General features: G+C 72.8%; 423 protein-coding genes, 3 tRNA genes, 3 rRNA genes and 2 riboswitches (1 of these 431 only partly in view). Of the genes, 128 read left to right on the top strand and 301 right to left on the bottom strand.

The window, feature by feature from the left end; all coding sequences use genetic code 11:
- On the top strand, positions 1-180 hold the end of the coding sequence (locus HBO46_RS07715; protein ID WP_166139773.1) for a nuclear transport factor 2 family protein. The gene continues 297 nt to the left of window position 1, outside the view; only the last 180 of its 477 coding nucleotides appear in the window; its start codon lies off the left edge, out of view; the stop codon is at positions 178-180.
- A gap of 79 nt (positions 181-259) precedes the next feature.
- Here HBO46_RS07715 and HBO46_RS07710 read toward each other — a convergent pair whose 3' ends face one another.
- The 4 genes from HBO46_RS07710 to HBO46_RS07695 form a co-directional block, all read right to left on the bottom strand.
- Entirely contained in the window at positions 260-1,441 is a 1,182-nt protein-coding gene (locus HBO46_RS07710) for an acyl-CoA dehydrogenase family protein (protein ID WP_166139772.1), read from the bottom strand.
- 145 nt (positions 1,442-1,586) lie between these two features.
- A complete protein-coding gene (locus tag HBO46_RS07705) occupies positions 1,587-2,363 on the bottom strand; it encodes an IclR family transcriptional regulator (RefSeq protein ID WP_191480218.1) in 777 nt (258 codons plus the stop codon).
- 110 nt (positions 2,364-2,473) lie between these two features.
- Entirely contained in the window at positions 2,474-3,649 is a 1,176-nt protein-coding gene (locus tag HBO46_RS07700) for an NADH:flavin oxidoreductase (protein WP_166139771.1), read from the bottom strand.
- The gene (locus tag HBO46_RS07695) at positions 3,646-3,801 is read right to left on the bottom strand and encodes a hypothetical protein (RefSeq protein ID WP_166139770.1); all 156 of its coding nucleotides are present in this window, start codon (positions 3,799-3,801) and stop codon (positions 3,646-3,648) included. The genes HBO46_RS07700 and HBO46_RS07695 overlap by 4 nt, the downstream gene beginning before the upstream one ends.
- Before the next feature lie 202 nt (positions 3,802-4,003).
- Here HBO46_RS07695 and HBO46_RS07690 point away from each other — a divergent pair, with 202 nt between their 5' ends.
- Positions 4,004-4,909 carry a MarR family winged helix-turn-helix transcriptional regulator gene (locus HBO46_RS07690; RefSeq protein ID WP_207950358.1) on the top strand — a complete coding sequence of 302 codons (906 nt, stop codon included), beginning with the start codon at positions 4,004-4,006 and terminating at the stop codon, positions 4,907-4,909.
- A 133-nt stretch (positions 4,910-5,042) separates the two neighbouring features.
- Positions 5,043-5,246 carry a hypothetical protein gene (locus HBO46_RS07685; RefSeq protein WP_166139768.1) on the top strand — a complete coding sequence of 68 codons (204 nt, stop codon included), beginning with the start codon at positions 5,043-5,045 and terminating at the stop codon, positions 5,244-5,246.
- Between the two features lie 29 nt (positions 5,247-5,275).
- Here HBO46_RS07685 and HBO46_RS07680 read toward each other — a convergent pair whose 3' ends face one another.
- The 12 genes from HBO46_RS07680 to HBO46_RS07625 all read right to left on the bottom strand — a co-directional run bounded on the left by HBO46_RS07680 (position 5,276) and on the right by HBO46_RS07625 (position 18,971).
- Entirely contained in the window at positions 5,276-6,547 is a 1,272-nt protein-coding gene (locus HBO46_RS07680; RefSeq protein ID WP_166139767.1) for an NAD(P)/FAD-dependent oxidoreductase, read from the bottom strand.
- Positions 6,544-6,861, bottom strand: coding sequence for a 2Fe-2S iron-sulfur cluster-binding protein (locus tag HBO46_RS07675; RefSeq protein ID WP_166139766.1), 318 nt, complete (start codon positions 6,859-6,861; stop codon positions 6,544-6,546). Before HBO46_RS07675 ends, HBO46_RS07680 begins: the two co-directional genes overlap by 4 nt.
- A gap of 7 nt (positions 6,862-6,868) precedes the next feature.
- A complete protein-coding gene (locus tag HBO46_RS07670) occupies positions 6,869-8,086 on the bottom strand; it encodes a cytochrome P450 (RefSeq protein ID WP_166139765.1) in 1,218 nt (405 codons plus the stop codon).
- Positions 8,087-8,095: 9 nt separating this feature from the next.
- Positions 8,096-9,001, bottom strand: coding sequence for an SDR family NAD(P)-dependent oxidoreductase (locus tag HBO46_RS07665; protein ID WP_166139764.1), 906 nt, complete (start codon positions 8,999-9,001; stop codon positions 8,096-8,098).
- 76 nt (positions 9,002-9,077) lie between these two features.
- Positions 9,078-10,043 (bottom strand): SMP-30/gluconolactonase/LRE family protein, encoded by a 966-nt coding sequence (locus HBO46_RS07660; protein WP_166139763.1) that lies wholly within the window; start codon positions 10,041-10,043, stop codon positions 9,078-9,080.
- Positions 10,044-10,156: 113 nt separating this feature from the next.
- On the bottom strand, positions 10,157-11,665 hold the full coding sequence (locus HBO46_RS07655) for a class I adenylate-forming enzyme family protein (RefSeq protein WP_166139762.1): 1,509 nt from the start codon (positions 11,663-11,665) through the stop codon (positions 10,157-10,159).
- A gap of 17 nt (positions 11,666-11,682) precedes the next feature.
- The gene (locus HBO46_RS07650) at positions 11,683-11,973 is read right to left on the bottom strand and encodes a hypothetical protein (RefSeq protein ID WP_166139761.1); all 291 of its coding nucleotides are present in this window, start codon (positions 11,971-11,973) and stop codon (positions 11,683-11,685) included.
- A 31-nt stretch (positions 11,974-12,004) separates the two neighbouring features.
- Positions 12,005-13,135, bottom strand: a complete 1,131-nt coding sequence (locus tag HBO46_RS07645) for a MaoC family dehydratase (RefSeq protein WP_166139760.1) — start codon at positions 13,133-13,135, stop codon at positions 12,005-12,007.
- A 49-nt stretch (positions 13,136-13,184) separates the two neighbouring features.
- Positions 13,185-14,348 (bottom strand): CaiB/BaiF CoA transferase family protein, encoded by a 1,164-nt coding sequence (locus tag HBO46_RS07640; protein ID WP_166139759.1) that lies wholly within the window; start codon positions 14,346-14,348, stop codon positions 13,185-13,187.
- On the bottom strand, positions 14,345-16,639 hold the full coding sequence (locus HBO46_RS07635; protein ID WP_166139758.1) for a CaiB/BaiF CoA-transferase family protein: 2,295 nt from the start codon (positions 16,637-16,639) through the stop codon (positions 14,345-14,347). The genes HBO46_RS07640 and HBO46_RS07635 overlap by 4 nt, the downstream gene beginning before the upstream one ends.
- The gene (locus HBO46_RS07630; RefSeq protein WP_166139757.1) at positions 16,636-17,748 is read right to left on the bottom strand and encodes an acyl-CoA dehydrogenase family protein; all 1,113 of its coding nucleotides are present in this window, start codon (positions 17,746-17,748) and stop codon (positions 16,636-16,638) included. Before HBO46_RS07630 ends, HBO46_RS07635 begins: the two co-directional genes overlap by 4 nt.
- Positions 17,749-17,786: 38 nt before the next feature.
- Positions 17,787-18,971: an acyl-CoA dehydrogenase family protein gene (locus tag HBO46_RS07625; RefSeq protein WP_166139756.1), complete on the bottom strand. Its 1,185-nt coding sequence runs from the start codon at positions 18,969-18,971 to the stop codon at positions 17,787-17,789.
- Positions 18,972-19,105: 134 nt separating this feature from the next.
- Between HBO46_RS07625 and HBO46_RS07620 the strand changes: the two genes are divergently transcribed.
- The 7 genes from HBO46_RS07620 to HBO46_RS07590 all read left to right on the top strand — a co-directional run bounded on the left by HBO46_RS07620 (position 19,106) and on the right by HBO46_RS07590 (position 26,790).
- The gene (locus HBO46_RS07620) at positions 19,106-20,110 is read left to right on the top strand and encodes an enoyl-CoA hydratase/isomerase family protein (RefSeq protein ID WP_166139755.1); all 1,005 of its coding nucleotides are present in this window, start codon (positions 19,106-19,108) and stop codon (positions 20,108-20,110) included.
- Positions 20,097-21,512 carry an amidohydrolase family protein gene (locus tag HBO46_RS07615; RefSeq protein ID WP_166139754.1) on the top strand — a complete coding sequence of 472 codons (1,416 nt, stop codon included), beginning with the start codon at positions 20,097-20,099 and terminating at the stop codon, positions 21,510-21,512. Before HBO46_RS07620 ends, HBO46_RS07615 begins: the two co-directional genes overlap by 14 nt.
- Positions 21,513-21,694: 182 nt before the next feature.
- Positions 21,695-22,900 (top strand): acyl-CoA dehydrogenase family protein, encoded by a 1,206-nt coding sequence (locus HBO46_RS07610; RefSeq protein WP_166139753.1) that lies wholly within the window; start codon positions 21,695-21,697, stop codon positions 22,898-22,900.
- Positions 22,900-24,021 (top strand): acyl-CoA dehydrogenase family protein, encoded by a 1,122-nt coding sequence (locus HBO46_RS07605; protein WP_166139752.1) that lies wholly within the window; start codon positions 22,900-22,902, stop codon positions 24,019-24,021. Before HBO46_RS07610 ends, HBO46_RS07605 begins: the two co-directional genes overlap by 1 nt.
- Positions 24,018-24,932: an SDR family NAD(P)-dependent oxidoreductase gene (locus HBO46_RS07600; RefSeq protein ID WP_166139751.1), complete on the top strand. Its 915-nt coding sequence runs from the start codon at positions 24,018-24,020 to the stop codon at positions 24,930-24,932. The genes HBO46_RS07605 and HBO46_RS07600 overlap by 4 nt, the downstream gene beginning before the upstream one ends.
- Complete coding sequence (locus HBO46_RS07595) at positions 24,929-25,798, top strand: SDR family NAD(P)-dependent oxidoreductase (protein ID WP_166139750.1); 870 nt, start codon at positions 24,929-24,931, stop codon at positions 25,796-25,798. Before HBO46_RS07600 ends, HBO46_RS07595 begins: the two co-directional genes overlap by 4 nt.
- Positions 25,795-26,790: an amidohydrolase family protein gene (locus HBO46_RS07590; protein WP_166139749.1), complete on the top strand. Its 996-nt coding sequence runs from the start codon at positions 25,795-25,797 to the stop codon at positions 26,788-26,790. The genes HBO46_RS07595 and HBO46_RS07590 overlap by 4 nt, the downstream gene beginning before the upstream one ends.
- A 110-nt stretch (positions 26,791-26,900) precedes the next feature.
- Here HBO46_RS07590 and HBO46_RS07585 read toward each other — a convergent pair whose 3' ends face one another.
- From HBO46_RS07585 to HBO46_RS07550, 8 genes are all read right to left on the bottom strand, one after another.
- Complete coding sequence (locus tag HBO46_RS07585; protein WP_166139748.1) at positions 26,901-27,299, bottom strand: hypothetical protein; 399 nt, start codon at positions 27,297-27,299, stop codon at positions 26,901-26,903.
- A 1-nt stretch (position 27,300) separates the two neighbouring features.
- Positions 27,301-28,008 carry an ABC transporter ATP-binding protein gene (locus tag HBO46_RS07580; RefSeq protein WP_166139747.1) on the bottom strand — a complete coding sequence of 236 codons (708 nt, stop codon included), beginning with the start codon at positions 28,006-28,008 and terminating at the stop codon, positions 27,301-27,303.
- Positions 28,005-28,736, bottom strand: coding sequence for an ABC transporter ATP-binding protein (locus HBO46_RS07575; RefSeq protein ID WP_166139746.1), 732 nt, complete (start codon positions 28,734-28,736; stop codon positions 28,005-28,007). Before HBO46_RS07575 ends, HBO46_RS07580 begins: the two co-directional genes overlap by 4 nt.
- Positions 28,723-30,948: a branched-chain amino acid ABC transporter permease gene (locus HBO46_RS07570; protein ID WP_166139745.1), complete on the bottom strand. Its 2,226-nt coding sequence runs from the start codon at positions 30,946-30,948 to the stop codon at positions 28,723-28,725. Before HBO46_RS07570 ends, HBO46_RS07575 begins: the two co-directional genes overlap by 14 nt.
- 63 nt (positions 30,949-31,011) lie before the next feature.
- Positions 31,012-32,391, bottom strand: a complete 1,380-nt coding sequence (locus tag HBO46_RS07565; protein WP_166139744.1) for an ABC transporter substrate-binding protein — start codon at positions 32,389-32,391, stop codon at positions 31,012-31,014.
- A gap of 428 nt (positions 32,392-32,819) precedes the next feature.
- The gene (lysX, locus tag HBO46_RS07560; protein WP_166139743.1) at positions 32,820-36,167 is read right to left on the bottom strand and encodes a bifunctional lysylphosphatidylglycerol synthetase/lysine--tRNA ligase LysX; all 3,348 of its coding nucleotides are present in this window, start codon (positions 36,165-36,167) and stop codon (positions 32,820-32,822) included.
- 34 nt (positions 36,168-36,201) lie between these two features.
- Positions 36,202-36,867, bottom strand: coding sequence for a DUF998 domain-containing protein (locus tag HBO46_RS07555; RefSeq protein WP_166139742.1), 666 nt, complete (start codon positions 36,865-36,867; stop codon positions 36,202-36,204).
- Complete coding sequence (locus tag HBO46_RS07550) at positions 36,864-38,159, bottom strand: LssY C-terminal domain-containing protein (RefSeq protein ID WP_166139741.1); 1,296 nt, start codon at positions 38,157-38,159, stop codon at positions 36,864-36,866. Before HBO46_RS07550 ends, HBO46_RS07555 begins: the two co-directional genes overlap by 4 nt.
- 57 nt (positions 38,160-38,216) lie before the next feature.
- Here HBO46_RS07550 and HBO46_RS07545 point away from each other — a divergent pair, with 57 nt between their 5' ends.
- Positions 38,217-39,149: a hypothetical protein gene (locus tag HBO46_RS07545; protein WP_191480217.1), complete on the top strand. Its 933-nt coding sequence runs from the start codon at positions 38,217-38,219 to the stop codon at positions 39,147-39,149.
- Here the strand turns inward: HBO46_RS07545 and HBO46_RS07540 are convergent.
- The 5 genes from HBO46_RS07540 to HBO46_RS07520 all read right to left on the bottom strand — a co-directional run bounded on the left by HBO46_RS07540 (position 39,109) and on the right by HBO46_RS07520 (position 43,591).
- Entirely contained in the window at positions 39,109-39,675 is a 567-nt protein-coding gene (locus tag HBO46_RS07540; protein WP_166139740.1) for an HhH-GPD-type base excision DNA repair protein, read from the bottom strand. The genes HBO46_RS07545 and HBO46_RS07540 overlap by 41 nt on opposite strands.
- Positions 39,676-39,743: 68 nt before the next feature.
- Positions 39,744-41,405: a PhnE/PtxC family ABC transporter permease gene (locus tag HBO46_RS07535; RefSeq protein ID WP_166139739.1), complete on the bottom strand. Its 1,662-nt coding sequence runs from the start codon at positions 41,403-41,405 to the stop codon at positions 39,744-39,746.
- The gene (locus HBO46_RS07530; RefSeq protein WP_166139738.1) at positions 41,402-42,187 is read right to left on the bottom strand and encodes a phosphonate ABC transporter ATP-binding protein; all 786 of its coding nucleotides are present in this window, start codon (positions 42,185-42,187) and stop codon (positions 41,402-41,404) included. The genes HBO46_RS07535 and HBO46_RS07530 overlap by 4 nt, the downstream gene beginning before the upstream one ends.
- Positions 42,187-43,098, bottom strand: a complete 912-nt coding sequence (locus HBO46_RS07525) for a putative selenate ABC transporter substrate-binding protein (RefSeq protein WP_166139737.1) — start codon at positions 43,096-43,098, stop codon at positions 42,187-42,189. The genes HBO46_RS07530 and HBO46_RS07525 overlap by 1 nt, the downstream gene beginning before the upstream one ends.
- 88 nt (positions 43,099-43,186) lie before the next feature.
- Positions 43,187-43,591 (bottom strand): universal stress protein, encoded by a 405-nt coding sequence (locus HBO46_RS07520; protein WP_166139736.1) that lies wholly within the window; start codon positions 43,589-43,591, stop codon positions 43,187-43,189.
- 120 nt (positions 43,592-43,711) lie between these two features.
- Here HBO46_RS07520 and HBO46_RS07515 point away from each other — a divergent pair, with 120 nt between their 5' ends.
- Positions 43,712-44,173, top strand: a complete 462-nt coding sequence (locus HBO46_RS07515; RefSeq protein WP_224769433.1) for a hypothetical protein — start codon at positions 43,712-43,714, stop codon at positions 44,171-44,173.
- Positions 44,174-44,206: 33 nt separating this feature from the next.
- Here HBO46_RS07515 and HBO46_RS07510 read toward each other — a convergent pair whose 3' ends face one another.
- On the bottom strand, positions 44,207-45,673 hold the full coding sequence (locus HBO46_RS07510; RefSeq protein WP_166139735.1) for a glutamate--cysteine ligase family protein: 1,467 nt from the start codon (positions 45,671-45,673) through the stop codon (positions 44,207-44,209).
- 130 nt (positions 45,674-45,803) lie between these two features.
- Positions 45,804-46,790, bottom strand: a complete 987-nt coding sequence (locus tag HBO46_RS07505) for a DUF4192 domain-containing protein (RefSeq protein WP_166139734.1) — start codon at positions 46,788-46,790, stop codon at positions 45,804-45,806.
- Between the two features lie 161 nt (positions 46,791-46,951).
- On the opposite strand from HBO46_RS07505, the gene HBO46_RS07500 reads away from it, so the two are divergent.
- Positions 46,952-48,388 (top strand): DNA polymerase IV, encoded by a 1,437-nt coding sequence (locus HBO46_RS07500; RefSeq protein ID WP_166139733.1) that lies wholly within the window; start codon positions 46,952-46,954, stop codon positions 48,386-48,388.
- Here HBO46_RS07500 and HBO46_RS07495 read toward each other — a convergent pair.
- From HBO46_RS07495 to HBO46_RS07480, 4 genes are all read right to left on the bottom strand, one after another.
- Positions 48,375-49,232, bottom strand: coding sequence for a 5-oxoprolinase subunit C family protein (locus HBO46_RS07495; protein ID WP_166139732.1), 858 nt, complete (start codon positions 49,230-49,232; stop codon positions 48,375-48,377). The genes HBO46_RS07500 and HBO46_RS07495 overlap by 14 nt on opposite strands.
- Positions 49,229-49,816: a 5-oxoprolinase subunit B family protein gene (locus HBO46_RS07490; RefSeq protein ID WP_166139731.1), complete on the bottom strand. Its 588-nt coding sequence runs from the start codon at positions 49,814-49,816 to the stop codon at positions 49,229-49,231. Before HBO46_RS07490 ends, HBO46_RS07495 begins: the two co-directional genes overlap by 4 nt.
- A gap of 41 nt (positions 49,817-49,857) precedes the next feature.
- Positions 49,858-50,652, bottom strand: a complete 795-nt coding sequence (locus HBO46_RS07485; RefSeq protein ID WP_166139730.1) for an SDR family oxidoreductase — start codon at positions 50,650-50,652, stop codon at positions 49,858-49,860.
- Positions 50,653-50,715: 63 nt separating this feature from the next.
- The gene (locus HBO46_RS07480) at positions 50,716-51,432 is read right to left on the bottom strand and encodes a 5-oxoprolinase subunit PxpA (protein WP_166139729.1); all 717 of its coding nucleotides are present in this window, start codon (positions 51,430-51,432) and stop codon (positions 50,716-50,718) included.
- 23 nt (positions 51,433-51,455) lie between these two features.
- Between HBO46_RS07480 and HBO46_RS07475 the strand changes: the two genes are divergently transcribed.
- Both HBO46_RS07475 and HBO46_RS07470 read left to right on the top strand, forming a co-directional pair.
- Positions 51,456-53,699 (top strand): S9 family peptidase, encoded by a 2,244-nt coding sequence (locus tag HBO46_RS07475; protein WP_166139728.1) that lies wholly within the window; start codon positions 51,456-51,458, stop codon positions 53,697-53,699.
- Positions 53,700-53,936: 237 nt separating this feature from the next.
- Positions 53,937-54,893 carry a sigma-70 family RNA polymerase sigma factor gene (locus HBO46_RS07470; protein ID WP_166139727.1) on the top strand — a complete coding sequence of 319 codons (957 nt, stop codon included), beginning with the start codon at positions 53,937-53,939 and terminating at the stop codon, positions 54,891-54,893.
- Positions 54,894-55,022: 129 nt separating this feature from the next.
- Here the strand turns inward: HBO46_RS07470 and coaE are convergent, their stop codons facing one another.
- Genes coaE through HBO46_RS07450 form a run of 4 tightly spaced genes read right to left on the bottom strand, consistent with a single transcriptional unit; the run spans position 55,023 to position 59,660 of the window.
- Positions 55,023-55,622, bottom strand: a complete 600-nt coding sequence (gene coaE / locus HBO46_RS07465) for a dephospho-CoA kinase (protein WP_166139726.1) — start codon at positions 55,620-55,622, stop codon at positions 55,023-55,025.
- 41 nt (positions 55,623-55,663) lie between these two features.
- The gene (locus tag HBO46_RS07460; protein WP_166139725.1) at positions 55,664-56,788 is read right to left on the bottom strand and encodes an ABC transporter ATP-binding protein; all 1,125 of its coding nucleotides are present in this window, start codon (positions 56,786-56,788) and stop codon (positions 55,664-55,666) included.
- A gap of 5 nt (positions 56,789-56,793) precedes the next feature.
- Complete coding sequence (locus HBO46_RS07455; RefSeq protein ID WP_191480216.1) at positions 56,794-58,551, bottom strand: ABC transporter permease subunit; 1,758 nt, start codon at positions 58,549-58,551, stop codon at positions 56,794-56,796.
- Positions 58,548-59,660 carry an extracellular solute-binding protein gene (locus HBO46_RS07450; protein ID WP_166139723.1) on the bottom strand — a complete coding sequence of 371 codons (1,113 nt, stop codon included), beginning with the start codon at positions 59,658-59,660 and terminating at the stop codon, positions 58,548-58,550. The genes HBO46_RS07455 and HBO46_RS07450 overlap by 4 nt, the downstream gene beginning before the upstream one ends.
- Before the next feature lie 135 nt (positions 59,661-59,795).
- Between HBO46_RS07450 and HBO46_RS07445 the strand changes: the two genes are divergently transcribed.
- The gene (locus HBO46_RS07445) at positions 59,796-61,418 is read left to right on the top strand and encodes an arylsulfatase (protein ID WP_166139722.1); all 1,623 of its coding nucleotides are present in this window, start codon (positions 59,796-59,798) and stop codon (positions 61,416-61,418) included.
- A 19-nt stretch (positions 61,419-61,437) separates the two neighbouring features.
- Here the strand turns inward: HBO46_RS07445 and HBO46_RS07440 are convergent, their stop codons facing one another.
- A complete protein-coding gene (locus tag HBO46_RS07440; RefSeq protein WP_166139721.1) occupies positions 61,438-61,947 on the bottom strand; it encodes a metallophosphoesterase family protein in 510 nt (169 codons plus the stop codon).
- 53 nt (positions 61,948-62,000) lie between these two features.
- Positions 62,001-62,147, bottom strand: coding sequence for a hypothetical protein (locus tag HBO46_RS07435; protein WP_166139720.1), 147 nt, complete (start codon positions 62,145-62,147; stop codon positions 62,001-62,003).
- 93 nt (positions 62,148-62,240) lie between these two features.
- Here HBO46_RS07435 and HBO46_RS07430 point away from each other — a divergent pair, with 93 nt between their 5' ends.
- Entirely contained in the window at positions 62,241-63,188 is a 948-nt protein-coding gene (locus tag HBO46_RS07430; protein ID WP_166139719.1) for a helix-turn-helix domain-containing protein, read from the top strand.
- A gap of 103 nt (positions 63,189-63,291) precedes the next feature.
- On the opposite strand, the gene rpsA is transcribed toward HBO46_RS07430, so the two are convergent.
- Positions 63,292-64,770, bottom strand: a complete 1,479-nt coding sequence (gene rpsA, locus HBO46_RS07425; protein WP_166139718.1) for a 30S ribosomal protein S1 — start codon at positions 64,768-64,770, stop codon at positions 63,292-63,294.
- Positions 64,771-64,997: 227 nt separating this feature from the next.
- Here rpsA and HBO46_RS07420 point away from each other — a divergent pair, with 227 nt between their 5' ends.
- Positions 64,998-65,855: a class I SAM-dependent methyltransferase gene (locus HBO46_RS07420; RefSeq protein ID WP_224769432.1), complete on the top strand. Its 858-nt coding sequence runs from the start codon at positions 64,998-65,000 to the stop codon at positions 65,853-65,855.
- A gap of 102 nt (positions 65,856-65,957) precedes the next feature.
- Here the strand turns inward: HBO46_RS07420 and HBO46_RS07415 are convergent, their stop codons facing one another.
- On the bottom strand, positions 65,958-66,965 hold the full coding sequence (locus HBO46_RS07415) for a DUF3068 domain-containing protein (RefSeq protein ID WP_166139717.1): 1,008 nt from the start codon (positions 66,963-66,965) through the stop codon (positions 65,958-65,960).
- A gap of 155 nt (positions 66,966-67,120) precedes the next feature.
- On the opposite strand from HBO46_RS07415, the gene HBO46_RS07410 reads away from it, so the two are divergent.
- Positions 67,121-67,816, top strand: coding sequence for a class I SAM-dependent methyltransferase (locus tag HBO46_RS07410; RefSeq protein WP_166139716.1), 696 nt, complete (start codon positions 67,121-67,123; stop codon positions 67,814-67,816).
- A 10-nt stretch (positions 67,817-67,826) separates the two neighbouring features.
- Positions 67,827-68,864, top strand: a complete 1,038-nt coding sequence (locus tag HBO46_RS07405) for a hypothetical protein (protein ID WP_166139715.1) — start codon at positions 67,827-67,829, stop codon at positions 68,862-68,864.
- Between the two features lie 4 nt (positions 68,865-68,868).
- Here HBO46_RS07405 and HBO46_RS07400 read toward each other — a convergent pair whose 3' ends face one another.
- The 6 genes from HBO46_RS07400 to HBO46_RS07380 form a co-directional block, all read right to left on the bottom strand.
- Complete coding sequence (locus HBO46_RS07400) at positions 68,869-69,996, bottom strand: glycosyltransferase family 4 protein (RefSeq protein ID WP_166139714.1); 1,128 nt, start codon at positions 69,994-69,996, stop codon at positions 68,869-68,871.
- A gap of 69 nt (positions 69,997-70,065) precedes the next feature.
- Positions 70,066-70,860, bottom strand: a complete 795-nt coding sequence (locus HBO46_RS07395; RefSeq protein ID WP_166139713.1) for a glycosyltransferase — start codon at positions 70,858-70,860, stop codon at positions 70,066-70,068.
- Between the two features lie 105 nt (positions 70,861-70,965).
- Complete coding sequence (locus tag HBO46_RS20740) at positions 70,966-71,100, bottom strand: hypothetical protein (protein ID WP_263457789.1); 135 nt, start codon at positions 71,098-71,100, stop codon at positions 70,966-70,968.
- Positions 71,101-71,154: 54 nt separating this feature from the next.
- On the bottom strand, positions 71,155-72,846 hold the full coding sequence (locus HBO46_RS07390) for a hypothetical protein (RefSeq protein WP_166139712.1): 1,692 nt from the start codon (positions 72,844-72,846) through the stop codon (positions 71,155-71,157).
- Complete coding sequence (locus HBO46_RS07385; protein ID WP_166139711.1) at positions 72,843-74,630, bottom strand: hypothetical protein; 1,788 nt, start codon at positions 74,628-74,630, stop codon at positions 72,843-72,845. Before HBO46_RS07385 ends, HBO46_RS07390 begins: the two co-directional genes overlap by 4 nt.
- Complete coding sequence (locus tag HBO46_RS07380; RefSeq protein ID WP_166139710.1) at positions 74,627-78,820, bottom strand: alpha-(1->3)-arabinofuranosyltransferase domain-containing protein; 4,194 nt, start codon at positions 78,818-78,820, stop codon at positions 74,627-74,629. Before HBO46_RS07380 ends, HBO46_RS07385 begins: the two co-directional genes overlap by 4 nt.
- 128 nt (positions 78,821-78,948) lie before the next feature.
- On the opposite strand from HBO46_RS07380, the gene HBO46_RS07375 reads away from it, so the two are divergent.
- Positions 78,949-80,244 carry a lipopolysaccharide biosynthesis protein gene (locus HBO46_RS07375; RefSeq protein WP_191480215.1) on the top strand — a complete coding sequence of 432 codons (1,296 nt, stop codon included), beginning with the start codon at positions 78,949-78,951 and terminating at the stop codon, positions 80,242-80,244.
- A 7-nt stretch (positions 80,245-80,251) separates the two neighbouring features.
- Here the strand turns inward: HBO46_RS07375 and polA are convergent, their stop codons facing one another.
- The gene (gene polA, locus HBO46_RS07370; RefSeq protein ID WP_224769431.1) at positions 80,252-82,930 is read right to left on the bottom strand and encodes a DNA polymerase I; all 2,679 of its coding nucleotides are present in this window, start codon (positions 82,928-82,930) and stop codon (positions 80,252-80,254) included.
- Between the two features lie 56 nt (positions 82,931-82,986).
- On the opposite strand from polA, the gene HBO46_RS07365 reads away from it, so the two are divergent.
- Positions 82,987-83,463 carry a PaaI family thioesterase gene (locus HBO46_RS07365; protein ID WP_166139708.1) on the top strand — a complete coding sequence of 159 codons (477 nt, stop codon included), beginning with the start codon at positions 82,987-82,989 and terminating at the stop codon, positions 83,461-83,463.
- A gap of 7 nt (positions 83,464-83,470) precedes the next feature.
- Here HBO46_RS07365 and HBO46_RS07360 read toward each other — a convergent pair whose 3' ends face one another.
- Entirely contained in the window at positions 83,471-84,058 is a 588-nt protein-coding gene (locus tag HBO46_RS07360) for a GNAT family N-acetyltransferase (protein WP_207950360.1), read from the bottom strand.
- A 163-nt stretch (positions 84,059-84,221) separates the two neighbouring features.
- On the opposite strand from HBO46_RS07360, the gene HBO46_RS07355 reads away from it, so the two are divergent.
- Positions 84,222-84,968, top strand: coding sequence for a DUF554 domain-containing protein (locus tag HBO46_RS07355; RefSeq protein WP_191480214.1), 747 nt, complete (start codon positions 84,222-84,224; stop codon positions 84,966-84,968).
- 210 nt (positions 84,969-85,178) lie between these two features.
- The gene (locus tag HBO46_RS07350) at positions 85,179-86,411 is read left to right on the top strand and encodes an ABC transporter substrate-binding protein (RefSeq protein ID WP_224769430.1); all 1,233 of its coding nucleotides are present in this window, start codon (positions 85,179-85,181) and stop codon (positions 86,409-86,411) included.
- A gap of 297 nt (positions 86,412-86,708) precedes the next feature.
- Here the strand turns inward: HBO46_RS07350 and HBO46_RS07345 are convergent, their stop codons facing one another.
- The 5 genes from HBO46_RS07345 to HBO46_RS07325 all read right to left on the bottom strand — a co-directional run bounded on the left by HBO46_RS07345 (position 86,709) and on the right by HBO46_RS07325 (position 91,546).
- Positions 86,709-87,497, bottom strand: coding sequence for an ABC transporter ATP-binding protein (locus HBO46_RS07345; protein ID WP_166139706.1), 789 nt, complete (start codon positions 87,495-87,497; stop codon positions 86,709-86,711).
- Positions 87,494-88,399, bottom strand: a complete 906-nt coding sequence (locus tag HBO46_RS07340; protein ID WP_166139705.1) for an ABC transporter ATP-binding protein — start codon at positions 88,397-88,399, stop codon at positions 87,494-87,496. Before HBO46_RS07340 ends, HBO46_RS07345 begins: the two co-directional genes overlap by 4 nt.
- Positions 88,389-89,384 carry a branched-chain amino acid ABC transporter permease gene (locus tag HBO46_RS07335; protein WP_166139704.1) on the bottom strand — a complete coding sequence of 332 codons (996 nt, stop codon included), beginning with the start codon at positions 89,382-89,384 and terminating at the stop codon, positions 88,389-88,391. The genes HBO46_RS07340 and HBO46_RS07335 overlap by 11 nt, the downstream gene beginning before the upstream one ends.
- Positions 89,385-89,393: 9 nt before the next feature.
- Entirely contained in the window at positions 89,394-90,740 is a 1,347-nt protein-coding gene (locus tag HBO46_RS07330; RefSeq protein WP_166139703.1) for an ABC transporter permease subunit, read from the bottom strand.
- Positions 90,741-90,928: 188 nt separating this feature from the next.
- Positions 90,929-91,546 (bottom strand): ANTAR domain-containing response regulator, encoded by a 618-nt coding sequence (locus tag HBO46_RS07325; protein WP_224769429.1) that lies wholly within the window; start codon positions 91,544-91,546, stop codon positions 90,929-90,931.
- A 49-nt stretch (positions 91,547-91,595) separates the two neighbouring features.
- On the opposite strand from HBO46_RS07325, the gene HBO46_RS07320 reads away from it, so the two are divergent.
- Positions 91,596-91,677, top strand: a tRNA-Leu gene (locus HBO46_RS07320).
- A 102-nt stretch (positions 91,678-91,779) separates the two neighbouring features.
- Here HBO46_RS07320 and pyk read toward each other — a convergent pair.
- The 8 genes from pyk to trpC form a co-directional block, all read right to left on the bottom strand.
- A complete protein-coding gene (gene pyk / locus HBO46_RS07315) occupies positions 91,780-93,255 on the bottom strand; it encodes a pyruvate kinase (RefSeq protein WP_166139702.1) in 1,476 nt (491 codons plus the stop codon).
- A gap of 117 nt (positions 93,256-93,372) precedes the next feature.
- Positions 93,373-94,839 (bottom strand): glutamate synthase subunit beta, encoded by a 1,467-nt coding sequence (locus tag HBO46_RS07310; protein ID WP_166139701.1) that lies wholly within the window; start codon positions 94,837-94,839, stop codon positions 93,373-93,375.
- Positions 94,832-99,385, bottom strand: coding sequence for a glutamate synthase large subunit (gltB, locus tag HBO46_RS07305; protein ID WP_166139700.1), 4,554 nt, complete (start codon positions 99,383-99,385; stop codon positions 94,832-94,834). Before gltB ends, HBO46_RS07310 begins: the two co-directional genes overlap by 8 nt.
- A gap of 214 nt (positions 99,386-99,599) precedes the next feature.
- Positions 99,600-100,544: a prolipoprotein diacylglyceryl transferase gene (lgt, locus tag HBO46_RS07300; RefSeq protein ID WP_224769428.1), complete on the bottom strand. Its 945-nt coding sequence runs from the start codon at positions 100,542-100,544 to the stop codon at positions 99,600-99,602.
- Entirely contained in the window at positions 100,541-101,164 is a 624-nt protein-coding gene (locus HBO46_RS07295; RefSeq protein WP_224769427.1) for an SCO family protein, read from the bottom strand. The genes lgt and HBO46_RS07295 overlap by 4 nt, the downstream gene beginning before the upstream one ends.
- Entirely contained in the window at positions 101,157-101,972 is an 816-nt protein-coding gene (gene trpA, locus HBO46_RS07290; protein WP_166139699.1) for a tryptophan synthase subunit alpha, read from the bottom strand. The genes HBO46_RS07295 and trpA overlap by 8 nt, the downstream gene beginning before the upstream one ends.
- Positions 101,969-103,237 carry a tryptophan synthase subunit beta gene (gene trpB / locus HBO46_RS07285; RefSeq protein WP_166139698.1) on the bottom strand — a complete coding sequence of 423 codons (1,269 nt, stop codon included), beginning with the start codon at positions 103,235-103,237 and terminating at the stop codon, positions 101,969-101,971. Before trpB ends, trpA begins: the two co-directional genes overlap by 4 nt.
- Complete coding sequence (gene trpC / locus HBO46_RS07280; RefSeq protein ID WP_166139697.1) at positions 103,234-104,049, bottom strand: indole-3-glycerol phosphate synthase TrpC; 816 nt, start codon at positions 104,047-104,049, stop codon at positions 103,234-103,236. The genes trpB and trpC overlap by 4 nt, the downstream gene beginning before the upstream one ends.
- A 140-nt stretch (positions 104,050-104,189) precedes the next feature.
- On the opposite strand from trpC, the gene HBO46_RS07275 reads away from it, so the two are divergent.
- Positions 104,190-104,519, top strand: a complete 330-nt coding sequence (locus tag HBO46_RS07275; protein ID WP_207950361.1) for a DUF4190 domain-containing protein — start codon at positions 104,190-104,192, stop codon at positions 104,517-104,519.
- Between the two features lie 47 nt (positions 104,520-104,566).
- On the opposite strand, the gene HBO46_RS07270 is transcribed toward HBO46_RS07275, so the two are convergent.
- From HBO46_RS07270 to HBO46_RS07245, 6 genes are all read right to left on the bottom strand, one after another.
- A complete protein-coding gene (locus tag HBO46_RS07270; protein WP_207950362.1) occupies positions 104,567-105,010 on the bottom strand; it encodes a DUF2752 domain-containing protein in 444 nt (147 codons plus the stop codon).
- A gap of 62 nt (positions 105,011-105,072) precedes the next feature.
- Entirely contained in the window at positions 105,073-105,267 is a 195-nt protein-coding gene (locus HBO46_RS07265) for an HGxxPAAW family protein (RefSeq protein ID WP_153322814.1), read from the bottom strand.
- A 71-nt stretch (positions 105,268-105,338) separates the two neighbouring features.
- The gene (locus tag HBO46_RS07260; protein ID WP_166139696.1) at positions 105,339-105,926 is read right to left on the bottom strand and encodes a Trp biosynthesis-associated membrane protein; all 588 of its coding nucleotides are present in this window, start codon (positions 105,924-105,926) and stop codon (positions 105,339-105,341) included.
- Positions 105,923-106,267, bottom strand: coding sequence for a phosphoribosyl-AMP cyclohydrolase (gene hisI / locus HBO46_RS07255; RefSeq protein ID WP_153322812.1), 345 nt, complete (start codon positions 106,265-106,267; stop codon positions 105,923-105,925). The genes HBO46_RS07260 and hisI overlap by 4 nt, the downstream gene beginning before the upstream one ends.
- 18 nt (positions 106,268-106,285) lie before the next feature.
- Complete coding sequence (locus tag HBO46_RS07250; protein WP_166139695.1) at positions 106,286-108,094, bottom strand: ABC transporter ATP-binding protein; 1,809 nt, start codon at positions 108,092-108,094, stop codon at positions 106,286-106,288.
- On the bottom strand, positions 108,091-109,887 hold the full coding sequence (locus HBO46_RS07245; protein WP_166139694.1) for an ABC transporter ATP-binding protein: 1,797 nt from the start codon (positions 109,885-109,887) through the stop codon (positions 108,091-108,093). Before HBO46_RS07245 ends, HBO46_RS07250 begins: the two co-directional genes overlap by 4 nt.
- Positions 109,888-110,053: 166 nt before the next feature.
- Between HBO46_RS07245 and HBO46_RS07240 the strand changes: the two genes are divergently transcribed.
- Both HBO46_RS07240 and HBO46_RS07235 read left to right on the top strand, forming a co-directional pair.
- Positions 110,054-110,377 carry a putative quinol monooxygenase gene (locus HBO46_RS07240; RefSeq protein ID WP_166139693.1) on the top strand — a complete coding sequence of 108 codons (324 nt, stop codon included), beginning with the start codon at positions 110,054-110,056 and terminating at the stop codon, positions 110,375-110,377.
- A gap of 22 nt (positions 110,378-110,399) precedes the next feature.
- Complete coding sequence (locus tag HBO46_RS07235; RefSeq protein ID WP_166139692.1) at positions 110,400-111,761, top strand: FAD-binding oxidoreductase; 1,362 nt, start codon at positions 110,400-110,402, stop codon at positions 111,759-111,761.
- Between the two features lie 24 nt (positions 111,762-111,785).
- On the opposite strand, the gene HBO46_RS07230 is transcribed toward HBO46_RS07235, so the two are convergent.
- Complete coding sequence (locus HBO46_RS07230) at positions 111,786-111,938, bottom strand: hypothetical protein (protein ID WP_191480213.1); 153 nt, start codon at positions 111,936-111,938, stop codon at positions 111,786-111,788.
- A gap of 245 nt (positions 111,939-112,183) precedes the next feature.
- On the opposite strand from HBO46_RS07230, the gene bsh reads away from it, so the two are divergent.
- Both bsh and HBO46_RS07220 read left to right on the top strand, forming a co-directional pair.
- Positions 112,184-113,131 carry a choloylglycine hydrolase gene (gene bsh / locus HBO46_RS07225; RefSeq protein WP_166139690.1) on the top strand — a complete coding sequence of 316 codons (948 nt, stop codon included), beginning with the start codon at positions 112,184-112,186 and terminating at the stop codon, positions 113,129-113,131.
- 91 nt (positions 113,132-113,222) lie between these two features.
- Positions 113,223-113,888 (top strand): AIM24 family protein, encoded by a 666-nt coding sequence (locus HBO46_RS07220; protein ID WP_166139689.1) that lies wholly within the window; start codon positions 113,223-113,225, stop codon positions 113,886-113,888.
- A 36-nt stretch (positions 113,889-113,924) separates the two neighbouring features.
- On the opposite strand, the gene hisF is transcribed toward HBO46_RS07220, so the two are convergent.
- The 6 genes from hisF to hisD all read right to left on the bottom strand — a co-directional run bounded on the left by hisF (position 113,925) and on the right by hisD (position 119,222).
- Positions 113,925-114,686 carry an imidazole glycerol phosphate synthase subunit HisF gene (gene hisF / locus HBO46_RS07215; protein ID WP_166139688.1) on the bottom strand — a complete coding sequence of 254 codons (762 nt, stop codon included), beginning with the start codon at positions 114,684-114,686 and terminating at the stop codon, positions 113,925-113,927.
- Positions 114,683-115,429: a bifunctional 1-(5-phosphoribosyl)-5-((5-phosphoribosylamino)methylideneamino)imidazole-4-carboxamide isomerase/phosphoribosylanthranilate isomerase PriA gene (gene priA / locus HBO46_RS07210; protein WP_166139687.1), complete on the bottom strand. Its 747-nt coding sequence runs from the start codon at positions 115,427-115,429 to the stop codon at positions 114,683-114,685. Before priA ends, hisF begins: the two co-directional genes overlap by 4 nt.
- A 62-nt stretch (positions 115,430-115,491) precedes the next feature.
- Positions 115,492-116,130 carry an imidazole glycerol phosphate synthase subunit HisH gene (hisH, locus tag HBO46_RS07205; RefSeq protein WP_166139929.1) on the bottom strand — a complete coding sequence of 213 codons (639 nt, stop codon included), beginning with the start codon at positions 116,128-116,130 and terminating at the stop codon, positions 115,492-115,494.
- Entirely contained in the window at positions 116,127-116,735 is a 609-nt protein-coding gene (hisB, locus tag HBO46_RS07200) for an imidazoleglycerol-phosphate dehydratase HisB (protein WP_166139686.1), read from the bottom strand. The genes hisH and hisB overlap by 4 nt, the downstream gene beginning before the upstream one ends.
- Positions 116,732-117,916, bottom strand: a complete 1,185-nt coding sequence (locus tag HBO46_RS07195) for a histidinol-phosphate transaminase (RefSeq protein ID WP_166139685.1) — start codon at positions 117,914-117,916, stop codon at positions 116,732-116,734. The genes hisB and HBO46_RS07195 overlap by 4 nt, the downstream gene beginning before the upstream one ends.
- A 7-nt stretch (positions 117,917-117,923) precedes the next feature.
- Positions 117,924-119,222 (bottom strand): histidinol dehydrogenase, encoded by a 1,299-nt coding sequence (hisD, locus tag HBO46_RS07190; RefSeq protein WP_166139684.1) that lies wholly within the window; start codon positions 119,220-119,222, stop codon positions 117,924-117,926.
- A gap of 81 nt (positions 119,223-119,303) precedes the next feature.
- On the opposite strand from hisD, the gene HBO46_RS07185 reads away from it, so the two are divergent.
- On the top strand, positions 119,304-119,969 hold the full coding sequence (locus HBO46_RS07185) for an LON peptidase substrate-binding domain-containing protein (RefSeq protein ID WP_166139683.1): 666 nt from the start codon (positions 119,304-119,306) through the stop codon (positions 119,967-119,969).
- 25 nt (positions 119,970-119,994) lie between these two features.
- Positions 119,995-120,483, top strand: a complete 489-nt coding sequence (ybaK, locus tag HBO46_RS07180; protein ID WP_224769426.1) for a Cys-tRNA(Pro) deacylase — start codon at positions 119,995-119,997, stop codon at positions 120,481-120,483.
- On the opposite strand, the gene HBO46_RS07175 is transcribed toward ybaK, so the two are convergent.
- Complete coding sequence (locus tag HBO46_RS07175) at positions 120,446-121,006, bottom strand: hypothetical protein (protein WP_166139682.1); 561 nt, start codon at positions 121,004-121,006, stop codon at positions 120,446-120,448. The genes ybaK and HBO46_RS07175 overlap by 38 nt on opposite strands.
- The gene (gene dnaE, locus HBO46_RS07170) at positions 120,991-124,545 is read right to left on the bottom strand and encodes a DNA polymerase III subunit alpha (protein WP_166139681.1); all 3,555 of its coding nucleotides are present in this window, start codon (positions 124,543-124,545) and stop codon (positions 120,991-120,993) included. Before dnaE ends, HBO46_RS07175 begins: the two co-directional genes overlap by 16 nt.
- Before the next feature lie 287 nt (positions 124,546-124,832).
- Between dnaE and HBO46_RS07165 the strand changes: the two genes are divergently transcribed.
- Both HBO46_RS07165 and HBO46_RS07160 read left to right on the top strand, forming a co-directional pair.
- Complete coding sequence (locus HBO46_RS07165; protein ID WP_191480212.1) at positions 124,833-126,134, top strand: HNH endonuclease signature motif containing protein; 1,302 nt, start codon at positions 124,833-124,835, stop codon at positions 126,132-126,134.
- Between the two features lie 70 nt (positions 126,135-126,204).
- Positions 126,205-126,498, top strand: a complete 294-nt coding sequence (locus HBO46_RS07160; protein ID WP_166140487.1) for a hypothetical protein — start codon at positions 126,205-126,207, stop codon at positions 126,496-126,498.
- Here the strand turns inward: HBO46_RS07160 and HBO46_RS07155 are convergent.
- The 23 genes from HBO46_RS07155 to mraZ all read right to left on the bottom strand — a co-directional run bounded on the left by HBO46_RS07155 (position 126,495) and on the right by mraZ (position 148,002).
- Positions 126,495-127,280 carry a hypothetical protein gene (locus HBO46_RS07155; protein ID WP_166140486.1) on the bottom strand — a complete coding sequence of 262 codons (786 nt, stop codon included), beginning with the start codon at positions 127,278-127,280 and terminating at the stop codon, positions 126,495-126,497. The two genes, HBO46_RS07160 and HBO46_RS07155, sit on opposite strands and share 4 nt — an antisense overlap.
- A gap of 176 nt (positions 127,281-127,456) precedes the next feature.
- On the bottom strand, positions 127,457-127,921 hold the full coding sequence (locus tag HBO46_RS07150) for a GNAT family N-acetyltransferase (protein WP_224769425.1): 465 nt from the start codon (positions 127,919-127,921) through the stop codon (positions 127,457-127,459).
- Positions 127,908-128,843, bottom strand: a complete 936-nt coding sequence (locus tag HBO46_RS07145) for an RluA family pseudouridine synthase (protein WP_166140485.1) — start codon at positions 128,841-128,843, stop codon at positions 127,908-127,910. Before HBO46_RS07145 ends, HBO46_RS07150 begins: the two co-directional genes overlap by 14 nt.
- A complete protein-coding gene (locus tag HBO46_RS07140) occupies positions 128,840-129,304 on the bottom strand; it encodes a signal peptidase II (RefSeq protein ID WP_224769424.1) in 465 nt (154 codons plus the stop codon). Before HBO46_RS07140 ends, HBO46_RS07145 begins: the two co-directional genes overlap by 4 nt.
- A 56-nt stretch (positions 129,305-129,360) precedes the next feature.
- Positions 129,361-130,194, bottom strand: a complete 834-nt coding sequence (locus HBO46_RS20530; protein WP_224769423.1) for a TraR/DksA family transcriptional regulator — start codon at positions 130,192-130,194, stop codon at positions 129,361-129,363.
- Positions 130,195-130,400: 206 nt separating this feature from the next.
- The gene (locus HBO46_RS07130) at positions 130,401-131,159 is read right to left on the bottom strand and encodes a DivIVA domain-containing protein (RefSeq protein ID WP_224769422.1); all 759 of its coding nucleotides are present in this window, start codon (positions 131,157-131,159) and stop codon (positions 130,401-130,403) included.
- Between the two features lie 90 nt (positions 131,160-131,249).
- Entirely contained in the window at positions 131,250-131,543 is a 294-nt protein-coding gene (locus tag HBO46_RS07125; protein WP_166140482.1) for a YggT family protein, read from the bottom strand.
- 79 nt (positions 131,544-131,622) lie between these two features.
- Positions 131,623-132,114: a cell division protein SepF gene (locus HBO46_RS07120; protein WP_166140481.1), complete on the bottom strand. Its 492-nt coding sequence runs from the start codon at positions 132,112-132,114 to the stop codon at positions 131,623-131,625.
- 61 nt (positions 132,115-132,175) lie between these two features.
- Positions 132,176-132,877 carry a YggS family pyridoxal phosphate-dependent enzyme gene (locus HBO46_RS07115; protein WP_166140480.1) on the bottom strand — a complete coding sequence of 234 codons (702 nt, stop codon included), beginning with the start codon at positions 132,875-132,877 and terminating at the stop codon, positions 132,176-132,178.
- Positions 132,874-133,599 carry a peptidoglycan editing factor PgeF gene (gene pgeF / locus HBO46_RS07110; RefSeq protein WP_166140479.1) on the bottom strand — a complete coding sequence of 242 codons (726 nt, stop codon included), beginning with the start codon at positions 133,597-133,599 and terminating at the stop codon, positions 132,874-132,876. The genes HBO46_RS07115 and pgeF overlap by 4 nt, the downstream gene beginning before the upstream one ends.
- 57 nt (positions 133,600-133,656) lie before the next feature.
- Positions 133,657-134,907, bottom strand: a complete 1,251-nt coding sequence (gene ftsZ / locus HBO46_RS07105; RefSeq protein ID WP_166140478.1) for a cell division protein FtsZ — start codon at positions 134,905-134,907, stop codon at positions 133,657-133,659.
- Positions 134,908-135,261: 354 nt separating this feature from the next.
- Positions 135,262-135,999, bottom strand: coding sequence for a cell division protein FtsQ/DivIB (locus HBO46_RS07100; protein WP_166140477.1), 738 nt, complete (start codon positions 135,997-135,999; stop codon positions 135,262-135,264).
- Entirely contained in the window at positions 135,992-137,419 is a 1,428-nt protein-coding gene (gene murC / locus HBO46_RS07095) for a UDP-N-acetylmuramate--L-alanine ligase (RefSeq protein ID WP_166140476.1), read from the bottom strand. Before murC ends, HBO46_RS07100 begins: the two co-directional genes overlap by 8 nt.
- Entirely contained in the window at positions 137,416-138,504 is a 1,089-nt protein-coding gene (murG, locus tag HBO46_RS07090; RefSeq protein WP_166140475.1) for an undecaprenyldiphospho-muramoylpentapeptide beta-N-acetylglucosaminyltransferase, read from the bottom strand. The genes murC and murG overlap by 4 nt, the downstream gene beginning before the upstream one ends.
- A 19-nt stretch (positions 138,505-138,523) precedes the next feature.
- Positions 138,524-139,759 carry a putative lipid II flippase FtsW gene (gene ftsW / locus HBO46_RS07085; RefSeq protein ID WP_166140474.1) on the bottom strand — a complete coding sequence of 412 codons (1,236 nt, stop codon included), beginning with the start codon at positions 139,757-139,759 and terminating at the stop codon, positions 138,524-138,526.
- Between the two features lie 153 nt (positions 139,760-139,912).
- The gene (locus tag HBO46_RS07080; protein ID WP_166140473.1) at positions 139,913-140,947 is read right to left on the bottom strand and encodes a Mur ligase family protein; all 1,035 of its coding nucleotides are present in this window, start codon (positions 140,945-140,947) and stop codon (positions 139,913-139,915) included.
- Positions 140,929-141,999, bottom strand: coding sequence for a phospho-N-acetylmuramoyl-pentapeptide-transferase (mraY, locus tag HBO46_RS07075; protein WP_166140472.1), 1,071 nt, complete (start codon positions 141,997-141,999; stop codon positions 140,929-140,931). Before mraY (HBO46_RS07075) ends, HBO46_RS07080 begins: the two co-directional genes overlap by 19 nt.
- A 136-nt stretch (positions 142,000-142,135) precedes the next feature.
- Positions 142,136-143,680, bottom strand: coding sequence for a UDP-N-acetylmuramoyl-L-alanyl-D-glutamate--2,6-diaminopimelate ligase (locus tag HBO46_RS07070; protein WP_166140471.1), 1,545 nt, complete (start codon positions 143,678-143,680; stop codon positions 142,136-142,138).
- A gap of 46 nt (positions 143,681-143,726) precedes the next feature.
- Complete coding sequence (locus HBO46_RS07065) at positions 143,727-145,511, bottom strand: peptidoglycan D,D-transpeptidase FtsI family protein (protein WP_224769421.1); 1,785 nt, start codon at positions 145,509-145,511, stop codon at positions 143,727-143,729.
- 18 nt (positions 145,512-145,529) lie between these two features.
- Positions 145,530-146,147, bottom strand: coding sequence for a hypothetical protein (locus HBO46_RS07060; protein ID WP_166140470.1), 618 nt, complete (start codon positions 146,145-146,147; stop codon positions 145,530-145,532).
- Positions 146,144-147,133 (bottom strand): 16S rRNA (cytosine(1402)-N(4))-methyltransferase RsmH, encoded by a 990-nt coding sequence (gene rsmH / locus HBO46_RS07055; protein ID WP_166140469.1) that lies wholly within the window; start codon positions 147,131-147,133, stop codon positions 146,144-146,146. Before rsmH ends, HBO46_RS07060 begins: the two co-directional genes overlap by 4 nt.
- Positions 147,134-147,140: 7 nt before the next feature.
- The gene (locus HBO46_RS07050; protein WP_166140468.1) at positions 147,141-147,311 is read right to left on the bottom strand and encodes a hypothetical protein; all 171 of its coding nucleotides are present in this window, start codon (positions 147,309-147,311) and stop codon (positions 147,141-147,143) included.
- A gap of 265 nt (positions 147,312-147,576) precedes the next feature.
- Positions 147,577-148,002: a division/cell wall cluster transcriptional repressor MraZ gene (gene mraZ, locus HBO46_RS07045; RefSeq protein WP_166140467.1), complete on the bottom strand. Its 426-nt coding sequence runs from the start codon at positions 148,000-148,002 to the stop codon at positions 147,577-147,579.
- A 442-nt stretch (positions 148,003-148,444) separates the two neighbouring features.
- On the opposite strand from mraZ, the gene HBO46_RS07040 reads away from it, so the two are divergent.
- Genes HBO46_RS07040 through HBO46_RS07030 form a run of 3 tightly spaced genes read left to right on the top strand, consistent with a single transcriptional unit; the run spans position 148,445 to position 153,085 of the window.
- Positions 148,445-149,422 carry an AAA family ATPase gene (locus tag HBO46_RS07040; protein WP_191480211.1) on the top strand — a complete coding sequence of 326 codons (978 nt, stop codon included), beginning with the start codon at positions 148,445-148,447 and terminating at the stop codon, positions 149,420-149,422.
- 7 nt (positions 149,423-149,429) lie between these two features.
- Entirely contained in the window at positions 149,430-150,710 is a 1,281-nt protein-coding gene (locus tag HBO46_RS07035) for a DUF58 domain-containing protein (RefSeq protein WP_166140466.1), read from the top strand.
- The gene (locus tag HBO46_RS07030) at positions 150,707-153,085 is read left to right on the top strand and encodes a transglutaminase family protein (protein ID WP_166140465.1); all 2,379 of its coding nucleotides are present in this window, start codon (positions 150,707-150,709) and stop codon (positions 153,083-153,085) included. Before HBO46_RS07035 ends, HBO46_RS07030 begins: the two co-directional genes overlap by 4 nt.
- Before the next feature lie 88 nt (positions 153,086-153,173).
- On the opposite strand, the gene HBO46_RS07025 is transcribed toward HBO46_RS07030, so the two are convergent.
- The 4 genes from HBO46_RS07025 to HBO46_RS07010 form a co-directional block, all read right to left on the bottom strand.
- The gene (locus HBO46_RS07025) at positions 153,174-153,614 is read right to left on the bottom strand and encodes a DUF3040 domain-containing protein (RefSeq protein WP_166140464.1); all 441 of its coding nucleotides are present in this window, start codon (positions 153,612-153,614) and stop codon (positions 153,174-153,176) included.
- A 142-nt stretch (positions 153,615-153,756) separates the two neighbouring features.
- On the bottom strand, positions 153,757-154,488 hold the full coding sequence (locus tag HBO46_RS07020; protein WP_166140463.1) for a methyltransferase domain-containing protein: 732 nt from the start codon (positions 154,486-154,488) through the stop codon (positions 153,757-153,759).
- Between the two features lie 91 nt (positions 154,489-154,579).
- Positions 154,580-155,020, bottom strand: a complete 441-nt coding sequence (locus HBO46_RS07015) for an SAV_6107 family HEPN domain-containing protein (protein WP_224769420.1) — start codon at positions 155,018-155,020, stop codon at positions 154,580-154,582.
- Positions 155,021-155,164: 144 nt separating this feature from the next.
- On the bottom strand, positions 155,165-155,677 hold the full coding sequence (locus HBO46_RS07010; RefSeq protein WP_166140462.1) for a hypothetical protein: 513 nt from the start codon (positions 155,675-155,677) through the stop codon (positions 155,165-155,167).
- Positions 155,678-155,801: 124 nt separating this feature from the next.
- On the opposite strand from HBO46_RS07010, the gene HBO46_RS07005 reads away from it, so the two are divergent.
- Genes HBO46_RS07005 through HBO46_RS06995 form a run of 3 tightly spaced genes read left to right on the top strand, consistent with a single transcriptional unit; the run spans position 155,802 to position 157,922 of the window.
- Positions 155,802-156,206: a YbaK/EbsC family protein gene (locus HBO46_RS07005; protein ID WP_224769419.1), complete on the top strand. Its 405-nt coding sequence runs from the start codon at positions 155,802-155,804 to the stop codon at positions 156,204-156,206.
- A 2-nt stretch (positions 156,207-156,208) separates the two neighbouring features.
- Positions 156,209-156,586 (top strand): ArsC/Spx/MgsR family protein, encoded by a 378-nt coding sequence (locus HBO46_RS07000; RefSeq protein ID WP_166140460.1) that lies wholly within the window; start codon positions 156,209-156,211, stop codon positions 156,584-156,586.
- Positions 156,587-156,596: 10 nt separating this feature from the next.
- Complete coding sequence (locus tag HBO46_RS06995; protein WP_166140459.1) at positions 156,597-157,922, top strand: phytoene desaturase family protein; 1,326 nt, start codon at positions 156,597-156,599, stop codon at positions 157,920-157,922.
- Positions 157,923-157,958: 36 nt separating this feature from the next.
- Here the strand turns inward: HBO46_RS06995 and metF are convergent, their stop codons facing one another.
- The gene (gene metF, locus HBO46_RS06990; RefSeq protein ID WP_166140458.1) at positions 157,959-158,849 is read right to left on the bottom strand and encodes a methylenetetrahydrofolate reductase [NAD(P)H]; all 891 of its coding nucleotides are present in this window, start codon (positions 158,847-158,849) and stop codon (positions 157,959-157,961) included.
- 74 nt (positions 158,850-158,923) lie between these two features.
- Here metF and HBO46_RS06985 point away from each other — a divergent pair, with 74 nt between their 5' ends.
- Entirely contained in the window at positions 158,924-160,000 is a 1,077-nt protein-coding gene (locus HBO46_RS06985; RefSeq protein ID WP_224769418.1) for a polyprenyl synthetase family protein, read from the top strand.
- A 24-nt stretch (positions 160,001-160,024) separates the two neighbouring features.
- Here the strand turns inward: HBO46_RS06985 and HBO46_RS06980 are convergent, their stop codons facing one another.
- On the bottom strand, positions 160,025-160,378 hold the full coding sequence (locus HBO46_RS06980) for a DUF1801 domain-containing protein (RefSeq protein ID WP_207950364.1): 354 nt from the start codon (positions 160,376-160,378) through the stop codon (positions 160,025-160,027).
- Between the two features lie 368 nt (positions 160,379-160,746).
- Between HBO46_RS06980 and HBO46_RS06975 the strand changes: the two genes are divergently transcribed.
- On the top strand, positions 160,747-161,976 hold the full coding sequence (locus HBO46_RS06975; RefSeq protein WP_166140456.1) for an MFS transporter: 1,230 nt from the start codon (positions 160,747-160,749) through the stop codon (positions 161,974-161,976).
- Between the two features lie 83 nt (positions 161,977-162,059).
- On the opposite strand, the gene HBO46_RS06970 is transcribed toward HBO46_RS06975, so the two are convergent.
- Positions 162,060-162,434, bottom strand: a complete 375-nt coding sequence (locus tag HBO46_RS06970) for an Rv2175c family DNA-binding protein (RefSeq protein ID WP_166140455.1) — start codon at positions 162,432-162,434, stop codon at positions 162,060-162,062.
- Between the two features lie 154 nt (positions 162,435-162,588).
- On the opposite strand from HBO46_RS06970, the gene pknB reads away from it, so the two are divergent.
- From pknB to aroF, 4 genes are all read left to right on the top strand, one after another.
- Positions 162,589-164,652: a Stk1 family PASTA domain-containing Ser/Thr kinase gene (pknB, locus tag HBO46_RS06965; protein WP_224769417.1), complete on the top strand. Its 2,064-nt coding sequence runs from the start codon at positions 162,589-162,591 to the stop codon at positions 164,650-164,652.
- Positions 164,653-164,878: 226 nt separating this feature from the next.
- Positions 164,879-165,571 (top strand): MOSC domain-containing protein, encoded by a 693-nt coding sequence (locus tag HBO46_RS06960; protein WP_166140453.1) that lies wholly within the window; start codon positions 164,879-164,881, stop codon positions 165,569-165,571.
- A gap of 69 nt (positions 165,572-165,640) precedes the next feature.
- Positions 165,641-166,558 (top strand): deoxyribonuclease IV, encoded by a 918-nt coding sequence (locus HBO46_RS06955; RefSeq protein ID WP_166140452.1) that lies wholly within the window; start codon positions 165,641-165,643, stop codon positions 166,556-166,558.
- A 175-nt stretch (positions 166,559-166,733) separates the two neighbouring features.
- Positions 166,734-167,774, top strand: coding sequence for a 3-deoxy-7-phosphoheptulonate synthase (gene aroF / locus HBO46_RS06950; protein ID WP_263457788.1), 1,041 nt, complete (start codon positions 166,734-166,736; stop codon positions 167,772-167,774).
- A 30-nt stretch (positions 167,775-167,804) separates the two neighbouring features.
- Here the strand turns inward: aroF and HBO46_RS06945 are convergent, their stop codons facing one another.
- The 3 genes from HBO46_RS06945 to HBO46_RS06935 all read right to left on the bottom strand — a co-directional run bounded on the left by HBO46_RS06945 (position 167,805) and on the right by HBO46_RS06935 (position 171,721).
- Positions 167,805-168,797, bottom strand: coding sequence for a threonine aldolase family protein (locus HBO46_RS06945; RefSeq protein WP_166140450.1), 993 nt, complete (start codon positions 168,795-168,797; stop codon positions 167,805-167,807).
- 19 nt (positions 168,798-168,816) lie between these two features.
- Entirely contained in the window at positions 168,817-170,169 is a 1,353-nt protein-coding gene (locus HBO46_RS06940; RefSeq protein ID WP_191480210.1) for a class II 3-deoxy-7-phosphoheptulonate synthase, read from the bottom strand.
- Positions 170,170-170,266: 97 nt separating this feature from the next.
- Complete coding sequence (locus HBO46_RS06935) at positions 170,267-171,721, bottom strand: APC family permease (RefSeq protein ID WP_166140449.1); 1,455 nt, start codon at positions 171,719-171,721, stop codon at positions 170,267-170,269.
- A gap of 146 nt (positions 171,722-171,867) precedes the next feature.
- On the opposite strand from HBO46_RS06935, the gene HBO46_RS06930 reads away from it, so the two are divergent.
- Genes HBO46_RS06930 through HBO46_RS06920 form a run of 3 tightly spaced genes read left to right on the top strand, consistent with a single transcriptional unit; the run spans position 171,868 to position 175,266 of the window.
- Entirely contained in the window at positions 171,868-173,241 is a 1,374-nt protein-coding gene (locus tag HBO46_RS06930; protein ID WP_166140448.1) for a hypothetical protein, read from the top strand.
- Positions 173,228-174,562, top strand: a complete 1,335-nt coding sequence (murD, locus tag HBO46_RS06925) for a UDP-N-acetylmuramoyl-L-alanine--D-glutamate ligase (protein ID WP_166140447.1) — start codon at positions 173,228-173,230, stop codon at positions 174,560-174,562. The genes HBO46_RS06930 and murD overlap by 14 nt, the downstream gene beginning before the upstream one ends.
- 8 nt (positions 174,563-174,570) lie before the next feature.
- On the top strand, positions 174,571-175,266 hold the full coding sequence (locus HBO46_RS06920) for a hypothetical protein (protein WP_166140446.1): 696 nt from the start codon (positions 174,571-174,573) through the stop codon (positions 175,264-175,266).
- Here the strand turns inward: HBO46_RS06920 and HBO46_RS06915 are convergent.
- Positions 175,223-176,251: a 6-phosphofructokinase gene (locus HBO46_RS06915; RefSeq protein WP_166140445.1), complete on the bottom strand. Its 1,029-nt coding sequence runs from the start codon at positions 176,249-176,251 to the stop codon at positions 175,223-175,225. The two genes, HBO46_RS06920 and HBO46_RS06915, sit on opposite strands and share 44 nt — an antisense overlap.
- A gap of 77 nt (positions 176,252-176,328) precedes the next feature.
- Entirely contained in the window at positions 176,329-176,994 is a 666-nt protein-coding gene (locus HBO46_RS06910) for a hypothetical protein (RefSeq protein ID WP_166140444.1), read from the bottom strand.
- 66 nt (positions 176,995-177,060) lie between these two features.
- Here HBO46_RS06910 and HBO46_RS06905 point away from each other — a divergent pair, with 66 nt between their 5' ends.
- The 4 genes from HBO46_RS06905 to HBO46_RS06890 all read left to right on the top strand — a co-directional run bounded on the left by HBO46_RS06905 (position 177,061) and on the right by HBO46_RS06890 (position 180,646).
- Entirely contained in the window at positions 177,061-177,873 is an 813-nt protein-coding gene (locus HBO46_RS06905; protein ID WP_166140443.1) for a DUF1028 domain-containing protein, read from the top strand.
- 38 nt (positions 177,874-177,911) lie between these two features.
- A complete protein-coding gene (glpK, locus tag HBO46_RS06900; protein WP_166140442.1) occupies positions 177,912-179,387 on the top strand; it encodes a glycerol kinase GlpK in 1,476 nt (491 codons plus the stop codon).
- A 66-nt stretch (positions 179,388-179,453) separates the two neighbouring features.
- Positions 179,454-180,332 carry a sigma-70 family RNA polymerase sigma factor gene (locus HBO46_RS06895; RefSeq protein ID WP_166140441.1) on the top strand — a complete coding sequence of 293 codons (879 nt, stop codon included), beginning with the start codon at positions 179,454-179,456 and terminating at the stop codon, positions 180,330-180,332.
- A gap of 77 nt (positions 180,333-180,409) precedes the next feature.
- Complete coding sequence (locus HBO46_RS06890) at positions 180,410-180,646, top strand: DUF1059 domain-containing protein (protein WP_166140440.1); 237 nt, start codon at positions 180,410-180,412, stop codon at positions 180,644-180,646.
- 26 nt (positions 180,647-180,672) lie between these two features.
- On the opposite strand, the gene HBO46_RS06885 is transcribed toward HBO46_RS06890, so the two are convergent.
- Both HBO46_RS06885 and HBO46_RS06880 read right to left on the bottom strand, forming a co-directional pair.
- Complete coding sequence (locus HBO46_RS06885) at positions 180,673-181,551, bottom strand: alpha/beta fold hydrolase (protein WP_166140439.1); 879 nt, start codon at positions 181,549-181,551, stop codon at positions 180,673-180,675.
- 205 nt (positions 181,552-181,756) lie between these two features.
- Positions 181,757-182,317 carry a DinB family protein gene (locus HBO46_RS06880; RefSeq protein ID WP_166140438.1) on the bottom strand — a complete coding sequence of 187 codons (561 nt, stop codon included), beginning with the start codon at positions 182,315-182,317 and terminating at the stop codon, positions 181,757-181,759.
- 156 nt (positions 182,318-182,473) lie between these two features.
- On the opposite strand from HBO46_RS06880, the gene HBO46_RS06875 reads away from it, so the two are divergent.
- Positions 182,474-182,896, top strand: a complete 423-nt coding sequence (locus tag HBO46_RS06875; RefSeq protein WP_166140437.1) for a hypothetical protein — start codon at positions 182,474-182,476, stop codon at positions 182,894-182,896.
- Positions 182,897-183,255: 359 nt separating this feature from the next.
- Positions 183,256-184,515, top strand: coding sequence for an HNH endonuclease signature motif containing protein (locus HBO46_RS06870; protein ID WP_166140436.1), 1,260 nt, complete (start codon positions 183,256-183,258; stop codon positions 184,513-184,515).
- Here HBO46_RS06870 and bla read toward each other — a convergent pair.
- The 9 genes from bla to HBO46_RS06825 form a co-directional block, all read right to left on the bottom strand.
- A complete protein-coding gene (gene bla, locus HBO46_RS06865) occupies positions 184,499-185,446 on the bottom strand; it encodes a class A beta-lactamase (RefSeq protein ID WP_224769416.1) in 948 nt (315 codons plus the stop codon). The two genes, HBO46_RS06870 and bla, sit on opposite strands and share 17 nt — an antisense overlap.
- 27 nt (positions 185,447-185,473) lie before the next feature.
- The gene (locus tag HBO46_RS06860) at positions 185,474-186,058 is read right to left on the bottom strand and encodes a hypothetical protein (protein WP_166140435.1); all 585 of its coding nucleotides are present in this window, start codon (positions 186,056-186,058) and stop codon (positions 185,474-185,476) included.
- Between the two features lie 593 nt (positions 186,059-186,651).
- Positions 186,652-187,278, bottom strand: coding sequence for an OB-fold protein (locus HBO46_RS06855; protein ID WP_166140434.1), 627 nt, complete (start codon positions 187,276-187,278; stop codon positions 186,652-186,654).
- Between the two features lie 327 nt (positions 187,279-187,605).
- Positions 187,606-188,223 (bottom strand): GyrI-like domain-containing protein, encoded by a 618-nt coding sequence (locus HBO46_RS06850; protein WP_166140433.1) that lies wholly within the window; start codon positions 188,221-188,223, stop codon positions 187,606-187,608.
- Between the two features lie 29 nt (positions 188,224-188,252).
- A complete protein-coding gene (locus tag HBO46_RS06845) occupies positions 188,253-189,152 on the bottom strand; it encodes a hypothetical protein (protein WP_166140432.1) in 900 nt (299 codons plus the stop codon).
- Positions 189,145-189,807 (bottom strand): response regulator, encoded by a 663-nt coding sequence (locus tag HBO46_RS06840; RefSeq protein WP_166140431.1) that lies wholly within the window; start codon positions 189,805-189,807, stop codon positions 189,145-189,147. Before HBO46_RS06840 ends, HBO46_RS06845 begins: the two co-directional genes overlap by 8 nt.
- A complete protein-coding gene (locus HBO46_RS06835) occupies positions 189,800-190,342 on the bottom strand; it encodes a flavin reductase family protein (protein ID WP_166140430.1) in 543 nt (180 codons plus the stop codon). Before HBO46_RS06835 ends, HBO46_RS06840 begins: the two co-directional genes overlap by 8 nt.
- Positions 190,339-191,490 carry a MacS family sensor histidine kinase gene (gene macS, locus HBO46_RS06830; protein ID WP_166140511.1) on the bottom strand — a complete coding sequence of 384 codons (1,152 nt, stop codon included), beginning with the start codon at positions 191,488-191,490 and terminating at the stop codon, positions 190,339-190,341. The genes HBO46_RS06835 and macS overlap by 4 nt, the downstream gene beginning before the upstream one ends.
- Positions 191,490-192,230: a 1-acyl-sn-glycerol-3-phosphate acyltransferase gene (locus HBO46_RS06825; RefSeq protein WP_166140510.1), complete on the bottom strand. Its 741-nt coding sequence runs from the start codon at positions 192,228-192,230 to the stop codon at positions 191,490-191,492. Before HBO46_RS06825 ends, macS begins: the two co-directional genes overlap by 1 nt.
- Before the next feature lie 57 nt (positions 192,231-192,287).
- Here HBO46_RS06825 and HBO46_RS06820 point away from each other — a divergent pair, with 57 nt between their 5' ends.
- The gene (locus HBO46_RS06820; protein WP_166140429.1) at positions 192,288-193,058 is read left to right on the top strand and encodes an alpha/beta hydrolase; all 771 of its coding nucleotides are present in this window, start codon (positions 192,288-192,290) and stop codon (positions 193,056-193,058) included.
- A 32-nt stretch (positions 193,059-193,090) separates the two neighbouring features.
- The gene (locus tag HBO46_RS06815) at positions 193,091-193,492 is read left to right on the top strand and encodes a hypothetical protein (RefSeq protein WP_166140428.1); all 402 of its coding nucleotides are present in this window, start codon (positions 193,091-193,093) and stop codon (positions 193,490-193,492) included.
- 42 nt (positions 193,493-193,534) lie between these two features.
- Here HBO46_RS06815 and HBO46_RS06810 read toward each other — a convergent pair whose 3' ends face one another.
- The 5 genes from HBO46_RS06810 to HBO46_RS06790 are packed head-to-tail and all read right to left on the bottom strand — an operon-like array spanning position 193,535 to position 197,606.
- Positions 193,535-194,494: an ROK family protein gene (locus HBO46_RS06810; protein ID WP_166140427.1), complete on the bottom strand. Its 960-nt coding sequence runs from the start codon at positions 194,492-194,494 to the stop codon at positions 193,535-193,537.
- Positions 194,495-194,507: 13 nt separating this feature from the next.
- A complete protein-coding gene (locus tag HBO46_RS06805; RefSeq protein WP_166140426.1) occupies positions 194,508-195,449 on the bottom strand; it encodes an ROK family glucokinase in 942 nt (313 codons plus the stop codon).
- Positions 195,446-195,925, bottom strand: coding sequence for a hypothetical protein (locus HBO46_RS06800; protein WP_166140425.1), 480 nt, complete (start codon positions 195,923-195,925; stop codon positions 195,446-195,448). The genes HBO46_RS06805 and HBO46_RS06800 overlap by 4 nt, the downstream gene beginning before the upstream one ends.
- The gene (locus HBO46_RS06795) at positions 195,922-197,136 is read right to left on the bottom strand and encodes an ArsA family ATPase (protein ID WP_166140424.1); all 1,215 of its coding nucleotides are present in this window, start codon (positions 197,134-197,136) and stop codon (positions 195,922-195,924) included. The genes HBO46_RS06800 and HBO46_RS06795 overlap by 4 nt, the downstream gene beginning before the upstream one ends.
- A 29-nt stretch (positions 197,137-197,165) precedes the next feature.
- Complete coding sequence (locus HBO46_RS06790) at positions 197,166-197,606, bottom strand: SRPBCC family protein (RefSeq protein ID WP_166140423.1); 441 nt, start codon at positions 197,604-197,606, stop codon at positions 197,166-197,168.
- 121 nt (positions 197,607-197,727) lie between these two features.
- On the opposite strand from HBO46_RS06790, the gene HBO46_RS06785 reads away from it, so the two are divergent.
- Entirely contained in the window at positions 197,728-199,515 is a 1,788-nt protein-coding gene (locus tag HBO46_RS06785) for an AMP-dependent synthetase/ligase (RefSeq protein ID WP_166140422.1), read from the top strand.
- 39 nt (positions 199,516-199,554) lie between these two features.
- On the opposite strand, the gene HBO46_RS06780 is transcribed toward HBO46_RS06785, so the two are convergent.
- The 5 genes from HBO46_RS06780 to HBO46_RS06760 all read right to left on the bottom strand — a co-directional run bounded on the left by HBO46_RS06780 (position 199,555) and on the right by HBO46_RS06760 (position 204,953).
- Positions 199,555-200,790: a M48 family metallopeptidase gene (locus HBO46_RS06780; RefSeq protein ID WP_166140421.1), complete on the bottom strand. Its 1,236-nt coding sequence runs from the start codon at positions 200,788-200,790 to the stop codon at positions 199,555-199,557.
- Positions 200,787-201,995, bottom strand: a complete 1,209-nt coding sequence (locus tag HBO46_RS06775; RefSeq protein ID WP_166140420.1) for a hypothetical protein — start codon at positions 201,993-201,995, stop codon at positions 200,787-200,789. Before HBO46_RS06775 ends, HBO46_RS06780 begins: the two co-directional genes overlap by 4 nt.
- 50 nt (positions 201,996-202,045) lie before the next feature.
- Positions 202,046-203,041 (bottom strand): C40 family peptidase, encoded by a 996-nt coding sequence (locus HBO46_RS06770; protein ID WP_166140419.1) that lies wholly within the window; start codon positions 203,039-203,041, stop codon positions 202,046-202,048.
- 27 nt (positions 203,042-203,068) lie between these two features.
- Positions 203,069-203,219: riboswitch (cyclic di-AMP (ydaO/yuaA leader) on the bottom strand.
- Positions 203,220-203,370: 151 nt separating this feature from the next.
- Entirely contained in the window at positions 203,371-203,577 is a 207-nt protein-coding gene (locus tag HBO46_RS06765) for a hypothetical protein (protein WP_191480209.1), read from the bottom strand.
- Between the two features lie 92 nt (positions 203,578-203,669).
- The gene (locus HBO46_RS06760) at positions 203,670-204,953 is read right to left on the bottom strand and encodes an NYN domain-containing protein (RefSeq protein ID WP_166140418.1); all 1,284 of its coding nucleotides are present in this window, start codon (positions 204,951-204,953) and stop codon (positions 203,670-203,672) included.
- A 63-nt stretch (positions 204,954-205,016) separates the two neighbouring features.
- Here HBO46_RS06760 and HBO46_RS06755 point away from each other — a divergent pair, with 63 nt between their 5' ends.
- Positions 205,017-206,852, top strand: a complete 1,836-nt coding sequence (locus tag HBO46_RS06755) for a DEDD exonuclease domain-containing protein (RefSeq protein ID WP_166140417.1) — start codon at positions 205,017-205,019, stop codon at positions 206,850-206,852.
- 9 nt (positions 206,853-206,861) lie between these two features.
- Complete coding sequence (locus HBO46_RS06750) at positions 206,862-207,140, top strand: Lrp/AsnC family transcriptional regulator (RefSeq protein ID WP_166140416.1); 279 nt, start codon at positions 206,862-206,864, stop codon at positions 207,138-207,140.
- A gap of 44 nt (positions 207,141-207,184) precedes the next feature.
- Here the strand turns inward: HBO46_RS06750 and trpD are convergent, their stop codons facing one another.
- Together trpD and HBO46_RS06740 are read right to left on the bottom strand one after the other, a co-directional pair.
- Positions 207,185-208,210, bottom strand: a complete 1,026-nt coding sequence (gene trpD / locus HBO46_RS06745) for an anthranilate phosphoribosyltransferase (RefSeq protein ID WP_166140415.1) — start codon at positions 208,208-208,210, stop codon at positions 207,185-207,187.
- Position 208,211: 1 nt separating this feature from the next.
- Positions 208,212-208,622, bottom strand: a complete 411-nt coding sequence (locus tag HBO46_RS06740) for an Rv3143 family two-component system response regulator (protein ID WP_166140414.1) — start codon at positions 208,620-208,622, stop codon at positions 208,212-208,214.
- 190 nt (positions 208,623-208,812) lie between these two features.
- Between HBO46_RS06740 and ctaE the strand changes: the two genes are divergently transcribed.
- From ctaE to HBO46_RS06715, 5 genes are all read left to right on the top strand, one after another.
- Positions 208,813-209,484 carry an aa3-type cytochrome oxidase subunit III gene (gene ctaE, locus HBO46_RS06735; protein ID WP_449866943.1) on the top strand — a complete coding sequence of 224 codons (672 nt, stop codon included), beginning with the start codon at positions 208,813-208,815 and terminating at the stop codon, positions 209,482-209,484.
- Between the two features lie 39 nt (positions 209,485-209,523).
- Positions 209,524-210,393, top strand: coding sequence for a cytochrome bc1 complex diheme cytochrome c subunit (gene qcrC, locus HBO46_RS06730; protein WP_166140413.1), 870 nt, complete (start codon positions 209,524-209,526; stop codon positions 210,391-210,393).
- The gene (gene qcrA / locus HBO46_RS06725) at positions 210,390-211,442 is read left to right on the top strand and encodes a cytochrome bc1 complex Rieske iron-sulfur subunit (protein WP_166140412.1); all 1,053 of its coding nucleotides are present in this window, start codon (positions 210,390-210,392) and stop codon (positions 211,440-211,442) included. The genes qcrC and qcrA overlap by 4 nt, the downstream gene beginning before the upstream one ends.
- A complete protein-coding gene (gene qcrB, locus HBO46_RS06720; RefSeq protein WP_166140411.1) occupies positions 211,442-213,184 on the top strand; it encodes a cytochrome bc1 complex cytochrome b subunit in 1,743 nt (580 codons plus the stop codon). The genes qcrA and qcrB overlap by 1 nt, the downstream gene beginning before the upstream one ends.
- A 137-nt stretch (positions 213,185-213,321) precedes the next feature.
- Positions 213,322-214,374 carry an LLM class flavin-dependent oxidoreductase gene (locus tag HBO46_RS06715; protein WP_166140410.1) on the top strand — a complete coding sequence of 351 codons (1,053 nt, stop codon included), beginning with the start codon at positions 213,322-213,324 and terminating at the stop codon, positions 214,372-214,374.
- Between the two features lie 59 nt (positions 214,375-214,433).
- Here HBO46_RS06715 and HBO46_RS06710 read toward each other — a convergent pair whose 3' ends face one another.
- The 4 genes from HBO46_RS06710 to ctaC all read right to left on the bottom strand — a co-directional run bounded on the left by HBO46_RS06710 (position 214,434) and on the right by ctaC (position 218,895).
- A complete protein-coding gene (locus tag HBO46_RS06710; protein WP_166140409.1) occupies positions 214,434-215,648 on the bottom strand; it encodes a L,D-transpeptidase in 1,215 nt (404 codons plus the stop codon).
- A gap of 159 nt (positions 215,649-215,807) precedes the next feature.
- Positions 215,808-216,224, bottom strand: a complete 417-nt coding sequence (locus tag HBO46_RS06705; RefSeq protein ID WP_166140408.1) for a cytochrome c oxidase subunit 4 — start codon at positions 216,222-216,224, stop codon at positions 215,808-215,810.
- Positions 216,224-217,978, bottom strand: a complete 1,755-nt coding sequence (gene ctaD / locus HBO46_RS06700; RefSeq protein WP_449866942.1) for an aa3-type cytochrome oxidase subunit I — start codon at positions 217,976-217,978, stop codon at positions 216,224-216,226. The genes HBO46_RS06705 and ctaD overlap by 1 nt, the downstream gene beginning before the upstream one ends.
- On the bottom strand, positions 217,975-218,895 hold the full coding sequence (gene ctaC, locus HBO46_RS06695; RefSeq protein ID WP_449866941.1) for an aa3-type cytochrome oxidase subunit II: 921 nt from the start codon (positions 218,893-218,895) through the stop codon (positions 217,975-217,977). The genes ctaD and ctaC overlap by 4 nt, the downstream gene beginning before the upstream one ends.
- A 158-nt stretch (positions 218,896-219,053) precedes the next feature.
- Here ctaC and HBO46_RS06690 point away from each other — a divergent pair, with 158 nt between their 5' ends.
- Positions 219,054-220,148 (top strand): cysteine desulfurase family protein, encoded by a 1,095-nt coding sequence (locus HBO46_RS06690; RefSeq protein WP_263457787.1) that lies wholly within the window; start codon positions 219,054-219,056, stop codon positions 220,146-220,148.
- Positions 220,145-220,399 (top strand): sulfurtransferase TusA family protein, encoded by a 255-nt coding sequence (locus tag HBO46_RS06685; protein ID WP_224769413.1) that lies wholly within the window; start codon positions 220,145-220,147, stop codon positions 220,397-220,399. Before HBO46_RS06690 ends, HBO46_RS06685 begins: the two co-directional genes overlap by 4 nt.
- A 35-nt stretch (positions 220,400-220,434) precedes the next feature.
- On the opposite strand, the gene HBO46_RS06680 is transcribed toward HBO46_RS06685, so the two are convergent.
- On the bottom strand, positions 220,435-221,412 hold the full coding sequence (locus tag HBO46_RS06680; RefSeq protein ID WP_166140405.1) for a carbohydrate kinase family protein: 978 nt from the start codon (positions 221,410-221,412) through the stop codon (positions 220,435-220,437).
- 64 nt (positions 221,413-221,476) lie between these two features.
- Here HBO46_RS06680 and HBO46_RS06675 point away from each other — a divergent pair, with 64 nt between their 5' ends.
- Together HBO46_RS06675 and HBO46_RS06670 are read left to right on the top strand one after the other, a co-directional pair.
- Entirely contained in the window at positions 221,477-221,740 is a 264-nt protein-coding gene (locus HBO46_RS06675; RefSeq protein ID WP_166140404.1) for a hypothetical protein, read from the top strand.
- A gap of 215 nt (positions 221,741-221,955) precedes the next feature.
- Positions 221,956-222,114, top strand: coding sequence for a hypothetical protein (locus tag HBO46_RS06670; protein WP_166140403.1), 159 nt, complete (start codon positions 221,956-221,958; stop codon positions 222,112-222,114).
- 243 nt (positions 222,115-222,357) lie between these two features.
- On the opposite strand, the gene erpA is transcribed toward HBO46_RS06670, so the two are convergent.
- The gene (gene erpA, locus HBO46_RS06665; protein WP_153322707.1) at positions 222,358-222,720 is read right to left on the bottom strand and encodes an iron-sulfur cluster insertion protein ErpA; all 363 of its coding nucleotides are present in this window, start codon (positions 222,718-222,720) and stop codon (positions 222,358-222,360) included.
- A gap of 84 nt (positions 222,721-222,804) precedes the next feature.
- Positions 222,805-223,887, bottom strand: a complete 1,083-nt coding sequence (locus HBO46_RS06660) for a glycerate kinase family protein (RefSeq protein WP_166140402.1) — start codon at positions 223,885-223,887, stop codon at positions 222,805-222,807.
- Positions 223,888-223,910: 23 nt separating this feature from the next.
- Here HBO46_RS06660 and HBO46_RS06655 point away from each other — a divergent pair, with 23 nt between their 5' ends.
- From HBO46_RS06655 to HBO46_RS06645, 3 genes are read left to right on the top strand one after another with little or no spacing between them, the layout of a single operon-like run.
- Entirely contained in the window at positions 223,911-224,804 is an 894-nt protein-coding gene (locus HBO46_RS06655; protein WP_207950369.1) for a GNAT family N-acetyltransferase, read from the top strand.
- Positions 224,805-224,863: 59 nt separating this feature from the next.
- Positions 224,864-226,039 (top strand): quinolinate synthase NadA, encoded by a 1,176-nt coding sequence (gene nadA, locus HBO46_RS06650; RefSeq protein ID WP_166140401.1) that lies wholly within the window; start codon positions 224,864-224,866, stop codon positions 226,037-226,039.
- A 5-nt stretch (positions 226,040-226,044) separates the two neighbouring features.
- Positions 226,045-226,428, top strand: a complete 384-nt coding sequence (locus tag HBO46_RS06645) for a zinc ribbon domain-containing protein YjdM (protein WP_166140400.1) — start codon at positions 226,045-226,047, stop codon at positions 226,426-226,428.
- Positions 226,429-226,440: 12 nt separating this feature from the next.
- Here HBO46_RS06645 and pspAB read toward each other — a convergent pair whose 3' ends face one another.
- The 4 genes from pspAB to HBO46_RS06625 form a co-directional block, all read right to left on the bottom strand.
- Positions 226,441-227,022, bottom strand: a complete 582-nt coding sequence (pspAB, locus tag HBO46_RS06640; protein ID WP_166140399.1) for a PspA-associated protein PspAB — start codon at positions 227,020-227,022, stop codon at positions 226,441-226,443.
- A gap of 14 nt (positions 227,023-227,036) precedes the next feature.
- Positions 227,037-227,963: a zinc metalloprotease HtpX gene (htpX, locus tag HBO46_RS06635; RefSeq protein WP_166140398.1), complete on the bottom strand. Its 927-nt coding sequence runs from the start codon at positions 227,961-227,963 to the stop codon at positions 227,037-227,039.
- Between the two features lie 105 nt (positions 227,964-228,068).
- A complete protein-coding gene (gene pspAA / locus HBO46_RS06630; RefSeq protein ID WP_166140397.1) occupies positions 228,069-228,347 on the bottom strand; it encodes a PspA-associated protein PspAA in 279 nt (92 codons plus the stop codon).
- Complete coding sequence (locus HBO46_RS06625) at positions 228,344-229,129, bottom strand: PspA/IM30 family protein (protein ID WP_191480208.1); 786 nt, start codon at positions 229,127-229,129, stop codon at positions 228,344-228,346. Before HBO46_RS06625 ends, pspAA begins: the two co-directional genes overlap by 4 nt.
- Positions 229,130-229,294: 165 nt before the next feature.
- Here HBO46_RS06625 and HBO46_RS06620 point away from each other — a divergent pair, with 165 nt between their 5' ends.
- Together HBO46_RS06620 and HBO46_RS06615 are read left to right on the top strand one after the other, a co-directional pair.
- Positions 229,295-229,882, top strand: coding sequence for a DUF3043 domain-containing protein (locus tag HBO46_RS06620; protein WP_166140396.1), 588 nt, complete (start codon positions 229,295-229,297; stop codon positions 229,880-229,882).
- A 13-nt stretch (positions 229,883-229,895) separates the two neighbouring features.
- On the top strand, positions 229,896-230,813 hold the full coding sequence (locus HBO46_RS06615; protein ID WP_166140395.1) for a hypothetical protein: 918 nt from the start codon (positions 229,896-229,898) through the stop codon (positions 230,811-230,813).
- A gap of 10 nt (positions 230,814-230,823) precedes the next feature.
- Here the strand turns inward: HBO46_RS06615 and HBO46_RS06610 are convergent, their stop codons facing one another.
- The gene (locus tag HBO46_RS06610) at positions 230,824-231,828 is read right to left on the bottom strand and encodes an aldo/keto reductase family protein (protein WP_166140394.1); all 1,005 of its coding nucleotides are present in this window, start codon (positions 231,826-231,828) and stop codon (positions 230,824-230,826) included.
- A gap of 40 nt (positions 231,829-231,868) precedes the next feature.
- Between HBO46_RS06610 and HBO46_RS06605 the strand changes: the two genes are divergently transcribed.
- The 4 genes from HBO46_RS06605 to HBO46_RS06590 all read left to right on the top strand — a co-directional run bounded on the left by HBO46_RS06605 (position 231,869) and on the right by HBO46_RS06590 (position 233,882).
- A complete protein-coding gene (locus HBO46_RS06605; RefSeq protein WP_166140393.1) occupies positions 231,869-232,423 on the top strand; it encodes a GNAT family N-acetyltransferase in 555 nt (184 codons plus the stop codon).
- Positions 232,424-232,579: 156 nt separating this feature from the next.
- Positions 232,580-232,798 (top strand): hypothetical protein, encoded by a 219-nt coding sequence (locus HBO46_RS06600; protein WP_166140392.1) that lies wholly within the window; start codon positions 232,580-232,582, stop codon positions 232,796-232,798.
- 77 nt (positions 232,799-232,875) lie between these two features.
- A complete protein-coding gene (locus tag HBO46_RS06595) occupies positions 232,876-233,583 on the top strand; it encodes an AzlC family ABC transporter permease (RefSeq protein ID WP_166140391.1) in 708 nt (235 codons plus the stop codon).
- Entirely contained in the window at positions 233,580-233,882 is a 303-nt protein-coding gene (locus HBO46_RS06590) for an AzlD domain-containing protein (RefSeq protein ID WP_224769412.1), read from the top strand. The genes HBO46_RS06595 and HBO46_RS06590 overlap by 4 nt, the downstream gene beginning before the upstream one ends.
- Before the next feature lie 50 nt (positions 233,883-233,932).
- On the opposite strand, the gene dapB is transcribed toward HBO46_RS06590, so the two are convergent.
- Positions 233,933-234,679 carry a 4-hydroxy-tetrahydrodipicolinate reductase gene (dapB, locus tag HBO46_RS06585; RefSeq protein WP_166140503.1) on the bottom strand — a complete coding sequence of 249 codons (747 nt, stop codon included), beginning with the start codon at positions 234,677-234,679 and terminating at the stop codon, positions 233,933-233,935.
- Between the two features lie 148 nt (positions 234,680-234,827).
- On the opposite strand from dapB, the gene HBO46_RS06580 reads away from it, so the two are divergent.
- The 3 genes from HBO46_RS06580 to HBO46_RS06570 all read left to right on the top strand — a co-directional run bounded on the left by HBO46_RS06580 (position 234,828) and on the right by HBO46_RS06570 (position 236,603).
- Positions 234,828-235,343, top strand: coding sequence for a class I SAM-dependent methyltransferase (locus HBO46_RS06580; protein WP_166140390.1), 516 nt, complete (start codon positions 234,828-234,830; stop codon positions 235,341-235,343).
- An 82-nt stretch (positions 235,344-235,425) separates the two neighbouring features.
- Positions 235,426-236,049, top strand: coding sequence for a SatD family protein (locus tag HBO46_RS06575; RefSeq protein ID WP_224769411.1), 624 nt, complete (start codon positions 235,426-235,428; stop codon positions 236,047-236,049).
- On the top strand, positions 236,046-236,603 hold the full coding sequence (locus tag HBO46_RS06570) for a hypothetical protein (RefSeq protein WP_166140389.1): 558 nt from the start codon (positions 236,046-236,048) through the stop codon (positions 236,601-236,603). Before HBO46_RS06575 ends, HBO46_RS06570 begins: the two co-directional genes overlap by 4 nt.
- An 18-nt stretch (positions 236,604-236,621) precedes the next feature.
- On the opposite strand, the gene HBO46_RS06565 is transcribed toward HBO46_RS06570, so the two are convergent.
- From HBO46_RS06565 to HBO46_RS06550, 4 genes are all read right to left on the bottom strand, one after another.
- On the bottom strand, positions 236,622-238,055 hold the full coding sequence (locus HBO46_RS06565) for a M16 family metallopeptidase (protein ID WP_166140388.1): 1,434 nt from the start codon (positions 238,053-238,055) through the stop codon (positions 236,622-236,624).
- Between the two features lie 7 nt (positions 238,056-238,062).
- The gene (locus HBO46_RS06560) at positions 238,063-240,300 is read right to left on the bottom strand and encodes a polyribonucleotide nucleotidyltransferase (protein WP_166140387.1); all 2,238 of its coding nucleotides are present in this window, start codon (positions 240,298-240,300) and stop codon (positions 238,063-238,065) included.
- Between the two features lie 300 nt (positions 240,301-240,600).
- The gene (gene rpsO, locus HBO46_RS06555) at positions 240,601-240,876 is read right to left on the bottom strand and encodes a 30S ribosomal protein S15 (protein ID WP_166140386.1); all 276 of its coding nucleotides are present in this window, start codon (positions 240,874-240,876) and stop codon (positions 240,601-240,603) included.
- Positions 240,877-241,101: 225 nt separating this feature from the next.
- A complete protein-coding gene (locus HBO46_RS06550; RefSeq protein ID WP_224769410.1) occupies positions 241,102-243,270 on the bottom strand; it encodes an MMPL family transporter in 2,169 nt (722 codons plus the stop codon).
- Positions 243,271-243,418: 148 nt separating this feature from the next.
- On the opposite strand from HBO46_RS06550, the gene HBO46_RS06545 reads away from it, so the two are divergent.
- A complete protein-coding gene (locus HBO46_RS06545) occupies positions 243,419-244,594 on the top strand; it encodes a sensor histidine kinase (protein WP_166140385.1) in 1,176 nt (391 codons plus the stop codon).
- Positions 244,546-245,187, top strand: coding sequence for a response regulator (locus HBO46_RS06540; protein ID WP_166140384.1), 642 nt, complete (start codon positions 244,546-244,548; stop codon positions 245,185-245,187). The genes HBO46_RS06545 and HBO46_RS06540 overlap by 49 nt, the downstream gene beginning before the upstream one ends.
- Before the next feature lie 4 nt (positions 245,188-245,191).
- On the opposite strand, the gene HBO46_RS06535 is transcribed toward HBO46_RS06540, so the two are convergent.
- The 9 genes from HBO46_RS06535 to rimP all read right to left on the bottom strand — a co-directional run bounded on the left by HBO46_RS06535 (position 245,192) and on the right by rimP (position 254,998).
- Positions 245,192-246,487 (bottom strand): sulfite oxidase, encoded by a 1,296-nt coding sequence (locus HBO46_RS06535; RefSeq protein ID WP_166140383.1) that lies wholly within the window; start codon positions 246,485-246,487, stop codon positions 245,192-245,194.
- A gap of 62 nt (positions 246,488-246,549) precedes the next feature.
- On the bottom strand, positions 246,550-247,572 hold the full coding sequence (locus HBO46_RS06530) for a hypothetical protein (RefSeq protein ID WP_166140382.1): 1,023 nt from the start codon (positions 247,570-247,572) through the stop codon (positions 246,550-246,552).
- Positions 247,569-248,504 (bottom strand): bifunctional riboflavin kinase/FAD synthetase, encoded by a 936-nt coding sequence (locus tag HBO46_RS06525; RefSeq protein ID WP_166140381.1) that lies wholly within the window; start codon positions 248,502-248,504, stop codon positions 247,569-247,571. The genes HBO46_RS06530 and HBO46_RS06525 overlap by 4 nt, the downstream gene beginning before the upstream one ends.
- A gap of 68 nt (positions 248,505-248,572) precedes the next feature.
- Positions 248,573-249,415, bottom strand: coding sequence for a tRNA pseudouridine(55) synthase TruB (gene truB / locus HBO46_RS06520; protein ID WP_224769409.1), 843 nt, complete (start codon positions 249,413-249,415; stop codon positions 248,573-248,575).
- A 35-nt stretch (positions 249,416-249,450) separates the two neighbouring features.
- Positions 249,451-249,936 (bottom strand): 30S ribosome-binding factor RbfA, encoded by a 486-nt coding sequence (rbfA, locus tag HBO46_RS06515; RefSeq protein ID WP_166140380.1) that lies wholly within the window; start codon positions 249,934-249,936, stop codon positions 249,451-249,453.
- A 105-nt stretch (positions 249,937-250,041) separates the two neighbouring features.
- Positions 250,042-252,951: a translation initiation factor IF-2 gene (gene infB, locus HBO46_RS06510; RefSeq protein WP_166140379.1), complete on the bottom strand. Its 2,910-nt coding sequence runs from the start codon at positions 252,949-252,951 to the stop codon at positions 250,042-250,044.
- Between the two features lie 127 nt (positions 252,952-253,078).
- Entirely contained in the window at positions 253,079-253,339 is a 261-nt protein-coding gene (locus tag HBO46_RS06505; RefSeq protein ID WP_224769490.1) for a YlxR family protein, read from the bottom strand.
- Positions 253,340-253,535: 196 nt separating this feature from the next.
- Entirely contained in the window at positions 253,536-254,516 is a 981-nt protein-coding gene (gene nusA, locus HBO46_RS06500; RefSeq protein ID WP_166140377.1) for a transcription termination factor NusA, read from the bottom strand.
- On the bottom strand, positions 254,516-254,998 hold the full coding sequence (rimP, locus tag HBO46_RS06495; protein ID WP_224769408.1) for a ribosome maturation factor RimP: 483 nt from the start codon (positions 254,996-254,998) through the stop codon (positions 254,516-254,518). The genes nusA and rimP overlap by 1 nt, the downstream gene beginning before the upstream one ends.
- A 116-nt stretch (positions 254,999-255,114) precedes the next feature.
- Here rimP and HBO46_RS06490 point away from each other — a divergent pair, with 116 nt between their 5' ends.
- Together HBO46_RS06490 and HBO46_RS06485 are read left to right on the top strand one after the other, a co-directional pair.
- Positions 255,115-255,657, top strand: a complete 543-nt coding sequence (locus HBO46_RS06490; protein WP_166140375.1) for a hypothetical protein — start codon at positions 255,115-255,117, stop codon at positions 255,655-255,657.
- Positions 255,654-256,073, top strand: coding sequence for a ferritin-like domain-containing protein (locus tag HBO46_RS06485; protein ID WP_166140374.1), 420 nt, complete (start codon positions 255,654-255,656; stop codon positions 256,071-256,073). The genes HBO46_RS06490 and HBO46_RS06485 overlap by 4 nt, the downstream gene beginning before the upstream one ends.
- A 270-nt stretch (positions 256,074-256,343) precedes the next feature.
- Here the strand turns inward: HBO46_RS06485 and HBO46_RS06480 are convergent, their stop codons facing one another.
- From HBO46_RS06480 to HBO46_RS06470, 3 genes are read right to left on the bottom strand one after another with little or no spacing between them, the layout of a single operon-like run.
- Positions 256,344-257,075 carry an HAD family hydrolase gene (locus tag HBO46_RS06480; protein ID WP_166140373.1) on the bottom strand — a complete coding sequence of 244 codons (732 nt, stop codon included), beginning with the start codon at positions 257,073-257,075 and terminating at the stop codon, positions 256,344-256,346.
- Positions 257,076-257,082: 7 nt separating this feature from the next.
- Positions 257,083-258,588: an acetyl-CoA hydrolase/transferase family protein gene (locus tag HBO46_RS06475; protein WP_166140372.1), complete on the bottom strand. Its 1,506-nt coding sequence runs from the start codon at positions 258,586-258,588 to the stop codon at positions 257,083-257,085.
- A 21-nt stretch (positions 258,589-258,609) separates the two neighbouring features.
- On the bottom strand, positions 258,610-260,391 hold the full coding sequence (locus HBO46_RS06470) for a proline--tRNA ligase (RefSeq protein ID WP_166140371.1): 1,782 nt from the start codon (positions 260,389-260,391) through the stop codon (positions 258,610-258,612).
- 131 nt (positions 260,392-260,522) lie between these two features.
- On the opposite strand from HBO46_RS06470, the gene HBO46_RS06465 reads away from it, so the two are divergent.
- Positions 260,523-261,569, top strand: coding sequence for a WD40 repeat domain-containing protein (locus HBO46_RS06465; protein ID WP_166140370.1), 1,047 nt, complete (start codon positions 260,523-260,525; stop codon positions 261,567-261,569).
- Here HBO46_RS06465 and HBO46_RS06460 read toward each other — a convergent pair.
- From HBO46_RS06460 to dxr, 4 genes are read right to left on the bottom strand one after another with little or no spacing between them, the layout of a single operon-like run.
- Complete coding sequence (locus tag HBO46_RS06460) at positions 261,566-262,414, bottom strand: GNAT family N-acetyltransferase (protein ID WP_166140369.1); 849 nt, start codon at positions 262,412-262,414, stop codon at positions 261,566-261,568. The genes HBO46_RS06465 and HBO46_RS06460 overlap by 4 nt on opposite strands.
- Positions 262,415-262,469: 55 nt before the next feature.
- The gene (gene ispG, locus HBO46_RS06455; protein ID WP_166140368.1) at positions 262,470-263,621 is read right to left on the bottom strand and encodes a flavodoxin-dependent (E)-4-hydroxy-3-methylbut-2-enyl-diphosphate synthase; all 1,152 of its coding nucleotides are present in this window, start codon (positions 263,619-263,621) and stop codon (positions 262,470-262,472) included.
- A 29-nt stretch (positions 263,622-263,650) separates the two neighbouring features.
- Positions 263,651-265,012 carry a M50 family metallopeptidase gene (locus HBO46_RS06450; protein ID WP_317983891.1) on the bottom strand — a complete coding sequence of 454 codons (1,362 nt, stop codon included), beginning with the start codon at positions 265,010-265,012 and terminating at the stop codon, positions 263,651-263,653.
- Positions 265,009-266,112 carry a 1-deoxy-D-xylulose-5-phosphate reductoisomerase gene (gene dxr, locus HBO46_RS06445; RefSeq protein WP_166140367.1) on the bottom strand — a complete coding sequence of 368 codons (1,104 nt, stop codon included), beginning with the start codon at positions 266,110-266,112 and terminating at the stop codon, positions 265,009-265,011. The genes HBO46_RS06450 and dxr overlap by 4 nt, the downstream gene beginning before the upstream one ends.
- Positions 266,113-266,208: 96 nt before the next feature.
- Between dxr and HBO46_RS06440 the strand changes: the two genes are divergently transcribed.
- The 3 genes from HBO46_RS06440 (at position 266,209) to HBO46_RS06430 (ending at position 269,716) form a co-directional block, all read left to right on the top strand.
- A complete protein-coding gene (locus HBO46_RS06440) occupies positions 266,209-268,005 on the top strand; it encodes an N-acyl-D-amino-acid deacylase family protein (protein WP_166140366.1) in 1,797 nt (598 codons plus the stop codon).
- Positions 268,002-268,454, top strand: coding sequence for a nuclear transport factor 2 family protein (locus HBO46_RS06435; RefSeq protein ID WP_166140365.1), 453 nt, complete (start codon positions 268,002-268,004; stop codon positions 268,452-268,454). Before HBO46_RS06440 ends, HBO46_RS06435 begins: the two co-directional genes overlap by 4 nt.
- A 527-nt stretch (positions 268,455-268,981) precedes the next feature.
- Positions 268,982-269,716, top strand: coding sequence for a hypothetical protein (locus tag HBO46_RS06430; RefSeq protein ID WP_166140364.1), 735 nt, complete (start codon positions 268,982-268,984; stop codon positions 269,714-269,716).
- Positions 269,717-271,093: 1,377 nt separating this feature from the next.
- Here the strand turns inward: HBO46_RS06430 and HBO46_RS06425 are convergent.
- A complete protein-coding gene (locus tag HBO46_RS06425; RefSeq protein WP_166140363.1) occupies positions 271,094-272,653 on the bottom strand; it encodes an ATP-dependent nuclease in 1,560 nt (519 codons plus the stop codon).
- Positions 272,654-272,990: 337 nt separating this feature from the next.
- Positions 272,991-274,244: an HNH endonuclease signature motif containing protein gene (locus HBO46_RS06420; RefSeq protein ID WP_166140362.1), complete on the bottom strand. Its 1,254-nt coding sequence runs from the start codon at positions 274,242-274,244 to the stop codon at positions 272,991-272,993.
- 154 nt (positions 274,245-274,398) lie between these two features.
- Between HBO46_RS06420 and HBO46_RS06415 the strand changes: the two genes are divergently transcribed.
- Complete coding sequence (locus HBO46_RS06415; protein WP_166140361.1) at positions 274,399-274,953, top strand: hypothetical protein; 555 nt, start codon at positions 274,399-274,401, stop codon at positions 274,951-274,953.
- A 7-nt stretch (positions 274,954-274,960) separates the two neighbouring features.
- Here the strand turns inward: HBO46_RS06415 and recQ are convergent, their stop codons facing one another.
- Positions 274,961-276,784 (bottom strand): DNA helicase RecQ, encoded by a 1,824-nt coding sequence (gene recQ / locus HBO46_RS06410; protein ID WP_166140360.1) that lies wholly within the window; start codon positions 276,782-276,784, stop codon positions 274,961-274,963.
- Between the two features lie 95 nt (positions 276,785-276,879).
- Positions 276,880-278,304, bottom strand: coding sequence for a M1 family metallopeptidase (locus tag HBO46_RS06405; protein WP_166140359.1), 1,425 nt, complete (start codon positions 278,302-278,304; stop codon positions 276,880-276,882).
- A gap of 112 nt (positions 278,305-278,416) precedes the next feature.
- Between HBO46_RS06405 and HBO46_RS06400 the strand changes: the two genes are divergently transcribed.
- Together HBO46_RS06400 and HBO46_RS06395 are read left to right on the top strand one after the other, a co-directional pair.
- Entirely contained in the window at positions 278,417-279,052 is a 636-nt protein-coding gene (locus HBO46_RS06400) for a rhodanese-like domain-containing protein (protein ID WP_166140358.1), read from the top strand.
- 171 nt (positions 279,053-279,223) lie between these two features.
- On the top strand, positions 279,224-280,105 hold the full coding sequence (locus tag HBO46_RS06395; RefSeq protein ID WP_166140357.1) for a serine protein kinase RIO: 882 nt from the start codon (positions 279,224-279,226) through the stop codon (positions 280,103-280,105).
- Positions 280,106-280,130: 25 nt separating this feature from the next.
- Here HBO46_RS06395 and HBO46_RS06390 read toward each other — a convergent pair whose 3' ends face one another.
- Positions 280,131-281,354, bottom strand: coding sequence for an arginine deiminase (locus HBO46_RS06390; RefSeq protein ID WP_263457796.1), 1,224 nt, complete (start codon positions 281,352-281,354; stop codon positions 280,131-280,133).
- A 103-nt stretch (positions 281,355-281,457) separates the two neighbouring features.
- Positions 281,458-282,897: a basic amino acid/polyamine antiporter gene (locus HBO46_RS06385; RefSeq protein ID WP_166140355.1), complete on the bottom strand. Its 1,440-nt coding sequence runs from the start codon at positions 282,895-282,897 to the stop codon at positions 281,458-281,460.
- Between the two features lie 92 nt (positions 282,898-282,989).
- Between HBO46_RS06385 and HBO46_RS06380 the strand changes: the two genes are divergently transcribed.
- A complete protein-coding gene (locus tag HBO46_RS06380) occupies positions 282,990-284,090 on the top strand; it encodes an LOG family protein (RefSeq protein ID WP_166140354.1) in 1,101 nt (366 codons plus the stop codon).
- A gap of 7 nt (positions 284,091-284,097) precedes the next feature.
- Here the strand turns inward: HBO46_RS06380 and rlmN are convergent, their stop codons facing one another.
- From rlmN to rpsB, 8 genes are all read right to left on the bottom strand, one after another.
- Positions 284,098-285,249, bottom strand: a complete 1,152-nt coding sequence (gene rlmN / locus HBO46_RS06375) for a 23S rRNA (adenine(2503)-C(2))-methyltransferase RlmN (RefSeq protein ID WP_166140353.1) — start codon at positions 285,247-285,249, stop codon at positions 284,098-284,100.
- 56 nt (positions 285,250-285,305) lie between these two features.
- Positions 285,306-285,728, bottom strand: coding sequence for a hypothetical protein (locus HBO46_RS06370; protein ID WP_191480207.1), 423 nt, complete (start codon positions 285,726-285,728; stop codon positions 285,306-285,308).
- On the bottom strand, positions 285,725-286,252 hold the full coding sequence (locus HBO46_RS06365) for a histidine phosphatase family protein (protein ID WP_166140352.1): 528 nt from the start codon (positions 286,250-286,252) through the stop codon (positions 285,725-285,727). Before HBO46_RS06365 ends, HBO46_RS06370 begins: the two co-directional genes overlap by 4 nt.
- Before the next feature lie 7 nt (positions 286,253-286,259).
- A complete protein-coding gene (locus tag HBO46_RS06360; protein ID WP_166140351.1) occupies positions 286,260-287,123 on the bottom strand; it encodes a phosphatidate cytidylyltransferase in 864 nt (287 codons plus the stop codon).
- A 24-nt stretch (positions 287,124-287,147) separates the two neighbouring features.
- Positions 287,148-287,702 (bottom strand): ribosome recycling factor, encoded by a 555-nt coding sequence (gene frr, locus HBO46_RS06355; protein WP_224769489.1) that lies wholly within the window; start codon positions 287,700-287,702, stop codon positions 287,148-287,150.
- A 73-nt stretch (positions 287,703-287,775) separates the two neighbouring features.
- Positions 287,776-288,507 carry a UMP kinase gene (pyrH, locus tag HBO46_RS06350; RefSeq protein ID WP_166140349.1) on the bottom strand — a complete coding sequence of 244 codons (732 nt, stop codon included), beginning with the start codon at positions 288,505-288,507 and terminating at the stop codon, positions 287,776-287,778.
- A 106-nt stretch (positions 288,508-288,613) separates the two neighbouring features.
- The gene (gene tsf / locus HBO46_RS06345) at positions 288,614-289,426 is read right to left on the bottom strand and encodes a translation elongation factor Ts (RefSeq protein WP_166140348.1); all 813 of its coding nucleotides are present in this window, start codon (positions 289,424-289,426) and stop codon (positions 288,614-288,616) included.
- Positions 289,427-289,558: 132 nt separating this feature from the next.
- Positions 289,559-290,491, bottom strand: a complete 933-nt coding sequence (gene rpsB, locus HBO46_RS06340; RefSeq protein WP_153322646.1) for a 30S ribosomal protein S2 — start codon at positions 290,489-290,491, stop codon at positions 289,559-289,561.
- A gap of 401 nt (positions 290,492-290,892) precedes the next feature.
- Here rpsB and HBO46_RS06335 point away from each other — a divergent pair, with 401 nt between their 5' ends.
- Positions 290,893-291,555, top strand: a complete 663-nt coding sequence (locus tag HBO46_RS06335; RefSeq protein ID WP_166140347.1) for a M23 family metallopeptidase — start codon at positions 290,893-290,895, stop codon at positions 291,553-291,555.
- Here the strand turns inward: HBO46_RS06335 and HBO46_RS06330 are convergent.
- The 14 genes from HBO46_RS06330 to HBO46_RS06265 all read right to left on the bottom strand — a co-directional run bounded on the left by HBO46_RS06330 (position 291,528) and on the right by HBO46_RS06265 (position 304,339).
- Positions 291,528-292,484: a tyrosine recombinase XerC gene (locus HBO46_RS06330; protein WP_166140346.1), complete on the bottom strand. Its 957-nt coding sequence runs from the start codon at positions 292,482-292,484 to the stop codon at positions 291,528-291,530. The genes HBO46_RS06335 and HBO46_RS06330 overlap by 28 nt on opposite strands.
- A gap of 28 nt (positions 292,485-292,512) precedes the next feature.
- Positions 292,513-293,649: a DNA-processing protein DprA gene (gene dprA, locus HBO46_RS06325; protein WP_166140345.1), complete on the bottom strand. Its 1,137-nt coding sequence runs from the start codon at positions 293,647-293,649 to the stop codon at positions 292,513-292,515.
- A complete protein-coding gene (locus tag HBO46_RS06320) occupies positions 293,646-295,256 on the bottom strand; it encodes a YifB family Mg chelatase-like AAA ATPase (RefSeq protein WP_166140344.1) in 1,611 nt (536 codons plus the stop codon). The genes dprA and HBO46_RS06320 overlap by 4 nt, the downstream gene beginning before the upstream one ends.
- Positions 295,256-295,624 carry a YraN family protein gene (locus HBO46_RS06315; protein ID WP_166140343.1) on the bottom strand — a complete coding sequence of 123 codons (369 nt, stop codon included), beginning with the start codon at positions 295,622-295,624 and terminating at the stop codon, positions 295,256-295,258. The genes HBO46_RS06320 and HBO46_RS06315 overlap by 1 nt, the downstream gene beginning before the upstream one ends.
- A gap of 128 nt (positions 295,625-295,752) precedes the next feature.
- A complete protein-coding gene (locus HBO46_RS06310; protein ID WP_166140342.1) occupies positions 295,753-296,061 on the bottom strand; it encodes a DUF2469 domain-containing protein in 309 nt (102 codons plus the stop codon).
- Positions 296,058-296,783: a ribonuclease HII gene (locus HBO46_RS06305; protein ID WP_166140341.1), complete on the bottom strand. Its 726-nt coding sequence runs from the start codon at positions 296,781-296,783 to the stop codon at positions 296,058-296,060. Before HBO46_RS06305 ends, HBO46_RS06310 begins: the two co-directional genes overlap by 4 nt.
- Positions 296,780-297,538: a signal peptidase I gene (gene lepB, locus HBO46_RS06300; RefSeq protein WP_224769406.1), complete on the bottom strand. Its 759-nt coding sequence runs from the start codon at positions 297,536-297,538 to the stop codon at positions 296,780-296,782. Before lepB ends, HBO46_RS06305 begins: the two co-directional genes overlap by 4 nt.
- Positions 297,539-297,582: 44 nt before the next feature.
- Positions 297,583-297,933 carry a 50S ribosomal protein L19 gene (gene rplS / locus HBO46_RS06295; RefSeq protein WP_166140340.1) on the bottom strand — a complete coding sequence of 117 codons (351 nt, stop codon included), beginning with the start codon at positions 297,931-297,933 and terminating at the stop codon, positions 297,583-297,585.
- Between the two features lie 196 nt (positions 297,934-298,129).
- Complete coding sequence (gene trmD / locus HBO46_RS06290) at positions 298,130-299,296, bottom strand: tRNA (guanosine(37)-N1)-methyltransferase TrmD (protein ID WP_166140339.1); 1,167 nt, start codon at positions 299,294-299,296, stop codon at positions 298,130-298,132.
- Between the two features lie 6 nt (positions 299,297-299,302).
- A complete protein-coding gene (gene rimM / locus HBO46_RS06285; RefSeq protein WP_224769405.1) occupies positions 299,303-299,884 on the bottom strand; it encodes a ribosome maturation factor RimM in 582 nt (193 codons plus the stop codon).
- Between the two features lie 134 nt (positions 299,885-300,018).
- The gene (locus tag HBO46_RS06280; RefSeq protein WP_166140337.1) at positions 300,019-300,261 is read right to left on the bottom strand and encodes an RNA-binding protein; all 243 of its coding nucleotides are present in this window, start codon (positions 300,259-300,261) and stop codon (positions 300,019-300,021) included.
- Positions 300,262-300,266: 5 nt separating this feature from the next.
- Complete coding sequence (gene rpsP, locus HBO46_RS06275; protein WP_166140336.1) at positions 300,267-300,785, bottom strand: 30S ribosomal protein S16; 519 nt, start codon at positions 300,783-300,785, stop codon at positions 300,267-300,269.
- Positions 300,786-301,059: 274 nt separating this feature from the next.
- Positions 301,060-302,139, bottom strand: coding sequence for an amidohydrolase family protein (locus HBO46_RS06270; RefSeq protein ID WP_166140335.1), 1,080 nt, complete (start codon positions 302,137-302,139; stop codon positions 301,060-301,062).
- Between the two features lie 76 nt (positions 302,140-302,215).
- Entirely contained in the window at positions 302,216-304,339 is a 2,124-nt protein-coding gene (locus tag HBO46_RS06265; RefSeq protein ID WP_166140334.1) for a glycoside hydrolase family 3 protein, read from the bottom strand.
- A gap of 169 nt (positions 304,340-304,508) precedes the next feature.
- Between HBO46_RS06265 and HBO46_RS06260 the strand changes: the two genes are divergently transcribed.
- Positions 304,509-305,675 (top strand): ROK family protein, encoded by a 1,167-nt coding sequence (locus tag HBO46_RS06260; RefSeq protein WP_224769404.1) that lies wholly within the window; start codon positions 304,509-304,511, stop codon positions 305,673-305,675.
- 23 nt (positions 305,676-305,698) lie between these two features.
- Here HBO46_RS06260 and HBO46_RS06255 read toward each other — a convergent pair whose 3' ends face one another.
- Together HBO46_RS06255 and ffh are read right to left on the bottom strand one after the other, a co-directional pair.
- Positions 305,699-306,064: a hypothetical protein gene (locus tag HBO46_RS06255; RefSeq protein WP_166140333.1), complete on the bottom strand. Its 366-nt coding sequence runs from the start codon at positions 306,062-306,064 to the stop codon at positions 305,699-305,701.
- A gap of 7 nt (positions 306,065-306,071) precedes the next feature.
- A complete protein-coding gene (gene ffh, locus HBO46_RS06250; protein ID WP_166140332.1) occupies positions 306,072-307,640 on the bottom strand; it encodes a signal recognition particle protein in 1,569 nt (522 codons plus the stop codon).
- A 169-nt stretch (positions 307,641-307,809) separates the two neighbouring features.
- Between ffh and HBO46_RS06245 the strand changes: the two genes are divergently transcribed.
- Both HBO46_RS06245 and HBO46_RS06240 read left to right on the top strand, forming a co-directional pair.
- Positions 307,810-310,026, top strand: coding sequence for a carbon starvation CstA family protein (locus tag HBO46_RS06245; RefSeq protein ID WP_166140331.1), 2,217 nt, complete (start codon positions 307,810-307,812; stop codon positions 310,024-310,026).
- The gene (locus HBO46_RS06240) at positions 310,023-310,235 is read left to right on the top strand and encodes a YbdD/YjiX family protein (protein WP_166140330.1); all 213 of its coding nucleotides are present in this window, start codon (positions 310,023-310,025) and stop codon (positions 310,233-310,235) included. Before HBO46_RS06245 ends, HBO46_RS06240 begins: the two co-directional genes overlap by 4 nt.
- A gap of 53 nt (positions 310,236-310,288) precedes the next feature.
- On the opposite strand, the gene HBO46_RS06235 is transcribed toward HBO46_RS06240, so the two are convergent.
- The 21 genes from HBO46_RS06235 to HBO46_RS06135 all read right to left on the bottom strand — a co-directional run bounded on the left by HBO46_RS06235 (position 310,289) and on the right by HBO46_RS06135 (position 333,664).
- Positions 310,289-312,667 carry a [protein-PII] uridylyltransferase gene (locus HBO46_RS06235; RefSeq protein WP_224769488.1) on the bottom strand — a complete coding sequence of 793 codons (2,379 nt, stop codon included), beginning with the start codon at positions 312,665-312,667 and terminating at the stop codon, positions 310,289-310,291.
- Positions 312,668-312,733: 66 nt separating this feature from the next.
- A complete protein-coding gene (locus HBO46_RS06230; protein WP_153322625.1) occupies positions 312,734-313,072 on the bottom strand; it encodes a P-II family nitrogen regulator in 339 nt (112 codons plus the stop codon).
- Positions 313,069-314,415, bottom strand: a complete 1,347-nt coding sequence (locus HBO46_RS06225; RefSeq protein WP_224769403.1) for an ammonium transporter — start codon at positions 314,413-314,415, stop codon at positions 313,069-313,071. Before HBO46_RS06225 ends, HBO46_RS06230 begins: the two co-directional genes overlap by 4 nt.
- A 270-nt stretch (positions 314,416-314,685) precedes the next feature.
- Positions 314,686-315,867 carry a signal recognition particle-docking protein FtsY gene (gene ftsY / locus HBO46_RS06220; RefSeq protein ID WP_166140328.1) on the bottom strand — a complete coding sequence of 394 codons (1,182 nt, stop codon included), beginning with the start codon at positions 315,865-315,867 and terminating at the stop codon, positions 314,686-314,688.
- A 66-nt stretch (positions 315,868-315,933) separates the two neighbouring features.
- Positions 315,934-316,551, bottom strand: a complete 618-nt coding sequence (locus HBO46_RS06215) for an ABC transporter ATP-binding protein (RefSeq protein WP_166140327.1) — start codon at positions 316,549-316,551, stop codon at positions 315,934-315,936.
- Positions 316,548-317,432, bottom strand: a complete 885-nt coding sequence (locus HBO46_RS06210) for an ATP-binding cassette domain-containing protein (protein WP_166140326.1) — start codon at positions 317,430-317,432, stop codon at positions 316,548-316,550. The genes HBO46_RS06215 and HBO46_RS06210 overlap by 4 nt, the downstream gene beginning before the upstream one ends.
- Complete coding sequence (locus tag HBO46_RS06205) at positions 317,429-318,274, bottom strand: ABC transporter permease (protein ID WP_166140325.1); 846 nt, start codon at positions 318,272-318,274, stop codon at positions 317,429-317,431. The genes HBO46_RS06210 and HBO46_RS06205 overlap by 4 nt, the downstream gene beginning before the upstream one ends.
- Positions 318,271-319,308, bottom strand: a complete 1,038-nt coding sequence (locus HBO46_RS06200) for an ABC transporter permease (protein WP_224769402.1) — start codon at positions 319,306-319,308, stop codon at positions 318,271-318,273. The genes HBO46_RS06205 and HBO46_RS06200 overlap by 4 nt, the downstream gene beginning before the upstream one ends.
- Positions 319,302-320,897 carry an ABC transporter substrate-binding protein gene (locus tag HBO46_RS06195; protein WP_166140324.1) on the bottom strand — a complete coding sequence of 532 codons (1,596 nt, stop codon included), beginning with the start codon at positions 320,895-320,897 and terminating at the stop codon, positions 319,302-319,304. Before HBO46_RS06195 ends, HBO46_RS06200 begins: the two co-directional genes overlap by 7 nt.
- Before the next feature lie 120 nt (positions 320,898-321,017).
- Positions 321,018-321,254, bottom strand: coding sequence for a hypothetical protein (locus HBO46_RS06190; RefSeq protein ID WP_166140323.1), 237 nt, complete (start codon positions 321,252-321,254; stop codon positions 321,018-321,020).
- 144 nt (positions 321,255-321,398) lie between these two features.
- Positions 321,399-321,860, bottom strand: coding sequence for an acyl-CoA thioesterase (locus HBO46_RS06185; RefSeq protein ID WP_166140322.1), 462 nt, complete (start codon positions 321,858-321,860; stop codon positions 321,399-321,401).
- Positions 321,857-325,405 carry a chromosome segregation protein SMC gene (gene smc, locus HBO46_RS06180; RefSeq protein WP_166140321.1) on the bottom strand — a complete coding sequence of 1,183 codons (3,549 nt, stop codon included), beginning with the start codon at positions 325,403-325,405 and terminating at the stop codon, positions 321,857-321,859. Before smc ends, HBO46_RS06185 begins: the two co-directional genes overlap by 4 nt.
- A 269-nt stretch (positions 325,406-325,674) precedes the next feature.
- Positions 325,675-325,887, bottom strand: coding sequence for a hypothetical protein (locus HBO46_RS06175; RefSeq protein ID WP_166140320.1), 213 nt, complete (start codon positions 325,885-325,887; stop codon positions 325,675-325,677).
- Positions 325,888-325,999: 112 nt separating this feature from the next.
- Positions 326,000-326,950, bottom strand: a complete 951-nt coding sequence (mutM, locus tag HBO46_RS06170; protein ID WP_166140319.1) for a bifunctional DNA-formamidopyrimidine glycosylase/DNA-(apurinic or apyrimidinic site) lyase — start codon at positions 326,948-326,950, stop codon at positions 326,000-326,002.
- Positions 326,951-326,953: 3 nt separating this feature from the next.
- The gene (gene rnc, locus HBO46_RS06165; RefSeq protein WP_166140318.1) at positions 326,954-327,676 is read right to left on the bottom strand and encodes a ribonuclease III; all 723 of its coding nucleotides are present in this window, start codon (positions 327,674-327,676) and stop codon (positions 326,954-326,956) included.
- Positions 327,677-327,701: 25 nt separating this feature from the next.
- Positions 327,702-327,887, bottom strand: coding sequence for a 50S ribosomal protein L32 (gene rpmF / locus HBO46_RS06160; protein WP_166140317.1), 186 nt, complete (start codon positions 327,885-327,887; stop codon positions 327,702-327,704).
- Between the two features lie 52 nt (positions 327,888-327,939).
- Entirely contained in the window at positions 327,940-328,476 is a 537-nt protein-coding gene (locus HBO46_RS06155) for a YceD family protein (RefSeq protein ID WP_224769401.1), read from the bottom strand.
- Between the two features lie 136 nt (positions 328,477-328,612).
- On the bottom strand, positions 328,613-329,113 hold the full coding sequence (gene coaD / locus HBO46_RS06150) for a pantetheine-phosphate adenylyltransferase (protein WP_166140315.1): 501 nt from the start codon (positions 329,111-329,113) through the stop codon (positions 328,613-328,615).
- 5 nt (positions 329,114-329,118) lie between these two features.
- Positions 329,119-329,742, bottom strand: coding sequence for a 16S rRNA (guanine(966)-N(2))-methyltransferase RsmD (rsmD, locus tag HBO46_RS06145; protein ID WP_166140314.1), 624 nt, complete (start codon positions 329,740-329,742; stop codon positions 329,119-329,121).
- Between the two features lie 4 nt (positions 329,743-329,746).
- Complete coding sequence (locus HBO46_RS06140; RefSeq protein ID WP_166140313.1) at positions 329,747-331,975, bottom strand: ATP-dependent DNA helicase RecG; 2,229 nt, start codon at positions 331,973-331,975, stop codon at positions 329,747-329,749.
- 15 nt (positions 331,976-331,990) lie between these two features.
- Positions 331,991-333,664 carry a DAK2 domain-containing protein gene (locus HBO46_RS06135; protein ID WP_224769400.1) on the bottom strand — a complete coding sequence of 558 codons (1,674 nt, stop codon included), beginning with the start codon at positions 333,662-333,664 and terminating at the stop codon, positions 331,991-331,993.
- Positions 333,665-333,869: 205 nt separating this feature from the next.
- Here HBO46_RS06135 and rpmB point away from each other — a divergent pair, with 205 nt between their 5' ends.
- On the top strand, positions 333,870-334,055 hold the full coding sequence (gene rpmB / locus HBO46_RS06130) for a 50S ribosomal protein L28 (RefSeq protein WP_028645381.1): 186 nt from the start codon (positions 333,870-333,872) through the stop codon (positions 334,053-334,055).
- Between the two features lie 130 nt (positions 334,056-334,185).
- Here the strand turns inward: rpmB and HBO46_RS06125 are convergent, their stop codons facing one another.
- A complete protein-coding gene (locus HBO46_RS06125) occupies positions 334,186-335,136 on the bottom strand; it encodes a thiamine-phosphate kinase (RefSeq protein ID WP_166140311.1) in 951 nt (316 codons plus the stop codon).
- Positions 335,137-335,309: 173 nt separating this feature from the next.
- Between HBO46_RS06125 and HBO46_RS06120 the strand changes: the two genes are divergently transcribed.
- The 3 genes from HBO46_RS06120 to HBO46_RS06110 are packed head-to-tail and all read left to right on the top strand — an operon-like array spanning position 335,310 to position 337,062.
- Entirely contained in the window at positions 335,310-335,546 is a 237-nt protein-coding gene (locus tag HBO46_RS06120; RefSeq protein ID WP_153322607.1) for an Lrp/AsnC family transcriptional regulator, read from the top strand.
- A 30-nt stretch (positions 335,547-335,576) separates the two neighbouring features.
- Complete coding sequence (locus HBO46_RS06115) at positions 335,577-336,056, top strand: DUF3515 domain-containing protein (protein WP_166140310.1); 480 nt, start codon at positions 335,577-335,579, stop codon at positions 336,054-336,056.
- A 43-nt stretch (positions 336,057-336,099) separates the two neighbouring features.
- On the top strand, positions 336,100-337,062 hold the full coding sequence (locus HBO46_RS06110; protein WP_166140309.1) for a D-alanine--D-alanine ligase family protein: 963 nt from the start codon (positions 336,100-336,102) through the stop codon (positions 337,060-337,062).
- A 99-nt stretch (positions 337,063-337,161) separates the two neighbouring features.
- On the opposite strand, the gene HBO46_RS06105 is transcribed toward HBO46_RS06110, so the two are convergent.
- From HBO46_RS06105 to HBO46_RS06095, 3 genes are read right to left on the bottom strand one after another with little or no spacing between them, the layout of a single operon-like run.
- A complete protein-coding gene (locus HBO46_RS06105) occupies positions 337,162-338,283 on the bottom strand; it encodes a D-alanine--D-alanine ligase family protein (protein WP_166140308.1) in 1,122 nt (373 codons plus the stop codon).
- Between the two features lie 44 nt (positions 338,284-338,327).
- Positions 338,328-339,848: a Mur ligase family protein gene (locus HBO46_RS06100; RefSeq protein ID WP_166140307.1), complete on the bottom strand. Its 1,521-nt coding sequence runs from the start codon at positions 339,846-339,848 to the stop codon at positions 338,328-338,330.
- Positions 339,845-340,600: an alpha/beta fold hydrolase gene (locus tag HBO46_RS06095; protein ID WP_166140306.1), complete on the bottom strand. Its 756-nt coding sequence runs from the start codon at positions 340,598-340,600 to the stop codon at positions 339,845-339,847. Before HBO46_RS06095 ends, HBO46_RS06100 begins: the two co-directional genes overlap by 4 nt.
- A 35-nt stretch (positions 340,601-340,635) precedes the next feature.
- Between HBO46_RS06095 and HBO46_RS06090 the strand changes: the two genes are divergently transcribed.
- Positions 340,636-341,712, top strand: coding sequence for a trans-sulfuration enzyme family protein (locus HBO46_RS06090; RefSeq protein ID WP_166140305.1), 1,077 nt, complete (start codon positions 340,636-340,638; stop codon positions 341,710-341,712).
- A gap of 58 nt (positions 341,713-341,770) precedes the next feature.
- On the opposite strand, the gene HBO46_RS06085 is transcribed toward HBO46_RS06090, so the two are convergent.
- Positions 341,771-342,778 (bottom strand): NAD(P)H-dependent glycerol-3-phosphate dehydrogenase, encoded by a 1,008-nt coding sequence (locus HBO46_RS06085; protein WP_166140304.1) that lies wholly within the window; start codon positions 342,776-342,778, stop codon positions 341,771-341,773.
- Complete coding sequence (locus HBO46_RS06080) at positions 342,775-343,572, bottom strand: lysophospholipid acyltransferase family protein (RefSeq protein WP_224769399.1); 798 nt, start codon at positions 343,570-343,572, stop codon at positions 342,775-342,777. Before HBO46_RS06080 ends, HBO46_RS06085 begins: the two co-directional genes overlap by 4 nt.
- A gap of 143 nt (positions 343,573-343,715) precedes the next feature.
- Between HBO46_RS06080 and cofC the strand changes: the two genes are divergently transcribed.
- Positions 343,716-344,369, top strand: a complete 654-nt coding sequence (gene cofC / locus HBO46_RS06075) for a 2-phospho-L-lactate guanylyltransferase (protein ID WP_166140302.1) — start codon at positions 343,716-343,718, stop codon at positions 344,367-344,369.
- An 18-nt stretch (positions 344,370-344,387) separates the two neighbouring features.
- On the opposite strand, the gene HBO46_RS06070 is transcribed toward cofC, so the two are convergent.
- The 3 genes from HBO46_RS06070 to leuC form a co-directional block, all read right to left on the bottom strand.
- Positions 344,388-345,206 (bottom strand): HU family DNA-binding protein, encoded by an 819-nt coding sequence (locus HBO46_RS06070; protein ID WP_166140301.1) that lies wholly within the window; start codon positions 345,204-345,206, stop codon positions 344,388-344,390.
- Between the two features lie 218 nt (positions 345,207-345,424).
- Positions 345,425-346,021: a 3-isopropylmalate dehydratase small subunit gene (gene leuD / locus HBO46_RS06065; protein WP_166140300.1), complete on the bottom strand. Its 597-nt coding sequence runs from the start codon at positions 346,019-346,021 to the stop codon at positions 345,425-345,427.
- A gap of 21 nt (positions 346,022-346,042) precedes the next feature.
- A complete protein-coding gene (gene leuC / locus HBO46_RS06060; RefSeq protein WP_166140299.1) occupies positions 346,043-347,455 on the bottom strand; it encodes a 3-isopropylmalate dehydratase large subunit in 1,413 nt (470 codons plus the stop codon).
- 179 nt (positions 347,456-347,634) lie between these two features.
- On the opposite strand from leuC, the gene HBO46_RS06055 reads away from it, so the two are divergent.
- Positions 347,635-348,360, top strand: a complete 726-nt coding sequence (locus tag HBO46_RS06055; protein ID WP_153322594.1) for an IclR family transcriptional regulator — start codon at positions 347,635-347,637, stop codon at positions 348,358-348,360.
- Between the two features lie 7 nt (positions 348,361-348,367).
- Here the strand turns inward: HBO46_RS06055 and HBO46_RS06050 are convergent, their stop codons facing one another.
- Both HBO46_RS06050 and HBO46_RS06045 read right to left on the bottom strand, forming a co-directional pair.
- A complete protein-coding gene (locus HBO46_RS06050; RefSeq protein ID WP_166140298.1) occupies positions 348,368-348,850 on the bottom strand; it encodes a methylated-DNA--[protein]-cysteine S-methyltransferase in 483 nt (160 codons plus the stop codon).
- A gap of 2 nt (positions 348,851-348,852) precedes the next feature.
- A complete protein-coding gene (locus HBO46_RS06045) occupies positions 348,853-350,376 on the bottom strand; it encodes a DNA-3-methyladenine glycosylase 2 family protein (RefSeq protein WP_166140297.1) in 1,524 nt (507 codons plus the stop codon).
- A 157-nt stretch (positions 350,377-350,533) separates the two neighbouring features.
- On the opposite strand from HBO46_RS06045, the gene HBO46_RS06040 reads away from it, so the two are divergent.
- Positions 350,534-351,658, top strand: coding sequence for an LCP family protein (locus HBO46_RS06040; protein WP_166140296.1), 1,125 nt, complete (start codon positions 350,534-350,536; stop codon positions 351,656-351,658).
- A 190-nt stretch (positions 351,659-351,848) separates the two neighbouring features.
- On the opposite strand, the gene HBO46_RS06035 is transcribed toward HBO46_RS06040, so the two are convergent.
- From HBO46_RS06035 to HBO46_RS06010, 6 genes are all read right to left on the bottom strand, one after another.
- Positions 351,849-351,921: transfer RNA gene (locus HBO46_RS06035), tRNA-Glu, on the bottom strand.
- Positions 351,922-352,032: 111 nt separating this feature from the next.
- Positions 352,033-352,104: transfer RNA gene (locus HBO46_RS06030), tRNA-Gln, on the bottom strand.
- Between the two features lie 55 nt (positions 352,105-352,159).
- On the bottom strand, positions 352,160-353,098 hold the full coding sequence (locus tag HBO46_RS06025; protein ID WP_166140295.1) for a CPBP family intramembrane glutamic endopeptidase: 939 nt from the start codon (positions 353,096-353,098) through the stop codon (positions 352,160-352,162).
- Positions 353,099-353,108: 10 nt separating this feature from the next.
- Positions 353,109-354,551 carry a glutamate--tRNA ligase gene (gene gltX, locus HBO46_RS06020; RefSeq protein WP_207950466.1) on the bottom strand — a complete coding sequence of 481 codons (1,443 nt, stop codon included), beginning with the start codon at positions 354,549-354,551 and terminating at the stop codon, positions 353,109-353,111.
- A gap of 35 nt (positions 354,552-354,586) precedes the next feature.
- Positions 354,587-355,396 carry a fumarylacetoacetate hydrolase family protein gene (locus HBO46_RS06015; protein WP_166140293.1) on the bottom strand — a complete coding sequence of 270 codons (810 nt, stop codon included), beginning with the start codon at positions 355,394-355,396 and terminating at the stop codon, positions 354,587-354,589.
- A gap of 119 nt (positions 355,397-355,515) precedes the next feature.
- Positions 355,516-356,754, bottom strand: a complete 1,239-nt coding sequence (locus HBO46_RS06010) for a M14 family zinc carboxypeptidase (protein ID WP_207950375.1) — start codon at positions 356,752-356,754, stop codon at positions 355,516-355,518.
- 259 nt (positions 356,755-357,013) lie between these two features.
- On the opposite strand from HBO46_RS06010, the gene HBO46_RS06005 reads away from it, so the two are divergent.
- Positions 357,014-357,889: a 3-methyladenine DNA glycosylase gene (locus HBO46_RS06005; protein ID WP_166140291.1), complete on the top strand. Its 876-nt coding sequence runs from the start codon at positions 357,014-357,016 to the stop codon at positions 357,887-357,889.
- A gap of 22 nt (positions 357,890-357,911) precedes the next feature.
- On the opposite strand, the gene mraY (HBO46_RS06000) is transcribed toward HBO46_RS06005, so the two are convergent.
- Entirely contained in the window at positions 357,912-358,997 is a 1,086-nt protein-coding gene (mraY, locus tag HBO46_RS06000) for a phospho-N-acetylmuramoyl-pentapeptide-transferase (RefSeq protein WP_166140290.1), read from the bottom strand.
- A 184-nt stretch (positions 358,998-359,181) separates the two neighbouring features.
- On the opposite strand from mraY (HBO46_RS06000), the gene HBO46_RS05995 reads away from it, so the two are divergent.
- Positions 359,182-359,766, top strand: a complete 585-nt coding sequence (locus HBO46_RS05995) for a 2'-5' RNA ligase family protein (RefSeq protein ID WP_166140289.1) — start codon at positions 359,182-359,184, stop codon at positions 359,764-359,766.
- On the opposite strand, the gene HBO46_RS05990 is transcribed toward HBO46_RS05995, so the two are convergent.
- Positions 359,763-360,329 (bottom strand): TetR/AcrR family transcriptional regulator C-terminal domain-containing protein, encoded by a 567-nt coding sequence (locus tag HBO46_RS05990; RefSeq protein WP_166140288.1) that lies wholly within the window; start codon positions 360,327-360,329, stop codon positions 359,763-359,765. The two genes, HBO46_RS05995 and HBO46_RS05990, sit on opposite strands and share 4 nt — an antisense overlap.
- A 117-nt stretch (positions 360,330-360,446) precedes the next feature.
- Between HBO46_RS05990 and HBO46_RS05985 the strand changes: the two genes are divergently transcribed.
- Genes HBO46_RS05985 through HBO46_RS05975 form a run of 3 tightly spaced genes read left to right on the top strand, consistent with a single transcriptional unit; the run spans position 360,447 to position 362,352 of the window.
- Complete coding sequence (locus HBO46_RS05985; RefSeq protein WP_166140287.1) at positions 360,447-361,064, top strand: biotin transporter BioY; 618 nt, start codon at positions 360,447-360,449, stop codon at positions 361,062-361,064.
- Positions 361,061-361,747, top strand: coding sequence for an energy-coupling factor ABC transporter ATP-binding protein (locus tag HBO46_RS05980; protein ID WP_224769398.1), 687 nt, complete (start codon positions 361,061-361,063; stop codon positions 361,745-361,747). Before HBO46_RS05985 ends, HBO46_RS05980 begins: the two co-directional genes overlap by 4 nt.
- A complete protein-coding gene (locus HBO46_RS05975; RefSeq protein WP_166140286.1) occupies positions 361,744-362,352 on the top strand; it encodes a CbiQ family ECF transporter T component in 609 nt (202 codons plus the stop codon). The genes HBO46_RS05980 and HBO46_RS05975 overlap by 4 nt, the downstream gene beginning before the upstream one ends.
- A 12-nt stretch (positions 362,353-362,364) precedes the next feature.
- Here HBO46_RS05975 and HBO46_RS05970 read toward each other — a convergent pair whose 3' ends face one another.
- The 5 genes from HBO46_RS05970 to HBO46_RS05950 all read right to left on the bottom strand — a co-directional run bounded on the left by HBO46_RS05970 (position 362,365) and on the right by HBO46_RS05950 (position 367,179).
- Positions 362,365-362,814 (bottom strand): YybH family protein, encoded by a 450-nt coding sequence (locus tag HBO46_RS05970; protein WP_166140285.1) that lies wholly within the window; start codon positions 362,812-362,814, stop codon positions 362,365-362,367.
- A gap of 64 nt (positions 362,815-362,878) precedes the next feature.
- Positions 362,879-364,465, bottom strand: coding sequence for an ABC transporter substrate-binding protein (locus HBO46_RS05965; RefSeq protein WP_166140284.1), 1,587 nt, complete (start codon positions 364,463-364,465; stop codon positions 362,879-362,881).
- A gap of 268 nt (positions 364,466-364,733) precedes the next feature.
- On the bottom strand, positions 364,734-365,201 hold the full coding sequence (locus HBO46_RS05960) for a hypothetical protein (protein ID WP_166140283.1): 468 nt from the start codon (positions 365,199-365,201) through the stop codon (positions 364,734-364,736).
- Positions 365,195-366,598, bottom strand: coding sequence for an amidase (locus HBO46_RS05955; RefSeq protein WP_166140282.1), 1,404 nt, complete (start codon positions 366,596-366,598; stop codon positions 365,195-365,197). The genes HBO46_RS05960 and HBO46_RS05955 overlap by 7 nt, the downstream gene beginning before the upstream one ends.
- Before the next feature lie 35 nt (positions 366,599-366,633).
- Positions 366,634-367,179, bottom strand: a complete 546-nt coding sequence (locus HBO46_RS05950; RefSeq protein ID WP_166140281.1) for an NAD(P)H-dependent oxidoreductase — start codon at positions 367,177-367,179, stop codon at positions 366,634-366,636.
- A 161-nt stretch (positions 367,180-367,340) separates the two neighbouring features.
- Here HBO46_RS05950 and HBO46_RS05945 point away from each other — a divergent pair, with 161 nt between their 5' ends.
- On the top strand, positions 367,341-367,937 hold the full coding sequence (locus tag HBO46_RS05945; RefSeq protein ID WP_166140280.1) for a TetR/AcrR family transcriptional regulator: 597 nt from the start codon (positions 367,341-367,343) through the stop codon (positions 367,935-367,937).
- Between the two features lie 102 nt (positions 367,938-368,039).
- On the opposite strand, the gene HBO46_RS05940 is transcribed toward HBO46_RS05945, so the two are convergent.
- The 8 genes from HBO46_RS05940 to HBO46_RS05905 form a co-directional block, all read right to left on the bottom strand.
- On the bottom strand, positions 368,040-369,746 hold the full coding sequence (locus HBO46_RS05940; RefSeq protein WP_166140279.1) for a serine/threonine-protein kinase: 1,707 nt from the start codon (positions 369,744-369,746) through the stop codon (positions 368,040-368,042).
- Between the two features lie 57 nt (positions 369,747-369,803).
- Positions 369,804-370,844, bottom strand: coding sequence for an iron-siderophore ABC transporter substrate-binding protein (locus tag HBO46_RS05935; protein ID WP_207950377.1), 1,041 nt, complete (start codon positions 370,842-370,844; stop codon positions 369,804-369,806).
- Positions 370,845-370,925: 81 nt separating this feature from the next.
- Positions 370,926-371,810 (bottom strand): ABC transporter ATP-binding protein, encoded by an 885-nt coding sequence (locus HBO46_RS05930; protein WP_166140278.1) that lies wholly within the window; start codon positions 371,808-371,810, stop codon positions 370,926-370,928.
- Positions 371,811-371,853: 43 nt separating this feature from the next.
- Positions 371,854-372,927: a FecCD family ABC transporter permease gene (locus HBO46_RS05925; protein ID WP_166140277.1), complete on the bottom strand. Its 1,074-nt coding sequence runs from the start codon at positions 372,925-372,927 to the stop codon at positions 371,854-371,856.
- Entirely contained in the window at positions 372,924-373,982 is a 1,059-nt protein-coding gene (locus tag HBO46_RS05920; RefSeq protein WP_224769397.1) for a FecCD family ABC transporter permease, read from the bottom strand. The genes HBO46_RS05925 and HBO46_RS05920 overlap by 4 nt, the downstream gene beginning before the upstream one ends.
- Before the next feature lie 134 nt (positions 373,983-374,116).
- On the bottom strand, positions 374,117-375,205 hold the full coding sequence (locus HBO46_RS05915) for a branched-chain amino acid aminotransferase (protein ID WP_166140276.1): 1,089 nt from the start codon (positions 375,203-375,205) through the stop codon (positions 374,117-374,119).
- Positions 375,206-375,352: 147 nt separating this feature from the next.
- A complete protein-coding gene (locus HBO46_RS05910; RefSeq protein ID WP_166140275.1) occupies positions 375,353-376,438 on the bottom strand; it encodes a 3-isopropylmalate dehydrogenase in 1,086 nt (361 codons plus the stop codon).
- Between the two features lie 10 nt (positions 376,439-376,448).
- Positions 376,449-376,586 (bottom strand): hypothetical protein, encoded by a 138-nt coding sequence (locus HBO46_RS05905; protein WP_166140274.1) that lies wholly within the window; start codon positions 376,584-376,586, stop codon positions 376,449-376,451.
- A 414-nt stretch (positions 376,587-377,000) separates the two neighbouring features.
- On the opposite strand from HBO46_RS05905, the gene HBO46_RS05900 reads away from it, so the two are divergent.
- Positions 377,001-377,570, top strand: a complete 570-nt coding sequence (locus HBO46_RS05900; protein ID WP_166140273.1) for an O-methyltransferase — start codon at positions 377,001-377,003, stop codon at positions 377,568-377,570.
- A gap of 12 nt (positions 377,571-377,582) precedes the next feature.
- Here the strand turns inward: HBO46_RS05900 and HBO46_RS05895 are convergent, their stop codons facing one another.
- Together HBO46_RS05895 and serA are read right to left on the bottom strand one after the other, a co-directional pair.
- Positions 377,583-378,680, bottom strand: coding sequence for an NAD(P)H-binding protein (locus HBO46_RS05895; protein ID WP_166140272.1), 1,098 nt, complete (start codon positions 378,678-378,680; stop codon positions 377,583-377,585).
- Positions 378,681-378,807: 127 nt separating this feature from the next.
- A complete protein-coding gene (serA, locus tag HBO46_RS05890) occupies positions 378,808-380,394 on the bottom strand; it encodes a phosphoglycerate dehydrogenase (protein ID WP_166140271.1) in 1,587 nt (528 codons plus the stop codon).
- Between the two features lie 233 nt (positions 380,395-380,627).
- Between serA and HBO46_RS05885 the strand changes: the two genes are divergently transcribed.
- Complete coding sequence (locus HBO46_RS05885; RefSeq protein ID WP_166140270.1) at positions 380,628-382,241, top strand: ATP-binding cassette domain-containing protein; 1,614 nt, start codon at positions 380,628-380,630, stop codon at positions 382,239-382,241.
- A 35-nt stretch (positions 382,242-382,276) separates the two neighbouring features.
- Here HBO46_RS05885 and HBO46_RS05880 read toward each other — a convergent pair whose 3' ends face one another.
- Complete coding sequence (locus tag HBO46_RS05880; RefSeq protein ID WP_166140269.1) at positions 382,277-382,729, bottom strand: MSMEG_6728 family protein; 453 nt, start codon at positions 382,727-382,729, stop codon at positions 382,277-382,279.
- A 134-nt stretch (positions 382,730-382,863) separates the two neighbouring features.
- Between HBO46_RS05880 and HBO46_RS05875 the strand changes: the two genes are divergently transcribed.
- Positions 382,864-383,871 carry an RNA polymerase subunit sigma-70 gene (locus HBO46_RS05875; protein WP_166140268.1) on the top strand — a complete coding sequence of 336 codons (1,008 nt, stop codon included), beginning with the start codon at positions 382,864-382,866 and terminating at the stop codon, positions 383,869-383,871.
- Entirely contained in the window at positions 383,855-384,304 is a 450-nt protein-coding gene (locus tag HBO46_RS05870) for a DUF6069 family protein (RefSeq protein WP_224769396.1), read from the top strand. The genes HBO46_RS05875 and HBO46_RS05870 overlap by 17 nt, the downstream gene beginning before the upstream one ends.
- Before the next feature lie 3 nt (positions 384,305-384,307).
- Here HBO46_RS05870 and HBO46_RS05865 read toward each other — a convergent pair whose 3' ends face one another.
- Complete coding sequence (locus HBO46_RS05865) at positions 384,308-385,015, bottom strand: DsbA family oxidoreductase (RefSeq protein WP_166140267.1); 708 nt, start codon at positions 385,013-385,015, stop codon at positions 384,308-384,310.
- A 142-nt stretch (positions 385,016-385,157) separates the two neighbouring features.
- On the opposite strand from HBO46_RS05865, the gene HBO46_RS05860 reads away from it, so the two are divergent.
- Together HBO46_RS05860 and HBO46_RS05855 are read left to right on the top strand one after the other, a co-directional pair.
- The gene (locus HBO46_RS05860) at positions 385,158-386,057 is read left to right on the top strand and encodes an ABC transporter ATP-binding protein (RefSeq protein ID WP_166140266.1); all 900 of its coding nucleotides are present in this window, start codon (positions 385,158-385,160) and stop codon (positions 386,055-386,057) included.
- Positions 386,054-386,899: an ABC transporter permease gene (locus tag HBO46_RS05855; protein ID WP_224769395.1), complete on the top strand. Its 846-nt coding sequence runs from the start codon at positions 386,054-386,056 to the stop codon at positions 386,897-386,899. The genes HBO46_RS05860 and HBO46_RS05855 overlap by 4 nt, the downstream gene beginning before the upstream one ends.
- Before the next feature lie 269 nt (positions 386,900-387,168).
- Here the strand turns inward: HBO46_RS05855 and ilvC are convergent, their stop codons facing one another.
- The 11 genes from ilvC to HBO46_RS05800 all read right to left on the bottom strand — a co-directional run bounded on the left by ilvC (position 387,169) and on the right by HBO46_RS05800 (position 399,321).
- Entirely contained in the window at positions 387,169-388,197 is a 1,029-nt protein-coding gene (gene ilvC, locus HBO46_RS05850) for a ketol-acid reductoisomerase (protein WP_166140265.1), read from the bottom strand.
- Positions 388,198-388,303: 106 nt separating this feature from the next.
- Positions 388,304-388,843 (bottom strand): acetolactate synthase small subunit, encoded by a 540-nt coding sequence (ilvN, locus tag HBO46_RS05845; protein WP_166140264.1) that lies wholly within the window; start codon positions 388,841-388,843, stop codon positions 388,304-388,306.
- A complete protein-coding gene (locus tag HBO46_RS05840; protein WP_166140263.1) occupies positions 388,843-390,597 on the bottom strand; it encodes an acetolactate synthase large subunit in 1,755 nt (584 codons plus the stop codon). The genes ilvN and HBO46_RS05840 overlap by 1 nt, the downstream gene beginning before the upstream one ends.
- 294 nt (positions 390,598-390,891) lie before the next feature.
- Positions 390,892-391,578: a VOC family protein gene (locus HBO46_RS05835; RefSeq protein WP_224769394.1), complete on the bottom strand. Its 687-nt coding sequence runs from the start codon at positions 391,576-391,578 to the stop codon at positions 390,892-390,894.
- Positions 391,575-391,991: a VOC family protein gene (locus HBO46_RS05830; protein ID WP_166140261.1), complete on the bottom strand. Its 417-nt coding sequence runs from the start codon at positions 391,989-391,991 to the stop codon at positions 391,575-391,577. Before HBO46_RS05830 ends, HBO46_RS05835 begins: the two co-directional genes overlap by 4 nt.
- Positions 391,992-392,040: 49 nt before the next feature.
- On the bottom strand, positions 392,041-393,066 hold the full coding sequence (locus tag HBO46_RS05825) for a S66 family peptidase (RefSeq protein ID WP_166140260.1): 1,026 nt from the start codon (positions 393,064-393,066) through the stop codon (positions 392,041-392,043).
- A 4-nt stretch (positions 393,067-393,070) separates the two neighbouring features.
- On the bottom strand, positions 393,071-394,315 hold the full coding sequence (locus tag HBO46_RS05820) for a kynureninase (RefSeq protein ID WP_166140259.1): 1,245 nt from the start codon (positions 394,313-394,315) through the stop codon (positions 393,071-393,073).
- A 53-nt stretch (positions 394,316-394,368) separates the two neighbouring features.
- The gene (locus tag HBO46_RS05815; RefSeq protein WP_166140258.1) at positions 394,369-395,463 is read right to left on the bottom strand and encodes an FUSC family protein; all 1,095 of its coding nucleotides are present in this window, start codon (positions 395,461-395,463) and stop codon (positions 394,369-394,371) included.
- A complete protein-coding gene (locus HBO46_RS05810) occupies positions 395,460-396,425 on the bottom strand; it encodes a hypothetical protein (protein WP_166140257.1) in 966 nt (321 codons plus the stop codon). Before HBO46_RS05810 ends, HBO46_RS05815 begins: the two co-directional genes overlap by 4 nt.
- 80 nt (positions 396,426-396,505) lie before the next feature.
- Positions 396,506-398,185, bottom strand: a complete 1,680-nt coding sequence (gene ilvD, locus HBO46_RS05805) for a dihydroxy-acid dehydratase (protein WP_166140256.1) — start codon at positions 398,183-398,185, stop codon at positions 396,506-396,508.
- Between the two features lie 56 nt (positions 398,186-398,241).
- Positions 398,242-399,321: a WD40/YVTN/BNR-like repeat-containing protein gene (locus HBO46_RS05800; RefSeq protein WP_166140255.1), complete on the bottom strand. Its 1,080-nt coding sequence runs from the start codon at positions 399,319-399,321 to the stop codon at positions 398,242-398,244.
- Between the two features lie 84 nt (positions 399,322-399,405).
- Between HBO46_RS05800 and HBO46_RS05795 the strand changes: the two genes are divergently transcribed.
- Genes HBO46_RS05795 through HBO46_RS05785 form a run of 3 tightly spaced genes read left to right on the top strand, consistent with a single transcriptional unit; the run spans position 399,406 to position 402,430 of the window.
- Positions 399,406-400,278: an EamA family transporter gene (locus tag HBO46_RS05795; RefSeq protein WP_224769393.1), complete on the top strand. Its 873-nt coding sequence runs from the start codon at positions 399,406-399,408 to the stop codon at positions 400,276-400,278.
- A 24-nt stretch (positions 400,279-400,302) separates the two neighbouring features.
- On the top strand, positions 400,303-401,241 hold the full coding sequence (locus HBO46_RS05790) for an alpha/beta fold hydrolase (protein WP_166140254.1): 939 nt from the start codon (positions 400,303-400,305) through the stop codon (positions 401,239-401,241).
- Position 401,242: 1 nt separating this feature from the next.
- Complete coding sequence (locus HBO46_RS05785; protein ID WP_224769392.1) at positions 401,243-402,430, top strand: PQQ-dependent sugar dehydrogenase; 1,188 nt, start codon at positions 401,243-401,245, stop codon at positions 402,428-402,430.
- Positions 402,431-402,447: 17 nt separating this feature from the next.
- Here HBO46_RS05785 and HBO46_RS05780 read toward each other — a convergent pair whose 3' ends face one another.
- From HBO46_RS05780 to gatC, 12 genes are all read right to left on the bottom strand, one after another.
- The gene (locus tag HBO46_RS05780; protein WP_166140253.1) at positions 402,448-403,311 is read right to left on the bottom strand and encodes an ECF transporter S component; all 864 of its coding nucleotides are present in this window, start codon (positions 403,309-403,311) and stop codon (positions 402,448-402,450) included.
- Positions 403,308-404,900: an ABC transporter ATP-binding protein gene (locus tag HBO46_RS05775; RefSeq protein WP_166140252.1), complete on the bottom strand. Its 1,593-nt coding sequence runs from the start codon at positions 404,898-404,900 to the stop codon at positions 403,308-403,310. Before HBO46_RS05775 ends, HBO46_RS05780 begins: the two co-directional genes overlap by 4 nt.
- Positions 404,897-406,075, bottom strand: a complete 1,179-nt coding sequence (locus HBO46_RS05770) for an energy-coupling factor transporter transmembrane component T family protein (RefSeq protein ID WP_166140251.1) — start codon at positions 406,073-406,075, stop codon at positions 404,897-404,899. Before HBO46_RS05770 ends, HBO46_RS05775 begins: the two co-directional genes overlap by 4 nt.
- On the bottom strand, positions 406,072-406,968 hold the full coding sequence (locus tag HBO46_RS05765; RefSeq protein WP_166140250.1) for a hypothetical protein: 897 nt from the start codon (positions 406,966-406,968) through the stop codon (positions 406,072-406,074). Before HBO46_RS05765 ends, HBO46_RS05770 begins: the two co-directional genes overlap by 4 nt.
- Before the next feature lie 8 nt (positions 406,969-406,976).
- Positions 406,977-408,611, bottom strand: coding sequence for a prenyltransferase/squalene oxidase repeat-containing protein (locus HBO46_RS05760; RefSeq protein ID WP_166140249.1), 1,635 nt, complete (start codon positions 408,609-408,611; stop codon positions 406,977-406,979).
- A gap of 79 nt (positions 408,612-408,690) precedes the next feature.
- Positions 408,691-408,812, bottom strand: a riboswitch (cobalamin riboswitch).
- A 73-nt stretch (positions 408,813-408,885) separates the two neighbouring features.
- Positions 408,886-410,214 carry a terpene cyclase/mutase family protein gene (locus HBO46_RS05755; RefSeq protein ID WP_166140248.1) on the bottom strand — a complete coding sequence of 443 codons (1,329 nt, stop codon included), beginning with the start codon at positions 410,212-410,214 and terminating at the stop codon, positions 408,886-408,888.
- Between the two features lie 72 nt (positions 410,215-410,286).
- Positions 410,287-410,403: ribosomal RNA gene (gene rrf / locus HBO46_RS05750) — 5S ribosomal RNA — on the bottom strand.
- Positions 410,404-410,571: 168 nt separating this feature from the next.
- Positions 410,572-413,691 (bottom strand): 23S ribosomal RNA (locus HBO46_RS05745).
- A 387-nt stretch (positions 413,692-414,078) separates the two neighbouring features.
- A 16S ribosomal RNA gene (locus HBO46_RS05740) occupies positions 414,079-415,596 on the bottom strand.
- The 16S, 23S and 5S rRNA genes sit together here, the layout of an rRNA operon.
- A 682-nt stretch (positions 415,597-416,278) precedes the next feature.
- Complete coding sequence (gene gatB / locus HBO46_RS05735) at positions 416,279-417,802, bottom strand: Asp-tRNA(Asn)/Glu-tRNA(Gln) amidotransferase subunit GatB (protein ID WP_166139963.1); 1,524 nt, start codon at positions 417,800-417,802, stop codon at positions 416,279-416,281.
- The gene (gene gatA / locus HBO46_RS05730; RefSeq protein ID WP_166139964.1) at positions 417,799-419,355 is read right to left on the bottom strand and encodes an Asp-tRNA(Asn)/Glu-tRNA(Gln) amidotransferase subunit GatA; all 1,557 of its coding nucleotides are present in this window, start codon (positions 419,353-419,355) and stop codon (positions 417,799-417,801) included. Before gatA ends, gatB begins: the two co-directional genes overlap by 4 nt.
- Complete coding sequence (gene gatC, locus HBO46_RS05725) at positions 419,352-419,651, bottom strand: Asp-tRNA(Asn)/Glu-tRNA(Gln) amidotransferase subunit GatC (RefSeq protein ID WP_166139965.1); 300 nt, start codon at positions 419,649-419,651, stop codon at positions 419,352-419,354. Before gatC ends, gatA begins: the two co-directional genes overlap by 4 nt.
- A gap of 65 nt (positions 419,652-419,716) precedes the next feature.
- Here gatC and HBO46_RS05720 point away from each other — a divergent pair, with 65 nt between their 5' ends.
- Complete coding sequence (locus HBO46_RS05720) at positions 419,717-420,316, top strand: AAA family ATPase (protein ID WP_166139966.1); 600 nt, start codon at positions 419,717-419,719, stop codon at positions 420,314-420,316.
- Here the strand turns inward: HBO46_RS05720 and ligA are convergent.
- Entirely contained in the window at positions 420,279-422,363 is a 2,085-nt protein-coding gene (gene ligA, locus HBO46_RS05715; RefSeq protein WP_166139967.1) for an NAD-dependent DNA ligase LigA, read from the bottom strand. The genes HBO46_RS05720 and ligA overlap by 38 nt on opposite strands.
- Positions 422,364-422,567: 204 nt before the next feature.
- Here ligA and HBO46_RS05710 point away from each other — a divergent pair, with 204 nt between their 5' ends.
- The 3 genes from HBO46_RS05710 to HBO46_RS05700 all read left to right on the top strand — a co-directional run bounded on the left by HBO46_RS05710 (position 422,568) and on the right by HBO46_RS05700 (position 427,443).
- Positions 422,568-424,163 (top strand): MFS transporter, encoded by a 1,596-nt coding sequence (locus HBO46_RS05710; protein ID WP_166139968.1) that lies wholly within the window; start codon positions 422,568-422,570, stop codon positions 424,161-424,163.
- Positions 424,164-424,280: 117 nt separating this feature from the next.
- A complete protein-coding gene (locus tag HBO46_RS05705; protein ID WP_224769391.1) occupies positions 424,281-425,999 on the top strand; it encodes an MFS transporter in 1,719 nt (572 codons plus the stop codon).
- A gap of 316 nt (positions 426,000-426,315) precedes the next feature.
- Complete coding sequence (locus tag HBO46_RS05700) at positions 426,316-427,443, top strand: HNH endonuclease signature motif containing protein (RefSeq protein ID WP_166139969.1); 1,128 nt, start codon at positions 426,316-426,318, stop codon at positions 427,441-427,443.
- A gap of 5 nt (positions 427,444-427,448) precedes the next feature.
- Here HBO46_RS05700 and HBO46_RS05695 read toward each other — a convergent pair whose 3' ends face one another.
- The 10 genes from HBO46_RS05695 to HBO46_RS05650 form a co-directional block, all read right to left on the bottom strand.
- Entirely contained in the window at positions 427,449-428,444 is a 996-nt protein-coding gene (locus tag HBO46_RS05695) for a uroporphyrinogen decarboxylase/cobalamine-independent methonine synthase family protein (RefSeq protein WP_166139970.1), read from the bottom strand.
- Positions 428,441-429,553 carry a tRNA 2-thiouridine(34) synthase MnmA gene (gene mnmA, locus HBO46_RS05690; RefSeq protein WP_166139971.1) on the bottom strand — a complete coding sequence of 371 codons (1,113 nt, stop codon included), beginning with the start codon at positions 429,551-429,553 and terminating at the stop codon, positions 428,441-428,443. Before mnmA ends, HBO46_RS05695 begins: the two co-directional genes overlap by 4 nt.
- A gap of 22 nt (positions 429,554-429,575) precedes the next feature.
- Entirely contained in the window at positions 429,576-430,745 is a 1,170-nt protein-coding gene (locus tag HBO46_RS05685; RefSeq protein ID WP_166139972.1) for a cysteine desulfurase family protein, read from the bottom strand.
- Between the two features lie 65 nt (positions 430,746-430,810).
- Positions 430,811-431,266: a hypothetical protein gene (locus tag HBO46_RS05680; RefSeq protein ID WP_166139973.1), complete on the bottom strand. Its 456-nt coding sequence runs from the start codon at positions 431,264-431,266 to the stop codon at positions 430,811-430,813.
- A 40-nt stretch (positions 431,267-431,306) separates the two neighbouring features.
- Complete coding sequence (gene proB, locus HBO46_RS05675) at positions 431,307-432,455, bottom strand: glutamate 5-kinase (RefSeq protein WP_166139974.1); 1,149 nt, start codon at positions 432,453-432,455, stop codon at positions 431,307-431,309.
- Positions 432,452-433,996, bottom strand: coding sequence for a GTPase ObgE (gene obgE, locus HBO46_RS05670; protein WP_166139975.1), 1,545 nt, complete (start codon positions 433,994-433,996; stop codon positions 432,452-432,454). Before obgE ends, proB begins: the two co-directional genes overlap by 4 nt.
- A gap of 156 nt (positions 433,997-434,152) precedes the next feature.
- Positions 434,153-434,407: a 50S ribosomal protein L27 gene (rpmA, locus tag HBO46_RS05665; protein WP_153322529.1), complete on the bottom strand. Its 255-nt coding sequence runs from the start codon at positions 434,405-434,407 to the stop codon at positions 434,153-434,155.
- Between the two features lie 45 nt (positions 434,408-434,452).
- Entirely contained in the window at positions 434,453-434,761 is a 309-nt protein-coding gene (rplU, locus tag HBO46_RS05660; protein WP_153322528.1) for a 50S ribosomal protein L21, read from the bottom strand.
- Positions 434,762-435,109: 348 nt separating this feature from the next.
- Positions 435,110-438,421 carry an Rne/Rng family ribonuclease gene (locus tag HBO46_RS05655; RefSeq protein ID WP_166139976.1) on the bottom strand — a complete coding sequence of 1,104 codons (3,312 nt, stop codon included), beginning with the start codon at positions 438,419-438,421 and terminating at the stop codon, positions 435,110-435,112.
- Between the two features lie 379 nt (positions 438,422-438,800).
- Positions 438,801-439,517, bottom strand: a complete 717-nt coding sequence (locus HBO46_RS05650; protein ID WP_166139977.1) for a TIGR03936 family radical SAM-associated protein — start codon at positions 439,515-439,517, stop codon at positions 438,801-438,803.
- Between the two features lie 95 nt (positions 439,518-439,612).
- On the opposite strand from HBO46_RS05650, the gene HBO46_RS05645 reads away from it, so the two are divergent.
- The gene (locus HBO46_RS05645) at positions 439,613-440,809 is read left to right on the top strand and encodes an MFS transporter (RefSeq protein ID WP_224769390.1); all 1,197 of its coding nucleotides are present in this window, start codon (positions 439,613-439,615) and stop codon (positions 440,807-440,809) included.
- Positions 440,810-440,819: 10 nt separating this feature from the next.
- Complete coding sequence (locus HBO46_RS05640) at positions 440,820-441,659, top strand: DUF4190 domain-containing protein (protein WP_166139978.1); 840 nt, start codon at positions 440,820-440,822, stop codon at positions 441,657-441,659.
- A gap of 8 nt (positions 441,660-441,667) precedes the next feature.
- On the opposite strand, the gene HBO46_RS05635 is transcribed toward HBO46_RS05640, so the two are convergent.
- The gene (locus tag HBO46_RS05635; protein WP_166139979.1) at positions 441,668-443,644 is read right to left on the bottom strand and encodes a TIGR03960 family B12-binding radical SAM protein; all 1,977 of its coding nucleotides are present in this window, start codon (positions 443,642-443,644) and stop codon (positions 441,668-441,670) included.
- A gap of 116 nt (positions 443,645-443,760) precedes the next feature.
- Between HBO46_RS05635 and HBO46_RS05630 the strand changes: the two genes are divergently transcribed.
- Complete coding sequence (locus HBO46_RS05630; RefSeq protein WP_166139980.1) at positions 443,761-444,882, top strand: calcium:proton antiporter; 1,122 nt, start codon at positions 443,761-443,763, stop codon at positions 444,880-444,882.
- 45 nt (positions 444,883-444,927) lie between these two features.
- Here HBO46_RS05630 and rodA read toward each other — a convergent pair whose 3' ends face one another.
- The 7 genes from rodA to HBO46_RS05595 form a co-directional block, all read right to left on the bottom strand.
- A complete protein-coding gene (gene rodA / locus HBO46_RS05625; RefSeq protein WP_224769389.1) occupies positions 444,928-446,148 on the bottom strand; it encodes a rod shape-determining protein RodA in 1,221 nt (406 codons plus the stop codon).
- Positions 446,145-448,286, bottom strand: coding sequence for a penicillin-binding protein 2 (mrdA, locus tag HBO46_RS05620; protein ID WP_166139981.1), 2,142 nt, complete (start codon positions 448,284-448,286; stop codon positions 446,145-446,147). Before mrdA ends, rodA begins: the two co-directional genes overlap by 4 nt.
- Before the next feature lie 31 nt (positions 448,287-448,317).
- Positions 448,318-448,830 (bottom strand): rod shape-determining protein MreD, encoded by a 513-nt coding sequence (mreD, locus tag HBO46_RS05615; RefSeq protein WP_166139982.1) that lies wholly within the window; start codon positions 448,828-448,830, stop codon positions 448,318-448,320.
- Positions 448,827-449,768: a rod shape-determining protein MreC gene (mreC, locus tag HBO46_RS05610; RefSeq protein ID WP_166139983.1), complete on the bottom strand. Its 942-nt coding sequence runs from the start codon at positions 449,766-449,768 to the stop codon at positions 448,827-448,829. The genes mreD and mreC overlap by 4 nt, the downstream gene beginning before the upstream one ends.
- Complete coding sequence (locus HBO46_RS05605; RefSeq protein ID WP_166139984.1) at positions 449,768-450,796, bottom strand: rod shape-determining protein; 1,029 nt, start codon at positions 450,794-450,796, stop codon at positions 449,768-449,770. The genes mreC and HBO46_RS05605 overlap by 1 nt, the downstream gene beginning before the upstream one ends.
- A gap of 189 nt (positions 450,797-450,985) precedes the next feature.
- Positions 450,986-451,393 carry a nucleoside-diphosphate kinase gene (gene ndk, locus HBO46_RS05600; protein WP_166139985.1) on the bottom strand — a complete coding sequence of 136 codons (408 nt, stop codon included), beginning with the start codon at positions 451,391-451,393 and terminating at the stop codon, positions 450,986-450,988.
- A gap of 39 nt (positions 451,394-451,432) precedes the next feature.
- Positions 451,433-452,119: a pyridoxamine 5'-phosphate oxidase family protein gene (locus HBO46_RS05595; RefSeq protein ID WP_166139986.1), complete on the bottom strand. Its 687-nt coding sequence runs from the start codon at positions 452,117-452,119 to the stop codon at positions 451,433-451,435.
- A 68-nt stretch (positions 452,120-452,187) separates the two neighbouring features.
- Between HBO46_RS05595 and pdxR the strand changes: the two genes are divergently transcribed.
- On the top strand, positions 452,188-453,528 hold the full coding sequence (gene pdxR / locus HBO46_RS05590; protein ID WP_191480205.1) for a MocR-like pyridoxine biosynthesis transcription factor PdxR: 1,341 nt from the start codon (positions 452,188-452,190) through the stop codon (positions 453,526-453,528).
- 31 nt (positions 453,529-453,559) lie between these two features.
- Here the strand turns inward: pdxR and HBO46_RS05585 are convergent, their stop codons facing one another.
- Positions 453,560-453,955: a DUF4233 domain-containing protein gene (locus HBO46_RS05585; RefSeq protein ID WP_224769388.1), complete on the bottom strand. Its 396-nt coding sequence runs from the start codon at positions 453,953-453,955 to the stop codon at positions 453,560-453,562.
- Positions 453,952-455,325 carry a bifunctional tetrahydrofolate synthase/dihydrofolate synthase gene (gene folC, locus HBO46_RS05580; RefSeq protein WP_166139987.1) on the bottom strand — a complete coding sequence of 458 codons (1,374 nt, stop codon included), beginning with the start codon at positions 455,323-455,325 and terminating at the stop codon, positions 453,952-453,954. Before folC ends, HBO46_RS05585 begins: the two co-directional genes overlap by 4 nt.
- Positions 455,326-455,384: the final 59 nt, after the last annotated feature.

Here is a 455,384-nt window from a genome sequence, read left to right as displayed (position 1 = left end):
TCGATGGAGGACCGGCTCTGGTGGGAGCACGCGGACGGCCTGGAGCACCTGCACGGCTGGGGCCACCACCAGGAGACCTACCGCCTGGAGGACACCTGGTTGGTGGCCTCGCGCACGCTGCAGCGCACCCGCGTCGAGCGCACCCCCGGCTACGTCGACTACCTCGAGACCTCGGTCTGACGCCTGCCGGCCGCGGCCCCGGTCCCCCGCCTCAGACGCGGATCGCCCGGCCCGTGCGCAGGCTCGGCCCGCGGGGGCCTCAGATCATCGCGCGGAGCGGGCCCTCGGGCTCCACTCCCATCTCGATCAGGGCCGCGGCGTCGAGCGCCGTTCCCTTCACGTGGATGGCGTGCTGGAGGCCGACGTGCGCGTCGCGCCAGAAGCGCTGCAGCGTGGTGTCGCGCCGCGCGGCGTTGCCGCCGGAGCGCGCGAAGATCGCGTCGACGGCGCCGACGGCGCGCCAGGCCGCGAGGATCTGGTTGCGCCGCTGCATCGCCCGGTCGGCGAAGGTCACGGGGAGGCCGGCCTCGACCTTGTCGTGGATCCGGCTCACGCCGTCGAGCAGCTGGAGGCGGGAGGCGGCGATCTCGGTGGACGACTCGGCGATGGCCTTCAGCGTGGTGGTGTCCTCGCGGACCTTCCCGCCGTACGCCGAGACGCGGTCGCGCTGGTAGTCGAGGTGGGCGCGCAGTGCGCCCTCGGCGATGCCGATCACCGCGGAGGTGATGCCGAGCGGGAACATCGTCCAGAACGGCAGCTTGTAGAGGCTCTCGGTGCGCCCGGCGCGGACCGCGGCGAGCTCGCCCTCGGTCACCTCCTCGGTGCCGATGGTGCGGTAGGCCGGGATGAACGCACCCTTGACGACCACGTCCTTGGACCCGGTGCCGCGCAGGCCGATGACGTCCCAGGAGTCCTCGAGGATCGTGTAGTCCGCCCGCGGCAGCACCACGTGCATCGCCCGGAACGGCTGGACCGGGCGCCCCTCACGGTCGCCGACCACGGCGCCGAGGAACACCCAGTCGCAGTGGTCGGTGCCGGAGGAGAACTGCCAGTGCCCGTTGAGCACGTAGCCGCCGTCGACCTCGGTGGCGACGCCGGAGGGCATGTACGGCGAGGCGATCCAGGTGTCCTGGTCGGTGCCCCAGACCTCGTCCTGCAGCTTGCGGTCCATCAGCGCCATCTCCCACGGGTGCACCCCGCCGACGCCGCACACCCAGCCCGAGGACCCGCAGCCCTGGGCGACCTCCATGACCGCCTGAGCGAAGTCCGCCGGGTGGGCGGCGAGCCCGCCGTACTCCACCGGCTGCAGCGCCCGCATCACCCCGGCCTCCTTGATCAGCGCGACCGATGCGTCGGAGAGCCGGCCGAGGGTCTCGGTCTCGGCGGCGTGCTGAGCGAGCTGCGGGGCGATCGCCCGGGCCCGACTGACGAGGTCGTGCATCGTGGAAGCCTCCTGGCTGGATGGGTGCGGTCACAGTGGCGGCGCCCGGTCCCGGTGACGGCGAGGCTCCCGGTCATCGGGAGCCTCCCCGGAAGCGACCGGCGTCAGCCGGGTTCGCCGCCGCCGAGGGCGACCCCCGCGATGCTCAGCAGCGCTCGCCGAACATGTCCCGGGCGATGCGCTGCGCGGTGTCGCGCACCAGCGGGACGAGCCGGTCCAGCCGCATGTCGGAGGAGCCCACCAGCGAGATCGCGCCGACCGGACCCGCGGGCCCGCGGACGGCTGCCCCCACGCAGGCCACGCCCGTGACGCACTCGTCGCTCTCGCGCGCCACCCCGCCGGCGTGGCGGACCCGGGCCAGCTCCTGGTGCAGCTCGAGCACGCTGGACGGCGCACCCCCGACGGACGGCGGGAACCCGTCGGCGTAGAACCTGTCGACCTGCTCGGGCGGCAGCCAGGCGAGGATCGCCTTGCCCAGGGAGGTGCTGTGGGCCGGGGCCCGGCCGCCGACCCGCGAGGCGACCGCCATCACCCGGCGACCCCCGATCTTGTCGAGGTACTCGATCTCCGGACCGCTGAGGACCGCCAGGTGCACGACCAAGTCGGTGCGCAGGGCGAGGTCGTGGAGCCACGGCGAGGCAGCGGCCCGCAGGTCGGAGTGGGCGTGCTCACGCGCCCCCCACTCGTGGATGCGGCGACCCAGCCGGTAGCCGACGCGGTCGTGCTCGACCCAGTGCAGCCGGATCAGCTGCTCGAGGATGCGGTGCGCGGTCGACCGAGGCAGACCGCTGCGCTCGACGATCTCCTCGAGCAGGAGCCGGGACTTCGAACCGCCGAAGGCATCCATGATCAGCGTCATCCGCTCGACCATCGACGGGGGGCGCCCGGCGAGGTCGGGAGCCGGCTCCAGCACAACGGTCATTCGAGGCACCTCCAGGCGAACGAGTTGCCCCGATCCTAGGAAGGTGACGTCGATCACGGAAGTCATTTACATGCTTTTGTTCAAGTATTTTTTTCTCCGCGGTCGCGCCCTCACCTCCCCTGCGGCTCGACGAGCACGCACCGGGTCCCGCCGTAGATCGTGGCCATGCAGCGGTTGCAGTGGATGCACAGCGAGCGCGCCGAGGAGTCGCGCGCCATGGTCGCGACCAGATCGGGCTCGCGCAGCAGCGCCCGCCCCATCGCCACGAACTCGAAGCCGTTGTCCACGGCGGTCTGCACGCCCGCCGAGCTGGTGACGCCGCCCAGCAGCACCAGCGGCAGCCGGACGGCCGCGCGGACCTGGCGGGCGTGCTCGAGCAGGTAGAGGTCCTCGTAGGGGTACTCGCGCAGGAACCTCTTGCCCACCAGCCTGATCGCGGTGCCCACCGGCTCCCCCACGGCCTGGGCGAACTGGGCGATCGGCGCGTCACCGCGGAACAGGTACATGGGATTGAGCAACGAGCTGCCCTCGGTCATCTCGAGGGCGTCGACGCTGCCGTCCTGCTCGATCCAGGTGGCCACCCGGAGGGCCTCGTCGAGCCAGAACCCGCCCGGGACCCCGTCGGCCATGTTCATCTTCGCGATGATCGCGATCCGGTCCCCCACCGCGTCGCGGACCGCGCGCAGGGAGTCGCGCGCCACCCGGGCGCGGTTCTCCAGCGACCCGCCGTACTCGTCGTTGCGCTTGTTCAGCTTCGGGGAGAGGAACGAGCTGGCCAGGTAGTTGTGCCCGATGTGCACCTCGACCGCGTCGAACCCGGTCTCCTCGGCCATCCGTGCGGCGGCGCCGTGCTGGGCCACGATGCGCGTCAGGTCGGCGCGGGTGGCCTGGCGGGTGCGGGTGAATGCCTGGGGGTTGAAGTACGGCGAGGGCGAGAGCGCCTTCATCTTCGTCGCGCGCGGGTCGCCCACCGGCCCCGAGTGGCCGATCTGGGCCGAGATCGCCGCACCTTCGCGGTGCACGGCCTCGGTGAGCCGCACCAGCCCGGCCCGGGCCTCGTCGCGCCACACGATCTGGTGGCCGTCCGTGCGCCCCTCGGGCGAGACCGCGCAGTAGGCCACGGTGGTCATCGCGACCCCGCCGCGGGCGTGCCGGACGTGGAAGTCGATCAGCCGGTCGGTCACCTCGCCCCGCCGGGCGGCGTTCTCGTAGGTGGCCGCCTTGATCACCCGGTTGCGCAGGGTGAGCGGGCCGAGCCGCACGGGTCCGAAGAGGTCGGTGGTCATCGTGTCTCCTGGTGGGTGTGGGCCTGGGTCACTGGCCGGGTCGCCGTCTGGCTTTCGGTCTGGGTCACTGCGTGGGTCACCGTCTGGGCGCCGGCCGCGCTCCCCGCGATCAGCACGTCGGTCTCGTACTCCCACTGACTGGTAGTGCTCACGGCTTTCATGGCCACCTCTCCAAGATCTGTCGAGAACGCTTTAGGTTGAGAGCCACAGCTGTCACCTGAGTGACCCACCACCGGAAGGAACGGCGTCGTGAGCACGTCCAAGGACCGGGCCCTCGAAGAGGCGACCCTCCGATTGGTGAACGCAATCGCGCTGACCGCCGGAACGCGTAGTCACTCCCGGCGACTGAGAGCGGTGACCGGCATCGACCTGCCGCCCTCGGACCTGCGCTTCCTGGAGCTGCTCCACGGGCGCGAGCCGGCGGCGACCGGCGTCGTCGCCCGCGAGCTCGGCATCGACATCACCCAGGCCTCGCGTCAGGCGAGCGCGCTGCACAAGGCCGGCCACCTCGCCCGGAGCACCGATCCGCAGGACCGTCGGCGCACGCTACTCTCCCTGTCGCCGGAGACCGCCGCCCTCATGGACGCCTGGCTGGTGGCCTGGAGCCAGGACTACCTGGCCGCCATCGCGACCTGGAGCCCGGAGCAGATCGAGGTGCTCGGGAGCTGGTTCGCCCTGGTCCTGCACCGCTTCAGCGAGGCACTGCCCGACAGCCCGCGCCCGGCCGTCGCGGACCGGTGGGTGGAGCTCGCGGGAGAGGACTACGACCCGGCGACCCGCTTCTTCCTGCACGCGATGATCGGGATCGTCACCTGGGTGGCGCTCTCCGGCGGCTTCAAGGTGCTGCTCGACATCAAGGCCGCCACGGTGAGCGAGACCGGGTTCCTGACCCTCCAGGTGATCTCGCAGACCGGCCCGCTGTCGATCGCCGAGGTCGCGGCACGTCTGGCGATCGACCCCTCGCAGGCCAGCAAGCGCGTCGCCGACCTGGTCAAGGCCGGCCACCTGGACCGCGCGGTCGACGAGTTCGACAAGCGCAGCACCCGGGTGCGGGTCTCGCGCCGGGGCCGACAGCTGGTCGACGGCATCTTCGAGCTGCAGATGAGCACGTTCGGCGTGCTCACCACCGACCTGGGGCGCGCCGAGCGCGAGCTGTGGACGCCGTACATCGCGGCGTACGTCGACACGCTGCTGCACCACCGGGTCGGCACGGACGGACTGATCCGGTCTCCCGCCACGCAGGAGCTCAGCGCCCGGTGAGCGCGGCGTGAGCAGCGCCGGGAAGGCGGACGGGATGGTGCGGACCGCGTGCGCTCTTGTCGTGGCCGCGGGCCTCTCCGGGTGCTCACCGTCGGCAACCGGAGGAGGTGCGACAGCGGACTGCACGACGGCGGTGCGGTTCGAGGGCACCGTCTACCTCGAGGGCGGGTCCACCACGCGGGATGCGGTGTCGCTCGGGCAGGGCGAGGAGTCGTCGTGCGCGGACGTGGGGCGAGACGCCGTCGGGACGTACTTCGCGGACGACCCGGGCCAGGTCGCCCTGTGGTCCCTCGGGGGCTTCGATCCGGCGCACGTCGTCGCAGTCCGCGAGCCGTAGCCGGCCCCCGGGCCGGGGTGGGCCGGCACTCAGCGCGCGGTGACCGTGGCGCTGCGCGCCTGCTTGGCCAGCTGGCGCAGCGCCACCTCGGGGTCCGCGAACACCTCGACCGGCACCGGGTGGCGGGCGCCCAGCAGGGTGCGCAGTGCCATGAACTCGGCCGGGGAGCCGACGACCTCGGCGGCGACGAGCCGTCCGCGGCGGTGGAAGCCCACCACATGCCGCCCGGAGCCGGAGGGACGCAGGGTGGCCACGTCGCCAGGGCGGCGCAGCCCGACGATCTGGAGCTTGGCGCTGCCCTGGTCGGACCAGAACCACGGCACCGCCGTGTGCGGCGTCGACTCGCCGAGGATCGTCCGGACAGCCGTCGCGGCGTGCTCGACGGCGTGGTCCACGCTCTCGAGCCGCACCGAGGTCTCGCCGTCGCCCCAGGGGGTGGGGTCGGCCAGGACCGTGCAGTCGCCGACGGCCAGGGTCGTGCCGTCCGAGGCGAGGGCGTGCTCGTCGACCACGACGCCGCCGTCGGTCCGCAGGCCGAGGGAGGCGGCCAGCCCGGTGCGCGGCGCGGCGCCGATGCCCACCAGCACCAGGTCGGCCCTGACGGCGCCATCGGTGGTGAGGACCGCCCGCGCGTCGCCGCCGTCGGTGACGACCTCGACGATCCGCGCACGCGTGCGGATCTCCACGCCGTTCGCGTGGTGGTGCGCGGCGAGGTGCTGCGCGGTCGCCTCGCTCACGACCCGGCCCAGGATCCGCGAGCCGGCCTCGAGGACGACGACCCGGGCGCCGAGCGCCGCGGCGGTGGCTGCGACCTCGAGCCCGATGAAGCCGCCGCCGACGACCACGACGTCCCGCGCGGCGCGGAGCCGGTCGCGCAGCCGCCCGGCGTCGGCGAGGGTGCGCAGGGTGAGCACGCCGTCGGCGTCACCGCCAGGCACGTCGAGTCGCCGTGGCGTCGCCCCCGTGGCCAGGACCAGGCGGTCGAAGGCCACGGTGCGGCCCCGGTCGGTGCGGGCACGACCCGAGCCGTGCCCGCCACGGACCACCTCGGTCACGGCCTCCCCGAGGACCAGTCCGATGTCCCGGGCGCCCCAGTAGTCCTGGTCCCGCAACGCCAGCGCGTCCGCACCCAGCGACCCGGTCAGGAACCCCTTGGACAGCGGCGGGCGCTGGTACGGCGGCACCGGCTCCTCGCCCACCAGCGTGACGGCGCCCCGGTGGCCGGCGTCGCGCAGCAGGCACGCGACCTGGACGCCTGCCTGCCCCGCGCCGACGACCAGGACGTCGTCGTCGCGGCTCACAGCTGCTCGGGCGGCACCGTCACGTGCACGTCCCCCTCGCCGATGATCAGCTGGCAGGACAGCCGCGAGGAGTCCTCGCGGTCGCTCGCGGTGCAGTCGAGCATCTCGTCCTCGTCCTCGCCGGGCGTGCCGAGCTCGTCGCGGTGCGCCTCGTCGACATAGACGTGGCAGGTCGCACAGGACAGCGAGCCCCCACACTGGCCGACCACGCCGGAGACCCCGTTGCGCACGGCGGTGGCCATGACCGAGTCCCCGGGGCTGGCCGCGACGGCGACGACGGTCCCGTCGGGCTGGGTGTAGAAGACCTTGGGCATCGCGCGCTCACCAGGTCGCGTCGAGGCGTGTGATCGGCTGGCTCAGGTGATCGTGGTTGATGACCGGTGTGCTCGTCAGCCGGATCTGCGGGAGCCGCTTGAAGAGCTCGGCCAGGGCGACCTGCATCTCCATGCGGGCCAGCGGCGCGCCCAGGCAGTGGTGCAGCCCGTAGCTGAGGGTCAGCTGCGGGTTGTTCTGCCGGGTGATGTCGAACCGCTCGGCGTCCGGCAGCGCGATGCCGTCGTGGGCCGTGGCGCCGGGGTCGATCATGATCGCCTCCCCCTCAGCGACCAGCTGCCCGTCGATCTCGACGTCCTCGGTGGCCACGAAGGGCACGAGCGCGCCGCCGCCGGCCACCGGGATGCCGAGGGAGAAGCGGCCGTGGCGCAGGGTCTCCTCGGTGGCCGTCGGGGCCAGCCCGTCCGGGTCGGTGAGGAAGAGCTCGAGCTGGGCAGGGTGCTGCAGCAGGCTCGCGATCCCGGTGGTGATGAAGTTGGCCGTGTTGTCGAAGCCCGCGACCACGAGGAGCATCGCGATCGGCAAGATCTCCTCGTCGGTCAGGGTGTCGTCCTTGTCGCGGGCGTTGGCCAGGCTGGAGATCAGGTCGTCCAGCGGCTCGCGGCGGCGCAGCTGGATCAGCTCCACGACGTACATGTAGAGCTCGGCCATGTTGGCGACCACGTCGTCCTCGGACATCCCGGCGACGGCCAGCGTCGAGGAGGCCCACTTCTCGAACTTGTCGTGGTCCTCCGGGGGGACCCCCAGGAGGTTGCAGAGCATCTGGATGGGCAGCGGCAGCGCGTAGTCGTGGACCAGGTCGGCAGTGTCGCCCTTGGCGACCATCTCGTCGATCAGCGAGTTGGCGTAGGCGACAGCACTGTCGCGCATCGCCCGGACCTGCTTGGGCGAGATCGCCTTCTGCACCAGCCGGCGCAGCTTGGTGTGGTGGGGCGGGTCCTCGAACTGCAACGTCTGGCGCAGGAACTCGGGGAACTCGACGAAGTAGGGCACCACCCGCTCGCCGGTGCGGAAGGGCTCGCGCACGAAGCGGGGGTCACCGAGCATGGCCCGTGCCGCCTCGGTGCGGTGGATCACCCACGCGTCGCCGCCGAAGGGCATCGTCACCTTGGTCATCGGCCGGTCGGCCGCGATGGCCCGGTAGCGCTCGGCGGCCTCGGCCGCGGACACGGGCGCGAAGGGGTAGTCGGTCGCGATCTGGTTCATCGGGTCTCCTCACGCACCGGGCATGACCGGGATGGCCACGACCTGCGGCTGGGCCGCGTCGTTGATGGTCATGATCTGGTCGAAGGAGTCGGCGATCTTCTCGACGGTCAGCTCGGTGTCGTAGATCCCCTGGGTGTTGACCACCGCCATCCGGTTCACCATCCCGCCGGCGACGTTGAACGCCTCGCCGGTGACATCGGCGGCCGGGTGGGCGAGGTAGACGCCCAGCGGCGCGACCAGCTCGGGGGTCAGCGCGGTGCGCATGTACTCCATGATCTCGGGGCTGAGCGAGTCCGCCGCCGCCTCCGCCATCCGGGTGCCTGCCCCTGGAGAGACCGCGTTGACCTTGATCCCGTGCTCGAGGCCTTCGAGCGCGAGGTTGCGGGTGAGGGCGTAGACGGCGCCCTTGGAGCCGCCGTAGTGCACCATCATCGGGTTGCCGAGCATGGCCGGGGAGATGGTGTTGACGATCCGGCCGGAGCCGGACGCCAACAGGTGCGGCCACGCGGCCTTGGCGACCCACAGCGAGCCCAGGTAGTGCACGTCGACGTGACGCTGGAACTCCTCGGCGCCCACCTCCAGCCAGTCGGCCACCCGCACGATGCCTGCGTTGTTGATGACCGCGTCGATGCCGCCGAACGCGACGAGGGCCGCGTCCACGATCGCCTGGGCGCCCTCGGGCGTCGAGACGTCGGAGCGGACGCCGATGGCTCGACCTCCCGCGGCCTCGATCTCCGCCACGACGTCGGCGGCCGGGTCGTCCCCCTCGATGCCCATCCCGTCGGTGCGGGCGCCGAGGTCGGCGACGACGACCTGCGCGCCACGCGCCGCGAGCAGCAGGGCGTATGCGCGCCCGATGCCGCGCCCGGCGCCGGTCACGATGACGGTGCGACCGTCGAACTCGAGCTCTTCCATGGTGCTGACTCCTCGGTGCGCCGGGCTCCCGGCGCGGGTCTGTGTGATCAGTGGGTGCGGTCGGTGGGGCGAGCGGTCAGGGACGGGCGCTGCCGGCGCCGTACGGAGCCGGGGCGGTCCAGATGGAGCCCAGGCCCTCCTCGCGGGACTTGGCCCAGTCGAAGACCTCCATGCCGCAGGCGATGAACAGCGTCGAGCGGTCGGCACCCCCCAGGGCCACGGCGGTGCCCATCGCCTGGTCGATCGGGAGCTGCACCGCGTGCGTCGCCTTGCCGCCCTCCTCGAAGCGGCCCACCCAGCCGCTGCCGGGAAGTCCGGCCCAGACGCCGTCGGCGCCGTCGATCGCGATGCCGTCCGGCATCCACGGCAGCTCGGCCCAGACCCGACGCCCGGAGAGCGCACCGTCGGTGCCGCGATCCAGGGCGCTGATGCGGCACCCGTCGTTCTCGGCGGTGATCAGGGTCGCGGCGTCGGCGCTCAGCCCGATGCCGTTGGCACCCTGGAAGGTGCCGACCCCGGCGTCGCGGACCGTGCGGTCCGGCTCGACGACGATCAGCCCTGCCTCGCGCGCCTCCTCGCCGGCGAACAGGTCGTAGCCCAGCTGGGTGACATAGGCGCGTCCGTCGGCGTCGACGACCATGTCGTTGCACGAGGAGGTCGCGACCTCGCGCAGGTCGGCGTACTGCTCGAGGGTGGCGCCGTCCCAGACCAGCAGCAGGCGCTCGTGCATCGACACGACGATCGCTCGGCCGTCGGGGAGCCAGCCCAGCCCACCGAGGACGACCTCGGTCGTGCCGGTCGCCGTGCTGCCCGCCTCGGGCGCCAGCGGGGTGCGGGTGCTGGCATCGATGTAGGTGCTGGCCACCCCGTCCTCGTCGAGGCGGAGGACCCGGTGGTTGTACATGTCGCTGAAGTAGAAGGTCCCCTCGTGCCACCGCGGGATCTCCGACCAGGAGTACCCGGTCGACAGTCGGGCGGCCGACACCGGCGTGGCAGCAGCGGCTGCCTCGGCGGACGCGACCATGAGCGCCTCGTAGTCCATGTTGTCCTCATTTGCGTGTCGGAAGTTGAGTAATCAGATGAGCGTGAGACCCCGAGACATCGCCCGATCGACGGGTGTGACCGAGATCACTGTCGTGCAGAACATGCAGTTCGTCAACTAAAAACTGCGGGTGTCGTACCGGTGTCCGCGCGCAGGACCCGGCGCAGCACCTTCCCCATGTCGTTGCGGGGCACCTCGGTCAGGAACCGGACCTGTGCCGGCACCCGGCTCGAGCGCAGATGGGCCGCGACCCAGTCCCGCAGCTCCTCCACGCCGACCTCGTGCGCGGGCACGCGCACGACGGCCGCGACCACGACCTCGCCCCACACGTCGTCGGGCGCGCCGTAGACGACCGCGTCCTGGACCCCGGGGTGCTGGAGCAGGACGCTCTCGATCTCCCCGGGCGACAGGTTCTCCCCGCCCCGGACGATCACGTCGTCCAGGCGGCCCTCGACGAACACGTAGCCCTCCGCGTCGATCCAGCCGGCGTCGTGGGTGCGGAACCAGCCCTCCTCGTCGAGGCGGGAGGACGCGGCGTACTCCCCCGAGACCTGCGCCCCGCGCACCCACAGCTCCCCGTGGGTGCCGGCCTCGCACGGCTCCCCGAGCGGACCCCGGCAGACGATCTCCACGCTGGGCAGAGCACGTCCCACCGACTCCAGGCGCGCCCGGACCACCGGATCGTCGGTGGAGACGGCGTCGCGGTGCTCCTGGGGTCCGAGCACCGCGATCGAGGACGTGGTCTCGGTCAGCCCGTAGGCGTTGACGAACCCGACGTGCGGGAGCAGCGCGAGGGCCCGCTCGATCACCGGCCGCGGCATCCGCCCGCCGCCGTAGGAGAGGTGACGCAGCGCGGGCAATGTCTCCCCGGTCCGCTCCAGCACCTCCACGATGCGTGCCAGCATCGTGGGCACGACCATCGCGTGGGTGATGCCCTGGGCGCTGGCGGTCGCGACCCAGTCCTCGGCGGTGAAGTTCGGCAGCTGCACGATCCGCCGTCCGGAGTAGACCCCGGTGAGCAGGCCGGCGACGCCGGCGATGTGGTACGGCGGCACGCTGACCAGCGCCGCCTCGTCGGCACCCGCCCCGAGCATCTCGGTGCCGTCGAGCACGTAGGAGGTGAGGTGGCGGTGCCGCAGCACCGCGACCTTCGGCTTGCCGGTCGTGCCGCTGGTGTGCAGGAGCACCGCGGGCGCCTCGGGGTCCTGCCCCGCCTCGAGCGGCGTCCGCGCCGCTGCGCGGGCGGCACTCACGAAGGCGTCCGGCGTGCAGAGGGTCAGGTCGGGGCCGGGCTCCAGCCCGGCGCAGCCGCCCGGCTCAGCGAGGAGCGTGGCGGGCAGCTGGTCGGTGACCAGCTCGGCGTACGGCCCGGGCGCCAGCCGGTAGCTCACCGGCGCGAACGCCCGCCCGGCGACGGCGGCGCCGAAGAGGGCCACCGGGAAGGCCGGCGACGCCGTTCCGGAGAAGAGCAGCGGTCGGCCGGGATGGTCGGCGAGCAGGTGGGCGGCGCGGTCGGCGAGGTCGCGGAGCTGCGCCAGCGTGAGCCCGTCCCGGCTGTCCCCCAGGATGACGCGGTCGGGGTCGACGCTGGCGACCATGTCGAGCAGCGTCACGATGTTCATCGGGTCGGCTCCGGCGCTCAGTCCGAGGAGGGCAGGGCCTTGGCCGCCTTGACGGCCAGCTCCTCCCCGTCCAGGGCCAGTGGTCCGGCGCCGCCTGCAGAGCACAGCAGCTCGACGGTCCCGGCCACGTCGCTGTAGCGCTTGCCGATCACCACCTCGCCGGCGACGTCGCCGGCCTCTCCCGAGCCGTCCGGGGACATCGGCACCCCGCCGCAGGTGACGGTGACGTCCCTGACCGGTGCCTGGATGACGATGATCTCGGTGCTGGTGCCGGGGGCCTTGAGCTTGAGTCCGGGCTTGAGCTGCATGGGTCTCTCCTGGAGGTGGTGGACGGGTCTCTCACCCGTAGATGGAGGAGCTGTCGTGGGCCGCGTCGGCCCAGAGCATCGGGACCTCGCGGGGCTCACCGGCGTCGCGGCGCGGGAGCCGGACGGTGAGGTCGGCGGTCGCGGTCTCCACGTCGGCCTGGTTGACGACGGCGACCCGGAGGTCGACCAGACCCTGGCCGTCGACCTCGCGGGTGCCGGTCACCCGGCCGTGGACGGTGTTGGTGTCGCCCACGAGGTTGGGCCGGCGCAGCCGGGAGCTCATCGAGACCAGGTCGCCCCAGTCGCCGGCCCAGTCGGAGGCGATCTGGGTGAGCCAGGTGATGCGCTGCGGCCCGTAGTCGAACTGGGCGGACTGGGCGCGGTTGCGGCGGGCGTACTCGGCGTCCGCGCGCCCGCCCGCACCCATGTCGATGGTGCCCTCGTCGACCTCCGCGGAGCGCCCGATGGTCAGCGTGCCGTGGCTGAACAGGTAGAGCTCGGTGGTCGTGTAGGTGCCCTTCGGCAGCGCCGGCAGCTCCTCGCCGACCGTCACGTCCTCGAAGTGGCGGACCTCGCCGCCGCGCCGGGTGCGCTGCCACACCAGCGGGTCGGGCGCGACCTGCGGCCGGTCCGGGTCGGGCGGTGCGGCCGCGACCCCGGTGCCGGGGTTGGCGAAGCGGAGCATGTGGTTGGTCAGGGTCGCGATCTGCTCGCCGCGGTGGTTGAAGTAGTCGGTGCGCCCCGAGCACACCAGCGCCTCGCCCAGCTGCGGCATCGAGCGCCGCTTGACCCCGACGGGGGTCTCGATCGAGCGCACCCGGTCGCCCAGCCAGACCGGTCGGTGCCACTCGATGTCGGCGCCGAGGTAGAGGATGCTGAGGTCCTTCATCGCCACGTCGTCGCGCGACAGGTGGCCCCAGATCGAGGCGTTCGCCCCGAAGTCGATGGAGAACAGGAACGACGGCGACCCGGTCAGTGAGTGGAAGCGCGCCGCGTCGGCGTAGCCGCGGTCGCGGTGCAGCGGGTTGTAGTCGCCCGAGCCCTCGCTGTGGCGTCGCAGCCACTCCTCGGTGACCTCGCGCCACGCCCGCGGCTGCATCGGTACGTCGATGCCGCGGCGGTACTCCTCCTCGAACGCGTCGAGGGTCGTGATGCGGCTCATCGTGGGGTCCTCCTGGGTGAATGGGGGCGGCGGGTGCTGAGTGCAGCGCTCATGCGAGGACCCCGGTGCCGGGCTCCCGCTCAGCGGGTACGCCGGCGGCGCCGGAGGCGCACAGCGCGTGGACCTGCTCCGGGGTGCGACCCAGCGCGGCGAGCACGGCCACCGTGCTGGCGCCGAGCGGCTCCGCCGGGTCCGGGCGCTGCGCCGGCGTACGACTCAGCCGCGGAGCGGGTGCCGGGTGCGGAGTCCCGTGCACGTCGGTGAACCCGCCGCGCGCCCGCACGTGGGCGTGCTCGGGCACCTCGGCCAGCTCGAGGACGGCCTGCACGCAGGCGTCGACCCCGGCGAAGGCCTGCTCCCACTCCGCGCGGGTGCGGGTGGCGACGACGTCGGCGATCCGGGCGGTCGCCGCGGGCCAGGCCTCGCGGTCCAGCTGCTCGCCGAGCGAGACGGGGTCGAGACCGAGCACGTCGAGGAACGCGCGGTAGAAGGCGGGCTCGATCGCTCCGACCGACAGCCACCGGTCGTCGCTGGTGCGATAGACGCGGTAGAAGGGCGCCCCTCCGTCCAGGAGGTTGGTCCCCCGCTCGCGCCACTGCCCGCGCGCGGCCATCGCGTGGAACGGCGCGAGCATCAGCCCGACGCCGTCCACCATCGCGGTGTCGACGACCTGCCCGAGACCGGACGCCGTGCGTTCGTGCAGCGCGGCCAGGATGCCCAGCGCCAGCAGCATGCCGCCGCCGCCGTAGTCGGCCGCCAGGTTGAGCGGCGGCACCGGTGCTCGACCGGGCTCGCCGATGGCGGCCAGGGCGCCGGTGAGCGCGAGGTAGTTGATGTCGTGCCCGGCCCGCTGGGCGAGCGGGCCGTCCTGGCCCCACCCGGTCATTCGCGCGTAGACCAGCGCGGGGTTGCGGGCGTGGCACTCCTGCGGCCCCACCCCGAGGCGCTCGGTGACCCCGGGCCGGAAGCCCTCGACCAGGACGTCGGCGTCGGCGAGGAGGTCCAGGAGGACCTCGCGTCCGGCGTCCTGCTTCAGGTCGAGGGCGACCGAGCGCCGTCCGCGCGAGTGCGCGTCGGGTGCGTGCCGCTGGGTCCCGGGGCGCTCGATCCCGATCACCTCCGCCCCGAGGTCGGCGAGCAGCATGCAGGCGAACGGCGCCGGGCCCTGGGCCACGAGCTCCACGACGCGGACCCCGGCGAGCGGGCCGCTCACTGACCCGCCGGCCGGGTGCCGACGACCTGGCTGTCGACCAGCTCCTGGTACGCCTCCGGCGACAGCCCCAGCTCGCCGCACAGGATCTCCTCGTTGTGCTCACCGAGCAGCGGCGGGCGCCGGGTGATCCACGACGGCGTGCCGACGCGCTGGTAGGGCAGTCCCGGCAGCGGCACCTCCCCGGCGTACGGGTGCTCGACGACGGTGTAGGTGCCGCGACCGGCCAGCTGCGGGTGCTCGTGCACCCAGCGCCAGTCGGTACGACGGCCCGCCGGGACCCCCGCCCCGAGGAGCTTCTCGACCGCCTCGTCGGCGTCGTGCGTGGCGAACCAGTCGGCAAGCTGCGCCTCGAGCCGGTCGGCGGCGGCCTGCCGGCCGGCCCGGTCGGCGAGCGCGGGGTCGCTCAGCCACTCGGTGAACCCGGTGGCCGCGACCAGGCCGCGCCACTGCGCGTCGTCGAGGACCGAGAGGCCGACCCACTCGTCGGTGCCGCGGACGGCGAAGACCCCCTGGACGTCGGCGAGGGCCGAGCGGTTGCCGGTGCGCTCGAGCAGCTCGCCTCGACCGGTCCAGGCGAGGACCTGCTCGGAGGCCATCACCATCGCGCTCTCGGCGAGCGTGGCCTCGACCAGGATCCCCCGGCCACTGCGGCGGGCCTCGAGGAGGGCTGCGGAGAGCGCGAAGAACGAGCTGGCCGCGCCCATCGGGTCGGCGGGCCCGGACGGGTTCGTCGGATCGCCCCCGGGATACCCGGTGCGCCAGCACAGGCCGGAGAACTGCTCGACGGTCTGGGCGTAGCCGACCATCTCGCGGCGCGGCCCGGTCAGCCCGAAGGCGGGCATCCGCAGCATCACCAGCCGCGGGTTGATCTCGTGCACGGCGTCCCAGTCCAGCCCGATGGCCTCGAGCACCCGCGGTGCGTAGTTCTCGATCAGCACGTCGGCGTCGCCGATCATCCGCACCAGCAGCTCGCGCCCCGCGGCGGTGGCGAGGTCGAGGGTGAGGTCACGCTTGTTGACGTTCACCCCGAGGTAGATGTTGCCCAGGTCCCACCAGTGCTCGCGCTCGGTGGGGACGAAGCCCATCGTCCGCGACCCGTCGATCCGGCTGGTGCTCTCGACCTTGACCACGTCGGCGCCCCCGGCACCGAGGGCGGCGCCGACGTACGCGCCCACCCACCAGGTGCCGAGGTCGAGGACACGCAGGCCGGCGAAGGGCAGCCCGTCGGTGCTGGCCGGCGCCGTGTGCTCCGCCGCGGTGGACGGCACCCCGCGCTCCGGGCGTACGCCGTCGAACAGGAAGGGCGGGCGCGGCATCGTGAACGCGCCCGACGGGTGGGTCTCGTAGAAGTCGCGGGCCACGACCTGCTCGTCGTGCAGGATGCTCGCGCCGTCGTGCACCGGGGCGGCGGGAATCCGGAAGCGACCGGCGGCCTCGACGCACTCGGCGACGGTGTGGCGCCGGGTCCAGGCGCGCACGGCCTCGACCCACTCCGCGTACCGGGCGTAGCGCCCCAGGAACGTGCTCATCTGCTCGTCGGCGAGCCACTCGGGCCGTTCCATCAGCACCAGGAAGTCCTGGTGGTTGGCCGCCGAGGCGAGGTTGAACCCCACCCACCCGTCCGAGGCCGGTTCGACGCCGGGGGTCAGCCGCATCCGCGGCATCGGCGCCCGCGGAGTCTGCCCGATCGTGGCCGAGACGTCTTGGAACATGTTGTTGGCATAGGCCGTGACATCCAGCAGCGCGAGGTCGATGCGGCGCCCGGACCGCTCGCCCTGGAGCGCCGTGACCACCGCGCCGGCGGCCATCGACCCGGCGATCCACAGCGCCTCCGAGGACCCGGTCATCACCGGATAGGAGTCCATCGAGCCGCGCGAGCTCAGCGCCCCGCCCTCCAGCTGCAGGGTGAGCTCGCTCCACGGGCGTGCGGTGCCGGCCCACGGCCCGGTCAGCCCGAAGGGCGTGATCACCACGACCGCGGCATCCCCGAAGCGATCCAGCAAGCCGTCCTCGGGGGCGTCGGGGAGCTCGAGGACGACCAGGTCGGCTGTGGCAGCGGCCGCGACCAGATCGGCCAGGTCACCCTCGCGGCGCTCCTTGCCGAGGTGGAGGTAGCCGTCGAGCTCGGGGCCGCGGCCCAGGGTCGCGGCGCCACCGAGCCGCGTGACCGTGACGCCGGCGTCGGCGAGCAGCCGCCCGGCGTAGGCCCCGGCGATCGAGGTGGACCACTCGAGCGCGCGCAGCCCGGCGAGCGGCAGGGAGGTCCCGGACGTGGTGCTCGTCATCGTCATGCCACCGCCATCCGGTCGCCGAGGTCGAGGAGGGTCTGCCCCGAGCCGCCGAGGGCCAGGCCGCCCTGACGCGCGGCCAGGAAGTAGCGGTGCAGCGGGTAGTCCAGGTCGACCGAGACCCCGCCGTGCACCTGCATGGCGGTCTCGACGATCCGCACCGGGGCGTCCGCGGCCCACCACGCCGCGATCGCCGCAGCCTCCGGGTCGCTGGTCCCCTGGTCGAGCAGCCAGACCGCGCGCCAGGTGGTCAGCCGGATCCCCTGCACGTCGATGTAGGCGTCGGCGACCGCGTGCGAGACCGCCTGGAAGGTGCCGATCGGTCGACCGAACTGCTCGCGGCTGCGGACGTGCTCGGCCGCCATCGCCAGTGCTCCCTGGGCGGTGCCGAGCTGCTGGACCGCGCGGAAGGAGGTGACGAGGACGTCGAACCACTCCATCGCCTCGGCACTCGCGGCGGTCGGCGCGACGACGACGTCCTCGAGGTCGACCCGCACGCCGGCGGCCTCGAGGCGCCAGCGGCGCTGCCGGTCCACCGACGGGTGCTCGACCAGGGTGACCCCGTCCGCCCCAGGGGCGACGAGCACCAGGCCGCGGTGCCCCTCGGCGTCGGTGACCGGCAGCAGGACCCGGTCGGCAACGGCCGCCAGCGGCACGTGGGCCGCGGCGCCGTCGACCACGAGCACCCCGTCGCTCCGGGTCGCGGTGAACCCGGGCGAGGCGGTGCTGCGGCGCGCGATCGCGGCGCTGAGCAGGCTCTCCCCCGCCGCGAACCCCGGAAGCAGCCGGGCGCGCTGCGCCTCGGTGCCGAGGTGGGCGACCGCGCCCGCGGCGGCGACGGCCGTCTCCACGAGGAACAGCGGCGCGTTCACCCGGGCGGCGTGCTCGACGACGAGGCCGAGCTCCACCAGGCCCGCGCCGCTTCCGCCATGGGCCTCGGGGAGGGCGATGCCGAGCAGGCCGGCGCGGGCGAGCTCGCGCCAGGTGCGCTCGTCGTACGCCGCCCCGCTCGAGGCCAGCGCGGCGAGATGGTCGGGGGTCACGATGTCGTCGAGGATGGTCGCGGCGAGACCCGCGACCTCCTGCTGCTGCTCGTCGTGGCTGTAGTCCACGGTGGCTCCTCGGTGCTGCTCGTCGGATGGGTCGGTGGTCAGCGGGGGCTGCGGGGCAGGCCCAGGCCGAGCTGCGCGATCAGGTCACGCTGGATCTCATTGGCCCCGCCGATGAAGGTCATGACGTTGGAGTGGCCCACCGACCTGGCGAACGCACCCTCGACGACCGCGCCGGGCAGGTCGCCGGGCAGCGCCGCGTCGAGGCCGAGCACGTCGAGCAGCAGTCGCCGGCCGCGGCCGATGAGCTCGGACCCGAAGACCTTGGCCGCGGAGGCCTCGGCGGGCTCCAGCTCGTCGCGGTCCACGGCGGTGGCGAGACGGGCGTTGAGAAGCCGCTGGAACTCCACCTCCGCCCGCACCCGGGCCAGGGTCTGGCGCACGGTCGGGTCGTCGATGACCAGCTCGCCGCCGGGTCCTCGGGTGACCCGGGCCCAGGCGGTCACGGCCGCCAGGGCCTGCTCGACCGGGGCCGTGGTGACCAGGGCGACCCGCTCGGAGTTGAGCTGGCCGGTGATCATCGACCACCCGTTGTTCTCCCCGCCGATGCAGTTCTCGACCGGTACCCGGACCCCGTCGAAGGAGACCGCGGCGACCGAGTGGTCGCCGAGCGTGCGGATGCGGGTGGAAGTGATCCCGGGCGCGTCGCGGGGCACGATCAGCACCGAGATCCCGCGGTGCCGGGGCTGCTCGGGGTCGGTGCGGACCGCGAGCCAGATGTAGTCGGCGGCCTCCATCATCCCCGTCCACAGCTTCTGGCCGGTGATGACGTACTCGTCGCCGTCGCGCACCGCGCGGGTGGTGAGGCTGGCCAGGTCCGTGCCCGAGGACGGCTCGGAGTAGCCGATCGCGAAGTGGATCTCCCCACCCAAGATGCCCGGGACGAGCTCGGCCCGCTGCTGCTCGGTGCCGTGCGCCGCGATCGCCGGGCCGACGGAGTTGATGGTCAGCAGCGGCAGCGGTACGTCGGCCTGGGTGGCCTCGTCGCTGAAGATCGCCTGCTCCACCATGGTGAGCCCCTGGCCGCCGATGTCCTGGGGCCAGCCGATGCCGAGCCAGCCGTCCTTGCCCAGCGTGCGCACGACGTCGCGGTAGACCCGGGTGGCGCCCTCGGAGTAGTAGCCGTCGCGCAGGGCGTGGCGCACCTCGGGGGTCATCAGCCCGGCGAAGTACGCGCGCAGCTCGGCGCGCATCCGGGTCTGCGCCTCGGTCTCCGCCAGATGCATCGGATCAGCTCCCGTTCCTCGGTGAGCGCCGACGCGCTCGGTGCGCCGAGTTATATGCTCGCGGTCAACCATGTGATCTACGCCTCCCGATGAGCGGGAACTCGCCGGCGGCGGCCCCTGGAGTCTGGAGATCCATGCCCGAGCTCGACCTTCTGCAGGTGCTGGACCTGGACTCCGCCGGGGTGAACTGGGCCGACGAGGCCGCGGTGGGCAGGTTCGCCGCCGGTCTGCGCCAGTGCCTCGCACCGGGCCCGCACGGGCCGGGCGCGGTCGGTGTCGTCGGCGTGGCCAGCCGCCCGTTGCCACGCTCCGCCGGTCCGGTGCTCGAGCAGCTGACGGTGACGCTGGCGCAGGGGCCCGCCCCGTGGTGCGCCGGCTCGCGCGCCGACCTCCCGAGCGTCCTCGCCACCGCCGACCGCGCCCCGGGAGCGACCCGGGTGCTGCTCGAGCTGCTGCGGACCGGCGGCTGCGCGGACGTCGGGCACGGCCTGCTCGTGGAGTCCCTGGCGTACTCGATGCTGCTCGCCGGACCGGAGTTCCGGTGCTGGCGCGCCAGCACCCCCGCCGCCCCACCCGTCGAGGTCGAGCAACCGGTGCTGCTCTCCCGCCGGGGCGCACGGCTGGAGGTCGTCCTGAACCGTCCGGAGCGGCACAACGCCTGGGGACGACAGGTGCGCGACGGGTTCCTGGCCGGCCTCGAGCTGGCCGAGCTCGACCCCGCCCTGACCGAGGTCGTGGTCCGCGGGGCGGGCCCGTCGTACTGCAGCGGCGGCGACCTCGACGAGTTCGGCACCGCCCCGAACGTGGTCAGCGCCCACGCCGTCCGGCTCGCCCGCTCCGGGGCCATGGCCGTCACCCGGCTGCGCGAGCGGCTCGGCCCGGGCCTCCGCTTCGAGCTGCACGGTCTCTGCATCGGCGCAGGCATCGAGATCCCGGCCGCGGCCGGGAGGGTGGTCGCGAACCCGGACACCCGTTTCCGCCTGCCCGAGCTCAGCCTGGGGCTCGTGCCGGGCGCCGGCGGCACCGTCACGCTGCCACGCCGGATCGGTCGTTGGCGCACCGCCTGGATGGCGCTGACCGGTGCCGACGTCGACGCAGGCACCGCCCGGGAGTGGGGCCTGGTCGATGAGGTCCGCTGACCGCGTCGACCTGGTCCTGCGCGACGTCACCCTCCTCGGCGACGAGGGGCGCCGGGTCGCGGTGGCGGTGCACGACGGGCGAGTGGTCGCCGTGGAGGCCTCCCTGTCGCTGAGCGGATTGTGCGAGTACGACGGGCACGGCGCGGCGCTCCTGCCCGGGCTCCATGACCACCACCTCCATCTGCTGGCCACCGCCGCGGTGGCCGGCTCGGTCGACTGCTCCGACGCCACGACCCTCGACGAGCTCGGTGCCCGGCTGCGGGCCGGCACGCCGCGCGCCGGGTGGGTGCGCGCCGTCGGCCACCACGAGGCCCGGGTCGGCCGGCTCACCCGCGACCTGCTCGACGCCCTGATGGGCCCGGAGCGGGCCACGACACCGGTGCGGGTGCGTGACCACTCCGGCGCCCTGTGGGTGCTCAACAGCGCGGCCCTGGCGGCGCTCGGCCCGCTCCCGGACACCCCCGACGTCGAACGGGACGGCTCCGGTCGAGTGTCCGGACGACTCTGGCGCCTGGACCACGAGCTCGGCGCCCGCGTCGGCCGGACCGCCCCGGACCTCGCCGCGCTGGGCGCCGAGCTGGCGCGGCTGGGGATCACCGGGGTCACCGACGCCACGCCGGACCTGCCCCGCGCGACCGTGGACCTGCTGGACGGCGCGCGGCGTACCGACGCCCTGCCGCAGCGGGTGCACCTGCTCGGCGCGGCCACCGCCGCGGTGCCCGAGACCCTCACCGTCGGGCCTGCGAAGATCCACCTGCGCGACCACGACCTCCCGACCGTGGACGAGCTGGCCGCGCGGGTCACGGCCCATCACCGCACCGGGCGACCGGTCGCCGTGCACTGCCTCGGCGTGGAGGCGCTGGTGCTCACCCTCGCTGCCCTCGAGGACGCCGGGCACGTCCCGGGCGACCGGATCGAGCACGCCAGCGTCGTTCCTCCCGCCCTGCTCCCCCGGCTGCGCGCCACCCGGGTCCAGGTGGTCACCCAGCCGGGATTCCTCAGCGCACGGGGCGACGACCTGGTCCGCGACGTCGGCGCCGCCGAGCAGGCCTGGCTGTGGCCGTGGGCGGGGCTGCGCGCCGCGGGCATCCCGGTCTGCGGCGCCTCCGACGCCCCGCACGGCCCGCTGAGCCCGTGGCAGGTCATCGCCGCCGCGGCCGACCGGCGGACACCGTCGGGGCGGGTCGTCGGGGCGGGCGAGCGGGTCCCGGCATCGCTGGCGCTGGGCGGCTACCTCACCCACCCCGAGGCGCCCGCGGGCAGCGTGCGCCGGATCGTGCCCGGTGCGCCCGCCGACCTGGTGCTGCTGCACGGCCCCCTCGAGGCTGCCCTGGCCGGCGTACCGGCGAACCCCGTGCGGCTCACGGTCGTCGCCGGCCGGGTCGTCCACGACGCCGGCTGAGCGGCGCCTCGCTGCTTCCACTGATCGGGAGTTCCGGGCTCGCTCACACGCGTGCGGCCCACACTCCGCCTGCAGGCGACCGACCGTGCCGACGTCGAGGCGGGCTGCTGCGGCCTGTCACTCGGCGACGGTTCCCTACTCGGACGCATCAGCGGACTCAGCGCCGCGGAAAGGACCACGTGATGTACCCCGACCTCTCACCGGCCGCCAAGCAGCTGCGCCGCGAGCTGCGCGACTACTTCGCCGACCTGATCGACGACGCCGACCGCGCCGAGCTCGTCCACCAGGACGAGGGCGGCCCGGTCTTCTCCCGGCTGCTGCGCCAGATGGGCCACGACGGCTGGCTCGGGCTCGGCTGGCCCGAGGAGTACGGCGGCCGCGGCGAGGACCCCGAGGGCCTCTTCGTCTTCTACGACGAGGCGATCCGCGCCGACGCCCCGCTGTCGCTGGTCACCTTGAACACCGTCGCGCCCGCCCTGATGAACTACGGCAGCGAGGAGCAGAAGGCCTACTTCCTGCCCAAGATCCTGGCCGGCGAGCTCAACTTCGCCATCGGTTACACCGAGCCCGGCGCCGGCACCGATCTGGCGTCCCTGCAGACCCGTGCCGTGGTCGAGGGCGAGGAGCTGGTGATCAACGGGGCCAAGGTCTTCACCTCCGGCGGCATGTTCGCCGACTGGATCTGGCTCGCGGTGCGCACCGACCCCGACGCCGTCCGGCACCGCGGCATCTCGATCGTGATGGTGCCGACCACGTCGGCCGGGTTCTCGGTCACCCCGATCGAGACCGTGGGCGGGCACTCCACGTCCGCGACGTACTACGAGGACGTCCGGGTGCCGCTGGCCAACGTCGTGGGCGAGCTGCACCAGGGCTGGTCCCTGATCACCGCGCAGCTCAACCACGAGCGGGTCGCCCTGGCCGCCCGCGGCGGCGTCGCCAACGAGCTGTTCGACGCCACCCTCGCCTGGGCCCGCGAGACCCCGCTGGGCGCCGGGTCGGTGTACGACGTGGGGTGGGTGCGCGCCCGGCTGGCCCAGGCCCACGCCCTGCTGAGCGCCAGCGACCTGTTCAACCTGCGCCTGGTCGCCGACATCGCCGCCAACACGCTCACCGGTGGTGGCTCCGGCGCCGCGAAGGTGGTCGGCACCGAGACCGTCGTGCAGGTCTACGCGCTGCTCCAGGAGGTGCTCGGTGCCGCCGGACTGGTGCGCCCCGGCTCCCCCGGGGCCGCGCTGGCCGGTCGCCTCGAGGGGCTCTCGCGCCGCTCGCAGAACAACACCTTCGGCGGCGGCACCAACGAGGTGATGCGCGAGCTGGTGGCCGCGAAGACCCTCGGCATGACCGTCGGCGCCCGCCGACGCCCCACGACCACGAAGGAGGCCGGCTGATGGACTTCCAGCTGGACGACGACCTGCGCGAGGTCGCCGACCTCGCCGCCAAGATCTTCGCCGACCGGTGCGACAGCGCCCACCTGCGCACCGTCGAACAGACCCAGGGCGGCTTCGACCGCGACCTGTGGCGGCTGCTGGCCGACTCCGGCCTGCTGGGTCTCACCCTCTCCGAGGAGCACGGGGGTGCCGGCCTGGGCGCAGGTGCCCTCCTGGCCCTGCTTGAGCAGCAGGGCCGCCGCACCGCGCCGGTCCCGTTGTGGGCGGTCATCACCTGCGGGGCCGAGCCGCTGGCCGGGCACGGCACGCCCGAGCAGCAGGCCCGCTGGCTGCCCGGCCTGCTGGACGGCACCACGCCGGTGACCGGCCACTTCGAGGTCGCGGCCGACGGCACGCTCCCGCTCCATGGGCGTCCCGACGGCGACGGCTGGGTGCTGAGCGGCGTCCTCGACCTGGTGGTCGCCGCCCCGGTCGCCGCGGCCGTGGTGCTGCCGTTCGCGACCCCGGACGGGCCGCGGGTGGCCGTCCTGGCCACCGACCGGCTGCGGGTCGAGGCGGTCCGCGCGACCGACAACTGCTCCGCCGGCTCACTGGACGCCGGCGGCGTACGGGTCGGCGCCGAGGACCTGCTGGCCGTCGACGGCGCGACGATCATCGACCGCACCCGGACCCGGGCCCGGGTGGCGCTGGCCGCCCTGGCCACCGGCGTCGGCGCCGAGGCGGTCGCGATGACCGCGGCGTACACCTCCCGGCGCCTCCAGTTCGACCGGCCGCTGTCGACCAACCAGGCCGTCGCCCTGCGCGCGGCGGACGCGCACCTCGACGCCGAGCGGGTCCGGCTGACCGCGTTGAAGGCCGCCTGGCACCTCGACCGGGGCGAGCACGCCGAGGCGCGCGCCGCCTCGCTGGTCGCGAAGTGGTGGACCGCCACCGGCGGGCTGCGCGCGGTCCACGCGACCCAGCACCTGCACGGCGGCATCGGCGCCGACCTCGACTACCCCATTCACCGCTACTTCCTGTGGGGCCGCCAGCTCGCCTTCACCCTCGGCAGCGCAGGCGCCGTCGAGACCGAGCTCGGCGACCTGCTCGCCGACCTGACCCCGATCGGAGCTCCCGCATGACCCACCTCGCCATCGTCACCGGGGCCAGCCGCGGCATCGGCCGCGCCATGGCCCGCCGGCTCGCCTCGGACGGCATCGCCGTCGCCGCGGTCTCCCGCACCCTGCACCCGGGCGACGGCTCGCTGGCCGGCTCCCTCGAGGAGACCGTCCGGATCATCACCGCCGAGGGCGGCACCGCCCGCCACTTCGTCGCCGATCTCGGTCGCCCCGAGCTCGACCGGGCGGCCCTCGTCGCCGAGATCGAGGACGCCTTCGGCGAGCGCGTGGACATCCTGGTCAACAACGCCGCCGCGGCACGCCACCACGGCGCCTCGTTCCTCGACATCGACCGGACCATGTTCCACGACTCGGTGGAGACCAACGTCTGGAACACCTGGGACCTGATGAAGGCGGTCGTGCCCAGCATGCGGGCCCGCGGCGCCGGCTGGATCGTCAACCTGTCCTCCCGCCTCGCCGGACCCCGCGTCGGGCCGCCGTACGCCCCCCACCCGCTGCTCGGCTCGGTGCTCTACGGCGCCACCAAGGCCGCCATCGACCGGCTCACCACCGGCGCCGCGATGGAGCTGTACGACGACCGGATCGCCGTCAACACCCTGGCCCCCAACCGGGGCGTCGCCACCGAGAACGCCGCGCGGGCCGTGCCCGGCTGGCCCTCGGAGCCCGAGGAGACGATGGCGGAGGCCAACCTGCTGCTGTGCACCGCCGACCCCCGCGAGGTCACCGGCCGGGTCGCCTACTCCCTCGGCCTGATCACGGAGTTCGACCGCCCGGTCCGCACCCTCGACGGCACCGCGCTCGTCGAGGGCTGGCAGCCCTCCGACATCGACACCGCCTCGCTGCTGCCCGACCACCTGGTGTTCAACCCCGCTCCGCCGGTGCCGCAGGCGCTCCTGCAGGGAGCGGACTCGTGAGCGCCTCCGAGGACCTCCTCGACCTGCTCGGGCTGCGCGGCCGGGTCGCGCTGGTCACCGGCGCCGGCAACGGGATCGCCCGGGCCACCGCGCTGCAGCTGGCCAGCGCCGGCTGCGACGTCGCGGTGGTCGACCTCGACGCGGACGCCGCGGCGCGCACCGTCGAGGAGGTACGCGAGCGGGGCCGCCGCGCCGTGGCCGTGCAGGCCGACGTCACCGACCCCACCGCCCCCGCGCGGATGGTCGCCGCGGCCTGCGAGGCGCTCGGCGACCTCTCGGTGGCCGTCAACGTCGCCGGTGGCACCGCCGGGGTCAACAAGCCCCTGCTCGACCTGAGCCTCGAGGAGTGGCGCCGCCCGCTGGCACTCAACCTCGACTCCACGTTCCTCTCCGTGCAGGCCGAGGCGATCGCCATGATCCGGGCCGGGCACGGCGGCCGGGTGGTCAACGTCGGGTCCACCAGCGGCGTCGCCGCGGCCCCCCACATCGCCGCCTACGGTGCCGCCAACGCGGGCGTCATCCACCTCACCAAGACCGCGGCGCTCGAGCTCGCGCCGTACGGCGTCAGGGTCAACTGCCTGATCCCCGGCACGCACTGGACCGTCGGCACCCGCGCCCACATGAACAACCCGGACGCACCGGCGTCGGTGCGCGAGTTCTTCGCCAGGTCCGCCGCGGTGACACCGCTGGGCGACCTCGGCGACCCGGAGCAGACCGCGGGCGTGGCGCTCTTCCTGGCCTCCGACCTGTCGGCCTACATGACCGGCAGCTCGGTCGTCTCCGACGGCGGCATCCTGCACACCACGGCACGCCCCGCCTTCGGCGGCGGGGCCGTCCCCGACGCGATCAAGGAGTACGTCCGATGAGCGAGCTGCGGATCATCGACATGCACTGCCATCTCTACCGCTCCGAGGAGCACGGGCGCGAGATGCGCGACTACTTCCTCACCCCGCCGCTGGTGAAGCCGGGCGCGGCCAACCTCGGCACCCTCGCGGAGTTCGAGGAGATGATGGACGCCTGCGGCATCTCCGCGTGCAACGCCCTGATGCTGACCTGGACGGGGCGCTACCACCGGCACGGGCAGTACCTCCTGCCCGACGACCCCGCCGAGCGGGCCACGGCGGACGCGGAGCTGCGGGACCGCGCCACACGCCGCGCGCACGACAACAACACCTGGGCCGCCGAGGTGAGCGCGGGCAACGACCGGTTCACCTACTTCGCCGGGGTGAACCCCGTGGTGATGGGCCCGGAGGGGGCCGCGCAGGAGGCGGCCGAGCAGCTCGCCCTGGGCGCGGTCGGGGTCAAGCTGAGCCCCGGGGACATCGGGGCGCCCGGTGGCGACCCGGCGTACTTCCCGCTCTATGAGTACTGCGTGGCCCACGACGTGCCGATCGTCACCGAGACCGGCGGGCACAACCCGAACGTCCGTCCGGCCGGCTTCGCCGACGCGCTGGCGGCCTACCCGGACCTCAAGATCTGCTTCGCCCACTTCGGCCACGACAAGGCGTTGCGCGGTCCCCTGGACCTCGAGGTGCTGGAGCTGGCCCGGCGCTACGAGCGCGTCCACACCGACACCTCGCTACGCCTGAACGAGGTGTACGACGGCACCTGGACACCCGAGGACATGGTCGCCCACCTGCGCGAGCTCGGCATCGAGCGCGCGATGTTCGGCACCAACTACGTCTTCTCCGACCTGCTCAACACCCGGCCGGGCCATGTCGAGGCACCCGACCACGTCGACCCCCGTTTCACCCAGGTCTGGAAGTCCGTCGACGTGCTCACCAAGCTCCCGCTCGGCGACGACGAGTTGGCCGGCCTGGCGGCGGAGAACTTCTTGAGGTTCATCGGGCGCGGCTGAGCACCAGCGCGCCCGCGGGCCCTGAGTGCGAACAAAGGCCGCGGACGGCGAGGTCAGACCTCGCCGTCCGCGGCCTTTGTTCACGTCGGTCATCGCGCAGGCGTGCAGGGTCAGGGGCGCTCGCGAGCGGCGGCGTCGAGCGGCGCCACCGCACGCTCCTCGCGGGCCCGGTTCTCCAGCAGCTGGCGCAGCAGCCACAGCCGGAGCACCCGCCCCAGCGCGCCGGTCACGAACAGCGCCGCGCCGACCAGGACCAGCCCGAGCAGCGCCAGCACCAGCACCTGGGTGGAGGCGATGTCGCGGGCGTCGTCCTGGGACAGCGTCACGTTGTACTGCACGAACGCCCCGATGACGCCGCCGGCCATCAGCAGCGCGCCGGCGACCACCAGCGGCCGGTCCGAGGAGGCCGCGCCCTTCGTCCGGTGGCCGGCGACGGCCTTCTCGAGCTCGTCGCGGACCGCGGGCTCCTGCTCGGCGGGCGCGGAGGTGGTGGGGGTCTCGGTGGGCATGTCAGCCTCCCAGGTAGGTGGTGGAGAGTGCTTCTTCGAGGTCGGCGGGCGCCCCGGTGCGCACCACCCGACCGTTGACCATGAGCACGGCCGTGTCCGCCAGCGGCAGCACGATGCGTGCGAACTGCTCGGCGAGCAGCACGGTGATGCCCTCGGCCGCGAGGGCGGCGACGACGGTGTACATCTGCGAGACGATCATCGGCGCGAGCCCCATCGACAGCTCGTCGAGCAGCAGCACCGACGGGCGGGTGCCCAGCGCCCGGCACAGCGCCAGCATCTGCTGCTCCCCGCCCGACATGGAGCCCGCGAGCTGGCCGCGCCGGTCCCCCAGCTTCGGGAACCGGGCATAGGCGGCGGCCTCCATCTCGGCCAGCGTCGCGCGGTTCCCCGCGGCGACCATCAGGTTCTCCCGGACGGTGAGGTTGGCGAACACCCCGCGTCCCTCGGGGATCGTGCACACGCCGAGTGCCGCCGCGTCGACCGGCGAGATCCCGGTGAGGTCGCGTCCGGCGATGCGCAGCCGGCCAGCGCTCAGCGGCACCTGGCCGTTGAGGGTCTTCATCGTCGTGGACTTGCCGGCCCCGTTGGGTCCCAGCAGCGCCACCACCGACCCGGCGGGCACGGTCAGGTCGACGCCGTGCAGCACCTCGATGTCGCCGTACGCCGCGTGCGCGCCGAGCAGCTCCAGCGCGGGAGGGCGCTCGCTCATGCGGTCGCCTCCTGTCCGATGTAGGCCTCGATGACCGCCGGCGACGCCTGCACCTGGGCGGGGCTCCCGCTCGCGATGAGGCGGCCGTGGTCGAGGACGTGGATGGTCGTGCAGGTCTGCATCACCAGGGGGAGGTCGTGCTCGACCAGGCACACCGCGGTGCCCTCCGCCGCGATCGCGCGCAGCAGGTCGGCGAACGCCTCGCTCTCGGTCTCGGTCTGGCCCGAGGCGGGCTCGTCCAGGAGCAGCAGCACGGGGTCGGTCATCAGCGCCCGGGCGACCTCGACGACCCTGGCCCGCCCGGTGGGCAGGGCGGAGACGTCGAGGTGGGCGACGTCCAGCAGCCCGGTGCGGGCGAGCACCCGCTCGGTCTCACGCACCACGTCGACGCGGCGCCGGGTGTTGGCGCGCACGATGTCCCCCGCGACCCGGATGTTGTCGCGGACGCTGAGGGAGAGGAACAGCTCCAGGCGCTGGAAGGTGCGCGCCATGCCGGTGCGTCCGCGCCGGCCGGGGCTCCATCGGGTGACGTCCCGGTCCTGGAACCGCACGCTGCCGGTGGCGACCGGCTGCATGCCGGTGATCACGTTGAACAGCGTGGTCTTGCCCGCGCCGTTCGGACCGATCAGGCCGGTCACCTCGCCGGCCTCGACGGTGACGCTCACGTCGTCGAGGGCCACGTTGCCGCCGAAGCGCACCGTGACTCCTCGGGTCTCAAGCAGGGACATGGGTCAGCTCCGTCTCGATGCCGAGCTCGCGGTCGATGCGCTGGCGCAGGGCAGGGGTGGGGGGCGTGCTGATGCCCTCGAGCTCGAGGGGCACGGGCCTGGCCCGCGCCGCCGCCGGGTCGGGGAACCACGCCGCGGCGAGGGCCGGCAGCACCGACCACAGCGCCACGCTGAGGAACAGCATCAGCGCCGCCCCGATCAGCCCGCCGTACGCCGCCAGCAGGAGCGCCACCTGCACCGCAGCCCCGCTCCAGCGCACGACCGGCGTCCGGGCCAGGCCGCGCTGGCGGGCGAACACGTCGTGCAGGAAGCCGCTGGGACCGTTGGCGACGCCGATGCCCACCAGCGCGGTGGCGACCAGGAGCAGGTGGTGGACGATGTCGAAGGTGCCGCCGTACTCGGGATGGGTGAGCGCGATGTCGCCGAGGAGCAGGTGGACCGAGGCGAGGCCGGCGCCGGCGATCAGCCCGGCCACGAGCGCGCCCGACACGTAGCCGATGCCGCAGACCACCGTCATCATCACCAGCGACAGGCTGACGGTGAACCCGAAGGTCTCCGCCGACACCGACACGACCGCCATGGACATGAAGATGCCGCCGAGGCCCGCGATCGCGGTGGAGAGCGCGAACACGCCCAGCTTCAGGACGAGCAGCCGCTGACCGAGCATCGCGGCGGCGGCGGGGCTGTCCTTCATCGCCGCCAGCCGGCGGCCGTAGCTGCTGTTGCGCAGTGCCACGACCCCGAGGCCCAGCACCACGAACAGCGCGCTGAGAACCCACAGGAAGGTGGAGCTGTCCGCCAGGTCGACGGGGCCCACCTGCAGCGGCGGCATCAGGATGTTGCCGTTCGGGAAGACGGTGAAGGTGTGGCCGAACACCGTGCGCGGCGTCGTGTCCCGCAGAAGCATCGCGGACACGACGCCGCCGAAGGCCAGGGTGGCCAGCGCGAGGTAGAGCCCGCGCAGCCGCAGGGCGGGCAGCGCCACCAGGGCGCCGGCGAGCCCCGCGGCGACGACCCCGGCGACCACGCCGGTCAGGGAGAGCCGGGCGTCGGGGCCGGAGCCGTCGCTGCCGACGTGGTAGGCCACCAGTGTGGCGACCGCGGCGAAGGCGAGCGGGGCGAGGTTCAGCTCGCCGGCATACCCGGTCAGCAGCACGATCGACAGCGCGACGATGGCGAAGGAGAGCCCGACCAGCAGCGTGCCGGTCCGGGCCTCGGAGACCAGCCCGCCGAACGCGACCAGGCCCACCAGGCCCACCAGCGCCCAGATGGCGGCGCGCCGCACCGGCGGGGTCTCGTAGCGCTCACGGGAGCGGGTGGCGGTCCCCCGCAGCCGTTCCTGCGGCAGCAGCAGGAGCACCGCGAACAGCACCACCATGGGCAGCGCCCGCTGGAAGTTGCCCACCCAGGTCCAGTCCGCGGGGGCGTAGCCCACCAGCCAGGTCGAGGCGAGGCCCAGCACGATCGCGCCGGCAAAGGTCAGCGGGATGCTGCGCAGGCGCCCGAACAGCGCGGCGGCGAAGGCGTCCACGACCAGCAGGGTCAGGGCGTTCGCCTCCAGGGTCCCGCCCATCACCGGGGTCACCAGCACCCCGGCGAGGACGGCCAGCGTGGAGCCGATCATCCACGCCGCGGCCGAGATGCGGTCCGGGTCGTGCCCGGACAGCTTCAGCAGCTCGGGGTCGTCGACGGTGGCCCGCATCAGCACCCCGACCCGGGTCTTGGTGAACAGCCACCACAGCCCGACCGCGATCGCGGCGGCGATGAGCACGCACAGCACCTGGTGGTAGCGCAGCGTCACCCCGAGCAGCTCGACGGTGCTGTCCGAGCCGAAGAGCATCGGCGGGATCCGGCCCTCCTGGGGGTTCCAGATCCACTGCGACAGCGAGACCAGGCCCAGCAGCACCGCCACCGTCACCACGACCCGGGTGACGATCTCGGTGTCGCGCAGGCGCTGCATGATCAGGGTGTGCAGGAGCCACCCCATGGCCGGCCCGAGGACTCCGAGGACCAGCACCAGGGACAGCCACGTGGGCAGCCCCCAGACCGCCTTGACCTGGTAGAAGGTGAACGCGCCGATCATCGCCTGGGCACCGTGGGCGAAGTTGAAGATGCCCGACGTGGTGTAGGTCAGCACCAGTCCCGACGCCGCGATGGCGAAGATGGCGCCCACCACCAGCCCGAGGGCGGTGTAGGTGAGGAACGTGTCCATGCGGACCCTTCCGTGGTCAGCCGGCCGACCCGGGAGGCCGCTGCCTCCCGGGTCGGCCAGGGGTCACTGCTGCAGGAACGACTCGAACGTGCGGTCCTTGGTGACCTTGATCCCGGAGATCGCGGGGTCCATGTCGATCACGTTGGCCGGGTCGCAGGCGAACTCGCCGCGGGTCTCGGGGTAGACCTGCTCCCAGGTGCCGCCGGTGAGCTGCACGAGCATCGTGCACTCGGTCGGCTCGTTGGTGCCCGGGTTCGTCGGCGCCTGGAGGCCACCGGCGGTCCAGTCCTCGACCGCTGCGATCTTTTCCATGACGCAGTCCCGGGTCAGCTCGTCGCCGCACTCCTTCGCCGCGCCCGCCCACAGGAGGAACGCCGAGGTCGCGTTGATGCCGAGCATGCCGGTCTTGCCGCCGTTGCCCTCGACGAGCTCCTGGTACTGCGCGACCGCCTCGTTGACGTCGGCGTTCTCCAGCGGCTGGACGGTCTGCGCCGTCAGCATCCCGTCGGCGGCCTTGGTCTGCGCGTTCCAGGCCGCGCCCGCCTCGCCGTACCACTGCGCCTCGGCGAACTGGGCCAGCTCGACGCCGGCCTGCTGGTTGGCCTCGAGCAGACCGAAGATCTGCGGCGAGGGGGTGTAGGAGTTGAAGAAGGACTTCACGCCGCAGCCCTTGAGCTTCTGGGCGAGCGGGGCGTAGCTGGAGTCGCCCGCCATGTGCAGCGTGATGCCGCAGTCCTTCGGGGTGACGCCCAGCTGGGCGAGCGCGGCGCCGACCTTGTAGTTCGAGACCTGGGTCGCCGGCGCGTCGGTGTTGATGATCGCGATCGACTCCTTGAACTCGGGCACGAGCTCCATGGCCGCCTTGAGGCCACCGGCGTTGTAGCGGTCGGCCGGGTAGGGCATCGGCTCGACCTTGAGCTCGCCCATGGCCGCGTTGCCGCCGACGGTGTACGCCGGGACGTGCGGCAGCTCGCAGGCCACCCGCACCGGGTCGCCGGCGAAGTCGTTCGCGAAGCCGTCGCCGACCAGCATGAACTCCTTGCCGCACGCCTCCTTCATGACCGGCACCATGTTGCTGACGGCCGCGTCGTAGCGGGTGCCGACCAGCTCGCGGCCATTGATCCCGCCCTGGTCGTTGCACCACTTGACCATCGCGTCCACCGCGTCGCCGACCTCCTGGGCCAGCCCCGGCGCGGACACGAAGCCGCGGTCGTCGCCGTAGCCGATCGCGATCGAGGCGTCCGTGACGCCCTGGTCGGTCGCGCCGGACGCGTCGCCCTCGCCGCACGGGGACTCGAGGTCGCCGAAGGTCGACGCCGCGGCGGGAGCAGTGCTGTCGTCTCCGCCCGGGTCCTCCTCGCTGCGCGAGGAGCCGCAACCGGCGACGACGGCGGCCAGGCTGATGGCGATGACGCCCGCCTTGAAGCCCTTGTTGAGTCTCATCTCTGCTCCTTGTCCCCGAGAGGTCAGTGCCTCTGAATGGCAGGCGCATCGTGACTGTGAGCCCCACCACACAAGGACGGGCTCCCGGTGGCCGGGAACCGAGCAGGCAGCGGCGACGTCGGCTACCCGGGGAACCGCTCAGATGCCGCTCGCCAGCCACAGCGGGCTGTCCCGGCACGACTCCGGCACCTCGATGCCGGCGCCGCTGCCGTCGTCGAGCACGCCGCCGCCCACGCGGACGGCGTCACCGATCCCGATCTCGCCCTCGCCCGGGACGTCGATGGTGGGCCCCGCGGCGCGAGCAGCGGACGTGACCGGCGGGTGCGGATGGGTGCCAGGGTCGGAGTCTGAGCCCCACCGGACGGCTGGGGATCACGATCCGGCAACGAGGGCGTCTCGGCTCGCGCTCACACGCGCAGGACCTGCCCTCACGGGTGCGGCTTCACCAGCGGGAACAGGATGGTGTCGCGGATGCTGAGGCCGGTGAGGTTCATGACCAGCCGGTCGATGCCCAGGCCCATCCCGCCGGTCGGCGGCATGCCGTACTCGAGGGCCTGGAGGAAGTCCTCGTCGACCTGCATCGCCTCCGGGTCGCCGGCCGCCGCGAGCAGCGACTGCGCGACCAGCCGCTCGCGCTGGTCGACGGGATCGATCAGCTCGGAGTACGCCGTGCCCTGCTCGGCACCGAAGATCACCAGGTCCCACTTCTCGGTAAGCCGCGGGTCGTGGCGGTGCGGGCGGGTCAGCGGGGCGTTCTCCTTGGGGAAGTCGGTGTAGAACACCGGTGTCGTGGTCTGGCCCTCGCACAGCTCGCCGTACAGCTCCTCGAGGACGAAGCCCCACGACCTGTCGGTGTCGAGCTCGAGCCCGATCCGGTCGGCGTGGCGGCGCAGCGTGGGCAGCGGGGTGTCGGCGGTGACCTCCTCCCCCAGCGCCTCCGAGACCGCCTGGCAGATCGTCTTGACCGGCCACTGCCCGGACAGGTCGTGCTCGACGATCCGGCCCTCGGCGTCGGCTCGGCGCGCCACCGGCGAGCCGTAGACCGCGGTCGCCGCCTCCTGGATCAGCTCCTGGGTGAGCACCCGCATGGTGTCGTAGTCGCCGTAGGTCTCATAGACCTCCAGCGAGGTGAACTCCGGGTTGTGCTTGAAGTCCGCGCCCTCGTTGCGGAACTGCCGCCCCACCTCGAAGACCTTCTCCATCCCGCCCACGAGCAGCCGCTTGAGGTGCAGCTCGGTGGCGATGCGCAGGTAGAGGTCCAGGTCGTAGGCATTGATGTGGGTCTCGAAGGGCCGGGCGTTGGCGCCGCCGTGGACGGTCTGCAGGATCGGGGTCTCCACCTCGGTGAACCCCCGGGCCTGCAGGGAGTCGCGGATGCTGCGCACGACCGCGGCGCGCTGGTAGGCGACCGTGCGCGCCTCGGGCCGCACGATCAGGTCGACGTAGCGCATGCGCACCCGGGCGTCGGGGTCGGTGAGCCCCTCGTGCTTGTCCGGCAGCGGCCGCAGCGCCTTGCTGGTCAGCTGCACCGCCGTCGCGCGCACCGACAGCTCGCCGCGGTGGGTCGTGACGACCTCCCCGGTGACGCTCACCTGGTCGCCGAGGTCGATCTCGTGCTCCCAGAACGACAGCGCCTCGGCCGGGAGGTGCTGGGCGTCGACCATCACCTGCAGGTCGCCGCTGCCGTCGCGCAGGGTGGCGAAGCCGAGGTGCCCCATGTCGCGCTTGAGCAGCACCCGGCCGGCGACCGACACCACGACCCCGCTCTCCAGGTCCGCGACCGGCTCCGCGCCGACCATGGCGCGGACCTGCGCGAGGGTGTGGGTGCGCGGGGCCGTGACCGGGTAGGGGTCGATCCCCTGGGCGCGCAGCCGGTCGAGCTTGGCGCGGCGTACCCGCATCTGCTCCGGCAGGTGGTCCGGCGAGACCGCCTCGGCGACCACGTCGGGGGCCGGGGGGATGAGCGCCCGGACGGCGGCGGCGTGGTCGGGGCTGCCGGTCTCCAGGCCGCCGACGCCGGCGCCGTCCTGGGCGCTGCCGCGGCGCCGCAGCCGGGTGATGGACGGCGCGGTGAGGAACCCCTCGGCGCTGCCGGCCGCCGTGCCGACCCGCGGCAGGTCGGAGGTGAACTCATAGCCCAGGTAGCGCGGCTGCCACTCCGGGAGGTACTTGGCGTTGGAGCGGTAGAGCGACTCCAGCTGCCAGGTCCGGCTGGCCAGCAGCAGGCCCTGGCGCCACAGCCGCGCGACCGGCGCGGCGCCGAGCTCAGCGCCGCGCTCGAAGGCCTCGCGGAACATCGCGAAGTTCAGCGAGACCGGGCCGATTCCGAACGTCGCCGCCTCGTCGGCGAGGCTCGCGACCATGAGCTCGACGAGCCCGTTGTCGGCCGTGGGGTCGCGGCGCATCAGGTCCAGGGAGAGCCCGGCGCGCCCCCACGGCACGAAGCTGAGGAAGCCGTGCAGCCGCCCGTCGGGGGCGTGCGCCTCGACCAGCACACAGTCGCCGTCGAGGGGGTCGGCCAGCCGGCCGAGCGCCATCGAGAAGCCGCGCTCGTCGCCGCCGTCCCCGCGCCACGACGCCGCCGCGTCGCCGAGCGCAACGAAGTCGGCGTCGGTGAGGCTCGCGTGGCGCCGCACCCGGGTGGTGTAGCCGCGCCGCCGCAGCCGGGTGACCGGCTGGCGCACCCCCTTCATGCCGGGCGCGTTCAGGGAGAACGTGCTCATGTCGACGATCGCCTCGTCGCCGATGTCGAGCAGGCTCAACCCGGCGTCGGCGTACACGAGCGCACCCTCGTGACCGGCGCCCATCACCGCCAGGGACCAGCCGTTCGCGCGGGCCTCCTCGCGCCAGCGCGCGATCGCCTGCGGCCAGTACGCCGGGTCGCCTACGGGGTTGCCGCTGGCGAGGCTGACCGAGCCGACCGCGCGGTAGGACACGCCCGCGCGCCCCGTCTGCGCCGACCCGGTGTCCCAGACCACCGACTTGTCGCGCCTGGTCGCGAAGTAGCCCAACGAGTCGTGCTCGCCGAAGTCGCGCAGCAGCCCGCGCACGCGTGCCTCGTCGGCGACCTCGAGCGTGCGGGTGTCTCGGGGCGGGCGGAACAGGAAGTGGGCGGCGCCGAGGACCACCACGGCACCGACCAGCGCGATGAGCAGCCGCACCCACCACGGCGACGCGGCGTCGGAGCCGAACCCGATCCGCCCGAGGTCCAGCAGCATCCGGTCCAGGACGTAGGCCACCGACTCGGCGTACGACGGGGAGCTGCCGACGGCGCTCACCAGCGCCGCGCCACCGAGCACCATCACCAGGCCGCCCCCGAGGAACACCGCGGACGCGGCCGCCAGACTGCCCGGGACCCGTCGGGCGACGAACTGGTGCCGCACCCGCACCGCGATCACCAGCACGGCTGCGACCAGCACCAGCCCGATCGCGGCCAGCGTCACGTCCTCACCGTCCACCAGCGCGTCGACCCGGCCGATCTCGGGCAGGCCGAGCCACCAGACCACCGTGACCCACCAGGCCGCCCGCAGCCGGCGCCGCAGCGCGACGGCGGTGACGAACAGCAGGGCCGCGTAGACCAGGCTCGGGACGACCGGGATGGTGAGCAGCGAGACCACGTCGTCGGGGCGCGCGAAGTAGCCGCGCCAGGGCGGGACCAGCGCCGCCGCCACGGTCAGCGCGGCGAAGAGGAACATCAACCCGGCGAACCGGTCCGGCCAGCGATCGTCGGCCGGGAGGTGGAGGTGCAGGCGGCGTTCGACAGCGCGCTCGGTCATCCGAACCTCCCCGCTCAGAGTGGTGGCGATCACGTTACGGGAGCGCAGCATCCCGGGCTCGCGCAGCGAGCAGGCCGAGGCAGCCCAGCCAGGCGCTGATCACGACCACGTTGACCCGTTGGCTGATGCCGCCCACCCACCGCAGCCGGGCCGAGGGCCGCGCATAGCCGAACACCAGGCTGCTGGTGCCCCCGAGGCCCAAGACCACGCCCGCGGCCCGGTGCGCCCACCGCGGTCCCGCGCTCCGGGTGCTCACCCAGGCGGCCGCGACCCCGACGTAGAGCCCCGCGTCGGAGACGAAGCTGGCCCGGTCGTGCACCTCGCTGCGCGGACGCCGGTCGACCTTGTCGTGGACCACCCGCGGCCCGAACGGCGTGGGCACGAGCGCCGCCACCGTGGCGCCGATCGCGAAGACCGCGGTCGCGCCGACGACGACCTCGCGGGCCGGCCCGGCGGGCAGGGCGGCGCGCACCCCCGGCAGCAGCGGCACCACCAGCGCCGCGGCCCCCACCTCGGACGCGCGGTAGACCCAGGCGTGCGGCTCGCCCGGGGCGGCCAGCTCGCTGACCATGTGCCCCAGGCTCACCGTGCCGCGGCGTACCCAGTCGAGCGCGAAGTTGGCGTAGAGCACACCGGCGCCGGCACCCAGAGCGGCCGGGACGATCGCGCGGAGCCGTCCGCGCCGCGGCCCGCCGCTCATCGTGACGTCTCCGCTCGGGCCCGGGAGGGCGCACCGTCTCGCGTCCCGGGCGACCGGGCGCCCCGGCCGGTCGCGTAGTCGCGCGCCTCCTGACTGGAGAGCGCCAGCAGCACCAGGATGCTGCCGCCGGTGGCCAGCAGCTGTCCGATCCCGACCGGGCGCTCGTGGCCGAGGACCGAGACGACCATCGCGGTCACCGCGGTCACCGAGCAGCCCGCGACCAGCATCAGCCGCGCCCAGTTGCGTCCCGACAGCACCAGGAGCGCCAGGGCGATCTCCCCGGCGGCGATCACCGCGAACGCCACCGTCAACGCCCTCGCCGAGTCCGGGCCGGGTCTCGCCAGCGCCCCCACGCCGTACGTCGCGGCGCGGGCGAGCGCCACGCCGCTGCCGAGCAGCACCAGCTCGGGGATGCGTGCGCGGCGCGGCGCCGGCTCCCCCGTGTCGCCCGCGGCCCGGGTGGCCCCGCCGGCCGAGGCGGACACGCAGCGCAGGTCCAGGATCGGCAGGTCGCCGTCGGTGCGGATCCGGTCGCCGCCGCCGTTGCGGTGGTGGTAGCCGGAGGAGAAGTTCTCGATCACGCTCAGCTCGGCGGCCGGTGCCGCCGCGCCCACCGTGGAGACCACGAAGTCGCGCTCGACGTCGGTGTCCTCATCGATGCGGTGGGTGAACTGCAGGGTGAACCAGGACAGGCCGACACCGCGGTCGAAGGTGGCCGCGGCCAGCCAGTCGGCGCGGGCGCCGCCCGGGAGCAGCCAGCCGTCCGGGCAGCGCCAGAACCGGATGTGGTGGCGCTGCGTCGGGCTGCCTGCGACCTCCTGCTCGTAGGCGAAGTCCTGGGCGCGGTCGAAGAGGCGCAGCGGGCTCACCGGCGCGCCGGCGTAGCTGCGCCCGCGCAGCACCCCGCGCACGATCCCGAGCGCGCTGCGCAGGTCGAGCTCGTCGGCGCGCGTCCACCCGGCCCCGGCCATCGCGGCGTGGACCTGCTCCTCCTCGCCGAGGAAGCCGAGGTTGACCGGGTCACCGAGTAGGCCGTCGCTCGTGCGGGTGCGGCCGACGAAGTAGCCGGGCAGATAGATGGCGGTGAGGATCCGGTGCAGGCGCGGCAGCACGAGGTAGCTGAAGAACAGCCAGAACACGAGCAGCAGCAGCGTCGGCCACCCGGGCCGCACCCCGTCGCGCAGCAGCACGTAGGCGAACCAGACGCCGATCACCGCCGACAGCGCGAAGAACCAGCCGTCGAGCACCTCGCTCCACGACCTGCTGCGGTCCTGCGGGCGGTCGCGCCCCATGGGGCCAGTGTGCACGACCACGGATGCGGCGACGGCGCGCTCGGCTAGCGTGACCGGATGCTGCTCGGGTTGCTCGCCGCCGCCGGGACCGCGCTCTGCTACGGCGTGAGCTCGATCCTCGAGGCCGTCGCGACCCGGCGCACCGCCGCCGTCGAGGGCCTGGACCCCCGGCTGGTCGCCCGGCTGCTGCGCTCGTGGCTCTACGTCCTGGGCCTCACCCTCGACGGGCTCGGGTTCCTCCTCAGCCTGGTCGCGGTCCGCAGCCTGCCGCTGTTCGTGGTGCAGTCCGTGGTCGCGAGCTTCCTGGCGATCACCGCGATCCTGGGCGCAGTGTTCCTCCGGATGCCGCTGAGCCGCCGCGACCGCATCGGCGTGGCCGTCGTGGTCGCCGGGCTGGTGCTGGTGGGCGCGTCGGCCACCGAGGACCGCAGCGTGTCGGTCAGCGACGCCGAGCAGTGGGGGGTGCTCGTGGCCGCGCTGGCGCTCGCGGTCCTCGCCGTACCGCTCGCGCGGCTGGCGGGTGCCGCCGGCGCGACCGCGCTGGGTGCCGTCGCGGGGCTCTCCTACGGAGCGACCGCGGTGGCCTCACGGATGCTGCCCGGCGACCTCTCCCCCAGCCACATCGGCGACGAGCTCGACACCCTGGTGGCCAGCCCCGCGACGTACGCCCTCCTGGTCGCGGGGGCGGTCGCGATCCTGACCTACTCGATCGCGCTGCAGCGCGGGAGCGTCACCCAGGCCACGGCCCCGCTGGTCGTCGGGGAGACCGTGGCGCCGGCACTGGTGGGCCTGCTGCTGCTCGGCGACCAGACCCGTCCCGGCTGGGGTGCCGCGGCCGCGGTCGGGTTCGTGCTCGCGGTGGCCGGCGCCGTCAGCATGGCGCGCCACGGCGAGGTGCAGCCGACCCCGGGGTCTGGTGAGGGGCCCGGCGAGGGCTCCGAGGAGGGGGTCAGGCCTTCGCCTTCGCGGCCGCCTTCTTCTCCTTCTTGAAGTCGCGGACCTTCTGCAGCGACGTCGCGTCGACCACGTCGGCGACCGAGCGGTAGCCCTCCAGCGCGTAGTCGCCCACCGCCGCCTCCCAGCCCTCGGGCCGCACGCCGACCTGCTTGGCCAGCAGCGCGACGAAGATCTGCGCCTTCTGCTTGCCGAACCCGGGCAGCTCCATCACCCGCTTGAGCAGGTCGCGACCGCTCGTCGCCTCGGTCCACAGCCGCTCGGTCTGCCCGTCGTACTTCTCCTCGATCATGGCCGCGAGCGCCTGCAGGCGCGCCGACATCGAGCCCGGGAAGCGGTGGATCGCCGGCGGGGTCGCGCACAGCTCGGCGAACCGCTCGGGGTCCGCGGCCGCGATCTCGGCGGGCTCCAGGCTGCCGAACCGCTCGAGCACCTTCGCCGGGCCGCGGAACGCGTGCTCCATCGGGAACTGCTGGTCGAGCATCATCCCGGCCAGCAGCGCGAAGGGGTGCTCCTCGAGGACCCGGTCGGCGGCAGGCTCGTTGGCGATCTGGAAACCCATGGCTCCATCTTGCCCGAGCCCGCGGCCCCTGCCGATCCGGCCCCGGTGGCGCGCCCGGCGCGGAGGGGTCAGCGGGTGGTGGTGCGGATGGCGAGGCTGAGCAGGTCCACCACCAGGCACACGGCGATCAGGGCGAGCACCGTGGTGGTCATCGCCGGGTAGTCGAATCCGGCCCGCTGCTGCTGGAGCAGGGCGCCCAGCCCACCGGCGCCGACGACCCCGACGACGACCGTCTCGCGCGCGGTGACCTCCCAGCGGTACAGCGCATAGGCGAGCAGCTGGCCCGCGGCGGCGGGGACGGCGGCGTAGGCGAAGGACGCCAGCGGGGACGCGCCGAGCTCGCTCAACGCCTCGCGGGGTCGCTGGTCCAGGTCCTCGACCACCTCGGCGAAGAGCCGGCCGAGGATGCCGAAGGTGTAGACGCCCAGCGCGATCGCGCCCGGCAGCGGGCCGGGGAAGACCACGAAGAGCACCACCAGCGCCCACACCGGCGGCGGTACGGCGCGGGTGAGCAGCAGCAGCTGGCGGGCCAGCCAGCCGAGCACCCGCCGCGGCCACGACCTGCCGCCGCGCGCGGCGAGGGTGGCGACCAACAACCCGGCGACGGTGGCCAGGCTGATCGCGACCACCGACATCTGCAGGGTCTCCACCGCGGCGGCCCCCAGCTGCGACCACCCACCGGCGGGCAGGCTCGGCGGCACCAGGTCGTCGACCAGCCGGGCGAGCAGCTCCGCCGTCCGCCCGGAGAACCACCGCTCCAGGTCCGGCGCCAGGTGCCACACCGACCCCGCGACGAGCACCGCGAGGAACGCACCGGAGATCGACCAGCGGCGCCGCGAGCTCCCCCGGCGCAGGTGCGCGCCCCACCGGTCGATGAGCGCCCCGAGGATCACGAGCGCATAGATCGAGGTCCACATCTCGGCGTACTGCAGGCCCTGGAAGGCCAGGGTCAGCTGCAGGCCCAGTCCGCCGGCACCGATCATGCCGAGGATCACCGCGGAGCGGATCGAGCACTCGAAGCGGTAGAAGGCGTACGACGTGGCGCCGGGCAGCAGCGACGGGAGCAGCCCGTAGGCCAGGGCCGTGGCCCGGCCGGCGCCCGCCTCGCGCAGCAGCTCGTACGGCGCGCGGTCGGTCTCGTCCAGCAGCTCGGAGTAGACCTTGGCGGTGATCGCCCCGAACGGGATCGCGATGGCCAGCACGCCGACCAGCGGGTCGCGGCCGAGCACGCTGATCAGCAGCAGCCCCCACACGGCCTCGTGCACGCCGCGGGGCAGCGCGACCGCGGCCCGGGAGAGCAGCAGCCCGGCACCCCGCACCACCCGGGCGGCCCCGGGGGCGGACGCCGGTGCCCACCAGGTCTGGCTCAGCACCGGCGCGAGGACGACACCGACCAGGATCGACAGCAACGTCCCGAGCACCCCGAAGGCCACGGTGGTCGCGGCCGCCTCGAGGGTCGCCCGGAGGAAGGCCGCGGACAGCTCCGGGCGCAGCGCCGCGCCCCAGAACTCCCCGACGGCCGACAGCCCGCCGGCGTTGAGCACCCCGTGGTCCTCGCCGAGGAAGCTCACCAGCGACCAGCCGAGGACCACCAGCCACGCGAGCAGCCAGACGCGGCCCGGGACCCGGACCCGCCGGCGAGGAGCGCGCGGCGCGGCCACGCCGGCAGCGGTCGGCGCGACAGCCGGGGCGGCGGCCTCCAGCGAGACGATCCGGGACAGGTCGGTCATTCGCGTGCGAGGGAGTACAGCGCGTCCCGCAGCTCGTGGACCTCGCTGGCCGGGCGGTCGAAGACGACCCGGCCCGCGCGCAGGCCCACGACCCGGTCGCAGCGCCGCGCGGCCAGCTCGAAGTCGTGCAGGCTCACGAGCAGCGCCCGCTGCGGACCGGCCACCGTCTCGCACAGCAGCCGCATCACCTCGTCCGCGCGCGCCGGGTCGAGGCTGGAGACCGGCTCGTCGGCGAGCACCAGGTCGGGGTCCTGCACCAGCACCCGGGCCAGCGCGACGCGCTGCTGCTCACCGCCCGACAGCTCGTCGGTGCGGGCCAGCAGCTTGTCGGCGATCCCGGTGCGGGCGAGCGCGGCGCGCGCGCTCGCCACCTCCCGCGGTCGCACCAGGGAGGAGAGCGCCCGCCAGGTGCTCCACCGACCCAGTCGCCCGGCGTTGACGTTGTGCACCACCCGGAGCCGGCCGACGAGGTGCAGGCGCTGGTGGATGGTGCCGACCCGGCGTCGTACGGCGGCCAGGTCGGCGGCTCCGAGCCGCGCGAGCGGCCGGCCGAGCACCTCGACCTCGCCCGCGTCCGGTCGCACCGCCCCGGTGCACAGCCGCAGCAGGGTGGACTTGCCGGCGCCGCTCGGGCCGACCAGCGCCACCCGCTCCCCCGCGCGCACCACCAGGTCGACGTCCTGCAGAGCCGGGCGGCCGGCGTACGACACGCGTACGCCGCGCAGCGCGACGACTGTCTCGCCCGGCTCGCGGGGTTGGTCGGGCGCGTCGGAGGCGGGCATCAGGACACGAGTCCGAGCTGGCGGCCGATCTCCTCGATCCGGTCGTAGCTCTCGGCATCGGTCGGGACGAGCTCGCCCGCGCCGTACCTCTCGAGGACCTCCTCCTCCTGCGGCGTGGAGCCGTCGAGGTCGAGGAGCGCCGTGCCGAGCTCGTCGGTGAAGCCCGCGCCGAACCGCTCGTCGATCCCGGGACCGCCCAGCCAGTGGTAGTCGCTGTAGACGGGAGTGGTGAACACCTCGACCACCTTGTCGCGGTCGACGGTGCCGGCCTCGTTGCGTGCCTCCCAGACCTGGACGTTGAGCACGCCGCCCTCGTAGGAGCCCGCCTCGACCAGGTCGATCGTGGCGTCGTGGGAGCCGGAGTAGCCGGGTCGCCCGGTGAAGTCGCTCGTGCTGTCCACGCCGGCCTCGGCGAGGAAGAACTCCGGCATCAGACGACCCGAGGTGGAGGACTCGCTGCCGAAGGTGAAGCGGGTGCCCTCGAACGCGGTCAGCCCGGCGACGTCGTCGACCGGCTCGATCCCGGCGTCGGCGTGGGCGATGAAGACCGAGCGGAACTCCGCGTCGATGTCGCGCTGGGCCAGGAGCGTGGCACCGGGGGTCTGCAGCCGCGCCTGGACCCCGGTCAGGCCGCCGTAGAAGACCAGGTCCAGGTCGCCGGCACGGAAGAGGCTGACCGACGCGGCGTAGTCGGTGACCGGGACGTACTCCACCTCGACGTCCAGCGTCGAGGCGAGGTACTCCGCCAGGGACTCCTCGCGCGCGGTGAGCTCGGCGGGGTCCTGGTCCGGGATCGCGCTGATCCGCAGGGTCGGACGGTCGTCGCCGTCCGCTGCCCCACCGCCGCACCCGGCGAGGAGCAGCAGGGCCGGCACCAGAGCGGCGGCGAGGTTGCGCATGGGCAGGCACATGGGTCTCTCCCGGGACGACGGCGGGACCGACACAGTACCCACACCGCAGCCCCTTCGGACCGCCTCCGCCACGCGGTCACCGCGTGGGTCAGGACTCGGCCTTGACGGCCATCACGGGGCAGTGCGCGTCGAGCAGCACGCGCTGGGCGTTGCTGCCGAGGATCAGCTTGCCGACCGGGGAGCGTCGGCGCAGGCCGATCACGATCAGCTCGGCCGCGCTCGCCTCGGCGATGCTGATCAGGTCCTCGGCGGGTTCGAAGCCACGCACCAGCTGACGGATGTCGTGCTCGATCCCCGCGGCGTCGAGGCGCGCCTTGATGCCCGCCATCTCCTCCTCGGCACGCCGAGCAGCAGTCGAGTCGAACTCGCTGCCTCCTCGGTGGGAGTTCACGACGACGAGCTTGCTCCCCCGCAGCCCGGCCTCCTCGATCGCCTTCGCGAGCGCTGCCTCGCCCTCGGGCTTCGGCACGTACCCGACCACGATGGTTCCCATCGCCCCTCCTGAGGTCCCTGCGACCCCTCGGCCGCGGGGTCACGCTATCGAAGAACCCGACGCGGGGAGCGCCTGTGGATTTCCCCGGCGAGCCGCGGGGGTGTGCGGCAGGCTCCCGGCATGCCGCCGGAGCCGTCCACGCCCCGCCCCGACGCGGGCCTGCTGGATCCGCTGCCGACCCGGCTGCGCCGAGCGCTGCGGCGTGCGGTGCTCGATCACGCGAGCGCCGAGCGCCGACAGGTCTACCCCGCGCTGCTCCACCTCGGACACCCCGGCGCGCGGGAGGGCGTCGTCCCGGTCGCCGGCATCGGCGACCACTCGCTGCGCACCGACGTCGTGGCCGCGATGCTCGCGCGTCACCACCGCGGCACCGGGCCGCCGCCCGTCGCCGCGCCCCTGGTGTGGCTCACCCGGCCCGGCGACCTCGACCTCCAGGACCTCGACGCCGCCTGGCTGGCCGCCGCCTGGGCCGCGCACGCCGAGCGCGGCGCGCCGCTGACGATGGTCGTCGTCAACCGGCACGGGTGGCGCGACCCGCGCAGCGGCACCGCCCAGCACTGGGTGCGGCTGCGCCGCCGCTGAGGCCGCGCCGCCGCGGAGCCGCGGGCCGACCGCTCAGTCCCAGGTGTGGACCGGCTCGTTGGTGTGCATCCGCTCCCGGTACTCCAGCAGCGTGGCCCGCAGGGCGTCGAATCGGTCGCCCTCGGCACGGCCGCGCATCCTCCCGACGAACCACTCGGCGCCGTTGATCCCGGTGAGGCAGCGCTGCTCGATGATCCCGAGCAGCCGGTCGGACTCCTCCCCCGGCACTCCCCAGGCGTCCAGCCCGGCGCGTGCCTGGGGCAGCAGCCGGCGCAGCACCAGCTCGGTCGCACGCACCTCCCCGACGCCGGGCCAGTAGACCAGCGCCTCGATGCCGTCGCGGGCGGCGACGTGGAAGTTCTCCTCGGCGGCGCTGAACGACATCTGCGACCACAGCGGCCGCTCGTGCTCGGCGAGGTAGCGGACCAGTCCGAAGTAGAACGCCGCGTTGGCCATCGTGTCGGCCACCGTCGGCCCGGCGGCGAGCACGCGGTTCTCCACGCGCAGGTGCGGGACGCCGTGGGCGATGTCGTAGACCGGCCGGTTCCAGCGGTAGACCGTGCCGTTGTGCAGCTTCAGCTCCGCGAGCGACGGCGTGCCGCCGGCCTCCAGCACCGTGAGCGGGTCCTCGTGGTCGTCGAGGATCGGCAGCAGGGCCGGGAAGTAGCGGACGTTCTCCTCGAAGAGGTCGAAGACCGAGGTGATCCAGCGCTCGCCGAACCAGACCCGCGGTCGCACGCCCTGGGCCTCGAGCTCGGCGCTGCGGGTGTCGGTGGCCTGCTCGAAGAGCGGGATGCGGGTCTCGCGCCACAGCTCCTTGCCCAGCAGGTACGGCGAGTTGGCGCCGACCGCGAGCTGGACGGAGGAGATCACCTGCGAGGCGTTCCAGTACGCCGCGAACTGGTCGGGCGAGGTCTGGACGTGCAGCTGCGTGCTGGTGCAGGCGGCCTCCGGCACGATCGAGTCGGTGGTGGTGCGCAGCCGCTCCTGGCCGGTGATCGCGATCTCGATGTCCTCCCCGCGGGCGTGCAGGATCTGCTCGCTGAGCAGCCGGTAGCGCGGGTTGCCGCTGATCGTCGAGCGGCTCATGTGTCCCTCGGCGAGGGTCGGGAGGATCCCGGTCATCACCAGCTGGGCGCCGACCCGCGCGGACTTCTCCTCGGCGTCGTTGAGGCTGCGGCGCAGGCTGGTCTCGAAGGTGCTCAGCCCGCCCTCGCGCAGCCGTGCCGGGGCCAGGTTGATCTCGATGTTGAACTGGCCGAGCTCGGTCTGGAAGTCCTCGTCGGCGATCTCGGCGAGCACCTCGGCGTTGCACATCGCGGGGTCGCCCGCCTTGTCGACGAGGTTGAGCTCGAGCTCCATGCCCGTCATCGGGTCGTCGGTGTCGAACCTCGCCTCGCGCAGCATGCGGGCGAACACATCCAGGTTGCGCCGGACCTTCTCGCGGTAGCGGGTCCGGTCCGCCCGGGTGAACTCCTGGGCCTCGACCTCCTCTCCCATGGCAGGTCCTAGGCGAACGGGTCGGGGCAGATGGTCGTGTGCATGGAGGCGTAGTACCCAGCCGCAGCCCGAACGAGTCGCGGCCGCTCGCGTCGTGGCCGGTCGACCCGGGTGGTCCAGTCCGCGCGGCTCACCCGTGCTCGCCGAGCACCGTCGGCGGCACCGCCTGCTCGAGCAGGTCGGCGACCAGCCGGGCCAGCGAGTTGCCCGGCTCGTGCTCGCGGCAGCGGTCGATCGCGCACCAGGCGAGCGCGCCGTCGCCGGCCAGCCAGGCGGCATAGGCCAGCACCGCCGCCGCCCCCGCGCGCAGCTCGGCCGGCGCACGGCGTACGGCGTCGACCCACAGCCGGACGTGCCCGGGCGACTCGGGCCGGCGCATCGAGCCCCACGCGGCGTCGCGCACCTTCGGGTCCCGCAGGCCGAGCAGGACCGAGGCGAGCACCGGGTCGGACCAGTGCCCGGCCCCGACCGCGGCGGCCACCGCGACGGCGACCGTGTCGTGGTCGGCCGCGCGCGCTCGCCGCACCGCAGCGGCGAGCCGGTCGACGGCTGCCGGATCCGGGCGCAGCGTGTCGGCCACCGCGCTGCGCGAGGCGAGCACGGCACGCCCCTCGAAGACCGCCTGGGCGCTGATCGGGTGCGTCGTGACGTCGTAGCGCACGCCGCGTCCAGCGGCCCGGTCGCGCCCGGGCAGCAGCGCGAACCAGCACTCGCCGTCCGCGCGGATGGCGTCGACCACCCGGATGCCGGCCCGCTCGAAGGCGCTCACCAGGGCGCGCGAGGACCACCGCGCGACGGCCGCCGTGCGCTCCCCGGCGTACAGCACGAAGGCGACGGCCTGCGCCTCCTCGCGCACCGACGGCGCCAGCAGGGCCTCGACCGTGGCCGCGATCTCCGCCGGGGTCCGGGGAAGGTCGATGCGGGCGTGGAACTGGCGCCGGGCGCCGAAGGTCAGCAGCACCACCGACTCGGTGGGGTGGAACCCCAGCACGACCGGAACGACGGCGAGCAGGTCCTCGGGGCGGCGCGCGGTGATGCGCATGGGCGTCCCGGCCGCGGGCGGCGGGCCGGGAGGCGTGGGCGAGGGAACGGGTGGCGGGGCGGGGGGCGTGGTCATGCACCGACGCTGCCCGTCCGGACCGGGCCTGCGCCGCACCTCCTCCTCGCCCTGGGGACGAGCGGGCCCGCAGCACCGCCTGTGTGGCGCAAACGGCTCGCGGGCACCGCCCGCGGCAGGCGGCGCCCGGCGCCGTCGGTGCCGGGAGATACCGTGCCGCGGTGCGCGTCCACGCCTCCGTGCTCCACCTCGACCTCGATGCGTTCTTCGCCTCGGTCGAGCAGCGCGACAAGCCCTCGCTGCGCGGCAAGCCGGTGGTCGTGGGCGGGGTCGGCGGCCGCGGCGTCGTCTCCACCGCCTCCTACGAGGCCCGGCGCTACGGCGTGCGCTCGGCGATGTCGACGCGCGAGGCGCGGGCCCGCTGCCCGCACGCGGCGTTCCTGGGCGGGCGCTTCCACGCCTACCGCGAGAGCAGCGCGATCGTGATGCGGCTGCTGCGCGAGGTCAGCCCGCTGGTCGAGCCGCTCTCCTTCGACGAGGCCTTCGTGGACCTCGAGCAGGCCGACCTGCCCGACCTCGAGGTCGCCACCGTGCGCGACTTCGCCGAGCGGCTGCGCGCCCGCGTCACCGAGGCCACCGGCGGGCTGACCGCGTCGGTCGGGATCGGGACCTCCAAGTTCATCGCCAAGGTGGCCAGCGACCTCGACAAGCCCGACGGGCTGGTGATCGTCGAGCCGGGCACCGAGCGCGAGCTGCTGCGCCCCATGCACGTCAGCGTCATCCCCGGCGTCGGGCCGGCCACCGTCGAGCGGCTGCGCCGCGGCGGCGTCCACACGGTCGCCGACCTCGAGTCCGTCGACCTCGACGAGCTGGTCCAGCTGGTCGGCCGCTCCCAGGGCCATGGCCTGCACCAGCTGGCCCGGGCGATCGACGAGCGGCCGGTCGTCCCCGAGCGCGAGGCCAAGTCGGTGAGCGTCGAGGGCACCTACGAGACCGACCTGACCGAGCGCCGGCTGCTGGAGGGTCTGCTCACCCGGCAGGCCGGCGAGGTCGCCGCGCGGCTGCGCAAGGCCGGGATGTCCGGGCGCACGGTCACCATCAAGGTGCGCCTGCACGACTTCACCACCGTCAACCGCTCCACCACCCTCGCCTCCCCCACCGACCAGGCCTCGATGATCGGGCGGATGGCCCGCGCGCTGCTCGGCGAGCTGATCGCCACCACCGACCTCTCCGGCGGCGTGCGGCTGCTCGGCGTCGGGGTGTCCGGGCTGGCCGACTGGGTGCAGGAGGACCTGTTCGGCGAGACCGGCGAGGACGGCGACGCCGAGGAGGCCGAGCTGGCGGCGCTCGCCGACGTCGAGGTCCCCCGGCACTCCCGCGGCACCTGGTCGCCCGGGATGGACGTCGTGCATGCCGAGATGGGCCGCGGCTGGGTCTGGGGCTCGGGACGCGGCGTGGTGACGGTGCGCTTCGAGACCGCCGAGACCACCCCGGGACCGGTGCGCTCCTACGCCGTCGACGACCCCGCGCTCAGCGCGTGGACCCCACCGCCTGCGCCGGAGGAGGCCCCGCCCGACGACCCCGACGACGACACCGACACCGACACCGGCGAGGACGGCCGGCCAGCCGAGGTCGACCCGGACGTCACCCCGGCGTGACCGCGAACCGCACCCGCTCGCCGGGACGCAGCTGCGCGCACTGCCACAGGTCCTCGGTCGCCACGACCCCGACCACCGGGTAGCCGCCCGTGGGCGGGTGGTCGGCGAGGAACACCACCGGTCGGCCGTCCGGCGGCACCTGCACCGCACCGAGCACCATGCCCTCGCTCGGCAGCTCGTCGTGGCGGACGCGCGGGAGCGGCGGCCCGTCGAGGCGCAGCCCGACCCGGTTGGACGCGGGCAGGACGGCGTACGACGTGGCGGCCAGGTGGGCCAGCGCCTCGGCGGCGAACCAGTCGTGACGCGGCCCGGGACGCAGCCGCAGCGGGCCGGGGACCGGCGGGCGCGGGGTGTCGTGCGGCATCGGCGGTCCCGCCGGTACGCCGAGCGGCAGCACCGTGCCGTCGCGGACCGGCGGCGGACCGACCCCCGCCAAGACGTCGGTGGAGCGTGAGCCCAGCACCGGGGCGGGCGCGAGCCCACCGCCGATCGCGAGGTAGGAGCGCACGCCGGAGGCCGGGTGGCCCAGGCGCAGCCGGGCTCCGGGCGCCAGCCAGGCGGCCCGCGCCAGGTCCCGGGCGACGCCGTCGACGCGCAGCGGTGCGGGCGCGCCGGTGACGGCGACCCAGCGCCCGACGCCGGCGACCACCTCCAGGCCACCGAGGGTCACCTCCAGCACCGCGGCCTCCGGCGGGTTGCCGACGAGCCGGTTGGCCAGGGCCGCGGCGGGTGCGTCCAGCGCACCGGCCCGCGGGACGCCGAGGTGCGCAAGCCCCGGCCGGCCGCGGTCCTGCACGGTGGTGAGCGTCCCCGCGGCCACGACGTGCAGCACGCCCGCGCTCACGCGCTCACGAACCGCACCCGGGTGCCGGGCGCGAGCAGCGCCGGCTCCGCCCGGTCGACGTCCCACAGCGGCGCGTCGGTGTGTCCGAGCAGCCGCCAGCCGCCCGGGGAGGCGGAGGGGTAGACGCCGCACCACGCGTCGGCGAGCGCGACCGACCCGGCCGGTACCCGCGGCCGCGGCGTCGCGAGCCGGGGTACGGCGAGGTCCGCGGGCAGGCCGGCGAGGTAGGCGAAGCCCGGCGCGAAGCCGCAGAACGCCGACACCAGCTCGAGTCCGCCCAGCCGAGCGGCCACCCCCGCGGGATCGGTCCCCCACCGCTCCGCGACCCACTCCAGGTCGGGCCCGTCCCACGTGACGGCCACCTCGACCAGCCCCCCGGGCGCGGACTCGCCCGGGCCGGGCCAGGCGGCGAGCCGGTCGGCCAGGTCCGGCGCGACGCCGTCGAAGAGCACGGTGCCGGCGCCCGGCACCACGTCGGTCGCCTCGATGCCGGCGCCCCGGGCCCAGGCGGCCAGGGCCAGGGCGCTGCCGGCGTCCTCGACCTCGACCAGCAGCGCGTGCTCGCCGACCGCCCGGAATCGCATGGGCCCAGTCTGGCAGCGCGCGCCGGCCGCGCGCGAGCGCACTACAGCCCGTAGCGGGCGAGCACGTCCTGCTTGGGCGACATGAACTTGCGCATCATCCGGGCGTTGGTCAGCCAGGCGATCTCCTCGCCGGTGCGGGTGCTGGCGAGCATCCTCTCGACGAGGTGGGGCGCGACCTCGTCGACGTGGTCGCACAGGATGTTGAGGATCTTGCGCTGGCTGGCGACCTGCTCGGGCGCGACCGCCGCCTCGCGCAGCCAGCCCTCGGTGATCAGCATCCCGGGACGCACCTGGCCGATCCGGACCCCGCTGTCCTTGGTCTCCTTGACCAGGGCGCGGGTGAACATGTCGAGGCCGCGCTTGGTGGCGGCGTAGACGCCCATGTTCGGGCGGATCCTGCCGTCGCTGCCGCCGCCGAGGACGTTGAACAGCTGCCCGCCGCCCTGGGCGAGCATGCCGCGCACCGCGACCTGGGAGCCGAAGATCGTGCCGAGCATGTTGGTGCTGACCATCGCGCGGACGTCGGCGGGCGTGGTGTCGACGATCGCGGCCGTGGTGTGCGCGACACCGGCGTTGTTGACCCACAGGTCGACGCCGCCCAGCTCGTCCACGGCGTGGTCCCACAGGCCCTGCACGTCGTCGATGTCGGTGACGTCGGTGGCCCGTCCGAGCACGCGGGCGCCGCCGGCCGCCTCCGGGGCCAGCTTGCCGACGACCTCGTCGACGGCCGCCTTGCCACGGCCGGTCACGACGACCGAGTGGCCGCGGCGGAGGAACTCGCGGGCGAGGGCGTTGCCGACTCCCTTGGTGCTGCCGGTGACGACGATGTGGGACATCGAGAACTCCTCAGGTGGACGAGACGCAGATCATATATCTTCTCGCGCCCACCGGGCCGGTTCTCAGTCGAGAGCGTCCGCCTCGCCGCGCCACCACGGCCCCAGCACGTGGCCGGACTCCTCCAGCGCGCGTCGTACGGCGTGGGCGTGCGCGACCGCGCCGGGGCTGTCGCCGTGCACGCAGACCGAGTCCACCCGCCCCGCGAGCCGCACCGCCTGGGCGGCGATCTCGGCGACGTCCTCCAGCAGCGCGCCCGGCAGCCCCCGAGGGAGCAGCCGGCCGTCCGCGCCGTACCCGCGGTCGGGGAAGCCCTCGTGCAGCACCCGGCGCCCGGCGGCGCGCGCGCCGTCGAGGAGGTGGCCCGGCATCCCCAGCACCGGCAGGTCGCCGGAGCCATCGAGCACCGCGCCGGCCTGCGCGGCATCGACGATCACCCGGTGGTACAGCGCGCCGTGCGGCTTGACGTAGCGCACCGTCGTGCCGGCGGCCGCGGCGATCTGCGCGAGCGTGCCGACCTGGTCGGCGACCTGCTCGCGCAGCACGCGGGACGCGACGTCGCGCGCCACCCGCCCGAAGTTCTCCCGGTCGTCGTAGGAGACCTGGGCCCCGATGCTCACGCCGCGGGTGGCCGCCTCCTCGCACACCGCGCGCATGATCGCGGCGTTGCCGGCGTGGTAGCCGCAGGCGACGTTCGCGCTGGTGACCACGCCCAGCAGCGCGGTGTCGTCGGTGACCTCCTCGCCGAGGTCGGCGTTGAGGTCCACGGTCGGTCGTGTCATGGGGCGACGCTATCGTCGCCGACATGTCCGACAGTCCCGCCTCCGCCGCCGCGGAGCCGCTCACGCAGCCGCCCCTCGCCCCCCGCCGCCCGACCACCCGCGAGATCCACGGGCACACCCGGGTCGACGACTACGAGTGGCTGCGCGACAAGGACTCCCCCGAGGTGATCGCCCACCTCGAGGCCGAGAACGCCTGGACCGAGCAGCGCACCGCCCACCTCGCGGGCCTGCGCTCCTCGATCTTCGAGGAGATCCGCTCGCGCACCCTCGAGACCGACCTCTCGGTGCCGACCCGCAACCGCGGCTACTGGTACTACGGCCGCTCCTTCGAGGGCAAGGAGTACGGCGCGAGCTGCCGCGTGCCGGTGCTCGACGCGGACGACTGGACCCCGCCGCGTCCCGCCGAGGACTGCGCTCCCGACCAGCCGGCGCTCCCCGGCGAGGAGGTGCTGCTCGACCTCAACGCGCTCGCCGAGGGCCACGAGTTCTTCTCCCTGGGCGGCTCGGCCATCAGCCTCGACGACCGGCTGCTGGCCTGGTCGGTCGACACCGCCGGCGACGAGCGCTACACCGTGCGCTTCAAGGACCTCACCACCGGCGAGCTGCTCCCCGACGAGCTCACCGGGGTGCTCGGCAACGTCACCTGGCACCCCAACGGCGTGGACGCCTACTACTCCACGGTCGATGAGAGCTGGCGCCCCGACAAGGTCTGGCGCCACCGCCTCGGCACCCCGCAGTCCGAGGACGAGCTGGTGCTGCACGAGCCGGACGGCCGGTTCTGGACCGGCATCGGACGCAGCCGCGACGCGCGGTTCCTGATGATCGCGCTGGGCTCGAAGACCACCAGCGAGTACCACTACCTCGACACCGCCGAACCCGCCGCCACCTGGCAGGTCTTCTCCGAGCGCCGCGAGGACCTGGAGTACTCCCTGGAGCCGGCCCGGATCGGCGGCGAGGAGGTCTTCCTGGTCCACCACAACGGCACCGGTCCCGACTTCGAGGTCGCGCTCGCGCCGGTCGCCCCGACCCCGCCGGAGCAGTGGCGCCCGCTGATCCCCCACGACCCCGCCGTACGCCTCGAGGGCGTCGACGCCTTCGCCGGCCACCTGGTCGTCCACCAGCGCAGCGGCGGGCTGACCCAGCTGCGCATCATCGAGCTCTCCGACGCCGCTGGTGACGGGCTGGGTGACGGGCTGGGTCACGGATTGGGCGAGGACTACCTGGTCGGCTTCGACCACGCGGTCTACACCGTCGGCGCCGGGTCCAACCCCGCCTTCGACCAGCCGGTGGTCCGCCTCGGCTACACCACGATGGCGGTGCCGCCGTCGGTCTACGACTACGACGTGCGCACCCGCGAGCTGCACCTGCTGCGCCGCACCCCGGTCCTCGGCGGCTACGACCCGGCCGACTACGAGGAGCACCGGCTGTGGGCCACCGCCGAGGACGGCGAGCGGATCCCGATCTCGATCGTGTGCCGCATCGGCGCACGCGAGGGCGTCGGCGGCGGGGCCGGCCCGGTGCCGACGCTGCTCTACGGCTACGGCGCCTACGAGGCCTCGATGGACCCCTACTTCTCGATCGGGCGGCTCTCGCTGCTCGACCGCGGCGCGGCGTTCGCGATCGCCCACGTGCGCGGCGGCGGGGAGATGGGACGCCGCTGGTACGACGAGGGCAAGCTCGCCCACAAGCAGAACAGCTTCTCCGACTTCATCGCCTGCGCACGCCACCTCATCGACACCGGCTGGTCGACGCCGAAGACCCTCATCGCCGAGGGCGGCAGCGCCGGCGGCCTGCTGATGGGCGCCGTGGCCAACCAGGCCCCCGAGCTGTTCGGCGGGATCGTCGCCCAGGTGCCGTTCGTGGACAACCTCACCACCATGCTCGACGCCACCTTGCCGCTGACCGTGACCGAGTACGACGAGTGGGGCAACCCCGAGGCCGACCCCGAGGCCTACGAGTGGATCGCGGCGTACGCGCCGTACGACAACGTCAGCGCGCAGGACTACCCGCCGATCCTGGCGGAGACCTCCCTCAACGACACCCGGGTGCTCTACGTCGAGCCCGCCAAGTGGGTCGCCCGGCTGCGCGAGCGCACCTCGAACCCCGACATCCTGCTGCGCACCGAGATGAGCGCCGGGCACGGCGGGGTCTCGGGGCGCTACAAGGCCTGGCACGACCGGGCCTTCTCGCTGGCCTGGATCCTGGACCGCATGGGCCTGGCCAGCACCTCGCCCGCCTCCTCGCACGGCACTTCCTCGACCCGCTGAGAAATCCGCGCCGCCCGCGGCGCCGAACTCCTCGCAAGGGCCCCGTCACCTGCCCGGGAGGCGGGGCCCTGAGAAGTCCCTGAGAGTTCGGCCGCGACGCAACTCGGTGCCCGTCTCGGACGTCGTTCAGGGGTGAAGGCTCCGACGTTTGCCCGGGGAATCCTCGGGACACAGGGAGCGTTGTTCACGAAGTGGCACTGCACCGCGCGGCGGCCACGGAATCGAGGAGGGTCCCCCATGGCTACACGAACCGCGACGGCAGGGACACGCGAGATCGAGGGCCGCGACAGCGTCGGCCTCTACCTCGACGAGATCGCGCGGAACCCCTTGCTCGATGCGGCCGCCGAGGTCGAGCTCTCCAAGACGATCGAGGCCGGCCTGATGGCCGAGCAGCTGCTGCGCGAGGGCCGCGTGGGTCGCCGCAAGGGCGGCGCCCCGATGTCCGCCACCCGCGAGGAGCTGGAGTGGCTGGCCGAGGAGGGCCGACGCGCCGTCGACACCTTCATCACCGCCAACCTGCGCCTGGTGGTCTCCATCGCCCGCAAGTATGGCCGCGCCCAGATGCCGATGCTCGACCTGATCCAGGAGGGCAACACCGGCCTGATCCGGGCGGTCGAGAAGTTCGACTACACCAAGGGCTACAAGTTCTCCACCTACGCGACCTGGTGGGTGCGCCAGGCGATCACCCGCGGCATCGCCCAGCAGGCCCGCGTCGTACGACTGCCCGTGCACGTGGTCGAGGAGCTCAACCAGGTCGGCGGCGCCCGCCGCACCTTGGAGCGCCAGCTCGGCCGCGACCCCGAGCCGGCTGAGATCGCCCAGGAGCTGGGCATGGACGTCGAGCGGGTGCTGGACCTGATGGCCTGGGGCCGCGAGCACGTCAGCCTCGACTCCCCCGTCGATGAGGACGGCGACACCTCGCTGGGCGACCTGATGGCCCAGGAGACCTCGCCGGGCCCGGACCTCACGGTCCTCGACGTCGAGTCGCGCGAGCGGCTCAACAGCCTGGTCGGCCACCTCGACGACCGCGCCGCCGACATCATCCGCTCGCGCTACGGTCTGGTCGACGGACGCCAGCACAAGCTCGCCGACATCGGCACCAAGCACGGCATCTCCGCCGAGCGGGTCCGCCAGCTCGAGCGGGAGGCGCTGCAGAAGCTGCGCCGCATCGCCGACCCCGACCTGGCGGCCTGACCCCGCCCGCGTCACCTCTCGCACCCGAGCCCTCGCCGTCCCGCACGGCGGGGGCTCTCGTGCATCTCGCGCGAGTCGGCCCTCACGGATGCGCTGAGTCGGCGCTTGTGGTGCGGCGACAACCCCGCGTTACAGCCGGTCCGCCGCGCCGCGGAGCTCCGCGACCACCTCGTGCACCCGGTCGCGCAGCTGCTCGCGGGTGCCGGTGTTCTCCAGCACGTGGGTGGCGATGGCGAGGCGCTGCTCGCGGGTGGCCTGGGCGGCGATGCGGGCCGCGGCGTCCGCGCGTTCCATGCCCCGGTCGCGGACCAGCCGCTCGACCTGGGTCTCGACCGGCACGTCCACGACGAGTACGGCGTCGAAGGTGTCCGCCCGCCCGGACTCGGCCAGCAGCGGGATGTCGTGCACCACCAGGGCGCCCTCGGGGGCGGAGGCCTCGAGAGCGGCGTACCGCTCGAAGACCAGCGGGTGCACGATCCCCTCGAGGACCCGGCGCTTCGCCTCGTCGCCGAAGACCACCTTGCCGAGCGCGGGCCGGTCCAGGTCGCCCTCGGGGGTCAACAGCTCCTCGCCGAAGGCCTCGACGACCGCCGCCAGACCGGGCGTGCCGCGCTCGACCACCTCGCGGGCCAGCTTGTCGCCGTCGATGATGACCGCGCCGAGCTCCTCCAGCATCGCCGCGACAGTGCTCTTGCCCGAGGCGATCCCGCCGGTGAGTCCCACACGCATGGCGTCACCGTAGCGGGCGGCCGGCAGCCCCCGAGCAACCGTCACCCCGCAGCCGGGAACGCCATCACGTCGTCCGGAGCGACGCGCACCCGCACCCGGGCGCCGGGAGCGAACGCGACCGGGTCGAGTCCGCGCGGCACCCGCGCGACCACCGTGACCCCGTCGAGCTCGACGACGTAGCGCATCCCCTCCCCGAGGAAGACCGCGTCCGTCACGACGCCGGTCCAGCCGTCGTGGCCGTCCCCACCCCGGCCCCCCGTCCCGTCGGCGGTCTCGAGCCGCACGTTCTCCACCCGGAACGCCACGTCGACGTCCCCGTCGGCCAGGCCGGCGATGCGCGTCGAGCGCAGGGACCGGCTGCCGTCGGACAGCACGCTGTCCCGCAGGGTCATCGACAAGCGGTTGACCTCACCCAGGAACTGCGCGGCGAACAGGGTCGCGGACTCGTCGTAGATCTCCCGCGGCGTGCCCTCCTGGACGATCTGGCCGGCGTCGAGGAGCACCACCCGGTCCGACATCGTGAGTGCCTCGGAGCGGTCGTGGGTGACGCAGACCGTCGCCATGCCGGTGAGCTCGTGGACCCGGCGAAGCTCCAGCTGCATCTCCTCGCGCAGCAGCCGGTCCAGCGCCGACAGCGGCTCGTCCAGCAGCAGCACGCTCGGCTCGAAGACGATGGCCCGGGCGAGCGCCACCCGCTGCTGCTGCCCGCCGCTGAGCTGGTCGGGACGGCGCTCCTCGAAGCCGGTCAGGCGCACCAGGGCGAGCGCCTCGCGCATGGCGCGCACCGCCCGCTCCTTCGACCAGCCGCGAGTGCGCAGCGGGTAGAGGACGTTCGAGGCCACGTCGAGGTGCGGGAAGAGCGCGTAGCTCTGGAACACCATCCCGATGTTCCGCTTGTGCATCGGCACCCGGCGCACGTCGCGGCCCGCGATCCGCACCGTGCCGGCGTCCGGGCGGGTGATGCCGGCCATGATCTGCAGGCACGTCGTCTTCCCGCTGCCACTGGGCCCGAGCAGGGTCACGAACTCGCCGTCGCCCACCGACAGCGAGACGCTGTCGAGGGCGGCCGTCGCGCCGTACCGCTTGGTCGCGCGGTCCAGGCCGACGGCCTCGGCGGCGCGCCCGGTGGCGTCGCGTGCAGGCGTGGTGGAGGTGGTCACCGTCATGTCTGTCACTTCCTGCTCGCCACGTCGGCGAGGTCGATACGGGCGGGGGCGCGCGACATCACGGCGACCGCGACGGCGGTCGCCACCAGGAGCAGCGCGATGAGCAGGGAGGCCACGACCGCGATCGTGGAGCTGAGGGTGTCCTGCATCTGGGAGAACATCCGCACCGGCACGGTGGTGTTGAGCCCGGCCACGAACAGCGGCAGGACCAGGTTGTCGAAGGCGTTGAGGAAGGCGTAGAGCCCGCCCACGAGGAGCCCGGGCAGCGCCAGCGGCACCACCACCCGCCGCAGGGTCTGCAGCCGCGAGGCGCCGCTCATCCGGGAGGCGTGCTCGAGGTCCAGGTCGATGTTGCGCACCACGGCGGCGATGATCACGACCGCCAGGCTGATCGCGGTGACCGCCTGCCCGATCACCACGCCCGACGGCGTCCCCGACAGCCCGAAGCGGTTGGCGAAGACGTAGAAGCTCAGCGCCGGCACGATCTCGGGCAGTGCGAGCGGGAAGACCAGCAGTCCGAGCCCGAACGTCAGCACCCGTCCCCCTGCCCTCACCAGGCCGTACGCCGCGAGCCCGCCGAGCACCAGCGCCAGCACCCCGTCGGCCGCGGCGAACGCGAACGAGCGCGACATCGGCGTGGTCCACAACGGGTCGGCGAAGAAGGCGCGGTACCCGTCGAGCGTCAGCGAGTCCGGTGGCAGCGAGAGCTGGTTGGTGGGGCCGACCGAGAACACCACCACGACGAGCTCGGGGATCACCAGGAAGGCCAGCACCAGCACGGCCAGGACCCGGGCGAGCACCCGCCACACCGGCGCGGGGACCAGCTCGAGCGCCGGCAGCACGAGCCGCGAGGCGATCCTCTGGCGGGCCGGGTAGGGGTCGCGGCGCCAGCGCAGCACCCACCGGGCCAGCCGCACCACCACCAGCGGGGCGAGGCCGGCCAGCAGCATCGCCACGGTCATCGCGCCGGCCAGAGGCCAGTTCAGCGCGACGGTCGCCTGATCGGCCACGACCTGGGCGAACAGCAGGCCGTTGGTCGCGCCCAGCGCGACGGGGATCACGTAGGCGCCCAGGGCGAGCACGTAGACCAGGAGTGCGCCGGCGACGACCCCCTGTCGCGACAGCGGCCAGTACACGCTCGTGAAGACCCGCACCGGGGAGGCGCCCAGCGCACCCGCGGTGACCTCGTGCCCGGGCGCGATGCGGGACATCGTCGCCCACATGGTCAGGACCGCGATCGGCATCAGCACGTGGACCAACCCGATGACCGCACCGGTCAGGCTGTGCCCGAGCTGCTGGGGCTCATCGAAGACCCCGAGGGCCACCAGCGCCCGGTTCACCGGGCCGCGCAGGCCCAGCAGCGCCGACCACGCGAAGACACGTACCAGCACCGAGGTGAGGTAGGGCAGCACCACCAGGGCGGCCAGCAGGATCTTGGTGCGCCCGCGGGCGCGGTGCAGCAGCACCGCGAGCGGGTAGCCGAGCACCACGCAGCACGCGGTCACCCCCATGCTGGTGAGGACCGTGCGCACCAGGACGTCGCCGAAGTAGCTGCTCTCCACGATCTGGCGGTAGTGGGCGAGGGTGAAGGAGCCATCGACGCGGATGCTGCGCCACGCGAAGTCGGCCAGCGGGAACACGGCGAAGACCACGACGAACGCGACGGCAGGGAGGGCGAGCAGGGCGGGGCTGGCGAGCGAGGGCACCCGCCGTGCCCGCCGTACCCGCCCTTCCTGCCGGGCAGGCGGCGCGAGGACGGTCACGAAGCGCGCCACTCGTTCCAGCGGTTGAGGACCTCGTCGAGGTTGCTGACGCCGGCGTCGTTGGTCTCGGTGTAGTACTCGTAGTCGAGCAGCGAGCCCTGCTCCTGGCCCTCCACGAACGGCGCGTAGGCCAGGTCCTTGCGGTCCAGGCGCTCATAGACGGCCGTCGAGGGCAGCACGATGCCGAAGTTGGTCAGCTCGGCGTACTTCGCCTGCACCTCGGGCTTGCTCCACCAGTCGAGGAACTGCTGCCCGGCCTCCGGACCGTTCGGGCCCTTCTCCAGCAGCGCCGCATAGCCGCGCACGATCGGCGCGTCCTCGAAGAGGGTGACGCCCACGTCCGCGCCGTCCTTGACCGCACCCAGGGCGGCCGGCGAATAGGTGAAGGTCATGGTCGTGTTCCCGTCGAGCACGTCCTGGAGCGACTTCGGAGCCGCGTCCCACAACGTGATGTCGTCCTTGATCGTGTCGAGCTTGGCGAAGGCACGGTCCAGGTCGAGCGGGTAGAGGTCGGCGGGAGCGACACCGTCGGCGAGCAGCGCGATCTCGATGTTGATCGGGACGCCGAAGCCGCCGGACTGCAGGCCTCGGTAGCCGGGGTACTTCTCGAGGTCGAAGAAGTCCGCCCAGGTCTTCGGCGGGTTGTCCGCGAACTCGTTGCTGTACACCGTCAGCGGAGTGATGTCCTGGTTGCCCAGGTGGTTGTCCTCGACCAGCCCGGCCTCCTCGAGCGCCGCGAGGCCCTCGGGGTCGAAGCCCGCGGTGTCGAGCGGCGCGTAGACACCGTCGGTGTCGGTGAGGGGGAAGATGTCGCCGGGGATCGCGATCGCGAGGTCGAAGTCGGAGCGCCCGGTCTGCTGGATCAGCCGCATCTTGGGCCCGTAGTCGGTGTCGCTGAGCTCGACGGTGTCGACCTCCACCCCGGTCTCCTCCTCGAACTCGCCGACGAGCGTCTCGATCGCCGCGCCGTTGACGCCGGCGCCGCGTGCGATCACGATCTCCGCGTCGCCGCCGTCGGCGCTGGCGCCGTCGGAGCCGCACGAGGCGATGGCCGCCACCGCCGGCAGGACCGCCGCCGCGGCGAGGAAACGGGTGAGGGATGACTTCACGGCGTCCAACTTTCTCTGATTCATTAACTCCATCGGTATTGTGCACATTAGACACCGACCGCTGCGGCGTCCACCACCGCGGCGCGCCGTACGGACCACCGAGCACCCGAGACCGCCGAGCAGAGAAGAGCCCCCATGCCGAAGCCGCCCGCCCGCCGCCCCCATGTCGTGATCGTCCTCGTGGACGACATGGGCTTCTCCGACATCGGGTGCTACGGAGGCGAGATCCGCACGCCCCACATCGACGCGTTGGCGGAGTCGGGGGTGCGGCTGACGCAGTTCTACAACACCGCGCGCTGCAGCCCCTCGCGCGCGTCGCTGATGACCGGGCTGCACCCGCATCAGACCGGGATCGGCATCCTCAACTACGACGACTCCCCCGAGGGCTACCCGGGCACGCTCAACGACCGCAACGTCACCCTCGCCGAGGCGCTCGGCACCGCGGGATACCGCAGCTACATCTCGGGCAAGTGGCATCTCTCCGGCGACATCCACACCCCGACCGAGAGCTGGCCCACCCGGCGCGGCTTCGACGCGTTCTACGGCACCCTCGAGGGCGCCGGCAGCTTCTTCCGCCCGCGCACGCTCACGCGCGACGAGACCAACGTCGACGACGAGGCGCTCGCGGACCCCGACTTCTACTACACCGACGCGATCACCGACCACGCCGTGGGGTTCCTGCGCCAGCACCAGGCCGAGCACGCCGACGCCCCGTTCTTCCTCTACGCCGCCTACACCGCGCCGCACTGGCCCCTGCACGCGCGCCCCGACGACATCGCGTCGTACGCCGGGCGCTTCGACGCCGGGTGGGACGCGCTGCGCGAGGAGCGTCTGGAGCGGCTGGTGAAGTCCGGGATCATCGCCCCCGACTGGCCACTGAGCGACCGCGACCCGCGGGTGCCCGCCTGGAGCGAGGTCGAGGACAAGGAGTGGGAGGCCCTGCGGATGGCGGTGTACGCCGCGCAGGTGGACCGGGTGGACCAGGGCGTGGGTCGCATCGTGGCCGAGCTGCGCGAGCAGGACGCACTGGACGACACCCTCTTCCTGTTCCTCTCCGACAACGGCGGGTGCGCCGAGGAGATGCCCCTGGAGAGCGCCCAGGAGTTCGTGACCACCTACGTCAGCTTCGACGACACGACCCGCGCCGGCGAGCCGGTGCGTCCAGGCAACGATCCGAGCATCCGTCCCGGCGGCGAGGACAGCTACGCGACGTACGGCCGCCCCTGGGCGAACCTGTCGAACACGCCGTTCCGCGAGTACAAGCACTGGATCCACGAGGGCGGGATCGCCACCCCGCTCGTCGTGCACTGGCCGGCAGGACTGGGCACCGAGGCGCGGCTGCGTCACCAGCCTCATCAGCTCACCGACATCATGGCGACGCTGCTCGAGGTCAGCGGCGCCGACTACGACCGGGCCGCGGTTGGGCGCGAGGTGCACCCGCCCGAGGGCACCAGCCTGCTGCCGACTCTGATCGACGACGCCACCGACGACCAGCGGCTGCTGGCCTGGGAGCACGAGGGCAATTCGGGCGCGCGTCGCGGGCGATGGAAGCTGGTGCGCAAGCACGCCCAGGACTGGGAGCTCTACGACATGGTCACCGACCGCACCGAGCTCACCGACCTCGCCGGCGAGCACCCTGGACTCGTCGCCGAGCTCGCCGCCGCGTACGAGGAGTGGGCCGAGCGCTGTGGCGTGATCGACCGCCAGGTCGTGCTCGACCTCTACGCACGCCGCGGTGCCGGGCTGCCCGCGGAGTGACCTCCCCCGGGGCCGCCGCTCAGGTGCGCGGCGGCAGCCGGTGCAGCGTGACCTCCCGCAGGGCACCGCCGTCCGCGAGCGCGGTCATGTAGGTGCAGTACGGCTGGCGGCGCCGGTCCGTGGGCGACCCGGGGTTCAGCAGCCGCAGGCCCGTGGCGGTGGTGGTGTCCCACGGGATGTGGGAGTGCCCGAACACCAGCACGTCGAGGTCGCCGTACGCCGCGGCGCAGCGCTCCTCGCGCCCGCGCGACGCGCCCGTCTCGTGCACCACGCCGAGCCGCACCCCGTCGATCTCCGCCCGGGCCACCTCCGGCAGCCGCTCGCGCAGGGCGCCGTGGTCGTTGTTGCCGTGGACCCCGACCAGGCGGCGCGCACGGGCCTCGAGCTCGTCGAGGAGCGACACGTCGACCCAGTCCCCCGCGTGGACCACGACGTCGGCACACTCCACGTCCGCCCACACCTGCTCGGGCAGGGCGCGCGCCCGTCGGGGCAGGTGGGTGTCGGCCAGGAGCAGCAACCGGGTCGTCATGGACAGATCATGCTCGCCCGAGCAACCGCCGACGCCCGCCGGGGTCGGTGGCGTCAGCGGGCGCGGGGGGCCCGAAACTGCGGGTCCTGCGCGCGCGAGGACGGCGGCGGGAGCGTGCCCCGGGGGTCGCGCGCGACCACCCGGAGCCCACCGACCACGAGCACCACCGCGAGCACGAGGAGCAGCATCAAGAAGGTCATGGCAGCAAGTCTTCGCTCCGCCGGATCCGGCCACGAGTGGCTGCCCTGTCATGGTCCCTCGATTTCCTGCCACCCCCGTGGCATGCTGGACCGATGCTCACCGATGTGGCCGTGATCACCTACGACGGCGTCACGGCGTTCGAGCTCGGGGTCGCGTGCGAGGCCTTCGGCAGCGACCGCAGCGACGACGGGTTGCCGGTGCTGGACTTCGCCCTGTGCGCGGCGGTCCCGGGCCCCGTCCGCACCGGCGCCGGGTTCACGATCGGCGTGGACCACGACCTCACCCGGACGGCCCAGGCAGATCTGGTGGTCGTCCTGCCGACCGAGGGGCTCGCCGAGAACGTCCCGCCGCCCGTCCTCGAGTCGATCCGGGCCGCCCACGACCGTGGCGCCCGGTTGATGTCGATGTGCACGGGCGCCTTCGTGCTCGGCGAGGCCGGGCTCCTCGACGGCCGCGAGTGCACGACCCACTGGCGCTACACCGCCGCCCTCGCCCGCCGCTTCCCGCGCGCGAAGGTGGTGCCCGAGGTCCTCCACGTCGACTCGGGGCAGGTGGTCACCAGCGCCGGCACCGCCGCCAGCATCGATGCCTCCCTGCACGTGTGGCGTCAGGAGCACGGGGCAGCGGTGGCCTCGAGCATCGCGCGACGCATGGTGGTGCCGCCGCAGCGCGAGGGCGGTCAGGCCCAGTTCATCGAGCGGCCGGTGCCCGAGCTGCGCGTGGAGAGCTTCGGGAAGCTCCAGCAGTGGATCCTGGACAATCTGCACCGCGAGCTCGACGTCGCCACGCTCGCACACCGCGCCCTGATGTCCCCGCGCACCTTCGCGCGCCGGTTCCGTGCCGAGGTCGGCGCGACGCCGCACGCCTGGATCACCGCCCAGCGACTGCTGCGCGCCGAGCAGCTGCTCGAGCGCACCGACCACACCATCGACCGGATCGCCGCCGACGTCGGCTTCGGCAACGCCGCCAACATGCGCCTGCACTTCACCCGCGCGCGCGGCCTGAGCCCGCAGCAGTACCGCCGCCGCTTCGCCTGCTGAGGCACCGCGCACGTCGGTCGCCGGCCGCAGACGCACCGAGGCCCGGTCACCTCGCGGTGACCGGGCCTCGGTGGTTCAGCTGGTGAAGCGGTGGTTCAGCGGATCAGTTGCTGCCGCCGGTGAGCTTCTCGCGAAGCGCCTGCAGCGCCTCGTCCGAGGCGAGCGAACCGCCGCCGGTCTCCTCGCTGGTCTCGACCTCGGCCGAGGAGGAGTACGAGGTGGCCTCGCCGGCCTCGGCCTCGGCCTTGCGGGCCTCGGCCTGCTGCTTGACGTGGGCCTCCCAGCGGGCGTGCGCCTTGGCGTACTGGTCCTCCCAGACCGCGCGCTGGTCCTCGAAGCCCTCGAGCCACTCGCCGGTCTCGGGGTCGAAGCCCTCGGGGTAGACGTAGTTGCCCTGCTCGTCGTAGGTCGCCGGCATGCCGTACAGCGTCGGGTCGAACTCGTCGACGTCGGTCGCCACAGCGGTCTCGTTGGCCTGCTTCAGCGACAGCGAGATCCGACGACGCTCGAGGTCGATGTCGATGATCTTGACCATGACGTCGTCGTTGACCTGGACGACCTGCTCCGGGATCTCCACGTGGCGCTCGGCCAGCTCGGAGATGTGGACCAGGCCCTCGATGCCCTCCTCGACACGGACGAACGAGCCGAAGGGCACCAGCTTGGTGACCTTGCCCGGCACGATCTGGCCGATCTGGTGGGTCCGGGCGAAGTGCTGCCACGGGTCCTCCTGCGTCGCCTTGAGCGACAGGGAGACCCGCTCGCGCTCCATGTCCACGTCGAGAACCTCGACGGTGACCTCGTCGCCCACGGCGACGACCTCGGAGGGGTGGTCGATGTGCTTCCACGACAGCTCGGAGACGTGCACGAGGCCGTCGACGCCGCCGAGGTCCACGAACGCACCGAAGTTGACGATCGAGGAGACGACGCCCTTGCGGATCTGACCCTTCTGGAGCTGGGTCAGGAAGCCGTGGCGAACCTCGGACTGGGTCTGCTCGAGCCAGGCACGGCGCGACAGGACCACGTTGTTGCGGTTCTTGTCGAGCTCGATGATCTTGGCCTCGAGGGTCTGACCCACGTAGGGCTGCAGGTCGCGGACGCGACGCATCTCCACCAGCGAGGCGGGCAGGAAGCCGCGCAGGCCGATGTCGAGGATGAGGCCGCCCTTGACGACCTCGATGACGGTGCCCTCGACGACGCCGTCCTCCTCCTTGACCTGCTCGATGGTGCCCCAGGCACGCTCGTACTGAGCGCGCTTCTTGGACAGGATCAGGCGGCCTTCCTTGTCCTCCTTCTGGAGGACCAGGGCCTCGACCTCGTCACCGACCGAGACGACCTCGGACGGGTCGACGTCGTGCTTGATCGACAGCTCGCGCGAGGGGATGACGCCCTCGGTCTTGTAGCCGATGTCAAGCAGGACCTCGTCGCGGTCGACCTTGACGATCGTGCCGGAGACGATGTCGCCGTCATTGAAGTACTTGATCGTCGCGTCGATGGCGGCGAGGAAGTCCTCTTCGGACCCGATGTCGTTGATCGCGACCTGAGGCGCGTCGTAGTCCGGAAGAGCGGAGATGGTGCTCGTCATAAGGGAAGTATTTCCTTGGTGGGCAGAAAGTCGTGCGGGCACGCGCGAAGGCCGGTTTCACTACCGATCGAGAAGCGCTCCCGAGGGGACGCGGTGATAGCGAGCGAGAGTCCACTCCGTCCGGGACGCAGGCAGACCTCTGGCGCAACCGCCAGCGTACGCCGCCCGCGGCGCTGCCGTCCAACCCGGGCGCCACGGCTGCCCGCGGCACGTATTACCTTCGTGTCGTGAGCAGTCCTGCGGGCAACCCCGCCGCACCCGACTCCCGTCATCATCCTCCGCTCCCGCCGGTGCGCGTCGAGCGCCGGGCCGTCAGCGAGTCGGAGTCCCGGCACGCCAACGGTCCGGACTGGGATCGCTACGCCGACGAGTACCAGGCGACCCACGGCGAGTTCCTCGGCGACACCGGCTTCGTCTGGGGCCCTGAGGGCCTCACCGAGTCCACCGCCTGTGTGCTGGGACCGGTCGCCGGCCGCGATGTGCTCGAGGTGGGCTCCGGGGCCGGCCAGTGCTCGCGGTGGATCCGCACCCAGGGCGGTCGCGCCTACGGCATCGACCTGTCGCTGCGCCAGCTCCAGCACTCGCGCCGCATCGACGCCGAGTCCGGGGTCGCGGTGCCGTCGGTGCTGGGCACCGCGACGGACCTGCCGTTCGCGGACGGCTCCTTCGACATCGTCTTCTCCTCGTTCGGCGCCCTGCAGTTCGTGCGCGACATCGACGTCGCGGTCGCCGAGGCCGCGCGGGTGCTGCGCCCGGGCGGTCGCTTCGCCTTCTCGATCACCCACCCCACGCGGTGGATGTTCCCCGATGACCCCGGCGAGGCGGGCCTGGTCGCCAGCCAGCCCTACTGGGACCGCACGCCGTACGTCGAGGTCGACGACGCCACCGGGCAGGTCTCCTACGTGGAGCACCACCGCACCCTGGGCGACTGGGTGACGCTGCTGGCCGGCGCCGGGTTCCGGATCACCACGCTGCTGGAGCCCGAGTGGCCGGCCGGGCACGACCGGGTGTGGGGCGGGTGGTCGGCGACCCGCGGGCGGTTCACCCCGGGCACCGCGATCTTCGGGGCCGACCTGCCCGCCTAGCCACCACGGGGCGGCGCGGGCGAGCGCTGCCCCACCGACCGCCACCGGACACAGAACGGGGCGAGGCCTCCTGGCCCCGCCCCGTTCCTGGTGTGCTGTGGATCAGACCTTGGTGGTCTCGCGGTGCGTGCCGTCGTCCTTCGTCGCGCCGGTCCGAGCCGGGGCGGCCGCGGCGTCACGGCGCCCGAGCACGAGGCCGAGGGCGATCAGGATCAGTCCGAGGACCAGGCCGAGGATCGGGAACAGGCCGTTGACCATGGAGAGCAGCGAGGCCTTGCTCTCGTACTCGTCGACGTTCTTGGCGACCTGCTCGTCGGTGAAGCTGAGGTCGGCCTCGGTGGTGGTCGCCCGCTCCTCACCGTCGATGGCCAGGATGGAGCGCTGCTCCTCGGTGCGGTCGATCACCGCACCGGTGACCGGCTCCACGAAGAAGGTCCGCTTGTTGGCGTACACGACGTCGGCCTCGATGCTGTCCGAGCCGCGCTCGCCCACCACGGAGGCCGGGACCTCGCGGGTGCCCACGACCGTGGGCTCCAGCTCGGCCTCGAACTTGTAGACGTCGAGGCCGTCGACGTCGGTCTCCTCGACGAACTCGGCCGGGACGGTGGTGCCGGCGGTGCCGTCCCACCAGTCGTAGGTCTCCTTCTCGGTGCCGAAGGGGAACTTGTAGACGAGCCCCTCGCGCACGACGGAGGTGCGCTCGTCCTCGGTGGTCTCACTGAAGGAGCCGCAGCAGTCGACCGCCTCGCCCGTGAAGGCGTCGAAGGCGGCACGGCCCCGGCTCTTCGAGCGGACCACGCCGTCGTCGGAGGTGATCGTCTGGGTGTCGGCCCAGACACGGATGTCCTCGCCCCTGTCGTCGCTGGCCTCGCGGCTGGCGTCGACGTCACCGCGCGTGGTGGAGACGGCCGTGAGGTCGACCACGACCTCGGTCAGCATCGCGGGGTCGGTGTCGAAGATGACCGCGTCCTCGGCCGTCAGCGTCGTCTCGCTGTTCTGGTCGATCGGGGCGACCGCGAGCTTGGGGTAGGCGTAGAACTTCAGGAGCGCTGCCGCCACGAGGAGGAACACCCCCAGTCCCACGAGGACGGCTGGAACAACTCGACGCATGAAAGCTCCCCTTCTCTCCCGCCGGGTGACAGACGTCACGCGGCCCGGCGGAACAGTAGCAGGGATGTTACTCACGCGTCATGTACTCGCCGGTTCGGTTTTGACGCGTGTCATCCGGCCTCCATCCGGGCCGGCGACCAGTAGTGTTCCGCAGCGTGGACGCGCAGGAGATCCGCAAGTCGGCGGCCTTGGAGAAGAAGCACTGGTGGTACGCCGAGCGGCGGGCACTGGTGCGGCGCTTGGTGCGCCCGTTGTCGCCGGGCCGTGCGCTCGACGTGGGCTGCGGGGGCGGTGGCAACACCGGCGTTCTGCAGGACCTCGGCTGGGACGTGACCGGGATCGAGTACTCCCCCGTCGCGGCGGGCATCGCCCGCGGCCGCGGTCTGAAGGTGGTGCGCGGCGACGCGCAGCTCCTGCCGGTGGCCGACGCCTCGATGGACCTGGTGATGTCGACCGACGCCTGGGAGCACATCGAGGACGACAAGGCCGTGGCCCGCGAGACCGCGCGGGTGCTGCGCCCCGGCGGCCGGGCACTGGTCGCAGTGCCCTGCAGCATGGCGCTGTGGAGCGGCCACGACGTCGCCCTGGGCCACCTGCGTCGCTATGAGCGCGCCGACCTCGCTGCGCTCCTCGAGGGCGCAGGCCTCGAGGTCGTCGACATCGCCTCGTGGAACGTCCTGCTGCGCCCCGTCGCCCGGATGCGGCGCAAGAACAACGACAGTGAGAGCGAGATGGAGGAGGTGCATCCGGTGCTCAACGCCGGCCTGCGCGTCGCCGTCGCCGCCGAACGCGTGCTGCCCGTCCAGCGACTGCCCGGCATCAGCCTCGTCGCCCGCGCGGTCAAGCGCTGATCCCCCGGCGATGAGCGACTGGGTCGCCGACCCCCGGATCCGCTGGCGGATCCTGCTCACCGCACGCCTCGCCGCCGCTCCGGGCCCCGACGAGGCCCGCCTGCTCGGACAACGGCTGCAGCGGCTGGCAGCGGACCACGACTGGCCCGACGCCCGACCCGCAGGACAGCGGGCGGTGGAGCGCGCGGACGACCTGGGCGCGCTGCGCGCCCGGCTCGCGGAGGAGGACCGCACACCGGTCGTCCTCGGACTGGCCGGCCCGTGCCTCGTCGTCTCGGCGCACCACGCCTGGGTCGACGGTCTCGGACTCCTCGACGTCCTGGCTGCGGTCACCGACACCGCTGTGTCCTCCGGCGCTCGCGGGGTCACCGGACGCCCGCAGGCCGGCGGGTTCCTGGGCTCCGCCGTACGACGCCTCGGCGAGGTCGCGTTCGCGCCACCGGCCCGTGCCGCACTGCCCGGCGTCGTGCCCGCGCCGGGCGACGCCTTCGCCGTCGCCAGCGTGCCCGGCCACCACGGCACCTCGCGGCTCGTGCACGCCGCAGCCCAGGGGCTCGTGCACCACAACCGGGGTGCGGGCCGGCGTACCCGGCACGTCGCGGTGGCCATCGGGGCCGCACGCCGCGAGGAGACGCCTGCCGGCGCGGCCCCGCGCATCGCGGACCGCAGCGAGCTGCTGCGGCTGCGCGACGTCGAGGACCTCGACCTCGGGGCCGTCGAACGCCTGGTCCGCGAGGCACCCACCCAGCCGCCCGTCGGGACCGGCGGCGCGGCCGGCGGCCGCGTGGTGGAGACGGCGCTGCGGGTGCTGGCCCCCCGCCTCGGCTCCAGCATGCTGGTCTCCCACCTGGGCCGGGTGACGGCGCCCGGGGTCGCCGATCTGGCCTTCCACCCGGTCACCGCGGGCGGGACCGGGCTGTCGCTGGGCGCGGTCGGGATCGAGGATCGGACCGTGCTGGGCCTGCGCGCCCGGCGCAGCCAGTGGGACGACGCGTCGCTGGCGGCGCTCCTCGATGCCCTGGCCGCCTCGCTGACCGACCCGGCCTGAGCTCTCAGCGACCGACCCGGCGCAGCTCCTGCTCGACCACGGCGAGCGCCTCGCGGTGCATGCGCGTCCAGCTGAAGCGCGCCGCCCACTCCTGGCAGGCGCCGACCACGACGGCCCGCTCCTCGGGTGCCTCCAGCACCTTCAGGGCCTCCCGCACCCGGTCGGCCAGCCGACCCGCCACCAGGTCGGGGTCCGGATCGTCGGGCACCAGCCAGCCGGTGTCGCCGTCGCGGATGGAGTCGCGCAGGCCGGGCACGTCACGGGCGACGGTGGGCACGCCCCAGCCGGCCGCCTCGATGACCACCTGGCCCCACCCCTCGATGTCCGAGGCGCACACGTGCAGCGCGGCGCGGCGCAGCACCGCGTGCTTGGTCTCCTCGGGGACGAAGCCGTGGAAGTGCACCCGGTCGGCGATGCCGAGCTCGCCGGCCAGGAGCACCAGCCGGTCCAGGTCGGGGCCCTTGCCGCACACGTCGAGGTGCAGCCCGGGGCGCTCGGTCGCCAGCTCGCGGACGACGCGCAGCACCAGGTCCACCCGCTTGTGCGGGACCAGGCGCCCGAGCACCACCAGCCGGTCGGGGTCCTTGTCCTCCGCGCTCACCAGGGTCGGGTCGGGCACCTCGGCGCCGTTGGCGAGGAGGTCGACCTCGCCGCGCCAGCCGAGCTGACGCACCATCTCGGTGCGGGTCGACTCCGAGACCGCCAACGTGCGCCGCGTGCGGTAGACCCGCCGCATCGCGACCCGCTCGAGCCACTGGCCCACCGCGGCGAGCGGCGCGGGGAAGTAGGTGGCGAACTGCTCCTGGTGCACGTGGTGCACCGGCATCACGACCACCGTGTCGCGGCGTACGAACAGCGGGGAGAAGGCCGGGATCCCGCACTCCGGGTCGATCACGACCGAGAGGCTGCGACGCCGGCGCAGCAACGCCAGGCCGGCATGGACGTAGAAGGTGAAGGGGCCGCCACCGCGCTGGATCCGGATGCCGTCGCGCACCTCGTGGCGGGCCTGGCCGCGCTCGCGGGCGGTCACGAACTCGACGCGCGCTCCGGCCTCGGCGAGCGCGCGGGCGTACTCCCACGCGTAGCGCTCGGACCCTCCGGCGAGCGAGTGGGAGAGGTCGCGCCAGTTCACCACGACAGCGTGGTGGCCCTGCAGGCGTCCCGGGGGTACGGCGGGCGGGGAGGCGGCAGCCGCCATCCGCTAGAACTCGCCGCCGGCCGCGGCGGGCGGTACGACGGCGGACCCGGCGACCGGCGCGAGCGCGGGCACCGTTCTCGGCGCGGTGCGCGAGCCACGCAGCTGCCAGGCGATCCGGCCGAGGTCGAGGAACGCCCCGGCGCCGTGGCGCACGGGATCGAAGGTGGAGCCCGGGACGTCGGCCCAGACCACGGGGAACTCGTGGATCACGGCACCCGCGTGGCGCGCCCGGGCCAGAAGCTCGACGTCGAAGGAGAAGCCGGGGGTCCGCAGGCCCGCGAACACCTCGCGTGCCAGGTCGCCGCGCAGCAGCTTGAACCCGCACTGGGTGTCGGCCACACCGGGGACCAGGCGAGCGGTGCACGAACGGTAGGCGCGGGCGCCCCGCTCGCGCAGCCAGCTGTGGCGTACGGCGGTGTCGCTGCCCTCGACGGCACGCGACCCGATGGCGATGTCGGCCCCCAGGAGCATGCGCCGCCAGCCCTCGTCGAGCGCGTCGAGGCGGGTCGCGCCGTCGGCGTCCATGAACCCCACGATGTCCGCGGTGGTCACGGCCATGCCGGCGCGCACCGCGGCGCCCTTGCCGGGCTCGGCGCAGTGCACGATCCGGACCGGCAGCGCCGCGCAGTCGGCGTCGCGTGCGACGCTGGCGGTCGCGTCGGTGCTCGCGTTGTCGACCACGACGACCTCGATGCGGCCGAGGGTCGCCCGGTTCGCGGTGGCGTAGCGGGTCAACTCGCGCAGGGTGCGCGGGAGCCGGGCCGCCTCGTTGAATGCGGGTATCACCAGCTGGAGCATGCGGCCCTCCCCCGGGCAGATGTTTCAGGGTCGCCGAACCGACGCTGCGGACAGCGTGGGCACGGGGCGTCGGTGGGGTGCAGCACGAGCCTCACCCCACCGACGTCACTCGTCGGAGTAGGAGTAGAGCTGCTCCTCCGAGAGCGGCTCGGGGTCACCGCCGGAGTAGGCCTGCACCCCTCCGATCAGCACCACGGAGGACAGGACGGCGCCTACGACGCCGGAGATCAAGAAGTTCATGTGCTGGGTTCCCTCCCAAGAACTCACAGCGGCAGGCCGCCTTGGTGACGACCATTACACCCGACGTCGCAGTATGGCCGCAGCATTTCCGGAAAGCAACAGCAGCGTGGCGAGGTCAGCGAGCACGACCAGCACCGTGTCGAGAGGCTCGACCGGCTCCCCGGACGCCGCCGCGGGCCCGAGATCGACGAGGGAGAGCGCCTCGCCGTCGTGGCGGACCGTGCCGGAGGGGATCTCCCCGAGCCCGCCCATCCCCCGCTCGACGAGGACCCAGCGCACCCCGGCCTCGCGCAGCGCGGCCGCCGGGTCGGGCGACGAGAGCGCCGCGTCGACCGCGACCACCCGGGGATCCTCGGAGGGCACCACCTCGCCGTCGACGAACGTGCGGTCGTCGATGAGCACCTCGCCGGGCAGGAACCGCGGCGCCGGGTCGAGCACGGCGCGGCGCGCGTTCCAGTCGTAGCCGCGGTAGCTGCCGCGCCACGGCAGCACGACGGTCGTCGCCGGGCCCTCGGCCTCCAGGATCCCGGCCACCGTCCGCCACTCCCCCGGGAACGTCGACCGGGTCAGCGTCCCGGCGGCACCCCAGGCGAGGCTCGGCAGCAGCACGACCGGCGCCACGACCACCACGGCGACCACCGCCCACAGGGCCTCACGGCCGGGCCGCACGCGGGCGCGTACCCCGGACACCACCGCCGCGATTCCGGGCAGCAGCACCAGCACCGCCGGGGCCAGGAACCGCTGGGAGTCGCGCAGCACCGCGGTGGCGGGGACCACCGTGCCCAGGGCCTCCAGCAGCGCCGTGCCGCCGGGCAGCACCGGCAGGGCGGCGAGCAGCAGCGAGACCCCCGCCAGCACCAGCAGCCGCCGCTCGTCGGAGCCGCGCGGCGCGCGTCGTACGCCGAGCAGGGCGGCGACGGTGAGCGCGCAGGCCAGCAGCACCACCAGCGGCTCGGTGCGCTCGGGCGGGACGACCGAGGACTTCCAGGTGCCGCCCAGGGACAGCAGGCTCGCCCAGACCCCCGCGCCCGACTCGGCCCGCGGCGCGAACACGTCGAAGACACCCGCGACGGTGACCTCGCTGGCGCGCCCGGCCAGCAGCGTCGGCACCAGCCACGGCAGGTTCGCCACGACGCCGGTGCCGAGCACCACCGGGACGTGGAAACGGGTACGCCGTGCCGCGAGCACCAGCGCGACGAGGACCGCCATCAGCCCGCTGGAGGGACTGCACACGGCGCTCAGGACGAGCGCGACCGCCAGCGGCGGTGCGCCGTCGCGCAGGTCGCGGCGGGCGCGCAGCGCCGCGTGGGCCACCCACGGCAGCAGCAGGTAGCCCGCCAGGATCGCCCACTGCCCCATGAGCAGGCGCTCGTGGACCCACGGGTTCCAGACGAAGAGCGTGATCGCCGCGGCCCGGGCGTACCACGGGTGCCGGTCGACGAGCCGGCCGGCGCCGACGGCTCCCGCCAGGAAGGCCGCCAGCAGGACCGCCTTCTGGACCAGATCGCCCGGCACGACAGCGGTCAGCAGCGACATCAGCGCGTCCATCGGGACCGCCCGCGGCAGCTGGCCGTCCAGGCCGAGCCAGGCGCTCTTCCACGGCTGCTCCGGGACGAAGACCATGTCGCCGAAGATCCAGAACCCCCGACCGAGCAGCAGCGGTCCGAGGACCAGGAGGCTCAGCGCGAGCCCGACGGCCAGGTCCTGCGCCCGGCGGCGCCGCGGCTCCGCGGCGACCGTGCTCACCGGATCTCCGGTCGTCCTGCCGCCGCCCGGGTGACGCAGACCGTGGCGCCCCCGTCGGCACGCAGCCGCAGGGCCCCGATCTCCTCCTCGAGGTCCGGGACCGGCACCCAGATCTCGTTGGGGCCGGGCCTCGCCAGGAACGACGTGGACCAGTCGCCCGCGCTGACGGTGACCGTCGACTCGCCGTTGGAGAAATACCCCATGCTGACCAGGAGTCGGCCGCTGACCGGCAGCACGAACGGCAGCCGGACGGTGGCGTCGGTGACGGCGTACCCGCAGTCGGGCGCCGGGCCCTCCGGCACCGGGATCGAGCCGTCGAGCTCGACCGGGTGCAGCCGGCCCTCCTCGTCGACCAGGCGCAGGCGCGCCGACGGCTCGTCGAAGACCGGGCTCTCGGGCAGCGGGGCGAAGACCGCCGAGAGGCGGGCGTCCTCGCCGACCAGCGGCAGCACCAGCTCCGCTGGCACCAGGGCGTCCCACACCACCTGGTTGGGGTCGCGTGCGAGCTCGGCGCGGAAGGTGGTGACGAAGTCGCGGTCCCCGACGTTCTGGAAGTGCGGGACGAGCGCCGCCGTGCCGAACGCCGAGCCGACGAGGTAGACGCCGGTGAGGACCCCGATGCTGAGCACCCGCCGCCGGTGGGTCTGCAGCGCCGCGAGGCCGAGGCCGAGTCCCGGACGGGCCTGGCGCAGCATGAGCGCGACCGCGGGGACGACGATGTGCGGCACGTCGGAGCTGTAGCGCGGGTCCAGGCCGATGAGGTGCCCGAACCCGCCGCGACCGGCGAGGACGAGCGCGAGGTCGGACCCGACGTAGCCGACCACGAGCAGGAGCGCCCACCAGCGCGCCGGTCCCCCGCGGCGCAGCAGCACCGCGAGGATGAGGGCCGCGAGCACCAGCGACACCGCTGTCACCCAGTGTGCGGGCACCACCGCGCCGCCCTGCAGCTCGGCCTGCCAGGGGCCGGAAAGCATGCCGGGGACGATGTTGCGGGCGATGAACTCCCAGGTGATGTGCAACGACTCGGTCAGCGACCCGGTGCCGCCCTCCACGGTGGTGATCCGGGTGTGGACGACCAGGTAGGTCACGAGGCTGGCGGCGAGTGCGACCCACAGCCAGGCGAACCGGCGCAGGGTCGCCGGCACGCGCCGCCACCCGGCCGCGTCGTCGGCGAGGGCGAGTGCGAGCGCGAGGAGCACCGGCGCGATCAGGACCGCGCGCTCGTGCCAGGCCAGACCGGCCCACAGGCACAGCACGCAGCCGAGCTGGTTGAGCCAGGAGCGGCCGGCTCCCTGCACGGCGCGGGTCAGGAGCAGCATCGCAAGGATGGAGAAGATCAGGTGCGGCCACAGCCCGATCGCCGCCGCCCACCACAGCGTGGTGACGAGGGTGAGCGGCGTCCACGCGAAGACCGCCAGCAGGAGCACGCGCACCCACCTGCCGGGCAGCAGCCGGGTCAGCAGGTGCCACATGAGGACGGTGGCGATGAGCTGGAGCACCACGGCCTCGGCGGCCACGACTCCCCACCGGAACGGCGCGAGGTTGCCGACCATCCAGAAGTTCAGCATCTGCGCCGGGATCACGTGCCCGGCGATGGGCTCGAACAGGTAGGCCCAGGTGAGCTCCTCATGGGTCGCGCGTGCGGTGATGAAGAAGTCGTCCTGGTTGAAGTAGGAGTCACGCATCAGCAGCGCGCGCCACACCAGCATCACCGCGATCACGACCACGGCGGCCCACGCCTGGCGCCCGCGCCAGACGCCGGCGCTCCTGTCCGCGTGGTTCACACGTTCCTCCCGGTGCGTGGGGCGAGAAGGGGTGCGGACCGTCGGGCCAGCAGGAGGCCGGCCGCGAGCCCGATCGCGACGGCGGCCAGCACGTCCGCGCCCCGTGACAGCCAGGGCAGGCCGGCCACGTCGAGCAGGGCGGACGCCACGACCAGCACCGCGGCCACCAGCGCCGGGGCGGCGTCGCGCCACCACCCGAGCGCACCCGTGACGGCGGCGAGGGCCCCGGAGCCGCTCACCGCGACCACGCGGCCGGCGACGAGCGCGAGGACCAGGCCGACGGTCGCCACCGGGCCGAGGAAGGCGAAGACGGCGACCGCGCTGAGGCCGACCACCGCTGGGCTGGACGCCCGGGGCGACAGTGTCGCCCAGCTCTCCGGGATGCCCGGCGCGGTCCCGCGGCGGCGGCGCCACCACAGTCCGATGCCGGCGCCGATCCCGGCGAGCAGCACCAGGCCGCTCACGCCCAGGCCGAGAGGCAGGAGCACCGTGTAGACGCGCTGCGGGGCATAGCTCAGCTCGACGGTGACCTCGCCGCTCGCCGGCAGCACCCAGGCCTGTTGCCAGCCGTCCACGCGTACGCGGCGCAGCTCCTCGCCATCCACCCGGGCCTCCCAGCCCGGGTTGGCGTTCTCCGGCAGGTGCAGCAGCGCCTCCGGGCCGGCGGCCACGACCGCCGTACGGTCGCTGGCCTCCCACCGGGTGAGGGTCACCTCGCGGTCGGCGCCGCGCCCGGTGCCGGGCCGTCCGGCCTCGTTGCGTCGTTCCCGGACGGGCTCGGCGAGGAGGCGGGTGACGGCGAACTCGGCGCTGTTGCGGGCCTGGACGCGGTGCACGCCGGGCCCGAGGCGCACGAGTCCGTCGGAGGGCTGGCCCGCGGCGGTCGCCGAGCCGTCGCCGGCGGCGCAGCTCTCCCAGCGCATCGGTGAGCCGTTGACGATGTCGGCGACGCTGCCCCACACCTCGGTGGGCACCACCTGTCCGTCGACCACGATGTTCGGGCCGAAGCCGCACGGCCGGCCGACCCGGCCGCCCTCGAGCCCGTCGTCCAGCGGCCGGGTGACGTCGGCGCCGGCCAGTCGGATCTCGGGGACGACGACCCGGTCGGAGCCGTAGCGCTTGAGGAAGGTCACCTCGAGGCGCGTGGTGCGCAGCGGCTTCCAGGCCGCGATCTCGGTGCCGGTCACCGATGCCTCCACGACCCGGGACCGGGTGCGCAGGAGGGCCCGCCGCGGGATGTCCTCGGACTCACCGCCGACGACGGCGACACCGGAGATCGTGCGCGGGCGGTCCCACTCGAAGACGAGCGTCGGGTTCTGGTCGTTGTCGGCCGACATCCACACCGTGGAGTCCAGGCCGTCGTGGGCGAAGCGCTGGGCGACCTTGGGGTCGCCGCCGTACACCGAGCTCGCGCCCACCCGCTGGCCCGCGTCGAGCGGGTCGAGGAGCAGGGAGGTCTCGCGGGTCGCCCGGGCCACGGCCCAGCCGCTCAGCCGGTGCGTGGTCCGGGCGGAGGTGGTGAAGGTGCGGTCCAGGCCGCTGCGCTCCTCGGGTGCGCGGATCCGCCCGACGTCGCAGTCCGGGATGCCGACCGTGATCCGGCAGGCGCGACGCTCGGCGTCGGCGCCGAAGACCAGCCGAGCGTCGGGGCCGACCATGCCCGGGACCACGAGGCTGCGGCCCGAGCTGCGCTCGTCGATGGTGATCTCGCGCAGGCCCACCCGGCCCCGGTTCTCCGGGGTCGCCGCCCGCACCACCCGCACCTCGACGACGTCGGCCGGGCGGCCGTCGAACCGGGCGATCGAGGGAGCGCCCGAGGGGTGGGCGCGCACCCGGCGCACCTGGTCGCCGGCGCGGACCTCGAGCTCGCGGATCGGCACGACGAAGTCGTCCTCGACGACCGGGAGCACCGATACCTCGCGGATCCGGCGGGGCTCGTCCAGCTCCATGCGGATCCACTGCTCGGTGGGGTCGGTGGCGTAGGAGGAGACCCAACGGGTCTGACGGTCGCCGTCCACCGCGGCGTACGGCGCGCTCTGGGGCAGGACCGGCCCGAAGTTGTCGGCGTACCCCTGGGCCGAGGAGGCGGTGAGCCGGCGCAGGCCGTCGTAGCGGGCCACCACCTGCGCGGTCCCCGACACGGCCGGGAAGTCGTGCGCCGCGCGGGAGAGGCGCCACGGCTCGTCGGCGGTCAGCACGGCGGAGACCGACTCGTCGTTGACGCCGAACGCCCGCTCGCGGCGCTGGTTGCCGTCGGTCACGACGTCGGCCTCGCGCTCCCAGCCGTCCTCGCCCTCCAGGACCGTCGCGGTCCCGGGACTCACCAGGCCGGTCTCCTGGACCGCGAGCACGCTCTCGGGGGCGCCGCGCACGGTGAGGACGCGCTCGGTCAGCGTCGTGCGCAGCACCGGCAGCTCCTCCTCGACCGCGAGCACCTCGACCGCGGGGCCGCCCTCACCCTCGCCGAACTGCGCCACGCTGCGCAGGCCGCCGTTGGCCAGCGAGACCGCGGCGCCGCCGGGGTGCGGCGAGCCGGTGAGGTCGCGGCGCAGGTCGCGGCGCAGCACGACGTGCCCGATCCCGGCGCGGGCGAGCTGTGCGCCGAGCCGAGGGGTGGCGCGCCCGGTGGTCGCGAGCTGGTCGAGGGCGTGCAGGAACCGGATCGTCTGGCCGGGCACGAGCGGCACCTGGCTGCGCACCACCCGGTTGACCCCGCCGAGCAGGAGCAGCGGCTCGTCGATCGTCCAGCCCCAGTCCTGCTGTGCGAAGCCGGAGCCGGGCAGGATCAGCGTCGCCGTCTCGCCCTGGTGCTCGATGAGGTAGCGCTGCGCCTCCTGCCACGGCTCGGAGACCTCGGTCCAGCCCGGGGTCCGGGAGTCGTTGAAGAGGTAGGGCTGGCCCAGCGACATCACCAGGGCGGCCATGACCAGCGCCACGAGGGCCCGCGGGTCGTGGCGGGGCCACCGGGCGGCGACCCAGCGGGTGATGAGCACCACCGCGTGCCCGAACCCGATCGCCAGCGGGAGGCGCACGGTCGGGTCGATCTTGTGCACGTTGCGGAAGATCTGCAGCGCGCCGTCGAGCAGCACCCGGAACTCCCCAGCCAGCAGGCTGCCGCCCCAGCCGCCGTGCGCGACGGTGAGCGCGGCCAGGCCGACCAGCATCGAGAGCACCAGCGGCCCCCGGATCGCGTGCTGCAGACGCAGCAGCCCGTACAGGCCGATCGCGGAGATGACGGCGGCCAGCACGATCAGGTCCCGCTCGGAGACCAGGGCGTGCGCCGCGGGCCACCAGGACTGGTCGCCGCTGATCAGGTAGGCCACCCAGTGCGAGTCGCCGCGGATCGCCTCCGAGGGGCCGATGAGCACCGTGGTGTTCGCGGCGCTCTCGACGTACTCGTAGAACGGCGGGGCGTAGCCGGCCAGCAGCAGCAGCGGGAGCGTCCACCAGAACGACGCGGCGAGCAGCACCGCCGCCCACCCGGCCACGAAGCGACGCGACAGCAGTCCGCGGCGCAGGCCCCAGACCACCACGATGATCGCCACCGGGAGCGCGCCCGCGTTCTCGACGGCGTTGACCCCGCCCATGCACACGACCGCGGCGCCGCTGAGCAGGAGCGCGCTGCGCCGCCCGATCCGGCCCTGCATGGCCAGCACGACCGGCAGCACCACCCACGGCAGCATCGCGCCGGGCAGGGACTCGCCGGTGATGACGCTGACGGTGCCGAGCAGACGGGGGGTGAACCCGAAGGCCAGGCCGGCCAGGAGCGCGGCGGCGCCGGGGAGCCCGAGGGCCGCCGCCAGGCGACGGGCGCCCTCGATGGCCACGATCAGCACCAGCGCCGACCAGATCCGCTGGCTCACCCAGTCCGCGACGCCCAGCCAGTCGGTGAGCAGGAACCACATGCCCTGCGGGAAGAGGTAGCCGTAGGCCTGGTTCTGGAACTCCCCGAAGCTGGACTCCGGGTGCCACAGCGTGAAGACCTCGCCGAGGAACGACCGGGGCCGCTCGGTGAGCTCGGCGCGGGTGTCGTAGGTCGCGCGGCCCGGCTGCTGCAGCAGCGAGACGATCGCGATGAGCGCGTAGACGACGAGCGCGGCCGCGCCGGCGGGGCCCAGACGGGCAGGCCGGTCCCGGTGCGGGTCCTCGGCGCGCGCGGACGCGGTCGACCCGGTCGACTCAGGACCCACCTTGCTCCGCACCTCCCCACGGCCCCGGCCGCTGCCGAGCGACGGCAAGGGTAGCCGTCGCGGTCGGAGCCCGCGCACCGAACCGCACGGACTCGATGGGTTCCCCGCCGCTGTCCTAGGCTCGGCGGGTGACGGTCACCGAGGGCAGGAGCACATCGCGCCACGCCGGCGGGTGGCGTGCGCTGCTGCGCGGCAGTGCCGGCATCGCCGTCGCGATCGTCGTCATGAACGTCTCGACCTACGCCTTCCAGATGATCGCGGCGCGTCTGCTCGGCCCCGAGCAGTACGGCGGGGTGGCCAGCCTGATGGCCGTGCTCCTGGTGGTCGCGGTGCTCCAGCTCGGGCTCCAGGCCACCGCGGCACGCCGGATCTCCGCGACGCCGGACCACGTGGGCCAGATCGAGCGCGTCGTGCTGGCGGTGACCTACCGCGCGGCGCTCGCGCTCGGCGTGCTGATGCTGGTGCTCTCGCCGGTCATCTGGCAGGTGCTGCGCCTGGACACCATCACCCCGGCGATCCTGCTCGCGGTCGCGGCGGTGCCGCTGACCGTCCAGGGCGGGCAGGCGGGCATCTTGCAAGGTGAGCGGCGCTGGGGCGCGCTGGGCGCCGTGTACCTCGCGATGGGGCTGAGCCGCGTCACCATCGGGACGCTGTGCATGGTGCTTCGCCCCACCGAGGCCGGCGCGATGCTCGGCGTCGCGCTCGCGCTGTTCGCCCCGGTGATCGTGGGCCACCTCGCCCTGCGCCGCCCGCGCGACCCCGGCGAGCACTCCGCCGCCAACAGCCTGCGTCCCGTGCTGGCCGAGGCCGCGCGCAGCTCGATGGCGCTGCTGGCCTTCTACGTGCTGTCCAACACCGACATCGTGGTCGCCCGCAACGTCCTGGACTCCCACGACGCCGGCCTCTACGCCAGCGGCCTGATCCTGGCCAAGGTCGTGCTCTTCCTGCCGCAGTTCGTGGTCGTGCTGGCGTTCCCGTCGATGTCGACGGCCGGGCAGCGGCGCCTCGCCCTGCTGCGCAGCCTCGGCCTGATGATCGTGCTCGGGGTCTGCTCGGTGCTCGGCGCCGTGCTGCTCTCCGGCGTGGCGATGGTGTTCGTCGGCGGGGAGAAGTACGCCGACGTGGAGGGCCACCTCTGGGCGTTCGCGGTGCTGGGCTCGCTGATGGCGATGCTCCAGCTGCTGGTCTACTCCGTGCTCGCGCGCCAGGGCACCCGGTCGGCGTACCTGATCTGGCTGGCCGTCGCGGTGCTGGTCGTGCTCTCCCTGCGCGCGGACAGCCTCGTCAGCCTCATCGCGACGGTGATCACGGTCGACGCGGTGCTGCTGGTGGCGCTGCTGTCGCTGAGCCTGTGGCGGATGAGCCGCCTCGAGGACGAGGACGCCGCCGAGGACGAGCGCGCCCCCGAGGCGCCGGCCGCCTAGCCCGGGACTAGTGCGCGGCCTCGTGCCAGCTGCGACCGGTGCCGACCGACACGTCCAGCGGCACGCTCAGGTCGGCCGCGGCGCCCATGTGGCGGCGTACGAGTGCCTCGAGCTCCTCGCACTCCCCCGGCGCGACCTCGAGCACGAGCTCGTCGTGGACCTGCAGCAGCAGCCGCGAGCGCAGGCCGGCCTCGGTGATCGCGGCGTCGACCTCGAGCATCGCGATCTTGATCAGGTCGGCCGCGGAGCCCTGGATCGGGGCGTTGAGCGCCATCCGCTCGGCCATCTCGCGGCGCTGGCGGTTGTCGCTGGTCAGGTCGGGCAGGTAGCGCCGGCGGCCCTTGATGGTCTCGGTGAAGCCGGTGCGCCGGGCCTCCTCGACCACGCCGCCGAGGTAGTCGCGGATGCCGCCGAAGGTGAGGAAGTACTCCTCCATCAGCCCGCGCGCCTCGGCCGGCTCGATCCCCAGCTGCTGGCTGAGCCCGAACGCGGACAGGCCGTAGGCCAGGCCGTAGTTCATCGCCTTGATCTTGGCGCGCTGCTCGGGGCTGACCGCGTCGGCCGGGACGCCGAAGACCCGGGCCGCGGTGATCGAGTGGAAGTCCTGCCCGGAGCGGAACGCCTCGATGAGGAGCTCATCGCCGGAGAGGTGGGCCATGATCCGCATCTCGATCTGGCTGTAGTCGGCCGTCATCAGCGACTCGTAGCCCTCGCCGACCACGAAACCCTCGCGGATGCGCCGGCCCTCCTCGGTGCGCACCGGGATGTTCTGCAGGTTGGGCTCGGTGCTGGAGAGCCGGCCGGTGGCGGCGATCGTCTGGTTGAACGTGGTGTGGATGCGCCCGTCGGGGGCGACGGTCTTGAGCAGCCCCTCGATGGTCTGGCGCAGCCGGATGACGTCGCGGTGGCGCAGCAGGTGGAGCAGGAACGGGTGCTCGGTCTTGACGTAGAGCGACTGGAGCGCGTCGGCGTCGGTGGTGTAGCCGGTCTTGGTGCGCTTGGTCTTGGGCATCCCGAGCTCGTCGAAGAGCACCACCTGCAGCTGCTTGGGCGAGCCGAGGTTGATCTCCTTGCCGATGACGGCGTACGCCTCGTCCGCGGCGCGGCGCACCTCCTCGCCGAAGTGCTCCTGGAGCGCCTCGAGGTGGTCGGAGTCCACGGCGATGCCGGTGCGCTCCATGGCGCCGAGCAGGTGGACCAGCGGCAGCTCGATGTCCTCGAGCAGCCGGGTGCCGCCGCGCTCCTCGAGGTCCTCGTCGAGGGCGGCGGCGAGGTCGAGGACCGCGCTGGCGCGCAGCATCTCCAGCTCGCCCGCCGAGCCGTCGTCGAGGCCGTCGAGGCTGAGCTGGCCGTCGTCGGCGCCGCCCTGGCGCAGCTCGCGCTTGAGGTAGCGCACGGTCAGGTCGGCCAGGTCGTAGGAGCGCTGGTCGGGCCGGGCGAGGTACGCCGAGATCGCGGTGTCGCGGGCCAGGCCGGCCAGCGGCATCCCGAACGCGGCGAGCGCCTGCATCGGCCCCTTCGCGTCGTGCAGGACCTTGGGCTGCGCGGGGTCGGCCAGCCAGCCGGCGAGCGCCGAGGTGTCGGCCGTGTCGAGGTCGGCCACGGAGAACCAGGCGGCGCCGTCGGGGGTGGCCAGCGCGATCGAGCCGACGTCGCCGGTGCCCGCTCCCCAGCGGCCCTGGACCTCGACACCGACGCGCGCGCCGGAGGAGGCGTGCTCGGCCAGCCACGCGCCGACCTCGCCGGCGCCCGGGCGGCTCATCACGACCTCGAAGCCGGCCTCGTCGATCTCCTCCTCGGAGCTGAGGGTCTCGAAGAGCCGGTCGCGCAGCACCCGGAACTCCAGGCCGTCGAAGAGCGTGTGCACCTCGTGGCGGTCCCACGGGCGCAGCGCCAGGTCGGCGGGACCGAGCTCGAGCTCGAGGTCGCGGACCAGGGCGTTGAGGTGGCGGTTGCGGATCACGTCGCCGAGGTGGGCACGCAGCGCCTCGCCCTTCTTGCCGGTGATCTTGTCGGCGTGGGTGATGACGTTGTCGAGGCCGTCGTAGGTGTTGATCCACTTCGCCGCGAACCCCTGCCCGACGCCGGGGACGCCCGGGAGGTTGTCGGAGGCCTCCCCGACGATCGCGGCCAGCTCGGGGTAGCGCTGCGGGGGTACGCCGTACTTCGCCTCGACCGCCGCCGGGGTCATCCGGGCCAGGTCGGAGACGCCGCGCATCGGGTAGAGCACCGTCGAGCGGTCGGTGACCAGCTGCAGGGCGTCGCGGTCACCGGTGAGGATCAGCACCTCCATGCCCTCGGCCAGCGCCTGGGTGGTGAGGGTCGCGATGATGTCGTCGGCCTCGTAGCCGTCCTTCTTCAGGAACGGGATCCGCAGCGCGGCGAGGACCTCCTCGATCAGCGGCAGCTGGCTGCCGAACTCCGAGGGCGTCTTGGCGCGCTTCGCCTTGTACTCGGCGTACTCCTCGAGGCGGAAGGTCTGGCGCGAGACGTCGAAGGCGACACCGACGTGGGTGGGCTGCTCGTCACGCAGGACGTTGATGAGCATCGAGGTGAAGCCGTAGACCGCGTTGGTGTGCTGTCCGGTGGTCGTGGAGAAGTTCTCCACGGGCAGCGCGAAGAACGCGCGGTAGGCCAGCGAGTGGCCGTCGAGGAGGAGCAGGCGCGGGGTGTTCGACTCGGGCACCCGCCTGACTCTATCCGGGGGCGCCGACGCTCCGGTCGTCGGCAACAATGCAGCGCATGAGCGCCGAGAGCCACCAGAGCACCGTCCCGAGCGTCGAGGACTACATCGCGAGCATGCCCCACGGCATGGGCGCCCTGAACGAGAAGATGGGCATCGAGCTCCTCGAGCTCTCCGCAGAGCGCGTCGTGGCGACGATGCCGGTCGAGGGCAACACCCAGCCCTACGGCCTGCTGCACGGCGGCGCCTCGGTGGTGCTCGCCGAGAGCCTCGGCTCCATCGGGGCCGGCCTGCACGGCTACCCCGACCGGGCGCCGGTCGGCGTGGACATCAACGCCACCCACCACCGCTCGGCGACCAGCGGCCTGATCACCGGCACCGCGACCGCGATCCACCTCGGACGCACCTCGGCGTCCTACGACGTGGTGCTCACCGACGAGCGCGGCAAGCGGGTCTGCACCTCGCGGATCACCTGCGCGCTGGTGCCCCTGGACCGGGTGGGCCTGGGCACGGCGCCGGTCGTAGCGGGGTCGTAGCGGGGTCCTAGCCGTCCTGCGGGACCGGCGGGACCTGCGGGTTCGCGCGGCGCATCGAGCGTCTCGCGGCCAGGACCGTGCCGAGCTGGCGCCCCGGACGCTGGGCGGCCGGCCGCTGGGCGGTGAGCTTGGCCCTGACCACCTGGGTGGGGGCGATGCGCAGGACGGCCTGCGGTCCCAGGGCCAGGCGGGCCATGAACCGGTTGCCGTCGCGCGAGCCCGAGGCCGCGGCCGTCATCAGGTGCGCGATGCCGAGCTCCTCGGCGTACGACACGGCGGCCTCCATCAGCTGGCGGCCCACGCCGTGGCGGCGGAACTCGGGCAGCACGTGCGGGGACTGGGCCTGCACGGCTGGCTCGAGGTTGATCATCGACTTGGTGGTGACCCGCAGGCAGACGGCGCCCGCCGGGCGCCCGTCGTACTCGGCGAGCAGGACCCGCAGGCTCGGCGACTCCGCGGCCCGGGCGATGACCGACTCGACGTCGGCGACCTGGTCGGCGTGGTCGCCGCGACGCAGCGAGTCGCGCCAGAGGGTGGCGAGGAACGGCGCATCGCCATGGGTGGCGGCGCGCAGGGACACGAGGGTACGGCTCAACGTTCCTTGGCCTTCCGGACTCGGGGTGTCGGGAGGCCAAGGTCCCCGTACAGGCCTCCTCCGAGGGGTGAGACTACGCTCAGCGCGCTCTCGCCGTCACCATCCGACTCACGGGTCACATCGACCCCGCGGCGCGGGGCCGGGCCGACGAGAGGGGCGGAGCGTGATCCCAGGGACAGGGACGGCTGTCAACGTCGTCGCCGTGCTCGTCGGCTCGCTGCTGGGCGTCCTGCTCGGCAACCGGCTCCCGCAGCGCACCCGCGACGCGGTCACCGACGGCCTCGGACTGGTCACGCTGATGATCGCCGCCACGACCGCCGCCGATGTGCTCTCCCCCGCACTGGCCGAGGAGGTCGGTGACAGCGCGCCGCTCCTGATCGTCCTGGGCGCGGTCCTGCTGGGCGGGATCGTCGGCAGCCTGCTGCGCCTCGAGCAGCGGGTCGAGGCCCTGGGCGGCTTCCTCCAGCGACGACTCTCCGGCGAGACCGGGAGCGCCGAGCGACAGCGCTTCGTCCAGGGCTTCGTCGCCGCATCCCTGCTGTTCTGCACCGGCCCGCTCACCATCCTCGGCTCCCTCAACGACGGCCTCGGCGCCGGCGCCGACCAGCTCGTCTTGAAGTCCGCACTGGACGGCTTCGCGGCGATCGCGTTCGCCGCGTCGTTCGGCTGGGGCGTCGCCGCCAGCGCCCTCACGATCGTCGTGGTGCAGGGCTCGCTCACCCTGGTGGGTCTCGGCCTGGGCGACGTGCTCCCCGCGGCGCACCTGGCCGCCGTGGGCGCCGTCGGGGGGCTGCTGCTCATCGGCATCGCGCTGCGCCTGCTGCGCATCCGCGAGGTCCCGGTCGCCGACCTCCTGCCGGCGCTGGTCATCGCGCCGCTGCTCGTGAGCCTGGTCACCAGTCTCAACTGACCGAGCCCGCCGGTCCCCGGGCGGTGGCGGATTGGTAACGGAACGGCCACAAAAGTTCCAGGAACGTGGTCCGGGTCACGAAACCTGCCGCCGCGCACTAGGTTTTCACCTGTCCAAGACTCCGCCTTGGAGCTTTGTGAGACCGGAGGACAGATGAAGCGCAATTCGACGACTCTTCGCCTCGCCGCTGTTGCTGCTGCAAGCGCGCTCGTGCTTTCGGCATGTGGCAGTGACGACTCGGGCGACGACGACAACACCGACGAGAGCGATGCACCGGCAGCGGTCACCCAGGGTGACGGCACTTTCACCGTCGGCTCGCTGCTCCCCGCCACTGGCAGCCTCGCGTTCCTCGGCCCGCCCGAGTTCGCCGGTGTCGACCTGGCGATCAAGGACATCAACGCGGCCGGCGGTGTCCTCGGCAAGGACGCCGTGCACGTGCGCGGTGACTCCGGCGACGCCGACAACGGCATCGCGCCCGCCGAGACCGACAAGCTTCTCGCGGCCAACTCCGACGTGATCGTCGGTGCCGCCTCCTCGGGTGTCTCGCTGACCGTGATCGACAAGATCATGTCGGCCGGCGCCGTCATGTTCTCCCCGGCGAACACCTCGACGGCGTTCGACGAGGGCGACTACGCCGAGGCGGACAACTACTTCCGCACGGCACCCTCCGACATCCTGCAGGGTGCCGTCATGGCCAACCTGCTCCTCCAGGACGGGCGCAACGACGTCGCGATCATGGCTCGCCAGGACGCGTACGGCGAGACGCTGGCCTCCGAGGTCCAGAAGAACCTGGAGAACGCCGGCAGCTCGGTCACCGCCACCGTCTTCTACGGCGAGAAGGCGCAGTCCTACGACTCGCAGGTCGCCGAGATCGCCGGTTCCGGTGCGGACGCGCTCGTGCTGATCGGCTTCGAGGAGACGACCACGATCATTCCGCAGCTGATCCAGGCCGGCGCCGGGCCGCAGGACATCCCGACGTACCTGGTGGACGGCAACACCGCCGACTACAGCGAGGACGGCACCACCACGCTGCCCCCGGGCACGCTCAAGGGCACCAAGGGCACCCTCCCCGGTGCCGACGCGGGCGACGACTTCCGGTCGCGTCTGAAGAAGGTCGACCCCAGCCTCACCGACTACTCCTACTCCGCGGAGTCCTACGACGCCGTGGTGGTCTCGGCCCTGGCTGCGATCGCGGCCGGCAGCGACGCCGGCGACGAGATCGCCAAGGAGATCCCGGGCGTGACCAAGGACGGCACCGAGTGCACCACCTTCAAGGAGTGCGCCGACCTGCTGGCCGACGGCGAGGACATCGACTACAACGGCGTCTCCGGGCCGATCGAGCTCGGTGAGACCGGCAGCCCGACCGCCGCGTCCATCGGCATCTACGAGTACGACGCCAAGAACAAGATCACCGCTGTCGACTTCATCGCCGGCGACATCTGATCCTGCACCACACGCGAACGTGCCCCCGGTCCTCGACCGGGGGCACGTTCGTTTTGGTCGTGCTCCTCAGCGCAGCAGTGATGGGGCCGCGGGGGCCAGGCCCGGTCGGGACCGCCTGCGGACGCGCGCGTCCGTCGGACACCGCTCCCGAGCAACAACACCGCCGTCGACCTCATCGCGGCCGACATCTGATCCTGCACCACAGAACGGACGTGCCCCCGGTCCTCGACCGGGGGCACGTTCGGTGTGTGTCGTGCTCGTCAGCGCAGCGGTGATGAGACCGCTACGACGGGCGGCTCAGCCGGCCTTGCCCAAGGTGCCGAGGTAGAGCTCGATCACCTTGGGGTCGTCAGCCAGCGACTTGCCGGTGCCGGTGTAGGCGTTGCGACCCGCGTCCAGGACGTAGCCCCGGTCGCAGATCTGCAGGCAGCGTCGGGCGTTCTGCTCGACCATGACGATCGAGACCCCGGCCCGATTGATCTTGCGGGTCTGGACGAACACCTCGTCCTGCATGACCGGAGACAGTCCGGCCGACGGCTCGTCGAGGAGCAGCACGTCGGGGTTCATCATCAGCGCGCGCCCCATGGCGACCATCTGCCGCTCGCCGCCGGACAGCGATCCGGCTCGCTGCTTGCGGCGCGAGCCCAGGGTCGGGAACAGGTCCGCGACGAAGTCGAACCGCTCGCCGAACGACTTGGGCCGCTGGTAGCAGCCCATCTCGAGGTTCTCCTCGATGGTCAGGCTCGGGAAGACGTTGTTGCTCTGCGGCACGAACCCGATCCCCTGGGCGACCAGCTGGTCAGCGCGCTGGTTGGTGATGTCGGCACCGTTGAGCAGCACCGTGCCGGTGTGCACCTTGACCAGCCCGAACATCGCCTTGAGCAGCGTGGACTTGCCGGCGCCGTTGGGTCCGATGATGCCGACCAGCTCACCGGGCTGGCAGTACAGGTCAGCACCGTTGAGGATGTTCACCCCGGGCAGGTAGCCCGCGATCAGGTTGTCGGCGCGCAGGACCGCGCCGTCGGCGCCCGCCAGGTGCACCTCGCGCTCGGGCGTCATGCCGGACGTGTCGGGCTGCTCGCTCATGCCTGCTCCTCCTCGATCTCGGCCAGGGCCTCGCGCTCGATCTCAGCCTCGTCGACCTCGGTGAGATCGGTGTCGTGGTGCGCACCGAGATAGGCGTCGATCACCCGCTGGTCGGCCATCACCGACTCCGGACGGCCCTCGGCCACGATCTTGCCTTGGGCCATCACGATCACCCAGTCCGAGATGTGCCGGACCATGTCCATGTCGTGCTCGACGAACAGCACGGTGCGGCCCTCGTCTCGCAGCGACTGGACGTGACCGAGCAGCGACTGCTTCAGCGCCGGGTTCACACCCGCCATCGGCTCGTCGAGCATGATCAGCGCGGGGTCGACCATCAAGGCGCGGGCCATCTCCAAGAGCTTGCGCTGGCCGCCCGAGAGCGACCCGGCGAAGTCCTCGCGCTTGGCGTCGAGCTTGAACCTGGTGAGGAGGCTGTCGGCGCGATCGGTGATCTCGTCCTCCTGGTCGGCCCAGAGCCACCTGAACGGCGCCGCCCAGAACCTCTCGCCGCGCTGGCCGGTCGCCCCCATCCGCATGTTCTCGATCACGGTGAGCTTGGCGAGGACCTTGGTCAGCTGGAAGGTGCGGACCATGCCCATCCGGGCGACCTTGTAGGCCGGCACCTTCTGCAGCGGGCGGCCGTCGAAGCTCCACTCCCCGCTGTCCGGGGTGTCGAAGCCGGTCAACAGGTTGAACAGGGTGGTCTTGCCGGCGCCGTTCGGCCCGATCAGCGCGGTGATGACGCCCCGCTGGATCTCGATGTGCTCGACGTCGACGGCTTTCAGTCCACCGAACGTGCGGGTGATGTTGCGCCCGACGATCAGCGGGTCGGGCTTGGCGGCTCCGGGCTCGGTGGGTACGTCGTCGAGTCCCGCCTGTGCCGCGCTCAGGTCAGCGCCCATCGATGGCCAGCTCCCTTCGGTCGCCGAAGATCCCCTGGGGTCGGAAGATCATCAGCAGCATCAGCGCCAGACCGGTCACGATGAAGCGAACCAGGCTGGCCTGGGTCTCGGTCATCGCCCAGGTCGGCAGCAACGGGTCGGCCCCGCTCGTGGCCTGGGCGAAGAACGCACCCAGGGCCGAGAGCAGGAACCAGTAGATGATCGCACCGGCGACCGGGCCGAGGACGCGTGCGGCGCCTCCGACCAGGAGCGCGGTGTAGGCCAGGAAGGTCAGCTGGGTGTTGTACTGGCTGGGCACCACCGAGGCCTGCTTCAGCGCGAAGAACAGGCCGGCCATACCTCCGAACATGCCACCCAGGATCAACGCCTGCATCTTGTAGGCGAAGACGTTCTTGCCCAGCGACCGCACCGCGTCCTCGTCCTCGCGGATCGCCCGCAGGATCCGGCCCCACGGGCTGCGCATCAGCGCCCACACGATCAGGCAGCTGATCGCGACCAGCGACCAGCCGACGGTGATGTTCCACAGGTCGCCACGGCTGAAGCTGATCAGGCCGAGGTCGATGCCCTCGGAGTAGGGGTTCAGGTCCTTGTAGACCTGCGAGTAGCCGGTCAGACCGTTGGAGCCGCCGAACTGGTCCTTCATCTCCACCGATCCGAAGACCAGCCGGAGGATCTCGGCGGTGGCGATCGTCGCGATCGCCAGGTAGTCCGCGCGCAGTCGCAGCGTGGGGAAGCCCAGGACCAGCGCCAAGACCAGTGCGGCCAGGAACGACATGACCACGCCGACCCAGAACGGCCAGCCGACGACCACCACCGTGACCGCCAGGCCGTACGCGCCGACCGCCATGAACCCGGCCTGACCGAAGTTCAGCAGGCCGGTGTAGCCGAAGTGGATGTTGAGACCGATCGCCGCGAGCGCGAACACGATCGCGTCCGGACCGAGCGCCTGGTTGAGCGCCGTCGAGAGGATGTCACCGAAGTCCACGTCTACCCCTTAACCGATCCGCTCTCGACGACCGAGGATGCCCTGCGGCCGGATCAGCAGGATGAGAATCAAGATCACCAGCGCGCCGACCTCCTTGATCGAGGACGGGACGCCGAACAGCGGTCCCACCTCCACCACGAGGCCGATCACCATTGCTCCGACCAGCGCGCCCCAGATGGTGCCGAAGCCGCCGAGCGTGACGGCCGCGAAGACCAGCAGCAGCAGCTTGAAGCCCATCTGGAAGTTGACCTGGCCGTCGACGGCGTACAGCACGCCGGCGAGGCCGGTCAGCGCGGTGCCGAGGACCCATGCCGCGTTGATCACGCTGTCGACCCGCATGCCGGAGGATGCCGAGAGCGCCGGGTTGTCGGAGACGGCACGCATCGCCTTGCCCAGCCGGCTGCGCATCATCGCCACACAGGTCACGGCGATGACGACGATGGCGATCGAGATGATCGCGATCTCCTTGTCGGAGAGCGAGACGAGCCCGTAGTCCTTGCGGGCCTGGGTCGTGTACTGCGACAGCGACCTGGTCGACCCGCCGAACGTGTACTGGTAGGTGCTGCGCAGGAACAACCCGAAGCCGATCGAGACGATCATCATCGCGATGATGCCGGTTCCGCGATGCCGCAGCGGGCGCCACAGCAGCCGATCCTGGCCGTAGCCGAAGACTCCGGCGAGCACGGTGGCGATGACCCCGGCGAAGATCACCGAGAGCCCCAGCCCCTGGTTGAAGACGTAGGTCAGGATCCCGCCCAGCGTGATCAGCTCGCCGTGGGAGAAGTTGCTGAGCCCGGTGGCGCCGAAGATCAGCGACAACCCGAGCGCCGCGAGCGCGATGATCAGGCCGAACTTCACTCCCGAGGTGAGGCTGGTGCTGAGCCTGTCCGCGAACGACGCCGTGTCGCCCGCGACCACCCCGATCGGGAAGACGCCGAAGTTGTTGGGTCCGTCGAGCCGGACCGCGATCGTGACCTCCGTGCGGGCGTCCTCGTCGAGCTGGACACCGTCGGGCAGCGTGGACTCGTCGAGGGTGACCGTGTAGGTCCCCTTCGCAGGTACGGCGATGATCGCGCGCCCCTCGGCATCGGTGACGCCCTCGCCGACCGCGGCGTCGCTCTCGTCGCTGACCCGCAGTGTCACGCCGGGCACCGGGGTCGGGTCGCCCTCCTCGTCGAGGTTGGACTCATCGCGCAGCACCACGTTGACCGCGGTCGCGTCGGGGTCGACCGGCGCCGAGGACGGCGAGCCCCCGGGGCTCGGTGACCCGCTCGGTGAGGGACTGCCACCGGGTGTCTCAGACACGCCTTCGGAGGCGTAGGCGGTCAGCGGCAGCGCGAGCGCCACCAGTGCCACCACAACGGACGCTAGGAGCGCCACCAGTCGCGAACCCACACACACCCCTCGCTGTCGCCCGACCCGGGTCGGGGCCGACCCTGGGCGGGCCGGTCTGCAAAGCACGGGAAGTCTAGGGGCACGTTGCGCAGATCACGTCCGACCACGCGGACCGAAACCAAACGGTTACCAGCGAGCGGTCAGGGAACTCAGCCGGCGATGCTCGGACCGTGCTCGTTGACGCCGTCGGCGACCTGGCGCATCGACAGGCGCAGGTCCATCGCGGTCTTCTGGATCCAGCGGAAGGCGTCGGGCTCGGAGAGCTTCAGCTGGGCCTGGAGCACGCCCTTGGCCCGCTCGACGGCCTTGCGGGTCTCGAGGCGGTCGGAGAGGTCGGCGACCTGCGACTCCAGCATGGTGAGCTCGGCGAACCGGCTCACCGCCATCTCGATCGCGGGGACCAGGTCGCTCTGGGAGAAGGGCTTGACCAGGTAGGCCATCGCGCCGGCGTCACGGGCCCGCTCGACCAGCTCACGCTGGGAGAAGGCGGTCAGCATCACGACCGGTGCGATCCGGCGGCTGGCGATGTGCTCGGCGGCGGCGATGCCGTCGAGAACCGGCATCTTGACGTCGAGGATGACCAGGTCGGGCCGCAGCTCCTCGGCGAGCTCGATGGCGCGCTGGCCGTCGCCCGCCTGACCGACGACCGTGTACCCCTCCTCGGTGAGCATCTCAGCGAGGTCCATGCGGATGAGGACCTCGTCCTCGGCGATGACGACGGTGCGGGTGTCCGCCGCGGCGGACGGGGAGGGGGCTGGCTGGCTCACGGACCACAGGCTATCCGGCCCGACTGATCCGGTAACGTGTGGGCGCTGGGCCGGGTTGGTGGAATGGCAGACACGGCGCTCTCAAAAAGCGCTGCCCTCTGGGCGTGCGGGTTCGACTCCCGCACTCGGCACCCCGCGTTCCTGCGCGGAGCACCGCACAGGAAACGACGACGGGGCCGCGCGATCGCGCGGCCCCGTCGTCGTACGGCTCTGGCAGGCCCGAAGGCTCGGTCTCAGGCCAGCCCGCTGGGCGGGTTGCGGTAGGCCCAGGCCACGCCGTTGCGGGCGTCGCCCATGCGGTGGATGCGCACCGCGTTGGTGGAGCCGGGGACGCCGGGCGGGGCGCCGGCGATGATCACCACGAACTCCCCCTCCTCGACGCGGCCGAGCTCGAGGAGCGTGCGGTCGATGAGCGGCGCCATCTCGTCGGTGTGGTTGACCGGGTGGGTCATGAAGGTCTCGACGCCCCAGGTGAGGGCGAGCTGGGAGCGCACCCGCGACTCGGGGGTGAAGGCGAGCAACGGGATGTCGGGCCGCATGCGCGAGAGGCGGCGCGCCGAGTCACCGGTCTGGGTGAACGCGACGAGGTACTTGGCCCCGATCCGCTCGGCGACCTCCACGGCCGCCTTGGCGATGACGCCGCCCTTGGTGTGGGGGTCCCACGGGATCTTGCGGATCACGCCGGTCGTGTCGTCGGCCATCGCGTACTGCTCGGTCGCGGTGATGATCCGCGACATGGTCTCGACCGTGTGGACGGGGTACTCCCCCACGCTGGTCTCACCGGAGAGCATCACGGCGTCCGCGCCGTCGAGCACGGCGTTCGCGACGTCCGAGGCCTCCGCGCGGGTCGGCGCAGGGTTGCTGATCATCGAGTCGAGCATCTGGGTGGCGACGATCACCGGCTTGGCGTTCAGCCGCGCCTTCTCGATGACCTGCTTCTGCAGGAACGGCACGTCCTCCAGCGGACACTCCACGCCGAGGTCGCCGCGCGCGACCATGAAGCCGTCGAAGGCCTTCATGATCTCGTCGAGGTTCTCGATGGCCTGCGGCTTCTCGATCTTGGCGATCACCGGGACCCGGATGTCCATCTCGTCCATGACCGCACGGACGTCCTCGACGTCCTTGGCGTCACGCACGAAGCTCAGGGCGATGAAGTCGACCCCGAGCTCGAGGGCGAAGCGCAGGTCCTCGAGGTCCTTCTCCGAGACGGCCGGCACCGAGACGGCGACACCCGGCAGGTTGATGCCCTTGTGGTTGCTCACCCGCCCGCCGACCAGCACCTCGGTGTGCACATCGGTGTCCTCGACCGCGACGACGCGCAGGCGCACCCGCCCGTCGTCGATGAGGATCGGGTCGCCGACCGCGACGTCGCCGGGCAGGCCCTTGTACGTCGTGCCGCAGACCTTCGCATCGCCCGGCACGTCACGGGTGGTGATGGTCCAGGCCTGGCCGCGGCGCAGGTCGACGGGGCCGTCGGCGAACGTCTCCAGGCGGATCTTGGGGCCCTGGAGGTCGGCGAAGATGCCGACCCCGTGGCCGCTCGCGTCGGCCGCCTCGCGGACCATCCGATAGGACTCGGCGTGGTCGGCATGGCTGCCGTGGCTCATGTTCAACCGCGCGACGTCCATCCCCGCGTAGACGAGCTCGCGGATACGACGTGGCGACGCGGTCGCGGGGCCCAGGGTGCAGACGATCTTGGCTCTACGCACGCCCCCGAGCCTACCGGTCCACCGGGCGGGCGGGCATTCGGCGCAGCGGCTCTGGACGCACCGGAGGCCAGGTCCCTGCCGCGGCAGGGACCTGGCCTCCAGGACCTCTGGTGGACCTCAGACGACGAGCGGACGCTCGGTCGGCTTGATGGGTGCGGGCAGGTTCGTGGACCCGGTCAGGAAGGTGTCCACGGCCGCGGCGGCCGCACGGCCCTCCGCGATCGCCCAGACGATGAGCGACTGGCCACGGCCCGCGTCGCCGGCGACGAAGACGCCCGGCACCGAGGACATGTAGGACAGGTCGCGCACGACGTTGCCGCGCTCGTCGAGGTCGACGCCGAGCTGCTCGACCAGGCCCGGCTTCTCCGGACCGAGGAAGCCCATCGCGAACAGCACCAGCTGGGCCGGGATCTCCCGCTCGGTGCCCTCGATCTCGACGAGCTTGCCCGCCTCGAAGCGGACCTCGACCAGGCGCAGCGCGCGGACGTTGCCGTCCTCGTCGCCGAGGAACTCCTGGGTGGACACGGAGTAGACCCGCTCGCCGCCCTCCTCGTGGGCCGAGGAGACGCGGTACAGCATCGGGTACGTCGGCCACGGCTGGCCCGCGGGACGCTCCTCGGTCGGCTGGGGCATGATCTCCAGCTGCGTGACCGAGCGCGCGCCCTGGCGGATCGAGGTGCCGAGGCAGTCCGCACCGGTGTCGCCGCCACCGATGATCACGACGTCCTTGTCGGTGGCCACGATCTGGCCCTCGACGCTCTCGCCGACCGCCGTGCGGTTGGCCTGCGGCAGGAACTCCATCGCCTGGTGGATGCCGCCGAGCTCGCGCCCGGGGACCGCCAGGTCGCGCGGCACGGTCGCGCCGATGGCGAGCACGACCGCGTCGTAGCGCGCACGGAGCTCCTCACCGGTGAGGGTGCCGCCGACGTCGACGCCGGCCCGGAAGACGGTGCCCTCGCGGCGCATCTGGTCGATGCGGCGGTCGAGGTGCTGCTTCTCCATCTTGAACTCGGGGATGCCGTAGCGCATCAGCCCGCCGACCTTGTCGGCACGCTCGTAGACGGCCACGGTGTGCCCGGCCCGGGTGAGCTGCTGCGCGGCGGCCAGGCCCGCGGGGCCCGAGCCGATGACCGCGACGGTGCGGCCCGAGAGCCACTCCGGCGGCTGCGGGCGCACGTAGCCGGCCTCCCACGCCTTGTCGGCGATGCTGACCTCGACGTTCTTGATCGTCACCGCCGGCTGGTTGATGCCGAGCACGCACGCGGTCTCGCACGGCGCCGGGCAGAGGCGACCGGTGAACTCCGGGAAGTTGTTGGTCGCGTGCAGCCGCTCGCTGGCAGCCTCCCAGTCGTCGCGCCACACCAGGTCGTTCCACTCGGGGATGATGTTCCCCAGCGGGCAGCCGTTGTGGCAGAACGGGATGCCGCAGTCCATGCAGCGCCCGGCCTGCTCGGTGATGATCGGCAGGAGGGCTCGCCCGGCGCTTCCCGGGTAGACCTCCTTGTAGTCGTGCACCCGCTCCTCGACGGGGCGGCGCGCGGCCACCTCGCGCGGGGTCTTGAGGAACCCCTTCGGGTCAGCCATGGAGGGCCTCCATCATCGCGTTCGCGGTCTCGTTCTCGTCGAGGCCTGCGGCCTCGGCCTTCGCCTTGGCCTCCAAGACGATGCGGTAGTCACGCGGCATGACCTCGGTGAACCGGGTCAGCGCCGTGTCCCAGTCCGCCAGCAGCGCCTCGGCGACGGCGGAGCCGGTCTCCTCGGCGTGGCGGCGCACGAGCTCCTCGAGCTCGGCGGCCGCGGGTCCGGTGACCGGGCCGAGCTCGACGAGCTCGCCGTTCACGCGGCGCTCGTCGAGGTCGAGCACCCAGGCGACACCGCCGGACATGCCGGCCGCGACGTTGCGGCCGGTCGGACCGAGGACCACCACACGGCCGCCGGTCATGTACTCGCAGGCGTGGTCGCCGACGCCCTCGGTGACCAGGCGGGCACCGGAGTTGCGGACGGCGAAGCGCTCGCCGGCGCCGCCGCGGACGAAGATCTCACCCGAGGTCGCGCCGTAGGCGAGCGTGTTGCCCGCGATGATCTGCTCCTCGGCGCGGAACGACGCGGCGCGGTCCGGGCGGATCACGATCCGCCCACCGGAGAGGCCCTTGCCGACGTAGTCGTTGGCGTCGCCCTCCAGGCGCAGCGTGATCCCCTTCGGCACGAACGCGCCGAAGGACTGACCGGCCGAGCCGAGGAAGGTGATGTCGATCGTGCCGTCGGGCAGGCCCTCGCCGCGGTAGCGCTTGGTCACCTCGTGGCCGAGGATCGTGCCGACCGTGCGATTGACGTTGCGGATCTGCACCTGGGCGCGGACCGGCTCCCCGCTCTCGAGCGCCGGCTGGGCCAGCGGCACCAGCTCGGTGAGGTCGAGGGACTTCTCCAGCCCGTGGTCCTGGGTGGTGGTGTTGCGCAGCGCGGCCCCCTCCGGGAGCTCGGGCAGGTGCAGCACCGGCGTCAGGTCCAGGCCCTGCGCCTTCCAGTGGGTCACGGCCTGCTCGACGTCCAGCGCCCCGACGCGGCCGACGGCCTCGTCCAGGGTGCGGAACCCGAGCTGGGCGAGGATCTCGCGGACCTCCTCGGCGATGTACTCGAAGAAGTTCACGACGTACTCGGCCTTGCCGGAGTAGCGCTCGCGCAGCACCGGGTTCTGCGTCGCGACGCCCACCGGGCAGGTGTCGAGGTGGCAGACCCGCATCATCACGCAGCCGGAGACGACCAGCGGCGCGGTGGCGAAGCCGAACTCCTCGGCGCCCAGCAGGGCGGCGATGACGACGTCGCGACCGGTCTTGAGCTGGCCGTCGGCCTGCACGACGATCCGGTCGCGCAGGCCGTTGAGCAGCAGCGTCTGCTGGGTCTCGGCCAGGCCGAGCTCCCAGGGACCGCCCGCGTGCTTGAGCGAGGTGAGCGGCGAGGCGCCGGTGCCGCCGTCGTGGCCGGAGATCAGCACCACGTCGGCGTGCGCCTTGGAGACGCCGGTCGCGACCGTGCCGACGCCGACCTCGGAGACCAGCTTCACGTGGACGCGGGCCTGCGGGTTGGCGTTCTTGAGGTCGTGGATCAGCTGCGCCAGGTCCTCGATCGAGTAGATGTCGTGGTGCGGCGGCGGGCTGATCAGGCCCACACCGGGCGTGGAGTGCCGGGTCTTGGCCACCCACGGGTAGACCTTGTGGCCGGGCAGCTGGCCGCCCTCGCCGGGCTTCGCGCCCTGCGCCATCTTGATCTGGATGTCGTCGGCGTTGGTGAGGTACTCCGAGGTGACGCCGAAGCGGCCCGAGGCGACCTGCTTGATCGCGCTGCGGCGCTCGGGGTCGTAGAGGCGCTCGGGGTCCTCGCCGCCCTCACCGGTGTTGGACTTCGCGCCCAGCCGGTTCATGGCGATCGCGAGGGTCTCGTGCGCCTCCTGGGAGATGGAGCCGTACGACATCGCGCCGGTGGAGAAGCGCTTGACGATCTCGGAGACCGGCTCGACCTCCTCGATCGGGATCGGCTGGCGACCGGTCTCGGCGGCGTCCTTGAACCGGAACAGGCCGCGCAGCGTCATCAGCCGCTCGGACTGCTCGTCCACCCGGGAGGTGTACTGCTTGAACACGTCGTAGCGACCCGAGCGGGTGGCGTGCTGCAGGCGGAAGACGGTCTCGGGGTCGAACAGGTGCGGCTCGCCCTCGCGGCGCCACTGGTACTCCCCGCCGATCGCGAGCTCGCGGTGCGCGGGCGCGATGCCGTTCTTCGGGTACGCCGCGGCGTGGCGGCGCGCCACCTCCTCGGCGATCGTGTCCAGCTCGATGCCGCCGAGCTTGGAGACGGTGCCGGTGAAGTACTTGTCGACGACCGACTGGGCGAGCCCGACCGCCTCGAAGATCTGCGCGCCGGTGTAGGAGGCCACCGTGGAGACGCCCATCTTGGACATCACCTTGGTGACGCCCTTGCCGAGCGCGTTGATCAGGTTCTTGACCGCGACCTCGGGGTCGGTCTTGACGTAGTAGCCCTCGCGGGCCAGGTCCTCGACGGACTCCATGGCGAGGTAGGGGTTCACCGCGGCCGCGCCGTAGCCGACCAGCAGGGCCACGTGGTGGACCTCGCGCACGTCGCCGGCCTCGACGAGCAGGCCGACCTGGGTGCGGGTCTTCTCGCGGACCAGGTGGTGGTGGATCGCGCCGGTGAGCAGCAGCGACGGGATCGGCGCCTTCTCCGCGGTGGAGTGGCGATCCGAGAGCACGATGATGCGGGCGCCGTCGGCGATCGCCGCGGACACCTCCGCGCAGATCTCGTCGATCCGCGCGGCCATCGCCGCGCCGCCGCCCTCGACGTCGTACAGGCCACGGGAGACGTGGGTGATGAAGCCCGGCATGTCGCCGTCGCGGTTGACGTGGCGGATCTTGGCCAGGTCGTCGTTGGAGATGACCGGGAACGGCAGCACGACCTGGCGGCACGACGCGGGGGTCGGCTCGAGCAGGTTGGACTCCGGGCCGATGGAGCCGTTCAGCGAGGTGACGAGCTCCTCGCGGATGGCGTCCAGCGGCGGGTTCGTGACCTGGGCGAAGAGCTGGCTGAAGTAGTCGAACAGCAGCCGCGGCTTCTCGCTCAGCGCCGCGATGGGCGTGTCGGTGCCCATCGAGCCGATCGGCTCGGCACCGGTGTTGGCCATCGGGGTGAGCAGGATCCGCAGCTCCTCCTCGGTGTAGCCGAAGACCTGCTGGCGGCGGGTGACCGAGGCGTGGGTGTGCACGACGTGCTCGCGCGCGGGGATGTCGTCGAGGTGGATCAGGCCGGCGTGCAGCCACTCGTCGTAGGGGTGCTCCGAGGCGAGCTCGGACTTGATCTCCTCGTCCTCGACGATCCGGTGCTCCTCGGTGTCGACGAGGAACATCTTGCCCGGCTGGAGGCGGCCCTTGCGCACGACCTTCGCGGGGTCGATGTCCAAGACGCCGACCTCGGAGGCCAGCACGACCAGGCCGTCGTCGGTGACCCAGTAGCGCGAGGGGCGCAGGCCGTTGCGGTCCAGCACGGCGCCGATCTGCGAGCCGTCGGTGAACACGACGCAGGCGGGGCCGTCCCACGGCTCCATGACCGTGGAGTGGAACTCATAGAACGCCCGGCGACGGGCATCCATCTCGGTGTGCTTCTCCCACGCCTCGGGGATCATCATCAGCACCGAGTGCGGCAGCGAGCGGCCACCGAGGTGGAGCAGCTCGAGCACCTCGTCGAACGACGCGGAGTCCGAGGCGCCCGGGGTGCAGATCGGGTAGAGCCGCTCCAGGTCGCCGGGGATCAGGTCGGAGGCGAGGAGCGCCTCGCGGGCCCGCATCCAGTTGCGGTTGCCCATCACGGTGTTGATCTCGCCGTTGTGGGCGATGAACCGGAACGGGTGCGACAGCGGCCAGCTCGGGAACGTGTTGGTCGAGAAGCGGGAGTGGACCACGGCGATCGCCGAGGCCATCCGCTCGTCGCGCAGGTCGGGGAAGACCTCGTCCAGCTGGACCGGGGTCAGCATGCCCTTGTAGACCAGCGTGCGCGAGGACAGCGACGGGAAGTAGACGTCGGTCTCCCGCTCGGCGCGCTTGCGCAGGCAGAACGCCAGGCGCTCCAGGGCCAGGCCGCTCAGGCGCGCGCCGCGGGCGGCGACGAAGAGCTGGGAGAACGTCGGCATGACCGCGCGGGCGGTGGAGCCCAGCGAGCTCGGGTCGACGGGGACCTCGCGCCAGCCGAGGACGTCGAGACCCTCCTCGGCCGCGATCGCCTCGACCTGGAGGCGGGTCTTCGCGACCTGCTCGGCGTCGCCGGGCAGGAACGCGGTGCCCACGGCGTACTGGCCGGCGCCGGGCAGCTCGATGCCGAGCTCGGCGGTGACCGCGCGCAGGAATGCGTCGGGGACCTGGATCAGGATGCCCGCACCGTCGCCCGAGTTGGGCTCGGCACCGGCGGCGCCGCGGTGGTCGAGGTTGAGCAGTGCGGTGACGCCCTGCTGCACGATCTTGTGGCTGGCCACCCCGGTGAGGGTCGCCACGAATGCCACACCACATGCGTCGTGCTCGTTGGTGGGGTCGTACAGCCCTTGGGGCGGCGGGAACGCGTGCTGATACGGCACGGGATCCTCCCGTCGTCGTCGGTGCCTGCATGACGACCGGCAGGGCCGGGAGCGCGCACGACAGGCAGATCGGCAGAAGCATGAAGAGCTTGGGACAGCACTGGCCCACGCGCGAAGGGAAAGATTACCAGCAAGTCACGGGCACGAGTCGACCGTGTTCAGTGGCTCGTGTCACGAGCCCGCACCGGCGGGCCCGCTCGAGGGTGCGGAGGGATCAGGACGAGGGCGCGTCGTCCGCCGAGGCGTCGTCGGTGGAGGCGTCGTCGGCGGGCACGGGCTCGCGGGTGCGGACCTGCTCCTCGCGACCGGGGTGGCGGCGTGCGCTGATCACGAAGTAGATCGCCGCGGCGAGGAACAGCACGATCGAGGTCCACACGTTGAAGCGCAGGCCGAGGACGTCGTCGAGCTCGACGGAGTCGATGCGCAGCATCTCGATCCAGGCGCGCCCGGCGGTGTAGGCCATCACGTAGAGGGCCAGCACCCGGCCGTGGCCCAGGCGCAGGCGCCGGTCCAGCCAGATGACGAGGGCGAACGCGGCGAGGTTCCACAGGCTCTCGTAGAGGAACGTCGGGTGGAACGTCGTGCCGGGCGGGTAGCCGGCGTTGACCGCGGTGGTGTCGCTGACCGAGAGCGCCCAGGGCAGGTCGGTGGGCTTGCCGAACAGCTCCTGGTTGAACCAGTTGCCCCAGCGCCCGATCGCCTGCGCGACCAGGACCCCGGGGGCGAGGGCGTCGAGCAGCGGCAGCAGCCGGATGCCCATCGTCCGGGCGCCGATCGCGAGGCCGAGGATGCCGCCCGCGATGCCGCCCCAGACGCCGAGCCCGCCCTGCCACACGTAGAGCGCGGACCAGGGGTTCTCCCCCGACCCGAAGTACAGGCTGTGGTCGGTGGCCACGTGGTAGAGCCGGGCGCCGACGAGACCGAACGGCACCGCCCAGATCGCGAGGTCCTGGACCTCGCCGGGGCGACCGCCGCGGGCGACCCAGCGGCGCTCGCCGATCCAGATGGCGGCGACGATGCCGAGGATGATGGCCAGCGCGTAGCCGCGGATCGGCACCGGGCCGAGGTGCCACACCCCGTTGTCGGGGCTCGGGATGGCCAGCACGGACAGGGCAGGGGCGCTCACGCTCGGGGCGAGGCTCGCCAGGTGCTCGATCACAGGTCTCCCACCAGCAGCTCGATGTCGTGGGCGTACTCCGCCGACGAGGTGTCCTGGCCCCAGTACATCGGAGCCTGGCCGTCCTGGTCCACCGCGATCACCTGCGCGCCGTGGCTGCCGAGGTCGTAGCCGCCGGAGGCGAGCTCCTCGGCACCGGCGACGAAGACGCCGACGGACTCGGCGAGCTCGCCGATCTCCGCGAGCTCGCCGGTGACGCCGACGAAGTCCTCGTCGAAGCGGTCGAGGTAGCGGCGCAGGGTGGCCGCGTCGTCGCGGGAGGGGTCGGTGGTCACGAAGACCACCTGCACCTGCTCGCGGGTCTCCTCATCCAGGCGGGTCAGCGCGGAGGTGATCGTGGACATCACCGCGGGACAGACGTCCGGGCAGCGGGTGTAGCCGAAGAAGACCAGCGTGAGCGGGTCCGTGGTGTCCTCGGCGAGCGCGAACGGCTCGCCCTCGGTGTCGCGCAGCGTGGTCGCGGCAACGTCGAACGGCGGCTCCACGGCGGTGCCGCTCGGCTCGCCCGCCGGGGTGGCCTCGCTGCCGCAGGAGCTCAGCACCAGGAGCGCGGCGGCTGCCGCGGCCGCGGAGCGCCCCAGCGCCCGCAGGGACCTACGCACGCCGGCGTACTCCCTCCGCGAGCTCCTCGACCAGCGCGCCCAGGGCCCGCAGGCCGGCCGCGCGGTCGTCGGGGTGGTCGAGCAGGGCGCGCACGAACGCCGAGCCGACGATGACGCCGTCGGCGTAGGAACCGACCTCGGCGGCCTGGTCGCCGGTGCTGACGCCGAGACCGACGCCGACCGGCAGGCCGGTGCCCTGGGCCTCGATGGCCGCCTTGGTGCGGGCGACCAGCGGCCCGGCGAGGTCGCTGGTGGTGCTGCGGGCGCCGGTCACCCCCATCACGGCGGTGGCGTAGACGAACCCGCGGCAGGCGGCGGTGGTCATCGCGACCCGGTCCTCGGTGGAGGACGGCGCGACCAGGAAGACCTTGTCGAGGTCGTGGGCGTCGGCGGCGGCGATCCACTCCGGCGCGAAGTCGGGGGTCAGGTCGGGGGTGATCAGCCCCGCTCCCCCGGCGGCGGCGAGGTCGGTGGCGAACCGCTCGACGCCGTACGCCTCGACGGGGTTCCAGTAGGTCATCACCAGCGTCGGGGTGCCGGTGGCGGCGACCGCCTCGACGGTGCGCAGCACGTCGGCGGTGCGGCAGCCGTTGTCCAGCGCCTGGAGCGCGGCGGCCTGGATGGTGGGGCCGTCCATCACCGGGTCGGTGTAGGGCAGGCCGATCTCGATGACGTCGCAACCGGAGTCGACCATCACCTTGATGGCGTCGATGCCGCCGGGCACGTCGGGGAAGCCGGCGGGCAGGTAGCCCACCAGGGCCGCGCGGCCCTCGCCGCGGGCCTTGTCGAAGACGGGACGGGTGCTCACTTGGCCGGGTCCTCCGTGACCTCGTCGGGGTCGCCGAGTCCGAACCACTCGACGACGGTGCCCATGTCCTTGTCGCCGCGGCCGCTGAGGTTGATCAGCATGGTCGCGTCGGGGCCCTTCTCCTCGGCCAGCTCGGCGGCCACGCGCAGCGCGCCGGCGATCGCGTGGGAGGACTCGATGGCCGGGATGATGCCCTCGGTGCGGCTGAGCAGCTGCAGCGCGTCCATCGCCTCGGCGTCGGTCACCGGCAGGTACGTCGCGCGCCCGGTCGCGGACAGGTGGGCGTGCTGAGGGCCGACGCCGGGGTAGTCCAGGCCGGCGGAGATCGAGTGGGACTCGATGGTCTGGCCGTCGTCGTCCTGGAGCACGAAGGTGCGCGCGCCGTGCAGCACGCCCCGGGCGCCGGAGTGCAGGGTGGCGGCGTGGCGCGGGGTGTCCACGCCGTCGCCGGCCGCCTCGAAGCCGTAGATCGCGACCTCGGGGTCGTCGAGGAACGCCGCGAACAGGCCGATGGCGTTGGAGCCGCCGCCGACGCAGGCCGCGATCGCGTCCGGCAGCACGCCGTACCGCTCGAGGCACTGGGCGCGGGCCTCGTCGCCGATGCCGCGGGTGAAGTCGCGGACCATGCTGGGGAACGGGTGCGGGCCTGCGGCGGTGCCGAAGAGGTACGCCGTGTGGTCGACACTGCTGACCCAGTCGCGCAGCGCCTCGTTGATGGCGTCCTTGAGCGTGGCGGAGCCGGCCTCGACCGGGACCACCTTGGCGCCGAGCAGGTGCATGCGGGCCACGTTGAGCGCTTGGCGACGGGTGTCGACCGCGCCCATGTAGACGGTGCAGTCGAGCCCGAAGTACGCCGCGGCGGTCGCGCTGGCGACCCCGTGCTGGCCGGCACCGGTCTCGGCGATGACCCGGGTCTTGCCCATCCGCTTGGTCAGCAGCGCCTGGCCGAGCACGTTGCGGATCTTGTGGGCGCCGGTGTGGTTGAGGTCCTCGCGCTTGAGCAGGATCCGGCAGCCGACCTTCTCGGAGAGCCGCTCGGCGTAATAGAGCGGGCTGGGCAGGCCGCCGTACTCGCGCAGGATCGTGTCGAACTCCTCGACGAACGACGGGTCGGCCATCGCCTCGTGCCAGGCCACGGTGAGCTCGTCGAGGGCGGCGATGAGCGCCTCGGGCATGAACCGTCCGCCCCAGCCGGTCTCCGGGCCGCCGAACCAGCCGCGCGCGTCGGCGTCGAAGGACGTGGTGTGCTCGGGGTGGGTGGTCACCGGTTGCCTCCCGGGGCAGTGATGTGGTCGCCGGCCCGCAGGCCGGTCATGGCGGCGACGGCCGCGCGCGGGTCGCCGTCCTTGACGAGCGCCTCGCCCACCAGGACGGCGCGAGCGCCGGCGTCGACGAACTGCTGCACGTCGGCGACGCCGAAGACCCCGGACTCGGCGACCTTGACCCGGTCGTCGGGAATCAGCGGCGCGAGCCGGGTGAAGGTCGCGTTGTCGACCTCGAGGGTCTTGAGGTTGCGGTTGTTGACGCCGACGAGCTCGGCACCCAGGGCGACCGCGCGCTCGGTCTCGGCCTCGTCGTGGACCTCCACCAGCGGGGTGAGCCCCAGCTCGCGGGCCTCGTCGTGGAGGCGGCGCAGGGTGTCGTCGTCGAGCGCGCCGACGATCAGCAGCGCGAGGTCGGCGCCCGCGGCGCGGGCCTCGACGAGCTGGTAGCTGGTGACGATGAAGTCCTTGCGCAGCACCGGTACGTCGACCGCGGCGCGCACCGCGACCAGATCGGCCAGGCTGCCGGAGAAGCGGCGCTGCTCGGTCAGCACGCTGATCGCGGCGGCCCCGCCGGCGGCGTACTCGCGGGCCAGCGAGGCGGGGTCGGCGATCTCCGCGAGGTGGCCCTTGCTGGGGCTGCTGCGCTTGACCTCGGCGATGACCGAGCTCTCCGCGGCACGCAGGCGAGGCATCGGGTCCAGGGGCGCGTCGACGTCGCTCAGCGCGGCCCGGACGTCGGCGAGCGGACGGGCCGCCTCGCGCGCGGCGAGGTCCTCGCGCACGCCGGCGATGATCTGCTCGAGCACCGTCACGGAGCCTCCAACGCGGTCATGGTTTCGCACCGTGCGATCCTCTCACCCGATTCGCAACGAGGTTTGATCGGCCCGAGAGGCGGTACGTTCACCGGAGTCGGCCGGGAGCGTCCCGGCCACTGCAGAGGAGAACGAACCCCGTGAGCTACAACGAGCCGCCGCCGCCCTCCTACGGAGCCCCGGAGTACGGCTACGGAGGCATGCCCACCGAGCACCCGCGCGGCACCACCATTCTCGTCCTCGGCATCCTCAGCATCGTGTGCTGCGGCATCTTCACCGGCATCCCCGCCATCGTGATGGGCAAGAACGCGCTGCGCGAGATCGACGCCCAGCCTCCGGGTGCGTTCTCCAACCGCGGCACGGTCAACACCGGCTACATCTGCGGCATCGTCGGCACCGTGCTCTTCGTGGTCGGCCTCGTGCTCAACATCGGCCTGATCGCCACCGGCAACTTCAACGTCGGCGCCTGAGGCTCCGAGCCCTGGGATCCGGCTGGCCGGTCCCAGGGCTCGCCCCGTCAGGGGGCGAGCCAGCTGCCGGCCGGGAGGTTGCGCAGCACCGTGAAGACGGCCAGCAGCACCGCCGCCGAGTAGCCGGCCGCCCGCAGCCGGGGCCCCGGCAGGCCCGGGGCGGGGGCGCCGCGCCAGCGACGCAGCGTCCACCAGCCGAGCCCGGCGAGCAGGAACGGCAGCGCCACGACGAAGGCCAGGTTGCTCGAGGCGGCCGCGGCCACGTCGAGGTGGGTCAGGTCGTTGACGGCGCGCAGGCCGCCGCACCCGGGGCAGGCGAAGCCCAGCGCCGCGGTGGGGCAGAAGCCCCAGCTGCCGGAGACGTGCGGGTCACGCAGGTGCAGGGCCGCCGTGGCCGCCGCGAGCGCGGCGATGGTGAGCACCGGCGTCCGCATCCGGGCGGCGCGGGAGGTCGTGGCGCTCCCCGGCGAAGCCGGTTCGACGACGCTCACGCGACCTCCCGGTCGTCTCGGTGGCCACCGGCGGCGTCATGCGCCGCGCGGTGGCCGCTCGCTCAGTCCTCGTGCAGGCCCATCTTGTCCATGACGATGAAGACGACCAGGCCGAGGAACGTGACGACGAGGCCGATCCAGAACACCGGCATCTTGACCGGGTCGAAGAGCAGGCCGACGCAGCCGATCAGGATGCCGGCCATGGCGACGGTGACGCCCGTCCAGGCTGCGGGGGTGTTGCCGTGGCTGGCGGACATGCATGCTCCTCGGTGCTCGCGCTCGGTGGTCTTCGGTGGTGCGGGCTCAGTGTATTGACCCCGCCCGGGCCTCACGCGGTCGGGTCGTGCCCCTCGTCCATGGCCTTCCACAGGTCGAGGTTGCTCTGCTCCTCCGCCGGCCTGGCGGCGTCCGCGACCGGCCCGCCGGTGGGGGCGTCGTAACGCCGGCCCATCTCCGGCCACGCCGACGCGAGGCGTACGCCGGCCACGCCCGCCGCCAGTGCCACGAGGGCGCCCGCGAGGGCGGCGGCCCACCACCACGTGTGGGAGACCGAGCCGCCGAGGCCGACCGCGTCGAGGGCGTCGCGCAGCGGAGCCGCGGTCTGGCTCCAGCCGACCGCGACGGTCACGACGGTGGCCGCGGCGGCGAGCACCGACAGCGCCAGCACGGCGCGGCGCACGATGCCCCGGGTCACGAGCACGACCCCCCAGCAGGCGAGCACGACCAGGGCGAGCGACGCCGCGAGCGGCGACTCCCCCGCGCTGTCGGACATCGGGGCGAACGCCGCCCCGGTCGAGCCCTCGTCGATACGGGCCCACGGCTTGGTACCGGCGAACGCGGCGAGGCCGGCGCCGGCCAGCCCGGCCAGGACGACCGGCCCGAAACTACGACGCGCGCGGGGGCGGGCGTCGCTCACGGCGTCCCCAGCAGCAGGTCGGCGTCGAAGCAGGTGGCGTCGCCGGTGTGGCACGCGGCGCCGACCTGGTCGACCTGGAGCAGCAGGGTGTCGCCGTCGCAGTCGAGGCGGACCTCCTTGACGTGCTGCACATGCCCGGAGGTGTCGCCCTTGACCCAGTACTCCTGGCGCGAGCGCGACCAGTACGTCGCCCGGCCGGTGCTCAGCGTGCGGGCGAGCGCCTCGTCGTCCATCCAGCCGAGCATGAGCACCGCACCGGTGTCGTACTGCTGGACGACTGCGGGGACCAGCCCGTCGGGAGAGCGCTTGAGACGGGCGGCGACGGCGGGGTCGAGGGGCATGTCCCCATCATCCCACCGTCATCCCACGCCGTGCTGGGCCACCCACGAGGCGTGCAGGCCGGCGTACACCGAGCCGGGCTCGGCGGCCAGGACGGCGTGCGGCCCGCGCTGCACGACCCGGCCCTTGTCGACCACGATCACCTCGTCGGCGCTCTCCGCGGTCGAGAGTCGGTGGGCGATCGTCACCGAGGTGCGACCCGACATCAGCCGCTCCAACGCCCGCCCGATGCGCATCTCCAGGGCCGGGTCCACCGCGCTGGTGGCCTCGTCGAGCACGAGCAGGTCGGGGTCGGCGAGGTGGGCGCGCAGCAGCGCCACGAGCTGGCGCTCGCCGGCCGAGATGGACTCGCCACGCTGCCCGACCCGGGTCTGCAGGCCTTGCGGGAGGGCGTCGAGCCAGTCGGTGAGCCCGAGCTCGGCGGCACTGGCCCGGATCTCCTCCTCGGTCGCCTCGAGGCGCCCGTAGCGGACGTTGGCGGCCAGGGTGTCGTCGAAGAGGAAGCCCTCCTGGGGCACGAGCACCACGCCGCGCCGCAGCGAGGAGCCGGCGATCGTGCGCACGTCGACGCCGTCGAGCAGCACCGCGCCCTCGGAGGGGTCCATCAGGCGGGTGAGGAGCTTGGCGAACGTGGACTTGCCCGAGCCGGTCTCCCCCACGATCGCGACCCGGGTGCCGGCGGCGATCGCGAGGTCGATGTCGCGCAGCACCGGCGGACCGCCGGGATAGGCGAAGGTGACGTGGTCGAAGCGCACGTCGATCGGGCCCGCGGGCAGGGTGTGGCCGTCCGGGCCTGGGTCCACGAGGTCGGCCGGGGTGTCCAGGATGCCGACCACGCGGCGCCAGCCCGCGATCGCGTTCTGGGCGTCGGTGATGATCTGGGTGCCGGTCTGCACGGGCCCGACGAACAAGGTGACCAGGAAGGCGAAGGCGAGCACCTCGCCCGCGGTGATGTCGTCGGCGAAGCCGAGCAGGATGCCGATCACCAGCACCCCGGCGTTGGCCAGGCCCGCGGAGATGCCGCCGAGGGAGAACGAGAACGCGGTGATGCCCTGGGCGCGGGTGCTCGCCGCCTGGTGCGCGGCGATCGCCTCGTCGATGCGGCGCTGGGTGCGCCCCTCCACGGCGTACGAGCGCACGACGGCGGCGCCGACGACCGGCTCGGCGATCGCGGAGAGCGTGATGCCGACCTGGCGGCGCACGGTGCCGTAGGCGTCGGAGAGCTTGCGCTGGAAGTAGCGCAGGCTGAGGAACAGCGGGGCGAAGCAGATCCACACGACCAGCGCGAGCTGCCAGCTGTAGACCAGCATCACGACCGTGGCCAGGACCACCTGCCCGACGCTGACGACCAGCAGCAGACCACCGTAGGTGAGGAACTGGCTGACCTGGTCGACGTCGCTGGTCACCCGCGAGACCAGGGCGCCGCGGCTCTCGGTGCTCTGGGTGAGCATCGGCAGGTCGTGGACGTGGCGGAAGGCGCGGGTGCGCAGCACGGCCAGGCCGCGCTCGGAGGTGCGGAAGAGCCGCGAGGTCATGGCGTACGACGCCACGCTGGTCACCACGAGCGCCAGCGCGGCGGCGAGGGCCATCAGCACGACGAAGGAGGTGTCGGGCCCGTCGGGGCCGTTGAGGCCCCGGTCGATGGTCTGCTGCACCGCGATCGGCACGACCACCTGACCGACCGAGGCGACCACGGCGAGGGCGAGCGTGCCGCGGATGCCCTCGAGCAGCTGCGGGGAGTAGCGGATGCCGCGGCGCACGGTCTCGAACGCGCCGATGTCCTCGCCGGTGTTCATCGTGGTGCCGCTGATGTTGCGCGTCTCGCTCATGACCGCTCCCCCGCGGGCTGGGCCTCGGGGTCGGCCTCGTAGGCGTTGACCAGCTCGGCGTAGGCGGCGCTGCGGGCCAGCAGCTCGGTGTGGGTGCCGCGGTCGACGATGCGACCGCCGGACAGATGGACGACCTCGTCGGCCAGCGCGATCGTCGCCTTGCGGTAGGCGACCACCAGCAGGCTGGCCCCGCCGCTCTCGCGGCGCAGCGCGGCGAGGATGCGGGCCTCGACCTCCGGGTCGACCGCGGAGGTGGCGTCGTCGAGCACCAGCAGCCGCGGCCGGCGTACCAGGGCACGCGCCAGCGAGATGCGCTGGCGCTGGCCGCCGGAGAGCGACGCGCCGCGCTCGCCCAGCTGGGTGTCGAGGCCGTGCGGCAGCGCGGCGACGAAGCCGTCGGCCTGGGCCGCGCGCAGCGCCGCCCACACCTCCTCGTCGGAGACCTCCAGCCCGAGGGTGACGTTGCCGCGCACGGTGTCGTCGAAGAGGAACGCGCTCTGCGGCACCACCGCGACCGAGCGCGCGAGCTCGCCGCGGTCCAGGTCGCGCACGTCGGTGCCGTCGATGAGGATCCGGCCGGTGTCGGGGTCGATGAGCCGGGCGACCAGGGTCGTCAGCGTGCTCTTGCCCGACGCGGTGGCGCCGACCAGCGCGACGGTGCGCCCCGGCTCCACCCGCAGCGTCACCTCGCGCAGCAGCGGCTGGGCGGGGTCGTAGGAGAAGCCCACGCCCTCGAGGTCGAGGCGGGCCCCGCCGTCGGCGGCGAGCCGCTGGTCGCCGTACTCCATGCTGCCGGTGGCGGCGAGCACCGAGCTCACCCGCTCGAAGCCGACCACGCTGCGCGGGAACTCCCCGAGCAGCCAGCCGATCGAGCGGATCGGGAAGGACACGATGGTCAGCAGGTAGGCCACCGTGACCACGGCGCCGGGGTCGCTCGCGCCGCTCACCACGCGCGCGACGCCGAGGGCGAGCACGACGAGGACGCCGAGGTTGGGCAGCGCCGCGAGGGTCGGGTCGAACGCCGCGCGGATCCGGCCCGCGCGCGTGTTGACCTCGCGCAGCTCCTCCGCGACCGCCGCGAACCGGGTGGTCTCCTCGCTCTCGCGGCCCAGCGTCTTGACCACCAGGGCACCGTCGAAGGACTCGTGGGCGATCTCGCTGAGCTCGGCGCGCAGCTGCTGGGCGCGGGTCATCAGCGGGGAGGCGAGGCGCTGGTAGACGAGGTTGGCGAGCACGACGGCCGGGAAGACCAGCAGGCCCACGAGGGCCAGCACCAGGTCGGCGAAGAGCATCTGGGCGACCGCGATCACCATCATCGCCAGCGTGCCGACCGCCATCGGCAGCGGCGCGATGGGCGCCCAGGCGGCCTCGACGTCGGAGTTGGCGTTGGAGAGCAGCTGGCCGGTCGGGTGGCGCTGGTGCCACTCCATCGGCAGGGCGAGGTACTGGCGGGTGACGGCGCGGCGGGTGTGCGCCTGCATGCGGTACTGCATGATGCCGGCGCCCAGGCGGCGCGCGACGATGCCGACGGCGCGCAGCAGGGCGACCCCGAGGAACAGCGCGACGACCGCGACCAGGACGCCGGGGCCGATCTCGCCGGTCTCGAATGCCGGCAGCACCGCGTGGTCGGTGGCCCAGCCGAGCACCCAGGCGTCGGCGACCGTGAGCGCACCGAAGAGCACGCTGCCCAATGTGGAGAGCGTGAAGACGAAGGGTTCGCGGCGGATCGCCACCCCCAGCACGCGGAACCCCGCCCAGGTCGTGCCGCGTCGCGTGCCGTGCTCCTTGCTCACCCTGCTCCTGTCCGTGGGACCGCTGCCTGCGCCTCGGGGCAACCCGGGTCCTCACCACCGTATTCCGGCGCCCCGACGACCCCGGCGGCGCCGGTGGCCGGTGACCGTCCACGTCGCGTGCTGGTTAAGGTCGATCCCCACCCGTCAGCCCTGCCGAGGAGCAGCCTTGATCTTCATCACCGCGAAGTTCCGCATCAAGCCCGAGCACGCCGAGAACTGGCCGGAGATCTCCCGGTCCTTCACCGAGGCCACCCGCGCCGAGGACGGCTGTCTGTGGTTCGACTGGTCGCGCAGCCTGGACGACCCGAACGAGTACGTCCTCACCGAGGCGTTCGCGGACGGCGAGGCCGGCGGCGTGCACGTCTCCTCGGAGCACTTCAAGGCCGCCCAGCGCGAGCTGCCGCCGTACCTGGTCGAGACGCCGCGCATCGTCAGCACCGAGGTCCCCGGCACCGGCTGGTCCGAGCTCGGCGAGCTCGCCGTCAAGTGACGCCCGACGCCGCGGTGGGCCGGTGAGCGGCGGGTCGCCGTTCGCCGTCCTCGGCCCGGACCTGTACGTCGAGGACCCGGACGTCGTCGCGGCGCACGCCGGCGACGCCTCCGAGGGAGGCGGTGTCGGCGGCCCGGCGGGCCTGCTGCGCCCCCGCACCACCTCCGACGTCGCCGCCGCGCTCGCACTGGCCCACGAGCACCGGGTGCCGGTGGTTCCCCGCGGCGCCGGCAGCGGTCTCAGCGGTGGGGCGCAGGCGCCGGCCGGCAGCGTGGTGCTCAGCACCGCGCGGATGGACCGGGTCCTCGAGCTCGACCCGGTCGAGCGGGTGGCGGTGGTGCAGCCGGGCGTGGTCACCGCCGACCTGCGCGCCGCGGCCCGCGCCGCCGGGCTGTTCTACCCGCCCGACCCGGGCAGCGTGGCCTTCTCGACCATCGGCGGCAACGTCGCCACCAACGCCGGCGGCATGTGCTGCCTGAAGTATGGCGTGACGGGCGACTTCGTGCTCGGCGTGGAGGTCGTGCTGGCCGACGGGACCGTCGCCCGGCCGGGGCGGCGTACCGCGAAGGGCGTGGCCGGCTACGACCTCACCCGCTTGCTGGTCGGCTCGGAGGGCACGCTCGGGGTGATCACCGAGATCACCGTGCGGCTGCTCGCAGCGCCCGCGCCGGCCCGCACGGTGGTGGCGACGTTCGCCTCGCTCGAGGCGGCCGGAGCGGCGGTGCACGCGCTCACGGCCTCGGCGACGCCGCTGTCGATGCTGGAGCTGATGGACCGCACGACGCTGCGCGCCGTCGACGAGCTCACCGGCATGGGCCTCGGCGACCCCGCGGCGATGCTGCTGCTCCAGGCCGACGACCCGGCCGCCGCAGCGACCGTGGCCGCCGCCGGGCGCACGTGCACCGCGCACGGCGCCCTCGACGTCGCGGTGGCCGAGGACGACGCCGAGTCCGAGGCACTGCTGGAGGCCCGCCGCCAGGCCCTGCCGGCACTGGAGCGGCTCGGCAGCTGGCTGCTGGACGACGTCTGCGTGCCGCGTTCGCGGGTGGTCGAGCTGGTGCGCCGCATCGAGCAGGTCGCCGCCCGGGAGCGGGTCACGATCGGGGTCTTCGGGCATGCCGGTGACGGCAACATGCACCCGACGCTGGTCCACGACGGCTCCCCGGAGGGAGCCTTCGCCACCCGCCGGGCCTTCGACGCGATCACCGAGGCGACGCTCGAGCTCGGCGGGACGATCACCGGCGAGCACGGCGTCGGGCGGCTCAAGCGCGACTGGCTGCACCGCGAGCTGGACCCGGGCACGCTGGCGATGTCGCGCGCCGTGAAGGACGCGCTCGACCCGCGCGGCATCCTCAACCCCGGCTGCGTGCTCGGGGTCGAGTGAGCGCGGCGCGGGTCGTCGCTCGGGTCAGACCGGGGCCGGCTCGGTGTCCGGGCCGGGTGCCGGGGGCACGCCCGGGTCCTCGCCGGGCTCCGGCGCAGGCACCGGGGTCGGTACGACGTCGGGCTCGGGGCTGGAGGGCACGACGTCGGGTTCGGGGGCAGGAGGGGTCGTCGTCATCATCCTTGCCCGGTACCCGGGGGCCGTGAGGTCATGGGTCTCCCCGGCCACGGGTCGTGACCGCTCGGTGCCGCCGTACGGGATTCGCCGTGGGCTCGAGGCCATTCCCGGACGCCTCCCCCGGGGGTACGGTGCAGAGGCAGCAACCACCGGGCCCGATCGGGCCACGGCGCACCGGACGAGCGAGGCCGGCAGCGACGCTCACGAGAGACCGTCGCGGCTCTGCCCGCGGGCAGGGGCAAGACATGTGCACCAGCATCAGATTCTCCGACGCAAGCAGCAATCTCTATCTCGCACGCAACCTCGACTGGACGTTCGGCTACGGCGAGCGGGTGGTGCTGACACCCACCGGGTTCGAGACGAGCTCACCGTTCGGCGCGGTGCCACGCATCCAGCACGCCGTGATCGGCATGGGGATCGTGGAGGAGGACACGCCGCTGTACTTCGACTGCGGCAACGACGCCGGCCTGGCCGTGGCGGGCCTCAACTTCCCCGGCTACGCGCACTACGCCCCGGAGCCGGTCGAGGGTGCCACGAACGTCGCCGCGTTCGAGTTCCCGCTCTGGGTGGCCTCCCAGTTCGCCAGCGTCGATGAGGTCGAGGCCGCGCTCGCCGACGTCGTCATCGTCGACCGGCCCATCAACGACAAGTACCCGAGCTCGCTGCTGCACTGGATCATCGGCGACGCGACGCGCGCCATCGTGGTCGAGCACACCAGCGAGGGGCTGCAGGTCTTCGACGACGACGTCGACGTCCTCGCCAACCAGCCGGGCTTCTCCTGGCACCACGAGAACCTGCGCAACTACCTCAACGCCTCCCCCGACTTCCCCGAGGAGCTCGTGCTCGGGCGTGCGCACCTGGCCCCGTTCGGCTCGGGGTCGCACATGCGAGGGATCCCCGGGGACTACTACTCCCCGTCCCGGTTCGTGCGCGCGGCCTACGTCAACGCGCACTACCCGGAGAAGTCGACCGAGGAGGAGAACGTCAGCAGGGCGTTCCACACGCTCCAGCAGGTCGCGATGGTCGACGGCAGCGCAGCCATGGGCGACGGCGCGTTCGAGAAGACCATCTACACCGGGCTCTACTCGGCACGGACCAGGACCTACTACTGGAACACCTACGACGACCCCGCGATCCAGCGCGTGGCGATGGCCGACCACGCGGCGGACGGAAGCAAGCTCGTCGTCGTCTGAGCGAGCCCGACCACTGACGGGGGTGTCCTTCGTCCCCGCGCACCCCGGGGCCGTAGCCTGCGAGCCACGTCCACGTCCCCGGAGGAGACCCATGCGCAGCGACCTGTTCGGCACCAACCTCGAGTCGACGACCCATGACCGCTTCGCGTTGCAGAACTCCAAGATGCTCCGGGTGACCCTGGACGGGGACGTCATGGCGCGCCAGGGCGCGATGGTCGCCTACCAGGGCGAGGTCGACTTCGCCTACCAGGGAGCGGGCGGCATGGGGCGATTCCTGAAGAAGACCCTCACCGGCGAGGGCATGCCGCTGATGAGGGTGTCCGGGCGCGGTGACGTCTTCCTCGCCGACGACGCGATGGAGATCCACCTCGTGCAGCTCGAGGGCGACTCCCTCACGGTCAACGGCAGCAACGTCCTCGCCTTCGACTCGGCGCTCACGTGGGACATCAAGCGGGTGGAGGGCGCGTCGGTGATGGCCGGCGGCGTCTTCAACACCACGTTCACCGGCACCGGGACCGTCGCGGTCACCGCCCACGGCACGCCGGTCGTGCTGAACGTCGACGCGCCGACGTACGCCGACATCCAGTCGGCGGTCGCGTGGTCGGCCTCGCTGAGCACGTCGGTCCGGCGTACCGCGGGAGCCGGCGCGCTCATCGGTCGAGGATCCGGGGAGGCCTTCCAGCTCGCCTTCAGCGGCCAGGGGTTCGTGCTCGTCCAGGCCAGCGAGGGCCGGGTCGTGCCCTCGCACACCCACTGACGGCGCGCGGTTCGTCCGCGCGGGCAGCGGGCCTCCTCAGCGCACCGGGTGGCCGGCGGCGCTGAGCGCGTCCTTGACCTCGCGGACCCGGACCTTGCCGAAGTGGAAGACGGTCGCGGCGAGCACGGCGTCGGCGCCGGCGTCGATGGCCGGCGCGAAGTGCTCGGCGCGGCCGGCGCCGCCGGAGGCGATGACCGGGATCGAGACCTCGCGACGCACGGCGCGGATCAGGTCGAGGTCGAAGCCGTCCTCGGTGCCGTCGGCGTCCATCGCGTTGAGCAGGATCTCCCCCGCACCGAGCTCGGCGGCGCGCGCCGCCCACTCCAGCGCGTCGAGGCCGGCGGACGTGCGACCGCCGTGGGTCGTGACCTCGAAGCCCGAGTCCATCCCCTCGGCACGGCGGGCGTCCACGGAGAGCACCAGCACCTGGTTGCCGAAGCGGTCCGCGATCTCCGCGACCAGCTCGGGACGGCGGATCGCCGCGGTGTTGACCGCGACCTTGTCGGCGCCGGCGCGCAGCAGCCGGTCCACGTCGGCGACCGAGGAGACGCCGCCACCGACGGTGAGCGGGATGAAGACCTCCTCGGCGGTGCGCGAGACGATGTCCATCGTCGTGGCGCGTCCCTCGTGGGAGGCGGAGATGTCGAGGAAGGTCAGCTCGTCGGCGCCCTCCGCGTCATAGGTGCGGGCCAGCTCGACCGGGTCGCCGGCGTCGCGCAGCTCGCGGAAGTTGATGCCCTTGACCACCCGGCCGGCGTCGACGTCGAGGCACGGGATGACCCGGACCGCGAGGCTCATCGGGTACGCCGCGAGGCCGGGAGCGTGAGCGCGAGCGCCTCCTCGAGGGTGAAGCGGCCCTCGTAGAGCGCGGTGCCGGCGATCGCGCCCTCGACGCCGAGCGGGACCAGCTCCATGAGCGCCTCGATGTCGGAGAGCTCGGTGACGCCACCGGAGGCGATCACCGGGGCGTCGGTGGCGGCGCACACGTCGCGCAGCAGCTGCAGGTTCGGGCCCTGCAGCATGCCGTCCTTGTTGACGTCGGTGACGACGTAGCGCGCGCACCCCTCGGAGTCCAGGCGGGCGAGGGTCTCATAGAGGTCGCCGCCGTCCTTGGTCCAGCCGCGCGCCGCGAGGGTCGTGCCGCGCACGTCGAGGCCGATCGCGATCCGGTCGCCGTGCTCGGCGATGATCTTGGCGCACCACTCGGGCTTCTCCAGCGCGGCGGTGCCGATGTTGACCCGGCGGCAGCCGGTGGCCAGCGCGGCCTCCAGCGACTCGTCGTCGCGGATGCCGCCGCTCATCTCCACGTCGATGTCGAGGGCGCCGACGATCTGCGCCTGGAGCTCGCGGTTGCTGCCGCGCCCGAAGGCGGCGTCGAGGTCCACCAGGTGCAGCCACTCGCTCCCGGCCTCCTGCCAGCGCAGCGCGGCGGCGATCGGGTCGCCGTACGCGCGCTCGGAGCCGGCGACACCCTGCGCGAGCTGGACGGCCTGCCCCTCGGTGATGTCGACGGCGGGCAGCAGCTGGAGGTAGTCGCTCATGGTTCCTTCTTCGGGCTTTTGACGGTCGGGACGGGGCGCCCGGCGGGGGCCGGGGCGGTCGCTCAGAGCGACTGCACCCAGTTGCGCAGCAGCGCGGCGCCGGCGTCCCCGGACTTCTCGGGGTGGAACTGGGTGGCGGAGAGCGGACCGTTCTCGACGGCCGCGACGAACCGGTCGCCGCCGTGCTCGGACCAGGTCACCCGCGGCGCCTCGGTGCGGTCGTTGGTCTCCAGGGTCCACTCGCGCACCGCGTAGGAGTGCACGAAGTAGAACCGCTCGTCCTCCAAGCCGGCGAAGAGCCGCGAGCCCTCGGGGACCTCGACGGTGTTCCAGCCCATGTGGGGTACGACGGGGGCCTGGAGCCGCTCGACGACGCCGGGCCACTCGTCGCAGCCCTCGGTCTCGACGCCGTGCTCCACGCCGCGGGCGAACAGGACCTGCATGCCCACGCAGATGCCGAGCACCGGCCGGCCGCCGGCGAGGCGGCGCCCGATCAGCTCGGGTCCGCGCACCGCGCGCAGCCCCTCCATGCACGCGGCGAACGCGCCCACGCCGGGCACCAGCAGGCCGTCGGCGTCCTGGGCGAGCTTGCGGTCAGCGGTGAGGGTGACCTCCGCGCCGGCCCGCTCGACGGCACGGACGGCCGAGCGCAGGTTGCCCGAGCCGTAGTCGAGGACGACGACCCGCTTCCGGGCGCTCAGAGCGCACCCTTGGTGCTCGGGACGCCCGTCTCACGGGGGTCCAGCGCCACGGCGTCGCGGAAGGCGCGCGCGAAGGCCTTGAACTGGGTCTCCACGATGTGGTGCGGCTCCCGGCCGGCGAGCACCCGCACGTGCAGCGCGAGGTGGCCGTGGAAGGCGATGGTCTCGAAGACGTGCTGGGTCAGCGAGCCGAGGTACGCCGGGGTGCTGCCACCGAGCTGGACGTACTGCTGGCCCTCGGGCTCACCGGTGTGCACGCAGTAGGGGCGGCCCGACACGTCGACGACCGCCTGCACGAGCGCCTCGTCGAGCGGCACCGTGGCGTCGCCGAAGCGACGGATCCCCCGCTTGTCCCCCAGCGCCTGGCGCAGCGCCTGGCCCAGGGCGATCGCGGTGTCCTCGGTCGTGTGGTGGGCGTCGATCCAGTGGTCACCCTCGGACTGCACGATCAGGTCGACCAGCGAGTGCCGCGCGAACGCGGTCAGCATGTGGTCGTAGAACCCGATGCCGGTCGAGATGTCGTGCTTGCCGGTGCCGTCGAGGTTCACCTCGACGAGGACCTTCGACTCGCTCGTCTGCCGCTCGATGCGGGCGGTCCTGCTCATGGTGCCTCCAGGGTGTGCGGGTCGTGAGGATCGGGTGCGGGCGCGGCGGCGAGGACCTCGGTGAGCGCCGTCCGGAACGCCGCCATCTCGTCCGGGGTGCCGATCGAGACGCGGAGCCAGCCCACCGGGCCGGTCTCACGCACCAGCACCCCGTGCTCGAGCAGACCCTGCCAGACCGCGTGGCGGTCCGCGAAGGTGCCGAAGAGCACGAAGTTGGCGTCGCTGTCGGCGACGCTCAGGCCCTGCCCGCGCAGCCAGGTCACGCAGGCGTCCCGCTCGGCACGCAGGTCGTCGACCTTGCCGAGCAGCTCGGGGGCGTGGCGCAGCGCGGCGAGCGCGACCGCCTGGGTCACCGCGGAGAGGTGGTAGGGCAGGCGGACCAGCCGCACCGCGTCGAGGATCGCCGGGTCCGCGGCCAGGTAGCCCAGACGGGCCCCGGCCAGCGCGAACGCCTTGCTCATGGTGCGGCTGACCACCAGGTTGCGATGGGTGCCGAGCAGCTCCAGGGCGCTGGGGGTGCCGGCGCGACGGAACTCGCCGTACGCCTCGTCGACGACGACCAGGCCCTGCGGCTCGTAGGACGCCGCGGCCTCGCACAGCACGCTGACCGCCTCGGGCGGCAGCGCGGTGCCGGTGGGGTTGTTCGGCGAGGGCAGCAGCACGACCCCGGGCCGCTCGGCCTCGATCAGGGCGCGCGCGGCGTCCAGGTCGAGGGAGAAGTCCTCCTCGCGGCGGCCCTGCACCCAGTGGGTGTGGGTGTCGCGGGCGTACTCGGGATACATCGAGTACGTCGGGGCGAAGCTCAGCGCGGCTCGCCCCGGGCCGCCGAAGGCCTGGAGCAGCTGGAGCATGACCTCGTTGGAGCCGTTGGCGGCCCACACCATGTCGGGGGTGATCCGCTCCGGCCCGGTCCCGGACAGGTCCCGGGAGAGGTACGCCGCGAGCTCGGTGCGCAGCTCGGTGAACTCACGGTCGGGGTAGCGGTTCAGCGTGGCCGCCGCCTGCGCCACCGCGGTCGCGATGTCGGCGATGCACTCCGGCGAGGGGCCGTAGGGGTTCTCGTTGGTGTTGAGCTGCACCGGCACGTCGAGCTGCGGGGCGCCGTACGGCTCGAGGCCGCGCAGCTCCTCGCGCAGGGGCGGCCAGGCAGACCTCTCCCCCGTGGGGTTCGTCTGGGTCACGGTCGCCTCAGCTCTCGAAGCGCACGCGCACCGCGGCGCCGTGACCGGGCAGGTCCTCGGCCTCGGCGAGGGTCACCACGTGGTCGGCGACCTCGGCGAGCGCGTCACGCGAGTAGTCGATGACGTGCACCGACTTGGTGAAGGCGCGCACCGAGAGACCCGAGGAGTGGCAGGCGCAGCCGCCGGTGGGCAGCACGTGGTTGGAGCCGGCGCAGTAGTCGCCGAGGGAGACCGGGGCGTGGGGGCCGACGAAGATGGCGCCGGCGTTGGTGACCCGCGCCGCCCAGGCGGACGCGTCCTCGGTCTGGATCTCCAGGTGCTCGGCGCCGTAGGCGTCCACGACGGCCAGGCCCTGCTCGAGGTCGTCGACGAGCACGATGCCCGACTGCGAGCCGCCGAGCGCGGTGCGGATCCGCTCGACGTGCTTGGTGGCGCCGACCTGCTTGTCCAGCTCGACCAGCACCTCCTCGGCGAGCCGCTCGGAGGGCGTGACCAGCACGGACGCGGCGAGCGGGTCGTGCTCGGCCTGGCTGATCAGGTCGGCGGCGACGTGCGCGGCCACGGCGGTGTCGTCGGCGAGGACGGCGATCTCGGTGGGGCCGGCCTCGGAGTCGATGCCGATCTCACCCTTGAGCAGCCGCTTGGCGGTGACGACGTAGATGTTGCCCGGGCCGGTGACGAGGTCGACCTTCGCGCACTCGCCGACGCCGTAGGCGAACATCGCGATCGCCTGGGCGCCACCGACGGCGTAGACCTCCTCGATGCCCAGCAGCGCGCACGCGGCCAGGATGTTGGGGTGCGGCAGGCCGCCGAACTCGGCCTGCGGCGGACTCGCCAGCGCGATCGAGCCGACGCCCGCGACCTGGGCCGGGACGGCGTTCATCAGCACGCTGGAGACCAGCGGGGCCAGCCCGCCCGGCACGTAGAGGCCGACCCGGTTGACCGGCACCATCCGGTGCGTCACCCGGGCGCCCGGCGCGAGGTCGGTCACGACGTCGGTCTCGAGCTCGGCGGAGCAGGTGGCCCTGAGCCGGCGTACCGACTCCTCCAGCGCGGCGCGCACGGCGGGGTCGAGGTTGGCCAGGGCCTCGGTCATCACCGCGACCGGGACCCGCAGGTCGTCGACGGCCACGCCGTCGAAGCGCTGGGACAGCTCACGGATCGCCTCGACGCCGCGGGTGCGGACGTCCTCGAGGATCGGGCGCACGGCATGGGTGGCGGCCTCGACGTCGAACTCGGCGCGCGGCACGGCGGCGCGATAGTCGACGGGGCTCGCGGCCCCCCGCAGGTCGATCCGGCGAATCATGTGCCGATTCTACGAGCCCCGCCACCGTGGAGCCGAACCCGCGACGCCTGCTGGGACGTCGGCTCGGCTACTGTCCCGGAGGTGACACCCACGCTGCCGATGTTCCCGCTCAACGCGGTCCTGTTCCCGGGCGTGAGCGTCCCGCTCCGGGTCTTCGAGGACCGCTACCGCGCGCTGGTCGCCCACCTGCTGGAGATCGACGACCCCGTCGACCGGGTCTTCGGGACCGTGGGCATCCGCGAGGGCTACGAGGTCGGCGACCACGGCGCCCAGTCGCTGTTCCGGGTCGGGGTGCGGGTCCGGGTCAGCGAGATCGAGGCCCGCCCCGACGGCTCCTACGACATCGTCGTCGTCGCCCTGGACCGGCTCGGCCTGGACCGGCTCGACACCTCCGGCGACTTCCCGGTCGGGGAGGTCCACGAGCTGCCGGAGGCCACCGACGGGGTGTCCGAGGAGGTCCTCGAGCAGGCCCGGGCCACCTTCACCGCCTACCGCGCGATGCTGGCCGACCTCGGGCTCGACCCCCAGGTCGGGCCGCTGCCGCGCGACGCGACGTACCTCTCCTGGACGCTGGCCGCCGCCGCGCCGCTGCCGATGTCGGCGCGCCAGGAGCTGCTCGAGGCCGCCGACGCCGGCGAGCGGCTGGTGCTGGTGACCGACCTGCTGCGTGAGGAGCTGCGGGCGATGAACGTGATCGCCTCGCTGCCGGCGACCGAGGTCGCGCGCACGCGGTGGTCGCCGAACTGACCGCGTCTCTGCCACCATCCGAAGCGTGGCGAGGAAGAGCGCCGGCGCGACGCCGGCCACGACGGCCCTGACCCGGGCGGGGGTCTCCTTCACGCTGCACCCCTACGAGCACGACCCGCGCGCGGAGTCCTACGGCCTGGAGGCCGCCGACGCCCTGGGGCTGGACCCGGCGCAGGTCTTCAAGACCCTGATGGCCGACGTCGACGGCCAGCTGGCCGTGGCGGTGGTCCCGGTCTCCGGGCAGCTCGACCTCAAGGCGCTGGCGCGTGCGCTCGGGGGCTCGCGGGCCACGATGGCCGACAAGGCCGCGGCCGAGCGGGCCACGGGGTACGTCGTCGGCGGCATCTCGCCGATCGGCCAGCGGCGTCGCCACCGGACCGTGGTGGACGAGAGCGCGCTGGCACACCCGGTGGTCTACGTCTCCGCGGGACGACGGGGACTGGACCTGGGCCTCTCCCCCGCCGACCTGGTCGCGGTCACGGACGCGGTGACGGCCCCGATCGGTCGTCGCTGACGGTGTCGTCGCCCGGGCGGGCGCGTTCCTCGTCGTAGCGCCCGTGGCCGGCGGTGAGGAAGAAGACCACCATCAGCGCGAGCAGGGCTCCGAACGGCAGCGCGACGTACGGACTCAGGCCGGTGACCTCGAGGTTGCCGAGCAGCAGGTCACCGTCCTCGGCGCGCTTGGCGAGGCCGGAGGGGTCCTCCGGCCCGAGCGCGGCACCGACGCGCGCCATCACCACGCTGCCGATCCCCGACCCGACGACGACCGCAGCCAGCGTGAGCAGCTCGGCCCCTCGGGTGAGCAGCGCGATCAGGGTGCCGGCGATCAGGCCGGCCGCGAGAGCGACGAACACGTAGATCGCGGTGCCGCTGAACTGCGCGCGCAGCCCGGTCTCGGCCGGGATCGGGAACCAGCGCCCGTCCTCGACGCCGCCGACCGGTGCGTCCCAGACGGCCTCCCACACCCAGCCCGCGACGACGCCGGTGCCCACGAGGAACACGACGACGGCGACGAAGCGGATCAGCTGGTGAGGCATCCGGGCCCCAGGAGCGCCTTGAGATCGGCGAACAGCGCGGAGCTCGGAGTGACCCGGTGCTCCAGGGACATCACCAGGGTCTTGTCACGGTTCATCAGTCGCAGCCGCACCTCGGTCACGCCGCGGTGGGTGCCCAGCACGTCCTTGAGCTGCGCGACGACCGGCGGGGTGCACCGGGTCTGCGGCAGGCTGATCACCACCGGCCCGCTCGGGCCGTCGGACAGGTCCGGCGCCGTGACCTCCTGGCCCATGATCTCGGGCTGGTCCTTGCTGCGCGAGAGCCGGCCCTTGACGGTCAGGATCGCGTCCTCGACCAGGTAGCTCGCCGCGAGCTGGTAGGAGCTGGGGAACAGCAGCACCTCGATGGCGCCGTCGAGGTCCTCCAGGGTGATCATCGCCCAGGCGTCACCGCGCTTGGTGATCTTGCGCTGGACCTGGGTGACCAGTCCGGTGATCGTGATCGGCGAGCCGTCGGGCCGGTCCTCGTCGAGCATCAGCTGGCCGATGCTGCAGTCCGAGCCGTTGGCCAGGACGTGCTCGAGGCCGAGCAGCGGGTGGTCGGAGACGTAGAGGCCGAGCATGTCGCGCTCGTGGCCGAGCAGCGTGGTCTTGTCCCACTCGTCGATCTCGGGGATGTTCACGGTGATGCCGAAGCCGCCGCCGGCGTCCTCGTCCATGCCCCCGAACAGCGAGTCCTGCCCGATCGCCTCGTTGCGCTTGATGTCGACGTACTGGTCGACGGCGTTCTCGTGGATGGCGACCAGCGCGCGGCGCTTGTGGTTGAGCTCGTCGAAGGCGCCGGCCTTGATCAGCGACTCCAGCACCCGCTTGTTGCACACGTGCACGGGGACCTTCGACATGAAGTCGTTGAAGTCGGTGTAGCGGCCCTTCTCCTCGCGCGCCGACACGATGCCGTCGACGACGTTGGTGCCGACGTTGCGCACCGCGCCGAGGCCGAAGCGGATGTCGGTGCCCACCGGGGTGAAGTTGTTGGCCGACTGGTTCACGTCGGGCGGGAGCACCTGGATCTTCATCCGCCGGCACTCGTTGAGGTAGATGGCCGACTTGTCCTTGTCGTCCTTCACCGAGGTCAGCAGGGCGGCCATGTACTCGGCCGGGTAGTTGGCCTTGAGGTAGGCGGTCCAGTACGACACCAGGCCGTACGCCGCGGAGTGCGCCTTGTTGAAGGCGTAGTCGGAGAACGGGAGCAGGATGTCCCACAGCGTCTGGACCGCGGCCATCGAGAAGCCGCGCTCCTTCATGCCCGCGGAGAACAGCTCGAACTGCTTGTCCAGCTCGGACTTCTTCTTCTTGCCCATCGCGCGGCGCAGCAGGTCGGCCTGACCCAGCGTGTAGCCCGCGAGCTTCTGGGCGATCGCCATGACCTGCTCCTGATAGACGATCAGGCCGTAGGTCTCGCCCAGGATGTCCTCGAGGGCCTCGGCGAGCTCGGGGTGGATCGGCTCCACCGGCTCGCGCCCGGTCTTGCGTCGGGCGTACTTGTTGTGCGAGTCCGCGCCCATCGGGCCCGGACGGTAGAGCGCGCCCACCGCGGAGATGTCCTCGAAGGCGTCGGGTCGCATCGAGCGCAGCAGCGCGCGCATCGGGCCGCCGTCGAGCTGGAAGACGCCGAGGGTGTCGCCGCGCTGGAGCAGCTCGTAGGTCTTGGGGTCGGTCAGCTCGAGGTCCTCGAGCACGATCTCCTCGCCGCGGTTGGCCAGGATGTTCTTCACCGCGTCGTCGAGCACGGTGAGGTTGCGCAGGCCCAGGAAGTCCATCTTGATCAGGCCGAGGCCCTCACAGGTGGGGTAGTCGAACTGGGTGATCATCGCGCCGTCGGCGGGCCGCTTGAGGAGCGGGATCACCTCGACGAGCGGGGTGTTGGACATGATCACGCCGGCCGCGTGCACGCCCCACTGGCGCTTCAGGCCCTCGATGCCGATGGCGGTGTCCACGACCCGGCGTACGTCGGCCTCGGCGTCATAGAGCGCGCGGAACTCGCCGCCCTCGGAGTAGCGCTTGTGCTGGGGGTCGAAGATCTCCTGGAGCGGGACGTCCTTGCCCATCACCGCGGCAGGCATCGCCTTGGTGATCTTGTCGCCCATCGCGAACGGGTAGCCGAGGATGCGACTGGAGTCCTTGACGGCCTGCTTCGCCTTGATGGTGCCGTAGGTGATGATGTAGCTCACCCGGTCGTCGCCGTACTTGTCAGTGACGTAGCGGATCACCTCGCCGCGTCGGCGCTCGTCGAAGTCGATGTCGAAGTCGGGCATCGAGACGCGGTCGGGGTTGAGGAACCGCTCGAAGATCAGGCCGTGCTCGAGCGGGTCGAGGTCGGTGATCCGCATCGCGTAGGCGACCATCGAACCGGCACCGGAGCCACGGCCGGGGCCGACGCGGATGCCGTTCTCCTTGGCCCAGTTGATGAAGTCGGCGACGACGAGGAAGTAGCCCGAGAAGCCCATCTGGGTGATGACGCCGATCTCGAAGTCGGCCTGCTGGCGCGACTTCTCCGGGACCCCGCCGGGGTAGCGGCGCGCGAGGCCCGTGTGGACCTCCTTGACCAGCCAGGAGTCCTCGGTCTCGCCGTCGGGCACCGGGAACTCCGGCATGTAGGTGCCGATGCCCTCGGTGAACTCGACCTCACAGCGCTCGGCGATCAGCAGGGTGTTGTCGCAGGCCTCGCGCAGGTCGTACTTGCCGACCCACAGCTCGCGCATCTCGGCCGGGCTCTTGATGTAGTAGCCGTCGCCGGAGAACGCGAAGCGCTGGCCCGGCCCGTCACCGGCAGGGATGTCCATCGTCGAGCCGGAGTTGATGCAGAGCAGGTGCTCCTGGGCCTTGGCGTCCTCGCGCATGACGTAGTGCGAGTCGTTGGTCGCGATCATCGGGATGCCGACGTCGCGGCCCAGGCGCAGCAGGTCGGCACGGACCCGGTTCTCGATGTCGAGGCCGTGGTCCATCAGCTCGAGGAAGTAGTTCTCCTTGCCGAGGATGTCCTGGAAGTCGCCGGCGACCTGGCGGGCGGCGTCGTAGTTGCCGTGACGCAGGTGCACCTGAATCTCGCCCGACGGGCAACCGGTGGTGCCGATGATGCCCTCGCTGTGCTCGGCCAGCAGCGCGCGGTCCATGCGCGGCTGCTTGAAGTAGCCGTCGCGCCACGCACCGGTGGTCAGCTTGAACAGGTTGTGCATGCCCTTGGTGGACTCCGAGAGCAGCGTCATGTGCGTGTAGGCACCGCGCGCCGAGACGTCGTCGGGGCCGCCGCCGTAGAAGCTGACGCCCTTCTTCTCCTGGCGCGGGACGTTGGGCGCGAAGTAGGCCTCGATGCCGATGATCGGCTTGACGCCGGCCGCCTTGCACTTGCGGTAGAACTCGTAGGCGCCGAACACGTTGCCGTGGTCGGTCATGGCGATCGCCGGCATCCCCAGCTCCGCGGTGCGCTCGGCGAGCGCCCCGAGACGGGCGGCACCATCGAGCATCGAGTACTCGGTGTGCACGTGCAGGTGGACGAAGGAATCACCGGAGCCGGCGCTCATGCTGCGGCACTCTCCCTGGATCGAGCTCTGAAGGACGACAACCGACGACGCGCCACTCCTGGTCGCCTCGGGAAGGGCACCACCTTACGGTGCCGTGGCCCTCCAGCCTGACAGGCATCACCGACACTTCGGCGTGGTGTGAGATGCACGTCGGGCATCGACCGACGGCGGCTGGGCCCGGGTCGAGGACAGTGCCGAGCGCGAGCACGCCTGCCACTCCGGGAGTCTTTACCTTCGATCACCATTCCAGTCCTTTCTGTCGAACGCGCGTTCGAGTAGAATGAGGCATGGCCGACCACGAGCTCCCCGACTGCGACACCCCAGCCGCCGTGCTGGCGTTCGCGCAGGAGCAGCGGGCCGTGGTCCAGCGGGGCGAGGTGCTGATCCTGGAGGCCGCCCTGGTGTGGGCGGCGATGCACCCGGAGGAGACGGTCGCCGACACGACGCCGACGCCCGGACTGGTGTTCGGTGAGCTCGCGGTCCCGCTGGCCGGTGAGGGCACTCCGCTTGTCGCGGAGTTCGCCCCCATGGAGTTCGGCGCCGCGCTCGGCATGTCCACCGACGCCGCCCGAGGCCTCGTCGGCGATGCCCTCGAGCTGGCGCACCGGCTGCCGCGGATCTGGAAGCGCATCCGCGCCGGCGAGGTGCCCGCCTGGAAGGGCCGCCGGATCGCGCAGCTGACCACCACCCTCCCCCTCGACGGCGCCGAGTTCGTCGACCGCCAGCTCGCCGCGACCGTCGACAAGATCGGGTGGGCAGCGATCGGGCGGCTCGTCGACCGAGCGCGGGTGATGTTCGACCCCGAGGGCGCCGAGAAGGATCGCCGCGAGGCCGCCGACGGCCGACGCTTCGACATCCACGCTCGCGAAGCGACCCACGACGGCACCGTTCACGTGGAGGGTGTCCTCGACCTCGCCGACGCCCTCGACCTGGATACCGCGATCCGCCACGGCGCAGAGGAACTGGCCGCACTTGGGTCCCCCGAGTCCTTGGACGTGCGCCGCTCGATGGCGGCCGGTGAGCTCGCTCGACGACAGTTGACCTTCGACCTGCGCGCCGAGGCGGGCGGGGACGCCGCCTCGGTCGTCAAGCCACGCCAGGTCGTCATCCACGTCCACCTGTCCGCCGCCGCGATCAGCCGCGACGAAGCCGGCATCGCCCACGTCGAGGAGACCCGCTCCATCGTCTCCACCGAGCAGGTCCGCGGCTGGTGCCGTGGCGACGCCCACGTGACCATCAAGCCGGTCATCGACCTCGAGGCCCACCACCACACCGACGCCTACGCCGTCCCCGACAAGCTCACCGAGCAGACCCGCCTCACCCAGCCGGTGTGCGCCTTCCCGTGGTGTGAGCGGCGGGCCCGCCGCTGCGACACCGACCACGTCACCGCCCACGGCGACGGCGGCCCGACGTGCAGTTGCAACCTGGCGCCGCTCTGTCGCCGACACCACCGCGCCAAGACCCACACGGCTTGGACATACGACGCCACCGACGCCGCGACGTACCTCTGGCGATCACCCCACGGGCTGCACCTGATCAAGGCCCGCGGCGAGACCCGACTCGTCACCGCCCATCCCCCGGACGAGTAGATCCACCGCCCCGGCCCCCGCCAGCACCAGTTGGCGGGGCCAGACCTGTGTGCGAAGGCACTTTCGGGGCATGTCCTCCTGGCTATGCGTTGGCGGACCCTTCGGTCACGAGGACCTGGACTTCCCACCGAACGGCTGGTCTTGTGCCCGCGTCGTCTTCTCCACCGACGAACCGCGCGAGCGCTTCGTGTGCAGCGACCGGCGCCTCGTCAACCCGCAGGCAATCACCAAGAGGCTGGTCGGCTACCACTGCGACGTCATCGACCGGATGCTGTGGCCGACCGGCACGCTGCCGACGGACCGCGGGAGTCTCGGGAAGAAACCGGTCAGAGGCTCAGATGCCGCACCGGCGCTCATGGACTAAGCCGGGACTGAGCCGCGCAGGTCAAGCAGCTCCCACCCCTTCACAGACAACCGGTAGGCGAGGAAGTACCCGTTCAGGCTGGCGTCGAGGCTCCCACCCGACCGAAAGTCCGCCATGCCGTCATCATCGACGGCGCTGGTCTGCTGCGTGCCCACCCGACCGAGCATCGGCCACGAGAGACCATGCGCGGCCCCGGAGAGCGCACGCCACACCGTCCTCGCCTCGGTCGCCGTCGCCGGGCCAAACGCGGCGGCAGCCGCCCGCTCGATGATGTTGGTGCTGTCGAACTTCCTCGCCTGTCCGATGGCCTCGCGCTTTGCCTGCAGTTCTCCCTCGCGCTTGAACACGTGCGCGTACACCTTTTCGGTGCCTTCATGGGGCTCAGCCGGAATCTTCCTCAGGTCGGACAACCACTCACGGTGCCGCCTGTGCATTTCAGCCGCGGCGCACCGACTGAAGTCGAGCCGGGTGGCTTGATCCTCAGGGGCGAGCAACCAGACAGCCTGCGCCGCCCCCAGCAGCGCCCCGCGCAGAAGTGTGTCCGTGGCCAAGGGGAACAGCCGTCGCGCTTCGATGTGGACCCGAATCGCTTCGAGGTGGTCGTGCGAAGCCGCCAACCCACCGAATGCCAGTTGCGACAGCCGCCACGGCTTCCAGTCCTCATCGTCAAGCGCGAGAGGACTACCCGGTTCAGGAACGAACCCGGCCGTGGTTCGGGCATCCCAGAGGTCGAGGTCTCCGAATGTGCCTTCAATCTGTTGCAGTGCGTCAGGTGTGCTCACGCCCGCCAGTCTCTCCCCGCACGTACTGGTGGCGGTCGTTAGTAACGCCCTCGATGTGCGCGCAGCGAGCAGGTGCCTGTGTCCGTCGATGGCCCCGGTCTTCATGACGAGGCTGCCGAAGGCTCCAACGTGGCGTGCGGGCCACGGACGGGAGACCGAACGGGACCCATGCGGCATCAGGCCGGCGACCACTCCATGCGCAGGTCGGGCTCGCGCTCCTCGTTGTCCGAGCCGTCGGTGTGCTCGACCTCGACCAGGCCGTGGCGCGCGTAGAAGCGCCGGGCGGGGGTGTTGACCTCGAAGACCCACAGGCCGAGGCCGTGGGGGCAGCGCTGCTTGGCCAGGTCCAGCAGGAGGCTGCCGATCCCTTGGCGCGCGTGGGAGGGCGCGACGTACAGGTCGTCGATCCAGTCCGCGACCAGGCGCAGGTAGCCGACGACCACGCCGTCGGCCTCCGCCACCCAGGTCTCGTCGGTGGCCAGCCGTCCGGTGAGCCAGGTACGCACCTCGGCCTCCGAGTGGGCGGCGGGAGGCATCGTGCCGGCCGCCACCGCCGCACCGCGCGACGCGAGGTGCACCGCGACGATCGCCTCGGCGTCCTCGGGTCCGGCGGGCCTCAGGAGCAGGTCAGCTGGCGTCACGGATGACGTCGAGGGCGTGCGCGAGGTCGTCGGGGTAGGACGACTCGTACTCCACGAACTCCCCGCTGTCGGGGTGCTCGAACCCCAGGCGTACGGCGTGCAGCCACTGCCGCTCCAGCCCGACCCGCTTGGCGAGCACCGGGTCGGCGCCGTAGGTCAGGTCTGCCACGCAGGGGTGCTTGAGCGCCGCCATGTGCACGCGGATCTGGTGGGTGCGCCCGGTCTCGAGGTGGATCTCCAGCAGGCTGGCGAACCGGTGCGCCTCGAGCGTCTGGTAGTGCGTGACGCTGGGCCGTCCGTCGGCCATCACCGCGAACTTGTAGTCGGCCTTCGGGTGGCGACCGATCGGTGCGTCCACGGTGCCCTGGAGCGGGTCGGGGTGACCCTGCACGAGCGCGTGGTAGGTCTTGGAGACCGTGCGGTGCCGGAAGGCGTTCTTGAGCAGCGAGTAGGCGTGCTCGGACTTGCAGATCACCATGACGCCGGAGGTCCCGACATCGAGGCGCTGCACGATGCCCTGGCGCTCGGAGGCGCCGCTGGTGGCGATCCGGAAGCCGGCTCCGGCGAGGTGGCCGACGACCGTCGGCCCGCTCCAACCCGGAGAGGGATGCACAGCGACGCCGACGGGCTTGTCGATCACCACGATCGAGTCGTCGTCGTGGATGATCTTGATGCCCTCCACGATCTCCGGGACGATCTCGAGCGGGTCGACCATGGTCGGGATGGTGACGTCGAGGACGGCGCCGGGCAGCACCCGGTCGCTCTTGGCGACCTCGGCCCCGTCGAGGCGGACATGGCCAGCGGCGACCAGGTCGGCGGCCCGGCTGCGGGAGACGCCGAACAGTCGCGCCATCGCGGCGTCGACGCGCTCGCCGGCCATGCTGTCGGGCACCAGCAGGGTGCGGTGGTCGTGGTGGTTCATGACTCGATTCTCGTACCGTCCAGGCGCAGTCCCCGGAAGGACTGCACGATGATCAGACCCGCAGCGCCCACGACGCACATGTCGGCCACGTTGAAGACCGGCCAGTTCGGGATCTGCAGGAAGTCGATGACATGCCCGCGCAGCGGGCCGGGCTCGCGCAGCAGCCGGTCGGTCAGGTTGCCGGCGACGCCTGCGAGCAGCAGGCCCATGCCGATCGCCCACCAGATCTCGCCGATGCGCCGGCTGAGCCACAGGATGACGAAGACCGCCACGATCGCGATGCAGCTGAGCACCATCGTGTACTCCGTGCCGACGCTGAACGCGGCACCGGGGTTGCGCACCAGGTGCAGCACCAAGATGTCCCCGATGACCGAGACGTCACGGTCCTGGAGCTCGGCGACGGCGACGATCTTGGTGACGATGTCGAGGACGTAGGCGCCCAGCGCGATCGCGGCGAACACGAACAGATAGCGCCGGCTGGCGGCTCTCCGTCTGGTCGCGGGCCCGTCCTGGGCACTCAGCGACGCTCCTCGCGCTGCTTGCATGTCATGCACAGTGTGGCACGCGGGAACGCCATCAGCCGCATCTTGCCGATCGGTTCCCCGCATGCCTCGCACACCCCGTAGGTGCCGTCGTCGATCCGTCCCAGGGCGTGCTCGATCTGGGCCAGCTTGTCGCGCTCGTTGCGCAGCACCGTGAACTCGTGGTCGCGCTCGAAGCTCGCCGCGCCCACGTCGGCCTGGTCGTGCCCGGCGCCGTCCCCGGAGTCGCGCAGCAGCGCGGTGAGCTCGACCTCCTGGTCGTGCACCATCTCCTCGAGGTGGGTGCGCTGGTCGCGGAGCTCCTCGACGACCTCCTTGAGCTCGGTGCGGGTCCACGCCGCCTCCCCCGCCTTCACCACCAGCGCCGCGGGCGCCTGCCGCACCGGCCGTCGTACGGCGGCGCGCCGGGCCGGGGTCGTGGCCGCCTTCCTGGCCGCGGGCTTGGCGCCTGCGGACGTGGCGGCCGGCGCCTTCTTGGCCGCGGTCTTCTTCGCCGGCGCCTTCTTGGCCGCAGCCTTCTTGGCGGGCGCCTTCTTCGCCGGGGCGCTCACCTCCGCGGACCCGGGAGCCTCCGCGGCCGCCGCCTTCTTGGTGGCGCCACGGACCCGCGCCTTCGTGGTCGAGGCCGTCGTCACGGCCGGCGACGCCCCCTTGGCGGCGAGTGTCCGTCCCCCGCTCCGCCTCGCCGGCGGCCTCGTGACCTCGACCGGGGCCTCGGTCTCCGCGGGCCGCGGCGTACGTCGTCCCATCGCCTGACGGGCGGCGGTGGCCGCCTGGCTGGCCAGGGACTTCGGGGTCGAACGGGCCATGGTGGGCCTCCTCGAGAGCCTGCTCACGTGGTCTCTACCACGGATCGGTCCCGCGGACACTAGTCTTTCCGCGTCCGCTTCCCAACCCGCCACCCCGCACGATTTTTCGGGACGAATGGCCCTTCCCAGCGGTGACGAACGACGCCGCGGCCGGTCCCTGTCGGGTTCCGGCCGCGGCGTCGAGATGCTGCGTGGTGCGGGCTCGATCAGCCCTCGTCGTCGCCCAGGATCGAGCGCAGACGCTTGGGCGCCGGCTGCTCGTCGGAGGGAGCAGCGGTCTCCGAGGAGCCGTTGAGCGCCTCCAGCTGCTGGCTGAAGTAGCTCTTGAGACGCGAGCGGTACTCACGCTCGAAGGAGCGCAGCGTCTCGACCTCACCGGTGAGGCGGTCGCGCTCGCGCTCGAGCTCGCCGAAGAGCTGCTGGCGACGCTCGGCGGTCTCGGAGTCGAGCATCTGCGCGCGGGTGCGAGCGTCGGCCTCGAGGCGGTCGGCCTTCGACTTCGACTCCGACTCCAGGCGCTCGGCCTTGGTGCGGGCGGCACCGACGATCTTGTCGGCCTCGTTCTTGGCCTCGTCCACGAGCTCGTCCGCGTTGCGCGTGGCGATCTCGAGCAGGCGGGCCGCAGCGTTGGAGGCCTGCGGAACCGTCTCGACGCGGATGGTCTCGACCGGGGCCGCCGCTGCGGGCGCGGGCGCGGGGGCCGGCGTCGGGGTCGGCGCGGGAGCCGGCTCCGGCTCCTTGACCTTCGCAGGCTCGGGCTTCGGCTCGGCCACGGCGGCCCGTGCCGGCGCGCCGGACTGGACCGAGGCGAGCTTGGCGCGAAGGTCGTCGTTCTCCTTGGTGAGGCGTGCCAGCTCGGCCTCCACCTCATCGAGGAACTGGTCGACCTCTCCCATGTCGTAGCCCTCACGAAGCCGGACGGGAGTAAAGCGCTTGTTGCTCACGTCCTCAGGCGTCAGCGGCATGACCTCACCCATTCATTTCGGTAGTGATGTGACGTGCGAACAATAGCGCCTGAGCGGGTTCTGACGTGATCCGCAGCCCCGCCAGACGCGTCAGGACAGAAGAGTCCCTCGGATGACCTGGAGCAGCACGTAGGTGCAGATCATCACGATCAGAAAGCTCAGGTCGAGCGCGATGCTGCCCAGTCGCAGCGGCGGGATCACCCGCCGCAGCGCCTTGATGGGCGGATCCGTGACGGTGTAGACCGCCTCGAGCACGAGCAGCAGCAGGCCGGTCGGCTGCCAGGAGCGGGCGAACACCTGCACCCAGTCGACGACGAAGCGCACCCACAGCATCCCGAAGAAGATCAGGACCGGGACGTAGACGACGTAGCCGATCAACTCCACTGCGGGTGTGCTCCTGGTGCTCGGGGTGCGGGACGACGGGGTGCTGCGGTGCGGCTCCGCGGCCCTGACGGGACGCGGCTCAGCTCTGGTTGAAGAAGCCGCCCTCGGCGATGCGCTGCTTGTCCTCGGCCGCGACCGTCACGTTGGCCGGGGACAGCAGGAAGACCTTGGCGGTGACGCGCTCGATGGTGCCACGGGTGGCGAAGACGAGGCCCGCCGCGAAGTCGACGAGGCGCTTGGCGTCGGCGTCGTCCATCTCGGAGAGGTTCATGATCACCGGGGTGCCCTCGCGGAAGTTCTCCCCGACGGTGCGCGCCTCGTTGTAGGTGCGCGGGTGCAGGGTCAGGATCCGTGACAGCTCGGCCACCTCGTTCTGGGGCACGGCCGTCGGCCGGCGGCGCTCGGAGATGTCGGCCACCGGCGCAGGGCGCGGCTCGCGACTGCGGGGCTGGCGCGGGGCCGGCACCGCCTGGGTCTCGGCAGTGTGGGCGTCGTCGTACTCGTCGTCGTACCGACCGGTGTCCTCTACGAGGCCGAGGTACTCGCCGATCTTGCGCATCGCGCCGCTCATGACTGCTGCCCTTCGGATGTGGCCCCCCACGTGGGGAGGGCACTTGACGGTGTCTTGGACATTACTGGAACCGGGGCCTCGAACCGAGGACCGCCGACCCGATGCGCACGTGTGTCGCACCGGCGGCAACGGCCTGCTCGAGGTCGTTGCTCATGCCGGCCGAGAGCCAGGTGGCCCCGGGATGCTGACTGAGAAAGGTACGTCGGATCTCCGCGAGCCTGGCGAACGCCTGCGCGGGGTCCTCCCCCAGCGGCGCCACGGCCATCAGGCCGCGCAGCCGCAGGTGCTCGGCGGCCTCGACGGTGTCGGCGAGCGCGGCGAGGGTCTCCGGGTCGGCACCTGCTCGACCGGAGGCGCCGGGCGGGTCGAGGCTGACCTGGAGGAGCACGTCGACCTCGCGGTCCGCGGCGCCGCGGTCCAGCGGGGCCACGAGCTTGGCCCGGTCGACGGAGTGCACGGCGTCGGCGTAGCCGGCGACGGCCGCCGCCTTGTTGGACTGCAGCCCGCCGATGAAGTGCCAGCGCAGCCCGAGGTCGGCGCACTCGCGCGACTTCTCGGCCGCCTCCTGGTGGCGGTTCTCGCCCACGTCGGTGACGCCGAGCCCGGCCAGCAGGCGGACGTCGGAGGCCGGGAAGAACTTGGTCACCACGACGAGCGTCACCTCGGCCGGGTCGCGACCGGCGTCGTCGCAGGCGCGGGCGATCCGTCCGCGGACCGCCTCGAGACCTGCCGCCAGCTCCTCGCGGCGGACATCGGGGCTCATCCGCGCCTCCGCACCAGGCCGGCGAGGCGACCCGCGCCCGCACCGTCACGGCGGTGCGAGAACAGGTCGGGCGACTCCAGGGTGCAGCGGGAGACGTCGTGGACGGCAACGCCCGCGCGCTCCAGCTGGCGGCGCACGCCCGCACCGAGGTCGAGCGCCGGCGTGCCCTGCCGCGTCGTGGCGCGGGTGGCGGGCTCCGCCTCGACGACCTCGGCCTGCAGGGACGCCGGCACCTCGTAGCAGGACCCGCACACGTGGGGCCCGATCCAGGCGCTCAGCGCACCGGCGCCGCGCTGCCGCATCGCCTCGACCGTCGCCTCGACCACCCCGGACGCCACGCCCGCGCGCCCGGCGTGGGCTGCCGCGATGACGCCGCCGGCGTCGTCGGCCAGCAGCACCGGGACGCAGTCGGCGACCCGGACCGCGAGCACGACGTCGGGACGGGTGCTGACCAGGGCGTCGCCCTCGGGCAGTTCCTCGCCGGTGCCGGCGTCGATGTCGGCGTCGACGACCACGCGACCGTGCACCTGCACCATCTCGGCGACCCGCGCCCCAGGGGCGAAGTCGTCGAGCACGAGGCGCAGGTTGGCCGCCCGCGACTCGGGGCGGTCACCGCCCGAGATCGCCAGGTTCAGCGAGTCGTACGGCGCATCGCTGACCCCACCGAGGCGATCGGTGAAGGCCAGGTCGACGGGGCCGTGGCTGGCGCGGTAGGCGTACATCCGGTCCGTAGCTGTCGTGGGTGAGCGGGGGGGTCGGCGGGGTCGAGGCCGCCGGGACTACTTCAGGAAGTCCGGGACGTCGAGGTCGTCGTCGTCGAACTGCACCTGCGGCGGGGCCTGCCGCGGAGCCGGCGGCTGGGTCGGCTGCTGGGTCGGCTGCTGGGTCGGCTGGCCGCCGCGCTGGACCTCCGGCGCGGGCCGGCCCTGAGGGGCCTGGTCGGAGGGGACCTGAGGAGCCGGACGCAGCGGCGAGCCCTGGGCGGGGTGCGCGTGCGCGTTGGCCGCGGCGCGGGTCTCCTCCTGGGTCTGCTGCGGACGGGCCTCGCGCCGCAGGACGGTGCCCTCGTCGCGCCGCTTCGGGGTGCCGCCGTCGAAGCCGGCCGCGATCACGGTCACGCGCACCTCGTCGCCGAGGGCGTCGTCGATGGTCGCACCGAAGATGATGTTGGCCTCGGGGTGCACGGCCTGGGCCACCAGTGCGGCGGCCTCGTTGATCTCGAAGAGGCCGAGGTCGGAGCCGCCGGCGATCGAGAGCAGCACGCCGTGCGCGCCGTCGATCGAGGCCTCGAGCAGCGGGCTGGAGACGGCCATCTCGGCGGCGGCGACGGAGCGGTCCTCGCCGCGGGCCGAGCCGATGCCCATCAGCGCGGAGCCGGCGTTGGCCATGACCGACTTGACGTCGGCGAAGTCGAGGTTGATCAGGCCCGGGGTGGTGATCAGGTCGGTGATGCCGGAGACACCCTGGAGCAGCACCTGGTCGGCCTGCTTGAAGGCGTCGAGGACCGAGACGTTGCGGTCGCTGATCGAGAGCAGCCGGTCGTTCGGGATCACGATGAGGGTGTCGACCTCCTCGCGCAGGGCCGCGATGCCCTCCTCGGCGGAGTTGGCGCGACGCCGGCCCTCGAAGGCGAACGGGCGGGTGACCACACCGATCGTCAGGGCACCGAGCGAACGCGCGATCCGCGCGACGACGGGCGCGCCGCCGGTGCCGGTGCCGCCGCCCTCGCCTGCGGTCACGAACACCATGTCGGCGCCCTTGATGACCTCTTCGATCTCCTCGGAGTGGTCATCGGCCGCCTGCGCACCCACGTCGGGGTTGGCGCCGGCACCGAGACCGCGGGTGAGCTCGCGACCGATGTCGAGCTTGACGTCGGCGTCACTCATCAACAGCGCCTGGGCGTCGGTGTTGATGGCAATGAACTCGACCCCCTTGAGGCCGACATCGATCATCCGGTTGACGGCGTTGACGCCGCCACCACCGATGCCCACGACCTTGATGATGGCCAGGTAGTTCTGCGCTGCTGCCACGACGGCTTGCCTCTCGCTGATCGGGTCCGGTCGCCCGGGGGCTCCGGATGACGGTGGGGGTGCGGTGCTGCTGGGTGTTGCTGGTGCTGATGTCTGGGGTGGGGGGAACTGTCCTGCTCGACTCGGGAGCGCCGCTGGTCCGGCGCAAACCCTGACCCTCAGGCTGAGGGTTATAGTTATGTCAACCTCGTCGTGGTGACCACGGTAGGCGGAATTCGCGCGCGCTGCCGCATCGACACGCCCCGACGCGGGGAAGATCACGCGGGATCGGTCGGCGTGCCTCCGTGCGTGGCGGTCAGTGGGCGCTCAGTGGGCGCGCGCAGAGCCTGTTCATGGCCCGCGCGGAGGGCCGGTTCAGGGCCGGACGGTCGGGCGCGCGGGGACGCTGATGTCGAACACGCTGCCCTCCTGGCGCAGCAGCGCGGGCAGCACCTGAGCCTTGAGCTCGGTCTCCTCCGCGCTCCCCCACAGCACCTCGCGCTCGTCGCGCAGGACGAATGAGATGCGGTCGATGCTCTCGACCTCGACGTGGTCGACGGTGGCGGCGAGGTCGTCGGGCAGCGCCGCGACCACCGCCGCGCTCTCGCGCAGCGCCTCGGAGTCGATCCCGCTGGCGGCCAGCACGCGCGGAAGATCCCCGGGGACCTTGGGGTAGTCGCGGAACAGCACGCCGTCGGCGTCCATGCCGCGCACCCGGCCCGCGAGCTCGACGACCGCGATCGCGGTGCGCTCCTCGACCTCGACCAGCACCCGGTCGGGCCACTGGCGGGTCACCTGGGCGTCCAGCACCGGCGCGAGCGCCTCGACCCGCGCCTCGACGCCGGCCAGGTCGACCGAGACCAGCGCCTGCCCGTCGGGCACCTGCGCCGCCTCGGTGACCTCCGCAGCGTCGAGCACCGAGGTCCCGCGGACCTCGACGCCCTCGACCGAGAGCCAGGAGGAGAACCACAGGGCCCAGACCGTCGCACCGGCCGCGAGGACCACGAGGAAGGCTCCGACGACGTACTTCCACGTCAGCCAGCGCCGCCGCCACTGGCGACGGGCGAAGCGGCGACGCGAGACCTCCGCGTCGGGGAGGACCTTCCTAGCCACCGGAGCCCAGCAGGTCCAGGACCAGCGGTCCGATCTCGGTCACGCTCCCGGCACCGAGGGTCAGCACCAGGTCGCCGGGCCGCGCCCGGGACGCCAGCTCGCGCGCCGCGGCGGGCAGGTCGGCTGCCTGGGCCACCCGCTCGGCCGGCAGCGGTACGGCGTCCGCCACCAGCGCCGCGGTGACGGCAGGGTCGGCCTCCTCGCGGGCGAGGTGGATCGGGAGCACCACGACCTCGTCGGCGGCGCCGAGCGCCTCGCCCATCGCGGCGCCGAAGATGCGGGTGCGGGAGACCAGGTGGGGCTGGAAGGCGACCACGACGCGACCGGTGCCGGCCACGGCGCGCGCCGCCTGCAGGTCGCCCGCGATCTCGACCGGGTGGTGGGCGTAGCTGTCGTAGACCCGCACTCCCCCGACCTCGCCCTTGCGCTCCATGCGCCGCCGAGTGCCGGCGAAGCCCTCCAGGCCGGCGCGCAGCCGGTCGAAGTCCAGCCCGAGGCGCAGCCCGACGGCGAGCGCGGCCAGTGCGTCGAGCACGTAGTGGCGGCCCGGGATCTGCAGGGTGACCCGACCCAGCTCGGTGCCGCTGTCGAGGACGGTGAAGGCGGAGGTGATGCCCTCGAAGACCAGGTCGACCGCACGGACCTCGGCACCCGCCGACTCCCCCACGGTCACCACCCGGCGCCCGGCGCCCCGAGCGCGCTCGGCCAGCGCCGCTGCGCCCTCGTCGTCGACCACGCAGACCAGGAAGCCGTCGGGGTCCACGCGGTCGGCGAACCGGTCGAACGCCGCGCGGTAGGCCTCCTCGGTCCCCCAGTTGTCGAGGTGGTCGGCCTCGACGTTGGTGACGATCGCGGCGTAGGGCTCATAGACCAGGAACGCGCCGTCGGACTCGTCGGCCTCGGCGACGAACAGGTCGCTGCTGCCCTCCTCGGCGTTGGTGCCGGTCTGGGCCAGCTCCCCGCCCACGGCGTACGTCGGGTCGGCGCCGGCGGCCTGGAGGGCGACGGTGAGCAGCGAGGTGGTGGTGGTCTTGCCGTGCGTGCCGGCGACCGCGAGCACGCGGCGCCCGGCCATCACGGCGCTCAGTGCGGCGGAGCGAGGCACTACCCGCAGGCCCTGGGCGACGGCCTCGAGGTACTCGGGGTTGTCCTCGCGCACCGCGGTGGACACGACGAGGGTGTCGACAGCGTGGTCGGGGCCGCGCAGGTGCGCGGCGTCGTGACCCACGTGCACGCGCGCGCCGAGGTCGCGCAGCCGCTGCAGGGTCGGGCTGTCGACGCCGTCGCTGCCGCTGACCGCGACGCCGCGCGCCAGCATCAGCCGGGCGATCGCGGACAGCCCGGCGCCGCCGATGCCGACGAAGTGGACGCGACCGAGGCGCTCGGCGGGCAGCAGCTCGTCGGGGACGGGGACCTTCATCGCGCACCCCGTCCGGCGGCCTCGAGCACGATGCGGGCCAGCTTGTCGTCGGCGTCGCGCGGGATCAGCCCGGTGGCCGCGGCGCTCATCGCCGCCAGCCGCTCGGGGTCCGTGGCCAGGCTCGGCACCTGCTCGGTCACCCACTCGGTGGTGAACTCGCCGTCGGAGACCAGCAGCGCTCCCCCGGCCTCGACGACCGGGCGGGCGTTGTGCTCCTGCTCGCCGTTGCCGTGCGGCAGCGGCACGAAGATCGCCGGCACCCCCACGGCAGCGGCCTCGGTGACGCTCGAGGCGCCCGAGCGGCAGACCATCAGGTCGGCGGCGGCGAGGGCGTAGTCCATGCGGTCCACGAACGGCACGACGACGTACGGCGCGCCGCCCTCGACCGTCTCGGGGGCGGCCTCGCCCTTGGGGCCGACGACGTGCAGCACCTGCACACCGGCGGCGGCGAGCGCAGGAGCGGCGCCGGAGACCGACTGGTTGAGCCGGCGCGCTCCCTGCGAGCCGCCGGTGACGACGAGGGTCGGACGGTCCGGGTCGAGGCCGAAGAACTCCCGCGCCTCGGCGCGCAGCGCGGCCCGGTCCAGGGTCGAGATCATCCGGCGGATCGGCAGGCCGACGTACTCCGCGCGGGGCAGTGGCGTGTCGGGGAAGCTGACCGCGACGCGCCCGGCGACCCGGGCACCGACCTTGTTGGCCAGGCCGGGGACGGCGTTCTGCTCGTGCACCACCAGCGGTACGCCGCGGCGCCGCGCGGCCAGGTAGGCCGGCATCGACACGTAGCCGCCGTAGCCGACCACGACATCGGGCTGCACCCGGTCGAAGACGTCGTGGGCGGCGCGGACCGCGGCACGCAGCCGGCCCGGCACGCGCAGCAGGTCCATGCCGGGCTTGCGCGGCAGCGGGACCGGCGGCACCAGCTCGAGCGGGTAGCCGGCGGCCGGGACCACGGTGTTCTCCAGCCCGCGGGGTGTGCCGAGGCAGGTGATCTCCGTGGCGGGGTCGAGACGCCGCAGGGCGTCGGCGGTGGCGATCAGGGGCGAGGTGTGGCCGGCGGTGCCTCCGCCGGCGAGTAGGACGCGCATCGGGGCCAACTCTAGGAAGTCATCGGTGCGTAGGTGCGGACAGACCCGCCGGACGGCCGCGCTTGCGCTGCGAGAGAATGCGCGCCGCCGTCGGCTCGCGCCGCGCGAACCCGATCAGCAGACCGAGCGCGACCAGCGACGGGACCAGCGCCGAGCCGCCGTAGGAGACCAGCGGCAGCGGGATGCCGATGACCGGCAGCAGCGCCAGCACCATGCCGACGTTGATCATCATCTGCCCGAGCAGCCAGACCACGATGCCGAAGCTGGCGTAGCGCACGAACGGGTCGCGGGTCTCGCGGGCCACCCGCACCGCGGCGTAGGCGATGGTGAGGAACAGCCCCACCACCAGCAGGGTGCCGACCAGGCCGAGCTCCTCACCGAGCACCGCGAAGATGAAGTCGGTGTGCGCCTCGGGCAGGTCGCCCCACTTCTGGCGGCTGTAGCCGATTCCCTGGCCCAGCCAGCCGCCGGAGGAGAGCGCGTAGAGCCCGTGCGCGGGCTGCCAGCCCGCGTCGTGGAAGTCCTTGAACGGGTCGGCGAAGTTGAGGATGCGCCCGACCCGCTCGGCGTCGGTGGTCGCGAGCGCGAGCACGATCGCGCCGAGCCCGAGGATGCAGATCGTGAAGAAGCGCCGCGGCGCGCCCGCGACGAACAGCAGCCCGACGGCGATCGACATGAAGACCAGCGCGGTGCCCAGGTCGCGGCCGGCGACCACCAGGATCGTCGCCAGCGCCAGGCCGGGCACCACCGGCACGATGATGTGGCGCAGCTGGCCGAGGCGACGCTCCTTGTTGGCGTAGACGTTGGCGGCCCACAGCACCAGCGCCAGCTTGGCGATCTCGGAGGGCTGGATGACCAGCGGGCCCAGGGCCAGCCAGTTCTTGTTGCCGTTGATCACGATGCCGAACAGCATGGTCGCGAACAGCAGCGCCAGCGAGAGGAGGTACGCCGGGACGGTGAGCGCCCGGATCAGCCGCAGCGGCACCCGACTGGCCAGCCAGGCGAGCGGCAGGGCGATCAGCACCCACATCAGCTGGCGCTTGACCACCGCGTAGGAGTCGCCGTCATGGGTCTTGTAGCTGTAGACGCTGGAGGCGCTGAGCACCATGATCAGGCCGATGGTCAGCAGCAGCGCCGAGGCGCCCAGGAGCAGGTAGTACGGCGCCAGCGGGCTGCGCAGCGCCTCGCGTGCCGAGGTCAGCCAGCCCAGCCGTCCGGCGCTGCCGTCACCGGCCGGCGGATTCGCGGTGGTCACGCAGGCCCCTTCCGGTCGGCTCGAACGACGTGCACGGACAAGTCTCGTCGGCGCCGGTCCCGATCGGCGGCAACCCGGCGCGCGTGTCGCCGGCCCGCGGACGGGTCACACGGGCCCGTCGGTCAGGTCGGTCGCTCAGGTCAGTCGCACTGGTCAGTCGATCTGGGCGGCGCGCACGCCGTCGCGCACGGCGGCCCGGGGCACCCCCGCGGCGCGCGCGAGGGCCGCGGCCGCGAGCACATTGCGCACCGTCTCCGGCTCGGCCGCCGGGTCCTCGACCGGCAGGTCGGCGAGCGTGCAGAGCTCGGCGGCGCTGGTCGCGCGCTCCTCGATGAACGCCCGGTCCGCCACGAGGTCCTCGACGAGGCCGAGCATGCCGACGCCGGGCATGCCCAGGGTGACCCCGATCGCCCGCGCGCCCTCGCGGACGTCGGCCTCGAGCACCAGCTCCTCGGTGCCGGGATCGGCGACCGCGTAGACGCACGCCACCCGCACCTGGTCATAGATCCGGCCCATCGCGAGCCGGTCGACGGCGCCGAGGGGCTCCTCGAGCGGGTCGGGCACGCCGAGCACCGCGGCGGAGTCGGCCTGCAGACCGCCGGCCCCGCGGAGCTGGGCCGGGGTCAGCCCGACCGCGAGCACGTCGTAGGTCTCGGGGTCCATGACCGCCTCGACGACGGGCAGCCCGCCCTCGCCGACGGCAAGCGAGCGCAGCCCGGCGGCGCGCAGCATCGCGTCGAGCAGGCGCACGGTCTGCGCGGTGCCGGTGACGCCGGTGACGCACAGCCACGGCGTCGTGGAGCCGGGGGCGCGCAGCCGCCAGGCGAGGTCGACCTCGCCCCACACCGGTACGCCGCGCTCGCGGGCGGCGGTGACCAGCGGGGTCGGTGCCGTCGGGTCCCCCTGGACGACGAGGACGTCGACGTCGTCGGGCAGCACGTCCGTGCTGCCGGCGCCCAGTCGGACGCGGGCACCGAGGACCTCGAGCAGCTCCGCGCGCTCGGTGCGCTCGGTGTCGCCGGGGTCCTCGTCGAGGGCCAGCACGTCCGCGCCGAGGTGGAGCAGGTTGTCCGCCGCCGCGAAGCCGCCGGGGCCGAATCCCGCGACGACCGCGCGCACGCCGGCCCAGGAGTCGCGCTGCCCGAGGCGCTCGAGGTCCGGGGTGGCCATCAGCTGCCCGCCACCCATTCGGCGTAGAAGATGCCGAGGCCCGCCGCCACGCAGAGGCCGGTGATGATCCAGAACCGGATGACCACGGTGACCTGCTCCCACCCGAGCATCTCGAAGTGGTGGTGGATGGGTGCCATGCGGAAGATCCGTTTGCCCTTGGTGGCCTTGAAGTAGCCGACCTGGAGCATGACCGACAGGGTCTCGGCGACGAAGATGCCGCCGAGCACGACCAGCAGCAGCTCGGTGCGGGTCAGGATCGCCAGGCCGGCGAGGGCGCTGCCGAGCGCCAACGAGCCGGTGTCGCCCATGAAGATCTGGGCCGGGGAGGCGTTCCACCACAAGAACCCGAAGCAGGCGCCGGTGATCGCTGCGGCGATCACCGCGAGGTCGAGCGGATCGCGGACCTCGTAGCACTTCGGTCCCGGCGCGGCGCCGCAGAACTGGTTGAACTGCCAGATGTTCACCAGCGTGTAGGCCGCGAACACCATCGCGCAGGCGCCGGCGGCGAGCCCGTCGAGGCCGTCGGTGAGGTTGACGGCGTTGCTGAAGCCGGCAACGAAGAGCCAGATCAGCACCAGGACCACGATCGCGGGCAGCGCGAACTGGTCGATGTCGCGCAGGAAGGAGAGGTGCCGCGAGGCAGGGGTCTCGCCCCGGGAGTCCTCCAGCCACGGCGAGATCGCCAAGGCGCCGAAGACGATCGCGATGATCGTCTGCCCGATCATCTTGGCCTTGCTGCGCAGGCCGAGGCTGCGCTGCTTGTAGATCTTGATGAAGTCGTCGAGGAAGCCGACCAGGCCCATGCCGACGAACAGGAACAGCAGGAGCATCCCGGAGGCCGACGGGACCTCGCCGGTCACCAGCTTGGCGGCGAAGTAGCCGAAGACGGCGGCGAGGATGATCACCACGCCGCCCATCGTGGGCGTGCCGCGCTTGGTGTGGTGGCTGGTGGGGCCGTCGTCGCGGATCTCCTGGCCGTACCCGAGCTTGGTGAACTGCCTGATGGCCACCCGGGTGCCGAGCAGCGAGATCAGCAGGGCAACCGCCCCGCCGATCAGGATCGCTCTCATCGCTGCCTCTCGCTTGCTGTGTCTGCTGTCTGTGCGTGTGCTGGGTCGTGCCTGTCGGCCGGAGATTCTTCCGCATCGACAGGCGTCCGGCGGGGCTGCCCCGCCGAGGCCGTGCTGGACGCGTGGGTGGCGCTGCTCATGCCGGGCCTGCGCCGGCCAGCAGCTCGCGGACCACGTCGCGGTCGTCGAAGGGGTGGACCACCCCGTGGATCTCCTGGCCGGTCTCGTGGCCCTTGCCGGCCACCAGCACGATGTCGCCGCGGGCGGCCAGGCGCAGCGCCGTCGCGATCGCCTCGCGCCGGTCGCCGACCTCGAGGACCTCCGCGCGCACCGGGCCGTGGGCGCCGGTCGTGCCCGCGCGCATCTGGGCGCGGATCTCCGCAGGGTCCTCGGTGCGCGGGTTGTCGTCGGTGATCACGAGCACGTCGGCGAGCTCCGCGGCGATGCCCGCCATGATCGGCCGCTTGCCGGCGTCGCGGTCGCCGCCGGCGCCGAGCACCACGATCACGCGCCCGTCCGTCAGCGGGCGCAGGGTGGCGATCGCGGCGGCGACGGCGTCGGGCTTGTGCGCGTAGTCCACGACGACCTCGAAGTCCTGGCCGGCGTCGACCCGCTCCAGGCGTCCGGGCACGCCCGCGCCGGCCGCGAGGGCGGCGGCCACCGGGGCCGGGTCGAACCCGGCCTCGGCGCAGGCCGCGATCGCGGCGAGCGCGTTCGCGACGTTGAAGTCACCGGGCAGCGGTACCCCTGCCTCGATCCGGACGCCCCCGGGCCCCAGCACCGTGAAGCGCGAGCCCGCGGCGTCGAGCTCGACGTCGACCGCGCGCCAGTCGGCGTCGGCGCCGCCCGCCGAGAAGGTGCGGACCGGGATCGTGGCCTCGTCGAGCAGCCGTCGGCCGTGCTCGTCGTCGAGGTTGACCAGGCCGAGGCGGGCGCGCTGCGGGGTGAACAACGACGCCTTGGCGGCGAAGTACTCCGCCACCGTGCCGTGGAAGTCGAGGTGGTCGCGGCCGAGGTTCAAGAAGACCGCGACGTCGAAGACGACGCCGTCGACGCGGCCCATCACCAGCGCGTGGCTGGAGACCTCCATCGCGCAGGCCGCCACCTCGCGCTCGCGCATCAGCGCGAACAGCCCGTGCAGGTCCGGCGCCTCGGGGGTGGTCAGCGTGGTGGGCACGTCCTGACCCGCGATCCGGGTGCCGACGGTGCCGACCACCGCGGCCCGGGTGCCGGACCCCTCCAGGCCGCTCTCGGCCAGACGGGTCGTGGTGGTCTTGCCCTGGGTGCCGGTGACGCCGATCATCCGCAGGTCGCGCGCCGGCTCGCCGTAGACGTACGCCGCGAGCGCGCCGAGGAGTCCGCGCGGGTGGGCGACCATGAGCACCGGCAGCCCCGCGGGGGCGCGGGCGGCGCCGGCGGGGTCGGTCAGCACGGCGACGGCGCCCGCCGCGACCGCGTCGGCGGCGAAGTCGATGCCGTGGGCGCGGGCGCCGGGCAGGGCGGCGTACAGGTCACCGGGACGGACCCGCTGGCTGCTGAGGGACACTCCGGTCACCGAGACGCCCTCGACCCGTCCCCGCGTGGTGGCGGTGGGGTCGTGCGCAGCGCTCCAGCGGACCAGGTCCGCGAGCTCGACGGGGGCGAGGTGGCGCGGACGGGGGGTGGTCGTCGGGTCGCTCACCGGTCGAGGCTACCGCCGACCGCACGGGTCCTCCGAGACGGGACCCTCACCACTCGACCGGCAGCTTCGAGGGCTCCGCGCCCGTGGGCGGGACGCCGTAGCGGCGCAGCGTGAAGGTCATCAGCTTGGCGAACGCGGGGCCCGCGACCGAGCCGCCGCCCCCGCCGTTGCTGGGGTTCTTGATGACCACGTAGACGGTGAAGCGCGGGTCGTCGGCGGGCGCGAACCCGGCGAAGGAGACGTCGAAGGTGCCGTCGTAGCAGCCGCACTCGGCGCCGACGGCCTGCGCGGTGCCGGTCTTGCCGGCGACCCGGTAGCCCGGGATCGCCGCGCCCGGGGCGACACCGGCCTCGGGGTCCACCACGCGCTCCATCATCGAGGTGGTCCGGCGTGCGGCCCGCTCGCTGAGCACGCGGCGGGTGCCGGCCTCCTCGGTGCCGACGAGGGTGCCGTCGTTCATCCGCGCCGAGCCTTCGATGAGGCTGGGGTCGACGCGCACGCCGCCGTTGGCGATGGTGTTGACCGCGGCGGCCATCTGCACGGCGTTGACCGAGAGCGACTGGCCGAAGGCGATGCGGTCCTCGGTCTGGCTGGTCCACAGCGAGCCCGAGGGCAGGATGCCCGGTGTCTCCCCCAGCACGCCGATGCCGGTGCGCTGGCCGAGGCCGAAGCGGGTGAGGTAGTCGCGCAGCTCGCCCTCGGCGAACTCGTCGGCCGCCAGCACGGTGCCGATGTTGGAGGACTTGGCGAGCACGCCGGCCAGGGTCAGCCGGATCGTGCCGTGGTCGAACCAGTCGCCGATCGGCCGGTCCTGGCGCTCCAGCACCGGCGGCACCGTGATCCGGGTGCGCGGGGTGACCTTGCCGGCGTCCACCAGGGCGCCGAGGGTCAGCACCTTCTGCACCGAGCCGGGCTCGAAGACGTCGGTCATCGCGCGCGAGATTCGGTCGCCCTTGGGCGACTCCGCCGGCTTGTTGGCGTCGAACGTCGGGTGGTCGGCGACCGCGAGCAGGTCGCCGGTGCGCGAGTCCAGGACGACCGCGAAACCGGACTTCGCGCCGGAGTCCTCGACGGTCTGGCGCAGCACCCGCTGGGCGTACCACTGCACGTCGCGGTCGATGGTCGTGGTGACGTCGTCGCCGTCGACGGCGTCGATGGTGGTGCTGTCGGCCAGCGGCAGCCGGTTGCCGGCGCCGACCTGGTAGCGCGCGGAGCCGTCGGTGCCGGAGAGCACCTGATCGAAGGCGAGCTCGAGACCGGCGAGCGGCTGGTCGCCCTCCTCCGGGTCCGGGGTGCCGAGGAAGCCGACCAGGTTGGCGGCCACGTCGCCGGCCGGGTAGGTGCGCACCGGGTCCCGGCTGGTGCTCAGCCCGTCGAAGCCACGCTTGCGCGCCGCGTCGACCGCGGACTCGGCCTTGGCAGCGGGCACCTGCCGCGCGACGTACTCGTAGCGGCTGCCCTCGGCCCGGAGCCGCTCGAGCACCGTGAAGTAGTCGACGCCCAGGCGGTTGGCCAGGAACTTGGCCAGCTCGGGAGCGTGCTCGGTGGTCAGGGCCGGGTCGGCGATGATCATCGAGCCCTCGACCGAGGTCGCCAGCGGCTCGCCGTTGCGGTCCAGGATGTCGCCACGCTCGGCGGGGAGCACCACCTCGCGCAGCCCCTCGGCCATGGCCATCGGGGCGTAGGAGTTGGGGTCCAGGCCCTGCAGCTGCACGAGCCGGGCGCCGAAGAGCGACAGCACCATCGCGATCAGCACGAAGCCGATGCGCAGACGCAGGTGGGGCGAGCCGCGCTCACTCCCACGGGAGCGGCGCTGCGGGGTACGACGCACGGGGATCTCCGGTCTCGGTCAGCGGCGGTTCTGGTCGTTCCTGGTCTTCCTATCGTCTCGGCGCTCCCGTTCGCGGTTGCCCGCTCCCGTGTCGCCGGAGACGCTGTCGGCCCTGTCGGCCTCCCCTGCCTGGTCGGCCGGCTCGGCCGGCGGTGGCGGGGGCGGCGCGAGGACCGCCGGCAGCGGCGGCGCCTTGGCCTCGATCCGCTCGCCGTCCTCGGCGGGCGTCGGCACGGCCTCACCGCGCACGGTGCCGTCGGGCATCAGGAAGACCGGCGCGCCGGGGGTCCGCATGCCCTGGGACCGGGCAGCGCTCGCGAGCCGCTGGGGGTTGCGCAGCTCCTCGAGCTCCGCGGTCAGCGCCTGCTCACGAGCCAGCAGCGTGGTCGCCCGGCCCTCCAGCGTGCTGGCCGTGAACGACGTCTGCTGCATGGAGGTGTTGAACATCAGCAGCCCGATCACCCCGCCGAGCATGATCGCGCTGATCAGCACCACGAAGGGCAGACGGGCCGCACGCACCGCCTGGGCGCGCGGGACGACGGTCAGCCGGGCACGTTCGACCGCGGCCTCGGCTATCCGGGGGACGCGGGAGCGGACCGCTCCGGGCGGCCGGGGGTCTGCTGCGGGACTGCTCATGCTCTCACTCCGGGGGAAGACGGGTGGACACGTTCGACGGCGCGCAGGCGCACGGAGGCGGCGCGGGGGTTCTCGGCGGTCTCCTGTGCGTCGGCCTTCTCGGCGCCGCGGGTGACCTGGCGGAACGGCGGCTCGCTGCCGGCCGGCACGAACGGCAGGTCCGGCGGCACCTCGCTGCGGGTGACCGCGGTGAAGGCCTGCTTGACCAGCCGGTCCTCCAGCGAGTGGTAGGACTCCACGACCACGCGGCCGCCGACACCGACGACGCCGAGCGCGGCGGGCATCGCCCGGCGCAGCACGGCCAGCTCGTCGTTGACCTCCATGCGCAGGGCCTGGAAGGTGCGCTTCGCCGGGTGCCCCCCGGTACGCCGCGCGGGCGCCGGGATCTCGGCGTACAGCAGCTCGACGAGGCGTCCGGACCGGGTGAACGGCTCCTTCTCGCGCTCGCGGACGACCGCCGCGGCGATCTTCTTGGCGAACTTCTCCTCGCCGTAGTCGCGCAGCACGCGGGTCAGCTCGCCGTGGGTGTAGGTGTTGAGCACGTCGGCGGCGGTCGGACCGGTGGTGCCGTCCATCCGCATGTCGAGGGGCGCGTCCTCGGCGTAGGCGAAGCCGCGCTCGCGCACGTCGAGCTGCATCGAGGAGACGCCGAGGTCGAACAGCACGGCGTCGACGTGGTCGAGGCCGACCTCCTCGACGACCTCGGCGATCTCGTCGTACACCGCGTGCACGCCGACGAACCGGTCGCCGTACGGCGCGAGCCGGGCGCGGGCCAGGTCGAGGGCGGCGGGGTCGCGGTCGATGCCGACGACCCGCACCGAGTCGAGCCGCTCGAGGACGGCCTCGGTGTGCCCACCGAGGCCGAGGGTGCAGTCGACCATGACGGTACGGCCGTCAGGCGCGGCGCCGTCCGCGCGCTCGAGCGCGGGGGCGAGGAGGGAGACGACCCGGTCCAGGAGGACGGGGACGTGGCGGGGGCTGCTCATCTCGCCCTCAGCCGAGCCGGGACAGGATCAGGATGAGGAGGGCCGCGCCGACCGAGACCGACGCGGAGAAGGCCATCACGGCCACGACGTCACGGGCCTGCTCACGGACCCGCCGCGGCGGCCCGTCAGCCCCGTGCGCGGACCGGAGGTCCGCGTGGGTGAAGGGTGTGCTGCTCATCGGTTCGACCCCGCTCGAGTGCGCCTGCTGGTGGGTGCTGGGTGGGTGGTGCTGGTGGATGGTGCTGTGGGTGGTGCTGTGGGTGATGCTGGTGGTGGGACGCGTGCCCGGGAACGGCTACGCAGGACCAGGTCCCTGCCCGCTCCCCTCCTGGGGAAGGCGCTCCGTCTGGAACCGGGGAAGTGATCCCAGAAGGGGCTGCGGGGAGCGGGCACGAGACCTCGTCCTGCGTTGTCCGTTGTGAAGTTGTCGCGCGTGGGGCCGGTCAGTCGGAGGGCTGCTCGTCGAGCTCGGCGAACTTCTGCTGGGCGCCCGTGGAGTACTCCGTCCAGCGGGCGGGGTCCCAGATCTCGATGCGGTCCATGACGCCGATGACGACGACCTCCTTGTCGAGGCCGGCGTACTCCCGCAGGTTCGCGGGGATGCCGATGCGGCCCTGCTTGTCCAGGGCCCCCTCGTCCGCGCCGGCGAAGAGGATGCGCGCGTACTCACGTGCGCTCTTCACCGTCAGCGGGGTCGACCGGGCTCGCTGGGCCTCCTCCATGAAGACGTCCGTCGGCCACACGACGAGGCAGTTCTCCTGTCCCTGTGTGACCACGAGCCCCTCCGCGAGTCGGTCCCTGAACTTCGCTGGGAGGAAGAGCCGGCCCTTGTCGTCGAGCTTCGGCGTGTAGGTGCCCATGAAGAACATCGGGCACCTCCCAGGTCGACCACTCCTCCACTTCGCTCCACTTTACTCCACAATCCCCCACCGTCAACCGGAACGGATCGGGCCGGGCCACGTTTGCGCAGGTCGGAAGGGGGTTGGCGGCGCGGCGGCAGCATGAACGGCGGGCGCGGCGGATCGCCGGTCCGTCGGCCCGACGCGCCCCGCCGGCATCTCCCAGAAACACGTTCGCGCAGGTCAGAGGGGTCCTGTATGCCTCCCGCGGCCGCTCCCCACGCGCCGGTGGGGGGCGAGGGTGGGGCGTGGTGGGGAGCCGGCGCCCCCGGGTGGGGCGTGGTGGGGAGCGGCGGCGGCCCGGGGGCGACCGGACTGATCCAGACCTCCCATCCGGGCCCGCAGGTTGTCGCAACGGCCTACGGTGGTGACACCGCGGAGTGCGGCTGATCACAGCAGGGAGAGAGCGCACGTGAGCGACCCGACTCCGGCAGGAGCCGACCTCGAGACACTGGCGCGCGTGGTCGCCCGGGTCCGGGGCAACATCGAACGCGTCATCGAGGGCAAGCCCGACGTCGTCACCGCCGCGATCGTGGTCCTGCTCGCCGAGGGGCACCTGCTGATCGAGGACGTGCCCGGCGTCGGCAAGACCATGCTGAGCAAGGCGCTCGCGCGCAGCATCGACTCCACCGTGCGCCGCATCCAGTTCACCCCGGACCTGCTGCCCTCCGACGTCACGGGGGTGTCGATCTTCAACCAGGACACCCGGAGCTTCGAGTTCCGCCCCGGCGGGGTCTTCGCCAACATCGTGGTCGGCGACGAGATCAACCGGGCCTCGCCGAAGACCCAGTCGGCGCTGCTGGAGTGCATGGAGGAGCGCCAGGTCACCGTCGACACCACGACGTACCACCTCGAGGCGCCGTTCATGGTGATCGCGACCCAGAACCCGGTCGAGATGGAGGGCACCTACGCCCTGCCCGAGGCCCAGCGCGACCGGTTCATGGCCCGCGTCGCCGTCGGCTACCCGGTCGAGGCCGCGGAGATCGCGATGATCGCCAGCCACACCGGTCCCAGCCCGCTGGACGACCTCGAGCCGGTGACCGACGCCGCGGAGGTGCGCAAGCTGACCGGCATCGTCGGCCAGGTCCACGTCTCCCCCGCGGTCCAGCGCTACACCGTCGGGCTGGTGACCGCGACCCGGCGCAGCGGCGACCTCGCGCTGGGGGCGTCCCCGCGCGCGACGCTGCACCTGGTGCGTGCGGCCAAGGCGTACGCCGCGATCAACGGTCGCGACTACGTGCTGCCCGACGACGTGCGCGTGCTGGCCCAGCCGGTGCTGGCCCACCGGCTGCTGCCCGGCGTCGAGGCGGCGATGAGCGGGCGGACCACCGCCACGATCCTGGACGGCCTGGTCGCCTCCGTGCCCGTCCCCGACGGCAGCCCGGGCTGACGAGGCCGTGCTCGAGGCACTTGCCGGCCTGACCACCCGCGGGCGCGCGTTCGTCGCCGCGGGGGTGACGGCCATCGTGTGCGCATCCATCCTCGACCAGACCACCCTGGTCCGGGTGGGCGTGCTCGTGCTGGTGCTCCCGCTCATCACGGCGTACGTCGTGGGCCGCTCGCGCTACCAGCTGTCACTGGTCCGCACCGTGACCCCGCAGCTGGTCTCCGCGGGGCAGCCCGCGCGGGTCGACCTCGCCCTGGCCAACGAGGGACGCGCCCCCAAGGGCGTGCTGATGCTCGAGGACCAGCTGCCCTACGTGCTCGGCTCCCGGCCGCGCTTCGTGCTCGAGGGCGTGGGCCACGGGTGGCGGCGCCGGGTGAGCTACCAGGTCCGCTCCGACGTCCGCGGCCGCTTCGAGATCGGACCGATGCGGGTCCGGGTGGGCGACCCCTTCGGACTGGTCGAGGTCGAGCGCGCCTTCCAGACCGCGGTGCCACTGACCGTCACCCCGCGCACGGTCCCGCTCCCGACCATCCCGCTCGGCGGCGCCTGGACCGGCTCCGGGGACAACCGGCCCCGCGCCTTCGCCACGGGCTCGGCCGAGGACGTCACGGTGCGCGAGTACCGCCGCGGCGACGACCTGCGCCGGGTGCACTGGCGCAGCTCGGCACGGATGGGCGAGCTGATGGTGCGCCGAGAGGAGCAGCCGTGGCAGTCGCGCGCCACGCTCTTCCTGGACAACCGCGCCGTCGCGCACCGGGGCCAGGGCGTGGCGTCCTCGCTGGAGGCCGCCGTCTCCGCGGCGGCGTCCATCGCCGTCCACCTGGGCCATCGCGGTTTCACCGTGCGGCTGGTGACGGCCACGGGCGAGGAGTCCGGCGGCAGCTGGCACGCGCGCGACGCCGAGCTGATCAGCCGCGCACTGCTCGAGGCGCTGGCGGTGGTGGAGGCCGTGCCGGCCCCGCGCGTCGACTCGGGCTGGCTCACCGAGCACGGCACCGGCGGCCTCACGGTGGCCGTCCTCGGCGCCGTCGCCCCCACCGACCTGCCGGTCCTGCGCCGCATGCAGCACCACGCCGGAGCCGCCCTCGCGGTCGCCCTCGACGTGGACGCCTGGGGCACCGCCGGGTCGGGTGCAGGCCCCCGGCAGAGCGCCGCCCCGCTGCTCGCCCAGCACGGCTGGCGCGCGGTCCCGCTGCGCCCGCACGACCGCCTCGACGCCGCCTGGCAGGAGCTGGCCCGGGCCGGCGTCGGCGGCGCCGGGCGGGCGACGTACTCCGGGGTCGGGCGATGACCGGCCGCCGCCGCCCGCCGGGTGCCCCCCTGCGGGTCGCCGCCGTGGCGGCCGGAACCGCGTGGATCTCGATGCTGTCGTGGTCGGGGCTGGCCGTCGACGAGGGCGCCTACCTCGGCCCCCTGCTCCTGATGGCCGTGGCGATCGTGGTGACCGGTGCCCTCGTGCGCCGCCTTCGCGCTCCCGCGCTCGTGGTGCTCGGCGCCCAGCTGCTCGTGGCCGGGGCCGCCCTCAGCCTGAACGTCACCGGATCGCCGATCCCCCTCGGCGCGGTCTGGTCGGAGCTGGTCGCGGCGTTCACCGCTGCCGGCGACACCGCCCGGATGTACGCCGCCCCGGTCCCGACGACCGTCCCGCCGATCGACCCGCTGCTGCTCGCCGCCGGCGCCGCCTGCTTCGTCGTGGTGGACCTGCTCGCCTGCACGTTGCGGCGCGTCGCGCTCGCCGGCCTGCCGCTGCTCGCCGTGCAGAGCGTGCCGACCAGCCTGCTCGCGACCGGACCACGGTGGTGGGTCTTCCTGCTCAGCGCGGCCGGGTTCCTCGTGCTCCTCTTCCTCGACCAGGACGAGCGGGTGGTCCGCTGGGGCCGTCGCGTCGACGACGCGACCGGCGCCGCCCGCGAGCAGGGCAACCTGGCGCGCCCCGGCGTGCTCCGCGCGAGTGCCGGCGCGGTCGGCGCCCTCTCGATCGGGGTGGCACTGGCGCTTCCGCTGGTCATCCCGAGCGCCGACCTGGACCTGCTCGGATCCGGGGCCGGCGGGTCCGGTGGCGACCAGATCGAGCTGGACAACCCGATGATCGACCTCCAGCGCGACCTCGTCCGCGGCCAGGACCTGCCGCTGGTGCGGGTGCGGACCACCGACCGCGATCCGTCGTACCTGCGCATCGCGGTGCTCAACCGCTTCTCCGCCGACGAGTGGAGCTCCGGGGACCGCGAGGTGCCCGTCGACCAGCTGCCCCGTGGGGAGCTGCCCGGCCTGGAGGGCGTGGACACCGGGGTCGAGCGGGTCGAGCATGACTACGACGTGGAGGTCACCGACGAGTTCCAGTCGACCTGGCTGCCGACCCAGGCGCCGGTCTCTGCGGTGTCGGCCCCGGGCGACTGGCGCTACGACGTCGCCACGATGGACTTCATCGCCGGTGACGACGACCTGACCACCGCCGGCCTGCGCTATGAGATGACCGCGGTGGACCTGACGCGGGTGCCCGAGGACATGGTGGCGGCGCCGTCGGGTGCCGGGCTCGTGGGCGAGGAGTTCCTGGAGCTCCCGCTCGACCTCTCCCCCGTCGTCGACCAGCTGGCCACGAGCGTGACCGCCGGCGCGGCCTCGCCGTACGAGAAGGCGGTGGCGCTGCAGGACTGGTTCCGCGCCGACGGCAACTTCACCTACTCCGTCGAGGTCGAGCCCGGCAACGGCACCGACGACCTGCAGAAGTTCCTCGTCGAGGACCGTCGCGGGTACTGCGAGCAGTTCGCGGCCGCGATGGCGGTGATGGCGCGCAGCATCGGCATCCCGGCGCGGGTGGCCGTGGGGTTCCTGCGACCGCAGCGGATCGGCGCCGGGACATGGGAGTACAGCACCTGGGACCTGCACGCCTGGCCCGAGCTCTTCGTGCCCGGCTCGGGATGGGTGGCCTTCGAGCCGACGCCTCCGGACCGCGCCGCCGAGGTGCCGCCCTACACCCGCATCGACGTGGGCACCGGCATCGAGCCGGCGCTGCCGACGGAGGCCGCGCGACCGAACGAGAACGACCTGCCGCGAGGTGCGGACACCGCCCCCGCGCCGACGCCCACCGAGGACGCCCCGGTGGCGGCCGTGGCCGACGAGGGGTTCCCCTGGCGCACGGTCGCCGGCGCGATCCTGGGCACCGTGCTCCTCGCAGGCCTGCTGCTGCTGCCCGGCGCCGTACGACGGGGGCGGCGCGAGCGCCGGCTGCGGGGCGGACCCGAGGAGATCTGGGCCGAGCTGCGCGACACCGCCCGTGACCTGGCGATCCCGTGGCCCGACGGCCGTTCACCGCGTCAGTTGCGGGTGGTGCTGCTCGAGCGTCTCGGCAGCCCGGCGGGAACCGACGCCGACGGGCGCCCGGCCCACGGGCCGCAGGTCGCACCCGAGGCAGCCGCCGCGCTGGACCGGCTGGTCAAGGCGCTGGAGCACCGCCGCTACGCCCGGCCGGGGACCGCGGTGCCGCAGGTGCGCGCGGACGGCGAGACCTGCCTGGCCGCCCTCGAGGCCGGCGCGCCGCGTCGTGCCCGGCGCCGCGCCGCGTGGTGGCCGCGCACGGTCTTCGCGCGACGCACGAGCACCGCGCCGCACCCGGGGGCAGGGGAGGCGGAGCAGACCCGCTCCGAGCTGGTGGACCGCGTCGGCTGACCCGGGCGGCGCCACCATGGGCGCCGACTCAGCGCACCATCAGCGCCGAATCGGCGCCCCATGGGGGCCGACACGGCGGACGGCAGGGTCAGAAGCCGCCGTTCTCCTCACGGCGGCGGCGCCAGCGCTCCTCGGCGCGCTCCATGAAGGAGCCGCTGGTGTGCCGCTGGCGGCGGGTGCGACCACGCTTGCCGCCCTCGATCACCGTGAAGCCACGGGAGGGGTGACCGGCGGTGCGGGCGTCGGCGGCCGCAGCGGCCTGCTGGCCGCGGATCGCATTGAGGCCGAGGGTCGCCGAGGCGAGCATCACCACGAAGCCGACCACACCGATCGCCCACTGCTGGGCCACGGCGCCGGTCATCAGCACCGCGATGCCGACGACGAACACACAGCCGGCGATGATCGCGCGACGTCGCGCGGAGCGACGCATCGAGGTACCGCGCAGGGTCGAGGCGAACTTGGGGTCCTCCGCGACGAGGGCACGTTCCATCTGCTCGAGTAGCCGCAGCTCCTCTTCAGAGAGTGGCACCGGATCCTCCCACTGTCGTGATGACCAGCCGATCCTGATGGATGGCCCCTGTGGCAAGTCTAGGCAGGTGAATCCGATCGCGGTACCCGCGGCGGTCAAATCTCATCGCAGCCCACCGACGACCCCGCGATCTGCGGCGCATTCAGCGCGCCAGGACGTGCAGCTGGGTGGCCAGCGGGATGAACTCCGGGCGCCCCGCGACGGCGTGCTCGAGCTCGACCAGCGCGGCGCTGGCGCCGGGCTCGGAGTCGACCAGCGACCCGGGGACCAGGTCGGCGAACACGCGGACGCCGTGCACCTGGGCGACCTCGAAGCCGGCGTCGACGAGCAGCGCCTCGAGCTCCTCGCGGGTGACCCGGCGTCCAGCGCGCCCGGTGGGCGCGGTGTCGTCGAGGGCGGCGAGGGCCTGGCCGAAGTGGCCGGCCATCGCGCGGGCGACCACGGCGGCGTAGCGCTGGGCGACCAGCAGGCTGAGGGTGCCGCCGGGGCGCAGCACCTCACGGATCGTGGCCAGCGCGGCGGCCGGGTCATCGACGACCTCGAGCACGCCGTGGCACAGCACCACGTCGGCCCCGGCACGGCCGGGCACGTCGAGCAGGGTGCTCACGTCGCCCTGGTGGCCGGCGACCTGCACGCCGACCTCGCGGGCACGGCGGTCCAACGAGGCCAGCGCGTCGGGGCTGGGGTCCACGACGGTCACGCGGTGGCCGAGCTCGGCGGCCCGCACCGCGGAGACGCCGGTGCCGCCGCCGAGGTCGAGCACGTCGCACGGGCCGGCGTCCAGGACGGGTCGCAACGCCCCCCACACCACGGAGGTCCGAGCGGCCGCCCGGCGCTCGCTGGGCTTGTCCGCGAACGGGTCACTGCTAGGCATGCACCCACCCTAGGGCGTCGCCCGCCGGCGGCGCCGGGAGCCGCGCGGAGGCACGCGGATCGGGCGGATCGGACAGAGGTCGGTCTGGGTCTCAGCCGGCGCGCGCGACGTGCTCGGCCGCCGGGGCATGCGGCATCAGGCCGAGCGAGTGCTCGACGACGGCGAGGAACCGGTCGGCGTCGCGGACCAGGTCGTCGGCCTCGCGCTCGGTGACCGCACGCGTCGAGCCGGCCTCGCAGGCCGCCCGCTTGGCGGCGCCGGCCGCGAAGAACCGGGCCCACTCCCCCAGCTCGGGGGCGACCCCGGCGAGCAGTACCCAGGCGTTGCGCTGGGGCCGGCGTCGAGCCGGCTCGGGGCGCGCCCGGGCCGCGAGCAGCGCAGCCGCGGCCCGCAGCGCGGCGACGTGGGCGGTGGCATAGCGGGTCGGCGCGTCCGGCGCCGCCATCGCCTCGCTCAGCGACTCCGCGGAGCGGGCGAGATAGGCGTGGGTGGTCGCCGGGAGTGCATAGGGATGAGGGGCGTCGTACGGCACGGGATTGTCCTCTCGCTCACCGACCCTGGATGGCCTCGGATGGCCTTCGGCGGGGAGGGGACCCCACCGACATCTCGAACGCGCGTTCGAGATGTCGGCAAGCTACCCGCGCCCACCGACAACCCGGTGGGACAGCGCCGCGACTCAGCGCTGGACGGTGTCGCGGTCCTCGGCGGACCAGCCGTGCAGGTAGGCGGTGGTGTCCTTGTGCAGGAGCAGCACCAGGAGGGCGAGGGTCAGCATCAGACCGATGACCGAGAGCGCCAGGAACAGCGACGGCGGGCCGGTGATCAAGATGGCGACCACCCCGACCACGAGGGTCAGCAGGGTGACCACCAGGCAGATCCGCGCCCACTCGAAGCCGGCGGCGAACAGCGGTGCGAGCACCGCGAGCAGGCCGCCCATGACCAGGTAGATCACGGCGGTCACCGGCACGAACGCCGGCGGCTTGATCTCGCCGTCCTTGACCGCCTCGATCCCGCCGGACGCGAGCACGTCGCGCACCGACCGGTGCCCCTCCGCCCAGGAGCGGATCAGGTCGTCCTCGAAGATCCAGGTCAGCAGGACGGCGACCGCGCCGAAGGCGACCAGCGCCCAGAGCACCTGCAGCGCGCGGCGCACCGAGTCGGGCCTGGTGTTCTCCTGCTGGGCAGCCATGCATCCTCCATAGGTCGTCCGCGACTCCGGTCCGCGCGCGGCTAGGGTTTCCGGCATGGACGTGGAGCATCCCTCGGTCACGAGGTTCCGGGCGGAGCACAGCCGCCGCGGCGGAATCGGTCAAGTGGTCATTCTGCCGGATTCCGTCCATACCGCCGCACTGGCCGCCGAGGCACTCGGCTGCGAGGTCGGCGCGATCGCCAACAGCCTGCTCTTCGACGCCGACGGCGCACCGGTCCTGCTGCTGACCTCGGGCGCGCACCGCGTCGACACCGCCGCCGTGGCGCGGCGCCTCGGCGTCGACCGGCTGCGCCGCGCGAGCCCGGAGATGGTCCGCGAGCACACCGGGCAGGTCATCGGCGGCGTCTCGCCCCTCGGGCACCCGGCACCGGTCCCGACCTACCTCGACCCGTGGCTGCGGCGCCACGAGGTGGTCTGGGCCGCCGCCGGCCACCCGTCCGCGGTGTTCTCCACGACGTACGACGAGCTGCGCGAGCTGACCGGCGCCCGCGAGCTGGACATGGAGTGAGGATGGAGATCTGGATCAACCCTGCCTGCTCGAAGTGCCGCACCGCGCAGCGCGCGCTGGAGGAGGCGGGTGTCGCCCACACGGTGCGCCGCTACCTCGACGACCCGCCGACCGCCGAGGAGCTCGGGGCGGTGGTCGAGAGGCTCGGGCTCGAGCCGTGGGACGTCGCGCGCGCCAAGGAGGCCCGCGAGGCCGGCATCGACCTGCCCCGCACCGCGGCGGCCCGCAGCGAGTGGCTGACCGCGCTCGCCGCGAACCCGCGCGCGATCCAGCGCCCGATCGTGACGGCCGACGACGGCACCACGCTCGTGGCCCGCGACGAGCAGACCCTGGCCCGCGTGGTCGCCCTGGGGCGTCCGGGGTCCGCACCGGTGTCCTAGTCTTCGCGCCATGGCGCGCGTGGTGGTGGTCGGCGGCGGTCTCGGCGGCTCGGCGACCGCGGCCAGGGTCGCCAAGCTCGGCCACGACGTGACGCTGCTCGAGCGCAGCGACCGCCTCGGCGGCGCGCTGGTGGCGGCGACCGGGGACGGGCCGTCGGACTTCACGTGGGACGCCGGGCCCTCCACCACGCTGCTGCCGGCCGTGCTGCGCGACCTGTTCCGCAAGAGCGGGCGGCCCCTGGAGCGCGAGCTCGAGCTGGTCGCGACCGACCTGCTGCGCGAGCACCGCTTCGAGGACGGCAGCGTCCTGCGGCTCCCCTCCTCCCGCGCCGGGCAGCTGCACGCCGTCGAGGAGCTCGGACCCGGTCTGGGCCAGGCCTGGGTCGACCACGTCGCGTCGTACGCCGAGGAGTGGGAGGTGTTGCGCCGTCACTACCTGGAGGTCCCGTGGGACCCCGCAGCGCTCCCCCGCGAGCTGGCCTCGATCCTCGACCGGCGCGAGAGCCTGCGCCGCCGGCTGGCCCGCTCCCTGCGCGACCCGCGGCTGCGCCTGGTCGCCGCACACCCGTTCGTCGCGGACGGCCACGACCCGCGCGACGTGCCGTCCTGGGCGGGCGTGCGGTCCTACGTCGAGCAGCGCTTCGGCGCCTGGTCCTTCACCGGCGGCGCCGACGCCCTCGCCCGCGCGCTCACCGCCCGGCTGGCGACCCGCCGGGTGGACGTGCGCACCGGGGTCACCGCCACCGACGTCGTGGTGCGCGGCGGACGCGCGGTGGCGGTCGCGACCAGTGCCGGGGAGATCGACGCCGACGTCGTCGTCTGCGCGATCGACCCGCGCGGGCTGCCGGCGCTGGCCTCGTACGTCGCCCGCACGACGCCCGCGATCCCGCCGGTCGTGTGCCACGTCGGCGTGGACGGCGAGGCCGCCGCGGCCGCCGGTGTACCGGCCGGCTCCCACGACCTGGTCGTGCACGGCGACCCGATGCTGGTGGTCCGCCCGGGCGGCACCGCCCCCGACGGCGCGCGTGCGGTGACCGTCCACGGGCGCGGACGCCTCGCCGAGGACATCCTGCTGGCCCTGGCCCGCCAGGGCGTCGACCTGCGCCCCGGGCTGATCACCCGCGTGGACCGCAGCCCCCGCGACCTGGTCGCGCAGTGGGGCGGCTCCCCGCTCGGGGTGCAGTGGCAGGGCCGGCGCACGGTACGCCGCCGCCTGGGCCCGCACACGCCGGTGCCGGGCGTGCTCGCCGCCGGCGCGCACGCGACACCGGGCAGCGGGATCCCGTTCGTCGGGCTCTCGGCGGCCCTGGTCGCCCAGGTCGTCGGGCCGGCCTGAGACCGACCGCGCGACCCGCTCAGACGGGCATGCGGCTCAGACGGACATGTTGAGCGCGGCGAAGATCTCCAGCGTCGCCTTGGAGCGGTTCAGCGTGTAGAAGTGCAGACCGGGCGCACCGCCGGCGAGCAGCTCCTCGCACAGCTCGGCGGCCAGCGCGATGCCCTCGGCGCGCACCGCGGCCGGGTCGCCGTCGTGGGCGGAGATGCGGGCCACGATGTCGGCCGGGACGTCGCAGCCGATCAGCTCGCCCTGGCGGCGGATCGCGTTGAGGTTGAGGATCGGCATGATGCCGGGCAGCACCGGGATGTCGATGCCGCGCGCCCGCACGCGGTCGACCAGTGCGAAGTAGTCCGAGGCACGGAAGAACATCTGGGTGACCGCGAACTCCGCGCCGGCGCGGGCCTTGGCGGCGAGCACGTCGGCGTCGTGGTCGAGGGACTCGGCGGTCGGGTGGCCCTCGGGGAAGGCCGCCACGCCGACGGTGAAGTCACCGCGAGCACGTGCCAGCTCGACCAGCTCGGTGGCGTAGGTCAGCCCGCCCGGGGTCGCCTCCCACGGCGCGCGGGGGCCGTCGGCGGGGTCGCCGCGCAGGGCCATCACGTTGTGGATGCCGGCCTCGGCGTAGCTGTCGAGGATCCCCTCGAGCTCCGCGCGGGTGTGACCCACGCAGGTCAGGTGCGCCATCGGCGTCATGGTCGTCTCGCGCGCGATCCGGCTGGTCACCCGCACGGTGGTGTCGCGGCTGGAGCCGCCGGCGCCGTACGTCACGGAGACGAACGTCGGCCGATAGGGCTCCAGGGCGCTGATCGCGCGCCACAGCTGCTCCTCGCCGGCCTCGTCCTTCGGGGGGAAGAACTCGAAGGAGAACGAGCGTCCGCCGTCGCGCACGAGCTGGGCGATGCTCGCGATCCGGTCCTCTGCCATGCCCGAAGTCTAAGTTCCGTGCCGGGCGAGCCCCGCGCCCGTCCATCCGCGGGTCGGCCGCTAGCCTCCTGTCCGTGACAGCCAGCGGATGGGACGGCCCCGGATTCCGCGACCGCGTGCAGGCCACGCTGGACGCGTTCATCGACGAGCAGGCCGAGCGGCTGGCTCCCTTGGGGCCGGACGCGGCGCTGCTGATCGAGGAGGCCCGTCGTTCCGTGGCCGGCGGCAAGCGGCTGCGCGCGTCGTTCTGCTACTGGGGCTACCGGGCCATCGCCGCGCCGGCCGACGAGGCGGAGGAGACCGCCCTCCTGCGGGCCTGCGCCGCGCTGGAGATCCTGCACGCGAGCGCGCTGGTCCACGACGACCTGATGGACGCCTCCGACACCCGGCGTGGGCGTCCGGCGACGCACCGCGCCTTCGAGGCCTCGCACCGCGAGCAGGCCTGGCGCGGCGACCCCGAGCAGTACGGCGCCGCGGCGGCGATCCTCCTGGGCGACCTGTTGCTCACCTGGTCCGATGAGCTCATCCGCCGCTGCGGGCTGCCGCTCGAGCGGGTGATCCCGGCCCTCGAGGTCTTCGACCTGTGCCGCTCCGAGGTGGTCGCCGGACAGTTCCTCGACGTCTCCGTGCAGGCGCGCGGCCGCGCCGACGTGGACACCGCGATGACCGTGCTGCGCTACAAGTCGGCCAAGTACTCCATCGAGCGCCCGCTGCACATCGGCGCCGCGCTGGCCGGCGGCGACCAGGCGGCGCTGCGGGCTCTCACCGCCTTCGGGCTGCCGCTCGGCGAGGCCTTCCAGCTGCGCGACGACGTGCTCGGCGTCTTCGGCGACCCCGCGGTCACCGGCAAGCCGGCCGGCGACGACCTGGTGGAGGGCAAGCGCACGGTGCTGGTCGCCCTCGCGCTGGACGCCGCGCCCGACGGGGACGCCGGGGTGCTTGACCGGGCGCTCGGCACCCACCTCTCCCCCGAGCAGGTCGCCGAGCTGCAGCGGATCATGGCCGACTCCGGCGCCCCCGCCCAGCTCGAGCAGGTCATCGAGGCGCTCTGCGAGCGCGCCGTCGACGCGCTGCGCGGCGCGCGCCTGGACCCGGACGCGACCCTCGTGCTCGAGGAGCTGGCCGCGGCGGCCACCCAGCGCACGGTCTGAGCGGCCGCCGGGGGAACCGGTCGGTCAGTCGACCACCGAGCGGACGATCTCCGCGATGCGCTTCTCGGTGGTGGGGTCCACCGTCTCGAAGTACCACGCCGCCGGCATCAGCTCCCCGTCCGCGCCGCCTGCCGCGCGGAAGGCGGCCTTCTCGGTGATCGCGAGGTTCAGCCGTTCGTCGTTGCGCAGCGTGAGCAGCGCCGGCGTGCCGGCCGAGGTCGCATAGGCGGGCATGCCGTACCAGATGCGCGGCTTGAGGGTCGGGGCCGCCGCCATGATGACGTCGTGCACCCGCTGCACCGTCGAGCGCCTCGGCTCGTCCATCGTCGCGATCTTGTCGATCACCTGCGTGAGGTTCTTCTCGTCCTTCGACGCCATGTCATGTCCTCTCCTCTGCCGGCGCCGGGGCACCGGGGAACGAAGTCGGCGCAGGAGCGCCGCACCCCATCCGGACATGTCCTGACCTGCTCAGGCCTCTCCGCGATGATTCACGTGGTCCGCCACGTGGAAGCGCAGTCGGTGATGTACCCGACCATCGACCACGCTAGCCGATCGAGCGCGCCGGCGCGATCGATGCGACCTCTGTGTGTCCCTGTTGGTCGGGCGAGGTACGTAGGCCCCCTGCGGCGCCTCGAATGGCGGGTTCACGTTCCACGACCGGGGTGACATCGACGGCCACACCAGGGGCGCCAAGCGTGTCGTGGCTGTCGATGTCACCGGCCAGTGGGCCGTGAGAGTGTGGCCGGGTGAGCGGCGGGGGCGTGTTCATCTCCGGGTCGTTCCTGCGCTATTGGCGCGCCACGGCGGTCTCCGGGCTGGGCACCTACGTCACTGTGTTCGCGCTGCAGGCGCTCGTGGTGCTGACCCTGGACGGGACGGCCGCGGACGTCGGGTGGCTCAACGCTGCTCGCTGGCTGCCCTACCTGACCTTCGGGCTCGTCGTGGGGGCGCTCGTCGACGGCAGGCGCCGACTTCCTCTGATGGTGCGCACGGACCTCGCCCAGGCGGTGCTGCTGCTGGTGATACCGGTGCTGTGGTGGGCCGACGCGCTGTCGCTCCCCGTGCTCCTGGCCGTCGTCTTCGGCTATGGCACCGCAGCCGTGGTCAACATGGCGGCGACCATGTCGCTCCTCCCGCGACTGGTGGAGCGCCACCAGCTGCAGCCCGCACATGCCCGCGTGGACGGAGCCGACGCGGTGTCGTCGGCAGCGGGTCCCGCTCTCGGTGGCCTGCTGGTCAGCGCCGTCGGTGCACCGCTCACGGTCCTCCTGGACGCAGCGACCCATCTCTACTCCGCACTCACGCTGCGCAGGATCGAGCTGGACGAGCCGCCACCACGCACCGGCGTCACCGTGCGCGGGCTGCTCGGCGAGATCCTCGAGGGTGTGCGCTGGGCCTACGGCGCCTCGGGGCTGAGGACACTGGCGATCGCCACCCACGGGTGGTTCGTCGGCAACGCGATCGTCGGGGTCGTGCTGGCGCCGTACGCGTTCCTCGTGCTGGACCTCAGCGCTGCGGAGCTCGGCCTCGTCGGCGCTGCCGGGGGCGTCGGCGCCGTACTCGGCGCCGCCATCACGACCGCGGTCGGCCTACGCCTCGGAACCGGCCGGACGATCATCCTGTGCCACCTGCTCACCACCAGCGCCGTCGTCACCATGACGCTGGCCGGCCAGTCCTCGTACGCCGCAGGCGTGCTCGGGCTGGGCCAAGGCATCTACGGGCTGGCGGTGGGCATGAGCAACTCGCACGAGATGAGCTACCGACAGCTCGTGACCCCCGACGCGCTCCAGGCGCGCACCAACACGACGCTGCGGTCGCTCAACCGGGCCGTCGTGGTCGTGGTCGCGCCCCTGGCGGGTTTGCTGGCAGACGCGGTTGGCATGCAGACCATGCTGGTCGTTGCCGCGGTGGCCTTCGCCGTCGTGGCCCTCGGCCTGGCCGCCACGCCGTTCAGGACCGTGCGAGCCCCCACCTGAGGGTCCTCGTCATCATCCCGACACGGCGGTTCGCCCCATCGGCAGGATCCGGCAACTGGCGTCGCCGATATGGGGACACCCAGTCAGAGCGACATCGCCTGGGCGCGCCGCTTGGCCTCCGAGCCGCGGTTCTCGCGCAGCGCGTCGATCGGGCGACCCGGAAGGTCCTCCTGCTCGGTGAAGAGCCAGGCGATGCACTCGCGGTCGTCGTAGCGGCCGTCGTGCAGCACGGTCAGCAGGCCGCCGAGACCCTTGACCGGGAACCCGTCCTGGATGAAGTCGGCAGGGATCTGCTGGCCGGCGCCGGGGCTCGGCACGGCCGCCGCGAGCTCGTGGTCGCGGATCATCGTGCGAACCTTGGCCACCGTGACCCCGAGGCGACGGGCGGCCTCGGCCCAGTCGATCCAGTCGGGGACGAGCGCGGCGAGGTCGGCGTCGGCGAGGCGCGGTTCGGTCATGTCCCCATCGTCCCATCCTCCGCGCGAGCAGGAAAACCGCCCACGAAAACCACGCTGCGCCACGCCGGAGGGTGACGCGCGCGACGCCGGGGGTGGTGGATCCGTACGATGGGCCGGACCGGAACCTTCCCCGTCCGGTCGCAGGAGGGTCGCTGTGCAGACGGATCGGCACGCCCAGTCGGGCACCGCCGCGTCCGCGGCGTCCCCTCCCGACCCCTTGACCGGGCGCCTCCTCGACGGTCGCTACCGCGTCGGGCGCCGGATCGCCCGCGGCGGGATGGCCAGTGTCTACGAGGCCACCGACACCCGACTGGACCGCACCGTCGCGGTGAAGGTCATGCACCCCGGGCTCGGCGACGACGAGGAGTTCGCGGCCCGGTTCGTGCGCGAGGCGCACGCGGCCGCGCGGCTGAGCCACCCGCACGTGGTCGCGGTCTTCGACCAGGGCAACGACGACGGCGTGGTGTTCCTGGCCATGGAGATGGTCGTCGGCCACACCCTGCGCGACACCATCTCGCGAGAGAGCCCGATGCCGCCCGCGCGCGCCCTGGCGCTGCTCGAGCCGATCCTCGCCGCGCTCGCCGCCGCCCACCGCGCCGGGCTGGTGCACCGCGACGTCAAGCCCGAGAACGTGCTGATCTCCGAGGACGGCCGGATCAAGGTCGCCGACTTCGGGCTGGCCAAGGCGGTCAGCGCCGACACCCAGCACACCGCCACGGGCGGCGTGCTGATCGGCACGCTGTCCTACCTGGCCCCCGAGCTGGTCGTGGAGGGCCGCGCCGACGAGCGCGCCGACGTCTACGCCGCCGGGGTGGTGCTCTTCGAGCTGCTCACCGGACGCAAGCCGCACGAGGGCGAGAGCCCGATCCAGGTGGCCTGGAAGCACGTCCACGAGGACGTCCCCGCCCCCTCGACGCTGGTGCCCGGCATCCCGGCGTACGTCGACGCGCTGGTCGCCCGCGCGACCGCCCGCGACCGCGCCCAGCGGCCCGCCGACGCCGGCGTGCTGCTGCACCACGTGCGTCGGGTCGCGCTGGCACTCGCCGACGGCCTCGACGAGGACGCCGACCTCACCGACGACCTCCGCCCGCGACCGGTCCCCGAGGCCGACCGGACCCGCGCGGTCCCGCTGCTGTCGGGCGACACCGGCGAGCTCACCGCGCCCTTCGCGGTGCTGGCGGCCTCCGACCTGCGGGGTGCGCCCGGGTCCGACCAGACCACTCGAGTCCCGCTGCTCGACGGGCGGGCCGGGCCCGCGGACCACACCGCGCACGACCCCGACGACGAGCCGCGGCAGGACACGCCGGCCGGCTCCTCCCCGCGACCGCGGCGCACCCGCCGCGGCCCGCTGGTGCTGGTGCTCGCGCTGGTGCTGGCCGTCGCGGTCGGCGGTGGCGCCTACTGGTTCGGCTGGGCGCGCTACACCCACGTCCCGGCGGTCATCAGCCTGTCCGAGTCAGCGGCGACCGACCGCCTCGAGGCCGCCGGTCTCGGCGTGGAGCCCGGCGACCCGGCGTACTCCGAGACGGTCCCGAAGGGCGAGGTGATCAGCACCGACCCCGGGGCCGGCGAGCGCATCCTCGACGGGGACCCGGTGAGGCTCACGGTCTCGCTCGGCCCGGAGCGCTACGAGCTGCCCCGGCTCACCGGCAAGCCGCTCGCCCAGGCCGAGGAAGCGCTCGCCGAGATCAAGGCGAGCGTCGGGCGCACCACCGAGCGCTGGTCGGAGAAGGTCGCCGCCGGCGCGGTCATCCGCACCGTTCCCGCGGCCGGCAAGATCCTGGCCCCGGGCGCCAACGTCGAGATCGTCGTCAGCAAGGGCCGCCGCCCGATCCCCGTGGGCGACTGGGTGGAGAAGGAGCTCGACGCCGCCGAGGCCGCGCTCGAGAAGCGCGGTCTGGTCGCCGCGGTCGAGGAGGAGTTCTCCGACGACGTCCCCGAGGGCGTCGTGATCTCGCAGTCCCCACGCGAGGGCACCCTGTTCCGCGGCGACACGGTCTCCTTCGTGGTCTCCAAGGGCCCCGAGCTGGTCGCCATCCCGGGCGGGCTGCGCGGCTCCGGCGTCGACGAGGCCGTGGCCAAGCTGGAGGCGGCGGGCTTCAAGGTCAAGCTCGAGGAGAGCGCGCTGTACGTCGGGCTGCGCTACGTCGTCAGCATCAGCCCCGGCTCGGGCAAGCTCGCGCCCAAGGGCAGCACCGTCACGCTCTCGCTGGTCTGAGGCGTCCCCCCGCGGCCCCCGGGTGCTCCCCGGGTGCTGCCCGGGTCGTCCCGCCGGTCGCCGGGGCGGCGCGCGTAGCTGCGCAATTGCTGGTTTGGCACCTTCCGCGGGCCGAAACCGGTGCTTTTCCGCGCAGTTGCGCAGGTACGCGCACCCGAGACCCGCCCCGGCTTGCCCCGCCGATCGGCCGCCCCCGGCAACCCCCACCCGCGCTACCGTTTCGCACGTGTCCTTCCCCGTGCTGTCCCTGCGCCGCTACTCGGTCAAGTCGATGGGTGGCGAGGAGCTCGACACCGCGGTCTTCGACGCGCGGGGCCTCGCGGGCGACCGCCTCTACGCCGTGGTGGACGCGGAGGGCCGCCTCGCCTCGGGCAAGAACAGCCACCGCTTCCGCCGCCGCGACGCGGTGTTCTCCTACACCGCCCTCGCCGGGAACCGCCCGGGCGAGGTCGTCGTCGTCGGGCCTGGCGGCCGGTGGCGGGTCGGCGACCCGCCACTCGACGCGGAGCTGAGCCGCGCGATGGGCGACGCCGTACACGTGCTGCCGGAGGCGGAGACGCCTCACCAGGACGGCGGGGCGGTGTCGTTGGTCGGCACCGCGACGCTGGCGTGGTGCGCTGAGCACTGGGAGGTGCGTCCCGACCCTCGGCGGCTGCGGGTGAACGTCGTGGTCGCCACCGAGGAGCCGTTCGTGGAGGAGTCCTGGATCGGGCGCACCCTCGCCTGCGGCGACGTGCGGCTACGGGTGGTCGAGCGCATCCCGCGGTGCCGCATGGTCGACATCGACCAGGACGGCGCCGTCGCCGAGGGCCGACTGCTGCCACGCCTCGCCGCCGAGCGCGACCTGTCCCTCGCCGTGTACGCCGACGTGGCCACGCCCGGCACCATCCGGGCCGGCGACACGATCTCTGTGCTCTGAGTCTCTGACGCCCGGCGCTTCTCCGACCTCGGTGCCCGGCGGGCCACGCCGCTCCCCTAGCGTGCGGGGGTGACCACCCCCGCACCGCTCACCCCGTCCCTGCGCAATCCGGTCGGCACCCACGTGCAGGTCGGCAAGGGCCTCGTCGCCGGCGCCCTGGCCAGCGCCGAGGAGCTGGAGTGCGAGACCTTCCAGGTCTTCGTGGGCAACCCGCGCGGCTGGGCGCTCTCCCCCGGCAAGCCCGCCGACGACGCGGTGTTCCGCGAGACCATCGCCGCGCGGGGGCTGCGGGTCTTCATCCACGCGCCGTACCTGGTCAACCTCGGCAGCCCGACCCCGGCGACGTATGAGAAGTCGGTGGCGGTGGTCGCGCACAACCTGCGCCGGGCCGCCGCGATCGGCGCCGAGGGCGTCGTGGTGCACACGGGCTCCTTCGTGGACCCCGAGCCCGGCGCGAGCGAGGCGCGGTACGCCGCGGCGATGGCCCAGGTCCGCGACGGGCTGCTCCCCGTGCTCGAGGAGCTGGGCGACGACCCGGACGCGCCGTCGCTGCTGCTGGAGCCCACCGCGGGCCAGGGTCGCTCCCTGTGCGCCGGCGTGGAGGACCTCGCGCCGTACCTCGGCGCGCTCGACCACCACCCGAAGGCGGGCATCTGCCTGGACACCTGCCACGTCTTCGCCGCGGGGGCTCCTCTGGACGAGCCCGGCGGCACCACCGCCACGGTGGACCGCATCGTCGAGATCGGCGGCCCCGGGCGGCTGAGGCTGATCCACGCCAACGACTCGATGGACGTGCGGGGCGCGTTCAAGGACCGCCACCAGCGGATCGGCGAGGGCCACATCGGCACCGAGGCGTTCAGCGAGCTGTTCGCGCACCCGGCGACCGCGGGCGTCCCGTTCGTGCTGGAGACGCCCGGCTCGCGCGACCTGGGCAACCCCGACATCGCGCTGCTGAAGAAGCTGCGCGACGCCGCGTTCCGCGGCTGAGGCACGCGTCACCTCCCGCCCGGTCCCATGATCCGGGAAATGGGTCGCGGCCACGGGCGCGCTGGCTAGCGTCTTCCCGGTCGAGCACGTCCCCTCGGGCGATGCCGGCCGGCGGCGGGTCCACGCCGCCCGCACCCGCGCCGGGTCAGGGAGAGGAAGCACCATGGTCGTCGTCATGTCCGCGGACGCCACCGAGCGGGACGTCGCCCGCGTCGTCAGCCGCGTGGAGAACGTCGGTGGGGCGGCCTTCGTCAGCAAGGGCGTGACCCGCACGATCATCGGCCTGGTCGGGGACGTCACCTCCTTCCACCACCTCAACCTGCGCACCCTGCCCGGGGTCGCCGACGTGCACCGGATCTCCGACCCCTACAAGCTGGTCAGCCGCCAGCATCACGCGGGCCGGTCGACGGTGTGGGTCGGGCAGCCGGGCCAGCAGGTGCCGATCGGGCCGGACACGTTCACGTTCCTGGCCGGCCCGTGCGCGGTGGAGACGCCCGAGCAGACCCTCGAGGCCGCGCAGATGGCCAAGTCCGCCGGCGCCACGATCCTGCGCGGCGGCGCCTACAAGCCGCGCACCTCGCCGTACGCCTTCCAAGGGCTGGGGCGGGCGGGGCTGGAGATCCTCGCCGACGTGCGCGCGCTGACCGGGCTGCCGGTCGTCACCGAGGTCGTCGACGCCCGCGACGTGGAGATCGTCGCCCAGCACGCCGACATGCTCCAGATCGGCACCCGCAACATGGCCAACTTCGGCCTGCTCCAGGCCGTCGGGGACGCCGGCAAGCCGGTGCTGCTCAAGCGCGGCATGACCGCGACCATCGAGGAGTGGCTGATGGCCGCGGAGTACATCGCCCAGCGCGGCAACCTCGAGATCGTGCTGTGCGAGCGCGGCATCCGCACCTTCGAGCCCGCCACCCGCAACACCTTGGACATCTCCGCCATCCCGGTCGTGCAGGCCAGCAGCCACCTGCCGGTGATCGTGGACCCCTCGCACGCCGCGGGCCGCAAGGACCTCGTCGTCCCCCTCGCGCGGGCGGCGATCGCGGTCGGCGCCGACGGCGTCATCGTCGACGTCCACCCCTCGCCGGAGACCGCGCTGTGCGACGGACCCCAGGCGTTGCTCGGCACCGAGCTGCGCGAGCTTGCCCAGGCGGTACGCCGGCTGCCCCCGGTCGTCGGGCGCCTCGACGCCGGCGAGGTCGCCCGCTCCGCCCGCTGACTCCTTCCCCGGCTCGGGGGAAGGCGAGGGTCAGAGGGCGGCGAGGATGCGGGCGGCGCGGTCGACGGCGGAGCGGTCCACGTCGAGGTGGGTGACCAGGCGCAGTGCGGTGGGGCCGACGGTGCTGAGCAGGACCCCCTCCTCCCGCGCTCGTACGACGACCTGCGCGGCGTCCGCGCGGTCCACGACCACGATGTTGGTCGCCACCGAGTCCGGGTCGGCGCCCAGCGCCTCGGCGAGGATCCTCGCGTGCTCGTGGTCCTCGGCCAGCCGCTCGACGTGGTGGTCCAGCGCGTGGAGCCCCGCGGCGGCGAGGATGCCCACCTGACGCATGCCACCGCCCATCCGCTTGCGGCGCACGCGGGCCTCGGCGACGGCGTCCGCCGAGCCGACCATCAGCGAGCCGACGGGGGCGCCGAGCCCCTTGGACAGGCAGACCGCGAGCACGTCGGCCACCGCGCCGTACTCACGCAGCGGCGTGCCGGTGGCGACGTGGGCGTTCCAGATCCGGGCGCCGTCCAGGTGCACGCCGGTGCCGACCTCGGTGGCGAACTCGCGCAGGTCGCGCAGGTCGTCGAGCGGCAGCACCGCACCGCCGGCGAAGTTGTGGGTGTTCTCCACCGAGATCGCCGCGGTGGGGACGAAGAACGGCCCCATGTCGGGGGCGAAGAGGCGGCGGATCACCGGCAGGTCGATCTGGCCGCCCTCGTCGACCCAGGTGCGCATCGTGACCCCGCCGATGCTGGCGTGGGCGCCCAGCTCGGCGCGCGCGATGTGGGCGCGCGACTCGCACAGCACCTCCTGGCCGGGCGAGACCAGGCTGGCGACCGCCAGCACGTTGGCCATCGAGCCGGTCGGCGTGAACAGCGCGGCCTCGTGGCCGAACAGGTCGGCCACCCGCTCCTCCAGGGCGAGGACCGTGGGGTCCTCGCCGTACACGTCGTCGCCCACCTCGGCGCGCACCATCGCGGTGCGCATCGCCTCGGTGGGACGGGTGACGGTGTCGGAGCGCAGGTCGATCATGTCGCCATGATGCCGGGCGTCAGGCCTTGCGCAGCATCTCCGCCACGAGGAAGGCCAGCTCGAGGGACTGCACCCGGTTCAGGCGCGGGTCGCACACCGACTCGTAGCGGTTGTGCAGGTCCATCTCCAGCAGGTCCTCGCCGCCGCCGACGCACTCGGTGACGTCGTCACCGGTGAGCTCGACGTGCAGGCCGCCGGGCCAGGTGCCGAGCGAGCGGTGCACGTCGAAGAAGCCCTGGACCTCCTCCACGACGTCCTCGAGGCGACGGGTCTTGTAGCCCGAGGAGGCCTCGAAGGTGTTGCCGTGCATCGGGTCGCAGACCCAGGCCACCTGGACGCCCTCGGCGGTGACCTTCTCCACGATCTGCGGCAGGCCGTCGCGGATCTTGCCGGCGCCGAAGCGGGTGATGAACGTGAGCCGGCCCGGGGTGTTGTCGGGGTTCAGCTTGGCCGCGAGCGCCAGCGCGTCGTCCGCGGTGGTGGTCGGGCCGAGCTTGACGCCGATGGGGTTGCGGATGCGGCTCAGCAGCTCGACGTGCGCGCCGTCGAGCTGGCGGGTGCGCTCACCGATCCACACGAAGTGGCCCGACACGTCGTAGGGCTGCTCGGTGCGCGAGTCGATGCGCGTCATCGCGTGCTCGTACTCCAGCACCAGCGCCTCGTGGCTGGAGTGGAAGTCGACGCGGTGGAACTCCTCCGGGTCCGCGCCGATCGCGCGGATGAACTCCAGGGCGCGCTCGATCTCGTTGGCGACCGCCTCGTAGCGCTGCCCGGCCGGGGAGCTGCGCACGAAGTCGGTGTTCCAGGTGTGCACCTGGCGCAGGTCGGCGTACCCGCCGGTCGTGAACGCGCGGACCAGGTTGAGCGTCGCGGCCGAGGCGTTGTAGACGTCGACGAGACGCTGCGGGTCCGGCGTGCGGGACTCGGGGGTGAAGTCGAAGCCGTTGACCGCGTCGCCGCGGTACGCCGGCAGGGTGACGCTCTGCCCGTCGGGCATGGTGCGCGTCTCGGTGTCCTTGGAGCGCGGCTTGGCGTACTGCCCGGCGAGCCGGCCCACCTTGACCACGGGGACCGAGGCGGCGTACGTCAGCACCACCGACATCTGCAGGAGCACCCGCAGCTTGTTGCGGACGTTGTCGGCGGTGACGCCGGCCAGGGTCTCGGCGCAGTCGCCGCCCTGGAGCAGGAACGCCTCGCCGCGGGTCACGGCCGCGAGCTTGTCGGTCAGGTCGTCGCACTCCCCCGCGAACACCAGCGGCGGCATCGTGCGCAGCCGGTCGACGGCAGCCCCGAGGGCGGCACGGTCGGGGTACGTCGGCTGCTGGGCCGCGCCCATGGCGTGCAGGGACTCGAGGGACGGGATGCTGCTCACCCCCACAGGGTACGCGGCGGGCGACCGGTGGCCGACTCGCCGTCCACCCGGCGACCGGTCCCGACGCCTCGGCTGGCGACCTGTCCCGGCGGCCGGGCTAGCCGTCGAGGTGATCGATGTCGCGGAAGCCGGTCTTCTTGGCCCGCACCCCGCGGTTGGTCAGCCAGGCCCCGAGCCACAGCACCACGCCGAGCGCCAGCAGCAGACCCGCGATGCGGTACTGCACCATGTCCTCCTCCAGCCGCGCCCACGGACCGAGCAGGTAGGCGCACGCGATCGCCCCGATGACCGGCACCGCGGTGGGCGCGCGGAACTCCGTCCGGTCCGGGCGCCGGCGGGCCACCAGGCAGGAGATGTTGACCAGCGTGAACACCGCGAGCAGCAGCAGCGAGGTGGTGCCGGAGAGCGCCGCGACCATCGTGGTCTCCGACTGGGTGCGGACCAGGACGATCAGCGCGAGCGCCAGGATCGTGGTGAACACGATCGCGGTCCACGGCGTCTGGCGGCGGTGCGAGACCCGGCCCAGGCTGCGGGGCAGGACGTCCTGGCGGGCCATGCCGTAGATCAGCCGGCTGGCCATCAGCATGTTGATCAAGGCGGTGTTGGCGACCGCGAAGACGGTGAGGAACGGGAAGATCTTGTCGATCGGGAGGTCCGGGGCGCCGATCCGCACGACGTCGAGCAGCACCCCGGCCTCGGGGTTCTGCGGGGCGGCGATCTGACCGGCCGGGATCACCGCCACCACGGAGATCGCGACCAGCACGTAGACCAGCGCCGCGATGCCGAGGCCGGTGAACATCATCTTGGGGAAGATCCGCAGCGGGTCCTTGGTCTCCTCCACCATGTTCACGGAGTCCTCGAAGCCCACCATCGAGAAGAACGCGATGGCGGTGGCGACCGTGACCGCCATGAAGAGGTTCTTCTCGTCGGGGCTCTCGAAGACCGTGACGCGCGACAGATCGCCGTCGCCGCGACCGACCACCCACATGCCGATGCCGATGACGATCGCCAGCGCGAGCATCTCGATGATCGTGAGCACGACGTTGAACTTCACGCTCTCGCTCACCCCGCGCAGGTTGATCGCCGCGATCACGCCCATGAACACCAGCGCGGTCACCAGCGACGCGGTCTCCCCGGTCGGCATCCCGGGCAGGAGCTCGTGGATGCCGATGAGGAGGTTCTCGGCCAGCAGGCCCGAGGACGTCGAGGCGCTGGTGATGCCCGAGCACACGACGGTGAAGGCGACCAGGAAGGTCACGAAGTGGATGCCGAAGGCCTTGTGGGCGTACAGCGCCGCGCCCGCGGCCTGCGGGTACTTCGTCACCAGCTCGAGGTAGGAGAACGCCGTGAGCGTGGCCACCCCGAACGCGACCAGGAACGGCAGCCAGGCCACGCCGCCCACCTCGCCCGCGAGCCGGCCGGTGACGGCGTAGACGCCCGCACCGAGGATGTCGCCGACGATGAACAGCAGCAGCAGGCCGGGGCCGATGGTCCGCTTCAGCTGCGGGCCCTTCTCGCTGCTGTCCGGCTGCGCCGCCGCGGAGATGCTCATGGGACCACCATTGCCCCCGGATCCCTCCGGCGTAACCCCCATTGCCCCACCCGACCCAGACCAGTACGGGCCCCGACCCGCCGCCTGTGGGCAGCGTCGCGCGGTGCGTGTGCCCGCGAGCGGGTGCCCGCTCCTATGATCGGGAGGTGTCCCGCCTGCTCGACGTCCCCCGTCCAGAGCTCGTCCTGACCCACGAGGAGCCCGTCGTCAGCGACGACGGTGCCCGGGTGGAGCTGCGCTGGAGCATCGCCGGAGGCGGTGCGCAGCAGCGCTTCACCGAGGTCGTCGAGCTGCCCGACGTCGCCGGCCCGCGCCCGGTCGACGACGACTTCGTCCTCGTGGTCCGGCTGCTCTCGCTGGCCGCCGGCCTGAGCTACTACAAGGCCCTGGTCCCGGCGACCATCGACACCACGCCGCTCGGCGCCGGCCCGCGTGAGCAGGAGTTCCTCGCCACCGTGGCCCGCAACGGCCTGGGCGAGTTCGCCTACCGCAACGACCTCCCCGAGGCGCTGCGCCCCACGATCCGCGGGACCGGCACGGACGCCGACGCCGCCGGCTCCCCCGCCGTACCCAGGGCCACCCGCCCGGGCGCCCGGGTGCTCGCCGCGGTCGGCGGCGGCAAGGACTCCATCGTCACCCTCGAGGCGCTGCGCGCGGCGGGCTTCGACGTGGCACTGTTCTCGGTCAACACCTACGCCCCGATCACCCGGACCGCCGAGGTCGCCGGGCTGCCGCTGCTCACCGCGCGCCGCACCATCGACCCGGGCCTGAAGGCGCTCAACGAGGCCGGTGCCCACAACGGGCACGTCCCGGTCACCGCGATCAACTCGCTCATCGGCTGCCTGGTCGCGCTGCGCTCGGGCTTCGAGAGCGTGGTGTTCAGCAACGAGCGCAGCTCGTCGTACGGCAACCTCACCTGGGCCGGCGTCGAGGTCAACCACCAGTGGTCCAAGGGCCTGGAGTTCGAGCGGCTGCTGCGCGACCGGCTCGCCGGCGTCGCGGTCGACTACGTGTCGTTCCTGCGCCCGCTCTCGGAGCTGGCGATCATGCGCCGCTTCGCCACCCACACCGGCTACCACCGCGCGTTCACCAGCTGCAACCGCTCCTTCCACCTCGACCCGGCGAAGCGCACCGAGTGGTGCGGGCACTGCGACAAGTGCCGCTTCGTGTTCCTCTGCCTCGCGCCGTTCCTGCCGCGCGCGGAGCTGCTCGCGATCTACGGCGGGCGCGACCTGTTCGCCGACGCGCTGGGCGACGCCGCGCAGCGCGACGGCTTCCTCGACCTGCTCGGCACCGGCCCGACCCACAAGCCGTTCGAGTGCGTGGGCGAGCCCGAGGAGTGCCAGGTCGCGGTCGAGCTGCTGCGCCGGCACCCGGAGTGGAAGGACCACCCGTTCCTCGCGCTGCCGGGCGTCGCCGAGGTCACCGTCACCCCCGAGCAGGAGGAGGCGGCGTTCAGCTTCGCCCCCCAGCACGCCCTGTCCCCCGCGCTGGAGCAGGCTGCCCGTGCGGTTCTCTGAGCTGCCCCCGACCGGCACCGTCGTCTGGGGCTACGGGCGCGAGGGCGCGGCCGTCGCCGCGGAGCTCGCGCGCCGCGGTCTGGACGCCACCATCGCGCTGCCCGACGCCACCGACGCCGGGGCGGCCCCCGCCGACGCCCCGCTGCCGGTGCTCACCGGTGCGGCGGCCGTCGAGGCGCTGCGGGCGGCACGCGTCGTGGTCGCCTCCCCCGGAGTCCCCGCCACCGCGCCCCTCCAGGTCGAGCTGGCCGCCGCCGGCACCCCGGTGACCGGGCTGACCGACCTGTGGCTGGGCGAGCACGCCGGGGTCACCATCGGTGTCACCGGCACCAAGGGCAAGTCCACCACCGCCTCGCTGATCGCGCACGTGGCCCGCGCGGTCGGCCTGCGCAGCGCGGTGGTCGGCAACGTCGGCACCCCGGTCCTCTCGGTGGACGCCGACCGGCTCGACGTGGTCGCGTTGGAGGTCTCGAGCTACCAGGCCCGCACCGTGACCACCTCGCCGCGGGTGGTGGTGCTGACCTCGCTGTACGCCGAGCACCTGCCCTGGCACGGCGGCTACGCGGAGTACGTCCACGACAAGCTCAACCTGCTCGCCCACGGCCCCGAGCACGTGGTCGCCGCGCCGGGCGCGGCCTACGACGAGGCAGCGGCGCGCCTGGAGGCACCCACCACGCTGCACCGCCCCGACGCCGACCACGTGCACGCCGACGACGCCGGCGCCCTGGTCTGGCCGGGTGTCGGGGGGCTCGGCGCCGACGAGCTCCCACTGCCCGGGCGCCACAACGCCGCCAACTGCGCGCTCGCGCTGCGCGCCCTCGAGGTCGCCGGGCTGCTGGGCGACGAGGACGCCCGGCGCACCGCGCTGGCCTCGCTGCGCGACTTCGCGCCGCTGGCCCACCGACTCGAGCCGGTGGCCTCCCCCGACGGCCGTGCCTGGTACGACGACAGCCTGGCCACCGCCCCCGAGGCGGTCGTCGCGGCGCTCGAGGTCTGGCCCGACGAGCGGGTGCTGCTGCTGTTCGGCGGTGCCGACCGCGGGCTCGAGCTGGATCCCCTGGTCGCCTACCTGGCCGGGCGCACCGCCCCGGTCGGCGTGCACGCCTTCGGCGCGGCCGGGGCGCGGCTGGCGGCCGCGCTGCCCAGCGACGGCCCGCACCCGGTGCACCTGAGCCCCGGCTTCGCCGACGCGGTGCGTGCGGTGCTCGCCTCCGAGGACCCCGCCCGGCGGGTGCTGTTCTCCCCCGGCGCGCCGAGCTTCGACGAGTACGCCGACTACCGCGACCGCGCCGCCGCGCTGCACACCCTCCTCGGCTGCTGAGCGCGACCGTGCCCGCCCGGACCTGGTACGACGGGGAGCCCGTCGACCTCGACGAGCGCGGCTGGTCCCGGCTGGTGCCGACGTTCCTCGGTGTCGGCTTCCGCCTCGCGGCGCCCTGCCCCGAGGCGCTGCCGCGCGCCGAGGCCGGAGCGCGGGCGGTCGCAGCGCTGGCCGGCGCCGACCTCGACCCGCTCCCCTGGGCCCGGCTGCGCGCGGCATGGGAGGGCCCGGTCGATGTGCTGGGCGGCTGGGAGCGGCACCTGGTGCGCGGCCTGGGCCGCCCCTGGACCCGGGTCGTTCCGGTCGAGGCACCGGAGGAGCCCCGGGTCCTGGAGGAGCGGGTCTCCCCGTGGCCCTGGCCGACCGGCTCCGCGACCGCCGGGCTGCCTATGCTCTCCCGCCTGGAGGCGGCGGTCGTCCACGAGGAGGGCGTGCTGCTGCTGCGCACCGATGCGAGCGGCGCGCTGCGCACCTCCGCGGCCGGCACGCCGTACCTGCTGCTGGACGGGCGCTGGGTGCGCCCGGCCGGCGGACCGTGGACCGGGTGGGCCATCGAGCAGGAGGACGCCCGCACCGGCGCCGAGGTCGTCGAGATCGGTCCCGACGAGCTCGGCGCCGCGACGGCGCTGCACGCCGTGGACGAGCACGGCGTGCGAAGCGTCAGCCGAAGAAGACCTCCGCCTCGGCGTACTCCTCCGGGCTGACGACCTTGAGCTCGCCGGTCGCCTCGATCAGCGGGATGCGGACCATGTCGGTGCCGCGCAGGGCGACCATCACGCCGAACTCGCCGTCGGCGACCGCGTCGATGGCGTGCAGGCCGCAGCGGGTGGCCAGCCAACGGTCGAAGGCCGACGGGGTGCCGCCGCGCTGGACGTGGCCGAGCACGACCGCGCGGGCCTCCTTGCCGGTGCGCTGCTCGATCTCCTGGGCGATCCGGTCGCCGATGCCGCCCAGGCGCACGTGCCCGAAGGCGTCGACCTCGCCGGACTGCACGGTCATGTCGCCGCCCGCGACCGGGACCGCGCCCTCGGAGACCACGATGATCGGGGCGTACTCGGAGACGAACCGGGTCTCGACGTGGGCGCAGACCTTCTCGATGTCGAAGGGCTGCTCGGGGATCAGCACCACGCTGGCGCCGCCGGCGATGCCGGCGTGCAGGGCGATCCAGCCGGCGTGGCGGCCCATCACCTCGACGACCAGGGCGCGGTGGTGGGACTCCGCGGTGGTGTGCAGCCGGTCGATCGCCTCGACGGCGATGTTGACCGCGGTGTCGAAGCCGAAGGTGAAGTCGGTGCCGGAGAGGTCGTTGTCGATCGTCTTCGGCACGCCGACGACGTTGACGCCGAGGTCGGAGAGCTTGGTGGCGACGCCGAGGGTGTCCTCGCCGCCGATCGCGACCAGCGCGTCGACGCCGTGCGCGGCCAGGTTGTCCTTGATCCGCTCGACGCCGCCCTCGATGGCGAACGGGTTGGTGCGCGAGGACCCGAGGATGGTGCCGCCGCGGGGCAGGATGCCGCGGCACTGCTCGATGCCGAGCTCCATGGTCAGCCCCTCCAGGGGGCCCTTCCAGCCGTCGCGGTAGCCGACGAACTCGAAGCCGTGCTCGCGCACGCCCTTGCGGACGACAGCGCGGATCACCGCGTTCAGGCCCGGGCAGTCCCCGCCTCCGGTCAGCACTCCGACGCGCATGGGTCCTCCTGGTTCGTCCGTGGATGTTCCACCAGCGACCCTAGCGACGACAGCCGAGCCGCGGCCAGCGCGGTCGCTCAGGTGAGCAGCGCGAACACGGGCACGCCTGCCACCAACGCACCGGCCAGGCCACACGCCACCAGCTTCCCCCAGCCTCCGGCGGTGCTGCCGTTGGTCGGCAGCCGGTCGGCCCAGCGCGGGTCGTGGGCGGCGGCCTCGAGGTCGGCGACGCCGACCCGGTCGTCGAGGACGCCCACCTCCGGGCGCTCCGGGTGCAGGGCCACCACGAGCGGCGCGTCCCGGTGCTGGAGCGCGGGCAGGACCGGCGCGAGGAGGGCGACGCGCCGCGGCGGGCCGTCGCCGACGACCGTGACGGGCAGCAGCAGTCCCTCCCCCGCCTGCCGGCCGCCGAGGATCGAGAAGTGCGGTCGGCCGCGCGAGATCCGGTGCGTCAGCACACGGCCCGGTACGGAGACCGTCGAGACGGTGCCGGCGACGATCTCCTGGGACCCGACGACCACCTGTTCCCAGAAGCGGAAGGTGTCGAGGTACAGCGACGCGAACATCACGTTGCTCGCCAGGACCATGACGACGATCGCGGCGACAGGGAAGGCGATCACGGAGCCGATGCCGACGTCGAGGGGCCGGGCGATGGTCGCCACCAAGGGGCCGAAGACCAGGCCGACGCTCAGCCCCATGACGAAGGTGTACAGGCGGGTTCGGCGCGAGACGTCGTTGAGCACGGCTCACCGTAACGGCGGCGGCACGCCGATCGCCGGGGAACGCGCGGGCCTGTCTAACCTTCAGCCATGACGTTCTCGATCGTGGCCCGGTCCGCCGACGGAGAGTCCTGGGGCGTCGCCGTCGCCTCGAAGTTCCTCGCGGTGGGCTCCGCCGTGCCGGCCGCCGTCGCGCAGGTGGGCGCGATCGCGACCCAGGCCGACGCCAACGTCGCCTACAAGGGGCTGGCGCTGTCCCACCTCGACGAGGGCGCGACCGCCGAGATCGCGCTGGAGCGGCTGCTCGAGGAGGACGAGGGCCGCGAGCACCGCCAGGTCGGCATCGTCGACTCCGACGGCGGCGCCGCCAGCCACACCGGGCGCGGCTGCGTCACCTACGCGGGTCACACCACCGGTGACGGCTACGCCATCCAGGGCAACTGCCTGGCCGGCCCCGAGGTCATCGAGGCGATGGAGCGCACCTGGCTCGAGAGCGCCGAGGAGCCCTTCGAGCGCCGGTTGCTCGCCGCGCTGGCCGCCGGTGACGCCGCCGGAGGCGACTGGCGCGGGCGGCAGTCCGCCGCGCTGCTCGTCGTACGCGACGAGGCGGGGTACGGCGGCAACGACGACATCGCCGTCGACCTGCGCGTCGACGACCACGCCGCGCCGATCCCCGAGCTGGAGCGGCTGCTGGGCCTCAACGACCTCTACCTCACCGCCTCGAGCGAGGAGGACAAGGTGGTCCTCACCCCCGAGCTCGAGCAGACCCTCGAGGAGCACGCCCGCGCCGCCGGGCAGCCGGACTTCCGCACCTGGGTGGGCGTGGAGAACCTCGAGATGCGCGTCGCGCCGGACCTGTCCTGGGTGGACCGTCGGGTGCTGGAGATCGTCCGCGCCGGCTGAGCCCCCGCGCCATGCGGCCCCTCGCTAGGGTGCCGCCCATGAGCGTTCTGGCCATCGACGCCGGCACCACCGGCGTGACCGCAGTCGTCGTCACCCCCGAGGGGAGCGTCGAGGCCAGCGCGTCGCAGGAGTTCCGGCAGCACTTCCCGCGGCCCGGCTGGGTCGAGCACGCGCCCGAGGAGATCTGGCAGGCCACCCTGGAGGCGGTCCGCGAGGTGCTCACCCTGGTGGACCGCTCCGCCCTGACCGCCGTCGGGATCACCAACCAGCGCGAGACGGTGCTGCTGTGGGACCGCGACACCCTCGGCTCCCCGCGCCGCGCGATCGTGTGGCAGGACCGGCGTACGGCGGACGTGTGCGTGCGGCTGCGCGAGGCCGGGCACGAGGACCGGGTCCGCGAGCTGACCGGGCTGCGGCTGGACCCGTACTTCTCCGCGACCAAGCTGGCCTGGCTGGCCGAGCACGAGCCGCACACCTGGGCGCTGGTGGAGTCGGGGCGCTACGCGATCGGCACCGTCGACTCCTACCTGATCGCCCGGATGACCCGCGGCCTGCACCACGTCACCGACATCTCCAACGCCAGCCGCACCCTGCTGCTCGACCTCGAGGCCGGTACCTGGAGCAAGGAGCTGTGCGAGCTGTTCGGGGTGCCGGACGACGCGCTGCCCGAGCTGGTGCCCAACTGGGGCGAGGTCGCGGTGACCGACCCGCGCACGTTCCTCGACCTCTCGCTGCCGATCGCCGGCATCGCCGGGGACCAGCAGTCGGCGCTGTTCGGGCAGACCTGCTTCGACGTCGGCGACTCCAAGTGCACCTACGGCACCGGGTCCTTCATCCTCACCAACACCGGCACCACCCTGGAGCGCTCGGACGCCGGGCTGCTCTCCACGGCCGCCTGGCGCTCCCCCGAGGGCGAGCTGACCTATGCCCTCGAGGGGTCCATCTTCGTGACCGGCGCGGCGGTTCAGTGGCTGCGCGACGGGCTGCAGCTGGTCGGCTCCGCGGCCGAGACCGCGGCGATCGCGGCCACCGTGTCGTCCTCGGACGGCGTGGTCTTCGTGCCCGCGCTCACCGGCCTCGGCGCCCCGCACTGGGACCCGCACGCGCGCGGGCTGATCGTCGGCATCACCCGCGGCACCACCCGCGCCCACCTGGTGCGGGCCACCCTCGAGGCGATCGCCTTCGAGGTCCGCGACGTGCTGGAGACGATGCCCGGCGAGCCGTCCGCGCTGCGCGTCGACGGTGGGGCCGCGGCCAACGACCTGCTCTGCCAGATCCAGGCCGACCAGGTCGGCGTACCGGTCGAGCGGCCGCGGATGATCGAGACCACCGCCCTGGGTGCGGCGTTCCTGGCCGGTCTCGGCACCGGGGTGTGGTCCTCCACCGACGAGCTGCGCGAGACCTGGACCCTGGACCGCTCCTTCACCCCCTCCCGCGCCCGCGAGGACGCCGACGCCGACCACCGCCGCTGGCTGGCCGCCGTCGAGCGCGCGAAGGGGTGGGCGGAGATCTGAGCGGACGGGGCGTGCTGACCACAATCCTCTGAGCGCCGATCCGCCCCGGGTGGAAGGGTGGGTGCCGTGGACGAGAGCACGCAGGCCGAGGCAGCGCGGTTCGAGGCAGCGCGGTTCGAGGCAGAGCGGCCGCGCCTGGTCGCGATCGCGGCCCGGGTGCTGGGCGACCACGCCGAGGCCGAGGACATCGTGCAGCAGACGTGGCTGCGCCTGCACCGCAACGACACCGAGATCGAGAGCCTGCCGGCCTGGCTGACGACCGTCACCACCCGGCTGTGCCTGGACCGGCTGCGCGCCCGCACCCCGGAGCCGGTCGCCGACGTCGAGCCCGCCGACGCTGCAGCCGCCGGCGACCCGGCCGACGACGTGGTGCTCGCGGACTCGGTCGGCCTGGCGCTGCACGTGGTGCTCGACCGGCTCTCGCCTCGCGAGCGGGTCGCCTTCGTGCTGCACGACAGCTTCGGGTTCGAGTTCCCGACCATCGCGGCAGTGCTGGACACCACGCCGACCGCGGCACGCAAGCTCGCCTCGCGGGCACGCGCCAAGGTCGCGCAGCCGCGCGCCGAGGACCGGCTCGCGGACTGGCAGGTCGTGGACGCGTTCATGGCCGCGGCGAAGGCCGGCGACTTCGAGGGGCTGCTGCGCCTGCTGGCGCCCGACGCGACCGTGGGCGCCGACGAGGCCGCGGTGCTGGCCGGCACCCCGCAACGGATCGCCGGGCGCGAGGAGGTGGCGACGTTCTTCGACGGCAGCGCCACCGCGGTGCTCCCGGTCCTCGTGGACGGGCGTCCGGGCACGGCGTGGTTCCACCTCGGCGCCGCGAAGGTCGTCTTCGACTTCGCCGTCGAGGACGGGGTGGTGCGTGCCATCACCTTCCGCGCGGCGCCCGAGGTGCTGGCGCAGGTCGTACGCCGCGACGGCGACCGACCACGGGATCGGACCTGAGCTCGCGGTCCGGTCACACCTGGTCGCCGCGGTTCGTCATCAGCACAGGAAGCCCACCGCACCCATCGGGAGACGACATGAAGACGATGACCTGCCGGGACCTCGGCGGACCCTGCGACCTCGCCCACCGCGGCGAGAGCGCCGACGACGTGATCAACGCCCAGGACCGCCACCTCAAGGAGGCCGAGAAGGCCGGCGACGCCACCCACCAGGAGGCGCGCGACGCGATGAAGGGCCGCTGGCGGCACCCGAAGAAGTCGCTCGGCTGGTACCGCGACACCCAGCGCGCGTTCGCCGCGCTGCCGGAGAGCTGAGCGACCCGCTCCCCCGCGCCGCCGGATCAGACGGGGCGGACCAGGACGCCCAGCATCTGCTCCCAGTGCCGCCACGGCAGCAGGTGCCCCTCGCCCGGGTGGCGCACGAGCTCGGCGTGCGGAAGGTGGCGGGCCAGCCACTCGCCGTGCGCCGGCGCGACCATCGCGTCACGGTCGCCGTACCAGAGGTGGACCGGGCAGGTGATGTCCTCCAGCCGGATCCCCCACGGCCCGACGAAGGCGACGTTGTCCCAGGCGATGCCCATCGGCCCCTGGCGCAGCGCCTCGCGGAAGGAGGCGAACAGCGCCTGCCGCGCACCCGCGTCGGCGACCACCTCCGGGTCGCTCGCACCCCACTGCCAGTCGATCCACGGGGCCGAGGCGTCGTCGCGCACCGACATCATGGCGTCGAGCAGCTCGGCATTCCCGGCACGGAACTGCTCCGCCGCGCGGCCGGGCTCATCGGGGAGGTAGGACAGCGCTCGCAGGTCGTTGGCGTCGAGCGCGTCCCGCGCCCCCGGCACGTCCGCCACCCGCCCGGGTCCGCCCGACACCCCGACCCGTGTGACCCGGTCACCCAGCACCGCCGCGGTCGCCAGGGCGAAGGGTCCCCCGCCCGACCAGCCCAGCGCCGCGAACCGCTCCACCTCGAGCCGGTCGGCGATCGCCTCGACGTCCCGCGCCACGAGCCGCAGGCTGGTCGGCGCGGCGTCGGACCCGCCGTACCCGGGCCTGTCGAAGCCGATCACCCGCACGCCGATGCGACGACCGATCTCGCCCGCCCGCTCCGCCTCCAGCCGCGAGCCCGGCGTGCCGTGGAAGTGCACGACCGGGACGCCGCGCGGGTCGCCGCCGTCGCGGACCGAGAGCACCCGGTCGCCGACGTGCACCTCGAGGTCCGTCATGGCGGGAGGGTACGACGAGGCGGCGGCGTGGCGGGTCTCGGTCGCCCACGGCCGCCTCGGACGCTCGCGCCGCCTGGCGAAGTCGTTCGAGAACACCACCTCCTCGGCGCCCAGGCGGGCTCGCCGCCTGACCGTCACCCGCCCTCCACGCGGCAGATGAGGGCGTTGACGTTCCGTCGCGTAGGACGACACGCGTGAGGCTGACCTACTGCCCGACTCGTCCGTCGATGCACTCGCGCAGCAGGTCGGCATGCCCGCAGTGCCGGGCGTACTCCTCGATCCGGTGGACCCACAACTCACGCACCGCGATACCACGATCGCCGATCCGCTCAGCCAGATCCGGATGCTTGGCCAACGCCAGGTCAGTAACAGCCTGCTCCCGGGCAAGGTCGCCGAGTGCGCCGTGGACCGTCGGCTGATCGCCGACCGCTTGCTCAAAATCGGCATCGCCCTCGCCGTACAACTTCGGCGCGGGCTCCCCCGGGACGAACCAGTTGCGCCAGTCCCGTTCCGCCTCGGCCAGGTGACGCACGAGTCCAAGTAGCGACATGGTCGACGGCGGCACCGAGCGGCGCGCCAACTGCTCGGGGCCCAGCCCCTCGCACTTCATCAGCAGGGTCAATCGGTAACTGCTCAGGTAGTCCTGCAGCGTCGCCAACTCACCATCCGGGCTGACTCCGTCACTGTTGCGAGGATCGGCCGCCGGATCTGCCCACATGTCGGGGTAGACGCTCGCCTGACTCCAGCGTTCGGGCACGTCATTCATCCCGCCATGGTGTTGACGAAGAGCACGCGCCGCAAGCGATCCAACCATCCGGTCATTCGCACGAGCGGGCGCGCTGATCGCGGCCAATCCGGACCGTCATCGGTCGCGATGCAAGGTCGACCTGACGCTGACAGTGCGCCCACCCATACTGATCGCATGTCACGTCGCAAGCACGCGCCCGGGGACCTTCGCTGGGATGGGAAGGCTTGGCGTCGTTGGAACGGCGCACGCTGGGTCCGCGCCGCCTACTCGCTCCACCCCGAGCGGCTGACCCGCCCACAGAGCTTCGATCAAGAAGCCCGACTCGACATTCCTTCTCGGAATCGCGCTCTCGCCCTCGCGGTCGAAGACCAGGTGACGACCAACAGCGCGACGATGGTGCACCAAGGGCCCAGTGGTGTCGTGCTTGGCTACCGTCGCCGCGTGTCCCACCTCTTCCACGCACTCCTCACGCTGTTCACCGCCGGACTCTGGGCGCTGGTCTGGCTGGCAATGGCGGTTGGGCGGCGCGAGGACCGCGTACTGCTTGAAGTGGACGACTGGGGCAACGTGTGGGCGCAGAGCGTGCACAGCGCGTAGCGCCCAGCGTCTGGAGGGCGGGTCCCGGGCCGACAGTGGCAAACCCGAACGCGCTACGACGCGGTGGCCAGGATCTCGACCCGGAGTGACGACGGCGGCGGCAACGAGACGCCGGTGAGCGGGGACCGCTTGACCAAGATGCCCGCTGCCAGCGCTCCGAACACAACGAGAAAGCAGACCAGTTCCCACCCGAGCGGCCTCGTTCTCATGGCCGGATCGCGCGCACGGGGTCACCCAGGTCCGCAGAGTTTTCCACAGATTCACTCTTTACCTTCCGACCCATTTCGAACACTTTCGAACAGCGGTAGAATCGGCCCTACGGAACCGAATCTTCTACCACCTCATCTCGGGAGGCGACGATGGCCGACACGGCTCATCCCTACCTCGCCGACGTGGGGTGCGCGGAGGCTTTTCTCGACAAGATCGCCGACCGTGATCCGACCTTTCTGTCGATCTCGGAGAAGCGTCAGGCGTTGCGGATGACGGCCCATCTCGCCTCCCGTGCGCAGGCGATGCACGCGCGGGTGATCGCGTGCGCCGACGACGTGGCCGACACGGACGGGTGTCGCGACGTGGCCGCCTGGGTCGCGCACCGCACCCACACCTCCGGCCCGTCCGCCCGACGGCTCCAGCGACTCGGGACCGCGTGCGAGCTGCGTTGGCACCGCGTCGGTACGGCGCTGGCGGGCGGGCACGTGAGCCTCGACCAGGGCCACGTGATGGTCGCCGCGCTCGACGACCTGACCGATGCGTTCTCGCTGGTCGAGGCCGGCGCGGAGGAGTGGGCCGACATGCTGGCCCGCGCCGAGACCTATCTGGTCGAGCAGGCGGCCGACTTCGGGCCGCGGGAGCTGGGCCGCCTGGCCGAGCGGCTGCTCGAGGTCGTCGCGCCAGAGTGGGCCGAGAAGGTCGAGGAGGAGCAGCTGCGCGCCGCGGAGCGCCGCGCCCGTCGGCGTACGACGTTGGGCGTGCGGCACCTCGGCGACGGGAGCGCGATCATCCGGGCCCAGGTCCCGGAGTCGGTGGCGCTGCGACTGACCACGATGCTCGAGTCGTTCACCAACCCCCGCCGGGCGACGGATGAGCCGGCTGCGGACGGGCGGCGCGTGCCCTACGAGCGGCGACTCGGCGAGGCATTCTGTTCGCTGCTCGAGGCGATCGACCCCACCCGGCTGCCGCTGCACGGCGGCGACGCCACGACGCTGGTGATCACGATGGACCTCCAGGCGCTCGTCGAGGGGCTGGGTTCCGCGACGCTGGCGGACGGCTCCCGGATCACTGCCGGCGAGGCCCGTCGCCTGGCCTGCGCGGCCAATCTCGTGCCCGCGGTGCTCGGCACCCGGTCGGTTCCGCTCGACCTAGGCCGCACGAACCGGCTCTTCAGCCCCGGCCAGCGAAAGGCATTGGCCATTCGCGACAAGGAATGTCGCGCCGACGGCTGCACCATTGCCTCGACCTGGTGCGAGGCACATCATCTGGATCCGTGGTCAGCGGGCGGAAAGACCGATCTCGACAAGGGCATTCTTCTGTGCAGCCATCACCATCATCTGATCCACGATGACCGTTATCTGCACCAACGGATGCCGAACGGCGATATCCGATTCAGTCGGCGGACGTAGGGATCAGATTCCGCAGCGCCACCCGGGCCGCCTCGGCGACCAGGGCGTCGTCGTACTCGGCAGCCGGCGTGCCGCGGTCGGAGAAGACCGCCATCACGACCGGGTCACGCCCGGGCACCTCGATGACGGCGATGTCGTTGCGGGTGCCGTACGCCGCGGCGCCGGACTTGTCCGCGACCCGCCAGCCGTCGGGAACACCGGCGCGCACCAGGGTGTCCCCGGTGGCGTTGCCGCGCATCCAGCTCAGCAGGGTGCGCCGCGCGGGCGGACGCAGCGCGTCGCCCACGGCGTAGAGCTGGAGGACCTGTGCAAGGGCGCGCGGGGTGCTGGTGTCGCGCCGGTCGCCGGGGGCGGTGTCGTTGAGCGCGGTCTCCCGGCGCGCCGCGACCGTGACGTCGTCACCCAGCTCACGCAGCGCCTGCTGGAACCCGGCCGGGCCGCCGAGCTCGTCGAGCAGCAGGTTGCCGGCGGTGTTGTCGCTCTCCCGGACCGCCGCCTCGGCGATGCGCTGCAGGGACAGCCCGGTCCCCACGTGCTGCTCGGTGACGGGCGAGTAGGTGACCAGGTCGTCGGCGTCGTAGGCGACGACCTCCTCCCAGCGCCGCTCCCCCGTGCGAGCGAGCAGCGCCGCCGCGGCCAGCGCCTTGTACGTCGAGGCGTAGGCGAAGCGCTCGTCGGCGCGGTGCTCGACGGTCTCGCCGGTGTGGGTGTCGATCGCGAAGATCCCCAGCCGGGCGTCGTAGCGCTCCTCGAGGGCCACGAAGACGCCGCGGGGGTCCGCGGGGGCGGCGTCCGCCGTACCGCTCGGCGACGGGAGCGGCGAGGTGCTCCCCGCCCGTCCCTGCTCGGACGTGGCGCACGCCGCGGTGGCCGCGACGAGCAACACGGCGGCGGCGAGGTGAGATGGCAGGGACAGGCGGGAGGGAGGCACCGGCGCATCATCGCCGACGGTGCGGCCTCACCAGGTGTCGGCGACCTTGATGGTGTCGTAGGTCGTGTCGGGGTCGAAGGACCCGCACTCCATCGCCGAGGACTCCCCCGGCTGCATCTCGTTGGAGTAGCAGTCGGCCTCCGCGGCGACCCGCTTGCCGTCGTAGAAGCGGAAGCTGAACCGAGCGGTGCGTCCGTCGGTGTCCTCGTCCTCGTTGAGCGCGACCTCCAGACCCGTGATGGTCAGGTCGCCGAAGTCAGCCGGCGCCACCTTCCACCCCTTCTCCACCTCGAAGCCGTCACGCTGGAACGCCTTGCCCTCGGCGACGACCACCGGCTCGTCCTTGGACAGCCCCTCGTCGATGCTCTCGCCGACCTCCTTGAAGAGGAAACCGACCGTGACCGCGCAGCCGCCGATGAACAGGACGGCGACCGCGCAGAGGATCAGCAGCACGTTGCGCAGCACGTTGCTCTTCTGCGGCGGCACGTAGTAGTTCGGCGGTGGTTGCTGCGCGTACGCCGGCTGCGGATAGGGCTGCTGCGGGTACGGCGTCTGCGGCTGCGGGTAGGGCTGCTGCGGGTCGGACTGCTGCGGTGGCTGCTGCTCGGACACGAACTCTCGTTTCATCGGTGGCGCCGGGCGGCTCGGGGCCCGGCTCTTCTCGCAGCGGGTCTACCCACGCCTGCGGCACCTCTACCCCTCGTGCCCGACACGTGGACGCCCGCCTGCGCGGCCCCGACGTCCAGCTCGGTCCCGGCCACTGCGGGGACGGGATCGGGGCACATCGGCTCGAACGACCTCGCGTTGTCGATCCCGATCGCGCCGACGTCGGCGCCCTCCAGGTCGACGGTGCAGACGAAGAACTCGAAGCTGGCACCGGTGTTCTCGAGCACGCGCGGCGAGACGGCCTCGATGGTGACCCGCTCACCGTCCCCGGGGCAACGCCCCTCCTCGAGGGTCTCGAGACGCAGCCGGCCGAGGGCGGGTGAGGGACCGATCTTGGCTGCTTCAACCGGCTGTCGGACGGGACGGCACCGGACCCGCACAGACAGCGGAAGGCACCTGCCCGGCCTGGGCAGGTGCCTTCCGTGGGGCAACCACGCTCCCCGGGGGCGGAGGGCGACGCCGGCCGACCCGCTACTACGGGTGCGCGGGTACTGCGGCTGCCCGGCGCCCAGCACCCCGTTCGGCGTGACTGCTGCCCGTCAGAGGATCTCGCAGCCCTTCATCTCGATGCCGAGGTCGCCGCCGTCCTCGAACTCGCCACGGACGGTGATCGTCGAGCCACGCGTGATCTGGGCAGCGACGTCAGCGCTCTGGTCGTCGCAGTTGACGGTCCACATCACCCAGTCGCCGCCCTCAGCGATCTGGACGACGTACTCCTCGTCGTTCCAGAACTCGGTGTCGACCTTCTCGACCACACCGGTGACCTCGATGGTCTTCCCGCTGTACTTCGCGTCGGCCATCGCCTCGTTGCCCTCGAAGTCCGCGAGGATCTGCTTGGCCGTGACGACCACCGCTGACGGCTCGGGCTCCGGCTCGGGCTCGGGGGACGCGGCCTTCTCCTTCTTCTGCGCGGCACCGCCCTCCTTCGCACCGGTCCGCGGCTCGGTCTGCGCCCCCGACTCGTTCTTCGAGCTGCCGTCCTTGGCGGTGTCGTCCCCGGTCTCCTCCGCACCACCGGCCGCAGCGCCGACCGCCACCATCGCGACGAGGGCGGCGGGGATGATCACGCGCTTCTTCTTGTAGAACGGGCGCTGCGCCTTCGCGTACGCCTTGGCGGCAGCGGCCTCGGCGCGGGGGTCCCTCTGGGTGTTCAGGTTCTCGTCCACGGTGGTGCTCCTTCTTCTGGTGAGTGCCGGACGACTCGGGCAGGACCCGCGTGTCCACCGGTTGGTGGACGCGCGAGCGCTCCCCGTCGAGTCCGAGGGGCGGACGGACCTCTTCTCGAGGTCCATCCATCCCGCCCAACGAGCACGTGCCGCTCGAGCGACGGGCTGGTCTGCGACAGGTGCTGATCAGGCAGGCGGATCCCCCGGGTATCTGGTCCAGATGGCATCGCTACGACTACCCAGCCGACCCATGTTGTAAAAACCGTTTACAACCGGAGTCTCACGTGAAACGGCCGGGCCCCGCGAGCTGCCGGCCGAGGCGTGGGGCTACGCCGGCTCTACCGGCTGCCGCAGGATCGTGCGCAGCCGGGCGGGGGCGACCCGGCGCGGGTCGCTGAGATAGATCTCGTGGTGCTTGCCGCGGGGTCGCAGGCCGGCGGCCGGGAGAAAGCGCTCGTGCAGGTCGGCGAGGACGGCGGCCTCGGCGTCGTACGGGCCGACGTGCAGGGTCTGGACGCAGCGACCCTCCTCGAGGGTCTCGAGACGCAGCCGGCCGAGGGCGGGTGAGGGACCGGCCTTCGCGGCGGCCGTGGCGACGGCGGCCGCGACGTGGTCGGCGCCCAACCAGTCCGGCGTCAGGATCATCGCCGTCCAGTCCCACCGCGACTTGTCCCGGGCCGAGGTGAAGACGGCGTGGTCCGCGGCCCACCACAGCGCCTCCAGCGGCGGGACGACGTAGTCGCGGTCCAGCTCGCGGCGGCTGAGGGACTTCAGGGCGTAGGCGACCGGGTAGAGCGCGGTTATCGCCTCGACGTACTCGAGCGCGGTGTTCGGGTCGCCGTGCCCGTCGACCATGAGGTACTGCAGCGGCGGCACCTCGAGGACGCGGAGCTCGCCGACCCGGGCGCGGTAGGAGTCCAGGGTCTTCTTGACGTCGGTCTTCACGGCGCCTCCTCGGGTCGGCCCGATGCGGTTCAGTCTGGCAGCCGCTCCATGGCGGCCGCGGCCTCGTCGCGGGTACGCCGGGCGACGGTGAGGCTGGCCTCGGTCTCGTCGCGCACCTGCTCGGCGTCGCTGAGCTCGTCGTCGACCTCCTCCACGGCGGCCTCGAGCTCGGCGAGGCGCCGGCGCAGCTCATCGATCTCGGCCTGCAACTGCAGGGCACGGGCCTCGAGATCGCTGACCTCGGTGGCGGCGGCGTCCCGGTCGCGCTCGGCGTCCTGGACCTCCTGCTCGGCGGCGGCGAGCGCGTCCTCGGCGGCGGCGCGTGCCTTGGCGTCCGCCTCCGGGTCCGGTACGACGTGCAACGCCGGGCGGGCCTCGGGCGCGGCGTCCGCGGGGCGAGCGGTCGCGGCGAAGCCCAGCGCGCCGGGGAGCGCGACCGCGTCCGCGAGGTCGACCGGGTCCACGCCGGTGGCCGCGAGCGGGGCGACCAGCAGGCCGCTGCGCACGGCGCGGGCGCACGCGGGGTCCAGCATCGCGGCGGTCAGGGTGGCCTCGACCTGCCCGGCGACCGCCTCGGTCACCTTCATCCCGCGCTCGCGGGCGACCGCACGCGCCCGGGTGGTCACGGCAGCGGTGAGCTGGCGGCGCTGCTTGGTCAGGGCGCGCAGCTCCTCGCCGTCCATCGACTCCTGGGCCTCGCGCAGCGCGGCGCCGAGGGAGAGCACCTGCTCGACCTGCTCGGCCTCGCCACGCACCAGCTGGTTGACCACCCAGGCCGCGGTGGACGGCTTGCGCAGCTTGCGCACCGGGGCGGCCTCGTCGGTGCCGCGCAGCTGCTTGGCCCGGGCGTCTCGTGCGGGCGTGAACTCCGCGAGCGCCAAGGCATAGAGCTCGTCGGCGATCTCCAGCAGCCGCGCGTCGTCAGTCACCGTCGAGGCCCCGCTCGATCGCCCACCGGGTGAGCTCGACGCGGTTGTGCATCTGCAGCTTGCGCAGCGTGTTCTGCACGTGGTTCTGCACGGTGCGGTGGGAGAGCACGAGCCGCTCCGCGATCTGCTTGTAGCTCATCCCCTTGGCCACCATCTTGAGCACCTCGGTCTCGCGCTCGGTGAGCTCGGGGTGCCCCGGGTCGTCGGCGCTCGGGTCGGCGATGCGCCGGTACTCCCCCAGCACCAGCCCGGCGAGCCCCGCGGTGAAGACGGTGTCGCCCGCGGCCACGCGGCGTACCGCGTCGATGAGCTCCTCGCGCGACGCGGACTTCACCAGGTAGCCGGTGGCGCCGGCCTTGACCGCCTCGAGGACGTCGCCCTGCTCGCCGGAGGCGGAGAGGATCAGCACGCGTGCGGACGGGTCGTGGCGCAGCACCTCCGCGGTGACCGCCACGCCGTTGGGCTCGGGGATCTGCAGGTCGAGCACCAGGACCTGGGGCCGGCAGGCGGGGAACCGCGCCAGTGCCTGGCGCCCGTCGGCGGCCACCCCGACCACGTCGAAGCCGGCCGCGGCCAGGTCGCGCTCGACGGCGTCGCGCCACATCGGGTGGTCGTCGACCACCATCACGCGCACCGGAGCGGGAACCTCAGGCATCGGCCACCGCCCGGTGGTAGCGACCGCGGCGGTGCGCCAGCGGCTCGCGGTCCTCGCCCACGACGAGCTCCTCGACCACGCAGGTCAGCAGGTCCGACCAGCCCAGCGAGGTCACCGACTCCAGTCGTACGCCGGCCCAGGTGGTCGTGCTCGCCAGCCGCGGCCCCCACGGGGTCTGCTCGAACTCGGCCTGGCGGAACACCCCGCCGGGCGCCGGCGCGGTGCCCGCGAACATGTCGGCGAGACCGCGGTCGGGCCAGGAGAGCAGCTGGACGACGCAGCGCGCCCCGTCCCCCGCCGAGTCGCCGTCCCCCGAGGCGTCCGCCAGCGCGTCAGCGAGGTCGGAGTCGGGGTCGATCAGCCCGAGCAGGCGTGCGGGCTCGCCGGCGGCGACCATCAGCGAGGTGACGGTCAGGCCGGCGCGATCGGCGCCGGTGCCCGTGGTCCACAGCGACACCGCGCCGCCGAGGCGTCCCCGCAGCCGCCGCACCCGGTCCTCACCCGTGGGGAAGGGATGCGTGGAGTGGATCGTCATGCGCCGACCCTAGGGCCCCGCGGTACGACGATCTCCCACTCGGTGCCGAACCGGCCGGTGCTGAGCCCGGCGCTGCCGCCGAGATCGGCGACCCGGCCGCAGATGGACTGGCTGACCCCGAGCCGGCCCTGGGCCACGGCCTCGTCGAGCCGGCCCTGGGGGATGCCGGGGCCCTCGTCGCGCACCGAGATCTCGATCTTGTCCCCCACGGCCTCGAGCAGCACCCACGCGGGCGCCTCCGGGCCGACGTGGACCCGCACGTTGTCCAGACAGGCGCGCACGACCGCCACCAGCTCCGCCACCGCGTGCGCCGCGAGCTCCACCGGCGTGCCCGGTGTCGCCACCGTCACCCGGGCGGAGCCCAGCGCGGCCAGCGCGGCGGCCAGGTCGGCGCTCCCGGCCGTGCCGCCGGGACCCTCCGGGTCGACCGCGTCCTGGGCGAGGATCAGGCGCCGCAGCGCGGCCTCCTGCTCCCCGGCGAGGCGGCCCAGGTCGGCGCCCTCACCCCCCAGCTCGGCGCCGCGGCGCTGCACCAGCGCGAGCACCTGGAGCACCCCGTCGTGGACGGCGCGCCCGAGGCGCACCCGCTCCGCCTCGGCGGCGGCCGCACGCTGGGCGCGGTCGCGCTCGGCGGCCATCCGGCGCAGCGAGGAGGCCATGTAGCCCACCACCGGGCCGCCGATCAGCAGCAGGAAGACGTTGCCGTAGTTGGCCTGCCCGATCTCCTCGCGCACCAGCAGGTCGACACTGGCCAGGACCGCGCCCGCGAGCAGCCCGCCGCGCACGCCGTACTGCACCGCGCAGGCCAGCAGGGCCCCCGCGACCCAGAAGCCCGGCACGGTGGCCTGGAAGCCCTCGCCCTTCAGCACCGGCGAGGAGACCAGCGCCGCGACCGCGACCGCGAGGTCGAGCCCGAGGAGCAGCGGGGTCCGGCGGGCGGCGTCGGCGCAGGCGTGGAGGACGTAGGCCGTCCACGCGCCGAGCAGCGCCACGACCAGCACCCCGGTGAGCGGGCGCTGGAAGTTCTCGGCGTTCCACAGGTTGATCGCGACCGCGTTGACCCAGAAGACCACGCGCAGGACCGCGAGCGCGCGGAACAGCCGGTCCTCGACGGTGGGCGCCGGGCGTCGCCACCCGAGCGGGTCGATCAGGACGCCTTCTTGTGCGCGGCGTCCTCGCGACGTGCGGCGCGAGCCTGCTCCTTCGCCTGCTCCTTGGAGAGCTCCTTGGCCTGGGCGGCGTACATGTCGACGTACTCCTGGCCGGAGAGCCGCATGATCTCGTACATGATCTCGTCGGTGATCGAGCGCAGGATGTAGCGGTCGTTCTCCATGCCCTCGTAGCGCGAGAAGTCCAGGGGCTCGCCGAACTTCACCACCGGGCGGGTGAACTTGCCGAACTTCTTGCCGGGCGGGGCGACGACGTCGGTGCCGATCACCGCGACCGGGATCACCGGGGCACGGGACTCGAGCGCGAGGCGCGCGACGCCGGTCTTGCCGCGGTAGAGGCGGCCGTCGTGGGAGCGGGTGCCCTCGGGGTAGATGCCGAACAGGTGGCCCTCGTCGAGGATCCGCTTCGCCGCGCTCAGTGCGCCCTCGGCGGCGCTGCCGCTGGCCCGGTCGATCGGCACCTGGCCCGAGCCGCCGAAGAAGGCCCGCTGCAGGGCGCCCTTGATGCCGGTGCCGTTGAAGTACTCGGCCTTGGCCACGAAGGTGACCCGGCGCGGCAGCCGCAGCGGCATGAACAGCCAGTCGGCGTAGGAGAGGTGGTTGCTGGCCAGGATGGCCGGGCCCTCGGCGGGGACGTTGTCGACCCCGTGCAGCTCAGGGCGGAAGACGACCTTGAGCAGGGGGCCGAGCGCGACCCACTTGAGGAACCAATACAACACGCGATGCACCTTCCGCACACGACCCGGACAGCCGCACTCTAGACCTAGGATCCGCCCATGACGATCCACCCGCTCGCCGCGCCGCTCTCGGCCCCTGCCCGACCCGAGCTGACGGGCGGTCGTCGGGTCGGCATCCTGCTCAGCCACGGCTTCACCGGCCAGCCCGCCTCGGTCAAGCCCTGGGGCGAGCACCTCGCCTCACTGGGGTACGCCGTGGAGGTCCCCCGGCTGCCCGGCCACGGCACCACCTGGCAGGAGATGAACGCCACCCGCTGGGAGGACTGGTACGGCGAGCTGGCCCGCGTCTTCGACGGGCTGTGCCTCGAGAACGACGTGGTCGTGGTGGGCGGCCTGTCGATGGGCGGAGCGCTCGCGCTGCGCCTCGCGGCCGACCACCCGGACCGGGTCTCCGGCGTGGTCGTGGTGAACCCGGCCGTCGCGACCCGGCGCCTCGACGTCAAGCTGCTGCCGGTGCTCCAGCACGTGCTGCCCTCGATGCCGGGCATCGTCGACGACATCGCCAAGCCGGGCGTCACCGAGCACGGCTACCCCCGCACGCCGCTGCGCGCCGCGCGCTCGATGTTCCGCGCCTGGCCCGAGCTGGTCGCCACGCTGCCCCGGGTCACCGCGCCCCTGCTCTACCTGCGCTCGAGCGTCGACCACGTCGTCGACGACCTCTCCGAGCCGCTGATCACCGAGCGGGTCTCCTCCACCGACGTGCGCGTGGTGCGGCTCGAGGACAGCTACCACGTGGCGACCCTCGACCACGACGCCCCGCGCATCTTCGAGGAGAGCGCCGACTTCCTCGCCCGCGTGAGCACCCGATAGCGCCCCCACCCCCACGGAACTACGCTGGACGGGTGCAGCGTGGAAACGACGACGAGGTGTGGCGCAGCATCGTCGAGAACTACGGCGAGCGGCCGCAGCTCGACGACGCGCCCACCCCCGTGGAGCCGGTGGAGCCGGATCCCGAGCCGTACGCCGCGTACGTCGACGACCCCGACCCGGTCCCGGAGCCCGAGGACGGGTTCGTGCCGCCGCCGCCCCCACCGCTGCCCCGACCGACCCGGGACCGGATGATCGCCTGGATCGGGGTCTTCGGCTCCCCCGCCATCCTGCTGCTCTGCCTGCTGCTGGGCGTCTCGCTGCCCGGGATCGTGTCCTACCTGCTGGTCTCGGGCTTCGTCGGCGGCTTCGTCTACCTGGTCTGGCGGATGCCGCGCGAGCCGCGCGACCCCTCGGACGACGGCGCCCGGGTCTAGACCGGCCCCCGGACCAGGCCGGTCAAGTCAGGCCAGGCCGGGTCAAACCCGGTCGCGCAGGGTCGCCTTCGCGGCCAGCCGCGCCGCACCGATGACGCCGGCCTCCGGACCGAACCTCGCCCGCACCAGCGGCGGCACCACGCGGTGCCCGGCGCCGACCAGACTGCGGCCCAGCGCGGCACGTGCCGGCTCCAGCAGCAGCTCGCCGGCCGCCGACACCCCACCGCCGACCACCACGACCTCCGGGTCGAGCGCCGCGACCAGGTTGGCCACGCCCACCCCGAGCCAGTCACCGACCGTGGCGAAGGCCCCACGGGCGACCGCGTCGCCCGCCTCGGCGGCGGCCGTCACCATCGGGCCGACCAGCCGGTCGGGGTCGCCGCCGCACGCCTGCTCCAGCACCGTCGGCTCCTGGCCGATCCGGGCGCGGGCGTGACGCACCAGCGCGTTGCCGCTGCAGTACTGCTCCCAGCACCCGCTGCCCCCGCACTCGCACGGCAGGCCGTCCGGCACCAGCTGCTGGTGACCGAACTCCCCGGCCATGCCGTTGCGCCCGCGCACCAGTCGACGCCCCAGCACCACCGCGCCGCCGATCCCGGTGCCGAGGGTCAGCACGAGGGCGTCGGAGAACTCGCGTGCGCCACCGTGCTCGACCTCGGCGCGGGCGGCGCAGTTGGCGTCGTTGTCGAGCACGACGGTCGTGTCCCAGCGCCGGGCCAGGCGCCCGCGGACCGGGTCATCACGCCAGGGCAGGTGCGGGGCGAACATCACCCGCTCCCCGGCCGCGTCCACGAAGCCGGCCGCGGCCAGCCCGACGCCGTCGATGCGACGCCCGTCGGCCACCTCCAGCACGGCCTCGGTCAGCGCGTCCTCGAGCACGGCGACCTCCACGCGGCGTCCCGGCGTCGTACGCCGTGCGGTGCGGTGGACCGTCGCGTCGGCGTCGACCTCGGCCGCGAGGACCTTGGTGCCGCCCACGTCGACCCCGATGTGGAGCGCCATCCCCGCCGCCGTCCTAGCGCCGGGCGAGGTCGGCGGCGCCGATGACGCCGGCCCGGTTGCCGAGCTCGGCGTGCCGGATGGTCAGGCTGGGGCGGAAGCCACGGCCGGGGAGCTGGGCGTCGAAGGCCTCGCGCGCCGGGTCCAGCAGCAGGTCGCCAGCCTCGCTGACCCCGCCGCCGATCACCACCACCGCAGGGTCGAGGACCGCGGCGAGCGAGGCGATGCCCTCCCCGATCCAGCGGCCCACCTCGGCGAGCCGGGCGCGGGCGAGCTCGTCCCCGGCCTGCGCGGCGCGGGTGACGAGCGGGCCGTCGATGCGCTCGACGTCGCCGCCGGCGAGGTCGAGCAGCGCACCGGCACGTGCCGGGTCGCGGCGCACCGCGGCGCGGGTCTCGCGCACCAGGGCCGAGCCGCTGGCGTACTGCTCCAGGCAGCCGCGGTTGCCGCAGCCGCAGGGCAGCCCGTCGGGCACCACGCGGAGGTGGCCGATCTCGGCGCCGACGCCGAACCCGCCGCGGTACAGCGAGCCGTCGAGCACCAGGCCGCCACCGACCCCGGTGCCGATGGTCAGCAGCAGCAGGTCGTCGGTGTCGTGCCCGGCGCCGAAGCGGAACTCGCCCCACGCAGCGGCGTTGGCGTCGTTCTCGATCACGCACGGCAGGTCGAGACGCTCCTCGAGCTCGGCGCGCAGGTGGACGTCACGCCAGGCGATGTTGGGCGCGAAGTAGATCTTCGCCCGGTCCCGGTCGATGTAGCCCGCCGCGCCGACGCCGACCGCGGTCAGGTCGTGCCGCGAGCCCAGCTCCTTGACCAGCGCGGTCACGGCCTCCTCGATGGCCGCCACGTCGGTCGCGGGCGACTCGACGCGCAGCTCCTCGATCACGGTGCCGTGCTCGTCGACGACGCCGCCGGCGATCTTGGTGCCGCCGATGTCGATGCCGCAGGTCAGGCTCACCGCTGTCCTCCGTCGTGGCTCTCGTCCGGGTCCTCGTCCGGGTCCTCGTCCGGGTCCTCGTCCAGGTCGATGTGGTCGACCCCGGGTCGCGGGGCGCGCGCCTCGTCGGGCACGGCGGTCGCGAGCAGCCCGGCCGCCGCCCGCGCGAGCGAGGTCACGGCGCTGGCGAGGTGGGCGCGTACCTCCGGGCTCGTCTGCCGCACCAGGTGCACGGTGCGGCACACCGGGCACCAGGTGCACTCGGCCCGGTGCTCGTCGCACCGGTGCTCGTCCGCCGGGTTCTGGTCGGCCACCTGCTCGGCATGGTCGGCGAGGCCGGACAGGCCGGCCCCCAGGTCGGGGGCGTGCTCACGGGCCAGCCCGGCGAGGGCGCCGAAGAGCTTGGCGGCCTCCTCGGCGACGCTGCCCACGTCGTGGGCGCTGTCGGGTCCGTCGGTGGGGTGCTGCTCGCCGGGTGGGTCGTGGGGGCCGCTCACGCCAGGTCCTCCGTGTGCTGGTCGGGGTGGTGCGGGACGGTGTCGCGCTCGCTCTCGGCGAACCGCACCCGCAGGGCGCCGTCAGCGACGCGCGCGCCGGCGACCCGCATCCGGGCGAGGCCCGAGGGCAGGGTCAGCAGCCGACGATACGACCCGACCGTCACCACCAGCTCCTCGCCGTTGCGCGCGAGGTCGACGTCACCGCGCTCGACCAGCGGCAGGGCCAGGCGCAGCACGGCCCCGCCCGCGGTGCGGGTGATCGCGAACGGCCCCTCCCCGGCAGGTACGGCGAGCGGGTCGGCCCCGTCGTACACCTCGCGGGCGAGGGCGGCGAGCGCCTCGACGCCCACCGGCTCGGCGGCCCGGTAGACCGAGCGCCACACCGGCAGGCCGACGAAGGAGTCCTCGACCTCGGCGAGCACCCGCTCCTGGGCGTCCACCCACCCGGCGCGCCAGTCGTCGGCGCCGGCCGCCGGGAAGACCCGGTTGGCCAGCACCCCGTCGACGGTGTAGCCGAAGAGCGAGAGGTGGGTCCAGGTACGCCGCGACTCGGCGAGCACCATCGCCTCCGGCGTCAGCACCAGGCGCACGCTCGCGCCCGGACCGGTCAGCAGCGCGTGCACCTCGGCGAGCTCGGCGTGCAGCCGCTCGATGGCGTCGAAGACGTCCCCGCCGGGCATCGGCACGCCGACGGTGCGCTGGAGCACCGGGCGCAGCGTCCGCACGAGGCGGCGCTCGGCGGGCAGCACCCGCTGCATGTACCAGCCCAGCGCCTCGGGCAGCGCCAGCAGCCGCAGCGTCTCGGCGGTGGGCCCGCAGTCGACGACGATGGCGTCCCACTCCCCCGAGCGGGCGCGCAGCCGCAGCTCGAGCAGCGCCAGCACCTCCTCGGCGCCGGGCAGCACCGTGAGCTCCTCGGCGGCGACCCGGTCGACACCGACCGCGTCGAGCACCTGCAGCAGGTAGCGCTGCACGTCGGCCCAGGACTGCTCGAAGCGGAGCTGGGCGTCGACCTGCTGCACGAAGAGCCGCGGCGCCACCTCGGTGGGCTCCGCACCCACCGCGACGCCGTAGGCATCGGCGAGCGAGTGCGCGGCGTCGGTGGAGAGCACGAGCGTGCGGGCGCCGTCCGCCGCGGCCAGGGCGGCGGTGCCGGCGGCGAGCGTGGACTTGCCGACGCCGCCCTTGCCGGTCAGGAGGAGGATGCGCACGGCGGTCGCGGGAGGCGGAGTCGGCGCGCTCAGCGCGACGACTCGACGCGCTTCTTCAGGCCCTTGAGCGCGGTGTCGATGAGGATCTTCTCGCCCTTGCGCTTCAGCATCCCGATCAGGGGGACCGAGACGTCCAGCGCCAGTCGGTAGGTCACCTCGGTGCGCCCGCCGCCGAGGTCGCGCAGCGTGTAGGCGCCGTCGAGCGCCTTGAGCATGTTGCCCTCGACCAGGTTCCAGGTGACCTCGTCGTAGCCGTCCCAGTCGTAGGCGAGGGTGTACTCGTCCTTGATCGGCGCCACGTCGAGCACGAAGTGGACCCGCTTGGCCCAGCCGTCCTCGCCCGGCTCCACGACCCGGACCTCCTGCATGCCCTTGGCCCACTCGGGATAGGCCTCGAAGTCGCCGATGACCTCCATGACCTCGCCCGGAGCGGCCTCGATCACGATCGAGGAGCTGGTCTGCTCGGCCATCGGTTCCCCTTGCGGTCGGGTCGGGTGCGGGCGCTCGGCAGCGTACCGGATGCGGCGGCGACGCAACCCGACGGTAACGTGCGCAACATTGACCACCTACGGTCCGACCAGGAGGAAACACGTGCGGGAGTTCTCCACGCCCATGACGGTCGAGGTCCCCAGCACGGGAAACCTCACCGACGACGTCGTGCGCAACGCCACGGAGGCACCGCAGGCGGTCCTCTTCAGCCGCCAGAACCCGGAGGGCTGGACCGATGTCAGCGCCGCCGAGTTCCTCGCGGAGGTGCAGGCCACCGCGAAGGGCCTGGTCGCGGCCGGGATCGAGCCGGGCGACCGCATCGCCCTGCTGTCGAAGACCCGCTATGAGTGGACGCTGCTGGACTACGCGATCTGGTTCGCCGGCGCGGTGTCGGTGCCGATCTACGAGACCTCCTCGGCCTCCCAGATCCAGTGGATCCTCCAGGACTCCGGCGCGAAGGCCATCGTGGCCGAGAACGCCGACCACCTCGCCCGGATCGCGGAGATCCGCGGCGAGCTGAGCGAGCTCAACCACGTCTGGTCCATCGGTGACGGCGCGATCGAGGTGCTCACCAGCCTGGGCGGCGACATTCGCGACGAGGACCTGGAGAAGCGGCGCACCGCCGCGACCCCGTTGGACCTGGCCACGCTGATCTACACCTCGGGCACCACCGGGCGGCCCAAGGGCTGCATGGTCACGCACGGCAACTTCATGTTCGAGCTGGGCGTGGCCGTCGACGAGCTGCACGAGCTGTTCTCCGGCAAGGACGCCTCCACGCTGATCTTCCTGCCGCTGGCCCACGTCTTCGCGCGCATCCTCCAGATCGGCGCCATCAAGGCCGGCGCCCGCATCGGGCACACCCCGGACACCACGAACCTGATGGCCGACCTCCAGTCGTTCCGTCCGACGTTCCTGCTGGCCGTGCCCCGCGTGTTCGAGAAGGTGTTCAACACCGCCTCGCAGAACGCCGCCGCCGACGGCAAGGGCCGGATCTTCGACCGGGCCGCCGACGTCGCGATCGCCTACTCCCGCGGCATCGACGCGGGCCGGATCCCCCTCGGCGTGCGCCTCCAGCACGCGGTGTTCGCCAAGCTGGTCTACGCCAAGCTGCTGACCGCGCTCGGCGGCAAGTGCGGCTACGCGATCTCCGGCGGCGCCGCGCTCGGCGAGCGCCTGGGCCACTTCTTCCGCGGCGTCGGCATCACCGTCCTCGAGGGCTACGGCCTCACCGAGACCACCGCCGCGCTCTCGGCGAACATGCCGACCGCCACCAAGATGGGCAGCGTCGGTCGCCCGTTCCCCGGCACCACCGTCCGCGTCGCCGAGGACGGCGAGCTGCTGTTCCGCGGCGGCCAGGTCTTCGCCGGCTACTGGAACGACGAGGCGGCCACCGCGGAGGCCCTGGAGCCGGACGGCTGGTTCCACACCGGCGACATCGGCGAGGTCGACGACGAGGGCTTCATCCGGATCACCGGGCGCAAGAAGGAGATCATCGTGACCGCGGGCGGCAAGAACGTCGCGCCCGCCGTGCTCGAGGACCGTCTGCGCTCGCACTACCTCATCAGCCAGTGCATCGTCGTCGGCGACGGCCAGCCCTTCATCGCCGCCCTCGTCACCCTCGACCCCGAGACCTGGCCGCGCTGGGCCGAGCTCAACGGCAAGACCGGTCCGCTCACCGACCACCTGGACGACCCGGACCTGCTCGCCGAGATCCAGGGCGCCATCGACGAGGCCAACCTCGCGGTCTCCAAGGCCGAGTCGATCCGCAAGTTCCGGATCCTCTCGATCGACTGGACCGAGGAGGACGGCATGCTCACCCCGAGCCTCAAGCTCAAGCGCCGCGAGGTCGTCCGCGAGCACCGCGCGGACATCGACGCGCTCTACGCCTGAGCCGGACGCCGGGCCGGCTGCTCCACGGCTGGCGCGCGGCTACTCCTCTTGGGCCAACCGCTGCGCCAGCGCGATCCGCGTCCACCCCGTGGGGTGGGAGCCGAACCACAGCTGGGACGGCGCCCACGGCGTCGGGTCGGCCAAGGAACGGGTCATCAGCTGCACCTGCATGTCGACGAACGTCTCGGGATCGTCGGTGGCGCGCAGCGCGTCGACGTCGGCGCGCAGCTCGATGTGGCGGCTGATCGTGTTCTGCACCGGGCTGGACAGGAAGGTCGCGAGCGCGACCAGCGCCAGCACGACCGGCACGCACGCGGGGTCCCCGAGCCGGGTGGCCCGGCGCCGGCCACCGAGCACCAGCCCGAGCAGGCCGACGCCGAACGCCGCACCGCTCGCGCCGAGCACCGACCCCACCAGCACGTCGTCGTGGCGCGCGTGGGCCAGCTCGTGCGCGACCACCGTCAGCGCCTGGTCCTGCGGCAGCTCCTCGACGAGGGTGTCGTAGAGGACCACGCGCCGGGTCCCACCGAACCCCGAGACGTAGGCGTTGAGGGTCGTGGTGCGCTGGGAGGCGTCGTTGACCAGCACCTCGTCGACGTCGACCCCCTCCTCCTCGGCGAGGGCGAGGACACCGTCGCGCAGCGCACCGTCCGGCAGCGTGGTGAAGGAGCTGAACAGCGGCTCCACCACGATCGGGTAGACGAAGGACCCCAGCATCACCAGCGTCGCCGCGACGCCCGCGGCGATCACCGGCCAGGCCCGGCGCCAGCGGCGCGCGCAGGCCATGACCGCGAGCAGCGCCAGCGAGGTCACGACGATGTCGAGCAGCTCGCCCGTGACCAGGTCGGCGGCGTACCCGTCCCACGACTGCACCGAGAGCCCGTACTCGCGCAGGTGCAGGCGCTGCCGGATGCCGAAGGGAAGGGTGACCAGCCGACCGACGAGGTCGAGGAAGGCGACCGCGAGGACCACCTGCAGCCACCACGGCCCGCGCTGCACGCGCGCGACCACCGCCCGGCCGCGCCGGGTGAAGCCGAACCAGCAGGCCACCAGGAGCGAGACCGCCAACGAGCTCCAGCTCCACACCCGTGACCAGGTGGTGAAGGTCTCGGCGCGCGCGAGGTGCTCGGCGCCGAAGTACGCCGCGGGATCGGCCGGGGTCAGGTCGCCGCCCGGGACCGGGTCCCACGGCACCAGCCACGCCGCGAGGGCGACGAAGAGCAGGCCGGCCACGATGCTGACGCCGAGCGCTGCCGGCCGGTGCTCTGGGGTCACGCCGCCAAGTCTCGCAGCCGCTCGCGCCAGGCGGTGGTCAGCGCGTCCACGTCCCACCCCGCGATCCTGTCGAGCACGGCGTCGAGGTCCTCCCCGTCGCGCACGCTCTCGTAGACCTCGACCAGCCCGGCCTCCCCCGCCCGCTCGGCGAGCACCACGGCCGCCAGCCACGCGCTCTCATAGACCGCACCGAGCCCGCCGTTGGCGACGTCGAAGGCGCGCACGTCCGGCAGCGCCCGGGGGGCGCCGCGCTCGCGCACCTGACGCACGATCTGGGCGCCGGTCGTCGAGACCGGCAGGTCCACGTCGCGCAGCGCCACGTAGTCGGCGAAGCCCTCCAGCAGCCACAGCGGCATCGAGCTGGTCGCGACGCCGGTGGCGACGTGCACCGCCTCGTGGCTCATCACCACCTGCGCCCCCGAGCGGCGCAGCCGGTCGTACTCCTCGGGGTTCACCAGCACGTGGGTCGGCGCGCCACGGTCGCGGGAGCCGTCGACGGTGGCGGTGACCGCGGCGATCCCCGCATAGGTCCCCGGCTCGGCGCCGAGCGCCCGGTCCAGGTCGCGCGAGGACGCCGGCACCTCCACCACCAGGCGCGGGCGCCACGACGGCAGCACCCGGCGTACGACGGGGACCGCCGCGCGCGCCAGCGCGGCGTAGCGGGGCGCGTCGTCGGCGCTCGCGGCGACCAGCACGAGGGTCTCCGGGGTGCGGCGGACCTGCACCGCCGTCGCCAGCCACAGCGGCGCGCGCCCGGCGCCGCCGACGGACTCGATCACCACGCCGTCCCTGAAGGAGGGACCGGAGGGAGAGGAGGGAGCGGAGCGCAGCGCCACCTCCAGCTCGGCGCGGGCGACCTCCGTGTCGAAGCCCGCGAAGCGCCAGGTCGCCTCGACGGCGGCGCGCCAGCGGCCCTCGTCGTCGGCCGGGGCGGTGGCATCGATGTAGCGCAGACTGAAGTCGGTGACCCGCAGCCGGCGGGCGTTGGCCACGATGTGCGCGACGTCCTCGGGGCCGGCCCCGGGGTCCTGCCGCTCGCCGACCGCCCGCTCCAGCGCCGCCAGTGCCCGGACGGCCCCGGCGGGGTCGACCGCGCCGGGCGTGACCCCGTCCTCGCGCTCGGGGGCGACATGGGGGCCGGAGGTGAGCACGAGCGCGACGCCTGCGAGGAGCGCCAGCAGCAGGAACAGCGAAAGGCCGGCCACCCACCGACGTGGGTGACCGGCCTTCGCGGACGGCTCGTGTGCCAGGGCGATCAGCCCGGGCGGACGGCGCCGACGTAGGGCATGGAGTGCAGCGGCGCGGTGGTCACACCGCTGCCCGGGTTGGCCGCGTGGACGATCTGGCCGTTGCCGATGTACATGCCGACGTGGCTGATCGGGCTGTAGTAGAAGACCAGGTCGCCGGGCTGGAGGTCACCCTCGGAGATCCGCGGACCCGAGGAGAACTGCGCGCTCGAGGAGTGCGGCAGCGCGACGCCGGCCTGGGCCCACGCCATCATGGTCAGCCCGGAGCAGTCGAAGGCGCTGGGGCCCGCGGCACCGTAGACGTAGGCGTCGCCGACCTGGGCCATGGCGTACTGGATCGCCGCGCCGGCGCGACCCGAGGCGGGGACGCTGGCGGGAGCCGGGGCGTCCTCGCGGGAAGCGCTGCGCGAGACGAGCGCCTCGCGCTCCTCGGCCTCGAGGCGGTCGAGCAGAGCCTGGGCCTCGTCGAACTTCTCCTCGATGGCCTCCTTCTGCTCGGCCATCTCCTCCTTGGTCTCCGCGACCTTGGCGATCCGGCTCTCGGTGGCCTCGCGGCGCAGCTCGAGGGCCTTGACCTCGGTGGTGTAGCTGCCGAGCAGCTCGCCCTGGAGATCGTTGAAGGCCGCCATCGTGGTGAGCGAGGCGAGGAAGGCACCGGGGTCGTCGGAGACGAAGACCTCACCGGCGGCCGAGAGGCCCTGGCCGGTGTACTGGGTCACGATCGAGTCGGCGACCTGGTCGCGCACGCCGGACAGGCGCTGGTCCTGCCGCTTCTCGTCGGCGCGCAGCGAGGTGAGGTCGCCCTGGAGGTCGGCCAGCTCGAGCTTGGCGTCGTTGTAGCGCTCCGAGGCCTGCTCGGCCTCGTGGTAGAGCCGATCCACCCGCTCCTTGACATCGTCGATGTCGGGCTCGGCGTTGGCCGGGGTCGAGGGGCTGAGCGCGATGGCCCCGATGAGTCCGGTGCCGGCGAGGGCACTGATGAATCGCTTGCGACCGTGCTGCACGAGCGGGCGGTCTCCCTTGCATGTCGTACGCCTACCGGGTGAGCTGTCGGGTTCGGGCACGACTTGCCCTACCCCCGCTCCTCGGAGTGCTTGCGCACTCCGCCTTGCGAGGGATTCACCCCAGGTGATGGTGGTTCCCCGGTTCCTGGGCCGTTCGAGAACGGCCCGGGACTCAGCGCGGTGCCCGCGCGGATCGAGTGATCCACTCCCACGGGCACCTGATGACGACACGTTAACCCCACCCATCCGGCGCAGCCAATCCGCCTCCCTGCAAGCGGACGGGAATTTACCGACGGGTCACATGCGGACCCCGGCGCCGGCGACGCGGTTCACGCCGACTCGGTGTAGGGCGAGTCGACCGCACTCACCAGTCGCAACGGGGGCACCAGCCCGCCCTCGGCCAGGATGTCGAGCGCTCGGCGCTCGTCGTCGTCGAAGGTGAGCTCCGGCGGCGGGCCCAGGAGCACCGTCACCACGCAGTCGTGGCAGGCCAGGGCGCGCACCACGCAGGTGTCGCAGTCGATCCTCGTCGTCATGCTGCGCACGTTGACAGCGACCACCGACAGTCAGCCCACCGCGGGCCGGTACGGCGTGTCGGGCGGGTACGTCGGCCGGCCCGTCGGTGTGATCAGGCCGTGCGGTCGAGCAGCGCACGCAGCACGTCGGAGGGGACCACCCGGGCACCGGCGCGGGCCACGTCGGCCCCGAGCGCCCCGTCGCTGGTGACCACCAGCACGACGCGGCCCACCGGCTCCGCCGTGACGAGGTCGCGGATCACGTCGTCGGCGATCACGCCCTCGGGACTGAACAGCACCTTCACCCCGCGCGGGGCGCCGACCACCGGGCGGTGGCTCGAGGCGGCGGCGTCGAAGACCACCGTCGTCTCCGCGCCGGTGCGCGCCACGACGGGTGCCAGCGCCTTGAGCAGCCGGATCCGCTGGGCCTCCAGCGAGGACTGGGGCCAGGCGGTCTTGCTGACGTTGTAGCCGTCGACGACCAGCCGCGCCCGCGGCATGGCGAGGTACTGCTCGAGCAGGGCCGGCGTCACCGAGGGCCGGACCGGACCACCGCCCGGGCCGCGCTCCCCCGCGCCGGCCACCTCGGCCTCCACGCGGTCAGCCGGGTTGCCCGAGACCGGTGGCAGCGCGAGCTCGCGCTGCAGCCCACCGGCCGCGTCGAGCAGCGTCTCCAGCAGCACCCGGGCCCGCACCGTCCCCTCGTCCTTCGCCGCGCGCGTCGTACGACGGCCCGCGGCGAGCTCCTCCTCGAGCCCGCTCACCTGGGCGCGCAGCCGGCGGACCTCCTTGAGGTGGGCGGCCGCCTGGGCCTGCGCCTCCTCGCGCGCGGCGACGGCCTCGCGCAGCTCGTTCTCCTCCCCGGACCGGGCAGCGCGCTCGGCCGCCCGGCTCTCGCCGAGGCGGCGGCGCAGCGTGCTGATCTCGGACTTGTACTCATCGACCTGCACCCGGTGGCTGGCGCGCAGCTCGCGGTGCGCCTGCTCGGCCTGCTCCAGGCGCGCCCGCAGCCGCTCCACCTCCGCCTCGCGCGCCCCGGTGCCGGTCTGCTCCTCCAGGCGGCGTACCCCGTCGGCGAGCACCGCGGTCCAGCCCTCCGGGCGCAGCAGCCACGCGAGCGCCAGCGCGTCGACGGGGTCCGCGGCCGCCGGTCCGCGCGCCGTCAGCTGCACCGCCACCCGCTCCCGCAGGTCGTCGTCGGCCAGCGCCGCGGTGATCGCGCCGGCGCCGAGCCGGCCGCGGCGGGCCGGCGCGAACGCCGCGACCCGGCGCAGGCTCGGCGGCAGCCGCGGGACCTCGGGCAGCACCTCGGCGGCGCGGGCGACGACGCGGGCGCGCACCGGCGCCGGAAGCGTCTCCAGCCCCGGCTCCGTGGTGGTGCTCACGACGTCGTCCATCGTGACCAGCCTATGCCGCGCGGCGTCGCGGGGTTGTCGGTGCCGCGCCCTACGGTCGTGCCCATGAGCAGTGCCGGCAGTGCAGTACGTGACGGGGTTCGGGAGTCGGCATCGCCGCAGGGACGAGCAGCAGGGCCGGCGCCCTCGCGCTGGGAGTCCCAGCGCTCCTTCGACGAGCTCGGTCGACCGTTGCGCGACATCACCTTCTGCGTGGTCGACCTCGAGACCACGGGCGGCTCGGCGGCGGCCGGGTCGATGATCACCGAGATCGGCGCGGTCAAGGTCCGCGGCGGGGAGGTGCTCGGCGAGTTCCAGACGCTGGTCAACCCGCACACCGACATCCCCGCCTTCATCGCGGTCCTCACCGGCATCACCAACTCGATGGTCGCCGACGCGCCGGGCATCGAGACCGCGCTGCCCGCCTTCCTGGAGTTCGCCGCCGGCTGCGTGCTGGTGGCCCACAACGCGCCCTTCGACGTCGGCTTCCTCCAACACTTCGCCGCCCGCCAGGAGCGCGCCTGGCCCGCGTTCGAGGTCGTGGACACCGTGAAGCTGGCGCGCCGGGTGATCACCCGTGACGACGCGCCCAACTGCAAGCTCTCGACGCTCGCCGCGCTGTTCGGCGCGGGTACCACCCCCAACCACCGCGCACTGGCCGACGCGCGCGCCACCGTCGACGTCCTGCACGGGCTGATGGAGCGCCTGGGCTCCCTCGGCGTGCACACCCTGGAGGAGCTGCAGACGTTCTCCTCCCGCGTCAGCACCGCCCAGCGCCAGAAGCGCCACCTGGCCGAGGGGCTCCCCCGCACCGCCGGGGTCTACCTCTTCCGCGACGCCGAGGAGCGGGTCCTCTACATCGGCACCTCGCGCGACCTGCGCACCCGCGTGCGCTCCTACTTCACCGCCTCCGAGACCCGCTCGCGGATGGGCGAGATGATCGGCCTGGCCACCAGCGTGACCGGCATCGAGTGCGCCACACCGCTGGAGGCCGAGGTCCGCGAGCTGCGGCTGATCGCCGAGCACAAGCCGCGCTACAACCGCCGCTCCCGGTTCCCCGAGAAGGTCCACTTCCTCAAGCTCACGCGGGAGCCGTGGCCGCGACTGTCCCTGGTGCGCAAGGTGCTGGACGACGACGCCGACTACGTCGGCCCGTTCGGCTCGCGCAAGGTCGCCGAGAAGTGCCTGGCCGCGCTGCACGACACCTTCCCCGTGCGCCAGTGCTCCGACCGCTTCGGCCGGGTCGCCTCCCGGGTCCCCTGCGTGCTGGCCGAGATGCGCCGCTGCCTCTCGCCCTGCGACGGGAGCGTCGACGAGGCCGCCTACGGCGTGGTGGTGAGCCGGCTGCGCGACGCGCTCGTCCGGCGCCCCGACGAGGTCGTCGAGGCGATCAACGCCAAGATGGCCGTGCTGGCCGCCGACGAGCGCTTCGAGGAGGCCGGCGTGCACCGCGACCGGCTCGCGGCGTTCGTCAGGGCCGCGTCACGGACCCAGCGGCTCTCCGCCCTGACCCGGTGCCCCGAGGTGGTCGCGGGGCGCCGCGACGACGACGGCCGCTGGAGCGTGCACGTGGTGCGCCACGGGCGCCTCGCCGCGGCCGGCGTGATCCCATCCGGCGCCGACGCGCACGCCTACGTCGAGCAGCTGCGCGCCAGCGCCGAGACCGTGCGCACCGCGCCGGGCCCGGTGCCCGCCGCGACCGCCGAGGAGACCGAGAAGGTGCTGCGCTGGCTGGAGTCGCCGGGCATCCGGCTCATCGACGTCGAGGGCGAGTGGACCTGCCCGGTCGCCGGCGCCACCCGCCACCTCGCCCTGCACGACGCGGTCGCCGAGTCGCGCCGCACCCTGGTGCCGTTCGGCGAGCGCACCGACGTGACGCCGGTGCACCGTCCGGCGCGATAGCGTCGGACCATGATCACCGCCATCGTCTTCGTCAAGGCCGACGTCGCCCGGATCCCGGAGGTCGCCGAGGCGATCGCCGCTCTCGACGGCATCAGCGAGGTCTACTCCGTCACCGGCCAGATCGATCTGGTCGCCCTGGTGCGGGTGCGCCGCCACGAGGACGTCGCGGCCGTCGTCGCGGACCGCGTCAACAAGGTGCCCGGCATCATCTCGACCGAGACCCACATCGCGTTCCGCACCTACTCCCGCCACGACCTCGAGGCCGCGTTCTCCCTCGGCCTGGACTGACTCGGCCGGCCGGGACCGACCGGCCGGCCGGTCCCGGTCACCCCTCAGACGGCCGAGGCCGCCACCCAGCGGGCGAGCACGTCGCGTGCGGCGCCGGAGTCGAGCGACTCCCGTGCCTTCTCGATCCCCGCCGCGAGCGCCACGGGCACGTCGGCGCCCGGGTCGTCGTAGACGGCGAGCGCGGCGCCGGTGTTGAGCAGCACGGCGTCGCGCACCGCACCGGTCTCCCCGGCGAGCAGGCGGCGTACGACCTCGGCGTTGTACGCCGTGTCCCCGCCGCGCAGGCTCTCGATGGGCGCCAGGGCGATCCCGAAGTCACGCGGATCGATGGTGAGGGTGGTGACCTCGCCGTCGCGCACCCGCCACAGCGTCGAGGTGGTGGTGATGGTCAGCTCGTCGAGCCCGTCGTCACCGCGCATCACCCACGCGTCGACGCCGCGGCCGGCGAACACCCCGGCCATCACCGGCGCCATCGTGCGGTCCGCGCAGCCGATCGCCTGGGCCGCGGGACGCGCCGGGTTGGTGAGCGGACCGAGGATGTTGAAGGTCGTGCCGATGCCGAGCTCGCGCCGCGGTGCGGCCGCGTGCCGCATCGCGGGGTGGAAGGCGGCGGCGAAGCAGAAGGTGATGCCCGCCTGCTCGAGCACCGCGGGCACCCGGTCGGTCGGCAGGTCCAGGCGGATGCCCAGCTCCTCGAGCACGTCGGCCGAGCCGGACTTCGACGACGCCGAGCGCGAGCCGTGCTTCACCACGCGCGCACCCGCGCCGGCCGCGACGATCGCCGACATCGTGGAGATGTTGACCGACATCGAGCGGTCCCCGCCGGTGCCGACGATGTCGAGCACCCGTCCGGGCACCGACAGCGGCGTGGAGGCGTCGTACATCGCCTCGACCAGGCCGGAGACCTCCTCGATGGTCTCGCCCTTGGCGCGCAGGGCGACCGCGAAGGCCGCGACCTGCGCGTGGGTCGCCGCGCCGCTGAGGATCTCCCCCATCGCCCAGGCGGTCTGGTCGGTGCTCAGGTCGGCGCCCGCGACGAGCGCGGACAGGACCTCGGGCCAGCTCGACACCTCAGGCGACGACGCGCGGGCCGAGCAGCCCGACGACGGTCTCGGCGAGCTGGATCGGGTCGATCGGGTGCGGGACCGCTGCCTCCGCGCGCGACCAGGTGGCCAGCCACGCGTCCTGGGGCCGTCCGGTGAGCACGACCACCGGCGGGCAGTGGGTGAGCTCGTCCTTGAGCTGCTTGGCGATGCCCATCCCCCCGGCCGGCACGGCCTCACCGTCGAGGATCACCAGCGCGATCCCCCCGGCGTCGAGGTTGGAGATGACGACCGGCTCGGTGGCCACCTCGACGTACTCCACCTCCGGCAGGTCCGGGTGGGGACGCCGGCCAAGGGCCAGGATCACCTGCTGACGCGTGTTCACGTCATCGCTGTAGATGAGCACCTTCAACGGGGCGGTCGTCCTCGAGTCGGTCACGAGCGCGATCGTACGACGCGCGGCCGCTCCCCGCCCGCCGACCGTCCGAGGCGACCCGACCGGGGCAGGACCATGAGAGAACCCCGTGCAGTGGGCAGGAGTATTTTCAGAGCTGCACAAGAGCCTCCTGAGAGCCTCCTGAGAGTCCTGTGAGCGGGGCGACGCGTCCGATCCAGGGGGTCGTGGTGCCGTGCACATAGCGTCGGGACATAATGGCCCGGTGGCGACAGCAGCAGCTTCCATTCCGGCATCCCGGCTTCACGGGCATCACGACCGCCCGAGCATGGTCAGCGTCGGGACAATCATCTGGCTCTCCAGCGAGTTGATGTTCTTCGCGGCCCTGTTTGCGGCGTACTTCACGATCCGATCGGTCTCCCCCGACCTGTGGTCGCAGAACACCGAGCTGCTGAACGTTCCGTTCGCCTCGGTGAACACGACGATCCTCGTGTTGTCGTCCCTCACCTGCCAGCTCGGCGTGTTCGCCGCCGAGCGCGGCCAGGCGGGACGCACCGGATCGCTCCTCAACGTCAAGGGCTGGGGACTGCGCGAGTGGTTCATCCTGACCTACCTGATGGGCGCGGTCTTCGTCGCCGGTCAGGCCGTCGAGTACGCGATCCTCGTGCAGGAGGACGTCACCATCCAGTCCTCCGCCTACGGCTCGGTCTTCTACCTGACCACCGGCTTCCACGGCATCCACGTGGTGGGCGGTCTCCTCGCCTTCCTCTTCGTCCTCGGACGCACCTACATGGCGCGGCGCTTCACCCACGAACAAGCGGTGAGCGCGATCGTCGTGTCCTACTACTGGCACTTCGTCGACGTGGTGTGGATCGCTCTCTTCGCCACCATCTACCTCGTCCAGTAATCCGCCCCGTCCCTGCAGCCATCGAACAGGACTGAATCCGTGCGTCTTCTGAACCGCTCCGCCGGACGACTCTCCCGCCACCGTCGCGGGAAGGTCGCCGGGCTGGTGCTGCTGCTCCTCGGTCTGGTATTGACCGGAAGCCTGTACGCCGCACTCTCGCCGGCCACCGCGGAGAACACCGACACCACCGCCGCCGAGGTGGAGAAGGGCCGCGAGCTGTTCCTCGTCGGCTGCGCCTTCTGCCACGGCGAGAACGGTGAGGGTGTCAGCACCCTGAACGGCAACCAGCTCGGCCCGTCGCTCGTCGGCGTCGGTGCCGCTGCCGTCGACTTCCAGGTCGGCACCGGCCGGATGCCCATGTCCCAGCCGGGTGCCCAGGCCCCGCGCAAGGACGTCGTCTACAACCAGGACGAGATCGACCAGCTCGCGGCCTTCGTCGCGTCGCTGGGTCCCGGCCCGGCCATCCCGACCGAGGCGGACTACAGCACCGCTGACCTCACCGAGGAGGAGCGCCAGGAGGCGATCGTCCGCGGCGGCCAGATCTTCCTCACCAACTGCACCGCGTGCCACAACTTCGACGGGTCGGGCGGCGCCATGCCGCGCGGCGGCTACGCGCCCACCATCCGTGGTGTCGATGCCAAGCACATCTACGAGGCCATGCTGACCGGACCTCAGCAGATGCCGAACTTCGCCAACGGCAACATCACGCCCGAGATGAAGCGCGACGTCATCGCCTACCTCGAGGCGACCGAGGAGCAGCCCAGCTACGGCGGCTTCGGTCTCGGTTCCCTCGGCCCCGTGAGCGAGGGCATGTTCGCCTGGCTCCTCGGCATCGGCGGCCTCGTGGGCTTCGCGATCTGGATCGCGGCCCACACCACGCGCTCGAAGAAGGAGAAGGTGGAAGCGTGAGCGCCCACGACCCCAACCTGCCCGCCCAGTCGGCGGAGCAGGAACCGATCGGCGACCCGGGGCTCGAGCCCCACCAGTGGCGCCCGACCGACGTCGACCCCAAGGCGGAGAAGCGCGCCGAGCGTCAGGTGGCGGCCTTCTTCGGCCTCTCCGCGCTGAGCGCCATCGCCTTCGTCGTCGCGTACTTCACCGTGAAGGGCGGCACCGAGGACCCGACTCGACTGGGCTACCTCGGCGCCTCCAACGTCCTTCTCGGCGTGTTCCTCGGCCTCGCCCTGCTGTTCATCGGCATCGGCATCATCCAGTGGGCCCGCAAGCTCATGGGTGACCAGGAGATCGTCGAGATGCGGCACCCCGCCAAGTCCTCGGAGGAGGACCGCGAGGCCACCCTCGCGGCGCTCTCCCAGGGCCTGGAGGAGGCCGGCATCGCCCGTCGTCCCCTGGTGCGCAACTCGATGCTCGGCGCGATCGGCATGCTCGCGCTGCCCAGCGTCGTGCTGCTGCGCGACCTCGGCAAGATCGACATCCCCGCGCTGGCCCGCACCATCTGGGCCCCGGGCATGCGTCTGGTCCGCGACGTCGTCGGCACCCCGATCAAGGCCTCCGACCTCGAGGTCGGCGACCTGGTCAACGGTCTCCCCGAGGCGCTGTTCCCGACTCCGGAGAACGGCTACCCGGCGGAGGAGGCCCACGGCGTCCACCTGCAGGTGAACAAGTCGAAGACCGCGATCGTCATCGTCCGCATGGAGCCCGACGAGATCATCCCCGGCCCCGGCCGTGAGGACTGGAGCGTCGACGGCATCGTCTGCTACTCCAAGATCTGCACCCACGTGGGCTGCCCGATCTCGCTGTACGAGCGCACGACGCACCACCTGCTCTGCCCCTGCCACCAGTCGACCTTCGACCTGGGCGACTCCGCCCGCGTGGTGTTCGGCCCGGCCGCCCGTCCCCTCCCCCAGCTCCCGCTGGCGGTCGACGACGAGGGCTACCTGATCGCGCAGAGCGACTTCACCGAGCCCGTCGGGCCGAGTTACTGGGAGCGTGGCTGATGAGCACCGACACCAGCAAGGTGGCGTCGAGCAACGGCAAGACCGCTGCCACGCCCACCAAGCCGAGCAAGGCCGGCGTCGTCGCCAACTGGGCCGACGAGCGCCTGGGCATCGCCGGCATGATGAAGAAGAACCTGCGCAAGGTCTTCCCGGACCACTGGTCCTTCATGCTGGGCGAGATCGCCCTGTGGAGCTTCGTCGTCCTGCTGATCAGCGGCGTCTTCCTGACGCTGTGGTTCAAGCCGACGATGGCGGAGATCGTCTACAACGGCTCCTACGACCAGTTCCGTGGCATGTACGTCACGGAGGCGTTCGCCTCGAGCCTGGACATCTCCTTCGACATCCGTGGCGGTCTGCTCATGCGGCAGATGCACCACTGGGCGGCGATGCTCTTCATCGCCTCGATGATGATCCACCTGCTGCGCGTGTACTTCACGGGCGCATTCCGCAAGCCGCGTGAGCTCAACTGGGTGATCGGCTGCCTGCTGCTCATCCTCGGCACGCTCGAGGGCTTCACCGGCTACTCGCTGCCCGACGACCTGCTCTCGGGCACCGGCGTCCGGGCCGCGGACGGCTTCATGAAGGCCATCCCCGTGGTCGGCAGCTACCTGTCGTTCCTCATCTTCGGCGGCGAGTTCCCCGGCGACGACATCATCACCCGCTTCTACATCGCCCACGTGCTGCTGCTGCCGGGCCTGCTGCTCGCGCTCATCGCCGCGCACATGCTGCTGCTCGTGTACCACAAGCACACCCAGTGGGCCGGTCCCGGCCGCACCGAGGGCAACGTCGTGGGCTTCCCGATGCTCCCCGTGTACGCCGCCAAGGCCGGTGGCTTCTTCTTCATCGTCTTCGGCGTCAGCGCCCTCATGGGTGGCCTGATGACGATCAACCCGGTGTGGAAGTTCGGTCCGTACGACCCGACCAAGGTCACCGCGGGCTCGCAGCCTGACTGGTACATGGGCTGGCCGGACGGCGCGCTGCGCATCATGCCGGGCTGGGAGTCGGAGTTCTGGGGTCACACCCTGTCCTGGAACGTCTTCCTGCCGATCATCGTCCTGCCGGGCCTGATGTTCACGATCCTGCTCCTCCTGCCGTTCCTGGAGGCCTGGATCACCGGTGACAAGCGCGAGCACCACCTGCTCGAGCGCCCGCGCAACGCCCCGACGCGCACCGCGCTGATGGTCTCGCTGATGACCTTCTACGGTCTGATGTGGGCCGCCGGCGGCAACGACATCATCGCGATCAAGCTGCACCTGAGCATCAACCAGATCACCTACGCCATGCGCGTCCTGGTGTTCGTGGGTCCGGCCATCGCGTTCTTCATCACCCGTCGTTGGTGCATCTCGCTGCAGCGTCACGACAACGACGTGCTGCTGCACGGCTACGAGACCGGCATCATCATGCGCTCGCCGGAGGGCGCCTACGCCGAGAAGCACCTGCCGATCGGTGAGGACGAGGCCTACGCCCTCACCGCCCGCGACCGCGACCCGGACCTGGCCTCCATCGAGACCGAGGGCGACCCGTCGAACGACGGCCGCGCCGCGAAGCTGCGTCGCAAGCTGCGGGCGCTCTGGTACGCCGACAACGTCCAGAAGCCGACCGTGGCCGAGCTCGAGGAGGCGCACCACCACGACGAGCCCGAGCACGAGCTCGCCGGTGCGCTCGACGGTCACTCGGTCGACGGCCACCAGTTCGACGGCATGCACCCCGTCGAGGACGAGCCGCTGCGCGACAAGCACTGATCGACCCGCACCACCCGAAGGCCCCGGATCCGTCCGGGGCCTTCGGCCATTTCCGGAGTCCGGAGTACTGCGGCCGCGGCCCGGAATCAATCACCCCGCGGGGTGGTTGAGCGATCAACCACTCAGAAGGAGTTCCGATGACCCACCCGCTCCAGCTCGGCCTCGACACCTTCGGCGACGTCACCGTGGGCGAGGACGGACAGCCCCTCCCCCACGCCCAGGTCGTGCGCGACGTCGTCGAGCAGGGCGTCCTGGCCGACCGCGTCGGCCTCGACGTGTTCAACGTCGGCGAGCACCACCGCGACGACTACGCGATCTCGGCCCCCGACGTGGTGCTGGCCGCGATCGCGGCCCGCACCGAGCGCATCACCCTCGGCACCGCCGTCACCGTGCTCAGCTCGGAGGACCCGGTGCGGGTGCACGAGCGCTTCGCCACGATCGACGCGATCTCCGGCGGCCGCGCCGAGGTGACGCTCGGCCGCGGCTCGTTCACCGAGTCCTTCCCGCTCTTCGGGTTCGACCTCGCCGACTACGAGGTGCTGTTCGAGGAGAAGCTCGACCTGTTCGTCGCGCTGCAGGGCGAGGGCCCGGTCAGCTGGAGCGGCACCACCCGCCGTCCGCTCGTCGACGCGCGGCTGTACCCCCGGCCCGAGGCCGGCCCGCTGCCGGCCTGGGTCGCCGTGGGTGGGTCGCCTGAGTCCGTCGTACGAGCGGCGCGCCACGGGCTGCCGCTGATGCTGGCGATCATCGGCGGCGAGGCGGCGCGGTTCGCGCCGTTCACCGACCTCTACCGCCGCGCCCTGGCCCAGCTCGGCCGACCCGAGCTGCCGGTCGGCGTGCACTCCCCCGGCTTCGTCGCCGACAGCGACGACGAGGCCCGCGAGGTGCTGTTCCCGCACTTCAAGGCCAACCGGGACCGGATCGGTCGCGAGCGCGGCTGGCCGCCGGCGAGCCGCGCGGAGTTCGAGCGCGAGGCTGACCACGGCGCGCTGGTCGTCGGCTCCCCCGAGACCGTCGCCGCCAAGATCGCAGCGACCGTCCGCACGCTCGGGCTGAGCCGGTTCGACCTGAAGTACAGCAACGGCCCGCTCCCGCACGCCCGGCTGATGCGCTGCATCGAGCTCTACGGCACCGAGGTCGCACCCCGGGTGCGGGAGCTGCTCGCGGAGGACCCGGTGCCGGCGCGCTGACCTGACCCGCTCCCCCGCACTGAGCCTTCCGCGGGGCCCGGCGGGCCCTCCCGCCGGGCTCAGCCGAGGGCGCTGCCGGTGCGGTACTCGCGGAACGGCGCGTTCCAGTCGCCCCAGCCGTTCTCGAGGGTCATCGGGCGGTCGGTGCCGACGTACTCCACCACGTCGCCGCGCTGGGACTGGGCGTAGAGCCAGGCAGCGTCCGCGGTGCTCATGCCGGTGCACCCGTGGCTCACGTTGGCGACGCCCTGGGAGCCCACCGACCACGGCGCCGCGTGGATGAACTCCCCCGAGGTGGTCAGGCGCATCGCCCACTGCACGTTGTCGATGTCGTAGGAGTCCGCGCTGCCCGCCGCGATGCCCACCGTCTCCGAGCTCATCCGGCGGCTCTCGGACTTCTCCATGATCACCTTGATCCCCGAGCGGGTGGTGAACCCCTCCTTGCCGGTGGTGATCGGGAAGGAGTTGACCAGGTCGCCATTGTTGAAGACCTGCATCCGGTGGGCGGCGGCGTCGACGCGGTAGATGTGGGCGTCGCCGACCTCGAAGCCGAGGCGGCGGCTCTCCTGGCCGTAGATGCCCGCACCGGCCGGGAGGCTGTTGAGGTCCAGGTCCACCTTCACCCGGGTGCCGGGACGCCAGTACTCCCGCGGGCGCCAGCGCGCCTCCGTCGAGGAGATCCAGTGCCACGACCCTGCCTGCCGGGGCGTCGAGGTCACGTGCATGTGGCGTTCGAACGTCGCCCGGTCCTGCACCGCGATGTCGAAGGTGACGACGACGGGCATGCCGACACCGACGGTCTCGCCGGCCAGCGGCGCCACCGAGGCGAAGGTCTGCTCGTCGAGGCTGAGCGCGCGGGTGCGGAACGACCGGGTCTGCACCGTCCGCTCGCCGGCGGCGTCCGTGCCCACCACCCGCAGGGTGTACGTCGTCGCGGGCTCGAGGCGCTCCGCGGCGCGCCAGGTGGCGCCGTCCCCGCTGAGCTCGCCGAGGAGGGCACGCTCCCCCGTGCCCAGCCGGACCGACCGCAGCCGGCCGTGCTCGGCTGCGACCTCGACGATGCGGTCCACCGGCACCTCGCGGGCGCCGCGGCGCACGTTGGCGCTCAGTGACAGCGCGGCGACCTCGGCGGCGGACGCGCTGCCCCCGGGCGGGACGGACGCGGGGGCCTCGTCGTCCTCCGCGGCGTCGCAGGCGACGAGGGAGAGACCGAGGACGGCGGCGAGCAGCGCGGCAGCGGTACGGCCGCGCGGGGAGGAGAGCGAGAGGGTCATGCGGTGCTCCGAGCAGCTCGGGGGGTGGTGGACAGGGGAGAACGGGAGAACAGGCATCCAGAGTGACACCGGCTCGGAATGCTTCCGGCCGGAAACGCCCGAAGGCCCCCCTGCGTCTGGGACGCAGGGGGGCCTTCGAAGGTTGCGGTGGGCCCCAGATCAGTGGGCGTGGTCCCCGCGGTAGTACTCGAACACCAGGCCGCACAGGGCCAGGGCACCGAGCGTGAACCCGATGATCACCAGCCACCAGGCGAGGAACGCGATGCCGACGGCGATCACGGCGATGGCGCTCGCGCACCACAGCGGCCACCAGGAGTACGGCGGGAAGAAGCCGAGCTCGCCGGCGCCCTCCACGATCTCCGCCTCCTTGCGGTCCTCCGGGCGGGGGTCCATGCGCTTGGCGTGGAATCCCAGGTAGAGAGCCACCATGATGGCGAGGAAGGTCGACATCGCCAGAGCCGACGTACCGGTCCAGTCAGCACCGGTGTCGCTGGCGTCGGTGATGAGCCAGTAGGCCGGCGTGACCAGGGTGAAGAAGATCGCGCACGTGGCGAAGATCCAGGCTTCGGCCTTCATCAGGACTTGTCCTCCGGGGTCTCGTGGGTGCGCTGGTCGATGACCTGCTCGCGACCCTCCATGTCAGGGGCGTCCGCGAAGCCGCCGTCACGGGCCGCCTCGTTCTCCTCCAGCTCGAGCGCCGCCACCTCGGGGTGGTGCAGGTCGAACGCGGGCGACTCCGAGCGGATCCGCGGCAGGCTCGTGAAGTTGTGCCGCGGCGGCGGGCAGCTGGTGGCCCACTCCAGGGAGCGACCCCAGCCCCACGGGTCGTCGACCTCGATCTTCGGGTTACGACGCGAGACGTAGACGTTGTAGAAGAACGGCAGCATCGAGAAGCTGAGCAGGAACGCGCCCACCGTGGAGACCTGGTTGAGGGCGGTGAAGCCGTCCTCGGGCAGGTAGTCGGCGTAGCGGCGCGGCATGCCCTCGACACCCAGCCAGTGCTGGACCAGGAAGGTCAGGTGGAAGCCGATGAACAGCAGCCAGAAGTGGACCTTGCCCAGGCGCTCGTCGAGCATCCGTCCGGTGAACTTGGGCCACCAGAAGTAGAAGCCGGCGAACATCGCGAACACCACGGTGCCGAACACGACGTAGTGGAAGTGCGCGACCACGAAGTAGGAGTCCGAGACGTGGAAGTCCAGCGGCGGGCTGGCGAGGATGACACCGGTCAGACCACCGAAGAGGAAGGTGGTGAGGAAGCCGATGGTCCACAGCATCGGGGTCTCGAAGGACACCGATCCGCCCCACATCGTGCCGATCCAGTTGAAGAACTTCACTCCGGTTGGCACCGCGATCAAGAACGTCATGCCGGAGAAGAACGGCAGGTCGACCGCGCCGGTGACGAACATGTGGTGCGCCCACACCGCGACCGAGAGGATCGCGATGCCGAGGGTCGCGCCGACCAGGCCGACGTAGCCGAAGATCGGCTTGCGGCTGAACACCGGCAGGATCTCCGTCGCGATGCCGAAGAACGGCAGCGCGATGATGTAGACCTCCGGGTGGCCGAAGAACCAGAACAGGTGCTGCCACAGGATCGGCCCGCCGTGGGCGGTGTCGAAGATGTGCGCCCCGAGCAGGCGGTCGGCCTCCAGGGAGAGCAGAGCGCCACCGAGGATCGGGAAGGCGAGCAGCACCAGCAGGCTGGTGATCAGGGTGTTCCAGGTGAACAGCGGCATCCGGAACATGGTCATGCCGGGGGCACGCATGCAGATGATCGTGGTGATGAAGTTGACCGCACCGAGGATCGTGCCGATACCGGCGATGTAGAGACCCATGATCCACAGGTCACCGCCCACACCCGGCGAGCGGACCGCGTCCGACAGCGGCGTGTAGGCGAACCAGCCGAAGTCGGCCGCACCCTGCGGGGTGAGGAAGCCGGAGGCGGCGATGAGGCCGCCGAACAGGAACAGCCAGTAGCTGAGCATGTTCAGACGGGGGAACGCCACATCGGGTGCGCCGATCTGGATCGGCATCATCACGTTGGCGAAGCCGAAGAACAGCGGCGTCGCGAACAGCAGCAGCATGATCGTGCCGTGCATCGTGAACAGCTGGTTGTACAGCTCGTCGTTCACGACCTGCTGGCCCGGGAAGGTCAGCTCGGAGCGGATCAGCAGCGCCATCAGGCCGCCGACGCAGAACCACACGAACGAGGTGATCAGGTACATCTTGCCGATCAGCTTGTGATCGGTGGTCGTCATGATGCGGACGAGCTCACGACCGAGCGGCTTGCGGGCCGGCTCGACGTCGATGGCCCGTGCAACGGTCGCGGTCACTCCGTGTCTCCCTCAGACTCGTCTTCGCCCGCAAGGCCAGCCTGCGTGCGAGCGTCCTCCTGGCCCCGCAGGGGGCCAGGGCTCGTCTTGTCCGCGGCCAGGTCGGCCACGTACTCGTCGTACTGCTCGGGGCTGACGACCTCGACGTTGAAGAGCATCCGCGAGTGGTACACGCCGCAGAGCTCGTAGCACTTGCCGACGTACGTGCCCTCGGTCTTCGGGGTGACCTCGAAGTGGTTCACCCGGCCGGGGATGACGTCCATCTTCATCAGGAAGCCGGGGATGCCGAAGCTGTGGATGACGTCGGGCGAGTGCAGGTTGAACCGCGTGGTCTCGCCGACCGGCAGGACGAGGGTCGGGATGTAGGAACCCGTGCCCAGCTCCCAGACGTACTCGTCGTAGGCCCACTCGTCGTCGTTGGAGTCCTCCTCCGCGGCGTAGTCGGGCTCGCCGACACCGTGGTTGAAGGTCCAGGACCACTGCTGAGCGGTGACCTCGACGATGTTGTCGGGGGTGGGGCTCTCCTCGAGGACCGCGTTCTGCGTGCGGACGGTGTGCGCGAAGAACACAACCACCATCATGATCGGCGCGATCGTGTAGAAGATCTCCAGCGGCAGGTTGTAGCGCGTCTGGATCGGGACCTCATCTGCGTGGCGTCGGCGGTAGCGCCAGATCACGTAGAAGATCAGGCCCCACACGAGCACGCCCGTGGCGAGCGCGGCGATCCAAGCGCCCTGCCACAGGTCGAGGGTGTGCTCACCCTGGGTGGTGGCGGGGTCGGGCATGGCGATCCGCTTGATGGCGCCCTCGTCGACAGAGCAGCCGGCGAGAGCGAGCGTGCTGGCAGCCAGGGCAGCTGGCAGGAGGACCCGGCGAGCGCCGGATCCGGCCCTGCGCCTGGGGAGTTGCAGACTCAACGTCTGAGCCTTCCTCTCGGGTGGTCGTGAATACGTCGCACACTATCGCGACCGGACCGGCTGGTCGGGGGCGGGTCGCCCGGTAGGTTCCCGGTGTGACAAACGACGCTGGGAGGCCCCCCTCCCCGCCCCAGCCCCCGGCCCGGTACTTCGACGCCGTGTCCTCCGAACCCCTGCACCCGGCGGCGCGTGAGGTGCTCCTCGCCGCGCTCGACCAGGGGTACGCCGACCCGCGGCGCCTGCACGCCCCCGCCCGCGGGGCGCGCCTGATGCTCGACAACGCCCGCGAGGTCGTCGCGGGGTGCCTGGGCGTCCGCCCCGACGAGGTCTCCTTCACCGGCTCCGGCACCGAGGCCGTGCACCGCGGCCTGCTCGGGCTGCTGCGGGGGCGCCGGCGGGTGGGCGAGCGGCTCGTCCACAGCGCCGTCGAGCACTCCACCGTGCTGCACGCGGCCGCCTGGGCCGGCGGCGACCACCTCGCGGTCCCGGTCGACCGGGACGGGCGGGTCTCGGTGGAGGACTTCGCGGCGGCCTGCGCGGAGCCGGGTGTCGCCGTCGCCGCGCTGCAATCGGCGAACCACGAGGTCGGAACCTGCCAGCCGGTCGCCGAGGTCGCCGCCCGGATCGGCGAGGTGCCGCTGCTGGTCGACGCCTGCGCCTCCGCCGGGCGCCTCCCCCTGCCGGAGGGCTGGTCCGCGGCGGCCGCCTCGGCGCACAAGTGGGGCGGACCGGCCGGCGTCGGCCTGCTGCTGGTGCGCAAGGGCGCGCGGTGGCGCAACCCCTTCCCCTGCGACGACCGGGTCGACGAGCGCACCGCCGGGTTCGAGAACGTCCCCGCGGCGCTGGCCGCCGCCGCCGCGCTGCGCGCGGTGGTCGAGGAGCGCGCCGAGGTCGGGGAGCGCCAGCGCGCGCTGGTCGACCGGGTCCGCCACGGCGTCCGGGCCGTGCCCGACGTCGAGGTGGTGGGCCACCCCGACGACCGGCTCCCGCACGTGGTGACCTTCAGCTGCCTCTACGTGGACGGCGAGGCGCTCGTCCACGCCCTGGCGCGGCACGGCTTCGCGGTCGCGAGCGGCTCGGCGTGCACGTCCTCGAGCCTCGAGCCCAGCCACGTGCTGGCCGCGATGGGCGCGCTCACCCACGGCAACGTGCGGCTCTCGCTCACCCGGGACGCCGACGAGACCGACGTCGAGCGGTTCCTCGCCGTGCTGCCCGGCGTCGTCGCCGACATCCGGGCCGAGGCGGGGCTGTGAGCGCACCCGAGGGACTCGGCCCGGTGGACCTCGAGCTGGACTGCCGCGGGCAGCTGTGCCCGCTGCCGGTGATCGCCCTGGGTCGGCGGTTCGGCGAGGTCGAGGTGGGCGCGCTCGTGGCGGTCCTCGCCGACGACGTCGCCGCACGCCACGACGTACCGGCCTGGTGCCGCATGCGCGGGCAGGAGTACGTCGGGGAGGACGTCGCGCCGGACGGCGTACCGCGCTACGTCGTACGCCGCCTCAGCTGAGCCGCGCTCCCCCGCTCCTCCCCAGACGAAGAGGTTCAGACAGCGAGGTGCGGGGCGACCTCGGCGGCCGCGTCCGGGCCGTAGGAGTCCTCGAAGCGGGCCAGGAACTCCGGCCGGGTGAACGTGTACTCCTGGGTGCCGACGGTCTCGACCACGTAGGCGGCCAGGACGCAGCCGACCTGGGCGGCCCGCTCGAGGCCGAGGCCCCACTCGGAGGCGGCCAGGAAGCCGGCCCGGAAGCCGTCGCCGACGCCGGTCGGCTCGACGGCGGTGACGTTGCGGGCCGCGGGGACCACGATCGGCTCCTCGCCCTTGCGCAGCACGCGCACGCCGTCCTTGCCGAGGGTGGTGACCTGGATGCCGACTCGGGCCAGCACGTCGTCGGCCGACCAGCCGGTCTTCTGCTCGATCAGGTGCGACTCGTACTCGTTGGTGAGCAGGATCGCGGCGCCGTCGACGAGCTGGCGGATCAGGTCGCCCTCGCCGAAGGCCAGCTGCTGGCTGGGGTCGGCGATGAACGGGTAGCCGCGCTGGCGGCACTCCTCGGTGTGGCGCAGCATGCCGTCGGGGTCGTCGGCACCGATCAGCACGTAGGTCGGGGTGCCGACACGCTCCACGATCGGCTCGAGCTCGATCAGCCGGGCCTCGCTCATCGCGCCCGGGTAGAAGGAGGCGAACTGCGCCATCGTGGTGTCGGTGGTGCACACGAAGCGGGCGGTGTGCTTGCTCTCGGAGATGCGGACGTGCGAGCAGTCCACGCCGTGGCGCTCCAGCCAGGAGCGGTAGTCCGCGAAGTCCTCGCCGGCCGCGCCGACGAGCACCGGGCGCAGCCCGAGACCCGCCAGACCGAAGCAGATGTTGGGCGCCACACCGCCGCGGCGGATCTCGAGGTCGTCGACGAGGAAGGACACGGACAGCTTGCTCAGCTGCTCCACGACGAGGGAGTCCTCGAAGCGCCCTCCGAACGACATCAGGTGGTCGGTGGCGATCGATCCGGCGATCAGCAGAGACATGGCACCGGAGACTACCGGTCGGTACCGCTGTGCCTACCCCGCGGTAGCCCCTAGCGTCGAGCACATGACCGCCCTCCCGCCTGCCGCGCGCCCTGTCTACGACGAGCTGAGCACCCTCCAGGAGATGCACGCCGACTGCCGCGCCGCCTCCGCGAACCTCCCTGCAGGCGCCCGCGGCCGCGACCTGGAGCGTGCCGCCCGCGCGGCCGTCCGCCCCGCACCGAGCATCCTGTTCGCCGACTACCCCGGCGAGCAGCCCAAGCGCACCATCGAGGTCTCCGCCGCCGCGCAGCGCCTCGCCAACGCGCTGCACCTGCACCTCGACTGAGGACGTCTTCCGGTCCGCACGCACGCCGAGCGGCCCGGATGAGCGAGAGCCCCTACACCCGGCTCTCGCGTCGGTGGCACCTCCCCCCTCCCGTCGCCGCCGACGACAACAGCCCCCGCCGTACGGCGGGGGCTGTTGCCGCATCACGGCCGGGTTGCGGTCCGGTGGTCGAGCTCTGTCGAGACTGTGAGCCTTCCTTTGCAGCCCGCAGTGGGGTGCTGGAGGAACTCACCGTCGCCGCCGATGGCGCCGGGTATGCCGAGCTGGTCGAGGTCGCTGATCGCCACACCCCGTTGCGGGCCTGGGCGATCGAGGGCACCGGCAGCCACGGCGCGAAGTCGACCCCCTCGACGCGGTCCGTGCCGGACCTGTGACAAGACCGACGCCGCGACGTACCTCTGGCGATGTCCCCACGGCCTGCACCTGATCAAGGACCACGGCACCACCCGGCTCGTGGACGTTCCCGGGCCGCAGCTCAGCGCGCGCGACCGGCGCCCGGCCGACGAGCGGAACTCTCGACATACGACGACAGCCCCCGCCGAACGGCGGGGGCTGTCGAAGGTGTCCGGGTCGAGCGGCCCGTCGTGCGGGCCGGTCGATCCAGCGTCAGTGGCGACTCAGTGGAAGGAGTCGCCGCAGGCGCAGGAGCCGGTCGCGTTGGGGTTGTCGATGGTGAAGCCCTGCTTCTCGATGCTGTCGACGAAGTCGATCATCGCGCCGTTGAGGTAGGGAACGCTCATCCGGTCGACGACGACGGCCACACCGTCGAAGTCGGTGACGACGTCACCGTCGAGGGTGCGCTCGTCGAAGAAGAGCTGGTAGCGCAGGCCCGAGCAGCCACCGGGCTGCACGGAGATCCGCAGCTGGAGGTCCTCGCGGCCCTCCTGGGCCAGGAGGCTCTTCACCTTGGCCGCCGCCACCGGGCTCAGGTTGATCTGGTCGGTACGACGCTCAGTGGTCGTGTCCACCTGCTCGGTCATGTGTGCAGCTCCCAGATAGAAAGACAAAGGGTTGGTACTTGCTCAATCGTCGCACACCCCCGGATATTCCGCGGGTCAGCGCGATCAGCGCGACCAGGTGCGGGCGACCCGGGCGGCGAGCTGCTCGAGAGCGGCGACCGGCTCGGCCATCGCCCGCTGCTCGCCGACCAGGTCGACCAGCGCGTACGCCGACTCGACGCCGAGGGCGCGCATCTCCCGGGCACCGACCTGCACCTTGCCCGCGACGACCACGCACGGGCGCAGCGCCTCGGCGGCGATCTCGCCCACGCCGTACGGCACCTTCCCCGCGCGGCTGCTGACGTCGAAGGCGCCCTCGCCGGTGATCACCAGGTCGGCGGCGCGGGCGCGCGCGGGCAGCCCGACAGCCGCGGAGACCAGGGCGAGGCCGGGCTCACGGGTGCCGCCGAGGAGCATCAGCGCGAAGCCGAGGCCACCGGCCGCCCCGGCTCCCTTGGCCAGCGACAGCCGCCGGTCGGTGGCCTCGGCGAAGCCCTCCAGCCAGGCGTCGACCCCGACCAGGCGGTCCTCGGGCACCCCCTTCTGGGGCCCGAAGATCTTGGCCGCGCCGAACAGGCCGGTGAGCGGGTTGTCGACGTCGCTGGCCGCGACGAGCTCGATGCCGTCGAGGCGCGCCACGGCCGCGGACAGGTCGGCCCGGGTGATGCCGGCGAGCCCGGCGGGGCCGCGGTCGAGGTCGGCGTCCGCGCTGGCGCCGAGCGCGTGCAGCAGGCCGGCGCCGCCGTCGGTGGTCCCGGAGCCGCCGAGCCCGACGACGATCCGCCGCGCGCCGCTGTCGAGCGCCGCCGCGATCAGGTCGCCGACGCCCAGCGTCGACGCGCTCTCCCAGGCACCGTCGGTCAGGTGGATCCCGCAGGCCTGCGCGGACTCGACGTACGCCGTGTCGCCGACGCGCAGCACCGTGGCGGGGACCGGGTCGGCGTGCGGGCCGCGGACGGTGACCGCGAGCAGCTCACCGCCGAGCGCGGCGTGCAGCACGTCCACGAACCCGGGGCCGCCGTCGGACATCGGCGCGAGGTCGAGCTCGTCATCGGGGGCCTGGCGACGCCAGCCCGTGGCCACCGCCTCGGCGGCCTGGACGGCCGTGAGGGTGCCGGCGAACTTGTCGGGCGCCACGAGGATCCGCATGCGCTCACCCTAGGGTTCCAGGCATGGTGGAGCAGGGCGATCCCGTCATCGTGCGGCCGATGACGCCGGCGGACGTGCCGGACGCCGAACGGCTGAGCGCCGAGGCCTTCCTCGAGGTCGAGCGGCGCCATCTCCCCCGTTCCCTCCCCGAGCCGCAGGCCCGCCCCGCCGATCGCGGCGAGGCGTGGGCGCGCCGCACCCTCCACCTGCTCCGCACCGACCCGGGCGGCTGCTGGGTCGCCGAGGAGGGCGACGCCCTGATCGGGTTCGCCGCGTCGTTCGTGCGCGAGACGACCTGGTTCCTCGCGACGTACGCCGTGGCGCCGGGGCGGCAGGGCCGGGGCACCGGGCTCCAGCTGCTCGCGGCCGCGATGCACCACGGCCGCGCCTGCCTGCACGGCATGGTGAGCGCGATGGCCGACCCGCAGGCCGCCCGGCGCTACCGGCTGGCCGGGTTCACCCTGCACCCGCAGATGCACCTGACCGGCACCGTCGACCGGGCCGCGATCCCGGTGATCGAGAAGGTGCGCGACGGCTCGGGCGGCGACATCGACCTGATGGACTCCGTCGACCGCGCCACCCGGGGTGCCGGCCACGGCCCCGACCACGAGCTGCTGCTGGGCGAGCAGCGGCTGCTGGTCTCCGACACCACCACCGGCTCCGGCTACGTCTATGTCGAGCCGAACGGGTGGGTCAGCCTGCTGGCCGCGACCAACCGGCGCACCGCCGCGCGCCTGCTGTGGGCGGCGCTCGCGGAGAGCCAAGGTCCGATCCGGCTGGGCCACGTCACCGCCGCGAACGCCTGGGCCCTCGACGTCGGCCTGGCCGCGCGCCTCGAGCTCGGGCAGGGCGGCTACCTGGCGCTGCGCGGGATGCGCCCGCCGGCGCCGTACCTCCACCACGGCGCCCTGCTGTGAGCGTCGGCACCGTGGGACGAAACGGTCCCGGGTTCACCGGGCCCGAATAGGATGCGCCCATGACGACCGTCGACCTCCCGCTGCTCCCCCTCGGCCGGGGCACCGACCCGGCTGCCGAGCGCGGGGTCGAGTGCCCCGGAGACCTGCCGTCGCCGTCCGACCCCGACCTCGTGGCGCGCGCCCGCGCGGCGAAGGAGGCGCTCGGTGACCGGGTCTTCGTGCTCGGCCACCACTACCAGCGCGACGAGGTCATCGCCTTCGCCGACGTCACCGGCGACTCCTTCAAGCTGGCCCGCGACGCCGCGGCGCGTCCGGATGCTGCGTACATCGTCTTCTGCGGCGTGCACTTCATGGCCGAGTCCGCCGACATCCTGACCACCTCCGCCCAGCAGGTGATCCTCCCCGACCTCGCCGCGGGCTGCTCGATGGCCGACATGGCCCGCCTGGCCCAGGTCGAGGACGCCTGGGACGCGCTGGCCGACGCCGGCGTGGTCGACCAGGTCGTCCCGGTCACCTACATGAACTCCAGCGCCGACATCAAGGCGTTCTGCGGGCGCAACGGCGGCGTCGTGTGCACCTCCAGCAACGCCGAGGTCGCCCTCGACTGGGCCTTCGCCCAGAAGGACGACGCCAAGATCCTGTTCCTCCCCGACCAGCACCTCGGGCGCAACACGGCCGTCCTCGAGCTCGGGCTGTCCCTCGAGGACTGCGTGGTGTGGAACCCGTTCAAGCCGAACGGCGGCCTCACCGCCGAGGAGCTGCGCAACGCCCGGATGATCCTGTGGAAGGGCCACTGCTCGGTGCACGGCCGCTTCTCCCCCGCCGTCGTCGACGAGCTGCGCGCCACCATCCCCGACGTACAGATCCTCGTGCACCCCGAGTGCCAGCACGACGTCGTCACGCGCGCCGACCTCGTCGGCTCCACCGAATTCATCATCCGCACCATCGAGGCCGCCCCGGCCGGCTCGAAGTGGGCGATCGGCACCGAGCTCAACCTGGTCAAGCGGCTGGCCCAGGCGCACCCCGACAAGTCCATCTCGTTCCTGGACAAGACGGTCTGCTACTGCTCGACGATGAACCGCATCGACCTCCCGCACCTCGTGTGGGCGCTGGAGTCGCTGGTCGACGGCACGGTCGTCAACCAGATCACCGTCGACCCCGAGACCGAGCGGTGGGCCCTGGTCGCCCTCGAGCGGATGCTCGCGCTGCCCGGCCGCACCGCACCGAAGGCCTGATCACGATGTCGGGCGAGCTTCCCCCCTGCCCCGAGTGCGCCTCGGTGTACACCTACGAGTCCGGCGCCCTCCTGGTCTGCCCCGAGTGCGCCCACGAGTGGTCGCCCGAGGAGACCGCGGACGCTGCGAACGCTGCGAACGCTGCGAACCCCAGGGCCGGCGAGGGTGAGCGCGAGATCCGCGACGCCGTCGGCAACGTGCTCCACGACGGCGACACCGTGACCGTGGTCAAGGACCTCAAGGTCAAGGGCTCCTCCACGCCGATCAAGGTCGGCACCCGCGTGAAGAACATCCGCCTGGTGCAGGGCGTGGGCGACCACGACATCGACTGCAAGGTCGACGGCTTCGGCCCGATGCAGCTCAAGTCCAGCGTGGTCAAGCGCTCCTAGCGCCGCCTCGGGTCAGAGGCCGGGGGCGCCCCAGACCGCGAGCCAGCGGGAGAGGTCCTGCTCGATCGGCAGCTCGCCGGCCAGCGCGTCGCGGACCTGCAGCTCGAGCAGGTTGTCGCGCTGCTCGCCCCCGCCGGTCGCCGGGGCGAACGGGTAGAACGTGCCCTGCTTGTAGAGGTAGACCAGCCCGACCCGGCGTCCGTCGCCGTCCTCGAAGCCGATCAGGGTGCACAGCAGCCCCGGGCCGAAGCCCTGGCCCTCGAGGCTGGTGTTGACCGCGTGCAGCGCGGTGCACAGGCCCTCGACCTCGGCGCCGGGCTCGCGGTCCACCTCGACCCAGGTGAAGCCGTAGCCGTCCTGGACGACCTGCACGTCGGGAGCCTCCCCGGTGCTGCGCACCAGGTCGAGGATCTCCTGCTGGACCTGGGAGAAGGCCAGCCCGCTCGCGGCCCGGTAGCACACCGAGCCGTCGCCGGTCGGCCGCAGGCCGAGGGTCGTCTCGAGCGTGATCGCCGCGCCGGGCACGAGGAACAGCGAGTCGAGGTTGGCCTGCTTGGGCTTGGTGCGGCCCAGGATGGCGTCGAGGAATCCCACGTGTGCAGCCTCTCTCAGTTCGTCTGGCGGCCGAGGTCGGCCTGGATCCGGGCGAGCTGCTCGAGGCGCTGCTCGAGGGTCGGGTGGGTGGAGGTGAGGGTCTTCAGCGAGGCGCCGCGGATCGCCGGGGCGATGAAGAAGGCGTTCATCGTCTGCGCCGAGCGCAGGTCCTTCTGCGGGATGCTGTTCATCTCACCGGTGATCTTCTGCAGCGCCGAGGCAAGCGCCTGCGGGTTCATCGTCAGGTAGGCGCCCGAGCGGTCGGCGGAGAGCTCGCGGTAGCGCGAGAGCAGCTTGATCAGCACGAAGCTCACGGCGTAGGTCACCACGCTGACCAGCAGCACCAGCAGCCAGATCGGCAGGCCGTTGTTGTTGTCGCGGCGGTTGCCGCCGAACATCGCGCCGTACTGCGAGCCCTGGGCGAGCATGCCCGCGACGATGCCCGCGGACGACGCCGCGGTCATGACCAGGACATCGCGGTGGGCGACGTGGGAGAGCTCGTGGGCGAGCACGCCCTCCAGCTCCTCGGTGGTGAGCGTCTTCAGGATGCCCGTGGTGACGACCACTGCGGAGCGCTGCGGCGAGCGGCCGGTGGCGAACGCGTTGGGGATCGAGCTGTCAGAGATGCCGACCCGCGGCTTGGGCATGTCGGCCATCGCGCAGAGGCGGTCGATCATGCCGTGCAGCTCGGGGGCCTGCTGCGGGGTGACCTCACGCGCACGCATCGCCTTCATCGCGACCGTGTCGGAGGAGTACCACTGGTACCAGACCACGCCGAGACCGGCGAGGCCGATCAGCAGGCCGATCCCGGGGCTGCCGGCCTGGGCGAAGACGCCCATCACCACGGCCACGAAGGCGACGAAGAGGAGACCCAGGAGGAAGAGCACCAGGGTCATGCGGGCGGTGAGCCCACGGTCGGGGAGGAAGCGGCTGTGTGCCATGCGCACATTGTCCCTGTCAGACCCAAGAAATGGCTGAGGGGCGCGCCCGCTGGACGCGCCCCTCGGCAGCTGCTGGTCGTGGACCGCCGTTGCGGTCCGGTGTGCTCAGCCGGGCAGCAGCCCCTCGTCACCGAGCATCGCGCGGACCTCGTCGATGGTGGCGTCCGACGGCGGCAGGATCAGGTCGGAGGGGTCCAGCGTGCCCGGGTCGTGCATCGCACCGTGGGCGCGTACGGCGTCCAGCAGCGCGGCGAGCGCGGGCTCGAACGCCGCCTGGTCGCCGGCCTCGACCGCAGCCTCGACGGCGGAGTCGAGGGTGTTGAGGTGGTCGATGTCGGCGTCGGTGAGGTCGAACTGACCCTCACCGAGGATCCGGACGATCATGCCTGGCCCTCGCGCGGCTCGGCCTGCTTCTGCTGCTCGGGGGAGAGCACGTCGCCGCTCTCGATGGCCTCGGGCGCGCTGGGCGCGCTGAGCCCCTTGAGCCGGGCCAGCTCGGCCTCGACGTCGGACTGCGAGCTCATCGCCTCCAGCTCACGGCTGATGTCGTCGCCGCGGCTCAGCGAGCTCGCGTCGTCGAGGGCACCCGAGGCGATCAGCTCGTCGATCGCACCGGCCCGTGCCTGCATGTTCGCGGTCTTGTCCTCGGCACGCTGGATCGCCAGGCCGACGTCGCCCATCTCCTCGCTGATGCCGGAGACCGCCTCGCCGATCTTGGTCTGCGCCTCGGCCGCGGTGTAGGTGGCCTTGATGGTCTCCTTGCGGGTGCGGAACGCCTCGACCTTCGCCTGGAGGCGCTGCTGGGCGAGGGTGAGCTTCTCCTCCTCGGCCATCAGGTTGGCGTGCTGGCCCTGGAGGTCACTGATCTGCCCGGCGAGGGCGGACTTGCGGGTGAGGGCCTCGCGGGCGAGGTCCTCACGACCCATCTGGATCGCCTTCTCGGCCTGGCTGGTCAGCTTCGCGGCCTGCTGGTCGAGCTGGTTGACCTGGAGCTCCACGCGCTTGCGGCTGGTCGCCACATCGGCGACGCCGCGGCGCACCTTGGCGAGCAGGTCCAGCTGGCGCTGGTAGCTGTAGTCGAGGGTCTCGCGCGGGTCCTCGGCCCGGTCGAGGGCCTTGTTGGCCTTTGACCGGAAGATCAGGCTCATGCGCTTCATGATGCTCATGTGGTGCGGTCCCTCTCGGACGAAACGTTCTGTGCTGCAGGTCTCGTCTCACTCTAGGGCACCGTGACCAACCGTGCGGGTCTCACCACCGGGCCGCCGGTACAGTGGCTGCGTTCCGCACACCCGCTTGTCCGCAGCAGGACACCCTCAGCGAGAAGGCCCGCGTTGTTCCGTCGTACCAAGACCGTCACCGTCACCCCGGAGCCCGTCGCCACCAAGCCCGGGGGCAAGGGTCGTCCGACGCCGTCGCGCAAGGAGGCCGAGGCCGCCGCGCGTGCGCGCGCCAAGGCCGCGCCGCGCACTCGCAAGGAGCAGGCCCGCGCCCAGCGCGAGGCCCGGGCGAGCTCCAGCCAGAAGGTCCGCCAGGCCATGAAGACCGGCGACGAGCGCTACTTCATGCCGCGTGACAAGGGCCCGGAGCGCCGCTTCGTGCGCGACTTCGTCGACAGCCGCTTCTCCTTCATCGAGCTGATGATCCCGCTGCTGATCATCTCGATGATCCTCGGCTACTCCGGCAACCCCGCCATGGCCAACCTGAGCAGCCTGGTGCTGATGGCCACGATCGTGCTGATCGTGCTCGACATGGTCTTCCTGCGCCTGCGGCTGCGTCGCGAGCTCGACGCCCGGTTCCCGAACGAGACCCACAAGGGCACGACGTACTACGCGATCACCCGCGCGCTGCAGATGAAGTTCATGCGCCTGCCCAAGTCGCAGGTCAAGATCGGCCAGCGCCTCCCCGACACCTACCGCTGACCGCAGCGACCCGATGAGCACCGACCAGGTCCTCGGCCTGGCGGCCGGCCTGGGCAGTGCCGTGGTCTTCGGCCTGGCCGCGGTCGCGCAGGCCCACGCCGTACGCCGCAGCGGCTTCCGGCTGGACACGCTGGTGGAGTTCGTGCGCCACGCGGTTCGCGACGCCTGGATCTGGGTGGTGCTGGTCTGCTACCTCGTGGGCTTCGTGCTGCACGCGGTGGCGATCTGGCTGCTCCCGCTCTACCTCGCCCAGGCGACCGTGGCGATGTCGCTGCCGGTGACGGCGCTGGCCTCGCGCCGCGTCGCCGAGCGTCTCGACGCGCAGCAGTGGGGCTCGGTCGGCCTGGTCAGCGCGGGACTGGTGCTGCTCGCGGCCGGCTCCGGCAGCGCCGGCGAGGCGGTCTCCAGCTGGTGGCTCGCCGCCGCGTTGTGGGCCGGTCTCGTGGTGCTCGCCGGTCTCGCCTTCACGACCGTGTCGCGGGAGCGGCGCCGGCTCGCCGGCGGGCCGCCCCACGGCGCGGGGAGCCTGGGCGGGCTCGGGCTGGGCGCGCTGGCCGGGCTGGGATATGCCGGGTCCGCGCTCGCCGTCCGCGGGGTGCGGCTCCCCCTCGACGGGCCGGCGGTGCTGTGCGCGCTGGCCGTCCCGTCGCTGAGCCTGCTGGCGTTCTGGGTCTACTCCCGCGCGATGAGCAGCGGCGCGGTCGCCGCCGCCTCGGCGCCGATGGTCGTGGGCCAGACCTTCATCCCGGCCGCGGTCGGGATGCTCACGCTCGGCGACGGCGTGCGTGCCGGCTGGGGCTGGGCGGTGCTGGCCGGCCTGCTGGTCTCGACGTACGGCGCCGTACGCCTGGCGCGGGCGCAGGCCCGCACCGTGGCGACCTCGTCCGGCCCGGGCGTGACCCCGGCCGGACGGGCCACCTCCACCGGCTAGCGGAAGGCCGTCAGAAGGATCGCGACGCGGGCGACTGGGTGCGCGCCGGGTCCCGCTCGACCACGCCGACCAGCACCTCGTCGATGGAGCGCATCAGGTCGGCGTCCAGGCGCACGCCGGCGGCCAAGACGTTGTCGCTGACCTGCTCGGGACGACTGGCGCCGATGATCGCGCTGGAGACGTGCGGGTTCTGCAGCACCCAGGCGACCGCGAGCTGGGCCATCGTGAGCCCGGCGTCCTCGGCGATCGGGCGCAGCAGCTGCACCCGCTCGAGCACGTCGTCGCGCATCCAGCGGCTGATCATGTCCGCGCCGCCCTTGTCGTCGGTGGCGCGCGACCCGGACGGCGGCTGCTCGCCGGGGAGGTACTTGCCGGTCAGCACGCCCTGGGCGATCGGGGACCACACGATCTGGCCCATCCCGGCCTCGACGCTGGCCGGCACGACCTCCTCCTCGATGACGCGCCACAGCATGCTGTACTGCGGCTGGTTCGAGACCAGCGGCACCCGCAGCTCGCGCGCCAGCTCGGCGGCGGCCCGGATCTCCTCCGCGCGCCACTCCGAGACCCCGATGTAGAGCGCCTTGCCCGCACGCACGATGTCGGCGAAGGCGAGCATCGTCTCCTCCAGCGGCGTCTCGTGGTCGTAGCGGTGCGCCTGGTAGAGGTCGACGTGGTCGGTACCGAGGCGGCGCAGCGAGCCGTCGATGGCCTCCGAGATGTGCTTGCGCGACAGCCCGTGGTCGTTCGGCCCGCCCGGCCCGGTGGGCCAGTAGACCTTGGTGCAGACCACCAGGCTCTCGCGCCGCTCGCCGGCGAGCGCCTTGCCGAGCACGCTCTCGGCCGCGGTGTTGGCGTAGACGTCGGCGGTGTCGAACGTCGTGATGCCCTCGTCGAGGGCACGGCGCACGCAGGCGAGCGCGGCGTCCTCCTCGACCTGGGAGCCGTGGGTGAGCCAGTTGCCGTACGAGATGGCCGAGACCTTCAGACCGCTCGCGCCGAGGTTGCGAAACTCCATGGGCCGACCATAGCCAGCCGGCGGCTGCAAGGATGCGCACATGAGCTCCCCCACCGCCGACGTCTCCGTCCGCGTCGCCTGGGCCGAGGACGCCCCGGCCGTCGCGCGGCTGCAGCTGCGCACCTGGCCGCAGGCCTACGCCGGCCTGGTGCCGCCGGAGGCGTTCCCCAGTGGTCCCGAGGCCGAGGCGGCCGCGACCCAGGCCTGGGAGGCCGCCTTCGCCAAGCCGGGCGACGCCCGCCACCGGGTGCTCGTCGCCCTGGAGCGGGCCCGGGTCGTGGGCTTCGCGGTCACCGGACCGGCGAGCGACCCCGACTGCGACCCGGTGGCGGACGCCGAGCTCGCCGAGTTGATCGTGGACCCCGAGCGCCGCGGCGCCGGGCACGGCTCGCGACTGCTCCAGGCGGCCGTCGACACCATGCGTGCGGACCGCTTCACCCGGTCGGTGCTCTGGGCGGTGTCGGTGGACGACACCCTGCGCGCCTTCCTCACCTCGGCCGGCTGGGCACCGGACGGCGCGCACCGTGAGCTCGACCTCGAGGGGGACGGCGTCACCCGGGTGCGCCAGGTGCGTCTGCACACCGCCCTGAGCTGAGCCCGGCACCGCCCACCGGGCCTCCCCGGCCGGCGGACTCCCTCCCCGTGGTCCGGCCCGATTCGGCGACTTCACCCGTTTAGGCCTTGTCCGGGGGGTGACATGCGTCACCATGGAGGTCGCGCGCCCGCACGCGCACCGGAGAGAGGACCTCGCATGCTCGGCCCGTTGCCCCGTCTGCACCAGCTCGTCGTGGCGACCGTGGCGATCCTCGCGCTGACGACCGTCGGCGCCTGGAGCGCCCTGGCGACACCGTTGCCCACCTCGCTGGGTGCCGCGATCGGCGCCCTGACCGGTCTCGGCGTGGCCCACCGGCTCCTGCACGACCCGCACGAGCCGCGCCGTCCGCGCCACGCCCGCACCCGCCGCCACTAGCGGCCCCGCGCGTGCCGGGACGTCCGTTCCACGGTCCTGGACCGACCCGTGAAGGTCAAGGCGGTTAGGGTCCCGGCGTGTCCCCGTCCGACCCTGCGCTGCCCGCCTCGGAGCGCTCGGCGATCGTGCGCGACAGCCTCGGCGTCGGCATCGCCACCGGCGCGTACGGCGTGTCGTTCGGCGCCGTCTCCGTGGCGGCCGGCCTCGACGTCTGGCAGACCTGCGCACTGTCGCTGCTGGTGTTCACCGGTGCCTCGCAGTTCGCGCTCGTGGGCGTCGTCGCCGCTGGCGGCGCCCCGCTGGCCGGCACCGCCGCCGCGCTGCTCCTCGGCACCCGCAACACCCTCTACGGGCTCAAGGTGGGTCCGCTGCTGCGCTGGCGGGGCTGGCGGCGCGCGCTGGGCGCCCACCTGCTGATCGACGAGTCCACGGCGATGAGCGTCGGCCGCGACTCGGTGCCGGCCGCGCGCCTGGGATTCCTGACCACCGGCGCCTCGATCTTCGTGCTGTGGAACCTGTTCACCCTGCTCGGTGCCGTCGCCGGCACCGCGATCGGCGACCCGGCGACCTACGGGCTCGACGCGGCGGTGGGCGCGGCCTTCCTCGCGCTGCTGTGGCCGCGCCTGGGCAGCTGGCACCACCGGCTCGTCGCCGTCCTCGCCGCGGCCGTCGCCCTCGGCGCGGTGCCGCTCACGCCCGCCGGCGTACCGGTGCTGGCCGCGGGCGCCGTGGCGGTGGTCGCCGGGCTGCTGCGCCGTCCCGGGCGCCCCGGGGAGGCATCGTGACGTGGCTCGCGGTGCTCCTCGCCGCCGCGGGGTGCTACCTGCTCAAGCTGGCCGGCCTCAGCGTCCCGCCACGGGTGCTGGAGCACCCGCTGGTACGCCGGGTGGCCGACCTGATCCCGGTGGCCCTCCTGGCCGCCCTGATCGCCGTCCAGGTGGCCGCCAGCGGCAGCGAGCTGGTGCTCGACGCGCGGCTGGCGGCGCTCGCCGCGGCCGCGGTGCTGCTGGTGCTGCGTGCGCCGTTCCTGGTCGTGGTGTTCGGCTCGGCGCTGGTCGCTGCGGTGCTCCGCGCGCTGACCTGACCGCGCTGGCCTGACCGCGCTGGCCCCTACGCGCCTCGACGCGCTGGACCTCAGTCCAGGTCGAGGAAGTGCTCGAGCCCGACGGTGAGGCCGGGGCGGTCGGTGATCGTGCGCAGGCCGGTCAGCACGCCTGGCGTGAACGACGCCCGGTCCATGGAGTCGTGGCGGATCGTGAGGGTCTCCCCCACCCCGCCGAGCACGACCTCCTGGTGGGCGACCATGCCGCGGATGCGCAGCCCGTGGACGCGGATGCCGTCCACGTCGGCGCCGCGCGCGCCGTCCAGCGCGGTAGAGGTGGCGTCGGGGACCGGGTCGCAGCCGGCCTCGCGCCGGGCGGCGGCGATGAGCTGCGCCGTACGACGCGCGGTGCCGCTGGGGGCGTCGGCCTTGTCGGGGTGGTGCAGCTCGACGACCTCGACCGACTCGTAGAACGGGGCGGCAGCGGCGGCGAAGCGCATCATCAGGATCGCGCCGATGGAGAAGTTGGGGGCGATCAGGACCCCGGTGCCGGGCGAGTTCTCGAGCCACTCGCCGAGGCGCGCCAGCCGCTCGTCGTCGAAGCCGGTGGTGCCGACGACCGCGTGGATGCCGTGCTCGACGCAGAAGCGCAGGTTGTCCATCACCACGTCGGGGTGGGTGAAGTCGACGACCGCCTCGGCGCCGGCGGAGACCAGCGTCTCCAGCGGGTCGCCCGCATCGACGGCTGCCACCAGCTCCAGGTCGGCAGCGGCGTCCACCGCACGGCAGACCTCCGAGCCGACCTTGCCCCGCGCACCCAGGACACCGACCTTCAACACCCTCGTCTCCGCCACGTCGCAAGCCTAGGACGTCGCGGCCGCGGAACCCCGACGGGACGGGCCCGGCGAGACCGCTCGGCGTGAGATGCAGCGCACGTAGGGGACCGGGTGGCACCACGCGGTCGCAGGGTCTGGCAGTCTTGACCCCATGGTGGTGCAGACGATCCCTGCGCGGATTCGCTGGGCAGTTGACTTCATGGACGTCCAGCCGGCCGACCACGTCCTGGAGATCGGCTGTGGTCCCGGTGCTGGAGCGGAGGCGATCTGCTCCCGGTTGACGACCGGCAAGCTCTTCGCCATCGACCGGTCGGAGTCCGGCGTGGACCGCACGAAGCGCCGCTGTGCGCGCTTCGTGGAGGCCGGCCGGCTGACGGTGCGCCAGATCGACCTCGCGACGCTGCGTGTGCCGGTCAAGCGGCTCAACAAGGTCTACGCCTTCAACGTCAACCTGTTCTGGGTGCGTGACTGCGCCGACGAGATCGCCCTGCTGCACGAGCGCGTGCTGCCCGGTGGCGCGGTCTTCTTGTTCTTCGAGGTGAAGTTCCCCGACCAGATGCCCACCGTCGTGTCGAAGGCGTCGGCGGCGCTCGCCCAAGGCGGCTTCCGAGTCTCGGTCGTCGAGCAGAAGAACCCGGCGGTCGTCGGGATCATCGGCCGTCGATAAGGGTTTTCCCTTATCCCTCCTTGACATTAGGAAATTTCCTAATGCATGCTCGGCACTGAACCGACGCTTTCCGGAGGTGCCGATGACCGTGATCGTGCTCACCGTCGACCAGCGCTCCAGCCGGTCGCGAGCCGATCTGGTCCCCCGCGCCCTGGAGGTCACGGCCGAGGTGCCGCTCCTGCGTCCCCTGGAGCGCACCGTCGGGGATGAGGTGCAGGGCGTGCTGGACCGCCCCGAGCACCTCGCCCTCGTGCTCGAGCCGCTGCTGCGCGACGACGCCTGGCACATCGGCCTGGGCGCCGGCGCCGTCGAGGAGCCGCTGCCCGCCCACGCGCGCGCCGGGCGCGGCCCGGCGTACCTCCACGCCCGCGAGTCGGTCGAGCGCGCCAAGAACAGCCCCTGGCACCTGCGCGTCCAGGGCGACACCGCCGACGCCCGTCAGCTGGAGTCGGCGCTGTGGCTGTGGGCCGCCGTCCTCGCGCGTCGTACGCCGCGGGGCTGGGAGGTCGTGGACCTCGCCGACCAGGGCCTCACGCACGAGGAGATCGGGCGCCGCCTGGGCATCAGCCAGTCGGCGGTCAGCCAGCGTGCCCAGGCCGCCGGCCTCGCCGAGGGACGGCGCGCCCGCGAGCTCGTCACCCACCTCGCCACTCCCCTGCTGAGGGTGGCCGATGCTGGGACGAGCCGTGCTGGGATGGGCACATGAGTCCGGAGAACTGGGGACAGCTCGTCACCGCACTGCTCGCCGCCACCACCGTGGCGGCGGCGCTGTCGTGGACCCGCACCGGGCGCGACGTGTGGACCCCTGCGGCGCTGCTGCTGCTCGCCGCCGCCGGGGGCGTCGCGGCGACCCCCACCGACGTCGACACCGGCGCGCGCGCCGCCACGGCGCTGCTGGTGGTCCTCGGTGCCGCGAGCGCGGTGCTGGGCGGTGGGCCCGTGACCGCGCGCCTGTTCGCGCTGGTGGACCGCCCCCGCGCCGACGGGAGCACGACCACGACCCAGGGGGCCGGGTCGGTGCTGCGCGGTGGGACCTGGATCGGGGTCCTCGAGCGGGCAGCCGTCTTCGCCTCGCTCGTGGCCGGGTGGCCCGAGGGGATCGCGGTGGTGCTCGCCGTCAAGGCCTTCGGGCGCTACCCCGAGCTGCGGGCGGCGGAGGACGGCGTACGCACCGGTGCCGCCGAGCGGTTCATCATCGGCACCTTCGCGAGCGTGCTGTGGGCCGGGGCCTGCGCCGCCGTCGTCGTGCTGGCGCGCTGACCCCGGCCCACGGGCTCGTCAGGCGGGTGTCTCGTCCGAGGTGGCCTCGCCGCCCTCGGGACCGACCACGGCGAGGATCTCCGGGCCGCCGAACACGGTGGCCGCGACCTCGCGCACGTCATCGAGGGTGACCGCGTCGATGCGGGCGAGCACCTCGTCGATGCTCAGCAGCTCGTCGTGCACCAGCTCGCCCTTGCCCAGCCGCGACATCCGGGACCCGGAGTCCTCGAGACCGAGGACCAGGCCGCCGCGCAGCTGGCCCTTGCCGCGGGCGAGCTCCTCGGCGGTGATGCCGTCGGCCGCCACCTTGGCCAGCTCGTCACGGACCACGGCCAGGACGTCGTCGAGCTTGGCCGGCAGGCAGCCGACCGACACCCCGACCAGTCCGGCGTCGGCGTGGTGGCTGCCGAAGGAGTAGACCGAGTACGCCAGACCGCGGCGCTCGCGCACCTCCTGGAACAGTCGGCTCGACGTGCCGCCGCCGAGCGCGGTGTTGAGCACCCCGAGCGCGTAGCGGCGCTCGTCGTCGCGCCGGATCCCCGCCATGCCGAGCACGACGTTGACCTGCTCGAAGGGCCGGGTGGTGCTGGCCGCGCCGGAGTGCACCGGCACCGGGCCGGTCGCCCCGCGCGGCGGGACCGGACGCTCGTCGCCGGAGAGGAAGTCGTTGCGCCCGAAGGCGACGCGGACCTGCTCGACCAGCGCGTCGTGGTCGACGTTGCCGGCCACCGACACGACCATCGTCGCCGCGCGGTAGTGCGCGCGGTAGAAGTCGTGGATCTGCTCACGGCTGAGCGCCGCGATCGACTCCATCGTGCCGGCGATCCCGCGGCCCAGCGGCGTGTCCGCGCCGAAGGCCTGCTCGGCGAAGAGGTTGTGCACCACGTCGTCGGGGTCGTCGTCGTGCATCGCGATCTCGTCGAGGATCACGTCGCGTTCGGCCTCGACGTCCTCCGGCGTGATCAGCGAGTCGGTGATCATGTCGCCGAGCACGTCGACGGCCAGCGGCAGGTCCTCGTCAAGGACCCGGGCGTGGAAGCAGGTGTACTCCTTGGCGGTGAAGGCGTTGAACTCCCCGCCCACTGCGTCGAGCTCGATGGAGATGTCGAACGCGGAGCGGCTGCCGGTGCCCTTGAAGAGCAGGTGCTCGAGGAAGTGCGAGCAGCCGTGGAGGGTGGCGGTCTCGTCGCGCGAGCCCACCCCGACCCACACGCCGACGCTGGCGGAGCGCACCCCGGCGAGGCGCTCGCTGATCACCCGCAGCCCGCCCGGAAGGACGGTACGGCGGATCTCGGAGGTCACCTGGCCGGAGGCGTCGGTGACCGTCTGGACAGTGATCGTGGTGCCCGGCTCCTGCTCGGCGCCGGACACGATCGTGGGCGAAATGCCCCGGGAACCGGACGACCGGCCCGCAGTCGCCTGCGGGCCGGTCGTCGTGTTGGCGTCAGCCACGTGGAGGTCAGGCCTCCTCGGTCGCCTCGGCGGCCGGCTCCGCGGTCTCGCCCTCACCGGCGGTCTCCTCGACCACGGGGATGAGGGAGAGCTTGCCGCGGTCGTCGATCTCGCCGATCTGGACCTGGATCTTCTGACCGACGGAGACGACGTCCTCGACGGCCTCGACGCGCTTGCCACCCGCGAGCGGGCGCAGCTTGCTGATGTGCAGCAGGCCGTCCCGGCCCGGCATGAGCGAGACGAACGCACCGAAGTTCGTCGTCTTCACGACGGTGCCGAGGTAGCGCTCGCCGACCTCGGGCATCGTCGGGTTGGCGATCGCGTTGATCGCCGCGCGGGCCGCGTCGGCCGCGTCACCGTTGGTGGCACCGATGTAGATGGTGCCGTCGTCCTCGATGGAGATGGAGGCGCCGGTGTCGTCCTGGATCTGGTTGATCACCTTGCCCTTCGGGCCGATGACCTCGCCGATCTTGTCCACGGGGATCTTGACGCTGATGATCCGCGGCGCGGTGGAGGACATCTCCTCCGGCTCGTCGATGGCCTCGGCCATGACGTCGAGGATCGCGTGGCGGGCGTCGCGCGCCTGGGTCAGCGCGGCGGCCAGGACCTCGGCGGGGATGCCGTCGAGCTTGGTGTCGAGCTGGAGCGCGGTGACGAACTCGCGGGTGCCGGCGACCTTGAAGTCCATGTCGCCGAACGCGTCCTCGGCGCCGAGGATGTCGGTCAGCGCGACGTACTGCGTCTGGCCGTCGATCTCACCGGAGACCAGGCCCATCGCGATGCCCGCGACGGAGGCCTTCAGCGGCACACCGGCCTGGAGCAGCGACAGGGTCGAGGCGCAGACCGAGCCCATCGAGGTCGAGCCGTTGGAGCCCATCGCCTCGGAGAGCTGACGGATCGCGTAGGGGAAGACCTCGCGGTCCGGGAGCACCGGCAGGAGCGCGCGGCGCGCCAGGGCGCCGTGGCCGACCTCGCGACGCTTCGGGGAGCCGACCCGGCCGGTCTCGCCGGTCGAGAACGGCGGGAAGACGTACTTGTGCATGTAGCGGCGCGACTTCTCCGGGGAGAGGGTGTCGAGCTGCTGCTCCATCTTGAGCATGTCGAGGGTGGTGACGCCCAGGATCTGGGTCTCGCCACGCTCGAACAGCGCGGAGCCGTGCACGCGCGGGATCACGCCGACCTCGGCGTGCAGCGGACGGATGTCGGCGAGGCCGCGGCCGTCGATGCGGATCTTGTCGCGCAGGATGCTCTCGCGGACCAGCTGCTTGTTCAGCGAGCGGAACGCCGCGCCGATCTCCTTCTCGCGGCCCTCGAACTGGCCGGCGAGGCGCTCGATGAGCGAGGCCTTGATCTCGTCGGTGCGCTCCTCGCGCTCGCCCTTGTCGGCGATCTTCATCGCGGCGGCGAGGTCCTCGCGCGCGGCGGACTCGACGGCAGCGAAGACGTCGTCCTCGTAGTCGAGGAAGATCGGGAAGTCCTGGACCGGCTTCGCGGCCACGTTCGCCAGCTCGCTCTGCGCCTCGCAGAGCTGCTTGATGAAGGGCTTCGCGGCGTCGAGGCCCGAGGCCACGACCTCCTCGGTGGGCGCCTGGGCGCCGTTCTGGACCTTGTCGAAGGTGGTCTCGGTGGCCTCCGCCTCGACCATCATGATCGCGACGTCGCCGGTGTCGGTGACGCGGCCGGCCACGACCATGTCGAAGACCGCGTCCTCGACCTGGCTGTGGGTCGGGAACGCGACCCACTGGCCCTCGATGAGCGCGACGCGCACGCCGCCGACCGGGCCGGAGAACGGCAGGCCGGAGAGCTGGGTCGAGAGCGACGCGGCGTTGATCGCGAGCACGTCGTACGGCGCGTCGGGGTTGAGCGCCATGACCGTGATGACGACCTGGACCTCGTTGCGCAGACCCTTCTTGAAGGTCGGGCGCAGCGGGCGGTCGATCAGGCGGCAGGTGAGGATCGCGTCCTCGCCCGGACGACCCTCGGAGCGGAAGAACGAGCCGGGGATCTTGCCCGCGGCGTACATCCGCTCCTCGACGTCGATCGTCAGGGGGAAGAAGTCGAAGTGGTCCTTCGGGTGCTTGCCGGCGGTGGTCGCCGAGAGCAGCATCGTGTCGTCGTCGAGGTAGGCGGTCACCGAACCGGCGGCCTGGCGGGCGAGGAGCCCGGTCTCGAACTTGATGGTGCGGGTGCCGTACTTGCCGTTGTCGAGAACGGTCTCGACGGCGCTGATGACGGGTTCAGTCAAGGGGTTGTCCTTGTTCTGTGCGTGGAGCTCCGCGTCGTCCCGGTGGGGGGTGCGGGGATCTCGATATCGAGGTCGCCCGCCGAGGCCTCGCCTTGATGCGAGGGGCCGGTCTTCGATCGAGGCCCGCAGATCCTGAGAGGTTCTGAAGGCCACTACCGAGGACCGGGCCGAAACGATGCGGTCGCTCCTGGATGTGGATGCTATGAAGTTGTGCTTGCGAGCCTAGCGAATGCCGGGCCTAGAAATGGAACGGGGCGGCCGCTCCCGAGGAGCGGCCGCCCCGCCCGCGAGGACCAAGCGTCAGCGACGCAGTCCGAGGCGCTCGACGATCGACCGGTAGCGGCCGATCTCGGTCTTCTGCAGGTAGTTCAGCAGGCGACGGCGCTGGCCGACGAGAAGCAGCAGACCACGACGGCTGTGGTGGTCGTGCTTGTGCTCCTTGAGGTGCTCCGTGAGGTGCGCGATCCGGTGGCTCAGCAGCGCGATCTGCACCTCGGGCGAACCGGTGTCGCCCTCAGCCAGGGCGTACTCGGCGATGATCTTCTTCTTGGTCTCCGCGTCGGTACCGATCGACATGCGGGCTCCCCTCCGCCCCTTCCAGGGCACTCTCGCTGCGCGGCGCGCCGGGGCCTGTTCTCCCGGGCACTCTGGATCCGCGGCCGTTGCACGGCAGATGACTCAGCAATGGATTGGTGTCGCCGGTGCGCGAGGCCCCGGACAACCGCATCAGACTAGCGCGCGGCCCGACAGCCGCCCAAAATGCGGCAGCCGAGGGTGCGGGCTCTGGGTCCGGGCCGGTCCTCACCGGTGGCTCAGCGCGTACGCCGGGTCCGGCTCGGCGACCGGCTCGCCAGCCGCCGGCCGCGGGTGGCGCGGCCACCAGGCCCGCTCCCCCAGCAGCACCAGCGCGGCGGGCAGCAGCACCAGGCGCACCAGCGTCGCGTCGAGCAGGATGGCCGCCGCCAGGCCCACGCCCATCATCTTCATCTCCAGCATGCTCAGCGTGGCGAAGATCGAGAACACCGAGACCATGACCGCGGCCGCGCTGGTGACCACGCCGGCGGTGTCGGCGATGCCGCGCTCGACGGCCAGGCGGGTGGGCAGCCCGCGGGCGACGTGCTCGCGGATCCGACTCACCACGAAGACGTGGTAGTCCATCGAGAGCCCGACCAGCACCACGAGCACGAACAGCGGGATCCAGTGGATCACGAAGCCGGGTGCGGCGATGCCCAGGGCGTCGCTGCCCCAGCCGTGCTGGAAGACCAGGGCGAGCACCCCGAACGCGACCCCGACCGAGGCCAGGTTGAGCACGGTGGAGAGCAGCGCGATCGGCACGCTGCGGAAGGCGCCGTACATCATCAGCATCGTGAGCAGCAGCACCGTGCCGATCACCAACGGCAGGGCGAGGCGCTGGTCCTGGTCGTAGTCCAGCGCTTCCGCGACACCGCCGCCCACGGCGTGCTCGCCCTCGATCCCCTCGAGGGCGGCCGGGGCCAGGTCCGCGCGCAGGGTCCGCACCGCCTCCGCGGCCCGCGGGTCGGTCTCGGACCAGTCCATCCCGAGCTCGAGGGTCGAGGTGCGACCGTCCGCCGACGTGCTGATCTCGCTGGCGCCGGTGAAGTCGCCGGTGGCCAGGGCCGCGTCGCCGAGCCGGTCGAGGGCGCGCTCCGCGCCCGCCTCGTCCCCGGTGGACCTGACGACCACCCGCGCCGACGCCCCCTCGGTGGGGAACTCCGCCGAGATCGCCTTCATCGTCGTCACCGCCGGGAGGTCGGTCGGCAGGGTGTCGAGGTCGGCGTGCGCGGTCTTCATCCCCAGCGCCGGCACCGCCAGCGCGACGACGGCCAGGCTCGAGGCGAGCAGGGCGGCCAGCGGGTGGCGCATCACCGGGCCCAGCAGCCGGCTGCTGATGCCGCCGCGGCCGATGCGCGCGTTGAGGCGCCACAGCAGCGGAACGCGGGGCCGGTCCACCCACCGGCCGAGCGTGGCCAGCAGCGCCGGGAGCACGGTGATCGAGCCGAGCACCGCGACCGCGACCACGACGATCGCCCCGGTGGCCAGCGAGCTGAAGGTCGGGTCCCCCATCATGTAGAGCGCCGCCAGGGAGGCGATGACGGCGCCTCCGGACACCAGGATCGAGTGCCCCGAGGTCTGGGCGGCGATCTCGATGGCGTCGGGGGTGCTGCGTCCCGCGGCCCGCTCCTCGCGCTCGCGCTTGAGGTAGAACAGCGAGTAGTCGACGCCCACGGCCATGCCGATCAGCACGACCATGCTGCCGACCGTGGGCTCGGTCGGCAGCAGGTGCGACAGCGGGGCCATCAGTCCGATGGTGACCGCGACGCTGGTGCCGGCCAGCAGCACCGGCAGCCCGGCCGCGATCAGGGCCCCGAAGGCGAGCAGCATCAGCACCAGGGTGATCGGCACGCTCGTCACCTCGGCCGAGGCGAGGTCGTCGGCGACCCTGTCGCCGATCGCCTCGTCGAGGCTGAGGTCGCCGGACTGGCGCAGCTCGAGGCCGGCGTGGTCGCGCTGCACCGACTCGGTCGCCGAAGCGAGCGGCGCGATGTCGTCGTGACCGTCCTCGAGCTCGATCGTGACCAGGGCCGCCGTCCCGGACCCGCTCCACTGCGGCGGCGAGATGCTCGCGACCCCGGAGGTCGCGCCGAGCCGCTCCTGCAGCGCCGTCGCGGCGGCCCCCGCCGCGGTGCGGTCGAGGGCGCCACCCCCGGCGGCGGTGATCAGCACGTGCTCCGCGTCCGGGTCGGCGAGGTCGGCCTCCTCGATCAGGGCGTCGGCCCGGCCGGACTCCCCGACCCGGTAGTCCGCCGCGGTCGTCTCCTGGGTGGGGACCGTCGCGGCGAGGCCGATGGCGACGGCGACCAGCGCGAGCCAGCCGAGGATGGCGCGCCAGGGGTGGGTCGCACTCCAGCGGGCGGCCCGCAGGGGCAGGGCGGTGAGGGCGTGGGACATCGGGGGCTCCTGGTGCGTCGCGGTCGGCGGGTCCGGTCCCCGTCAGCCTCGCCGGAGGAGGGGGTCGCGGTCAGGGACGCAGGCACCCGACCCCGGGGGTGGTGCCAGCACCACTGCCGCCGGCGAGCCGATCGGCGAGAATGCAGCGGTGAGCACCCTGCCCGGCACCGCGCCGCGCCAGGCCGCGCCGCCCGGCCGCCTGGCGCTCACGGGGTACGCCGCGGCGCAGCTGCTCGCGTTCGTGCCGGCCCTGCTGCTCCTCGTCCTCTCGATCCTCGGGGGCGTGCTGGCGCTGCTGTGGATCGGCATCCCGCTGCTGCTGGTGACGGTCCCGGCCACCCGCTGGCTGACCGACCGGCACCGCCGGATCGCGCAGCGCGTGCTGGGAGCAGTCATCCCCGAGCAATACCGGCCACGCGAGCGCGGGCCGGTGCGGCGGGTGCTGGGCTGGGCCCGCGACCCGATGACCTGGCGCGACCTGGGCTGGCTGCTGTGGACGGCGACCTTCGGCTTCGTGCTCTCCCTCGTCGTCGTGCTGTTCCTGGTGCTGGTGGTCACCGGCGCGCTCTGGTACTTCGGCGTGGAGCCGCTGATGCGGGCCCGGTGCGCCGTGGACCGGTGGTTCCTCAGCGTCGGGCACACCGAACGCCTGGAGCAGCGGGTCCAGGTCCTCACCGAGACGCGCGCGGACGCCGTCGACCACTCCACCGCGGAGCTGCGACGCATCGAGCGCGACCTGCACGACGGCACCCAGGCCCGCCTGGTCGCACTGTCGATGAACCTCGGGATGGCGGAGTCGACCTTCGAGCAGGACCCCGACGCGGCCCGCCGGCTGCTCGCCGACGCCCGCGCGAGCACGGTCGCGGCGATCGGCGACCTGCGCGCGGTGCTGCGCGGCATCCATCCCCCGGTGCTCGCCGACCGCGGCCTGGGCGGGGCGATCGCCGCGCTGGCCCTCGACCTGGCCGTGCCCGTCCGTGTCGAGGCGGCGCTCACCGGACGCCCGCCCGCACCGGTCGAGTCCGCGGTCTACTTCGCGCTCGCCGAGTGCCTGGCCAACGTGGTCAAGCACGCCGACGCCGAGCACGCGTGGGTGCGTCTGGGGCATGCCGACGGGGTGCTGCGCGGCGAGGTCGGCGACGACGGCGTGGGCGGGGCTGACCCGGGGCGCGGCACGGGGATGCTGGGCGTCATGCGCCGCCTGGCCGCCTTCGACGGGACAATGGCGGTCACGAGCCCGATCGGCGGGCCGACAGTCCTGACCGTGGAGGTCCCGTGCGCCTTGTCCTCGCCGAGGACCACGCCCTCCTCCGGGCCGGTCTGACCCAGCTGCTCCAGGCGCACGACTGCACCGTCACCGCCGCGGTCGACAACGAGGAGGACCTGCGCGTCGCGCTGCGCGACCCCGACGTCGACGCCGCCGTGCTCGACGTCCGGATGCCGCCGACGCACACCGACGAGGGCCTGCGCGCCGCGATCGAGGCGCGCGCCGCCCGGCCCGGCTTCCCCGTGCTCGTGCTCAGCCAGTACGTCGAGCACCTCTACGCCCGCGAGCTGCTCGCCAGCGGCGAGGGGGCGGTGGGCTACCTGCTCAAGGACCGGGTCGCCGACGTCGCGGAGTTCCTCGACGCCCTGCGCCGGGTGGTCGCCGGCGCGACGGTGCTCGACCCCGAGGTGATCGCCTCGGTGATGAGTCGACGCGGGCCCGAGCCGGTCGACCGGCTCACCCCCCGCGAGCAGGAGGTCCTGACGCTGATGGCGGAGGGGCGCTCCAACGCCGCGATCGCCGCGCGGCTGGTGGTCACCGACAAGGCCGTCGCCAAGCACATCAACAGCATCTTCACCAAGCTCGACCTGCCGCCCGCACCCGACGACCACCGGCGGGTCCGGGCCGTGCTGGCCTGGTTGCGGCTGTGACCCTTCAGACCACCGTCACCGGGTGCCGGACCACGGCGTCGAAGAGGTAGCCCCCGTCGTTGTACGCCGCGACGAGCGGCTGGGTGCGCCCGGCGGCGTCGCGCGCCCGGGCGAGCAGCTCGTGCGCCCCGACCGCCGGCCGGCGCCACTGGTAGGACCAGCGCGTCCAGGACAGGTCGCGGGTGCGCCCGTGACCAGCCCCGTGACCAGCCCCGTGACCAGCCCCGCGGCGAGGCTTGTCGCGCAGGTCGGCGGCACGCCAGGTCGCTCCCCCGTCGATGCTCACCTCGACGCGCACGATCGGGGCCGCGCCGCTCCAGGACCGGCCGGTCAGCGTGATCGTGCGTGCCGCCGGGAGCACGGCGTCCCAGTCGAGCTCGAAGGCCGAGCGCACCGGGTTGAGGGTCAACGGCGGCGCGTCGGCCGGGTGGTCACCGCCGGTCATCCGGTACCACTTGGTGTTCCAGGGCGAGGTCTGCTCGGTGGTGGAGACCTCGAGGGAGCCGAGCCACTTGATGCTCGCGATGCCCACCCAGCCGGGCAGCACCAGCCGCAGCGGGAAGCCGTGGTCGGGCAGCAGCGGCTCGCCGTTGGCGCCCCAGGCGAGCAGCGCGTCGTCGAGCGCCTTCTCGATGTCGAAGGGCCGCCGGACCCGGCCGTAGTCGACCCCGCCGCTCACGAACGGGTCGTCGAGGCCGGTCGCCATCACCGAGACCGCGTCGCGCCGGATCCCCACCCGGGCGAGCAGATCGCGCAGCAGCACGCCCTCCCACCGCACCGCGCCGACCGCGCCGAGCCCCCACGGCGTACCGGACGCCGGGGTGCCCTGCTGCACCTCGAAGAACCGCCGCCCGTTGCCGGTGCACTCGTGGGTGGCGGTGATCGTGGTGCGCGGCAGCCGCTTCAGGTCGGCCAGCCGGAAGCTCAGCGCCTCCCCCTCGCCGCGCGGGCGGGCCAGCCCGTCACCGTGCACGCGCAGCGCGTACGTCGTCGCCTCGATCACCGGGGTGCGGGTGTGGTTGCGCACGAACAGGTCGGCCTGGGAGGTCAGCGCCTCGCGGGCGCGCACGGAGCCCCACCGCATCTCGGCGTTCGTGCCGTGCACGACGAACTCCTCCAGCGGCAGCGGCTTGAGGATCGGGCCGGCCGGCACCGGGGCCCCTGCGCGCGGCGCCAACGGCGAGCGGACTCCCCCGGCCAGCGCCGGTCCGGCGCTGAGCACGGGCGCGACCGCGGCGGAGGCGAGCGAGATCTTCAGGACGCTGCGGCGGCTCAGTGGCCGCGCGGGGGTCATGGTCATGGACCATTTACTACATTAGATTTGTTGACTTAGGAAGAGGTGGTGCGGGTGGTACGGGTCAGTCAGGCCACGACGTCGGCGCCGCGGTCGCGCACGGCGAGGTAGACCGCGCGGACCCCCACCGCCCGCTCCATCTCGCGCATGACGCTGCCGAAGAACTGCACCCGGTAGGTCTCGTCGGTGACGGTGGAGACGGTCAGGTAGAGCGCGGAGAAGGACGCCAGGAATACCGAGACCTGCAGGAGCGGCTCGGTCAACTGCGACAGCAGCGGCAGCGCCCGGATGTCGTCCTCGCCCGTCCACGACGACTGCACGTCGACGTCCATCACCAGGCCGCCGAAGGCGAGGAAGAACACGAAGACGCCGACGCTCAGCAGCAGCACCTGGACCGCCTGGATCACGACCAGCACGAGCACCAGGTTCCAGCGCTCGAAGCCGCGCACCTCGGCGTACGCCACGAGGGCGGGGTGGTCCTCGTCGCGACTGAGCAGCTCCTGCGCCGCGGCGCCCACCGGCGTGCCGGCGGTGGTGCGCCGCAGGAAGTCGGCGTCCACCTCGTCGTCGACCTTGTCCACCTCCTCGGGCAGCCGGACCAGCAGGAAGCCGGTCGCCAGCAGCACGAAGAGCAGGGCGGTCAGCCACAGGGTGCCGGTCGGGAGGTCCGCGGCGACCTGCCAGACCTCGGCGTTGATGAACAGGAAGGTGACGAAGAGCAGCAGCAGCGGCAGCGCCCGGCTCATCATCGGCAGCAGCGTGCGCAGGCTGCCGAACGTGCGCCCCAGCGCCCAGCGCACGATCGGCGCGGCGCGCAGCGCGGTCAGCGCGTAGAGGAGCACCGCGACCATCGCGGCGGAGATCATCAGGGCCGGCGCGACGCTCGGCTGTCCGGTCACCCAGGCCAGGCCGGCTCCGGTGGCCGCGGCGAGGACGCCGATCAGCACCGCCAGCGGCAGGGTGCGGCGGCCGCGCAGCGCGGCGTGCGCCGCGGCCCGCTCCTCGGGGACGAAGTAGGCCAGCCCGTGGGTGAGGAACCAGGCATCGGTCGCCTGCACGAGTCCGGGCTCCGGCACTGCCCCGCGCGTCACGGGACGAGCAGCTCGCGGGCCCGGCGCACGTCGTCCTCCATCTGGACGATCAGCGCGTCGACGGAGTCGAAGGCCTCCATGCCCCGCAGCCGCTCGACGAAGGAGACCTCGACCTCCACGCCGTACAGCTCCAGGTCGGTGCGGTCGAGCACGTAGCTCTCCACGCGGCGCGCGCGGACCCCGTCGAAGGTCGGGTTGGTGCCGACCGAGATCGCGGCGGGGAAGCGCTCACCGGAGTCGAGGCGGCGCAGCCACCCGGCGTACACGCCGTCGGCGGGCGCCGCGGTCATGCCGTCGGTGGGAACGTTGGCGGTGGGGTAGCCCAGCTCGCGCCCGCGCTTGTCGCCCGGGACGACCGCGCCGCGCACGGCGTAGGGACGGCCCAGCGCCTCGGCGGCGCCGGCGACGTCGCCGGCGGCCAGGCAGGTACGCACGTAGGTGGAGGACCACACCATCGGGCCGCCGTCGAGCGGGATGCCCTCGGCGGTGAAGCCGTAGCGCGCCCCTGCCTCGCGCAGCGTCGCGACGTCGCCGCTCGCGCGGCTCCCGAAGCGGAAGTTGGCGCCGACGACGACCGCCGCCGCGCCCAGCGCGTCGACCAGGATCCGGCGCACGAACTCCTCCGGGGACCAGGCGGCCACGTCGCGGTCGAAGGGCACCGCGAGGACGGCGTCCGCACCGGCCTCGCCGAGCAGCTCGGCACGGGCCTCCATCGTGGTCAGCGTGGTCGGGGCGTGCTCGGGGCGCAGGACGGCCATCGGGTGCGGGTCGAAGGTCACCGCGACGAGCGTGAGGCCCTGGGCGTCGGCGATCGCGCGGGCCCGGGCCAGGACCTGGCGGTGGCCCACGTGCACGCCGTCGAAGTTGCCGATGACGACCGAGGTGCGGCCCAGGTCGGCCGGTACGTCGTCGAGCGAACGCCAGATCTCCACACGCAGAACCCTACTGGCGCGATCTCCGCTGCCCCGCGCCGGCCCGGCGCCTCCGGGTGCGTCGTGGCTCACACGAACACCGCGACCGCGCGAGCCTGTCCCTCGCGCGGCTCGTAGAGCGCGAGGAACTCACCGTCGGGGGCGAAGACCGCCGAGAGGGTGTCCAGCGCCAGGTCCAGGCGCCGACCGACGCGCACGTCGTCGGCCGCGGCCTCGTCGAGCTCGACCGCCGGGAAGGCCGCACGCGCGGCCGCGGCGATCGGCAGGGTCGTGAACGACGCCTCCAGCTCCGCCAGGGTGTGCGCCACGGCGAGGTCGTAGGGGCCGACCGCCGTACGCCGCAGCGCGGTGAGGTGCCCGCCCACGCCCAGCGCGGCGCCGACGTCACGGGCGATCGCACGGACGTAGGTGCCGCTGGAGCAGCGCAGGGAGATGTCGACGTCGACGTGCTCACCGGCCGTGCGCACGTCGGAGACCACGAGGTCGTGGACGGTCACCGGACGGGCCTTGAGCTCGACCTGCTCGCCGTCGCGGACCCGCTGGTAGGCGCGCTTGCCGTCGACCTTGATCGCCGAGACCGCCGTCGGGACCTGGAGCAGGTCGCCGACCTGGGTGGCGAGCGCCGCCCGGACCGCCGACTCCTCGAGGTGGGCGGCCGGCGTGCTCGCCAGCACCTCGCCCTCGGCGTCGTCGGTGCTGGTGGCGACCCCGAGGCGCACCGTCGCGTCGTAGCGCTTCTCGGTGAGCATCAGGTGCCCCAGCAGCCGGGTGGCGCGGTTGATCCCGAGGACCAGCACCCCGGTCGCCATCGGGTCGAGGGTGCCGGCGTGGCCGACCTTGCGGGTGCCGGCCAGGCGGCGGACCCGCGCGACGACGTCGTGCGAGGTCATGCCGCCCGGCTTGTCGACCACGACAAGAGCAGACTCGACCGGCCCAGAAGCGGCGGTCACTCCTCGTCGGCGCGGTCGGGCTCCACGACGTCCTCGCCCTCGACGGGCTCCTCGTCGTCGCCCTCGACGCGCGGCTTCTTGTACGGGTCCTCGCCGGCGGCGTACGTCGCGCCCTCGCGGGCGGCGGCCACCTGCTCGTCGGACTGGCGCGCGCGGGCGAGCACCTCGTCGAGCTGGCGGGCGGTCTCCGGAAGCGCGTCGTGCACGAACGTCAGGGTCGGCGCGGTGCGCATCTGGAGCTGCTTGGCGACCTCGGAGCGCAGCAGCCCCTTGGCCGACTCCAGCGCGGCGGCGGTGCCGACCATCGCCTCCTCGTCGCCGAGGACGGTGTAGAAGACCGTCGCCTGCTGGGAGTCGCCGGTCACCCGGACGTCGGTGACGGTGACGAACCCGAGCCGCGGGTCCTTGATCCGACGCTCGAGCATCTCGGCCACGATGACCTGGATCCGATCGGCGATCTTGCGCACACGGGGGTTGCTCATGGTGTCTTTCCTACTCCTCCGCGCCTCGTGGCGCAGTACCGACGGACCCGAAACTGCCGAGTCGGCGCCACCCCCGTGGGAGTGGCGCCGACTCGATGACAGGGATCAGCTGCGGGGAATCTCCCGCATCTCGAACGCCTCGATGACGTCGCCCTCCTTGATGTCCTGGAAGTTCTTCAGGACCAGACCACACTCGAAGCCCTCGCGGACCTCGGATGCGTCGTCGCGCTCACGCTTGAGCGAGGCGAGGTCGAGGTTGTCCGCGATGACGTTGCCGTCGCGGATGACCCGGACCTTCGCGTTGCGGCGCAGCAGGCCACTGGTGACCATGCAGCCCGCGATGTTGCCGATCTTCGAGGAGCGGAAGATCGCGCGGATCTCGGCCTGGCCGAGGGTCTTCTCCTCGTACTCCGGCTTGAGCATGCCCTTGAGGGCCGCCTCGATCTCCTCGATCGCCTGGTAGATGACCGAGTAGTAGCGGATCTCGACGCCTTCCTTGTCCGCCATCTCGGTCGCCTTGCCCTGGGGCCGGACGTTGAAGCCGATGATGATGGCGTCGGAGGCAGCGGCCAGGTCGACGTTGGTCTCGGTGATCGCACCGACACCGCGGTCGATGACGCGCAGGGTGACCTCGTCGCCGACGTCGATCTGCGACAGCGAGTCCTCGAGGGCCTCGACCGAACCGGACACGTCGCCCTTGAGGATGAGGTTGAGCTCCTGGCTCTCGCCCTTCTCCATGGAGGCCATGAAGTCCTCGAGGGTGCGGCGGACGCGACGCTTGGCCTGCATGGCCGCACGCTCACGCGCCTCACGCTTCTCAGCGATCTGGCGCGCCATCCGGTCGTCCTCGACGACGAGGAAGTTCTGACCCGCGCCGGGCACCGAGGACAGACCCAGCACCATCGCGGGACGCGACGGGTCGGCCTGGCTGAGCTCGTTGCCGAACTCGTCGAGCATCGCACGCACACGGCCGTGGGCCGGGCCGGCGACGATCGAGTCGCCGACACGCAGCGTGCCGCGCTGGACCAGCACCGTGGCGACCGGACCGCGACCGCGGTCCAGGTGCGCCTCGACCACGAGACCCTGGGCGTCCTGGGTCGGGTTGGCCCGCAGGTCCAGGGACGCGTCGGCCGTGAGGATGACGGCCTCGAGCAGCTTGTCGAGGTTGAGCTCCGACTTCGCCGACACGTCGACGAACATCGCGTCGCCGCCGTACTCCTCGGGGACCAGGCCGTACTCGGTCAGCTGACCGCGGACCTTGGTCGGGTCGGCGTCCGGCTTGTCGATCTTGTTGACCGCGACCACGATCGGGACACCCGCGGCCTTGGCGTGGTTGAGCGCCTCGACCGTCTGCGGCATGACACCGTCGTCGGCCGCGACCACGAGGATCGCGATGTCGGTGGCCTGCGCACCACGGGCACGCATGGCGGTGAACGCCTCGTGACCGGGGGTGTCGATGAAGGTGATGCGGCGCTCCTGGCCGTCCACCTCCGTCTGCACCTGGTAGGCACCGATGTGCTGCGTGATGCCACCGGCCTCCTTGTCGACGACGTTGGCGTTGCGCAGCGCGTCGAGGAGCTTGGTCTTGCCGTGGTCGACGTGACCCATGACGGTGACGACCGGCGGACGGACGACCAGGTCGGCCTCGTCGCCCTCGTCCTCGCCGAACTCGATGTCGAAGGACTCGAGCAGCTCGCGGTCCTCGTCCTCCGGGGACACGACCTGGACGACGTAGTTGAGCTCCTCACCGAGCAGCTCGAGCGTCGCGTCGTTGACCGACTCGGTCGCGGTCACCATCTCGCCGAGGCCGAACAGCATCTGCACCAGCTGAGCGGCGTCGACGTTGATCTTCTCGGCGAAGTCGGTGAGCGAGGCGCCCCGGGCCAGGCGAACGGTCTCGCCGTTGCCCTTGCGGACGCGCATGCCGCCGATCGTCGGGGCCTCCATGGCCTCGAACTCCTGGCGACGTGCCCGCTTCGACTTGCGACCACGGCGCGAGGGGCCACCGGGGCGACCGAAGGCACCCTGGGTCTGGCCACGCTGACCGGGACGGCCACCGCCGGGACGACCGCCGCCGGAGGGGCCGAAGCCACCGCCGGGACGACCGGGAGCGCCACCGGGGCCACCGCGGCCCGGAGCACCGGGACGACCGGGGGCGCCACCGCGGCCGGGAGCACCGGGACGACCCGGAGCGGCACGGCCACCGGCGAAGGCGGCAGGGGACTTCGGCATCATCGCCGGGTTCGGGCGCGGCATGCCGGGACGACCCGGAGCACCGCCGTCACGCGCGGCCGGGGGCCGCGGCGGACGCTGCTGGTCGCCACCACCGGCGGCGGGGGCGCTGGGAGCGCCACCGTCACGCGGAGCGGAGGGCCGACGGCCCATGCCCTGGCTGGGCGCGAACGGGTTGTTGCCCGGGCGCGGGGCGCCGGGACGGCCCACCGGGCGCGGGGCGGGACCCTTCGGGCCACCGGGCGCCTTCGGGGAGGGCTTCGGAGCGGCCGGCGCCGGGGCGGCGGCAGCAGGAGCCTGGGGCTCCGCGGGGGCGGGCTTCGGCGCGGGCTTGGGGCCCGGCTTCGGACCGGGGCGCGGGGCCTTGGTCGCGGGCTCCGCAGCAGCGGGAGCCTGGGCGGCGGGCGCCTCGGCGGCGGGCGCCTGGGGCGCCGGTGCCTCCGGGGCAGCGGCGGGGGTCTCGACCGGCGCGGGGGCCTGCTCGGCCACCGGCGCGGGGGCCGGGGTCTGAGCCGGCTTCGGGCCCGGCTTCGGGGCCTTCGGGCCGGGCTTCGGGGCCGACGGCGCGGGGGCGTTGCCACCCTGACCGGCCTGGCCACCCTGGCCACCCTGGGGAGCCTTCAGCTTGTCGCCGTACTCCTTGCGGAAGCGCATCTCGGCGGGCAGCTCGACAGTGGAGCTCGCCGACTTGACGAACTCCCCCATCTCCTTGAACTTCTCGAGAACGAACTTGCTCTCGACACCGAACTCTTTGGCGAGTTCGTGAACTCGGGTCTTGGCCACGTTTCTCCTTCGTGCCCCTCGACCCGGTTCCGGGTGTTGCTCGAGAGGCGTTAGTGGTGGGGCGAACTCATCGGGAAGTACTCATCGAGTGCTCATGAGCTGCTGCTCCAGTTTCTGGTCGGGTGCTTCATGCCTGGTGGTCACGCTGGCCGAGGTACTCGCCCAGCAGTGCGGTGGACACCCCCGTGCCTGCGGGGATCCGCAGAGCGCGAGGAAAGGCCTTCCGCCGCACCGCGAGCTCGTAACACTCGGACGTGGGGTGCAGATGCGCTCCACGGCCGGGCGAGGTGGCCGTTGGATCGGGCACGACGGCCGGTCGGCCGTCTGTGCTCGAGCCGGCGGTCACCCGCAACAACTCGCGCTTCGCAACTCGTGCGCGGCAGCCCACGCAGGTCCGGACCGGTCCGGTGAGGGACGGGAGGTCCGGGCGTGCGGGAGCATTGCGTAGTCGAGCCACTGAACGAGAAGACTACCCTCAACGGCGGCGGTTTCCGAACCGGGACGCCTCCGCGGGTCCGGGCCCGGCGCCGAACGGGGGTGATTGTGCCTCCCCCGTCGGCCCCGGCGCCCCGGAGGGCCGCGCGTCAGGAGGCCGGGGTCTCCTCGTCGGAGCGGATGTCGATGCGCCAGCCGGTGAGGCGCGCGGCCAGCCGGGCGTTCTGGCCCTCCTTGCCGATGGCGAGGGAGAGCTGGAAGTCCGGCACGATCACGCGCGCCGAGCGGGCGGCGGCGTCGATGATCTCGACCGAGCTGACCCGGGCCGGCGACAGCGCGCTGGCCACCAGGACGGCCGGGTCGGCGGACCAGTCGACGATGTCGATCTTCTCGCCGTTGAGCTCGGCCATCACGTTGCGCACCCGCTGACCGAGGGGGCCGATGCAGGCGCCCTTCGCGTTGACGCCGGGGACGGTGGAGTGGACGGCGATCTTGCTGCGGTGGCCGGCCTCGCGCGCGATCGCCGCGATCTCGACGGTGCCGTCGGCGATCTCGGGGACCTCGAGGGCGAAGAGCTTCTTGACCAGGTTCGGGTGCGAGCGCGACAGCGTGATCTGCGGTCCGCGCATGCCCTTGCGCACCGAGATCACCAGGCACTTGATGCGGGTGCCGTGGACGTAGCTCTCCCCCGGCACGCGCTCGCTGACGGGCAGCAGCGCCTCGAGCTTGCCGAGGTCCACCATCACGTCGTCGGGGTTGCGACCCTGCTGGATCACGCCCGAGACGATGTCGCCCTCCTTGCCGGCGAACTCCCCGAAGCGGATGTCGTCCTCGGCGTCGCGCAGGCGCTGCAGCATGATCTGCTTCGCGGTCGTCGCGGCGATCCGGCCGAAGCCCTGCGGGGTGTCGTCGTACTCCGCGCCGACGAGGTTGCCCTCGTCGTCGGTCTCCCGCACCAGCACGCTGACGTGGCCACTGCGACGGTCCAGCACGACGCGTGCGTGCTGCTGCGCGCCCGGGGTCTTGTGGTAGGCGGTGAGCATGGCCTGCTCGATCGCCTCGACGAGGACGTCGAAGGAGATCTCCTTCTCGCGCTCCAGCATCCGCAGGATGCTCAGGTCGATGTCCATCAGGACTCCTCGTTCTTCCGGTTGAACTCGATCTGCACGAGCGCCTTGGTGACGTCGGCGTAGGCCACCTGCTGCGCGGTGCCGTCGACGTCGAGGGTGACCGACGCGTCGTCGGACTCCCCGATGCGTCCGGTGACCGTGGAGCCGTCGGCGAGGGTCACCTTCACGAGCCGGTCCGCGTTGCGGCGCCAGTGGCGCGGCAGCGTCAGCGGCCGGTCGACCCCGCGCGAGGTCACCTCGAGGGTGTAGGGCTGCTCGCCGAGCACGTCGGAGTCGTCGAGCACGCGGTTGATGGCCCCGGTGGCGTCCGCGACGTCGTCCAGGGTCACCCCGCCGTCCTTGTCGACGGCGATGCGCAGGACGCGACGCTTCCCGGCGGGAGTGAGCTCCACCGCCTCGACGTCGAGCCCGAGGGCTGCGAGCGGCTCCGCGAGCTCTGTCTCGATCCTGGCCCGGACCTCGTCCTGCCTGGCTGTGCTCACGGTTCTCGGCCTCCCTCTTCTGTTGTGCGCACCGGCGTGCGCCATGTCTAGGCACACGATAACTGCTGACGGCCTCCGGATCATCACGGCGGCGGGCCCGGGGATAGGGTCGCGGCGTGCCTGCCCGCCCCGTCGCCACCCGGCGTGCGACCCTCGTCGCCCTGAGCGCCGGCGTGCTGGTCACCACCGGCTGCGATCTCGACGCCCTCGACCCCCGTCCGGTGCCGTCCCCGGCCGGCACCACCACGACGACCGAGCCCGGCGACGGCGACGAGGCCCTGGTGGACACGGCGGTCGCGAGCATCGTCGCGACCCTCGCCGTCGTCGAGTCGGCGCGCGGTGACGCCGAGCTGCGCCGGGCCGTGACGGACCTGGACCGCCTGCACCGTGCGCACCTCGAGGAGCTCGACCCCGAGGGCGTGCGGGTCTGCGGACCCGACGCGGACGACTGTCCGGAGACCCTCGGCGCTCCCGACGGCGTGGGACGCCCCGGCCGCCAGGCCCTCCTCGCCCAGGAGCAGGCCCACCGCACCACCCTCGCCGACCTCGCCGGACAGGCCGCGAGCGGCGCCCTGGCGAGCGTGCTGGCCTCGATGTCCGCCGCGGTCGCCCAGCGGCTCGCGACGCTCCCCGCGGCGCGCCGGGGCGGTGCGGCATGAGCGAGCTCGAGGCGCTCCAGGTCGCCCTCGCCGCGGAGCACGCCGCCGTCCACGTGTACGGCGTGCTGGGCGCGCAGACCTCCCGCACCGCCCAGCCGGCGCTGTCGGCCTCGCTGCAGGACGCCTACGCCCAGCACCGTGCACGGCGCGACCGGGTGATCGCGGCCGTGCACGACCTCGGCGGCACCCCGGTCGGGCCCGAGGCCGCCTACGACCTTCCCGAGCGGCTCGACGACCCGGTCGCCGTCTCCCGGCGCGCACGTGAGCTCGAGCAGGCCGCGGCCGAGACCTACGTCTTCGTCGTCGCGAGCACGACCGGCGTACGCCGGGCCCGCGCGATCGTGGACCTCACCGACGCCGCGGTGCGCGCACTGGCCTTCGGGGCCTCGCCCGAGACCCTGCCCGGGATCGGCTGAGGGGTCGGAGGCCGGACGCGCCGAAGCGGTCCGCGTGACCTCCGCCAGGGAGATCCCCGAGATGTCTCCCGGCGCCTGACCACGCGGACCGCCGCTGGGCCGTGACGGCCCAGGAGGGCACCGGCCGAAAGGGGGACCGTCGGCGCGACCTCAGGAAGGAGCCTGCCAGCCGCGGGGCACCAGGACGACACGGATCCGTCCTCAGGATCGTGCAGTGCACGAAGTCGCAGCACCCGGCCCCTCAGCGGTCGACGGGCGGACGGCTGCTGCTCAGGACCAGGCGCGCACGATGTCCGGGATCTCGGAGAGCCGGGAGACCACCGCGTCGGGGGTGCCCTCGGTGTGGCCGACCTGGGTCGCCGGGATCGTGCTGTGCGGGACGTGGATCGCCCGCATGCCGGCGTTCTGGGCGCCCCACACGTCGTCGAAGAGCCGATCGCCGACGTACACGCAGCGGGCGGGGTCCGTGGCGCCGACGGCGTCCATCGCCGCCGCGAAGGCGCGCGGGGACGGCTTGGTCCACGGGATCTCGCTGGTGTACACGTCGCCGTCGATGAGGTGGCGCACCCCGTCGCGCTCGAAGTAGCCCTCGTGCCAGGCGCGGGGCCAGATCGTGTTCGACAGCACCCCGACCCGCATGCCCGCCGCGCGCAGCGCCGTCCACATCGGCCCGACCTCGGGATCGGTCTCGGTGTGCGGCTCCCAGAACGCGTAGTAGGCGCTCAACAGCTCGGGGTCGTGGTCGAGGCCGGCCTCGGTGAACAGGTCGGCGATCGAGGAGCTCTGCTGGTGGTCGCGGCTGCGCCCCCAGATCACGTCGCCGGCGCGGTGCAGGCGCGCGGCGTGGGCGTGGTGGTCGTCGTCCGGGGTGGGCGTCGCGATGACCGCCTGGGCCAAGGCCACCGACTCGGCGTGGAAGTCCACGTCGTGCCAGCGGGTGAGGGTGCCGCCCCAGTCGAAGATGACCGCCTCGATGCTGTGCTGACCACCGGGCCCACTCACCCGTGGCTCACATCTTCCCCGTCTCGAGGTAGCGCGAGTGCCAGGAGAGCGCCTCGTCGAGCAGGTGCGGCGTGTGCTGGGCGGTCGGGCGCGCGGCGCGGGCGCGCTCGACGTAGTCGGTGAGCGCGTCGCGGTAGTTCGGGTGCGCACAGTTCGCGATCACGCGGTCCGCGCGGGCGCTGGGCGAGAGCCCGCGCAGGTCGGCGAGGCCCTGCTCGGTCACCAGCACGTGCACGTCGTGCTCGGTGTGGTCGACGTGGCTGGCCATCGGCACGATCGCGGAGATCGCGCCGTTCTTGGCCGTCGACGGGGACACGAAGAAGTTGAGGAACGCGTTGCGTGCGAAGTCGCCGCTGCCCCCGATGCCGTTCATGATCCCGGAGCCCATGAGGTGGGTGGAGTTCACGTTGCCGTAGATGTCGGCCTCGATCATCCCGTTGATCGCGACCACGCCGAGGCGGCGCACCAGCTCGGGGTGGTTGGAGATCTCCTCGCTGCGCAGCAGCACCCGGCCCTTGTAGGCGCCCATGTTGTCGAGGAAGCGCTGCTGACCGGTCGGCGAGAGGCCGAAGGAGGTCGCCGACACCGAGCGCAGCTTGCCGCAGTCGAGCAGGTCGAGCATGCCGTCCTGGATGACCTCGGTGAAGGAGGTGAGGTTCTCGAACTCGCTGTCGACCAGGCCCTCGAGGACCGCGTTGGCGACGTTGCCGACCCCGCTCTGCAGCGGCAGCAGGTCCTTCGGCATCCGGCCGTGGGCGACCTCGTGGCGCAGGAAGTCGACCAGCAGCTCGGCCATCGCGCGGGAGTCCGCGTCGGGCGACTTGAACGGCGTGTTGCGGTCGGGGGCGTCGGTTTCCACGATCGCGACGACCTTCGCCGGGTCCACGCGCAGGTAGGGGTCACCGATGCGCTGGAAGGAGTGCGTCATCTGCAGCGGGAAGCGGTTCGGCGGGAGGGCAGTGCCGTAGTAGATGTCGTGGAAGCCCTCGTACTCACGGGGGTGCCAGTGGTTGACCTCGAGGATCACCTTGTCGGCCTGGTCGAGCCAGGTCTTGTTGTTGCCGACCGAGCTGCCCGGGATGAGCAGGCCGTTGGGCAGGATCGCGGCCACCTCGACCACGGCGACGTCGAGGTTGCCGTAGAAGCCGAACCACATGTGCTGCGCGGAGTGGCTCAGGTGGGAGTCGACGTAGTCGACCTCACCGGAGTTGATCAGCCCGCGCAGGGTCGGGTCGGAGTTGTAGGGCACCCGCATGTGCAGGCCGTGGGCCTCGGCGAGCACCCCGTCGACCTCCGGGGCGGTCGAGGCGCCGGTCCACAGACCGATCGTGAACTCCTCGCCGCGGGCGTGGGCCGCCTCGATGCGGCGCGCCAGGGCCGTCGGGACCGCCTTGGGGTAGCCGGCGCCGGTGAAGCCGCTGATGCCGACCGAGTCGCCGGGACTGATGTGCTCGGCGGCGGCCTCGGCGGTGGTGACCTTGGTGGCCAGGTAGCTGTCGGAGATCCTGCTCATCGTTCTGGTTTCTGTCCTTCTTCAGGCCCGCACGCGGCGGACGACCTGGACGATGTGGTCGACGACGTGGTCGGCGGGCACGGCCTCCACCTCCCCGGTACGGCGGTCGCGGATCTCCACGGTGCCGTCCTGGGCCAGGTTCTTGCCGACCACCACGATCGTCGGGACGCCGATCAGCTCGGCGTCCTTGAACTTCACCCCGGGGCTGATCTTGCCCGCACGGTCGTCGTAGAGCACCTCGATGCCGTCGGCGGAGAGCTCGTGGGCGATGCGCTCGGCCGCGGCGAAGACCGCCTCGTCCTTGCCCGCCGCCACCACGTGCACGTCGGCGGGAGCGACATTACGCGGCCAGCTGAGGCCCTTCTCGTCGAGGGTGCCCTCGGCGATCGCGGCGACCGCACGCGTGCAGCCGATGCCGTAGGAGCCCATGGTCACGGTGACCCGCTTGCCGTTCTCGTCGAGCACCTCGAGGCCGAGCGCCTCGGCGTACTTGCGGCCGAGCTGGAAGATGTGGCCCATCTCGATGCCGCGCGCGGTCTCGAGCACGCCCTCGGCGCAGGCCGGGCACTCGTCGCCGTCGCGGACGTCGGCGGCCTCGATGGTGCCGTCGGGGGTGAAGTCGCGCCCGGCCACCAGGTCCAGGACGTGCTTGCCGTCCTGGTCGGCGCCGGTGACCCAGCGGGTGCCCTCGACGACGCGGGGGTCGACCAGGTACCGGATGCCGGAGGCGTTCTCCTCGCCCAGCACGCCGGGGCCGATGTAGCCCTTGACCAGGCTCGGGTGCTTGGCGAAGTCGGTCTCGTCGAAGACCTCGACCTCGATCGGCTCGAGCTGACCCTCGAGGCGCTTCGCGTCGACCTCGCGGTCGCCGGGCAGGCCGATCGCGACGGGCTCGCGGGTGCCGTCGGGGTGGCGCAGGACCACGAGCACGTTCTTCAGGGTGTCCGCGGCGCTCCAGGGGCGGTCCTCCCGGGGGAACGCGGCGTTGAGGTGGTCCACCAGCGACTCGATGGTCGGCGTACCCGGGGTGTCCTCGACGTGGGCGGCGGGCGCGCCGTCGACGGCCACGGGCACACCCGGGCGCACCTGCACGGCCTCGACGTTCGCGGCGTAGTCGCAGGTCGTGCAGCGCACGTAGGTGTCCTCACCGACGGCGGCCTTGGCCAGGAACTCCTCCGAGCGCGAGCCGCCCATCGCACCGGCGGTGGCCTTGACGATCGCGTAGTCGAACCCGAGGCGGTCGAAGATCCGCACGTAGGCGTCGCGGTGGTTCTGGTAGCTCTGCTCCAGGCCGGCGTCGTCGACGTCGAAGGAGTAGGAGTCCTTCATCGTGAACTCGCGGCCGCGCAGCAGGCCGGCGCGCGGACGCGCCTCGTCGCGGTACTTCTGCTGGATCTGGTAGATCGACAGCGGAAGGTCCTTGTAGGAGGAGTACAGGTCCTTGACCAGGAGGGTGAACATCTCCTCGTGGGTGGGGCCGAGGAGGAAGTCGTTGCCCCTGCGGTCCTTCAGGCGGAAGAGATTGTCGCCGTACTCGGTCCAGCGGTTGGTGGCCTCGTAGGGCTCCCGGGGCAGCAGCGCGGGGAAGGAGACCTCCTGGGCGCCCATGGCGTCCATCTCCTCGCGCACGATGCCCTCGATCTTGCGCAGCACCCGCAGGCCGAGCGGCAGCCAGCTGTAGATGCCCGGCGCCGTACGCCGGATGTAGCCCGCCCGGACCAGGAGCCGGTGGCTGGGGACCTCCGCATCGGCGGGGTCCTCCCGAAGGGTCCGCACGAAGAGGCTCGACATCCGCAAGATCATGGCTTCAGGGTAGGGCCGCGCCCTTCGGTCCCTCGAACCAGTTCCCCTGTGACGACAACCTCGTCGCCTATCCATGCGTCTGGGGAGTGGTCCGGAACCGTTCCGGACCGACATCCATCCTGGAGGTCCCCATGCGCAAGCCACACCTGTCCCCCCGGCGCCCTCGTCGCATCGGCACCGGGGCCCGGACGCTGCCGGCGGCGATCCTCGCCGTCGCGGCGCTGGTCCTCGGCGTCGTCCCGGCCGACGCCGCACACACCGCTCCCCCGCCCGGCACCGACCTGCGGCCCGCGACCCTGCCCGCCGGTGACGGCCCACGGGTCCCCTGGCTGGTCGGCGGCGACACCATCGCCGACGGCCAGGTGCGGGTGCGGCTGCCGGGCTCGGGGAAGATCCTGCTCGGTGCCTCCGGCGACGCCTACGTCGCGGGGCTCACCGCCCGTGACGGCACCGCCCGCCTCCTGCGCGTCGCACCCGACGGCACCCGCCGGCGCCTCGGCGACGGCATCGATCCCTATGCCTCGGTGCTCTCCGCCGACGGGACCCGCGTGGTGGAGACCCGCTGGGACCGCCGCGAGCGCACGCGGGTCCGGGTCTTCGACGCGACCTCCGGCGCGCTGCTCGCCCAGCGTCGGTTCGACCGCCCCGGTCGGGTGCTCGACGCGGGGGCCGACCGGGTGCTGCTCGGCTTCTCGGATCCGGGTCGCACGCTCTGGTGGGATCCCGGCACGGGACGCATCACCCGCGTCGCCACGCAGGCCGGCTACCACGCGTCGATCCGCGCCGACCGACTCGCGACCTTCACCCGCGACCCCTACGACGGCGGGTGCACGGTCGTGCGGCGGCTCTCCGCTCCGCGGACGGTGCTGTGGCGCTCGTGCGACGACGCGGTCGCCGCCTTCTCCCCCACCGGACGCCGGGTCGCGACCGTCCCGATCCTCACGGACGGGCTCGGGGCGCGCAGCCTGCTGGTGCGCACCGTGCGCGGCGGCGAGATCCTGGCCGGCTACCGGGTCGGCGGCTGGTTCGGGGCGATCGGGTGGGAGTCCGCGCGGACCCTGCTGCTCGACGCCCACGGCACCCGGCGCACCGCGACCGTGCGCTGTGCGCCCACGCGCTGCGAGCGTGCCTCCCGGGCGGTGCCGACGACGGCGCCGCGCGCCGTCGCTGAGCGCTAGAACATGATCGTGGAGAACCGTGCGGTCTCCACGAACCCCGCCGCCGCGTAGCTGTGTCGCGCCGAGTGGTTCCACTCGTTGACGTAGAGCGAGGCCACCGGCGCGATCTCGCGGCGCACGATCTCGGCGACCGCCGCCATGCCGCGGGTGGCCAGGCCCTCGCCGCGGCGGTGCGGCGGCACCCAGACCCCCTGGATCTGGGCGGCGTACGGCGAGGCGCAGGCGACCTCGGCCTTGAACACCAGCCGGCCGCGGTCGTCGAAGCGCGCGAAGGACCAGCCGCGGCCGACCAGCTGCTGCACGCGGGCCCGGTAGAGACCGGCGCCGCCGCCCTCCTCGGGCGAGACCCCGACCTCCTCGGTGTACATCGCCACGCAGGCCGGGTAGAGCTCGTCGAGGTCGGATCGCGTCGTGCGCCGCACCTCGGGGTCGGGGGCGACCCGCGGGGGGCCGGCCAGCTCGAGGTGCGGCTGCTCCCAGCGCGTCTCGCGCGGCTCCTCCCAGACGTCCGCGACGACCTCCCAGAACGCCGCCACCGCGTCGTGCGGCCCGACGATGGTCGAGACCGTGCGACCGCGCTCCAGGGCGCGCTCGGCGAAGAGCTGGACGTCCTCGACGCCGCCGCCGACCGGGACCAGGTTGGCGCCCACGTGGCAGGCGGCGACCAGGCGGCCGTCGACGAAGCGGCCCCACATCTCCCCGCCGAGCCAGCGCGGCTCCAGGTGGGTGGTGCGGGCGCGGTGGTCGGCGAAGACGTTGACGACCGGGTCCAGCGCAGCGAGGGCCAGGAAGGCGTCCAGGTCGGGCGGGCCCAGCGGACGGATCCCCTGCTGCGTGGTCAGCACGGGGGCAGCCTACGACCGAAACACGACCCGGCGCCCCCGCGGTCCCGCTGGCGGCTCAGGAGACGGTGACCTCGGCGGCGGCGCCGTCGACGGCCTCCATGCCCTCCGCGATGCGCATGGCCTCCTCGATGAGGGTCTCGACGATCTTCGACTCGGGCACGGTCTTGATCACCTCGCCCTTGACGAAGATCTGGCCCTTGCCGTTGCCGGAGGCGACACCGAGGTCGGCCTCGCGGGCCTCCCCCGGGCCGTTGACGACGCAGCCCATCACGGCCACGCGCAGCGGGACCTCGAGGCCGTCGAGGCCCGCGGTCACCTGCTCGGCGAGGGTGTAGACGTCGACCTGGGCGCGGCCGCAGGACGGGCAGGAGACGATCTCGAGCTTGCGCGGTCGCAGGTTGAGCGACTGGAGGATCTGGATGCCGACCTTGACCTCCTCGACCGGCGGGGCCGAGAGGGAGACCCGGATCGTGTCGCCGATGCCCTTGCTGAGCAGGGCGCCGAACGCCGTGGCCGACTTGATCGTGCCCTGGAACGCCGGCCCGGCCTCGGTGACACCGAGGTGCAGCGGCCAGTCGCCCGCCTCGGCGAGCAGCTCGTAGGCGCGCACCATGATGACGGGATCGTTGTGCTTGACCGAGATCTTGAAGTCGCGGAAGCCGTGCTCCTCGAACAGGCTCGCCTCCCAGATCGCGGACTCGACGAGCGCCTCCGGGGTGGCCTTGCCGTACTTCTCCAGCAGCCGCTTGTCCAGGCTGCCGGCGTTGACGCCGATCCGGATCGAGGTGCCGTGGTCGTTGGCGGCCTGGGCGATCTCCTTGATCTGGTCGTCGAACTTCTTGATGTTGCCGGGGTTCACGCGCACCGCGGCGCAGCCGGCCTCGATCGCGGCGAAGACGTACTTCGGCTGGAAGTGGATGTCGGCGATGACCGGGATCTGCGACTTGCGCGCGATCGCCGGGAGCGCCTCCGCGTCGTCGGCGCTGGGGCAGGCGACCCGGACGATGTCGCAGCCGGCCGCGGTCAGCTCGGCGATCTGCTGCAGGGTGCTGTTCACGTCGCTGGTGAGCGTCGTGGTCATCGACTGCACCGAGACGGGGTGCTCGCTGCCGACCCCGACCGTGCCGACCTGGATCTGGCGGGTGGTCCGTCGCGGCGCGAGCACCGGCGGAGGGGCGGCGGGCATGCCGAGGCTGATGGTGCTCATGGGCGCAAGGCTACCGGCGTGTCCTCGGCTCAGGCGCCCAGGTGCAGCGGGACCACCAGGTCACCGATGATCAGCACCACACCCATGACCAGCATGGCCAGCCCCACGACGTACGCGACGGGCAGCAGCTTGGCGGCGTCGACGTACCCCGGGTCGGGCCGGCGGCGCAGGCGGGCGAACCCGCGGCGCAGCCACTCATACAGCGCGCTGGCGATGTGGCCGCCGTCCAGGGGCAGCAGCGGGACGAAGTTGAACATGCCGATGAAGAAGTTGAAGCCCGCGATCAGGCTCAGCAGGAACACCGTCTTCTCGACGACCGGGAACTCCGCGTGCGACACGGTCTCGCCGGCCAGCCGGCCGCCGCCGACGATGCTGACCGGGCTGTCGATCGCCCGCTCCTCGAGGCCGAAGATCGCCTGGCCGACGTCCCAGACCTTGACCGGCAGGGTCGCGAGCGCCTCGACGGTGCGCACGGTCATGTCGCCCATCTGGTCCAGGGTGTAGAGCGGTCCGCCGGTCGTGACCTTGATGTGGGAGGTCGGGGTGACGCCGAGGAAGCCGACCTCGCGGACGGTCTCGCCGGTGTCGTCGACGGGGCGCGCCTCCACCGTGGTGCTGGTGGTGCCGCTGAGCTCCTTGCCGTCGCGCAGGTAGGTGATCTCCGCGCGTCCGGCGTCGTTGTCGCGGATCAGCTCGCGCAGCTGCGACCAGTCGGTGACCGGGGTGCCGTTGAACGACACGATCTCGTCGCCGGGGCGCAGGCCGGCCTCGTACGCCGGGCTCGGCGGGTCGCCCGGCTCGCAGGTGGTGCGCTCGTCGGCGTACGGGATGACGCACTGCGAGACGGTCTCGAGGACCGGGCGGCCCTCGTCGGGCGCGACCTCGCGGGTGCCGTAGGTGGCGAAGATGGTCCAGAACAGGAAGAAGGCGATCAGGAGGTTGACGGTCGGGCCGCCGGCCATCACGACGATCTTCTTCCACGACGGCAGCTGGTAGAACAGCCGGTCGCGGTCCTCGGGGCCGACCAGCTCCCACTCGGCCGCGCGGGCGTCGGAGATCAGCTGGGTGAACATGCCGGTGTTGGACTTGCGCACCACCGTGACCTGCTCGCCGTTCTCGTCGTGGTGCACCGACTCGGCGAGCTCGGCGGCCCCCGGCGGCAGCATCCCGACGATCTTGACGTAGCCGCCGAGCGGGATCGCCTTGACGCCGTACTCGGTCTCGCCGATCTGCTTGCTCCAGACCGTCGGCCCGAAGCCGATGAAGTACTGGGTGACCTTCGCGCCGAACCGCTTCGCCGGGATCATGTGACCCAGCTCGTGCAGTCCGATCGAGACCAGGATCGCGACGGCGAAGATCAGCACGCCGGCGGTGTAGAGCAGAACGGTCATGCGGTTCCCTCGGCAATGGTGCGGGTGGCTTCGGCGCGCGCCCAGGCATCGGCGGCGAGCACGTCGTCGACTGTCAACGACATGGTCGAGGGTACGTCGTGGGCCGCCAGCACGGAGGCGATCGTGGGCACGATGTCGACGAAGCGCATGCCTCCGGAGTGGAAGGCCGCGACGCACACCTCGTTGGCGGCGTTGTAGACCGCCGGCGCGGTGCCGCCGCGCTCGCCGGCCTCGCGCGCCAGGCGTACGGCGGGGAACGCGACGTCGTCGAGCGGCTCGAAGCGCCAGTCGGCGGCCTTGGTCCAGTCCACCGCCGCCTCGGCGTCGGGGACCCGGTCGGGCCAGGCCATGCCCATCGCGATCGGCACCATCATCGTGGGCAGCCCGATCTGGGCGACCACGGCGCCGTCGACGAACTCGACCATCGAGTGGATCAGCTGCTGGGGGTGGACCACGACGTCGATGCGGTCGAAGGGCACGTCGAAGAGCAGGTGCGCCTCGATGACCTCCAGGCCCTTGTTGACCAGGGTCGCGGAGTTGGTGGTGACGACCGTGCCCATCGAGAAGTTCGGGTGCGCCAGGGCCTGCTCGGGGGTCACCTCGAGCAGCTCCTCGCGGGTGCGGCCGCGGAACGGTCCCCCGCTGGCGGTCAGCACCAGGCGGCGTACCTCCTCGGCGCGCCCGGCGCGCAGGCTCTGCGCGATCGCACTGTGCTCGCTGTCGACGGGGACGATCTGCCCGGGCCTCGCGCGCTCGCGCACCAGCGGGCCGCCGATGATCAGCGACTCCTTGTTGGCCAGCGCGAGGGTGTTGCCGGCGTCGAGCGCGGCCAGGGTGGGGCGCAGGCCGACGGCGCCGGTGATGCCGTTGAGCACCACGTCGCAGGCCATGCCGGCGGCCTCGACCGAGGCCTGCTCCCCCAGCCCGGAGAACGCCGGGGCGAACTCGGCGACCTGGGACTCGAACAGCGCGGGGTTCGAGCCGCCCGCGGTCAGGGCGACCACCCGGAACCGGTCGGGGTTGGCGCGCACCAGCTCCAGCGCCTGGGTGCCGATGGAACCGGTCGAACCGAGGATCACGACGTCTCTCACGCACCCCATGCTTCCAGCCGTCGCTGAAGGGCCGCTGAGGGGGCGCTGAGCCGCCCGTCGCGCACGAATGCTTGACGTGTGTCAGGAACCGGGTTCGAATGCGGTGTGACGTACGACACCATCATCCGCGACGCCCGCTGGTTCGACGGGACGGGCGGCCCCTCGGCCGTGCGCCACCTCGGCATCCGCGACGGCCGCCTCGCCACCGTGTCCGCCGACCCCCTCGACGAGACCGGGTGTGCCGACGTCGTCGACGCCGCCGGCAAGTGGGTGATCCCGGGCATGCTCGACATCCACACGCACTACGACATCGAGGTGCTCGAGGAGCCCGACCTGCGCGAGTCGCTGCGCCACGGGGTCACGACGATCCTGATCGGCTCGTGCTCGCTGTCCACCGTGCACGTGGGGCCGGTCGACGCCGGAGACCTGTTCGGCCGGGTCGAGGCGATCCCGCGCCAGCACGTCATCGACAACCTCGAGCGGCGACAGACCTGGAGCTCGGCGCAGGAGTACGTCGCGGGGCTGGAGTCGCTGCCGCTGGGCCCCAACCTCGCGGCGTTCCTCGGACACTCCGACATCCGCACCGCCGCGATGGGCCTGGACCGCGCGACGCGCGACGACGTACGACCCACGCGCGCCGAGCAGGCCTGGATGGAGCAGCGTCTCAGCGAGGCGCTGGACGCCGGGTTCGTCGGCATGTCGGCCCAGCAGCTGCTCTTCGACAAGCTCGACGGCGACCTGTGCCGCTCGCGCACCCTGCCCTCGACGTATGCGAAGTGGCGCGAGATGCGCGGGCTGCGCTCGATCCTGCGCCGCCGCGAGCGGGTGCTCCAGGCCGGACCCGATGCCTCGCACCCGCACACGATCGTGACCCAGGCGCTCGGCTCGATCGGCCTGCGCGGCAAGCCGTTGCGCACCAGCCTGCTCTCCGCCGCCGACATCAAGGCGATCCCGTTCATCATCCACCTGATGCGCCTGCTCGCCGGGACCGTGAACCGCCTCGGCGCCGACTTCCGCTGGCAGCACCTCCCGGTGCCGTTCGAGGTGTACGCCGACGGCATCGACCTGGTGATCTTCGAGGAGTTCGGCTCCGGCGCAGCGGCCCTGCACCTGCAGGAGAAGCTCGCCCGCGACGAGCTCATGCGCGACCCGGCGTACCGGGCCCGCTTCCGCAAGGACTACGAGTCCAAGTACGGCCCCCGCGTCTGGCACCGCGACTTCTTCGACGCCGAGATCGTGGCCTGCCCCGATGCCTCGGTCATCGGGAAGTCCTTCGGCCAGGTCGGGGTGGAGCGCGGCGGCCAGCACCCGGTCGATGCGTTCCTGGACCTCGTCCTCGAGCACGGCACCGCGGTGCGCTGGCGCACCACGATCTCCAACCACCGCCCCGACGTGCTGCGCAAGCTCGCCCAGACCCCGAGCGTGCAGATGGGCTTCTCCGACGCCGGCGCGCACCTGCGCAACATGTCCTTCTACAACTTCGGGCTGCGGCTGCTCAAGCACGCCCGCGACGCCGAGCAAGCCGGGCGGCCGTTCCTGACCATGGAGCAGGCCGTGCACCGGCTCACCGGAGAGCTCGCCGACTGGTACGCCCTCGACGCCGGCCACCTGCGCGAGGGCGACCGTGCCGACCTGGTGCTCATCGACCCGACCCGCCTCGACGCCTCCCTCGAGGAGTACGTCGAGGCCCCGGTCGAGCAGTACGGCGGACTCTCCCGGATGGTGAACCGCAACGACGCCACGGTCCCGCTGGTGATGGTGGGCGGCCGCGCGGTCTGGCGCGACGGCGCCCCGACCGACGCCCTCCGCAGCGAGCGCACCGGCCGCTTCCTGCGCGCCGGCGAGGAGTCGCGCGAGCCGCTCGCCGCCACCCGTCGTACCGCCGAGGACGTCGCGTCGTGACCCGCACGCCCGAGGAGGCCGTGCGCGGCCTGTGGCGCACGCTGTCGGCGCGCGACTACGACGGCCTCGCCGAGTGGGTCACCGAGGACTGCGTCTACATGGACATGCCCCTCGGCCCGACGCTGTCCGCCCGCGGCCCCGACGACATCGCCAAGCGGCTCAAGGTCGGGTGGGGCGAGCTCGCGGCCTATGAGAACCACGACGGACTGCTCGTCGCCGACGCCGCCGGCAACGTGATGTACGAGCACTCCGAGACCTGGACCTTCGCCACCGGCGAGGTCCTCACCCTCCCCTTCGCCACCGTCCACCGCGTCCGCGACGGCCGGGTGTGCCTGTGGAAGGACTACTGGGACTACGCCGCGATCATGAACCACGCCCCCGCGTCGTGGGTCGAGTCGCTCGCTTCCGCTGATACGAGTTGGGTGTACGACGCGTCGGCGGTGGTCTGAACCGGGGCTGACGCAGGCGAACCCAGCGAACGAGTTCGTAGCGTGGTGTGCCGTGGCATGCCCGCGGCCAGTGCCCGCCGTGCCAACGCCTTACGGTGACGCACCGGAGCTGCGAAGACCATGCGACCGCCGTTCGTCCTGGGTCCCGTCGCTGGCGGGGTGAGCGAAACCGCGTACGCCCACCTACGTCCTCAGGCACGATCATTCCCATGGGGATCGTGCTTGGCGTACTGCTTGTTCTCGTCGTGATTTGGGCGGTCTTGCGCAGCAGGCGCAATCACACTCAGTCGCAGCACCTTCCAGAGACAGCGCGGCGAACCTCGCCTGCCGCTAATAGACTGAGCCCTCCGGATCGCGACTCCCATTCTCGCGCTGAGATCGACCGCTCTGTCCAGCGGGATTTCGGTCGTACACATGACACTCCAGAACTCCGTCGAGTCAGACGGAAGACGACCACGGACCACATTCCTCGCCCGCCGACCGGCCGCGGGCAGAAGGCGTGGTCCCCTCGCACACAGCAACTTGAAGTGGCCGGCGAGTGGTATCGAGCCGAGAATCTCCGCGCTCTGTTCGCCCGCCACGCGACGCTGTCGGAGGAGGGCACCGAGATCCGCCTGCCGGCCGTCCTGGTTCCAGATGCGGGCAATCCCCACGACGACAAGGCTGTCGCCGTGTTCGTCGATGGACTTCACGTCGGCTACATGGAGGGTCCCGACGCCAGGACGTACCACCAGCACATCGCCGACCTTCCTGGCGGCGAGCTCGTAGTGACGTCGCGGCAATGGCTCCGCGCAGCGAGGGGGGACACGTGGGCCCGCGTCACCATCTCCTTGCCAGCACCGGAGCAGCTTCAATGCCCCAACCCGTTCGGGCCGGACTGCGTCAGCCTTCCGCCGGGGTCGACTATCCAGGTCACCAAGGAAGAGCAGCACATGGACCACCTGGTCGACCTTCTTGACCGCTACGGGAGCGAAACGGTGGTTGCAGCGTCGCTTCGATCCACTATCGAGCAGCGCCCGCGCTCGTCCGTAGAGGTTGTTGCCGTCGACATTGATGGGCAGCAGGTAGGCGTGCTTTCGCCAACGCAGACCGCGAATCTCATGCCTCTTGTCAGCAGAGCCGAAGCAGAAGGCAAGCAGGTCTTCTGCCGAGCCTCCCTACGCGGCAACTCGCTCAAGGCCGACGTGGCGCTTCATGCGCGAAAGGCGCAGGATCTGGACGAGACCGAGTTGCGGGAGCTCTTCGCCTCCAGCTCAAGCTGACCTGGACGCAACGGGTGTCGGTGGGGTTCCCGCCATGCCGCCTACCCCCGCCTGTCGGGCGTGATCCGCACGCCGGAGGACGCCGTACGCGACCCGTGGCGATGGATCGAGACGAAACCCGCGAAACGCTGCTGCCTCCACGTCCCGTGGGAGGCGACCGTCCAGGCGATCCGCCGCGCGCCGGGTCCGAGGAAGGCTCTGACATCGCCGTCTCCACGCGACGCCCGATCCTGGCTAGACACGCCGACCCGTGCCCCGCAGAGCAGTACGACCGGGCACACGGCCATCACGACGCCCAAGTCCTCACGCGTACGTCACCGGCGTTTTAACGAGTTTGAGGACAAAGCATCCTAGTCGCTCCATTTACGCGATACTGCACGCATGCCTGATACCTCCAGAGTAGTTCGCGTCAACAGCAAGCCCATGCTCTGCGGGCTCGGCGTAGGCGCTTCGGTCAGCATTCTCTGGCATCTACTTCGTCCGGAGACGCTCGCATTTGTCGTCGATTTCACGACTGCGCTTGTGAGTACTTTCGCAGTCATCTCGATCGCCATCGTTCCTTTCACTGATCGCGATCGCGGAGCCGAACTGATCCAACGATGGCACAGTCAACTCGCTCGGCTCAGTAGGATGCGCGGGAGCGCAACCGACAACTTGATGCGCATGGGACCGTTCGCAGGAGCCTTTGGCGGATTCACCCTCATGAATCTCGCAATTGCCTTCGCATGGCCCACAGAGGACACCAGCCGACTTGCAGGGGGGCTCGGACTATTAAGCGGCTTCTTCTTGGCACTTGCGCTTGCGAGCGTCGGGAGCGACCGATCGCCCGCGTCCCCATCGGCCGATGCGGAGGCGTCCGAGTCTCCAGCCCCGTAAAGAAGTCGCGGTACGTCCCGCCGCCGACAGATATCACGAGCACATCGCCGCCGACCTAAATGGTCGGCGATCTCGTAGTGACGTTGCGGCAACCAGTTCGAGCGTCGACGGATGACACATGCACCCGCGGCGCCATGTCCTTGCCGGCACCGGGCCAGTTCCAGTACCCCAATCCATTCCCTGGTTGCAGCGGGGGGGCTCGGGCAGCGCCCCGGGAGGGCGTGCATTGAGCGATGAACCGCCTCTCTCTTCCCCCGCGGTCGACTCCGCACTGATCTCTTTCACCGTCGTCGACGGGTAGACCACGAGTGTTCACGTCGCGTTTTCGCCCGATCCCCGACTGTTCGCCGGTGGTCTGGAGAACCTCTCCCCCTAGACCCGAGAGTGGAGCCGCCGACCGGAGACGGGAGGCTCCCCTTTCACGGGCTAGTCGGGCGGACTGTCCCCCTCGGCACCATGAAGAGCCAAACCACGCTTGCCGGGACCTTCGTGCGTCCTGGTTTACGACGACTTCGCGATGAACAGGTCGGCGCACGGGTCCCAGATCTCTGCCACCTTCTCGGGGAAGGTGTTGGCCCACGTGCTGATGAACGCCCGCTGGACAAGCGATTCGGAGAGGAAGTCCAGGTCCTCCCCGATCTGGGCAAATATGACATGGATGTCGCGGTTGGTACGACGACGATCCTCGATCGAGGCTCGGACACGTGACTGCATCGGCGTGTCGAGCTGAAGGGCGATGGTGAGCTTGCCCAGCAGGTTGCCAATTGTGTCGAGACTGTCGTGGATGTCCTCGAACACCGCGGCTTCCGGGTGGCCGTCGGCGGGAGCGTAGGCAATGTCCGACCGACCGGTAGCGGAGGTCTCGTCGGTGTCGGCCGTGTCGGTGATCTGTTCGGCGGCGTAGCCGTCCTCGGCGCGCTTGTCGCCGTCGAGGAGCGCTACTGCTCGGAATTTGCGGACCGGGTTCTTGTTGTGGAACCGCGTGTGGTCCCGTGCAGGGGAAGCGCCGCCCAAGCTATGAATCTCGATGCCGGCCAACTCGTAGTTCTTGGCCTGGCAGTACGAACGCAGCGTGACCTCCGCCAACATGGCCGCGAAGTCGTCTTCGGTAAACACGGCCATCTGCGCCTCGACCTGTCCCGTCAGCGTGCGGAGTGCGGCGACATCAAGCTTTCCCTGGGTCACCCGGCCGCGGTATGCCGACCACACAGCCTCGGTCGGCAGCGGAGCGAGGGCGTCGTTGGAGTGGGTAGTAAAGATGACTTGGCACGACTTCCGCCGGGCGACGTCGATCAGGTACTCCACAAGGCGGCGCGTCGCAACGGGGTGTAGCCCGTTCTCGATCTCCTCGATGAGCAACAGCGAGTTGTCTGGCGCGCCCTCGATGCGGGTCACGATGCGAATAATGCTGGCTTCGCCTGCACCGAAGTGAAACTCACTGTAGCTATCCTCCTCGTCGGTGCTACCGCGCACGGCGTAGATCGAATTCTTGCCCGCGGTGTCGGCGTCGACCTGAAGATAGTTGGCGGCCGCCTTGCCAAGGATGTTTTCCACGGCGTCCACGACATCCTGCGAGAAGGTAACCTCGCGCGCGCCGGTGAAGTCGCCCTTGATGAACCGGTACAGGTCCTTCCGTTCGCTCGCGGGCAGCGTCCGACTGATACCCGAGATGACCACCACGCGCTCGACCGCGTCGCGATTCCACTTGGCCTGAAGGTAGCTCGCGGTCCGGTTGAACGAAGGTGACCCCTGCCGATCGCGGTCGATCAGCTCGTACTCGATCTTCCAACCACGCATGGACCCGTCGTAAGCACCGCTCTTCGCGAAGAACCGTCGGGGCAGGACGGAGTCGTAGATAAGACCGGCCGCGCCGAGAATGGTCGTCTTTCCCGCGCCGTTTGGGCCGATGAGCGCCGTTACCGGGAAGTCGAACCGCACCTCGACATCCGCAAACCCACGGAGCTTCACGAGGCGCATGCCGGAGAGGTACTTCGCATATCCCCGCTTGCGCACACGCTCCGACAGGGCCGTGATCGTGCTATCACGGATCTCTGACTTCAAGTCAACCTCCTACAGGGTCCCCCGGGTGCGGCGACCGTTCGCGGGAACCCTCTCACGCTGGACGGACGGTTGGGCGCGGATTCCCCGACGAGTCAGCCCTGCGTGGGGGATTGGGCGCTGGTGGGACTGGCGGATCTATGCGGCTAGCGCCGGCCACTCATCACCATCGAATCCGAGCTGATCATGACACCGGAAGCGACCCAGTCGGGCTAACCCCGCCTGTCACCTGTTCGTGAAGCAGATCCGGCTCTAGCGCCTCATGCTCGAACCGGCCCGCGCCCTTCACTTACGACATTCCGAGTGCGTCCTGTTACTGCTGAGCACCGCCCCCGCCGACCTACGTCCGCCGATGGAACCTGACTCCCCCATCGGCCAACCGATCGGCTGCGAACCGCGGGTCGTGTGCCCGGTGATGATGGTGGGAGCAGAGGAGCAGCCCGTCGGCGAGGTCGGTGCGGCCGCCGGCCGCCCAGGGATCGCCGGCGTGGTGGGCTTCGCACCACGGTGCCGGAATGTGGCAGCCCTCGGCGCGGCACTCGCCGTCGCGGAGGGCCATGGCGCGGCGCTGGGCGCGGGTGAAGAGGCGTTGGGAGCGGCCGAGGTCGAGGACCTCGCCCTTGCCGCCGAGCACCGCGGGGACGATCTGGGCGGTGCAGGCGAGGCGGCGGGCCTCCTCGGCGGTGATCCGGTCGTGGGAGTCGCCCGGGGCGGGGTTGCCCAGCGTCGCGGTGGCGAGCTCGGCGCGCAGCGAGGCCAACGACATGGTCACCATCAGCGTGGTGGCGTCGCCGCCGTGGATCGGCAGGCGGGTCGGGTCGAGGGTCTCCAGCAGCTGGCAGAACGCCTGAGCGGCGCGACGGCCGTACGGCTCGCGCGGCGCCTGCGTGGCCTCCGGGGACGGGGAGGCGGCGTCGTCGCGGCGGGGGTTGGTGAAGGCGTGCAGGTAGGTCGCGAGCCGGGCAGCGTGCTCGTCGGGGATCAACCCGCTGATCCGGGTCGTGCCGTCACCGAGGGCGCGGAACCGCAGGCGCATGCGCCGACGGGCGGACGCCTCGAGGTCGGCCAGGCGGCGGGCCTCGGCGGCCTCCGCGATCTCGGGCGCGATCACGTCGAGGATCCGGCGGCCCAGGCGGCTCAGCTCGGTGGGGTCGAAGCGGTCGGCGTACTCCACCAGCACGGCCTCGGCCTGGTCGACCATCTCCGCGGACACCTCGCTCGGCAGCTTGGCCAGAGCGGCGGCGATGACGTGCGCCTGGTCGAGGTTGGCCCGTCCGTCGCGCAGCGCACCCGCCAGCACCGGCCGGTCCTCGAGCGCCAGGGCGAGCCGGAGCTCGGCGGCGCAGTCGCCGCGGCGCCGGTGCGTGGCGACCGCGGCCCACGCCCCTGCGTCCCGCGCGCCCGACTCGTCGGCGACGTCGCCGGCGTCGGCGGTGACCCGCAGCCGCAGCTCCGCCACCCGGGCCTCCACCGCGGCGAGCTCCACCAGCGCGGCCGCCTTGTCAGGGGTGGTCATGAAGGCCGGGTTGACGTCGGCGACGGACTTCAGCGCAACCTCGATCTCGCGGGCGGCGAGGCGGATCGGGTGAGCCATGCGAGCCTCCGAGAGCTGCGGGATGACACTGTCAAGTCTAGTCGAACGTGCGTTCGAGGTCGAGGGGTTTACCCCATCTGTGCACTGCCGACGTGGTTGCCGCTCTGGGGCCCGAAGTGCGCCCGTTCCACCGTGGCTGCCCCAGACTGGGCGCATGTCGAAGGTCAGAGCGGCAACGACAGCGGACCCGGCCCGATGGCTGCGTCGCTCCGACGTCGGTTGGTGGGACCTCGTTCGCTACGGCCCACCCGGCTTCGACGTCTACGTGCGGATCGCCTTCGCTGACGACGCCGACCAGGACGGCGAAGAGCCTGCCGTGCGCACAGCACTCGCGACCTTGGCGGGTCACACGACGACGCCCCAGAGCGGCTACGCCGCGATCTGGGAGGGCTGGACGAGTCGGGGGCGGATCCCCGAGGCCCCGCGCGTGGCGATCCCGCATCGACGGATGCTGCTCTTCACCGGTCCCGTCAGCGAGCTCAGGGACGCGCCGGCGCTGGCGTGGTACGGCTCCGCTCAGGACCAGCTTGCAGCACCTCACCTCGTCTGGCCCGAGGACCAGGCGTGGTGCCTGGCCTGCGAGGTCGACGAGGAGATCGAGTTCACCGTGGGCTGCTCGGTCGAGGCCGCCCGCGCCCTGGCACGGGCGCTACCCGGGGCGGTCCGAAAGGTGCGCTACGGCGAGGACGTGCCGCTGTACCGCGACTAGGCCAGGCCTAACCCGCAGTGACGCCAAGCAGCGCCTCGCCGTACTTCTCGAGCTTGGCGGCACCCAGCCCGGAGATCCCGGCGAGCTGCTCACGGACCGTGGGACGCACGGCCGCGATCTGGCGCAGCGTGGCGTCGTGGAACACGACGTACGCCGGGAGGCCGGCCTCCTTGGCGGTCGCGGCGCGCCAGGCGCGGAGCTGCTCGAAGAGCTGCTCCCCCGCCGCGTCGAGTGGTACGTCGTCGGGCTTGGCCTTCCGCGAGGACGACCGCGAGCGGTGGGTCGAGGACGGCGCGACCTCGTGGCGCAGGCGCACCTCGCGCTCGCCACGCAGCACGGCGGAGGAGTCCTCGGTGAGCTCGAGCGTCCCGTAGCCGTCGTCGCCCACGGTCAGCAGCCGCTGCGCGAGGAGCTGTCGTACGACGCCGCGCCACTGCCTCTCGTCGAGCTCGGTGCCGATGCCGTAGACGCTCAGCGAGGTGTGGTCGAGGTTGACGATCCGCTCGTTGGTCTTGCCGAGCAGGATGTCGATGACGTGGCCGGCGCCGTAGCGCTGGCGGCGCTGGGCGAGGCGGACGATCGCGGAGAGGAACTTCTGGGCGGCGACGGTGCCGTCCCAGGTCTCCGGCGGCGCCGTGCACGTGTCGCAGTTGCCGCAGGCCGAGCCGCCGGGCTGGCCGAAGTAGGCCAGCAGCTGCCCGCGGCGGCACTCCACGGTCTCGCAGAGGGCGAGCATCGCGTCGAGGTTGGCCCCGAGGCGGCGCTTGTGGGCGGCGTCGCCGTCGGAGGTCTGCACCATCTTGCGCTGCTGCACGACGTCGGCGAGCCCGTAGGCCAGCCAGGCCGTGGCCGGGTTGCCGTCGCGCCCCGCGCGGCCGGTCTCCTGGTAGTAGCCCTCGACCGACTTCGGCAGGTCGAGGTGCGCGACGAACCGCACGTCGGGCTTGTCGATGCCCATCCCGAAGGCGATGGTCGCGCAGATGACCAGCCCGGGCTCGCGCAGGAAGCGGGACTGGTGCTCCGCGCGCTGCCGGGCGTCCATGCCGGCGTGGTAGGGCAGCGCCGGGATCCCGTTGCGGGAGAGGAACTGCGCGGCCTCCTCCACCGAGCGCCGCGACAGGCAGTAGACGATGCCCGAGTCCCCGGCGTGCTCGGTGCGCAGCAGCTCCAGCAGCTGCTGGCGTGGGTTGTCCTTGGCCACGATGCGGTACTCGATGTTGGGCCGGTCGAACGACGACACGAACACCCGCGCCCCGCCGAGGCCGAGCCGGGCCACGATGTCGGCCCGGGTCGCCTCGGTGGCGGTCGCGGTCAGCGCGATCCGGGGCACCTCGGGCCACCGCTCCCCCAGCATCGCGAGCGCCAGGTAGTCGGGCCGGAAGTCGTGGCCCCACGACGACACGCAGTGCGCCTCGTCGATCGCGAACAGCGAGATCGTGCCGCGCTCCAGCAGCGCCACGGTCGAGGGCACCGAGAGCCGCTCGGGGGCCAGGTAGAGCAGGTCGAGCTCCCCCGCGACGTACGCCGCCTCGACCGACCGGCGCTCCTCGGCCGACTGCGTGGAGTTCAGGAACGACGCGCGGACGCCGAGCGCCTCCAGCGCGTCGACCTGGTCCTGCATCAGCGCGATGAGCGGGGAGATGACGATCCCCGTGCCGGGCCGCACCAGCGCCGGGATCTGGTAGCACAGCGACTTGCCGCCACCGGTGGGCATCAGCACCAGCGCGTCCCCGCCCGCGACGACGGTGTCGATGATCTGGGCCTGGTCTCCCCGGAAGGCGTCGTAGCCGAAGACCCGGGAGAGGACCTCGGCCGGCGTGTGCGTCGTCATCGGGGCCCATCGTGCCGCCTGGCTCCGACGGTACGGCGGGGACCCTCCCGGATCAGCGACCTGGATCCCACTCCCGCCCGTCTGCCGGCTCGGGCTCAGAAGCCGTTGGCGGCCGTCTTCGCCGGCGGGCGCGGGGCGCGCAGCCAGGCCTCGAAGAAGGCGTCGAGGTCCTCGCCACTGACGTCCTCGGCGAGCGCGATGAACTCCTCGGTGGTGCCGTGGCCGTCCTCGCGGTCCTGCACCCAGGTGCGCAGGAGGTCGCGGAAGTCGTCGTCACCGATGCGGTGCCGCAGCGCCTGGAGGGCCATCCCCCCGCGCAGGTAGACGGGCGTGGAGAAGATCCGCTTCGGGCCCGGGTCGTCGACCTGCACCTGCCAGAAGCTCGGCTCGCCCACCAGGGCGTCACGCTGCTCGACCAGCCAGTCCTGCCCGTCGCGACCACCGTGCTTCTCGGTCCACAGCTTCTCCATGAACGTCGCCGCACCCTCGTTGAGCCAGATGTCGCGCCACCGGGCGAGCGCCACGGAGTCCCCGAACCACTGGTGGGCGATCTCGTGGACCACCGTCACCACCCGCTCGGTCTGCAGGACCGGGTACGTCGGGCGGGTCTGGTTCTCCAGCGCGAAGCCCGGGCGCAGCGAGGTCGTGAGCCCGCCGGTGCTCTCGAACGGGTAGTCGCCGAGCACCGTCTCGGTCCACTCGGTGATCGCCGGGGTCCGCTTCATCAGCCGCATCGCGCGCCGGGCGACCGGCCGGGGCAGCTCCTTCGACACCGCGACGTACCACGGCAGACCGTCGTGTACGCCGCGTGCCACGGCGTACCGCCCGGCCGCGAAGAACGCGAGGTAGGGCGCCATCGGGTCCGCCGAGCGCCAGTGCGTCGTCGCGCGCGCCCCGTGGACCCGCCGGTCGACGAGCGTCCCGTTGGAGACGACCTGCTTGTGGCGCGGCACCGTCACCCGCACGTCCATCGTGGCCTTGTCGAGCGGGTGGTCGTTGGCGGGGAACCACCACGGCGCCATGTGCGGCTGGTTCATCGTGACCACCTCCTCGGCGTCGGCGAGCCAGTTGCTCTCACCGGCGTAGGACACCGGCCCCGGGCGACCCGCGTAGCGGACCTCCACGGTCACCACCCGCCCCTCGGCGAGCGGGCGGCGCGGGGTGATCTTCAGCTCGTGGGGCCGCGGGCGCTCGACGCGCGCCGGGCGTCCGTCGATCCGCACCGAGCGCACCGGCACCAGCAGGTCGAGGTGGAAGCTGGACAGCGACCGGGTGGCCTCCAGGCGCACGTCGGTGTGCCCCCGCAGCATCCCGCTGTCGAAGTCGTAGGCGACGCGCACGTCGTAGTGACGCACGTCGATCCCGCCGTTGCCGTCCAGCGGGAAGTAGGGGTCGCCGATGCCCGCCGCACCCGGCACCGGGTCCGCGACCAGCGCCACGGACGGGCCGGCGAGCAGCGGCGGGATCAGCAGGGCCGGGGCCACCAGCGCGGCGAGCCGGCGAAGCACGGGAGTGGGCATCTCCTCAACGTACTCCCGCGGACCGCTGGTCGCGACGGGTCGGAGCGTGTATAACAAGACTAAGTCAGTGGACTTTATCTAGCACCGCTCATCCAGCACCGTGGGAGGGACCATGAGCCTCGAAGACCGCCGCGATGCCGCCCCCGCCCGCCGGGTCACCGCCGACGACGTGACCGATGCCGTGCTGTGCGGCTCCTGGGTCATCGACCTGCGGGATCGACAGCGGTACGCCGAGGCGCACGTGCCCGGCACCGTGAACGTCGAGTGGTCGGCCGACTTCGCGACGTACGTCGGCTGGCTGGTGCCCTGGCACGACGACATCGTGCTGCTCAGCGACTCCCCCGACCTCCTCGAGCCGGCCCTGCGCGACCTGGCCCGGATCGGGATCGAGGGCGTCGGCACCCACGTGCTGTCGCCCGAGCCGCCCCCGGCCAGCTATCGCCGCGTCGAGTGGGCCGACTACCTGGCCGCAGACCCCACGCATCGCCGGGTGCTGGTCGACGTGCGCGAGGCCGACGAGCACGAGCGGGCGCACCTGCCCGGCGCGGTGCACGTCCCACTCCACGACGTCGAGCGGATCGGTCCCACCCTGCCCTCCGGCGAGATCTGGGTGCACTGCCGCTCCGGGCGCACCGCCGCGATCGCGGCCAGCCTGTTCCAGCGCCTCGGGCGCGCGGTCGTGCACATCGACGACAGCTGGGACCGGGTGGCCGACCGCGCGGTGGCCTCGGGCACCCGGGCCGCCTGAGGCGGCGCAAAACCGGTTGCCCGCGCCGGCCCGCGCCGACCATGCTGGCGGCGAGCGGGCCCACGAGGGGCTCACCGCGAGAGGAGCGTGACATGACCACGACTGTCACCGGCGCACCCACCGCCGTCCCGGCCACCGGCCTCCCCTCGAGCACACGGAGCACCCCTCGTCATGCCCCAGGACTTCGCACCTGACCCGTCCACCCCCGTTCCCCCCGCCCTCGACCCGTCCTTCGTCTGCGACTTCCAGGCGTACGACGACCCGACGGGCCCCGGCCGCCGCTGGTCCACCTGGTACGCCGTGGAGGCGCTCGCCCGCGGGCCCGAGCCGCGCCCCGGCTGGGTGGTGACCTCCCAGGGCGCCGTCGACACCGACCTCGGCATCCTCAAGACCGGCAAGGAGGCGGACGTCTTCCTGCTCGAGCGGGCCGACCCGCGCGAGCCCGACGTCGGGGTGGTGATGGCCGCGAAGCGCTACCGCGCGCCCGAGCACCGCACCTTCCACCGCGCCGCGACGTACACCGAGGGACGCACGACCCGCCGCTCCCGCGACCGCCGCGCGATCGCGCGCAAGAGCACCTTCGGTCGCCAGGTCGCCGCCGGCGAGTGGGCCGCCTCGGAGTGGGAGGCGCTGCGGCGGCTGTGGACCCTCGGCCTGCCGGTCCCCTACCCCGTGCAGGTCGACGGCACCGAGATCCTGATGGAGTGGATCACCGTCGACGACGGCGACGGACCCCGCAGCGCCCCGCGCCTGGCCCAGACCCGCCCGTGCGTGGAGCAGGCCGCGGACTGGTTCGAGCAGCTGCGCGTCGCGCTGGTCACCATGACCGCCCACGGGATCGTGCACGGCGACCTGTCCGCCTACAACGTGCTGGCCGCCGGCGAGCGCGTCGTGATCATCGACGTGCCGCAGACCGTGGACCTGGTCGGCAACCTCCAGGGCCCGGACTTCCTGCTGCGCGACTGCACCAACATCTGCACCTGGTTCCGCGCCCGCGGGCTGGAGGTCGACGAGCAGGCGCTGTTCGCCGAGCTGATGGCCCACGCGTACTGAGCGTCCGGGAGCGCTGTCCCGGCGCTCACGGCTCGATCGGGTCCCGGATGATCGGGCAGGTCATGCAGTGCCCGCCACCGCGACCGCGGCCGAGCTCGGCCCCCACGATCGTGAGCACCTCGATCCCGGCCGCACGCAGCAACGCGTTGGTCTGGGTGTTGCGGTCATAGGTGAAGACCACCCCCGGCTCGAGCGCGACCGCGTTGTTGCCGGAGTCCCACTGCTGGCGCTCGGACGCGTACACGTCGCCGCCGGTCTCGATCACCCGTAGCGCGGGCAGACCCATCGCCCGCGCCACGACGTCGACGAACCGGGCCTCCCCCTCGTCGACGACCTCCACACCCGGCGCCCGGTCCGAGGGCCGGAGCGAGAAGGTGTGGATGGCGTCCACGATCGCCGGGTAGAGCGTCACCACGTCGCGATCGACGAAGGTGAACACGGTGTCCAGGTGCATCGCCGCGCGCAGCTTCGGCATCCCGGCGACCACCACCTGCCGCGCCGCACCCGACGCGAACAGCGCCGCAGCGACCTGCGTGATCGCCTGGCGCGAGGTCCGCTCACTCATGCCCATCAGCACCACGCCGTCACCGACCGGCATGACGTCGCCGCCCTCGAACGTCGCCTGTCCCCAGTCCCGGTCCGCATCGCCCCACCAGACGGTGGAGCCCACGAAGTCCGGATGGAAGCCGTAGATCGCCTGGTAGAGCAGCGTCTCGTCGTGCCGCGCCGGCCAGTAGAGCGGGTTCAGGGTCACCCCGCCGTAGAGCCAGCACGTCGTGTCACGGGTGTAGAGGGTGTTGGGGAGCGGCGGCATCAGGTAGTCGCGCGCCCCGATCGCCTCCCGCGCCAACGCGACGTACCCGGAGCGGAAGTCCTCGGGCAGGTCACTGGTCGCCAGACCGCCGATGAGCAGCTCGGCCAGCCGAGCCGTGTCGAGCTGATCGAGGAACCCGCGGGTGCCGTCCACCAGGCCCAGCCCGACCTGGTTCGCGGTCACCTTGCGGTCCAGGACCCAGTCCCGGGCCCCGGGAACCGCCAGTGTCTGGGCGAGTACGTCGTGCAGCTCGACGACCTCGACGCCGCGGGTGGTCAGGTCGGCGACGAACGCGGCGTGGTCCCGCTGGGCGTTCTCGACCCACAGCACGTCGTCGAAGAGCAGGTCGTCGGAGTTCGTCGGGGTCAGGCGCCGGTGGGCCAGCCCCGGACGGCACACCATGACCTTGCGCAGGCGCCCGACCTCGGAGTGCACGCCGTAGGACGCCGCCCCGGTGGTGAGCGTCGGGTCGCCGGCGGGGGCGGATGTCGTCGTGGGATTCACGGTGGGCCCTTTCATCAGAGGAGCTCGGGGTGGTTCACAGCTCGATCCAGCCCGTCACCAGCCCCGCGACACCGACGCCGGCGCCGAGGATCGAGAGCGCGAAGATCACCAGCTCCCCGGATGAGAACAGCCGGCGGCCCTGCTCGCGCCGCGTCATCACGAACAGGACCGTGGCGCAGGCGTAGATGATGAAGGACAGCAGCAACAGGTCCAGCCCGGCCGCCCACAGCAGGAAGGTGAGGTAGAGCGTCGCGAGCGCCGCGACGACGTACTCGCGCGTGTGGCCCTCGGGCCGATCCGCGTAGGTCTCCCGGGTGACCGCGAGCTTGAGTGCGTACGCCGCCGCGAGCAGCAGCGGGATGAGGGAGAGGGCCGCGGTCAGGTCGAGCGCGAAGTTGAAGGCGTCCTCGGAGAACATCGTGACCACCAGCACCACCTGCACGAGCACCGTGGTCATCAACAGCGCCGGGCCCGGCACGTCCGCGGCGTTGGTCCGACCGAGGAACCGCGGCATGTCGTGGTCGGCGGCGGCGACGTAGAGGACCTCCGCCGCCATCAGCGTCCAGGCCAGGTAGGCGCCCAGGACCGAGACGAGCAGGCCCACGCTGATGAAGACCTTGCCCCACTCCCCGACCGCCTCCTCCAGCACCCCGGCCATCGACGGCTGGCGCAGCTCGGCGATCTCCGCCGCCGGCATGACGCCGTAGGACACGATCGTGACCGAGGCGAAGATCGACAGCACCATCACGAACCCCAGCACGGTCGCGCGCCCGACGTCCTCGCGTCGGCGCGCGTGACGGGAGTAGACGCTGGCGCCCTCGACGCCGAGGAAGACGAAGACGGTGGCCAGCATGGTCCCGCGCACCTGGTCCGGCAGCGAGCCCAGGTCGCCGTGGCCGGACCAGTTGTCGGCGAAGACCGCCGGGTCCAGGACGAACAGCGCCAGCACCATGAAGACCAGGATCGGGACCACCTTGGCCACGGTCACGACCCGGTTGATGGCCGCCGCCTCGCGAACCCCACGCCGGATCAGCAGGTAGAACACCCAGACGCCGACCGAGCTGATGGCCGCGGCGAGCAGGGTGTCGCCGTCGCCGAGGCCCGGCACGACCGCCCCGATCGTCGACATGATCAGCACCCAGTAGGTCACGTTGCCCACGCAGGAGCTGGCCCAGTAGCCGAACGCGGAGAAGAAGCCCAGGTACTCCCCGAAGCCGGCCTTCGCGTAGGCGTACACCCCCGCGTCGAGCTGTGGCTTGCGCACCGCCAGGTTCTGGAACACCAGCGCCAGCATGAGCATCCCGGACCCGGCGATGACCCAGGCGATCAACGCGCCGGCCACGCCGGTCTCGGCCGCGAAGCGACGGGGAAGCGAGAACACCCCCGCACCGACCATCGAGCCCACGACCAGCGCGGTCAACGTCAGCATCGACAGCTTGTGCGCATGCGCCACGGTCGCCTCGGTCGTGGTCATGGCACCCCCGGGTGCGCTGCGATGGTGGGGAGACCGTTGTACTCCCGCTCGGCTCCGGTGTACAGCGATGTCTGGCCCGCTAGGTTCGCAGGGTGAAGCAGCACCGCGGCCGCGTCGTCGACGTCGATTCCCTCGCCGACCTCGACCGGCGCCTGGCGGCGGGGGCGCGCTCGCTGTCGGGGTGGCGGGTCCGCGGCCTCGACCTGACCGGTCGCACCGAGGAGCTGCGCACGCGCAAGCTCGCCGGGGCGACGTTCCTGGGCTGCACCTGGCCCCCGGGCGAGGCCGAGCGGGCACGCGCGGCCGGGGCGCTCGTGCTCCCCGCACCGCCCACCTCGACGCCGGACCGCGCCCTGGACCTCGACCGCACCTCGCTGTACAGCGTCGAGGACCTCTACGACGCCCCGACCTGGGCGGCCTCCTTCGACGGGCGCGCCTACGCCTGGTCGCGGCGCCCCGCCACGGCGGACTCCGCGCTGCGCAAGGCGCTGCACGACCACGCGATCGACCAGGCGCTCCAGGCGTGGGCGGCCCGGCGGCAGGTCGTGGGGGTCATGGGCGGGCACGCCGCCCGGCGCGGCGACCCGACCTACCGCGACGCCGCCCGCCTGGCCCAGGTGCTCGGCAGCAGCCTCGCGGTGGCCACCGGCGGTGGGCCCGGCGCGATGGAGGCGGCCAACCTCGGCACCTGGTACGCCGCGGCCGGCCCGACGGGCCTCGACGAGGCGGTGGAGCGGCTGTCCGCGGTGCCGGCGTACCGGCCCTCGATCGACGCGTGGGTCGCCAGCGCCCGGGCCGTGCGCGCGGAGGTGGCCCCGGGCGGCGACTCGCTGGGCATCCCGACCTGGCACTACGGCCACGAGCCGCCCAACCTGTTCGCGACGGCGGTCGCGAAGTACTTCCGCAACGCCACCCGCGAGGCGATCCTGCTGGAGGTCTGCGACGCCGGGATCGTGTTCCTGCCCGGCGCCGGGGGCACGGTGCAGGAGGTCTTCCAGGACGCCTGCGAGAACTACTACGCCGACGAGTCCTCGCTGGCGCCGATGGTGCTGCTCGGGCGGGAGTACTGGACCACGACGCTGCCGGCGTGGCCGCTGCTGCGGGCGCTCGCGCGCGGCCGGGCGATGGAGGACCACGTCCACCTCGTCGACACCGTCGAGGAGGCGACCGCGATCCTGCGCGCGGGCGCCTGAGGAACCCTCAGTCCTCGGTGGCGGCCAGCTGCCCGCAGGCGCCGTCGATCTCCCGGCCGCGGGTGTCGCGGACCGTCGTGGGGATGCCCTTGGCCTCCAGGCGGCGTACGAACTCGCGCTCGTCGGCGGGGTCCGACGCGGTCCACTTCGAGCCCGGCGTCGGGTTCAGCGGGATCAGGTTGACGTGCACCCAGCCCCAGTCGCCGTAGGACCGCAGCACGTCGCCGAGCAGGTCGGCGCGGTGTCCCTGGTCGTTGATGCCGCGCATCATGGCGTACTCGATCGAGACCCGGCGCTTGGTCGTGCGCGCGTAGTTCCACGCCGCCTCGACCGTCTCGGCGACCGAGAAGCGGGTGTTGATCGGCACCAGCTCGTTGCGCAGCTCGTCGTCGGGCGCGTGCAGGCTCAGCGCGAGGGTGACCGGGATCCCCTCGTCGGCGAGCTGGTAGATCCGCGGGACCAGGCCCACGGTGGAGACGGTGATACCGCGCGCGGACATGCCCAGGCCGTCGGGCGAGGGGTCGGTGAGGCGCCGGATGGTGCCGATGACCGCCTTGTAGTTGGCGAGCGGCTCCCCCATGCCCATGAAGACCACGTTGGAGACCCGGCCCGGGCCGCCCGGGACCTCGCCGCGGGCCAGCGCCCGGGCACCGGCGACGACCTGCTCGACGATCTCGGCGGTGGACATGTTGCGCTGGAGGCCGCCCTGGCCGGTGGCGCAGAACGGGCAGGCCATGCCGCAGCCGGCCTGGCTGGAGACGCACATCGTGGCCCGGTCGGGGTATCGCATCAGCACGGACTCGACGAGCGCGCCGTCGAACAGCTTCCACAGCGTCTTGCGGGTGGTGCCCTTGTCGGCCTCGAGGGTGCGCAGCGGCGTCATCAGGTCGGGCAGCAGCGCCGCGACCAGGTCCGCGCGCTGGGCGGCGGGGAGGTCGGTCATCTGCTCCGGGTCGTCGACGAGCCGGGCGAAGTAGTGGGTCGAGAGCTGCTTGGCCCGGAAGCCGGGCAGGCCGTGCTCCTCCAGCAGCGCCTTGCGACCGGCGGGGTCGAGGTCGGCGAGGTGGCGCGGCGGCTTCTTGCGGCCGCGGGGCTCCTCGAAGACCAGCGGGAGCGTGGTGGCTCCGGAGGGGGCGGCGGCGGGGGGCGTCTCAGACATCGGGGCCGATTCTCCCACCGCGGTGGTGAGGGACGAAACCCAGAGCGTGCTGGCGCTCAGGCCTCGACGCGGTAGAGGATCCAGAGCACCAGCGCCGCCGATCCCAGCACCACCACCGCGGTGCTGAGCATCCCGAGCAGCAGGTAGCGCCCGAAGCGCTTGGTCCGCGGCACGAACGCCAGCGTCACCGGGACCGCCAGCGCGAGGAGCACCAGCGGGAACAGCTCCTCGGCGGTCTCCTGGTCGGTCACCAGCCGCAGCAGGGCGGCGTACGTGCCCGGGACGACGACGACCAGCACGAGGCCGGTGAAGAACCCTGCCAGTGCGGTGAACGTCGGGTGGTCGCGGTGCCACCAGCCGGTCTTGCCGGCCGGCGGGGCTGGCTCGGCGGGCGCCGCGGGCTCGGCCGGCGCGACAGGCTCGGTGGGCCCGGTCGCCGCTGGCTCCGGCTGCAGGGGTGCCTGTTCGTCGGTGCTCACTGGAGCGAGCGTAGCGGCTCGGGCAGGGTGATCACGTCGGGCATGCCGAGGCGCGCCCAGCGGTCGAGATCGGGTGCGGAGCCGGTCAGCTCGGCCGCGAGCAGGGTCCACGCGGTGCCGTGCCCGACGAGCACGACGTCGGTGCCGGCGTGGGCGTGCCGGATCGGTCGTACGGCGGCCAGCAGCCGCTCCCGGGTCGCGGCGAGCGGCTCCCAGCCCGGGTGGGCCGGGGCGTCGGGGTCGGCGAACGCCCGCCGCACCGTCGCCTCGAGGTCCTCGACCCACACGGCGCCGCGCTCCTGCTCGCGCAGCCCGTCGAGGATGCCGACGTCGCCTTCGGTGAGCAGCTGGCAGGTCGCGACCGCCTTGGGCTCCGGGGAGGTGAACCACTCGGCGTCGTCCTGCGGGAGCCGCTCACGCAGCGCCCAGACGTCGTCGAAGCCGGCCGGGTCGAGCTCCCAGGACGCCGCGGGCGTGGCCGGGTCGATCAGCGGCCGTCCGTGCCGGACCAGGAAGAAGGTCATCGCGGGATCAGAAGACCGCGTAGTGCAGGAGCAGCCAGATCGGCGCGATCGTGGCCAGCAGGGAGTCGAGGCGGTCCATCAGGCCGCCGTGGCCCGGGATCACCTGGCTCATGTCCTTGATGCCGAGGTCGCGCTTGATCACCGACTCGCACAGGTCGCCCAGGGTCGCCATCACCACCGCGATCAGGCCGAGCGCGATGCCCACCCACCAGTCGCCCTCGAGGAGGTAGGTGACCAGCGCCCAGCCCGCCACGACGGTGAAGACGATGGAGCCGGCGAAGCCCTCCCAGGACTTCTTCGGGGAGATGACCGGGGCCATCGGGTGCTTGCCGAAGAGCACGCCCGCGGCGTACCCGCCGGTGTCCGAGGCGATCGTGACCAGCACGAAGACGAGGATGCCCTTGACGCCGTCGTTGTCGAACCCGCCGCCGGTGGTGCCGCCCTCGGCGAGCATCAGTGCCACGAACGAGCCGAGGAACGGCACGTAGATGACGGTGAAGACCGCGGCCGTGGCGTTCTTGACGTAGCCGTCGATCCCGCGGCGCAGCAGCCACAGCATGATCGCCAGCGCGGTCACGGCGGTGGCCGTGACCAGCGCCGGGGCACCCCAGAAGTACGCCACCACCACCATCACGAGGCCGCCGACCATCATCGGCTGCTCGGGCAGGTCGATGTCCTTGGCGAGGAAGCCCTTGCGCAGCTCCCAGATCGCGACCACGACGGCGATCGCGACGATCACCATGAACAGGGTCTTCTCGACCATGAGGGAGGCGACGACGGCGCCGAGCAGGACGAACGCGGAGCCGAAGGCGGCGCGCAGGTCACGCCCGGCGCGGCCGTGGTCCTTGGGCTGCGCTGAGGTGGGTGGCATGAAGTTCAGACGAGTGCCGAGGTCTCAGACCTCGATCAGCTCGGCCTCCTTGTTCTTGAGCATCTCGTCGATCGCGTCGGTGTGCTTCTTGGTCAGGCCGTCGAGGCGCTTCTCGGCACCGGTGACGTCGTCCTTGCCGACCTCGCCGTCCTTCTCCAGGCGCTCGAGCTGCTGCTTGGCGTTGCGGCGCAGGTTGCGCACCGCCACGCGGCCGTCCTCGGCCTTGCCGCGGGCGACCTTGATGTACTCCTTGCGGCGCTCCTCGGTGAGCTCGGGGAACACGCAGCGGATCACCTTGCCGTCGTCGGCGGGGTTGACGCCGAGGTCGGAGTCGCGGATCGCCTTCTCGATGTTCTTCATCGCGCCCTGGTCGAACGGCGCGACCAGGATGGTGCGCGCCTCGGGGGCGGTGAAGGAGGCGAGCTGCTGGATCGGGGTCGGCGAGCCGTAGTAGTCGACCACGATCTTGCTGAACATGTTCGGGTGAGCACGCCCCGCGCGGATCGCGGCGAACTCCTCGCGGGTGGACTCCACCGACTTGCCCATCTTGGCGTCGGCCTCGTTGAGGATGTCGTTGATCACGGGGTGCTCCTGTGTGTTCGCTGCTGCTCGGTGGGGGTGAGGTGCGGCCGTGCGCGGGAGGAGGGGCGCGTCAGCCGCGCGAGACCGTCGTACCGATCTTCTCACCCGAGACCGCGCGGGCGATCGTGCCGGGCGTGGAGAGGTTGAAGAAGACCATGTCGACGTTGTTGTCGCGGGCCAGGCTGACGGCCGTCGCGTCGGCGACCTTGAGGTCGCGCGCCATGAACTCGTCGTAGGTGAGGGTGTCGAACTTGACCGCGCCGGGATTGGTCTTGGGGTCGGAGTCGTAGACGCCGTCCACGCCCTGCTTGCCCATCAGGATGACCTCGCAGCGGGTCTCCAGCGCTCGCTGGGCCGCGACCGTGTCGGTGGAGAAGAACGGCATGCCGGCCCCGGCGCCGAAGATCACGACACGGCCCTTCTCGAGGTGGCGGATCGAGCGGCGCGGGATGTAGGGCTCCGCGACCTGACCCATCGTGATGGCGGTCTGGACGCGGGTCTCGACGCCGTTCTTCTCGATGAAGTCCTGGAGCGCCAGGCAGTTCATGACCGTGCCGAGCATGCCCATGTAGTCCGCGCGGGCGCGCTCCATGCCGCGCTGCTGGAGCTCGGCGCCCCGGAAGAAGTTGCCGCCGCCGACCACGATCGCCACCTGGGTGCCGGAGCGGGCGACGTCGGCGATCTCGGCGGCGATGCCGTTGATGACATCGAGGTCGAGGCCGACCTGTCCGCCACCGAAGACCTCTCCGGACAGCTTGAGGAGGACACGGCGGTAACCAGTCACAGCAGGGGTTCCCTTCATCGGGGTAGTGCGGGAGAGATGCAAGAAGGCCGGTCCGCTGATCCTCGTGTGTGGGGGATCAAGCGGGACCGGCCTCCTCGTGACGTCTGGGGTGAAACCTAGTGGATCAGGCCCCGACCTCGAAACGGGCGAAGCGGGTCAGCTCGGTGCCGGAGTCCGCCAGCACCGCCTGGACCGACTTCTTGCTCTCCACGACGGAGGGCTGCTCCAGCAGGACGACGTCCTTGAAGAAGCCGTTGAGGCGACCCTCGGTGATCTTGGCGATCGCCTGCTCGGGCTTGCCCTCCTCGCGCGAGGTGGCCTCGGCGATCTCGCGCTCCTTGGCGACGACGTCCGCGGGGACCTCGTCACGGGTGAGGTACTTCGGGCGCATCGCGGCGACCTGCATCGCGGCGGCGCGCGCGGCGGCCTCGTCACCGGTGTACTCGACGATGACACCGACGGCCGGCGGCAGGTCCGCGGCACGACGGTGCATGTAGGTGACGACGTTGCCGTCGAAGTACGTCACGCGACCGAGCTCGATCTTCTCGCCGATGGAGACGGCCAGGTCGTTGACGACCTCGCCGACGGTCTTGCCGTTGAGCTCGACGGCCTTGAGGGCCTCGGCGTCGCCGATCTTGTTCTCGTTCGCGACGGCGGCGATCTGGTCGGCGGCGGCGATGAACGCGTCGTTCTTGGCGACGAAGTCGGTCTCGCAGTTGAGCTCGACGAGAGCACCACCGGCGGTGGCGACCAGGCCGGCGGAGGCCTCGCGCTCGGCGGCGCGCTCGGCCATCTTCTTGCCGCCCTTGATGCGCAGGATCTCGACGGCCTTCTCGAAGTCGCCCTCGGCCTCGGTGAGCGCCTTCTTGCAGTCCATCATGCCGGCGCCGGAGAGCTCACGGAGCTTCTTGACGTCGGCCGCGGAGATGTTAGCCATGGTGAGTCTTCCCTCTGTGTCGTCTGGTGGGGAGTCGGTACGGCTCGGCGACCGGACGGGCCTCGCGAGCCGGGCCACACGCGCAGCGGACCGCGGGCCGTCGGCCCGCGGTCGCTGCGTCGTACGGCTTGATCAGGCCTTCGCCTCGTCGGCGACCTCGGTCGCCTCCGCACCCTCGGTGGCGGGGGCAGCGGTCTCGGCGACCTCGGCGGCCTCCGCACCCTCGGAGGCGGCACCGGTGGCCTCCGACGCGGCAGCGTCGGTGGCGTCGGTGGCGGTCTCGGCGGCCTTCTCGGCGTCACCGGTCAGGAGCTCGCGCTCCCACTCGGCGAGCGGCTCGGCCGGCGTGGCGGTCTCGCCCTCGGCCTTGCCACCGGAGCGGGCGATGAGGCCCTCGGCGACGGCGTCGGCGACGACGCGGGTCAGCAGGCCGACGGCGCGGATCGCGTCGTCGTTGCCCGGGATCGGGAAGTCGACCTCGTCGGGGTCGCAGTTGGTGTCCAGGATGCCGATGATCGGGATCCGGAGCTTGCGAGCCTCCTCGACGGCGAGGTGCTCCTTCTTGGTGTCGACGATCCAGACGGCGGACGGGACGCGGCCCATCTCGCGGATGCCGCCCAGGGTCTTGTCGAGCTTGTCGCGCTCCCGCTTCATCTGCAGGAGCTCCTTCTTCGTGCGGCCCGAGCCGGCGACGTTGTCGAAGTCGACGTCGTCAAGCTCCTTGAGGCGGTTGATCCGCTGGTGCACGGTCTGGAAGTTGGTGAGCATGCCGCCCAGCCAGCGCTGGTTGACGTAGGGCATGCCAACGCGGGTCGCCTGCTCGGCGATCGCCTCCTGGGCCTGCTTCTTGGTGCCGACGAACATGATCGTCCCGCCCTTGGCCACGGTCTCCTTGATGAAGGCGTAGCTGCGGTCGATGTAGGCCAGCGACTGCTGCAGGTCGATGATGTAGATGCCGTTGCGCTCGGTCATGATGAAGCGCTTCATCTTCGGGTTCCAGCGACGGGTCTGGTGTCCGAAGTGGACGCCGCTCTCGAGGAGCTGGCGCATGGTCACGACTGCCATGGTGATTCTCTCTCCTGTGTGGGCCCACCGCCGTCGTGTGCGCCCTTCACCTGTTCGCGCAGGAGGGCCCACCGGCGAGGAGTCCGGTCGTTTTCAGTTCGTGCGATCCGGCGGGTGCCGTTCGCCCTGACGCCGGCGCGAGGTCCGACCCGGTTGCCCGGGACCGAGGACCGACGCCCACGGGTGGTCGGGCCCTGGAGCAGGGCCCGTCGTGGTCTGCCGACGTGCGAAGTCAATCCGTGCGTAGTCACACCGATTGCGCCGCCCAGCCTACGTGAGGACCCCGGCCCCCGACCAATCCGAGCCGCCGGACGCCCACAGCCCGTCGTCCGTGCCCGCTCCTCCCCCGCGCGCCCGCCGCCGGATCGTGCCGGGACCCGACGCGGCCGAGCCTTGCGGACATGGTGCACGCGGACGTCTCCCCCACGATCCCCTGCCGGCTGCGGACCGCCGTCGGCGGTCTCGCGCTGGCCTGCGTGCTGCTCCTCGGGGCGGCTCCTGCGAGCGCTGCCGACGACCCGGTGGGGGTGTGGCCGCTGGCCCCGGTGCCCGAGGTCGTCGCTCGCTTCGACCCGCCGGCGCAGCCGTGGGGGCCGGGGCACCGCGGGGTGGACCTGCTGGGGTCCCCCGGGGCGCCGGTGCGGGCGGCGCTGCCCGGCACCGTGTCGTTCGCCGGGCAGCTGGCCGGGCGGGGCGTGGTCGTCGTCGACCATGGCGCGACGCGCACGACGTACGAGCCGGTGACGGCGGGCCCGGACGTCGGTGCCGCCGTGCCGGCCGGAGGCGTGCTGGGGACCCTGGAGACCGCGGGCTCGCACTGCGCCCCGCGAGCGTGCCTGCACTGGGGCTGGATCGAGGGCGCGGAGACCTACCTGGACCCGCTGCGGCTCGTCGGCGGCGGACCGGTGCGGCTGCTGCCGCTGGCAGCTCCGCCCGAGGTCGTGCGTGCGGGGCCGCCCCCGCTGGGTGCGGCGCCGGCGGACCGGGGCGGTGCCGAGCCCGGGTGGCGCCCGCTCGCGGAGCGGGCCGTCGCGGCTCAGGCGCGGGGGTGCGCCTGCCGGTAGGCACTGCGCAGCCGTTCGCTGCTCACGTGGGTGTAGAGCTGGGTGGTCGCCAGCGAGGCGTGGCCGAGCAGCTCCTGCACCGAGCGCAGGTCGGCGCCGCCCTCGATGAGGTGGGTCGCGGCGCTGTGGCGCAGCCCGTGGGGGCCGATGTCGGGTGCGCCCGGCACCGCGCTGATGCGGCGGTGCACCAGGGTGCGGACCGCGCGCTGGTCGATGCGTCCGCCGCGGACGCCGAGGAACAGCGCCGGCCCGGAGTGGTCCTGGGCGAGCAGCGGGCGGCCCTGGTGCAGCCAGAACCGCAGGGCCCGGGCGGCCGGACGCCCGAACGGCACGGAGCGCTCCTTGCGTCCCTTGCCCAGCACCCGCACCAGCTGCCGGTCGTGGTCGAGGTCGTCGACGTCGAGGCCGACGAGCTCGCCGACCCGGATGCCGGTGGCGTAGAGCAGCTCCAGCATCGCCACGTCGCGCAGGCCGACCGGGCCGTCGTCGGCGAGGTCGGTGGCCGCGGCGATCAGGTCGCTGGCCTCGTCGGTGCGCAGCACCGCCGGCAGGGTCCGGTGCGCCTTCGGCGAGCCCAGGCTGGACCCGACGTCGGTGGGGATGCGCCCGGTGCGGGCCAGCCAGGCGGTGAAGACCCGGGCGGCCGTGGCCCGGCGCCCGATGGTGGTGCGGGAGCGACCGAGGGTCTGCTGCTTGGCCAGCCAGCTGCGCAGGGTGCGCAGGTCGAGCTCGGTGACCTCGGTGTGGCCCAGGCGCGAGGCGTGCTCGAGCATCCCGGCGACGTCGCCGAGGTAGGCACGGACGGTGTGCGGGGCGAGGTCGCGCTCGGAGACGAGGTGGCGCTCGTAGTCGCCGAGGATCCGGGCCATCGGCTCGGGCAGCGCGTCGTCCTCGGCGGCGGGTGCCCCGGCGCCGTCCTCGTCGGTCATGGGCTGAGTCTAGGAACGTGGGCGGGCCTCAGTCGTGAGCGCGCGCCGCGAGCCGCCATCCGTCCTCCCCTCGCTCGACGTAGCCGGTGCGCTCCAGCGCCACGAGCGCGGTCTGCACCTCCAGCAGGGCGACCCCCGCCGCACGCGCGACCGAGTCGACTGCCGCGCCCTGGAAGAGCGGCACGGCGTCGAGCACCTGCTGCTGGCGTCGGGTCAGCCGGTCCCGGGAGCGCTCGCGGCCGCGTGGGGTCTCGGCCAGGTGCTCCCCGGCCGCGCCGAGCACCTCCAGCACGTCTGCCCCGGAGGTGACCAGCGTGGCGGCGCCGCCGCGCACCAGCTCGTGCACGCCCTGGGAGGAGGCGCTGGTGACCGGACCGGGCACCCCCATCAGGTGCCGGTTGAGGCGCGAGGTCCAGGTGGCGGTGTTGAGGGCGCCGCTGCGCACCGCCGCCTCGACGACGACGGTCCCCTCGGCCAGGGCGGCGATCAGCCGGTTGCGGGCCAGGAACCGGATCCGGGTCGGCGCACAGCCCGGGGGCGCCTCGGAGACGACCGCGCCCTCGGCGGCGAGGAACTCCAGCATCGCCCGGTGCGCGACCGGGTAGGCGCGGTCGACGCCGCACGCCAGCACCGCGACGCTCGGCCCGTCGGCGGACACCGCGCCCCGGTGGGCCGCGTGGTCGATGCCGTACGCCGCACCGGACACCACCGCGTAGCCCTCCCGCCCCGCGATCGCGGAGATCTCGGCGGCGACGGCGGTCCCGTAGGTGGTGGCGGAGCGGGAGCCGACGACCGCGACCGGGTGGTGCAGCGCGTCGAGGCGCAGCGGGCCGCGGACCCACAGGCCGACCGGTACGCCGCCACGACGGTGCAGCGGCTCGACGCCGGCGAGGTCGTCGAGCTGGGCGGGCCACTCCTCGTCGCCGGGGACGACGAAGCGCAGCCCGAGGCGCTCGGCGCGCTCGAGCTCGGCGACCGGGTCGCACGCGGCGAGCCGGGTCGCCACGTCGTCCTGGAGCCCGTCGCTGCCGCGGCCCTCGAGCAGCCGGTCGCGCAGCACGACCGGCCCGAGCTCGGCGAGGAGGCCGCTCAGCCGCGGCTCCCCCGGCTCGGTCAGGCGCGACAGCGCGGCGCGGGCGAGGCGCTCCTGCTCCGGCGCGCTCATCCGGCGCGCACCTCGATCACGTCGAGCGCCAGCGGCTCGCCCAGTCGCAGCTGGAGGGCGGCCGCGACGTCCTCGGCGCCCGGGCCGGGGCCGGGGCGCACCGCGCCGCTGCGCACCGCGGCGAGGTCCATGACGCTCAGCGCCAGCCGGTGCACCCGGACCGCGCCACGCGCGGTGAGCCGCCCGGCGTAGATCCGGTCGTCCACCAGCCGTTGGGCGGCCGCGTCCAGCGGCCACTCCTCGCGCAGCACGGCCCCGGGGACGTGGGCGTTGAGCCGCCACGCGAGTCCGGCGTACCGCTCGGCCTGGCGGCGCCGTGCGGCATGCACCCGACGCCGGATCACCGCGGAGGACTCCCGGACCGCGAAGCGGTGGTCGTCGTGCGGGGTGAACGCCGGCACGTGGCGCACGATGTCGACGCGGTCCGCGACCGGGCCGGTGACCTTGGCCCGGTAGTCGCGGCGCCGCACCTCCGGGCACTGGCAGCGGTTGGTGCGCGCGCTGACGGTGTACTCCCCGCACGGGCACGGGTTGCACGCCAGCACCACGATGCCGCGCGCGGGGAGCCGGACCTGCTCGTCGGTGCGGGCGATCACGATGTCGCCGCTCTCCAGGGGCTGGCGCAGCGCCTCGATGACGTCGCTGCGGAAGAGCGGGAACTCGTCGAGGAACAGCACCCCGCCGTGGGCCAGGCTCACCGCGCCGGGGCGCACCTGCCCCGACCCACCGCCCACGATGCTGGTCTTGCTGGCGTCGTGGTGCGGTGCGGAGAACGGCGGGCGCACGAGCATCCCCTGGTCGGGGTCGAGGGTGCCGGCCAGCGAGTGCAGCGCGGTGAGCTCGAGGGACTCCTCGGGCTCGAGGTCGGGCAGCACCGAGGGCAGCCGCTCGGCGATGCTGGTCTTGCCCGCGCCCTTGGGCCCGGACAGCATCAGGTGGTGCCCGCCGGCGGCCGCGACCTCGAGGGCGTAGCGGGTGTCCTCCAGCCCCATCAGGTCGGCCATGTCGACCTCCTCCATCCGGGTCTCCCCGCGCCAGGTCAGCAGCCGGGAGCCCGAGGACGTCACCACCGGCGGCGCCTCGGGCACCACCTCGCCGCGCAGCTCGGCCACCACCTGGGCCAGCGAGCGCATGCCGAGCACCGAGGTGCCGGGCACCATCGCCGCCTCCTGGGCCTGGGGCTCGGGCACGAACACCCGGCGCAGCCCGCGCGCGGAGCCGGCGAGCACCATCGGCAGCACCCCCTGCACCGGGCGCAGGGCCCCGTCCAGGGACAGCTCGCCGATGAACAGCGCGTCCTCCAGCGACTGCGGCGGCACGCACCCGGCGGCGGCCAGCAGGGAGACCGCGATCGCGAGGTCGAAGTGGGTGCCGGACTTGTGGAGGTCGGCGGGTGACAGCAGGATCGTGATCCGCTTCGTCGCCGGCCAGGGCAGCGAGGAGTTGATGATCGCCATCCGCACCCGGTCACGGGACTCGTTGAGCGAGACGTCGGGCCGCCCCACCATCGTGGTGCCCACCTGGCCGGGCGAGACGTCGCTCTGCACGTCGATCACGTGCCCCAGGGCGCCGCGCAGCGACACCGTGCGCGCGGTGGCGAACGGCATCAGCCGATCCCGGCGACGTGCTCGACCACCGAGGCACCCTTGCGCGGGCGCAGCACGGCGACCAGGTCGACGCGGATGTCCACCGGTCCGATGCCGCGCGCCTGGCGCCAGCGCTCCCCCAGCCTCTGCAGGCGGGCGAGCTTGACCTCGTCGACCGCCTCGTGGGGCGTGCCGCGCTCGGTGCTGGAGCGGGTCTTGACCTCGCACACCACCAGCACCGGGCCGTCGCGGAGCACCAGGTCGATCTCGCCGGCGTCGCAGCGCCAGTTGCGGTCGAGCAGGACCATGCCCCGCTGGGTGAGGTGGCGCACCGCGAGGGTCTCGCCGTAGTGCCCGAGGGCAAGGTTGCGGGCTGCTGTCGTCGTCATGGGCTGACCTCCTGCCGTCAGCCTCCGTGCCTCCGGGCCCCGTGCCGCGATCCCGCGGCCGCGCCTGTGGAGACAGCGCGCGGGCGGAGCGCCTGTGGACGCTCAGCGGCCCGGCGGCCGCCACCGGGTCAGGGCTTGGGCGGGTCGATCTCGGAGGGGCTGAGCTCCTCGACGTTGACGTCCTTGAAGGTCAGCACCTTGACGTTCTTGGCGAAGCGGGCGGGGCGGTACATGTCCCACACCCAGGCGTCGGTCATCGAGACCTCGAAGAACACCTCGCCGGCCTCGGTGCGCGCCTTCACGTCGACCTGGTTGCACAGGTAGAAGCGGCGGTCGGTCTCCACGACGTACTTGAAGATGCCGACGACGTCGCGGTACTCGCGATAGAGGGTGAGCTCCATCTCGGCCTCGTAGCGCTCGAGGTCCTCGGTGCTCATCGCGTCTCCTCCAGGCTCGGCCCCGCCGCGACCGACAGGATCTCGCCATTGTGCCCCGGCTCCTCGACCACGAGGCCCGCGGCCCGCCGGACGTTGACGAACCGCATCCGGTGGATCGGACAGGGGCCGTGCTCGCGCAGCGCGGCGGTGTGGGTGCGGGTGATGTAGCCCTTGTGGGTCTTGAAGTCGTACGCCGGGTACTCCGCGTCCAGCCCGGTCATCAGCCGGTCGCGGGTCACCTTGGCGATCACCGAGGCGGCCGCGACACAGGCCGCGACCCGGTCGCCCTTCCAGATGGCGAGGTTGGGCACGCCGAGCCCGTCGACGGGGAACCCGTCGCTGAGCACGTACGCCGGGCGCACGTCGAGCAGCGCGACCGCGCGGCGCAGCGCCTCGACGTTGGCGACGTGCATGCCCAGCCGGTCGCACTCCTCGTGCGAGACCGCGACCACCGACCAGGACAGCGCCCGGGCCACCACCTCCTCGTAGCAGCGCTCGCGGGCCCGCTCGGTGAGCAGCTTGGAGTCCGCGAGCCCCGGCACCACGCCGCTGCGCCCCGGCCGCAGCACGACGGCGCCGGCGACCAGAGGCCCGGCGCAGGCACCGCGGCCGGCCTCGTCGACGCCGGCGACCGGGTCGAGGCCGTGACGGGCCAGCGCGCGCTCGTAGCCGTACATCCCGGCGTCGCGCCGCACGGTGACCCCGCGTGGCAGGCGGCTCACGGCGCGGGCACCTCGAGGAACACGTCGGTGCCGCCGCCGAGGTCGAGGCGGTCCAGCGGCCACACCACCGCGGCCAGCTTGCCGACCACCAGGTCGACGTCGACGTACGGGTCGGACTCACAGCCCACGGCCCCGGGCGGGCAGAGCCGATAGGAGGAGTCGGCCGAGTGCGCCCGGTTGTCGCCCATCACGAAGAGCTGTCCCTCGGGCACCGGGCCCGCGCTCCACGTGCAGTCCGGCGGCATCGGCCCGAAGCAGCCGTCGGCGTCGGGGCGGGCGTAGGGCTCGACGATGATCTCCCCGTTGACCTCGAGGCGGCCCTCCCCGTCGCAGCACACGATCGTGTCCCCCGCCGTGCCGATGACCCGCTTGACCAGGTGCCCGCCGGTCGGCTGGAGCCCCAGCCGGGTCAGCGCACCGCTCAGCACGCCGCCGTCCCCGCCGGTGTCCCCCAGCCAGCCGCCCGGGTCGGCGAACACGACCACGTCGCCGCGCTGCGGCGAGCCGAACCAGTACGACGCCTTCTCGACCAGGATCCGGTCGTCCTCGACCAGGCCGGGCTCCATCGACTCCGAGGGGATGTAGAACGGCTGGATCAGGAAGGTCTTGATCAGTGCGGCCGCCACCAGCGCGACGACGCCCACGACGAGGACCTCGTGCCACCAGCGCAGCCGGCGCCGCCGAGACGACGAGGACCGCGAGTCCCCGGGACCGACATCGTCGGCGGGAGGGGTCTCGCGGTCCTCGGTGGTCACGCGTCGATCCTAGGAACCGGCCCTGAGGGCAGGCCCCGACGGGATCAGAACTCGCGGCGCTCCTTGATCTTGGCGGCCTTGCCGCGCAGGTTGCGCAGGTAGTACAGCTTCGCGCGACGCACGTCACCGCGGGACACGACCTCGATCTGCTCGAAGATCGGGGAGTGCAGCGGGAAGGTGCGCTCCACACCGACGCCGAAGGAGACCTTGCGGACGGTGAAGGTGCGGCCGATGCCGGCACCGTGGATGCGGATCACGACGCCCTGGAAGATCTGGACACGCGAGCGGCTGCCCTCGATGACCTTCACGTGGACCTTGACGGTGTCGCCGGCGCGGAAGGCCGGGACGTCGTCGCGCTTGGCGGCGTTGCCGAGCTCGGCAAGGATGTTCGTCATTGTGTCTCCTCGCGTGTGCCACAGGTCAGACGCGGTTCGGTGGTGCTGGTGGGTTCGCGGCTCAGCTGCACCGGCGGGCGGTGCGGTGGTCGGTGGCGCCGGTCCCCCTGTGGCAGGATCCCGCGCGGGCCCTCCGTGTGTGCCTCGGAGCTGCCCTTCGACCGACTGGCCGACGAGCCAGTCTGCCACACGGTGCTCAGCGCCCGGAAATCCGCCTGCGGACCGGCTTGGTCATCACCACGGCGCCCTCGGGGGCCTCCACGTCGCCGCGCACCCGGAAGCCGGCCTTGCGGTACATCCGCTGGTTCTCCGCGCTGTGCACGCCGGTGAACAGCACGTAGGTCGTGGCGTCGGGGTGGGCGACCGCCTGGGCGTGCTCGAGCAGCATGCGACCCAGCCCGCGGCCCTGCAGGTCGGGGGCGACCATCAGCCGCCCGATGTCCCAGTCGGTGCCGCTCAGCCGGCCGCGGACGCCTCCGACGAGGCGTCCGCCCGCGCGCACGACGTAGGTGTCCCAGGTGGCCAGGTCCGCGCGCACGTCATCGAGCGACTCGTGCAGCGGCGGGATCGCCAGGGAGTCGTTGGCCAGCGCCTCCTGCACCCAGCAGGCGCGCTGGAGGACCAGGATCTCGGCGGCGTCCCCGAGGGCCGCCGGGACGATCTCCCACTCCCCCGTCGCCGCGCTCGCGTGCAGCAGGTCCGGGCGGCGTTCGGCGGTACGCCGCAGCGCCTGCTCGTGGCGCCAGGTGGCGATCCGGCCGTGGTCGCCGGAGAGCAGCACCGGGGGCACCTCGTGCCCGCGCCAGGCGGCCGGCTTGGTGTAGACGGGGTACTCCAGCAGCCCGTCCTCGTGGGACTCCTCCACCAGGGAGGCGGCGTTGCCCATGAAGCCGGGCAGCAGGCGCACGACCGCCTCGGTCACCGCGAGCGCGGCCACCTCGCCGCCGTTGAGCACGTAGTCGCCGATCGAGATCTCGCGGACCTCGGTCAGCGTGCGGGCATGGTCGAGCACCCGCTGGTCGATGCCCTCGTAGCGCCCGCAGGCGAAGACCAGTCGCTCACGGGTGGCCAGCTCGCGCGCCGTGGCCTGGCTGAACGGCTCCCCCGACGGCGTCGGGACCACCAGGGTCGCGCCGGCGAGGTCGAGCTCGTCGAACGCCTCTCCCCACGGCTCGGGCTTCATCACCATCCCCGCACCCCCGCCGTACGGCGTGTCGTCGACGGTGCGGTGCCGGTCGTGGGCCCACGAGCGCAGGTCGTGCACGTGGATCTCGAGCAGGCCCGAGGCGACCGCCTTGCCCGGCAGCGAGAGCTGCAGCGGGGCGAGGTAGTCGGGGAAGATCGTCAGGTAGTCCAGGCGCACGCCGGCTCAGCCCCGCCCGTCGCCGTGCTTCCCGGGCTCGCCCGGCTCGTCGTCGGGCAGCGGCGTCACCAGGCCCGGGCGGTCCGCGACGACGACCCGGCGCGCAGCCAGGTCGACCTCGGGCACCAGAGCCTTGACGAACGGCACCAGCGTGTCGCGACCGTCGGGGGTGCGCACCATCAGCAGGTCCTGGGCGCCGTGGGTCAGACCGGTCACCTCGCCGAGGTGGGTGCCGTCGAGGTCGCAGACCGCGAGCCCGATCAGCTGGTGGTCGTAGAACTCGTCGGGGTCCTCGGGGGTGGCGTCGACCGGGATGTCGGCGTGCAGCACGCTGCCCCGGGCCGCCTCGGCGGCGTTGCGGTCGCCGAGCTCGGCGAAGGTCACCAGCAGCACCTGCTGGTGCCAGCGGAACCGCTCGACCCGCAGCGCGCGCAGGCGTGACTCCGAGCCCCTCGGGGGCTCCGCCCGCAGCACGGTCCCGGGGGCGAAGCGGCGCTCCGGCTCGTCGGTGCGGACATCGACGGTGACCTCACCGCGGATGCCGTGCGGCTTGCCGATACGGCCGACCACGACCTCGATGGTCTCCAAGGCGTTCTCTCTTCCAGACATCGTCAGGGGTGGCCGGTGTCGGCCGGGGGTCCGGCCGCGAACGGCCGGAAAATGCAGCACGGGTGCCGCGCCTCGCGGCGCGGCACCCGTGTCGGTGCTCCGTCGGCCTCCGCTCAGCGGCGGCGGTCGACGTCGACGAAGTCGATCCGGGCGCCACCCTTGCCGGCGAGCGCCGCGATGACGGTCCGGAACGCCGAGGCGGTGCGCCCGCCTCGACCGATCACCTTGCCGAGGTCGTCGGGGTGGACCCGGACCTCGAGGATCGATCCGCGACGCATCTGCTTGTCACGGACGGAGACGTCATCGGGGTGCTCGACGACCCCGCGCACGAGGTGCTCGAGAGCGTCGGCGAGCATGGCGCTCAGGCCTCGCCCTTGGTCTCGGCGGTCTCCGCCTCGACGGTGGCGTCCTCAGGGCTCTGCCCGGCCTTGACGTCGGCAGCCGGAGCGTCCTCGGTCTTCGCCTCAGCCTTGGGCTCGTCCTTCTTGGGCTCGTCCTTCTTGGCCTTCTTGGTGACGGCCTCGGCCGCCGCGGCGCCGTGCGCCTCCTTGAGGGCCTCGTTGAAGATCTCGAGCTTGTCGCGCTTGGCCTCGGCCACGCGCAGGGTGCCCTCGGTGCCCGGCAGGCCCTTGTGCTTCTGCCAGTCGCCGGTGATCTTGAGGATGGCCTCGACGGCCTCGGTCGGCTGCGCGCCGACACCCAGCCAGTACTGCGCCCGGTCGGAGACGACGTCGATGAACGACGGCTCCTCCTTGGGGTGGTACTTGCCGATCTCCTCGATCACACGACCGTCGCGCTTCTTGCGGGAGTCGACGACGACGATGCGGTACTGCGGAACCCGGATCTTGCCGAGGCGCTTCAGACGGATCTTGACGGCCACGTTTGTGGTGTCTCCTTGGAATCGTGAATGGGTGACGGCCTCGTCTCCAGGTGGGGACCGGGCCTTGGCCGCCGATGGCACTGCATCGCCCGGGGTGAGAGGGTCCCGGGCGCACAGGACTCAGCAGAACATGATGCCAGACACCACGTCACCACCGAAATCCGGCCGCGTGCGCGATCTGTCCATCTCGACGCCGCCGCTGCCACCGTACGCCGCCGGGCAGGTGTCCCCCCAAGTTCGGGCCCCGGCTCGTTCCCCAGATCGGCGCTGCGAGTCAGGCGGTCTCGACCACCCGGCCCCGCAGCACCACGCACGCCGGTCGGTAGAGCACCGACAGGTCGGCGAGCGGGTCCGCGTCGTACACGACGAAGTCGGCGGGGGCGCCCTCCTCCAGGCCACTGTTCCAGCCCAGCCACTCCCGGGCCCGCCACGAGGCGGCACCCAGCACGTAGTCGGCCGGCAGCCCCATCTCCACCATCGCCAGCACCTCGCCGGGCAGGTGCCCGTGGCGTGCCGGCCCGCCGCCGTCGCTGCCGACGTACATCGCCACACCGGCCTCGTGGGCGCTCATCAGGACCTCGCGCCGGCGCGCGTAGAGCTCATCCATCGTCGCTGCGTACGCCGGGAACCGGGCGCGGCCGTCGCGGGCGAACTCCGGGAACTTCGCGGTCTGCATGACCGTCGGCACCAGCGCCACCCCGCGCGCGGCCATCTGCTCGACCTGGTCGAGCGCCAGGCCGGTGCCGTGCTCGATGCAGTCGATGCCCGCGTCGAGCAGGGCGGGGAGCACGTCGCGCCCGAAGCAGTGGGCGGTGACCTTGGCACCGTGCTCGTGGGCGGCGGCGATCGCGGCGGCGAAGGCCTCATCGGGGAAGGACGGCTTGAGGTCGCCCGCCTCGCGGTCGATCCAGTCCCCGACCAGCTTGACCCAGCCGTCCCCGGCCTGCGCCTCGCGCGCGGTGCAGGCGACGAGGTCCTCAGGCTCCACCTCGTGGCCGTAGTCGCGCAGGTAGCGGCGGGTGCGGGCGATGTGGCGACCGGCGCGCACCAGGCGCGGCAGGTCCTCGCGCTCGTGCACCCAGCGGGTGTCGGCCGGCGAGCCGCAGTCGCGCAGCAGCAGGGCGCCCACCGCGCGGTCGGCGAGCGCCTGGCGCTCGGTCTCCTCGTCGCTGACCGCGCCGGTGTCCTCGAGACCGAGGTGGTTGTGGGCGTCGACCAGGCCCGGGACGATCCAGCCGCGGGCGGCGGTCTCGGCGCCGGGTTGGCGCTCGAAGGTGATCCGCCCGTCCACGACGTAGACGTCGCGCGTGTCGCCGTCGGGCAGGACCGGTCCGCTGAACCTGAGTGCCGTCATGGCCCGGACGCTATCGCGCGTCCGGGCCACGACGGGACCATGACTGGCTGGTGCTCAGTCGGTCCTCACTGGGGGTTCAGCGGTGTCCCCCGCCGTGACCGTGGTGGCTGCGGGTGCGGAGCCCCCAGCCGTAGCGGTACAGCGGGTCCTGGCCGTCACCGACGTTGATCGGCTCCTGGTCCAGCGAGCGCGGCCAGCTCACCGAGAGCCTGCCGGTGAACGGGCGACGTCCGAACAGCACGTCGGCCACCCCGGCGCCCTCGCTGCCCGGCAGCCAGGAGGCGACCAGCGCGTCGATGTCGGCCAGCAGCGCCGGGTCGATGACCATCGGACGGCCCGAGACGACCACGACGGTGCAGGTGCGGGCCGCGGCGCACACCGTCTCCACCGCCGCCTGGTCGGCGTCGTTGAGCTCCATGGTCTGCGGCGGGCGCAGCACCCCGTTGTCACCGGGGTCGAAGCCCCACTGGGGACCGCCGACGTCGCCGAAGCCCTCGGCGTACGGCGTCTCCCCCACGACCACGACGCCGTGGGCGCCGCGCGGGACCGGGGTCGAGGCCGTCTCGCTGAAGGTGACCGGCCCGCGGGCCGCCTCGCGGATCCCGTCGAGGATCGTGTCGCCGGGGATCACGTTGGTCGACCCGCCCTGCCAGGTGAGGGTCCAGCCGCCGGCCTGGTTGCCGATGTTGTCGGCGTTGCTGCCGGCGACGTACACGGCGCCGCCGCGGGTGGCGCCGCGCTTGCTCGCCTTGCCCGACCCGCGGGTGGCGGCCGGGAGCGGGAGGGTGCGCTGGCGGTTGCGGAGCAGGACCTGCGACTTCGCCACGGCCTCGCGGGCCACGGCGCGGTGCTGCCGGCTGCCGATCTCGTCGAGGTTGCGGCGGTCGGTGAAGGGCCGCTCGAAGAGCCCGAGGTCGAACTTGGCGGTCAGGATGCGGCCGACCGCGTCGTCGATCCGCTCGGTCGAGACGGTGCCGTCCTCGACCAGCGCGACCAGGGTCGGCACGAAGTCGCGCCACGCCGTCTCGGTGCCGGTGGCGGGCTCCATGAACATGTCGACGCCGGCGTTGACCGAGGTCGCGACCTGGGTCGGGTAGTCGCCGGGGATCTGGTGGATGCCGCGCCAGTCGGAGATCACGAACCCGTCGAAGCCGAGCCTGCCCTTGAGCACGCCGGTGATCAGCTCCTCGTGGGCGTGCATCTTCAGCGGGTTGCCGAGGCCGTCGTCTGTCCAGTCGACGCTGGAGAAGGACGGCATGACCGAGCCGACGTCGTGGCGACGCACGGCCGGGACGTACGGCGTGAGCGCGAGGCGGGCGAACTCCGCCCGGGAGACCTCGGTGATCCCCTGGTCGATGGTGTAGTCGCCCTCGCCGGTGCCGAAGGTCGTCAGGCCGTCGCCGGCGAAGTGCTTGGCGGTCGCCAGCACCCGGTCGGAGCGGCGCAGGTCCCGGTCACCCCGGCCCTGGAGGCCGTCGATCGCGGCGCCACCGAGCACCGCCGCGAGGCGCGGGTCCTCGCCGAAGGACTCATACGTGCGACCCCAGCGGTCGTCGCGCGCCACGCAGACGCACGGGGAGAAGTTCCACTGCGGCCCGCTCGCCCGGGTCTCCTCCGCCGTCACCTGGTTGATGCGCTCCACCAGCCGGGCGTCACGGGTGGCGCCGAGGCCGATGTTGTGCGGGAAGACCGTCGCGCCCTGGAGGTTGCCGTGGCCGTGCACGGCGTCCACGCCGTACAGCAGCGGGATGCCGAGCCGGGTGTCCAGCGCGGCCCGCTGGAACTCATCGACCATGTCGGCCCAGCCGGCCGGGGTGTTGTCGGCCGGCACCGACCCACCGCCGGACAGCACGCTGCCCAGGCCGTAGGTGGTGATCAGGCTCGGGTCGGCTGCCACGTCGGCCCGCTCGGCCTGCGCCATCTGGCCGACCTTCTCCTCGATGGTCATCCGCCTGAGCAGGTCGGCGACCCGCTTGCGGGTCGGCAGCGACGGGTTGCGGTACGCCGGGCGGCCCTTGCCCGGCGCCTCGGCGGCGCTCGACGTGGCGGTGCCGGCGGCCTGCGCCGACGCGCCCGTGGACGTGACCGCGAGGCCGCCGGTGGCCAGCAGCGCCAGTGACAGCGCGGCCGCGGCCAGCGGTCGGCGCCGTCGTGGCGCCCGGGTGCGCGGCGGTGGGACCGGTGTGGTGTGCAGCGTCATGAGGGGCCTCCTTGCCCGATCAAGAACGACGGGCGTGGGTCCCGCCCGTCGACGCGCCCTGGCACGTGCCTCACCTTCCGGCGGCGATTCCGCCGGGGTCAATGCGGAACTCGGCGTCTCACCCGACTTGTTAGTTCACGCCCCGCACGAATCGGCCTACAGTGCCGAGGTGGCCCGCCCCGCTCCCGGGGACCGCCTCCGGGCGGCCAACCGGCGTGCCGTCGTCGCGCTCCTCGCCGCCGAGGGGCCGATGAGCCGCGCCGACATCGGCCGGCGCACCGGCCTGGCGCGCTCCACGGTCTCGGTGGTCGTGGCCGACCTGATGCGCGCCGGCGAGGCCGTGGAGTCCACCGCCCGCGGGGTGCCGCACAAGGGCGGCAGCGGGCGCCCGCCGGTGCTGCTGGAGATCGGCACCCCGCCGGGCACGGTGGCGGGCGTCGACATCGGCCACCGGCACGTGCGGGTGCTGCTCGCCGACCGCGGGGGGACGCTGCTCGCGGAGGACCACGCCGAGGTGGACGTCGACCCGGCCGGTGCTCGCTCCCTCGACCTCGCCGCCGCGATGGTGCGCGGGCTCGCCGCCCAGGACCGCGACGCCGGGACCCTGCTCGGCGCGGGGCTGTGTGTGCCCGCCCCGGTCGATGCCGCGACAGGACGGATCCGCTCGGGCATCCTGCGCGGGTGGCGGGGGCTGGCCCCGGCGGCCGAGCTGCGCGATCGGCTCGCGGTCCCGGTGCGCGCCGACAACGACGCCAACCTCGGCGCCCTCGCCGAGCTCCACCACGGCGCCGGGCGCGGCACCGCGGACCTGGTCTACGTCACGATCGGCAGCGGGCTGGGCGCCGGTGTCGTGCTCGGCGGGCGCCTCCAGCGCGGCGCCAGCGGCATCGCCGGGGAGATCGGCCACGTGCGCGTGGTCGACGACGGCGCGCTGTGCCGCTGCGGCAACCACGGCTGCCTGGAGACCCGGGTCTCCGCGCCCCGGCTGCTCGAGCGGCTCCAACCGGCGTACGACGAACGGCTGACCGCCGCCCGGGTGCGCGAGCTGGACCTGCTCGGCGACCCCGGCGTCGCGCGCGTGCTCGCCGACGCGGGCCGGGCCGTGGGCAGGGTGGTCGCCGACCTGTGCAACGTCCTCAACCCCGGCGCGGTGGTGCTCGGCGGGGTGCTGGGGGCGACCGCCTCCACCGTCTCGGGCACCCGCGAGGCGATCGACCGCTTCGCCCAGCCGGGGGCGGCCAGCGCCGTCCGCGTGGTGGCCGGCGAGCTGGGTGACCGCGCGGAGGCGCTGGGCGCCGTGGCGCTCGCCAACGCCTGCCTGTCCGCCCATCCCTGACCCGCCCCCGGGTCGCAGGAGGGTCAGATATGAGAGAGCAGCCAAGAGGGGCTGAGGACCTGGGCGACGGCGGAGGCGGTGGCGCCGAGGGCGCGGTCCGCGGTGACGACGGTGACCCGGCGGCCCCGCTCGGCCGCGGCACGCGCCTCGGCCAGGATCGTCGCGTCGCCGTCGCGCGGGGCGTGCACGGTGCGGACGTGGGCGTCGCGGCCGGGGCGCACCCCGCCCTTGGCCTGCCCCTCCAGCACCAGCACGACCTCGTCGTACGCCGTGTCGCCGACCAGCAGCCGTTCGTGCAGGCGCTTGGCGGCGCCCGCGCGGTCCTTCCACCAGCCGTCCGGGTTGGCCCCGACGACGTTGGCGGCGTCGACGACCAGCACCGTGCTCACCGCACGCTCACTTCAAGAACTTGGAGAAGTCCTTCGGCAGGTTCAGCGCGGCAGCCGCCTGCTCGTAGTCCAGGTCCTCGCCCGCGGGCTTGCCGAAGGGGTTCGCGGCGGCGGCCGGGCGCTCGGCCTGGGCGGCCTTCTCCTGCGCCGCCTTGGCCGGGTTGCCCGACACGCGCTTCTTGCCCTTCTTCGCCTGCTTGGCCTGCTTCGCCTTCTTGCCCGGGCCGGGCATGCCCGGGATCCCCGGCATGCCGGGCATCCCCGGGATCCCGCCGCCACGCGCCATCTGCATCATCATCTTGCGCGCCTCGAAGAAGCGGTCGACGAGGTTGTTGACGTCGGAGACCTGGCGGCCCGAGCCCTTCGCGATGCGCGCGCGGCGCGAGCCGTCGATCATCTTCGGGTTGGCCCGCTCGGCGGGGGTCATCGACTGGATGATCGCCTGGATCCGGTCGATCTCGCGCTCGTCGAAGTTCTCGAGCTGGTCGCGGAACTGACCCATCCCGGGCAGCATGCCCATGATCTTCGACATCGAGCCGAGCTTGCGGACCTGCTGCATCTGCTGCAGGAAGTCGTCGAGGGTGAAGTCGCCCTTGCCCGAGAGCTTCTCGGCCGCCTTCATCGCCTGATCGGCGTCGAAGGTCTTCTCGGCCTGCTCGATCAGGGTCATGACGTCGCCCATGTCGAGGATGCGCGAGGCCATGCGGTCGGGGTGGAAGAGGTCGAAGTCGGTCATCTTCTCGCCGTTGGAGGCGAACATGACCGGCTTGCCGGTGAGCGAGCGGATCGAGAGCGCCGCGCCACCGCGGGCGTCACCGTCGAGCTTGGTGAGCACGACGCCGTCGTAGCCCACGCCGTCGAGGAACGCCTGGGCCGTGGTGACGGCGTCCTGGCCGATCATCGCGTCGACGACGAAGAGGACCTCGTCGGGGTTGACCGCGTCGCGGATGTCGGCGGCCTGCCGCATCAGCTCCGCGTCGACGCCGAGGCGGCCCGCGGTGTCGATGATGAGCACGTCGTGGAGCTTGCGCTTGGCCTCGTCGAGGGCCTCGCGGGCCACGGTGACCGGGTCGCCGACGCCGTTGCCCGGCTGCGGCGCGAACACCGGTACGCCGACCCGCTCGCCGTTGACCTGGAGCTGGTTGACCGCGTTGGGCCGCTGGAGGTCGCAGGCGGCCAGCATCGGCGTGCGGCCCTGCTCCTTGAGCCACAGCGCGAGCTTGGCGGCCAGCGTCGTCTTGCCGGCACCCTGGAGGCCGGCGAGCATGATGACGGTCGGACCGGTCTTGGCGAAGCGCAGGCGCCGGGTCTCACCACCGAGGATCTCGACGAGCTCCTCGTTGACGATCTTGACGATCTGCTGGGCGGGGTTCAGCGCCTGGCTGACCTCCTCGCCGCGGGCACGATCCTTGACCGCGCCGACGAACTCCTTGACGACCGGGAGGGCGACGTCCGCCTCGAGCAGCGCGATGCGGATCTCGCGCGCGGTGGCGTCGATGTCGGCCTCGGAGAGCCGGCCCTTCCCCCGGAGGTTCTTGAAGGTGTCGGCGAGGCGGTCGGAAAGAGTGGCGAACACGAAAGGTGGTCCTCGGTCCTGTGGGTGGGTGATCAGCGCAAATCCTAACGGGCGCACGCGGATCCGCCGCCCCGGCGCGACGAACCGACCTGCGGGGCCGCGCGGGATACCCGTCCCGCAATGCGACGTAGGTCACAATGACGTCGTCGAAACGGCACCTGGAGGACGCATGGAGACCACGACACCCACCCCGCACGCCGACCGGCCGCGCTCCCCCGCTCCCCGCGGGCGTCCGAGGCCGCTCTCGATCCTCGTCTGGGTGCTCGTCGCCGTCGTCGGCGCGGCGTGCTGGACGGTGCTCGCCCTCACCCGCGGCGAGGAGGTGTCGGCGCTGTGGATCCTGTTCGCCGCCTTGGCGTCGTACGCGATCGCCTATCGCTTCTACTCCCGCTTCATCGCCCGCCGGGTGCTGGAGGTCGACGACACCCGGGCCACCCCGGCGGAGCGGCTCGACGACGGCGTCGACTTCGAGGTCACCGACCGCCGGGTGCTGTTCGGCCACCACTTCGCCGCCATCGCCGGCGCCGGACCGCTGGTCGGACCGGTCCTGGCCGCGCAGATGGGCTACCTGCCCGGCACCATCTGGATCGTCGTCGGCGTGATCCTGGCCGGTGCCGTGCAGGACATGATCGTGCTGTTCTTCTCGATGCGCCGCGACGGCAAGAGCCTCGGGCAGATGGTGCGCGACGAGATTGGCGTGGTGGGCGGCACCGCCGCCCTGATCGCGGTGTTCGCGATCATGATCATCATCCTGGCGGTCCTCGCGCTGGTCGTGGTCAACGCCCTGGCCGAGTCGCCGTGGGGCGTGTTCTCGATCGGCCTGACCATCCCGATCGCGCTGTTCATGGGTGTCTACCTGCGCTTCCTGCGCCCCGGGCGGGTGCTCGAGGTGACCGCGATCGGCGTGGTGCTGCTGCTGCTGGCGATCATCGGCGGCGGCTACGTCGACGGCACCTCCCTCGGTGACGCGCTGACCCTGTCCCCCGAGACCCTCACCCTGTGCCTGGTCGTCTACGGCTTCATCGCCTCGGTGCTGCCCGTGTGGACCCTGCTCACCCCGCGCGACTACCTCTCGACGTTCATGAAGGTCGGCGTGATCGTGCTGCTGGCGATCGGGTTCGTCCTGGCCCGCCCGGTGATCCAGGCCGACGCGGTGACCAGCTTCGCCCGCGACGGCAACGGCCCGGTCTTCGCCGGAGAGCTGTTCCCGTTCGTCTTCATCACCATCGCCTGCGGCGCCCTGTCCGGCTTCCACGCCCTGATCTCCTCGGGCACCACGCCCAAGATGATCGCCAAGGAGAGCCAGGTCCGGATGATCGGCTACGGCGGGATGCTGATGGAGTCCTTCGTCGCCATCAGCGCCCTGATCGCCGCGGTCGTGATCGACCAGGGCATGTACTACGCGATGAACAGCCCGGCCGGGGCCACCGGCGGCGACTTCGCCTCCGCCGCCGAGTTCGTCACCGGGCTCGGCTTCACGATCACCCCCGAGCAGCTCCAGGCGGCCGCCGCGGCCGTCGAGGAGCAGACGCTCGTCTCGCGCACCGGCGGGGCGCCGACGCTGGCGTTCGGCATCTCGCAGATCTTCGAGGACGCCTTCGGCGGCGGGCTGGCGGCGTTCTGGTACCACTTCGCGATCATGTTCGAGGCGCTGTTCATCCTCACCGCCGTCGACGCCGGCACCCGGGTCGGCCGGTTCATGCTGCAGGACACCATCGGCAACGTGTGGACGCGCTTCGGCGACACCTCCTGGAAGCCCGCGGCGTGGGGCGCCAGCGCGGTCGTCGTGGCGGCGTGGGGCTCGATGCTCTACATCGGCGTGAGCGACCCGCTCGGCGGCATCAACCAGCTCTTCCCGCTCTTCGGCATCGCCAACCAGCTGCTCGCGGCGATCGCGCTCACGCTGTGCGTCACCCTGCTGATCAAGCACGGCAAGCTGCGCTGGGCCTGGGTGCCGGGCATCCCGCTCGTGTGGGACCTGGTGGTCACGATGACGGCGAGCTGGCAGAAGGTGTTCTCCGACGACCCGGCGATCGGCTACTTCGCCCAGGCCGACCGCTACCGCACGGCCCGTGACGCCGGCGAGGTCCTGGCGCCGGCCGCCGACGCCTCCCAGATGGACCAGGTGGTCTTCAACTCCACGCTCAACGGCGTGCTCCAGGCGACCTTCGCGGTCCTGGTCATCATCGTGGTCGCCAACGCCGCGCTGATCTGCGTGCGCGCCGCCCGTGCCGGAGGGCTGCCGACCACCGAGGTGCCCTACACGCCCTCGCACATCGTGGCCCCCAGCGACTTCTTCGCCACCGCGGAGGAGAAGGCGGCCGTGCGCGAGTGGGAGCAGTCGCGCCGTGAGGACCCGACCCGCCTCGCCGGTGACCCGCGATGAGCGCCCCGCGGACGACGACCGGCCGCGGCCCGCTGCGCCGGGCCGCGGCCGGGCTGCGGTGGTACCTGCGCGAGGTCAGCGGCGAGTCCCGCTGGGACGACTACCTCGAGCGGTGCGCCGCCGACGGCCGCACCCCGATGTCGCGCCGGGAGTTCGAGCGCCACCGGGCCGACCTGCGCGAGCACCAGCAGACCGGCCGCTGCTGCTGACCCCACCTCCGCGCGTCGACGCCATGGGCGCCGACGCGCGGAGGTGCGGGGGGCTAGTGCGAGGGAGGGGGATCCCCACCGAGCGCGGCGCGTACGGCGTGCGCGGCCTGGGCGGCCCGGGAGTCCGACAGCACGCCGGCGCCGGCCTCCTGGAGGTAGAACACGTCGACCGCCTGCGGCCCGAGGGTGTCCACGTGGGCCGAGCGCACCGCCACGTCGAGGCGGGCCAGCGCAGCGCAGACGAGGTAGACCACGCCGGGTCGGTCGTCGGCACGCACCTCCAGCACGGTCGCCTGCGCCGATGCCTCGGGTCGTACGGCGACGTTCGGGGCCAGCGTCTGGCGGGCGGACTGGCGCGAGAGCCGCGGCTGCGGGTCGAGGCGGCCCTCGAGGATCGCCTCGTAGCGCTCCCGCAGCAGCGCCGGGTCCAGGCCCTCCCCGTCCAGCTGCCACACGCTGACGCCGTAGTGGTCCTGGGCCCACGCGCGCGCCGCCCGCACCGGCAGCCGCTGGAGCGCGAAGGTCGCCGCGACGTCGGCGAGCAGGCCGACCCGGTCCGGGGCGATGACGGTGACCCGGGAGCCGTCGCGCACCGGCTCGATGTCGAGCACCAGCCGGCCGCGAGCGGCCTCGCGGGGCAGCACGATCTCCTCGCCGACCACCCGCGCCGGGGAGGGCTCCCCCTGCAGCACCCCGCGCACCCGCCGGGTCAGGTCGCGCACCAGCCCGGCGCGCCAGGTGGTCCAGGCCTGCGGCGCGGTGGCCCGGGCGTCGGCCTGGGTCAGCGCGGCCAGCAGGTCGAGCGCCTCGGCGTCGCGCAGCCGGTCGGCGACCAGGGCGACCGTCGCCGGGTCGTCGGGGTCGCGGGTGGTCGCGGTCTCCGCGAGCAGCAGGTGCCAGCGCACCAGGCGGGCCACCAGGTCGACGGCGTCGTCGTCGAAGCCCATGCGGGCCGCGATCGTCCGCGCGATCGGCTCCCCCGCGACGCTGTGCTCGGTCAGGCGGCCCTTGCCGATGTCGTGCAGCAGCGCGGCGACCATCAGCACGTCGGGACGGTTGACCTCGCGGATCAGCGCCGAGGCCTCGATGCACGTCTCGACCACGTGCCGGTCGACGGTGAAGCGGTGGATCACCGAGGCGTGCGGCAGCAGCCGGATCGCCTCCCACTCGGGCAGCAGCGAGCCGAGCGCCCCGGTCTCCTCCAGGGTCTCCCAGACCGGGAGCAGCCCGGGGCCGGCAGCCAGCAGGCGCACCATCAGGTGCCGGGCCTCCTCGGGCCACGGGGCGGGCAGCGGCGCGCACTCGCGCGCCAGCCGGGCGGCGGTGAGCGGTGCCAGCACCAGGTCGCGCTCGGCGGCCACCGTCGCGGCCCGCAGGAGCAGCAGCGGGTCCTGGTCGGGGCGCGCCGCCTTGGTCAGCACGACCTCGGCCCGCGACACCGCGACCCCGGGCGCCACCGGCACCAGCGCGGGGCGTCGTACGCCGACCGCGGTGGGCTGGGCGATCCGGGCGTCGACGCGCCGCCAGGAGAGCCGCGAGAGGTGGGTGATGCGGCGGCCCAGCTCGCGCACGTGCACCTGCGCGGCCCGGGCGTCGGCCAGCCCCAGGCCCTCGGCCAGGTCGGTCCACATCTCCGGGGCGATCCGGTCGGAGGCGCGCCCGGCGAGGCCCTGCACGAGGTCGCGGACGTCGAGCAGGGCGCGGCGACTCTGCTCGAGCTCGACGTGGGGCACGTCGACCAGCCAGGTGGCCAGCAGCGCCTTGAGCACCCCGGCGTCGCGCAGGCCGCCACCGGCCTCCTTGACCTCGGGGACCGAGAGGTGCGCGAGCTCGCCGACGCGACGGTGCCGGTCGCCCACCATGCGCTGGAGCTCGGGAAGGCGGCGCAGCGCGCCGCGGCGCCACTGGGCCAGCACGTGGGTGCGCAGGCGCAGCGTCAGGTTCGGGTCGCCGGCGAGGTGGCGCACGTCGAGCAGGCCGAGCGCCACGCGCAGGTCGTCCTCGGCGGCGGCCTGCACCTCCGGCAGGGTGCGCACCGCGTGGTCGACGCGGGCGCCGGAGTCCCACAGCGGGTACCACACCTGCTCGGCCAGCTCCCCCGGCTCGACGCCCTCGTCGCAGACCAGGACCACGTCGAGGTCGGAGTGCGGCGCCAGTTCGCCGCGGCCGTACCCGCCCACCGCGACCAGCGCGACGCCCGTGTCGGGCCCCCCGCAGGCGGCGTACGCCCGGGCGCACAGGGCGTCGGCCTCGGCCGTACGACGGGCCCGCTCGGCTGCGGTCACGAGAGCGGTCCCGGGGTTCCTGCGGGGCGTGCGCTGCCGGGGTTCATCAGGGGTGGTCTCCTCGGAGGGGTCGGAGGGAGGGTCGGAGGGCGGAGCCGCTGCTGCCCGCCCCGGGCACCCAGTGCCCGATGGCGGGGCAGGACGCACCACGGCCCGACCCCCAAGGGGAGCCGGGCCGTGGTGGTTCAGCGGTGTCGGGTCACAGCACTCGACTTACAGGGCCGCTTCGTCGCGGTCGCCGGTGCGGACCCGGACGACGGTCTCGACCGGGCTGACCCAGACCTTGCCGTCCCCGATCCGCCCGGTCTGGGCGGTCTTGACGATGATCCCGACGACGTCGTCGGTGTCCTCGTCCTCGGTGACGATCTCGATGCGGATCTTGGGCACCAGCGCGATGTCGTACTCCGCGCCCCGGTAGACCTCGGTGTGGCCCTTCTGGCGGCCGTAGCCGCTGACCTCGCTGACGGTCATGCCCGTCACCCCGAAGGTCTCCAGGGCCTCACGGACGTCTTCCCACTTGTGCGGCTTGATGACCGCGGTCACGAGCTTCATGCGTTGGCTCCTTCGCTGGGGGTGGTGGACGCCGGGGCGGAGCCACCGGCGAGGACCGACGCACGGCGGGTGGCGCCGCTGCCGGAGAAGTCGTAGGCGGCCTCGCCGTGGTCGGCGAAGTCGATGCCCGTGACCTCGTCCTCCTCGGGGAGACGCAGGCCGATGACCGCCTTGACGATGAGCGCGACGATCACGGTGGCCACGGCGGACCAGAGGATCGCGAACAGGGCGACGACGAACTGGACCACGAGGAGCTTGAGGCCGTCACCGTAGAACAGGCCGCCCGCGGTGGCGACGAAGCCGACGCCGACGGTGCCCACGATGCCACCGACGAGGTGGACGCCGACGACGTCGAGGGAGTCGTCGTAGCCGAGCTTGTACTTCAGGCCGACGGCCAGGGCGCACAGGGCGCCGGCGACCAGGCCGAGGATGATCGCGCCGATCGGCGAGACGGCCCCACAGGCCGGGGTGATCGCGACCAGACCGGCGACGACGCCCGAGGCGGCACCCAGCGAGGTGGCCTTGCCGTCGCGGATCTTCTCGATGACCAGCCAGCCGAGGATCGCGGCGGCCGCGGCGACGGTGGTGTTCAGCCAGACCAGGCTGGTCTCGCTCAGGAACTGCGCAGCGTCGCCCTCGGCGCTGTCGCCGGCGAAGACGATCGAGCCGACGTTGAAGCCGAACCAGCCGAACCAGAGCAGACCGGCGCCGAGCATGGTGAGCGGCAGGTTGTGCGGCTTCATCGGCTCCTTGCCGAAGCCGAGGCGCTTGCCGAGCATGAGGGCCAGGATCAGGCCGGCGACACCGGCGTTGATGTGGACGACCGTGCCGCCGGCGTAGTCGATCGGCGCCACCTCGGCGCCGTCAGGACCGGAGAAGAGCAGGTCGGCCAGGCCGTTGGTCGAGTGGCTGAGGAAGCCGCCGCCCCAGACCATGTGGGCCAGCGGGAAGTACGACAGCGTCACCCACAGCGGGAGGAACAGCAGCCAGGCGGAGAACTTCATCCGGTCGGCGATCGCGCCGCTGATCAGCGCGGCGGTGAGCACCGCGAAGGTCAGCTGGAAGCCGACGAAGATGTAGTCCTGGCCCGCGACGCCGTCGAGCCCGAAGAGCTCGAAGGGGTTCGCGAAGAGCATCGCGATGTCGGTGTCGCCGTAGGACATGCTCCAGCCCCACAGGACGTAGATGACACCGACGACTCCCATGGAGGAGAACGACATCATCATCATGTTGAGCACGGACTTGGACCGGCTCATGCCGCCGTAGAACAGCGCGAGGGCGGGCGTCATCATCAGGACGAGTGACGCCGCGATCAGCATCAAGGCGTGGTAGCCGTAGTCCATCGAACCTCCAGGGTTAGCGATCTGTGGACGACGGGGACCCCTGACGGCGTTGTCTCCTCGGGCCGGCTCCGTGTCCGTTCTCCTAGACCCTCGGTCCCGGAGGTTTCGCCATGGACCGCTGTTTGTTGCTGGCAGGAAACGAGTCCGAGGTGTTTGTTACATCTGGATGTCGCCCGGAGTCCGGCCGTTTGCCCGTCGTGGCGCCTGGGAACGCCGCGACCCCGGCCGCGCGGACGCGGACCGGGGTCGAGGCAGGGTGCGGGACGAAGCTCAGCCGAGCAGGGCGTCCACGAACGCGCCCGGGTCGAACGGCGCGAGGTCGTCAGCGCCCTCGCCGAGCCCCACCAGCTTGACCGGTACGCCGAGCTCGCGCTGGACGGCCACCACGATGCCGCCCTTGGCCGAGCCGTCGAGCTTGGTGAGCACGATGCCGGTGACGTCGACGACCTCGCTGAACACCCGTGCCTGGATCATGCCGTTCTGACCGGTGGTGGCGTCCAGGACGAGCAGCACCTCGGTGACGGGCGCCTGCTTCTCGATGACGCGCTTGACCTTGCCGAGCTCGTCCATGAGGCCGGCCTTGTTCTGCAGCCGGCCGGCGGTGTCGACGATGACGGTGTCCACCCCGCGGTCGACGCCCTCCTTGACCGCGTCGAAGGCGACGCTGGCCGGGTCGGTGCCCTCCTGTCCGCGGACCACCTCGACACCGACGCGCTCGCCCCAGGTCGCGAGCTGCTCCACGGCGGCGGCACGGAAGGTGTCGGCCGCGCCCAGCACGACGCTGCGGTCCTCGGCGACCAGGATGCGCGAGATCTTGCCGACGGTGGTGGTCTTGCCGGCGCCGTTCACGCCGACGACCAGGACGACGCCCGGCTTGCCGTCCTCGCCACTGACCTTCAGGCGGCGGTCAAGGTCGGGGCCGACCAGGGTGAGCAGCTCCTCGCGCAGGATCGTGCGGGTCTCCTCCGGCGTGGAGCCCTCGACGCGCACCCGGGTGCGCAGCCGGTCGACCAGCTCCTGGGTGGGCGCGACACCGACGTCGGCGGTGAGCAGGGTGTCCTCGATGGACTCCCACGTGTCCTCGTCGATGCGGTCCCGGCTGAGCAGAGCGAGCAGACCGCGGCCCAGGCCGCCCTGCGAACCGGCGAGGCGCTGGCGCAGGCGCACCAGGCGCGAGGCGGTGCCCTCGGGCCGCTCGAGGGCCGGCGCCTGCGGCTCCTCGAAGATGACCGCCGGCTCCGCCTCGACCTCCGGCTCGAGGGTCGCCGGTGGAGAGCTGAGCTCCACCGGCGGGGCGTCGGGATCGACCGGCGGCGTCGCGATGACGTCGGTGTGGGTGCGCGGCAGCGGCTTGGGCTTGCGCCGGCCGCTCACCAGCAGGCCGGCGACGGTGGCGACCAGCGCGACGCCGACGACGGCGACGAGCAGGATCACGAGGGCGAGAGGTTCCATGGGCCCAATCCAACCAGAGAGGCGACAGGGCCAGGCCGGGTGGCGAGCGACCGCCGGCGGTGCCGCTCAGCCGGTGGGACCGCCGGGGGCGAACCCGACCACCCGGTCTGCGACCCGGTCGAGCAGCGGGGCGTCGTGCGAGATCGCCACCACTCCCAGGCCCGCTGCGCGCGCAGCGGCGACCAGGTCGTGCCAGACCACTGCCTGGTTGACCGCATCCAGGCTCGCGGATATCTCGTCCGCCACCAGGTAGGCGGGCCTGGCTCGCAGGGCACGGGCGAGGTTGACCCGCTGGAGCTGGCCACCGCTGAGCTCGTGGGGGAAGCGGTCGTGCCACGCGGGGTCGACGAGGCCGGCGTCCGTGCCGTCGCCCGCGGGGTCCGGGCCCGCCTCCGCGAGGACGTCGACGACGCGCCAGCGCGGGTTCATCGCCGCCTGCGCGTCCTGGGCCAGGTACTGCACCTCCCGGCGGGGGCGCACGATCCGGCCGGACGGGGTGCTGACCTCGCCCTCGGCGGGTCGCAGCAGCCCGGCCAGGACCCGGCCCAGCGTGGACTTCCCGATCCCCGACGGTCCTCGCAGCCCGACGACCTCGCCGGGATGCACGTGCAGGCTCGCCCCGCCCAGCACCCACGGGTCGCCGGCGCGGTGGCGGAACCAGACCTCGTCCGCACGCAGGGTCATGCCGAGGCCCCCGCCACGGCCCGCGCGGGCCCGGAGCGCGCGTCAGAGAGCGCGTGCGGTGCCAGGACGTCCGCCACCGGGCGGTGGAAGCCGTTGACCGGCATCGCCCGCCACAGGGCGCGGCTGTAGGGGTGCGCGAGCCCGGCGCCGTCGCCCGCGAACTGCGACGGCAGCGCGGTCTCGAGGGTGGTGCCGTGGTCGGTGACCACGATCCGGTCCGCGATGCCCAGGACGCCGACCAGGTCGTGGCTGATCAGCACCACGGCCGCGCCGGCGTCCGCGAGCGAGCGGAGCTCGGCCAGCGTGCGCTCCGCGGAGGCGGGGTCGAGCCCGGGGGTCGGCTCGTCGGCGATGAGCAGGCGCCGCGGGGTGGACAGCACCATCGCCAGCAGCACCCGGCGGGCCATGCCCCCGGAGAGCTCGTGGGGGTAGCGGGTGAGCACCTCGAGGCCGAGCCCGCGTGCGGCGAGGACCTGCTCCGCGTCGGCCGCCGGGCGCCCACCGAGCTCCAGCGCCCGCCCGACCTGGGCGTGCACCGTGGCCGTCGGGTCGAGGTGGCTCATCGACTGGGGCAGCATCGCGAGCTCGCCGCCCACCAGCGCCGCGCGGCGTGCAGCGGTGAGCGGCTCCCCGTCGTACCGGATCTCGCCGCTGGTGGAGGCGTGGGACGGGAGCAGGCCGAGCACCGCGAGCCCGAGCAGCGTCTTGCCGGAGCCGGACGCGCCGACCAGCGCGGTGACCTCTCCCGGGCGGGCCTGCAGCGTCATGCCGCGGACCGGGGTGAGGTGGCGCCGGCGCAGGCCGCGCGCGTACTGGGTGAAGGTCACCGCGAGGTCGCGTACGTCGAGCAGCGGGGCGTCGCGGCGGTCGTCGGGCGTCATCGGTGGTGGCTCCTGGGGTCGGTGAGGGCGCGCAGGTTGTCGCCGATCGTGTCGATGAGCAGCACGAGCACGAGCAGGCACAGGCCGGGCAGCACCGCCAGCCACCACTGCCCGGTCGACAAGAACCGCATCGAGTCGCGCAGCAGGACGCCGACCGCGGGCTGGGAGGCGTCCACGCCGAGGCCGAGGAACGACAGCGCGGCCTCGTGCATGATCGCGTGCGGGAAGAGCAGCACGCCGCCGACGAGCGCGTGCGGCACGAGGTGCGGCATCACGTGGCGGCGGGCCACGTGCCACCGTCCGTGCCCGAAGCTGCGGGCGAGCGCCGCGTAGTCGGACCGGGCGACCACCCGACCCTGGGCGATGAGGACCCGGGTGAGGCTCGGCCAGTGCGTGACGGCGACGGCGATCACGACGGCCTGGGTCCCGCCGCCGAGCGCGAAGGTGACGAGGATCAGCAGCACCAGGTGCGGCACCGCGAGGAACAGGTTGACCAACCAGGTCACGGCCGCCTCCGCGCGTCGCCCGGCGGTGGTGGCGAGGGCGGCGAGCAGCAGCGCGATCAGCGCCGATCCGGCCGCGGCCACGAGGCCGACGACGAGGCTGAGCCGCAGTCCCACCAGCACCCGGGAGAGCAGGTCCCGGCCCAGCCAGTCGGTGCCGAACGGGTGCGCGAGAGCCGGGCCGAGGAGCTTGTCGGTGAGGTCGGTGGCCGCTGCACGGGACTCGAGGGCGAAGGCAGCGACGACGACCGCGGCGACGATCGCGAGGGCCACGAGGGTGACGCCCAGCGTCCGGCGGCGGGTGTTGCGCGTGGGAGCGGGCAGGCTCACGGTGCTCATGCGCTCACCTGCTCGACGGGGGCGTCCCGGTCGGGGCGCGGCACGGAGCGGCCCGGGACCTCCGGGGCGGCGCGGGGGTCCAGGCGGCGGTGCACGAGGTCGCCCAGCGTGTTGCCGACGAAGACGAGCGCCGCGGTGACGAGCGCGATGGCCAGCAGCAGCGGCACGTCCTGGCGCAGCGCGGCCTGCGTGGTCGCCTGCCCCAGTCCCGGGTAGGAGAAGACCTGCTCGGCGAGCACGGAGCCCCCGAACAGCTCCCCGATGCTCGCGAACTGCAGCATCACCGCCGGGGCGGCGGCGTTGCGCAGCACGCGGCGCACGAGGACTCCGCGCGGCGTCTCGCCGAGCGCCCGCGCGAAGGTGACATGGTCCTGGGAGAGGACCTCGGCCACCGCCTGGCGGGTGTGCAGCGTGATCGGGCCGATGCCGACGACGCTGAGGGCGAGCATCGGCAGCAGCATGTGGTGCAGGCGCTGCCACAGCGTCACGTCCTCGCTGAGCACCCCGATCGGGCCGGCGCAGCAGACCGGTGTCCACTGCAGCCAGACCGAGAAGACGTAGAGCAGGATCAGACCCACCCAGAAGGTCGGTGCCGAGGAGAGCGTGTAGGCCCACCAGGTGATGCCCCGGTCCACGAGCGTGCCGCGCCGCGAGCCCGCCAGCACCCCGAGGGCGAAGCCGAACAGCCCCGAGAGCAGCCAGGCTCCGGCCATCAGCCCGAGGCTGGCGACCAGGCGCGAGCCGATCACCTCGGTGACCGGCTGGCCGTAGATGTGCGACTCCCCCGCGTTGCCGCGCAGCAGCTCACCGGCCCACGCCACGAAGCGCTCCGGCGCGGAGTCGTCCAGGGCCCAGCGCTGCTCGATGAGCTCGCGCTGCTCGGGCCCGACGGCGCTGAGCTCGGCACCGATGTAGGCGTCCACCGGGTCGACCGGCGAGGCCGACATCAGCGCGAAGGACGCCACGGCGACCGCGGCGAGCAGCAGCGCCAGCTGGGCGGCCCTGGTGCCGACGCCGCGCAGCAGCCTCAGCACGACCACCGCCAGTCGGCGATGCCCGCGGTCAGGGGCCACCCGTGGCCGTGCGGCTCGACGACCGGGTCACCGAGGTCGAGGCAGGACCGGGCGTAGTAGGTGTGGTCGAGGTTGACCAGCCACGCCCACGGGGCGTCGGCGGCCGGACCCGACGGCACCTGGGCGGCCTGCCAGTGCCGGGAGGCGGTCTCGGGGTCGGTGGCCGCCAGCGCGGCCTCGAGGTGCCGGTCGACCTCGTCGTCGGCGTACATCCCGGGGTTGTTGTACTCGACCCCGGCCTGGGATGAGGCGAGGTGGTTGTACATCTCCATCGGGTCGTGGCTGCCCCAGCCGAAGAGGACCGGATCGGCGTGCAGGTGCTGCTCGATCTCCTCCCAGCTGCCGGCCCGCGGCGTGATCGCGATCCCCGCGTCGTCGACCATGTCGACGACGGCGAGCGCGAGGTTCTGGCGCAGGGAGTCGCCGGCCGGGTAGTACAGGGTCAGCTCCGCAGCGATGCCATCCTTCTCGCGCACCCCGTCGCCGTCCTCGTCGGTCCAGCCGGCCTCCTCCAGGAGCGCGGCCGCCGCGTCGGGGTCGGCGTCCTCGATCGCTGTCGAGGGCTCGAACCACGGCGCCTCGTCGACCGGGCCGTACGCCGGGGAGCCGTGGCCGTCGAGCACGCCGGCGACGAGCGCCTCGCGGTCGACGGCGAGGTTGATCGCGCGCCGGACGGCGACGTCGGCGCTCACGTCGTTGCCGATCGGGCGCCCGTCCTCGGTCGTGCGGCCCTCGTCGGGCAGCGTCGGGAAGGACAGCGCGCGGTTGTCGAGGCTGGGCACCGTGACGAGCGACATGTCCGCGACGTCCTCGGAGGCCATCGACGAGGGGACGCCGGCCAGGTCGACCTCGCCCGCCCGGAGCGCCGCGAGGGTCGCGTCCTCGTCGGTGAACAGGAACACCAGGCGCTCGAACTCGGGCTGCTCGCCGTAGTAGTCGTCGTTGCGCTCGACCACGAGCTGCTGGCCGGGCTCCCAGGAGACGAAGCTGTAGGGCCCGGAGCCGATCGGCTGCCGGGCGTAGCCGGGTCCGTGGGCGTCCTCGGGGACGATGCCGAGGCTGACGAGGCGGTTGACGAAGGTGCTCTGCGCTCGCCGCAGCCGCAGCTCGACGGTGGTGGGGCCGGTGGCCTCGGCACGCTCGAGGACCGTCACGTCGGTGAGCCCGCCCGAGCGTGCGGCCTGGTTGAAGGTGTAGGCGACGTCCTCGGCCCGCACCGGGGTGCCGTCGGTGAACCGGGCGTCGTCGCGGATCTCCACCGTCCAGACCCGGCCGTCGCGACTCACCTCCCACTCGGTGGCGAGGTCGCCGGTGACGTCGAGGTCGGCGGTGCGCTGCAGCAGCGTGGACTGGAAGAGGGGCGATCCGTAGCGCCCCCACCCCAGGGTCGGGTCGAACCCGTCGTCGGGCTCGCCGCCCAGGGCCACGGTGAGCTGGGCCGGGCGTCCGCCGTCGCCGACCGGGGCCGGGTCGGAGGCGCAGCCGGCCGTCAGGGCGCTCGCCAGCAGGGCGGCCGCGGCCAGCGCGGTGGATCGGGCGGGACGACGCACGGGAACCCTCTCAGTCGCTATTGCGAGTTGTTCGCAATAGCAGACCCTAAGGCATGCCGCTCCCGTCGTCGGGCCGTTCCTCTCTGCGAGACGGCGTTTCGTTCGTCTGTGGCGGCGAGGTCAGCGCGAGCGCGATCGCCGCTTGCGGCCGTCGCTCAGCGAGGCGGCGAGGTGGGCGTCGTGGTCGTGGGTGCCGTCGGGCTCGACGACCGTCACGGCGTCCTTCGCCCTCCGCATGGCGCCACCGAGCCAGGGGATCACCGGGATCTCGCGGTCGCGGTGCGGGTAGGCGGCGTACACGACGACCACTGCCGCCACGGCGACGATGACGATCATGGAAAGCACGACGTAGGTCATGAGGTGATCTCCCGGGTGAGGCGGAGGACGGTCGGCGGGGGTCGACCGGTCACGAGGACACCTCCAGCGTCCCACCGGCACCCCACCCACCGGCCACGCCCCGGGGGCCCCTCCGGCCGCGCGGGGGTGCTACGGGCGCAGTCGCTAGGGGCGCAGCAGCGGCTCCACCGCGGCCCGGACCACGTCGGGCATCGGCGCCACGGGGCGGTCCCCCGCGCCGGCGGCGTTGTCGACGTACACGTGCACGAAGCGGCCCTCGGCCGCGGCCTCGTCGGAGTCGCCCTGGAACAGCCCGATCCGGTAGACGATCGAGGAGGTGCCGACCTTGTCGACGACCATCCCGGTCTCGATCGGCTCGGGGAAGCCGATCTCGCGGAAGTACCGGCACGAGGTCTCCGCCACCACCCCGATCTGCGGCAGGTGGCGCACGTTGGTGCCGGTCGCCTCGAACAGGTGCGCGTTGACGGCGGTGTCGAACAGCTCGTAGTACGTCGCGTTGTTGAGGTGGCCGTAGGCGTCGTCGTCGCGCCAGCGGGTGGTCACCGTGCGCCAGGCGACGTAGTCCGCGCGGGTGGGGCGCGCCGGGCGGGTGCGCTCCTCGCTCACGCGGGCTCCACCTCCCGCAGCCGCTGGCTGATGACGGCCGAGACGCCGTCCCCTCGCATCGTGACTCCGTACAAGGCGTCCCCGACCTCCATGGTCCGTTTCTGGTGGGTGATGACGAGCAGCTGCGAGCTCTCCCGCAGCTCCTCGTAGATCTCGAGCAGCCGACCCAGGTTGGTGTCGTCCAGGGCCGCCTCGACCTCGTCGAGGATGTAGAACGGCGAGGGGCGGGCCTTGAACAGCGCCACCAGGAACGCGACCGCGACCAGCGAGCGCTCGCCGCCGGAGAGCAGCGAGAGCCGCTTGACCTTCTTGCCGGCCGGGCGGGCCTCGACCTCGATGCCGGTGGTGAGCATGTCGGAGGGGTCGGTCAGGACCAGGCGTCCCTCACCCCCGGGGAAGAGCCGGGAGAAGGTCGCGTCGAAGGCGCGCTCGACGTCGACGTAGGCCTCGGTGAAGACCTGCTCCACGCGGGCGTCGACCTCGCGGACGATGTCGAGGAGGTCCTTGCGGGTGCGACGCAGGTCCTCCAACTGCTCGGTGAGGAACTTGTGCCGCTCCTCCATCGCCGAGAACTCCTCGAGCGCCAGCGGGTTGACCTTGCCCAGCTGGGCCAGGGCCCGCTCGGCGGCGCGCAGCCGCTTCTGCTGCTCCTCTCGGACGTACGCCGTGGGCTCGGGCAGCTCGCCGTCCGGACCGGGCTCGGTGGCGGGCACCGGCTGGTCGGGGCCGTAGTCGGCGACGAGCGCGTCGGGCGCGGTGCCGAGCTCCTCGACCGCCCGCTCCTCCAGCTGCTCGATGCGCATGCGCTGCTGGGCACGGGCCAGCTCGTCGCGGTGCGCGGCGTTGAGGAGCTCGTCGTGGGCACGGGCCAGGTCGCGCAGGGTCGCGCGGACGCTCATCAGGTCCTGCTCGCGCGCGCGGCGGGACTCCTCCACCTGCGCGCGGTGCTCGGCGGCCCGGGCCACGGAGTCCTCGAGGCGGCGCAGCACGTGCGCCACCGCGGTGCCGACGGCCTCGGCCGCGCGGCCCTCCCGGCGGGCGCGCTCGCGGCGCTCGGCCGCCCGGGCGCGGGCCTCGCGCTCGGTGCGGGCCGCGCGCAGCAGCGAGTCGGCGCGCCCGCTCATGGCGCGGGCCCGCTCCTCGCTGGTGCGCAGCGCCAGCCGGGCGTCGGTCTCCTCCTGGCGGGCGCCCCGGGCGGCCTCGGCCAGCTGCTCACGGGTGCCGGTGTCGGGCTCCTCCTCGGGGGTCTCCTCGGCGGCGGCGAGCCGGGCCTCGAGCTCGGCCAATCCGGCGACCGCCTGCTCCCGGGCCTGCTGGGCGGCCTCGATGGCCTGCGCGAGCCGTTCGGCCTCGCCGCGGGCGGCGCGCGCCAGCGAGCCGTGCTGGCCCAGCTCCTCGGCGACCGCGGCGAGGGTGGCGTCCGACTCGTGCAGCCGGGCCAGCGCGACGTCGACGCGCTGCTGGGCGGCGAGCCGCTCCGCCTCGAGCCGGCTGACCTCGAAGCCCAGCCGCTCGACGGTCGCGGTGACCTCGGCGAGCTGCTCGCCCGCCTCCTCGACGGCCGCCTGGACCTCGATCAGGCTCGGCTGGCTCGAGGAGCCGCCGTCGGCGAAGTGGGCGCCGATCAGGTCGCCCTCGCGGGTCACGGCGGTGAGGTCGGGCAGGTCGCGCACCAGGGCGCGGGCGGCGTCCAGGTCGGCGACGACCGCCACCTTGCGGACCAGCCGGGACAGGGCCGCGCGCAGCTCGTCGGGGCACTCCACGACGTCGCGCACGTACGTCGCGTGGTCCGGCAGCGCCGGCCAGTCGTCCTCCTCGCCCGCTCCCCCGCCCAGCAGCAGCGCGGCGCGGCCGAGGTCCTCGGTGCGCAGGTGGGTGATCGCCGCGACCGCGGTGTCGGCGTCGGCGACGGCCACGGCGTCCGCGGCCCGGCCGAGCGCGCCCGCGACCGCGGTCTCGAAGCCCGGGCGGACCGTGAGCAGCGCGGCCACCGAGCCCAGCAGCCCCGAGACCGCGTCGCTCGCGGCGAGCAGGGCGCCGGCGCCGTCCTTGCGGTGCAGGCCGATCTCGAGGGCGTCCTTGCGCGCGGCGAGCGAGGAGCGGTCGCGTTCGGCCTGCTGCACCTCCTCGCGGATCTTGACCAGATGTGCCTCGATGTCGTCGAGCGCGGCCACGGCCGCCTCGTGCTCGGCGTCCAGGCCCTCCTCACCGGCGTCGAGGCCGGCGACCTGGGTCTCCAGGGCGGTGAAGTCGCGCTGGGCGCGCTCGGCGCGGGCCAGGGCGTCCTCCCGGTTGGTGGTGAGGCGCCCGACCTCCTCGTCGGCGGCGACGGCGCGCGAGCGCATGGCGTTGACCTGGCCGTGCAGGCGCGCCAGTCCCTCGCGGCGGTCCGCGGCGGCGCGCTGGAGGGCGGCGACGCGGCGCTCCTCCTCGGCGGCGGCGTCCTCGGCGGCCCGCCGGGCGGTGACGGCCTGCTCGAGCGCGACGCGGCGGTCCTCGACCTCGGCGGCGATCTGCTGCTCCTGGGCGCGCGCCTGCTCGGCCTGCGCCTCGAGCTCCTCGGGGTCGCGGCCGCTGCGGTGGTCGGTCTCCGCGGCGGCGGTGGCGTTGCGCAGCCGCTCGGCGGCCAGCGACTGGGTGCCGCGCAACCGCTCGCGCAGGCCGGAGAGCGCGAACCAGGTGTCCTGGGCGCGGGACAGGGCAGGGAGATCCTCGCGGAGCGCGGCCTCGAGCTCGCCCTCCTGGGCGCGGGCGGTGGCGGTCTGCTGCTCCAGCTCCTCGCGCCGCTGCGCCAGCGCGGACTCGTCGGCCATCTCCCGCTCCAACGCGGTGCGGGCGGTGACCAGGTCGTCGGCGAGCAGGCGAGCGCGGGCGTCGCGGACGTCGGCCTGCACGCCGGCGGCGCGGCGGGCCACCTCCGCCTGGCGGCCCAGCGGCTTGAGCTGGCGCCGGATCTCGGTGATCAGGTCGTTGAGGCGGTGCAGGTTGGCGTCGGTGGAGTCCAGCTTGCGCAGCGCCTTCTCCTTGCGCTTGCGGTGCTTGAGGACCCCCGCGGCCTCCTCGATGAACCCGCGCCGGTCCTCCGGCGTCGCGTGCAGGATCTGGTCGAGCTGGCCCTGGCCGACGATCACGTGCATCTCGCGGCCGATGCCGGAGTCGGAGAGCAGCTCCTGCACGTCGAGCAGGCGGCAGGTGGTGCCGTTGATGGCGTACTCGGAGCCGCCGCTGCGGAACATCGTGCGGCTGATCGTCACCTCGGTGTACTCGATCGGCAGCGCGCCGTCGGAGTTGTCGATGGTGAGCACCACCTCGGCGCGACCCAGCGGCGGGCGCCCCGACGTACCGGCGAAGATGACGTCCTCCATCTTGCCGCCGCGCAGCGACTTGACCCCCTGCTCGCCCATCACCCAGGCCAGGGCGTCGACGACGTTGGACTTGCCGGAGCCGTTGGGCCCGACGATGCAGGTGATCCCGGGCTCGAGCTGGAGCGTGGTCGCGGAGGCGAAGGACTTGAACCCCTTGAGGGTCAGGCTCTTCAGATACACCCGGTGCTCCCATCACGCTGGACTTCAGGGACGTCGAGGCGATGCTGCATCGGCACAGCACCGCAGGCGGGGAAGCGCGGTGCGTGTCACCCTACCGATGCGGTCCGGGGGTTCGGCGTTCCCACGCGGGTGGGTGTGTGGGGGGTGCGGGCGGGGTGCGGGTGGCGTGCGGCCGCCCCGGCTGCGGGACCTCATCAGACTCAGCGGCCACATCCCGTCGACGTTTGGCCGCGCTCGACCGCGGCCCAGCGACTTCCAGCAGGAGATCGTCAGGCGGGCTGCATGTCCTCGACGGAGGCGGCGTTGTCGAGGTCGAGCAGGTCGGTGCGGTGCGCCGCGCTGAGGCGGTCGTTCTCCTCCGCGAGCCGGATCACGAGTGCCTCCAGCTCGCCCACGCGGGCGCGCAGCCGGGAGTTCTCGACCATCAGGTGGCTGGGGGTCCGCAGGTCCCTGCTCAGGTGGCCGATGAGTGCCTTGGCCATGGTGAGCCTTCCGGAATCTGGTGGTGTGGCCGGGCGGCGGCGATCACGACCGCCTCCGGTGGTCCGCTCGCCGCGAACCGTCTTCAAGAATCCCACCCGCATGCCGATCGGGTCAATCCGGGAGAGGGGTGCCCGCGTCCGGGCCGGCACCCGGCCCCGGGACCGCCTCCGGCCCCAGCCCGGGCGTGCGGACGACGCCGCGCCCGGGGGTCGGCGTCCGGCGCCGACGCGGGGGCGGCTGGCAGGTCGGGCAGAAGTACGACGAGCGGTTCATGAACGCCACGCGGCGCATCGGCGTACCGCAGCGCTCGCAGGGCTCGTCCTCGCGGCCGTAGGCGCGCAGCGAGCGGTCGAAGTAGCCCGACTGGCCGTTGACGTTGACGTAGAGGGCGTCGAAGGAGGTGCCGCCCTGGGCGAGGGCCTCCCCCATCACGTCGCGGGCGTGGCCGAGCAGCTCGCGCACCTGCGCGGCGCTGAGCCGGTCGCCGGGGCGCTCGCCGTGCAGCCGGGCACGCCACAGCGACTCGTCGGCGTAGATGTTGCCGACCCCGGAGACCAGCCCCTGGTCGAGCAGCTGGCGCTTGATGCCGGAGGCCCGCCTGCGGACCCGGCGGACGAACTCGTCGTCGTCGAACTCCGGGTCCAGGGGGTCGCGGGCGATGTGGGCGATCTCGGGCGGCAGCTCGGCGCCGCCCGCGGAGACTGTCAGCCCGCCGAACATCCGCTGGTCGACGAAGCGCAGCTGGCGGGCGTCGTCGAGCACGAGGCGCACCCGCAGGTGCTTCTCGTCGGGCGCCGTGGCGGGCTGCACGAGCATCTGCCCGCTCATGCCGAGGTGGGCCAGCAGCGCGTCGCCGTTGTCGAGCGGCAGCCAGAGGTACTTGCCGCGTCGGCGCGCGCCGACGACGCGGCGCCCGGTGAGGGCCTCGACGAAGCCGGCGGGGCCGCGCAGGTCGCGGCGCACCGGCCGCTCGTGCAGCACCTCGACGCCGAGGATCGTGCGACCGACGACGTGGCGCTCCAGGCCGGCCCGGACGACCTCGACCTCGGGGAGCTCGGGCACGGCTCAGCCGGCGTCGGAGGTGGCCGAGCTCGCGGACAGGCCGAGCTGCGCGACGATCTCGCCGTACGCCGTCTCCGCGGCGGCCTGCTCGGCCTCCTTCTTGGAGCGGCCGACGCCGTTGCCGTAGAGCCGGTCGGCGACCCGCACCTGCGCGGTGAAGGTCTTCATGTGGTCGGGGCCGTCGGCGGTGATGACGTACTCCGGCACGCCGAGGGAGTGCTCGGCGGCGATCTCCTGCAGGGAGGTCTTCCAGTCCAGCCCGGCGCCGAGCGCCGAGGCGGCCTCGATCAGCGGGTCGAAGAGCAGGTGCACGACCTGCGCGGAGACCTCCATGCCGCCGGAGAGGTGCACCGCCCCGATCACGGCCTCGACGGTGTCGGAGATGATCGAGGACTTGTTGCGCCCGCCGGTCGACTCCTCGCCGCGGCCGAGCTTGACGTGCTCGCCGAGGCCGATGCCGCGCCCGACCTCGGCCAGGGCGCGCGCGTTGACCACCGCGGCGCGCAGCTTGGCCAGCCGGCCCTCGGAGAGGTCCGGGTGGGTGCGGTAGAGCGTCTCGGTGACGACGACCCCGAGCACGGAGTCCCCGAGGAACTCCAGGCGCTCGTTGGTGGGCAGTCCGCCGTTCTCGTAGGCGTAGGACCGGTGGGTGAGCGCGCGCTCGAGCAGCTCGGGATCCAGCTGGGGATCACCGAGCGCTCGACGCAGCTCCGCGTAGTTGGTCAACCGTGGTCAGAGACCCTGAGCGGGCTCAGAGGACCTGACGACGGTCGGCACGGGCGCCGTACTGGCCGCACTCGCCGCACGCACGGTGCGGGAGGTGCTTGACGCCGCAGGCGGGGTTCGCGCAGGTCACCAGGGTCGGTGCAACGGCCTTCCAGGCCGAGCGACGGTGACGCGTGTTGCTGCGCGACATCTTCCGCTTCGGGACAGCCACTGTTCTCTCCTCATACCGTGGCCGGGAGGTCCGGCCGCATTGATGTGCTTGGTCAGTTCTCGGAGGATTCCGAGTCCTTCTTGTTCAGCGCGGTCAGGCCCGCCCATCGCGGGTCGATCGCTTCCTCGTGCTGGTGGTCGGGGTCGTCCGCCAGGCGAGCACCACACTCGGTGCACAGTCCTGGGCAGTCGTCCTGACACAGCGGCTGGAACGGTAGTGCGAGCACCACCGCGTCCCGCAGCAGGGGTTCCAGGTCGAGCAGGTCGTCCTGGAGGTTGCTGACCCCGTTGTCCTCGTCGTCGGCGTCCGAGTCACGCAGGTCGTCGTACACGAACAGCTCCTGGAAGCGGACGCCGAGCTCGTCGGCGATCTCCTCCAGGCACCGCGCGCACTCGCCCTCGACCACGGCCTTCGCCATGCCGGTGACCAGGACGCCCTCCATGACCGCCTCCAGGCGCAGGTCAAGCTCGACCGGCGCACCTTCGGGGACCTTGAGGACCTCGATGCCAAGATCTGGTGGTGCCGGCACCGTCAGTGTCAGCAGTCGCTGGGACCCCGGGCGGCGGCCGAGCTCGCGGGTGTCGAGCACGAGCGGCGCTCTCGGGTCCAGGGTCGACAGTTGAATCACTTCCGGTTCCGGGCACGTACAGATCGTCGGGAATCGTATCCGCCCGGGAGACGGGTCACCAAACCCGGGCGCTCGAAGGTGTACGCCGCGGTCGCGTTCACGCCCCTGCCGGGCGGGCGGCGACCTCGGCGAGGCGGGCCGTGAGGCGTGCGTGCACGCTCGGCGGGACCAGGCCGGAGACGTCGCCACCGAACGTCGCGACCTCCTTGACCAGGCTCGAGGCCAGGAAGGAGTACTCGGGGCTGGTGGGCACGAAGACGGTCTCGACCTCGGTGAGCGAGGCGTTCATCTGCGCCATCTGCAGCTCGTACTCGAAGTCGGAGACCGCACGCAGGCCCTTGACGATCGCCTGGATGCCCTGCTCCGCGCAGAAGGTGGTCAGCAGGCCGGAGAAGCCCGCGACACGCACGTTGGGCAGGTCCGCGCAGACCTCCCGGAGCATCTCCATGCGCTCCTCGGCGCTGAACAGGCGCTTCTTGGAGGCGTTGACCCCGACCGCGACCACGACCTCGTCGAACAGCGACGAGGCGCGTCCCACGACGTCGAGGTGACCGTTGGTGACCGGGTCGAACGATCCCGGGCAGACGGCTCGGCGCACGGAACTCACTCCCCTTCGATGGGTGTGCTGGGCTGGTTTCTGGGCTGGTCCTCGTCCGGTGCGGGCAAGGCCGCGTGACCGTACCAAAGCACCGTCTCGCCGTAGGCACGGCGCCGGTGCGGCTCCAGGCCGGCCGGCCACACCGGCTCGGGGCTGCGCACCGAGCGCTCCACGACGACGAGGGCGTCGGGGGCCAGCCAGTGGTGCTCGACCAGCGCCCGGAGGTCCGCGGCGACCGCCTCGTCGGAGAGCGGGTACGGCGGGTCCGCGAACACCACGTCGTAGGGCTCGCCGGCCGGCGGGCGAGCCAGGACCGTGGCGACCGCGGAGGTGAGCACCTGGGCCTCCCCGGCACCGAGGTCACGGGCGTTGGCGGCGACCAACGCGGCGGTACGCCGGTCGGACTCCACCAGGGTCACGGCGGCGGCACCGCGGGACCACGCCTCCAGGCCCACCGCGCCGGAGCCGGCGTAGAGGTCCAGCACGCGCAGGCCGCTCAGCGACCCGCACCACGACTCGATCGCGGAGAACAGCGCCTCGCGGACCCGGTCGCTGGTGGGGCGGGTGGCGGTCCCCGGTGGGGTGGACAGGCGGCGGCCGCCGGCGCGGCCGGCGATGATGCGGGTCATCGGTTCACGACTTCTCGAGGTAGTCGGACTGCACGGAGCGCTCCATCTCCGCGACCGCGGCCGCGAGCTCGGGCGCCTGGCGCAGCTCGAAGTCGGTGTCGAGGAGCAGGGAGGCGGCCTCGCGAGCCTCGCGGATGGTCTTCTCGTCGCGCAGCACCCGGAGGTTCTGCAGGCTGGAGCGGTAGCCGGACTGGTTCTTGCCGAGCACGTCGCCCTCGCGGCGCTGCTCGAGGTCGACGCGGCTGAGCTCGAAGCCGTCGCTGGTGCCCGCCACGGCGTCCAGGCGCGCCCTCGCCGGGGTGCCGGCCTCCGCCCGGGTGACCAGCAGGCACAGCCCGGGCAGCCCGCCACGACCGACGCGACCGCGCAGCTGGTGGAGCTGGGAGACGCCGAACCGGTCGGCGTCGAGGATCACCATGGCGGTCGCGTTGGCGACGTCCACGCCGACCTCGATCACGGTCGTGGAGACCAGCACGTCGACGTCGCCGGCCGCGAAGGCGCGCATCGTGCGCTCCTTCTCGTCGGCCGGCAGCTTGCCGTGGAGCACCCCGACCCGCAGGCCGCGCAACGGCCCGTCGGCGAGGTCGGCCGCCACGTCGACGACCGAGCTGAGGCCGGTGCCGGTGCGGTCGACGAGGAGGTTGTCGTCCTCGTCGAGGTCGAGCTGGTCGTGCTCGCCGGCCTCCATCTCGTCGCGCACGATGCGCGGGCACACGACGTAGGCCTGGTGGCCGGCCTCGATCTCCTCGCGCAGCCGCGCCCAGGCGCGGTCGATCCACAGCGGCTGCTCGCCCAGCGGCACGACGTTGGTCTGGATCGGCGCGCGCCCCGCGGGCAGCTCGGTGAGCGTGGAGATCTCCAGGTCGCCGAAGACGGTCATCGCGACGGTGCGCGGGATCGGCGTGGCGGTCATCACCAGCACGTGCGGTGGGCTCCCGGCCTTGTCGGTGAGTGCGGCGCGCTGCTCCACGCCGAAGCGGTGCTGCTCGTCGACGACGACCAGGCCGAGGTCGGCGAACATCACCTGGTCCTCGAGCAGGGCGTGGGTGCCGACCACGATGCCCGCCTCGCCGGTGACCAGGCGGCTCAGCGGCGCCTTGCGCTGGGCCTTGGTCATCGACCCGGTGAGCAGCTCGACGGTGGTGCCCTCGGCGGCGCCGAGCAGGCCGCCCATGCCGAGGTCGCCGAGCATGGCGGTGATGGTGCGGTGGTGCTGCTGGGCGAGCACCTCGGTGGGCGCCAGCAGTGCGGCCTGGCCGCCGGAGTCGACGACGCGCAGCATCGCGCGCAGCGCCACCAGCGTCTTGCCGGAGCCGACCTCGCCCTGCAGCAGCCGGTTCATCGGGTGCGGCTGCGCCAGGTCGTGCTCGATCTCGGCGGCCACCTCGCGCTGGCCGCCGGTCAGCTCGAAGGGCAGCCGCGCGTCGAAGGCGTCCAGCAGACCGTCGCTGCGGCCCGGGCGGGCCTGCGCCCCGAGCGCCATCTGCTCGCGCCGGCGCCGGGCGAGCACGACCTGGGTGACCAGCGCCTCCTCGAAGCGGAAGCGCCGCTGCGCGCGGTGCACCTGCTCCATCGTGTCGGCGGCGTGGATCCACTGCAGGGCCTGGCGCGCGTCGAGCAGGGAGTAGGTCTCGCGGACCTCCTCGGGGAGCAGCTCGGGCACCTCGTCGAGCACGGTCAGCGCGAACGTCGCGGCGCGCTGAAGGTCCCAGGACTCCACGCCCTTGGTGAGCGGGTAGATCGGGAACAGGTCGCGCATCGCGTCCAGCGACATCTGCGCGGAGTCCTCGCCGCCGCTGCCGAACAGCGTCATCTGGGGGTTCGTCAGCTGCCACTCCCCGCGGAAGGTGCTCACCTTGCCCAGGAACACCCCGCGGCGCCCCACGCACAGCCGGCCCGCCTGCCAGGTGTTGATGTGGGCGCTCTTGGCGAAGAACGACATCCGCAGCGCCGGGCCCTCGGTGCGGACGGTGACGTCGAGGCGGTAGGCGGTGCGCCCCGTGCGCCGGTCGGTGTAGGTGCGCTCCTTGCTCTCCACGACCTCGCCGACGAAGGTGAGGATGCTGCCCTCCTCGAGGTCGTCGAGACGGGTCAGCTCGCCGGTGCGCAGGTAGCGGCGCGGGAAGTGGTGCATCAGGTCCCCGACCGTGCGCAGGCCGAGGCCCTCGGTGATCCGGTCGGCCTTGGTGTGCCCGGCCAGCACCGTCTCGATCGGTGACTCGAGGGTGATCACGCGGCTCCTTCCGGCCTACTCCACCGACACCAGGAGCGGGTAGCGCTCCTGGCCACCGTCGTACACCACGACGTCGACAGCCGGGTGCTGCGCCTCGACGTACGCCGCGCAGCGGGCCGCCAGCCCACCCTCGGGGTCCTCGGCGCCGGACACGATCGTCACCAGGTCGCCGCCACCGCCGAGCAGCCGCTCGAGGATGTCGGTGGCGACCGCGAACCGGTCCTGTCCCACGACCACGAAGTCGCCGGCCACCACGCCGAGGACGTCGCCGGGCTCGCACGGCCCGGCCATCGTCATCGCCTGGCGGGCGGCGACGGTGATCGCGCCGTGGCGGGCGTGCCGCGCGGTCGCGGTCATCTCCAGGACGTCGTGGTCGAAGGCGCGGCCCGGCTCGTGGACCGCGAGCGCCGCCAGCCCCTGGACCTGCGCCTGCGTGGCGATCACCGACACCCGGATGCCGTCGAGGTCGGGATCGTTCTCCGCGGTCGAGGCGGCGGCGCGGGCGACGCGGACGGAGTCGGGGTCGTTCGGCAGCACCACGACCTCGCAGGCGCCGCAGTCACGCACGGCGGCCAGCACCTCCCCGGTGGAGGGCCGACGCCCCGGGCCGCCGGTGAGCACGACGGCGCCGGCCGCCTCGAAGAGCCGCGCCAGACCGGGGCCGGCAGCGACCGCGACGATCCTGCGGCCGGTGCGGGCCGGCCGCGAGGTCCGCTCGGCGACGTGGCCGGCGACCTGGCCGGCGACCTGCTCGGCGAAGTGCGTGACCCGCACCCGGCGCGGGCGGCCTGCCTCGATGCCGGCCTCGATGGCCGCGCCGACGTCGTCGGTGTGGAGGTGGACGTTCCACAGCCCCTCCCCGCCGACCACGACGAGGGAGTCGCCGAGCCCGGCCAGGGTGGCGCGCAGCGGGGCGATCCGGTCGTCGTCGGCGTCGAGGAGGTACATCACCTCGTAGGCCGGACCGTCGGCGGTGAGGTCGCCCTCCGGCACCGGCGCCACCGGGACCGGGATCGTGTGGGTGCCGATCGGCGCGGTCGCCGTCACCGGGCGGCGCCCGGTGAGCACGGTCTCGGCCGCGTCGAGGATCACGCTCAGTCCCCGCCCGCCGGCGTCCACGACGCCGGCGTCGGCCAGGATCCGCAGCTGCTCGGGCGTGCGCGCGAGGGCGTCGCGGGCCCCGCCGGCGGCGGCGGCGAACACGTCGCGGCCCCGGGCACGGGATCGGCTCGCGCACTCCATGGCCGCGGTCGCCGCGGCGCGCATCACGCTCAGCATGGTGCCCTCGACGGGCGTGCCCACGGCGGCGTACGCCGCGTCGCTGGCCGCCTGCAGCGCCTCGGCCATCACCGTGGCGTTGGTCTCGTCGGCGCCGGCGCGGCTGATCCGGCGGGCGATCGCGCCGAGCATCTCGCTGAGGATCACCCCGGAGTTGCCGCGCGCGCCCAGCAGCGCGCCGCGCGCGAAGGTCGCGAGCGACTCCCCCAGCGGCGCGTTCTCGTCGCCCCCGCAGGCCTCGCGGAGCGCGTCACGAGCCGCGGACATCGTGAGGTACATGTTCGTGCCGGTGTCGCCGTCGGGCACCGGGTAGACGTTGAGGGCGTCGATCTCCTCGCGCGCCCCGGCGAGGGCGTCGAAGGCGACGTCGACGAAGCGGAGCACGAGGCCGAGATTGACCTTGCCTCCCACCGGTACCTGCTGCATCGCCTGCCCTCGTCGTACGTCGGATGAGGGAGTCAGGGTAGTGTCCCCCTTGCCCGAACGGGGTGACCCACCCACGGGGAACCCGGAGTGAGCCGCGATTTTCTTGCGAGCCCCTCGATCGGATACTCTCGTCCGGTTGCCCGCTTCGTCGGGCCCCACGTTCACAACCTCGATTTTTCAGGAGTTCACGGTGGCTGCCGTCTGCGACATCTGCGCGAAGAAGCCGGGCTTCGGCAACAACCGACCCTGGTCGCGCAAGATCACGAAGCGTCGCTTCGACCCCAACATCCAGCGCGTCCGGGCGACCGTCAACGGCACCCCGAAGCGCCTCAACGTCTGCACCGGCTGCCTCAAGGCCGGCAAGGTCTCCCGCTGACCCAAGTCAGCTGAACAGAACGGCCGTCGTCCCTCGGGACGGCGGCCGTTCTGCCGTTCCCGGGGACCGGCCGGTCGCTGCGTGCGGGAGCCGGCGGGCAGCAGCAACAGCCGCCGCCCGCCGGCCTCGCTCAGAAGTGCGACCAGCCCGGCGAGCCGACGTACGAGCGGCCGTCGACGGTGACGCCGCTGCCCTCGGTGACCTCGCCCACCACGCGCCACCCCTTCGGCACCGACGCCGCGTCGGGGAAGGTGGCGAGCAGGGCGTGGTCGTCGCCGCCGGTGAGCACGAACTGCAGGGGCTCGGCGTTGAGCGCGGCACCCACGGCGACCAGCGGCTCGGCGACCTCGAAGGCCTCGGAGCGGACGTCGATGGCGACGCCGGAGGCGCTGGCCAGGTGGCCGGCCTCGGCGAGCAGTCCGTCGGAGACGTCGATCATCGCCGTCGCGCCGGCCGCGGCCGCGATCGGGCCGGCGGCGTACGGCGGCTGCGGGCGGCGGTGCGCCTCGACGAGCACCCGCGGGGAGCGGAAGCCGCGCTTGAGCACCGCGAGGCCGCCCGCGGCCCAGCCCTGCCGCCCGGCCAGCGCCACGACGTCGCCGGGCGCGGCGCCGGAGCGGATGACCGGCGCCTGGGTGCAGGCGCCCAGCACCGTCACTGCGATGACGATCTGGTCGGCGCGAGTGAGGTCGCCGCCGACGACGCTCGCGCCGACCTCGCCGCACTCCGCCGCGAAGCCGCGGGCCAGGTCGAGCAGCCACTGCACCGGCAGGTCCGGGGGCGCGCCGATGCCGACGGTGAGCGAGGCTGCGGTGCCGCCCATCGCGTTGATGTCGGAGATGTTCTGCGCGGCCGCGCGGTGGCCGATGTCGGTGGCCGAGGACCACTCGCGGCGGAAGTGGCGCCCCTCGACCATCAGGTCGGTGGAGACCACGACGTGCCCGGTGCGCACGCGCAGCACGGCGGCGTCGTCGCCGGGGCCGATCAACACCTGCTCGCCCTGCGGGAAGAGGGGCAGGAGCTCGGCGAGGACGCCGAACTCGCCGGCGTCGGCCAGGGTGGCGTCGGGTGCTAGCGGCATGCCCCCAGTCCACCAGACACCCGGTGGCGCGGCCGGGCGGCGCGCTCGGCCCCGGTGGCGAGGTCTTCGCCACGTGGTCGCGGGGTGTTCGCGGCGCCTGCGGGCGGGGTAGGTTGAGACGCCGGCCGGCACCCCAGCCCGTGCCTTGCACACTTCACACGAGGAGACGAGCGATGGTCGTCCAGGCCTACATCCTGATCCAGACCGACGTCGGCAAGGCTGCCGAGGTCGCCCAAGCCATCGCGCAGGTCAAGGGGGTCACGCTCGCCGAGGACGTCACCGGCCCGTACGACGTGATCGTGCGCGCCGAGGCGCGCAACGTCGACGAGCTCGGCAAGCTGGTGGTCGCGAAGGTGCAGACCCTCGAGGGCATCACCCGCACGCTGACCTGCCCGGTCGTCCACATCTGAGTGGACCGCCCACCGCACCGCCAGCGCCTCGTGTCCCTGCGGACACGGGGCGTTGTCGCGTGCTGCCTGGTCCCCCTGGCGCTGCTGAGCGCCTGCAGCGACGCGGTGGAGGTGGACTCCCCCGCGCTGTCCGACGCCGAGCGCGCCGCGTGCACCGACTTCCTCGACGACCTCCCCGAGGACCTCGGCGGCCTCGAGCCCGCCGAGGTGGACCCGCCCGACGCCCCGGCCCGCGCCTGGGGTGACGGCCTCGCCGTCGTCTGCGGCGTACCGTCGCCCGAGGAGCTGGAGCCGGCCGCCGAGTGCGACATCGTCGCGGGCGTGGCCTGGTTCGTCCCCCCGAGCCAGCGCGACGAGGGCTCGGACCTGGTCGCCACCGCCGTCGAGTCCACGCCACGGGTGGCCCTCGTGGTCCCCGCGAAGTACCGCGGACAGGTCGCCTTCGACGCCTTCGGCGAGCTCGCCGAACCGATCCTCAGCCACTTCGAGACGACCGAGCGCTGCGCCTGAGCCTGCGCGCCGGAGCGTCGGTGCGATGTGGGATCGTCGTCCCATGACGATCGAGGACTTCGCAGGACCCGTGGCCATCATCGCCGGCGGCCTCAGCCACGAGCGGGACGTCTCCCTGTCCAGCGGGCGCAACCTGGTCCGTGAGCTGCGTGGTCTCGGGGTCGAGGCCCAGACCTACGACTTCGACCGCAACCTGCTCCACGACCTCGAGCGCGACGGCGTGGCGGTCGCGCTGCCCGCCCTGCACGGCCAGTTCGGCGAGGACGGCGAGATCCAGACGCTGCTGGAGCTCATCGACCTGCCCTACGTCGGCTCGCGCAGCCGCGCCTGCCGGCTCGCCTACGACAAGGGCACGGCCCGCGAGCTGCTGCACCGCGCCGGCATCCCGGTGCCCGACAGCGTGGGCCTGTCCGCCCAGACCTTCCGCGACATCGGCGCCACCGCCCTGATGTCGCACGTCATGGACCGCCTCGGCAACCGGGTCGTGGTCAAGCCGGCCCGCGGCGGCAGCGCGCTGGGCGTGACCGGCGTCGACGGCCTCGGCGCGCTCCCCTCCGCCCTGGTCGGCAGCTACGCCTACTGCGAGGACGCCCTCATCGAGCGCTTCCACGACGGCATCGACGTCAGCGTCGTGGTGCTGGAGGGCGAGGACGGCCTGGAGTCGCTCGTCCCGATCGCGATCGAGTACGAGAAGGGCCACGAGTTCGACTTCAGCGCCCGCTACACCGCCGAGTTCGTCTCGCTGCACAAGCCCGACCTCGACGACAAGCTGCTCGTCGGCCTGGGCGAGGTCGCCCGCGAGGCGCACCGCGTGCTCGGCCTCACCGACGTCTCGCGCTCCGACTTCGTGGTCTCCGCCGACGGCGCGTTCGTGCTGCTGGAGACCGCGATCACCCCGGGCACGACCGAGACCTCGGTGTTCCCGTTCGCCTGCAAGGAGAGCGGCACCTCCCTCGGCGAGGTCGCCCGCACCCTCCTCGAGCGTGCGGTGCGCCGCGGCGCCTGAGTCGCCCCACCGAGACACGACGAAGGCCCGGGCCGGAGCTGATCGCTCCGGCCCGGGCCTTCGTCGTACGTCGACTGCCGCCGGGCGGCAGGGGTGCGCTCAGCGCGGCTGCTGGGGCAGCGCGGCGAGCTTGCCGGCGATGCCACCGGCGGCCTGCAGCGCCACGCCCTCCTCGAAGTTGCTGGTCGCGCGGGGGCGCGCCCGCTCCGCCTCGGCCAGGGCACTGCCCAGCACCTCGCCGGGCGGGGTCTGCGGCCACAGGTAGAGCGCCATCGCGCCGGGGATCGAGTTCACCTCGTTGACGAACACCTCGGTGCCGTCGGAGAGGAAGTCGATGCGCAGCACGCCGGTGAGCCCGGTGAGCTCGACGACGCGGACCGCGAGCTCCTTGATCCGGTCGCGCACGGCGTCGGAGATGTCGGCCGGGAACTCGCGCGGGGCGCTCGCCAGGCCCTCGGAGTGCAGGTACTTGGCGGCGTAGGAGTAGATCGCGCCGTCGGTGGGCCGCAGCGGCCGCTCGATCTCGGAGACCTCCACGGTCGGCGCGGTACGCACCGAGATGTTGAGGTCGAACAGGTCGGGGCGGTTCGGCTCGACCACCGCGCCCTCGCGCAGGTGCGGGCTGGTCTGCAGCAGCGCCACGGCGGTCGCGTGGTCCTCGACGACCTCGATGCCGATGCTGGAGCCGCCGAAGCGGGGCTTGACGATGTAGGGCCCGTCGTACGGCGGCGGGGCGTCGGCGGAGAGCAGCACCCGCTTGAGGCACGGCACGCCCGCGGTCTCCATGACCGCGCCGAAGGCCAGCTTGTCCATGCCGAGCGCGGCCGCGGCGACGGTGCCACCGGTGGCCTTGAGCCCGGCCAGCGCGAACAGGCCCTGGGCGCCGCCGCCCTCGCCGGCTCCGCCGTGGAAGCAGTTCATGATCGTGCCGGTCTCCAGCGGCTTGGCGCCACCCAGGCCGGCCTTCATGTAGAAGCCGTCGCCCTTCTCGGCGCCGATGCGCAGCTCGACGCGCTTCGCACCCGCCGGCGGGCCGCCGAGGTAGTCACGGGCCTCGGTGTTGCTCGGGACCAGGAACCACTGGTCGGTGCGCGCCCAGTAGATGCACTGCACCGTGTGCCCGGCACCGGCGAGCACCCGCTCGGCCTGGAGCCCGGTCAGGATGCTGATGTCGTGCTCGGCGGACGGCCCGCCGAACACCACGGTCGCCTTGCTTGCCACTGTGTCTCCTCGTCTCGCTTCGGGTCTCCCGCTCCGCCCGAGATCTACGGGTAGTGGTTGGGGAGGTCGTTCTCGTACAGCACCACGTCGTGCGGTCCGGCCTGCGCCATGACGTGCTGGGCCGCCTCCTCGCGACTGGCGAAGTGACGGATCCGTCCGGCGGTGCCGGCGTCCAGGGCAGCGCGGTTCGTGCGCCCGACGACGCAGAGGACCATGTCCTCGTCCGCCGTGGCCGCGCGAGCCAGCTCGGCGTTCCGCTCGTGCTGGGAGGCGCCGAGCTCGACCATACCGGGCGTGATCGTCCAGACGGTCCCGCCCTCGCCGACGAGCTCGCGTGCGCGGGCCAGCGCCTGGGCCGCGCCCTGCGGGTTGGAGTTGTAGGTGTCGTCGATGACCGTGAGTCCGGTCTCGGTGCGGGTGGTCTCGGCGCGGTGCGGCGTGCTGGGGATGCCGGCGAGCCGGTCCAGGATCGTCTGCTCGGGCACGTCGACGGCCTGGGCCAGGCCGATGGCCACCGCGACGTTGATCGGGTGCCCGACCTCGGCCGGCAGCTCGACGCGGTGGACGACGCCGCCGAGCACGACCTCCCAGCCGTCGCCGGCGCGGCCGACGACCACGTCGGCGTCCGGGGTGTCGCCGCCGGAGGCCCGGATGACCCGCTTGGTGGCGGCCAGCTCGTCGGCGATCGCGGCGAGCTCGGGGACGTCGACGTTGAGCACGACCGTGCTCGCGGGCGGCAGGATCTCGGACTTGGCGCGGACGATCGTCTCGCGGTTCTTCATCCGCTCCAGGTGGGCCTCGCCGATCGTGGTGATCGCGGAGACCTCGGGGCGGAACACCTCGCACAGCGCGGCGATCTCGCCGGGGCCGTAGGTGCCCATCTCGGCGACGAACACGTCGGTGCCGCCGTCGAGGCGGTCGTTCACGGCCCGGGAGAGGCCCATCGCGTTGTTGAAGCTCGCCGGGCTGGCCAGCGTGGCCCAGCGCCCCGACATCAGGTGCGCGGCGTAGTTCTTGGTCGAGGTCTTGCCGTAGGAGCCGGTGATCGCGACGACCCGGGGGTCGAGCTTGCGCATCTTCGCGGCCGCGGAGACCTGGTACTTGCGCCCCATCGAGCGCTCGATCGGCGCCATGATCATCAGCGCCAGCTCGGCGACCGGGAGCGCCAGGATCGGCAGCAGGCCGATCGCGCCCAGGGCGGTCAGGCCGGCGGCGAGCGCGATCTCGAGCACCACGAGGAGCGCCGTGAGCCGCTTGACGCGGTCGGTGAACACGAGGGGCGAGGACTTGGGCCACAGGGCCAGGCCCTCGGGCCAGCTCGCCCAGACCACCGCCGGGATCAGGACCGCCCACTCGGCGGACGCCGCGAGCGTGAGCAGCGAGGCCAGCACGATGCCCACCAGGACCAAACCGTTGATCCAGTACGCGCGCGACCAGATCGCCGCGATCGCGACGAGCCGGCCGGGCTCGTAGTGCTCGCGCTGGGCGACGCGCAGCCAGCGCAGCTGGCTGAGCAGGACCAGCAGCGTGACCCCCACCGCGCAGAGGATCTCCAGGGTGCTCATGCAGTGCCTCCGAGGCGGTCGATCTGGGCGCGGATCGCGGTGACCAGCGCAGGGTCGAGCAGGTGGGCGGAGCCGGGGACCACGTCGAGGGTGGCCTGCGCGCCGAGGAGCGCCTGGGCGCGGCGCGCCATCTCGACGGTGGCGGCGGTGTCGTGCTCGCCCCACACCATGGCCACCGGCACGCCGTGCTCGCGCACGGCGGCGAGCTGGTCGGCGTACTCCTCGTTGACGGCCTTGACCAGCACCTCGCGCATCACCCCTTGGGCGGCGCGGTAGTCGGCCGAGCCGTGCTTCTGGCGCAGCGCCTCCATGCGGGCGTCGCCCACGAGGCCGCGGCGGTGCAGGGCCCGGACGACGCGGTAGCCGAGCTTGGGCCCCGAGCCGGAGCCGCCCGTGCGCTCGGGGCGCAGCAGCGGTACGCCGGTCAGCACCAGGCCGCGGACCAGGTCGGGCCGGGTGGCGGCGAGCTGCACCGCGACCCGGCCGCCGAAGGAGTGGCCGACGAGCACCGGGCGGTCCAGGTCGCCGATGATCTCGGCGGTCCAGTCGGCGTACGCCGCGGTGTCCCAGCCGGTCTCGGGCGCCGGGGTGGCCCCGAAGCCGGGCAGGTCGAGGGCGAGGGCGTCGTAGCCCTCGAGGGTCGCGCTCCAGTCGGCTCGCGAGCGGCCCCACCCATGAAGGGCGACCACTCTGGCCTCGCTGGAGCCGAACTTCTCCCCGAAGGCACGTCCGTTCAGCAGGGTGGTCAGCACGACGACGAGGTTAGCCGGGCCGATACCGTGAAGAAGTGACGGACACCCCCCTCGACCACGTGAGCCCTGCGACCCTCGGCGTCCACGCCGGGCGTCCTCCCCACGAGCCGGACCAGCCGCTCAACACCCCGCTGACCCTCGCCTCGACCTACGTCGCCGGCGGGGACCGCGAGTACGGCCGCTACGGCAACCCGACCTGGCAGGCCTTCGAGCAGGCCCTCGGCGCGCTGGAGGGCGGGCGCGCGCTCGCCTTCTCCTCGGGCCTCGCCGCGGTCGCCACGGTGCTGGACCTGGTCGGACAGGGCGCGACGGTCGTCGCGCCGCGGCACTCCTACAACGGCACGATCATGCAGCTGGGCGACCTCGAGGCCCGCGGCCGGATCCGCTCGCGGCTGGTCGACGTGACCGACACCGCGGCGTACGTCGCGGCGTGCGAGGACGCCGCCCTGGTCTGGCTGGAGTCCCCGACCAACCCGATGCTCGAGGTCGCCGACATCGAGACGATCGCCACAGCGGCGCGCGAGGCGGGCGCCCACGTGGTGGTGGACAACACCTTCGCCACTCCCCTGCTGCAGAAGCCGCTCGAGCTGGGCGCCGACATCGTCGTGCACTCGGCGACGAAGTACCTCTCCGGGCACAGCGACATCCTGATGGGCGCGCTCGTGGTCGAGGACCCCGAGCTCTTCGCCGTGCTCAAGGGCCGCCGCGACCTGGTCGGGGCGATCCCCGGCACCCTCGAGGCGTTCCTGGCGCTGCGCGGCCTGCGCACCCTGCACCTGCGCGTGGAGCGCGCCCAGGCCAACGCCGCCGAGCTCGCGGTCCGCCTCGGCGAGCACCCCGCGATCAGTGAGGTGCGCTACCCCGGCTTCGGCGCGATGGTCTCGGTGGTCCTCGCCCAGGGCGCGATGGCCGCCGACCTGTTCACCCACAAGACCAAGCTGTGGGTGCACACCACCAGCCTCGGCGGCGTCGAGTCCACCTTCGAGCGCCGCCGCCGCTGGAAGGGCGAGCCCACCACCGTCCCCGACGCCCTGGTGCGGATGTCGGTCGGCGTCGAGGACGTCGAGGACCTCTGGAACGACCTCGCCACCGCCCTCGACGACCTCACCTGATCCCTACGCCGAGTCGGCGCTGGTCGCGCGCCGGCTCGGCCACCGGGGCCGCACGGCGTCAGTCGGTCTCGGCCTTGGTCTCCCGGGAGCCGAAGGCGTCCATCATCTCGAAGGCGGTCATCCGGCCGGCGACGACGTCGTCGACGTGGATCGCGATCGGGGCGTCGACGCCGCTGCGCTCCGCGAGCGCGCGCAGCGAGGAGCAGGACTTCGCGCCCTCGGCGACCTGGCGGGTGGAGGCGACGATCTCGTCGGTGGTCATGCCCTGGCCGAGCTTCTCCCCGAAGCTGCGGTTGCGCGACAGCGGCGAGGAGCAGGTGGCGACCAGGTCGCCGAGACCCGCCAGGCCCATCAGGGTGAGCGGGTTGGCGCCGAGCTTCATCGCCAGCCGCGCGGTCTCGGCCAGGCCGCGGGTGATCAGCGAGGCGGTGGTGTTGTCGCCGAAGCCGAGACCGACCGCCATGCCGACGCAGAGACCGACGACGTTCTTGTAGGCGCCGCCCAGCTCGCAGCCGAGGACGTCGACGGAGGTGTAGGGGCGGAACGCCGGGGTGTGGCAGCGGTCCTGGAGCATCCGGGCGACGTCCTCGTCGGCGCACGCCACGACCGAGGCGGCCGGCTCCCGGCGCGCGATCTCCTTGGCGAGGTTGGGCCCGCTGATGACCGCGATCCGCTCCGGGCCGGCGCCGGTGACCTGGGCGATCACCTCGCTCATCCGGTTCAGGGTGCCGAGCTCGACGCCCTTCATCAGCGAGACCATCACCGCGGAGTCGTCGATGAACGGCGCCCACTCGGTGAGGTTGGTGCGCAGCGACTGCGAGGGGACGGCGAGGACCACGACGTCCGCCCCGGCCATCGCCTTCTCCGGGTCGTGGGTGGCGCTGACCGTCGGCGGCAGCTGCACGCCGGGCAGGTAGTCAGGGTTCTCGTGCTGCTCGTTGATCGCCTCGCAGACCTCCTCGCGGCGGCCCCACATCGTGACCTCGTTGCCGGCGTCGGCGAGCACGAGGGAGAACGCGGTGCCCCATGATCCGGCGCCGAGGACCGCGACCTTGCCTGTGCTCATGCCTGGTCCCTCCGGTGCTGCTGACGGGGTTGCTCGTGTGTCTCGTGCGAGGCCTGCTGGTCGCCGGGGTCCGGGACCGCGTCGCGGCGCGGGTCGTACCGTACCGCCGGCGGCGCCTCCCCGCGGATCTCCGCGACCAGATCGGTGATCGCGGTCATGATCCGGTCGGTCGCCGCGTGGATCGTCTCCGCGCTCACCTCCTGGGCCCGCAGGTCGTCCAGGGGCACCGGCTCCCCGACCCGCATGTGGATCGTCTTGCGCGGGAACGGCCGCAGCCGGGCGGAGTACGGCGCCAGCAGCGCCTGCGCGCCCCACTGCCCGATGGGGATCACCGGGCACCCGGTGGCGAGCGCGATCCGCGCCGCGCCGGACTTGCCGACCATCGGCCAGCCGTCCGGGTCGCGGGTGATCGTGCCCTCAGGGTAGACCACCACGCACTGCCCCCGGTGTACGGCGTCGACCGCGGCGTCGTAGGCGCCGGCGGCCTTGGCGGAGTGTCGTTCGACGGGGATCTGCCCGAGCGCGGTGAGGAACCGGCGCAGCACCTTGTTGCGGAACAGGCTCGACTTGGCGAGGTAGCGCGGCAGCCGGCCGTTGTCGTAGACCACGTGCGCGGCGGTGAAGGGATCGACGTGCGAGACGTGGTTGAGCACCACCAGGCAGCCGCCCGAGGCGGGGATCCGCTCACCGCCGTGCCAGTCCTGCCGGGTGATCGCGAGCAGCGTGGGCTTCACCAGGAGGACGGCGAGGCGCCAGGGCCAGCCCCGCTCTGTCTCGACCTTGCGTAGCGTCACCGACCTCGTCCCGTCTCTCCTCGGCCCTCGGCCAGTCCGCCGCCGTGACACCCACGCCGACATCCGCAGGCTACTCGCTCACTCCCCGGATCGGACCCGGCCGGCCTCGCGGCGCCGGCGCGGACCTGACAGGATCGCGGGCGATGTCCGCGCCCGTCTCGCCCCCGCCCGCCTTCTGCGTCGTCGTCCCGGTCAAGCCGCCGGCGTTCGGCAAGTCGCGCCTCGTCGGCCTGCCCGACGACGTACGCCGCGGGCTGGCCGCCGCCTTCGCCCTCGACACGATCGCCGCCTGCCGCGCCGCCCACCGGGTCGGCGCCGTGCTGGTCGCCACCGACGACGCCGCCTTCGCCCTCCAGGTGCGGGCGGCCGGCTGCGTCGCGGTGCCGGACGCCGTCACCGGCGACCTCAACTCCAGCCTGCGCCAGGCGGCCCTGGAGGCCGCGCGCCGCTGGCCCGACCTGCGTCCGGTCGCCCTGTGCGCCGACCTGCCTGCCCTGCGCCCCGAGGACCTCGACGAGGCGCTCGCGGTCGTCGAGGCCCGAGCCGACCAGTCGTTCTTCGTCGCCGACGCCGCCGGCAGCGGCACCACGCTCTACACCGCGCCGGTCGAGCAGTTCGCGCCACGCTTCGGCCCCGACTCCCGCGCCGCCCACGACGAGCTCGCCCTCGAGGTGCGCGGCGAGCTGCCCACCCTGCGCCTCGACGTCGACGACCTCGACGACCTCACCCGGGCGCTCGCACTCGGCGTCGGCCCACGCACCCGGGAGCTCGCGGTCAGCCTCGAACTCGCCCCCTGAGGTACGCCGAGGACCGGCTCACGAGCCCGAGGCGGCCTTCTTCGCCGTCGTCTTCTTGGCGGTGGACGTCTTCTTGGCCGCCGTCGACTTCGTGGCCGTCGACGTCTTCTTCGCGGGCGTCTTCTTCGCCGCGGTGCTCGTCGTCGTGGATGCCTTCTTCGCCGCGGCCGTCTTGGTCGCCGGCGCCGTCTTCGCCGCGGTGGTCTTCTTCGCGGCCGTGGTCTTCTTCGCCGCGGTGGTCTTCTTCGCCGCGGTGGTCTTCTTCGCCGCGGTGGTCTTCTTCGCGGTGGTCGTCTTCGTGGCCGTGGCGTTCTTCGCCGTGGACTTCTGCGCGGCCCCGTTCGATGTCGACGTCGCGGCGGGCGCCTTCTTCGCGGGCGCCTTCTTCGCGGGCGCCTTCTTCGCGGTGGTCGTGCCCGACGACGCAGACGACGACTTCGTCGCGGTCGCGCGCCCGGACCGCGCCGAGGCGCCGGCACCCTCGGCCGCCTTGCGCGCCACCGCGACCGCGGCCTTCATGGGAGCAGTCGCGGCCGCGACGGTGAGCTGCGGGAGCAGCTTGGCGCCGGAGACGATGTTCTTGAGGTCCGCGCCGGCGCGGAACGCCGGCACCTCCTTGGTGGAGGTCCGCACCCGGTCGCCGGTCTGCGGGTTGCGCACCCAGCGCGCCTCGCGGATCCGCTTCTCGAAGGAGCCGAACCCGGTGATCGCCACCTTCTCGCCCTTGGCGACCTCGCGGGTGATGGTGTCGAGCACCGAGTCCAGGGCGTAGGCCGCGGCGCGGCGGTTGCCCTCGAAGTGGACGGCGAGCACGTCGATCAGCTGGGTCTTGTTCACGTGGTTCCCCTTTGCCTGGGACCGGCGGATGGACCGGCACCCCGGCCGAGGACCCGCATGGTCGCGACGACGCGTGGGCAGCGCCGCTCTGCACGGCACCGTAGGCACTCCCGGCCCCGGCCACAACGGCCACGCCGAAGCGCGCCCGCTTTTCTCCGTACGCCGACGGGCCGCGGCCCCCTGGTGGGGACCGCGGCCCGTCCTACGACGTGCGCCGGTCAGGCCGGGATCGTGCGGGCCTTCCAGCTGGGCCGGGTGGCCTCGTAGGCGATCAGGTCGTCCTCGTGGCTCAGCGTGATGCCGATGTCGTCGAGGCCCTCCAGGAAGCGCCAGCGGGTGTAGTCGTCGATCTGGAACGGCGCGCTGAACGTGTCGCCGACGCGCACCTCGCGGTTCTCCAGGTCGACGGTGACCTGGGTGCCCGGCGCGGCGTCGAGCAGGTCCCACAGCTCGACGACCTTGGCCTCCTCGACCTGCACGGTGAGCAGGCCGGACTTGCCGGAGTTGCCACGGAAGATGTCGCCGAAGCGCGGCGAGATGATCACCTTGAAGCCGTAGTCCTGCAGGGCCCACACGGCGTGCTCACGCGAGGAGCCGGTGCCGAAGTTGGGCCCGGCGACCAGCACCGAGGAACCGCGGAAGCCCTCCTGGTTGAGCACGAACTCGGGGTCCTTGAACAGGCCGAAGAACAGCCCGTCCTCGAAGCCGGTGCGGGTGATCCGCTTGAGGAAGTCGCCCGGGATGATCATGTCGGTGTCGACGTCGCTGCGGCGCAGCGGGGCGGCCACGCCGGTGTGGCTGGTGAACTTCTCCATGGTGTCTCAGTGCTCCTGCGGTCAGGCCGTGACCGACACGAGGTCGGCCGGGGACGAGAGGGTGCCGCGGACCGCGGTCGCCGCGGCGACCGGGACCGAGACCAGGTGGGTGCGCACGCCCGTGCCCTGGCGGCCCTCGAAGTTGCGGTTGGACGTCGACGCCGTGCGGACCGGGCCGTCGAGCTTGTCGTCGTTCATGCCCAGGCACATCGAGCAGCCCGCGCCACGCCACTGCGCGCCGGCGGCGAGGAAGATCTTGTCCAGGCCCTCGGCCTCGGCCTCCAGGCGCACCCGCGCCGAGCCGGGGACCACGATCATCCGCACGCTGTCGGCGACCCGGCGGCCCTCGAGCACCTCGGCGGCGGCGCGCAGGTCGTCCAGGCGGCCGTTGGTGCAGGAGCCGATGAAGACGTGGTCGACCGCGACGTCGCGCAAGGTGGTGCCGGGCTCCAGGCCCATGTACTCCAGGGCGTTCTCGGCGGCGGTGCGCTCGATCTTGTCCTCGAAGTCGGCGGGGACCGGGACGCTGCCGCCCAGCGGCGCACCCTGGCCGGGGTTGGTGCCCCAGGTGACCCACGGGGTGACCTCGGAGGCGTCGATGACGATCTCCTTGTCGAAGACCGCGTCCTCGTCGGTGTAGTAGGTCTTCCAGTGCTCCACCGCGGCGTCCCACTCGGCGCCCTTGGGGGCCTCGGGCTTGCCCTTGAGGTAGGCGAAGGTGGTCTCGTCGGGGGCGATCATGCCCGCCTTCGCGCCCCACTCGATGCTCATGTTGCACACGGTCATCCGGCCCTCCATCGAGAGCTCGCGGATCGCCTGGCCGCGGTACTCGACGATGTGGCCCATGCCGGCGCCGGTGCCGACCTTGGTGATCAGGTAGAGGATCAGGTCCTTGGCGGTGACGCCCTCGGCCAGGCTGCCGTTGACGGTCACCGAGCAGGTCTTCGGCTTGGCCTGCGACAGGGTCTGGGTGGCGAGCACGTGCTCGACCTCCGAGGTCCCGATGCCGTGGGCGATCGCGCCGAACGCGCCGTGGGTGGCGGTGTGGGAGTCACCGCACACGATCGTCATGCCGGGCTGGGTCAGACCCAGCTGCGGACCGACGACGTGGACGATGCCCTGCTCGATGTCGCCGAGCGGGTGCAGGCGGATGCCGAACTCCTCGCAGTTCTTGCGCAGCGTCTCGATCTGGGTGCGCGAGACCGGGTCGGCGATCGGCTTGTCCCAGTTGACGGTGGGGACGTTGTGGTCCTCGGTCGCCAGCGTGAGGTCGGGGCGGCGGACCGTGCGACCGGCCAGACGCAGACCGTCGAACGCCTGCGGCGAGGTGACCTCGTGGATCAGGTGGAGGTCGATGAAGAGCAGGTCGGGCTCACCCTCAGCCGATCGGACGACGTGCTCGTCCCACACCTTCTCCGCCAGTGTCCTACCCATGTCCACTCCCTCGTGTACGGCTCGCTTGCTCCGCGAGGCTACTCCGCGAATCCCATGATCTGAGATTCGATTCTCAACATGTGAGACCGGTCTCGGTCACATCCTGCCCGCCCTCCGTTCAGCCGGGCCAGGAATGCCACCAACTTGCATCCCACGTTCTGAGACGGCAGTATTGGCATATGGACACTTCCAGCGGCGTGGGCGTGCTCGACAAGGCCGCCCTCGTGCTCACTGCACTCGAGTCGGGACCCGCCACCCTCGCCGGCCTCGTCGGCGCCACCGGTCTGGCCCGACCCACGGCCCACCGCCTGGCCGTGGCGCTGGAGCACCACCGCCTCGTCGCCCGCGACATGCAGGGCCGCTTCGTGCTGGGCCCGCGCCTCTCCGAGCTCTCCGCCGCCGCCGGCGAGGACCGCCTGCTGGCCACCGCCGGCCCCGTGCTGGCGCGGCTGCGCGACATCACCGGCGAGTCCGCCCAGTTGTGGCGCCGCCAGGGCGAGCACCGCGTCTGCGTCGCCGCCGCCGAGCGCCCCAGCGGCCTGCGCGACACCATCCCGGTCGGCTCGCAGCTCACGATGCGCGCCGGTTCGGCCGCTCAGGTGCTGCTGGCCTGGGAGGACCCCGAGCGCATGCACCGCGGCCTGCAGAACGCCGCCTTCTCCGCCGCCGCCCTCTCCGGCATCCGCCGGCGTGGCTGGGCGCAGTCGGTCGGCGAGCGCGAGCAGGGCGTCGCGTCGGTCTCCGCCCCCGTGCGCTCCCCCAGCGGCAAGATCATCGCCGCGGTGTCCGTCTCGGGTCCGCTCGAGAGGCTCTCGCGTCAGCCCGGGCGCATGCACGCCCCGGCCGTGCTTGCCGCCGCCGAGCGGCTCTCGGAGTCGCTGCGCCGCGCGGCCGCCGAGGGCTGAGCACCGCTCAGAACAGCACCGCGTCATCGGTTCGCTCCAGGTCGAGCAGCAGCTGCTTGCGCGGCAGTCCCCCGGCGTACCCGGTGAGGGTGCCGTTGGCGCCGATCACGCGGTGGCACGGCACCACGACCGGGATCGGGTTGCGCCCGTTGGCCAGCCCGACGGCGCGTGACGCCGCGTTGGTCAGGCCCAGGCTCCGCGCGACCTCGCCGTAGCTGGCGGTCCTGCCCCACGGGATCGCCCGCAGCTCCGCCCAGACCCGCTGCTGGAAGTCGGTCCCGCGCGGTGCCAGGGGCAGGTCGAACTCCGTCAGCTCGCGGGCGAAGTACGCCGTGAGCTGGCGAGCGGTCTCGCGCAGCACCGGGACGTCGTCGGCGCGCGGGCCGGCCGGTCCGGGCTCGCGGAACGGCGTGAACTCGATGGCGCACAGCGTGCCGTCCTGCTCGACGAGCCGCAGCTCGCCGATGGGGCTCTGGATCGTGGTCCACATGGTCAGGTCTCCCGGAGGCTCTGGGCAGTGTCGATCGGGTCGGGGCGGGGCATCAGGGTGTCCCACAGGTGCAGCAGCGCGTACGAGCGCCAGGGTCGCCACCGCTCGGCGGCATCGAGCGCGGTGGCGGGGTCCTGGCCCAGACCCAGCAGCGCGCGGCGAACGCCGACGTCGCCGGACAGCATCACGTCGGGATCGCCGAGCGCCCGCAGCGCGACGTAGTCGGCCGTCCACGGCCCGATCCCGGGCAGCGCGAGCAGCGCACGGCGTACGTCGTCGCGGTCGGCGCCCCGGTCGAGGGCGGGCGTCCCGGCGGCGAGCGCGGTGGCCAGGCCCGTGAGCGCGCGGCCACGGGAGCGCGGCATCGGCAGCGTCTCGGGGTCCACGTCCGCCAGGTCCACCGCGCGGGGGAACAGGTGGGTCAGGCCGGGCACGCCGGTCTCGACCGGCCGGCCGTGGGCGGCGACCAGGCGGCCGGTGACGGTGCAGGCACCCGCGACGCTGACCTGCTGGCCGATGACGGTACGCACCGCGAGCTCATCGCCGTCGACGTGGCCGGGCACCCGCAGGCCGGGCGTGCGGCGCACGAGCGGCCCGATCAGCGGGTCACCCGCGAAGTGCTCGTCCACGGCGACCGGGTCGCAGTCGCCGTCGACCAGGCGGCGGGCCCGCTCGGTAGCCGCAGAGACGTCGCGCAGGTCGGTGAGGCTCAGCGTGAGCGGCACGAAGGCTGTCGTCCCCGTCTGCGGCTCGTCGTCGAGGTCGAGGCGCAGGGTGCCCGGCCCGTGCGGCAGGTCGAGGGTGCGTGCGTAGCTGCCGCTGCCGTCCGGTCCGGTGCTGGCCACCTCGACGCCGGGGATCAGGTGGTGGGCCAGGAACGCCAGCAGCGCGCGTCCGGCGAACGGGGCCCGCACCGCGAGGCGCAGGGTCACCGTGCCGGTCGCAGGACGCCCGCCGCGGCGCCCCCGCAGCTCGGTGGGAGTGGCGGCGTACACCTCACGGACCGTGTCGTTGAACTGCCGCACGCTGGCGAAGCCGGCGGCGAACGCGACGTCGCTGAAGGGCAGGTCGGTGGTGTCCACCAGCACCCGGGCGGTCTGCGCCCGCCGGGCGCGGGCCAGCGCGAGCGGTCCGGCGCCGAGCTCGGCGAGCAGGATGCGGCCGAGGTGGCGCGGGGTGTAGCCGACGCGGCGCGCCAGGCCGTCCACGCCCTCGCGGTCGACGACCCCGTCGGCGATCAGGCGCATCGCGCGGCCGGCCACGCTGGCCGCGACGTCCCAGTCGGGACTGCCGGGGGTGGCGTCGGGCAGGCAGCGCTTGCAGGCGCGGTAGCCGGCCGCCTGCGCGGCGGCTGCGGTCGGGTGGAAGGTGACGTGGGGGAACGCCGGCGTGCGGGCCGGGCAGCTGGGGCGGCAGTAGATCCCGGTGGTGCGCACGGCGGTGTAGAACCGGCCGTCGAAGCGCCGGTCGCGCGACTTCACCACGCGGTAGCAGGACTCGCGGTCCAGCAGGCTCGGCGTCGTCATGACTCCATCATCCACCCGGCGGCGCAGCGACTTCCGGCGGGAATCGGACACGACGGACGGCGTGTGTCCCGGCGAACGCACGCCCCCGGTACCACCGAGGTGTCAGCATGGGCTTGTGCCCGAGACCGCGAGTCACACGCCACCGCACCGCCGGACCGTGCTTCGCGTCGTCCTGGCCACCCAGCTCGTGCTGGCGCTGATCACCGCGCTCGTGGTGACCATCGCCTACCAGCGCATCGACGGGCGCATCGAGGCCGGTGAGGAGATTCCGCACCAGGTCAGCAAGAAGAAGCACACCGGCCCGAAGGCCCCGCTCAACATCTTGGTGATGGGCATCGACGAGCGCGACTGCGAGGGCTGCGGGATCGACAGCGAGGGCGGCGCCGGCGGCTCCGACGTCAGCATCCTGCTCCACGTGTCCGCGGACCGGCGCTCGGCGTACGGCGTGAGCCTGCCGCGCGACGCCATGGTCGCCCGTCCCGACTGCGAGTCGCCGGACGGGACGGCCGCGGGCGCGGACCCGGCGCTGTTCAACACGGCGTACGCCGTCGGCGGGCCGCTGTGCGCGGTGCAGACCGTGGAGAGCCTGACCGGTCTGTACATCGACCACTACCTGGTGCTGGAGTTCGGCGGCTTCGTCGACATGGTCGACGCGGTCGGAGGGGTCACCGTGTGCCTGCCCAAGGCGGTGAACGACCCGGAGCACAACATCTTCCTCGACGCCGGCACCCAGGAGCTCGACGGCCGCGACTCGCTGAACTACGTGCGCGAGCGCAGCCAGCTCTCGGTCACCGGCGACATCGGCCGGATGAAGCGCCAGCAGGCGTTCATCGCCTCGCTGCTCAACCGGGTGCTGTCCGCGGGCACGCTGGCCCAGCCCACCAGGGTCTACGACTTCCTCACCGCGGTCGCCGACTCGATCCGCGTCGACGAGGACCTCGACAGCCTGCGCAAGCTGACCGACATGGCCCTGGAGTTCCGCCACACCGACCTCGGCGAGATCCGCTTCGTCACGGTGCCCTTCGAGGCGTACCCGGCCGATGCGAACCGGCTCCAGTGGGCGCCCGAGGCCGACCGGCTGTGGAAGCGCATCGCCGCCGACGAGCCGCTGGGCCGCGACTTCTCCGAGGACAGCATCAGCGCCGCCGACCCGCCCGACGGCACGCCGGACGCAGGAGACCCGTCGGGCTCCCCCTCCCCCGGCGGCAAGTCCCCCGGCCCCGGGCAGCCGGACGAGGAGACCCGGCGCGCCCAGGCCCTCGCCAACGGCCTCTGCGCCTGAGCCTCTGCGCCTGACCCCCTGCGCCGAGTCGGCCCTGGTGGCGGCGCGACTCGGCGTACAACGTGAGGTGAAACACCCCGGCCCCGGCGACGTCCCGAAGTCGGCCCGCCGGATCGGCACGCGGCCGGAAGGTTCCGGGAAATGCACGAAGGGCCCGGATCCTTGCGGATTCCGGGCCCTTCGAGTGACGTACCCCCGACCGGATTCGAACCGGCGCTACCGCCTTGAGAGGGCGACGTGCTAGGCCGCTACACAACGGGGGCTTGCCTTGTCATCCTCGATCAATCCTTGCGGATCTCCCTCGGCCTGACTCGCAGAACTTTATCGCTTTCGCAGTTCTGCTTCAAAATCGTGACCGTGTGGTCTCGATCTCGCTGGGATACTAGGACTCGAACCTAGACTAACTGAACCAGAATCAGTCGTGCTGCCAATTACACCATATCCCACTGACTTACCAGTGCTTGTGTCCCTCCGCTGCGCGGCTGGGCACGATCGGAAACATTACACACGGGTGTCCGAGGGTGCCAAAACGGGGGGCTCCGCGACGGTCCGCAGACCGAGCAGACGGGCCGCGCCGACGCTCAGCAGCAGGAACGACACCGACTGGGTCAGCGTGGTCGCGAGGCTCCACCAGCTGCCCCCGGTGGGGTTGAGCACGCTGGTGATGTCGCCGAAGGCGAGTGCCAGGCCGAAGGCGAAGAAGTTGTTGAGCACGTGCATCGCGATGCCGGCCTCCAGCCCGCCGGTCAGGATCACCAGCACCCCGGCGACCAACCCGAACGCGAACCGGTCCACGAAGATCTGCGGGTCCTGGGCGCCGTGCGCCAGCGCGAACAGCAGCGCCGGCCCGACCACCGCGAGCCAGCGCGAGGCGATCAGACCGCCGAAGGCCTGGGTCAGGTAGCCCCGGAAGACGTACTCCTCCCCCGCCGCCTGCAGCGGGGTGAGCAGCAGCACGATCAGCACGAAGTCGCGCATGGTCGTCGTCCAGCCGTTGACCTCGGTGCTGACCTCCCCGGTGTCCCCGGCCGCGGGCAGCACGGCGGCGACCATCAGCGTGAGGATCAGCGCGAGGAGCGCCAGGCCGAGGCAGACCAGCAGCCACGGCCAGCGGATCCGCGGGGCGACCGAGGCCAGCCACCCGGGCCGCTGCCGGTGGAAGGCCCAGGCGACCAGCCAGGTGGCCGGGATCATCAGCGCGATGGAGGCGTTGAGGTAGCCCAGCGCCAACGGCGTCAGGTCGTCGGTGTCGAGCATCCGGTCGACCGAGTCCGCGACGTCGGCGCCGGTGAGCCCCAGGCCCACGGTGAAGGCCAGCAGCGCCACCACCGGCGCCAGCACGACGAAGAACCCGCCGAGCACGAGGACGCCCGCGAGCGGACGCCACCATGCCCAGCGGGTGGCCCGCTGGAGGCGGTGGTACTCCAGCGGCTCGTTCATCGCCAGAGCCTCAGGCGAGCGCGCTCTGGAGACGCCCGAGGCCGCGTTCGCGCCCGAGCAGCTCGAGGGACTCGAACAGCGGCGGGGAGACCCGACGCCCGGTCACCGCGACGCGCACGGGACCGAAGGCGTGACGGGGCTTCAGGCCCATCTTCTCGACCAGCGTGGCCTGCAGGGCGTCCTGGATCGCGGCGGTCGACCACTCCTCGAGCCCGGCGAGGGCGTCGTACGACGCCTGCACGACCGCGCGACCCGACTCGTCGAGCAGCTTGGCCACGTCGGCCTCGTCGCGCACGAAGTCCGCCTCGTCGACGAAGAGGAACCCGAGCATCGCCGGGGCCTCGGCGAGCTTGTTGATCCGCTCGCCGACCAGCGGCATCGCCAGCTCCAGCAGCTGCGCGTCGGCGTCGTTGACCGGGTCGGAGACCACACCGGCGTCCTTGAGGAACGGCAGCGCCCGGTCGGTGATCTCCTCGATCGGGAGCAGGCGCATGTGCGCGGCGTTGATCGCGTCGGCCTTCTTGAGGTCGAAGCGCGCCGGGTTGGGGTTCACGTCGGCGATGTCGAAGGCCTCGACCATCTCCTCGAGGGTGAAGATGTCGCGGTCGGCGGCGATCGACCAGCCGAGCAGCGCGAGGTAGTTGAGCAGGCCCTCGGGCAGGAAGCCGGCGTCGCGGTAGCCGAGCAGGTTGGCCTCGGGGTCGCGCTTGGAGAGCTTCTTGTTGCCCTCGCCCATGACGTAGGGCAGGTGGCCGAAGGCCGGCGTCTCGGTGGCGACGCCGATCTCCTTGAGCGCCTCGAAGAGCGCGATCTGCCGCGGCGTGGAGGACAGCAGGTCCTCCCCGCGCAGCACGTGGGTGATCTCCATCGTGGCGTCGTCGACCGGCGCGGTCAGCGTGTAGAGCGGGTCGCCGTTCGCGCGGGCCAGCGCGAAGTCGGGGACGAACTCGGTCTGGAAGGAGACCTCGCCGCGCACCAGGTCGTGGAAGCTGATCTCGCCGTCGGGCATCCGGAACCGGACGACGCTCTGGCGACCCTCGGCCTCGAACGCCGCGCGCTGCTCGGCGCTCAGCTCACGGCAGAACCCGTCGTACCCCAGCACCTTGGAGCCGGACGCCTTGCGGCGCGCGGTGACCTCCTCGGTGGTGCAGAAGCAGTCGTAGGTGCGCGAGGAGCCGCGCAGCCTGGCCAGCACGTCGGCGTAGATCTCGGTGCGCTCGGACTGGCGGTAGGGGCCGTGCGGGCCGCCGACGACGACGCCCTCGTCCCAGTCCAGGCCCAGCCAGCGCATGACCTCGATGAGCGCCTCGTAGGACTCCTCGGTGTTGCGCTCCTTGTCGGTGTCCTCGATGCGGAAGACGAAGGTGCCGCCATGGTGCCGGGCGAAGGCCCAGTTGTAGAGCGCGGTGCGGGCGAGGCCGACGTGCGGGCTGCCGGTGGGGGACGGCGCCATCCGCACGCGGACGGGGCGGTCGGGGGTCTGGGTGCTCAACGCTGTGCCACCTTGTTCGTGAGAGAGCCGAGTCCGGCGATCGAGATCTCGACCTCGTCGCCGGGCTCCATGGGACCGACACCCTCCGGGGTGCCGGTGAGGATGACGTCGCCCGGGAGCAGCGTCATGATGCTGGAGACGTGCGCCACCAGCGTGGGGATGTCGAAGACCATGTCGGCGGTCGAGCCGTCCTGCACCAGGTCCCCGTTGAGGAAGGTCTGCACCGTGCGACCGACCGAGAAGTCGGCCGGGTCGAGGTCGGTCTCGATCCACGGCCCGAGCGGGCAGAAGGTGTCGAAGCCCTTCGCGCGGGTGAAGTGCCCGTCGCGGCGCTGCAGGTCACGCGCGGTGACGTCGTTGGCGATCGTGTAGCCGTGGATGACGTCGGTGGCCTTCTCGACCGGTACGTCGCGACAGATCCGGCCGATGACCACGGCGAGCTCGCCCTCGTAGTGCAGGTCCTCGCACTGCTCAGGGCGCTGGATGGCGTCCCCCGGCCCGATCACGCTGGTGTTGGGCTTGAGGAACATCAGCGGCTCGCTCGGGAGCTCGTTGCCGAGCTCCGCGGCGTGCGCGGCGTAGTTGCGCCCAATGCCGATCACCTTGCTGCGGGGCAGCACCGGCGCCAGCAGCCGCACGTCGGCCAGCCGGTACTCCCTCTCCAGCGGCTTCAGGCCGACGTACAGCGGGTCGCCCGCGAGGGCCACCACCACGCTGTCCTCGTCGGGCTGCCCGAAGTCGTCGAGCTCTCCTGACACCACTCCGTAGAGCGGGTCCTCACCAGTGGTGAACCTTGCGATGCGCACCCCCCGACCCTATCGAGCCTGGCGAGACCTGGCCTGGTGGGTCGTGAGGCGTGCGCGCGTGGTCGCGGCGGCGGGCCGTCCATCGACGACCCGCCGCCGCGCGCCAGATCCGTCCGGGATCAGTTCGGGCTGAGCCACCTCTCGCGGGCCTCGCGGTCGGCTTCTGTCTCCCAGCCGGTGTGGCCGAGGTCGAAGAAGTCGTTGCCGTCGAGCTCCTCGATCTCGTCGGTGGCCATCGCGTCCATGATGCCGCCCAGGCCGTTCTCCACCGCCTTGATGAAGATCTTCATGCCCTTCTGGCCGAAGTCGTCGGCCTGGCCGCGCACCTCGAAGAGGACGGTGGGAGAGCCATTGAGCGCGAACGCGGAGCGGCCCTGGCCGGCGTACTCACGCTCTTCGAAGTGCACGTAGCGGCCAACGGCGGCCAGCGGCGACTGGTCGTTGACGACGGCGTCCTGCATGCCGTTGGCGGCCGCCAGTGCGTACCGGCGCGACATCTCCTGGTCCAGGAGCGGCCACTCGGCCTCGTAGGCCTCGCCGTCGTTCGGGCCGAGCGGCGGGTAGTCGAGCTCGACCGAGACCAGCTTGCCGTCCTGCGGACCACCCACCAGACGGCCGCACGGACCGGCGTGGTGCAGGTCGACGACGACCGGCGGGGTGTCGAACTCCTCGCGCAGGCTGAGGTAGGTGTCACGGATGGCCTGGGACTCCGGTGAGAGGTAGAAGCCGGCACCCACCTGCTCACCGGGAAGGTCCTGCGGGCGCGGCTGGTAGTCCAGCTGCGGGTGGAAGTCGCGGTTGAGGTCGAAACCGGTGGGGGTCAGCCGGGTGGAGAAGTACCAGGCCGGAGGAGCGCCCTCGAGCTGCGGGAACTGGTCGACGACCTGGTCCCACGTGATCACGTTCTGGCGACGGTTGAGCTCGCCGCCGTCGGGGTTGACCATCGGGAGCGCGACCAGCGTGATGTTGCGCAGGATCTGCTTGGTGGCGCGGTTGTTCTTGGTGCCGAGCTCACGCAGGATGTTCAGCAGCGCCTCCGTGCCGGTGCGCTCGTTGCCGTGGATGGCACTTTGGACCATCAGCACCTGGTCGCCGAAGCCGACCCGCGCCGACCACATCGCGGTGCCGTTGACGGTCTCGCCGTACTTCTTGACCTGGACGCGGCCCAGGCTCTTGCGCCGGATGGCGCTCAGCTCGCGCCCCAGCTCGTTGTGGAAGGTCCACCGGTTGGTGGGCGGGTCGTCGGTGGTCTGGCAGCCGGGTCGGTCCCGCTTGGCTGCGGACTGCACCTCGGCAGCCGATCCGGTGCCGGCGAGAAGGGTCACGGTGAGGGTGCCGGCGACAAGCGTCGCCCACATGGCACGCCCAGCGCATCTGGCCCGAGAAACTCGATGCATGGGGGGTCCTTTTGTCCGAGTGGCTCGACGGGGACGCGCCACGCGAGCGCGGGGCCGGACCACATGGGATGTGCTCTTCACTTTCCTTCGCAAGCTATGGCGGCCCCTTGCCCCCGTCAACGAGTACGGGCGGGTAGCTTTGTCGGCCCGCGCACGGCCGGCGCGGAGAGCGCTCAGGGGGCTCGACGAACCCGGGAGGGACAGCGCCTAACCTCGACCCGTGACGACATTGGCCCGCTCGGAGTGGCAGACGCGCGCCGCGGCGCACGCGGCGCGGGTCGACGCGTTCCTCGCACCCCACCTCGCCCGCCGCGAGAAGGCGGTCAAGCACCCGGTCCACGACTTCCTCTTCACCTACTACTCCCACCGCCCGGCGCAGCTGCGGCGCTGGCACCCGGGGTACGGCGTACGCCTCGCCGAGGCGCCGGAGTACGACGGCCTGAAGGGGTACGCCGACGGCGCGGTCACCGACGCGCACGTGGCCGCCCAGCGTCCGCTGCTGGAGTCGCTGCGCGCGCTGCTCGGCGCCACCGCGGCGCGACCGGCGAGCTTCGGGTGCTTCGGGCTGCACGAGTGGGCGATGGTCTATCGCCAGACCCAGGAGCAGACCCGGCACAACGCCTGGCCGCTGCGCCTGGGCGCCGAGGGCACCGACGCCGTCGTGGAGTCGCACAAGATCGCGTGCAGCCACTTCGACGCGTTCCGGTTCTTCACCGAGCCGGCGCGCCCGCTCAACGCCCTCGCCCCGACCAGCGGCGACCGGGCCGCCTTCGAGCAGCCGGGCTGCCTGCACGCCGGGATGGACCTCTACAAGCACGCCTTCCGGCTCAGCCCGATGATCAGCTCGGACCTGGTCGCGGACTGCTTCGAGCTGGCCCGCGACATCCGGGTGCTCGACATGCGCGCGGCGCCGTACGACCTCACCGGGCTCAGCGACCACGACGGCTCGCCGTTCACGCCGGTGCGCGTCGAGACCCCCGAGGGCAAGGCCGAGTACGTCGCGCACCAGCGCGACTTCGCCGAGCGGGGGGCGCCGCTGCGCGCGGCCCTGCTCGCGGAGTGCGAGCGGCTGCTGGCGGTGCCCGCCCCGGTGTGACGCGGGCTCAGGCCAACCAGGCTCAGGCCAGCCACGAGGCGTAGAAGATCCCCAGCCCGGCCGCCACGAAGATCGCCGCGATGAGCCAGAAGCGGATCACGACGGTGACCTCGTCCCAGCCCAGGTGCTCGAAGTGGTGGTGGATGGGCGCGATGCGGAAGATCCGCCGACCCGTACCCGTGAGCCGCCGGGTCAGCTTGAAGTAGCCCATCTGCAGGAGCACGCACGCGGTCTCGAACACGAACAGCCCGGCGATGATGACCATCAGGATCTCGGTGCGGGACATGATCGCCAGGCCGGCCAGGGCGCCGCCGATCGCGAGGGATCCGACGTCGCCCATCATGATCCTCGCGGGCTTGGCGTTCCACCACAGGAACCCGATGCAGGCCGCCGCGATGGCGGCCGCGAAGACCGCGAGGTCGAGCGGATCGCGCACCTCATAGCAGCTCGCCTCCACCACGGTCGGCCGGGTGGAGCCGCACAGCTGGTTGTTCTGCCAGATGTTCACGACCGCGTAGGCGCCGAGGATCAACGCCGAGGCCCCGGCCAGCAGCCCGTCCGCGCCATCGGTGAGGTTGGCGCCGTTGGAGCTCGCGGTGACGATGAACCAGATCCACACCAGCGCCACGACCAGGGGCAGCTTGATCCCCACGTCGTGGGTGGTGGAGATGTACTGCGACGCCGGGTGCACACCGCGCTCGTCGGCGAAGAGCTGGGTGGCCAGGACTCCGAAGACCACCGCGACGAGCGTCTGACCGGCCATCTTGGCCCGGCTGCTCAGGCCCTGGTTGTGCTGGGCGCGGACCTTGATGAAGTCGTCGAGGAAGCCGACCGCCCCGCACCCGAGGAACAGCAGCATCAGCAGCCAGGCACTCGCGCTGGGCGACCCGCGGGTCGCGAGGGTCGCCGTGAGGTACGCCGCGGTGCCCGCCAGCAGGATGACGACGCCGCCCATGGTCGGCGTACCGCTCTTGACGTGGTGGGTCGTCGGCCCGTCGGTCCGGATCGGCTGGCCGAAGCCACGCCGGGTGAACCACCCGATCGCGACCCGCGTCCCGAGCAGCGAGAGGAGCACCGCGAGGGCGCTGCTCAGCAGTACTGCGCGCACGGGTCCAGCCCCTCTCGGCCATCCGGGTGGTCGATCCCGGCGAGTCGGGCGGGAGTCGTCTCGCCGGATTCTGACGTCGCGGGCGGGCGAACCGGGCACGACGCGCCGGGGCGGTCCGATCGGCCTGGACCGCTTCGGCGCACCATTGGCGCCGACTCGCGAGGGGGCTGAGAGGGTGGCGGGTGTGGGAGAGCAGCGGTGGGCGGGGCACGCGGTGCTGCAGGTGCCGGTGCCGGCGCTGGAGCGGTTCGTGCGGGCGCGGACCCGCCACCACGACCCGGCGTACCTCTCCCCCGATCCCGAGCACGTCCACGCCCACGTCACCGTCCTCGGGCCGCTGCCGGGCGACGGTGACGGCGTCGACGCCGAGACCGCCGCGCTGGTCGCGAAGGCGGTCGCCGCGGTGGCGGCGTTCGACTACCGACTGACCCGGATCGCGACCTTCCCCGACGGGATCATCCACCTCCTCCCCGAGCCCGACGACGGATTCCGCGCGCTGACCGCGCGACTGGTCGAGGCGTTCCCGCAGTTCCCGCCGTACGCCGGGGCGTTCGGCAGCCTCGAGGAGCTCCAGCCGCACCTCACCCTCGACCTGCGCGCCGAGGGGCCGGGCGAGGTCGTGACCGAGGAGAGCACCCGCGCCCTCCTCGCCACCCTGCTGGACCACCCGCTGCCGCTCGCCTGCCGCGCGGAGCGGGTCGACCTGGCGTGGTACGAGCAGGACCACTGCTGCACGCTGGCGTCCTGGCCGCTGGGCGGCCGGTCCTAGCGTCGCGCGGCCTCGCTCACCCGCACGCGGATCCCGTCCACCACGATCGCCAGCCCGAGCGCGAAGTCGGAGCCCGGGCGTGGGTCGTCGGCGATCGCGCCCGCGCTGCCCGCCTGGAGGTGGGTCTGCTCGTCGAGGGTGTGCCCGAGCACGAAGTGCAGCAGCGTGTCCGCAGCGGTGCCGGCCAGCGCCGGGTCCAGCCCGGCCCCGCGGAGCGCGTCGCGCAGGGCGTCGTACGGGCCGGCGGCGCCCAGGCCGAACGCGCGCACGGTCGCGACCAGCTCGGCCCCGTCGCGGTAGGCCAGCAGCGCCTCGCGCAGGCCTGCGCAGATCGCCGTCACCCGCGCGTCCCACTCACCTGGCGCGACCGGGCGGGCACCGCGGGCGAGCAGCTCGTCGGCGACCGCGGCCAGCAGCGACTGCTTGTCGTCGAAGTGGTGGTAGAGCGCGCTGGGGCGCACCCCCAGCTCGGTGCCGAGGCGGCGCATGGTCAGGTCGGCGAGGCCGTAGCGGTCCAGCACGTCGAGCGCCCGGTCGACCACGTCCTGACGGTGGTTGCGCATCCGCACGTCCTCCCTGGTTGCCACGAACGGGGCCCACGTTGACCCGTCTCGCCCCCTCACCCTAACCTGAACGCCGTTCACCTGACCGCCGTTCAGGTCCATGCCGGAAGAGGTCCCATGAGCACCACCGCACGCCGCCTCACCCCCGCCGACCTGGCGCTGGTCGCGGCGTTCGCCGCCCTGATCGCGGTGTGCGCGCTCCTGCCGGCGCTCAAGGTCGGCGCGGGCCTGGTGCCGATCACGCTGCAGACCTTCGCGGTGCTGCTCGCCGGCGCCCTGCTGGGGCCGTGGCGCGGGTTCCTCGCCGTCTGCCTCTACCTGGCCGTCGGCGCCGCCGGGATGCCGGTCTTCTCCGGGGGTGCCGCCGGGCTGGCGGTGCTCCAGGGACCCACCGCGGGCTACCTGGTCGGCTTCCCGCTCGCCGCCGCGCTGTGCGGGCTGCTGGTCGCCCGGCTGCTGCCGCGGCGCGCGACCCGGGTCGGCGTACCGCTGGTGTTCGCGGCCGGCCTGCTCAGCAGCGCGCTGTGCATCCACACCCTCGGCATGGCCGGGCTGGTCTGGCGCGCCGACATGACCTGGGCGCAGGCGTGGAACGTCGACAAGGTGTTCTGGATCGGCGACGTCATCAAGAACGTCTGCATGGCGCTGGTCGCGACCGCCGTGCACCGCGCCTTCCCCGACCTGCTGCCCCGCCGCTCCCCCGTCCGCCCGCGTCGTACCCCGGCCGCCGCGTGAGCATCACCCTCGACCGCGTCAGCGTCACCGTCGCGGGCCCCGACGGGCCGCTCACCATCCTCGAGGAGACCACGCTCGACCTCACCGAGCGGCGGATCGCGCTGATCGGCCCCAACGGCTCCGGCAAGTCGACCCTCGCCCGGCTGGTCAACGGCCTGGTCGCCGCGAGCACGGGGACGGTGAGCGTCGACGGCCTCGACGTCGCCACCCAGGGCCGGGAGGTACGCCGCCGGGTGGGGTTCGTCTTCACCGACCCGGCGGCGCAGCTGGTGATGCCGACGGCGGTGGAGGACGTCGCGCTCTCGCTGCGCCGCACCCACCGCGGGCGCGCCGCGCGGCAGCGGGCCGCGCTCGAGGTGCTCGAGCAGCACGGTCTCGGCGCGCTCGCCGACCGCAGCGTGCACGCGCTGTCCGGCGGCCAGCGTCAGCTGCTGGCGCTGGCCGGCGTACTGGCGACCGGGCCGTCGGTGCTGGTCGCCGACGAGCCGACCACCCTGCTCGACCTGCGCAACTCCCGCCATGTCGCGGACGTGCTCTTCGGCCTCGAGCAGCAGTTGGTGCTGGTCACCCACGACCTCGAGCTGGCCGCGCGCTGTGAGCGCGCCCTGGTCGTCGACGGCGGCAAGGTGGTCCACGACGGACCCGGCCCGCAGGCCGTGGCGCACTACCGGGCGATGGTGTGAGCGACCCGCTGCTCGGCGACTACCGTCCCGGCACGACCGTGCTGCACCGGCTGCCGGCCGGTGCCAAGCTGCTCGCGCTGGCGGTCGGCGGCGTGGTGGTCGCGCTGCGCTCGCCGACGATCGCCCTGGTCGCCCTCGCGGTCTCCCTGGCCCTGGTCGCCCTGTCCGGGATGGGGCTGCGCCGCACGCTGCGCGCCCTGCGCCGGATCGCGGTGGTCGTGGTCCTGCTCGGCGCGTTCTCGGTGTGGCAGCACGGGTGGTGGCGGGCGGTGGAGTCGGTCGCCGACCTGGTCGCGCTGGTGCTGGCCGCGACCGTGCTCACCGCGACCACCGCCGTCGACGAGCTGCTCGACACCCTCACCCGGCTGCTGCGCCCGCTGCGCCGCCTCGGGGTGGACCCGGAGCTGGTGGCGCTGGCCTTCTCGCTCACCCTCCGCGCGATCCCGACGACGCTGGAGATCGCCCGCGAGACCCGGCAGGCCGCGGTCGCCCGCGGCCTGCAGCGCGACCCGCGCGCCCTGCTCACCCCGCTGGTGATCCGGGTGGTCGCCCAGGCCCGCAACACCGGCCAGGCGCTCCAGGCCCGCGGGATCGGCGAGGACTGAGGAGCCTCCGGGTCAGGCCTGGGCGGACTCGACCAGCCAGTCGCCGGTGCCGTACGGGTCCTCGAGCGGCTGCGAGCCGTGCTCGTGCACGATCCGCCAGACCAGGTCCTCGCCACGGCGTACGACCCAGGTCATCCGCATCGGCAGCGGACGCGGGGTGCCGGCGCCCTCGAACTGGTACTCGATGACGCCGCAGACGGTGGCCAGGTCGCCGCTCTCGAAGACCGCGGGGCCCTCGGTCCAGCGCCAGTCGAGCAGGAGGATCGGGGCCTCGAAGTAGTCGCGCCAGCCCTGGTGGATGCGCTCACCACCCTTGTTGGTCCAGCGCGGGCCCTCGACGAAGACGTAGGTGTCCTCGGCCTTGTCGAAGCAGTCCAGCACCCCCTCCAGGCTGCGGTCGCGCAGCGAGTCGAGCATCAGCGTGGCGGTGTCCAGGGGGGTGCGTGCGGGCGAAGCGATCATGAAGGTGCCCCTCTCGGGCTCGGTGGTGAAGGGCCGCAGGGCGGAGCGCCCGCGGCGGGGGTGGCTAGTCGGCGAGCCAGGCGCGGTCGAGGTCGCGCAGGCTGAACAACGAGGACGCCGTGTGCCCTCGCAGCCGGGGCGAGTACGCCTCGACGTACCGCGCCGTCACGGTCGGGATCAGCGGCACCACCTCGAGCTCGCGGGCCTGGACGGCGCGCCAGGCGGCCGCAGGGTCCTCGGGGGCGCCGATGGCCTCGACGAGCAGCCGGTCCAGCTCGGCGTCGGCGAACCCGGTGTAGTTGGCGCTGGACTCCGAGTGCATCGCGGAGAACGCGTAGATCGGCGTGTAGCCCGAGGACAGCCCGGCCTCGATGTTGAGCATCACCAGGTCGAAGTCCCCCGAGAACAGCCGGGGCAGGTAAGCGGCCGACTCCTGCGGGGAGAGGGTCGCGTCCAGGCCGAGCTCACGCAGGTTCGCCTGGATGACGGTGCCGAGGGAGATGCTCAGCGGCTCGTTGCGCACGATCAGCTCGATGGGCGTACCCTCCGCCACCCCGGACTCGGCCAGCGCGGCCCGGGCCTTCGCGAGGTCGGCGTCCTCGCCGTACGTCGTGCCGAGCTCGGCGTCCCAGTTCGGCGTACCGTCGGCCAGCACGGTGGAGGCGGGCTCGGCGACCCCTTGGAACACCGTGTCGACGAGCGCACCCCGGTCGATCGCCCAAGCCACGGCCCGTCGGAAGGCCGGGTCGGCGGTCGGGCGGCCGGGCGTCATGGACGGGAAGAGCGTCGGCATCAACGCCGAGCGGGGCGTCACCTCGACCTCGACGTCGCGCTTCTTCAGGTTCTCCACCTGGTTGAACGGCACCATCGGCATGACGTCGGCGGCACCGCTGGCGAGGTTGGCCATCCGGGCGGCGTCCTCGGAGACGGTGCGCATCACGACCCCGTCGAGATAGGGCCGCCCCTCGACGAAGTAGTCCTCGTTGCGCTCGAGCTCCACCTGGACCCCCTGGTCCCAGGAGACGAACCGGAACGGCCCGGTGCCCATCATGGTGCGGGCATAGGTGTCGGAGGGCGCGTAGTCCTGCTCGCTGGAGATGATCGGGACCTGGGCGAGGACACCGGCCAGGACGTCGTGGCGGCGCGCGAGCTTCACGACGACCGTCTGCTCGTCCGGGGTGTCGACCTCGGTGATCGGCGAGAGCCCGGCGAACCAGATCGAGGCGTTCGCGGGATCCAGCACGGTCTCGAGGGTGAACGCGACGTCCTCGGCGCTGAGCGGCGAGCCGTCGTGGAACCGCACGCCCTCGCGGACCGGGATCGTGAGCGTCAGGCCGTCCTTGCTGATCGTCGGCTCGGCGGTGGCCAGCTCGTTCTCCAGCTCGCCGTCCTCGCTCCAGCGGTAGAGGGTGTTGTAGACCAGCCCGACCAGGTTGTAGGTGCCGAAGACGTTGTACTTCAGCGGGTCGAGGCTGGTCGGGTTGGCCACCCAGTCGATGGTGACGGTGCCGCCACGCTGCGGCGTCGTGTCGTTCTCCGCGCTGCCGCCTCCGCCTGCACCTCCCGATCCGCATCCGGCCAGGACGAGCGCGAGCACGCCTCCCACGACCACCGAGCGCCCGATCGGACGCCACCTCCACTGAGCGCGCATGGCACCACTTCCCGAGATTGTTTCGTCAGGTGGAACACTGTTCCTCCTCGTGGAAGGAGGGTAGGGGCGTGGCAGGAGCGGGGTCAACCATCTGATCCGTCTTTGATGAGGGGTCTTCGGGGCGCGCATAACCGCGCAATTGCGCGGAGAAGTACCTGTATCGGGCGCGCGACGGTGCCAAACCCAGCAATTGCGCAGGTACGTGCACCCCCGGGCCGCCACCCGACGAGGGGGTAAGGACCCGGGGGCTCAGGTCGGGCGAGGCGGCTCAGGCCGAGGGCGTGAGCAGGAACGGCGTGCCGGGCAGCCGACGCAGCAGCGGTACGTCGACCCAGGTCATGCCGAGCAGCGTGCCGTCGGGGCGCTGGCGCAGCTCGTCGCGGACCCAGCACCACGGGCGCGGGGCGTCGGCGGCGTAGGCGACCACGACCGCGGGCCGTCCGTCGGCGAGCGAGGGGCCGATGGCGGCCCGCATCGGCAGCACCTCCGCGAGCGCGCCGTCGCGGCGGCGTACGAGGTTGACGCCGGCCAGGCCCTCACCCGTTCCGGCGCGGAACCGCTTGCCCTGCCAGCGCGGCAGCCCGATCAGGCCCAGCCCGGCCGGGGCCAGCCGGGTGAGCGGGCGCCCGAACGAGGCCCGCAGGTCTCCCGCGACCTCCACGCGCAGCGAGGCGAGGTCCGGCGCGGGCAACTCGGCCCACGCCCGGGCCAGGCCCAGGACCGTGGGGGTCACCATCCCGGCGCCCGGCGGTGACCCCACGGCGCGGCGGCCTCGACCTGGGCGGACAGCGACAGCAGCAGCTCCTCCTCGGCCGGGCGGGCCGCGAGCATCACCCCGACCGGGAGCCCCTCGGGCGTCCAGTGCAGCGGCAGCGAGACCGCCGGCATGCCGGTGACGTTCCACGCCGAGGTCCACGGGGTGAAGGCCTTCTGCGCCTCGAAGTCCGCCTGCGGGTCCGCGTCGTCGCGCAGCGCCCCGACCCGCACCGGCGGGGCGGCCAGCGTCGGCGTCAGCACCACGTCGTACGGCGCCAGCGCGGTGAGCGCGTCGGCGGCGAAGCGGCGCAGGGCCCCGATCGCCAGGCCGAACTCCGGCCCGCTCACCGCCCGGCCGCGCTCGGTGAGCCAGCGGGTGAGCGGGCGCAGCTGCTCCTCGCGGCCGGCGGGGGCCGTGGACAGTGCGGTCAACACCGCCCAGCAGGTCTCGAAGACCCCGACCGCCTCCGGCGGCAGCGGTACGGCGACGTCCTCGACGTCGTGGCCCAGCGACTCCAGCAGCCGCGAGGCGTCCTCCCACGCCTGCACGCACTCCGGGTCGACCGGGGCGTCGGCGATCACCGGCGCGACGAAGCGCGCGACCCGGAGCCGTCCGGGCTCCCGGTCGCAGGCGGCGAGGAACGGGCCGCCGGACGGTGGCGCCCAGAAGGGGTCGCCGCTGCGTCGGCCGGCCAGCGCGTCGAGCAGTGCCGCGGCGTCGCGCACGGTGCGCGCGAGCGAGCCGGCGGTGCCCAGCCCGATCGGGTCGCCGTACATCGGGAACCCGCTGATCCGCCCGCGGCTCGGCTTGAGCCCCACGAGCCCGCAGCAGGAGGCCGGGATCCGGATCGAGCCGCCGCCGTCGGAGCCCTGGGCGAGCGGGACCAGCCCGGCCGCGACCGCGGCCGCGGCGCCGCCGGAGGACCCGCCCGCGCCCCGGGTGCGGTCCCAGGGCGTCACCGACGGCGGGGCGACGTCCGGCTCGGTGTAGCAGGGCGAGCCGAACTCGGGCGTGCTCGTCTTGCCCAGGCTCACCAGGCCCGCGGCCTCCATCGCCAGCGTGACGCCGTCGGAGATCTCCGGGACGTGGTCGTCGTAGGCGGCCGACCCGAAGGTGGTGCGGACCCCGGCGGTGAGGTTGAGGTCCTTGATCGCGCTCGGGACGCCGTGCAGCGGTCCGGCGCCCTCGGGCGCACCGGCGCCGAGGTCGCGGGCGGCCTCCCGGGCCCGATCGGCGGTGAGCGTGACGAACGCGCCGACCGAGTCGAGTCGGTCGGCGCGTTCGAGGTAGTGCTCGGCGAGCTCGAGGGGCGACACCTCGCGGCGGCGCACCAGGACGCCCTGCTCGAGCGCGGTCAGGTCGTGGAGGTCGGCCATGCGGCGACGCTAGCGGACCCGACCGCGGTGCAGCCTCAGGCCGCGGCGGTCTCGGAGTAGTCCACCAGCGCCTGCACGGCGGCCTGCAGCTTCGCGAAGACCTCCGCGTCGTTGAGCACGTCGACCTCGAGGGCCGACTGGGAGACCGTGACGTCCTCGAGCACGACGGCGCCGGCGATGTTCGCCGAGCGGGCGGTGTCGTTGTGCGCCCACTTGCCGCCGTACGGCGTGGGGGTGACGCCGATGACCGCGAACGGCTTGCCGGAGAGGGCGCCGCCGCCGTACGGGCGCGAGAGCCAGTCGATGGCGTTGTTGAGCACGGCCGGCATGGTGCCGTTGTACTCCGGGGTGACGGCCAGGACCCGGTCGGCCTCGGCGACGGCCTGGCGCACCGCGACGGCGGCGGCCGGCGCGTCACCGGCGTCGAGCTCCTCGTTGTAGAACGGCAGCTGCTCGAGACCGTCGACGATCGAGAGGGTCACGCCCTCGGGAGCCTCGGCGGCGAGCTTCTCGGCGACCTTGCGGTTCAGCGAGTCGGCGCGCAGGCTGCCGACGAGGATGGCGACACGGGTGGTGGTCACGATGTGGTGCTCCTTGGATCTGGGACAGGTCTCGGCGAATGAAAACGGACCGTGGTCCGTTTTCATTCCCCTCACTGGTCCGTACCACGCGTGATCTGGGTCGCGCCGCCGCGGCGCATTCGCCCGCACGCGGTGGCCGGCGTCTCTAGGCTGGCCGGACCATGTCCGATCCCCGTCCGCTGCCGCTGCTCGGCTCCGCCCCGGTGGAGCGCAGCGACGCCGCGCGCAACCGGGAGCGGCTGCTCGAGGCCGCCCAGCGGCTGATCCGCGAGGACGGCCCCGATCACCTGACGATGGAGGCGCTCGCGAGCGCCGCCGGCGTGGGCAAGGGGACGGTCTTCCGGCGCTTCGGCTCCCGCGCGGGCCTGATGGCCGCGGTCCTGGACTTCTCCGAGGCGGAGTGGCAGGCCGCGGTGATCGGCGGACCGCCACCGCTGGGCCCGGGCGCGCCGCCCTGGGACCGGCTGGTCGCGTTCGGCCGCTCCCGCCTGGAGCGGGTGCTGGAGGCCGCCGACCTGATCCGGGCGGCCGGCTTCACCGACGCGCGCTCCGCGGCCGTGCACTCCTTCGCCGCGCTCCACGTGCACCACCTGCTCGCCGAGCTCGACACCCCCGGCGACCTGCCGCTGCTCGCTACCGCGCTGCTCGCGCCCCTCGAGCAGCCGGTGCTGCACAACCAGGTCACCGTCGAGGGCATCGACGTGGACCGCATCCACGCCGCCTGGGTGGACCTGGCCTCCCGCGTCGTCGGCCGCTGACCCACCCGCCGAGTCGGCCCTTGTGGTCGGCAGGTCTCGACTCGAGCGTCCACAGTCTCGACTCGAGCGTCAGAAGTCTCGACTCGACCTCATCACCCGGGGTCAGGAGCTGGTGTCGTCCCAGGGCAGGCCGGGGAGGCCGGGGAGGGGCTGCTCGGTGGCGGGGGCCCAGCGCGGGCCGCCGTCCTGCAGCTGCCAGGCGAGTACGCCGACGAGGGCCGCGAGCACGCCGGCGGCGAGCACCCAGCTCGCACCGGTCGCCGCGGCCGGGTGGACCAGTCGCGCGAGCGGACGGCGCACCCGGTTGCCGCCGGGGCCGCAGGCGAGCGCGAGCCCGAGCACCGTCCCGCACACGAGCAGCGTGGCCGGCACCGCGGTGGCGAAGGCGTAGCAGATCAGCCCGGCGGCCGCGGCCAGCCCGGCGCTCCACAGCGCCAGCACCAGGGTGCTGGGGATCGAGCGCACCAGCCCCCACGGAGCGCTCAGCAGCAGCTGCGGCCCGTCGTACCAACGCCGTCCGCGCAGCCGGCGCCGGTCACCGACCGCGCTCGCGATCAGCGACCCGCTGCGCAGCAGCCAGACCACGGTGAGCACCACGGCGCTCGCCAGCCAGGGGTACGCCGCGACGCCGACGCCCACGCCGGCCGCGGCACCGGCCCACAGCACCGCGCGGCGCGCGCGCTCGGCGAACCCAGCCTGCGGCGTCGCGGGCTCGACGGGTGCCCCCCAGTCGTCCCAGTCGTCCCGGTCGTGCTCGTGCGGGTGCTCCTCGACCCGCGGGAGGAACCGGGTGGCGTGCTGGGTCTCGACGCGGGTGGGCGGCGGGTCGTCGCTCCACCCGTCCTCGTCCCAGCGGTCCTCGTCCCAGTCGTCCTCGGGCTCGGCGACCCGGCCCGTCGGCTGGTACGCCGCCTGGTGCGACGCCAGCGCGATCGGCACGGTGTGGAGGTCCTCGGCCGCGGGCGGCGGCGGGACCGGGGCGGTGGACCGGGTGGTGCGCGGGCGCAGCCGGTGCAGCACGTCGGCGAGGCTCGGCCGGAGCGCGGGGTCGGGGTCGAGGGCCGCCTCGACGAGACCGCGCAGGTCCTCGGGCAGGTCGTCGGGCAGGCCGCTGACGTCGTGCTCACCGCGGCGCACCCGGTCCATGATCGCCATCGCCGGGCCGCGCCCGAACGGCGGGCGACCGGTGCCGGCGTAGGCGACGGTGGCCGCCCAGGAGTGGATGTCGGAGGCGGCGGTGGCGTCGTCGCCGTAGAGGATCTCGGGGGCCAGGTAGCCCGGGGTGCCGAGCAGCCAGCCGGTGTGGGTCAGCCGCGGGTCGTCGGCGACCCGGGCCAGCCCGAAGTCGATGAGGATCGGGGTGCGCCCCTCCATCAGCACGTTGGAGGGCTTGATGTCGCGGTGCAGGACGCCGGCGGCGTGGACGCTGGCGACGCCCTCGGCGAGCCCGGCGGCGAACCAGAGGAGGTCCGGGCCGGTGATCGGCCCCTCCTCGACCACGTGGTCGTGCAGCGAGAGGCCGGGGACGTAGCGGGTGGCGACGTAGGGCACCTCGGCCCACGGGTCGGCGTCGAGGATCTCCGCCACCCAGCGGCTGCGGATCAGCTCCAGGGAGCTGACCTCGCGGGCCAGCCGGGCGCGCGCCTCGTCGTCGCCGACGATGTGCGGGCGCATCACCTTCAGCGCGACGCGGTGCCCGTCGTCGTGGCGGGCGAGGTGGACCACGCCCATCCCGCCCTCGCCGATCTTGGCCAGCAGGGTGTAGTCCCCCACCTTCGCGGCGGCGCGGGAGGCCGGGAGCTCTGACACGGATCGAAATCTACCCGTGTCGGCCGGCCGCCCGCGCCACCCTCGAGGTGCAGCGGGTCAGCGGACGTTGGCGACCGCGGCGGCGAGCTCGTCCACGAAGACGTCGAGACCCCAGGTCAGCGACAGCGCGGTCGGCGGCGAGACGGCGGCCACGACGTCCTCGCCGACCACCGTGGCGACGGTGCCGTCACGGAACTGCTGCATGGTCTTGAAGGTCTTGTCCTTCGCGATCTCCTCGGCCCGCTGCTCGGTCGGGACGTAGGACAGCAGCACGTCGGAGGTCAGCTTGTCGACCTCCTCGGTGCTGAGCGTGTAGTAGAACGTCGACTCCTCGGTGTCGAGCTCGTCCACGCTGGGGGCGAGGGTGAAGCCGAGGTCCTCGAGGAACTCCACGCGCGGGTCGGCGCCGCGGTAGACGTAGAACGCGCTGGGGTCGATCGCGACGGCGGCGATGGTCTTGCCCTTGAACTCGGGGTTCTCCTTGGCCGCCGCGGCGACCTCGGCGTCGATCTCCTCGAGCAGCTGCTCGGCCTCCTCGGACTGGCCGAGCGCCTCGCCGACGGTGGTCACCACGTCGCGCCACGGCGTCGCCCAGGGCTCCTCGGGGTAGGCCACGGTGTCGGCGATCTTCGAGAGCTTCTCGTAGTCGGCCTCGGTGATGCCGGAGTAGTTCGCGAGGATGATGTCGGGCTCAGCGGCCGCGATCTCCTCGAACGGCGGCGCCTCGCCGGGGGTCAGCGCGATGGGCGTCTCGCCGGACTCCTCGAAGGCCTCCTCCTGCCACGGCATGAAGCCGTCCTCGGAGGCGCCGTAGCTGAGCTTCTCCATCGCGACCGGGGTGACGCCGAGCGCCAGGGCGGCGTCCGGGGAGCCCCAGCCCCAGGTCACGACCCGCTCGGGCTTCTCCTCGATCTCGGTCTCGCCGAAGGCGTGCTCGATGGTCACGGGCTCGAAGGAGTCGCTGGCGCCCGCCTCGGGTGCGTCCGAGGCGTCGTCGGAGCCGCAGGCGGCCAGCGGCAGGGCGAGCAGGGCGGCCGCCGCGAGCGACAGGGCCGCGCGGGAGCGGGACCGGGTGGGGAACTGGCGAACGGACGTCACGTCCACTCCTCGGGGTGGAGGGGCCGATCAGCGACCCAAATGATTAGGACAGCCTTACCTTATCGCGGGCGCCAATCCGCATCACCGCTCGGGTCGAGGGCCGCGGGCGGCGGGATCGGTCGGCGCACCCCCGGCGTACCGCCCGACCGGTACGACGAGGGGGCAGCCGGTCACCGGGTCCGGGATCACCCGCGACTCCAGCCCGAACGCCTCACGCACGCACTCGACGTCGAGCACCTCCGCGGGCGGGCCCTCGCGCAGCAGCCGCCCGTCGGCCATCACGACCAGGTGCTGGGCGTAGCGCGCGGCGAGGTTGAGGTCGTGCAGCACCATCACCACCGTGGTGCCGCGGGTGGCGTTGAGCTCGGCGAGCAGGTCGAGGAGGTCGACCTGGTGGGCGATGTCGAGGTACGTCGTGGGCTCGTCGAGCAGCATGATGCGCGGGTCCTGGGCGAGCATCATCGCCACCCAGACGCGCTGGCGCTGCCCGCCGGACAGCTCCTCGACCCGGCGTCCGGCCAGCTCGTGGGTGTCGGTGAGCGCGAGCGCCGCGGCGACGGCATCGGCGTCGGTCGAGCTCCAGCGCCGGAACGCGCCCTGGTGCGGGTGGCGCCCGCGGGCGACCAGGTCGCTGACGGTGATCCCCTCGGGCGCGATCGGCTGCTGCGGCAGCAGCCCGAGCACCGCGGCGACGTCGCGGGGGCGCAGCCGCTGCAGGTCGGTGCCGTCGAGCTCGACGGTGCCGGCGCTGGGCCGCAGGATCCGGCCCAGGCCGCGCAGCAGCGTGGACTTGCCGCAGCCGTTGGCCCCGACGATCACGGTGACCTGGCCCGAGGGGACCGCGAGGTCGACGCCGTGCACGACCGTGCGCTGGTCGTAGGCCAGCTGCACCCCGCGCGCGACCAGCGACACCGGCGCCTCGTCGCGGGCGCCGGTCTCCTCGGACCGGTGCGCGGTCAGGGTCATCGCGGTTCTCCTTCTCACAGGGGTGCCTGCGGGTCTCGGGGGGTCAGGCCGCGCGGGCGCGGCCGCTGGCCATCAGCCAGATCAGGTAGGGCCCGCCGATGGCTCCGGTCACGACCCCGACCGGGACCGCCATGTCGGCGGGGAGCAGGTGCTGGGCGACCAGGTCGGCGCCGACCACCAGCACCACCCCGACCAGGGCGGCCTGGAGCAGCGCCAGGGTCCCGTCGCCGAGCAGGCGCCGGGCGATCGGGGCAGCGGTGAACGCCACGAACGCGACCGGCCCGGCGGCCGCGGTGGCCACGCAGGCGAGCGCGACGCCCAGGGCGATCACCAGCCCGCGCGTCAGGTCGGGGCGCCGGCCCAGGCTGCGGGCCTGGTCGTCGCCAAGCAGGAGGATGTCGAGGGCGCGGGCCACGGCGGCGACGAGCGGGACCAGCACGAGCAGCGCGAGCGCCAGGCTGCGCACCAGGCTCCAGTCGGCCTGGGCCAGGCTGCCGGTCATCCACAGCAGCGCGGACTGGGCCTGCTGCACCTCGCTGCGGGTCAGCAGGTAGCCGATGACCGAGGAGCAGACGTAGGCCACCCCGATGCCCGCGAGCACGAAGCGGTGGCCGGTCATCCCGCCGCGCCACGCCACGGCGTACAGCATCAGGCCGACGGCCGCTCCCCCGGCGATCGCTGAGAGCGAGACGAGCGCGCCGCTGGCGCCGCCGAGCAGGATCGCCGCGACCGCGCCCGCGCTCGCGCCCTGGGAGATGCCGATGACGTCGGGGCTGGCCAGCGGGTTGCGCAGCACCGACTGGAACAGTGCCCCGGCGATGCCGAAGGCGACCCCGACCAGCACGCCGAGGGCAACCCGGGGCAGGCGGAGCTCGGTGATGATGAAGGACGCCGGGGCGGCGTCGGAGCCGGCGACCGCGGCCAGCACCTGGCCCGCCGAGAGCGGGTAGTCGCCCATCATCAGCGAGGTCAGGCACAGCGCCACGGCCGCAGCGAGCAGGCCCAGGGTGACGACCGCGCGCCGCGTCCGCCGGTGCCGACGGGTGGCGCGCAGGCCCCGGGCGGCGACCTCGAGGCGCTCGTCGGAGACCCCGGTCAGCAGCGTGGGGGCGCTCATGCGGCCACCGCCCGCGAGCGGCGCACGATGCCGATGAGCACGGGGGCTCCGAGCACGGCGACGACGAGCCCGGCCTCGAGCTCACCGGGTCGTACGACGAGGCGCCCGACCACGTCCGCGGCCAGCAGCAGCACCGGTCCGAGCAGCGCGGAGAGCGGCACCAGCCAGCGGTAGTCGGGGCCGACGAGCACACGGGCGAGGTGCGGGACCGCCAGGCCGATGAACGCGATCGGGCCGACCAGCGCGACCGCCGAGCCGCACAGCAGCACCACCGCCACGACGACGAGCAGGCGTCCGCGGGCGACGTCCTGGCCCAGGCCGCGGGCGACGTCGTCACCGAGCGCGAGCGCGTTGAGCACCCGCCCGGAGGCCAGCGCGAGCAGCAGGCCGAGCGCCACGAACGGCAGCACCGCGACCAGGACGTCGAGCGGGCGGTTGGCCAGCGAGCCGACCTGCCAGAAGCGGTACTCCCCCAGCGTGCGACGGTCGGTGAGCAGCACGACGCTGCTCAGCGAGGTCGCGGTCGCGGTGAACGCGGCCCCGACCAGCGCGAGCTTGATCGGCGTGACGCCCTCCCAGCCGAGCGAGGCGGCGCCGTAGACCACCACCGCCGCGATCGCGGCCCCGGCGAAGCCGAACCACAGGTAGCCGGCGACCGAGGAGACGCCGAGGGCGGAGATGGCGGTGACGACCGCCAGGGAGGCGCCGGCGTTGATGCCGAGCAGCCCGGGGTCGGCGATCGGGTTGCGGGTGACGCCCTGGAGCAGCGCCCCGGCGGCGCCGAGCGCGGCTCCACCGACGATGCCGATCAGGGTGCGCGGCACCCGCAGGTCGCGCACCACCGCATGGTCGTTGTCCCCGGCGACCGGGGAGAACAGACCGGCCCACACCTGGCTGGGGCTGATGTCGCGGGCGCCCCACATCAGGCTGGCGAGCGCGACGAGGGCCAGCAGCGCGAGCAGCACCAGCGCGCTCACCACGCCACGGGAGACCCGGGTGGCCCGGACCTGCGGCGCGGACGGTACGGCGGGGGGCCGGTCGAGCGTCGAGCTCACGACCACCTCCCTGCCACGGCGCGCCCGGACGGCACACCCGCTCAAAGGTAAGGCTAACCTCACAGCCCAGCGGTGGCGAGTCCCACCGGGCGTACCACGGGGTCCCGGGCCCGAGCCCGGGCGCCCGTCACGGCTCAGACGATGCGGCGCATCCAGCCGAAGGTGTCCTCGGCGCGGCCGTACTGGATGTCGACGAGCGCGGAGCGGATCGCCATCGTGACCTCGCCGCTCTCGTGGACGCACGGCACCTCGCCGCCGTCCCACTTCAGGCTGCCGACGGGGGTGACCACCGCGGCGGTGCCGCAGGCGAAGATCTCCACGATCTCGCCGCTGGCGACGCCCTCACGCCACTCCTCGATGCCGAAGCGGCGCTCCTCGACCTTGTGCCCCATCTGCTGGGCGAGGTCGATGATGCTGCTGCGGGTGATGCCCTCGAGGATCGTGCCGGTCGCGGGGGTGACGATGCGGCCGTCGGCGTAGACGAAGTACATGTTCATGCCGCCCAGCTCCTCGACGTACTTGCCCTCCTGGGCGTCGAGGAACACGACCTGGTCGCAGCCGTTCGCGGTGGCCTGCTGCTGGGCGACCAGGGAGCTGGCGTAGTTGCCGCCGGTCTTGGCCGCGCCCATGCCGCCGCGACCGGCCCGGGTGTAGTCCTCGGTCAGCCACAGCGAGACCGGCTTCAGCCCGCCCTTGAAGTACGACCCCGCCGGGCTGGCGATCACCATGAACGTGACGTGCTGGGAGGGACGCACGCCGAGGAACTTCTCCGAGGCGAACATGAACGGGCGCAGGTAGAGGCTCTTCTCCCCCGCATCGGGCGCGGTGGTGTCGGGCACCCAGCGCTGGTCGATGCGGACCAGCTCCTCGACCGCCTGGAGGAAGTCGGGGACCTCGAGCACCGGCAGCGCCAGCCGCTCGCTGGAGCGGGCCATGCGCTCGGCGTTCGCCTCGGGACGGAAGGTCCAGATCGACCCGTCCGCGTGGCGGTAGGCCTTCATGCCCTCGAAGGTCTCCTGGGCGTAGTGCAGCACCGCGGTGGCCGGGTCCAGGCTGATCGGGCCGTACGGCTCGATGCGGGCGTCGTGCCAGCCCGCCTCGGGCGTCCACTCCACGGTGAGCATGTGGTCGGTGAAGTGGTTGCCGAAACCGGGGTCGGCGAGCACCTCGGCGAGGCGCTCGTCGCTGACCGGGTTCGGGTTGGGCGTGGTGCGGATCTGCATAGGAGGCACGGTAGTCCTAGTCGGGTCGGCGCGGGCCCGCGGTGCGGGAACGAGCACGCGCGCTCAGGCGGGGAAAGCAGCGGGAAATGGCGGACGCCGGGCACCGTCAGGGGTGCCCGGCGTCCGACCGGAGTGCGGAGCGGGGCGTCAGCCGGATACTCGGGCGGCGATCGCGTCGCCGACCTCGGGAGTACGGCGCGCCTGGCCGGGCGTGCGGGCGGCGAGGTCGGCGACGACGGCGTCGTCGATGCGACGGGCCGCCTCGGGGTGGCCGAGGTGGTCCAGCAGCATGGCCGCGGAGAGGATGGCCGCGGTCGGGTCGGCCTTCTGCTGCCCGGCGATGTCGGGGGCGGAGCCGTGCACCGGCTCGAACATCGACGGGGCGGTGCCCGACGGGTTCACGTTGCCGGAGGCGGCCAGGCCGATGCCGCCGGTGACGGCGCCGGCGAGGTCGGTGATGATGTCGCCGAAGAGGTTGTCGGTGACGATCACGTCGAAGCGCGCGGGGTCGGTGGCCATGAAGATGGTGGCCGCGTCGATGTGCAGGTAGTCGGTGGTGACCTCGGGGTACTCCGCGGCCACCTCGTTGAACAGCCGCCACCACACCGAGCCGGCGTGCACGAGCACGTTGGTCTTGTGGACCAGGGTGAGCTTCTTGCGCGGCCGGCGCTGGGCGCGGGCGAAGGCGTCGCGCACGAGGCGCTCGACGCCGTACGCGGTGTTGACCGAGACCTCGGTGGCGACCTCGGCCGGCGTACCGACGCGCAGGGCGCCGCCGTTGCCGGTGTAGGGGCCCTCGGTGCCCTCACGGACGACCACGAAGTCGATCTCGCCGGGGTTGGCGAGCGGCGAGCTCGAGCCGGGGTAGAGGCGCGAGGGTCGCAGGTTGACGTAGTGGTCGAGCTCGAAGCGCAGGCGCAGCAGCAGGCCGCGCTCGAGCAGACCCGGGGGGATGTTCGGGTCGTTGGGCTTGCCGCCGATGGCGCCGAGGAGGATCGCGTCCTGCTGGCGGATCTCTGCGAGCGCGGCGTCGGGCAGCACCTCGCCGGTGGCCAGGTAGTGCTCGGCGCCGAGGCTGTAGTGGGTCTGCTCGAACTTCACGCCCGCGGGGGCGGCAGCCTCGAGGACCTTCAGGGCCTCGGGGGTCACCTCCTTGCCGATGCCGTCGCCGGGGACGACGGCGAGACGGACGGTGCCGGAGGCGGGTGCGGGGGCGGAGCTCGAGCTGGTCATGGGGTTCACGCTAGTTGTCGTCGGGGCGCTGACCGCCGTTGTCCCGCAGGTCGAGCGAGCGCTGCACGGCGAGCACGGTGTTCTCGCGGCTGCGCGGGTTGTCGGGGTGGTGGCTGGCGGGTCCCCACTCGGGATACATGTCGTACATCGGTGCTCTCCTGGTCGTCTGGTGCTCGCGGGACGGGTGCGGTGCGGTGCGGATGGGGCGGTGCCACATCCGGTCGACGGCCCCGCGGCGGGACGACGGTGCGGCGGCGTCGTGCCGGGGATCACCCGGGGAACGGCGCCAGCCGGTCAGGAGAGTTGCGGATCACGCCAGCTCGAGGGCGTACCCGCCGCGGAGACATCGACAGATGTGCGAGAAGCCGTCAACGCCGACCACCGCGGCGAGGTGGCCTCTCGTGAGCAGTGGTGCTCAGGCCTCGCCGCGGCGCTCGAGAAGTACGAAGACGCTCCGCATGATGGCCGGGATGTTACTCCCGGGTCCGCGGTCCGGGGAACACCCTTCTCACGAACTGCTCGCCATGCGAGACGGCCCCGCGCAGGTGCAAGACTCGCGGGCATGAGCGCACCGCCAGAGCTTCCCGACGTGGTCTCCCGCGCGTTCGCCGTCTCCCGCACCGCGGGCTACGTGTCGTTCTGCCGCAACGAGACCGGGCGGCTGCTGGCCACCCTCGCCGCGACCCGGGGCGGGACGATGGCCGAGTTCGGCACCGGCTGCGGCGTCGGCACCGCCTGGCTGCGCTCCGGCGTACGCGGCGACGCGGCGAGGATCATCACCGCCGAGCTCAACCCCAAGCTGGCCCGCGCGGCGGCGACGATCTTCGCCGACGACCCGCAGGTGGAGGTGCTCGCCGCGGACTGGTCCACGCTGCTGGACAAGGGGCCGTTCTCCCTGCTGTTCCTCGACTCCACCGAGCCCGGCGACGTCGGCGTCGACGCCATCGCCGACCTGGTCGAGGACGGCGGCCTCGTCGTGCTCGACGACTTCACGCCGTGCGAGATCTGGCCGCCGGTCACCTACGGCCGCGTCGACACCCTGCGCGAGCAGTGGCTCACCGACGAGCGCTTCACCGCCGTCGAGCTGATGGTCGCCTCCGACGCCTCCGTGATCGTCGCCACCCGCCACTGACCCTTCCTCGGGTCAGATGTCGGTGGGCATCATCTGGGTGCCGTTCTTCATCCGCTCCTTGAAGCTGCCGGTGGGGAACTCGCGGTCCTTGAGCTTCTCCATGAAGCCGCGCAGGGTGCGGGTCCCGTACGCCGGGGCGACGTGGTCGACGACCGACCAGTACTTCGCGGCCTCGAGGTAGAACGCGACCGGCTTGAGCTGCTTGCTGATCTTGCCGAGGCGGGTCAGGCGGGCGATCTTCTTGTCCCACGAGGCCATCGTGACCACGTTGAACTCCGGGGTCCGGCCCAGCACGTCGAACATCATCTCGCCGGCCGCCTTCAGCGTCACGACGTTCTCGGGGACCCACGGCCCGCCGACCGGCAGCACCCGGCGGTAGGCGTCGGGCGCGAGCACCTGGTTGACGATGAACTCGGCGAGGTCCTCGCGCGCGATCGGGTTCACGACGCTGTACTCGCCGTGGTCGAAGATCCGGTACGGCTCGCCGTTCTTGACGTCGCCGAAGGTCATCGAGAGGTAGGGGTAGTACGCCGTGGGGCGCACGATCGTCCAGTTCAGCCGGCCGTGGTGCTCGCCGATCAGCTCGCCCTCGACCTGGAGCTTGTAGACCTGCGGGATCAGCTCGGGACGGTAGGCGCCGAAGTCGCTGATGTGGATGAACTGCTCGACCTCGTGCGCGACGGCGGCGCGGATGCCGTTGACCACCGCGTCGTGGTCGACGATCTCGCACTCCTCGGCGTCGTTGGGCTTGCGCCCGCTGAGCAGCGAGATCACCACGGCCGTCGGGGCGGCGGCGACCGCGGACACCACGTCGTCGGCGCGCGTCGGGTCACCGACGACGACCTCGGCGTCGGCGTAGTCGGGGTCGTTCTTGGTCTCGGCGCTGCGGGCCAGCACCGCCGGACGGTAGCCGCGCGCGGCGAGCTCCTTGACCACGGCGCGCCCGATGTAGCCGGTGCCACCGAGCAGGAGCACGCGCTCACCGTTGCCGGTCCCGGTCGGGCCGGTCACGTAGGTGGTCGACTCGGTCTCGAGCAGACGGCTGCGCAGCTCGTGGCTGTGGCGCTGGCTCGCGGCGACGTCGAGGTCGGTGATGGTGCTGAAGGCCATGGGGGCTCCCTCTCAGGCAGGATGACGGCCCGACGGGCCCATGACGGAGATCATATATCCTGCTATCACCGGTCGGCGTACTGCCACCGAGCACCGCGCGCCACGCCAGCGGCGGCCGCCATTGGGCCTAGACCAGGTCGACCGCACGCACCGTGGCGGCCTCGAGGGAGCGCTCGATCTCCTCGAGGGCCCCGACCGGGATCACCGAGTCCACCGAGAGCGCGACCAGCGCCCGCCCGCCGCGGGTGTCGCGCGCGACCTGCATGCCCGCGATGTTGACGCCCGCCTCGCCGAGCACCCGGCCGAGGACGCCGACCATGCCGGGGCGGTCGGTGTAGGCGAAGAACGCGAGGTGGTCGGTCGGCTCGAGGTCGACGTCGAAGCCGTTGACCTCGACCAGCCGCTCGCGCTGGGCGAGGCCGACGAGGGTGCCGCTGACCGATACCTGCGAGCCGTCGGCGAGGGTGCCGCGCAGCGTGATCAGGTTGCGGTGGTCGGGGCTCTCGGGGTCGATGACCAGACGCACCAGGACGCCGCGCTCGGCGGCCAGCAGCGGGACGTTGACGTAGGACACCTGGCCCTCGACGACATCGCCGAAGACGCCCTTCAGCGCGGCCAGCTCGAGCACCTTGACGTCGTGGGCGGTGATCTCGCCGCGGACCTCGACGTCGATCTGCTGGGCCGCGCCACCGGCCAGCCCGGTGAAGATCCGGCCGAGCTTCTCCGTGAGCGGGATGCCGGGGCGTACGTCCTCGGCGATCACTCCGCCCTGCACGTTGACCGCGTCGGGCACCAGGTCGCCGGCCAGCGCGAGGCGCACCGAGCGGGCCACCGCGAGGCCGGCCTTCTCCTGCGCCTCGACGGTGGAGGCGCCCAGGCGCGGCGTCGCGACGACGTTCGGGAGGGCGAGCAGCGGGCTGTCCACGCCCGGCTCCTCGGCGAAGACGTCGAGCCCGGCCGCCGCCACCCGTCCCTCGCTCAGGGCCGCGTGCAGCGCGGCCTCGTCGACGATGCCGCCGCGGGCGGCGTTGACGAGCACCAGTGACGGCTTCACCCGGGCGAGCTCGGCCGCACCGATCAGGCCGGTCGTCTCGTTGGTCCGCGGCAGGTGCACCGACATGAAGTCGGACTCCGCGAGCAGGGTGTCCAGGTCGACCAGGCGCACGCCCATCTGCGCCGCCCGGCCCGCCTGCACGTAGGGGTCGTGCGCGAGCACCCGCATGCCGAACGCCGCCAGCCGCTGCGCGACCAGCACCCCGATCCGGCCCAGCCCGACGATGCCCACGGTCTTCTCGAACAGCTCGGTGCCGACGAACGGGCTGCGGTCCCAGCTGCCGGCGCGCAGCGCGGCGTCCGCACGGCTCACGTGCCGGGCCGCGGCGAGCATCAGCGCCACCGTCAGCTCGGCGACCGAGACGACGTTCGAGGTCGGCGCGGTGACCACCATGACGCCGCTCGTGGTGGCGGTGCGCACGTCGACGTTCTCCAGGCCGATGCCGGCACGCGCGACCACCCGCAGCCGGGGCGCGGCGGCGAACAGCTCGGCGTCGACGCGGGTCCGGGAGCGCACCAGCAGCGCCTCGGCGTCGGCCACCGCGCCCAGCAGCGCCGCCCGGTCGGTGCCGTCGCAGTGGCGGACGTCGAAGTCCGGTCCGAGCGCCTCGACCGTGGCGGGGCTCAGGGGTTCGGCGATGACGACGACAGGCTTGCTCACAGCGGGCGTTCCTCGATCGTTGAAGGAGACGGACCCGGGTGCCGGTGAGGCGCCGCCCGGGGCCGGTGGTGCACGACGCTGTGCCGGTGGCCGAGCCTACCGGAGCAAATCGGTGGCGCCGGGCTGGTCCACCGCCCTACCGTGGCGGCGTCCCAACCCCGTCGCCAGGCAGGTCCCGTTGCTCCTCTGAGGCCGTCACCCACCCGTGATCCCCTCTCGTTCGGAGCACCCCCATGTCTGCACCCGCCGCGATCTCGTTCGCCTCGGTGAGCCTCAGCTGGCCCGACGGCACCCCCGGTCTGCGCGACCTCGACCTGCTCGTCCCACCGGGGCGCGCCGGCCTGGTCGGCGCCAACGGTGCCGGCAAGTCCACGCTGCTGCGCCTCGCCGCCGGTCTGCTCGCGCCCGCCTCCGGCCACGTGCGGGTCGCGGGCGAGGTCGGCTACCTCCCCCAGGACCTGACCCTCGACGTCACCCGTCGCGTCGACGACTTCCTCGGGGTCGGCGGCGTACGCCGGGCGCTGCGGGCGATCGAGGCCGGCTCGGTCGATCCGGCCGACTACGAGATCGTCGGCGAGGACTGGGACGTCGAGGAGCGCGTGGTCGCCGAGCTCGAGCGGCTCGGCCTGCCCGGCCCGCTGCTCGAGCGCCGCCTCGGAGAGGTCTCCGGCGGCGAGGCGGTGCGGCTCGGCCTGGCCCGGCTGCTGCTGGCGCGACCGGAGATCCTGCTGCTCGACGAGCCCACCAACAACCTCGACGCCGGCGCCCGGGCCCGGCTGCACGAGGTGGTCGGGGCCTGGCCGGGCACCCTGCTCGTGGTCAGCCACGACCGCGAGCTGCTGGAGCGGGTCGAGCGGATCGGCGACCTGCGCGCCGGTGGCGTGCGCTGGTACGGCGGGGGCTACCGCGCGTACGCCGAGCAGGTGGCGGCCGAGCAGGCGGCCGCCGAGCAGGCCGTGAGCACCGCGCGGGCCGACGTACGACGCCAGCGCGCGGACCGGGCGGAGGCCGAGCGGGTGCTGGCGCAGCGGCGTCGGTACGGCGCGAAGATGTACGCCACCAAGCGCGAGCCCAAGATCGTGATGGGCGCCCGCAAGCGCGCCGCCCAGGAGACCGCGGCGAAGTACCGGCACCTCCACGAGGACCGCCTCGAGGCCGCCCGGGAGCGCCTTGAGGGTGCGGAGGAGCGCCTGCGTGAGGACCGCGCCATCCGGGTGGAGCTCCCGGCGACCGACGTGCCGCGCGGCCGGGCGGTGCTGAGCACCGCCGGCCTGGTGCTGCGCACCGGCGCCGCCGTCGACCTCTCCCTCAGCGGCCCGGACCGGGTGGCGGTGATCGGCCCCAACGGCGCCGGGAAGACCACCCTGCTCGAGACCCTCGCCGGCCTGCAGGCCCCGGCAGCCGGCACCGTCGTCGTCCACGTCCCGATCGGGTACCTCTCCCAGCGCCTCGACCTGCTCGACGACGCCCGGACGGTCTACCGCAACGTCGCCGACCGGGCGCCCGCCGCCGACCCGAACGCCGTCCGCGCCCGGCTGGCCCGGTTCCTGTTCCGCGGTCGTGCCGCGGACCGCGAGGTGGGCGTGCTCTCCGGGGGCGAGCGGTTCCGGGCGACCCTGGCCGCGCTGCTGCTCGCCGACCCGGCTCCCCAGCTGCTGCTGCTCGACGAGCCGACCAACAACCTCGACTTCGCCTCCTACGACGCCCTGGTCACCGCCCTCGCGGCGTACCGCGGCGCGCTGGTGGTCGCCAGCCACGACGCCGGCTTGCTCGCCGACGTCGGTGTGGACCGGGTGCTGGAGGTCGGGGGCGGCGGGGCGCCCACGTCCGCGCAGCTGCGGGGATGAGCACCGGTCCGGGGCACGGCGACACCACCCCACCCTCACGACGACGGCCACACGTAGGGCAGGTCGTCGGGGACGTCGGGGAACAGCGGGCGATAGAAGTCCGGGTCCTTGCGCACCAGCGCGGAGCGGTGGCTGCGGTGGAAGGCCTCCTCCCCCAGCCACGGCGGCAGCGCGCCGGCCCGCCCCAGCGCGGCCTGGCTGCGCACCCGCTCCACGCCGGCCCCGGCCAGGTCCGTGCGGATGGTGGCCGCGCAGGTGTCCGCGCGGCCAGCCTCGACCCAGACCTCGCAGCAGGTGAGCGCGTAGCGCCCCAGCGCCTCGACGTACCCCCGCCACATCTTCACCGCCGGGTGGTGGCGCCACCCGTAGCCCGGCACGATCAGCCCCCGGATCACCTGGATCCCCTCCACCCGCTGCTTGCCGAGCCGCCGCGCGTCGAGCACCCGGGCGGAGGCCGCGAAGTCGGGGTAGGGCAGGAAGGTCTGCACGCGACACCGGTGACCCGCCGGTCAGGACTCACTCGTCACGGCCCAGCAGGCAGTGGGCCCCGTCGGTGATGAGTTCTCGCGCCGGCAGCCGTCACACCTACGACACGATGAGACCAGAAGCCGAGGATGAGGCGATGAGCACGGACACACGACCCGAGGGGCCGGCCGCGAGCGGCCTGGGAGAGCTCGACGAGCCGGCGTTCTCGCGGCTGGCCGAACGGCACCGTCGCGAGCTGCACGTGCACTGCTACCGGATGCTCGGCTCGTTCGAGGACGCCGAGGACACCGTGCAGGACACGTTCCTGCGTGCGTGGCATCGCCGCGAGACCTTCGAGGGGCGCTCGACGTTCCGGGCCTGGCTGTACGGCATCGCCACCCACGCCAGCCTCGACCTGCTCGCCAAGCGGCGCCCGAAGGCGGCGACCGGGCTCGAGGTGCGGTGGCTCCAGCCCTACCCCGACCGGCTGCTCGACGAGCTCACGGCGGACGACGCGGAGCAGCCGGAGGCCGTCGCGGTCGCGCAGGAGACGATCGAGCTGGCCTACCTGGTCGCCGTCCAGCACCTCGCGCCGCGCCCGCGGGCCGTGCTGATCCTGCGCGACGTGCTCGGCTGGCCGGCCCGCGACGTCGCGGAACTCCTGGGCGACTCCGTCAACTCGGTCAACAGCGCGCTGCAGCGGGCCCGCGCCGGCATGCGGGAGCACCTGCCCGCCGAGCGGCAGGACTGGACCCACGGCGAGGAGGACGCCGCGACCCGAGCGCTCGTACGCCGGTTCACCGACGCCAGCCTCGCCACGGACGTCGACACGCTCGCCGCGCTGCTGCGCGAGGACGTGCGCTGCTCGATGCCGCCCACGCCGGGGCTTCGGGTCGGGCGCGACGCGGTGGTGGCGGACTGGGTGCAGGACGGCTTCGAGGAGCTCGGGCGCATGCGCGCCGTACCCACCTCGGTGAACCGGCAGCCCGCCGTCGCCTTCTACCTCTGGCAGGACTCCGAGGGCGCCTACCTGCCGCTGACGCTCGACGCCCTGCGCATCAGCGGCGGGACGATCACCGAGATCCTGACCTTCCACGCCGACCGGTTTCCGCGCCTCGGGCTGCCCGAGCGTCTGACGGAGGACCGCCATGACCAGGACACGTGACGCCCGGGCCGTCGCGGCCCCGGCACCCGACCGGACGGCTCACCGGTTCCTCGGGCTCGCCGTCGCCGGTCTGGTGGCCACGCTCGTCGCGATGGCGCTGACCACGGCCGTCGCCGCGCTGGCCGCGGCCGGTGGGGTCGCCCTCGAGGTCCCCGAGGACGGCGAGCGCATCCCGCTGGCAGGGGTCACGACGATGACCGGCGTCCTCTCGCTCGTCGGGGTCGTCCTGGCAGCGGCGTTCCTGTGGTTCAGCGCCCGACCCGCCACGCGGTTCGCCTGGACGGCCGGGGCGCTGACCGCGGCCTCGCTGGTCCCGCCGCTCCTGTCCGGGGCGGACGCCGCCACCGTCAGCGTGCTGGTCGGGCTCCACCTCGTCGCGGCGGCCGTGATGGTCCCCGCGCTGTGGTGGCGCCTGCGCACCCGGGCCCGCTGAGGGTCAGATCGCGCAGCCGTCCGGCCCGCACGCCTCGGCGTCGCCGCCGACGGTCTGCAGCACGGGGTGGGTCTCGGTCCAGACCTGCTCGAGGACCTGGCTGAACACCTCGGTCGGCTGGGCGCCGGAGATGCCGTAGGTGCCCTCGACCACGAAGAACGGCACGCCGGTGGCGCCGTAGGCCCGGGCCTGGGCGATGTCGGCGGCCACCGCGTCGGCGTACTCCTCGCCGCTGAGCACGGCGTCCACGCGCGCGGCATCGAGGCCGGCCGCGAGCGCGGCCGTGCGCAGGACGGCGTGGTCGCCGATGTCCTCCGCGCGGGTGAAGTACGCCGCGAGCAGCTCCTCCTTGAGCGTCCCCTGGAGCGCCGGGCCGCCGGTCTCGAGGGCGAGGTGCAGCAGCCGGTGCGCGTCCACGGTGTTGGTGTGCACCGTGTCGAGCAGCCGCAGCTCGAGGCCGTCGGCGGCCGCGGTCTCCATCAGCCCGCCGACCATCTCGCGCACCTGCTCCTCGGGACGGCCCATCTTCCGCGACAGCGAGACGACGCTGGGCTCGGTGCCGTGCTGCGGGGCCGAGGGGTCGAGCTCGAAGGAGCGGTAGACGACCTCCACCTCGTCCGCGTGCGCGAAGCCGGCCAGGGCCGCCTCCAGGCGGCGCTTGCCGACGTAGCACCACGGGCAGACGACGTCACTCCAGATCTCGATGCGCATGCCGGTCGAACCCCGCCGCGCACCGGACCATTCCCCCGCGACCCCGATGCCTCACCCCTGAGACGTCTCAGGGTCGGATCAGGGGCCGACGGGGCGAGGTCCCCGATGCGCCGACCGTGACCCACGACACAGGCTGGGAGCCATGATCACCGTCGAGTCCCTGACCAAGAAGTACGGCGCCTTCACCGCCGTCGACGACATCACCTTCACGGCGCGGCCCGGCCGCGTCACCGGCTTCCTCGGCCCCAACGGCGCTGGGAAGTCCACCTCGATGCGCATCCTGGTCGGTCTCACCCCGCCGACCTCGGGCACCGCCACGGTGCTCGGCCGCCGCTTCGCCGACCTGCCCAACCCCGGCCGCGAGATCGGCGTGCTCCTCGACGCCTCCGCCCAGCACGCCGGGCGCACCGGCCGCGAGATCCTCACCCTGGCCGCGCTCACCATGGGCCTGCCCCGCGCACGGGTGGCCGAGACCCTCGCGCACGTCGGCCTCACCGAGGCCGAGGCGGAGCGGCGGGTGCGTCACTACTCCCTGGGGATGCGCCAGCGTCTCGGCATCGCCACCGCACTGATCGGCGACCCCGAGGTACTGGTGCTCGACGAGCCCGCCAACGGCCTCGACCCCGCCGGCATCCGGGCGATGCGCGACCTGCTGCGCGGGTACGCCGACCGCGGCGGCACCGTGCTGCTCTCCAGCCACCTGCTGCACGAGATCGAGGTCATCGCCGACGACATCGTCGTCATCGGCCACGGCCGGATCGTCGCCCAGGGCACCAAGGCCGACCTGCTCGCCGCCGCGGGCACCGTCGTCCGCGCGGCCGATCCCGACCGCCTCGCCCGCGCCCTGCAGGACGCCGGGCTCACCCTCACCGCCGCCGGCAACGGGGCCCTGCGCACCGACGCCGAACTCGCCCACGTCGGGCAGGTCGCCTTCGCCGCCGGCGTACCCCTCACCGAGCTCAGGTCCGCCGACGGCGCCGGCCTGGAGGAGATGTTCCTCGAGCTCACCGCCGAGACCCAGCGCGAAGGAGCAGCAGCATGAGCACCACCTCATCCGCATCGACCGGCACCCTCGAGTCGAGCGACCCGCTCGCCACGATCGCCGAGCAGCACACCGGCCCGCGTGCGGCGCCGGCGCCGATCCCGCTGTCCCGCGTGGTGCGCGTCGAGCTGCGCAAGATGTTCGACACCCGCTCCGGCTTCTGGCTGATGGCCGGCATCGCGATCCTCGCGATCGGTGCGACCGCCGCGGTCATCGTCTTCGCCCCGGACTCCGCACTGACCTACGACACGTTCGCCACGGCGATCGGGGTCCCGATGGCGGTGATCCTGCCGATCGTCGCGATCCTCGCGGTCACCAGCGAATGGAGCCAGCGCACCGGGCTCACCACGTTCACCCTGGTGCCGGACCGGGGCCGCGTGATCGCGGTCAAGGCGGGCCTCGCGATCGCCATCGGCGTCGTCTCGATGCTGCTCGCCGCCGCGATCGGGGCGCTCGGCAACGTCGTCGGCACCGCGATCGCCGGCACCGACACGGTCTGGGACATCAGCGCCGCCAACCTGGGGATGATCATGGTCGCCAACGTGCTCGGGCTACTGGTCGGCTTCATGCTCGGCACCCTGCTGCGCAGCTCGGCGGCCGCGATCGTGGCCTACTTCGTCTACTCCTTCGTGCTTCCGGGCGCGACCAGCGCCCTGGCCGCCGCGCAGGAGTGGTACCGCGACCTCGGCCCGTGGATCGACTTCAACTACGCCACGACCCCGCTCTTCGACGGCGTGCCCAGCGCCGAGCAGTGGGCCCAGCTGGCCACCTCCGGCACGATCTGGCTGCTGGTCCCGCTCGCGATCGGCCTGCGCCTGATCCTCCGCGCCGAGGTGAAGTAGCCCGCCCACCGCTCCCCGCGCACGACGAGAAGGGCCTCCCTCACAGCAGCTGCTGTGAGGGAGGCCCTTTTCGATGGTGATGCGGTCCGGCGTGGACCTCAGCGGAGTTCCCGCCATGGACCTCAGCGGGCCGCTCTACCTATTTGCGACCCGCCTGCGGGGCTCGGCGTGCCGCGGCCTCAGCGGGTCGCGGTACCTGTCTGCGACCCGCCTGCGGGGCTCGGCTTCGGCACACCTCGCTGGCGCTCGGCGTACCTCCGCCTCACTCCTCAGCGGGTCGCGGTGCCCTCGGTGTAGTCCGAGTCGTGGCTCTTCACCCACGCCATGAGCTTGCGCAGCTCGCGGCCGGTCTTCTCGATCGGGTGCGCCTCGCCCTGCTCGCGGAACTTGGTGAACTCCGGGTTGCCGTTGTCCATGTCGGTGATGAACCGCTCGGCGAACGCGCCGCTGGTGATGTCGGCGAGGACCGCCTTCATGTTCTCCTTCACCTCGGGGGTGATGACCCGCGGGCCGGAGACGTAGTCACCGAACTCGGCGGTGTCGGAGACCGACCAGCGCTGCTTGGCGATGCCGCCCTCGTACATCAGGTCGACGATGAGCTTGAGCTCGTGCAGGCACTCGAAGTAGGCGACCTCGGGCTGGTAGCCGGCCTCGATGAGGGTCTCGAAGCCGTACATGACCAGCTGCGAGGCGCCACCGCACAGGACGGCCTGCTCACCGAACAGGTCGGTCTCGGTCTCCTCGGTGAAGGTGGTCTTGATGCCGCCGGCACGCAGGCCGCCGATCGCCTTGGCGTAGGAGAGCGCGAGGTCCCAGGCCTTGCCCGAGGCGTCCTTCTCCACCGCGACGAGCACGGGCACGCCGCGGCCGTCGACGTACTCACGACGGACCAGGTGACCCGGGCCCTTCGGGGCCACCATGAAGACGTCGACGTCCTCGGGCGGGGTGATGTAGCCGAAGCGGATGTTGAAGCCGTGGCCGAAGACCAGGGTGTCGCCCGCGTTGAGGTGGGGGGCGATCTCCTCGGCGTACAGCTTCCGCTGGTGCTGGTCGGGCGCGAGGATGACGACGACGTCGGCCTCGGCCGCCGCCTCGGCGGGGGTGAGGACGCGCAGGCCCTCGGCCTCGGCCTTGGCGCGGCTCTTGGAGCCGGGCTGCAGACCGACGCGCACGTCGACACCGGAGTCGCGCAGCGACAGCGCGTGGGCGTGGCCCTGGCTGCCGTAGCCGATGACCGCCACGCTCTTGCCCTGGATCAGGGACAGATCGGCGTGGTCGTCGTAGAACATCTCAGCCACGGGGGCTTCTCCTTCTGGGTGGGAACTTCAGGTGGGTGACGCTGGGAAGTAGGACAAGTCTGCAAGCCGGTACGCCGGGGCGCGCAGGCCCCCCGGCACACGCGGGTCAGATCGCGGCAGGCGGCGCGGGGATCGGCACCGGGCGCAGGCTGCGCTCGGAGACCGAGCGGGAGCCGCGACCGATCGCGACCATGCCGGACTGCACCTGCTCGCGGATGCCGAACGGCTCCACCACGCGCAGGAAGTCGGCCAGCTTGTCGGCGTTGCCGGTGATCTGGACGGTGAGCGCGTCGACGGTCACGTCGACCACCTTGGCGCGGAACAGCTGGACGGTGTCGAGCACCTGCCCGCGGGTCTCCGCGGTGGCGGCGATCTTGACCAGGAGCAGCTCGCGGTGCACCGAGGCGTTCGGGTCGAGCTCGACGATCTTGATCACCTCGACCAGCTTGTTGAGCTGCTTGGTGACCTGCTCGAGCGGCGAGCGGTCCACGTTGACCACGATGGTCATCCGCGAGATCTCGGGGTGCTCGGTCGGCCCGACGGCCAGCGACTCGATGTTGAAGCCGCGCCGGCTGAACAGGGCGGCGATGCGGGCCAGGACGCCGGGCTTGTCCTCGACCAGGACCGACAGCGTGTGCTTGCTCATCAGAGGTCGTCCTCGTCGAACTCGGGCGCGAGGTCGCGCGCGTACTTGATGTCGTCGTTGCTGGTGCCGGCGGCGACCATCGGCCACACCATCGCGTCGCGGTGGACGCGGAAGTCCACCACGACCGGCGCGTCGTTGATCGACATCGCCTTCTCGATGGTGGCGTCGAGGTCGTCGGGACGATCGCAGGAGAGCCCCACGCAGCCGTAGGCCTCGGCGAGCTTGGGGAAGTCCGGGATCCGCACCGGGCCGCCGTGGCGCTGGAGGTTGGTGTTGGAGTAGCGCTCGTTGTAGAAGAGCGTCTGCCACTGGCGCACCATGCCGAGCGACTCGTTGTTGATGATCGCGACCTTGATCGGGATGCCCTCGATCGCGCAGGTGGCGAGCTCCTGGTTGGTCATCTGGAAGCAGCCGTCGCCGTCGATGGACCACACGGTGGTGTCGGGCATGCCGACCTTCGCGCCCATGGCGGCGGGCACCGAGTAGCCCATGGTGCCGAGGCCACCGGAGTTCAGCCAGGTGTTGGGCTTCTCGTAGCCGATGAACTGCGCGGCCCACATCTGGTGCTGGCCCACGCCGGCGGCGTAGATCGAGTCGGGGCCGGCGATCTCCCCGAGGCGCTGGAGCACGTGCTGCGGCGCCAGCGAGCCGTCGGCGGGGCGCTCGTAGTCGAGGGCGTACTTGCGCTTGATGCCGGCGACGAACTCGACCCAGCCCTCGAAGTCGCCGGTGTTGCCGGCGTCGGCCTCGGCCTTGAGCGCGACGACCAGGTCGGAGATGACCTCGCGGCAGTCGCCCACGATCGGGACGTCGACGGCGCGGTTCTTGCCGATCTCGGCGGGGTCGATGTCGGCGTGGATGACCTTGGCGCCGGGCGCGAAGGAGTCCAGGTTGCCGGTGACGCGGTCGTCGAAGCGGGCGCCGAGGCTGATGATCAGGTCGCTCTTCTGCAGCCCCGCCACCGCGGCGACGGTGCCGTGCATGCCGGGCATGCCGAGGTGCTGGGGGTGGCTGTCGGGGAACGCGCCCCGGGCCATCAGCGTGGTCACGACCGGGATGCCGGTGAGCTCGGCGAGCACCCGCAGCTCGCGGTGGGCGCGGGCGCGGATGGTGCCGCCGCCGACGTACAGCACCGGTCGGCGCGCCTCGAGGATGAGCTTGGTGGCCTCGCGGATCTGCTTGGCGTGCGGCTTGGTCACCGGCCGGTAGCCCGGCAGGTGCAGCTCGGTGGGCCAGCGGAAGGTGGTCATCGCCTGCAACGCGGACTTGGTGACGTCGACCAGCACCGGGCCGGGACGACCGGTGGAGGCGAGGTGGAAGGCCTCCGCGATCTTCTGCGGGATCTCGGCGGGGTCGGTCACCAGGAAGTTGTGCTTGGTGATCGGCATCGTGATGCCGCGGATGTCGGCTTCCTGGAACGCGTCGGTGCCGATCAGGGAAGCACCGACCTGGCCGGTGATCGCCACCAGCGGGACCGAGTCCATGTGGGCGTCAGCGAGGGGCGTCACGAGGTTGGTCGCACCCGGACCGGAGGTCGCCATGCAGACGCCGACCTTGCCCGTCGCGGTGGCGTAGCCCTGCGCGGCGTGTCCGGCGCCCTGCTCGTGGCGCACGAGGATGTGGCGGATGGTCGAGTCCATCAGCGGGTCGTAGGCCGGGAGGATCGCGCCCCCCGGGATCCCGAACATGTGCTCGACCCCGGCCGCCTCCAGCGACGTGACCAGGCTCTGCGCGCCGGTGATCTGCTCGCTCATTGCTTGCTTTCCCTGTCTGTGACCATGCGGGTTGTTGTGCAGTGCTGCCCCGGGCGGCGGTCGTGGGCCGCTGCGGCAACAAAAAACCCCTCGGTTGCTGGGCAACGAGGGGTGACGCGCTGGCTGACTTGTGGTCAGCGGGCGCGTCGCGTGCGTACAAGAATGTCCTGGCGCATGTAGGCACGATAGCACCGTTGGTCCCTCGTCCAGGTGCCCACCCTCTCACGCCGTCCCACGATGCGGGACGGCGGTCCCACGATGTGGTTGCCAGCCGCGCCGACTCCTCGGTCGGCCTCAGCGTGCCTGCCAAGTGCACAGGCACGCCTTGTTGCCCTGCGGGTCGGCGAGCACCCAGTACGCCGGGGCCTCGGCGTCGCTGTGCAGCGTGCCGCCGGCCGCGAGCGCGGCGCGGATGCGGGGCTCCACGGCCGCGGGATCCACCCAGACGTCGAGGTGGAAGCGCTGCGCCGGCGGCGACGGGTCGGGACCCGCCTCCTGGAACCACAGCGAGGGCGCGACGCCGTGCGGGTCGCGGACCTCGTCGCGCGCACCGTGGGGCGCGCCGTCGTCGTCGGTGTAGCCGAGCACGGCCGCCCAGAACGGCCGTACCGTGTCGACCGCGGAGGTGTCCAGGGCGAGCTCGACCACCGCGAGACCCACCGAGGTCGGGCGGGCGCCGGCACGGGCCGCGGCGACGCTGATCTCGCGGGCCAGCCGGAGGTCGCGGGCGGTGACCCCGCCGACGTCGTGGCTGACGAGGCGGACGTCGAGCTCGGCGTAGCGCAGGGCGAGGTCGGGGTGGTGGTCGGCGGCGACCGCGGCGGCACCGACCTGGGCGACCAGGGACAGCCCGGTGGCGTAGTCGGGGATCCGGAACCGCGCGTGCAGCACACCGGTGAGCAGCACCCAGTCGGTCAGGCCCGCCTCGGCGACGTCGCGCCCGCCCAGCAGCCGGCGGTCCTCCTCGCTCGGGCGACTCACGGCAGCACCCGCTGCCCGATCGGGCCGGGGTTGGTGGCGATCTCCCAGCGATGGCCGTCGGGATCGGCGAAGTAGCCGGTCCATCCGCCCCACTCGCGCCGCTGCGCGGCCTGCACGGGGTAGGCCCCCGCCGCGCGCGCCTCGGCGAGCACCGCGTCGACCTCGGCCTCGGTGGCGACGTTGTGCGACAGCGTGAACGGCGCCACCCCGGGGCCGGAGGCGATCAGGCCGACCTCGGCCTCGAAGTGCTCGCGCTGCCACAGCGAGAACACCAGACGCTCGCCGGCCTCGAGCATCAGCACCTCGCCGGGCACGTGCAGCTCCGGGCGCCAACCGAGGCCGTCGACGTAGAACGCCCGGCTGGTCTCGAGATCGGCGACCGCCAGGGTGATGAAGCTGATCCGTGGGTCCATGCGAGCACGATGCCAGCCGCTGCCGACAGCGGCCAGGTCCCGCGGGCGATCAGCCCCAGGTCTGGGTGATCTCGGCCCGCTCGCCGTCGACGACCACGCGCGCCAGGGCGCCGTTGACCATCGGCAGGTAGGGCCACACGTGGCCGAAGTCGACGTCCAGCACGAGCGGCAGGTCGAGCCCGCCGAGCGCGTCGCGGGCGGCGTCGTGCTGGGTGAGCCCGGGCGAGTCGGGGGCGGCGGTGCGTCCGATCAGCACCGCCTCGGCCTCCTCGAACCAGCCGGCCATCCGCATCCCGTGCAGGGTGCGGCAGATGCTGAAGGCGTCCTGCTCGCAGGCCTCCAGATAGACGATCAGTCCGTCCTCGGTGAGCTCGCGGCCCAGCCGGGGCACGTCGCCGTACGGCGTCCCGACCAGCGGCCCGAGCACCTCCAGGCAGCCGCCGACCAGGCGTCCGGTGACGTCGAGGCCGCCTCCCCCGACGACCTCCCAGGAGCCGGTCTCGGGGAGCTCGCGCTCCCCCGACGTCGTGGGTTCCGCCTCCCAGTCATCGAAGCCGGGGCCCTTGTGGCGGCCCGGCGAGCGCTGGGTGAGCGGGGTACCGGGCGCGGTGGCCAGCGCGTCGGTCCAGTGGGCGAGCCCGGCGGGCTGGGCGTACGGCGTCTCCAGCAGGTTGGCGCCGTGCAGGCTGGCCCAGCCGAGACGGGTCGCGAACGGCAGCATCACGGTGGTGAGGTCGCTGTAGCCGACCAGCCAGGTCGGCTCCGCGGCGGCCAGCGCGTCCCAGTCCAGGTGGTCGAGGACCTGGATGGCCAGCTCCCCACCCCACGGGGGTACGACGGCCGCGACCGCCGGGTCGAGCAGCATCGCCATCAGGTCGGCGGCGCGCTGCTGCGCGGTGCCGGCCACCCCTCCGTCGTGGACGACGAGGTGCTCGCCGAGGCGCACGTCGAAGCCGCGCTCCTTCAGCGCCGTGCAGGCGACCTCGAGGCGGGGGACGTAGGAGGGCGCGACACCTGCGGACGGCGCGACCACGCCGACCGTGTCGCCGGGGCGGAGGGGGCGGGGGAAGCGCATGCGATCAGCGTCGCAGGTCCACGAGCTCGTGGCGAACGGCCTCGATGCCGCTCGCCACCTCGGCGAACGACGTCGAGAGCGGCGAGAGGCCCAGCCGCAGCCCGTGCGGCTCGCGGAAGTCCGGCAGCACGTCGCGCTGCCACAGGCGGGCGGTGACCTCGCGCATCTGCGGGTGGTCCAGCGTGACGTGGCCGCCGCGCCGCTCCACCTCGCGCGGGGAGGCGAGCCGCACCCCGAGGTCGCCGAGCAGCTCCTCGCCCAGCTCCGCGGCGTACGACGTGAGCGCGACCGACTTGGCGCGCACGGCCTCGATCCCGGCCTCCGCCAGGACCTCGAGCATGTCGCGCAGCGGGAGCATCCCGAGCACCGGCGGCGTACCGGACAGCACGCGGCGGATCCCGGGCGCGGGCTGGTAGTCAGGACCCATCGCGAAGGAGTCGGCCGCCCCGATCCAGCCCTGCACCGGCTGGACGAAGGGGCGCTCGGTGTCCTCCAGGAGCCGGCGCGCGACGTAGGCCCACGCCGGCGCGCCCGGCCCGGCGTTGAGGTACTTGTAGGAGCAGCCGACGGCCAGGTCGACGTCCCAGGCGTCGAGCTCGACCGGGACCACACCGGCGGAGTGGCACAGGTCCCACAGCACCAGGGCGCCCGCGTCGTGGGCGATCCGGGTCAGCCGCGGGGCGTCGGCGAGCCAGGCCGAGCGGTAGGCGACGTGGCTGAGCAGCACCAGCGCGGTGCGCTCCCCCACCACCTCGGCGAGCTGGTCGGCCTCGACGCCGCCCGCCGGGTCGGTCTCGATCCAGCGCAGCGTCAGCCCGCACTCCGCGGCGACGCCCTGGGCGACGTACCGGTCGGTCGGGAAGTTGTCGCGGTCCAGCACGATCTCGGTGCGCCCGGGGCGCAGCGCCACCGCGGCCCGCACCAGCTTGTAGAGCAGCACGGTCGTGGAGTCCCCCACCACCGTCTGGCCGGGTGCCGCGCCGAGGCAGACGCGACCCAGGTCGTCGCCGACGCGCTCGGGCAGCGCGAGCCAGTCCTCGTCCCAGCCGCGGATCAGCCGCCCGCCCCACTCCTGGTCCACGAAGCGCGCCAGCCGTGGCCCGGTGACCCGCAGCGGGCGGCCCAGGGAGTTGCCGTCGAAGTAGACGAGCGGGCTCTCGGCGCCGACGAAGCGGTCACGGTACGCCGCGAGCGGGTCGGCGGCGTCCAGGGTGGCGGGCCCGGGGGTCGCGGGAGTCACGGGGGTCACGGCGCCATCCTGCCTCCCCCGCGGTGTCCCGGCACTCCGGACCGGAAGCGCGGTCAGCCGGGGAGGCCGCGGCGCCCGATGATCTCCCGCGCGCTGGGCCGGGCGAGGAAGCCGACGCCCAGGCCGATGACGACGCCGATGACCGTCTCGACCCCGCGGTCGACGACCAGCTCCCACGGGTCGCTCCCGCCGCTCGCGAGGTGCAGCGCCAGCAGCGCCAGCGGCGTCACGCAGGTGAGCGCGAGGGCGTAGTTGCGCCCGATCAGCAGCTCGGCACCGGTCTGGAGGGCGACGATCAGCGCGATCACCACCCAGGCGGAGGGGTCCAGCGCCAGCAGCACGCCGGTGACCGCCAGGCCGAGGAAGGTGCCGATCACCCGCTGGGTGCCGCGCACCAGCTGGGCGGAGAAGTCGCGCGCGACCAGCGGCACCACCGCCGAGACCATCGCCCAGTAGGGATGCCCGATGCCGACCCCGGTGGCCAGCGCGCCGGCGAGGAGGACGGCCACGCCGCTGCGCGGGAACCGCCGCACCTGCACCGGGCGGTGGGTCGGCGGCCGTGGCCCCGAGCGCTCCCGGCGCGGGACGTGACGGCGGCGCCAGAACGCCCCGACGTTGCCGACGACGACCGCGAACGCCGCGCTGGCGCCGGCCACCGCGAGCGCCACCACGACGTCGCGCGGCCGGCTCGCCAGGGAGGCGCAGGCGGTGAAGGCGAAGACCGGGAACAGCGCGCCGGGCGGGTGCCAGTCCTGGCGCTCGGAGAGCAGCGTGCAGCCCGAGGCGAGCAGGGCGGCCAGCGGTACCGCGAGCCAGGCCCGGTGCGGGGAGACCCCGACCAGCACGCCGGCCCCGACCACCAGGGTCAGCAGCGCGCCGAGCCGCAGCTGCATCCGCAGCCGCGGCACGTGCACGTGGTTGCGCCCGTAGAGCGCGGTGAAGGCGCCGAACGCGGCGTACATGCTCAGGTCGAGGCGCCCGGCGAGGCCGAGGACGACGAGCGGGACCGAGGTGGAGACCGCCGCGCGCAGCGCGACGAAGTGCGCGTCGCCGTGCGGGCGGACCTCGACGATGTCGCGCCCCACCCGGCCGAGCCGGTCCCGGTGGCCGAGGAGGCCGGCGCCCGGGAGCCACCTGCGCGCGGTCACTGGAAGCTGACGAAGCGCACGCGGGGCCGCACCTGGTGCACGGCGGCGGCGCCCATACGGTCGACGTCCTCGTCGTAGAAGAGCTTCCAGCCCATCGTGAACTGCCGCGGCCGGGTGATCGCGCGGTAGCTGGCGAGCTTCTCGCTGCGTGTGCCGAAGCCGTCGGCGTGCTGCACCATCACCAGCCCGCGCCGGGCCCGCACCCGCTCCAGGTCCGGCAGCATCGAGCCGCGGAACTGGTGCAGCACGAAGAGCTTCTGCGGCAGGTCGTGGCGGGCCACCAGGCGCGCGAGCCACGCCGAGGTGCGGTTCACCTCCGCGGCGCGCACGTGCCCGATCACCCGGCCGGGGACCTCCCCGCGGGGCATCCGCCACTCGGGGTCCAGCGCGAGCCCGACGTACGGGTCGCGCAGCGCCCACGCCCAGCGCCGCGCCACGGTCAGGAAGTCGGCGTGGCCGGGCTGGATGTCGAGCAGCACCAGCGCTCCGTGGCGGTGCGCGGCGTCGATGTAGCGCTGCACGGCCCGCCGGTCGATGTCGTGGTGGTAGTCGCCGTCCGGCCCGGGGGTGGCGTCGGCGATGGTGACGATCAGCTCATAGACCGGCTGCACCGGCTGTCCCGGGCGCGCGAACGGCGCCGCGGCCGCGACCAGCCGGCGGTGCATGAGCGCCGGACGGTCCTCGCCGAGCACGCCCAGGGCGCCGGAGCCGGCGGTGCCGTAGTAGGCCACCAGGAACCGGTTGCCCTCGAAGACCGCACGACCGCCGTGCGGCAGCGTGGCGCGCGCCGGGGTCGCGGCCGTGGTCGGGGTCGGGGTCGGGGTCGGAGCAGCCGGGGACGCCGGTGCGAGCGGCGTGGCCGAGGGGTCGGCGACGGGCGCCGCGACCGGGTCGGCGGGCTCGTCGGGGCCCAGGGCGAGGAACGCCGCGGTGCCGACGAGGGCCAGGACCAGCAGGCTCACCAGGAGCAGTACGCCGCGCGCGCGACGGGAGACCGGGGCCGACTGCCTGCCGGCCCCGGGTCCTGGTGTCGGTGCGGCGCTCAGCTGGTGACGGCGCCGTGCGCGGCGGACTGCACCGTGCGGGCGTACTTGCCGAGCACCCCGCGGGTGTACTTCGGGGCGCGGGGCTCCCAGCCGTCCTGGCGGCGCGCGAGCTCCTCGTCGTCGATGCGCACCTCGAGGGTGCGGTTCACGACGTCGAGGGTGATCGGATCGCCGTCGCGCACGAACGCGATCGGTCCGCCGTCGACGGCCTCGGGGGCGATGTGGCCCACGCACAGGCCGGTGGTGCCGCCGGAGAAGCGACCGTCGGTCACGAGGAGCACGTCCTTGCCGAGGCCGGCGCCCTTGATGGCACCGGTGATCGCGAGCATCTCGCGCATGCCGGGCCCGCCCTTGGGGCCCTCGTAGCGGATGACGACCACGTCGCGGGCCTTGATCTGGCCGGCGGCCAGCGCGTCCATCGCGGCCTGCTCGCCGTCGAAGACGCGGGCGGTGCCCTCGAAGACGGTGTCGTCGAAGCCGGCGCTCTTGACCACGGCGCCCTCGGGCGCCAGCGAGCCCTTGAGGACGGTGATCCCGCCGGTGGCGTGGATCGGCTTGTCGAGGGTGCGGATGACGTCGCCGTCGAGCGCGCGCGGGGCCAGCTCGGCGAGGTTCTCGGCCATCGTCTTGCCGGTGACGGTGAGGCAGTCGCCGTGCATGAGGCCGGCGTCCAGCAGCGCCTTCATGACCACCGGGATGCCGCCGATGCGGTCCACGTCGGTCATCACGAAGCGGCCGAACGGCTTGAGGTCGGCCAGGTGCGGGACCTTCTCGCCGATCCGGTTGAAGTCGTCGATGGTGAGGTCGACCTCGGCCTCGCGGGCGATCGCCAGCAGGTGCAGGACCGCGTTGGTCGAGCCGCCGAGCGCCATCACCACGGTGATGGCGTTCTCGAACGCCTCCTTGGTCATGATCTGGCGCGCGGTGATGCCGTGCTTGAGCAGGTTGACCACCGCCTCGCCAGAGCGGTGGGCGAACCCGTCACGACGACGGTCGACGGCCGGCGGGGCGGCAGAGCCGGGCAGCGACATGCCGATCGCCTCGGCGACGGAGGCCATGGTGTTGGCGGTGTACATGCCACCGCAGGCGCCCTCGCCGGGGCAGATCGCCCGCTCGACGCGGTCCACCTCCTCGCGGCTGATCTTGCCCGCCAGGCAGGCGCCGACGGCCTCGAAGGCGTCGATGATCGTGACGTCCTTGCCGTCCACCTGGCCGGGCATCGTGGAGCCGGCGTAGAGGAAGACGCTGGACAGGTCGAGGCGGGCGGCGGCCATCAGCATGCCGGGCAGCGACTTGTCGCAGCCGGCGAGCAGCACCGAGCCGTCGAGCCGCTCGGCGCTCATCACGACCTCGACCGAGTCGGCGATGACCTCGCGGGAGACCAGCGAGAAGTGCATGCCCTCGTGGCCCATGGAGATGCCGTCGGAGACCGAGATGGTGCCGAACTCGAGCGGGAACCCGCCGGCCGCGTGCACGCCGTTCTTGACCGCCTTGGCCAGCCGGTCGAGGGACAGGTTGCAGGGGGTGATCTCGTTCCAGCTCGACGCGACACCGATCTGGGGCTTGGCGAAGTCGTCGTCGCCCATGCCCACGGCACGCAGCATCCCGCGCGCGGCGGCACGCTCGAGGCCGTCCGTGACGTCGCGGGAACGGGGCTTCATGTCGTGCTCGGTCATGTGCTGAGGATAGTCCCGGCGCCGCCGGCTCCCGCGAGCGGTCCGGCCGGTGACCCTCAGACCGCGGCCGCTCGCACGCACATGACGTCGGGCAGGTTGGCGACCACCTGCTGCCAGCTCTCCCCCGAGTCGGCCGAGGCCCAGACCGCGCCGTTGCGCGCCCCGACGTACACGCCGGCGGAGGGGTGGGCGTCGGTGCACATCGCGTCGCGCATCACCCCGACCCACAGCTGCTCGGGCAGGCCCTTGCCCAGCGGCTCCCAGCTGTCCCCCGCGTCGTGAGAGCGCCACACCAGCGGGCGCGCGTCGACGGGGTAGCGCGCCCAGGCCTGGCCGAGCGGGAAGACGTAGACGGTGTCCGGATCGTGAGGGTGCACGACCACGGGGAAGCCGAAGTCGCTGGGCAGTCCGTCGGCGATCGAGTGCCAGCTCGCGCCGTGGTCCTCGGAGCGGTAGACCCCGCCGTGGTTCTGCAGGAACATCCGCTCCGGCCGCGAGGGGTGCCGCGCGACCTTGTGGACGCACTGGCCGAACTCGGGGTACTGCACCTCGCCCGGCATGAACTCCGCCTTGATGCCGGTGTTGCGGGGCGCCCACGTGGTGCCGCCGTCGGCGGACTGGTAGACCCCGCCGGTCGAGATCGCCGCGGTCACCGAGCCGGGGTCGGTGGGGTGCGGCAGCACGGTGTGGAAGGCCTGGCCGCCGTACCCGGCGTCCCACTGGGTGCGGTGCGGGTGGTTCCACAGCCCCTCCACGAGGGCGAAGGTCTCGCCGGCGTCCGCCGAGCGCCAGACCGCCCCCGGCTCGGTGCCGGCCCAGACCACCCCGGCCTCGGTGCCGGGCACGAGCTGCCAGATCCGCTCGACCGAGGCGTCGTGGGCCTCCGGGAAGCGCACCGACCCGGGTGTCTCCTGCCAGGTCGCGCCGAGGTCGTCGGAGCGCCGTACCTGGGGTCCCAGCCAGCTCGACGAGGCACCGGCGAGCAGCCGGGGGCGCTCGCCGCGGGTGTCGATGAGGCAGGAGTAGACCTCCTCCATGTCGAAGTGCGGACCGGTGAAGTCCCACTCGCGGCGATCGTCGTCCGAGCGCCCGATCCACAGCCCCTTGCGGGTCCCCACCATCAGCACCGTCGCCATCGCCGACCTCCTGGCCGCTTCGTCGTACGCCGTACGGACCGTGGCGTGGCTCGCCGCCGGTCCGCTCTTGTCTAGATTGACCGGGTGATCGCCTCGAAGTCATCGCCGTGGAGGGTCTCCCCGGTGGGACTGGTCCTGCTGGGGATCGTCTCGGTGCAGCTCGGCGCCGGGGTCGCCAAGACGATCTTCGACGAGGTCGACCCAACCACGGTCGTGTGGCTGCGCCTGTGCACCAGCGCGCTGGTGATGATCGCCATCGCCCGCCCGACGCTGCGCGGGCGCGACCGCCACGACTGGGCGATCGTGCTGGCCTTCGGCGCCACCCTCGGGCTGATGAACTGGGCGTTCTACCAGTCCTTCCAGCGCATCCCGCTGGGCATCGCAGTGACCATCGAGTTCGTGGGGCCGCTGCTGATCGCGGTCCTCGGCTCCCGGCGCAGGCGCGACCTGGCCTGGGTGGGGCTGGCCGGCGTCGGGGTGCTGCTGCTCGGCTTCGAGCGCGCGGACCTGGACCCGGTCGGCGTGGCCTTCGCGCTGCTCGCCGGCGCGTGCTGGGGCGCCTACATCCTGATCAGCGCGGAGACCGGACGGCGCTGGCCGGGCCTGGACGGTCTCGCCGTCGCCAGCGTCGTGGCGGCGGCGCTCATCGCCCCGCTCGCGCTGGGCCGGCACGCCGACGACCTCGCCGACCCCCGGGTGCTCCTGATCGGCGCGGCGGTGGGACTGCTGAGCTCGGTGATCCCCTACACCTGCGAGCTGATCGCGCTGCGCTCGATCCGGCCGGGGGTCTTCGGCATCCTGATGAGCGTCGAGCCCGCCACCGCCGCGCTGGTCGGGATGCTGGTGCTGACCGAGTTCCTCTCCCCCGTGCAGTGGCTGGCCGTGGCCTGCGTCGTGACCGCGAGCGTCGGCGCCACCCGCTCCGGGCGCGCACCCGCAGAGCCGCTGCCGGACTGACGCCCGCTCGGGCATGATCAGGGCATGACCCCGTCTGCCGATCCCGTCGAGCCGACCGCGGACCCCACCCGCCGGCCGCGGCCCGCCGTGGTGTTCACCGACGTCCTGTCCGACGACGGCACCCGGCTCCGGGCCTGGAGCAACGACCCCGACGACGAGCGCGGCGCACCGACGGTGCTGCTGTGCAACGGCCTCGGCACCAACGCCTTCGCCTGGCCGGCGCTGCTGGACCCCGACTGCGGCGTCCGCGTGATCTCCTGGAACCACCGCGGCATCGGCGGCTCGGCGCGCCCGCTGGACCCCGAGCGGGTCGACATCGGCGCCTTCGTCGAGGACGCCCTGTCGGTGATGGACCACTACGGCGTCGACCGCGCGGTCACCGTCGGCTGGTCGATCGGCGTGAACACGATGTTCGAGCTCGCGGTGCGCCACCCCGAGCGGGTCGCCGGGCTGTTCGCGGTGGCCGGGGTCCCCGGCGACACCTTCGCGACCATGCTCGGCCCGCTGCGGCTGCCGCGCGCCGCGGCCCGCGCGGCGACGGTCGGCTTCTCCCACGCGGTGCGGCTCTCCGGACGGGTGCTGAGCCCGATCGCCCGGCGCCTTCCGATCGGGCCCCGCACGGTCGGCGTGCTGTCGCACAGCGGCTTCATGCTCCCGGTGGCCGACGTCGACCTGACCGCCGCCGCGATCCGCGAGTTCCTCCAGGTGCCGCTGGACTGGTACTTCCACGTCGCGCTGCGCACCTCCGAGCACCCGCGCGTGCGGCTCAGCCAGGTGCAGGTGCCGGCGGTCTTCGTGGCCGGCAGGTGGGACCTGATGGCCGGCGCCCGGCACATGGCCCAGGCCGCGGAGCGCGTCGGCGACGGGACGTACGTCGAGCTGCCCGGCACCCACTTCGTCCAGATGGAGCAGCCCGAGCAGGTCCACGCGCTGCTCCTGGACTTCCTGCGCAGGGTCGGCTGACGTGGCCGCACGTCGCGGCTCCCCGGCGCTCGGCGCGATCGGCGCGCTGCTGGTGCCGCTGGCCCTGGCCGGCTGCGGGCAGGGCGGCAACGAGGTCGAGTACGACGTCAGCCCGTCGCCGTCCGCCGCCGTCAGCGAGGGCGGGGCCGCCTCGCAGAGCCCCTCCGCCGCCACCGGCTCCCCCGGATCGGCCGGATCGGCCGGCTCAGAGGAGGCGACCGCCTCGGCACACCCGCGCGTGGTGGGCACCGTCGCGACCGGGCTCGAGGCGCCCTGGGGACTGGCGTTCCTGCCCGACGGCGACGCGCTGGTCACCGAGCGCGACTCCGGTCGGGTGCTGCGCATCAGCGGCCCGCGGCACCGGGTCACCGAGGTCGGCACCGTCGAGGAGGTCGCTCCCCAGGGCGAGTCCGGGCTGCTCGGGGTGGCGGTCTCCCCCGACTTCACCGAGGACTCCCGGGTCTTCCTCTACGTCACGACCGCCGAGGACAACCGGATCGTGCGCGCGACCCTGCGCGGGGACACCCTGGGCGACCTCGAACCGATCCTCACCGGGATCCCCAGCGACTTCATCCACGACGGCGGCCGGATCCTCTTCGGCCCCGACGGCTTCCTCTACGTCTCCACCGGCGATGCCAACGAGGCCGCGCGGGCCCAGGACCGCGACAGCCTGGGCGGCAAGATCCTGCGGATCACCCCCGACGGCGAGCCCGCGCCGGGGAACCCGTTCGGCTCCCCGGTGTGGTCCTGGGGCCACCGCAACGTGCAGGGCCTGGCCTTCGTCGGGGACCAGCTGTGGGCCTCGGAGTTCGGGGCCAACGAGTTCGACGAGCTGAACCGCATCGAGGCCGGCGCCAACTACGGCTGGCCGGAGGTCGAGGGCACCGGCGGCGCGCCGGAGTTCGTGGACCCCCAGGCCACCTGGGCGACGTCCGAGGCATCCCCCTCGGGGCTGGCCTACGCCGCCGGCCACCTGTGGATGGCGGCGCTGCGCGGCGAGCGGCTCTGGCGGATCCCCGTCGAGGGCGAGCGTGCCGGGGAGCCGCGCTCCTTCCTCGTCGGCCGCTACGGCCGGATGCGCACCATCGCCGTGGCCCCGGACGGGATGCTGTGGCTGACCACCAGCAACCGCGACGGCCGCGGCACCCCGACCGACGGCGACGACCGGATCCTGCTGGTGCGCCCCTGAGCGACGCCGGTCCCGGCTCAGTCCGGGGCGCGGACCTCGCCGGTCACCGTCGCGCGGCGCGCGGCGCGGCGCAGGGTGCTCAGCACCGCCGGCCCCAGCACCACCAGCGCGATCGAGGTGGTGATCGCCCGGCCGGTGTCGAAGCTCCCCGTGGAGGTCAGCACGGTGTAGACGAGGAAGGTCTGGAGGTTCTCCAGCACCGGCGCGCCCGCCACGTAGGCCAACGACCCCTCGTGGCCGGGCACCTGCACACCCAGCAGGAACGGCCAGCCGGAGAGGTTGAGCAGCAAGCCGTAGAGGTAACAGGCGAGGACCCCGTAGACCACCAGCATCGCGATCTCGCCACGTCCGCGCACCCGGCGCGGCAGCAGCCCCGCGCCCATGCCGACCCAGGCCGCGACCAGCATCTGGTAGGGCAGCCACGGCCCGACGCCCGCGGTCATCAGCGCCGAGGCGAGCAGCGACAGCGCGCCCAGCGCGAAGCCGAACCCGGGCCCGAAGACGCGCCCGGCCAGGATCAGCAGGAAGAACACCAGCTCGATGCCGGCCACCCCGGCCGAGATGCCACGCAGCAGCGCGTTGACCGCGCACAGCACGCCCAGGACGGCCAGCACCCGTGGATCGAGCCCGCCCTCGCTGACCTCGGCGAGCACCACCGCCACCACCACCGGCAGCAGCACCAGGAACAGGAACGGCGGATCCACCCGGTCCCCGGGCTGCACCTGCACCAGCAGCGGCCAGCACAGCATCACCAGCCCCGCGAGAGAGCCGGCCGCCAGCACCGCCACCGACCGCATGCTGAGCGGTACGGCGGCCGCCCGGGCGGCGTGTCCGCCCCGGGCACGCTCCGGCGCGAGCCCGCCGCGGCGCGCCCCGCTCATGACGGGCTCCCCGGCGGCGCGGCCGCCAGCGCGGCCGCGACCTCCTCGACGCGCAGCCAGGGGGCGCCGAGCACCTTGGTCACCTGGGGCGCGAACGCGGGTGACTCCGCCACCACGCGGCGTACCGGTCCGGCGGAGACGACCTCGCCCTCCGCCATCACGACCACGTCGTCGGCGGCCTGCACGACGAACTCCACGTCGTGGGTCGCGACCAGGACCGCGCGGCCCTCCGCGGCGAGGTCGCGCAGGATGGTGGCGAGGACCCGCTTGGCGGCGTAGTCCAGGCCGCGGGTCGGCTCGTCGAGGAGCACCACCCCGGGCCGAGCGGCGAGCACCAGCGCCAGCGCCACGGCGAGCCGCTGGCCCTCGGAGAGGTCGCGCGGGTGCGCGTCACCGGGGATGCCCGGCACCAGCCGGTCCAGCAGCTCGCGGGCGCCAGCGCCGCCGTCGGCGCACTCCGCGTCGACGGTGTCGAGGTAGAGCAGGTCCGCAGCGGTCTGCGGCAGCAGGCCGACCAGCGCCCGGCGTTCGGCCGGCGAGAGCCGGGCAGGGTCGAGCTCGCCGACCCGCACCAAGCCCGAGCGGCGCGCCGCGCTGCCCTGGAGCGCCCACAGCAGCGAGGACTTGCCGGCGCCGTTGCGGCCCATCAGCGCGGTGACCGTGCCGCCGGCCAGCTCTAGGTCCAGGTCGCGTACGACGGGGTCGCCGCCGTGGTCGACGGTGACCCCGCGGGCCACCAGTCCCGGCCGGCGGCGCTCGGTCGCGGGCGCCTCGACGGGGCCGGGCCCCAGGTCGAGGCGGCGGGCGGCGCGACGGGCGTCGCGGACGTTGAGCGGCAGCGGGTCCCAGCCGGCCACCCGGCCCAGCTCGACGATCGGCGGCACCACCGGGGAGGTGGCGAGCAGCTCGGCGGGCTCGCCGACCAGCAGCCGGCCGTCACCGGGCAGCAGGCACATCCGGTCCGCGAACGGCACGACCCGCTCCAGGCGGTGCTCGGCGAGCAGCACCGAGAGGCCCAGGTCGGAGACCAGCCGGGTGAGCGTGGCCAGCACGTCCTCGGCGGCGGTGGGGTCGAGGGCGGAGGTGGGCTCGTCGAGCACCAGCAGCCGCGGGTGGGTGGTCAGCACCGACCCGATGGCGACGCGCTGCTGCTGGCCACCGGAGAGCGTGCGCAGGTCGCGGTTGCGCAGGTCGGCGATGCCGAGCAGGTCGAGGGTCTCCTCCACCCGGCGGCGCATCGTGGAGCCGGGGAGCCCGAGCTGCTCCATGCCGTAGGCGAGCTCCTCCTCCACGGTGTCGGTGACGAACCCGGCGGCCGGGTCCTGCCCGACGTAGCCGATCGCGTGCGCGCGCTCGCGCGGCGGGGTGCGCACGATGCTGGTGGCGTCGAGCAGCACGTCGCCGTCGAGCACCCCACCGGAGAAGCGCGGCACCAGCCCGGTGACGATGCCCAGCAGCGTGGACTTCCCGACGCCGGTCGGGCCGGAGACGAGCACCAGCTCGCCCTCCTCGATGCTGAGGTCGACGCCGTCGAGGACCGGTGGGGTGTCGGCGGCGTAGGAGAACGTGATGCCGCGCAGCTCGATCATCGGGTGCTCGCTCTCGGTGCGGGGGTGGGAACGGAGGCGGGTGCCGATGCGGGTTTCGGGGACCCGGCAGCGGCACGGGCCGCCGACAGCCGCGGCGGCGGGGCGAGGACGGCGGGGAGCGCGGCGACCAGCGCGCCGGCCAGCGCGAGGGCGCTCACCGGCGGCACCGACGTCACGTCGGGGTAGGCGACCAGCACCTGATGGCCGCTGACCCACCAGCCGATCGCGGCGGTGAGCACCCCGCAGCCGGCGACGGCCAGCTCGGCCGGATGCCAGCGGTCGGGGCGGTAGCGGGTCCGCTCGACGCGGCGTCCGGCGCTCAGCAGGCCGGCCCCGGCCGCGCCGACACCGGCGATGAGCATCGGGATCGCGAGCAGCCGGGGCGCGGTGCGGTCCAGCACGGCGTACACACCGACGGCGATGCCGCACAGGCCGAGGAGCATCAGCGCCCCGGTCGTGCGCCGCTGTGCCGGTGTGGCGCTGCCGCTGCGTCCGTAGCCGCGGGTGTCCATGCCGGCGGCCAGCGCCAGGGAGCGGTCCAGGGCGTCCTCGAGGACCGGCACGAGCAGGCGGCGCAGGCGCGCGACCCGCCCCTGCTCCCCCGCGCGCAACTCCTGGGCGCGGCGCACCCGGCGCACGCTCTCGGCGAACTGCGGGAGCACGGTCACCGCGACGACCAGCGCGGTGCCGACCTCGTAGAGCGCCGGCGGCACCGAGCGCAGCAGTCGCTTGGGGTTCGCCAGCGCGTTGGCCGCGCCGACGCAGACCACGATCATCGCCAGGCGCAGCCCGTCGTAGAGCCCGACGAGCAGCGACTCCAGGGTCAGCGGCCCCAGCAGGGTGATCCCCAGGACCCAGTCGGGCAACGGCACCGTCGGCAGGTCGAGCAGCACCGTCTCGCCGTACGCGCCGCCGAAGATGAGCCGGAACACGACGCGGAAGACCACGATGGCGGCGGCCAGCCACAGGTACAGGCGGAAGGCACGCGCCCAGGGCTGGTCGGAGCGTCGGGCCGCGACGACGAGCAGCACCGAGCCGAGCAGCAGCCCGAGCACCAGCGGGTTGGTGGTCATCGATGCGGCCGCGGCGAGGCCGACCGCCCAGATCCACCACGCGACCGGGTGCAGGTCGCGGGAGGTCCGGGGGCCGGCGCTCGTCCGAGGGTCGGGGCTCATCGTCCGGCGGTGCCTCTCCGGCGGACGGCGACGACGCCCGCGCCGGCGAACACGAGCGCGAGCACCGCGAGCACCACCCAGCCGGGCAGGCCGCCGTCGTCGGTGCTGGCCGCGGACTCCTCCATCGCCTCGGTGCTCTGCGCGGGCTCCTCGGCGCCCGGCGCCGCGGTGGCGGAGGGCGCGTCGGTGGCCGTCCCGTCGGTACGCCGAGGCGCGCGCGCCGGCGTACGAGTCGGGTCGGTGCCGGGGCTCGCCGCGGCGCTCGGCGTACCGGTGCCGGCGGTGGGGGCGTCGGAGGCCCCGGGCTGCGCGGCACCCGCGGCGCCGCCCTGGTCGCCGCCGCCCTGAGCGCCGGAGCCCTGGGTGGCGGAGCCCTGCCCGGAGCCTTGGTTGCCGGGCGCCGGGGTCGGCCGCGGGCTGCTCGGTGCGGCGGGAGCCGCCACCGGAGGCGTCACGCCGGGCGGGGTGCGGGTGCCGCTGTTCCAGGCGAAGCCGACCGAGCCGCCGGCGGGCACGGTCAGCGACGAGGTCCCGAGCGAGGCGTAGACCCATGTCCCGGTCTCCCCGTCGGACCACCACAGGCCCCAGTAGGCGTCCGCCGGAGAGGTGTTGACGCACGGGTCACTCGCCGGCACGCCCTCGACACGGCACACGAAGCCCGCCGAGCGCTGGGCGTAGGTGAGATCGACCCCGCTGTCGGCGAAGATCGCGGTGGCCTTCTTGCCCCCGCCGTCGGCGTCGCAGATCTGCTGGACCCCGCCGCCGAGGGCGCCGAAGTCGACGACCACGCTCACGCCGCGACCGTCGGTGCAGGTCGCGGCGGCGGCCGGAGGTGCGGTCGTGAGCCCAGCCAGGCAGAGCAGCCCGGCCAGCATTGCCGCCGCGGCGCGCATCCGGGTGATCACTGCATCACCCGGACGGTGACCGAGCGGGTGCGGTCGGCGAAGGCACCGCGGACCACGAGCCTGGCCAGCCCCGCCTTGCCGGTGACGCGGAACTTCGGGGTCCAGCGACCCGACGCATTGCTGGTGCCGCGGGCGACGACCGTGCCGCGGAAGCGGAGCACCGCCGGCTCACGGGCGGCCAGGCCGCGCACCCGCACCTGGACGGTCCGGCCGCGGGTGGGGCGGGCCCTCACCTCGACCACCGGGGTGGTCGCCGCGAGCGCGCGCACGCGGGCCGGGAACGGTGTGAGCGCCCCCGAGGGCGCGACCGCGCGCACGGCGTACGTCGCGGTGCGCGCCGGGAGCTTGATCAGCGCGGTTGCGGCACCGGTGTGGTCGGCCCGGACCTGGCGCCGATCGCCGGCCATCGTGACGCAGACCGGCTCGCCGGGGGCCAGGGGCCCGAGCCGCAGCGACACGCGCGTGCCGGCGCGGTGGAACCGTGGAGGGGCCATGGGCGGGACAGGAAGTGCGTCGACGCGTCCAGGCGCCCAGCGGAGCACCGGCAGCGCCTGGGCGCTCGCGCGGCGCACCTGGTCGCGCAGCTCAGCGACCCCGGACGCCGTCACGGTGTCGAGGCCCGCGGCGTCGTAGGCGATCGCGCCGAGGTCGCTGCGCCGGTACGGCGTGCAGGTGCCCGCGTGGGCGAGCTGCAGGCCGCGGACCCAGACCGCGGCGCGGGCGGCGGCCTGGGTGCGACCTGCCTCCCCGAGCGCCCAGCCGGCGAGGCCGGTGCTGTTGGCGTTGGCGGCCTCGGTGGCCACGCCGCCGCCGAACGAGCCGTCGCGGCGCTGGGTGCTCCGCAGCCAGTCAAGGGCGGCCGTGAGGTGCGGCTTCACCTCGTCGCTGTCGGCCTGCGGCAGCAGCGAGAGCACCGCCAGCGCGGTGACGTCGGTGTCGGGGTCGGCGTCCGGGGCGCCGTCGCAGGTCTGCTCGGTCGCCTCGACGGCGCCGAGGTCGAGGCGGAAGAACCCCGCGGCGCACTGCTGGTCGAGCAGGTAGGACGTCGCGGCAGCGGCCTCGCTGCTCCCCGCGGCGTCGAGCGCGCGGACCGCGTAGGCCTGGCCGAGGGTGTTGGCGTAGTCGCCGTACGTGCTGCGGTCCACGATCCGGCCGGCGGCCGGGCCGGAATCGGTGGTGACCTGCTCGAGGGCGGCGATCAGGTCGCGTCCGCCGAAGGCGCGCGGATCGCGCTCCGCGGCCAGGGCGAGGACGGCGGCCTTGGCGGTGGCGCCGGCATAGCTGCTGCCGGTGTCGCCGAACGCCTCACCGGTGACGTAGGCGTCGAGCGAGGCCGCCAGGGCGTCGGCCACCTGCTGCACGCCGGTGTCCGAACCCACGGCCTCCAGCGCCAGCGCGACGTCGATGGAGAGGCCGTGGTCGGCCCCCCACTCGCCCTCGACCAGACCGCGGGTGAGCTGGCCGGTGAGCCACCGGGCGCCGGCGTCCGCCGGGCCGGACGGGGACGCGGCCGTCCCGGTCGGTGTAGGCGCCGCCAGGACGGGCGTCGGGCTGGTGGCCGACAGACCGCCGGCCACGAGGGCTGAGAGGAGAGCCAGTACGCCGCTACGGCGCACGAGGGAGGTGCTCATGGTTCCTTCCCGCTGCACACAGCGGGGGGCACTGCCCAGCAACGGGCGGTGACCACCGCTGCTTTCCACGACAGCGTTGTGATCAGGATGCGTCGTGGCGGGTGCTCCGGCTCGTCGTGGCTGCGGGTGCAGCCACGACCTACGGTTGCGGGTCAGCGCCGGACTTGGACCGGCTTTCCCCACCACGGGCATATGGATGTGTCTGCGGAACATACCCCACCCGGGTGCCGACTCGCGCGCCGGCGATACCCGATGTGAGGTGCTCCACGGCTGCTCAGCCGGCGTCGACCGGGGTGGTGCCGGTGAGCGTGCGGATCTCCAGCCCGGCCGGGTCCGCGCCCACGAGCGGGACCTCGAGCGCGTCACCGGTGCCGACCAGCTCCTCGGCGTACCCGCTGGGGCCCGTGAGACAGGCCTGCTCGCCCTCGCCGAGCCCATCGATGCTCAGCACGTCGTCGGCGACCTCGACGTCGAGCGCCGTGACCGGATCGCCGACCAGCTGGAGCAGCGGTGCCGCTTGTGAGGTCGCGCGCCGCCACTGGTCGCGGACCACCGGGTCGCGAAGCGCCCCCGGCGCGGCGTCGGCGGAGTAGGCGACCGCGCCCGTGGGCTGCCGGTTCGGGCCACAGCTGGGCTCCGTCACCTGACGAGCCGCCACCCAGGACGCGGCACGTGCTGCCTCCTCGGTGCGGCCGGCGCGCTCGAGGGCGAGACCGGCGAGCCCCGTGCTGTTCGCGTTGAGCCCCTCCGTGCCGGTGGCGCCGCCGAAGCCGCCATCGGCGTCCTGGGTCGCGACCAGCCAGTCGACGGCCGCATCGACGGCCGCGCTCGCGGCCTCGCCCGGCACGTCATGCAGGGCCAGCACGGCCAGCGCGGTCACGTCGGTGTCGGGCTCGTCCAGACGACGCGGACCCTCCCCGCAGCCCTGCGGGGCGTCGGGGTCGGCGAAGTAGAGCCGGAACCAACCCGGCTCGCACTGCTGGGCGATGAGGTAGTCCGCGGCCGCCGCCGCCGCCGGGGAGCCGGCACCGGACAGCGCACGCACCGCGTAGGTCTGGCCGATCGCGTTGGCGTAGTCGGAGCCCTTCGGGTCCTGGACGTCGTCGGCAAGACGCCCGGCCACCGCGCCCCGGTCGGCGACGAGCTCCTCGAGCCGGGCCAACACGTCGGTGCCGTCGACGTCGCGCGGGTCTCCCCCGCTCGCCTCGGCGAGCACCGCGACCTTCGCCACCGAGCCGGCGTAGGTGTCCGGGCTGCCGAAGTCGACGCCGGTCGTGTAGCTCTCGACGGCCGCACCCACGGCGTCGGCGACCTCCTGCACCACGTCGTCCTGGCCCGGTACCTCGGCCAGCCCGAGGGCGGCATCGATGGTGAGGCCGTAGTCGGGGCCGTACTCGCCGACGAACAGGCCGTCCTCGAGCTCGGTGGACAGCCAGTGGGCGGCACCCGCGGCCGGAGCCGTCGCACGCTCGGGCGTCGGGGACGGTGAGGTGTCCTCGGACCCGCCAGCGCAGGCGCTCAGCGCGAGCACGCCGCCCAGGGCGAGCGGCACGAGCCGGCGAGGAAGGGACTGGCGACGGGGCTGATCACGGTGTGGGGACATCGCCTCGAATTCTACGATGAAATAGCAGAACGGGTCGCACCCCGTGGGGTGCGACCCGTTCTGTGAATGATTGTCCGGCGGCGTCCTACTCTCCCACAACCTCTCGGTTGCAGTACCATCGGCGCTGAAAGGCTTAACTTCCGGGTTCGGGATGGGACCGGGTGTTTCCCTTTCGCTATGGCCGCCGTAACTCTATCGACTCCACCCATCAACACCGGCCACAAAACCGTGAGGTTTCGGGGGTGTGTGTCTGGGGAGCCAAGCCACTATTCACATGTTTGTGCCATGTGGGTGTTGTGTTGGATCGTGGACGCGATCAATTGCGCGGTCGTCTTGATAGTTTCAGTAAAGTGAGTGTAAGACAAGCCCTCGGCCTATTAGTACCGGTCGGCTAGGCATTGCTGCTGTACACCTCCGGCCTATCAACCCAGTGTTCTGCTGGGGGCCTTACCCCGTTAACCGGGTGGGAAACCTCATCTTGAAACGTGCTTCCCGCTTAGATGCATTCAGCGGTTATCACTTCCGAACGTAGCCAACCAGCCGTGCCCCTGGCGGGACAACTGGCACACCAGAGGTTCGTCCATCCCGGTCCTCTCGTACTAGGGACAGCCTTTCTCAAGTTTCCTGCGCGCGCGGCGGATAGGGACCGAACTGTCTCACGACGTTCTAAACCCAGCTCGCGTGCCGCTTTAATGGGCGAACAGCCCAACCCTTGGGACCTGCTCCAGCCCCAGGATGCGACGAGCCGACATCGAGGTGCCAAACCATCCCGTCGATATGGACTCTTGGGGAAGATCAGCCTGTTATCCCCGGGGTACCTTTTATCCGTTGAGCGACGCCGCTTCCACATGCCGACGCCGGATCACTAGTTCCGACTTTCGTCCCTGCTCGACATGTCTGTCTCACAGTCAAGCTCCCTTGTGCACTTACACTCAACACCTGATTGCCAACCAGGCTGAGGGAACCTTTGAGCGCCTCCGTTACATTTTAGGAGGCAACCGCCCCAGTTAAACTACCCATCAGGCACTGTCCCTGATCCGGATTACGGACCTAGGTTAGACATCTAGTACGACCAGAGTGGTATTTCAACGATGACTCCACAACCACTGGCGTGGCCACTTCACAGTCTCCCACCTATCCTACACAAGCCGAACCAAACACCAATACCAAACTATAGTAAAGGTCCCGGGGTCTTTCCGTCCTGCCGCGCGTAACGAGCATCTTTACTCGTAGTGCAATTTCGCCGAGTCCACGGTTGAGACAGCGCCCAAGTCGTTACTCCATTCGTGCAGGTCGGAACTTACCCGACAAGGAATTTCGCTACCTTAGGATGGTTATAGTTACCACCGCCGTTTACTGGGGCTTAAGTTCTCAGCTTCGATCTTGCGATCTAACCGGTCCCCTTAACCTTCCAGCACCGGGCAGGAGTCAGTCCGTATACATCGTCTTACGACTTAGCACGGACCTGTGTTTTTAGTAAACAGTCGCTTGGGCCTGGTCTCTGCGGCCCTTCACGCTTCCCCAGCAAGTGGGTACACGATCCGGGCCCCCCTTCTCCCGAAGTTACGGGGGCATTTTGCCGAGTTCCTTAACCGTGGTTCGCTCGATCGCCTTGGTATTCTCTACCTGATCACCTGAGTCGGTTTGGGGTACGGGCGGCGCATAGCTCGCTAGAGGTTTTTCTCGACAGCATAGGATCACCGACTTCCCCAATTGGGTCCCCATCACACCTCAGGATCGACATCAAAGTCAGCCACCCGGATTTGCCTGGGCGGCTCCCTACATGCTTGGCCGTACACAACCATCGGTACGGTTCGACTACCTTCCTGCGTCACCCCATCGCTTGACTACTACCAGTTCGGGTCCCACGCTACGCCGCAGCCTCTTCCCCCGAAGGAGTCGATAACCGCGGTTTCAGATGGTTAGCATCACCAGGTTCGTCATGGGCGCTACTTTGCCGGTACGGGAATATCAACCCGTTGTCCATCGACTACGCCTGTCGGCCTCGCCTTAGGTCCCGACTTACCCAGGGCAGATTAGCTTGACCCTGGAACCCTTGATCATTCGGCGCAGGAGTTTCTCACTCCTGATTCGCTACTCATGCCTGCATTCTCACTCGTGTCGCATCCACCACTAGATCACTCTGCGGCTTCACCCGCGACACGACGCTCCCCTACCCATCCACACACCCTTTCGGGCTCTCCACACAAGGTGGGTGCGAATGCCATAGCTTCGGCGGATGACTTGAGCCCCGCTACATTGTCGGCGCGGAATCACTTGACCAGTGAGCTATTACGCACTCTTTCAAGGGTGGCTGCTTCCAAGCCAACCTCCTGGTTGTCACTGCGACTCCACATCCTTTTCCACTTAGTCACCGCTTAGGGGCCTTAGCTGATGGTCTGGGCTGTTTCCCTCTCGACTACGGAGCTTATCCCCCGCAGTCTCACTGCCGCGCTCTCACTTACCGGCATTCGGAGTTTGGCTAACGTCAGTAACCTTGTAGGGCCCATTAGCTATCCAGTGCTCTACCTCCGGCAAGAAACACGCGACGCTGCACCTAAATGCATTTCGGGGAGAACCAGCTATCACGAAGTTTGATTGGCCTTTCACCCCTATCCACAGGTCATCCCCTCAGTTTTCAACCTAAGTGGGTTCGGTCCTCCACGCGGTCTTACCCGCGCTTCAACCTGCCCATGGATAGATCACTTCGCTTCGGGTCTTGAGCGCGCTACTGAATCGCCCTATTCGGACTCGCTTTCGCTACGGCTTCCCCACACGGGTTAACCTCGCAACACACCGCAAACTCGCAGGCTCATTCTTCAAAAGGCACGCCGTCACAAGGCACAAGACCTCGCTCCGACGGATTGTAGGCACATGGTTTCAGGTACTATTTCACTCCCCGCCAGGGGTACTTTTCACCTTTCCCTCACGGTACTTGTCCGCTATCGGTCATCAAGGAGTATTTAGGCTTAACAGGTGGTCCTGCCAGATTCACACGGAATTTCAGGGGTTCCGTGTTACTTGGGATCCCACTCGACAGCCACAGCCTTACACCTACGGGGCTATCACCCTCTACGGCTCCACTTTCCAATGGAATTCGACTTCAACTGTGGTTTCTTACTGTCCGGATCGCCGGCAGACGACCCTGAATGGTCCCACAACCCCCCATACGCAACCCCTGCCGGGTATCACACGCATGAGGTTTAGCCTGATCCGATTTCGCTCGCCACTACTCTCGGAATCACTATTGTTTTCTCTTCCTACCGGTACTGAGATGTTTCACTTCCCGGCGTTCCCTCCACACACCCTATATATTCAGGTGCAGGTAACTGGACATGACTCCAGCTGGGTTTCCCCATTCGGACACCCCCGGATCACAGCTTGGTTGCCAACTCCCCGGGGCTTATCGCAGGCTCCTACGTCCTTCATCGGCTCTTGATGCCAAGGCATCCACCATGTGCCCTTCATAGCTTGTCTCACAAACACTCAACAAAAACTACAAAGACTTAATTGCAATATGTGCAACACACAACGTGTGCCACACAAGATGCTCGCGTCCACTATCCAGTTCACAAACAACCAACCCACCAACCACCACCACCCCAAGACTCAGGGCAGCAACCGAAGGAGGCATCCGAGCTCACAACCCAACTGGGCTGATCCCTCAAAGCTCAACAGTGTGTCACACGACCAATCCCCACCACACGAACCGCACCAGGTTCCACGCCCCACCAGCTCAAGAGCAGGAGGGACAGTACTGAGGCACGACCATGCACCAGGCACAGCCTTCATCGACGATTCCACTAGTGAACACCACCATGCGCAACCGAACAGGCGCCGGTTGTCGGGGCGTGTGCTCCTTAGAAAGGAGGTGATCCAGCCGCACCTTCCGGTACGGCTACCTTGTTACGACTTCGTCCCAATCGCCAGCCCCACCTTCGACGGCTCCCTCCCACAAGGGGTTAGGCCACCGGCTTCGGGTGTTGCCGACTTTCGTGACGTGACGGGCGGTGTGTACAAGGCCCGGGAACGTATTCACCGCAGCGTTGCTGATCTGCGATTACTAGCGACTCCGACTTCATGGGGTCGAGTTGCAGACCCCAATCCGAACTGAGACCGGCTTTTTGGGATTCGCTCCCCCTCACGGGATCGCAGCCCTTTGTACCGGCCATTGTAGCATGCGTGAAGCCCTGGACATAAGGGGCATGATGACTTGACGTCATCCCCACCTTCCTCCGAGTTGACCCCGGCAGTCTCCTATGAGTCCCCACCATGACGTGCTGGCAACATAGGACGAGGGTTGCGCTCGTTGCGGGACTTAACCCAACATCTCACGACACGAGCTGACGACAGCCATGCACCACCTGTATACCGACTAAAAGGGGCTCTATCTCTAGAGCTTTCCGGCATATGTCAAACCCAGGTAAGGTTCTTCGCGTTGCATCGAATTAATCCGCATGCTCCGCCGCTTGTGCGGGCCCCCGTCAATTCCTTTGAGTTTTAGCCTTGCGGCCGTACTCCCCAGGCGGGGCGCTTAATGCGTTAGCTGCGGCACGGAACCCATGGAATAGGCCCACACCTAGCGCCCAACGTTTACGGTGTGGACTACCAGGGTATCTAATCCTGTTCGCTCCCCACACTTTCGCTCCTCAGCGTCAGGTAATGCCCAGAGAACCGCCTTCGCCACCGGTGTTCCTCCTGATATCTGCGCATTTCACCGCTACACCAGGAATTCCGTTCTCCCCTGCATACCTCTAGTCTGCCCGTATCGGAAGCCAGCTCAGAGTTAAGCCCTGAGTTTTCACTCCCGACGCGACAAACCGCCTACGAGCCCTTTACGCCCAATAATTCCGGACAACGCTCGCACCCTACGTATTACCGCGGCTGCTGGCACGTAGTTGGCCGGTGCTTCTTCTGTACCTACCGTCACTCTCGCTTCGTCGGTACTGAAAGAGGTTTACAACCCGAAGGCAGTCATCCCTCACGCGGCGTTGCTGGATCAGGCTTCCGCCCATTGTCCAATATTCCCCACTGCTGCCTCCCGTAGGAGTCTGGGCCGTGTCTCAGTCCCAGTGTGGCCGGTCACCCTCTCAGGCCGGCTACCCGTCGAAGCCTTGGTGAGCCATTACCTCACCAACAAGCTGATAGGCCGCGAGCACATCCTGCGCCGAAAAAACTTTCCACAACCCACCATGCGGTGCGTTGTCATATCCGGTATTAGCCACCGTTTCCGATGGTTATCCCGAAGCGCAGGGCAGATTACTCACGTGTTACTCACCCGTTCGCCGCTCGTGTACCCCCGAAAGGGCCTTACCGCTCGACTTGCATGTGTTAAGCACGCCGCCAGCGTTCGTCCTGAGCCAGGATCAAACTCTCCGTTGAAAACAACACCCACAACCACCCAAGAGCAGTTGCGGAAAAAGAGATGCCCCTGACAGGAGAAACTAGCTGACAAAAATTGTCTAACCAGAATCATTGTCAAAGAAACCATCGACACCACCAAGAACCGAAGTCCTCACCGAGTGCCGACGGGGCATAACAAACTAATTCGTCGACTATATGACACACTGTTGAGTTCTCAAGGATCAGACACACCCGGTGGTCGGCCTCGCGGCCTCCCTGTCGGGGCTTGCACTACTTTACCTCGGACTTTCCCGCCTTGCAAACCGGCCCGTTTCCCGCTTTCCACATCCAAAACTTCGGACCCGGTAAGGCTGGAAAACATTCTCGGCTATTCGGCGAGAATCTCCGTGGAGAATCTTGCCTCATTGCCGCCGGTCAAGCAATTCGGGGCTATTTCAGTCCCTCCCCCGTTCGCCAGCACACGACACCGCAATGGCGCCGCGAGACTTCCGCGAACAAGACGGCCACCCCACACCAGCGCCTGCGACTCCTTGACCGGAGCCGCACCCGCTGCACTGGGGCAACCCGGAGAACATTACGTCCGCCCTGCCCAACGAGCAAGTCGACGACACGTGACCCCCGCCACGGGCTAGACACGCAGACGGCCGGGAGCACGCGATGCGTGCTCCCGGCCGTCGTGGGTCGAGCTGTGGTGCTGGGATCAGGTGAGCTTCTCGAGGATCAGCTCGCGCACCCGGCCGGCGTCGGCCTGGCCGCGCATCTCCTTCATGACCGCACCGATCAGGGCGCCGGCGGCGGCCACCTTGCCGTCGCGGATCTTGTCGGCCACGTCGGGGTTGGCCGCGATCGCGTTGTCGACCGCGGTGGACAGCGCCCCCTCGTCGGAGACGATGGCCAGGCCGCGCTTCTCGACGATCTCGTCGGGCGTGCCCTCCCCCGCGATCAGGCCGTCGAAGACCTGGCGGGCCAGCTTGTCGTTGAGCGAGCCCGAGTCGACGAGCTTCTGCACCGCGGCGACGTGCGCCGGGGTGACGCCGAGGGCCGCGAGCTCGAGGCCGGCGTCGTTCGCGCGCCGCGCCAGCTCGGAGAGCCACCACTTGCGTGCGGCCTGCGGCGAGGCACCGGCCGCGATCGTCTCCTCGACCAGGCCCAAGGCACCGGCGCCGACGGTGTCGCGCATCTCCAGGTCCGAGAAGCCCCACTCGGCCTGCAGGCGTGCCCGCTTCTGGGTCGGGTTCTCCGGCAGGGTCGCCCGCAGCTCCTCCACCCACTCCCGGGTCGGTGCCACCGGCACCAGGTCGGGCTCGGGGAAGTAGCGGTAGTCCTCGGCGTCGGACTTCTCGCGACCACTGGTGGTGATCCCGGTGTCCTCGTGCCAGTGGCGCGTCTCCTGCAGGATCGTCGCGCCGGAGTCGAGGATCGCGGCGTGGCGCTGCATCTCGTAGCGCACCGCCCGCTCGACCGAGCGCAGCGAGTTGACGTTCTTGGTCTCCGTGCGGGTGCCGAGCACGCCGCTGCCCTTCGGGGCGAGGGAGAGGTTGACGTCGGCGCGGATCGAGCCCTGGTCCATGCGGGCGTCGGAGACGCCGAGCGCGAGGATCAGCTCGCGCAGCTGGGCGACGTAGGCGCGCGCGATCTCCGGCGCCTTCTCCCCCGCGCCCACGATCGGGCGCGTGACGATCTCGATCAGGGGGATGCCGGCACGGTTGTAGTCGACCAGCGAGTGCGAGGCGCCGTGGATGCGTCCGGTGGCACCACCGACGTGCAGCGACTTGCCGGTGTCCTCCTCCATGTGTGCGCGCTCGATCTCGACGCGGAAGACCTCGGTGCCGCCGTCCGCGCTGTCCAGGCTGACGTCCATCCACCCGTCGAAGGCGATCGGCTCGTCGTACTGCGAGGTCTGGAAGTTCTTCGGCATGTCCGGGTAGAAGTAGTTCTTCCGCGCGAAGCGGCACCACTCCGCGATGTCGCAGTTCAGCGCCAGGCCGATGCGGATCGCCGACTCCACGGCCTTGGCGTTGACCACCGGCATCGCGCCGGGCAGGCCCAGGCAGGTCGGGCAGACCTGGGTGTTGGGCTCGGCGCCGAACTCGGTGGGGCAGCCGCAGAACATCTTGGTGTTCGAGTTGAGCTCGACGTGGACCTCCAGGCCCAGCGCCGGGTCGTAGGACGCCAGCACGTCGTCGAACGGGACCAGCGCGGCCCCGGTGTGCGTCGCGGTCATCGCGCGATCTCCTGTCGCTCGTCGAGAGCCGGGGCACGGTCCAGCAGCGGACCGCCCCACTGCTCGGTCAGCGCGGCCTCGAGGGCGGCACCGACACGGTAGAGGCGGTCGTCGGCCAGGGCCGGCGCCAGGATCTGGAACCCGGCGGGCAGCCCGTCCTCGTCGGCCAGGCCGCTGGGCAGCGAGATGCCCGGGACGCCGGCCAGGTTGGCGGGGATGGTCGCCAGGTCGTTGAGGTACATCGCCAGCGGGTCGTCGAGCTTCTCGCCCAGCTTGAACGCGGTGGTCGGCGCCGTCGGCGACACCAGCACGTCAGCCTTCTCGAAGGCGGCCTCGAAGTCGCGGGTGATCAGCGTGCGGACCTTCTGCGCGGTGCCGTAGTAGGCGTCGTAGTAGCCGCTGGACAGCGCGTAGGTGCCCAGGATGATGCGGCGCTTGACCTCGTCGCCGAAGCCGGCGTCGCGGCTGGCGCGCATCACGTCCTCCGCCGACGGGTCGTCGATGCCCTCGGGCAGCACCCGCAGGCCGTAGCGCATCGCGTCGAACTTGGCGAGGTTGCTCGAGGCCTCGCACGGCATGATCAGGTAGTAGGTCGCCAGCGCGTGCACGAAGCTCGGGCAGGACACCTCGACGATCTCGGCGCCGGCCGCGACCAGCAGGTTCAGCGACTCCTGGAACCGCGCCTGGACGCCGGCCTGGTAACCCTCGCCCTGCAGCTCCTTGATGACGCCCACGCGCAGGCCGGACAGGTCGCCGGCCGCGCCCTGGCGGGCCGCCTCGACGAGCGCCGGGACCGGCTGGTCGATCGAGGTGGAGTCGAGCGGGTCGTGGCCGCCGAGCAGCTCGTGCAGCAGCGCGGAGTCGAGCACGGTGCGGGTGACCGGGCCGACCTGGTCGAGGCTGTTGGCCATCGCGACGAGGCCGTAGCGCGAGATCCCGCCGTACGTCGGCTTCACGCCGACGGTGCCGGTGACGGCGCCGGGCTGGCGGATCGAGCCGCCGGTGTCGGTGCCGATCGCGAGCGGGGCCTCGAAGGCGGCGACGGCCGCGGCCGAGCCGCCGCCGGAGCCGCCCGGGATCCGGGTCTGGTCCCACGGGTTGCGGGTGGGGCCGTAGGCGGAGTGCTCGGTGGAGGAGCCCATCGCGAACTCGTCCATGTTGGTCTTGCCCAGGATCGGCAGACCCGCGGCCTTGAGCTTCGCGACGACGGTGGCGTCGTACGGCGGCACCCAGCCGTCGAGGATCTTCGAGCCGCAGGTGGTCGGCAGGCCCTCGGTCGTGAGCACGTCCTTGACCGCGATCGGCACGCCGTCCAGGTAGGAGGCCGGGGTGCCGGCGGCACGGCGCGCGTCGGACTCCCGCGCGCTCGCCAGGGCGCCCTCGGCGTCGACGTGCAGGAAGGCGTGGACGCCGGCCTCGGCGTCACCGTCGACCGCGGCGATCCGGTCGAGGTGCGCCTGGGTCAGCTCGACCGAGGTCACCTCCCCGGCGGCGAGGGCGTCGGCGAGCTCGGCGGCGGAGCGTCGGGTCCAGTCGGTGGTCGGGTCGCTCACTGCTCGTCTCCCAGGATGCGCGGCACGGAGAACCGCTGCTGCTCGGACTCGGGGGCGCCGGAGAGCGCCTGCTCGGCGGTGAGGCCGGGGCGCACGACGTCCTCGCGGAACACGTTGGTCAGGGGCAGCGGGTGCGAGGTCGGAGGCACGTCGTCACCGGCCACGCCGCTGATCGAGGCGACCGACTCGAGGATCACCGACAACTGCGGGGCAAGGTGGTCGAGCTCGGCATCGGACAGGTCGATCCGGGCGAGATCCGCCAGGTGCGCGACCTCGTCTCGGGAGATCTCAGGCATGAGCCCATCCTAGGTGCCGCGCAGGCCGGGCCGACGATTCGGTCCGCCCGGCCTACCCTGACGCCATGGCGCCGCCTCCCGACGACCGCACCGCCCCATGGAGCGACGGGTGCCGGGTGCTCGTCGCCGGGCGCAGCGGCTCGGGCAAGACCACCCTGGCCGCCCGGCTCGCGACGCTGCTCGCGGTCCCGCACGTCGAGCTCGACGCGCTCCACCACGGGCCGGCCTGGACCCCGCGCCCGGAGTTCCTCGCCGACGTCGACCGGCTCACTGCGAGCGGCGCCTGGGTCGCGGAGTGGCAGTACGCCGCCGCGCGGCCGCTCCTGGCCGCGCGCGCCGACGTCCTGGTGTGGCTGGACCTCTCGTTCCCGCTCACGCTCGCCCGTCTGGTGCGGCGCACGGTGCGGCGGCGGGTGCGACGCGAGGTGCTGTGGAACGGCAACGTGGAGCCACCGCTGCGCACCATCTGGACCGACCCCGAGCACGTGGTGCGCTACATGGTCACCCACCGGCACAAGTTCCACGAGCTGGTGCCCGCGGCGCTCGCCGCCCACCCGCGGCTGCGGCTCGTGCGGCTCCGTTCGCCCCGCGAGGTCGAGCGGTGGCTGGCCGAGGAGGCGCCCCGGCTCACAGCGCGTCCGGGCCACCCTCGAGGAGCGTCGTGAAGCCGGCCTCGTCGAGGATCGTGAGCCCGAGCTGCTCGGCCTTGTCGGCCTTGGACCCGGCGTTGTCGCCGACGACGACGTAGTCGGTCTTCTTCGACACCGAGCCGGAGGCCTTGCCGCCGCGCGCGAGGATCGCCTCCTTCGCGGAGTCGCGGCTGAAGTTCTCCAACGACCCGGTGACCACGATGGTGAGGCCCTCGAGGGTGCGCGGCACCGACTCGTCGCGCTCGTCGGCCATCGCGACGCCGGCACGCTCCCACTTGTCCACGATCTCGACGTGCCAGGGCTCCTTGAACCACTCGATCACGGCCTCGGCGATGGTCGGGCCGACGCCCTCGGCGGCTGCGAGCTGCTCCTCGGTCGCCGCCCGGATCGCGGCCATCGAGCCGAACTCGGTGGCCAGCGCCCGGGCCGCGGTCGGTCCCACGTGGCGAATCGAGAGCGCGACCAGCACCCGCCACAGCGGCACCCGCTTGCGCTCGGCGAGGTTGGCCAGCAGCTTGGCGCCGTTGGCGGTGAGCTGCGGGCCCTCCTCCCCCTTCTTGGGTGCCCGGGTGAACAGCGGCGCCCGTCGGAGCTGGTCGGCGGTGAGGTCGAAGACGTCGCCCTCGTTGTCGATCACGTGCGCGTCGAGCAGCGCCGTCGCGGCCTCGTAGCCGAGCCCCTCGATGTCGAAGGCGCCCCGACCAGCCACGTGGAAGACCCGCTCGCGGACCTGGGCGGGGCACTTCTCGTGGTTGGGGCAGCGGCGGTCCTTGTCGCCCTCCTTCTGCTCCACCAGGGGCGTCCCGCACGCGGGGCACTCGGTGGGCCCGACCCAGGCGGGCAGGCCCTCGGGGCGCAGCGCGAGCACCGGGCCGAGGACCTCGGGGATCACGTCGCCGGCCTTGCGCAGGATGACCGTGTCGCCCGGACGCACGTCCTTGCGCTCGACCTCGTAGTAGTTGTGCAGGGTGGCGTTCTCGACCGTGGAGCCGGCCACCCGCGTCGGCACCATCACGGCGTACGGCGTGACCCGGCCGGTGCGCCCGACGTTGACCCGGATGTCGAGCAGCTCGGCGTTGACCTCCTCGGGCGGGTACTTGAAGGCGATCGCCCACCGGGGCGCGCGGCTGGTGGAGCCGAGTCGGCGCTGGAGCGAGACGTCGTCGACCTTCACCACGACGCCGTCGATCTCGTAGGGCACGATCGTGTGCCGGTTGGCACCGGCGTGGTCGATGTAGGCCTCGACCTCCCTCAGCGTCGGCACCACCCGGACCTGCTCACTGACCGGCAGGCCCCAGGCTGCCAGCGCGCGGTAGGCGTGCGACTGCGCCTTCGGCTCGAACCCGCGTCGCTCGCCGATGCCGTGGCAGACCATGCCGAGCGCGCGGGTCGCGGTGACCCGGGGGTCCTTCTGGCGCAGCGAGCCGGCCGCGGCGTTGCGCGGGTTGGCGAACACCGGCTTGCCGGCCTCGGTCATCGACTCGTTGAGCCGCTCGAAGGCGTCCACGGGCAGGAACACCTCGCCGCGGACCTCGATCAGCGCCGGGACCGGGAACTCCTCGGTCGCGGCCAGCCGGTCGGGGATCGCCGCGATGGTGCGGACGTTGGGGGTGACGTCCTCGCCGGTGCGCCCGTCGCCGCGGGTGAGCGCGCGCACCAGCCGGCCGTTCTCGTAGAGCAGGTTGATCGCCAGGCCGTCGACCTTGAGCTCGCAGAGCAGATCGGGGCTGTCCACGCCGTCGCGGCCCAGCCGGGCGTACCACGCCTCGAGCTCCTCGTAGGAGAAGGCGTTGTCGAGGCTCTCCATGCGACGCAGGTGGTCGACGGCGGTGAACTGCGTGGAGACCGCGCCGCCGACCTTCTGGGTGGGGCTGTCGGGGGTGCGCAGCTCGGGGAACTGCGCCTCGAGCTCCTCGAGGCGACGCATCCGGCGGTCGAAGTCCGCGTCGTCCAGGGTGGGTGCGTCGAGGACGTAGTAGCGCCAGCGCGCGTCCTCGATCTCCTCGGCCAGCGCACCGTGCTGCTCGCGGGCCTCCTCGGTGGCCGGGGTGGGGTCGCTCATGGGGGCTATCTTGCCGCGCCGTGCCGACACCCGACGCGGCGCGGTGTCGAGGGATTTAACCCTTCGCGGGAACACGGGCGCCTTCCTAGGCTGTTGTGACGGAGAACACCATCGCCGCTCCCGGCGTCCGGCCCCGTCGGCTCCATCCTCGCGGTCGCCCGTCGCCCCACCGCCCGATGCCTCACCCCCCGCGAAGGAACTCCCATGTCTGACGCCGCCACGAGCACGGAGCCCACCGGCACCGGCAACGCCCGCCGCCTGCGATGGGCGCTGGTGCTGATCTCCGTCGCGCAGCTGATGGTCGTCCTCGACGGCACGATCGTGAACATCGCGCTGCCGTTCATCCAGACCGACCTGGGGATCTCCGAGGCCAACCTGACCTGGGTGGTCACCGGCTACGCGCTCGCCTTCGGCAGCCTGCTGCTGCTGGGCGGGCGGCTCGGCGACCTCTACGGGCGCCGCCGGATCTTCATGGTCGGCCTGATCGTCTTCGGCGTGGCCTCCCTGCTCGGCGGCCTGGCCACCAACGAGGGACTGCTGCTCGCCGCCCGCGCGCTGCAGGGGCTCGGCGCCGCGCTCGCCTCCCCCGCCGCGCTCGCCCTGATCACCACGACGTTCCCGGCGGGCCCGCAGCGCAACCGCGCGTTCGCGGTGTACGCCGCCATGTCCGGCGCCGGCGCCGCCGTCGGACTGCTGCTCGGCGGCTGGCTGACCGGGCTCGACAGCGTGCTGGGGTTCGACGTCGAGGGCTGGCGCCTCACCCTGCTCATCAACACCCCGATCGGCCTGGGCGCGGCGTTCCTGGCCCCGCGCTTCCTGGCCGAGTCCGAGAGCCACAAAGGCGAGCTCGACCTCGCCGGCGCGGTGCTCGGGACCCTCGGCCTGCTCGGCGTCGTGTACGGCGTGAGCCGGGCCGGCGAGCCCGACCACGGCTGGACCGACCCCGTGACGATGGCCAGCCTGGGCGCCGGCGTGCTCCTGCTCGCCGTGTTCCTCCTCGTCGAGCTTCGGGTCGCGCACCCGCTGCTGCCGGCCCGGGTGTTCATGGACCGCACCCGCGCGGCGAGCTTCGCCGCGATGTTCCTGGCGCCGGCCGCCATGTTCGCGATGTTCTTCTACCTCACGCGATACGTGCAGGTCGTCATGGACTACTCCCCGATCCGCGCCGGCGTCGCGTTCCTGCCGTTCTGCGTCGGGATCGTGGTCGCCGCCGGGCTCGCCTCGAACCTCGTCAACCGGGTCGACCCGCGCTACGTCGCCGGCGTCGGCACCCTGATGGCCGCCGCCGGGCTCTTCGGGTTCTCCCGGATCCCCTACGACACGACGTACCCGGTCAGCGACGTGCAGGCGACGTACGCCACCGACCTGCTGCCGTTCATCCTGCTGATGTCGCTGGGCATGGGCGCGACGTTCGTGCCGCTGACCCTGACCGCCGTGCACCGGCTGCGCCCCGAGGAGACCGGCATCGGCTCGGGGGTGCTCAACACGATGCAGCAGGTGGGCGGGGCGCTCGGCCTCTCGGTGCTCGCGACCCTGGCAAGCGGCGTGTTCACCGAGCGCGGTGCCGAGCTGGCGAGCGCCGCGGAGCGGGCCATGGCGGGCGGCGGCCCGCGCCCGAGCGAGGCCGAGCTCGCCGCGATGCAGGAGATCAGCGCGAACCAGGTGTTCGCCGAGGGCGCCACCCACGCCTTCCTCGTCGGCGCCGCGATGATGCTCCTCGCCTCCATCGTGACCTTCACCCTCCTGCGGGTGCGCCACGAGGAGCTCGCCACCGAGGACGCCCCCATCGCCGCGCCGTGACCGCCGGCGCCCGCGCCGGGTCGCCTCGAGCGGGCGCACGCCGCCATGAGAAGCCATCAGTCAATGCCCCATATATGATCTACGCTGATCCTCGACCCGCGCCCGTCGAGGAGACCCGTGACCGACACCCGTTCCACCGCACCCGCCGCCGACCAGCCGGAGGGCGGCACCCCCGGGGCCTCCGCCTCCGAGGCCTCCGGTCTCTCGCCCAACCTCGGCCGGGCGCTCGTGCTGATCTCGGTGGCCCAGCTGATGCTGGTCCTCGACGGCACCATCACCAACATCGCGCTGCCGAGCATCTCGCGCGACCTCGGGATGACCGCCGCGGGGCTGACCTGGGTCGTGACGATCTACGCCCTCACGTTCGGCGGGCTGCTGCTGCTCGGCGGGCGGCTCGGTGACCTGCTCGGCCGGCGGCGCACGTTCACGATCGGCCTGGGCACCTTCGCGCTCGCCTCGCTGCTCGGCGGCTGCGCCACCGAGGGCTGGATGCTGCTCGGCGCCCGGGCGCTCCAGGGCGCCGGCGCGGCGCTCGCCTCCCCCGCGGCGCTGTCGCTGATCACCACCAACTTCCCCGCCGGCCCGGCTCGCAACAAGGCCATGGGCGTCTTCGCGGGCATGTCCGGCATCGGCGCCGCGGTCGGGCTGCTCCTGGGCGGGTTCCTCACCGGCATCGACAGCATCTTCGGCTTCGAGGTCACCGGCTGGCGGCTCACGCTGTGGATCAACGCCCCGATCGGCCTCGTCGCCGCCCTGCTCGCGCCGCGCTGGCTCAGCGAGTCCGAGCGCAACCGCAACCGCCTCGACGTGCCCGGCGCGCTCACCGCGACCCTGGGTCTGCTCGGCCTGGTCTACGGCCTCTCCCGCGCCGGCGAGGCCGACCACGGCTGGGGCGACCCGTGGACCATCGCCGCCCTCGCGGCCGGCATCGCGCTGCTGGTGACGTTCGTCGTCCTCGAGCGCAGGGTGACTCACCCGCTGCTGCCCCTGCGCATCGTGCTGGACCGCACCCGCGGCACCAGCTTCGTCGCGATGTTCTTCGCCTCCGGGGCGATGTTCGCGATGTTCTACTTCAACGGCCAGTTCGTGCAGCGCATCCTCGGCTACGAGCCGCTGCACACCGGCGTCGCGTTCCTGCCCTTCTCGGTCGGCGTGATGGTCGGCGCGGTCATCTCCTCCAAGCTGGTCGTGCGGTACGGCGTCCGCTACATCACCGGCACCGGCACCCTGATGGCCTCCGCCGCCCTCTACGGGTTCTCCCGCTACGACGTCGACGACTCGACCGCGGCCGTCCTGCGCAGCCTGGCGCCGGGCGCCGACCCGCTGGGCGCCGACGTGTCCTACTGGACCGCGATCTTCCCGTTCCTGCTCCTGATGGGCGTCGGCATGGGCATGACCTTCGTGCCGATGACCCTCACCGCCGTCCACGCCGTACGCCGCGAGGACGCCGGGGTCGGCTCGGGCGTGCTCAACACCGTGCAGCAGGTCGCCGGCGCGCTGGGCCTCGCGGTCCTCGGCACGGTGTCGCTGCACTTCGTCAACCGCACCACCGACCAGGTCGAGGGTCCGCTGCGCGACGGACTGAGCGCGGCCGGCGTCGACCCGGACGCCTCCGTGCCCGGCGGCAGCCTGAGCAACCTGGACGCGGCGCTCTACACCGCGACGTACACCGACGGCGCGACGCACGCGCTCCAGGTCGCCGCGCTGCTGATGCTCCTCGCCTCGCTGATCATCTGGACCTTCCTGCGGATCAGCCCCGAGGACCTCGGCGGGCGGACCGTGCCGGAGGACTCGGGGGTCCCGGAGGTGCCGAAGGTCAAGGGCGCGGACGCCTGAGGTCGGGCTCGGGATTGCGGCGCGCGAACTGGTCCCCGTGCGGCCCAAGCGGGTTACCCCATTCTGCAGACGCCTCTCGAACGTCCGTTCGACTAGACTGAGGCATGGCCTCCCCCGACATCCCCGACTGCGGCTCCCCCGCCGCCGTGCTGGCCTTCGCGCGGCAGCGACGGGCCGACGCCCACGCAGCCGAGGTCGACGTCGTACGCGCCGCTTTGGCGTGGGCCGACCTGCATCCCGCGGAGTCGGTCGAGCCCGGTCCCGTGTTCGGGTGGGAGCTCGTGGTTCCGCTCGCCGGCGAGGGCGCGCCCCGGAGGTGGCGGAGTTCGCCCCGATGGAGCTCTGCGCCGCACTCGACATCTCCACCGACTCCGCCCGGGGCCTGATGGCCGACGCCCTCGAGCTGGCCCACCGGTTGAAGCGGACCTGGCGGCTGGTGCAGGCCGGCAAGGTCCCGCTGTGGAAGGCCCGCCGCCTGGCCCAGCTCACCCACAAGCTCTCCCTCGACGGCGCCACCTACGTCGACCGTCAGCTGGCCGCGGTCGCCGGCAAGGTCGGGCTGGTCACCCTCGCCCGGCTCGTCGACGAGGCTCAGGCGATGTTCGACCCCAACGCCGCGGAGAAGGCACGGTTGGCTGCGGCCGAGTCGCGGCGGTTCAACGTGCACACGGAAGGTGCGAACCACGACGGCACCATCCATGTCGAGGGCGACCTCGACCTGGCCGACGCGCTCGACCTCGAGGCTGCGATCGCGCAGCGCGCCGAGGAGCTGCGTCAGCTCGGGTCCATCGAGTCCCTCGACGTGCGGCGCTCCATCGCCGCCGGCGACATCGCCCGCCGCTGCCTCGGCCTCGACCAGGCCATCGAGGACGGCAGTGCGTCCGGGACCACGTCTGTCGTGAAGCCCCGGCGGGTCGTCATCCATGTCCACCTCTCCGCGGCCGCGATCTCCCGCGACGAGGCCGGGGTCGCCCACGTGGACGAGACCAGGTCCGTCATCTCGACCGACCAGGTCCGCGACTGGTGCGGCAACCCCGACACCGAGGTCGTGATCAAGCCGATCATCGACCTCGACGATCACCACCACACCGACGCCTACGCCATCCCCGACCGGATGGCAGAACAACTCCACCTCACCCAGCCGAGCTGCGCCTTCCCCTGGTGCGACCGGCCCTCCCGACGCTGCGACACCGACCACGTCACCGCCCACGACAAGAGCGGATCCGACGGGAAGGCCGGCCCGACCTGCAGCTGCAACCTCGCCCCACTCTGTCGCCGACACCATCGGGCGAAAACACACACCGCGTGGACCTACGACAAGACCGACACCGCGACGTACCTCTGGCGATCACCCCACGGGCTCCACCTCGCGAAGCACCGCGGCGAGACCCGACTGGTCACCGCCCACCCGCCCGGGGTGACGGGCTCACCGCGCCGACGGTGAGCGCCTCAGAGGTTGGCGGCGGTGGTGCGCGCGAGCGTCAGCGCCTGACGCGCCCACGTCGGCGAGGCCCCGGCCAGCCCGCAGGCGGGGCTGATCAGCAGCCGGTCGCCGACCGTGCCCGGGTCGAGACCGAGCATGTCCAGCCAGCGCAGGGTGGCCTCGGTGAGGCGCGCGTCGCTGGGACCGGACGCGGTCTCGCCCGTGCTCGGCACCACCCCGAGCACCACCTCCTCGCCGGCCTCGAGGGCCTCGGCGAGGTGGTCGTGGTCGGCGGCCGAGAGCTGGGAGTGGTCGACGGCCAGGCCCCGGGCACCGGCGCCGCGCAGCAGGTCGAGCGGGGTCCCGGGGGCGCAGGAGTGCACCCACGGGACGGCGTCCTCGGCGACGACGGCCGCAAGCACCCACTCCAGGTGGGCGGAGGCCTCCGGGAGGTCGACGGTGCGGTGTCGCCCGAACCCCGACGCGGTCGGGACCTTGCCGCCCAGCACCGCCGGCAGCGCCGGCTCGTCGACCTGCACGACCAGGCGCTGCAGGCCCGGCAGCCGGCGGCGTACGTCGCGCAGGTGCGCGCGCAGCCCCTCGGCGAGCGCCTGGGCCAGGTCGGCACGGGCGCCGTGGTCGGCGAGGACCTTGTCACCGCGCGGCTTCTCCACGGTCGCGGCCAGCGTCCACGGCCCGGCGACCTGCACCTTGAAGGTGCCGGTGAACCCCTGGGCCTGCTCCTCGAGGGTGTCGAGGTCCTGGCCGAGCAGGCTGCGGGCGCGGCGGTGGTCGATGCCCGAGCCGCCGCCCGTGAGCCGCCAGCCGGCGGGCTGCAGGTCCACCCCGAGCTCGGCGACCACGGCGAGCGCGCGGCCGGTCATCGAGGCGGTCGCGCCGCGGCCGGGCAGCTCGGGCAGGTGCGGCAGGTCGGGGAGCTCCCCGAGCACGAGCCGCACCGCCTCGTCGAAGTCGCGCTGCTCGGTGCCGGGCAGGGAGCCGATGGCGGTGGCGGTGGTCATGTGGTGGCCCGTCGGGTGCTGGAGATGGTGGCCGACCCGACCACCCGGGTGTGGTCGTAGATGACGACCGCCTGCCCCGGCGCGATGCCGTACGCCGGGTCGAGCAGCTCGACCTCGACGCCGGTGCCGTCCGGGCTCACGGTCACGCTCGCGCGGTGCTCGTCGCCGTGCGCGCGCAGCTGGACGGTGATGCCGTCGCCGGCGAGGTGGGTGGGCACGGTGCCGCACCAGCGCGGCCGGATGCCGCTGAGGCCGTCCACGGCCAGGCCCTCGCGGGGCCCGACGCGGACGGTGCCGGAGACCGGCTCGATGTCGAGCACGAAGCGCGGCTTGCCGTCCGGGGCCGGGCGCCCGAGCCGCAGCCCCTTGCGCTGGCCGATCGTGTAGCCCCAGGACCCCTCGTGGTGCCCGAGGACCTCGCCGGTCGCGTCGTCGACGATGTCGCCGCCGCTGTTCGGGGCGCGGTCGCCGAGCTTCTCGCGCAGCCAGCCGGCGGTGTCGCCGTCGGCGACGAAGCAGATGTCGTGGCTGTCGGGCTTGTCGGCGACCAGCAGCCCGCGCCGGGCCGCCTCCTCGCGCACCTGCGACTTGGGGGTGTCCCCGAGCGGGAAGTAGGAGTGCGCGAGCTGCTGCTGGTCGAGCACGCCGAGCACGTAGGACTGGTCCTTGCCGCCGTCCACCGCCCGGTGCATCTCGATCAGTCCGTCGGCGCCGGCGCGCAGCTGCGCGTAGTGGCCGGTCGCGACCGCGTCGAAGCCCAGCGCCAGGGCGCGGTCGAGCACGGCGGCGAACTTGATCTTCTCGTTGCAGCGCAGGCACGGGTTGGGCGTGCGGCCCGCGGCGTACTCGTCCATGAAGTCCTCGACCACGTCGGCGTGGAAGCGCTCGGAGAGGTCCCAGACATAGAACGGGATGCCGATGACGTCGGCCGCGCGCCGCGCGTCGTTGCTGTCCTCGATCGTGCAGCAGCCCCGCGCGCCCGAGCGGTACGACGCGGGGTTGCGCGACAGCGCGAGGTGGATTCCGGTGACGTCGTGCCCGGCCTCGTGGGCGCGCGCCGCGGCGACGGCGGAGTCGACGCCGCCGGACATGGCTGCCAGGACCTTCATCGGATGCCCTCCCCGGCGCCGGTCACAGGCGCGCCGCGCGGGCCCGCTCGACGCAGGGGGCGATCGCGGCGATCAGGGCGTCGACGTCGGCCTCGGTGCTGGTGTGGCCCAGGGAGAACCGCAGCGAGCTGCGGGCCTCGGCGTCCGGGCGCCCCATCGCGAGCAGCACGTGGGAGGCCTGCGGGACGCCGGCGGAGCAGGCGGACCCGGTCGAGCACTCGATGCCGCGCGCGTCGAGCAGCATCAGCAGCGAGTCTCCCTCGCAGCCGGGGAAGGAGAAGTGGGCGTTGCCGGGCAGCCGCCGGTCGGGGTGCCCGGTCAGCACGGCCTCCGGCACGGCCGCGCGCACACCGGCGACGAGCCGGTCGCGGAGCCCGGCGAGCCGGGCCGCGTGCTCGGGCTGGCACTTGACCGCCAGCTCGACGGCGGCGGCGAGACCGGCGATGGCCGGGGTGTCGATGGTGCCGCTGCGGATGTCGCGCTCCTGGCCGCCGCCGTGCAGCAGCGGGGTGACCGACAGCTCGCGGCGCACGATGAGCGCACCGACGCCGTACGGGCCGCCGACCTTGTGACCGGTGAGGGTCAGCGCGTCGACGCCGCTGGCGGCGAAGTCGACCGGCACCGCGCCCAGTGCCTGCACCGCGTCGGTGTGCACCGGGATGGCGTGCGGGGCGCAGATCTCGACGACCTCGGGGACCGGCTGCAGGGTGCCGACCTCGTTGTTGGCCCACATCACCGAGACCAGGGCGACCGAGTCCGGGTCGCGCTCGACCGAGGCGCGCAGCGCCTCGAGGTCGATGACGCCGTCGGAGCCGACGGGCACCAGCTCCACCTCGGCGCCCTCGTGGGACTCCAGCCAGTGCAGCGCGTCCAGCACCGCGTGGTGCTCGACGGCCGAGGCCAGCACGCGCACCCGGCGCGGGTCGGCGTCGCGGCGCGACCAGAAGACGCCCTTGACCGCGAGGTTGTCGGCCTCGGTGCCCCCGGAGGTGAAGACGACCTCGCCGGGGCGGCAGCCCACCATGCGGGCGATCGTCTCGCGGGACTCCTCGACCACCCGGCGGGCGCGACGCCCGGAGGCGTGCAGCGAGCTGGGGTTGCCCACCTCGACGAGATGGCGGCTCATGGCCTCGATCGCCGCGGGGACCATCGGAGTGGTCGCGGCGTGGTCGAGGTAGACGGTGTCGGGCATGGCGGGGTCAAGCGTACGGCGCAGGCCCGCCGCACCCCGAACCCGCTCGGTCCGCGGCCCCGGCGTCAGTACGTCGCGGGGTCCGCGCAGCGCTCGACCGTGGTGGCCAGCCAGCCGGTGCCGGCGGCGTCGGGGAACACCTCGACGGCGGCGACCCCGGTGCCGTCGGCGGCCACGACGTACCAGGTGTGCTTGTCGGCGCCGCCGGGCTCGGTGCCCCGGATCGCGCGGGTGCCCTCGTCGACGGCCGCCAGCGCGGCCGCCTCGGGGCTCGCCTCACCGACCGCGTCCTCGGCGTACGAGCGCGCGGCGACGACCACCTCCCGGCACCCCGGGGGCGGCCAGGCCGGCGCCATGGCGGTGCCGCCCGGAGGCGGGGCGCTGTCCGGCGTCCGGGTGGGCGTCGGACTCACCGAGTCGGACGGCGCGTCGACGCCCCGGGTGGAACCGTCGTCCCCGCAGCCGGCGAGCAGCAGCGCGGCCACCGCGACGGCGGGCAGCGGGCGGAGGAGAGGGCGCATGGCGGTCCGACGGGCGAGCGACGTGGGAGGTTCCCGGCGCTCAGCGGCGCGGGCGCTCCAGCACGACCAGGTCGTCGCGGTGCACGAGCGCCCGGTCGTAGCCGGCACCGTGGTCGCGGCGCAGGTCCTCGCTGGAGCGACCCAGCAGGCTGGGCACCTCGTCGGCGTCGAAGTTGACCAGGCCGCGCGCGACGCGCAGGCCGGAGGGGTCGAGCAGGTCGACGGGGTCGCCGGCGAGGAACCGTCCGCTCACCCCGGTGACCCCGGCGGCGAGGAGCGAGGCGCCGCGCTCGCGGACCGCGCGAACGGCGCCGTCGTCGAGGGTCAGCGTGCCCTTGCCCTCGGCGGCGTGGCGCAGCCACAGCTGGCGGATCGAGCGGCGCCGCCCGGTGGCGTGGAAGAGCGTGCCGACGACGTCGCCGTCGAGGGCCCGCGAGGCCTGGTCCGCGCTGGTCAGCACCACCGGGATGCCAGCGCCGGTGGCGATCCGGGCGGCCTCGACCTTGGTGACCATGCCGCCGGTGCCGACGGCCGAGCCGACGCTGCCGATCTCGACGCCGTCCAGGTCGCTGCCCGTGCGCACCTCCTCGATCAGCCGCGCACCGGGCTCGCCCGGCTTGGCGGTGTAGAGCCCGTCCACGTCGGAGAGCAGCACCAGCAGGTCGGCCTGCACGAGGTGGGCGACCAGGGCGGCGAGCCGGTCGTTGTCGCCGAAGCGGATCTCGCTGGTCGCCACCGTGTCGTTCTCGTTGACGATCGGCAGCACGCCGAGCTCGAGCAGCTTGGCCAGCGTCTGGTAGGCGTTGCGGTACTGCGCGCGGCGTACGACGTCGTCGACGGTGAGCAGCACCTGCCCGGCGGTCAGGCCGTGGCGGCGCAGGCCCTCGGTGTAGCGGTGCACCAGCAGCCCTTGACCGACCGAGGCCGCGGCCTGCTGCAGCGCGAGCGCCCGCGGCCGCTTGGTCAGTCCGAGCGGCTCCAGGCCCGCGGCGATCGCACCGGAGGAGACCAGCACGACCTCGATGCCGCGGCTGCGGGCGGCGGCCAGGACGTCGACCAGCGCGCCGAGGCGCGCGTCGTCGATGCCCCCGCCGTGCCGCGTCAGCGACGACGAGCCCACCTTCACGACGATCCGTCGTGCCTGGGTGACCGGCGTACGCCGCCCGCCCGCCGCCGCGGCCGTGCTCACTCCCCGGGGTCCTTCTCGGCCCAGTCGGGGTCGTCCTGGGAGCCGATCTCATAGGACATCGGCCCGATGCCGCTGCTGTTGCGCTCGGCGTCGAGGCGGCGCGCCACATCGGCGCGGGTCTCGTTCTCGCCGCGCTCGGGCATGAGCTCGTCGATCTCGCGACGACGCCCCGCGGCGGGGCGCGACTCCTCGAAGCGCTGGTCCTCGCCGCGGCGACCGAGCATCTCCGCGCCGGCGTCGATGCCCGGGCGGAAGTCGAAGACCACGGAGTTGTCCTCGGCACCGATGATGACGGCGTCGCCCTCCTGGGCGCCCATCTTGGCCAGCCGGGTCTCGACACCGAGTCGGTTGAGCCGGTCGCCGAGGAAGCCCACGGCCTCGTCGTTGCTGAAGTCGGTCTGGCGCACCCAGCGCTCCGGCTTCGAGCCGCGCACCCGCCAGCCGTCCGGGGTCGAGGTGATGGTGAAGTCGTCGCCACCGTCGACACTGCGCGGGCGCAGCACGATGCGCTCGGCCTCGACGGCCGGCTGGGCGGCACGGGTCGCGGCCACGATCTCGGCCATCGCGAAGGTGAGCTCCTTGAGCCCCTCCCCCGACGCCGCGGAGACGGGGAAGACCCGCAGGCCGCGCGCGCGGAGCTCCTCGATGGTGATGTCGGCGAGGTCGCGCCCGTCGGGGACGTCGATCTTGTTCATCGCGACCAGGCGCGGGCGGTCCTCGAGCCCGCCGTAGCGGCTCAGCTCGTTCTCGATCACGTCGAGGTCGTCGACCGGGTTGCGGCCGGGCTCGATGCTCGCGGTGTCGATGACGTGGACCAGCGCGGCGCAGCGCTCGACATGGCGCAGGAACTCGTGGCCCAGGCCGCGGCCCTCGCTGGCGCCCTCGATCAGGCCAGGCACGTCGGCGACGGTGAAGATCGTGTCGCCGGCGCGGACGACGCCGAGGTTCGGCACCAGCGTCGTGAACGGGTAGTCGGCGATCTTGGGACGGGCCCGGGAGATCGCGGCGATCAGGCTGGACTTGCCGGCGCTCGGGAAGCCCACGAGGCCGATGTCGGCGACGACCTTGAGCTCGAGGGCGATCTCGACCTCCTCGCCGGGCTCGCCGAGCAGCGCGAAGCCGGGGGCCTTGCGCTTGGAGGAGGCCAGCGCGGCGTTGCCGAGCCCGCCGCGGCCGCCCTGGGCGATGATCAGCTCGGTGCCGGCGCCCACCATGTCGGCGAGCACCTCGCCACCGCGGATGCTCACCACGGTGCCGTCCGGCACCGGGAGCACCAGGTCGCTGCCGTGCGCGCCGTTGCGGAAGTCGCCCGCGCCGTGCCCGCCGTTCTCGGCACGCCGGCGGGGGCTGTGGTGGTAGTCGATGAGGGTGGTGACCGAGGGGTCGACACGCAGGATCACCGAGCCGCCGGGGCCGCCGTTGCCGCCGTCGGGGCCACCGAGGGGCTTGAACTTCTCGCGGTGGACCGAGGCCACACCGTGCCCGCCACGACCGGCGCTGACGTGCAGCGTCACCCGATCCACGAAGGTCGGAACTGCCATGGGTCTTACCGCCTACTCAAAAGGTCTGGGGTGGAGCTGGTGGCGCGGGGCCGCGTGATCGCGGCCCGCCACGCCGGAGGTGCTGTGGAACAGTGAAAGGGCGCCCCGGGGACCGGGACGCCCTTTCACAAGGTCTTGCTGCGCGCGAGCGTCAGGTCACTCGCCCGCGACGATGTTGACGACCCGGCGACCGCGACGGGTGCCGAACTCGACCGCACCGGGGATCAGCGCGAAGAGCGTGTCGTCGCCACCACGGCCGACGCCGGCGCCCGGGTGGAAGTGGGTGCCACGCTGGCGCACGATGATCTCACCGGCGTTGACCAGCTGGCCACCGTATCGCTTGACACCGAGGCGCTGGGAGTTGGAGTCGCGGCCGTTCTTGGTGGACGCCGCGCCCTTCTTGTGTGCCATGTCGTGATCCTTGTGTTCGTGTCGGGCCTGCTCGGAGCCGGGGGCTCAGAGGGAGATGTCGGTGACCTTGACCTGGGTGTACTTCTGGCGGTGACCCTGGCGCTTCTTGTAGCCGGTCTTGTTCTTGTACTTCTGGATGATGATCTTCGGGCCCTTGGTGGCGCCGAGGACCTCAGCGGTCACGGACGCCTTGTCCAGAGCGGCGGCGTCGGACGTCACCGTCTCGCCGTCGACCGCGAGGACGACGGGCAGGGTCACGGTCTGGCCCACCTCGGTCGAGATCTTGTCGATCTCGATGACGTCGCCCACGGCAACCTTCTGCTGCTTGGCGCCTGCGCGCACGATCGCGTACACCGCGGTCTCCTTCGTCGTTACTGCTTCGGTTGGTGCGTACTTGTCTACGTCGGCCGGCTGGGGCTTCCTGCGCACCCCGCCACTGGCCTTGGGCCAGGTCGCGGTGGGGCTGCCACACAGGGCCGCGGCACGTGTGAACGCACCGAGGGTCAATACTACGGACGCTCGGCAGCCACCGCAAAACGCGGGTGCCTGTCGGACAGGGTCCGGTCCGCTCACGAGCTCTCGGACCCAGCACCGACCCCCGTACCTTACCCCGCGACGCACCCTGCCCCCGCTTCCGGGTCGGAAGCGGGGGCAGGACGCCAAGGATGGCTCAGGGTTGAGGGCTCATGCGGAGCCGCTGGCTCAGCGCTTGCCCTTCTTCTTCACCGGGACGTGCTCGACGGACGCCTCGGCCTCGCCCTCGGTGCCCCCGGACTGCGACGTGACCTCACTCGGCGGGCCGGCGGGCCGGTTGACGCTGCGGGTGCGCGTGCGGGTGATCACCTTCGGCGGCTCCGGCGTGCTGAGCGACGCCGCCGTCGGCAGCGGGGCCGGCGGCGCCGCGATGATCGGGGCGACAGGGGTCGTCACCACGGCCGGGGACCCGGCCGGACGGGTCGCGGTACGCCGGCGGGTGCGGGTGACCACCTTGGGCGCCTGTGGCTCGGCCGGAGCCTGCGGGGCGGGCGTCTCGGTCGGCTGCGGGGCCTCCACGACCGGCTGCGGGGCCTCCGCGACCGGCTCGGTGACCTGCTCGGGGGCCGGCGCGGTCTCCCGGCGGGGGCGACGCTCGCGGCGCTGGCGCTGGGTCACCTGCGGGGCCTTCTCGGCGGCTGCCGGGGCGTCCTGGGTCGCCTCGGTGCCCGCGTCCGTCGCCTCGGCGGCGGGCGCGGCCGGCGCGGCCGACTCAACCTCGACCGCAGCGGCCTCGGCGTTCTCGGGACGAGCCATCGCAGCGACGTCCTTGGGGGTCGGCGCGGGCTGCGGGGTGGCGGACTTGTCCGACTGGCGCGAGCCCTGGTCGCCGCTGTCCTCGCCGCCGCGACCCTTGCCGCTGCGCTTGCGGCCACCGCGGCCACGCGAGTCGTCGTCACCGCCGCCCTTGCGGGGCTCGACCGGCTGGTCCTGGATCACGACGCCACGGCCGTGGCAGTGCTCGCAGTTCTCGCTGAACGCCTCGACGAGGCCGGTGCCGATCCGCTTGCGCGTCATCTGCACCAGGCCGAGCGAGGTGACCTCGGCGACCTGGTGACGGGTGCGGTCGCGACCCAGGCACTCGACCAGGCGGCGCAGGACGAGGTCGCGGTTGGACTCCAGGACCATGTCGATGAAGTCGACGACGATGATGCCGCCGATGTCGCGCAGCCGGAGCTGGCGAACGACCTCCTCGGCCGCCTCCAGGTTGTTCTTGGTGACGGTCTCCTCGAGGTTGCCCCCGGAGCCGGTGAACTTGCCGGTGTTGACGTCGACGACGGTCATCGCCTCGGTGCGGTCGATGACCAGCGAGCCGCCGGAGGGCAGCCAGACCTTGCGGTCCAGCGCCTTCGCAATCTGCTCCTCGACGCGGTACTCGGCGAAGATGTCCTTGCCGCCGTGGGCCTCGGGGAAGTAGCGCTCCAGTCGGGGCGCGAGGTCCGGGGCGACGTCAGCGACGTAGGACTGCACCGTCTCCCAAGCCTCGCCGCCCTGGATGACCAGGCTGGAGAAGTCCTCGGTGAACAGGTCCCGGACGACCTTGAGGGTCAGGTCGGGCTCGCCGTACAGCAGCTGGGCACCGGCCGACTTGTTGGCGGCCTTGGCCTCGATAGCCTCCCAGCGGGCCTTGAGGCGCTCGACGTCGTGGGTCAGCTCCTCCTCGCTGGCGCCCTCGGCGGCGGTGCGCACGATGACGCCGGCCGACTCGGGGACGATCTCCTTGAGCAGCGCCTTGAGGCGGGCCCGCTCGGTGTCGGGGAGCTTGCGGGAGATGCCGCTGGTGGTGCCGTCGGGCACGTAGACCAGGAACCGGCCGGCGAGGCTGATCTGGCTGGTCAGGCGGGCACCCTTGTGGCCGATCGGGTCCTTGGTGACCTGCACCAGGACGCTCTGGCCCGAGGACAGCACCGACTCGATCTTGCGGGCCTGGCCGTCACGGTGACCGAGCGCGGACCAGTTGACCTCGCCGGCGTACAGCACCGCGTTGCGGCCCTTGCCGATGTCGATGAACGCCGCCTCCATCGAGGGCAGGACGTTCTGCACCCGGCCGAGGTAGACGTTGCCGATGATCGAGGTCTGCGACTCGCGGGCGACGTAGTGCTCGACGAGCACCTTGTCCTCGAGCACGCCGATCTGGGTCAGGTCGTCGCGCTGGCGGATGACCATGACGCGGTCGACCGCCTCGCGGCGGGCCAGGAACTCGGCCTCGCTGACGATCGGGGCGCGGCGCCGGCCGGCCTCGCGGCCGTCGCGGCGGCGCTGCTTCTTGGCCTCGAGGCGGGTGGAGCCGGAGATCGCGGTGATCTCGTCCTCGGCCGAGCGCGGCTTGCGCACCCGGGTGACGGTGTTGTCCGGGTCGTCGCCGGTGTCGGGGCCATCGTCGCTGGAGCGACGGCGGCGCCGGCGGCGGCGCGAGCTGCCGGAGCTGCCCTGCTCGTCGGGGCCGCTGTCGCCCGAGGCGTCGGAGTCGTCGCCCTCGGTCTTGTCCGCGGCGGAGTCCTCGCTGGTGTCGCCGGCCTTCGCACTGGCGTCCTGGCCCGACTCGGCGTCCGCAGCGGCGGAGTCGCCCTCGGAGGCGTCGCCGGACTTGCGACGACGCCGACCACCGCGACGACGACGGCGGCGGCCGCCGCCCTCGGAGTCGCTGTCGCCCTGGTCCTCGCCCTGGTCCTCGGAGCGCTCGTCGCCCTCGGCGGACTCCGTGTCGGTGGACTCCGTGTCGGTGGACTCGGCGTCGGGAGCGTCCGCCTCGACGCTGGCCGCGGTCGCCTCGAGGGCGACCTCGCCCTCGGCGGTCTCCTCGGCGTCCTCCGCCTCGGCGGCCTCCGCGGCGGCTGCCGCCTCGGCCTCGGCCCGCTTCTGGGCGGCGGTCTTGCGGGTACGGCGGGCGGGCGCCTTCTTGGCGACCGGGGCCTGGAAGAGCGGCGCCGGGGCGCCAGCGGTCTCGGCGACCTCGGTGGACTCAGCGCTCTCGGGAGCGGGAGCCGCGACGGGGGTCTCGACGCCCGCGTCCGCGGCGGGGGTCTCGGAGATCGTCTCGGTCGGCTCGGCCGCGGCCTTCTTGCGGGCGGGGGCCTTCTTGGTGGTCTTCTTCGCGGCAGCCTTGCGCGCGGTGGTCTTCTTCGCGGGGGCGCTCTCCTCCGCGGCCACGGCGGCCTCGGCGGGCTGCTCGGCGGGCGTCTCGATCGCCGGCTGCTCGGCGGCGGCCTCGACGGGCGCGTCGGTGGGGGTCTCACCGGCGGCCGCGGCGGCCTTCTTGGTCGTCCGCTTGGCGGTGGTCTTCTTGGCGGTGGTCGCCTTGGTGGCGGTCTTCTTGGCGGTCGCGGTCTTCGCGGTCGCCTTCTTGGTCGCCGTCTTGCGCGCAGCGCGCTTCGCCGGGGCCGGAGCCTCGTCGGCGCCCGGAGCGGTGGGCTCCGAGGGGATTCCTGCGTCACCTGCCGGTGAGGGCGAGGTGGTGGGGTCGATCTGGTCGTCGGGCATGTGCTGCTCCTCGGTCCGGCGCGCAGCGCGGCCGGACGTGTCAGACGCCGGCGGCCCGCGTGCTCAGAGCCGACGGCGCAAAGCCTTCGGTGGCGGCGACACCCTCCGCGGTGCGTCACTGGCGGCAGCTGCTGTCACCTGCCGCGGTCGCTTGGCCCAGTCCTGGGACTGTTCTCGGACTCCCTGTCACGGAGCCCAACTGGCCGCGTCGCGGTCTGGCGACGACTGCCTCCACTGTGCCGACCCCTGGTGGGGACCGGCGAGAACGTCGTCGAGTCGACTCTGGCTCTGCTTCTCGTGGCCGACCTGTAGGTCGTCTACGAGAACCGTCACCGGTCATCAACCGTGGCGAGTATCGCACACGCCCGGTCTCTTGGTGTCATACCGAACCGTGCAGCGGGTCGCCGACCTCGCCGGTCGCCTCGTCGAGGGGCCCCTGGGCCACGCGGGTGAGCAGCGGGGCCTCGCCCAGGTCCAGGCCGGCGACGGCCTTCAGCCCGGACAGCACGTCGTCAGGGCGCACGGACGGCGTACCGTGCCGCAGCACCAGGTCGAGACGGCTGCCGCCGTCCCGCTCGACGACGGCCAGGGAGACCACGGCGCCGCGGCAGTCGAAGGTCCGCAGCCCCTTCTTGGTCATCCGCCCGACCTCGACGCTCTCGGCGGCCAGGAACGCCGCGACCGCGGGCGCCACCACGGCGGCCGGGGTGGCCAGGTCGAGGTGCCAGTGGCTGGCCTCGAGCAGGTCGGAGAGCGAGCCGCCCGGGGAGACGACGACGTCGACGATGTCCAGGCCGTCCGGGAGCGCCTCCTCGAGCGAGGCACGCACGACGGCGGGGTCGAGCACCTGCGCGAGGCCGATCTCGACGAACTCCGCCTCGCTGGCCGAGCCGGTCGGCGCCGCACCGGCGTAGGAGATGCGCGGGTGCGGGTTGAACCCGGATGAGTACGCCATCGGCACCCGGGCCCGGAAGATCGCACGCTCGAAGGCACGCGAGAAGTCGCGGTGGCTGGTGAACCGCAGCCGCCCGCGCTTGGCGTACCGGATCCGGAGACGCTGGACGGGTGGGGCTTGCTGCTCGGGCTGCTCTCGCACGGACACAGGGTACGAGAGGTCCACCCCCTTCCCCCTTTCCTCCCCTCCCCCGACTCGGCGGCAGCGGTGTGGGGGGTGGCTGGCAGCATGGCGGCGTGACCCGCCGCACGACCGCCCTCCTCCTGCTCGGCCTGGTGCTCCTGTCGCTCAACCTGCGACCGGCCGCGGTGAGCGTCGGGCCGGTGCTCGACGAGGTGCGGGCCGGACTGGGGATGTCGACGGCGACGGCCGGGCTGCTGACCTCGCTGCCGGTGCTGGCCTTCGCGGGGTTCGGCGCCGTCGCGCCCGCCCTGGCGCGCCGTGCGGGCATCCACCGGGTCACCCTCGCAGCGCTGGTCGCCGTCGTCGCCGGGCTGGCCGGGCGCGTGCTCGTCGACGACTCCGCGTCGTTCCTGCTCCTGTCGATGCTCGCGCTGGCCGGGATGGCGGCTGCCAACGTGCTGCTGCCCTCGCTGGTCAAACTGCACTTCCCGGACCGGATCGGCTCGGTGACGGCGACCTACACGACCGCCCTCGCGATCGGGCTCACCGCCTCACTCGTGCTGACCGTCCCGATCTCGGAGGCGGCCGGCAGCTGGCGGGCCGGGCTCGGGGCCTGGGCGGTGCTGGCGCTGGTCGCGGCGCTCCCGTGGCTCGGCCTGATCGCCCACGACCGGACGCCCGAGCCGACCCCGCACACGGTGCGGTTCCTCGACGTGGCCCGGACCCGGCTGGGCTGGGCCATGGCGTCCTTCTTCGGGCTGCAGTCGATCCACGCGTACGTCGTGTTCGGCTGGTTCCCCACCCTGTGGCGCGACGCCGGCTACTCCCCCACGGCGGCCGGCCTGCTGGTGGGCGTGGTTGCCGCGGTCTCGATCCCGCTGTCGCTGTGGCTGCCCCGGCTGGTCGCCAGCACCCCGCGCCCGGGCCGCCTCGTGCTCGCGGTGCTCGCCTCCTACCCGGCCGGCTACCTCGCGCTGCTGCTCGCGCCGCACGACCTCGCGATCCCCGCGGCGCTGCTCATCGGCACCGGCGCCTCGATCTTCCCGGTCGTGCTCACCCTGATCGGGCTGCGCTCGCGCACCCCCGCGGGCACCGCCGCGCTCTCGGGGTTCACCCAGTCCGTGGGCTACCTGATCGCCGGCGTCGGCCCGTTCGGCTTTGGCCTCGTGCACGACCTCACCGACGGGTGGACCGTGCCGCTGCTGGTGCTGCTGGCACTGCTGGCGCCGCTCGCGGCGGTGGCCGCCTACGCCGCCCGGCCCGCGCATGTCGAGGACCAGCTCCGCCACGTCGAGGTCGCGGCTCAGTAGCGTAGGGCGGGTGACCCAGCCTCCGCAGTACCCCGGCCCCTCCGACCCGGACGAGCCCACGCCGTCCGGGCCTCCCCCGGGATCACCGCCGCCGCACCCCTACGGACAGGCGCCGTACGGCACGAACCCCTCGGCGCCCACCCCGCCGAGCTACCCGCAGGTGCCCTACGGCGAGGCCCCCGCCGGCCCCCCGCCGTACAACCAGAACCCCTACGGCCAGGCGCCCCACGGCCAGGCGCCGTACGGCACGCCCTTCCCCGGCGGGCCGCGTCAGGAGTCCGCGCCGCAGGGCATGGCGATCTCCTCGCTGGTGCTGGCGTTCTTCGGCTGCCTGATCCTGCCCGCGATCATCTCGATCGTGCTGGCGGTGATCGTGCTGCGCCGCGGGCGCGACGGCCGCAACCACGGCAAGGGCCTGGCCCTCGGCGCGATCGCCGTCAGCGCGGTGTCCGTGCTCGCCACGCTCGCCTTCGGCGCGCTGATCGCCTTCACCATCGCGGTCTCCGAGGACGTCAACGACCTCACGACCGGTGACTGCTTCAACGCCCCCGGCCTCGCCGACGACGACGAGGAGTTCACCTCGATCGACACCGTGCCCTGCGACGACCCGCACGACGCCGAGGTGCTCGGCACCGTCGAGCTCAGCGCCGACCAGGCCGCGCAGTACTCCGGCTCCGCCCTCGCCGGCAACGCCTGGTGCGGGGAGGCGACCGGCTTCTGGACCCCGGCCGACGACAGCGGCCTCGCGCTGATGCGGCTCACCGACGACACCGAGCCGGACGCCGGCGACACCCTCGCCTGCGTCGTGTACGACGAGGACGGCGACAAGCTCTCCGGACCGCTGCGCTGAGCCGCGGCTCAGACCACGGAGAGCGGCAGCAGCTCGCGGCCGGTGGGGCCGATCTGGATCTCGGTGCCCATCTCCGGGCACACGCCGCAGTCGTAGCACGGGGTCCAGCGGCAGTCCTCGACCTCGATGTCGGCGCCGTCGGCCACCGCGAGGGCGTCCTCCCAGTCGGCCCACAGCCAGTCCTTGTCGAGGCCGGAGTCGAGGTGGTCCCACGGCAGGACCTCCTCGTAGCCACGCTCGCGGGTGGTGTACCAGGCCAGGTCGACGCCGGTACCGGCCAGGGCCCGCTCGGACGCGGCGACCCAGCGCTCGTAGGAGAAGTGCTCGCTCCAGCCGTCGAAGCGACCGCCGTCGCGCCAGACCTCCTCGATCACCTTGCCGACGCGCCGGTCGCCGCGCGAGAGCAGTCCCTCGATCGCGCCGGGCTTGCCGTCGTGGTAGCGGAAGCCGATCGCGCGACCGAACTTCTTGTCCTCGCGCACGGTGTCGCGCAGCCGCTTCAGCCGCTCGTCGGTGGTCTCGTGGTCCAGCTGCGCGGCCCACTGGAACGGCGTGTGCGGCTTGGGCACGAAGCCGCCGATCGACACGGTGCAGCGGATGTCGTTGCGCCCGGAGACCTCGCGGCCCTTGGCGATCACCTTCTTGGCGAGCTCGGCGACCTGGAGGACGTCCTCGTCGGTCTCGGTCGGCAGCCCGACCATGAAGTAGAGCTTCACCTGGCGCCAGCCGTGGGAGTACGCCGTGGCGACCGTGCGGATCAGGTCCTCCTCGGTCACCATCTTGTTGATGACCTTGCGCATCCGCTCGGACCCGCCCTCGGGGGCGAAGGTGAGCCCGGAGCGGCGCCCGTTGCGGGAGAACTCGTTGGCCAGGGTGATGTTGAACGCGTCCACGCGGGTCGACGGCAGCGAGAGCGAGACGTTGGAGCCCTCGTAGCGGTCCGCGAGGCCCTTGGCGACCTCGCCGATCTCGGTGTGGTCGGCACTGGAGAGCGAGAGCAGGCCGACCTCCTCGAAGCCGGACTTGCGGATGCCGTTCTCGACCATCTCACCGATCGTCTCGATCGAGCGCTCGCGCACCGGACGGGTGATCATCCCGGCCTGGCAGAACCGGCAGCCGCGGGTGCAGCCGCGGAAGATCTCGACGCTGAACCGCTCGTGGACGGTCTCGGCCAGCGGCACCAGCGGCTTGCGCGGGTAGGGCCAGGCGTCGAGGTCCATCAGCGTGTGCTTGGCAACGCGGAAGGGGATGCCGGGGCGGTTGGGCACGATCGCCTCGATGGAGCCGTCGGCGGCGTACGTCACGTCGTAGAAGCGCGGCACGTAGACGCCGCCGCTGACCGCGAGGCGGCGCAGCAGCTCGTCGCGGCCGCCGGGGCGACCCTCGGCCTTCCACTCGCGCACGACCTCGGAGATCGCCAGCACGACCTCCTCGCCGTCACCGAGGACGGCGGCGTCGAGGAAGTCGGCGATGGGCTCGGGGTTGAACGCCGCGTGCCCGCCCGCCAGCACGATCGGGTCCTCCTCGCCGCGGTCCGCGGCGTGCAGCGGGATCTGCGCGAGGTCGAGGGCGTTGAGCATGTTGGTGTAGCCGAGCTCGGTGGAGAAGCTCAGGCCGAAGATGTCGAAGGCCCGCACCGGACGGTGCGCGTCGACGGTGAACTGCGGGATCGGGCCGTGCTCGTCGCCGGTGCGCAGCACCTGCTCCATGTCGGGCCAGACCGCGTAGGTGCGCTCGGCGATGATCCAGTCACGCTCGTTGAGCACCTCGTAGAGGATCTGCACGCCCTGGTTCGGCAGGCCGACCTCGTAGGCGTCGGGGTACATCAGCGCCCAGCGGACGGTCTCGCCCTCACCGGTCGCGGAGGCGCCGCAGTCCCACTCCTTGACCGTGGAGTTGAGCTCACCGCCGACGTACTGGATCGGCTTGGACACCGAGCCGAGCCGCGGCTCGAGGCGCGGGAAGACGGATGCGGGGGTGGGCATGCAGAAAACCTCACAGATCGGGGACCCACCCACTCTACGGAACCGTCCCCGAGGCCTCCATTCCTCGTGGCCCCGCTGCGCGGGGGGCCGCGCGGCACTCCCTAGAATGGGTGGCGATGCCCACCACCGACGTCCGCGGTCCCTTCCGATGGACGCTGGTCGTCCCCCTCGCAGCGCTGCTCCTGCTCCTCGCCACCTGGACGAACCACGAGCACTGGCTCGTGCTCGTACTCATCGCCGGCGCGCTGGTGAGCTCGATCATCGCGGCCGTGCACCACGCCGAGGTCGTCGCGCACAAGGTCGGGGAGCCGTTCGGCTCGCTGATCCTCGCGGTGGCGGTCACGGTCATCGAGGTCGGCCTGATCGTGATGCTGATGAGCGGCGGCGGCAGCGGGGCCAGCACCTACGCCCGCGACACGGTGTTCGCGGCGCTGATGATCACCCTCAACGGCATCGTCGGCATCTCGCTCCTCGTCGGCGCGCTGAAGCACCACCTGGTCAGCTTCAACCCCTCCGGCACCGGGTCGGCGCTGAGCACCGTGATCACGCTGGCCAGCCTCACGATGGTGCTGCCGGCGTTCACCACCTCGGGTCGGGGCCTGGAGTTCTCCGGCTCCCAGCTCGCCTTCGCCGCGACCGCCTCGCTCGTGCTGTACGCCGGCTTCGTGTTCACCCAGACCGTGCGGCACCGCGACTTCTTCATCCCGGTGAGCTCGGATGAGTACGGCCGGATCACCGGCCTGCTCGACGAGGACGGCGACGGGCACGCGGACCCGCCCACCAGCCGCGTGGCCGCCGTGAGCGTCGCGCTGCTGGTCGTCTCCCTGGTCGCCGTGGTCGGCCTGGCCAAGATGCTCTCCCCCACCATCGAGGACGCGGTGCAGGCGCTGGGCTTCCCCTACGCCGTGGTCGGCGTGGTGATCGCGCTGCTGGTGCTGGCCCCGGAGTCGATCTCCGCGGTCCGCAACGCCGCGCGCGACCGGGTGCAGATCAGCCTCAACCTGGGCTACGGCTCCGCCATGGCCTCGATCGGGCTGACCGTGCCCACGATCGCGATCGCCTCCATCTGGCTCGAGGGCCCGCTGGTCCTCGGCCTGGAGCCGGTGCAGATGGTGCTGCTCGCGATCACCGTCGTGGTCTCGGTGCTCACCGTCGCCCAGGGACGCGCCAAGGCCCAGCAGGGTGTCGTGCACCTCGCGCTGCTGGCGGCGTTCCTGTTCCTGTCGGTCCAGCCCTGATCGGTCCAGCCCTGATCGGTCCAGCCCTGATCGGTCCGGGCGGGCTCAACGTCCGGCGAGCACCCGCACCGGACGCGACGGCATGACGTAGCGGCTCGGCGCGGGGGTCGAGGTGCGCAGGTGGATGTTCTGCAGCAGCCCGACCGCGAGCAGGCCGGCGAACATCGAGCTGCCGCCGTAGGAGACGAACGGCAACGGCACGCCGGTGACCGGCATGATGCCCAGGCACATGCCGATGTTCTGGAAGGCCTGGAAGCCGAACCAGCACGCGATGCCGGCGGCCGCGACCCGGCCGAAGACGTCCTCGCTGCGGTAGGCGATGCTCAGCGCGCGCCACAGCACCACGCCGAGCAGGAGCACCAGCACCCCGGCGCCGAGCAGCCCGAGCTCCTCGCCGGCGACGGTGAAGATGAAGTCGGTGTGCTGCTCGGGGACGAACCCCGCGCGCGTCTGCGAGCCGTCGAAGAGCCCCTGGCCGAGCAGCCCGCCGTTGCCGACCGCGATCCGCGCCTGCTCGACGTTGTAGCCGGCGCCGCGGGGGTCGAGGTCGGGGTTGGTGAAGGCCATGAACCGGTCGACCTGGTAGTCCTTCAGCAGCCCGCCGAGGACGGCGAGGGTCGCGACGGTGACGCCGGCGCCGACCAGCAGGGCCAGCCAGCGACGCGGCGCCCCGGAGGTGGCCAGGATGCCGAAGACGGTGGCGGTCAGCACCAGCATCGTGCCGAGGTCGGGCTGCAGCATGATCAGCGTCGCCGGGAGCGCGGCGACCAGGAGCATCAGCCCGACGTCGACGCTGCCGACGCTCGCGTGCCAGCGCCCGGCGGCCCGCTCGGCCAGCACCAGCGCCATCCCGATGATCACCGCGAGCTTGGCGAACTCCGAGGGCTGGATGGACATCCCGCCGATCACCAGCCAGGACTGCGAGCCGTTGATCGTCGAGCCCATCGTCAGCACGAGCACGAGGCCCACGACCGAGGCGAGGTAGACCAGCGGCGCCAGCATCCGCACCCAGCGGTGCTCGACGGCGGTCACCAGCAGCATCAGCACCAGGCCGATCGCGACGTTGACGAGGTGCTTGCGCAGGTACGCCGTGGAGTCGCCGCCGGTGAGCACGTCGCGCGGCGACGTCGCCGACCAGACCAGCAGGGTGCCGAGCCCGACCAGGGCCAGCACCGCCACCATCAGCAGCCAGTCGATGCGCGGGGCCCGGAAGCCGGAGCCGGGGAACTGCTTGGACAGGGACCCCGACATGGAGGGAGAGCTCACCGCCGGTCCTTCCTCGACGCGCGGGTGGCGGGCGGCAGGATCGAGCCGTCCTTGGTGAAGGTCGGGAGGCTGCTGGGCGGGACGCTGCCGGGGATCGCCGCCTTCTCGGGCTTCACCACACCGTCCTGCACGCCGTACAGCGCCTCGTAGATGCGGCGCACCGAGTCGCCGTTGCGCCCGGAGCCCGTGCCGCCCTGGCTGACCATCATCACCACGACGTAGTCCTCGGTGTAGGTCGCCAGCCAGGAGGTCGACTGCTTGCCGTAGACCTCCGCGGAGCCGGTCTTGGCCCTGATCCGGACGTCGTCGAGCGGGAAGCCGATCAGCTTCCAGCTCATGGTGCCGCGGGTGCTGACGCCGGTCAGGGCGTTGTCGATGTAGTCGAAGACGCCCTTCGGCAGGTCGACGGTGCCGTTCTTGCGCGGCGCGAACTCACGGACCACCTCACCGGCGGGGTCCACGATCGCCCGGCCGATCCGCGGCGCCCACAGGGTGCCGCCGTTGGCCAGCGCGGCGTACGCGCGGGCGAGCTGGAGCGGGGTGATGATCGTGTCGCCCTGGCCGATGGCGAAGTTGACCGCGTCGCCGGCGCGGTAGGCGAAGCCCTCGATGCAGAACTCGCGGGCGAACTTGTAGACGAAGTCGGAGGTGTCCGCGTCCTGCGGCGCGTCGGCGATGCCGCAGTAGAAGTCCTTCATCGAGTCGTAGTAGGACCGCTTCCACTTCCGGTCCGCGATCCGGCCGGAGGCCTCGCCGGGCAGGTCGATGCCGGTGGAGGAGCCGAAGCCGAAGTCCTTGGCCTCCTCCACGAGCGGGTCCTTGGCGTCCACGTCGGCGACGTCGGAGCCGAAGCGCTGCCAGTAGTCGAAGCCGATGCGGTAGAAGAAGGTGTTGCAGGAGACCTCGAGGGCCTTGTCGAAGCCGACGTAGCCGTGCGCGCCGGACTCGTAGTTCTTGAAGTCGCGGTTGCCGACCCGGAAGGTCGGGGAGCAGTTGAGACGGGTGTCGGTGGAGTAGCCGTGGGTGAGCGCCCCGGCGGTCATGAACGGCTTCCACGTCGAGCCCGGCGCGAACTGGCCCTGGGTGGCACGGCCGAGCAGCGGGGTGCCCGCGGCCTCGGAGTAGAGCCGGGCGAGCTGCTTCTTGGTGATCCCGCCGACCCAGACCTCCGGGTCGTACGTCGGCTGGCTGGCCATCGACACGATCCGTCCGGTCCTGGTCTCCATCACCACGACCGCGCCGGAGTCGGCGACGTAGGGGCGACCGGTGACCTCGTCGAACTCCGTGCGGGCCTTGGCCAGCGTGTTGGCGAGCTCGCGCTCGACCACGCCCTGCACCTTCGCATCGATCGTCGTGACCAGCGTGTTGCCGGGCTCCGCATTGACCTCGCCGCTGTCGCCGAGCACGCGCCCCATCGAGTCGACGGCCACGCGGCGGTAGCCGGGCATGCCGCGCAGCCACTTGTCGTACTGCTTCTCCACCCCGGCCCGGCCGACCACCGAGGCGCCGTTGAGCGAGTCGTCGCCGTCGGCGGTCGCGAGGGCGAACTCCTCCTCGGTGATCGGGCTGAGGTAGCCGAGCACGTGGGCGAGGTTGGTGCCGTGCGGGCGGGGGTAGTTGCGCACGCTCTGCTGCTCGGCGAGCACCGCCGGGAAGTCCTCCGGCTGCTCGAGGACCCGCAGCGCGACCTCCTGCGGGACCTCGGAGGCCACCGGCACCGGCTGGTACGGCGAGCCGTTCCAGCACACGCCGGGAATGCTGCCGCTCTCCCCGCAGGTGACGAGCCGCTTGCGCACCTGCGGCACCCGCAGGCCGCTGATCTCCCCGACCCGGCCGAGCAGGACGTCCTGCTGGCGCTCGGTGAGCTTGCCCAGGACGGTGCGGTCGATCGAGAGCACCCAGGTGGTGCGGTTGGTGACCAGCGGCCGGCCCTGGGCATCGACGATCAGCCCGCGCTGGGGCTGCACGACGATCTCGCGCACCGACTGCGAGGCGGCCTGGGCGGTGTACTGCTCGCCGCTGACGACCTGGATGTAGTACAGCCGCGCCAGCAGCGTGGCGAAGAGCGAGAGCACGAGCACCTGGATCACGACCAGCCGCAGCCGGCTGCGCCGCGACCCCTCGGCGGAGGCCGCCATCAGCGCACCCGTCCGTCGTTCACCGGGCGCGTCATGCGGGCACCCGGTCCGGCTGGAGGCGGCGGAAGGCGCCCATCACCAGCGGCAGCACGAACGGCGTGAGCAGGACGTCCCAGACCAGCGCGATGCCGATCACCTGGAGCAGCTCACCGACGCCGAGCACCGGGTCGCGCAGCACCAGTCCGGTCAGCGCGAACACCGAGGTCCCGACGAAGGAGCAGGCGGCGACGGTGAGGACCACCGAGATCGCCGTGGGGCGCACGTCCTGGCGCACCCGCCCCGCGACGTACCCGACGACGACCAGGGCCAGCGCCCAGCGGCCGGCGAGGTGGTCGGCGGGCGGGGCGAGGTCGAGCAGCAGGCCGGCGCCGAAGCCCAGCACCATCGCGAACTCGGACCCGCGCACCAGCCCGGCGCCCACGACGAGCAGCAGGCACAGGTTGGGCACCACGCCCTCCCAGGACAGGTGGGAGAAGAAGGTCGTCTGGAGAACCAGGGCGAGCAGGGCGCCCACCAGCGCCACCACGGCGCGCAGCCCGCTCATCGCCGGCCCCCGTCGGCCTCGATCACGGTGCGGTCGCTGTCGGTGCCCGAGGGCACCACGACACCGACCACGTCGAGGCTGGCGAAGTCGACGTAGGGGCGCACCACGGCGCGCTGGGAGGAGTCGCGGACGTTGGAGTAGACGGCCGTCACCTCGCCGACCGGGATGCCGGAGACGTACGGCGCGCCGTTGCGGCTGCCCCAGGTGACCACGGCGTCGCCGCGGCCCGGGACGACCGCCTCGTCGAGCAGCTGCAGGTCGAGGCGGGCCTCGTCGCCGAGCGCACCGCGGCCGTGCAGGAAGCCGATCTCCATGCTGGAGCCGATCCGGCCGCCGACCACCGACTCGGGGTCGATGGCCAGCAGCACCGTCGCGGTCGTCCGGGTCACGCGCAGGACGCGCCCGACGAGACCGTCGTTGTTGATCACCGTCATGTCGGCGTCCAGCCCGGCCTCGGACCCGGCGTCGATCATCACCGTGGCGGAGAAGGACTGCGAGGGACCGAGCGCGACCACGCGCGCCGGCACCAGCGCGTAGCCGAGGTCGGAGGAGGCCTTGCTCAATCCGTCGTACTCGGCGAGGCGGTTGCGGTCGTAGTCGGCGGTGTTGGCCTCGGAGCGCAGGCGCGCGTTCTCGGCCTCGAGGGTGTCGATCTCGCCGCGCAGGTCACCGTGGGTGCGGAACCAGCCGGGGAGGGAGACGAAGGGACGCAGCACTGCCGACGCACCCACCTCGATCGGGCCGATCACCTCGCCGACGGCCCGGCGCGCGGGCTCGACGACCGGGTCGGTCTGCTGGTCGAGGGTCATCAGGGTGATGCTGGCCAGCACGAGCGCCACGGCGACCGAGCGGCGCGGGCCGCGGGGGCGGCCGAGGTCGCCGGAGCTGCGCCAGCGGCGCTCCCGGGACCGGCGTTGGTCGAGCCCGTCGAGCGCCATCAGAACCGCCTCGGCTCCGAGACGAGCACCTGCTGGAGAGCCTCGAACTCCTCCACGCACTTGCCGGCGCCGAGGGCGACGGAGCTGAGCGGGTCCTCGGCGACGTGGACGGGCATCCCCGTCTCGTGGCGAAGCCGCTCGTCGAGGCCGCGCAGCAGGGCGCCGCCGCCGGTGAGCACGATGCCGCGGTCCATGATGTCGCCGGCGAGCTCGGGCGGGGTCTGGTCGAGGGTGGCGCGCACCGCGTCGACGATGGCGTGCAGCGGCTCCTCGAGGGCCTGGCGGACCTCGGCGCTGGAGACCACGACGGTGCGGGGCAGGCCGGAGATCATGTCGCGGCCGCGGATCTCGGCCTCGGGCTCGTCGGGCAGCGGGAACGCCGAGCCGAGGGTCATCTTGACCTCCTCGGCGGTGCGCTCCCCGAGCATCAGGGAGTACTCCTTCTTCATCCACGCCACGATCGCGGCGTCGAGGTCGTCACCGGCGGTGCGCACGCTCAGGCTGGTCACAATGCCGCCGAGGGAGATGACGGCGACCTCGGTGGTGCCGCCACCGACGTCGACGACCATGTTGCCGGTCGCCTGGTGCACGGGCAGCCCGGCGCCGATCGCCGCGGCCATCGGCTCCTCGACGATGTAGACCTTGCGGGCGCCGGCCTGGTAGCCGGCCTCCTTGACCGCGCGCTGCTCGACGGCGGTGATGCCGCTCGGCACGCACACGACCATCCGCGGCTTGGCGAAGTAGCGCCGCTTGTGGACCTGCTGGATGAAGAAGCGCAGCATCTGCTCGGTCGCCTCGAAGTCGGCGATGACGCCGTCCTTGAGCGGGCGGATCGCGGCGATGTTGTCGGGGGTGCGGCCGATCATGCGCTTCGCCTCGTGGCCGACCGCGAGGATCTCGCCGGTGGTGGCGTTGAGCGCGACGACGCTGGGCTCGTCGAGCAGGACGCCCTTGCCGCGGACGTAGACCAGGGTGTTGGCGGTGCCGAGGTCGACTGCCATGTCCCGGCCGAAGAAGCTGTTCGCCATGGGTGCCGCCGCTTTCGGATGGTGCTGGTGGGGAAGAGTTCTCAGGCTACGAAGCCGCGACCCACCGGACCGGGAGGACACGCGGCCCGCCCCCGCCAATTGCGCGAGTCGCCCCTCGTGGTGGCGCGAGTCGGCCCCACATGACGACGGGCCGGTGCGCGATGCGCACCGGCCCGTCGTACGTGGGGGTCAGAGCTCGGGGAACCAGATGCCGATCTCGCGGGCGGCGGACTCCGGGGAGTCCGAGCCGTGCACGAGGTTCTCGCGGTTGGACAGCGAGAGGTCGCCGCGGATCGTCCCGGCGGCGGCCTTGCGGCCGTCGGTGGCGCCATTGAGGCCACGGACGACCTCGATCGCGTCGTCGCCCTCGAGCACCATCGCGACGAGCGGGCCACTGGTGACGAACTCACGCAGGTCGGGGTAGAAGTCGCGCTCGACGTGCTCGGCGTAGTGCTGGTCGGACATCTCGGCGGTGATCCGGCGCAGCTCCATCGCGACGATCGAGAGGCCCTTCGCCTCGTAGCGATCCAGCACCTTGCCGACCAGACCACGGCTGACGGTGTCGGGCTTGAGGAGGACCAAGGTGCGCTGCGTCATGTGAGAAGCCTAACCCCCACCCCACGACGGCCCCGACGCTCAGGCGGGGGTGAGCCCGACGCGGGCCCGCACGTCGGCCGGCGCCGCCCCGTGGGCGTCGGCGTCGGGCACGGGCGCGTCCCACACCCGGCGTACCGGCAGGTGGCCGCCCCAGGTGCCCGCGGCGACGTCCTCGGGGTCGTCGACCGGGCCGCCGGCACGCGCCTTCATCGACGCCTCGGCCAGGGGGACGGCGAGGACGATCGTCGCGGCGAGCTCCTTGCGGGTGCTCGGGCGCAGGGTGGCGGCGCGACCGGGGACGAGGTGGTCCACGATCGCGTCCAGCGCCCGGCCCCGCTCGTCGGCGTCGAGCACCTCCCGGGCCGCGCCGATGACGACGGCCGAGCGGTAGTTCATCGAGTGGTGGAACGCCGAGCGGGCGGTCACGACGCCGTCCACCTCGGTCACGGTGACGCAGATCGTGGCACCGACGGCCGCGCGCAGCCAGCGGGCGGCGACCGAGCCGTGCAGGTAGAGGGTGCCGCCCTCGTCGGGGCCCTCGGGGTCCACGGCGTACGCCGTCGGGAGTACGACGGGGTGCGCGGCGGCGCCCTCCCCGACCACGACACCGACGTGGGCGACCAGGCCGTCGGCGAGGAAGGCGTGCAGCTGGGCGCGCTCGGAGACGGCGCGGTGGGGGCTGCGGCCGAGGCTCGTGCGGGCGGTGGGCGAGAGCGGGAGGGTCATGGGTCTATCGTCGAGCACCAGTGGCCTGCTGTCAGCAGCCAATCCGACCCCAGAACGGCAGGACACTCGTGCCACCCTCCCCCGCCCTCGTGGTGACGCTGGACCGTCGCAGCGCCCGACCGCTCGGCACCCAGCTCGCCGACCAGGTGCGCGCCAGGATCACCTCGGCGAGCCTCGCGGCCGGGACCCGCCTGCCCAGCAGCCGGGCGCTCGCGGCCGACCTCGGGGTCGCACGGTCGGTGACCGAGCAGGCCTACGCCCAGCTGGTCGCCGAGGGGTGGCTGGAGGGACGCCACGGGTCCGGAACCTTCGTGTCCGCCGCGCCGCCGCTCGCGAGCACCCCGCCCACCCGGCGTACCGCTCCGGCGGAGCCTGGCCTGCTGCGGCTCAGCACCGGCACCCCGTGGATCGACCCCCGCCACGCCGCGCTGTGGCGCCGCGCCTGGCGCGAGGTCTCCACCGCGCGTCCGCCGGCCGGGTACGACGACCCGCGCGGCCTCCCCGCGCTGCGCGCCGCGTTGGCCGAGCGGCTCGCGCACGTCCGCGGGGTCGTCTGCGACCCCGACGAGGTGCTGCTCACCGCCGGCACCACCGACGGGCTGCGCCACGCGCTCGGCGCCCTGCCCGCGGGCCCGGTCGCCGTGGAGGACCCGGGCTATCGCGCCGCCGCGGTGACCGTGGCCGCCACCGGGCGCGGGGTCCGCGATGTGCCCGCCCTGGAGGTGCCCGACCTCGCCGGGACGGTCGCGGCGTACGTCACCCCCGCACACCAGCACCCGCTCGGACGCACCATGCCCGCCGCCCACCGGGTCGCGCTGCTGGCGAGCGCCCGCCGCGCCGGCGCGGTCGTGATCGAGGACGACTACGACTCCGAGCTGCGCTACGACGTCGCGCCGGTGCCTGCGCTCGCCGGCCTCGACCGCGAGCGCGTCGTCTACCTCGGCACCGCCAGCAAGTCGGTCGCGCCGAGCATGCGGCTGGGCTGGCTGGTCGCGCCGGCGGGGATCCGCGAGCGCATCGCGCACCAGCGCGCGATCACCCACGACTCACCGCCGTGGCCGGTGCAGCGCGCGCTCCTCGCCCTGCTGCGCGACGGCTACGTCGACAAGGTGGTCCGCTCCGCGCGCCGGGTGTACGCCGACCGCGCGGGCCGCGTGGTCGACGCGCTCGCGCCGTACGGCGAGCTCACCGGGCCGGTCGCGGGGATGTACGCGACGTTCGTGATGCCGCGCGAGCAGGCGCTGGCCGCACACGAGGCCGGCCGCGCGGCGGGCTACGACGTACCCCTGCTGGCCGACCAGTGCCGCACCCACGTCCGACACGGACTGGTCGTGGGCTTCGGTGGCTCCCTGGACGACGGTCAGCTCGACCACGCACTCGCGGTCCTGGCCCGCGCGCTGCGCGGCTGAGCGCCACCACGAGCGCCGACTCGGCGAGGGGTCAGTGCTCCTGCTGGGCGTCCCAGGCGGCCCAGGCGGCAGCGCGCTCGCGCTCGATGCGCTTGCCGAGGAAGTAGGCCGTGCCCCACAGCAGCGCGAAGATCGCGCCGAGCACGAACATCATCGGGACCACGAAGCCCAGCGCGATCGCCGCGACCTGCACGACCCAGCCGGCGGCGTAGGCCCACTCGCGGCGCAGCATGCCGGCGAGCAGCAGGCACACCACGGTCAGGCCGATGCCGACCACCAGCGCCGAGGCGACGTCGACGTCGGAGACCGCCACCATCACCGGCGTGGTCAGGCCCAGGACGATGGCCTCGAGGGCGAGGATCGCCGCGCACATGCCGCGGCGCGGGGAGCGGGTGCGCTCGGGGTTCACGGACGTCTCGTCGCTCACTTGGCTCCTCCCAGGAGAGTGCGGGCCTCGCCCACGGTGATGACCGACCCGGTGACCAGCACCGCACCGGTGCCGACCGAGGAGCGCTGCCCCTCGCCGGACTCGGCCAGGCCGGCGGCCACGTCGAGGGCGTCGGCGAGCCGCGGCACGACCGAGACCCGGTCCTCGCCGAAGATCTCGCGGGCGATCTCGCCGAGCGCCTCGGGGTCGGTGGCGCGGTCGGTGGATGCACGCGTGCACACGACGTGGGCCAGGCGCGGCTCCAGCGCCGCGAGCAGCCCCTCGGCGTCCTTGTCCCCCATCACGCCGATCACGCCGATCAGCGGGTCGAAGGCGAAGGAGTCCTCCAGCGCCGCGCCCAGCGCCTCGGCGCCGTGCGGGTTGTGGGCGGCGTCCAGGACGATCGTCGGCGAGCGGCGCACGACCTCGAGGCGACCCGGGGAGGTCACCTCGGCGAAGGCGCGGCGTACGACGTCGTCGGCCAGCGGCTCCTCGCCGCCGATGAAGGCCTCGACCGCGGCGAGCGCGACGGCGGCGTTCTGCGCCTGGTGGGCGCCGTGCAGCGGGAGGAACAGGTCCTCGTAGCGCCCGCGCAGGCCCTGCAGCGTCACCAGCTGCCCACCCACGGCGGGGACCCGGTGGACGACACCGAACTCCATGCCCTCGCGGGCGACGGTGGCGCCGACCTCGGTGGCGCGCTCCAGCAGCACGACGGCCACGTCGGGCTGCTGCTCGGCGATCACCACCGTCGAGCCGGGCTTGATGATCCCGGCCTTCTCGACGGCGATCTCGGCGGGCGTCCCGCCGAGGTAGCGGGCGTGGTCCAGGGCGATCGGCAGCACCACGGCGACCGCCGCGTCGGCGACGTTGGTGGCGTCCCACGAGCCGCCCATCCCGACCTCGACGACGGCGGCCTCGACCGGGGCGTCGGAGAACGCGGCGAAGGCCATCGCGACCACGACCTCGAAGAACGACAGGGGGTGCTCGCTGGCCGCGTCGACGAGGTGGGTGTACGGCGCGACGTCGTTGAAGGCGCGCACGAAGTCCTCGTCGGGCAGCGGCTCGCCGTCGATGCTGATCCGCTCGCTCATCCGCTCCACGTGCGGGCTGGTGAACCGGCCGGTGCGCAGGTCGAGCGCGCGCAGCAGCGCATCGATCATCCGCGAGGTGGAGGTCTTGCCGTTGGTGCCGGTCAGGTGGATGACCGGGTAGGTGTGCTGGGGGTCGCCGAGCAGGTCGACGAAGGCGCGGATCCGGTCGAGCGAGGGCTCGAGCCGGGTCTCGGGCCACCGGGACAGCAGGGCGTCCTCGACCTCGTCGAAGGTCTGGGCGAAACGTGGCCCGTCGGGGGCATCGGGGGTCTGGCTCATCGCGGCACGAGTCTAGGCGCCCCCGCCGCCCGCCCCCGCGGCGCCGCCTCCGCGGGCCG

It is taken from the genome of Nocardioides ochotonae, from assembly GCF_011420305.2.
GTDB lineage: Bacteria > Actinomycetota > Actinomycetes > Propionibacteriales > Nocardioidaceae > Nocardioides > Nocardioides ochotonae.
Note: the sequence above shows the minus strand (reverse complement) of the source record. Positions and strands in the feature narration are given on the sequence as shown.

What these genes read in the sequence shown, in the direction of transcription:
- HBO46_RS07670 (WP_166139765.1), bottom strand. Translation starts at nt 8,086, where the DNA reads ATGAACCAGATCGCGACCGACTACCCCTTCGCGCCCGTGTCCGCGGCC.
- htpX (WP_166140398.1), bottom strand. Translation starts at nt 227,963, where the DNA reads ATGGCACACAGCCGCTTCCTCCCCGACCGTGGGCTCACCGCCCGCATG.
- HBO46_RS07310 (WP_166139701.1), bottom strand. Translation starts at nt 94,839, where the DNA reads ATGGCTGACCCGAAGGGGTTCCTCAAGACCCCGCGCGAGGTGGCCGCG.
- HBO46_RS07030 (WP_166140465.1), top strand. Translation starts at nt 150,707, where the DNA reads ATGACCGGCCGCCGCCGCCCGCCGGGTGCCCCCCTGCGGGTCGCCGCC.
- HBO46_RS07250 (WP_166139695.1), bottom strand. Translation starts at nt 108,094, where the DNA reads ATGAGCGAGACGCGCAACATCAGCGGCACCACGATGAACACCGGCGAG.
- HBO46_RS06905 (WP_166140443.1), top strand. Translation starts at nt 177,061, where the DNA reads ATGACGTTCTCGATCGTGGCCCGGTCCGCCGACGGAGAGTCCTGGGGC.
- hisF (WP_166139688.1), bottom strand. Translation starts at nt 114,686, where the DNA reads ATGAGCCTCGCGGTCCGGGTCATCCCGTGCCTCGACGTCGACGCCGGC.
- HBO46_RS07675 (WP_166139766.1), bottom strand. Translation starts at nt 6,861, where the DNA reads ATGCCCAAGGTCTTCTACACCCAGCCCGACGGGACCGTCGTCGCCGTC.
- HBO46_RS06315 (WP_166140343.1), bottom strand. Translation starts at nt 295,624, where the DNA reads ATGACGACGACAGCAGCCCGCAACCTTGCCCTCGGGCACTACGGCGAG.
- murG (WP_166140475.1), bottom strand. Translation starts at nt 138,504, where the DNA reads ATGCGCGTCCTACTCGCCGGCGGAGGCACCGCCGGCCACACCTCGCCC.
- HBO46_RS05760 (WP_166140249.1), bottom strand. Translation starts at nt 408,611, where the DNA reads ATGAGCACCTCCCTCGTGCGCCGTAGCGGCGTACTGGCTCTCCTCTCA.
- HBO46_RS07365 (WP_166139708.1), top strand. Translation starts at nt 82,987, where the DNA reads ATGAGCGCCGAGAGCCACCAGAGCACCGTCCCGAGCGTCGAGGACTAC.
- ligA (WP_166139967.1), bottom strand. Translation starts at nt 422,363, where the DNA reads ATGAGCGACCCCACCCCGGCCACCGAGGAGGCCCGCGAGCAGCACGGT.
- HBO46_RS07705 (WP_191480218.1), bottom strand. Translation starts at nt 2,363, where the DNA reads ATGACCGTTGTGCTGGAGCCGGCTCCCGACCTCGCCGGGCGCCCCCCG.
- HBO46_RS06580 (WP_166140390.1), top strand. Translation starts at nt 234,828, where the DNA reads ATGGTGGTGCAGACGATCCCTGCGCGGATTCGCTGGGCAGTTGACTTC.
- HBO46_RS06605 (WP_166140393.1), top strand. Translation starts at nt 231,869, where the DNA reads ATGAGCTCCCCCACCGCCGACGTCTCCGTCCGCGTCGCCTGGGCCGAG.
- HBO46_RS06675 (WP_166140404.1), top strand. Translation starts at nt 221,477, where the DNA reads ATGACCGCCCTCCCGCCTGCCGCGCGCCCTGTCTACGACGAGCTGAGC.
- HBO46_RS06420 (WP_166140362.1), bottom strand. Translation starts at nt 274,244, where the DNA reads ATGGCTCACCCGATCCGCCTCGCCGCCCGCGAGATCGAGGTTGCGCTG.
- HBO46_RS06945 (WP_166140450.1), bottom strand. Translation starts at nt 168,797, where the DNA reads ATGATCGACCTGCGCTCCGACACCGTCACCCGTCCCACCGAGGCGATG.
- HBO46_RS07635 (WP_166139758.1), bottom strand. Translation starts at nt 16,639, where the DNA reads ATGACGATGACGAGCACCACGTCCGGGACCTCCCTGCCGCTCGCCGGG.
- HBO46_RS06570 (WP_166140389.1), top strand. Translation starts at nt 236,046, where the DNA reads ATGAGTCCGGAGAACTGGGGACAGCTCGTCACCGCACTGCTCGCCGCC.
- HBO46_RS07505 (WP_166139734.1), bottom strand. Translation starts at nt 46,790, where the DNA reads ATGACCACGCCCCCCGCCCCGCCACCCGTTCCCTCGCCCACGCCTCCC.
- HBO46_RS07265 (WP_153322814.1), bottom strand. Translation starts at nt 105,267, where the DNA reads ATGTCCGCCAGCCACGGCAACACCCCCGCAGCCTGGACGGGCGTCACC.
- HBO46_RS06125 (WP_166140311.1), bottom strand. Translation starts at nt 335,136, where the DNA reads ATGCCGCTAGCACCCGACGCCACCCTGGCCGACGCCGGCGAGTTCGGC.
- HBO46_RS06310 (WP_166140342.1), bottom strand. Translation starts at nt 296,061, where the DNA reads ATGAGCACCGAGGACCTCGAGCGCTACGAGGCCGAGATGGAGCTCACC.
- HBO46_RS06875 (WP_166140437.1), top strand. Translation starts at nt 182,474, where the DNA reads ATGTCACGTCGCAAGCACGCGCCCGGGGACCTTCGCTGGGATGGGAAG.
- HBO46_RS06475 (WP_166140372.1), bottom strand. Translation starts at nt 258,588, where the DNA reads ATGAGCAGGATCTCCGACAGCTACCTGGCCACCAAGGTCACCACCGCC.
- nadA (WP_166140401.1), top strand. Translation starts at nt 224,864, where the DNA reads ATGACGACCGTCGACCTCCCGCTGCTCCCCCTCGGCCGGGGCACCGAC.
- HBO46_RS05925 (WP_166140277.1), bottom strand. Translation starts at nt 372,927, where the DNA reads ATGAGCGCCCCCACGCTGCTGACCGGGGTCTCCGACGAGCGCCTCGAG.
- HBO46_RS06210 (WP_166140326.1), bottom strand. Translation starts at nt 317,432, where the DNA reads ATGACGCCCGACGACCGCCGCGACGCCCCGCTGCTCGACGTACGCGAC.
- obgE (WP_166139975.1), bottom strand. Translation starts at nt 433,996, where the DNA reads ATGGCAGTTCCGACCTTCGTGGATCGGGTGACGCTGCACGTCAGCGCC.
- HBO46_RS07585 (WP_166139748.1), bottom strand. Translation starts at nt 27,299, where the DNA reads ATGCCCACCGAGACCCCCACCACCTCCGCGCCCGCCGAGCAGGAGCCC.
- HBO46_RS05965 (WP_166140284.1), bottom strand. Translation starts at nt 364,465, where the DNA reads ATGCGCGCTCAGTGGAGGTGGCGTCCGATCGGGCGCTCGGTGGTCGTG.
- HBO46_RS05680 (WP_166139973.1), bottom strand. Translation starts at nt 431,266, where the DNA reads ATGCGCCCTCTCCTCCGCCCGCTGCCCGCCGTCGCGGTGGCCGCGCTG.
- rpsB (WP_153322646.1), bottom strand. Translation starts at nt 290,491, where the DNA reads ATGGCAGTCGTGACCATGCGCCAGCTCCTCGAGAGCGGCGTCCACTTC.
- HBO46_RS06835 (WP_166140430.1), bottom strand. Translation starts at nt 190,342, where the DNA reads ATGACGATCCACTCCACGCATCCCTTCCCCACGGGTGAGGACCGGGTG.
- HBO46_RS07230 (WP_191480213.1), bottom strand. Translation starts at nt 111,938, where the DNA reads ATGACGACGACCCCTCCTGCCCCCGAACCCGACGTCGTGCCCTCCAGC.
- rbfA (WP_166140380.1), bottom strand. Translation starts at nt 249,936, where the DNA reads ATGAGCAACCCCCGTGTGCGCAAGATCGCCGATCGGATCCAGGTCATC.
- rsmH (WP_166140469.1), bottom strand. Translation starts at nt 147,133, where the DNA reads ATGAGCAGCCCCCGCCACGTCCCCGTCCTCCTGGACCGGGTCGTCTCC.
- HBO46_RS07405 (WP_166139715.1), top strand. Translation starts at nt 67,827, where the DNA reads ATGAGCGACTGGGTCGCCGACCCCCGGATCCGCTGGCGGATCCTGCTC.
- recQ (WP_166140360.1), bottom strand. Translation starts at nt 276,784, where the DNA reads ATGACGACGCACACGCCGGCCGAGGTCCTCTCCCGGGTCTTCGGCTAC.
- HBO46_RS05860 (WP_166140266.1), top strand. Translation starts at nt 385,158, where the DNA reads ATGATCACCGTCGAGTCCCTGACCAAGAAGTACGGCGCCTTCACCGCC.
- HBO46_RS06360 (WP_166140351.1), bottom strand. Translation starts at nt 287,123, where the DNA reads ATGCCACCCACCTCAGCGCAGCCCAAGGACCACGGCCGCGCCGGGCGT.
- HBO46_RS05655 (WP_166139976.1), bottom strand. Translation starts at nt 438,421, where the DNA reads ATGCCCGACGACCAGATCGACCCCACCACCTCGCCCTCACCGGCAGGT.
- ilvN (WP_166140264.1), bottom strand. Translation starts at nt 388,843, where the DNA reads ATGAGCAAGCACACGCTGTCGGTCCTGGTCGAGGACAAGCCCGGCGTC.
- HBO46_RS05990 (WP_166140288.1), bottom strand. Translation starts at nt 360,329, where the DNA reads ATGCGCAACCACCGTCAGGACGTGGTCGACCGGGCGCTCGACGTGCTG.
- HBO46_RS07165 (WP_191480212.1), top strand. Translation starts at nt 124,833, where the DNA reads ATGGCCGACCACGAGCTCCCCGACTGCGACACCCCAGCCGCCGTGCTG.
- ispG (WP_166140368.1), bottom strand. Translation starts at nt 263,621, where the DNA reads ATGAGCACCATCAGCCTCGGCATGCCCGCCGCCCCTCCGCCGGTGCTC.
- HBO46_RS07660 (WP_166139763.1), bottom strand. Translation starts at nt 10,043, where the DNA reads ATGGACTACGAGGCGCTCATGGTCGCGTCCGCCGAGGCAGCCGCTGCT.
- HBO46_RS05755 (WP_166140248.1), bottom strand. Translation starts at nt 410,214, where the DNA reads ATGTCCCCACACCGTGATCAGCCCCGTCGCCAGTCCCTTCCTCGCCGG.
- HBO46_RS06415 (WP_166140361.1), top strand. Translation starts at nt 274,399, where the DNA reads ATGTCGAAGGTCAGAGCGGCAACGACAGCGGACCCGGCCCGATGGCTG.
- leuD (WP_166140300.1), bottom strand. Translation starts at nt 346,021, where the DNA reads ATGGAGAAGTTCACCAGCCACACCGGCGTGGCCGCCCCGCTGCGCCGC.
- mraZ (WP_166140467.1), bottom strand. Translation starts at nt 148,002, where the DNA reads ATGTTCTTCATGGGCACCTACACGCCGAAGCTCGACGACAAGGGCCGG.
- HBO46_RS05895 (WP_166140272.1), bottom strand. Translation starts at nt 378,680, where the DNA reads ATGGCCTTCAGCACCATCACCGACCTCGACGTCGCCGCGAGCCAGCGC.
- HBO46_RS07615 (WP_166139754.1), top strand. Translation starts at nt 20,097, where the DNA reads ATGAGGTCCGCTGACCGCGTCGACCTGGTCCTGCGCGACGTCACCCTC.
- HBO46_RS05840 (WP_166140263.1), bottom strand. Translation starts at nt 390,597, where the DNA reads ATGAGCGAGCAGATCACCGGCGCGCAGAGCCTGGTCACGTCGCTGGAG.
- HBO46_RS07550 (WP_166139741.1), bottom strand. Translation starts at nt 38,159, where the DNA reads ATGGGGCGCGACCGCCCGCAGGACCGCAGCAGGTCGTGGAGCGAGGTG.
- HBO46_RS06045 (WP_166140297.1), bottom strand. Translation starts at nt 350,376, where the DNA reads ATGACGACGCCGAGCCTGCTGGACCGCGAGTCCTGCTACCGCGTGGTG.
- rpmA (WP_153322529.1), bottom strand. Translation starts at nt 434,407, where the DNA reads ATGGCACACAAGAAGGGCGCGGCGTCCACCAAGAACGGCCGCGACTCC.
- HBO46_RS06600 (WP_166140392.1), top strand. Translation starts at nt 232,580, where the DNA reads ATGCTCGGCCCGTTGCCCCGTCTGCACCAGCTCGTCGTGGCGACCGTG.
- HBO46_RS07120 (WP_166140481.1), bottom strand. Translation starts at nt 132,114, where the DNA reads ATGAGCGGCGCGATGCGCAAGATCGGCGAGTACCTCGGCCTCGTAGAG.
- HBO46_RS06705 (WP_166140408.1), bottom strand. Translation starts at nt 216,224, where the DNA reads ATGAAGGCCGAAGCCTGGATCTTCGCCACGTGCGCGATCTTCTTCACC.
- cofC (WP_166140302.1), top strand. Translation starts at nt 343,716, where the DNA reads ATGTCCGCGCCCGTCTCGCCCCCGCCCGCCTTCTGCGTCGTCGTCCCG.
- HBO46_RS06245 (WP_166140331.1), top strand. Translation starts at nt 307,810, where the DNA reads ATGGAGACCACGACACCCACCCCGCACGCCGACCGGCCGCGCTCCCCC.
- leuC (WP_166140299.1), bottom strand. Translation starts at nt 347,455, where the DNA reads ATGGGTAGGACACTGGCGGAGAAGGTGTGGGACGAGCACGTCGTCCGA.
- HBO46_RS06880 (WP_166140438.1), bottom strand. Translation starts at nt 182,317, where the DNA reads ATGAATGACGTGCCCGAACGCTGGAGTCAGGCGAGCGTCTACCCCGAC.
- aroF (WP_263457788.1), top strand. Translation starts at nt 166,734, where the DNA reads ATGTCCGCGGACGCCACCGAGCGGGACGTCGCCCGCGTCGTCAGCCGC.
- HBO46_RS05985 (WP_166140287.1), top strand. Translation starts at nt 360,447, where the DNA reads ATGAGCACCACCGCACGCCGCCTCACCCCCGCCGACCTGGCGCTGGTC.
- rsmD (WP_166140314.1), bottom strand. Translation starts at nt 329,742, where the DNA reads ATGACCCGCATCATCGCCGGCCGCGCCGGCGGCCGCCGCCTGTCCACC.
- HBO46_RS06280 (WP_166140337.1), bottom strand. Translation starts at nt 300,261, where the DNA reads ATGCTCGCCGACGCTCTCGAGCACCTCGTGCGCGGGGTCGTCGAGCAC.
- HBO46_RS07345 (WP_166139706.1), bottom strand. Translation starts at nt 87,497, where the DNA reads ATGAGCGAGCAGCCCGACACGTCCGGCATGACGCCCGAGCGCGAGGTG.
- HBO46_RS05765 (WP_166140250.1), bottom strand. Translation starts at nt 406,968, where the DNA reads ATGCGCGCCGCGGCGGCAATGCTGGCCGGGCTGCTCTGCCTGGCTGGG.
- HBO46_RS05710 (WP_166139968.1), top strand. Translation starts at nt 422,568, where the DNA reads ATGTCTGACGCCGCCACGAGCACGGAGCCCACCGGCACCGGCAACGCC.
- metF (WP_166140458.1), bottom strand. Translation starts at nt 158,849, where the DNA reads ATGGCAGAGGACCGGATCGCGAGCATCGCCCAGCTCGTGCGCGACGGC.
- tsf (WP_166140348.1), bottom strand. Translation starts at nt 289,426, where the DNA reads ATGGCTAACATCTCCGCGGCCGACGTCAAGAAGCTCCGTGAGCTCTCC.
- HBO46_RS05800 (WP_166140255.1), bottom strand. Translation starts at nt 399,321, where the DNA reads ATGGCGACGGTGCTGATGGTGGGGACCCGCAAGGGGCTGTGGATCGGG.
- HBO46_RS07530 (WP_166139738.1), bottom strand. Translation starts at nt 42,187, where the DNA reads ATGCCCGCCTCCGACGCGCCCGACCAACCCCGCGAGCCGGGCGAGACA.
- HBO46_RS07435 (WP_166139720.1), bottom strand. Translation starts at nt 62,147, where the DNA reads ATGACCTTCTTGATGCTGCTCCTCGTGCTCGCGGTGGTGCTCGTGGTC.
- HBO46_RS07645 (WP_166139760.1), bottom strand. Translation starts at nt 13,135, where the DNA reads ATGAGCCGCATCACGACCCTCGACGCGTTCGAGGAGGAGTACCGCCGC.
- HBO46_RS06660 (WP_166140402.1), bottom strand. Translation starts at nt 223,887, where the DNA reads ATGCGGATCCTCGTGGCGCCCGACAAGTTCGCCGGCACCCTCACGGCC.
- dxr (WP_166140367.1), bottom strand. Translation starts at nt 266,112, where the DNA reads ATGGGGTGCGTGAGAGACGTCGTGATCCTCGGTTCGACCGGTTCCATC.
- HBO46_RS07440 (WP_166139721.1), bottom strand. Translation starts at nt 61,947, where the DNA reads ATGACGACCCGGTTGCTGCTCCTGGCCGACACCCACCTGCCCCGACGG.
- rpsA (WP_166139718.1), bottom strand. Translation starts at nt 64,770, where the DNA reads ATGACGAGCACCATCTCCGCTCTTCCGGACTACGACGCGCCTCAGGTC.
- HBO46_RS05900 (WP_166140273.1), top strand. Translation starts at nt 377,001, where the DNA reads ATGAGCGCACCGCCAGAGCTTCCCGACGTGGTCTCCCGCGCGTTCGCC.
- HBO46_RS06765 (WP_191480209.1), bottom strand. Translation starts at nt 203,577, where the DNA reads ATGACGACGAGGATCGACTGCGACACCTGCGTGGTGCGCGCCCTGGCC.
- HBO46_RS05605 (WP_166139984.1), bottom strand. Translation starts at nt 450,796, where the DNA reads ATGGCGAACAGCTTCTTCGGCCGGGACATGGCAGTCGACCTCGGCACC.
- HBO46_RS05870 (WP_224769396.1), top strand. Translation starts at nt 383,855, where the DNA reads ATGACCAGGACACGTGACGCCCGGGCCGTCGCGGCCCCGGCACCCGAC.
- HBO46_RS07570 (WP_166139745.1), bottom strand. Translation starts at nt 30,948, where the DNA reads ATGGACACGTTCCTCACCTACACCGCCCTCGGGCTGGTGGTGGGCGCC.
- HBO46_RS07515 (WP_224769433.1), top strand. Translation starts at nt 43,712, where the DNA reads ATGCCGCCGGAGCCGTCCACGCCCCGCCCCGACGCGGGCCTGCTGGAT.
- HBO46_RS07590 (WP_166139749.1), top strand. Translation starts at nt 25,795, where the DNA reads ATGAGCGAGCTGCGGATCATCGACATGCACTGCCATCTCTACCGCTCC.
- HBO46_RS06385 (WP_166140355.1), bottom strand. Translation starts at nt 282,897, where the DNA reads ATGACCACGACCGAGGCGACCGTGGCGCATGCGCACAAGCTGTCGATG.
- HBO46_RS07020 (WP_166140463.1), bottom strand. Translation starts at nt 154,488, where the DNA reads ATGCCTAGCAGTGACCCGTTCGCGGACAAGCCCAGCGAGCGCCGGGCG.
- HBO46_RS07470 (WP_166139727.1), top strand. Translation starts at nt 53,937, where the DNA reads ATGGCTACACGAACCGCGACGGCAGGGACACGCGAGATCGAGGGCCGC.
- HBO46_RS06820 (WP_166140429.1), top strand. Translation starts at nt 192,288, where the DNA reads ATGACGATCCACCCGCTCGCCGCGCCGCTCTCGGCCCCTGCCCGACCC.
- gltX (WP_207950466.1), bottom strand. Translation starts at nt 354,551, where the DNA reads ATGGCGCCGTCCCCCACCGGCAGCCCGCACGTCGGCCTCGCCCGCACC.
- glpK (WP_166140442.1), top strand. Translation starts at nt 177,912, where the DNA reads ATGAGCGTTCTGGCCATCGACGCCGGCACCACCGGCGTGACCGCAGTC.
- bsh (WP_166139690.1), top strand. Translation starts at nt 112,184, where the DNA reads ATGTGCACCAGCATCAGATTCTCCGACGCAAGCAGCAATCTCTATCTC.
- HBO46_RS07605 (WP_166139752.1), top strand. Translation starts at nt 22,900, where the DNA reads ATGGACTTCCAGCTGGACGACGACCTGCGCGAGGTCGCCGACCTCGCC.
- HBO46_RS05825 (WP_166140260.1), bottom strand. Translation starts at nt 393,066, where the DNA reads ATGCGCTTCCCCCGCCCCCTCCGCCCCGGCGACACGGTCGGCGTGGTC.
- ndk (WP_166139985.1), bottom strand. Translation starts at nt 451,393, where the DNA reads ATGACGCAGCGCACCTTGGTCCTCCTCAAGCCCGACACCGTCAGCCGT.
- HBO46_RS07540 (WP_166139740.1), bottom strand. Translation starts at nt 39,675, where the DNA reads ATGGGTTTCCAGATCGCCAACGAGCCTGCCGCCGACCGGGTCCTCGAG.
- HBO46_RS05635 (WP_166139979.1), bottom strand. Translation starts at nt 443,644, where the DNA reads ATGCCCACCCCCGCATCCGTCTTCCCGCGCCTCGAGCCGCGGCTCGGC.
- HBO46_RS05915 (WP_166140276.1), bottom strand. Translation starts at nt 375,205, where the DNA reads ATGCAGATCCGCACCACGCCCAACCCGAACCCGGTCAGCGACGAGCGC.
- HBO46_RS06270 (WP_166140335.1), bottom strand. Translation starts at nt 302,139, where the DNA reads ATGACGGCACTCAGGTTCAGCGGACCGGTCCTGCCCGACGGCGACACG.
- HBO46_RS05855 (WP_224769395.1), top strand. Translation starts at nt 386,054, where the DNA reads ATGAGCACCACCTCATCCGCATCGACCGGCACCCTCGAGTCGAGCGAC.
- qcrB (WP_166140411.1), top strand. Translation starts at nt 211,442, where the DNA reads ATGAGCACCGACACCAGCAAGGTGGCGTCGAGCAACGGCAAGACCGCT.
- ilvD (WP_166140256.1), bottom strand. Translation starts at nt 398,185, where the DNA reads ATGACCGAGCACGACATGAAGCCCCGTTCCCGCGACGTCACGGACGGC.
- HBO46_RS06205 (WP_166140325.1), bottom strand. Translation starts at nt 318,274, where the DNA reads ATGAGCACCGTGAGCCTGCCCGCTCCCACGCGCAACACCCGCCGCCGG.
- mreD (WP_166139982.1), bottom strand. Translation starts at nt 448,830, where the DNA reads ATGAGCGGGCTGCGCGCCGTGGTGGCGCTGGTGGGCGCCCTGCTCGCC.
- HBO46_RS06915 (WP_166140445.1), bottom strand. Translation starts at nt 176,251, where the DNA reads ATGCGCGTCGGAGTGCTGACCGGAGGCGGGGACTGCCCGGGCCTGAAC.
- HBO46_RS07710 (WP_166139772.1), bottom strand. Translation starts at nt 1,441, where the DNA reads ATGCACGACCTCGTCAGTCGGGCCCGGGCGATCGCCCCGCAGCTCGCT.
- HBO46_RS07565 (WP_166139744.1), bottom strand. Translation starts at nt 32,391, where the DNA reads ATGAGACTCAACAAGGGCTTCAAGGCGGGCGTCATCGCCATCAGCCTG.
- HBO46_RS05720 (WP_166139966.1), top strand. Translation starts at nt 419,717, where the DNA reads ATGGCGCCGCCTCCCGACGACCGCACCGCCCCATGGAGCGACGGGTGC.
- HBO46_RS05630 (WP_166139980.1), top strand. Translation starts at nt 443,761, where the DNA reads ATGCCCACCACCGACGTCCGCGGTCCCTTCCGATGGACGCTGGTCGTC.
- nusA (WP_166140377.1), bottom strand. Translation starts at nt 254,516, where the DNA reads ATGGACATCGACCTGAGCATCCTGCGGATGCTGGAGCGCGAGAAGGAG.
- HBO46_RS06790 (WP_166140423.1), bottom strand. Translation starts at nt 197,606, where the DNA reads ATGGCCGAGCAGACCAGCTCCTCGATCGTGATCGAGGCCGCTCCGGGC.
- coaE (WP_166139726.1), bottom strand. Translation starts at nt 55,622, where the DNA reads ATGCGTGTGGGACTCACCGGCGGGATCGCCTCGGGCAAGAGCACTGTC.
- pspAA (WP_166140397.1), bottom strand. Translation starts at nt 228,347, where the DNA reads ATGATCGTCCGGATCCTCGGTGAGGGTCAGTTCGACCTCACCGACGCC.
- HBO46_RS07480 (WP_166139729.1), bottom strand. Translation starts at nt 51,432, where the DNA reads ATGACACGACCGACCGTGGACCTCAACGCCGACCTCGGCGAGGAGGTC.
- HBO46_RS06240 (WP_166140330.1), top strand. Translation starts at nt 310,023, where the DNA reads ATGAGCGCCCCGCGGACGACGACCGGCCGCGGCCCGCTGCGCCGGGCC.
- HBO46_RS06890 (WP_166140440.1), top strand. Translation starts at nt 180,410, where the DNA reads ATGAAGACGATGACCTGCCGGGACCTCGGCGGACCCTGCGACCTCGCC.
- HBO46_RS05885 (WP_166140270.1), top strand. Translation starts at nt 380,628, where the DNA reads ATGTCTGCACCCGCCGCGATCTCGTTCGCCTCGGTGAGCCTCAGCTGG.
- HBO46_RS05955 (WP_166140282.1), bottom strand. Translation starts at nt 366,598, where the DNA reads ATGGCCGACCTCCACGACCTGACCGCGCTCGAGCAGGGCGTCCTGGTG.
- HBO46_RS07665 (WP_166139764.1), bottom strand. Translation starts at nt 9,001, where the DNA reads ATGGAAGAGCTCGAGTTCGACGGTCGCACCGTCATCGTGACCGGCGCC.
- HBO46_RS05875 (WP_166140268.1), top strand. Translation starts at nt 382,864, where the DNA reads ATGAGCACGGACACACGACCCGAGGGGCCGGCCGCGAGCGGCCTGGGA.
- HBO46_RS06995 (WP_166140459.1), top strand. Translation starts at nt 156,597, where the DNA reads ATGGCGCGCGTGGTGGTGGTCGGCGGCGGTCTCGGCGGCTCGGCGACC.
- HBO46_RS06810 (WP_166140427.1), bottom strand. Translation starts at nt 194,494, where the DNA reads ATGGCGCTCCACATCGGGGTCGACGTGGGCGGCACCAAGGTCCTCGCG.
- HBO46_RS06615 (WP_166140395.1), top strand. Translation starts at nt 229,896, where the DNA reads ATGAGCACCGACCAGGTCCTCGGCCTGGCGGCCGGCCTGGGCAGTGCC.
- erpA (WP_153322707.1), bottom strand. Translation starts at nt 222,720, where the DNA reads ATGACCGAGCAGGTGGACACGACCACTGAGCGTCGTACCGACCAGATC.
- pgeF (WP_166140479.1), bottom strand. Translation starts at nt 133,599, where the DNA reads ATGTACGCCTACCGCGCCAGCCACGGCCCCGTCGACCTGGCCTTCACC.
- HBO46_RS06320 (WP_166140344.1), bottom strand. Translation starts at nt 295,256, where the DNA reads ATGCCGTTCGCCACCGCGCGCACGGTGTCGCTGCGCGGCGCCCTGGGG.
- HBO46_RS06110 (WP_166140309.1), top strand. Translation starts at nt 336,100, where the DNA reads ATGACGATCGAGGACTTCGCAGGACCCGTGGCCATCATCGCCGGCGGC.
- HBO46_RS06405 (WP_166140359.1), bottom strand. Translation starts at nt 278,304, where the DNA reads ATGCCCACTCCCGTGCTTCGCCGGCTCGCCGCGCTGGTGGCCCCGGCC.
- HBO46_RS07430 (WP_166139719.1), top strand. Translation starts at nt 62,241, where the DNA reads ATGCTCACCGATGTGGCCGTGATCACCTACGACGGCGTCACGGCGTTC.
- HBO46_RS06755 (WP_166140417.1), top strand. Translation starts at nt 205,017, where the DNA reads ATGAGCAGTGCCGGCAGTGCAGTACGTGACGGGGTTCGGGAGTCGGCA.
- HBO46_RS07655 (WP_166139762.1), bottom strand. Translation starts at nt 11,665, where the DNA reads ATGAACATCGTGACGCTGCTCGACATGGTCGCCAGCGTCGACCCCGAC.
- HBO46_RS05905 (WP_166140274.1), bottom strand. Translation starts at nt 376,586, where the DNA reads ATGTACGACATGTATCCCGAGTGGGGACCCGCCAGCCACCACCCCGAC.
- HBO46_RS07510 (WP_166139735.1), bottom strand. Translation starts at nt 45,673, where the DNA reads ATGGGAGAGGAGGTCGAGGCCCAGGAGTTCACCCGGGCGGACCGGACC.
- HBO46_RS06400 (WP_166140358.1), top strand. Translation starts at nt 278,417, where the DNA reads ATGAGCCTCGAAGACCGCCGCGATGCCGCCCCCGCCCGCCGGGTCACC.
- HBO46_RS06935 (WP_166140449.1), bottom strand. Translation starts at nt 171,721, where the DNA reads ATGAGCATCTCCGCGGCGGCGCAGCCGGACAGCAGCGAGAAGGGCCCG.
- HBO46_RS06395 (WP_166140357.1), top strand. Translation starts at nt 279,224, where the DNA reads ATGCCCCAGGACTTCGCACCTGACCCGTCCACCCCCGTTCCCCCCGCC.
- lysX (WP_166139743.1), bottom strand. Translation starts at nt 36,167, where the DNA reads ATGACCGAGCGCGCTGTCGAACGCCGCCTGCACCTCCACCTCCCGGCC.
- HBO46_RS06470 (WP_166140371.1), bottom strand. Translation starts at nt 260,391, where the DNA reads ATGATCTTGCGGATGTCGAGCCTCTTCGTGCGGACCCTTCGGGAGGAC.
- HBO46_RS07115 (WP_166140480.1), bottom strand. Translation starts at nt 132,877, where the DNA reads ATGAGCCCCGATGTCCGCCGCGAGGAGCTGGCGGCAGGTCTCGAGGCG.
- HBO46_RS07620 (WP_166139755.1), top strand. Translation starts at nt 19,106, where the DNA reads ATGCCCGAGCTCGACCTTCTGCAGGTGCTGGACCTGGACTCCGCCGGG.
- HBO46_RS07525 (WP_166139737.1), bottom strand. Translation starts at nt 43,098, where the DNA reads ATGTGCCTGCCCATGCGCAACCTCGCCGCCGCTCTGGTGCCGGCCCTG.
- mnmA (WP_166139971.1), bottom strand. Translation starts at nt 429,553, where the DNA reads ATGAAGGTCCTGGCAGCCATGTCCGGCGGCGTCGACTCCGCCGTCGCC.
- HBO46_RS07080 (WP_166140473.1), bottom strand. Translation starts at nt 140,947, where the DNA reads ATGGGTGGCGGGCAGCTGATGGCCACCCCGGACCTCGAGCGCCTCGGG.
- HBO46_RS06575 (WP_224769411.1), top strand. Translation starts at nt 235,426, where the DNA reads ATGACCGTGATCGTGCTCACCGTCGACCAGCGCTCCAGCCGGTCGCGA.
- HBO46_RS07485 (WP_166139730.1), bottom strand. Translation starts at nt 50,652, where the DNA reads ATGTCCCACATCGTCGTCACCGGCAGCACCAAGGGAGTCGGCAACGCC.
- HBO46_RS07535 (WP_166139739.1), bottom strand. Translation starts at nt 41,405, where the DNA reads ATGACCGACCTGTCCCGGATCGTCTCGCTGGAGGCCGCCGCCCCGGCT.
- HBO46_RS06085 (WP_166140304.1), bottom strand. Translation starts at nt 342,778, where the DNA reads ATGAGCACAGGCAAGGTCGCGGTCCTCGGCGCCGGATCATGGGGCACC.
- HBO46_RS06010 (WP_207950375.1), bottom strand. Translation starts at nt 356,754, where the DNA reads ATGTGGGCGACGCTTGTCGCCGGCACCCTCACCGTGACCCTTCTCGCC.
- HBO46_RS05780 (WP_166140253.1), bottom strand. Translation starts at nt 403,311, where the DNA reads ATGAGCGGGGCGCGCCGCGGCGGGCTCGCGCCGGAGCGTGCCCGGGGC.
- HBO46_RS05960 (WP_166140283.1), bottom strand. Translation starts at nt 365,201, where the DNA reads ATGGTGACCCCCACGGTCCTGGGCCTGGCCCGGGCGTGGGCCGAGTTG.
- HBO46_RS06100 (WP_166140307.1), bottom strand. Translation starts at nt 339,848, where the DNA reads ATGAGCACCCTGGAGATCCTCTGCGCGGTGGGGGTCACGCTGCTGGTC.
- HBO46_RS20530 (WP_224769423.1), bottom strand. Translation starts at nt 130,194, where the DNA reads ATGGCCCGTTCGACCCCGAAGTCCCTGGCCAGCCAGGCGGCCACCGCC.
- HBO46_RS07580 (WP_166139747.1), bottom strand. Translation starts at nt 28,008, where the DNA reads ATGAGCGAGCGCCCTCCCGCGCTGGAGCTGCTCGGCGCGCACGCGGCG.
- HBO46_RS05945 (WP_166140280.1), top strand. Translation starts at nt 367,341, where the DNA reads ATGTCCGATCCCCGTCCGCTGCCGCTGCTCGGCTCCGCCCCGGTGGAG.
- HBO46_RS07000 (WP_166140460.1), top strand. Translation starts at nt 156,209, where the DNA reads ATGGAGATCTGGATCAACCCTGCCTGCTCGAAGTGCCGCACCGCGCAG.
- dprA (WP_166140345.1), bottom strand. Translation starts at nt 293,649, where the DNA reads ATGAGCGCGCCGGAGCAGGAGCGCCTCGCCCGCGCCGCGCTGTCGCGC.
- HBO46_RS07175 (WP_166139682.1), bottom strand. Translation starts at nt 121,006, where the DNA reads ATGCCTCACCAGCTGATCCGCTTCGTCGCCGTCGTCGTGTTCCTCGTG.
- HBO46_RS05865 (WP_166140267.1), bottom strand. Translation starts at nt 385,015, where the DNA reads ATGCGCATCGAGATCTGGAGTGACGTCGTCTGCCCGTGGTGCTACGTC.
- HBO46_RS05770 (WP_166140251.1), bottom strand. Translation starts at nt 406,075, where the DNA reads ATGAGCCCCGACCCTCGGACGAGCGCCGGCCCCCGGACCTCCCGCGAC.
- hisI (WP_153322812.1), bottom strand. Translation starts at nt 106,267, where the DNA reads ATGCCCCTCGACCCCGCCGTCGCCGCCCGTCTCAAGCGCTCTCCCGAC.
- mrdA (WP_166139981.1), bottom strand. Translation starts at nt 448,286, where the DNA reads ATGGCGGCCTCCGCCGAGGGGTCGCGGCGCAGCCGGCTGCGGCTGGTC.
- mreC (WP_166139983.1), bottom strand. Translation starts at nt 449,768, where the DNA reads ATGGCGCTCGACGGGCTCGACCAACGCCGGTCCCGGGAGCGCCGCTGG.
- HBO46_RS06625 (WP_191480208.1), bottom strand. Translation starts at nt 229,129, where the DNA reads ATGAGCATCATGAAGCGCATGAGCCTGATCTTCCGGTCAAAGGCCAAC.
- HBO46_RS06610 (WP_166140394.1), bottom strand. Translation starts at nt 231,828, where the DNA reads ATGGAGTTTCGCAACCTCGGCGCGAGCGGTCTGAAGGTCTCGGCCATC.
- HBO46_RS06055 (WP_153322594.1), top strand. Translation starts at nt 347,635, where the DNA reads ATGGACACTTCCAGCGGCGTGGGCGTGCTCGACAAGGCCGCCCTCGTG.
- HBO46_RS05775 (WP_166140252.1), bottom strand. Translation starts at nt 404,900, where the DNA reads ATGATCGAGCTGCGCGGCATCACGTTCTCCTACGCCGCCGACACCCCA.
- HBO46_RS07060 (WP_166140470.1), bottom strand. Translation starts at nt 146,147, where the DNA reads ATGAGCAGTCCCGCAGCAGACCCCCGGCCGCCCGGAGCGGTCCGCTCC.
- HBO46_RS07220 (WP_166139689.1), top strand. Translation starts at nt 113,223, where the DNA reads ATGCGCAGCGACCTGTTCGGCACCAACCTCGAGTCGACGACCCATGAC.
- HBO46_RS06265 (WP_166140334.1), bottom strand. Translation starts at nt 304,339, where the DNA reads ATGACGCTGCACACCACACCGGTCCCACCGCCGCGCACCCGGGCGCCA.
- HBO46_RS07445 (WP_166139722.1), top strand. Translation starts at nt 59,796, where the DNA reads ATGCCGAAGCCGCCCGCCCGCCGCCCCCATGTCGTGATCGTCCTCGTG.
- gatC (WP_166139965.1), bottom strand. Translation starts at nt 419,651, where the DNA reads ATGCCTGAGATCTCCCGAGACGAGGTCGCGCACCTGGCGGATCTCGCC.
- HBO46_RS05595 (WP_166139986.1), bottom strand. Translation starts at nt 452,119, where the DNA reads ATGACCCTCCCGCTCTCGCCCACCGCCCGCACGAGCCTCGGCCGCAGC.
- HBO46_RS06225 (WP_224769403.1), bottom strand. Translation starts at nt 314,415, where the DNA reads ATGGACTACGGCTACCACGCCTTGATGCTGATCGCGGCGTCACTCGTC.
- HBO46_RS05685 (WP_166139972.1), bottom strand. Translation starts at nt 430,745, where the DNA reads ATGCCCGACACCGTCTACCTCGACCACGCCGCGACCACTCCGATGGTC.
- HBO46_RS07610 (WP_166139753.1), top strand. Translation starts at nt 21,695, where the DNA reads ATGTACCCCGACCTCTCACCGGCCGCCAAGCAGCTGCGCCGCGAGCTG.
- HBO46_RS07475 (WP_166139728.1), top strand. Translation starts at nt 51,456, where the DNA reads ATGTCCGACAGTCCCGCCTCCGCCGCCGCGGAGCCGCTCACGCAGCCG.
- HBO46_RS07010 (WP_166140462.1), bottom strand. Translation starts at nt 155,677, where the DNA reads ATGGCTGCCCAGCAGGAGAACACCAGGCCCGACTCGGTGCGCCGCGCG.
- HBO46_RS07650 (WP_166139761.1), bottom strand. Translation starts at nt 11,973, where the DNA reads ATGCAGCTCAAGCCCGGACTCAAGCTCAAGGCCCCCGGCACCAGCACC.
- HBO46_RS06840 (WP_166140431.1), bottom strand. Translation starts at nt 189,807, where the DNA reads ATGCCTGAGGTTCCCGCTCCGGTGCGCGTGATGGTGGTCGACGACCAC.
- HBO46_RS07050 (WP_166140468.1), bottom strand. Translation starts at nt 147,311, where the DNA reads ATGAGCAGCACACCCTTCACCCACGCGGACCTCCGGTCCGCGCACGGG.
- HBO46_RS07600 (WP_166139751.1), top strand. Translation starts at nt 24,018, where the DNA reads ATGACCCACCTCGCCATCGTCACCGGGGCCAGCCGCGGCATCGGCCGC.
- HBO46_RS07130 (WP_224769422.1), bottom strand. Translation starts at nt 131,159, where the DNA reads ATGCCGCTGACGCCTGAGGACGTGAGCAACAAGCGCTTTACTCCCGTC.
- HBO46_RS06645 (WP_166140400.1), top strand. Translation starts at nt 226,045, where the DNA reads ATGTCGGGCGAGCTTCCCCCCTGCCCCGAGTGCGCCTCGGTGTACACC.
- HBO46_RS06680 (WP_166140405.1), bottom strand. Translation starts at nt 221,412, where the DNA reads ATGTCTCTGCTGATCGCCGGATCGATCGCCACCGACCACCTGATGTCG.
- HBO46_RS06870 (WP_166140436.1), top strand. Translation starts at nt 183,256, where the DNA reads ATGGCCGACACGGCTCATCCCTACCTCGCCGACGTGGGGTGCGCGGAG.
- HBO46_RS07415 (WP_166139717.1), bottom strand. Translation starts at nt 66,965, where the DNA reads ATGCGTCGAGTTGTTCCAGCCGTCCTCGTGGGACTGGGGGTGTTCCTC.
- HBO46_RS06655 (WP_207950369.1), top strand. Translation starts at nt 223,911, where the DNA reads ATGGTGGAGCAGGGCGATCCCGTCATCGTGCGGCCGATGACGCCGGCG.
- rplS (WP_166140340.1), bottom strand. Translation starts at nt 297,933, where the DNA reads ATGACGAACATCCTTGCCGAGCTCGGCAACGCCGCCAAGCGCGACGAC.
- rlmN (WP_166140353.1), bottom strand. Translation starts at nt 285,249, where the DNA reads ATGTCTGAGACGCCCCCCGCCGCCGCCCCCTCCGGAGCCACCACGCTC.
- HBO46_RS06215 (WP_166140327.1), bottom strand. Translation starts at nt 316,551, where the DNA reads ATGACCCTGCGTGCGGACGAGGTCTGGTTCCGCCACCGCGCCGGCGAC.
- folC (WP_166139987.1), bottom strand. Translation starts at nt 455,325, where the DNA reads ATGAGCCAGACCCCCGATGCCCCCGACGGGCCACGTTTCGCCCAGACC.
- HBO46_RS07145 (WP_166140485.1), bottom strand. Translation starts at nt 128,843, where the DNA reads ATGAACCACCACGACCACCGCACCCTGCTGGTGCCCGACAGCATGGCC.
- HBO46_RS05830 (WP_166140261.1), bottom strand. Translation starts at nt 391,991, where the DNA reads ATGGACCCACGGATCAGCTTCATCACCCTGGCGGTCGCCGATCTCGAG.
- HBO46_RS20740 (WP_263457789.1), bottom strand. Translation starts at nt 71,100, where the DNA reads ATGAACTTCTTGATCTCCGGCGTCGTAGGCGCCGTCCTGTCCTCCGTG.
- HBO46_RS06330 (WP_166140346.1), bottom strand. Translation starts at nt 292,484, where the DNA reads ATGACCGACGAGGACGGCGCCGGGGCACCCGCCGCCGAGGACGACGCG.
- HBO46_RS06485 (WP_166140374.1), top strand. Translation starts at nt 255,654, where the DNA reads ATGAGCGAGCTCGAGGCGCTCCAGGTCGCCCTCGCCGCGGAGCACGCC.
- HBO46_RS06365 (WP_166140352.1), bottom strand. Translation starts at nt 286,252, where the DNA reads ATGACCTTCTTCCTGGTCCGGCACGGACGGCCGCTGATCGACCCGGCC.
- rpsO (WP_166140386.1), bottom strand. Translation starts at nt 240,876, where the DNA reads ATGTCGATCGGTACCGACGCGGAGACCAAGAAGAAGATCATCGCCGAG.
- murC (WP_166140476.1), bottom strand. Translation starts at nt 137,419, where the DNA reads ATGAAGGTCCCCGTCCCCGACGAGCTGCTGCCCGCCGAGCGCCTCGGT.
- HBO46_RS06550 (WP_224769410.1), bottom strand. Translation starts at nt 243,270, where the DNA reads ATGTCCCACGCCCTCACCGCCCTGCCCCTGCGGGCCGCCCGCTGGAGT.
- HBO46_RS07160 (WP_166140487.1), top strand. Translation starts at nt 126,205, where the DNA reads ATGTCCTCCTGGCTATGCGTTGGCGGACCCTTCGGTCACGAGGACCTG.
- HBO46_RS07625 (WP_166139756.1), bottom strand. Translation starts at nt 18,971, where the DNA reads ATGCATCTGGCGGAGACCGAGGCGCAGACCCGGATGCGCGCCGAGCTG.
- HBO46_RS05910 (WP_166140275.1), bottom strand. Translation starts at nt 376,438, where the DNA reads ATGACCAGCTCGAGCTCCGCCCCCGCACCCGCCTCCGGCACCGTCCGT.
- HBO46_RS05970 (WP_166140285.1), bottom strand. Translation starts at nt 362,814, where the DNA reads ATGATCGCTTCGCCCGCACGCACCCCCCTGGACACCGCCACGCTGATG.
- HBO46_RS07460 (WP_166139725.1), bottom strand. Translation starts at nt 56,788, where the DNA reads ATGACGGTGACCACCTCCACCACGCCTGCACGCGACGCCACCGGGCGC.
- HBO46_RS07520 (WP_166139736.1), bottom strand. Translation starts at nt 43,591, where the DNA reads ATGGGAACCATCGTGGTCGGGTACGTGCCGAAGCCCGAGGGCGAGGCA.
- hisB (WP_166139686.1), bottom strand. Translation starts at nt 116,735, where the DNA reads ATGAGCAGGACCGCCCGCATCGAGCGGCAGACGAGCGAGTCGAAGGTC.
- HBO46_RS06715 (WP_166140410.1), top strand. Translation starts at nt 213,322, where the DNA reads ATGACCCACCCGCTCCAGCTCGGCCTCGACACCTTCGGCGACGTCACC.
- hisD (WP_166139684.1), bottom strand. Translation starts at nt 119,222, where the DNA reads ATGATTCGCCGGATCGACCTGCGGGGGGCCGCGAGCCCCGTCGACTAT.
- HBO46_RS06335 (WP_166140347.1), top strand. Translation starts at nt 290,893, where the DNA reads ATGGTGCACGCGGACGTCTCCCCCACGATCCCCTGCCGGCTGCGGACC.
- HBO46_RS06465 (WP_166140370.1), top strand. Translation starts at nt 260,523, where the DNA reads ATGCGCAAGCCACACCTGTCCCCCCGGCGCCCTCGTCGCATCGGCACC.
- HBO46_RS07700 (WP_166139771.1), bottom strand. Translation starts at nt 3,649, where the DNA reads ATGACCACCGACCTCTTCGGACCCGTGCGGCTCGGCCCGCTCACCCTG.
- HBO46_RS07395 (WP_166139713.1), bottom strand. Translation starts at nt 70,860, where the DNA reads ATGCTCCAGCTGGTGATACCCGCATTCAACGAGGCGGCCCGGCTCCCG.
- HBO46_RS06885 (WP_166140439.1), bottom strand. Translation starts at nt 181,551, where the DNA reads ATGACGGACCTCGAGGTGCACGTCGGCGACCGGGTGCTCTCGGTCCGC.
- HBO46_RS07575 (WP_166139746.1), bottom strand. Translation starts at nt 28,736, where the DNA reads ATGTCCCTGCTTGAGACCCGAGGAGTCACGGTGCGCTTCGGCGGCAAC.
- HBO46_RS06025 (WP_166140295.1), bottom strand. Translation starts at nt 353,098, where the DNA reads ATGAACGAGCCGCTGGAGTACCACCGCCTCCAGCGGGCCACCCGCTGG.
- HBO46_RS07490 (WP_166139731.1), bottom strand. Translation starts at nt 49,816, where the DNA reads ATGCGATTCCGGGCGGTCGGCGAGCACGCGCTGCTGGTCGAGGTCGAG.
- HBO46_RS07555 (WP_166139742.1), bottom strand. Translation starts at nt 36,867, where the DNA reads ATGAGCGGCGGGCCGCGGCGCGGACGGCTCCGCGCGATCGTCCCGGCC.
- gatB (WP_166139963.1), bottom strand. Translation starts at nt 417,802, where the DNA reads ATGACCGCGACGCACACCGGGGCCGCGCTGGTCCCGTTCGACGACGTG.
- pyrH (WP_166140349.1), bottom strand. Translation starts at nt 288,507, where the DNA reads ATGAAGGGAACCCCTGCTGTGACTGGTTACCGCCGTGTCCTCCTCAAG.
- priA (WP_166139687.1), bottom strand. Translation starts at nt 115,429, where the DNA reads ATGAGCGACTACCTCCAGCTGCTGCCCGCCGTCGACATCACCGAGGGG.
- HBO46_RS05930 (WP_166140278.1), bottom strand. Translation starts at nt 371,810, where the DNA reads ATGACCCTGACCGCGCACCGGTCCGAGGAGACCGGCGCCCGCGACGAG.
- HBO46_RS05790 (WP_166140254.1), top strand. Translation starts at nt 400,303, where the DNA reads ATGACCCCGTCTGCCGATCCCGTCGAGCCGACCGCGGACCCCACCCGC.
- HBO46_RS06750 (WP_166140416.1), top strand. Translation starts at nt 206,862, where the DNA reads ATGATCACCGCCATCGTCTTCGTCAAGGCCGACGTCGCCCGGATCCCG.
- HBO46_RS06175 (WP_166140320.1), bottom strand. Translation starts at nt 325,887, where the DNA reads ATGGCCAAGGCACTCATCGGCCACCTGAGCAGGGACCTGCGGACCCCC.
- HBO46_RS07340 (WP_166139705.1), bottom strand. Translation starts at nt 88,399, where the DNA reads ATGGGCGCTGACCTGAGCGCGGCACAGGCGGGACTCGACGACGTACCC.
- HBO46_RS06190 (WP_166140323.1), bottom strand. Translation starts at nt 321,254, where the DNA reads ATGACCTACGTCGTGCTTTCCATGATCGTCATCGTCGCCGTGGCGGCA.
- HBO46_RS06120 (WP_153322607.1), top strand. Translation starts at nt 335,310, where the DNA reads ATGGTCGTCCAGGCCTACATCCTGATCCAGACCGACGTCGGCAAGGCT.
- HBO46_RS06970 (WP_166140455.1), bottom strand. Translation starts at nt 162,434, where the DNA reads ATGACCGAACCGCGCCTCGCCGACGCCGACCTCGCCGCGCTCGTCCCC.
- HBO46_RS06980 (WP_207950364.1), bottom strand. Translation starts at nt 160,378, where the DNA reads ATGGCGTCGAAGGACGAGAAGAACCTCACGCAGGTGATCGACAAGATC.
- HBO46_RS06760 (WP_166140418.1), bottom strand. Translation starts at nt 204,953, where the DNA reads ATGGACGACGTCGTGAGCACCACCACGGAGCCGGGGCTGGAGACGCTT.
- HBO46_RS06710 (WP_166140409.1), bottom strand. Translation starts at nt 215,648, where the DNA reads ATGACCCTCTCGCTCTCCTCCCCGCGCGGCCGTACCGCTGCCGCGCTG.
- HBO46_RS06230 (WP_153322625.1), bottom strand. Translation starts at nt 313,072, where the DNA reads ATGAAGCTCGTGACCGCGGTCATCAAGCCGCACAAGTGGGAAGACGTC.
- mraY (WP_166140472.1), bottom strand. Translation starts at nt 141,999, where the DNA reads ATGAGAGCGATCCTGATCGGCGGGGCGGTTGCCCTGCTGATCTCGCTG.
- HBO46_RS06450 (WP_317983891.1), bottom strand. Translation starts at nt 265,012, where the DNA reads ATGACCGTTCTGCTCTACACCGCCGGCGTGCTGATCTTCGCCGTCGCG.
- HBO46_RS05695 (WP_166139970.1), bottom strand. Translation starts at nt 428,444, where the DNA reads ATGACCACCGCCACCGCCATCGGCTCCCTGCCCGGCACCGAGCAGCGC.
- dnaE (WP_166139681.1), bottom strand. Translation starts at nt 124,545, where the DNA reads ATGAGCGCCGGCTCCGGTGATTCCTTCGTCCACCTGCACGTGCACACC.
- HBO46_RS07545 (WP_191480217.1), top strand. Translation starts at nt 38,217, where the DNA reads ATGCTGCTCGGGTTGCTCGCCGCCGCCGGGACCGCGCTCTGCTACGGC.
- ftsY (WP_166140328.1), bottom strand. Translation starts at nt 315,867, where the DNA reads ATGGAACCTCTCGCCCTCGTGATCCTGCTCGTCGCCGTCGTCGGCGTC.
- HBO46_RS06535 (WP_166140383.1), bottom strand. Translation starts at nt 246,487, where the DNA reads ATGACCATGACCCCCGCGCGGCCACTGAGCCGCCGCAGCGTCCTGAAG.
- HBO46_RS06050 (WP_166140298.1), bottom strand. Translation starts at nt 348,850, where the DNA reads ATGTGGACCACGATCCAGAGCCCCATCGGCGAGCTGCGGCTCGTCGAG.